This window comes from Bradyrhizobium sp. BLXBL-03, assembly GCF_051853015.1.
Classification (GTDB): domain Bacteria; phylum Pseudomonadota; class Alphaproteobacteria; order Rhizobiales; family Xanthobacteraceae; genus Bradyrhizobium; species Bradyrhizobium manausense.
Genome location: NZ_CP182470.1, coordinates 1,065,211 through 1,517,505, shown reverse-complemented (window position 1 = coordinate 1,517,505; position 452,295 = coordinate 1,065,211). Strand labels below are relative to the sequence as shown.

General features: G+C 64.1%; 418 protein-coding genes, 2 tRNA genes, 1 other RNA gene and 4 pseudogenes (2 of these 425 cut by a window edge). 181 read left to right on the top strand and 244 right to left on the bottom strand.

Annotated elements, in window-relative coordinates:
- The 16 genes from ACNJX9_RS07235 to ACNJX9_RS07160 all read left to right on the top strand — a co-directional run.
- Positions 1 to 928, top strand: the 3' portion of a protein-coding gene (locus ACNJX9_RS07235) for an inositol-3-phosphate synthase (RefSeq protein WP_439408278.1). Its footprint begins 173 nt before the window's first position; only the last 928 of its 1,101 coding nucleotides appear in the window; its start codon lies beyond the left edge, outside the window; it ends in the stop codon at positions 926 to 928.
- Positions 928 to 1,524, top strand: a complete 597-nt coding sequence (locus tag ACNJX9_RS07230) for a histidine phosphatase family protein (protein ID WP_439408277.1) — start codon at positions 928 to 930, stop codon at positions 1,522 to 1,524. Before ACNJX9_RS07235 ends, ACNJX9_RS07230 begins: the two co-directional genes overlap by 1 nt.
- Entirely contained in the window at positions 1,521 to 2,624 is a 1,104-nt protein-coding gene (locus ACNJX9_RS07225) for a CgeB family protein (protein WP_057752742.1), read from the top strand. The genes ACNJX9_RS07230 and ACNJX9_RS07225 overlap by 4 nt, the downstream gene beginning before the upstream one ends.
- Position 2,625: 1 nt before the next feature.
- A complete protein-coding gene (locus tag ACNJX9_RS07220; protein WP_057752744.1) occupies positions 2,626 to 3,429 on the top strand; it encodes a nucleotidyltransferase family protein in 804 nt (267 codons plus the stop codon).
- Entirely contained in the window at positions 3,426 to 4,190 is a 765-nt protein-coding gene (locus ACNJX9_RS07215) for a TIGR04290 family methyltransferase (protein ID WP_057752746.1), read from the top strand. The genes ACNJX9_RS07220 and ACNJX9_RS07215 overlap by 4 nt, the downstream gene beginning before the upstream one ends.
- Positions 4,190 to 5,143 (top strand): beta-xylosidase, encoded by a 954-nt coding sequence (locus ACNJX9_RS07210; RefSeq protein ID WP_439408276.1) that lies wholly within the window; start codon positions 4,190 to 4,192, stop codon positions 5,141 to 5,143. Before ACNJX9_RS07215 ends, ACNJX9_RS07210 begins: the two co-directional genes overlap by 1 nt.
- Positions 5,131 to 6,336 (top strand): phosphopentomutase, encoded by a 1,206-nt coding sequence (locus tag ACNJX9_RS07205; RefSeq protein ID WP_439408275.1) that lies wholly within the window; start codon positions 5,131 to 5,133, stop codon positions 6,334 to 6,336. Before ACNJX9_RS07210 ends, ACNJX9_RS07205 begins: the two co-directional genes overlap by 13 nt.
- A gap of 210 nt (positions 6,337 to 6,546) precedes the next feature.
- Positions 6,547 to 7,659: an NAD-dependent epimerase/dehydratase family protein gene (locus tag ACNJX9_RS07200; protein WP_439408274.1), complete on the top strand. Its 1,113-nt coding sequence runs from the start codon at positions 6,547 to 6,549 to the stop codon at positions 7,657 to 7,659.
- Complete coding sequence (locus ACNJX9_RS07195; protein WP_439408273.1) at positions 7,659 to 8,723, top strand: NAD-dependent epimerase/dehydratase family protein; 1,065 nt, start codon at positions 7,659 to 7,661, stop codon at positions 8,721 to 8,723. Before ACNJX9_RS07200 ends, ACNJX9_RS07195 begins: the two co-directional genes overlap by 1 nt.
- Positions 8,720 to 10,006 carry a TIGR04295 family B12-binding domain-containing radical SAM protein gene (locus ACNJX9_RS07190; protein WP_439408272.1) on the top strand — a complete coding sequence of 429 codons (1,287 nt, stop codon included), beginning with the start codon at positions 8,720 to 8,722 and terminating at the stop codon, positions 10,004 to 10,006. The genes ACNJX9_RS07195 and ACNJX9_RS07190 overlap by 4 nt, the downstream gene beginning before the upstream one ends.
- A complete protein-coding gene (locus tag ACNJX9_RS07185) occupies positions 10,003 to 11,112 on the top strand; it encodes a glycosyltransferase family 4 protein (protein ID WP_439408271.1) in 1,110 nt (369 codons plus the stop codon). The genes ACNJX9_RS07190 and ACNJX9_RS07185 overlap by 4 nt, the downstream gene beginning before the upstream one ends.
- Positions 11,109 to 12,239: a CgeB family protein gene (locus tag ACNJX9_RS07180; protein WP_439408270.1), complete on the top strand. Its 1,131-nt coding sequence runs from the start codon at positions 11,109 to 11,111 to the stop codon at positions 12,237 to 12,239. Before ACNJX9_RS07185 ends, ACNJX9_RS07180 begins: the two co-directional genes overlap by 4 nt.
- Positions 12,236 to 13,324: a CgeB family protein gene (locus ACNJX9_RS07175; protein WP_439408269.1), complete on the top strand. Its 1,089-nt coding sequence runs from the start codon at positions 12,236 to 12,238 to the stop codon at positions 13,322 to 13,324. Before ACNJX9_RS07180 ends, ACNJX9_RS07175 begins: the two co-directional genes overlap by 4 nt.
- Positions 13,321 to 14,445, top strand: coding sequence for a CgeB family protein (locus ACNJX9_RS07170; protein WP_439408268.1), 1,125 nt, complete (start codon positions 13,321 to 13,323; stop codon positions 14,443 to 14,445). The genes ACNJX9_RS07175 and ACNJX9_RS07170 overlap by 4 nt, the downstream gene beginning before the upstream one ends.
- Before the next feature lie 10 nt (positions 14,446 to 14,455).
- Entirely contained in the window at positions 14,456 to 15,514 is a 1,059-nt protein-coding gene (locus ACNJX9_RS07165) for a UDP-glucuronic acid decarboxylase family protein (protein ID WP_439408267.1), read from the top strand.
- A gap of 201 nt (positions 15,515 to 15,715) precedes the next feature.
- A complete protein-coding gene (locus tag ACNJX9_RS07160) occupies positions 15,716 to 16,456 on the top strand; it encodes an outer membrane protein (RefSeq protein WP_439408266.1) in 741 nt (246 codons plus the stop codon).
- A gap of 230 nt (positions 16,457 to 16,686) precedes the next feature.
- Here the strand turns inward: ACNJX9_RS07160 and ACNJX9_RS07155 are convergent, their stop codons facing one another.
- Positions 16,687 to 16,854: a DUF2934 domain-containing protein gene (locus ACNJX9_RS07155; protein ID WP_430648650.1), complete on the bottom strand. Its 168-nt coding sequence runs from the start codon at positions 16,852 to 16,854 to the stop codon at positions 16,687 to 16,689.
- Between the two features lie 321 nt (positions 16,855 to 17,175).
- On the opposite strand from ACNJX9_RS07155, the gene ACNJX9_RS07150 reads away from it, so the two are divergent.
- A complete protein-coding gene (locus ACNJX9_RS07150) occupies positions 17,176 to 17,907 on the top strand; it encodes a DUF3750 domain-containing protein (protein ID WP_439408265.1) in 732 nt (243 codons plus the stop codon).
- 126 nt (positions 17,908 to 18,033) lie between these two features.
- Here the strand turns inward: ACNJX9_RS07150 and ACNJX9_RS07145 are convergent, their stop codons facing one another.
- Complete coding sequence (locus ACNJX9_RS07145) at positions 18,034 to 18,264, bottom strand: hypothetical protein (RefSeq protein WP_439408264.1); 231 nt, start codon at positions 18,262 to 18,264, stop codon at positions 18,034 to 18,036.
- Positions 18,265 to 18,526: 262 nt separating this feature from the next.
- On the opposite strand from ACNJX9_RS07145, the gene ACNJX9_RS07140 reads away from it, so the two are divergent.
- Both ACNJX9_RS07140 and ACNJX9_RS07135 read left to right on the top strand, forming a co-directional pair.
- The gene (locus ACNJX9_RS07140; RefSeq protein ID WP_439408263.1) at positions 18,527 to 19,831 is read left to right on the top strand and encodes an NRAMP family divalent metal transporter; all 1,305 of its coding nucleotides are present in this window, start codon (positions 18,527 to 18,529) and stop codon (positions 19,829 to 19,831) included.
- A gap of 7 nt (positions 19,832 to 19,838) precedes the next feature.
- The gene (locus ACNJX9_RS07135; RefSeq protein WP_439408262.1) at positions 19,839 to 20,723 is read left to right on the top strand and encodes an NAD(P)/FAD-dependent oxidoreductase; all 885 of its coding nucleotides are present in this window, start codon (positions 19,839 to 19,841) and stop codon (positions 20,721 to 20,723) included.
- A gap of 463 nt (positions 20,724 to 21,186) precedes the next feature.
- Here ACNJX9_RS07135 and ACNJX9_RS07130 read toward each other — a convergent pair.
- Together ACNJX9_RS07130 and cpdR are read right to left on the bottom strand one after the other, a co-directional pair.
- Positions 21,187 to 21,261 (bottom strand) — tRNA-Val (locus ACNJX9_RS07130).
- 75 nt (positions 21,262 to 21,336) lie between these two features.
- The gene (gene cpdR, locus ACNJX9_RS07125; RefSeq protein ID WP_007597092.1) at positions 21,337 to 21,696 is read right to left on the bottom strand and encodes a cell cycle two-component system response regulator CpdR; all 360 of its coding nucleotides are present in this window, start codon (positions 21,694 to 21,696) and stop codon (positions 21,337 to 21,339) included.
- A 327-nt stretch (positions 21,697 to 22,023) separates the two neighbouring features.
- Between cpdR and ACNJX9_RS07120 the strand changes: the two genes are divergently transcribed.
- The 3 genes from ACNJX9_RS07120 (at position 22,024) to ACNJX9_RS07110 (ending at position 25,227) form a co-directional block, all read left to right on the top strand.
- Positions 22,024 to 22,914, top strand: a complete 891-nt coding sequence (locus tag ACNJX9_RS07120) for an N-formylglutamate amidohydrolase (protein WP_057752771.1) — start codon at positions 22,024 to 22,026, stop codon at positions 22,912 to 22,914.
- Between the two features lie 547 nt (positions 22,915 to 23,461).
- Positions 23,462 to 24,244, top strand: a complete 783-nt coding sequence (gene hisN / locus ACNJX9_RS07115) for a histidinol-phosphatase (protein ID WP_057752773.1) — start codon at positions 23,462 to 23,464, stop codon at positions 24,242 to 24,244.
- A 17-nt stretch (positions 24,245 to 24,261) separates the two neighbouring features.
- Complete coding sequence (locus tag ACNJX9_RS07110) at positions 24,262 to 25,227, top strand: Bug family tripartite tricarboxylate transporter substrate binding protein (RefSeq protein WP_439408261.1); 966 nt, start codon at positions 24,262 to 24,264, stop codon at positions 25,225 to 25,227.
- Between the two features lie 93 nt (positions 25,228 to 25,320).
- Here ACNJX9_RS07110 and ACNJX9_RS07105 read toward each other — a convergent pair whose 3' ends face one another.
- Positions 25,321 to 26,211, bottom strand: coding sequence for a LysR substrate-binding domain-containing protein (locus ACNJX9_RS07105; RefSeq protein WP_439408260.1), 891 nt, complete (start codon positions 26,209 to 26,211; stop codon positions 25,321 to 25,323).
- 97 nt (positions 26,212 to 26,308) lie between these two features.
- On the opposite strand from ACNJX9_RS07105, the gene ACNJX9_RS07100 reads away from it, so the two are divergent.
- Positions 26,309 to 27,061, top strand: a complete 753-nt coding sequence (locus ACNJX9_RS07100) for a sulfite exporter TauE/SafE family protein (protein ID WP_439408259.1) — start codon at positions 26,309 to 26,311, stop codon at positions 27,059 to 27,061.
- Between the two features lie 163 nt (positions 27,062 to 27,224).
- On the opposite strand, the gene ACNJX9_RS07095 is transcribed toward ACNJX9_RS07100, so the two are convergent.
- Positions 27,225 to 27,857, bottom strand: coding sequence for a LysE family translocator (locus ACNJX9_RS07095; protein WP_057752783.1), 633 nt, complete (start codon positions 27,855 to 27,857; stop codon positions 27,225 to 27,227).
- A 246-nt stretch (positions 27,858 to 28,103) separates the two neighbouring features.
- On the opposite strand from ACNJX9_RS07095, the gene ACNJX9_RS07090 reads away from it, so the two are divergent.
- The gene (locus tag ACNJX9_RS07090) at positions 28,104 to 29,900 is read left to right on the top strand and encodes an adenylate/guanylate cyclase domain-containing protein (RefSeq protein WP_439408258.1); all 1,797 of its coding nucleotides are present in this window, start codon (positions 28,104 to 28,106) and stop codon (positions 29,898 to 29,900) included.
- Positions 29,901 to 30,065: 165 nt separating this feature from the next.
- The gene (locus ACNJX9_RS07085) at positions 30,066 to 32,873 is read left to right on the top strand and encodes a di-heme-cytochrome C peroxidase (RefSeq protein WP_439408257.1); all 2,808 of its coding nucleotides are present in this window, start codon (positions 30,066 to 30,068) and stop codon (positions 32,871 to 32,873) included.
- 175 nt (positions 32,874 to 33,048) lie between these two features.
- Here the strand turns inward: ACNJX9_RS07085 and ACNJX9_RS07080 are convergent, their stop codons facing one another.
- Complete coding sequence (locus ACNJX9_RS07080; protein WP_057752790.1) at positions 33,049 to 33,996, bottom strand: alpha/beta fold hydrolase; 948 nt, start codon at positions 33,994 to 33,996, stop codon at positions 33,049 to 33,051.
- A gap of 231 nt (positions 33,997 to 34,227) precedes the next feature.
- On the opposite strand from ACNJX9_RS07080, the gene ACNJX9_RS07075 reads away from it, so the two are divergent.
- Together ACNJX9_RS07075 and ACNJX9_RS07070 are read left to right on the top strand one after the other, a co-directional pair.
- Complete coding sequence (locus ACNJX9_RS07075) at positions 34,228 to 34,689, top strand: Hsp20 family protein (RefSeq protein ID WP_057752931.1); 462 nt, start codon at positions 34,228 to 34,230, stop codon at positions 34,687 to 34,689.
- A gap of 215 nt (positions 34,690 to 34,904) precedes the next feature.
- Positions 34,905 to 35,675 carry an alpha/beta fold hydrolase gene (locus ACNJX9_RS07070; protein WP_439408256.1) on the top strand — a complete coding sequence of 257 codons (771 nt, stop codon included), beginning with the start codon at positions 34,905 to 34,907 and terminating at the stop codon, positions 35,673 to 35,675.
- 144 nt (positions 35,676 to 35,819) lie between these two features.
- Here the strand turns inward: ACNJX9_RS07070 and ACNJX9_RS07065 are convergent, their stop codons facing one another.
- Positions 35,820 to 36,572, bottom strand: coding sequence for a hypothetical protein (locus ACNJX9_RS07065; protein WP_439408255.1), 753 nt, complete (start codon positions 36,570 to 36,572; stop codon positions 35,820 to 35,822).
- A 489-nt stretch (positions 36,573 to 37,061) separates the two neighbouring features.
- On the opposite strand from ACNJX9_RS07065, the gene gltB reads away from it, so the two are divergent.
- Positions 37,062 to 41,795, top strand: a complete 4,734-nt coding sequence (gltB, locus tag ACNJX9_RS07060; protein ID WP_439408254.1) for a glutamate synthase large subunit — start codon at positions 37,062 to 37,064, stop codon at positions 41,793 to 41,795.
- A gap of 146 nt (positions 41,796 to 41,941) precedes the next feature.
- Positions 41,942 to 43,393, top strand: coding sequence for a glutamate synthase subunit beta (locus ACNJX9_RS07055; protein ID WP_057752796.1), 1,452 nt, complete (start codon positions 41,942 to 41,944; stop codon positions 43,391 to 43,393).
- A 117-nt stretch (positions 43,394 to 43,510) separates the two neighbouring features.
- Here the strand turns inward: ACNJX9_RS07055 and ACNJX9_RS07050 are convergent, their stop codons facing one another.
- Positions 43,511 to 45,256 (bottom strand): outer membrane beta-barrel protein, encoded by a 1,746-nt coding sequence (locus tag ACNJX9_RS07050; RefSeq protein ID WP_439408253.1) that lies wholly within the window; start codon positions 45,254 to 45,256, stop codon positions 43,511 to 43,513.
- Positions 45,257 to 45,450: 194 nt separating this feature from the next.
- Here ACNJX9_RS07050 and ACNJX9_RS07045 point away from each other — a divergent pair, with 194 nt between their 5' ends.
- Positions 45,451 to 46,458, top strand: a complete 1,008-nt coding sequence (locus tag ACNJX9_RS07045; RefSeq protein ID WP_439408252.1) for a KpsF/GutQ family sugar-phosphate isomerase — start codon at positions 45,451 to 45,453, stop codon at positions 46,456 to 46,458.
- A gap of 84 nt (positions 46,459 to 46,542) precedes the next feature.
- Here ACNJX9_RS07045 and ACNJX9_RS07040 read toward each other — a convergent pair whose 3' ends face one another.
- Positions 46,543 to 47,097 (bottom strand): carboxymuconolactone decarboxylase family protein, encoded by a 555-nt coding sequence (locus ACNJX9_RS07040; protein WP_439408251.1) that lies wholly within the window; start codon positions 47,095 to 47,097, stop codon positions 46,543 to 46,545.
- Between the two features lie 70 nt (positions 47,098 to 47,167).
- On the opposite strand from ACNJX9_RS07040, the gene ACNJX9_RS07035 reads away from it, so the two are divergent.
- Positions 47,168 to 47,506 (top strand): winged helix-turn-helix transcriptional regulator, encoded by a 339-nt coding sequence (locus tag ACNJX9_RS07035; protein ID WP_439408250.1) that lies wholly within the window; start codon positions 47,168 to 47,170, stop codon positions 47,504 to 47,506.
- A gap of 109 nt (positions 47,507 to 47,615) precedes the next feature.
- On the opposite strand, the gene ACNJX9_RS07030 is transcribed toward ACNJX9_RS07035, so the two are convergent.
- The 4 genes from ACNJX9_RS07030 to hemH form a co-directional block, all read right to left on the bottom strand.
- Positions 47,616 to 48,059, bottom strand: coding sequence for an NfeD family protein (locus ACNJX9_RS07030; RefSeq protein WP_439408249.1), 444 nt, complete (start codon positions 48,057 to 48,059; stop codon positions 47,616 to 47,618).
- Positions 48,060 to 48,084: 25 nt separating this feature from the next.
- A complete protein-coding gene (locus tag ACNJX9_RS07025) occupies positions 48,085 to 49,086 on the bottom strand; it encodes an SPFH domain-containing protein (protein ID WP_057752809.1) in 1,002 nt (333 codons plus the stop codon).
- A 221-nt stretch (positions 49,087 to 49,307) separates the two neighbouring features.
- Positions 49,308 to 50,276, bottom strand: coding sequence for an ABC transporter substrate-binding protein (locus ACNJX9_RS07020; RefSeq protein ID WP_439408248.1), 969 nt, complete (start codon positions 50,274 to 50,276; stop codon positions 49,308 to 49,310).
- Positions 50,277 to 50,301: 25 nt separating this feature from the next.
- Positions 50,302 to 51,339, bottom strand: coding sequence for a ferrochelatase (hemH, locus tag ACNJX9_RS07015; RefSeq protein WP_439408247.1), 1,038 nt, complete (start codon positions 51,337 to 51,339; stop codon positions 50,302 to 50,304).
- Positions 51,340 to 51,421: 82 nt separating this feature from the next.
- Between hemH and ACNJX9_RS07010 the strand changes: the two genes are divergently transcribed.
- Positions 51,422 to 51,820 carry an MAPEG family protein gene (locus ACNJX9_RS07010; RefSeq protein WP_439408246.1) on the top strand — a complete coding sequence of 133 codons (399 nt, stop codon included), beginning with the start codon at positions 51,422 to 51,424 and terminating at the stop codon, positions 51,818 to 51,820.
- Between the two features lie 107 nt (positions 51,821 to 51,927).
- On the opposite strand, the gene ACNJX9_RS07005 is transcribed toward ACNJX9_RS07010, so the two are convergent.
- Genes ACNJX9_RS07005 through ACNJX9_RS06995 form a run of 3 tightly spaced genes read right to left on the bottom strand, consistent with a single transcriptional unit; the run spans position 51,928 to position 55,756 of the window.
- Positions 51,928 to 53,043, bottom strand: a complete 1,116-nt coding sequence (locus tag ACNJX9_RS07005; RefSeq protein ID WP_205668264.1) for a nickel/cobalt transporter — start codon at positions 53,041 to 53,043, stop codon at positions 51,928 to 51,930.
- A complete protein-coding gene (locus tag ACNJX9_RS07000) occupies positions 53,040 to 53,678 on the bottom strand; it encodes a DUF1007 family protein (protein ID WP_057752933.1) in 639 nt (212 codons plus the stop codon). Before ACNJX9_RS07000 ends, ACNJX9_RS07005 begins: the two co-directional genes overlap by 4 nt.
- The gene (locus ACNJX9_RS06995; RefSeq protein ID WP_057752818.1) at positions 53,678 to 55,756 is read right to left on the bottom strand and encodes a M3 family metallopeptidase; all 2,079 of its coding nucleotides are present in this window, start codon (positions 55,754 to 55,756) and stop codon (positions 53,678 to 53,680) included. The genes ACNJX9_RS07000 and ACNJX9_RS06995 overlap by 1 nt, the downstream gene beginning before the upstream one ends.
- A gap of 136 nt (positions 55,757 to 55,892) precedes the next feature.
- On the opposite strand from ACNJX9_RS06995, the gene ACNJX9_RS06990 reads away from it, so the two are divergent.
- From ACNJX9_RS06990 to ACNJX9_RS06970, 5 genes are all read left to right on the top strand, one after another.
- Positions 55,893 to 56,147 carry a hypothetical protein gene (locus ACNJX9_RS06990; RefSeq protein ID WP_057752820.1) on the top strand — a complete coding sequence of 85 codons (255 nt, stop codon included), beginning with the start codon at positions 55,893 to 55,895 and terminating at the stop codon, positions 56,145 to 56,147.
- A 661-nt stretch (positions 56,148 to 56,808) separates the two neighbouring features.
- Entirely contained in the window at positions 56,809 to 57,951 is a 1,143-nt protein-coding gene (locus ACNJX9_RS06985; protein ID WP_057752824.1) for a type III PLP-dependent enzyme, read from the top strand.
- Between the two features lie 128 nt (positions 57,952 to 58,079).
- Entirely contained in the window at positions 58,080 to 58,667 is a 588-nt protein-coding gene (locus tag ACNJX9_RS06980; protein ID WP_057752826.1) for a GNAT family N-acetyltransferase, read from the top strand.
- Positions 58,668 to 58,812: 145 nt separating this feature from the next.
- Positions 58,813 to 59,202, top strand: a complete 390-nt coding sequence (locus ACNJX9_RS06975; protein WP_439408245.1) for a RidA family protein — start codon at positions 58,813 to 58,815, stop codon at positions 59,200 to 59,202.
- A gap of 57 nt (positions 59,203 to 59,259) precedes the next feature.
- Positions 59,260 to 60,702 (top strand): homospermidine synthase, encoded by a 1,443-nt coding sequence (locus ACNJX9_RS06970; protein WP_439408244.1) that lies wholly within the window; start codon positions 59,260 to 59,262, stop codon positions 60,700 to 60,702.
- A 96-nt stretch (positions 60,703 to 60,798) separates the two neighbouring features.
- Here the strand turns inward: ACNJX9_RS06970 and ACNJX9_RS06965 are convergent, their stop codons facing one another.
- The 9 genes from ACNJX9_RS06965 to ACNJX9_RS06925 form a co-directional block, all read right to left on the bottom strand.
- Positions 60,799 to 61,140: a hypothetical protein gene (locus ACNJX9_RS06965; RefSeq protein ID WP_439410019.1), complete on the bottom strand. Its 342-nt coding sequence runs from the start codon at positions 61,138 to 61,140 to the stop codon at positions 60,799 to 60,801.
- Positions 61,141 to 61,218: 78 nt separating this feature from the next.
- Positions 61,219 to 61,935, bottom strand: coding sequence for an MgtC/SapB family protein (locus tag ACNJX9_RS06960; protein WP_439408243.1), 717 nt, complete (start codon positions 61,933 to 61,935; stop codon positions 61,219 to 61,221).
- A 122-nt stretch (positions 61,936 to 62,057) separates the two neighbouring features.
- The gene (locus ACNJX9_RS06955) at positions 62,058 to 63,077 is read right to left on the bottom strand and encodes a WD40 repeat domain-containing protein (protein ID WP_439408242.1); all 1,020 of its coding nucleotides are present in this window, start codon (positions 63,075 to 63,077) and stop codon (positions 62,058 to 62,060) included.
- Positions 63,077 to 64,126, bottom strand: coding sequence for a CobW family GTP-binding protein (locus ACNJX9_RS06950; RefSeq protein WP_439408241.1), 1,050 nt, complete (start codon positions 64,124 to 64,126; stop codon positions 63,077 to 63,079). Before ACNJX9_RS06950 ends, ACNJX9_RS06955 begins: the two co-directional genes overlap by 1 nt.
- A gap of 67 nt (positions 64,127 to 64,193) precedes the next feature.
- The gene (locus tag ACNJX9_RS06945) at positions 64,194 to 65,057 is read right to left on the bottom strand and encodes a metal ABC transporter solute-binding protein, Zn/Mn family (protein ID WP_439408240.1); all 864 of its coding nucleotides are present in this window, start codon (positions 65,055 to 65,057) and stop codon (positions 64,194 to 64,196) included.
- Between the two features lie 2 nt (positions 65,058 to 65,059).
- Complete coding sequence (locus tag ACNJX9_RS06940) at positions 65,060 to 65,929, bottom strand: metal ABC transporter permease (protein WP_057752842.1); 870 nt, start codon at positions 65,927 to 65,929, stop codon at positions 65,060 to 65,062.
- Between the two features lie 6 nt (positions 65,930 to 65,935).
- Positions 65,936 to 66,691 (bottom strand): metal ABC transporter ATP-binding protein, encoded by a 756-nt coding sequence (locus ACNJX9_RS06935; RefSeq protein ID WP_057752844.1) that lies wholly within the window; start codon positions 66,689 to 66,691, stop codon positions 65,936 to 65,938.
- A 2-nt stretch (positions 66,692 to 66,693) separates the two neighbouring features.
- On the bottom strand, positions 66,694 to 66,939 hold the full coding sequence (locus tag ACNJX9_RS06930) for a hypothetical protein (RefSeq protein WP_439408239.1): 246 nt from the start codon (positions 66,937 to 66,939) through the stop codon (positions 66,694 to 66,696).
- Positions 66,940 to 67,155: 216 nt separating this feature from the next.
- Positions 67,156 to 67,752: a superoxide dismutase gene (locus ACNJX9_RS06925; protein WP_057752848.1), complete on the bottom strand. Its 597-nt coding sequence runs from the start codon at positions 67,750 to 67,752 to the stop codon at positions 67,156 to 67,158.
- A gap of 234 nt (positions 67,753 to 67,986) precedes the next feature.
- Here ACNJX9_RS06925 and ACNJX9_RS06920 point away from each other — a divergent pair, with 234 nt between their 5' ends.
- The gene (locus ACNJX9_RS06920) at positions 67,987 to 68,514 is read left to right on the top strand and encodes a GNAT family N-acetyltransferase (RefSeq protein ID WP_439408238.1); all 528 of its coding nucleotides are present in this window, start codon (positions 67,987 to 67,989) and stop codon (positions 68,512 to 68,514) included.
- Between the two features lie 103 nt (positions 68,515 to 68,617).
- Complete coding sequence (locus ACNJX9_RS06915) at positions 68,618 to 69,058, top strand: DUF2147 domain-containing protein (protein ID WP_057752852.1); 441 nt, start codon at positions 68,618 to 68,620, stop codon at positions 69,056 to 69,058.
- A gap of 97 nt (positions 69,059 to 69,155) precedes the next feature.
- Here the strand turns inward: ACNJX9_RS06915 and ACNJX9_RS06910 are convergent, their stop codons facing one another.
- Complete coding sequence (locus ACNJX9_RS06910) at positions 69,156 to 70,307, bottom strand: DUF3095 domain-containing protein (protein WP_057752854.1); 1,152 nt, start codon at positions 70,305 to 70,307, stop codon at positions 69,156 to 69,158.
- Between the two features lie 226 nt (positions 70,308 to 70,533).
- Between ACNJX9_RS06910 and ACNJX9_RS06905 the strand changes: the two genes are divergently transcribed.
- Complete coding sequence (locus ACNJX9_RS06905; protein ID WP_439408237.1) at positions 70,534 to 70,914, top strand: hypothetical protein; 381 nt, start codon at positions 70,534 to 70,536, stop codon at positions 70,912 to 70,914.
- A gap of 13 nt (positions 70,915 to 70,927) precedes the next feature.
- Here the strand turns inward: ACNJX9_RS06905 and ACNJX9_RS06900 are convergent, their stop codons facing one another.
- From ACNJX9_RS06900 to ACNJX9_RS06880, 5 genes are all read right to left on the bottom strand, one after another.
- Positions 70,928 to 71,143, bottom strand: coding sequence for a hypothetical protein (locus ACNJX9_RS06900; RefSeq protein ID WP_439408236.1), 216 nt, complete (start codon positions 71,141 to 71,143; stop codon positions 70,928 to 70,930).
- 126 nt (positions 71,144 to 71,269) lie between these two features.
- Positions 71,270 to 71,992, bottom strand: a complete 723-nt coding sequence (locus ACNJX9_RS06895; protein WP_057752856.1) for an SDR family NAD(P)-dependent oxidoreductase — start codon at positions 71,990 to 71,992, stop codon at positions 71,270 to 71,272.
- On the bottom strand, positions 71,985 to 73,367 hold the full coding sequence (locus tag ACNJX9_RS06890; protein WP_439408235.1) for a class I adenylate-forming enzyme family protein: 1,383 nt from the start codon (positions 73,365 to 73,367) through the stop codon (positions 71,985 to 71,987). The genes ACNJX9_RS06895 and ACNJX9_RS06890 overlap by 8 nt, the downstream gene beginning before the upstream one ends.
- On the bottom strand, positions 73,354 to 73,599 hold the full coding sequence (locus ACNJX9_RS06885; RefSeq protein ID WP_220002324.1) for an acyl carrier protein: 246 nt from the start codon (positions 73,597 to 73,599) through the stop codon (positions 73,354 to 73,356). The genes ACNJX9_RS06890 and ACNJX9_RS06885 overlap by 14 nt, the downstream gene beginning before the upstream one ends.
- A 149-nt stretch (positions 73,600 to 73,748) precedes the next feature.
- Complete coding sequence (locus tag ACNJX9_RS06880; protein WP_439408234.1) at positions 73,749 to 75,563, bottom strand: long-chain-acyl-CoA synthetase; 1,815 nt, start codon at positions 75,561 to 75,563, stop codon at positions 73,749 to 73,751.
- Positions 75,564 to 75,772: 209 nt separating this feature from the next.
- Here ACNJX9_RS06880 and ACNJX9_RS06875 point away from each other — a divergent pair, with 209 nt between their 5' ends.
- Positions 75,773 to 76,753: a Bug family tripartite tricarboxylate transporter substrate binding protein gene (locus tag ACNJX9_RS06875; RefSeq protein ID WP_439408233.1), complete on the top strand. Its 981-nt coding sequence runs from the start codon at positions 75,773 to 75,775 to the stop codon at positions 76,751 to 76,753.
- A 9-nt stretch (positions 76,754 to 76,762) separates the two neighbouring features.
- On the opposite strand, the gene ACNJX9_RS06870 is transcribed toward ACNJX9_RS06875, so the two are convergent.
- From ACNJX9_RS06870 to ACNJX9_RS06845, 6 genes and pseudogenes are all read right to left on the bottom strand, one after another.
- On the bottom strand, positions 76,763 to 77,047 hold the full coding sequence (locus ACNJX9_RS06870; RefSeq protein WP_057752865.1) for a DUF3551 domain-containing protein: 285 nt from the start codon (positions 77,045 to 77,047) through the stop codon (positions 76,763 to 76,765).
- Positions 77,048 to 77,168: 121 nt separating this feature from the next.
- Positions 77,169 to 79,046: a molecular chaperone HtpG gene (gene htpG, locus ACNJX9_RS06865; RefSeq protein WP_439408232.1), complete on the bottom strand. Its 1,878-nt coding sequence runs from the start codon at positions 79,044 to 79,046 to the stop codon at positions 77,169 to 77,171.
- Positions 79,047 to 79,180: 134 nt separating this feature from the next.
- On the bottom strand, positions 79,181 to 79,612 hold the full coding sequence (locus tag ACNJX9_RS06860) for a hypothetical protein (protein WP_057752869.1): 432 nt from the start codon (positions 79,610 to 79,612) through the stop codon (positions 79,181 to 79,183).
- A 495-nt stretch (positions 79,613 to 80,107) separates the two neighbouring features.
- A complete protein-coding gene (locus tag ACNJX9_RS06855; protein WP_083514494.1) occupies positions 80,108 to 80,383 on the bottom strand; it encodes a helix-turn-helix domain-containing protein in 276 nt (91 codons plus the stop codon).
- A gap of 836 nt (positions 80,384 to 81,219) precedes the next feature.
- Positions 81,220 to 81,793: pseudogene (locus tag ACNJX9_RS06850) on the bottom strand (IS630 family transposase); the annotation flags it as partial.
- 96 nt (positions 81,794 to 81,889) lie between these two features.
- Positions 81,890 to 82,050 (bottom strand): annotated as a pseudogene (locus ACNJX9_RS06845) (IS630 family transposase); the annotation flags it as partial.
- A gap of 983 nt (positions 82,051 to 83,033) precedes the next feature.
- Here ACNJX9_RS06845 and ACNJX9_RS06840 point away from each other — a divergent pair.
- Positions 83,034 to 84,704 (top strand): recombinase family protein, encoded by a 1,671-nt coding sequence (locus ACNJX9_RS06840; RefSeq protein WP_439410018.1) that lies wholly within the window; start codon positions 83,034 to 83,036, stop codon positions 84,702 to 84,704.
- Here ACNJX9_RS06840 and ACNJX9_RS06835 read toward each other — a convergent pair.
- The 4 genes from ACNJX9_RS06835 to mnmA form a co-directional block, all read right to left on the bottom strand.
- Positions 84,661 to 84,737 (bottom strand) — tRNA-Met (locus tag ACNJX9_RS06835). The genes ACNJX9_RS06840 and ACNJX9_RS06835 overlap by 44 nt on opposite strands.
- A 285-nt stretch (positions 84,738 to 85,022) precedes the next feature.
- Complete coding sequence (locus ACNJX9_RS06830) at positions 85,023 to 85,388, bottom strand: hypothetical protein (protein WP_439408231.1); 366 nt, start codon at positions 85,386 to 85,388, stop codon at positions 85,023 to 85,025.
- A gap of 46 nt (positions 85,389 to 85,434) precedes the next feature.
- Positions 85,435 to 86,073, bottom strand: a complete 639-nt coding sequence (locus ACNJX9_RS06825) for a class I SAM-dependent methyltransferase (protein WP_057757476.1) — start codon at positions 86,071 to 86,073, stop codon at positions 85,435 to 85,437.
- A gap of 18 nt (positions 86,074 to 86,091) precedes the next feature.
- Positions 86,092 to 87,273 (bottom strand): tRNA 2-thiouridine(34) synthase MnmA, encoded by a 1,182-nt coding sequence (mnmA, locus tag ACNJX9_RS06820; RefSeq protein WP_057757474.1) that lies wholly within the window; start codon positions 87,271 to 87,273, stop codon positions 86,092 to 86,094.
- Between the two features lie 361 nt (positions 87,274 to 87,634).
- On the opposite strand from mnmA, the gene ACNJX9_RS06815 reads away from it, so the two are divergent.
- The 9 genes from ACNJX9_RS06815 (at position 87,635) to ACNJX9_RS06775 (ending at position 97,350) form a co-directional block, all read left to right on the top strand.
- Positions 87,635 to 89,263 carry a flagellar hook-length control protein FliK gene (locus ACNJX9_RS06815; RefSeq protein WP_439408230.1) on the top strand — a complete coding sequence of 543 codons (1,629 nt, stop codon included), beginning with the start codon at positions 87,635 to 87,637 and terminating at the stop codon, positions 89,261 to 89,263.
- 13 nt (positions 89,264 to 89,276) lie between these two features.
- A complete protein-coding gene (locus tag ACNJX9_RS06810) occupies positions 89,277 to 89,987 on the top strand; it encodes a flagellar hook assembly protein FlgD (protein ID WP_057757472.1) in 711 nt (236 codons plus the stop codon).
- Positions 89,988 to 90,330: 343 nt separating this feature from the next.
- Positions 90,331 to 90,606, top strand: a complete 276-nt coding sequence (gene sciP, locus ACNJX9_RS06805) for a CtrA inhibitor SciP (protein WP_002714638.1) — start codon at positions 90,331 to 90,333, stop codon at positions 90,604 to 90,606.
- A 192-nt stretch (positions 90,607 to 90,798) separates the two neighbouring features.
- Positions 90,799 to 92,412 (top strand): flagellar basal-body MS-ring/collar protein FliF, encoded by a 1,614-nt coding sequence (fliF, locus tag ACNJX9_RS06800; protein WP_439408229.1) that lies wholly within the window; start codon positions 90,799 to 90,801, stop codon positions 92,410 to 92,412.
- A 17-nt stretch (positions 92,413 to 92,429) separates the two neighbouring features.
- The gene (fliG, locus tag ACNJX9_RS06795) at positions 92,430 to 93,527 is read left to right on the top strand and encodes a flagellar motor switch protein FliG (protein WP_057757468.1); all 1,098 of its coding nucleotides are present in this window, start codon (positions 92,430 to 92,432) and stop codon (positions 93,525 to 93,527) included.
- A complete protein-coding gene (locus tag ACNJX9_RS06790; RefSeq protein WP_057757466.1) occupies positions 93,527 to 94,147 on the top strand; it encodes a FliH/SctL family protein in 621 nt (206 codons plus the stop codon). The genes fliG and ACNJX9_RS06790 overlap by 1 nt, the downstream gene beginning before the upstream one ends.
- A gap of 3 nt (positions 94,148 to 94,150) precedes the next feature.
- Entirely contained in the window at positions 94,151 to 94,501 is a 351-nt protein-coding gene (gene fliN / locus ACNJX9_RS06785) for a flagellar motor switch protein FliN (RefSeq protein WP_057757463.1), read from the top strand.
- Between the two features lie 54 nt (positions 94,502 to 94,555).
- A complete protein-coding gene (gene flbD, locus ACNJX9_RS06780; protein WP_439408226.1) occupies positions 94,556 to 95,941 on the top strand; it encodes a sigma-54-dependent transcriptional regulator FlbD in 1,386 nt (461 codons plus the stop codon).
- 260 nt (positions 95,942 to 96,201) lie between these two features.
- Complete coding sequence (locus tag ACNJX9_RS06775; protein ID WP_439408224.1) at positions 96,202 to 97,350, top strand: M20 family metallopeptidase; 1,149 nt, start codon at positions 96,202 to 96,204, stop codon at positions 97,348 to 97,350.
- 116 nt (positions 97,351 to 97,466) lie between these two features.
- Here the strand turns inward: ACNJX9_RS06775 and ACNJX9_RS06770 are convergent, their stop codons facing one another.
- The 11 genes and pseudogenes from ACNJX9_RS06770 to ACNJX9_RS06720 all read right to left on the bottom strand — a co-directional run.
- The gene (locus tag ACNJX9_RS06770) at positions 97,467 to 97,622 is read right to left on the bottom strand and encodes a hypothetical protein (RefSeq protein ID WP_167354015.1); all 156 of its coding nucleotides are present in this window, start codon (positions 97,620 to 97,622) and stop codon (positions 97,467 to 97,469) included.
- 86 nt (positions 97,623 to 97,708) lie between these two features.
- The gene (locus tag ACNJX9_RS06765; protein ID WP_057757457.1) at positions 97,709 to 98,287 is read right to left on the bottom strand and encodes a flavin reductase family protein; all 579 of its coding nucleotides are present in this window, start codon (positions 98,285 to 98,287) and stop codon (positions 97,709 to 97,711) included.
- A 31-nt stretch (positions 98,288 to 98,318) separates the two neighbouring features.
- The gene (locus tag ACNJX9_RS06760; RefSeq protein WP_439408223.1) at positions 98,319 to 99,155 is read right to left on the bottom strand and encodes an ATP-binding cassette domain-containing protein; all 837 of its coding nucleotides are present in this window, start codon (positions 99,153 to 99,155) and stop codon (positions 98,319 to 98,321) included.
- Between the two features lie 20 nt (positions 99,156 to 99,175).
- Positions 99,176 to 99,982 carry an ABC transporter permease subunit gene (locus ACNJX9_RS06755; protein WP_439408221.1) on the bottom strand — a complete coding sequence of 269 codons (807 nt, stop codon included), beginning with the start codon at positions 99,980 to 99,982 and terminating at the stop codon, positions 99,176 to 99,178.
- Positions 99,979 to 101,136: an FMNH2-dependent alkanesulfonate monooxygenase gene (gene ssuD, locus ACNJX9_RS06750; protein ID WP_439408220.1), complete on the bottom strand. Its 1,158-nt coding sequence runs from the start codon at positions 101,134 to 101,136 to the stop codon at positions 99,979 to 99,981. Before ssuD ends, ACNJX9_RS06755 begins: the two co-directional genes overlap by 4 nt.
- Positions 101,137 to 101,611: 475 nt before the next feature.
- Positions 101,612 to 102,781, bottom strand: coding sequence for a cytochrome P450 (locus ACNJX9_RS06745; protein WP_439408219.1), 1,170 nt, complete (start codon positions 102,779 to 102,781; stop codon positions 101,612 to 101,614).
- Between the two features lie 30 nt (positions 102,782 to 102,811).
- The gene (locus ACNJX9_RS06740; RefSeq protein ID WP_439408217.1) at positions 102,812 to 103,891 is read right to left on the bottom strand and encodes a transglycosylase SLT domain-containing protein; all 1,080 of its coding nucleotides are present in this window, start codon (positions 103,889 to 103,891) and stop codon (positions 102,812 to 102,814) included.
- 221 nt (positions 103,892 to 104,112) lie between these two features.
- Positions 104,113 to 105,165, bottom strand: coding sequence for an NAD(P)H-dependent flavin oxidoreductase (locus tag ACNJX9_RS06735; protein WP_439408216.1), 1,053 nt, complete (start codon positions 105,163 to 105,165; stop codon positions 104,113 to 104,115).
- Positions 105,166 to 105,272: 107 nt separating this feature from the next.
- Positions 105,273 to 105,812, bottom strand: a complete 540-nt coding sequence (locus ACNJX9_RS06730) for a GNAT family N-acetyltransferase (RefSeq protein WP_439408215.1) — start codon at positions 105,810 to 105,812, stop codon at positions 105,273 to 105,275.
- Positions 105,813 to 105,814: 2 nt separating this feature from the next.
- A complete protein-coding gene (locus ACNJX9_RS06725; protein WP_439410265.1) occupies positions 105,815 to 107,938 on the bottom strand; it encodes an ATP-binding protein in 2,124 nt (707 codons plus the stop codon).
- A 480-nt stretch (positions 107,939 to 108,418) separates the two neighbouring features.
- A pseudogene (locus ACNJX9_RS06720) lies at positions 108,419 to 108,571 on the bottom strand (winged helix-turn-helix domain-containing protein); the annotation flags it as partial.
- Positions 108,572 to 108,963: 392 nt separating this feature from the next.
- Here ACNJX9_RS06720 and ACNJX9_RS06715 point away from each other — a divergent pair.
- Both ACNJX9_RS06715 and ACNJX9_RS06710 read left to right on the top strand, forming a co-directional pair.
- Positions 108,964 to 109,797 carry a type 1 glutamine amidotransferase domain-containing protein gene (locus ACNJX9_RS06715; protein WP_439408214.1) on the top strand — a complete coding sequence of 278 codons (834 nt, stop codon included), beginning with the start codon at positions 108,964 to 108,966 and terminating at the stop codon, positions 109,795 to 109,797.
- Between the two features lie 41 nt (positions 109,798 to 109,838).
- Entirely contained in the window at positions 109,839 to 110,564 is a 726-nt protein-coding gene (locus ACNJX9_RS06710; RefSeq protein WP_439408213.1) for an alpha/beta hydrolase, read from the top strand.
- 76 nt (positions 110,565 to 110,640) lie between these two features.
- Here the strand turns inward: ACNJX9_RS06710 and ACNJX9_RS06705 are convergent, their stop codons facing one another.
- The 4 genes from ACNJX9_RS06705 to ACNJX9_RS06690 all read right to left on the bottom strand — a co-directional run bounded on the left by ACNJX9_RS06705 (position 110,641) and on the right by ACNJX9_RS06690 (position 115,566).
- A complete protein-coding gene (locus tag ACNJX9_RS06705) occupies positions 110,641 to 111,738 on the bottom strand; it encodes an ABC transporter ATP-binding protein (protein ID WP_439408212.1) in 1,098 nt (365 codons plus the stop codon).
- Positions 111,739 to 111,742: 4 nt separating this feature from the next.
- Positions 111,743 to 112,906: a carbohydrate ABC transporter permease gene (locus ACNJX9_RS06700; RefSeq protein ID WP_439408211.1), complete on the bottom strand. Its 1,164-nt coding sequence runs from the start codon at positions 112,904 to 112,906 to the stop codon at positions 111,743 to 111,745.
- Between the two features lie 17 nt (positions 112,907 to 112,923).
- A complete protein-coding gene (locus ACNJX9_RS06695) occupies positions 112,924 to 113,964 on the bottom strand; it encodes a carbohydrate ABC transporter permease (RefSeq protein WP_439408210.1) in 1,041 nt (346 codons plus the stop codon).
- A 126-nt stretch (positions 113,965 to 114,090) separates the two neighbouring features.
- Complete coding sequence (locus ACNJX9_RS06690; RefSeq protein ID WP_439408209.1) at positions 114,091 to 115,566, bottom strand: ABC transporter substrate-binding protein; 1,476 nt, start codon at positions 115,564 to 115,566, stop codon at positions 114,091 to 114,093.
- Positions 115,567 to 115,974: 408 nt separating this feature from the next.
- Here ACNJX9_RS06690 and ACNJX9_RS06685 point away from each other — a divergent pair, with 408 nt between their 5' ends.
- From ACNJX9_RS06685 to ACNJX9_RS06670, 4 genes are all read left to right on the top strand, one after another.
- The gene (locus ACNJX9_RS06685; RefSeq protein ID WP_439408208.1) at positions 115,975 to 117,456 is read left to right on the top strand and encodes a serine hydrolase; all 1,482 of its coding nucleotides are present in this window, start codon (positions 115,975 to 115,977) and stop codon (positions 117,454 to 117,456) included.
- Between the two features lie 519 nt (positions 117,457 to 117,975).
- Positions 117,976 to 118,266, top strand: coding sequence for a hypothetical protein (locus ACNJX9_RS06680; RefSeq protein ID WP_157083774.1), 291 nt, complete (start codon positions 117,976 to 117,978; stop codon positions 118,264 to 118,266).
- A gap of 119 nt (positions 118,267 to 118,385) precedes the next feature.
- Entirely contained in the window at positions 118,386 to 118,781 is a 396-nt protein-coding gene (locus ACNJX9_RS06675; RefSeq protein ID WP_083514747.1) for a PilZ domain-containing protein, read from the top strand.
- Between the two features lie 302 nt (positions 118,782 to 119,083).
- Positions 119,084 to 119,272: a hypothetical protein gene (locus tag ACNJX9_RS06670; RefSeq protein WP_439408207.1), complete on the top strand. Its 189-nt coding sequence runs from the start codon at positions 119,084 to 119,086 to the stop codon at positions 119,270 to 119,272.
- Between the two features lie 29 nt (positions 119,273 to 119,301).
- Here ACNJX9_RS06670 and ACNJX9_RS06665 read toward each other — a convergent pair whose 3' ends face one another.
- Complete coding sequence (locus ACNJX9_RS06665) at positions 119,302 to 119,463, bottom strand: hypothetical protein (protein WP_083514745.1); 162 nt, start codon at positions 119,461 to 119,463, stop codon at positions 119,302 to 119,304.
- A gap of 865 nt (positions 119,464 to 120,328) precedes the next feature.
- Between ACNJX9_RS06665 and ACNJX9_RS06660 the strand changes: the two genes are divergently transcribed.
- The 3 genes from ACNJX9_RS06660 (at position 120,329) to ACNJX9_RS06650 (ending at position 122,938) form a co-directional block, all read left to right on the top strand.
- On the top strand, positions 120,329 to 120,889 hold the full coding sequence (locus ACNJX9_RS06660; RefSeq protein ID WP_057757430.1) for an NADPH-dependent FMN reductase: 561 nt from the start codon (positions 120,329 to 120,331) through the stop codon (positions 120,887 to 120,889).
- 71 nt (positions 120,890 to 120,960) lie between these two features.
- The gene (locus ACNJX9_RS06655; RefSeq protein WP_439408206.1) at positions 120,961 to 122,211 is read left to right on the top strand and encodes a M20 family metallopeptidase; all 1,251 of its coding nucleotides are present in this window, start codon (positions 120,961 to 120,963) and stop codon (positions 122,209 to 122,211) included.
- A 61-nt stretch (positions 122,212 to 122,272) separates the two neighbouring features.
- Positions 122,273 to 122,938: a trimeric intracellular cation channel family protein gene (locus ACNJX9_RS06650; protein WP_439408205.1), complete on the top strand. Its 666-nt coding sequence runs from the start codon at positions 122,273 to 122,275 to the stop codon at positions 122,936 to 122,938.
- 305 nt (positions 122,939 to 123,243) lie between these two features.
- On the opposite strand, the gene ACNJX9_RS06645 is transcribed toward ACNJX9_RS06650, so the two are convergent.
- From ACNJX9_RS06645 to ACNJX9_RS06610, 8 genes are all read right to left on the bottom strand, one after another.
- Positions 123,244 to 124,419: a Gfo/Idh/MocA family protein gene (locus ACNJX9_RS06645; RefSeq protein WP_439408204.1), complete on the bottom strand. Its 1,176-nt coding sequence runs from the start codon at positions 124,417 to 124,419 to the stop codon at positions 123,244 to 123,246.
- A 14-nt stretch (positions 124,420 to 124,433) separates the two neighbouring features.
- On the bottom strand, positions 124,434 to 125,489 hold the full coding sequence (locus ACNJX9_RS06640; RefSeq protein ID WP_439408203.1) for a sugar phosphate isomerase/epimerase family protein: 1,056 nt from the start codon (positions 125,487 to 125,489) through the stop codon (positions 124,434 to 124,436).
- 75 nt (positions 125,490 to 125,564) lie between these two features.
- The gene (locus ACNJX9_RS06635) at positions 125,565 to 126,734 is read right to left on the bottom strand and encodes a Gfo/Idh/MocA family protein (RefSeq protein WP_439408202.1); all 1,170 of its coding nucleotides are present in this window, start codon (positions 126,732 to 126,734) and stop codon (positions 125,565 to 125,567) included.
- A 4-nt stretch (positions 126,735 to 126,738) separates the two neighbouring features.
- Complete coding sequence (locus tag ACNJX9_RS06630) at positions 126,739 to 127,500, bottom strand: sugar phosphate isomerase/epimerase family protein (protein WP_439408201.1); 762 nt, start codon at positions 127,498 to 127,500, stop codon at positions 126,739 to 126,741.
- Between the two features lie 31 nt (positions 127,501 to 127,531).
- The gene (locus ACNJX9_RS06625) at positions 127,532 to 128,617 is read right to left on the bottom strand and encodes an ABC transporter ATP-binding protein (RefSeq protein WP_439408199.1); all 1,086 of its coding nucleotides are present in this window, start codon (positions 128,615 to 128,617) and stop codon (positions 127,532 to 127,534) included.
- 6 nt (positions 128,618 to 128,623) lie between these two features.
- Positions 128,624 to 129,520, bottom strand: coding sequence for a carbohydrate ABC transporter permease (locus ACNJX9_RS06620; RefSeq protein WP_057757417.1), 897 nt, complete (start codon positions 129,518 to 129,520; stop codon positions 128,624 to 128,626).
- Entirely contained in the window at positions 129,517 to 130,395 is an 879-nt protein-coding gene (locus ACNJX9_RS06615) for a carbohydrate ABC transporter permease (RefSeq protein WP_439408198.1), read from the bottom strand. The genes ACNJX9_RS06620 and ACNJX9_RS06615 overlap by 4 nt, the downstream gene beginning before the upstream one ends.
- A gap of 76 nt (positions 130,396 to 130,471) precedes the next feature.
- Entirely contained in the window at positions 130,472 to 131,713 is a 1,242-nt protein-coding gene (locus ACNJX9_RS06610; RefSeq protein WP_439408197.1) for an ABC transporter substrate-binding protein, read from the bottom strand.
- Between the two features lie 133 nt (positions 131,714 to 131,846).
- Here ACNJX9_RS06610 and ACNJX9_RS06605 point away from each other — a divergent pair, with 133 nt between their 5' ends.
- From ACNJX9_RS06605 to ACNJX9_RS06595, 3 genes are all read left to right on the top strand, one after another.
- A complete protein-coding gene (locus ACNJX9_RS06605; RefSeq protein WP_439408196.1) occupies positions 131,847 to 132,905 on the top strand; it encodes a LacI family DNA-binding transcriptional regulator in 1,059 nt (352 codons plus the stop codon).
- Positions 132,906 to 133,061: 156 nt separating this feature from the next.
- Positions 133,062 to 133,229 carry a hypothetical protein gene (locus tag ACNJX9_RS06600; protein ID WP_439408195.1) on the top strand — a complete coding sequence of 56 codons (168 nt, stop codon included), beginning with the start codon at positions 133,062 to 133,064 and terminating at the stop codon, positions 133,227 to 133,229.
- A gap of 83 nt (positions 133,230 to 133,312) precedes the next feature.
- Entirely contained in the window at positions 133,313 to 133,495 is a 183-nt protein-coding gene (locus tag ACNJX9_RS06595; RefSeq protein WP_057757409.1) for a hypothetical protein, read from the top strand.
- Positions 133,496 to 133,498: 3 nt separating this feature from the next.
- Here the strand turns inward: ACNJX9_RS06595 and ACNJX9_RS06590 are convergent, their stop codons facing one another.
- The 3 genes from ACNJX9_RS06590 to ACNJX9_RS06580 all read right to left on the bottom strand — a co-directional run bounded on the left by ACNJX9_RS06590 (position 133,499) and on the right by ACNJX9_RS06580 (position 134,313).
- Positions 133,499 to 133,723, bottom strand: coding sequence for a hypothetical protein (locus tag ACNJX9_RS06590; protein ID WP_271597507.1), 225 nt, complete (start codon positions 133,721 to 133,723; stop codon positions 133,499 to 133,501).
- 40 nt (positions 133,724 to 133,763) lie between these two features.
- Positions 133,764 to 134,006: a transcriptional regulator gene (locus tag ACNJX9_RS06585; protein ID WP_220003233.1), complete on the bottom strand. Its 243-nt coding sequence runs from the start codon at positions 134,004 to 134,006 to the stop codon at positions 133,764 to 133,766.
- A 97-nt stretch (positions 134,007 to 134,103) separates the two neighbouring features.
- Positions 134,104 to 134,313 carry a cold-shock protein gene (locus ACNJX9_RS06580; RefSeq protein WP_057757404.1) on the bottom strand — a complete coding sequence of 70 codons (210 nt, stop codon included), beginning with the start codon at positions 134,311 to 134,313 and terminating at the stop codon, positions 134,104 to 134,106.
- A 448-nt stretch (positions 134,314 to 134,761) separates the two neighbouring features.
- On the opposite strand from ACNJX9_RS06580, the gene rpsU (ACNJX9_RS06575) reads away from it, so the two are divergent.
- Positions 134,762 to 135,058, top strand: coding sequence for a 30S ribosomal protein S21 (rpsU, locus tag ACNJX9_RS06575; protein WP_057757401.1), 297 nt, complete (start codon positions 134,762 to 134,764; stop codon positions 135,056 to 135,058).
- Positions 135,059 to 135,178: 120 nt separating this feature from the next.
- Positions 135,179 to 135,412: a DUF6894 family protein gene (locus ACNJX9_RS06570; protein WP_439408193.1), complete on the top strand. Its 234-nt coding sequence runs from the start codon at positions 135,179 to 135,181 to the stop codon at positions 135,410 to 135,412.
- Positions 135,413 to 135,521: 109 nt separating this feature from the next.
- On the opposite strand, the gene ACNJX9_RS06565 is transcribed toward ACNJX9_RS06570, so the two are convergent.
- From ACNJX9_RS06565 to ACNJX9_RS06555, 3 genes are all read right to left on the bottom strand, one after another.
- The gene (locus tag ACNJX9_RS06565; RefSeq protein ID WP_057757397.1) at positions 135,522 to 136,727 is read right to left on the bottom strand and encodes an LLM class flavin-dependent oxidoreductase; all 1,206 of its coding nucleotides are present in this window, start codon (positions 136,725 to 136,727) and stop codon (positions 135,522 to 135,524) included.
- Between the two features lie 69 nt (positions 136,728 to 136,796).
- Positions 136,797 to 138,035, bottom strand: a complete 1,239-nt coding sequence (locus tag ACNJX9_RS06560) for an acyltransferase family protein (protein WP_439408192.1) — start codon at positions 138,033 to 138,035, stop codon at positions 136,797 to 136,799.
- 81 nt (positions 138,036 to 138,116) lie between these two features.
- Entirely contained in the window at positions 138,117 to 139,226 is a 1,110-nt protein-coding gene (locus ACNJX9_RS06555) for a helix-turn-helix domain-containing protein (protein ID WP_439408191.1), read from the bottom strand.
- 175 nt (positions 139,227 to 139,401) lie between these two features.
- On the opposite strand from ACNJX9_RS06555, the gene ACNJX9_RS06550 reads away from it, so the two are divergent.
- Positions 139,402 to 140,517, top strand: a complete 1,116-nt coding sequence (locus ACNJX9_RS06550; protein WP_271597495.1) for an ATP-dependent DNA helicase — start codon at positions 139,402 to 139,404, stop codon at positions 140,515 to 140,517.
- 199 nt (positions 140,518 to 140,716) lie between these two features.
- On the opposite strand, the pseudogene ACNJX9_RS06545 reads toward ACNJX9_RS06550, so the two are convergent.
- Positions 140,717 to 142,406 (bottom strand): annotated as a pseudogene (locus ACNJX9_RS06545) (caspase family protein).
- Between the two features lie 243 nt (positions 142,407 to 142,649).
- On the opposite strand from ACNJX9_RS06545, the gene msrA reads away from it, so the two are divergent.
- From msrA to ACNJX9_RS06525, 4 genes are all read left to right on the top strand, one after another.
- Positions 142,650 to 143,351, top strand: a complete 702-nt coding sequence (gene msrA / locus ACNJX9_RS06540) for a peptide-methionine (S)-S-oxide reductase MsrA (protein WP_220003247.1) — start codon at positions 142,650 to 142,652, stop codon at positions 143,349 to 143,351.
- A gap of 31 nt (positions 143,352 to 143,382) precedes the next feature.
- Positions 143,383 to 143,802, top strand: coding sequence for a peptide-methionine (R)-S-oxide reductase MsrB (msrB, locus tag ACNJX9_RS06535; protein ID WP_439408190.1), 420 nt, complete (start codon positions 143,383 to 143,385; stop codon positions 143,800 to 143,802).
- A gap of 102 nt (positions 143,803 to 143,904) precedes the next feature.
- Positions 143,905 to 144,069 (top strand): DUF3309 family protein, encoded by a 165-nt coding sequence (locus tag ACNJX9_RS06530; RefSeq protein WP_035731827.1) that lies wholly within the window; start codon positions 143,905 to 143,907, stop codon positions 144,067 to 144,069.
- A gap of 212 nt (positions 144,070 to 144,281) precedes the next feature.
- The gene (locus tag ACNJX9_RS06525) at positions 144,282 to 144,575 is read left to right on the top strand and encodes a hypothetical protein (RefSeq protein WP_027560969.1); all 294 of its coding nucleotides are present in this window, start codon (positions 144,282 to 144,284) and stop codon (positions 144,573 to 144,575) included.
- A 159-nt stretch (positions 144,576 to 144,734) separates the two neighbouring features.
- On the opposite strand, the gene ACNJX9_RS06520 is transcribed toward ACNJX9_RS06525, so the two are convergent.
- On the bottom strand, positions 144,735 to 145,292 hold the full coding sequence (locus ACNJX9_RS06520; RefSeq protein ID WP_439408189.1) for a DUF4112 domain-containing protein: 558 nt from the start codon (positions 145,290 to 145,292) through the stop codon (positions 144,735 to 144,737).
- Between the two features lie 61 nt (positions 145,293 to 145,353).
- Entirely contained in the window at positions 145,354 to 145,779 is a 426-nt protein-coding gene (locus tag ACNJX9_RS06515; protein WP_439408188.1) for a DUF5413 family protein, read from the bottom strand.
- Positions 145,780 to 145,924: 145 nt separating this feature from the next.
- Between ACNJX9_RS06515 and ACNJX9_RS06510 the strand changes: the two genes are divergently transcribed.
- Positions 145,925 to 146,161: a hypothetical protein gene (locus ACNJX9_RS06510; protein ID WP_057757380.1), complete on the top strand. Its 237-nt coding sequence runs from the start codon at positions 145,925 to 145,927 to the stop codon at positions 146,159 to 146,161.
- A 310-nt stretch (positions 146,162 to 146,471) separates the two neighbouring features.
- Positions 146,472 to 146,747 (top strand): hypothetical protein, encoded by a 276-nt coding sequence (locus ACNJX9_RS06505; RefSeq protein WP_245317336.1) that lies wholly within the window; start codon positions 146,472 to 146,474, stop codon positions 146,745 to 146,747.
- Between the two features lie 76 nt (positions 146,748 to 146,823).
- Here the strand turns inward: ACNJX9_RS06505 and ACNJX9_RS06500 are convergent, their stop codons facing one another.
- The 3 genes from ACNJX9_RS06500 to ACNJX9_RS06490 all read right to left on the bottom strand — a co-directional run bounded on the left by ACNJX9_RS06500 (position 146,824) and on the right by ACNJX9_RS06490 (position 150,785).
- A complete protein-coding gene (locus tag ACNJX9_RS06500; RefSeq protein ID WP_439408187.1) occupies positions 146,824 to 147,771 on the bottom strand; it encodes a hypothetical protein in 948 nt (315 codons plus the stop codon).
- Positions 147,772 to 147,871: 100 nt separating this feature from the next.
- Positions 147,872 to 149,455, bottom strand: a complete 1,584-nt coding sequence (locus ACNJX9_RS06495; protein WP_439408186.1) for a hypothetical protein — start codon at positions 149,453 to 149,455, stop codon at positions 147,872 to 147,874.
- 37 nt (positions 149,456 to 149,492) lie between these two features.
- Positions 149,493 to 150,785, bottom strand: a complete 1,293-nt coding sequence (locus tag ACNJX9_RS06490; RefSeq protein WP_439408185.1) for an adenylosuccinate synthase — start codon at positions 150,783 to 150,785, stop codon at positions 149,493 to 149,495.
- A gap of 320 nt (positions 150,786 to 151,105) precedes the next feature.
- Here ACNJX9_RS06490 and mgtA point away from each other — a divergent pair, with 320 nt between their 5' ends.
- Together mgtA and ACNJX9_RS06480 are read left to right on the top strand one after the other, a co-directional pair.
- Positions 151,106 to 153,604: a magnesium-translocating P-type ATPase gene (mgtA, locus tag ACNJX9_RS06485; RefSeq protein WP_439408184.1), complete on the top strand. Its 2,499-nt coding sequence runs from the start codon at positions 151,106 to 151,108 to the stop codon at positions 153,602 to 153,604.
- A gap of 154 nt (positions 153,605 to 153,758) precedes the next feature.
- Positions 153,759 to 154,691 (top strand): DMT family transporter, encoded by a 933-nt coding sequence (locus tag ACNJX9_RS06480; RefSeq protein WP_057757372.1) that lies wholly within the window; start codon positions 153,759 to 153,761, stop codon positions 154,689 to 154,691.
- On the opposite strand, the gene ACNJX9_RS06475 is transcribed toward ACNJX9_RS06480, so the two are convergent.
- Positions 154,688 to 155,077: a DUF1330 domain-containing protein gene (locus tag ACNJX9_RS06475; RefSeq protein WP_205668296.1), complete on the bottom strand. Its 390-nt coding sequence runs from the start codon at positions 155,075 to 155,077 to the stop codon at positions 154,688 to 154,690. The two genes, ACNJX9_RS06480 and ACNJX9_RS06475, sit on opposite strands and share 4 nt — an antisense overlap.
- Positions 155,078 to 155,182: 105 nt before the next feature.
- Here ACNJX9_RS06475 and ACNJX9_RS06470 point away from each other — a divergent pair, with 105 nt between their 5' ends.
- On the top strand, positions 155,183 to 156,103 hold the full coding sequence (locus ACNJX9_RS06470; RefSeq protein WP_439408183.1) for a DMT family transporter: 921 nt from the start codon (positions 155,183 to 155,185) through the stop codon (positions 156,101 to 156,103).
- Between the two features lie 174 nt (positions 156,104 to 156,277).
- Here ACNJX9_RS06470 and ACNJX9_RS06465 read toward each other — a convergent pair whose 3' ends face one another.
- Positions 156,278 to 157,963 carry a methyl-accepting chemotaxis protein gene (locus tag ACNJX9_RS06465; protein ID WP_439408182.1) on the bottom strand — a complete coding sequence of 562 codons (1,686 nt, stop codon included), beginning with the start codon at positions 157,961 to 157,963 and terminating at the stop codon, positions 156,278 to 156,280.
- 256 nt (positions 157,964 to 158,219) lie between these two features.
- Here ACNJX9_RS06465 and ACNJX9_RS06460 point away from each other — a divergent pair, with 256 nt between their 5' ends.
- The 4 genes from ACNJX9_RS06460 (at position 158,220) to ACNJX9_RS06445 (ending at position 162,660) form a co-directional block, all read left to right on the top strand.
- Positions 158,220 to 159,263, top strand: a complete 1,044-nt coding sequence (locus ACNJX9_RS06460) for a C-terminal binding protein (RefSeq protein ID WP_057757366.1) — start codon at positions 158,220 to 158,222, stop codon at positions 159,261 to 159,263.
- An 89-nt stretch (positions 159,264 to 159,352) separates the two neighbouring features.
- The gene (locus ACNJX9_RS06455) at positions 159,353 to 160,693 is read left to right on the top strand and encodes an ABC transporter substrate-binding protein (RefSeq protein WP_057757364.1); all 1,341 of its coding nucleotides are present in this window, start codon (positions 159,353 to 159,355) and stop codon (positions 160,691 to 160,693) included.
- 124 nt (positions 160,694 to 160,817) lie between these two features.
- Positions 160,818 to 161,774, top strand: a complete 957-nt coding sequence (locus ACNJX9_RS06450; RefSeq protein WP_439408181.1) for a carbohydrate ABC transporter permease — start codon at positions 160,818 to 160,820, stop codon at positions 161,772 to 161,774.
- Complete coding sequence (locus ACNJX9_RS06445; protein ID WP_439408180.1) at positions 161,767 to 162,660, top strand: carbohydrate ABC transporter permease; 894 nt, start codon at positions 161,767 to 161,769, stop codon at positions 162,658 to 162,660. Before ACNJX9_RS06450 ends, ACNJX9_RS06445 begins: the two co-directional genes overlap by 8 nt.
- A 72-nt stretch (positions 162,661 to 162,732) precedes the next feature.
- Here the strand turns inward: ACNJX9_RS06445 and ACNJX9_RS06440 are convergent, their stop codons facing one another.
- Positions 162,733 to 164,415, bottom strand: a complete 1,683-nt coding sequence (locus ACNJX9_RS06440; protein ID WP_439408179.1) for a mucoidy inhibitor MuiA family protein — start codon at positions 164,413 to 164,415, stop codon at positions 162,733 to 162,735.
- A 195-nt stretch (positions 164,416 to 164,610) separates the two neighbouring features.
- A complete protein-coding gene (locus ACNJX9_RS06435; protein ID WP_439408178.1) occupies positions 164,611 to 165,231 on the bottom strand; it encodes a response regulator transcription factor in 621 nt (206 codons plus the stop codon).
- A 202-nt stretch (positions 165,232 to 165,433) separates the two neighbouring features.
- On the opposite strand from ACNJX9_RS06435, the gene ACNJX9_RS06430 reads away from it, so the two are divergent.
- Positions 165,434 to 166,483, top strand: a complete 1,050-nt coding sequence (locus ACNJX9_RS06430) for an AraC family transcriptional regulator (RefSeq protein ID WP_439408177.1) — start codon at positions 165,434 to 165,436, stop codon at positions 166,481 to 166,483.
- Positions 166,484 to 166,677: 194 nt separating this feature from the next.
- Here ACNJX9_RS06430 and hemN read toward each other — a convergent pair whose 3' ends face one another.
- The 3 genes from hemN to ACNJX9_RS06415 all read right to left on the bottom strand — a co-directional run bounded on the left by hemN (position 166,678) and on the right by ACNJX9_RS06415 (position 169,672).
- On the bottom strand, positions 166,678 to 168,030 hold the full coding sequence (gene hemN / locus ACNJX9_RS06425; RefSeq protein WP_439408176.1) for an oxygen-independent coproporphyrinogen III oxidase: 1,353 nt from the start codon (positions 168,028 to 168,030) through the stop codon (positions 166,678 to 166,680).
- Positions 168,031 to 168,289: 259 nt separating this feature from the next.
- A complete protein-coding gene (locus ACNJX9_RS06420) occupies positions 168,290 to 168,940 on the bottom strand; it encodes a 3-oxoacid CoA-transferase subunit B (protein ID WP_057757348.1) in 651 nt (216 codons plus the stop codon).
- A gap of 24 nt (positions 168,941 to 168,964) precedes the next feature.
- Positions 168,965 to 169,672: a CoA transferase subunit A gene (locus ACNJX9_RS06415; RefSeq protein WP_057757346.1), complete on the bottom strand. Its 708-nt coding sequence runs from the start codon at positions 169,670 to 169,672 to the stop codon at positions 168,965 to 168,967.
- Between the two features lie 299 nt (positions 169,673 to 169,971).
- Between ACNJX9_RS06415 and ACNJX9_RS06410 the strand changes: the two genes are divergently transcribed.
- On the top strand, positions 169,972 to 171,861 hold the full coding sequence (locus ACNJX9_RS06410; protein ID WP_439410017.1) for an AsmA family protein: 1,890 nt from the start codon (positions 169,972 to 169,974) through the stop codon (positions 171,859 to 171,861).
- An 89-nt stretch (positions 171,862 to 171,950) separates the two neighbouring features.
- Here ACNJX9_RS06410 and dctA read toward each other — a convergent pair whose 3' ends face one another.
- Both dctA and ACNJX9_RS06400 read right to left on the bottom strand, forming a co-directional pair.
- Positions 171,951 to 173,336, bottom strand: a complete 1,386-nt coding sequence (dctA, locus tag ACNJX9_RS06405) for a C4-dicarboxylate transporter DctA (protein ID WP_439408175.1) — start codon at positions 173,334 to 173,336, stop codon at positions 171,951 to 171,953.
- Between the two features lie 51 nt (positions 173,337 to 173,387).
- Positions 173,388 to 174,461 (bottom strand): 4-oxalomesaconate tautomerase, encoded by a 1,074-nt coding sequence (locus tag ACNJX9_RS06400; protein WP_439408174.1) that lies wholly within the window; start codon positions 174,459 to 174,461, stop codon positions 173,388 to 173,390.
- Between the two features lie 120 nt (positions 174,462 to 174,581).
- On the opposite strand from ACNJX9_RS06400, the gene ACNJX9_RS06395 reads away from it, so the two are divergent.
- From ACNJX9_RS06395 to ACNJX9_RS06380, 4 genes are all read left to right on the top strand, one after another.
- On the top strand, positions 174,582 to 175,556 hold the full coding sequence (locus ACNJX9_RS06395; RefSeq protein WP_057757338.1) for a LysR family transcriptional regulator: 975 nt from the start codon (positions 174,582 to 174,584) through the stop codon (positions 175,554 to 175,556).
- 375 nt (positions 175,557 to 175,931) lie between these two features.
- Complete coding sequence (locus ACNJX9_RS06390) at positions 175,932 to 177,317, top strand: ABC transporter substrate-binding protein (RefSeq protein ID WP_057757336.1); 1,386 nt, start codon at positions 175,932 to 175,934, stop codon at positions 177,315 to 177,317.
- Between the two features lie 97 nt (positions 177,318 to 177,414).
- Positions 177,415 to 178,287, top strand: a complete 873-nt coding sequence (locus tag ACNJX9_RS06385) for a carbohydrate ABC transporter permease (protein ID WP_057757334.1) — start codon at positions 177,415 to 177,417, stop codon at positions 178,285 to 178,287.
- Positions 178,284 to 179,135 (top strand): carbohydrate ABC transporter permease, encoded by an 852-nt coding sequence (locus ACNJX9_RS06380; protein ID WP_057757332.1) that lies wholly within the window; start codon positions 178,284 to 178,286, stop codon positions 179,133 to 179,135. The genes ACNJX9_RS06385 and ACNJX9_RS06380 overlap by 4 nt, the downstream gene beginning before the upstream one ends.
- Here ACNJX9_RS06380 and ACNJX9_RS06375 read toward each other — a convergent pair.
- From ACNJX9_RS06375 to ACNJX9_RS06350, 6 genes are all read right to left on the bottom strand, one after another.
- Positions 179,132 to 179,632 (bottom strand): DUF6622 family protein, encoded by a 501-nt coding sequence (locus tag ACNJX9_RS06375; protein WP_057757330.1) that lies wholly within the window; start codon positions 179,630 to 179,632, stop codon positions 179,132 to 179,134. The two genes, ACNJX9_RS06380 and ACNJX9_RS06375, sit on opposite strands and share 4 nt — an antisense overlap.
- Positions 179,633 to 179,646: 14 nt before the next feature.
- Positions 179,647 to 180,459: an ABC transporter permease gene (locus tag ACNJX9_RS06370; RefSeq protein ID WP_057757328.1), complete on the bottom strand. Its 813-nt coding sequence runs from the start codon at positions 180,457 to 180,459 to the stop codon at positions 179,647 to 179,649.
- On the bottom strand, positions 180,460 to 181,371 hold the full coding sequence (locus ACNJX9_RS06365) for an ABC transporter permease (RefSeq protein WP_439408173.1): 912 nt from the start codon (positions 181,369 to 181,371) through the stop codon (positions 180,460 to 180,462).
- Positions 181,368 to 182,537, bottom strand: a complete 1,170-nt coding sequence (locus ACNJX9_RS06360; protein ID WP_439408172.1) for an ABC transporter ATP-binding protein — start codon at positions 182,535 to 182,537, stop codon at positions 181,368 to 181,370. The genes ACNJX9_RS06365 and ACNJX9_RS06360 overlap by 4 nt, the downstream gene beginning before the upstream one ends.
- Before the next feature lie 176 nt (positions 182,538 to 182,713).
- Positions 182,714 to 184,180: a glycerol-3-phosphate dehydrogenase gene (locus ACNJX9_RS06355; RefSeq protein ID WP_439408171.1), complete on the bottom strand. Its 1,467-nt coding sequence runs from the start codon at positions 184,178 to 184,180 to the stop codon at positions 182,714 to 182,716.
- A 38-nt stretch (positions 184,181 to 184,218) separates the two neighbouring features.
- On the bottom strand, positions 184,219 to 186,897 hold the full coding sequence (locus ACNJX9_RS06350) for a sensor domain-containing protein (protein WP_439408170.1): 2,679 nt from the start codon (positions 186,895 to 186,897) through the stop codon (positions 184,219 to 184,221).
- A 208-nt stretch (positions 186,898 to 187,105) separates the two neighbouring features.
- Here ACNJX9_RS06350 and ACNJX9_RS06345 point away from each other — a divergent pair, with 208 nt between their 5' ends.
- On the top strand, positions 187,106 to 188,209 hold the full coding sequence (locus ACNJX9_RS06345) for an NAD(P)/FAD-dependent oxidoreductase (protein ID WP_439408169.1): 1,104 nt from the start codon (positions 187,106 to 187,108) through the stop codon (positions 188,207 to 188,209).
- Between the two features lie 154 nt (positions 188,210 to 188,363).
- On the opposite strand, the gene ACNJX9_RS06340 is transcribed toward ACNJX9_RS06345, so the two are convergent.
- Positions 188,364 to 188,546, bottom strand: a complete 183-nt coding sequence (locus tag ACNJX9_RS06340) for a YdcH family protein (protein ID WP_057757317.1) — start codon at positions 188,544 to 188,546, stop codon at positions 188,364 to 188,366.
- A gap of 329 nt (positions 188,547 to 188,875) precedes the next feature.
- Here ACNJX9_RS06340 and ACNJX9_RS06335 point away from each other — a divergent pair, with 329 nt between their 5' ends.
- The 3 genes from ACNJX9_RS06335 to ACNJX9_RS06325 all read left to right on the top strand — a co-directional run bounded on the left by ACNJX9_RS06335 (position 188,876) and on the right by ACNJX9_RS06325 (position 189,746).
- Positions 188,876 to 189,082 (top strand): YdcH family protein, encoded by a 207-nt coding sequence (locus tag ACNJX9_RS06335; RefSeq protein WP_018641547.1) that lies wholly within the window; start codon positions 188,876 to 188,878, stop codon positions 189,080 to 189,082.
- Positions 189,083 to 189,264: 182 nt separating this feature from the next.
- Positions 189,265 to 189,471, top strand: a complete 207-nt coding sequence (locus ACNJX9_RS06330; protein WP_057757315.1) for a hypothetical protein — start codon at positions 189,265 to 189,267, stop codon at positions 189,469 to 189,471.
- 23 nt (positions 189,472 to 189,494) lie between these two features.
- Complete coding sequence (locus tag ACNJX9_RS06325; RefSeq protein WP_057757313.1) at positions 189,495 to 189,746, top strand: hypothetical protein; 252 nt, start codon at positions 189,495 to 189,497, stop codon at positions 189,744 to 189,746.
- Positions 189,747 to 189,854: 108 nt separating this feature from the next.
- Here ACNJX9_RS06325 and ACNJX9_RS06320 read toward each other — a convergent pair whose 3' ends face one another.
- The gene (locus ACNJX9_RS06320) at positions 189,855 to 190,577 is read right to left on the bottom strand and encodes a GGDEF domain-containing protein (protein WP_162268448.1); all 723 of its coding nucleotides are present in this window, start codon (positions 190,575 to 190,577) and stop codon (positions 189,855 to 189,857) included.
- 141 nt (positions 190,578 to 190,718) lie between these two features.
- On the opposite strand from ACNJX9_RS06320, the gene purE reads away from it, so the two are divergent.
- Together purE and ACNJX9_RS06310 are read left to right on the top strand one after the other, a co-directional pair.
- Positions 190,719 to 191,207, top strand: a complete 489-nt coding sequence (gene purE / locus ACNJX9_RS06315) for a 5-(carboxyamino)imidazole ribonucleotide mutase (RefSeq protein ID WP_057757311.1) — start codon at positions 190,719 to 190,721, stop codon at positions 191,205 to 191,207.
- The gene (locus ACNJX9_RS06310) at positions 191,204 to 192,310 is read left to right on the top strand and encodes a 5-(carboxyamino)imidazole ribonucleotide synthase (RefSeq protein WP_057757309.1); all 1,107 of its coding nucleotides are present in this window, start codon (positions 191,204 to 191,206) and stop codon (positions 192,308 to 192,310) included. The genes purE and ACNJX9_RS06310 overlap by 4 nt, the downstream gene beginning before the upstream one ends.
- Before the next feature lie 29 nt (positions 192,311 to 192,339).
- Here ACNJX9_RS06310 and aqpZ read toward each other — a convergent pair whose 3' ends face one another.
- Positions 192,340 to 193,062 carry an aquaporin Z gene (aqpZ, locus tag ACNJX9_RS06305; RefSeq protein WP_220003285.1) on the bottom strand — a complete coding sequence of 241 codons (723 nt, stop codon included), beginning with the start codon at positions 193,060 to 193,062 and terminating at the stop codon, positions 192,340 to 192,342.
- Between the two features lie 262 nt (positions 193,063 to 193,324).
- Between aqpZ and rpsU (ACNJX9_RS06300) the strand changes: the two genes are divergently transcribed.
- On the top strand, positions 193,325 to 193,621 hold the full coding sequence (gene rpsU / locus ACNJX9_RS06300) for a 30S ribosomal protein S21 (RefSeq protein WP_027545547.1): 297 nt from the start codon (positions 193,325 to 193,327) through the stop codon (positions 193,619 to 193,621).
- A gap of 225 nt (positions 193,622 to 193,846) precedes the next feature.
- Positions 193,847 to 194,497 (top strand): tetratricopeptide repeat protein, encoded by a 651-nt coding sequence (locus ACNJX9_RS06295; protein WP_057757306.1) that lies wholly within the window; start codon positions 193,847 to 193,849, stop codon positions 194,495 to 194,497.
- Between the two features lie 132 nt (positions 194,498 to 194,629).
- Here ACNJX9_RS06295 and ACNJX9_RS06290 read toward each other — a convergent pair whose 3' ends face one another.
- The 8 genes from ACNJX9_RS06290 to ACNJX9_RS06255 all read right to left on the bottom strand — a co-directional run bounded on the left by ACNJX9_RS06290 (position 194,630) and on the right by ACNJX9_RS06255 (position 202,668).
- Positions 194,630 to 195,568 (bottom strand): hypothetical protein, encoded by a 939-nt coding sequence (locus tag ACNJX9_RS06290; RefSeq protein ID WP_439408166.1) that lies wholly within the window; start codon positions 195,566 to 195,568, stop codon positions 194,630 to 194,632.
- A gap of 93 nt (positions 195,569 to 195,661) precedes the next feature.
- Positions 195,662 to 195,946 (bottom strand): cupin domain-containing protein, encoded by a 285-nt coding sequence (locus ACNJX9_RS06285; RefSeq protein WP_439408165.1) that lies wholly within the window; start codon positions 195,944 to 195,946, stop codon positions 195,662 to 195,664.
- 27 nt (positions 195,947 to 195,973) lie between these two features.
- Positions 195,974 to 197,071 carry a calcium:proton antiporter gene (locus ACNJX9_RS06280; RefSeq protein ID WP_057757577.1) on the bottom strand — a complete coding sequence of 366 codons (1,098 nt, stop codon included), beginning with the start codon at positions 197,069 to 197,071 and terminating at the stop codon, positions 195,974 to 195,976.
- A 335-nt stretch (positions 197,072 to 197,406) separates the two neighbouring features.
- Positions 197,407 to 198,804, bottom strand: a complete 1,398-nt coding sequence (locus ACNJX9_RS06275) for an NAD(P)(+) transhydrogenase (Re/Si-specific) subunit beta (RefSeq protein ID WP_271603901.1) — start codon at positions 198,802 to 198,804, stop codon at positions 197,407 to 197,409.
- 39 nt (positions 198,805 to 198,843) lie between these two features.
- The gene (locus ACNJX9_RS06270; RefSeq protein WP_014492434.1) at positions 198,844 to 199,161 is read right to left on the bottom strand and encodes a proton-translocating transhydrogenase family protein; all 318 of its coding nucleotides are present in this window, start codon (positions 199,159 to 199,161) and stop codon (positions 198,844 to 198,846) included.
- An 11-nt stretch (positions 199,162 to 199,172) separates the two neighbouring features.
- Positions 199,173 to 200,300, bottom strand: a complete 1,128-nt coding sequence (locus ACNJX9_RS06265) for a Re/Si-specific NAD(P)(+) transhydrogenase subunit alpha (protein ID WP_439408164.1) — start codon at positions 200,298 to 200,300, stop codon at positions 199,173 to 199,175.
- A gap of 137 nt (positions 200,301 to 200,437) precedes the next feature.
- Positions 200,438 to 200,590: an aa3-type cytochrome c oxidase subunit IV gene (locus ACNJX9_RS06260; RefSeq protein ID WP_018317799.1), complete on the bottom strand. Its 153-nt coding sequence runs from the start codon at positions 200,588 to 200,590 to the stop codon at positions 200,438 to 200,440.
- Positions 200,591 to 200,727: 137 nt separating this feature from the next.
- On the bottom strand, positions 200,728 to 202,668 hold the full coding sequence (locus ACNJX9_RS06255) for a M3 family oligoendopeptidase (protein WP_439408163.1): 1,941 nt from the start codon (positions 202,666 to 202,668) through the stop codon (positions 200,728 to 200,730).
- A gap of 127 nt (positions 202,669 to 202,795) precedes the next feature.
- On the opposite strand from ACNJX9_RS06255, the gene ACNJX9_RS06250 reads away from it, so the two are divergent.
- The 3 genes from ACNJX9_RS06250 (at position 202,796) to ACNJX9_RS06240 (ending at position 208,738) form a co-directional block, all read left to right on the top strand.
- On the top strand, positions 202,796 to 204,292 hold the full coding sequence (locus ACNJX9_RS06250; protein ID WP_439408162.1) for a sigma-54-dependent transcriptional regulator: 1,497 nt from the start codon (positions 202,796 to 202,798) through the stop codon (positions 204,290 to 204,292).
- 347 nt (positions 204,293 to 204,639) lie between these two features.
- Positions 204,640 to 206,835, top strand: a complete 2,196-nt coding sequence (locus ACNJX9_RS06245; protein WP_439408161.1) for a L,D-transpeptidase family protein — start codon at positions 204,640 to 204,642, stop codon at positions 206,833 to 206,835.
- Between the two features lie 271 nt (positions 206,836 to 207,106).
- Positions 207,107 to 208,738, top strand: coding sequence for a DUF882 domain-containing protein (locus ACNJX9_RS06240; protein ID WP_439408160.1), 1,632 nt, complete (start codon positions 207,107 to 207,109; stop codon positions 208,736 to 208,738).
- 135 nt (positions 208,739 to 208,873) lie between these two features.
- On the opposite strand, the gene ACNJX9_RS06235 is transcribed toward ACNJX9_RS06240, so the two are convergent.
- Both ACNJX9_RS06235 and ACNJX9_RS06230 read right to left on the bottom strand, forming a co-directional pair.
- The gene (locus tag ACNJX9_RS06235; RefSeq protein WP_008546273.1) at positions 208,874 to 209,146 is read right to left on the bottom strand and encodes a DUF2312 domain-containing protein; all 273 of its coding nucleotides are present in this window, start codon (positions 209,144 to 209,146) and stop codon (positions 208,874 to 208,876) included.
- Between the two features lie 230 nt (positions 209,147 to 209,376).
- Positions 209,377 to 209,682 (bottom strand): DUF1244 domain-containing protein, encoded by a 306-nt coding sequence (locus ACNJX9_RS06230; RefSeq protein WP_439408159.1) that lies wholly within the window; start codon positions 209,680 to 209,682, stop codon positions 209,377 to 209,379.
- 169 nt (positions 209,683 to 209,851) lie between these two features.
- On the opposite strand from ACNJX9_RS06230, the gene ACNJX9_RS06225 reads away from it, so the two are divergent.
- Together ACNJX9_RS06225 and pyk are read left to right on the top strand one after the other, a co-directional pair.
- Entirely contained in the window at positions 209,852 to 210,451 is a 600-nt protein-coding gene (locus ACNJX9_RS06225) for a DUF1036 domain-containing protein (RefSeq protein WP_057757287.1), read from the top strand.
- Positions 210,448 to 211,884 (top strand): pyruvate kinase, encoded by a 1,437-nt coding sequence (pyk, locus tag ACNJX9_RS06220; protein WP_057757285.1) that lies wholly within the window; start codon positions 210,448 to 210,450, stop codon positions 211,882 to 211,884. Before ACNJX9_RS06225 ends, pyk begins: the two co-directional genes overlap by 4 nt.
- A 131-nt stretch (positions 211,885 to 212,015) precedes the next feature.
- Here pyk and ACNJX9_RS06215 read toward each other — a convergent pair whose 3' ends face one another.
- Complete coding sequence (locus tag ACNJX9_RS06215; RefSeq protein WP_057757575.1) at positions 212,016 to 212,696, bottom strand: TetR/AcrR family transcriptional regulator; 681 nt, start codon at positions 212,694 to 212,696, stop codon at positions 212,016 to 212,018.
- Positions 212,697 to 212,954: 258 nt separating this feature from the next.
- Between ACNJX9_RS06215 and ACNJX9_RS06210 the strand changes: the two genes are divergently transcribed.
- Together ACNJX9_RS06210 and ACNJX9_RS06205 are read left to right on the top strand one after the other, a co-directional pair.
- The gene (locus ACNJX9_RS06210; protein ID WP_439408158.1) at positions 212,955 to 213,929 is read left to right on the top strand and encodes a phosphatase PAP2 family protein; all 975 of its coding nucleotides are present in this window, start codon (positions 212,955 to 212,957) and stop codon (positions 213,927 to 213,929) included.
- 491 nt (positions 213,930 to 214,420) lie between these two features.
- Positions 214,421 to 215,674, top strand: coding sequence for an IS110 family transposase (locus tag ACNJX9_RS06205; RefSeq protein ID WP_057742012.1), 1,254 nt, complete (start codon positions 214,421 to 214,423; stop codon positions 215,672 to 215,674).
- 272 nt (positions 215,675 to 215,946) lie between these two features.
- Here the strand turns inward: ACNJX9_RS06205 and ACNJX9_RS06200 are convergent, their stop codons facing one another.
- Positions 215,947 to 216,111 carry a Flp family type IVb pilin gene (locus ACNJX9_RS06200; RefSeq protein ID WP_057757281.1) on the bottom strand — a complete coding sequence of 55 codons (165 nt, stop codon included), beginning with the start codon at positions 216,109 to 216,111 and terminating at the stop codon, positions 215,947 to 215,949.
- A 311-nt stretch (positions 216,112 to 216,422) separates the two neighbouring features.
- Between ACNJX9_RS06200 and ACNJX9_RS06195 the strand changes: the two genes are divergently transcribed.
- The 3 genes from ACNJX9_RS06195 (at position 216,423) to ACNJX9_RS06185 (ending at position 220,238) form a co-directional block, all read left to right on the top strand.
- Entirely contained in the window at positions 216,423 to 217,934 is a 1,512-nt protein-coding gene (locus ACNJX9_RS06195; RefSeq protein WP_439408157.1) for a hypothetical protein, read from the top strand.
- A gap of 11 nt (positions 217,935 to 217,945) precedes the next feature.
- Complete coding sequence (locus tag ACNJX9_RS06190; protein WP_439408156.1) at positions 217,946 to 219,733, top strand: hypothetical protein; 1,788 nt, start codon at positions 217,946 to 217,948, stop codon at positions 219,731 to 219,733.
- Positions 219,734 to 219,914: 181 nt separating this feature from the next.
- A complete protein-coding gene (locus ACNJX9_RS06185) occupies positions 219,915 to 220,238 on the top strand; it encodes a hypothetical protein (RefSeq protein WP_439408155.1) in 324 nt (107 codons plus the stop codon).
- 174 nt (positions 220,239 to 220,412) lie between these two features.
- Here ACNJX9_RS06185 and ACNJX9_RS06180 read toward each other — a convergent pair whose 3' ends face one another.
- The 14 genes from ACNJX9_RS06180 to ACNJX9_RS06115 form a co-directional block, all read right to left on the bottom strand.
- Positions 220,413 to 221,618 carry an ABC transporter substrate-binding protein gene (locus ACNJX9_RS06180; protein ID WP_439408154.1) on the bottom strand — a complete coding sequence of 402 codons (1,206 nt, stop codon included), beginning with the start codon at positions 221,616 to 221,618 and terminating at the stop codon, positions 220,413 to 220,415.
- Between the two features lie 1,003 nt (positions 221,619 to 222,621).
- On the bottom strand, positions 222,622 to 223,041 hold the full coding sequence (locus ACNJX9_RS06175; protein WP_439408153.1) for a DUF3052 domain-containing protein: 420 nt from the start codon (positions 223,039 to 223,041) through the stop codon (positions 222,622 to 222,624).
- 10 nt (positions 223,042 to 223,051) lie between these two features.
- Positions 223,052 to 224,974 (bottom strand): ATP-dependent zinc metalloprotease FtsH, encoded by a 1,923-nt coding sequence (ftsH, locus tag ACNJX9_RS06170; RefSeq protein ID WP_057759153.1) that lies wholly within the window; start codon positions 224,972 to 224,974, stop codon positions 223,052 to 223,054.
- Between the two features lie 255 nt (positions 224,975 to 225,229).
- Positions 225,230 to 226,330, bottom strand: a complete 1,101-nt coding sequence (gene tilS / locus ACNJX9_RS06165; RefSeq protein WP_439408152.1) for a tRNA lysidine(34) synthetase TilS — start codon at positions 226,328 to 226,330, stop codon at positions 225,230 to 225,232.
- A 72-nt stretch (positions 226,331 to 226,402) separates the two neighbouring features.
- Entirely contained in the window at positions 226,403 to 227,446 is a 1,044-nt protein-coding gene (gene ybgF / locus ACNJX9_RS06160; RefSeq protein ID WP_439408150.1) for a tol-pal system protein YbgF, read from the bottom strand.
- A gap of 183 nt (positions 227,447 to 227,629) precedes the next feature.
- On the bottom strand, positions 227,630 to 228,118 hold the full coding sequence (gene pal, locus ACNJX9_RS06155; RefSeq protein WP_057759160.1) for a peptidoglycan-associated lipoprotein Pal: 489 nt from the start codon (positions 228,116 to 228,118) through the stop codon (positions 227,630 to 227,632).
- Between the two features lie 264 nt (positions 228,119 to 228,382).
- Entirely contained in the window at positions 228,383 to 229,123 is a 741-nt protein-coding gene (locus tag ACNJX9_RS06150) for an N-acyl amino acid synthase FeeM domain-containing protein (RefSeq protein WP_057759162.1), read from the bottom strand.
- 167 nt (positions 229,124 to 229,290) lie between these two features.
- Positions 229,291 to 231,618: a putative bifunctional diguanylate cyclase/phosphodiesterase gene (locus ACNJX9_RS06145; RefSeq protein ID WP_439408149.1), complete on the bottom strand. Its 2,328-nt coding sequence runs from the start codon at positions 231,616 to 231,618 to the stop codon at positions 229,291 to 229,293.
- A gap of 244 nt (positions 231,619 to 231,862) precedes the next feature.
- A complete protein-coding gene (gene tolB, locus ACNJX9_RS06140; protein ID WP_057759857.1) occupies positions 231,863 to 233,209 on the bottom strand; it encodes a Tol-Pal system beta propeller repeat protein TolB in 1,347 nt (448 codons plus the stop codon).
- 41 nt (positions 233,210 to 233,250) lie between these two features.
- Positions 233,251 to 234,210 carry a protein TolA gene (locus tag ACNJX9_RS06135; protein WP_083514850.1) on the bottom strand — a complete coding sequence of 320 codons (960 nt, stop codon included), beginning with the start codon at positions 234,208 to 234,210 and terminating at the stop codon, positions 233,251 to 233,253.
- 4 nt (positions 234,211 to 234,214) lie between these two features.
- Positions 234,215 to 234,667, bottom strand: coding sequence for a protein TolR (gene tolR, locus ACNJX9_RS06130; protein WP_057759167.1), 453 nt, complete (start codon positions 234,665 to 234,667; stop codon positions 234,215 to 234,217).
- 43 nt (positions 234,668 to 234,710) lie between these two features.
- Positions 234,711 to 235,427, bottom strand: coding sequence for a protein TolQ (tolQ, locus tag ACNJX9_RS06125; RefSeq protein WP_057759169.1), 717 nt, complete (start codon positions 235,425 to 235,427; stop codon positions 234,711 to 234,713).
- 437 nt (positions 235,428 to 235,864) lie between these two features.
- Complete coding sequence (locus ACNJX9_RS06120) at positions 235,865 to 237,589, bottom strand: outer membrane protein (RefSeq protein ID WP_439408148.1); 1,725 nt, start codon at positions 237,587 to 237,589, stop codon at positions 235,865 to 235,867.
- A 158-nt stretch (positions 237,590 to 237,747) separates the two neighbouring features.
- Entirely contained in the window at positions 237,748 to 238,716 is a 969-nt protein-coding gene (locus tag ACNJX9_RS06115) for an AraC family transcriptional regulator (protein ID WP_057759174.1), read from the bottom strand.
- Positions 238,717 to 238,968: 252 nt separating this feature from the next.
- Here ACNJX9_RS06115 and ggt point away from each other — a divergent pair, with 252 nt between their 5' ends.
- Positions 238,969 to 240,696 carry a gamma-glutamyltransferase gene (gene ggt, locus ACNJX9_RS06110; protein WP_439408147.1) on the top strand — a complete coding sequence of 576 codons (1,728 nt, stop codon included), beginning with the start codon at positions 238,969 to 238,971 and terminating at the stop codon, positions 240,694 to 240,696.
- Here the strand turns inward: ggt and ACNJX9_RS06105 are convergent.
- The 7 genes from ACNJX9_RS06105 to ACNJX9_RS06075 all read right to left on the bottom strand — a co-directional run bounded on the left by ACNJX9_RS06105 (position 240,645) and on the right by ACNJX9_RS06075 (position 244,347).
- Entirely contained in the window at positions 240,645 to 241,421 is a 777-nt protein-coding gene (locus ACNJX9_RS06105; protein ID WP_439408146.1) for a serine O-acetyltransferase, read from the bottom strand. The genes ggt and ACNJX9_RS06105 overlap by 52 nt on opposite strands.
- Before the next feature lie 9 nt (positions 241,422 to 241,430).
- On the bottom strand, positions 241,431 to 241,688 hold the full coding sequence (locus ACNJX9_RS06100; protein WP_057759178.1) for a hypothetical protein: 258 nt from the start codon (positions 241,686 to 241,688) through the stop codon (positions 241,431 to 241,433).
- Positions 241,689 to 241,753: 65 nt separating this feature from the next.
- Positions 241,754 to 241,924 (bottom strand): hypothetical protein, encoded by a 171-nt coding sequence (locus ACNJX9_RS06095; RefSeq protein WP_167354023.1) that lies wholly within the window; start codon positions 241,922 to 241,924, stop codon positions 241,754 to 241,756.
- Positions 241,925 to 242,071: 147 nt separating this feature from the next.
- Positions 242,072 to 242,563, bottom strand: a complete 492-nt coding sequence (locus tag ACNJX9_RS06090) for a DUF2852 domain-containing protein (RefSeq protein WP_057759180.1) — start codon at positions 242,561 to 242,563, stop codon at positions 242,072 to 242,074.
- 121 nt (positions 242,564 to 242,684) lie between these two features.
- Positions 242,685 to 243,425 carry a TetR/AcrR family transcriptional regulator gene (locus ACNJX9_RS06085; RefSeq protein WP_057759182.1) on the bottom strand — a complete coding sequence of 247 codons (741 nt, stop codon included), beginning with the start codon at positions 243,423 to 243,425 and terminating at the stop codon, positions 242,685 to 242,687.
- Positions 243,426 to 243,525: 100 nt separating this feature from the next.
- Entirely contained in the window at positions 243,526 to 243,888 is a 363-nt protein-coding gene (locus tag ACNJX9_RS06080; protein WP_057759184.1) for a YciI family protein, read from the bottom strand.
- A gap of 21 nt (positions 243,889 to 243,909) precedes the next feature.
- The gene (locus ACNJX9_RS06075; protein ID WP_271603969.1) at positions 243,910 to 244,347 is read right to left on the bottom strand and encodes a YciI family protein; all 438 of its coding nucleotides are present in this window, start codon (positions 244,345 to 244,347) and stop codon (positions 243,910 to 243,912) included.
- Between the two features lie 210 nt (positions 244,348 to 244,557).
- On the opposite strand from ACNJX9_RS06075, the gene ACNJX9_RS06070 reads away from it, so the two are divergent.
- From ACNJX9_RS06070 to ACNJX9_RS06060, 3 genes are all read left to right on the top strand, one after another.
- Complete coding sequence (locus tag ACNJX9_RS06070) at positions 244,558 to 245,346, top strand: SDR family NAD(P)-dependent oxidoreductase (protein ID WP_439408144.1); 789 nt, start codon at positions 244,558 to 244,560, stop codon at positions 245,344 to 245,346.
- 125 nt (positions 245,347 to 245,471) lie between these two features.
- On the top strand, positions 245,472 to 245,909 hold the full coding sequence (locus ACNJX9_RS06065; RefSeq protein WP_057759190.1) for a hypothetical protein: 438 nt from the start codon (positions 245,472 to 245,474) through the stop codon (positions 245,907 to 245,909).
- Between the two features lie 478 nt (positions 245,910 to 246,387).
- On the top strand, positions 246,388 to 246,735 hold the full coding sequence (locus tag ACNJX9_RS06060; protein ID WP_439408143.1) for a hypothetical protein: 348 nt from the start codon (positions 246,388 to 246,390) through the stop codon (positions 246,733 to 246,735).
- Between the two features lie 70 nt (positions 246,736 to 246,805).
- On the opposite strand, the gene ACNJX9_RS06055 is transcribed toward ACNJX9_RS06060, so the two are convergent.
- From ACNJX9_RS06055 to ACNJX9_RS06040, 4 genes are all read right to left on the bottom strand, one after another.
- Positions 246,806 to 247,219, bottom strand: coding sequence for a VOC family protein (locus ACNJX9_RS06055; protein WP_057759192.1), 414 nt, complete (start codon positions 247,217 to 247,219; stop codon positions 246,806 to 246,808).
- A 57-nt stretch (positions 247,220 to 247,276) separates the two neighbouring features.
- Positions 247,277 to 247,813: an SRPBCC family protein gene (locus tag ACNJX9_RS06050; protein ID WP_439408142.1), complete on the bottom strand. Its 537-nt coding sequence runs from the start codon at positions 247,811 to 247,813 to the stop codon at positions 247,277 to 247,279.
- 200 nt (positions 247,814 to 248,013) lie between these two features.
- Positions 248,014 to 249,309, bottom strand: coding sequence for an RNA polymerase sigma factor (locus ACNJX9_RS06045; RefSeq protein ID WP_439408141.1), 1,296 nt, complete (start codon positions 249,307 to 249,309; stop codon positions 248,014 to 248,016).
- The gene (locus ACNJX9_RS06040; protein WP_057759198.1) at positions 249,306 to 249,674 is read right to left on the bottom strand and encodes a YciI family protein; all 369 of its coding nucleotides are present in this window, start codon (positions 249,672 to 249,674) and stop codon (positions 249,306 to 249,308) included. Before ACNJX9_RS06040 ends, ACNJX9_RS06045 begins: the two co-directional genes overlap by 4 nt.
- Before the next feature lie 144 nt (positions 249,675 to 249,818).
- Between ACNJX9_RS06040 and ACNJX9_RS06035 the strand changes: the two genes are divergently transcribed.
- Positions 249,819 to 250,784, top strand: a complete 966-nt coding sequence (locus ACNJX9_RS06035; RefSeq protein ID WP_439408140.1) for a 2-hydroxyacid dehydrogenase — start codon at positions 249,819 to 249,821, stop codon at positions 250,782 to 250,784.
- 19 nt (positions 250,785 to 250,803) lie between these two features.
- Here the strand turns inward: ACNJX9_RS06035 and ACNJX9_RS06030 are convergent, their stop codons facing one another.
- The 4 genes from ACNJX9_RS06030 to ACNJX9_RS06015 are packed head-to-tail and all read right to left on the bottom strand — an operon-like array spanning position 250,804 to position 254,825.
- Positions 250,804 to 251,217 (bottom strand): Rieske (2Fe-2S) protein, encoded by a 414-nt coding sequence (locus ACNJX9_RS06030; RefSeq protein ID WP_057759203.1) that lies wholly within the window; start codon positions 251,215 to 251,217, stop codon positions 250,804 to 250,806.
- Positions 251,214 to 252,314 (bottom strand): amidohydrolase family protein, encoded by a 1,101-nt coding sequence (locus tag ACNJX9_RS06025; RefSeq protein ID WP_439408139.1) that lies wholly within the window; start codon positions 252,312 to 252,314, stop codon positions 251,214 to 251,216. The genes ACNJX9_RS06030 and ACNJX9_RS06025 overlap by 4 nt, the downstream gene beginning before the upstream one ends.
- Positions 252,311 to 253,417 (bottom strand): amidohydrolase family protein, encoded by a 1,107-nt coding sequence (locus tag ACNJX9_RS06020; RefSeq protein WP_439408138.1) that lies wholly within the window; start codon positions 253,415 to 253,417, stop codon positions 252,311 to 252,313. Before ACNJX9_RS06020 ends, ACNJX9_RS06025 begins: the two co-directional genes overlap by 4 nt.
- 31 nt (positions 253,418 to 253,448) lie before the next feature.
- Entirely contained in the window at positions 253,449 to 254,825 is a 1,377-nt protein-coding gene (locus tag ACNJX9_RS06015; protein WP_439408137.1) for an MFS transporter, read from the bottom strand.
- Positions 254,826 to 254,950: 125 nt separating this feature from the next.
- Here ACNJX9_RS06015 and ACNJX9_RS06010 point away from each other — a divergent pair, with 125 nt between their 5' ends.
- Together ACNJX9_RS06010 and ACNJX9_RS06005 are read left to right on the top strand one after the other, a co-directional pair.
- The gene (locus ACNJX9_RS06010; RefSeq protein WP_057759212.1) at positions 254,951 to 255,868 is read left to right on the top strand and encodes a LysR family transcriptional regulator; all 918 of its coding nucleotides are present in this window, start codon (positions 254,951 to 254,953) and stop codon (positions 255,866 to 255,868) included.
- A 134-nt stretch (positions 255,869 to 256,002) separates the two neighbouring features.
- The gene (locus ACNJX9_RS06005; protein ID WP_439408136.1) at positions 256,003 to 257,970 is read left to right on the top strand and encodes a cache domain-containing protein; all 1,968 of its coding nucleotides are present in this window, start codon (positions 256,003 to 256,005) and stop codon (positions 257,968 to 257,970) included.
- Position 257,971: 1 nt separating this feature from the next.
- On the opposite strand, the gene ACNJX9_RS06000 is transcribed toward ACNJX9_RS06005, so the two are convergent.
- The gene (locus tag ACNJX9_RS06000; RefSeq protein ID WP_439408135.1) at positions 257,972 to 258,637 is read right to left on the bottom strand and encodes a TetR/AcrR family transcriptional regulator; all 666 of its coding nucleotides are present in this window, start codon (positions 258,635 to 258,637) and stop codon (positions 257,972 to 257,974) included.
- Positions 258,638 to 258,743: 106 nt separating this feature from the next.
- Between ACNJX9_RS06000 and ACNJX9_RS05995 the strand changes: the two genes are divergently transcribed.
- Positions 258,744 to 259,388 (top strand): glutathione binding-like protein, encoded by a 645-nt coding sequence (locus tag ACNJX9_RS05995; protein WP_439408134.1) that lies wholly within the window; start codon positions 258,744 to 258,746, stop codon positions 259,386 to 259,388.
- Positions 259,389 to 259,444: 56 nt separating this feature from the next.
- Here ACNJX9_RS05995 and ACNJX9_RS05990 read toward each other — a convergent pair whose 3' ends face one another.
- The 5 genes from ACNJX9_RS05990 to ACNJX9_RS05970 form a co-directional block, all read right to left on the bottom strand.
- A complete protein-coding gene (locus ACNJX9_RS05990; protein WP_439408133.1) occupies positions 259,445 to 261,103 on the bottom strand; it encodes a hydantoinase B/oxoprolinase family protein in 1,659 nt (552 codons plus the stop codon).
- Between the two features lie 2 nt (positions 261,104 to 261,105).
- Positions 261,106 to 263,190 (bottom strand): hydantoinase/oxoprolinase family protein, encoded by a 2,085-nt coding sequence (locus tag ACNJX9_RS05985; protein ID WP_439408131.1) that lies wholly within the window; start codon positions 263,188 to 263,190, stop codon positions 261,106 to 261,108.
- A 142-nt stretch (positions 263,191 to 263,332) separates the two neighbouring features.
- Complete coding sequence (locus ACNJX9_RS05980) at positions 263,333 to 264,154, bottom strand: NAD-dependent protein deacetylase (protein WP_439408130.1); 822 nt, start codon at positions 264,152 to 264,154, stop codon at positions 263,333 to 263,335.
- Between the two features lie 64 nt (positions 264,155 to 264,218).
- Positions 264,219 to 265,055 (bottom strand): SDR family oxidoreductase, encoded by an 837-nt coding sequence (locus ACNJX9_RS05975; protein WP_439408129.1) that lies wholly within the window; start codon positions 265,053 to 265,055, stop codon positions 264,219 to 264,221.
- 74 nt (positions 265,056 to 265,129) lie between these two features.
- Positions 265,130 to 266,464, bottom strand: coding sequence for a solute carrier family 23 protein (locus ACNJX9_RS05970; RefSeq protein WP_439408128.1), 1,335 nt, complete (start codon positions 266,462 to 266,464; stop codon positions 265,130 to 265,132).
- A gap of 128 nt (positions 266,465 to 266,592) precedes the next feature.
- On the opposite strand from ACNJX9_RS05970, the gene ACNJX9_RS05965 reads away from it, so the two are divergent.
- On the top strand, positions 266,593 to 267,921 hold the full coding sequence (locus ACNJX9_RS05965; RefSeq protein WP_057759226.1) for a dicarboxylate/amino acid:cation symporter: 1,329 nt from the start codon (positions 266,593 to 266,595) through the stop codon (positions 267,919 to 267,921).
- Between the two features lie 247 nt (positions 267,922 to 268,168).
- Here ACNJX9_RS05965 and ACNJX9_RS05960 read toward each other — a convergent pair whose 3' ends face one another.
- The 4 genes from ACNJX9_RS05960 to ACNJX9_RS05945 form a co-directional block, all read right to left on the bottom strand.
- Positions 268,169 to 269,761, bottom strand: coding sequence for an ABC-F family ATP-binding cassette domain-containing protein (locus tag ACNJX9_RS05960; RefSeq protein WP_439408127.1), 1,593 nt, complete (start codon positions 269,759 to 269,761; stop codon positions 268,169 to 268,171).
- A 134-nt stretch (positions 269,762 to 269,895) separates the two neighbouring features.
- A complete protein-coding gene (locus ACNJX9_RS05955; RefSeq protein ID WP_439408126.1) occupies positions 269,896 to 271,140 on the bottom strand; it encodes an amidohydrolase family protein in 1,245 nt (414 codons plus the stop codon).
- A gap of 14 nt (positions 271,141 to 271,154) precedes the next feature.
- Positions 271,155 to 271,652: a GAF domain-containing protein gene (locus tag ACNJX9_RS05950; protein ID WP_439408125.1), complete on the bottom strand. Its 498-nt coding sequence runs from the start codon at positions 271,650 to 271,652 to the stop codon at positions 271,155 to 271,157.
- Complete coding sequence (locus ACNJX9_RS05945; RefSeq protein ID WP_057759234.1) at positions 271,649 to 273,007, bottom strand: MFS transporter; 1,359 nt, start codon at positions 273,005 to 273,007, stop codon at positions 271,649 to 271,651. The genes ACNJX9_RS05950 and ACNJX9_RS05945 overlap by 4 nt, the downstream gene beginning before the upstream one ends.
- Before the next feature lie 116 nt (positions 273,008 to 273,123).
- Here ACNJX9_RS05945 and ACNJX9_RS05940 point away from each other — a divergent pair, with 116 nt between their 5' ends.
- On the top strand, positions 273,124 to 274,047 hold the full coding sequence (locus ACNJX9_RS05940) for a LysR family transcriptional regulator (protein ID WP_439410016.1): 924 nt from the start codon (positions 273,124 to 273,126) through the stop codon (positions 274,045 to 274,047).
- Positions 274,048 to 274,060: 13 nt separating this feature from the next.
- Here the strand turns inward: ACNJX9_RS05940 and ACNJX9_RS05935 are convergent, their stop codons facing one another.
- From ACNJX9_RS05935 to ACNJX9_RS05900, 8 genes are read right to left on the bottom strand one after another with little or no spacing between them, the layout of a single operon-like run.
- Positions 274,061 to 275,185 (bottom strand): NAD(P)/FAD-dependent oxidoreductase, encoded by a 1,125-nt coding sequence (locus ACNJX9_RS05935; protein WP_439408124.1) that lies wholly within the window; start codon positions 275,183 to 275,185, stop codon positions 274,061 to 274,063.
- The gene (locus ACNJX9_RS05930) at positions 275,182 to 276,600 is read right to left on the bottom strand and encodes an NAD(P)/FAD-dependent oxidoreductase (RefSeq protein ID WP_057759240.1); all 1,419 of its coding nucleotides are present in this window, start codon (positions 276,598 to 276,600) and stop codon (positions 275,182 to 275,184) included. The genes ACNJX9_RS05935 and ACNJX9_RS05930 overlap by 4 nt, the downstream gene beginning before the upstream one ends.
- Positions 276,597 to 276,893, bottom strand: a complete 297-nt coding sequence (locus tag ACNJX9_RS05925) for a (2Fe-2S)-binding protein (RefSeq protein WP_057759242.1) — start codon at positions 276,891 to 276,893, stop codon at positions 276,597 to 276,599. The genes ACNJX9_RS05930 and ACNJX9_RS05925 overlap by 4 nt, the downstream gene beginning before the upstream one ends.
- Before the next feature lie 27 nt (positions 276,894 to 276,920).
- Positions 276,921 to 278,057: an NAD(P)/FAD-dependent oxidoreductase gene (locus ACNJX9_RS05920; protein ID WP_439408123.1), complete on the bottom strand. Its 1,137-nt coding sequence runs from the start codon at positions 278,055 to 278,057 to the stop codon at positions 276,921 to 276,923.
- An 8-nt stretch (positions 278,058 to 278,065) separates the two neighbouring features.
- Positions 278,066 to 278,872, bottom strand: coding sequence for an ABC transporter permease (locus ACNJX9_RS05915; RefSeq protein ID WP_439408122.1), 807 nt, complete (start codon positions 278,870 to 278,872; stop codon positions 278,066 to 278,068).
- A complete protein-coding gene (locus ACNJX9_RS05910) occupies positions 278,869 to 279,744 on the bottom strand; it encodes an ABC transporter permease (RefSeq protein ID WP_057759249.1) in 876 nt (291 codons plus the stop codon). Before ACNJX9_RS05910 ends, ACNJX9_RS05915 begins: the two co-directional genes overlap by 4 nt.
- The gene (locus ACNJX9_RS05905) at positions 279,741 to 280,781 is read right to left on the bottom strand and encodes an ABC transporter ATP-binding protein (RefSeq protein WP_439408121.1); all 1,041 of its coding nucleotides are present in this window, start codon (positions 280,779 to 280,781) and stop codon (positions 279,741 to 279,743) included. Before ACNJX9_RS05905 ends, ACNJX9_RS05910 begins: the two co-directional genes overlap by 4 nt.
- 27 nt (positions 280,782 to 280,808) lie before the next feature.
- Positions 280,809 to 281,846: an ABC transporter substrate-binding protein gene (locus ACNJX9_RS05900; RefSeq protein WP_439408120.1), complete on the bottom strand. Its 1,038-nt coding sequence runs from the start codon at positions 281,844 to 281,846 to the stop codon at positions 280,809 to 280,811.
- Positions 281,847 to 282,117: 271 nt separating this feature from the next.
- Here ACNJX9_RS05900 and ACNJX9_RS05895 point away from each other — a divergent pair, with 271 nt between their 5' ends.
- On the top strand, positions 282,118 to 283,017 hold the full coding sequence (locus ACNJX9_RS05895) for a LysR substrate-binding domain-containing protein (protein WP_439408119.1): 900 nt from the start codon (positions 282,118 to 282,120) through the stop codon (positions 283,015 to 283,017).
- Here the strand turns inward: ACNJX9_RS05895 and ACNJX9_RS05890 are convergent.
- The 9 genes from ACNJX9_RS05890 to ACNJX9_RS05850 form a co-directional block, all read right to left on the bottom strand.
- Positions 283,014 to 284,387 carry an amidohydrolase family protein gene (locus tag ACNJX9_RS05890; protein WP_439408117.1) on the bottom strand — a complete coding sequence of 458 codons (1,374 nt, stop codon included), beginning with the start codon at positions 284,385 to 284,387 and terminating at the stop codon, positions 283,014 to 283,016. The genes ACNJX9_RS05895 and ACNJX9_RS05890 overlap by 4 nt on opposite strands.
- On the bottom strand, positions 284,384 to 285,967 hold the full coding sequence (locus ACNJX9_RS05885) for an ABC transporter substrate-binding protein (RefSeq protein ID WP_439408116.1): 1,584 nt from the start codon (positions 285,965 to 285,967) through the stop codon (positions 284,384 to 284,386). The genes ACNJX9_RS05890 and ACNJX9_RS05885 overlap by 4 nt, the downstream gene beginning before the upstream one ends.
- A gap of 23 nt (positions 285,968 to 285,990) precedes the next feature.
- Positions 285,991 to 286,647, bottom strand: coding sequence for an aspartate/glutamate racemase family protein (locus ACNJX9_RS05880; protein WP_439408115.1), 657 nt, complete (start codon positions 286,645 to 286,647; stop codon positions 285,991 to 285,993).
- Positions 286,648 to 286,694: 47 nt separating this feature from the next.
- Positions 286,695 to 287,579 (bottom strand): polysaccharide deacetylase family protein, encoded by an 885-nt coding sequence (locus ACNJX9_RS05875; protein ID WP_271617796.1) that lies wholly within the window; start codon positions 287,577 to 287,579, stop codon positions 286,695 to 286,697.
- Positions 287,566 to 288,381 carry an ABC transporter substrate-binding protein gene (locus ACNJX9_RS05870; RefSeq protein WP_439408114.1) on the bottom strand — a complete coding sequence of 272 codons (816 nt, stop codon included), beginning with the start codon at positions 288,379 to 288,381 and terminating at the stop codon, positions 287,566 to 287,568. Before ACNJX9_RS05870 ends, ACNJX9_RS05875 begins: the two co-directional genes overlap by 14 nt.
- Before the next feature lie 16 nt (positions 288,382 to 288,397).
- On the bottom strand, positions 288,398 to 289,162 hold the full coding sequence (locus ACNJX9_RS05865) for an amino acid ABC transporter ATP-binding protein (protein WP_057759262.1): 765 nt from the start codon (positions 289,160 to 289,162) through the stop codon (positions 288,398 to 288,400).
- The gene (locus ACNJX9_RS05860; RefSeq protein ID WP_057759265.1) at positions 289,159 to 290,016 is read right to left on the bottom strand and encodes an amino acid ABC transporter permease; all 858 of its coding nucleotides are present in this window, start codon (positions 290,014 to 290,016) and stop codon (positions 289,159 to 289,161) included. The genes ACNJX9_RS05865 and ACNJX9_RS05860 overlap by 4 nt, the downstream gene beginning before the upstream one ends.
- Positions 290,013 to 290,840, bottom strand: coding sequence for an ABC transporter substrate-binding protein (locus tag ACNJX9_RS05855; protein ID WP_439408112.1), 828 nt, complete (start codon positions 290,838 to 290,840; stop codon positions 290,013 to 290,015). Before ACNJX9_RS05855 ends, ACNJX9_RS05860 begins: the two co-directional genes overlap by 4 nt.
- 72 nt (positions 290,841 to 290,912) lie before the next feature.
- Entirely contained in the window at positions 290,913 to 291,869 is a 957-nt protein-coding gene (locus tag ACNJX9_RS05850) for an N-carbamoyl-D-amino-acid hydrolase (RefSeq protein WP_439408110.1), read from the bottom strand.
- A 150-nt stretch (positions 291,870 to 292,019) separates the two neighbouring features.
- Here ACNJX9_RS05850 and ACNJX9_RS05845 point away from each other — a divergent pair, with 150 nt between their 5' ends.
- Both ACNJX9_RS05845 and ACNJX9_RS05840 read left to right on the top strand, forming a co-directional pair.
- Positions 292,020 to 292,946, top strand: a complete 927-nt coding sequence (locus ACNJX9_RS05845; protein ID WP_057759269.1) for a LysR family transcriptional regulator — start codon at positions 292,020 to 292,022, stop codon at positions 292,944 to 292,946.
- A gap of 24 nt (positions 292,947 to 292,970) precedes the next feature.
- A complete protein-coding gene (locus ACNJX9_RS05840; RefSeq protein WP_439408109.1) occupies positions 292,971 to 293,690 on the top strand; it encodes a type 1 glutamine amidotransferase in 720 nt (239 codons plus the stop codon).
- Between the two features lie 101 nt (positions 293,691 to 293,791).
- On the opposite strand, the gene ACNJX9_RS05835 is transcribed toward ACNJX9_RS05840, so the two are convergent.
- From ACNJX9_RS05835 to ACNJX9_RS05805, 7 genes are all read right to left on the bottom strand, one after another.
- Positions 293,792 to 294,259, bottom strand: coding sequence for a nuclear transport factor 2 family protein (locus ACNJX9_RS05835; RefSeq protein ID WP_220002057.1), 468 nt, complete (start codon positions 294,257 to 294,259; stop codon positions 293,792 to 293,794).
- A 77-nt stretch (positions 294,260 to 294,336) separates the two neighbouring features.
- Positions 294,337 to 294,786, bottom strand: coding sequence for a tol-pal system-associated acyl-CoA thioesterase (gene ybgC, locus ACNJX9_RS05830; protein ID WP_194466161.1), 450 nt, complete (start codon positions 294,784 to 294,786; stop codon positions 294,337 to 294,339).
- Positions 294,787 to 294,855: 69 nt separating this feature from the next.
- Positions 294,856 to 295,779 carry a metallophosphoesterase gene (locus ACNJX9_RS05825; protein WP_439408108.1) on the bottom strand — a complete coding sequence of 308 codons (924 nt, stop codon included), beginning with the start codon at positions 295,777 to 295,779 and terminating at the stop codon, positions 294,856 to 294,858.
- Between the two features lie 127 nt (positions 295,780 to 295,906).
- Positions 295,907 to 296,965, bottom strand: a complete 1,059-nt coding sequence (gene ruvB / locus ACNJX9_RS05820) for a Holliday junction branch migration DNA helicase RuvB (protein WP_057759275.1) — start codon at positions 296,963 to 296,965, stop codon at positions 295,907 to 295,909.
- A 125-nt stretch (positions 296,966 to 297,090) separates the two neighbouring features.
- The gene (gene ruvA, locus ACNJX9_RS05815; protein ID WP_057759278.1) at positions 297,091 to 297,708 is read right to left on the bottom strand and encodes a Holliday junction branch migration protein RuvA; all 618 of its coding nucleotides are present in this window, start codon (positions 297,706 to 297,708) and stop codon (positions 297,091 to 297,093) included.
- Entirely contained in the window at positions 297,705 to 298,232 is a 528-nt protein-coding gene (gene ruvC / locus ACNJX9_RS05810) for a crossover junction endodeoxyribonuclease RuvC (protein WP_220002060.1), read from the bottom strand. Before ruvC ends, ruvA begins: the two co-directional genes overlap by 4 nt.
- A gap of 71 nt (positions 298,233 to 298,303) precedes the next feature.
- A complete protein-coding gene (locus tag ACNJX9_RS05805) occupies positions 298,304 to 299,050 on the bottom strand; it encodes a YebC/PmpR family DNA-binding transcriptional regulator (protein WP_057759280.1) in 747 nt (248 codons plus the stop codon).
- Positions 299,051 to 299,258: 208 nt separating this feature from the next.
- Here ACNJX9_RS05805 and ACNJX9_RS05800 point away from each other — a divergent pair, with 208 nt between their 5' ends.
- From ACNJX9_RS05800 to ACNJX9_RS05785, 4 genes are all read left to right on the top strand, one after another.
- Positions 299,259 to 301,007 carry a methyl-accepting chemotaxis protein gene (locus ACNJX9_RS05800; RefSeq protein ID WP_439408106.1) on the top strand — a complete coding sequence of 583 codons (1,749 nt, stop codon included), beginning with the start codon at positions 299,259 to 299,261 and terminating at the stop codon, positions 301,005 to 301,007.
- Between the two features lie 470 nt (positions 301,008 to 301,477).
- Entirely contained in the window at positions 301,478 to 301,942 is a 465-nt protein-coding gene (locus ACNJX9_RS05795) for a (2Fe-2S)-binding protein (RefSeq protein WP_205668307.1), read from the top strand.
- Between the two features lie 8 nt (positions 301,943 to 301,950).
- Complete coding sequence (locus tag ACNJX9_RS05790) at positions 301,951 to 304,116, top strand: molybdopterin cofactor-binding domain-containing protein (protein ID WP_439408104.1); 2,166 nt, start codon at positions 301,951 to 301,953, stop codon at positions 304,114 to 304,116.
- Positions 304,113 to 305,456, top strand: coding sequence for a c-type cytochrome (locus tag ACNJX9_RS05785; RefSeq protein WP_439408103.1), 1,344 nt, complete (start codon positions 304,113 to 304,115; stop codon positions 305,454 to 305,456). Before ACNJX9_RS05790 ends, ACNJX9_RS05785 begins: the two co-directional genes overlap by 4 nt.
- A gap of 362 nt (positions 305,457 to 305,818) precedes the next feature.
- On the opposite strand, the gene ACNJX9_RS05780 is transcribed toward ACNJX9_RS05785, so the two are convergent.
- From ACNJX9_RS05780 to ACNJX9_RS05760, 5 genes are all read right to left on the bottom strand, one after another.
- A complete protein-coding gene (locus tag ACNJX9_RS05780) occupies positions 305,819 to 306,643 on the bottom strand; it encodes a TIGR00282 family metallophosphoesterase (protein WP_057759294.1) in 825 nt (274 codons plus the stop codon).
- Positions 306,621 to 307,217, bottom strand: coding sequence for a 5-formyltetrahydrofolate cyclo-ligase (locus tag ACNJX9_RS05775; protein ID WP_057759296.1), 597 nt, complete (start codon positions 307,215 to 307,217; stop codon positions 306,621 to 306,623). The genes ACNJX9_RS05780 and ACNJX9_RS05775 overlap by 23 nt, the downstream gene beginning before the upstream one ends.
- A gap of 234 nt (positions 307,218 to 307,451) precedes the next feature.
- A non-coding RNA gene (ssrS, locus tag ACNJX9_RS05770) (6S RNA) lies at positions 307,452 to 307,612 on the bottom strand.
- A gap of 205 nt (positions 307,613 to 307,817) precedes the next feature.
- Positions 307,818 to 308,201: a cell division protein ZapA gene (locus ACNJX9_RS05765; RefSeq protein WP_057759298.1), complete on the bottom strand. Its 384-nt coding sequence runs from the start codon at positions 308,199 to 308,201 to the stop codon at positions 307,818 to 307,820.
- Positions 308,198 to 308,488 carry a DUF4164 domain-containing protein gene (locus ACNJX9_RS05760; RefSeq protein ID WP_409363888.1) on the bottom strand — a complete coding sequence of 97 codons (291 nt, stop codon included), beginning with the start codon at positions 308,486 to 308,488 and terminating at the stop codon, positions 308,198 to 308,200. The genes ACNJX9_RS05765 and ACNJX9_RS05760 overlap by 4 nt, the downstream gene beginning before the upstream one ends.
- Before the next feature lie 384 nt (positions 308,489 to 308,872).
- On the opposite strand from ACNJX9_RS05760, the gene tkt reads away from it, so the two are divergent.
- From tkt to ACNJX9_RS05720, 8 genes are all read left to right on the top strand, one after another.
- A complete protein-coding gene (gene tkt, locus ACNJX9_RS05755) occupies positions 308,873 to 310,858 on the top strand; it encodes a transketolase (RefSeq protein ID WP_057759302.1) in 1,986 nt (661 codons plus the stop codon).
- A gap of 172 nt (positions 310,859 to 311,030) precedes the next feature.
- Entirely contained in the window at positions 311,031 to 312,038 is a 1,008-nt protein-coding gene (gene gap, locus ACNJX9_RS05750) for a type I glyceraldehyde-3-phosphate dehydrogenase (protein WP_439408101.1), read from the top strand.
- 118 nt (positions 312,039 to 312,156) lie between these two features.
- Complete coding sequence (locus tag ACNJX9_RS05745; protein WP_439408100.1) at positions 312,157 to 313,353, top strand: phosphoglycerate kinase; 1,197 nt, start codon at positions 312,157 to 312,159, stop codon at positions 313,351 to 313,353.
- A 66-nt stretch (positions 313,354 to 313,419) separates the two neighbouring features.
- Entirely contained in the window at positions 313,420 to 314,487 is a 1,068-nt protein-coding gene (gene fba, locus ACNJX9_RS05740; RefSeq protein WP_057759308.1) for a class II fructose-bisphosphate aldolase, read from the top strand.
- 184 nt (positions 314,488 to 314,671) lie between these two features.
- Positions 314,672 to 315,724: a class I fructose-bisphosphate aldolase gene (locus tag ACNJX9_RS05735; RefSeq protein WP_439408099.1), complete on the top strand. Its 1,053-nt coding sequence runs from the start codon at positions 314,672 to 314,674 to the stop codon at positions 315,722 to 315,724.
- A gap of 3 nt (positions 315,725 to 315,727) precedes the next feature.
- Positions 315,728 to 316,396: a thiamine phosphate synthase gene (locus tag ACNJX9_RS05730; protein WP_439408098.1), complete on the top strand. Its 669-nt coding sequence runs from the start codon at positions 315,728 to 315,730 to the stop codon at positions 316,394 to 316,396.
- Positions 316,397 to 316,404: 8 nt separating this feature from the next.
- On the top strand, positions 316,405 to 317,493 hold the full coding sequence (locus ACNJX9_RS05725) for a tetratricopeptide repeat protein (protein WP_057759314.1): 1,089 nt from the start codon (positions 316,405 to 316,407) through the stop codon (positions 317,491 to 317,493).
- A gap of 116 nt (positions 317,494 to 317,609) precedes the next feature.
- A complete protein-coding gene (locus tag ACNJX9_RS05720) occupies positions 317,610 to 318,404 on the top strand; it encodes an inositol monophosphatase family protein (RefSeq protein WP_439408096.1) in 795 nt (264 codons plus the stop codon).
- A 41-nt stretch (positions 318,405 to 318,445) separates the two neighbouring features.
- Here ACNJX9_RS05720 and ACNJX9_RS05715 read toward each other — a convergent pair whose 3' ends face one another.
- Positions 318,446 to 319,486 (bottom strand): medium chain dehydrogenase/reductase family protein, encoded by a 1,041-nt coding sequence (locus ACNJX9_RS05715; RefSeq protein WP_439408095.1) that lies wholly within the window; start codon positions 319,484 to 319,486, stop codon positions 318,446 to 318,448.
- Positions 319,487 to 319,555: 69 nt separating this feature from the next.
- On the opposite strand from ACNJX9_RS05715, the gene ACNJX9_RS05710 reads away from it, so the two are divergent.
- Positions 319,556 to 319,957 (top strand): hypothetical protein, encoded by a 402-nt coding sequence (locus tag ACNJX9_RS05710; protein WP_439408094.1) that lies wholly within the window; start codon positions 319,556 to 319,558, stop codon positions 319,955 to 319,957.
- Between the two features lie 93 nt (positions 319,958 to 320,050).
- Here ACNJX9_RS05710 and ACNJX9_RS05705 read toward each other — a convergent pair whose 3' ends face one another.
- From ACNJX9_RS05705 to ACNJX9_RS05685, 5 genes are all read right to left on the bottom strand, one after another.
- A complete protein-coding gene (locus ACNJX9_RS05705; protein ID WP_439408092.1) occupies positions 320,051 to 321,169 on the bottom strand; it encodes an AAA family ATPase in 1,119 nt (372 codons plus the stop codon).
- Between the two features lie 214 nt (positions 321,170 to 321,383).
- Positions 321,384 to 324,539, bottom strand: coding sequence for a multidrug efflux RND transporter permease subunit (locus ACNJX9_RS05700; protein WP_439408091.1), 3,156 nt, complete (start codon positions 324,537 to 324,539; stop codon positions 321,384 to 321,386).
- 5 nt (positions 324,540 to 324,544) lie between these two features.
- The gene (locus ACNJX9_RS05695; RefSeq protein WP_439408090.1) at positions 324,545 to 325,738 is read right to left on the bottom strand and encodes an efflux RND transporter periplasmic adaptor subunit; all 1,194 of its coding nucleotides are present in this window, start codon (positions 325,736 to 325,738) and stop codon (positions 324,545 to 324,547) included.
- Between the two features lie 452 nt (positions 325,739 to 326,190).
- Entirely contained in the window at positions 326,191 to 327,222 is a 1,032-nt protein-coding gene (locus ACNJX9_RS05690; RefSeq protein WP_439408089.1) for an SAM-dependent methyltransferase, read from the bottom strand.
- Positions 327,219 to 328,028 carry a DUF1295 domain-containing protein gene (locus tag ACNJX9_RS05685; protein ID WP_057759327.1) on the bottom strand — a complete coding sequence of 270 codons (810 nt, stop codon included), beginning with the start codon at positions 328,026 to 328,028 and terminating at the stop codon, positions 327,219 to 327,221. The genes ACNJX9_RS05690 and ACNJX9_RS05685 overlap by 4 nt, the downstream gene beginning before the upstream one ends.
- A 182-nt stretch (positions 328,029 to 328,210) precedes the next feature.
- Here ACNJX9_RS05685 and ACNJX9_RS05680 point away from each other — a divergent pair, with 182 nt between their 5' ends.
- The 4 genes from ACNJX9_RS05680 to ACNJX9_RS05665 all read left to right on the top strand — a co-directional run bounded on the left by ACNJX9_RS05680 (position 328,211) and on the right by ACNJX9_RS05665 (position 331,069).
- Positions 328,211 to 329,233, top strand: coding sequence for a hypothetical protein (locus ACNJX9_RS05680; RefSeq protein WP_057759893.1), 1,023 nt, complete (start codon positions 328,211 to 328,213; stop codon positions 329,231 to 329,233).
- Between the two features lie 24 nt (positions 329,234 to 329,257).
- A complete protein-coding gene (locus ACNJX9_RS05675) occupies positions 329,258 to 330,286 on the top strand; it encodes a peptidoglycan -binding protein (RefSeq protein WP_057759328.1) in 1,029 nt (342 codons plus the stop codon).
- Complete coding sequence (locus tag ACNJX9_RS05670) at positions 330,286 to 330,732, top strand: GNAT family N-acetyltransferase (RefSeq protein ID WP_057759330.1); 447 nt, start codon at positions 330,286 to 330,288, stop codon at positions 330,730 to 330,732. Before ACNJX9_RS05675 ends, ACNJX9_RS05670 begins: the two co-directional genes overlap by 1 nt.
- A 67-nt stretch (positions 330,733 to 330,799) precedes the next feature.
- On the top strand, positions 330,800 to 331,069 hold the full coding sequence (locus ACNJX9_RS05665; protein ID WP_439408088.1) for a hypothetical protein: 270 nt from the start codon (positions 330,800 to 330,802) through the stop codon (positions 331,067 to 331,069).
- Between the two features lie 140 nt (positions 331,070 to 331,209).
- On the opposite strand, the gene ACNJX9_RS05660 is transcribed toward ACNJX9_RS05665, so the two are convergent.
- Complete coding sequence (locus ACNJX9_RS05660; protein WP_439408086.1) at positions 331,210 to 333,036, bottom strand: ABC transporter ATP-binding protein/permease; 1,827 nt, start codon at positions 333,034 to 333,036, stop codon at positions 331,210 to 331,212.
- Positions 333,037 to 333,238: 202 nt separating this feature from the next.
- Between ACNJX9_RS05660 and rpmE the strand changes: the two genes are divergently transcribed.
- A complete protein-coding gene (gene rpmE / locus ACNJX9_RS05655) occupies positions 333,239 to 333,466 on the top strand; it encodes a 50S ribosomal protein L31 (RefSeq protein ID WP_028182497.1) in 228 nt (75 codons plus the stop codon).
- A 208-nt stretch (positions 333,467 to 333,674) separates the two neighbouring features.
- On the opposite strand, the gene rcdA is transcribed toward rpmE, so the two are convergent.
- Together rcdA and ACNJX9_RS05645 are read right to left on the bottom strand one after the other, a co-directional pair.
- A complete protein-coding gene (rcdA, locus tag ACNJX9_RS05650) occupies positions 333,675 to 334,184 on the bottom strand; it encodes a protease adaptor protein RcdA (RefSeq protein ID WP_057759334.1) in 510 nt (169 codons plus the stop codon).
- 470 nt (positions 334,185 to 334,654) lie between these two features.
- Positions 334,655 to 334,846 carry a DUF1192 domain-containing protein gene (locus ACNJX9_RS05645; protein WP_057759335.1) on the bottom strand — a complete coding sequence of 64 codons (192 nt, stop codon included), beginning with the start codon at positions 334,844 to 334,846 and terminating at the stop codon, positions 334,655 to 334,657.
- Positions 334,847 to 334,973: 127 nt separating this feature from the next.
- Between ACNJX9_RS05645 and ACNJX9_RS05640 the strand changes: the two genes are divergently transcribed.
- From ACNJX9_RS05640 to ACNJX9_RS05630, 3 genes are all read left to right on the top strand, one after another.
- Positions 334,974 to 335,972, top strand: coding sequence for an NAD(P)H-quinone oxidoreductase (locus ACNJX9_RS05640; protein ID WP_439408085.1), 999 nt, complete (start codon positions 334,974 to 334,976; stop codon positions 335,970 to 335,972).
- Between the two features lie 165 nt (positions 335,973 to 336,137).
- Complete coding sequence (locus tag ACNJX9_RS05635) at positions 336,138 to 339,014, top strand: EAL domain-containing protein (RefSeq protein WP_057759339.1); 2,877 nt, start codon at positions 336,138 to 336,140, stop codon at positions 339,012 to 339,014.
- Between the two features lie 193 nt (positions 339,015 to 339,207).
- A complete protein-coding gene (locus ACNJX9_RS05630; protein ID WP_439408084.1) occupies positions 339,208 to 339,663 on the top strand; it encodes a DUF3551 domain-containing protein in 456 nt (151 codons plus the stop codon).
- A 225-nt stretch (positions 339,664 to 339,888) separates the two neighbouring features.
- Here ACNJX9_RS05630 and ACNJX9_RS05625 read toward each other — a convergent pair whose 3' ends face one another.
- Positions 339,889 to 340,152: a DUF7662 domain-containing protein gene (locus ACNJX9_RS05625; RefSeq protein ID WP_057759341.1), complete on the bottom strand. Its 264-nt coding sequence runs from the start codon at positions 340,150 to 340,152 to the stop codon at positions 339,889 to 339,891.
- A 154-nt stretch (positions 340,153 to 340,306) separates the two neighbouring features.
- Between ACNJX9_RS05625 and ACNJX9_RS05620 the strand changes: the two genes are divergently transcribed.
- Positions 340,307 to 341,803 (top strand): diguanylate cyclase, encoded by a 1,497-nt coding sequence (locus ACNJX9_RS05620; RefSeq protein WP_439408083.1) that lies wholly within the window; start codon positions 340,307 to 340,309, stop codon positions 341,801 to 341,803.
- A gap of 133 nt (positions 341,804 to 341,936) precedes the next feature.
- Here the strand turns inward: ACNJX9_RS05620 and ACNJX9_RS05615 are convergent, their stop codons facing one another.
- Complete coding sequence (locus ACNJX9_RS05615; RefSeq protein WP_057759347.1) at positions 341,937 to 342,812, bottom strand: UTP--glucose-1-phosphate uridylyltransferase; 876 nt, start codon at positions 342,810 to 342,812, stop codon at positions 341,937 to 341,939.
- A 251-nt stretch (positions 342,813 to 343,063) separates the two neighbouring features.
- On the opposite strand from ACNJX9_RS05615, the gene ACNJX9_RS05610 reads away from it, so the two are divergent.
- Entirely contained in the window at positions 343,064 to 344,410 is a 1,347-nt protein-coding gene (locus ACNJX9_RS05610) for a lytic murein transglycosylase (RefSeq protein WP_439408082.1), read from the top strand.
- Positions 344,411 to 344,583: 173 nt separating this feature from the next.
- Complete coding sequence (locus ACNJX9_RS05605) at positions 344,584 to 346,272, top strand: SGNH/GDSL hydrolase family protein (protein WP_439408081.1); 1,689 nt, start codon at positions 344,584 to 344,586, stop codon at positions 346,270 to 346,272.
- 117 nt (positions 346,273 to 346,389) lie between these two features.
- Here the strand turns inward: ACNJX9_RS05605 and ACNJX9_RS05600 are convergent, their stop codons facing one another.
- A complete protein-coding gene (locus tag ACNJX9_RS05600; protein WP_439408080.1) occupies positions 346,390 to 346,764 on the bottom strand; it encodes a CsbD family protein in 375 nt (124 codons plus the stop codon).
- Between the two features lie 179 nt (positions 346,765 to 346,943).
- Complete coding sequence (locus ACNJX9_RS05595; RefSeq protein ID WP_439408079.1) at positions 346,944 to 347,681, bottom strand: SDR family NAD(P)-dependent oxidoreductase; 738 nt, start codon at positions 347,679 to 347,681, stop codon at positions 346,944 to 346,946.
- Positions 347,682 to 347,780: 99 nt separating this feature from the next.
- Here ACNJX9_RS05595 and ACNJX9_RS05590 point away from each other — a divergent pair, with 99 nt between their 5' ends.
- Positions 347,781 to 348,560: an SDR family NAD(P)-dependent oxidoreductase gene (locus ACNJX9_RS05590; protein ID WP_439408078.1), complete on the top strand. Its 780-nt coding sequence runs from the start codon at positions 347,781 to 347,783 to the stop codon at positions 348,558 to 348,560.
- 191 nt (positions 348,561 to 348,751) lie between these two features.
- Complete coding sequence (locus ACNJX9_RS05585; RefSeq protein ID WP_439408077.1) at positions 348,752 to 349,639, top strand: TauD/TfdA dioxygenase family protein; 888 nt, start codon at positions 348,752 to 348,754, stop codon at positions 349,637 to 349,639.
- A 133-nt stretch (positions 349,640 to 349,772) separates the two neighbouring features.
- On the opposite strand, the gene ACNJX9_RS05580 is transcribed toward ACNJX9_RS05585, so the two are convergent.
- Complete coding sequence (locus ACNJX9_RS05580) at positions 349,773 to 350,417, bottom strand: YqgE/AlgH family protein (RefSeq protein WP_057759357.1); 645 nt, start codon at positions 350,415 to 350,417, stop codon at positions 349,773 to 349,775.
- Between the two features lie 142 nt (positions 350,418 to 350,559).
- On the opposite strand from ACNJX9_RS05580, the gene ACNJX9_RS05575 reads away from it, so the two are divergent.
- From ACNJX9_RS05575 to ACNJX9_RS05565, 3 genes are all read left to right on the top strand, one after another.
- Complete coding sequence (locus ACNJX9_RS05575; RefSeq protein ID WP_439408076.1) at positions 350,560 to 351,399, top strand: protein-disulfide reductase DsbD domain-containing protein; 840 nt, start codon at positions 350,560 to 350,562, stop codon at positions 351,397 to 351,399.
- 166 nt (positions 351,400 to 351,565) lie between these two features.
- A complete protein-coding gene (locus ACNJX9_RS05570) occupies positions 351,566 to 352,933 on the top strand; it encodes an oligosaccharide flippase family protein (RefSeq protein ID WP_439410015.1) in 1,368 nt (455 codons plus the stop codon).
- Between the two features lie 301 nt (positions 352,934 to 353,234).
- Complete coding sequence (locus ACNJX9_RS05565) at positions 353,235 to 354,143, top strand: sulfite exporter TauE/SafE family protein (protein ID WP_439408075.1); 909 nt, start codon at positions 353,235 to 353,237, stop codon at positions 354,141 to 354,143.
- A 169-nt stretch (positions 354,144 to 354,312) separates the two neighbouring features.
- Here the strand turns inward: ACNJX9_RS05565 and ACNJX9_RS05560 are convergent, their stop codons facing one another.
- The 12 genes from ACNJX9_RS05560 to cysG form a co-directional block, all read right to left on the bottom strand.
- Positions 354,313 to 355,101 carry a 3-hydroxybutyrate dehydrogenase gene (locus ACNJX9_RS05560; protein WP_057759367.1) on the bottom strand — a complete coding sequence of 263 codons (789 nt, stop codon included), beginning with the start codon at positions 355,099 to 355,101 and terminating at the stop codon, positions 354,313 to 354,315.
- A gap of 1 nt (position 355,102) precedes the next feature.
- On the bottom strand, positions 355,103 to 356,278 hold the full coding sequence (locus ACNJX9_RS05555; protein WP_057759369.1) for a DUF3734 domain-containing protein: 1,176 nt from the start codon (positions 356,276 to 356,278) through the stop codon (positions 355,103 to 355,105).
- 87 nt (positions 356,279 to 356,365) lie between these two features.
- Positions 356,366 to 356,869, bottom strand: coding sequence for a CAP domain-containing protein (locus ACNJX9_RS05550; RefSeq protein ID WP_057759371.1), 504 nt, complete (start codon positions 356,867 to 356,869; stop codon positions 356,366 to 356,368).
- 188 nt (positions 356,870 to 357,057) lie between these two features.
- Positions 357,058 to 358,092 (bottom strand): sulfate/molybdate ABC transporter ATP-binding protein, encoded by a 1,035-nt coding sequence (locus ACNJX9_RS05545; RefSeq protein WP_057759373.1) that lies wholly within the window; start codon positions 358,090 to 358,092, stop codon positions 357,058 to 357,060.
- Complete coding sequence (gene cysW / locus ACNJX9_RS05540) at positions 358,082 to 358,993, bottom strand: sulfate ABC transporter permease subunit CysW (RefSeq protein ID WP_057759375.1); 912 nt, start codon at positions 358,991 to 358,993, stop codon at positions 358,082 to 358,084. Before cysW ends, ACNJX9_RS05545 begins: the two co-directional genes overlap by 11 nt.
- An 11-nt stretch (positions 358,994 to 359,004) precedes the next feature.
- Positions 359,005 to 359,841: a sulfate ABC transporter permease subunit CysT gene (cysT, locus tag ACNJX9_RS05535; protein ID WP_439408074.1), complete on the bottom strand. Its 837-nt coding sequence runs from the start codon at positions 359,839 to 359,841 to the stop codon at positions 359,005 to 359,007.
- A gap of 36 nt (positions 359,842 to 359,877) precedes the next feature.
- Positions 359,878 to 360,879, bottom strand: coding sequence for a sulfate ABC transporter substrate-binding protein (locus tag ACNJX9_RS05530; protein WP_439408073.1), 1,002 nt, complete (start codon positions 360,877 to 360,879; stop codon positions 359,878 to 359,880).
- Between the two features lie 120 nt (positions 360,880 to 360,999).
- A complete protein-coding gene (locus ACNJX9_RS05525; protein WP_439408072.1) occupies positions 361,000 to 361,725 on the bottom strand; it encodes a phosphoadenylyl-sulfate reductase in 726 nt (241 codons plus the stop codon).
- Positions 361,722 to 362,237, bottom strand: coding sequence for a DUF934 domain-containing protein (locus ACNJX9_RS05520; protein WP_057759381.1), 516 nt, complete (start codon positions 362,235 to 362,237; stop codon positions 361,722 to 361,724). The genes ACNJX9_RS05525 and ACNJX9_RS05520 overlap by 4 nt, the downstream gene beginning before the upstream one ends.
- Positions 362,224 to 363,879 carry a nitrite/sulfite reductase gene (locus ACNJX9_RS05515; protein WP_057759383.1) on the bottom strand — a complete coding sequence of 552 codons (1,656 nt, stop codon included), beginning with the start codon at positions 363,877 to 363,879 and terminating at the stop codon, positions 362,224 to 362,226. Before ACNJX9_RS05515 ends, ACNJX9_RS05520 begins: the two co-directional genes overlap by 14 nt.
- Before the next feature lie 11 nt (positions 363,880 to 363,890).
- Positions 363,891 to 364,208, bottom strand: coding sequence for a DUF2849 domain-containing protein (locus tag ACNJX9_RS05510; RefSeq protein WP_057759385.1), 318 nt, complete (start codon positions 364,206 to 364,208; stop codon positions 363,891 to 363,893).
- Positions 364,205 to 365,629 carry a siroheme synthase CysG gene (gene cysG, locus ACNJX9_RS05505; protein WP_439408071.1) on the bottom strand — a complete coding sequence of 475 codons (1,425 nt, stop codon included), beginning with the start codon at positions 365,627 to 365,629 and terminating at the stop codon, positions 364,205 to 364,207. Before cysG ends, ACNJX9_RS05510 begins: the two co-directional genes overlap by 4 nt.
- A 236-nt stretch (positions 365,630 to 365,865) precedes the next feature.
- Between cysG and cysD the strand changes: the two genes are divergently transcribed.
- The 3 genes from cysD to ACNJX9_RS05490 all read left to right on the top strand — a co-directional run bounded on the left by cysD (position 365,866) and on the right by ACNJX9_RS05490 (position 371,098).
- A complete protein-coding gene (cysD, locus tag ACNJX9_RS05500; protein WP_057759901.1) occupies positions 365,866 to 366,660 on the top strand; it encodes a sulfate adenylyltransferase subunit CysD in 795 nt (264 codons plus the stop codon).
- A gap of 20 nt (positions 366,661 to 366,680) precedes the next feature.
- Positions 366,681 to 368,597 (top strand): adenylyl-sulfate kinase, encoded by a 1,917-nt coding sequence (gene cysC / locus ACNJX9_RS05495; protein ID WP_439408070.1) that lies wholly within the window; start codon positions 366,681 to 366,683, stop codon positions 368,595 to 368,597.
- A gap of 335 nt (positions 368,598 to 368,932) precedes the next feature.
- The gene (locus ACNJX9_RS05490) at positions 368,933 to 371,098 is read left to right on the top strand and encodes a malate synthase G (protein ID WP_439408069.1); all 2,166 of its coding nucleotides are present in this window, start codon (positions 368,933 to 368,935) and stop codon (positions 371,096 to 371,098) included.
- Between the two features lie 141 nt (positions 371,099 to 371,239).
- On the opposite strand, the gene ACNJX9_RS05485 is transcribed toward ACNJX9_RS05490, so the two are convergent.
- Positions 371,240 to 371,395: a Thivi_2564 family membrane protein gene (locus ACNJX9_RS05485; RefSeq protein ID WP_008546817.1), complete on the bottom strand. Its 156-nt coding sequence runs from the start codon at positions 371,393 to 371,395 to the stop codon at positions 371,240 to 371,242.
- A gap of 289 nt (positions 371,396 to 371,684) precedes the next feature.
- On the opposite strand from ACNJX9_RS05485, the gene ACNJX9_RS05480 reads away from it, so the two are divergent.
- The gene (locus tag ACNJX9_RS05480; RefSeq protein WP_439408068.1) at positions 371,685 to 373,778 is read left to right on the top strand and encodes a methyl-accepting chemotaxis protein; all 2,094 of its coding nucleotides are present in this window, start codon (positions 371,685 to 371,687) and stop codon (positions 373,776 to 373,778) included.
- 6 nt (positions 373,779 to 373,784) lie between these two features.
- Here ACNJX9_RS05480 and ACNJX9_RS05475 read toward each other — a convergent pair whose 3' ends face one another.
- Positions 373,785 to 374,438, bottom strand: a complete 654-nt coding sequence (locus ACNJX9_RS05475; protein ID WP_439408067.1) for a DUF2865 domain-containing protein — start codon at positions 374,436 to 374,438, stop codon at positions 373,785 to 373,787.
- Positions 374,439 to 374,456: 18 nt separating this feature from the next.
- Positions 374,457 to 375,227, bottom strand: a complete 771-nt coding sequence (locus tag ACNJX9_RS05470; protein WP_439408066.1) for a L,D-transpeptidase — start codon at positions 375,225 to 375,227, stop codon at positions 374,457 to 374,459.
- A gap of 209 nt (positions 375,228 to 375,436) precedes the next feature.
- On the opposite strand from ACNJX9_RS05470, the gene ACNJX9_RS05465 reads away from it, so the two are divergent.
- From ACNJX9_RS05465 to ACNJX9_RS05440, 6 genes are all read left to right on the top strand, one after another.
- Positions 375,437 to 376,549 carry an AI-2E family transporter gene (locus tag ACNJX9_RS05465; RefSeq protein ID WP_057759398.1) on the top strand — a complete coding sequence of 371 codons (1,113 nt, stop codon included), beginning with the start codon at positions 375,437 to 375,439 and terminating at the stop codon, positions 376,547 to 376,549.
- Positions 376,550 to 376,625: 76 nt separating this feature from the next.
- On the top strand, positions 376,626 to 376,997 hold the full coding sequence (locus ACNJX9_RS05460) for a DUF883 family protein (RefSeq protein WP_057759400.1): 372 nt from the start codon (positions 376,626 to 376,628) through the stop codon (positions 376,995 to 376,997).
- Between the two features lie 88 nt (positions 376,998 to 377,085).
- A complete protein-coding gene (locus ACNJX9_RS05455; RefSeq protein WP_439408065.1) occupies positions 377,086 to 377,538 on the top strand; it encodes a hypothetical protein in 453 nt (150 codons plus the stop codon).
- 187 nt (positions 377,539 to 377,725) lie between these two features.
- A complete protein-coding gene (locus ACNJX9_RS05450; protein WP_439408064.1) occupies positions 377,726 to 378,868 on the top strand; it encodes an OpgC domain-containing protein in 1,143 nt (380 codons plus the stop codon).
- Positions 378,869 to 378,971: 103 nt separating this feature from the next.
- Positions 378,972 to 379,580, top strand: a complete 609-nt coding sequence (locus tag ACNJX9_RS05445) for a TetR/AcrR family transcriptional regulator (protein ID WP_220002120.1) — start codon at positions 378,972 to 378,974, stop codon at positions 379,578 to 379,580.
- A gap of 59 nt (positions 379,581 to 379,639) precedes the next feature.
- Entirely contained in the window at positions 379,640 to 379,999 is a 360-nt protein-coding gene (locus tag ACNJX9_RS05440) for a RidA family protein (protein WP_057759407.1), read from the top strand.
- A gap of 27 nt (positions 380,000 to 380,026) precedes the next feature.
- On the opposite strand, the gene ACNJX9_RS05435 is transcribed toward ACNJX9_RS05440, so the two are convergent.
- The 16 genes from ACNJX9_RS05435 to urtA form a co-directional block, all read right to left on the bottom strand.
- Positions 380,027 to 381,685 carry a CHASE domain-containing protein gene (locus tag ACNJX9_RS05435; RefSeq protein WP_057759409.1) on the bottom strand — a complete coding sequence of 553 codons (1,659 nt, stop codon included), beginning with the start codon at positions 381,683 to 381,685 and terminating at the stop codon, positions 380,027 to 380,029.
- Between the two features lie 314 nt (positions 381,686 to 381,999).
- Positions 382,000 to 382,623 (bottom strand): urease accessory protein UreG, encoded by a 624-nt coding sequence (gene ureG / locus ACNJX9_RS05430; protein WP_057759412.1) that lies wholly within the window; start codon positions 382,621 to 382,623, stop codon positions 382,000 to 382,002.
- Positions 382,624 to 382,688: 65 nt separating this feature from the next.
- A complete protein-coding gene (locus tag ACNJX9_RS05425; protein WP_439410014.1) occupies positions 382,689 to 383,417 on the bottom strand; it encodes an urease accessory protein UreF in 729 nt (242 codons plus the stop codon).
- A complete protein-coding gene (locus ACNJX9_RS05420) occupies positions 383,398 to 384,030 on the bottom strand; it encodes an urease accessory protein UreE (protein WP_439408063.1) in 633 nt (210 codons plus the stop codon). The genes ACNJX9_RS05425 and ACNJX9_RS05420 overlap by 20 nt, the downstream gene beginning before the upstream one ends.
- Positions 384,031 to 384,036: 6 nt before the next feature.
- Positions 384,037 to 384,336 carry a putative quinol monooxygenase gene (locus ACNJX9_RS05415; protein WP_057759418.1) on the bottom strand — a complete coding sequence of 100 codons (300 nt, stop codon included), beginning with the start codon at positions 384,334 to 384,336 and terminating at the stop codon, positions 384,037 to 384,039.
- Between the two features lie 126 nt (positions 384,337 to 384,462).
- Positions 384,463 to 386,178, bottom strand: a complete 1,716-nt coding sequence (gene ureC, locus ACNJX9_RS05410) for an urease subunit alpha (protein WP_439408061.1) — start codon at positions 386,176 to 386,178, stop codon at positions 384,463 to 384,465.
- 37 nt (positions 386,179 to 386,215) lie between these two features.
- On the bottom strand, positions 386,216 to 386,755 hold the full coding sequence (locus tag ACNJX9_RS05405) for an HD domain-containing protein (protein WP_439408060.1): 540 nt from the start codon (positions 386,753 to 386,755) through the stop codon (positions 386,216 to 386,218).
- 14 nt (positions 386,756 to 386,769) lie between these two features.
- On the bottom strand, positions 386,770 to 387,882 hold the full coding sequence (locus tag ACNJX9_RS05400; RefSeq protein ID WP_439408059.1) for a patatin-like phospholipase family protein: 1,113 nt from the start codon (positions 387,880 to 387,882) through the stop codon (positions 386,770 to 386,772).
- 41 nt (positions 387,883 to 387,923) lie between these two features.
- Positions 387,924 to 388,229 (bottom strand): urease subunit beta, encoded by a 306-nt coding sequence (locus ACNJX9_RS05395; protein WP_220002126.1) that lies wholly within the window; start codon positions 388,227 to 388,229, stop codon positions 387,924 to 387,926.
- A gap of 9 nt (positions 388,230 to 388,238) precedes the next feature.
- Positions 388,239 to 388,541, bottom strand: coding sequence for an urease subunit gamma (locus ACNJX9_RS05390; RefSeq protein ID WP_007605424.1), 303 nt, complete (start codon positions 388,539 to 388,541; stop codon positions 388,239 to 388,241).
- 40 nt (positions 388,542 to 388,581) lie between these two features.
- Positions 388,582 to 389,424: an urease accessory protein UreD gene (locus tag ACNJX9_RS05385; protein ID WP_439408058.1), complete on the bottom strand. Its 843-nt coding sequence runs from the start codon at positions 389,422 to 389,424 to the stop codon at positions 388,582 to 388,584.
- A 53-nt stretch (positions 389,425 to 389,477) separates the two neighbouring features.
- Complete coding sequence (urtE, locus tag ACNJX9_RS05380; RefSeq protein WP_057759430.1) at positions 389,478 to 390,173, bottom strand: urea ABC transporter ATP-binding subunit UrtE; 696 nt, start codon at positions 390,171 to 390,173, stop codon at positions 389,478 to 389,480.
- 3 nt (positions 390,174 to 390,176) lie between these two features.
- Entirely contained in the window at positions 390,177 to 390,938 is a 762-nt protein-coding gene (gene urtD, locus ACNJX9_RS05375) for an urea ABC transporter ATP-binding protein UrtD (RefSeq protein ID WP_057759432.1), read from the bottom strand.
- A gap of 5 nt (positions 390,939 to 390,943) precedes the next feature.
- Positions 390,944 to 392,113, bottom strand: a complete 1,170-nt coding sequence (gene urtC / locus ACNJX9_RS05370; RefSeq protein ID WP_057759434.1) for an urea ABC transporter permease subunit UrtC — start codon at positions 392,111 to 392,113, stop codon at positions 390,944 to 390,946.
- The gene (gene urtB, locus ACNJX9_RS05365) at positions 392,110 to 393,720 is read right to left on the bottom strand and encodes an urea ABC transporter permease subunit UrtB (protein ID WP_057759436.1); all 1,611 of its coding nucleotides are present in this window, start codon (positions 393,718 to 393,720) and stop codon (positions 392,110 to 392,112) included. The genes urtC and urtB overlap by 4 nt, the downstream gene beginning before the upstream one ends.
- Positions 393,721 to 393,802: 82 nt before the next feature.
- Positions 393,803 to 395,125 (bottom strand): urea ABC transporter substrate-binding protein, encoded by a 1,323-nt coding sequence (gene urtA / locus ACNJX9_RS05360; RefSeq protein ID WP_057759438.1) that lies wholly within the window; start codon positions 395,123 to 395,125, stop codon positions 393,803 to 393,805.
- Positions 395,126 to 395,623: 498 nt separating this feature from the next.
- Here urtA and ACNJX9_RS05355 point away from each other — a divergent pair, with 498 nt between their 5' ends.
- The 3 genes from ACNJX9_RS05355 (at position 395,624) to ACNJX9_RS05345 (ending at position 397,971) form a co-directional block, all read left to right on the top strand.
- The gene (locus ACNJX9_RS05355) at positions 395,624 to 397,174 is read left to right on the top strand and encodes a DEAD/DEAH box helicase (RefSeq protein WP_271603766.1); all 1,551 of its coding nucleotides are present in this window, start codon (positions 395,624 to 395,626) and stop codon (positions 397,172 to 397,174) included.
- A gap of 23 nt (positions 397,175 to 397,197) precedes the next feature.
- A complete protein-coding gene (infA, locus tag ACNJX9_RS05350; protein ID WP_008546913.1) occupies positions 397,198 to 397,488 on the top strand; it encodes a translation initiation factor IF-1 in 291 nt (96 codons plus the stop codon).
- A gap of 270 nt (positions 397,489 to 397,758) precedes the next feature.
- Positions 397,759 to 397,971 (top strand): cold-shock protein, encoded by a 213-nt coding sequence (locus ACNJX9_RS05345; protein ID WP_057759442.1) that lies wholly within the window; start codon positions 397,759 to 397,761, stop codon positions 397,969 to 397,971.
- 116 nt (positions 397,972 to 398,087) lie between these two features.
- Here ACNJX9_RS05345 and ACNJX9_RS05340 read toward each other — a convergent pair whose 3' ends face one another.
- From ACNJX9_RS05340 to ACNJX9_RS05325, 4 genes are all read right to left on the bottom strand, one after another.
- The gene (locus ACNJX9_RS05340; RefSeq protein ID WP_439408057.1) at positions 398,088 to 398,663 is read right to left on the bottom strand and encodes a TadE/TadG family type IV pilus assembly protein; all 576 of its coding nucleotides are present in this window, start codon (positions 398,661 to 398,663) and stop codon (positions 398,088 to 398,090) included.
- Between the two features lie 149 nt (positions 398,664 to 398,812).
- A complete protein-coding gene (locus tag ACNJX9_RS05335; RefSeq protein ID WP_439408055.1) occupies positions 398,813 to 399,391 on the bottom strand; it encodes a TadE/TadG family type IV pilus assembly protein in 579 nt (192 codons plus the stop codon).
- Positions 399,392 to 399,640: 249 nt separating this feature from the next.
- Positions 399,641 to 400,144 carry a pilus assembly protein N-terminal domain-containing protein gene (locus tag ACNJX9_RS05330; protein ID WP_057759446.1) on the bottom strand — a complete coding sequence of 168 codons (504 nt, stop codon included), beginning with the start codon at positions 400,142 to 400,144 and terminating at the stop codon, positions 399,641 to 399,643.
- Positions 400,145 to 400,275: 131 nt separating this feature from the next.
- Positions 400,276 to 401,115 carry a sterol desaturase family protein gene (locus ACNJX9_RS05325; RefSeq protein ID WP_439408054.1) on the bottom strand — a complete coding sequence of 280 codons (840 nt, stop codon included), beginning with the start codon at positions 401,113 to 401,115 and terminating at the stop codon, positions 400,276 to 400,278.
- Positions 401,116 to 401,371: 256 nt separating this feature from the next.
- On the opposite strand from ACNJX9_RS05325, the gene ACNJX9_RS05320 reads away from it, so the two are divergent.
- The 9 genes from ACNJX9_RS05320 (at position 401,372) to ACNJX9_RS05280 (ending at position 410,284) form a co-directional block, all read left to right on the top strand.
- Positions 401,372 to 401,536 (top strand): Flp family type IVb pilin, encoded by a 165-nt coding sequence (locus ACNJX9_RS05320; RefSeq protein ID WP_057759447.1) that lies wholly within the window; start codon positions 401,372 to 401,374, stop codon positions 401,534 to 401,536.
- Between the two features lie 334 nt (positions 401,537 to 401,870).
- The gene (locus ACNJX9_RS05315) at positions 401,871 to 402,395 is read left to right on the top strand and encodes an A24 family peptidase (RefSeq protein WP_057759450.1); all 525 of its coding nucleotides are present in this window, start codon (positions 401,871 to 401,873) and stop codon (positions 402,393 to 402,395) included.
- A gap of 125 nt (positions 402,396 to 402,520) precedes the next feature.
- Complete coding sequence (gene cpaB, locus ACNJX9_RS05310; protein WP_439408053.1) at positions 402,521 to 403,312, top strand: Flp pilus assembly protein CpaB; 792 nt, start codon at positions 402,521 to 402,523, stop codon at positions 403,310 to 403,312.
- Between the two features lie 11 nt (positions 403,313 to 403,323).
- Complete coding sequence (locus ACNJX9_RS05305) at positions 403,324 to 404,799, top strand: type II and III secretion system protein family protein (protein ID WP_057759919.1); 1,476 nt, start codon at positions 403,324 to 403,326, stop codon at positions 404,797 to 404,799.
- Positions 404,800 to 404,820: 21 nt separating this feature from the next.
- On the top strand, positions 404,821 to 405,555 hold the full coding sequence (locus ACNJX9_RS05300; protein WP_439408052.1) for a CpaD family pilus assembly protein: 735 nt from the start codon (positions 404,821 to 404,823) through the stop codon (positions 405,553 to 405,555).
- Positions 405,552 to 406,817 (top strand): AAA family ATPase, encoded by a 1,266-nt coding sequence (locus ACNJX9_RS05295; RefSeq protein WP_057759456.1) that lies wholly within the window; start codon positions 405,552 to 405,554, stop codon positions 406,815 to 406,817. The genes ACNJX9_RS05300 and ACNJX9_RS05295 overlap by 4 nt, the downstream gene beginning before the upstream one ends.
- A gap of 21 nt (positions 406,818 to 406,838) precedes the next feature.
- Positions 406,839 to 408,302, top strand: a complete 1,464-nt coding sequence (locus ACNJX9_RS05290) for a CpaF family protein (protein ID WP_083514873.1) — start codon at positions 406,839 to 406,841, stop codon at positions 408,300 to 408,302.
- 16 nt (positions 408,303 to 408,318) lie between these two features.
- A complete protein-coding gene (locus tag ACNJX9_RS05285) occupies positions 408,319 to 409,296 on the top strand; it encodes a type II secretion system F family protein (protein ID WP_439408051.1) in 978 nt (325 codons plus the stop codon).
- A 13-nt stretch (positions 409,297 to 409,309) separates the two neighbouring features.
- Entirely contained in the window at positions 409,310 to 410,284 is a 975-nt protein-coding gene (locus ACNJX9_RS05280; RefSeq protein WP_057759460.1) for a type II secretion system F family protein, read from the top strand.
- Positions 410,285 to 410,414: 130 nt separating this feature from the next.
- On the opposite strand, the gene ACNJX9_RS05275 is transcribed toward ACNJX9_RS05280, so the two are convergent.
- The gene (locus ACNJX9_RS05275) at positions 410,415 to 411,230 is read right to left on the bottom strand and encodes a tetratricopeptide repeat protein (protein WP_439408049.1); all 816 of its coding nucleotides are present in this window, start codon (positions 411,228 to 411,230) and stop codon (positions 410,415 to 410,417) included.
- 231 nt (positions 411,231 to 411,461) lie between these two features.
- Positions 411,462 to 411,665, bottom strand: a complete 204-nt coding sequence (locus ACNJX9_RS05270; protein ID WP_057759462.1) for a hypothetical protein — start codon at positions 411,663 to 411,665, stop codon at positions 411,462 to 411,464.
- Between the two features lie 203 nt (positions 411,666 to 411,868).
- Here ACNJX9_RS05270 and ACNJX9_RS05265 point away from each other — a divergent pair, with 203 nt between their 5' ends.
- Together ACNJX9_RS05265 and ACNJX9_RS05260 are read left to right on the top strand one after the other, a co-directional pair.
- Entirely contained in the window at positions 411,869 to 413,242 is a 1,374-nt protein-coding gene (locus ACNJX9_RS05265; protein ID WP_439408048.1) for a leucyl aminopeptidase family protein, read from the top strand.
- Entirely contained in the window at positions 413,235 to 414,077 is an 843-nt protein-coding gene (locus ACNJX9_RS05260) for a C40 family peptidase (RefSeq protein WP_439408047.1), read from the top strand. The genes ACNJX9_RS05265 and ACNJX9_RS05260 overlap by 8 nt, the downstream gene beginning before the upstream one ends.
- 137 nt (positions 414,078 to 414,214) lie before the next feature.
- On the opposite strand, the gene ACNJX9_RS05255 is transcribed toward ACNJX9_RS05260, so the two are convergent.
- The 9 genes from ACNJX9_RS05255 to ACNJX9_RS05215 form a co-directional block, all read right to left on the bottom strand.
- The gene (locus tag ACNJX9_RS05255; RefSeq protein WP_057759468.1) at positions 414,215 to 414,664 is read right to left on the bottom strand and encodes a globin family protein; all 450 of its coding nucleotides are present in this window, start codon (positions 414,662 to 414,664) and stop codon (positions 414,215 to 414,217) included.
- A gap of 294 nt (positions 414,665 to 414,958) precedes the next feature.
- Positions 414,959 to 415,708 carry a hypothetical protein gene (locus tag ACNJX9_RS05250; RefSeq protein ID WP_439408046.1) on the bottom strand — a complete coding sequence of 250 codons (750 nt, stop codon included), beginning with the start codon at positions 415,706 to 415,708 and terminating at the stop codon, positions 414,959 to 414,961.
- Positions 415,709 to 416,201: 493 nt separating this feature from the next.
- The gene (locus tag ACNJX9_RS05245) at positions 416,202 to 418,271 is read right to left on the bottom strand and encodes a LuxR C-terminal-related transcriptional regulator (protein ID WP_439408045.1); all 2,070 of its coding nucleotides are present in this window, start codon (positions 418,269 to 418,271) and stop codon (positions 416,202 to 416,204) included.
- 122 nt (positions 418,272 to 418,393) lie between these two features.
- Entirely contained in the window at positions 418,394 to 420,031 is a 1,638-nt protein-coding gene (locus tag ACNJX9_RS05240) for an ABC transporter ATP-binding protein (RefSeq protein ID WP_057759474.1), read from the bottom strand.
- 7 nt (positions 420,032 to 420,038) lie between these two features.
- Positions 420,039 to 421,217: an ABC transporter permease gene (locus tag ACNJX9_RS05235; RefSeq protein WP_057759476.1), complete on the bottom strand. Its 1,179-nt coding sequence runs from the start codon at positions 421,215 to 421,217 to the stop codon at positions 420,039 to 420,041.
- Positions 421,217 to 422,326 (bottom strand): microcin C ABC transporter permease YejB, encoded by a 1,110-nt coding sequence (locus tag ACNJX9_RS05230; protein ID WP_057759478.1) that lies wholly within the window; start codon positions 422,324 to 422,326, stop codon positions 421,217 to 421,219. Before ACNJX9_RS05230 ends, ACNJX9_RS05235 begins: the two co-directional genes overlap by 1 nt.
- Positions 422,327 to 422,328: 2 nt before the next feature.
- Positions 422,329 to 424,215, bottom strand: coding sequence for an extracellular solute-binding protein (locus tag ACNJX9_RS05225; protein ID WP_439410013.1), 1,887 nt, complete (start codon positions 424,213 to 424,215; stop codon positions 422,329 to 422,331).
- Between the two features lie 14 nt (positions 424,216 to 424,229).
- Entirely contained in the window at positions 424,230 to 426,131 is a 1,902-nt protein-coding gene (locus tag ACNJX9_RS05220) for an ABC transporter substrate-binding protein (RefSeq protein WP_439408044.1), read from the bottom strand.
- A 210-nt stretch (positions 426,132 to 426,341) separates the two neighbouring features.
- Positions 426,342 to 426,896 (bottom strand): c-type cytochrome, encoded by a 555-nt coding sequence (locus tag ACNJX9_RS05215; RefSeq protein ID WP_439408043.1) that lies wholly within the window; start codon positions 426,894 to 426,896, stop codon positions 426,342 to 426,344.
- A gap of 230 nt (positions 426,897 to 427,126) precedes the next feature.
- Here ACNJX9_RS05215 and ACNJX9_RS05210 point away from each other — a divergent pair, with 230 nt between their 5' ends.
- Both ACNJX9_RS05210 and ACNJX9_RS05205 read left to right on the top strand, forming a co-directional pair.
- Positions 427,127 to 427,867 (top strand): 3-deoxy-manno-octulosonate cytidylyltransferase, encoded by a 741-nt coding sequence (locus ACNJX9_RS05210; protein ID WP_439408042.1) that lies wholly within the window; start codon positions 427,127 to 427,129, stop codon positions 427,865 to 427,867.
- 20 nt (positions 427,868 to 427,887) lie between these two features.
- Positions 427,888 to 428,745, top strand: a complete 858-nt coding sequence (locus ACNJX9_RS05205) for a prephenate dehydratase (protein ID WP_439408041.1) — start codon at positions 427,888 to 427,890, stop codon at positions 428,743 to 428,745.
- Positions 428,746 to 428,859: 114 nt separating this feature from the next.
- On the opposite strand, the gene ACNJX9_RS05200 is transcribed toward ACNJX9_RS05205, so the two are convergent.
- Positions 428,860 to 429,873 carry an LLM class flavin-dependent oxidoreductase gene (locus tag ACNJX9_RS05200; RefSeq protein WP_439408040.1) on the bottom strand — a complete coding sequence of 338 codons (1,014 nt, stop codon included), beginning with the start codon at positions 429,871 to 429,873 and terminating at the stop codon, positions 428,860 to 428,862.
- 393 nt (positions 429,874 to 430,266) lie between these two features.
- Here ACNJX9_RS05200 and metF point away from each other — a divergent pair, with 393 nt between their 5' ends.
- Positions 430,267 to 431,187, top strand: a complete 921-nt coding sequence (gene metF, locus ACNJX9_RS05195; RefSeq protein ID WP_439408039.1) for a methylenetetrahydrofolate reductase [NAD(P)H] — start codon at positions 430,267 to 430,269, stop codon at positions 431,185 to 431,187.
- Between the two features lie 6 nt (positions 431,188 to 431,193).
- A complete protein-coding gene (gene metH, locus ACNJX9_RS05190; protein WP_439408038.1) occupies positions 431,194 to 435,045 on the top strand; it encodes a methionine synthase in 3,852 nt (1,283 codons plus the stop codon).
- Between the two features lie 253 nt (positions 435,046 to 435,298).
- Here metH and ACNJX9_RS05185 read toward each other — a convergent pair whose 3' ends face one another.
- Entirely contained in the window at positions 435,299 to 435,928 is a 630-nt protein-coding gene (locus tag ACNJX9_RS05185) for a glutathione S-transferase family protein (RefSeq protein WP_439408037.1), read from the bottom strand.
- Between the two features lie 155 nt (positions 435,929 to 436,083).
- Here ACNJX9_RS05185 and ACNJX9_RS05180 point away from each other — a divergent pair, with 155 nt between their 5' ends.
- Positions 436,084 to 436,302, top strand: a complete 219-nt coding sequence (locus tag ACNJX9_RS05180) for a hypothetical protein (protein ID WP_439408036.1) — start codon at positions 436,084 to 436,086, stop codon at positions 436,300 to 436,302.
- 153 nt (positions 436,303 to 436,455) lie between these two features.
- Here ACNJX9_RS05180 and ACNJX9_RS05175 read toward each other — a convergent pair whose 3' ends face one another.
- From ACNJX9_RS05175 to ACNJX9_RS05150, 6 genes are all read right to left on the bottom strand, one after another.
- The gene (locus tag ACNJX9_RS05175) at positions 436,456 to 437,049 is read right to left on the bottom strand and encodes a GNAT family N-acetyltransferase (protein WP_439408035.1); all 594 of its coding nucleotides are present in this window, start codon (positions 437,047 to 437,049) and stop codon (positions 436,456 to 436,458) included.
- Between the two features lie 199 nt (positions 437,050 to 437,248).
- A complete protein-coding gene (gene glpK / locus ACNJX9_RS05170; RefSeq protein WP_271617864.1) occupies positions 437,249 to 438,754 on the bottom strand; it encodes a glycerol kinase GlpK in 1,506 nt (501 codons plus the stop codon).
- Between the two features lie 304 nt (positions 438,755 to 439,058).
- On the bottom strand, positions 439,059 to 440,201 hold the full coding sequence (pimD, locus tag ACNJX9_RS05165) for a pimeloyl-CoA dehydrogenase small subunit (protein ID WP_057759497.1): 1,143 nt from the start codon (positions 440,199 to 440,201) through the stop codon (positions 439,059 to 439,061).
- Positions 440,202 to 440,384: 183 nt separating this feature from the next.
- Entirely contained in the window at positions 440,385 to 441,575 is a 1,191-nt protein-coding gene (pimC, locus tag ACNJX9_RS05160; RefSeq protein ID WP_057759499.1) for a pimeloyl-CoA dehydrogenase large subunit, read from the bottom strand.
- Between the two features lie 39 nt (positions 441,576 to 441,614).
- Entirely contained in the window at positions 441,615 to 443,297 is a 1,683-nt protein-coding gene (pimA, locus tag ACNJX9_RS05155) for a dicarboxylate--CoA ligase PimA (protein ID WP_439408034.1), read from the bottom strand.
- Between the two features lie 109 nt (positions 443,298 to 443,406).
- Positions 443,407 to 445,503 carry a 3-hydroxyacyl-CoA dehydrogenase NAD-binding domain-containing protein gene (locus ACNJX9_RS05150; RefSeq protein WP_439408033.1) on the bottom strand — a complete coding sequence of 699 codons (2,097 nt, stop codon included), beginning with the start codon at positions 445,501 to 445,503 and terminating at the stop codon, positions 443,407 to 443,409.
- A 128-nt stretch (positions 445,504 to 445,631) separates the two neighbouring features.
- On the opposite strand from ACNJX9_RS05150, the gene ACNJX9_RS05145 reads away from it, so the two are divergent.
- The 7 genes from ACNJX9_RS05145 to ACNJX9_RS05115 form a co-directional block, all read left to right on the top strand.
- On the top strand, positions 445,632 to 446,498 hold the full coding sequence (locus ACNJX9_RS05145; protein WP_439408031.1) for an IclR family transcriptional regulator: 867 nt from the start codon (positions 445,632 to 445,634) through the stop codon (positions 446,496 to 446,498).
- Positions 446,499 to 446,564: 66 nt separating this feature from the next.
- The gene (locus ACNJX9_RS05140; protein ID WP_057759507.1) at positions 446,565 to 447,362 is read left to right on the top strand and encodes an ABC transporter ATP-binding protein; all 798 of its coding nucleotides are present in this window, start codon (positions 446,565 to 446,567) and stop codon (positions 447,360 to 447,362) included.
- Positions 447,359 to 448,072: an ABC transporter ATP-binding protein gene (locus ACNJX9_RS05135; protein ID WP_057759509.1), complete on the top strand. Its 714-nt coding sequence runs from the start codon at positions 447,359 to 447,361 to the stop codon at positions 448,070 to 448,072. The genes ACNJX9_RS05140 and ACNJX9_RS05135 overlap by 4 nt, the downstream gene beginning before the upstream one ends.
- Before the next feature lie 12 nt (positions 448,073 to 448,084).
- On the top strand, positions 448,085 to 448,963 hold the full coding sequence (locus ACNJX9_RS05130; protein WP_057759511.1) for a branched-chain amino acid ABC transporter permease: 879 nt from the start codon (positions 448,085 to 448,087) through the stop codon (positions 448,961 to 448,963).
- A 2-nt stretch (positions 448,964 to 448,965) separates the two neighbouring features.
- Positions 448,966 to 449,982 carry a branched-chain amino acid ABC transporter permease gene (locus ACNJX9_RS05125; RefSeq protein ID WP_057759513.1) on the top strand — a complete coding sequence of 339 codons (1,017 nt, stop codon included), beginning with the start codon at positions 448,966 to 448,968 and terminating at the stop codon, positions 449,980 to 449,982.
- Positions 449,983 to 450,022: 40 nt separating this feature from the next.
- Positions 450,023 to 451,249: an ABC transporter substrate-binding protein gene (locus ACNJX9_RS05120; RefSeq protein WP_057759515.1), complete on the top strand. Its 1,227-nt coding sequence runs from the start codon at positions 450,023 to 450,025 to the stop codon at positions 451,247 to 451,249.
- A 119-nt stretch (positions 451,250 to 451,368) separates the two neighbouring features.
- A protein-coding gene (locus ACNJX9_RS05115; RefSeq protein ID WP_439408030.1) for an ABC transporter substrate-binding protein crosses the window boundary here: on the top strand, positions 451,369 to 452,295 show its 5' portion. It continues 300 nt past the right edge of the window; only the first 927 of its 1,227 coding nucleotides appear in the window; the start codon lies at positions 451,369 to 451,371; the stop codon falls past the right edge of the window.

Here is a 452,295-nt window from a genome sequence, read left to right as displayed (position 1 = left end):
GATTGCATCCGCCTTCGATGTCAATGCCAGCAAGGTGGGGCACGACGTCGCCGACGCGATCTTTGCCGCTCCCAACAACACGCATCGATTTGCCGATGTCGACCAGACTGGCGTGGTTGTTCAACGTGGCCCGGTCATGGACGGCATCGGGCATTATCTCAAGGACGATGTCCCGATTGCCGATGTTCCGGAGGCCGATGTCTCAGAAATCCTGGCCAAATCACGCACCGATGTCCTGGTCTCCTATCTCCCTGTCGGCTCGCAGCGAGCCAGCGAATGGTACGCGGCGCGCGCGATCGAAGCGGGATGCGCTTACGTCAATTGCATTCCCGTATTCATCGCCTCGAATCCCGAATGGAGGCGCCGGTTCGAGGATGCCGGCCTTCCGATCGTCGGCGATGATATCAAGAGCCAGGTCGGCGCCACCATCTTGCATCGCTTGCTCGCAAACCTGTTTCGCGACCGCGGCGTGCGGCTCGACCGCACTTATCAGCTCAACGTCGGCGGCAATACTGACTTCAAGAACATGCTCGAGCGCGAGCGGCTGGCCTCGAAAAAGATTTCGAAAACCCAGGCCGTCACCAGTCAGTTTGACGTCCCTATGGATGCCGACAATATTCATGTCGGCCCAAGCGATCACATTCCCTGGCTGACCGACCGCAAGCTCGCATTCATCCGGCTTGAAGGCACGACCTTCGGCGGCGTTCCCCTGAGCGCCGAGGTCAAACTCGAGGTCTGGGACTCACCAAATTCGGCCGGCGTCGTGATCGATGCGGTCCGTTGCGCCAAGCTTGCGATGGATCGCGGCCAGGGCGGCGCCCTCACGGGCCCGTCAAGCTACTTCATGAAATCGCCGCCGCAGCAATTCACGGACGAAGAAGCCGGACGGCGAACACGCGCCTTCATCGACGACAAGGCATGCGTCTAATGGCACGTGTTATTCATCTTCTCCGCCATGGCCACCATGCCCAGCTTGGGCGCACGCTGTGCGGCCGGATGGGCGGCGTTGTGCTCGACGACATCGGTTGCGAAGAAATCGCGCGTTGCGCAGCCACAGTGACACCGCAACCGGCGCTGATCCAGTCGAGCCCCCAACAGCGCTGCATCCAGTCCGCCAGTATCCTGGCGGCGCACTTTGGACTGCCGATCGAGATCGTCCCAGCACTGGACGAACTCGACTATGGCGAATGGACCGGGCGATCGTTCGAAGATCTCCATCGGGACGCTCAGTGGTCGCGCTGGAACAGGTACCGCGGCAGCAGTCGTCCACCGGGGGGCGAGACCATGAGATCGCTACAGAGGCGCGTTGTCGGCCATCTTGAACAACTCCGCCGCGATAGCGTCGCAGACACGGTGATCGCGGTCAGTCATGCCGAACCCATTCGTGCGGCAATTCTGCACTACGCACGCAAGCGCCTGGACGACTTCCTGTCGATCGACATTGAACCATCCAGCATCAGCACGTTGAGCATAGACATCAGCGGGATCACAATCACCGGGATCAACCAGCGGGTGCCGGCGTGAAGATCGTCATTTTCGGCCTGGCCATCTCCTCCTCCTGGGGCAACGGCCACGCGACGCTCTGGCGCGGCCTCTGCAAACATCTGACGCGCCTCGGCCACACCGTCGTCTTCTACGAGCGCGACGTGTCCTACTATGCCGGTGCCCGGGACTTCAATGAGTTGCCCGGTGGTCAGCTGCGGCTTTTTTCGAATTGGGAGGAGACCCGCTCCCTCGCCCGCAATGACATCGCGGATGCCGATGTCGCGATCGTGACGTCCTACTGTCCCGACGCAATTGCGGCCACCGACCTGATCATGTCGGAAGGTCGCGCCATTCCCGTCTTCTATGATCTGGATACACCGATCACGCTGGCGCGGCTGATCGCGGGAGAATCCGTTGCTTATATCGGCACGCGAGGTTTACGCGATTTCGCGCTCGTCCTCAGCTTCACCGGCGGACCACGCGTCGTCCAGGAATTTCGCGACCGGCTCGCCGCCCGCGATATCCGTCCTCTGTACGGCCACGTCGATAGCGATATTCACCGCCCGGTGCCGCCTGAGCCACGCTATTGCACGGATCTGTCTTATCTCGGCACCTATTCCGAAGACCGGCAGCGCGGGCTCCAGGCGCTGTTCGTCGAACCGGCGAGAGCGCGGCAAGACCTGCGTTTCCTGATTGGCGGAGCGCAATATCCTGACGACTTTCCGTGGTCGCCTAACATCTATTTCGTGCGGCATCTGCCGCCATCGGAGCATGCGCCCTTCTTTGCGTCCTCTCGCCTGACCCTCAATGTGACACGCAACGCCATGGCGGAGATGGGCTGGTGCCCCTCCGGCCGTCTGTTCGAGGCGGCGGCCTGCGGCGTTCCGCTCCTGAGCGACGACTGGCCGGGCATCGAGGAGTTCTTCACACCCGGCAGCGAGATCCTGATCGCCCACGATGCGCAGGACACCTTGGGCGCGTTGGCGATGTCGAGCTCCGACCTGCAGTGCATCGCCGGGCGCGCCTATGAGCGGACGATGGAACAGCATACATCCGACAAACGCGCGCGCGAGCTGGTGGCACTGCTCGAGCAGGCGGTATCGAGCGGCGCGTGTCGCCAGCAATCCGAGGAGGCCTGACATGTGGGGCATCGTGCCGGCCGCAGGCCGCGGCAGTCGTATCCAGCCGCTGGCTTTTTCCAAGGAGCTGCTGCCCGTGGGCAGTCGGCGCGACGATGGCACCGAGCGGCCCTGCGCGGTCTCCGAGTATCTGCTGGAGCGCCTGATCCTCGGCGGCGCGGACAAGATCTGCTTCGTGATCTCGCCGGGCAAGTCCGACATTCTCGAATATTTCGGCGATCACTACGGCAGTGCCCAGCTCGCCTATGTCGTCCAGCCGGACGCCTCCGGGCTGTGCGACGCCGTCTTCAAGGCCGGCACCGTCGTTGGCCGTGATGAAGACGTAGTCGTCGGCCTGCCCGACACCGTCTGGTTTCCAAAAGCCGCGTTGCAGGCCTTGCCCGATGCCGACCTCTCATTTCTGCTCTTTCCCGTCGAGCGCCCGGAATTCTTCGACGCCGTCGTGCTCGATGGCGACAATGTGCGGGAGATCCAGGTCAAGCAGCCGAAGCCGACGTCGCGGTGGATCTGGGGTGCGTTCCGAATGTCGGCCACCGGCTTTCGCGAATTGCACGCGCTCTGGAACGAACGAGACCAACGCGACGAGTATTTTGGGACGCTCGTCAACGCCTATCTCCAGGCAGGCGGCCTCGGCATCGGGATCAGGGCTGGCGAATCCTATGTCGATGTCGGGACCGTCGACGGCTATCGCACCGCGATGGCTCTTCTAGCCGAAGGCACCGACAGCCGGTCGCGGTTGCGGGCCGGCGTCTCGTCCGATGGGGCTCGACCGCCCCATGCAATGGACAATGGAGCGACCGCATGACTGGAGCGCTGCTCACGCGTGAGGAAATCCGCAGGCGCGTCGACGCGCTCGGCCCCTGGTTTCACAACCTCGACCTCAACGGCGTGCCGACCGCACCGAGCCACTTTCTCGGCGACTATCCCAATGTGAAATGGCGGCGCTTCTCGGGAATCATTCCGGACCGCCTTGAAGGCAAGACCGTGCTCGATCTCGGCTGCAACGCCGGATTCTATGCCATGGAGATGAAGCGGCGGGGCGCCGAGCGTGTGCTCGGGCTCGACACCGACGACGAATACCTTGCTCAGGCGCGCTTCGCCGCCGAAGTGAACGGTCTCAGGATCGAATTCCGCAAGATGTCGGCCTATGATGTCGGGCAGCTCCATGAAAAGTTCGATCTCGTGATCTTCATGGGCGTGCTGTATCATTTGCGTCATCCGCTGCTGGCGCTGGATCTCATCCACGAGCACGTCGCCAAGGATCTTCTGCTGTTCCAGTCGATGCAGCGCGGCGCCAGTCATGTCGACGCGGTCGAGAAGAACTACGATTTCTGGACCACCGGCCAGTTCGATTCGGCCGGCTATCCCAGGCTGCACTTCATCGAGCACAAATATGCCGACGACCCCACCAATTGGTGGGTGCCGAACCGGGCCTGCGTCGAGGCCATGCTGCGCAGCGCCGGCTTTGCCATCGCCGCGCATCCGGAAGAGGAAGTCTATCTCTGCAAGCGAACGGAACGGCCACAGATCGACGGGCCCGTCTATCCATCCCGGAGCACAAGCTGATGATCGAGGCGGCCAAGATCTGGAACGAACCGAACAACAAGTCGCACTGGGATCTCCTGATCGACCCGGAGTGGGTTATGTTCGCAAACCTTGCCGCCGCAGCGGGAAAGGCGATCCGCAGTACGAGGCCCCTACTTCCCATCGTTCTCGGCGGCATCTCGCCGATCGATCCGTCCTTCATGCGCAACATGCAAAGCCGCGGCGTGCTCGACCATTTTGATGCGGTCGCCGTGCACGGCTTTCCGCTCGACTGGAACCTGTGGCAGATCGGTGAGTGGCCCGCCAAACTCGAGGAGATCAAGGCCGTCAGCAACTTGCCCGTGTGGGTGACGGAGGTCGGCGTCTCCTCGTTCGGCGCCGAAGAGGTGCAAGCCTGGGGCCTGTCGCGCACCGCCGAGCTGCTGATCGGCCGGGCTCCGCGTATCCATTGGTACAGCCTTTTCGACCTTCCTTCTGCCTGGGAGGCGACGACGCGACACAAGGAAGCCGAAGGCTCCTCCTACTACCGGCATTTCCACATGGGCCTGCTGCGCGAGGACGGCACGCCCAAAGCCGCCGCCGATCTGTTCTGCGCCTATGCGCCCGCCATGGGCCTCTGCCAGTGGTTCCATTTCGAGGATCACCGCCTCCACGACGCAGTGCACTGGATGCACCGTCTTGGGGTGACTCACTTGCGGACCGGTCTGTCATGGGCCGACAGCTTCCGCCCCAATGCGCTCGACTGGTTTGACCGCCAGATGGAGGCGTTAGCGGAGTTCCAGGTCACGGTCACGTTCTGCTTCACGCCCGAACATCGGGGCATAGAGCCTCATCACACCAGCCCGCCGCTGGACGTCAATGAATTTGCCGATTTCTGCGCGTCGATGGTCGATCGCTACTGTACCAGAACCGGTGTTGCATCTTCCCCGGCCTCGGCTGATCCTCCCATCGCAGAGCCAACATGCGTGCCCTGATCCTGGTCATGGATTCCGTCGGCATCGGCGGCGCGCCGGATGCGGCCCGCTACGACGACGAAGGCGCCGATACCGTCGGTCACATCGCGGAAGCCTGCACGGCTGGACACGCCGACAGCAACGTGCGCGAGGGGCCGCTCCGGATTCCCAATCTCGTGGCGCTCGGCCTCGGGGAGGCCTGCCGCCTCGCCACGGGGCGCGTACCGCCGGGACTGGAGGCTCAGGTGCAGCACCGACAATTCGGATGCGCCAGCGAGATTTCGAAGGGCAAGGACACGCCCTCAGGACATTGGGAGATCGCCGGTGTACCCGTCCCGTTCGACTGGGGCTATTTCCCGCGCACGAGGCCGTGCTTTCCCGCAGAATTGACGAAAGGCTTGTGCGAGCAAGCCGGATTGCCTGGCATCCTCGGAGATTGCCACGCCTCGGGGACCGAGATCATTGCCGAGTTCGGCGAGCGGCACATGCAGACGGGAATGCCGATCTGCTACACGTCCGCCGACAGCGTGTTCCAGATCGCGGCACATGAGGAGACTTTCGGCCTCGAACGTCTCTACGGCATCTGCGCGATTGCGAGGCGGCTGATCGATCCCCTCAAGATCGGCCGCGTCATTGCGAGGCCATTCGCCGGCACAACCGCGCGCGATTTCAAGCGGACCGCGCACCGTCGCGACTTTTCCGTACCGCCGCCCGGAAGCACAATCCTCGACCTCGCCACAAGCGCCGGTCGCGACATCGTGACGATCGGCAAGATCGACGACATCTTCGCCCATCGCGGGACCGGGCGAAACATGCGGGGCGACGGCAACATGGCGCTGTTCGATGCCACCCTGAAAGGGCTGGCGAGCCTGGCGGACGAAGGACTACTGTTCGCCAACTTCATCGATTTCGACACGCTCCACGGCCATCGCCGCGACGTGACCGGCTATGCCGCGGCACTCGAAGCCTTCGACGAACGCCTCCCGGAGTTATTGTCCTGCCTGCGAAGCGGTGACCTTCTGATCGTCACCGCCGATCACGGTTGCGATCCGACCTGGAGCGGCACCGATCACACCCGCGAACAGGTGCCGATCCTTGCCTGGCCGACGCAATCATCTTCGCCAATCGGCAAGCGTACCGGCTTTGCCGATATCGGCGCGACCGCGGCAAGGCATCTCGGCCTGCCCGCCGCCCTTCGCGGGGCGCACTTCTAGCCACCGGCAGCCCGCCGATTCACCTCGGTTATTGATCCAGGTTAGAGAAATATTCGTTTGTACATTTTCGAGGAACGAACATTCCTTGCATCGCTTCTGACTCCAAACGTGACCGGCGCGCGGGTCGTCCGACCACCCAGCAAGTGCGCTTCACCAGACATCATCGACCGGTCCCGGGTGGGTCGGTCTCGCGGTTGTACGGAGCGGTGAATGACGCGAGTATTGATCACAGGGGGCGCCGGCTTCATCGGCTCTCATGCGGCGGATGTGCTGCTCGCCGCCGGCTACGAGATCCGCCTGCTCGACAACCTCTCGCCCCAAGTCCACGGCGGCAACCGCCAGCGCCCCTCATATCTCGCCGACGATGCCGAACTCATAGTGGGTGACGTCACCGACAGCGTCGCCGTAGAACACGCCCTGCGCGGCGCCGACATGGTCCTGCATCTGGCGTCCGCGGTCGGCGTGGGGCAGAGCATGTACGACATCGAGCCCTATGTACGAACCAATGAGCTCGGTACCGCTGTGCTGCTTCAGGCGCTGTCGAAGCGTCCGGTCGAGCGGCTTGTGGTCGCCTCTTCCATGAGCATCTACGGCGAAGGGCTCTATCGCAGGCCCGATCAAAGCGTCGTCTCCTCCGACGAACGTTCGATCAAGCAGCTCCGCAGCGGTGAGTGGGAGTTGCGCGACAGGGCAGGCGATCCGCTCATCCCGGTGGCGACCCCGGAAAGCAAGTTGCCCTCGCTTAGCTCGGTATATGCCCTGAACAAGTTTGCGCAGGAGCGCATGTGCCTGATCACAGGCAAGGCTTACGGGATCCCGACCGTGGCGCTGCGCTTCTTCAACGTGTTTGGCCCGCGCCAGGCCCTGTCGAATCCATACACAGGCGTGCTCGCGATCTTTGCCGCACGCCTGCTCAACGGACGGCCACCGCTCGTGTTCGAGGACGGCGAACAACGGCGCGACTTCGTCCACGTCCACGACGTCGCGCGTGCCTGTCGCATTGCCCTGGAAGCGGAGCAAACGCAGGATGTCTTCAACATCGGTTCGGGCCAAAGCCGGACCATCCTGTCGGTTGCGGAGGACCTCGCAGAGGTCATGGGCCGCAGCGACATCGCCCCGGAGATCACGCGAAAGTACCGTGCAGGTGACATCCGGCACTGCTTCGCCGATATCGGCAAGTCGCGCGATCTCCTCGGCTTCGAGCCGCACGTCGCCTTCAAAGATGGCCTCAAGGAGCTCGCGGACTATCTCGCCGACCAGATCGCCGACGACCAGGCCGAGCGGGCGACCCAGGAACTGCTGCAACGAGGATTGGTCGCGTGATGAATGAGCGAGACAACAGGCCCGTCCTGATCACCGGTGGCTGCGGCTTCATCGGCTGCAATCTCGCCGACCGGCTGGCCCACCGCGGGGAGCGAGTCCTGGTTCTGGACAACCTGGCCCGTGCCGGCGTGCGCGAGAACGCACAATGGCTGAAGGCCAGATATGGCGATCTCGTCACCATCACGGTCGCCGACATCAGAGAGCCAATTCCCGTGATCGATGCCGTGCGCGAGGCACGCGCCGTGCTGCATCTGGCGGCCCAGGTCGCCGTCACCGACAGCGTCAGCGACCCGGCTGCCGATTTCGAGATCAACGCACACGGTACCCTCAACGTGCTCGAAGCGGTCCGGCTGCACAACAGCACCGCGCCGGTCGTGTTCGCGTCTACCAACAAGGTCTATGGCCGCCTGATCGAGGACGGCGAGATCACGCTCAGCGGCCGCCGCTATACGCCTACCAGCCCTCGGCTGGCGGATGGCATCTCCGAGAACGCACCGCTCGATTTCTACAGTCCGTATGGCTGCTCCAAGGGAACGGCGGACCAGTACGTCCACGACTATGCACGGGTCTACGGCCTTCAGACCGTGGTGATGCGGATGAGCTGCATCTACGGACCGCGCCAGTTCGGCACCGAGGACCAAGGCTGGATCGCGCATTTCCTGCTGAGCGCGATCCGCGGCAAGCCAATCACGATCTATGGCGACGGCCATCAAGTTCGCGACGCCTTGCATGTGTCGGATGCGACGGCTGCGTGGCTTGCGGTGCTTGACCGGATCGCACTCGCGCGGGGACGCGTGTTCAATCTCGGTGGCGGCTCCGCAAATGCGGTCAGCCTTCGCGAGCTCATCGACCACATTGCCGAATTGACCGGCCGCGAGGTCACTTACCGCTTTGCCGATTGGCGTCCGGGCGACCAGCCCTGGTACGTCACCGATACGCATGCGCTGTCGACCGCGCTCGGATGGTCGCCGCAGGTCCCCTTCGCCGAGGGCCTTCGCTCTCTCCACGCCTGGCTGGACACTCGCTTCGGAGCAGCTCACGACAGCCGCGAGGCTCTCGCATGACGCGCGTGGCGCTGATCAATCCGAATTGGGATTTTGGCGGCAGCATCTATTTCGGCTGCCGTTCCCCCCACCTTCCGCTCGAACTCGGGATCTCCGAGCATCACCTGAAGGCGGCAGGGCATCGGACGCTGCTGCTCGATGCACACATGTTCGATCTTTCATTCCAGAACATAGAAGCCGAGCTGAGCGCGTTCGGCCCCGACCTGATCGTCATCAGCACAGCGCCGACCTACCTGTTCTGGCGCTGCGCACCGCCGGAACTGCGCGTGCCGCAGGAGCTTGCATTGGCGGTACGGGATCTTGCGCCGACCCTGGTCGCGGTCGGGCCGCATGGCTCGACGACGCCGCGGGCGGCTCTCAGGAAGCTCGCCGTCGACATCGTCGTGATGGGCGAGTGCGAGGCATCCTTGCTGCGCCTCGCCAATGGCGAAAGCGATTTTCCCGGCCTGTGCTTTGCGGACGGCGCCTCGGTCCGGGTCATTGGCGGCCCGCAGGCGGTCGACTTCAGCGATCAGCCAGCGCTCGACTGGCCGGATGAGATGATCCGGCGTCATCATCACCATCATCACCGTTTCGAGGCCGAGCCGGCAGGCCCCGGCGCAGAGGTCGAGGCGTCGCGGGGATGCCCATACAGCTGCACCTTCTGCGCCAAGGAGAATTTCCGCAATGCCTATCGCAAGCGGCCGCCCGCCATCATTCTCGACGAGATCGATCGCCTGCGCGGACAAGGCGTCCAATATGTCTACTTCATCGACGAGATCTTCCTGCCCAATCCCGAGCTGCTGGACGGGCTGAGCACGCGGGGCCTCAAGTTCGGCGTGCAGACCCGCATCGATCTGTGGAAGCCGGACATGCTCGCTTTGCTCGGCCGCGCCGGTTGCGTCTCGATCGAGGCCGGGGTCGAGAGTCTCACCGTCGAGGGACGCGCCGCGCTCGCCAAGAACTGCAAGATGACCACCGACCAGCTCGCCGATCGTCTGGTCGAAGCTCGTCGTCACGTGCCCTTCGTGCAAGCAAACCTGATCGAGGTGCCCGAAGACGAGGATCCTGTTGTACAGCGCTGGCGCCGCAAGATGCAGGATGCGGGGATCTGGGCGAACGATCCGGTCCCGCTTTATCCGTATCCTGGCTCGCCAGATTATCGAAAGCTCTGGGGGGAAGCTGACGATTTCGCCTGGGAGCGCGCCCACCGCCACTATCTGGCGATGTTCGATCAGTTCAGCGACGTGCAGAACGATCGGCCAGCCCCGCTCGAGGCTCTCGAACTCCAGGTGGCATCATGAGCGCGGCTTCAGCCATCAACATCCTGATGACGGCTGATACGGTCGGCGGCGTGTGGACCTATGCTTCCGCGCTCGCCTCAAGTCTAGCGGCATCCGGCGCCAACGTCACCTTGGTGACAATAGGTCCACCTCCGCGCGCCGATCAGCGCGAGATGTTTTGCGGCTCGCGCGTGCGGTTGATCGAGACAGATCTGGCGCTTGAATGGCAGGATCCGGAAGGTCACGATCTTGCCCACGCAAAGCGTATCCTCGCCGAACTCGAAATCCAATTCAGACCCGATATCGTTCACCTCAACAGCTTTCGGGAGGCGACATTCCGATGGAGCGTGCCGACGGTTGTCGTGGCGCACTCCTGCGTCAATTCGTGGGCGCTGGCCTGCCGGGATACGGCCTGGCTCAACGAGCCCCGATGGAATCGCTATACTGAGGCGGTCGCCTCGGCACTCGACAGCGCCCGGGCCTGGGTTTGCCCGAGCCAGTCTTTCCATGATGACATCGTTAAGATCTATCACCCTTCGTCGCCTGGCGCGGTGATCTGGAACGGTATTGCCCCCGGGGATCTACCCCATCGCAAGCGCGAGTTGATCCTGGCCGCGGGCCGCCTCTGGGATCGCGCCAAGAATATCGAGACGTTGGCGGCCGCGGCTCCTGGTCTCGACTGGCCGGTTCACGTCGCCGGCCCCGGCGGCACAGATTCGCCTGACATCACCTGGCTCGGACAGTTACCGCAGCCTGACTTGCATGAACGGCTCCAGCACGCAGCGATCTTTGCGAGCCCCGCACGCTACGAGCCGTTTGGTCTCTCCGTTCTGGAAGCTGCCGCAGCCGGCTGCGCGCTCGTCCTCTCCGATATACCGACCTTCCGGGAATTATGGAGTGGAGCAGCGCTGTTCTTCGATCCTTCCGACAGCCCAACACTGCACAGACTCTTGGCTGATCTCTGTTCTGATGATCTCGAAAGGGCACAATTGCAGCGCCGCGCGTACGAACATTCCCTGACGTATTCACTGGCACGCACCACGAGTGCCTATCTCAAGCTCTATGAGGAGCTGCTCACCTCAGAGCGTGCGTCAGCACCGCACAGCCGCATCGAGGTGCGCGCATGAAGTGTGTTCTGTTTTATCACGCGTTCACGTCCTGCTGGAACAATGGCAATGCTCACTTCCTGCGGGGTTACGCCCGCGAGCTGGCCGCGCTCGGCCATGAGGTCGTGGTGTTCGAGCCGATCGACGGATGGAGCCGGCTGAATGCGATCCGCGAAATCGGCGGCGAGGCCATACAAGACGTCGGCCGGCTTTTCCCTGGCGTCTCCGTTCGTCGCTACGACGCCGCGCTCGACTTCGACGAAGCGCTTGATGGCGCCGATCTCGTCATTGTGCATGAGTGGAATTCGCCCGATGTGATCGAGCGGGTCGGACGCAGGCGCGTCCACGGTACGCCCTTTACTCTGCTGTTTCACGACACGCACCATCGAGCGGTCACGGCGCCGGATGAACTCGCGCAGTTCGACCTGGATGCGTTTGACGGCGTTCTCGCCTTTGGCGAGGTCCTCCGTCAAATCTACATGAAACTCGGTTGGGGCAACCGCGCCTATACCTGGCACGAGGCGGCGGATGTCGCCTTGTATCGTCCCATTCCCGATGTTGAACGCGCCGAAGATCTGGTCTGGATCGGGAATTGGGGCGATGGAGAACGCAGCGCCGAACTCAACGAATTTCTGGTCGATCCCGTCGCCGAGCTGAGCCTGCAGGCAAGCGTCTATGGCGTGCGCTATTCGGACGACGCCATCTACACGATCCGGACCGCCGGTATCCGGTATGGCGGCTGGCTTCCCGCCCACTGGGCTCCCGTCGCCTTCGCCGGCGCACGCGCCACCATCCACGTGCCGCGCGGCCCGTATGTCCGATTGCTTCCCGGCATCCCAACGATCCGTGTGTTCGAGGCGCTGGCCTGCGGCATCCCTCTGGTTTCGGCACCCTGGTCTGACGCAGAGGAGCTGTTTCCCGACGGCGCATATCTCACGGCGGCGCATGGCGCTGACATGAGCCGCAAGCTTCGTGCCGTCCTCGATGATCGCGAGCTGTCTTCGGCGTTGGTAGCGACAGGCCTCCGCGCCATCCGGGAGCGGCATACTTGCCGGCATCGCGCGCAACAACTCGTCGGGATCGTTGAGGCGATCCGTGCTTCCGATGCCTCGTCACCGCCATTGCGATATATCGGAGCCTCCGCATGAAGATCAGCTTCTTCGGATCAAGCCTTGTCTCCTCGTACTGGAACGGCGCCGCCACCTATTACCGTGGCATGCTGAAGGAGATTGCGGCGCTCGGCCACGAGATCACTTTCTTCGAGCCTGACGCCTTCGAGCGGCAGGCTCATCGCGACATCGACGATCCGCACTGGGCCCAGGTCGTCGTCTATCCGGCGACGACCGACGGCTGGCGCAATTCGCTCGATACGGCCGCCCGATCGGCCGACATGGTGATCAAGGCGAGCGGCGTCGGTGTGTTCGATCAAGAGCTGGAAACCGCGGTTGCCGCCCTGCCCTCCCGGATCGTGCGTGTCTATTGGGATGTCGATGCGCCCGCCACGCTGGAAGCGATCGCAAGCGATCCGCATCATCATCTGCGCCGCGCTATTCCATCCTACGACATCGTCCTGACCTACGGCGGCGGCGATGGTGTCGTGGCTGCCTATCGCGCCATGGGCGCGCAGGACTGCGTGCCAATCTATAACGCGCTTGATCCCCGCACCCATTTTCCGTCGCCAGCGGAGCCGGGCTTCACCTGCGATCTCAGCCTTTTGGCCAATCGCCTGCCCGATCGCGAACAGAGGGTCGAGCATTTCTTTCTCGATGTCGCGCGCGACCTGCCAAGCAAGACGTTCGTGCTTGGCGGCTCCGGCTGGGAGACCAAGAACACGTCCAGCAACCTTCGCAAGGTGGGCCACGTCGGCACCGGTGCGCATAATGCCTTTTTCGGCTCCGCTCTCGCCACCCTGAATGTCAATCGCGACAGCATGGCACGCTTCGGCTTCTCGCCGCCGACGCGGGTGTTCGAGGCGATCGGCGCAGGCGCCTGCCTGATCACCGACTGCTGGAAGGGCATCGATCACTTCCTCGAGCCAGGTTTGGAGGTTCTGGTCGCGGCGAACGGCGGCGAAGTTGCGAGCCACCTCGCGGCGCTCAGCCCGGACCGCGCCCGCGCCATTGCCGATCGCGCCCGCGCCCGGATCCTCAGTCTACACACCTATCGCCATCGCGCGCGCCAGTTCAACGAACTCTTCACAGGAAGCAGCTCGCAAATCGAGGCAGCAGAATGAACCTCAACATCGTCGTCATCGGTCTCTCGGTCACTTCGTCATGGGGCAATGGTCACGCCACGACCTATCGCGCCCTGATCGAGGCCTTGGCGCGACGCGGTCATCACGTCACGTTCCTCGAGCGCGACGCTCCCTGGTATCGCGATCACCGCGATGTGACGAACCCTGCGTCCTGGCGGGTCGAGCTCTATCAATCGCTGAAGGACCTTCCACGGCGCTTTGGCGGCCTGGTCCGGAACGCCGATCTGGTCGTCATTGGCTCCTATGTCCCGGACGGCATTGCCATCAGCGAATGGGTCACGACCCATGCGCGCGGGATCACCGCCTTCTACGACATCGACACTCCGGTCACGCTTGCACGCCTCGAGCACGGCCTGGAATATCTCTCGGCTGCGATGATTCCTCGCTTCGACCTCTATCTTTCCTTCGCTGGCGGACCGGTGCCGCAAACGATCGAGAAACGCTACGGCAGCCCGCTCGCCCGGACTCTCTATTGCAGCGCCGATACCGATATCTACAGGCCGCAAGTCGCCAGGAATCGCTGGACGCTCGGCTATCTCGGCACCTATAGCGACGACCGACAGCCGGTACTCGAGCAACTGCTGATCACCCCGGCTCGCAAGCTTGGCTCGGAACAATTCGTCGTTGCCGGCGCGCAATACCCTGAGGGGACCGTGTGGCCCGGTAATGTCAGCCGCATCGAGCACCTTTCGCCCGATCGGCATCCCGCGTTCTATGCCGAGCAGCGGTTTACCCTGAACGCCACCCGCGCTGATATGAAGGCGCTGGGCTTCTCGCCGAGCGTTCGGTTGTTCGAAGCAGCGGCCTGCGGCACCCCGGTCATTTCGGACCGATGGCCGGGACTCGAGACCGTCTTTGAGCCGTCCCGCGAAATCTTGCTGGCATCAGGCCCGCGCGAGGTCCTCGAAATCCTCCGCGACATGCCCGAGGACCGACGGCGGAGCATCGCGGAGCAGGCGCGCCGTCGCGTGCTTCGCGATCACACGTCCGATCACCGCGCTCGGCAGCTGGAAGGCTATTACGCCGAGGCTTTGGCGCACCGCCGTCGAAAGACCACCCAATTTCCCGCCTCCCGTCCGATGCAGGTTGCAGAGATTTGAAAGGCCCGTCATGACATTCAATGCCATCATTCCCTCCGGCGAGCGCGCGACGACTGTCCTGGTCGCGGGCGGAGCCGGCTTCATCGGATCGCATCTTTGCGATGCTCTCCTGCAACGCGGCAAGACCGTCATCTGCCTCGACAACCTCTTCACTGGCAGCATCGACAACATTCGGCCGTTGCTGAACCACCCGAACTTTCGCTTCATCGAGCATGACGTGCGTGATCCCATCGCGATCGAAGACAGGGTTGACCGGGTTTACAGTCTTGCCTGCCCGGCCTCGCCGCGGCACTATCAGAAGGATCCGATCGGCACGATGAAAACGTGCGTGCTCGGAGCAATCAACCTGCTCGAGCTTGCGCGCCTGAAGGACGCCCGGATTCTCCAGGCTTCGACCAGTGAGGTGTACGGCGACCCGGAAATTCATCCGCAACCCGAATCCTATCTCGGCAACGTCAACCCGATCGGGCCACGCGCCTGTTACGACGAGGGCAAGCGGGCAGCGGAGACGTTGATGTTCGACTACCAGCGCACCCACGGCGTCGAGATCAAGGTCGCGCGAATCTTCAACACCTATGGCCCGCGCATGTTGGAGAACGACGGGCGCGTCGTTTCCAACTTCATCGTGCAGGCGCTTCGTGGCGAGCCGATCACGATTTACGGAAGCGGCAGTCAGACCAGGAGCTTCTGTTTCATCGACGATCTCGTTCGTGGGCTTCAGCTCCTGATGGAGAGCCCGCCGTCCATCACCGGGCCGTGCAATCTGGGCAATCCCCATGAAATCACCATCGAGACCATCGCGCGCGAGGTGCTCGCCTGCACCGCATCCAACTCGCCACTCCGCTTCGAGGCGCTTCCAAAGGACGATCCGAAGCGCCGCAAGCCGGTGATCGATACCGCGACGCGGATCCTGGGATGGCGACCGCGCGTCGCGCTCGAGGACGGCCTCAAGGCAACGATTGCTTATTTCGCACTTCGCATCGCGTCAGACTCGCCCACGCTCGTTCCCGTTATCGCAACGCGCCGGCCAGGACGTGGAGCACGCAATCGCATGACCATCGCCGAGTAGCGGCGAAGGTTCGCCGCCACGCGGGATATTGTGCTGGCGCGCGCAACCACATTGGAACTCGATCGCGATTGTTCCATCGCAACATATGTTAATCCGAAATGCGTTCACATGTGTGGTCGCGCAGCTACAGCCACCGCGCTGATTGCCCGATACGGTCCTCGCAGGGTGGGGATTGCTCAAGACCTGATGGAACAAATGAAAATGAACAAGCTTTTGGCTTCGGCCGCATTCGGCGCTTTGATCATCGGAGCGTCGTCGGCTTCCGCCGCGGACCTCGCTGCGCGACCCTATACCAAGGCGCCACCCGCGGTCGTTGCCGCGGTCTACGACTGGAGTGGTTTCTACATCGGCATCAACGGCGGTTGGGGACAAAGCCATGACCGCCGCGTGTTCGACCCGACGGCAACCCTGGTCGGCAGCTACAATGCGAACGGCGGCACGGTCGGCGGCCAGGTCGGCTATCGCTGGCAATCCGCGGGCTGGGTGTTCGGACTTGAGGCCCAGGGCAATTGGGCCGACATCTCCGGCAGCACCGGCAACCTCGTCGTCCCCGGCGGTACGGTCCGCTCGAAGATGGACGCATTCGGCCTGTTCACCGGCCAGGTCGGTTACGCCTGGAACAACGTCCTGCTCTACGTGAAGGGCGGCGCTTCGATCACCGACCGGAACTATCAGTTCCTTACGGCTGGCGGCGCACTCGCTTCGGAGACCGGCTACGGCACCCGTCTCGGCGGCACGGTCGGCGCCGGCCTCGAGTTCTCATTCGCCCAGAACTGGTCGCTCGGCGTCGAGTACGACCACATCTTCGAGAACCGTCATGGTGCGACGTTCACCATCCCGGGCGGCGGCAGCCTGACCGGCTTCTCGACCGGCGGTGACACCGATCTGATCCTGGGTCGTCTGAACTACCGCTTCGGGGGTCCGGTCGTCGCCAGATACTGAGCGAAGACGTCCCATTCCAATCAACTCAAAGCCCCGCTCACGCGGGGCTTTTTCTGTCAAATGGCCTCTACTTCATGACCTATTTTGACTCCTTGTTTCGAAACGGATCGTCGGCCTCGTCGTAGCCGCGCTCGATCAGGCACTTTCGGCGTTCGCGACAGTTGCAGCTCCAAGATCGGCCGCATGATTGCGCCAATCCAGGCCACTGCGGCAGAAGCGGCACGGCCTGATCATAGCGTATCCGGCGTCCGCAGCGTGTTGGATCGATCCTCGTTGCGCAGCTCTTGCTCGGCCGCGTGCCAGAACTCTTCCTCGCGGCCTTCGGGCTGGCCGGCGCGCTCCCACAATTGGTGGGCGCGCTCTCTGATCTCTTGCTCGCTCGGCTCGGACAATTGCATCTCCTGTCGTGAAGCGCGGCCCCACCCTTTGGGGGCTTGGGGGACTTTGAGGCGGGGCCGCGCAGGCCAGCCATCGGGGGCGACGCTGACCCGCGGATTCAAGCTTCCATCATGAGCAAGAGTTCCTGGGACTGCGATGATGCCAAGCCGATTCCATTCGGCAGTCGCCCGCACAGCGTGTCGCCCAAGGGGCTGTTCTGAAGGCGTGTCAGCTCGCCGGATCAGGTCAATCGAGACCTCGTCAACGGCAGCATCTGTGGCGCCAGCAAAGATCCGGCTTATATGTGGCCAGCTTCTCCGCAGCACCACGTGAAAAAAATCTTGCTTGTCTTTCTCGTACTCATCTTCGCGCCGCTGGCCGCATCGGCTGCGCGGTATCTTTGGCTTGGCGATGGCCGCGGCAACTGGCAAACCGCCGATCGCTCCAGCGCCGGCTTGTTGCCGGCCGCAGCGACCCATCCGGATGCGGTGGTCCGCGTCTTCGCTGCGCGAACCGTTCGCTGGCGCAGCATATTCGCGGTACATACCTGGATCGTGGTGAAGGAAAAGGGCGCCGCAACGTACAGCCGATACGACTACACCGCCTGGGGCGAGCCGATCCGCGCGAACGGTTTCGCCCCCGACGGGCGATGGTTCGGCGCCATGCCCGAGACCATCGTCGCGATCGATGGGGACCGAGCTGCGGCACTCATTCCCAAGATCCGGTACGTGATCGAGAACTACAGGTTTCGAGCCTACGGCGACTACAGCGCGTGGCCCGGCCCCAACTCGAATACCTTCGTGCAGGCCGCGCTCGATGCCGTACCGGAGCTTCGGGCCGTCCTGCCGCCGACTGCTATCGGCAAGGACTTCCCGTATGACGGCCATTGGATCGGCCTGACGCCATCCGGCACCGGCGTCTTCGCTTCGCTTGGCGGATATGCGGGGCTCACGGTCGGATGGGTCGAAGGCCTGGAGATAAACGTCTTCGGCGCCGTTCTCGGATTTGATATCCGGCGTCCCGCGCTCAAGCTGCCGGGCCTCGGACGCCTCGGCGTCCCTGTCGGGCTCTGACCAATCGGCTCCGCTGATGTGCACGACCTCGGCCGCCACGTTATCGATCGGCTAGATCTTCCGGACGAGCAGATTGTCGCGATGCGGCTGTCGCAGGATCAGGAGTGGAGACAGCGGCGCAGATCGTCAATCCTTCTCCACCATCTCGGCCGCCAGTTCAGCCACAGCCCGTCTTGCTGCCTCCGTCATTCCCCCGAGCGTCTGCGTGTGCCGAGCGGCACATTCGACGATCTTTTCTGCGACATATCTGCGCGCTGGATGTCCTTCGAACGTCAACGGCATCAGCCTGCAAGCCCGCTCCAATGCGACATCCATGTTGGAGATGGTTCGCTCACTAAATCTTTCGGAAAGCAACATGACCTGCCCCACGAACAAGCCGGCAATAAAGAATGTCCATGGAAGCAGCCGCCTCGCCCGCGTAGAGCGTCAGCAGCATCCCCCCAAGCAATTCAAGCACCCAAGTCATCGGCTAAGCTAACAGAGCGTTGCTTGATCCACATTCACAAACGTTAAGTGCGGCACAATCCAGTTGCCGCCGGCACCCAGGCTGCAGGAACTATTGCATCGGGACGAGATTGGCTCCGCAGATGTGCAAGAGTCTAGCAGCAGTGGCTTGTTGATGCCCCAAGCAGAGCGCGCCGAGGAGCCATCAGAGCCAACCACGGGTAGTTCAGGTCACCGCCGCTTTGCGCGTGCAGTTGGTCTGGGGGTGGTGACCGGCGCAGCAGATGACGACTGTTCTGCGATCGGGACTTACGCGAGCGCAGGCGCTCAATTCGGCACGGCACTTCTATGGACCGCGCCAGTGACCTTCCCCATGATGTTCGCGGTCGTGTATCTCTCGTCCAAGCTGGGGCAGGTCAGCGGGAAAGGTCTGTTTCATGTCATCCGGGAGATCTATCCGGGCTGGATCCTGTGGCCCACGTTGATCGGAGTCCTGATCGGAAACACCATCGAGGCGGCGGCAGACCTCGGCGGAATGGCAGCGGCCCTCCAGCTGTTCATTCCAGTTGCAACACCCATTATCGTTGTCATCATTGCCGCAATGATCGTGGCGCTCCAGCTATGCGGCTCCTACGAACTCATCCGGAACATCTTCCGATGGCTTGCTCTCGCTCTCTTTGCTTACGTGGCCTCAGCGTTGCTTGCGAGGCCCGATCCCTGGGAAGTCCTGCGTGGAACGCTTGTACCGACGATCCACTTCTCACGTGATTTCCTATCCATTCTCGTCGCGATCATCGGCACGAGCCTCTCGGCTTATCTTTACACCTGGCAGTCCAACGTTGAAGTCGAGGAGAAGATTGCCCAGGGGCGAGTCAAATTGAGGGAGCGCCAAGGCTCCAGCGAGTCCGACTTGCACAAATCCCGGATCGATATCCTGACAGGGATGCTGTTCTCCAACGTCATCATGTACTTCATCATCCTGGCGACCGGAGCCACGTTGTTCAAGGCCGGCCAGACCAACATAGATTCCGCAACGCAAGCCGCCGAGGCCTTGCGTCCACTTGCGGGTGACGCTGCAGGCATCCTGTTTGCCGTCGGCATCATCGCGGTCGGCTTTCTCGCTATTCCGGTCATGACAACGGGCGCGGCCTATGACCTGTGTCAAGTCTTGGGCTGGAAGAGCAGCCTTCATGAGAAGCCCAGCGAAGCGCCGGCATTTTACCTCGTCATCACAGCCTTTACGGCCGCCGCCGCCTGTTTGAACTTCCTGGGCCTCAACCCGATGCGAGCCTTGATCTATTCCGGCATCGTGCAGGGGTTTTCGACGCCGCCACTGCTTCTGTTCATCCTGATGATAACGAACAACCGCCGTATCATGGGCGACAAGGTCAACAGCCTGCCGCTCAATATCCTGTCTTGTGCGACAGTGATTGTGATCTTTGCCGCCAGCATCGGATTGGTCATGACGTGGTTCATATGAGGATGCGATGTCGCTCGATTGCGTGATCGTCGGCGGCGGGCCCGCGGGACTGATGACTGCCATCTACCTGGCCCGCTTCCGCCGCAGCGTTTGCGTGATTGATGCCGGAGCAAGTCGGGCCGCCCTCATCCCCCGCAGCCACAATCTACCGGGTTTTGCCGGCGGATTACCCGGAACGGAGCTTCTGGCGCGCATGACCGCGCAACTGGCGGAGCTAAAGGTGCCGCTGGTCCGTGCCGAGGTCACGTCGCTCGAAAAAGCACAGGATGGATTTCAGGTAACCTGGACCGGTGGAGGCGCCGATGCCGCGACGGTCGTGCTCGCTTGCGGGATCGTCGACATCCATCCGACATGTGAACAATGGCGCCTTGCGGTCGCTGAGGGACTGTTGCGGTATTGCCCCGTATGTGACGCCTATGAAGCGACGGGCCGTCGTGTCGCGGTGGTGGGGCCGCTAGACCAAGCGACGCCCAAGGCACTATTTCTGCGCGGCTTCTCTACGGACGTGACCGTGCTCGCGACCCGCATGAATGGGGACGGTTTCGCATCCGTGCTTGCCGAAACCGATATTTCCCTCATCCATGCGCCAGACGTGAGCTTAAGACGCTCCGGTGACAAGCTAGAGGCCGTGCTTGCCGACACGGCGGTCGAGTTCGATGTCATATACCCGGCCATGGGCGCCGAGGTCCGCTCGCAACTCGCACTATCGCTTGGCGCAGCGCATACCGATGGAGGCTATCTCACGGTCGACGATCACCAACGGACCTCGATCGCCGGTCTCTACGGTGTTGGAGATCTTGTCGTCGATCTGCACCAAATCTCTGTCGCCTTTGGCCACGCCGCAGTAGCGGCCTGCACCATTCACAACAGTCTACCTCGACGACTTGCCTAGCCGGCAAAATCAAGCGCGTCCGAGATCTTGTCTTTAGGAACTGATCTCCCGAGCGGGCATTCATTCTGCGGGTGGACCACGCATCTCCTCATAGCAGGGCAAGCCCGCTTCGCCTCCGTCGCGGGGTTTTCTCCGAGGAACTAGAACATGAGGGATGACCGCACAGGCAACGAGCCGTCGCCCCTCGTGCTGTTCGGCGTGGCACTTATCCCGATATTTGCCGTGCTGGCATGGTTCGCGTTCGGATGAGTCTCGCCAGACGAGTGATTGATCACCGGCCCCACCGCAAAGCGAGGTTATGCTTCGGCATCCTTCTCCAGGGGTCTGGAAACCAAGCGACCGCCTTGGGGCGGCCGGCTTCAGCTGGGCGGGCCGGCCCGCGCGAAAATGGGCCTTCGTGGAAATTTCGTGGAAACCACCCCTTCAGGCCTCGGGCGCCGAACGCCTAAATCATTGAAGAGGATGGTGGGCACGACAGGGATCGAACCTGTGACCCCTACCATGTCAAGGTAGTGCTCTCCCGCTGAGCTACGTGCCCTAATCGTCCGGATAGGTCGGGTGGGGGTCCTATAACGGCTCAGGGGAGCCGGCGCAAGGACGGAACGCGGCCGATTTAGGCCGCCAGCATCTTGTTCACTTCGCTCACCAATTCTCGGAGGTGAACGGGCTTCGACAGCACCTTGGCGTTCTTGGGGGCGTCCGAATCCGAGTTCAGGGCGACTGCGGCAAAGCCGGTGATGAACATGATCTTGATGTCGGGGTCGAGTTCCGAGGCCCGGCGGGCGAGCTCGATGCCGTCCATCTCGGGCATCACGATGTCGGTCAGCAGCATCTCGAACGGCTCTTCCCGCAAGCGCTGATAGGCGGCCATGCCGTTGTCATGGGACGAGACCTGAAAACCGGCGTTTTCCAGCGCCTTGACCAGGAAACGGCGCATGTCGTTGTCGTCTTCGGCGAGCAGGATTTTTGGCATGGGCGGAACGTCGATCCCCAGAGGATATGCAGAGGTTACTAAGCCCGACAGAGGGTAAATTTGGGGTGAAAATCTTAACCCTATGGGCTCGCCACTGCGAGGTGTTGTGAACCGGAACGGGCGGCGAATCAATTCCGGTGCGCCCACGCATCCACGCCTGCCTGCCCACACGGTTAAGACATGTTCCAGCGCGGATCACGCTTTTTCGCTTGGCAGAATGGTTGCGATTCCGGACAATGGCGACACATAAGAGCCGCTCGATCGGCCGAATCACCCGATCTGGACCCATGCTGGATCGTGCGGCGTGAAGGGACGAAGCCTGAGAAGATGACCCGGTTTGACGGCGAGGTGTCGCCAGCCTTCGAGATCGTGGAGCCCGCCGAGTGGCGCGCGCCTGTTATCTTCAACTCGCCCCATTCCGGCTCGACCTACCCGGACGAATTCCTGAACGCATCCCGGATCGACCTGCCGACGCTGCGGCGCTCGGAAGACTCCTTCATGGACGAGCTGATCGGTCATTTGAGCGCACGCGGGTTTCCGACCGTGCGGGTCAACTTTCCCCGCTCCTATGTCGACGTCAACAGAGAGCCCTATGAGCTCGACCCCCGCATGTTCACCGGCCGCCTGCCGAGCTTCGCCAACACCCGCTCGATGCGGGTCGCCGGCGGATTAGGCACGATTCCGCGCGTGGTCGGCGACGGCCAGGAGATCTATCGCGACCGCATCGCGGTCGACGACGCGCTGGCGCGGATCGAGACGCTGTACAAGCCCTACCACCGCGCGCTGCGCCGGCTGATCAACAAGGTGCACCAGATGTTCGGCACCGTGGTGCTGGTCGACTGCCACTCGATGCCCTCGGTCGGCGTCAGCAGGGACGAGCCGCGCCGCCCCGACGTCGTGATCGGCGACCGCTACGGCACGAGCTGCACGCCGCTGCTGCCCGACCGCGTCGAGGAGACCATGACGGGGCTCGGCTATTCGATCGGCCGCAACAAGCCCTATGCCGGCGGGTTCATCACCGAGCACTACGGCAACCCTGCAAGCGGCCTGCATGCCGTGCAGCTCGAGTTCAACCGCGCGATCTACATGGATGAGCGCCGCCGCGAGCGCAGCCCGCGCTTTGCGCAAGTGGCGAGCGATTTCGGCGTTCTCGCCGAGGTGCTGGCGACCACGATCCCGTTCGGCGATCTCGGCCCGTTCCAGGCCGCGGCGGAATAGACGCGCGGGTTCGAACGATCACCTTGCCTGCGATTGACGCGAAGGCGTTTGCGTTTGGCTTGAGATCGCGCGCCAAACTGAAAACAGACAGACAAGAAAAAAGGGCCGCTCGCGAATGACGCAAGCGGCCCAAGTCTAGGGAGGAAACGCCCAAGGAGGGCAGCGGTAACGCGAGAAGCGCTACCGCACCGCAACAATATGCGGCCGCGCCGCACAAAGTGCAAGGGCTTTTGAGCCGTTTCCCATGCAAAAACACATGGCTCAGTTGCTCCCAGAGAAACCCAGATTCAGTTTCTTTGATAAGGAAATTCAATGGGTTGATAGTCGTTTGCATACGAACAAGGCATGTTCGGAACTAAGTTTTCAACTCAATGATCGATATTTGGCCAGCAGATGGCTCGCCAATCGTCTGACTATTTGGCTTGCCGGGCCGACCGGTCGCCGGACCCAAAATACCAGGGTGCAAATCAAGACAGCGCTGCACGCAAGCGGCGAATTGAGCTAGGCAGATGCGAGCTTCAGCCAACTTTCGTTTTGAGGATGCGCCGTGACGGTGATCGATTTCTCAGCCTTCATCGGACGGCTCGCCACTGCCTCCGGCGAGACCATCCTGCCGTTCTTCCGCACCTCGCTGTCGATCGACGACAAGAGCAAGACCAAGGATTTCGATCCGGTGACCGAGGCCGATCGCGCCGCCGAGGCGGTGATGCGACGGCTGATCAAGGCGAGCTTCCCCCAGCACGGCATCGTCGGCGAGGAATTCGGCAATGAGCGCGAGGACGCCGACTATGTCTGGGTGCTCGACCCCATCGACGGCACCAAGTCCTTCATCGGCGGCTTTCCGATCTGGGGCACGCTGATCGCGCTTCTGCACAAGGGCACGCCGGTTTACGGCATGATGCACCAGCCCTTCATCGGCGAGCGCTTTTCCGGCGACAACGGCTCGGCCAATTACAAAGGTCCCACCAGTGAACGCCGGCTGCAGGTCCGCCGCTGCGCCTCGCTGTCGGAGGCGACGACCTACACCACCTCTCCCTTGCTGATGAACGAGCGCGACCGCGCCATTTTCGGCCGCATCGAGCAGGGTGCGCGGCTGTCGCGTTATGGCGGCGATTGCTATTCCTATTGCATGCTGGCCGCCGGCCATGTCGATCTCGTGGTCGAGACCGAGCTGAAGCCTTATGACATCGCAGCGCTGATTCCGATCGTGACCGGCGCCGGCGGCGTCGTCACCACCTGGGAAGGCAAGCCGGCCCAAGGCGGCGGCCGCATCGTCGCGGCAGGCGATGCAAGAGTTCACGAAGAAGCACTGAAGTTGCTCAATGCGTAGGCGAGCGAGGGGCTTGCATGACAAATTGGCGTAAGCTCCTCCTCTCGATCCTGCTTCTGTTTCCGACCCTCGCCTCCGCCCAGAATTTTCCGGCGAAACCGATCAAGCTGATTGTGCCGTTCCCGGCCGGCGGCCCCAACGACATCATCGCCCGCGTGATCGGCCAGCGCATGTCGGAGCTGTCGCGCCAGCCGGTGCTGATCGACAATCGCGGCGGCCAGGGCGGCGTGCTCGGGACCGATGCGGTGGCCAAGGCCGCGCCCGACGGCTACACCATCGCGATCACCAGCGCCGGCGCGCTCGCGATCAGCCCGAGCATGGAGAAGGTCGCCTACGACACGCTCACCGATCTCACGCCGATAACCCTGGTTGCGACCGTGCCGGAAATGCTCGTCGTCGCCAGCAACGTGCCGGCAAAGGACCTCGGCGAATTGATTGCGCTCGCGAAAGCGCAGCCCGGAAAACTCAACTTCGCCTCGACCGGACCCGGCAGCCTGCCACACCTCGCCGGCGAATTGTTCAAGCTGACGGCCAGGATCGACATCGTGCACGTGCCCTATCGCGGCGCCGCGCCGGCGGTGAACGATCTCTTGGGCCAGCAGGTGCAGATGACATTCCTCGATCTCCCGGCGCTGCTGCCGCAGGTCAAGGCCGGAGCGCTGCGGCCGATGGCGGTCGGCTCCGCCGAGCGCACACCCACGGCGCCGGAGGTGCCGACCACGAAGGAAGCCGGCTTTCCCGATCTGCGCATCGAGAACTGGTACGGCATGGTCGCGCCCAAGGGCACGCCGAAAGAGATCGTCGCCGCGCTGCATGACCTCGGGACCAAGGCGATGGCGGATCCCGCAGTGAAGGAGAAGCTCGCCCAGCAGGGCGCAACGCTTGTTGGCGACGAGCCGGAGCATTTTCGCGCCTTCATCGCGGATGAGACCAAGAAGTGGGCGAAGGTCATCAAGGACGCAGGCGTGGAGACGGCGAGGTAGCGAGCGACCCCTCACAACGCGATAGGTGCGTTCCCTCCCCCACAACGGGGGAGGGAGCGCAGCTGCAACGTCGGCATACATCAACATGTCGCCTCACACCGCCTCCGCCCGCAAATGCTCCACCAGCATCTTGGCCGGGCGCGGCAGCGCCTTGAAGCTGCGCGCGCAGATCACGAGCTTGCGGTTGGCGAAGGCGTCGCGCAGGCGGACCATGGCGAGCGGCATCAGCCTGGCACAGCGGCGGGCGGCGGCTTCGGGCACCAGGGCGACGCCGACATCGGCCGAGACCAGCCGGCAGATCGCGTCGAAGTCACGCAGGCGCGCGCGGAAATGCGGGCGCATGCCGAGCCGCGCGGCGTGCTTTGAAATGTGCATCTGAAGCGCGGTGGCGCTGGTAAGGCCGACGAACTCGCAAGAGCCCGCCTCCTGGAAATCGATCTGGCGGCGGCCGGCGAACGGGCCGCGTTTCGACGTCACCAGCGTCAGGCGGTCCTCGCTGAACACGAAGCGCTCGATATGATCGGGCAGCGCGTGCTCCGCGGCAAAGCCGAGATCGGCAGCGCCGGCGGTGATCGCGGCCGCAATGTCGGTGCTCTCGCGCTCCTCGATGTCGATGGCGACGTCACGATGCTCGCGCAGGAAGCCGGCGAGCGCCTTCGGCAGATGCTCCGAGAGACCTGAGGTGTTGGCGAGGAAGTGCACGCTGGCGCGCACGCCGCTGGCAAAGCCGGCGAGATCGCCGCGCATGGCGTCGACCTGGTGGATCACGAGCCTGGCATGATCGAGCAGGCTCTCGCCGGCCGCGGTCAGCTCCACGCCGCGCCGTCCGCGCTTGAGCAGCGCGACGCCGAGCGCGTCCTCGAGCCCTTTTATGCGCGCGCTGGCGGATGCTAGCGCCAGATGCGACCGTTCGGCGCCGCGAGTGATGCTGCGCTGGTCGGCGACCGCGATGAAGAGCTGGAGGTCGACGAGGTCGAAACGCACGGATGATTTTCTCCAAAGTCCAGCCTTCGTTGGCGACGAAGGCTATCTCCGTAACCTCCAGATTGTGCCCACGCGCCGCTTCAGTCAATGTGGCCCGATGATTGACCCACTCCTCATTCTCATCGCCGCCGTCTTCCTGGTTGCCGGATTCGTCAAGGGCGTCGTCGGGCTCGGCCTGCCGACGGTGTCGATGGGCCTGCTTGCGGTGAACATGGCGCCGAGTCGCGCGATCGCAATCGTGATCGTGCCCGCCATCGTCACCAACATCTGGCAGACCTTTGTCGGCCCGCATTTGCGCGACATCCTCAGGCGCCTGTGGCCGCTGATGATCGGCACCGTGATCGGATGCTGGCTCAACGCCGGCGCGCTGACCGGCCCCCATGCGCGCTACGGCACCGTGGTGCTCGGCGTCCTGCTGGTGATCTATGCCCTTATTGGCCTCAGCAAATTCAAGTTCCACATCGCCCCGCGGAACGAGAAATGGGTCGGCGGCGTGGTCGGCGTCGTCACCGGCGTGATCTCGGCCTCGACGGGTGTGCAGGTGATCCCCTCGATGCCGTTCATGCAGGCGATCGGGATGGAGAAGGACGAGCTGGTGCAGGCCCTCGGCGTGTTCTTCACCACCGCGACGCTGGCGCTGGCCTTCAACCTCACCGCGGGCGGATTGCTGACGCCAGCCAATGCCGTGCCGGGCACTGTGGCCATGGCGATGGCCTTTGCCGGCATGTATGTCGGCCAGTCAGTGCGGCAGCGGATGCCGGCGGAGGCATTTCGCCGCTGGTTTTTGGTCGCGATGATCCTGCTCGGCGTTTATCTCGCCGGCAGCGCGCTGCTGAAGGAATTCGCCTGACAGGAGATCTGTAGGGTGGGTTAGCTTCGCAGATAGCGCGAAGCGCAATCTGCGAAGCGTAACCCACCAACTTCGTTCCACATTCGAGGAGCCATGGTGGGTTACGCGTGGCGACTGCGCTTCGCGCAGCCGCCAAGCTAACCCACCCTGCGCAGCCTCAAAGCTACCGCGTCTCCAGCATGGCGACGCGGATGCCGAGATAGATGAAGAGGCCGCCGAGTGCACGATTGACCCAGGCGATCACACCCTCGGACTGCCGCAGCCGGTGAGCGGCCTTCGCCGCGAACGCCGCCAGCACCAGGCACCATAGCGTGCCCGTGAAGATGAAGATCAGGCCGAGCGTCAGGAAAGCGAGCGGCTTGTGCGGCGCGTCGGCTGCGACGAATTGAGGCAGGAAGGCCAGGAAGAACAGCGCGACCTTGGGATTGAGCGCGTTGGTGAAAACGCCCTGGAGGAAGACCCGCCGCAGCGAGCTGCGCTCCGCCTCGTCCTTGACCGCCAAAAGCCGAGGCCGCGACCACAGCATCTGAAGACCAGTCAGAACCAGATAGGCCGCGCCGACCAGCTTCAGCACCCCGAATGCGGTCGATGAGGCCATCAAAAGCGCGGAAAGGCCGATCGCCGCGCCCGCGACATGGAAAAAGCAGCCGCAACTGATGCCGAAGGCGGCGGCCGCGCCGCCGCGCCAGCCCATCTGCATGCTGCGGCCGATCACATAGACCGTATCGGGCCCCGGCGTGATGTTGAGCAGCACGCCGGACAGGACAAAGAGCCAGATTTCGTGAATGCCCAGCATCAAAAGGTCCTCGCCGCCCGGCAGGTCCGTCCCAAGGGACTGGCCTTAGTCCGTCCGCACCCCGCCGTCCACCATCGGAAATGGTCAGGATTTGCATCAATTTGCAATGCGGATCATACTTTCGCTGGGCATCATCTGCTTTATCTGGGCATCATCTGCTCTATAAAGGCCCAGTTCTTGAAATGCGGGATTCGCGGGCTGCCGCCGCGCAAGTGGCTGGGCCCTTTCCCTTGGAGCTCCGAGGATATGGAAAGACGTCTGGCCGCCATCGTCTGCGCCGATGTCGCCGGCTATTCCCGGATGATGGGCAGTGACGAGGCCGGCACCCATGCCGCCTTCAAGGCCCATCGCAACGCGATCCATCCCATCATTCTCAACCACGGCGGCCGTGTCGTGAAAAACACCGGCGACGGCTTTCTGCTGGAATTCCCCTCCATCGTCGGCGCCACCGAGGCTGCGATCGCGATGCAGCTGCTGATGGCGGAGCGCAACCGTCATCTGCCTGCCGACCGCGCCATGCAGTTCCGGCTCGGCATCCACATGGGTGACGTCATCGCCGACGAGGACGAGGTGTTCGGCGACGACGTCAACATCGCCGTCCGCCTCGAATCGGTGGCGAGCCCCGGCGGCTTCGCGATCTCGGCCAAGGCCTACAGCGAGGCCAGCAAGCATCTCACCGTGCCGCTGGTCGATGGCGGCAACCACCGCTTCAAGAACATCAAGGATCCGGTCGGGGTCTGGACCTGGACGCCTGACGGCGCCGCCGCGCTCGCGCCGGAGCTGAAGGAAGGCTCGACGCTGTCGCAAGCCTACCGCACCGCCATCGTCGGCGTGCTGCCGTTTGCCAATCTCAGCGACTCCCAGGACGAATATTTCTCCGACGGCTTGACCGAGGACCTGATCCACGCGCTGTCGCTGCAGTCCTTCTACCGTGTGCTGAGCCGCAACTCGACGTTCGCCTTCAAAGGCAAGAACGCGAGCACCCGCGTGATCGCGCGCGAGATCGATGCCACCTATCTGATCCAGGGCTCGGTGCGGCGCGCCGGCGCCAAGATCCGCGTCACCGCCGAGTTGATCGCGCCGGAGACCGGCGAGCAGCTCTGGACCGGCCGCTACGACCGCGACATCGGCGACCTCTTCGCCATGCAGGACGAGATCACGACCAATCTGTCCGCAGCCATCGCCACCGAGATCGTCCGCGCCGAGGCCTCCGCGCCGGCGCGCCCGACCAACGACGTCACGGCCTGGGACCGCTTCCTGAAAGGGCTGTCGCATTACTACCGGCAGACCAAGGAAGACCTGGCCACCGCAGTCGCGCTATTCAGGGAAGCGATCGCGCTCGATCCCAAGCTGTCGATCGCGCATGCCTATCTCGCCACGATCCAGATCCAGAGCATCCAGTTCGGCTGGGTCAAGGGCACGCGCGAGATGTGGGCCGAGGCGATGAACCTCGCCGAAACCAGCGTGCGGCTCGACCCGCGCTCCTCGTTCGCGTTCTCGATCCTGTCCTGGGCGCATGCGATGGAGGGGCATCACGAGGCAGCGATGGACGCCGCCAAGCGCGCGGTCGCGCTCAACCCCTACGACATGGGAGCGCGCGGCGTGCTCGGCATCTGCCATTTCATGGTCGGCGAGCACCGCCAGGCGATCGAGCTGTTCTCGATGGCCGCCCAGCGCGACAACAGCGACCCGCGCTATCAATGGGCGGCGCTGAACGCGTTCAGCCATTATCTCCTCCGCCAGTATGACGCGACCCTGTCCTGGGCCCGCGAGCAGCTCTACATCAACCCGAACCATATGCAGGCTCTGGCGATCAGCGCCGCGGCGCTGGCGCAGATGGGCCGGACCGCTGATGCGAGCGAGGCGACAGGCGTATTGATGCGCAATTACCCGACGCTGAATGTCGACCGCCATTTGCGGAATTTTCACTGGAAGCGGCCCGAGGACATCGCGCATTACCGCGACGGGCTCTTGAAGGCGGGCGTACCGGCCAGCAAGCTGACGCTGGTCCAGAGCGACGTCAGACGCGCCGCCGAATCCTGAGGCCGAGCCGCGATCGCGCCTCCGGCTTTTTTGACATGACAGTGAATTCGGCCACACTTCCCCACACGTTGAAGTAGTATAGGTTGCTGTAGGTTTGTTAGGACTTTTCCGCGCTGTATCGGCGCGTCCCTATTTCGCGATTCGCTGTTTTCAGGATCTTGGGCCATGAACGACCCCGTCTCGAAGCCCCCCTTCGACCCCTCGATTCAGGTCTCGCCGAACAATCCCTGCCCTTTCCTGCGTGGCCTCGTCGGCGAAGGCTTTGTCGACGGCGGCACCGTGCCGCTGCGGACGCTGTCGCAGACCATCGCAAATGCAAGCGGTGAGACCGGGCTGAAGAAGAGTTCGGCCCGCGTCCAGGTCCGCGGCGTCGCGCTGATCGCCAACGGCGCCTGTCACATTCTGCAAAGCATGTTCTGGGGCGCAGAGCTCAACCGCTTGCGCGGCGGCCCGCTCGACAAGCTTGGCGCCGGCTCGCGCATCCTCGGCGTCGACGGGACGGTCAGCGAGGACCAGATCGCGCGGCTCGCCGGGTTCGGCAGCACCTATGCCGATCCCGCTGGCGGCAGCGAGACCGGCCTCAACGCCTCGCAGATCCAGACCTTCATGAACGATAATCTCAAGCGCGCCGGCAATCAGGCACGCTGGTACTACCCGCTCCTGATGAAGTTCGAATGGCCGATCCTGCTCAGGATCATGGGCAAGGGTCAGGGTGACGACCGCTATCTCAGCGTGGCCGAGGTAAGGACATTGTTCAACGAGCGCAAATTCCCTGAGAGGGTCACCCAGCGGATGGTCAGCCAGCCGGTCCGCCCGCCTTCACTGATCTTACGTGCCGTCGGCGGCCTCGTTGCCGCTCTCCTCGTCTTTGGCATCGTAGCGTTGCGCTTTCCCGATCAATTCCAGCCGATGCTGCCCGGCATCCTCGGCAATCTGGTGGCGCCGCCATTACCCCGGCACGTCGAGCCCCGTGCCGCGTACTGGCTCGAGCAAAACTGGGCGCTGGAGGACCGGCACTGGTTTCATCACGCCAGCCAGGGCACTGCGACCTTCCCGGTGCCCTATAGCTGGTTCATGGCGCTGGAGCAGCCGCGGCTGCATTTCTTCGCAAAGCCCGGCATGCTGCACGACAGCGACCATCTGCAGCGCTTCGGCTTCATCCCGAGCCCGCAGACGATCAACACCGATGAGGCGACGCTGCGCCGCTTCGGCTATGCCAATGTCTATGACAAGACCAGGCCGGTGCCGGGGCGGCTGTGGGATCCGCCGGTCAATTGGGGCAAGCAGGCCGAAAACGTCGACGGCCTGCCCGTCGGCTTTGCGCGCATGACCGGCGTGCCTGATCCTGCGACCGGCAAGATCGGCGAGGACCGGATCGGCCTCACCTGCGCCGCCTGCCACACCGGACAGATCCACTACAAGGGCATCGACATCCGCTTCGACGGCGGCCCGGCGATGACCGACCTCAGGAAGCTCGAGGTCACGACCGGCCTGTCGATCGCCTACACGCTCTACGTGCCGGGCCGCTTCAAGCGCTTTGCCGATCGCGTGCTCGGCCCCTCCGCCAGCGATGCGGACCGCGATGCGCTGAAGCAGAAGCTGAGCGCGATCGGCACCTTCCTGGTCGACTGGGAGAAGACCTACGCCAAAACCATCGAAGGCAAGACGAGGTTCAACGAGAAGACGAGGCGGGACGAGCCGCAGCAGGACACCGAGGAAGGATATGGCCGCCTCGATGCGCTCAATCGCATCGGCAATCAGGTCTTCTCCCAGGACATGACGCTCAGCGGCCTCAGCGGCTTTGAGAAGAATCTGCACGCCAGGGACGCACCGGTGAGCTTCCCGCCGATCTGGACCGTGCCCTGGCTCAAATATGCCCAGTATGACGCCTCCATCGAGCAGCCGCTGATCCGCAACGCCGGCGAAGCACTGGGCGTGACCGCGCTGTTGAATCTCTCCGACGCCACGCCCAAGGACGCGCTGTTCCGCTCGTCGATCGACATCAAGAATCTGAACTGGATCGAGGATCTGCTGAAAGGATCGGCGCCTTATCCGAAGAAGCAGCTCTCCGGACTGACATCGCCGAAATGGCCCTCGGACATCTTCGGCGACGATGCCTGGAAGATCGATGGCGACCGCGTCAAACGCGGCCGCAAGCTCTATGCGGACATCTGCGTCGAATGCCATCTCGGTCCAGTCAACGATCCCGTGTTCGACATCGAATTTCCGCAACAGAGCATCTGGTCCTCGGACCGCTGGCAGAGCATCGGCGACGACAAATTCCTGAACGAGGTGCAGAAGAGCGCCCGGGGCATGGGGACCGATTCCTCTCAGGCCAGTGTGTTGGCAACCCGCACGGTTCAGGTGCCGGGCTTTCTCAAGCTCGATCCCACGCAGAACCTCAATGGCTGGTGGAACTGCAATCTGCCTGATGTCTCCTCGACCGACATGCCGTACGCGCTTGGCCTGATGGTGCTCGTCGACATCGTCAGCCGCAAGGCAATGGACGACGCCAAGATCGACCCGAAGGTCCAGAATATCTGGTGGGGTGCGCGAAAGAATTGCCCCAATCCCGGTCCGCAGCCTGCCGAGAAGAACGAGCCGGGGCCGTGGTATCGCGCCCGACCGCTCAACGGCGTGTGGGCCACCGCGCCTTATCTGCACAACGGATCGGTGCCGTCGCTCTACTGGATGCTGAGCCCCGCAGCCGAACGTCCCAAGTCGTTCTGCATGGGCGGTGGCCGCGACTACGATCCGAAGCAGGTCGGCTTCGCGGTCACCGACGGCGAGAGCTGCAAGACCGGGCAGTCGCGCTTCTCGACGCGAGCTGCCGACGGCACCGACCTGGTCGGCAACAGCAATGCCGGCCACTCGTTCGATGGCACGCCGGGTCCCGGCAAGGACGGCACCATCGGCCGCGTGCTGAGGGAGCAAGAGCGCTACGATCTGATCGAGTATCTGAAGACGCTGTGAGCGTTTCACCTCTCCCAGCTCTTGTCCGCCGCAGCTTCAGCGAAGGCGGCTGCGGGGAGAGGCAAAATGCCTCCGCACCGTCATTGCGAGCGCAGCGAAGCAATCCAGAGTCTCTCCGAGGAGGCAGTCTGGATTGCTTCGTCGCAAGGGCTCCTCGCGATGACGGAGAATGCGGCTACTTGAACAGCGGCGTGCCCGGCACGAAGGCGTCGAACGCGGCCCAGAACTGGGAGCGGTAGCGGTCCTGCTCCTGGAGGATCTCGTGCTTGGAACCCGCGATCACAAGATGCGAGCCGGCGCGCAAATGGTAGGCGAACTCCTCGATCGCGGCGGTCGAGACCACGGCGTCATTGGAGGCCGCCAGCATCAGGATCGGCTGGCGGATCTCGGAGGGGTAGTTGATGCCCTTGAAGGTGTGCATGGCGCGAAAGGCGGTATCGGCCCAGGCGACCGTCGGTGACGCCAGGCCCAGCGTCGGGTCCTCCTCGAGGATCGCGGCATTGCGCGCATAGCGCACGGGATCGCTGGTCAGCGGATTGTTGATGAAAGGCGACAGCCCGGTGAGGTGATCGCTGCCGCCGGGAACGTAGGCGCCGCCCCGTCCCAGCATGCGCATCGTCTTCAACAGCGCCCGCACCGGAAACGAGGTGGCTCGCCCCGGCAGGTCGATCATCGGCGCGGTCAGCACCATACGATCGAACCAGCGCTTGCCCGCATGCGCCAGCCGCAGCAGCACCGCGCCGCCCATGGAATGGGCCAGCGCGAAGAAGGGCGGCGGACAGTCCGGCAGCACCACCTGCTGCACGAAGGCTTCGACGTCGATCTCGTAGTCGGAGAAGTTGCGCACATAGCCCTTGCGCGGATCGCGCAGACGCCGCGCGGAATGCCCCTGCCCGCGCCAGTCGATCATCGCCACCGCAAAGCCGCGGTCGCGCAGATCGCGCACGGTCTCGAAATATTTCTCGATCTGCTCGCTGCGCCCGGTGAAGACGCAGACCGTGCCCTTGCGGTTCGCCGGCGGCGCCCAGCGCGCAAAGCGCAGCTCGACGCCATCCGAGGTCTTGATGGTGCCGCTGACGACGTCTTCGGGAACGGGGTTGGACGGAATCGAAACCAGCGTCATGATCGGGAGTGCGTGGGCGCCAAGTGCTGTCCTCAAGTGCTTGAGATCAAGGGGCGGGAGCGTCGAAAAGGCGCTGATTCCGCCCTCTTGAACGCCGTCTGGACCCACCCATATCATTTCAGTGCAGGCCGCTACCAGTGTTTCGGAACCGGAACATCAGGCTGCACACAGACTAGGCCCGGCCCGATTGGCGGGCGGGTTACCAACAGTCGCTCAATGGAGGACTTGACCATGCGTAGCTACGATCTCACCCCGTTCTATCGTTCCACCGTCGGCTTCGACCGCCTCTTCAACCTGCTCGACCAGGCAGGCACTGACGGCAGCCCCGGTTATCCCCCCTACAACATCGAGCGCACCGGCGAGAACGCCTACCGCATCAGCGTTGCGGTCTCGGGCTTCTCCAAGGATGAGCTCTCCATCGTCGCGAAGGAAAACACGCTGACGATCAAGGGCGAGAAAGTCGCCAACGAGAACTCGAAGTCCGAGGTGCTCTATCGCGGCATCGCCGCCCGCGCCTTCGAGCGCGCCTTCCAGCTTGCCGACTTCGTGCAGGTGAAGGACGCCTCGCTCGAGAACGGCCTGCTTCACGTCGACCTCGTGCGCGAGATCCCCGAAGCCAAGAAGCCGCGCCAGATCGCGATCAACACCGGCGCTGCCAAGGCGCAGGTGATCGAGAGCTCGGTCGCCGCGTAAGGCGCACGTGCGATCTCCAAGTTGCGAAAACGCCCCGGTGCCCCCGGGGCGTTTTTTGCGCTTTACGCACAGCATCTCCTCAACGTCGTCCTGGGCCGCCGTCTCCCATCTAATGACGATATTGCACCGCATCACAGGCAGGTGAGCAGCGTAACACCCCCGCCTCTCGCTCCGTCCTTGGGACATCGCTAACCAAAACAAGACGGAGAATGATCATGACTTTCTGGCGCAGCCTTTTCGTCGCCGCGAGCCTGCTGGCGGCCCCCATCAGCCTTGCCCATGCGCAGACGCCACAGACCGTGAAAGCCAACAACGTCGTGCTGGTGCACGGCGCCTGGGCCGACGGTTCGAGCTGGTCGGAGGTGATCCCGATCCTCCAGGCCGCCGGCCTTCACGTGACGGCCGTGCAGAATCCGCTGTCGTCGCTTGCGGACTCCGTCGAGGCGACCAGGCGTGTGCTGGCCGAGCAGGATGGCCCGACCGTGCTGGTTGCGCATTCCTGGGGCGGCACCGTGATCAGCCAGGTCGGCACCGATCCAAAGGTCACCGGCCTCGTCTACATCGCCGCGCGCGCCCCCGATGCCGCCGAGGACTTTGTCGCGCTGTCGAAGCAGTTTCCGACGGGACCGGCACGCGCCGGCATCGTCGAGCGCGACGGCTTCACGAAACTCTCGGAAGACGCCTTCCTGAATTATTTCGCCAATGGCGTGAAGCCGGAGCAAGCCAAGGAGCTCTACGCCGTGCAATGGCCGACAGCCGCCTCGATCTTCGCCGGCCGCACCACGGAGGCCGCCTGGCACACGAAGCCGAGCTGGTATGCGGTGTCGAAGAACGACGGCACCATCAATCCCGATTTCGAACGCTTCCTCGCCAAGCGCATGAACGCCACCACGATCGAGCTCGACGCCGGCCACCTCTCGCTGGTGTCGCATCCGAAAGAGGTGGCGAATTTGATCCTGGAGGCGGCGGGGTACCCGCGGAGCTGAGCGGCGATGGCGGAAATGCAAAAGGCGCCTGAGTGCTCGGGCGCCTTTCGTTTTGCCAACCTCCCTCCACGATGTCGCCCCGGCCTAGTGCGCAATTGCGCACGGGGGCCGGGACGACACCGATGGTGTGATGCGCAGCCTCGCCTAATCCAATCCTTGCACCGCCGGCATCTCCTGGGTCGGCAGGATCGTCGGAGCCGGCTTGGCCTGGCCCACGATCGGCGCCGCCTGCGCGGGTTTTGCTTGCACGGCCGCGGTCTGCTGTGCGGGTTGGACCTGCGTCGCCTGCTCTGCCGGCTTGCCTGGCGCAACCGGCGTCTCGGCACGCTGCGGAGCCGCCTTCGGCAGCGGCACGGCGCGGCTGGCGACATGCGGGATCGAGGCAGGCGGGCGCGGCGGGCCGCCACGGACCATGGTCGGCGGCGGCAGTGCGCCTTGCGGCCGGTAAGGTGCCACCTGCGGCTCCTCATAGGCTGGCGCCATGCCATAGGCGTCAGCGGCCGGCATGAAGCGGATGATCCGGCCATCGCGGGCGTCGATCACGAGCCGGCCGTCGTCGCCGCGGCGGTCGATCACCGCGATGGTGTAGACCGTGCCGCGCAGGTGGGGGATGCCTGTCGGCGAGAAGCCGTTGTCGCGCAGCACGGCATAGACCTCGGTGGCCGGCAGCAGCGCCGGGCCCTCGCCGCGCTCCTCATAGCCATAGCCATAGCCGTAGCCATAGCCATGGCTGTAACGCGGTGGCGGCGCGGCCACCGGCGGGGCGTAGGGCCCGTCGAAATCCGAGACCGCGATATAGGCCCCGCCCGCGGCTCCATTCACCGAGACTTGGGCCTCCGCGGTATTTGCCACCAGCGCCAGCGCGGCGGCGGCCACACATCCTGTGAAAAACTTCATGGTCGGCACGCTCCTGTCAGGCCCCCGAATGGTCGGCGCTCTTTCGCTTCTTGCGGCGTGGCGCGCCTTTCGAAGGGCTGAGGTGAAGCTTCATTGGGGATTTCGGCGCCGCTTGGGCCGGATCGGGGCGCGTTTGCTTCAAAACCGGGGCTGCGCAACTTTTGGAAAGCGATCGATTGACTTATGAGGAATCGGGACTTCCGCGCGCTTGTGTGATAGACAAAAATTTGGCAAGGTGACGTTTAGGACAGGAAGACTGTCTCAATTTTGCTTGCGGTCCCGGCACAGGGATTGCAACGAAAGTCGGTGCTTCCGAGCACCATAAGGCAACAGGAAAAGCCGTTCTCGGGGACGAAGAACGCCTTGGCCTGAATTTAAGAAAATGCGGCTCGCAGCGGACGAGCGGTGACCCAGGCGGGTGCCGCGGAACGCCGAAGGTGCGCCGAAGATGGCGGTGAGGCAGCTTGCCGCATGGAGAGGATTGGAACAATGAACGGGTCGCAATTCGAGCGCGGAAACATCGTGGCAGAAGAGCTGTCGGCGACGGTCGCCTCGAAAACGACCGATCCGATTCAGGAGCACAATTCACGGCCGGAAGCCGAAGGCCTGTACGATCCGAGCCTGGAGAAGGACTCCTGCGGCGTCGGCTTCATCGCCAACATCAAGGGCAAGAAGTCGCACGAGATCGTCTCGGACGCGCTGAGCATCCTCTGCAACCTCGAGCATCGCGGCGCGGTCGGCGCCGACCCGCGCGCCGGTGACGGCGCCGGCATCCTGGTGCAGATCCCGCATGCCTTCTTCAGCCGCAAGGCCAAGGAGAACAAGTTCGAGCTGCCGGCGCCCGGTGAATACGCCATCGGTGCGCTGTTCATGCCGCGCGACACCGCCTGGCGCAACGTCATCAAGAGCATCATCGCCGACCAGATCAAGGCGGAAGGCCTGACCCTGCTCGGCTGGCGCGACGTGCCGACCGACAATTCCTCGCTCGGCGTCACCGTGAAGCCGACCGAGCCCGCCTGCATGCAGGTGTTCATCGGCCGCAACGGCGTCGCCAAGACCGAAGACGAGTTCGAGCGCCGGCTCTACATCCTGCGCAAGTCGATCTCGCAGGCGATCTACCAGCGCCGCGACCGCGGCCTTGCGGGCTATTATCCCTGCTCGATGTCCTGCCGCACCGTGATCTACAAGGGCATGTTCCTCGCCGACCAGCTCGGCAAGTACTATCCCGATTTGCACGAAAAGGATTTCGAGAGTGCGCTCGCGCTGGTTCACCAGCGCTTCTCGACCAACACCTTCCCGGCGTGGTCGCTGGCGCATCCCTATCGCATGATCGCGCATAACGGCGAGATCAACACGCTGCGCGGCAACACCAACTGGATGGCGGCGCGGCAGGCCTCGGTGAGCTCCGAGCTATACGGCAAGGACATCAACCGGCTCTGGCCGATCTCTTACGAAGGCCAGTCGGACACCGCCTGCTTCGACAACGCGCTCGAATTCCTGGTGCAGGGCGGCTACTCGCTGCCGCATGCCGTCATGATGATGATCCCCGAGGCGTGGGCCGGCAATCCCTTGATGGATGAGAAGCGCCGCGCCTTCTACGAATATCACGCTGCCCTGATGGAGCCGTGGGACGGCCCCGCCGCGATCGCCTTCACCGACGGCCGCCAGATCGGCGCCACGCTCGACCGCAACGGCCTGCGGCCGGCGCGCTATCTCGTCACCAAGGACGACCGCATCGTGATGGCGTCCGAAATGGGCGTGCTGACGATCCCCGAGGACCAGATCATCACCAAGTGGCGCCTGCAGCCGGGCAAGATGCTGCTGGTCGACCTCGAGCAGGGTCGTCTCATTCCTGACGACGAGATCAAGGCCGAGCTCGCCAAGAGCCATCCCTACAAGGAGTGGCTGGAGCGGACCCAGATCGTGCTGGAAGACCTGCCGAAGGTGCCGACCACCGGCGTGCGCTCGAACCTGTCGCTGCTCGATCGCCAGCAGGCGTTCGGCTACAGCCAGGAAGACATTTCCATCCTGATGACGCCGATGGCAGCCACCGGTGAGGAAGCCGCGGGCTCGATGGGCAACGACACGCCGATCTCGGCGCTGTCGGACAAGGCCAAGCCGCTGTTCACCTACTTCAAGCAGAATTTTGCGCAGGTCACCAACCCGCCGATCGACCCGATCCGCGAGGAGCTGGTGATGAGCCTCGTCTCCATCATCGGACCGCGGCCGAACCTGTTCGATCTGCAGGGCCTTGCCACCACCAAGCGCCTGGAAGCGCGCCAGCCGATCCTGACCGACGCGGATCTCGAAAAGATCCGCTCGATCTCCGACGTGGCCGACACGCACTTCAAGTCGCGCACGCTGGATACCACCTTCCATGCCGGTCTCGGCGCGGCCGGGATGGACCAGGTGCTCGACGAGCTCTGCGCGCGCGCGGAAGCCGCCGTGCGCGAGGGCGTCAACATCATCATCCTGTCCGACCGCATGGTCGGCACGGACCGGGTTCCGATCCCGTCGCTGCTGGCCTGCGCCTCCGTGCATCATCATTTGATCCGCACGGGCCTGCGCACCTCGGTCGGTCTGGTCGTCGAATCCGGCGAGCCGCGTGAGGTGCATCACTTCGCGTGCCTTGCCGGCTACGGCGCCGAAGCGATCAATCCTTACCTCGCGTTCGAAACCATCATCGCGATGAAGGACCGCCTGCCCGGCTCGCTCGACGACTACGAGATCGTCAAGCGCTACATCAAGTCGATCGGCAAGGGCCTGCTGAAGGTGATGTCCAAGATGGGCATCTCGACCTACCAGTCCTATTGCGGCGCGCAGATTTTTGACGCGGTCGGCCTCAAGGCCGATTTCGTCGGAAAATTCTTCGCCGGCACGCATACCCGCGTCGAAGGGGTTGGCCTTGCCGAGATTGCCGAGGAAGCCGTGCGCCGTCATGCCGACGCCTTCGGCGAGGCGCTGGTCTACAAGAACGCGCTCGATGTCGGCGGCGAATACGCCTACCGCAGCCGCGGCGAGGACCACGCCTGGACCGCCGAGTCGGTCTCGCTGCTCCAGCACGCCGCGCGCGGCAATTCGCAGGAGCGCTATCGTGCCTTCGCCAAGATCCTGAACGAGCAGTCCGAACGCCTGCTGACGCTGCGCGGCCTGTTCCGGATCAAGAACGCGGAGGAAGAGAAGCGCAAGCCGATCCCGATCGAGCAGGTCGAGCCGGCCAAGGACATCGTCAGGCGCTTCGCCACCGGTGCGATGAGCTTCGGCTCGATCTCGCGCGAGGCGCACACGACGCTCGCGATCGCCATGAACCGGATCGGCGGCAAGTCGAACACCGGTGAAGGCGGCGAGGAAGCCGACCGCTTCAAGCCGATGCCGAACGGCGATTCCATGCGTTCGGCGATCAAGCAGGTCGCCTCGGGCCGCTTCGGCGTCACCACGGAGTATCTCGTCAACTCCGACATGATGCAGATCAAGATGGCGCAGGGTGCCAAGCCCGGCGAAGGCGGCCAGCTGCCCGGCCACAAGGTCGACGCGACCATCGCCAAAGTGCGTCACTCGACCCCGGGCGTCGGCCTGATCTCGCCGCCGCCGCACCACGACATCTATTCGATCGAAGATCTCGCGCAGCTGATCTATGACCTCAAGAACGTCAACCCGACGGGTGACGTTTCGGTCAAGCTGGTCTCCGAGATCGGCGTCGGCACGGTGGCCGCAGGCGTTGCCAAGGCGCGCGCCGACCATGTCACCATCGCGGGCTTCGAGGGCGGCACCGGCGCATCGCCGCTGACCTCGATCAAGCACGCCGGCTCACCCTGGGAGATCGGCCTTGCCGAAACCCACCAGACGCTGGTGCGCGAGCGGCTGCGCAGCCGCATCGTGGTCCAGGTCGATGGCGGCTTCCGCACCGGGCGCGACGTCGTGATCGGCGCGCTGCTCGGCGCCGACGAGTTCGGCTTCGCCACCGCGCCCCTGATCGCGGCCGGCTGCATCATGATGCGCAAGTGCCATCTCAACACCTGCCCGGTCGGCGTCGCGACGCAGGATCCCGTCCTGCGCAAGCGCTTCACCGGCCAGCCCGAGCACGTGATCAACTACTTCTTCTTCGTCGCGGAGGAAGTCCGCGAGATCATGGCCTCGCTCGGCTTCCGCACCTTCAACGAGATGGTCGGCCAGGTTCAGCTGCTCGACCAGACCAGGCTGGTGGCGCACTGGAAGGCCAAGGGCCTCGATTTCTCCAAGCTGTTCGTCAAGCAGAAGGAAGAGAAGGGCCAGAAGATCTATCACTCCGAGCGCCAGAACCATCATCTGGAGGCGGTGCTCGACCGCTCGCTGATCGCGCAGGCGCAGCCTTCGCTCGACCGCGGCGCGCCGGTCAAAATCGAGGCTGCGATCAACAGCACCAATCGCTCCGCGGGCGCGATGCTGTCGGGCGCGGTCGCCAAGATCTATGGCCATGCCGGCCTGCCGCATGATACCATCCATGTCAGCCTCAAGGGCACCGCCGGCCAGGCGTTCGGGGCGTGGCTCGCTCATGGCGTCACCTTCGAGCTCGAAGGCGAAGCCAACGACTATGTCGGCAAAGGCCTGTCGGGCGGCAAGATCATCGTCAAGCCGCCGAAGAACTCCGCCATCGTGCCGGAAGAGAGCATCATCGTCGGCAACACCGTGATGTACGGCGCGATCGAGGGCGAGTGCTACTTCCGCGGCGTCGCCGGCGAACGCTTTGCCGTGCGCAACTCGGGCGCGGTCGCCGTGGTCGAAGGCGCGGGCGATCATTGCTGCGAATACATGACTGGCGGCATCGTGGTCGTGCTCGGCAAGACCGGGCGCAACTTTGCGGCGGGCATGTCCGGCGGCATCGCCTACGTGCTCGACGAGACCGGCGATTTCGACAAGCTGTGCAATCTCAGCATGGTCGAGCTCGAGCCGGTGTTGTCCGAAGAGCTGATCAACGCCGGCACCTATCATCATGCCGGGGACCTCGAAGCCCACGGCCGGGTCGACGTGTTCCAGAACCTGCTCGCCTCCGACGTCGAGAGGCTGCACGTTCTGATCACGCGCCATGCCAAGGCGACCGGCTCCGAGCGCGCGGCCGACATCCTTGCCAATTGGAAGGAATGGCTGCCGAAATTCCGCAAGGTGATGCCGGTCGAGTACCGGCGCGCGCTGCGCGAAATGGCGGCCAACGCGGACGCCGAGCCGAAAATCGCGATCGGGGCGTAAGGCATCACACCCCGTCATTGCGAGTGCAGCGAAGCAATCCAGAAACTCTCCGCGGAAACAGACTGGATTGCTTCGCCGCAAGAGCTCCTCGCAATGACGACGAGCAAGAAACAGAACGAATTTAAGCGGCAGGGACTTCGGGTTTAATGGGCAAGATCACGGGTTTTCTCGAAATCGAACGGCACGATCGCAAGTACACCCCGGTCGCCGAGCGCGTGAAGCATTACAAGGAATTCGTCGTTCCCTTGACCGAGAAGGAAACGCGCGACCAGGCCGCGCGCTGCATGAATTGCGGCATTCCCTATTGCCATGGCACCGGCTCGGTCGCGCCGGGCACGCCCGGCTGCCCGGTCAACAACCAGATCCCTGACTTCAACGACCTTGTCTATCAGGGCAACTGGGAAGAAGCCTCGCGCAACCTGCACTCGACCAACAATTTTCCGGAGTTCACCGGCCGCATTTGTCCTGCGCCATGCGAAGCGTCCTGCACGCTCAACATCGACGACAACCCTGTCACCATCAAGACCATCGAATGCGCGATCGTCGACCGCGCCTGGGACAATGGCTGGCTGAAGCCTGAGATCGCTGCGGTCAAGACCGGCAAGAAGGTCGCGGTGATCGGCTCCGGCCCGGCCGGCATGGCCTGCGCGCAGCAGCTCGCACGCGCCGGCCACGACGTGCATGTCTACGAGAAGTACGCCAAGGCCGGCGGGCTGCTTCGCTATGGCATCCCCGACTTCAAGATGGAGAAGGGCATCATCGACCGTCGCGTCAAGCAGATGGAAGCCGAAGGCGTCACCTTCCACTACAACAGCCATGTCGGCGCGGCCGGCAATGTCGATCCGCGCGAGATGCTCAACGAGTATGACGCGGTGGCGCTGACCGGCGGTGCCGAAGCGCCGCGCGATCTGCCGATTCCCGACCGCGAGCTCGACGGCATCCACTACGCGATGGACTTCCTGCCGCAGCAGAACCGCCGCGTCTCCGAGGAGCCGCTGAACGGCGTCAAGGAGATCTTGGCCGGCGGCAAGCATGTCGTCGTCATCGGCGGCGGCGACACCGGATCCGACTGCATCGGCACCTCGCTGCGCCAGGGCGCGCTGTCGGTGACCCAGCTCGAGATCATGCCCGCCCCGCCCGAGCGCGAGAACAAGGCCCTGACCTGGCCGAACTGGCCGCTGAAGATGCGCACCTCCTCGAGCCAGGCCGAAGGCGCGATCCGCGAATACGCCGTGCTGACGCAGAAGTTTTCCGGCGAGAACGGCAAGGTCAAGAAGCTGCACTGCGTCCGCGTCGACGACAAGTTCAAGCCGATCGAAGGCACCGAGTTCGAGCTCGACGCCGAGCTGGTGCTGCTCGCGATGGGCTTCGTCCATCCCGTGCACGAGGGCCTCTTGAAGCAGCTCGCAGTCGATCTCGACCCGCGCGGCAACGTCAAGGCCAACACGCTCGACTACCAGACCTCGCGCCCGAACGTGTTCTCCGCCGGCGACATGCGGCGTGGGCAATCGCTGGTGGTGTGGGCGATCCGTGAGGGTCGGCTGTGTGCCAGGTCGATCGATACGTTCCTGATGGGGAAGACGGATCTGCCGCGGTAGGTTCCGTCATTCCGGGGCGCGCGAAGCGCGAGCCCGGAATCCATTTATCCGCGAACACTGAGGCCTGATGGATTCCGGGCTCGCGCCAAGTGGCGCGCCCCGGAATGACGAGCGGAGCTAATTCTGCAGCCTCACCCCCAGCATCGCCACCGTCCCCTGCGAACTCGAGCCCGGCTGGTTCGAATCCAGGATGTCGTGGCGCAGCGTCCCCTTGATCCAGATGTTGCGGTTGAGCTTGTAGATCAGATTGCCTTCGAGCGAGTAGGTCTTGTCGTTGCGATTCTGGCCCTGGTAGTCGTAGGTGCCGTAGGTGAACTTGCCGATCGCGGTGAGCCAGCGGCGGAAATCGTGGTCGACTTCGGCGGCATAGGTGTGCACCAGCACGCCGGAGGAGCCGGGGATGGTGGTTTCCGCGATCTGCGTGTCGGTGTTGAACTTCACCGTCGTCAGCCCGCTGGCGTTCCAGATCAGCGAGCCCGAGGTCAGGAAGCCCGAGAGCTGGCTCAGGCGCGGGTCGACATAGTTGCGCGCGGAATAGCCGACCGAGACCTCGCCGGTGAGGATGCGCGAGAATTCGAAGGACGAGCCGATCTTGGCGTAACCGCCGTTTGAATTGCGCAAGTAACCGTTGCGGTCGGCCGCCTGGTCGTGGACGCGGTTGTCGCCCTCGATCTCGACGAACGGTTTTAAGCCCGGCTTGAGCTCGTAGGAGAAGCGGCCGACGCCGCCATACTGGTTGAAGTCGCGGTCGTCATTGCTGAAGGTCGAGCCGTCGGTGAGCTTTGAATCGGTGTAGGCGGTGCGATCGATCGTGGCGCCGGCGGCGACCTGGAAACGATTGAAGGTCTGGTCGAAGCCGAAGGTGCCGCCATAGGTGGCGTAGACAGGATATTTCTGCAGGCCCGCCTGCACGTTCGGGCTGCCGGGATTGTCGGTGGCGAGCCGCAGCCGCAGCTGCGAGGTCAGCTTGAGATCGCGGTCGACGTCGTAGCGGCCGTCGACATGGCCGGTGAAATCGGGGCGGTTGATCTCGACCGGCGAGGGCGAAGGAAGCCCGTCGATCGTCGCCGGCATGTTGTTGGTGTAGCCGGAGAACGAGCCGCGCAAATCGGCGACCAGCGCGTGGCGCTCCCAGTCGGACATGACAAGAAGATCCGGCGCGACGACGTAGACAGGCGAGCCGACCGGCTTGCTGAGACGCGCCGGATTGGTGTCATAGCCGGTGGAGAGCTCGAGCCCGCCCTTGATCAGAAAACTGCCGGCGTAGTCGCCGACCGCGCCGAACGCATCGTCGTCGACCTTGAGGCGGCGGCGCAGCGGCTGGCCGGGCACGACACCGGCCATCGCCGGCGGCAGCGGCGTCTTGTGCGCGGTCTCCGACGGCGGCGGCGCAATGCGCGGCGGTCCCAGCGTGGAGACCGCCGGCGTTGCAGCTGGCACCGGCGAGCCGGGGCCGGCGGGCTTCTTCGGCTTCAGCTGGCCCGGATAGAGTTTTGGCTGCTGGCGCTTGCGATTGAGCGAATCGTAGCCCGAGCTGCTCGCGCCGTTCGCGGCGGGCAGCCCGTAGCTGGGCACCTGACCGACGCGCGTGGTCGCCGGCGCATCGCTTTTCTTGCGCGGATCGCCGTTGGGATCTGGCGGCTGCGGGACCGCGTCCGACGGCGCCTGCAAGACGCCCGCCGTGCGGCGCATCGGCAGCGCGTCAGGCGCCACGAAGCCGCCGCGACTGGGATTGAACAGATCGGGCGTGAGGCTCTGGGCCGCCACTGGTGAGCTTTCCAGCGCTGATAGCAGCAGGCACGGCAAGGCAGCGCGGAAAGCGCACGCGCTGCGGCTCCGGCCCCTGCCTGGAGGCGACCCCACGATAAAATAACTCCAACAAAATCAAATACTTCAACGACGGCTTTCCGCCGGTGCGGGGGAACCATCGTTAATGGAGTTAAAACAATTATGGTTAATGACCCGTTGCGGGCTTTTGCGCGCGCGTCGCCTGATCGGCCGGGGCGTGCTAAGGAGGCGACCACTGGGCCGACGCCCCTCCTCCTTGGACCTTGTCTATGCCGAGTTCGATACCGCTGATGACCTCCTCATCCGGCCCCACCCCTACATCCGTTGAATCCGCGCTCCGCACGCTGGAGACCGAGAGCGGCGGCATCAACGCGCTTGCGGCCGCGCTGCGCGGCCCGCTCGGCGAGCCGTTCGCGAAATCGGTCGACCTGATCCGCAACGCCAAGGGCCGCGTCATCGTCACCGGTCTCGGCAAGTCCGGCCACATGGCCCGCAAGATCGCGGCGACCCTGGCCTCGACAGGCACACCGGCCTTCTTCGTCCACACCGCGGAAGCCGCCCATGGCGACCTCGGCATGATCACCGCCGACGACGTCATCATGGCGCTGTCCTGGTCCGGCGAGCAGCCGGAGATGAAGACGCTGGTGAACTACTCGGCGCGCTTTGCAATCCCGATGATCGCGGTGACGTCGAACGCAGCGTCCTCGCTCGGCCAGGCCGCCGACATCGTCATCGAGCTACCGAAGGCGCGCGAGGCCTGCCCGCACAATCTGGCGCCGACCACCTCGACCATGATGCAGGTCGCGATCGGCGATGCCATTGCGATTGCGCTGCTCGAGGGCCGCGGCTTCACTGCGCTGGAATTCGCGCATTTCCATCCCGGCGGCAAGCTCGGCGCCATGCTGAAATTCGTCCGCGACTACATGCGCACCGGCGCCGAAATCCCGGTCAAGCCGCTCGGCACCAAAATGTCGGACGCGGTGATGGAGATGTCGGCCAAGGGCTTGGGCTGTGTCTGCATCGTCAACGACGCCAACGAGGCGATCGGCATCATTACCGACGGCGATCTGCGCCGCCACATGCGGCCGGACCTTTTGACCGCGTCGGTCGACGAGATCATGACCAGGCAGCCCAAGACCGTGCCGCCCTCGATGCTGGCGACGGAGATGATCGAGGTGCTGAACACGCGCAAGATCACGACGCTTGTGGTGGCCGAGGCGGACAAGGTGGTCGGTATCGTGCATCTGCACGATCTGCTGCGCGCAGGCGTGGCGTAAGGCACCGCTCTATCCTCGTCATTGCGAGCGTAGCGGGACAGTCTGGATTGCTTCGTCGCAAGAGCTCCTCGCAATGACGCGTGGTTAGACCGTTGGAAACCGCGCCGCCTTCTCTTCCAGCGGCAATCGCAGCCCGTTCGCCAGATACGAGACGGTACGATAAAAACCGCACAGCAACATGATCTCCAGGATCTGCGCCTCGTCGTAATGCGCCGACAGTGCTGCGAACTCGGCGTCGGTGAACGTCGCGCATGTGTGCAGCGCATCCACGGCGGCGATCAGGGCCCGCTCGGCAGGTGACCAGCAGGATGAGCTCGCATCGCCCTCGACCGTCGCACGGACCTCATCCTCGGTGAGGTTTGCCGGCGCGGCAAAGACCGCGACATGGACGCCCCATTCATATTCGCATCTGTTCAGCGCGCAGGTGCGGTCAATGACGATCTCGCGCTCTCGCAACGATAACGGGCCGGGATCGAGCAGGCCGCCGGCGCGAAACTTGTCCCAGGCGCGACCATGGCCCGCCATCACCCGAAACAACATCAGCGGCGGCGCGCCGCGCATGATGCGATCGAACTGCGCCTGGGTCTCCGGTGGATAAGGCGGCGTGAGCGGGGCGATACGCGGAGCCGGGGATGACATGGGTGCCCTCTTTGCTACAGATAATGTAGCAATACGCTACATTATCTGTAGCAAGTGGCAAGAGGGGCTGATGGCGAAACAGACGGGCTCGGGGGACCGCCGCGTGCGCGGCTCGCGCACCGGGCGGCCGATCATGGTGCTGCTCGATCTGCTGGGGCGGCGCTGGGCTTTGCGGATCTTGTGGGAGTTGCGCGAAAAACCCCTCACCTCGCGTGCGTTGCGCACGGCCTGTGACGAGGCTTCGCCGACAGTGCTGCAGGCGCGGCTGACGGAACTGCGCGAGGCGGGGTTTGTCGAGCTCGGTGACGGCGGCGGTTATGGATTGACGGCGCTCGGACGCGAGCTGGGCGAGATGCTCATGCCGCTGCACCGGTTTGCGGAGAGGTGGCGAAGCAAGAGCGCTGGCTGAGTCTGGCGCTCCATCCGCAAGCTCGTGATTGCAAGCGCAGCGAAGCAATCCAGAGTCTTTCCGCGGAGACAGTCTGGATTGCTTCGCTTGCGCTCGCAATGACGGCGGCTCACGCCGCCGCCACCGTCAGGTTGGCACCATCCACCTGCACCACCTTCACCCGCGTGCCTGCCGGCGTATCCGGGCCTGCGACGCGCCACACCGTGTCGCCGATGCGCACGGTGCCGTTGCCGTCGATGATCGGCTTCTCCAGCGTGAACTCGCGGCCGAGCAGCGCCTCGGTTCGCCTGTTGAGGAAGGGACTGGCACTGTCATCCGGCTTCGGCCGCGCGAGCCGGCGCCATACCGGCACGGCGGCCGCTGCGAACACCGCGAACATCACCAGCTGGATCTGCCAGGAGATCACTATAACGAACGAGATCAGGCCGACCAAAAGCGCGGCAAGCCCGAGCCAGAACAGGAACACGCCCGGCGCGACCACCTCCAGCGCCATCAGGATGAAGCCGAAGATCAGCCAGTTCCAGCTGCCGAGCGATACGAACATGTTGGTCATGACACGACCTCTCTCAATGCTGCCTTCACGGCACCGCCGGTGGAGTCGGCGGCGTCGGACCTGACGGCGGCACCGAACCGCCGCGACGGGCCGCAGCGACCGCCGACGCAGCACTTTCTCCGAACGTTGCCTTGGCGATCTCGCCGATGCCGGCGAGCGAGCCGAGCATGCTGGTCGCCTCCATCGGCAGCATGATGATCTTCTGGTTCGGCGCCTCCGCGAACTGGCCGAACGCCTTGATGTATTTATCGGCGATAAAGTAGTTCAGCGCCGCGACGTCACCCTTGGCGATGGCCTCACTGACCATCTGCGTCGCCTTGGCCTCGGCCTCGGCGGACCGCTCACGCGCTTCGGCGTCGCGAAACGCCGCTTCCTTGCGGCCTTCGGCCTGGAGAATCTGGCCCTGCTTGGCGCCCTCGGCGCGCAGGATCTCGGACTGGCGCTGGCCTTCGGCGGCTAAGATGTCGGCGCGCTTGACGCGCTCGGCCTTCATCTGCCGGCCCATGGCCTCGACGAGGTCGGCGGGCGGCACGATGTCCTTGATCTCGATGCGGTTGACCTTGACGCCCCAGGGCGAGACCGCGGCGTCGACGACGCGCAGGAGGCGCTCGTTGATCTCGTCGCGATGCGACAGCACCTGGTCGAGATCCATCGAGCCCATCACCGAGCGGATGTTGGTCATGGTGAGCACCGTGATGGCCTGGTTGAGGTTGGCGACCTCGTAGCTGGCCTTCGCCGCGTCGAACACCTGATAGAAGGCGACGCCGTCCACCGTCACGGTGGCGTTGTCCTTGGTGATGACCTCCTGCTCGGGAATGTCGATCACCTGCTCCATCATGTTGATCTTGCGCCCGACACGATCGAAATAGGGCACGATCAGATTGAGCCCGGGGCTCAGCGTCTGCGTGTATTTGCCGAACCGCTCGATGGTCCAGTCATAGCCCTGTGGCACCGTCTTCACGCCGGCAATCAGCGTGATGATGACGAGCAACACCAGAACAATCGCAAAAATATCGAAACCGCTCATATCTCCTCCAAGGTGGGAAAGAAGCCGGGAGACAGGCCTTTCCCGCGCTGTCATTGGTCGGGATCAGCACCCTACCGGTTCAGCGGCCGCCTTTCACGTCGGCATCGGTGCCTTTCCGCACAAGACGCTGGATGCACGAACGGTCACGATTATGTATTTGCGAAGGGCCCTTGAAAGCGCGACGGCCCAGACCTAGCGGCAAAAATTAACAAATAGCGGCGCTACTCGATGACCTCGTTCGCGATTGCGAGCAGGCCGGGGGGAAGCGTGACGCCAATCGCCCTGGCCGTTTTAAGATTGATCGCCAGCTCGAACTTGGTCGGATTCTGGACCGGGAGGTCGGCCGGCAAGGCACCCTTCAGAATGCGATCGATATAGCCCGCCGCGCGTCGGAGCTGCTCGGCACTGTCCGTGCTGTAGGACATCAGCCCGCCCTCATCGACAAAGGCGCGGATGCAAAACACAGCCGGGAGATGCGCCTGCTCAATCGCCGCCAGCAGCGGCGCGCGGTTCGCGATGGCGAAGAAGTCAGGCAGGACGAGGAAACCGCCATCCTTGCGCGCGGCCAGCGTGGCGATCGAAGCGACATCATGCACCGGCGCAGGCTCGATAGTCACATGCAGCGTCCGTGCGGCCTGCTCGAGCGTATGCAGCATCAGCGTCGCGAATGGCGCGGTGGCAGGATTGTAGACGACGAAGGCACGGGAGACCTTTGGCGTGACCTGCGTCAGCATCTCCAGCCATTTGCCGGCGAGCGGACCGTCGTAATCAGTGAATCCGGTGATGTTGCCGCCGGGATGGGCGAGGTTCTGGACAAGGCCCTGGCTGACCGGATCGGTGACCACCGCAAACACGATCGGGATCGTCGTGGTACGCCGGCGCAGCTCCTCCACCGACGGCGTGCCGAGCGCGAGCAGGATATCGGGCTTAAGCGCGATCAGCTCGTCGGCAAGCTGCGCGAGGCGCGTCCGATCGCCGGCGCTGCTGCGCCAGTCGATCCTGAGATTGTCCTCTCCCTTCCAGCCATGAGCGGCCAGCGCCTCGACGAGATTGGCCTGACCGATCACCTCATCGGCTGATGTGACCGAGAGCACCCCGAGCCGGCGTTGCGCGGCCGGCTGCTGGGCCGGCGCGGAGGCCGGCCATGCCGCGATCGTTCCCAGAAGCGCCAGACAGTCGCGGCGGTTCATGAAACGCTCCCTGGAGCCAGGCATGTTAGATCCAGCCCTGCAGCTCGCGCAGCACCAGCGTTCGGATCACGTCCATTCCAGGATCGCTGTCGTTCAGGCAAGGGATCGCGGAAAACTGCTCGCCGCCATTGTGCCTGAAGATCTCGGCATTCTCCTGCGCGATCTCCTCCAGCGTCTCCAGGCAGTCGGCGGAGAAACCCGGCGTCACCACCGCGATACGGCGCACGCCTTCTTTCGCCAGCCGCTCCATCGTCTTGTCGGTGTAGGGCTGCAGCCACTCGTCATTGCCGAAGCGCGACTGGAAGGTCAGCAGCAGTCTTGTCTCATCCATACCGAGCCGGCGACGCAGCGCCTGCGTCGTCGCGATGCAGTGCCTTTGATAGGGATCGCCCTTGTCGACATAGGCCTTCGGCATGCCGTGAAAGGACGCGACGATCAGCTCGGGCCTGAAGGATAGATTCGCCAGATGCGTCTCGATCGAGACGGCGAGCGCCTCGATATAGGCCTCGTCCTCGTAGTAAGGCGGCGTTACCCGCAATGTCGGCTGGTTGCGCAGGCTGGCGAGCACGCGGAACACTTCGTCGCAGACGGTCGCCGAGGTCGAAGCGGAATATTGCGGATAGAGCGGCACGGCGAGAATGCGCTCACATCCCTTTGCGATCAGCGCATCGATCCCCGCCTTGATCGAGGGATTGCCGTAGCGCATCGCCCAATCCACCACGACATGCGCGCGATCCGACAGCGCGGCGGCGAGCTTGTCGGCTTGCGACCGCGTGATCGTCTTCAGCGGCGACTCGTTCTTCTCGACGTTCCATATCTTCTGGTAGTCGAGCGCCTTGGTACGGGGGCGGCTGCGCAGGATGATGCCGTTCAGCACGGCTTTCCAGATCAGGCCCTGGTCCTCGATGACGCGGGCGTCCGACAGGAATTCCTTCAGATACACCCTCACGCCGGCGGCGTCGGCCGTATCGGGCGTGCCGAGATTGATCAGCAGCACACCGACGCGCGGCTGGCTGGGCTGAACGGTCGGCTTCGCTGAAACGAGGGGGGCCAGGGTCGTCATGCCCAGTTGCGTCGCGCGTTGCTCCGAACTTGTCAAGATGAGCCCGGTTTCGCTAGGGTCCGCCACAAGCGGGGGAGGGAAGATGACGCTCGCGGAATGGTGCGTTCTCGGAGCGCTGCTGCTCTATCTCTTAACGATCGTCTCGATCAAATGGATCAGGTTTCGCGGCTTCGACAATTCGCGGCCGCGCGACCCCGCCTTTTACCAAGACGCCATCTCGCAGCGGGCGCTCGGCGCGCACCAGAACGGCATCGAGACCTTCCCGTTCTTCGCCTTCGCCGTCCTGCTCGCAGAATTTCGTGACTCCCCGCAGCGCCTGGTCGACGAGCTCGCAGTGCTGTTCCTGATCGTGCGGGTCGCCTATGTGCTGACCTATCTCGGCAACCGGCCGACCCTCCGCTCCATCCTCTGGGGCGTCGGTTTTGCACTCAATCTGGCGATCTTCCTCATGCCGATGTTGAAGCGGTTTTTGCCGGGGTGAGCTTCGGGAAGCGTAGCCCGGATGGAGCGAAGCGTAATCCGGGGTCTCTCCGCGGTGGCACCGTCCCGGATTGCGCTTCGCTCCATCCGGGCTACGAGACCTTCGCTTCAAAAGCACGTCGTCCGCTCGGCCGCGATGTAGCCGAACAGCAGCCCCGCCCCGAACAGCAGCACCAGAGCCGCGGCGCCGAATTCGATGCCGCGCATGAACAGCGCGCCTCCACCGTCGCGGCCCGCGCTGAGGCGGCCGGCGATGTCCTTGGCCGAGACGGCGACCACGGCGATGGCCGCGACCGTGATCGCGGTGCCCAGCCCCATCAGGAAGGTCGCGGCGATGCCGGCCCAGAACAGACCCTGCGCCAGCGCGAAGACCAGCACCAGGATCGCGCCCGAGCAGGGGCGGATGCCGACGGTCAGGATCGCGGCGAACCCGCGCCGCCAGCCGCCGGGGCCGGCGAGCTCGCTCGGGGTCGGGCCATGGGCATGGCCGCAATGCTCATCATGGACGTGGTTATGCCCGTGATGGTGATGGGGGTGCGTATGATCGTGGTGATGGTGATCATGGTCGTGATGATCATGCCCATCATGATGGTGATGGCCGTGATCATCATGGCCATGGGGCACGCCCGCGATCGCCGGCACCGGCTGCGTCGCCTGGAGCGTGCGGATAAAGGTGCGGCCCTTGGTCCAGGTCAGGCGCAGGCCGAACAGCGCGATCAAGGCGTAGCTTGCAATCTCGATCGCCCCTTCCGCCTTGCACATGGTCCTGGCAGTGGCGTTCAGGATCCAGGCCGAGATGCCGACGATCAGGATCGCCACCAGCGACTGCATCAGCGCCGAGGCGAACGACAGTGCGATGCCGCGCCGCGCGGTCTCGCGGTTGGCGACGAGATAGGAGGCGATCACCGCCTTGCCGTGGCCGGGGCCGGCAGCATGGAAGATGCCGTAGGCAAACGAGATGAAGAGCAGCGTCCACACCGCCGAGCCGTCGGATTTGGCAGCGCGGATGGTCGACGACATCTGGCGATAGAATTCCGACTGTTTTGCCAGCAGCCAGCCGATCAGGCCTCCGGCTTCGGCCTCGGCGGCGGGTGCCTGCTTCGGCGCGCCGAACGGATTTTGCGCCAGGACATGGTGAAGCGCGGCATCCGCCACGCCGACGGCGAGGAGAACGGCGGCGCAAGCGATGAGCCCGCGCGCAACGGACGAAAGTTTCGGCTTCACGGACAATCCACCGTGATCTTGTTGGCGAACATCATGCCGAAATTGGCATTCGGGCCGTCCATGAAAGTCTGCTCGTTGAGCCTCTGCGCGGTCGCGGTGCCGTCGCTCGGACGATCGAGCTTCATCTGGCAGCCTGATGGCGCGCCGACCAGCTTGACCGGATTGTCCTTGGCCATCTGGAAATCGATGAAGAAGGAGCGGTCGAACACTTCCAGCACGAGCTGTTTGGGCTTGAGCGGCGTCTTCAGCGGCAGCGTGAAGTGCAGGGTCAGCACAGTCTCCTTGTAGTCGAGATAATAGTCGACCGGCTCGCCAAAGCGCTCCTTCTTGCCGTCGGCCTTCGCAAAGGTGAAGTAGGCGTATTCCTTCAGCGACTCGACATTGGTCTGCGCCAGCGGCCCCAGCTCCTCGCGCGTATAGGCGCCCTTCTTCTTGCTCTCGAGCCCCTGCACCGCATAGGCAGAGAACATGTCATCAAACGTCCAGGCGTGACGCACGCCGGTGATGCTGCCGTCGTCGGCGTAGAGCAATTCGCTTGAAGCGGTGATCCAGACATGCGGATGCGCGCTCGCCGCGTCCGATGCGAGCATTATTGCGACGGCGAGCAGCCATCCCAGCAGCGCGCGCATGTCGATCAAGCCGCCTTGTCGTCGAGCAGGCCGCGGCGGCGGAGCAGCGCGTCGGGCTCAGGCGGGCGGCCGCGGAACGCCTCATAGGCCGCTTCCGGATCGACCGACCCGCCGCTCGAATAGATGTTGTCGTGGAGGCGCCTGGCCACCGCGGGATCGAAGATGTTGCCGGCCTCCTCGAACGCCCCGAAGGCGTCGGCATCCATGACCTCCGACCACATGTAGCTGTAATAGCCGGCGGCATAGTGGTCGCCCGTGAAGATGTGGCCGAACTGGGTCGGCCGGTGCCGCATCGAGATTTCCTCGGGCATGCCGATCTTCTCCAGCTCGCGTTTCTCGAAGGCGCGGACATCCTGCGCGGCGGCGGCGGGCTGGGAGTGGAACTCGAGATCGACCAGCGCCGAGGAGACGAACTCGACCGTGGCAAAGCCCTGGTTGAATTTTCGCGCGGCGAGGAAGCGCTTGAGCAAATCGTCCGGCAGCGGCTCGCCGGTCTGGTAGTGCCGGGCGAACTGCTGCAGCACCTCGGGCCGCTCCTGCCAATGCTCATAGAGCTGCGACGGCAGCTCGACGAAGTCGGTGAAGACCGACGTGCCCGACAGCGAGGGATAGGTCACGTTGGAGAGCATGCCGTGCAGGCCGTGGCCGAACTCGTGGAACAGGGTGCGGGCATCGTCGGGCGACAGCAGCGAGGGCTCGCCGCCTGTGCCCTTGGCAAAATTGCACACATTGATGACGAGCGGCGCGATCTCGCCGTCGAGCTTCTGCTGGTCGCGCAGCGAAGTCATCCAGGCGCCGGAGCGCTTGGACGGCCGGGCGAAGTAGTCGCCGTAGAACAGCGCCTTGTGCTTGCCGTCGGGACCCCTGACCTCCCAGACCCGGACGTCGGGATGCCAGACCGGCACATCCTTGCGCTCCTCGAAGGTGATGCCGAACAGGCGCGTGGCGCAGTCGAAGGCGGCGGCGATCATGTGGTCGAGCGTCAGATACGGCTTGATCGCGGCGTCGTCGAAATTGGCGCGCTGCAGGCGGAGCTTCTCGGCATAGAAACGCCAGTCCCAGGGCGCGAGCTTGAAATTGCCGCCCTCCTCCGTGATCAGCGCCTGCATCTCGTCGCGGTCGGCGAGTGCCCGGGCCCGGGCCGGCTTCCAGACCCGCTCCAGGAGGCCGCGCACCGCATCCGGGGTCTTGGCCATGGAATCCTCGAGCCGGTAGGCGGCGTAGGTCGGATAGCCCAGGAGCCTGGCGGTCTCCTCGCGCAGCTTCAGGATCTCGCCGATGGTCGCGTTGTTGTCGTTGGAATTGCCGTTGTCGCCGCGCGCGATAAAGGCCTTGTAGACCTTCTCGCGCAGGTCGCGCCGGCTTGAGCTCTTCAGGAACGTCTCGACCGAGGAGCGCGACAGCGTGACGATGGCCTTGCCTGCCATGCCGCGATCTTCCGCCGCCGCCTTGGCGCCGGCGATAAAGCTCTCGGGCAGGCCCTGGCGGTCGGCCTCACCCAGCTCCATGAACCAGTCCTGCTCGTCGCCGAGCAGGTGATGGCTGAAGCCGGTCGCGAGCTGGGCCAGCTTCTCGTTGATCTCGGCCATGCGCGTCTTGGCCTCGTCGGACAGGCCGGCGCCCGACCGGTGGAAGCGGGTATAGGTGCGCTCCAAGAGGCGGAGCTGCTCCGGTGTCAGACCGAGACTGCCGCGGTTCTCGTGCAGCTGGGCGATGCGGCCAAACAGCACGGCGTTCATCATGATCGGATTCCAGTGCCTCGCCATCCGCAAGGAGACCTCCTTGTCGATCTCGAGGATGGCCGGGTTGGAATGCGCCGAGACCAGGTCGTAGAAGACGGAGGCGACCTTGTTGAGCAGCTTGCCGGAGCGTTCCAGCGCCGTAATGGTGTTGGCGAAGTCGGGCGCAGCCGGATCATTGGTGATGGCCGCGATCTCGGCGGAGTGATCGGCGAAGGCCTGCTCGAAGGCCGGGAGGAAGTGCTCCGGCACGATCTCGTTGAAGGGCGGGGTCGCAAACGGCGTCACCCAGGCCTTCAGCAGCGGATTGGTCTCGGCGTCCGTAGTCTGGCGGGGGTCTGACATCGCAAGTCCCGTTTTTTGAGGCAATTTGTTGGGGCCAGCTATAGCACGCGATGGGGCTTTTTTGGGCCATTTGGCCTTGCTCCCGCCCGGCTTTTCGGGGAGATTGCGGCCCTCGAAACCACGGACCTCAACGCCCATGAACGCGCCCTCCTCGTCGTCCCGTCAGATCGTCTGGCCGAGCGTCATCACCGTCATCAGCGCCGCCATCCTGATCGGCGCCGAGGTGTTCGGCGCGGCGTTTGCTGGCGGCTGGGCGCTCGCCATTCTGATCGGGCTCGGTGACCAGGGCGCGCACATCCTTCAGGCCGTGCTGTTCGCACTCGGCGTGCTGGTCATGACCGCCTTCATCCGCGCAGCTCAGCGCGTCGAGCCGTTCTTCAAGCGCCGCTGAGTCGTCTTGCGCGACTGAAGTCACGCGCGCGACACCAAAAACTTAACGCACGTTCATCTTCCGCGTCGCTCGCGCAACACCGCGCAAGCAGATGTTAGGCAATTCTGTTCTCAGCCTAAAAAAATTCTTGCGAAGCCGAGTCAAAACCCTTATGTGCGTTTTTGCCCAATTTCGCACGTGCCTGTGGTCGTGTGTCAGTCGGTAGGTATCCGGACAAGAGGCCGGACAGCCGCCAAGGGGTGAAGAAGCCGAGGGGCTCTTCGGAAGTGCAGAAGCCGGAAGGTTGAAGCAGACTCCGAAGCGCCCAGCATCTCTCTCAAAGAGATGCCTTGTCGAAGGTGACTTCGCTCTTTGCAACCGTGACTGGCAGCCGGAGGCGAACCGGCGCACCCCGCTCTCAACGGGGGACGCGACTTAAAGCAACGACGGATCGGGCTTTTTTGGTCTCTACCGGCATTCCACCGCCGGCGCGGGCTACTGAAAAGGCTTGTCCTTCATTGCCAGGTGAGCGGGCGGGAGACTCTCCCAACCAATCCACGGCAGCACAGTCTGGTTTGAGTCTTTTGGCTTCAGCGCGCCTCCATCGCGCGATGTGGCCGAAGCACTCTTATCCGACGTCACGTTGATGCGGATCCTGTCGCTGGGACCGTTGGAGAGTGCCATGACCGAACGAATCCAGGAATTCCTGCGTAACCGCCGCAAGGAAGGTCTCGACACCGAGCCGTGCCTCGTCGTCGACCTCGAAGTCGTGCGCGACAACTACCAGAGCTTCGCCAAGGCGCTGCCCGACAGCCGCGTGTTCTACGCCGTCAAGGCGAACCCGGCGCCGGAAGTGCTGTCGCTGCTGGCTTCCATGGGCTCCTGCTTCGACACCGCGACCGTCGCCGAGATCGAGATGGCGCTGGCCGCCGGCGCGACGCCCGACCGCATCTCCTTCGGCAACACGATCAAGAAGGAGCGCGACATCGCGCGCGCCTTCGCGCTCGGCATTCGCCTGTTCGCGGTGGACTGCGTTCCCGAGGTCGAGAAGATTGCCCGCGCCGCTCCCGGCGCCAAGGTGTTCTGCCGCATCCTCTATGACTGCGCCGGCGCCGAATGGCCGCTGTCGCGCAAGTTCGGCTGTGACCCGGAGATGGCGGTCGAGGTGCTCGACGCCGCCAAGCGTCTGGGCCTCGAGCCGTGCGGCATCTCGTTCCATGTCGGATCGCAGCAGCGCAAGGTGAAGGCGTGGGACCGTGCGCTGGCAATGGCCTCGCAGGTGTTCCGCGACTGCGCCGAGCGCGGCATCAACCTCTCCATGGTCAACATGGGGGGCGGCTTTCCGACCAAGTACCTGAAGGACGTGCCGCCGGTCGTCACCTACGGCCGCTCGATCTTCCGCGCGCTGCGCAAGCACTTCGGCAACCAGATTCCGGAGACCATCATCGAGCCGGGCCGCGGCATGGTGGGCAATGCCGGCATCATCGAATCCGAGGTCGTGCTCATCTCGAAGAAGAGCGACGAGGACGAGGTGCGCTGGGTGTACCTGGACATCGGCAAGTTCGGCGGTCTCGCCGAGACCATGGACGAGTCGATCCGCTACGCCATCCGCACCCCCCATGACGGCGCGGACATGACCCCGTGCGTGCTCGCCGGCCCCACCTGCGACAGCGCCGACGTGCTGTACGAGAAGACCCCGTATCCGCTTCCCGTCACGCTCGAGATCGGCGACAAGCTGCTGATCGAAGGCACCGGAGCCTATACGTCGACCTACTCGGCGGTGGCGTTCAACGGCATCCCGCCGCTGAAGACGTACCACATCTAAGCGCCTCGCTGCTGCGAGGCACGACGAACCCGGGAGCCGGCTTGCCGGCTCCTTACCCGACATTGCCATTCTGACGACGCTTGAGCCGCGTGCCTTGGTGCGCGGCTTCAAGCGGGGACTGACGCGCCATGACTGCTTTTCGGAAGCCACAAGTCGCCCTCACCTCGAAAGCCGCTCCGTTCGCGATCCGAAGCGAGCGCGCCATCGACGTCGCCGCCCGTGAAGCGCTGCTGGATGCCTGCTTTGGCGAAGATCGCCATGACCGCACCTGCCAGCGCCTGCGCGACGGACGCGCACCTGCCGCCGGCCTCGCGCTGGCCGCCGTGCGTGAGGGAAAGCTCGTGGGAACCGTGCGGTTGTGGCACGTCAGCGCCGCAGGCAGGCCCGCTCTGGTCCTCGGACCGCTGGCGGTGGACCCTGCCTGCCGCGAGCTCGGGATCGGCGCCGCGCTGATGCAACAAGCGCTGGCCGCCGCCCGGGCGCGCGGGCATGACGCCGTGATCCTGCTCGGCGATGCGCCCTACTACGCCCGTTTCGGCTTCTCGGCCGAGAAGACCGGCGCGCTGCTGCTGCCCGGCCCGTTCGAGCGCGACCGTCTGCTGGCGATCGAGTTCACCGACGGTGTGCTCGATGGCGCCGAAGGGATGATCGTCCCGACCGGCGCGGCCCTGCCCAAACGGAGGGTAGTTCGCGCCCTCCAGGCGCGCGCGGCGTAAGGACTTGCCATGATGGCGACGACCGGAGCCGCACTGGGCGGCTTCGCCCGCCTGCGTCTTCCGTTAAGCTCGTCCTTTGGGGTTGCGCGGGCCCGGAAATTGCCCATAAACCCCACGAAATCCGCTTTCAGTCGAGGCCGAATCCATGCCCCGTCGCCTGATTTCCACCGGCTCCCCCCTCGAAAAGAGCGTCGGCTACAGCCGCGCCGTGATCGACGGCGAGTTCGCCTTCGTCGCGGGAACCACCGGCTATGACTACACGACGATGACGATGCCGGCGGATGTCACGAGCCAGTCACGCAACTGCTTCAAGACCATCGAAGCGGCCCTGAAGGAGGGCGGTTTCCAGATGGCCGACATCGTCCGTGCGACCTACTACGTCACCGACGCCAGCTACATCGATGCCCACTTCGCCGTCTGCGGCGAGGTTCTCGGCGACATCAGGCCGGCAGCGACCTTGCTGGTCGTCAGCGCCCTCGCCAAGCCCGAGATGAAGGTCGAGATCGAAGTCACCGCCAAGCGCCGCAGCGTCTGACAAGCGCCGCGCCTGATCCACCCACCAGATGTCCGCCAGCACGTTCCGGAGAAACTTATGAGCCCTCCCTCGCAGATCTACGCGAAGATCACCGGTCCCATCGTCATGGTCGGCTTCGGCTCCATCGGCAAGGGCACCTTGCCGCTGATCGAGCGGCACCTCGATTACGACAAGTCGCGCGTCACCGTGATCGATCCCAAGGATGAGGGCCGCAGGGCGCATTGCGAGAAGCACAATGTGCGCTTCATCCAGAAGGCCGTGACCAAGGACAATTATCGCGAATTGCTGACCCCGCTGCTCACCGAAGGCGGCGGACAGGGCTTTTGCGTCAATCTGTCGGTCGACACCGGCTCGACCGACATCATGGAGCTCTGCAACGAGCTCGGCGCGCTCTATATCGACACCGTCAACGAGCCCTGGCTCGGCTTCTATTTCGACGCATCCAAGGGCCCCGAGGCCCGCTCCAACTACGCGCTGCGCGAGGTGACGCTGGCCGCCAAGCGGGCGCGCCCCGCCGGCTCGACCACCGCGGTGTCCTGCTGCGGCGCCAATCCCGGCATGGTGTCCTTCTTCGTCAAGCAGGCGCTGCTCAACGTCGCCGCCGACCTGAAGCTCAATGCGCCGAAGCCGAAGACCAGGGCCGAATGGGCCGACCTGATGCGGCAGGCCGGCATCAAGGGCATTCACATCGCCGAGCGCGACACCCAGCGCGCCAAGAAGCCGAAAGAGCCTGACGTCTTCGTCAACACCTGGTCGGTGGAAGGTTTCCTGTCGGAGGGCATGCAGCCGTCCGAGCTCGGCTGGGGCACCCATGAGAAGTGGATGCCCGAGAATGCGCATACCCACGAGGCCGGCTGCGGCGCCGCCATCTATCTGATGCAGCCCGGTGCCAACACGCGCGTGCGCACCTGGTGCCCGACCCGCGGTGCGCAATACGGCTTCCTCGTCACCCACAACGAATCGATCTCGATCGCCGATTACTTCACGGTGCGGGATGCCTCGGGCAAGGCGATCTACCGCCCGACCTGCCACTACGCCTATCATCCGGCCGACGACGCCGTGCTGTCGCTGCATGAGCTGTTCGGCCGCGCCGGCAAGATGCAGGAGAAGCACCACATCCTCGAAGAGGATGAAATCGTCGACGGCATCGACGAACTCGGCGTGCTCCTGTTCGGCCACGACAAGAACGCGTACTGGTTCGGCTCGCAGCTCTCGATCGAAGAGACCCGGGAGCTTGCACCCTACCAGAACGCCACCGCGCTGCAGGTGACGTCCGCCGTGCTCGGCGGCATGGTGTGGGCGCTGGAGAATCCGAACGAAGGCATCGTCGAAGCCGACGAGATGGATTTCGATCGCCTCCTGGAGATCCAGCTGCCGTATCTCGGCCCGGTAAAGGGTTTTTACACCGACTGGACGCCGCTGACGGATCGGCCGGGCCTGTTCCCTGAGGACATCGACACCAGCGATCCCTGGCAGTTCAAGAACATTCTGGTGCGGTGAGCGGGCTCGCTGACAAAACAGCGAAAACAACCCCATGCACAGTAGACCGCGCAATGGCAGGCCATTGCGCGCCTGCGGCAAAAACGCGTGCGCTGTCTACTGCTTGTCCTTGATCGGCGGAGCGATCTTCTCGGCCGGGGCCGGCGGCAGCGCGGGCTTGGCCGCTCCCGCCGCGCCCTGCGTCTGCGGCTCGGGCCGCGCCGGCTCGGGCGCCGGCGTGGTCGGCCGGTCGCCGCCGGGTTTTGCCTCTGCGGGCGTCTTGGTCTGGTCGTCGGAAGGCGTGCCCTGAAGCGGCTGGGTGGCCTGCGCCAGCTCCATCCGGCTTTGGGCGCGGATTTGCGCCAGCGACATCACGGACACCAAGACACCCGCTGCGAACAGCGTGCAGGCGATGGTGAGGTCGAGCTTCAGGTTTCGCTTGTTGTTCTGGCCGGTCATGTCGATCACCGCCTTTGTCCACGGGATCAACGAAACCGGAGCCGGCGGGTTCCGCGCTGGGAGAGGCGGGAACCGGGCTCAATCCGTCGTGCTGACTTCCCAGGTGGCGTGACGGACGCCGGGCAGGTGCTGGAGCTCGGTTGCCACCGCGTTGAGCTCGTTCGGATCGACCGCGGTCGCGACCAGCTCCGCGACGATCTCGATGAGATCGTCGCCGGTCTCGACAACCTCGACGTCGGCGACGGGATATTTGGCATCCTCGAGCTTGTCGACGAGCCGGTCGCGCATGTCAGGCAGGGCATCCATCGCAACCGCGAGCTTGAAATAATAGGTCGCCTCGAGCGCCTTCGCGTTCAGCGGAATGCGGTTGATGGCATTGACCAGCGGACGCAGCATCGTGTTGCCGGCGATGACGAAGACGGTGAGCGCCGCGGCCTGTGCGACCATGTCGGCGCCGGCGCAGGAGCCGACAGCGGCCGAGGACCACAGCGTCGCCGCGGTGTTGAGCCCACGCACGTCCATGCCCTGCTTCATGATGACGCCGGCGCCGAGGAAGCCGATGCCGGAGACGACGTAAGAGATGACTCGCACCGCGCCCTCGGCACCGTCCAGATGCATGGCGAGATCAACGAAGGCGGCGGCGCCGACAGCGACCAGCACATTGGTGCGCAGGCCAGCGGTGCGCTGACGATATTGCCGCTCGGCGCCGATCAGCGTGCCGAGCACGAAGGCCGTGAACAGGCTGACCAGCGTGTCCGCGAAGTCGACGAGCTGGAAGGTCGTCAGAAAGCGCATGAATGTGAACTGCCGTAGGGTGGGCAAAGCGAAGCGTGCCCACGGCCTCCCTCAAACCAAAAAAGATCGTGGGCACGGCGCAAGAGCGCCTTTGCCTACCCTACGGCTTGAACGATGACGAATTAAAGCGCCAGCAACCCGCCGTCCCCATTTTCGTCGGCGAAGGCGAGCAGCGTGCCCTTGGCGTTCCAGGCAAGCCCGGCGACTGGCGGCGTGCCGTTGCGGCGGACCAGGATCTCGGCGCCGTCTTCCATCCGCACCATGAGTATGGTGCCGTCGCTGTAGCCGGCCGCCAGGATGTCGTTCCTGGGATGGCAGGCGACGACCACGACGCGCGCCTGCAATGGCGCGAGCATCGCGGGCTCCTTGCCCATCGGGCCGTCCTTGCTGGCGAATGGCCAGATGATGACGGTGTCGGCGCCCGAGGTCGCGAGACCCTTGCCGCCGGCGCTCCAGGACATCGAGCGGACGCGGCCGGGATAGCCGGTCATGCGCATGTGCCTGTTGTCGGCCAGCCGCCAGCCATGCAGCGCCGCCTCATGCATCGAGGTGACCAGGAACTTGTTGTCCGGGCTGAAGGTGACGCCGAGATGCGAGCCGGCCCAGGGCAGGAATTCGGCCGAACCTTCCATGTTCGGGAACCAGAGCGTGGCGCCATTGTAATGCGCGATCGCGAGCCGCAGGCCTTTCGGGGCGAAGGCGAGACCGCCCACGGTCGAGGGCACGTCGAGCGACTTTTCCTCGGCCTTGCCGCTCCTGACGGTCGCCGTCTTGCCGGCCGACCAGGCAAAGGCGCCATCAGGATGCAGCGCCACCGCATCGATCCAGCGCCGCTTCGGATCGGTGGCGAGCAGCGTCACCTCGCCCTTGGCGTCGAGCGCGACGACCTTGCCGTCGTCGCCGCCCATGACGAGGCGCTTGCCGTCGGAGGCGGCCGAGAGAATGCCGCCGCTGTGCACGGCAACCTTGGTGACTTCGCCGTTGTCGTCGACGAACGCAACGTTCTCCTCGCCACCGACGAAGGCGGCGCGGGGACCGAGGAAGTGCACGGAGGTCACGCCCATGCCGAGCGTCACAGGCTTGACGCGGTCGGTGACTGAGACGATCGAGGCGGAATCGGGAGGCGGCGTAAACTCTTTCATCACGAAACGATGCAGCTCTCGAAACCTTCGCGAATGGCCTTCTCCGGCAATTCGCGGCCGATGAAGACGAGGCGGCTTTCGCGCTTCTCGCCGTCCTTCCACTTCCGCTGGTGGTCGCCCTCCAGCATCATGTGGACGCCCTGGAAGACGTAGCGGTCGTCGTCATCGTGGAAGGCGAGGATGCCCTTGGAGCGCAGGATCTTGCCGCCCTCGACCTGAACCAGGTTCTGCAGCCAGGGCATGAACACGTTCGGATCGAGCGGCTTGTCGGACTTGAGCGACAGCGACTGCATGTCCTCGTCGTGATAGTGCTTCAGGCCGTGGCCGTGATCATGGTGGTGATGGTCATGGCCGTGATGATGGTGATGATCATGGTCGTGGTCATGATCATCGGCCTCGAGGAAGTCAGGCTCGATGTCGAGGATGCGGTCGAGGTCGAAGGCGCCGCGATCGAGCACGTCGGCCAGCGCGACCGAGCAGCGCTCGGTACGGTGGAGCTTCGCATAGGGGTTGATGCCGCGGATGCGGGCCTCGACTTCGGCGAGCTCGCCCTTGGTGACGAGATCGGTCTTGTTCAGCACGATGACGTCGGCGAAGGCGATCTGGTTCTTGGCCTCGGGCGCGTCCTTGAGCCGGTCGGACAGCCATTTGGCGTCGGCGACGGTAACCACCGCATCGAGGCGCGCGTTCTTCTGCACGTCCTCGTCGACGAAGAAGGTCTGGGCGACCGGCGCCGGATCGGCAAGGCCGGTGGTCTCGACGATGATGGCGTCGAACTTGCCCTTGCGCTTCATCAAGCCGTCCATGATGCGGACGAGGTCGCCGCGCACGGTGCAGCAGATGCAGCCGTTGTTCATCTCGAACACTTCCTCATCGGCACCGATGATGAGGTCGTTGTCGATGCCGATCTCGCCGAATTCGTTGACGATGACGGCGTATTTCTTGCCGTGGTTCTCCGACAGGATGCGGTTCAAAAGCGTGGTCTTGCCGGCGCCGAGATAACCGGTCAGCACGGTCACGGGAATTTTGGAGGCGGTCGCTTCAGGCATAAGAACTCCGGACGTAGGCTTGTCGCGCGACGCACAGCGAGGTCGCCCCGACGGGGTGGCCCCTGCCCTAATGGTCAAGCGCGCTGGTCAGGGCCTTTATATTGTGCCTGACCATGTCAATGTAAGTGGGTGCAGGGCCCTTTTCGCCGGTCAAACCGTCCGAAACCAGGGTCCCACCGACCTTGGCGCCGGTCTCGGCCGCGATCCGGCGGATCAGGCGGTCATCGCTGATATTTTCCAGGAAAACGGCCGGGATTTTTTGGGCCTTGATCTGCCCGATAATGGTGGCGATGTCCCGTGCGCTGGGCTCGGTTTCGGTGGAGACGCCCAGGGGCGCGATGAACTGGATGCCGTATTCGGCGGCGAAATAGCCGAAGGCATCGTGGGTCGAGATCACCTTGCGCCGTTCCGGCGGGATTTTTGCGACGGCCTCGCGGACCTCGCGGTCGAGCGCTTCGAGCTTTTCCAGGTAGGCTTTTGCCTGGGCACGGAAGACATCCGCATCGTCAGGGTCGGCGGCAGCCAGCGTGCCTGTGATGTTGGCGACGTAAATCCTGGCATTGGGGACGGACTGCCAGGCATGCGGATCGGCCGCCGAGCCGAGCTTCAATGGCGCGATGCCGGCGCTCGCCGTGACGACCTGCGCCTTGGCCCCTGATGACTGCACAAGACGCGGCAGCCACCCCTCCAGCCCAAGGCCATTGACGAAGACGAGCCTGGCCTCCGCGATGCGCTTCGCATCAGCCGGCGCCGGCGTGTAGACATGCACGTCGCTGTCAGGGCCCACCAGCGTCGTCAGGTTGATCTTGTCTCCGCCGATCGTGCGGACGAAATCCGCCAGGATCGAGAAGCTCGCGACGACGTTGAGCCGTTCAGCCGCTTGCAGTGGCGAGGCCATCAGCAGCGATGCCAGAAGCAAAAGGACGCGCATCGTCACGCCTCCAGATGCCGGCCGGGAAACATCTGCCTGACGACGCCGCCGACGCGGCCGAACAGGACCGAGGCGACGTAGATCGCCGTCGCCACCAGGATGATCGCCGGGCCCGAGGGCACGCGGGTCTGGAACGACAGCACGAGGCCGGCATAGCCTGAGACCGCCGCAGCAACCACGGCGATGCAGATCATGACGGTGAGATCGCGCGACCAGAACCGCGCAATGCCGGCCGGCAGGATCATCAAGCCAACGGCGAGAAGCGTGCCGAGCGCCTGAAAGCCGTTGACGAGGTTGACGACGACGAGCGCGAGGAAAGCGAGATGCGCAGGGCCGCCAGCCCGGCTCACGGTGCGCAAAAATAATGGATCGACACTCTCGATCACCAGCGGGCGATAGATCACCGCGAGCACCAGCAGCGTCACAGTGGCGTTGAAGGCGACCACCAGCAGCGTCTGGTCGTCCATCGCCAGGATGTTGCCGAACAAGACATGGAGCAGGTCGATATTGGTGCCCTTGATCGAGACGATGGTGACGCCGAGCGCCAGAGAGGCCAGATAGAAGGTCGCAAGCGATGCATCTTCCTTCAGCCCCGTCGAGCGCGCCACCACGCCGGCGAGGATTGCGACGGCAAAACCCGCGATGAGGCCGCCGGCCGTCATCGCGAACAGATTGAGGCCGGAGAGCAGGAAGCCGATTGCGGCGCCGGGCAGGATTGCATGCGCCATGGCATCGCCGACGAGGCTCATCCGCCGCAGCATCAGGAACACGCCGATCGGCGCGCCCGCCAGCGACAGCGCGATCACGGCGGCGAGCGCGCGCCGCATGAACTCGAATTCGGCGAACGGACCGATCAGCGCGTCATAGATCATCTGGAATCACGCCGCCCGCGAGCTGATATCGTCAGCCGCGCAGGCGGTGGCGCTGTCGTCGAAGGCCTCGCACATCCGCATCGCGACCATCAGGTTCTCCGGCGTCAGCACCTCCGCGGTCGGTCCCCAGGCCACGGGGCCGCGCGCCAGCACCAGGGTCTCGCTGAAATGGGTGCGCACCATCTCCATGTCGTGGAGTGCGGCGATCACGGTGCGGCCTTCGTGATGCCAATGCTTCACCAGCGCGAGCAGGTCGGCAATGGTTTTGCTGTCGATGGCGTTGAAGGGCTCGTCGAGCACGATCAGGCGCGCATCCTGGAGCAGCACGCGCGCGAACAGCACGCGCTGCATCTGCCCGCCCGAGAGCGTGCCGATGGGCCGGTTCTCGAAGCCGTTGAGGCCCACCGACGCGATGGCGCGAAGGATCTTTTCGCGCGCAACCCTGCCGATGCCGCCGAACAGGCCGGCCGCGCGCCACAACCCGGTGCTGACGAAATCGAATACCGAGATCGGGAAGCTGCGGTCGATGTCCGCGCTCTGCGGCAGATAGGCGATGTCGCGGGCGTCCAGCCCACCGAGATGGATGCTGCCGTCGAGCGGCCTCAGGATGCCGACGATGCCGCGCAGCAGCGTCGATTTGCCGGCGCCGTTGGGGCCGATCACGGCCACGAGCGCACCTGATGCGACCTCGCCATTGAGATGGTGCACGGCCGGGTGGCGGTCATAGCCGAGCGTGACGTTGCGGAATGCGAGTTGGGCCATGGTCACCTCATCGCCAGGACAACGATGCCCCAGAGCGCGGCGCAGACGGCCACAGCGGCCGCAAGGCGCCCGGCCATCGTCATGCGCAGGATCGACCAGGGCGCATCCTGGGCCGGATGCGGCGAGGCGGCGTCATGGACATGGGCGTGGGTGTGGTCATGCCCGTGGTCATGGGAATGGCCGTGAGAGTGGCCAGAATGACCATGGGCGTGGCCGTGATGGTGGGAGTGGGACGCGGCGGGAACCATGCAGGGATGTTATATTATAACATTACAAATGTCCACGGCCGGCTTCGGGCTTGCCGATCAACATGGCGAGGCCCATGAGCGGCAACCGCACATCAAAAAGGCGGCCGCGCGAGCGACCGCCTTTTTGGTCATTCCGGGGCGCGCGAAGCGCGAGCCCGGAATCTCGAGATTCCGGGTTCGATGCTTCGCATCGCCCCGGAATGACGAGGTGAGATCTCAGGCCTTCTCGAACAGGGACTCGACGTATTCCCAGTTCACGAGGTTCTCGACGAACGCCTTGAGATAGTCCGGACGGCGGTTGCGATAGTCGATGTAGTAGGAGTGCTCCCAGACGTCGCAGCCCAGGATCGGGGTGGCGCCGTGCACCAGCGGGTTTTCGCCGTTCGGAGTCTTGGAGATCTCGAGCTTGCCGTTCTTGACCTGGAGCCAGCACCAGCCCGAGCCGAACTGGCCGACGCCGGCCGCCTGGAAATCGGTCTTGAACTTCTCGAAGCCGCCGAGATCCTCGTCGATCTTCTTCGCGAGCTTGCCCGGCAGCTTGGTGCCGCCGCCATTGGGCTTCATCCAGCTCCAGAAGTGGATGTGGTTGTAGTGCTGGCCGGCATTGTTGAACACCGCAGGGTTCTTGCCGAATGAGCCCTTGACGATCTCCTCAAGGGACTTGCCTTCCCATTCGGTGCCCTTGAGCGCGTTGTTGCCGTTGGTGACGTAAGCCTGATGATGCTTGTCGTGGTGGAATTCCAGCGTCTCCTTCGACATGAACTGGCCGAGGGCGTCATAGGCGTAAGGGAGTGGGGGCAGCGTGAATGTCATGGGTTCTTGTCCGCAACTGGTGGGAACGTGTTCTAACGGTCACCCCTTATAGAAGGTTCCGCCGCTGTTAAATACCGCCAATTTGCGAAATTGCGTGATGCGACGGCTTGGCCGGATTGCATAAAATCAACGCAAGCGACCGCAGCAACGTGACAAGCCGCAAAATGTCATTGCGTTTGAGACGCTTATGGGAGAACGAACCAACCACGACGCGAAGATGCGAGAGAGAAGGCGATGAGCATCGAGATCGACATCCTGAACGGCGATGCCTCGTGGAAGACCGCCGAGCCGCTGCATCAGGCGGTCTGGGGCCCGCAACAGCTCGCAGACAAGCCTTGGAGGCACGTCAAATGGGCCAATGCCGATTTGCGCGTGCTGATCGAGACGCCCGAGGACGGGCTGGTCTGCCATGTCGGCATCTACTTCCGCACCGTCACCTGGAACGGGCAGAAGGTGCATGTCGGCGGTATCGGCGGCGTCTGCACGCGTGAGGATCGCCGTAACAGGGGTTATGCGACCATGGCGATCGACGCGGCGGTCCATACGATGCGCGCCAATGAGGCCGTGAAGTTCGCGATCCTGTTCTGCGAGCCGCGAAATGCCGCGTTCTACCAGGCCCGCAGCTGGCTGCCCTTCAAGGGCGAGGTCTATTGCGAGCAGCCGGAGGGACGAATTCGCTTCGATGTCATGGCGCCCTATGTCTTCAACGTCGTCCGCGCGCCGACGCTCGGCACCATCGACCTGTGCGGCCTGCCCTGGTGACAGATTCGCCGGGGCAAATGCGCGCGGGAATTTGATTCCATCAGGCGTTGCACGATTCGAATTTGCTGCTATGGAGACGCCTCCATTCCGAGGTCCCTCCCCCATGTCCTGCAGATTTGCTGTTCTCACCGTGCTTCTGGCTGCCCTGTCGGGCGCGACAACCGCAATGGCGCAGAGCGCCGAGGCAAGCGGGACCTGGCTCACCCAGGCGGGCGATGCCCGCGTCAAGATCAGCAAATGCGGCGGCGGCATCTGCGGCCACATCGTCTGGCTGCGCGAGCCCACGGACACCGCGACCGGCCAGCCCGCAACCGACAGCAAGAATCCCAATCCCGCGCTCGCCAAGCGATCGATGATCGGACTGCCGCTGTTCTCCGGCATGCAGCCCGCAGGACCGAACAAATGGTCGGGCCAGATCTACAATGCCGACGACGGCAATACCTATGCCAGCAGCGTCACCGTGACGGGAGCAGAGACCTTGCGGGTCGAAGGCTGCGTCGGCGCGCTCTGCGGCGGCGAGACCTGGAGCCGCCTGTCGCGCTAAAGCGCGATGAGATTGGGTTGAATCGTCATCGCGCTTTAGGTCCTTGTTTGAGCATGATCTTTTCGGAAAACCGCTTCACACTTTTCCGGATCATGCTTTAGCTCGCAGCCGCCGCCATCGCCTTCAGCGCCGTCGCCGCCGAGGCGTAGCCGCCGCGCGCGCCATCGATGAAGTGGACGTGATCGCTGCGCAGCGCCGAGGGCGTGAAGCAGGTCATCATGGCCGCATCCTGCGGATAGAGACCGTAGCGCACGACACCGTCGCGCGCAGCGGTGGCGAGGCGATCGCTCAAGGCGCGCTCGAGCTCCGGTGTGCAGTCGAGGATCATGCGCAGGCCGTCATCATATTTGCGGAAGTCGGAATTCTCGACCACCTGGCGCTTGTAGACCTTTGGCAGGAAGCTGCCGGCCTTGATGTCGAAGCGCATCAGGACATAGGCGAAAAACGTAAAGGCGAGCAGGCTGGCGCGGCGCTTGAACAAGGAGCCGCCACGCATCGCCCGCGCCTCATAGTCCAGCCCCTGCGGCGGCCATTTCAGCGGCGGCCCCTGCGGCGGCACGGGACGGCCCGCGTCCGGACTGCGCTCGACCAGATGGATGATGTCCTCGATCACCTTGCGGAACGCAAGCGGATCGGCCCCAGCAGCCGGCATCACCAGCACCGAGAGGATCAACCCGCGCGAGGCCGGCATCTCCTCGAAGCGGCAGGACAGGCCGGAGAGATCGGGCTGCGTGCCTGACGGCGCCTCGGTCACCGCGAACTCGCCGCGCTTCATCGCCGCATCGGCAAAGGCGAGCCCGCCGCCGGAGAACATCGCATAGGACAAATTGGCCGACGGACCGAAACGCGCAACGCGTACATCAAGGCCCTGGGCTCTTATTGCGCTCACCGGCACCAGCGCGACGCGCATCTTCAGATCCAAGTCTTCCCGCACCCATGTCGCGGTCGCGGCCAGCGCTTCGCGCGCCAGCTCGAGATCATCAGGCGCAACCGCAAAGCTCGCGCCGTCGCCGCCGAACACGAAGGGGAATTCGCGTCCCTCCAGCGCGTTCGTCACCGCCGCGATCACGGCAGCGCCCGCCATATTGACGGCCTTGTAGCGCTGCGCCGCGATCGCCTTGGTGGAATCAACGATGTCGGCGACGCCGATGCTCCAATCCGCCGGCAGCGGCGAATAGAGTTTCGGGTCCATCAGGCTGGTGAAGCCGCGGAAGACAGGGATGCTGCCGTAGAAGGATGCGGCGCTCATTGCAGAAGCCAGTCTGGTTTCAGGTCAGACGAGATACGTGGCAGGATGGACCGGGGTTCACCCCGGGGGTGTCCCATTCGAGGTCTCGATCTTTGGCTGAAATGGCGCCGGACGACAAGGTCGCGCCGTGCCGCAATGCCGCATCTCGTCATTGATCGGCATCAAACAGCCGGCCGGGGATCACGCCTACGGTTGGGTCGTCTATGGATCACATGGGACATCAGGGGTGTCTGACTTCGACAACGAGGATTCCGCCCGTCCGGTACGTCGACGTACCGGCCTGGACATCATCAGCGCCGTCAAGATGCCGGAAGGGCTGACTGCGGCCGTGGACGCCTGGGCCGAGGCGCAGCAATTGTCGCGCGCCGACGCAATCTGCAAACTGGTCGAGCTGGGTCTCAAGATCGCTCCGGCAGCACCGACGTCACCACACATCGCGGTCGGATCCGACGCCGCCAGGATCGAAGAGGTCGCCGTGCACGAGATCGAGGGACTGCTCGATCCCGCTCTGCCCACCGACGAACGCGAACGCCGCATTCGCCGTCTGACAGAGGGGCCGCCGGAATTCTCGCACGCACGGATTGATCTTCCGAAACCCCAGACGTAGGCGCGGGCGCGCGCTAATGCAGTTTTTCGCTCTCGCGCTTGCGCAAGGCGTCGAGGGCAGGATCATGACAGCCGATCAGCCGCACGAATTGCTGCGGATACATTTCGTGGCCGTGGCTGCCGGAATTCTGATGCGACATCGGCGGGCAGCGCACATCGTCCAGTTTCGCAGGCGATGGCTCCGCGGATGCCCGCCCCTTGATCGCAGCCTTGACGCTTGGCGTTGCCATGGACTGCTCCCTTTCCTTTAGGGAAGTTCGATTGACGTAACCCAATCGATGAGGCGGCATCTTACGACCAAATCCGGCTCGTTGTCATCGCGCCGGATCAACATCATTTGTCGGCCGGGTTCCGTCTCAGGCCGTATTCCCGGCGTCGATCGTGAACACGGCGCCTGTCACGTTGCGACCGCCCTCGCCCAGCAAATATTCAACCATACGCGCGACGTCGTCGGTCTCCGGCAGGCGGCGCAGCGCGCTACGGCCGGCGATGCGCTTGCGACCCTCGTCGGAGAGATTGTGCGTGAGCTCGGTATCGATGAAGCCGGGGGCAACCGCGTTGACCGTGATGCCGAGCTTGCCGACCTCTCGCGCCAGCGAGCGGGTGAAGCCGGTCGCCGCCGCCTTGGTCGCACCATAGACCGAAAGGCCGTTATATCCTGTCGTCGCGATGATCGAGGAGATGTTGATGATGCGGCCCGCGCCGTCGGCCATCATCTGCCGCGCGACATATTTGGTGAGGATGATCGGCGACAGCACGTTGAGCTGCACCAGCGCTTCGATCGCCGAATTGTGCATGGTGGCGAGCAGGCCTTCGGTGCCGAGGCCGGCATTGTTGACCAGCCCGTAAATCGGGCCGAATTCGTCGCGCACGAGCTTTGCGAACGCGGGGATCGCATCGATCACCGAGAGATCGCAGGCACGGAAATGCAGACGCCCCTCGGAGGCGGCGATCGCCGAATTGAGTTCGTCGCTCTCGCGCCGCGCAGCCGCGATCACGTTGTAGCCGGCGCCGACGAGGCGCCTGCCGATCGCAAGGCCAATGCCGCGGCTGCCGCCGGTGACAAGAACGTTATGCATCGGTGCGCGCCAGTTTGCCGGCCGGGGTGACGTCGAGCGCCTCGACAAAGCGGATCACTGCCGGCACCTTGTGCGAGGCGAGCTGGGCGCGACACTGATCCAGAATCTGGTCGCGGATCTCCTTCGCGCGTGCCGGATCGGTGCCCTCAGTGAGAATCACGTCGGCGACGACGATGCCGCCGGTAATCGGGCTGCGGCGCGACTTTGCCCGCGACATCCTGACATCGGGATGCCGATTGATCGCCGCCTCGATCTCTTCGGGGTGGACCTTGAGCCCGCCGATATTGATGATGCCGCCGCGGCGGCCGACGAAATAATAGCGGTCGCCGCGCAGCTCGACGATGTCGCCGCTGTCGACGAATCCGTCCGCATCGGTGAGCGCGGCGGCATTGCGACCGATATAGGCGTGCGCGGTGCGCGTCGAGCGAATGCGCAGCGAGCCATCGACGACCTTCATCTCGACGCCGTTGCGATTGCCGAGATAGTCGGCCGGGAAACCTTCGAGCCCGTCATTGACGGCGAAGCCGACGCCGGCCTCGGTCGAGGCATAGGCATGGCCGACGGAAGAGTTCGGGAAAGCTGCCTTCAGACCATCGAGCACGGCCTGGTCGGCGATCTCACCGGAGAGCCGAACGTAGCCGGGTGCAAACTTTGCGGCCGAGCCGCTCATCAGGAGCTTGCGCCAATGCGATGGCGTGCCGGAGATGTGGGAGACCCCGCGCGCGTTCAGCCGGGCAACGTGGTCGGCGAGCGCTTCATGCGGGTCCGACAGCACCATCGAGCCGCCGGAGAGGATGGCGCGGAGGAAGATCTGCAAGCCGCCATAGCGGCGGATGTCATAGAACGTGGCCCAGACCGGCGCGGGTCCCTTGGCAGGGCCTTCGGCAACGATCGCGCCGGTGAGCGCTTCCAGCGTGTGACCGGCGATCTTCGGCACGCCCGATGTGCCCGAGGTCAGCATCAGCCATTCGGTTGCGCGTTCGGTCTTCGCGGGCGTGGTGGCCTGAAGCGGCAATTGTGCGGTCACGACCAGCGACACGCCGGCGTCGGCCCAGCGATCGGGCTCGTCGGTGACGACCGCATCGATCCCGGCATCGGCGATCAATGCGTCAAGATGCGCCGGATTGAGGTCCGGCGGGCACAGCAGCATGCGACGGGCGATGCCGTCGAGCTCGATCATGGCAAGGCCCGAGCGGAGCTGGTCGGACAATTTCAACAGGACGGCGCGGCCGGACAGTTCGCACAAGCGGCCGCCAAGGACCGTCTGCGACAGGATATCTGTCAGCGAAACGCAATGTTGCGCGTCCGACAGCGTGCGCCCGGTCAGCTCCGGACTCAGATAGTCGCGAAGCGCAAAGATCTCACGCGGGGACATTTTCGTAGGCCCGCACGAAATCACCCACGGTGGCGGGGAACGCGGCGTCCTCGGAAATGGTGAAGGGGTCGACGCCGGTCTCGTCCTCGAGACGGGCGACCAGGATCGCGAAGGCGAGCGAATCAAAGCCTGTCTCATGCAGGGACAGATCGTCGGTGAGCGCGGGAAGCGCGACGTTCTGCTCCTTGGCGATCTGCTTGATCGCCTCGATGACCTTGGACCTTACCGACATGGCTGGCTCGCCTCTTCCTGAGTTAATCGATCTTATGTCTTGCGGCGGCTCTTGATGACCGCCTCCCATGCCGGCCTGTTTACCCGACAGAAGTAAATGGGCTCTTGGACAATTCAGATAAAATTGGACCTATCTGCGGATTTTGCCGCCTACAGCCTGATCGTACCGTTCAGGATTTGCGCATATGCGCCTGGATCGAGCGCAACATACGCGCCGGATTTCGGCTCGAGCATGTACAGCGGTTCGGCGATGCCGGCCGGGTCAAACCCCTCGCGGGCGAGATCGCCCTTCTTCTGCTTGAAGGTCTCGGTGGCATCGAGCTCACGCGAGATGCGGATGAAAACCGGACGGGCATAGGCCGGCAGGCGGCGGGCGAGATGAGCCGGCAGCGCTTCGATGTCAAAACCCTCGTTAACCACGATCGCGCTCATGCCGGCACGGCCGTCAGTGCCGGGAATGCTGACGCCATAGGTCGTGGCATCGACCACGCCGGTGAAATCGCGCACGGCGTCATTGACCTCCGAGGTCGCGACGTTCTCGCCCTTCCAGCGGAAGGTGTCGCCAATGCGATCGACGAAATGGAAGAAGCCCTTGTCGTCGAGCCGCATCAGATCGCCGGTGCGGAACCAGGCATCGCCCTTGGTAAAGACGTCGCGCAAGATCTTCTTCTCGGTCTCCTCAGCATCGGTATAGCCCTCGAAGCGGCCGCCACCCTCCTCGGCCTTGCCGATGCGGCCGATCGCCTCGCCGGCGTCGCCGCGGGCGCAGGCGATGCAGAATCCCTCGTTATTGCGCAGTGGCGTGCCGCTGTCGGGGTCGAGCTTGACGAGACTGGCCGGAAAGCGATGCGCCAGCAGCGGCGGGATGCGGCCGATCGCGCCCGGTTGGCCCTCGACATTGAACAGCGAGAAATTGCCTTCGGTCGCCGCATAGAATTCGAGAATGCGGGGAATAGCGAAGCGCGACTGGAAATCCGCCCAGATGTCGCCGCGCAGGCCGTTGCCGCAGACGAGCCGCAATCGGTGACGGTTCTCGTATTCCGACGGCGGCGCCTTGAGCAGATAGCGGCAGAGCTCGCCGATATATTGAAACAGCGTGCAATCGTACCTGACGATGTCGGGCCAGAAATTCGACGCCGAAAACTTCTCCGCGATCACCACCGAGCCTCCGGCGGCCAGCATGCTGCACGGCGCGACGATGCCGCCGACCGAATGGAACAGCGGCAGGCAGTCATACAGCCGGTCCTGCGGCGTCGCGCCGGCAAGGCCAGCAAACCAAAAACCCCAATTGAGGATGCGGCGATGGCTGATGCTGGCAGCCTTCGGCAGGCCCGTCGTGCCCGACGTATAGATCAGCAGCGCGCGGTCATCGATGGTGACCTCGCCATGCTCCTCCGGCAACAGCGCCCCGTCATCGAGCGCGGCCAGCGCAACATCGATCGCGCGTTCCCTGCGGGCATCGCCATGGGTCCAGATCTTCGCCTCGGTCTTCAGATGCGGAATCGCGCTCCCAAGCGTCTCCGTCAAGGTGTGCGCGACGATGAGATGCGAGGGCTTTGCCACATCGATGCAATGCGCGAGCGACCGACCGACAAGTTTGGTGTTCAGCAGCGCCACCACCCCGCCGACCCGGCTGATGCCAAGCCAGGCCGCGACGTAATCGATGCCGTTCGACATGATCAGGCCGATTGTGTCGCCCTTGACGACGCCAACCGAGCGTGCCCAGCGGGCATAGCGATTGATGCGTCTCGATAGGCTGTCATAGTCGAGCGCGGCATCGTCCATCACCAGCGCGACGCGGTCGGGCTGGCGCCGCGCCCAATCCTCGACGACGTCGGCGAACAGGCGGCCGGGCAGCGTCTCGATCCGGGCAGTCAGCTCTATCGCCTTCAGCCAGATCTTTGAGGCCGAAGGCGCTCGTCCGGCCTTGGCTTGCTCGATGACACCAGTGGTCATGCCGTTCATTCTTTCGCGCAGTATCAGCTTGGTCCCGGCAGCTTATCTCGCGCGGCCTGCCCAGGTGTTAAGAGACAAGGTAAAACCCGGTTAGCTCTCGATTAACCGCGATCATCCTTTACCAAGCCGGCGGGATCGGCGTGCGGCCGCGCGCGATTCTTGCGATAGCAAGTCCAGTCATTCGGATGCGCGGCGCGCGCGATGAGCTGGAGGCCACGATGATCACCAGGCGACGTTTCCTTCAGACCGCGACCTACGCTGCGGCTGGGCTCGCAGCGCCGCGCGCCTTTGCGATCGGCAACCCCTCCTATCCCTCGCGCAGCGTGAAATGGGTAGTGCCTTACGCACCGGGCGGGGCCACCGACGTGCTGTCACGACTGATCTGCCAGCGGCTGTCCGACCGGCTCGGCCAGACATTCATCGTCGAGAACAAGCCGGGCGCCGGCAGCAATATCGGCACGCAGGCCGTGATCAGCTCCGCACCGGACGGATACACGCTGCTGCTGACCTCGACCGCGAACGCGATCAACGCCTCGTTCGATCCGGCGCTGCCCTATGACTTCGCCAAGGGCATCGCGCCCGTCGCCGGCGTCGCACGCATTCCGCTGCTGCTGGTCGTCAACAACGATTTGCCGGTGAAAGACGTCGCCGACTTCATCGCCTATGCCAAGGCCAATCCCGGCAAGATGTCGATCGCCTCATCTGGCATCGGCACCTCGCTGCATCTCTCCGGCGAGCTGTTCAAGTCGATGGCCGGCGTGCAGTTCACACATGTGCCGTATCGCGGCTCCGCGCCTGCTCTGACCGACGTGATGAGCGGCCAGATCCAGGGCATGTTCGACAACGTCACGTCGTCCTTCGAGTTGGTGCGCGCCGGCAAGCTGCGCGCGCTCGGCGTCTCCACGCGCGAGCGTTCGGACGTCCTGCCTGACGTGCCGCCGATCGCGGACACGCTGCCCTTCTATGAAACATCCTCGTTTTACGGCGTCGGTGCGCCCTATGACACACCGCGCGAGATCGTCGACCTGCTCAATCGCGAGATCGATACGGCGCTCTCCGATGCCGAGATCAAGGCGCGCATTGCCGAACTCGGCGCGATCCCGCTGCATGGCAATGCCGGCGAGTTCGGCGGCATGCTCGCCGCCGAGACCGAGCGATGGCGCAAGGTGGTCGAGCTATCGGGCATCAGGAAGGAATAGCTCGCCGCTTCAGTACACCTTCTTGTGACGCCTACGTTCCGGCGGCGGCTCATTGAAAGCGAAGTACGGATTGAGGTCGCAGCTGGCCGCGCGGCCCGATGCCGAGGCGCGGCACTGCTCCAGCGACGTGAATGTGCATTCGAACCAGCCGCCGCCACCGCCACCGGCGCCGCCGGTAGCGCCCGAGTAGACGTGCATGCAAACCGGATAGTTCGGATCATACGTCTGGGCGCTGGCATCCGCCGCGACGAACAGCGCGGCGATGGCAGTGAGAGTCAGGAGTGGGAGGCGCATCGGACATTTCCTCAAATCGGTGGCGTCGACGGATCCGACGCCGACGCCCTCCTATGGCACAACACCACGCCAGTGGCGACTGTTCCTGGGGACAATGACGGCAAGGTGAGCGCGGCTCGCACTACCCGCCCAGCCCCTGCAGCACCAGGCGGTTGAGCCTCGCCGCAAACGCGGCCGGATCTTCCGGCAGCTCACCATCCAGGATCTGCGCTTGTTCGAGCAGGAGCAGGCTGAGATCATCGACCGCCGTCGAGCCGGCCTGGGCCCTGGTGATCGCCGTCACTATGGGGTGACGCAAATTGATCTCCAGGATCGGCTTGGTGCGCATGCCGCGGTTCTGCTGCGCCAGGATGCGCTCGAGCTCGCGGCTCGGACCCTGGCTGTCGGCGACGAGGCAGGAGGCGGAGCTGGTGAGGCGGGTCGAGGCCTTGACGTCGCTGACACGCTCGCCGAGCGCCGCCTTGATCACCGCAATGGTGGCGGCCTCGTCCGCGGCAGGCTCGTCCTTCTTCGCCTCGTCCTTGTCGTCGACGCGCGGGATCAGGTCGAGATTGAGATCGCCCTGGCTCAGCGACTTCAGCGGCTTGCCCTCGAACTCCGATGGCATCGAGGTCCAGAACGCATCGACTGGATCGGACAGCAGCAGCACCTCGATGCCGCGTGCGGTCGCAGCTTCCAGCCGCGGGCTGGACTTCAGCCGTTCGATGCTGTCGCCGACGAGATAATAGATCTCGGTCTGGTTCGGCTTGAAATCGGCGACGACGTCCTTGAGCGCGCGCTTCTCGCCTGACGTCGTGGTGAAGCGCGATAGCGCCAGCAGCTTCTCGCGGCGCTCGAAATCCTCGTAGATTCCCTCTTTCAGCACGGCGCCGAAGGCGTCCCAGATCTTTGCGAAATTCTCCGCATCCTTCTCGGCGAGGCTTTCGAGCTCGTTGACGACACGGGTCGCCACGGCTTTGCGGATCTGCACCAGCTGCGGGTTGTTCTGCAGCATCTCGCGCGAGATGTTGAGCGGAAGATCCTCGCTGTCGACAACGCCGCGGATGAAGCGGAGGTAGCCGGGCAACAGATCTGCATCGTCGGTGATGAAGACGCGGCGAACATAGAGCTTGACCCGGCCCTTACGGTTCGGCTCGAACAGGTCGAAGGGCTTGGTCGAGGGCGCAAACAGCAGCACGGCGTAGGAGTAGCGCCCCTCCGCGCGGTAGTGCAGCGTCATCGCGGGATCGTCGAAGGCGGAGGCGATCTGCTGATAGGCCTTCTTGTAGTCTTCCGCCGTCAGCTCGGACTTGGCGCGCTGCCACAGCGCGCTCGCCGAATTGATCTGGCGCGGCTCACCCTCTTCCGGCACCAGCTCGATGGGGAAGAGGATGTTGTCGGAATAGGCACTGACGATGCGCTCGATCTCGTAGGCTTCGAGATATTTCTTGGCGTCGTCCTTCAGGTGCAGGACGATCTCGGTGCCACGTGCAACGCGCGCCGCTTCCTCGTCACTGGCGCGCGCGATCTCGAAGCCGGAGCCGCCCGACGACGTCCAGCTCCACACGTCGCTTTCGCCGGCGCGGCGGCTGATCACGACGATCTTCTCGGCGACCATGAAGGCCGAATAGAAGCCGACGCCGAACTGGCCGATCAGGCCAAGCCCGTCCTTGGCCTCCTTCAGCTTCGACACGAAGGCCTTGGTGCCGGAGCGGGCGATGGTGCCGAGATGGTCGATCAGCTCCTGCCGCTCCATGCCGATGCCGTTATCGGCAATGGTCAGCGTCGCGGCTGCCTTGTTCGGGATGATGCGGATCTTGAGCGCATCGCCCTCGCCCAGCAGGGCCGGATTTGCGATCGCCTCATAGCGCAGCTTGTCGCAGGCATCCGAGGCGTTGGAGACCAGCTCGCGCAGGAAAATGTCGGTCTCCGAATAGACGGAATGCACCATCAGGTGCAGCAGCTCGGAAACCTCGGCCTGGAAGGGCTGCGTATGCGTGGCGGTATCGGACGTCGTCATGCGTTTACCCGGTCAATCCAAAATGGAGAAAGCCGGGATATAACGCGATGGGAGAGCGGATCAAGTGGACGCGCAGAGCCGCCCCCCGGCAGGAGGGCGTTTTTTGCGCGAGGGCCAAGTGTCGATCAGGCCGGTCAGGTCACGCAGCGACCGGGCTGCAGCAGCTTGGCGACTTCGGTCAGGGAGCTGACCATCGGCTCGCAGGCGATCGTCGGCTTGCGGCCCGGCGTCAGAAGCAACGACGCCGGCTTGGCGCTGCCGGTCTCGTTGGTCGCTGGGACCCGCAGCAGCACGGACGTATCGGCCAGGTCGTTCAACCGCATCGAGACCGTGCGCGTCGGAACCGCCGCCGGCTTCAGGTCGGCGAGGCGGTCGGACTTGCTGGTGCGATTGACGTTATGAGTTGCGAGGTTGCGGCCCGACGTCTGGCCCGGCTGGTCAGCGAGCGCTTCCCAGCGGTCGGCCAGATCCTGGCCGGAAGCCAGCTGCACGGCGCCGACCTGGACGGCGCCAAGCGTCGCGACGAGCGCAACGGCACCAAAAAATACCTTTTGAATCTGTGACATGATTATTGGTCCCTCGCCCCATGGCGATCGCGGGAACAACGCGAGGGGAGGACCGGAGTTTCCCAAAAGTTAAGATCACTTAACCGTGTGCCAAATTCACACCAGAGCGCACAAAAAGCCGCAAAAAATTTTGCGCCCGCCTGGAACGACTCTCGTGCCCGGGAGTCGTCTCAACAGCCGGCTATTCCCCCCTGCCCCATAAGCCGGCGACGTAGGGCGCGACTGTGGTGATGCCAGTCGCGCCTTACTTTTTTCTGCGGAAAGTTTGCGACATTTCGCTACCGCCCCACCATCCGCCCCACCACTGATACGGCGCGAACACCCGACTGACCGGAACCGCGGGGGACCACGGTGCCCCCACCGCGCTTGGAATCGGCGCTGGACTGGGAGAGGGGAATGGGTTCGCCGGCCAACGGTGCGGGCCGGACTTGGGCAGCCGGGCTCAACGTCGGGTCAGCCCGTAACCTCGGACGCAGCCCAATCCCAAGACCGCTGCTACGAAATACCTTCGGCTCGGTCCGTCGTTGAACAATTGAGATCGAGCAGGGAGTGGAGCGAGCGAACCAGTACGAGTCGGCGACGTCCAACGGTTCTCGTGTCGAGCTGCCCTGCTCCTATGAGTTCATAGAGTTTGGTCCGGCCCAAGCCGGTCGCCTGACACGCTTCATCAATCGTACAGGTCAAGCGCTGCGCGAAGGGGATTTTTGGGTCTGAGGATAAGCTCCGTCCGATCTGCTCTCCGCCGTTTCTCTGTCCTAGATGCCGACGCATAGCCACCCCTATTGGCTCATCAAAAATATTGGCTCATCAAAAATAGATTCGCCGTGCGTCCCAAAGTCGTCAATGCGAACACCCGCGCGCTGTTGTGTACGTAAGCGCACGTCAGCGGTGACTATAAAGCTCTTGGATATTAGTTTCGGCGCGGGATATTTTGCAGAAACTAACTCTAGTCCATGGCTAAGCCCTGGGGCTCATGTGAAGCCCGGCTCGTTCCAGAAGCCAGTTTCGCTCGGGACGTCGAGAGGGAGCCTCTGGCGGTGTCGCCAGCGTCGGGACTGGGACCGCGATGGGCTTGACCTCAACGTCGTCACGGTAGACATGTCGGGGACTGCTCGGCCGCCTGAAAGGGCCCTCGTCAATTTTACCTGCAGCGCCGCACGGAATTTGCGGGCCAGGAAAGACTTGACCTGACCATCAGTTGCGTCACTCGCTGGTGAGACCCGACTAAGCCGAATACATCCGTATCCAGCGATGGTGCCGGATGAGCTTGGCGATGCCGCTTGTGAACAAGTTTGTTCCACCCGACGCGAGCGTGCTTGATCCGTTCTGCGGTTCGGGGCGGCTCCTTGCCGCGGCGACGGAAGCGTCTTTGCGGGTGGGTACGGTGACTCTCTTCCACCGTGCAGTACGGCGCGGGTTCGTCTCTTTGCCTTTCTATTGATAGCAGCTGTCTAGGCGGGACGACGATCGATCGTGAGCCCTGGTTTAGCTTAAAATCGTATTGGTCCGGGTGGGATCACAGCCCGCATGCTGCGTCGGTTTCCAAATTCTTTGCGACTACGATGCGGTTTGCGACGGCCTGGTTGACCATCTAGAGCATGATGTATTTACACGGAAACATAGCCTGAGTTTTGAAGTAGTTGGTGCACTCCTCCTGGGAGAAGAGATCGAGGAGTTCACCAACCTTCCGCCAGGTTGCCCCTCCACGTCACAAGGTTCTGCGGATCGCATGAGGTGTTTGAGTTTGGCGAAGACCTGCTCGATCGGGTTGAGGTCAGGGCTGTAGGGCGGCAAGAAGATAGGGTAGGCTCCTCTGGCGCGGATAGCTTGGCGAGCCGCTTTGCCCTTGTGGCTGCCATGATTGTCGAGAACGACGATCTCGCCCGGTGCGAGGGTGGGTGCCAACACCTTCTCGACGTACAGCGTGAAGAGTTCACCATTGAGGGGACCATCAATCACCCAAGGCGCACTGATCCGATCATGACGCAGCGCCGCGATGAAGGTCATGGTCTTCCAATGGGCGAAAGGTGCAGATGCTTGGAGGCGCTGCCCACAAGGCCCCCAGCCGCGTAGCGGCGCCATATTGGTCTTGATCCACGTCTCGTCAATGAAAGCCAGCCGCGTGACGTCAATCCTGCCTTGATGCGCTTTCCATCGGGTCCGCATACGGGCGACGTCTGGAATGAGGACTGGCTCGAGGCCCATCCCAACGTGCAATGTATTTCACGCCGACAAGCGCGTCCTGGCTCAATCAGGTCGAGGTATGGTTTTCGATCCTGCGACGTAGAGGCCGACAACATTGCCGGCTTTGGCCGTAAAGTCCGGGTCGTTGCTCTCGCACCAGGACTTACGAGCCGCCAGGTCAATCTTGTGGCCGCGCAGGAACCGCCAGACATATTGGACGTCACATCGCCCAGCGCCTCGGCCAGCAGAGGGCCGTCCAGCACGCGGCTTTCCCCCCCGCCTTCCCTTGGCAGAGGCCTTCTTCAGGACTTCGACTTCACGATAGACGCACAGGATCTCCGCCATCTTCTGTTCGAACTCGGCGTCGCGATTTTCGAGATAATAGCGCACCTTGTGCGACTTGATTTCCTCTTGGCCGAGGATCTTGCACACCGTTCCTTGGACCAAATTGGCAAAACACGCATGCCCTGCCCCCGGCCTGTGCTCGCGTGCATGGCGCGCCAGCAACCGCGTCGTCCACAACTCATGCGGATAGCCGTGCACCTTGGCCTTGTCGCATGCCAACGACACCAGCCAGGCTTTGGCCTCAGCCGTGATCGTTGGCCGTCTACACCACCGCTACTGCCGCAACGGTGCTCTTAGCTACTAACCGGCAACAGCGCCTAATCTAAGCCTGCTCGCGGCAGTTCCGCCGTTCACTGTTGTGGGCGCTCTCGCTTTGCTCATGACCAGTGAGGGCGTTTTATGGGATCTCCAGCAAAGCCGGTGGAACTTGTCACGCTACGCCATTGTGGCTGGATCGATTGACCTTACATGGTGTCGCGCTGCTGGCTCTTTGCGCTGTGATCATGGTACTCTTCGTGCTGCAGCGTCAAAGTCGTGGATCAATTCTGGTGCTGGGAGCGATCCCGGTACTAACCACGCTACTCGTGGAGTACTTGCTATACCGATAGCTGGTCGAAACTTATATCTCGAGTTTCGAAGTGGCCGTCCTTTTTCTACGCCATAACATTCGATTCAACGACCGAGCAAAAAGGCCTGCCTTTTCTCAAGTTATCGTTGCATCCTACTGGGATGAAGCGCGCGAGATTGATGGGAGTAGTCGATCGCGTACCAGGGCGCGCAACCTCAGGCGAATTAGATCCTGCTTTGGTCCGATTTGTTGAAGCACTTGCAATCGCCGATGCTAGGCGCGATCATCTTCTCGATAGCGAGCGCCTCATGAAGAACTATCTTGATGCCGCTGGCGACAAGCCCATCAGGACTGGTATTCGAGATGAAACCCGCGGCGATCTATGCTCGGTTCTCCACCGAGCTTCAAAACGAAAAATCGACTGAAGACCAGATTGCGCTGTGCCGCGCCTATGCGGCTCGTCACCAACTCGATGTCGTTGCTACCTTTGAAGACAAGGCGCGTTCTGGGGCATCGGTATTCGGCCGCGATGGTTTGATGCAGCTTATGGACGCTGCACGTCAGCATCGTTTCACGGTGGTGATCGTAGAGGCATTGGACCGGCTCTCACGTGACATGGAGGATCTGGCCGGCATCCACAAAAGACTGTCTTTCCAGGGGATCGAGATTCAGGCGGTCCATGATGGCACTGCGGACTCAATTTTGATTGGAATCCGCGGCCTCGTCGGACAGATGCAGCGCGAGGACGGGGCGAAGAAAGTCCGCCGCGGTATGGCCGGCGTAGTGCGCGATGGTCGACACGCGGGAGGGCGTGCGTACGGATATCGAGCAATAGCCGGCAAACCCGGTGAGCTCGAAATCGTCGAAGACGAAGCTACGATCGTCCGACGGATTTTTGCATCATACGCAGCCGGACGAGGGCCCCGAGAGATCGCGCAGGATCTCAATCGGGAAAACATCCATCCACCGCGAGGTCGGCGATGGAATGCGTCGACGATCAACGGCAACGCCAAGCGCGGGACGGGGCTCATCTTCAATGAACTCTATGCTGGCCGTATTGTCTGGAACAAGGTCCGGATGGTGAAGGATCCCGATACAGGCAAACGATTGTCTCGCCCCAACCCTCGCGAGGAGTGGCAGAGCATTGATGTGCCTCAACTGCGGATCGTCGAACAGTCGGTTTGGGAGCAGGCGCAGGCCCTGAAGACTGAGAAGGGGCATTTGGCCAGCCACATGAAGCGACGGGCGCCGCATCTCCTATCGGGTCTGCTGCGGTGCGGTTGTTGCGGATCTGGCATGTCAGTTCACGATCGCGACAAGACCGGAAAGACCAGGATTCGCTGCTCGGCTGTGCGCGAGAATGGCAGTTGTTCGAATCGCAGGATCATCTATCTGCGTGACATCGAAAGACTTGTGCTCAGCGGCATGGTCGAGGAGTTGAAGGACCCACGGCTGATCGAGACCTACGTCCGCAACTACAACAGTGAGCGAGAGCGGCTTGCGGGGAACGCTTCCGCGGAGCGCCTTCGGCTAGAGGCTAAACGTGACCGGATCGAAGGCGAGCGTCAGCGCAACATTGATCTCGTGATCAGGTATGTGATTTCTGAGGAGGATGCCAAGCAACGGATTGCGGAGCTGAAGGATGAGCGGTTGCGCGTCGAGGCGGAACTGGCTGCCCTCGAGGAGGCCCCTACCCCCATCTCTCTGCATCCGGCAACGCTGGACCGCTACATCGAGACCGTCAATGCGCTTGCCGACACGATCGCAAGCCACGCAAGCGCGGAGGACGACCGCGGCACGTTGGTCGCTGACTTCAGGTCGCTTGTGCACAGCGTCATTATCCACCCCAAGGGCCCTTGGGAAGGCTTCGAGGTCGAGGTCAAGGGAAAGCTGGCCGCACTGGTCGGCGGAGGGCTCTTTCCGGAGGCCCACCATAATAGTGGGTCATACGTGGTAGCGGGGGAGGGACTCGAACCCCCGACCCCAGGATTATGATTCCCGTGCTCTAACCAGCTGAGCTACCCCGCCACGAGCCGATCGCGGCGGCCGAAACGGCCGATCTCGCGAACGCGCGGCATATAAGGAAGGGGGCGGTGGGAAGTCAATCCGCCTTCGCTAAAAGCTTCGGCGCGACAAGGCCGTTTGGGGCTGATTTCGCACCGGAATCCACGATTTTAGGCGGCGGGCGGGTGATTTCGGACACCAGGCTCGCAGAGAGTCCCCCTCACCCGGAATCCGCGCTTCCCGCGCGGATTCCGGCCTCTCCCCGCAGGCGGGGAGAGGTGAAGTGACGCGGAGCGCGCGGAAATTCTCTTATTTCGGCTTCACATTGGGGTCGCCGCCGGGGCTGCCGGGGGGCGGGATCACGGGCATTTTGCCGTCGGTTGACGGCGCCGGGGCGTGCATTTCGGGGTCGACGCCGGCGGGCGGGCAGAGCACGCCGTCGGATTTGGCCAATTTATCGCCGAGCGGTTCCCTCGATTGACCGGTGGTGGTGCCGTCGGGCGCGGTGGCGCGGTTGGGGCGCTCCTGCGGGGCGCAGTCGGCGGCGGCGTGTTGCGGGGATGGCGGCGCGGTCGCTTGCGGCGGCGTCGCCGGGGCGGGCGGGGCCTGTGCGATCGCCGGCCCAAAGGCTGCGATCACGAGACCCGCAAAGATGATGTTTGATGTCGTGCGCATGGGAAGGAAACGCGCTAGGCGCGCGCGCTGTTCCCACCGCCGGACATTACGATTTGCGGTAGCGGATCAACGAAAAGTGCCCCATCGGCGGCATCGGGCGGCGTTCCGCCAGCGTGACGCCGCCGTGCCTGGCGGCCCAATTGACGAGGCGGGCCCATGGGAATTCCGGGCGCCAGCCGAGGCGGCGCGCGAGCGGCGCGAAGGCGAGCTCGGAGAGCTTGCGCAGACCCTTTTCCGCGCCGATGTGGTTGACCAGGATCAGCTCGCCGCCGGGCCTCAGCACGCGCACGAACTCGTCGAGCGTGCCTTCGGGATCGGGCACCGCGGTGATGACATATTGCGCGACCACCGCGTCGAACGAATTGTCGGGGAAGGCGAGATTCTTCGCGTCCATCACCGAGAGCACTTCGACATTGGAGAGACGCAGGCTCCGCACGCGCTGCTGCGCCTTGCGCAGCATCGGCTCGGAAATGTCGACGCCGCAGATTTTTGTGGTGCGCGAATAATCCGACAGCGAGAGGCCGGTGCCGACGCCGACGTCGAGGATGCGACCGCCGATGCGGTCGGCCTCGGCGATGGTCGACTGCCTGCCGGCATCGAACACCTTGCCGAACACGAGATCATAGACCGGCGCCCAGCGGCCATAGGCCTTCTCGACCCCGGCCCGCGAGATGTCTGCTGCCATGCCCCCTGCCCTGAAGATTTAGCCGCGAACCGCTTCCACCAGCGGCCTCGCCGTGTTGCTCGCGACCTTCGCGGCTGCGCTCTGGATGAAGCCGCCGCCGAGCACGCGCGCCTGCCCTGAGGCTGCGTCGTAGAAGACGCAGGCTTGTCCCGGCGAGACGCCCTCTTCGCCGGCGACGAGCTCGACCTCGTAAGTACCATCAGCTCCGCGCAGCCAGGCCGGCTGCGGGCTGCGGGTCGAGCGCACGCGGACGAACAGCTCGAGCCCGCCCCCGATGGCGCTGTCGATTTCGCCGCCGCCGATCCAGTTGACGTCACGCAAGGTGATGCGGTGCATCTTCAGCGCCTCGCGCGGGCCGACGACGACGCGGCGGTTGGCTGCATCGAGGCGCACCACGTAAAACGGCGCGGCAGCGGCGATGCCGAGGCCGCGGCGCTGGCCGATGGTGAAATTGGCAATGCCGTGATGCTGGCCGAGCACGCGTCCATCGAGATCGACGATGTCGCCGGGGTCCATCGCGTTCGGACGCAGGCGGGTGATGATGTCGGTGTAGCGGCCCGTGGGCACGAAGCAGATGTCCTGGCTGTCGTGCTTGTCGGCAACCGAAAGACCGAAGCGGCGCGCGAGCTCGCGCGTCTCGGGCTTGGTCATGTCGCCGAGCGGAAAGCGCAGGAAGTCGAGCTGCTCTTGCGTGGTCGCAAACAGGAAGTAGCTCTGGTCGCGATCGGCATCTGCCGCGCAAACCAGCGCGCGCGAGCCGTCAACGCGGCGGCGCGAGGCGACGTAATGGCCGGTGGCGAGCGCCTGCGCCCCGAGCTCGCGCGCGGTCTTCAGGAGGTCGCGGAACTTGACTGATCGGTTGCACTCGATGCACGGCACCGGCGTCTCGCCGAGCGCGTAGCTATCGGCAAAGACGTCGATGACGGACTCGCGAAAGCGGTCCTCGTAATCGAGCACGTAATGGGGAATGCCGAGCTTGGCCGCGACGTCGCGGGCGTCGTGGATGTCCTGGCCGGCGCAGCAGGCGCCCTTGCGATGGGTGGCCGCGCCATGGTCGTAGAGCTGCAGCGTGATGCCGACGACGTCATAGCCCTCCGCCTTGAGCAGCGCAGCCGTGGTCGAGGAGTCGACGCCGCCCGACATGGCAACGACGACCCTGGTATCCTCAGGACGGCCTTCGAGATCCAGACTGTTGAGCATGGGCTTAAGCTGACGTGACGGCGGCGTTTCCCGCGATTCCTGTTGTGCTTCCGGGTCACTTGGGCCGGGGCGTCAACGGTCCCCGGGAACCTCTGGTTCCCTCGGGGGCACTGGCTGGCCCGGTCGAAAGCGGCTGAGAGCACCCTTTAATATAGGCGGCATTCGGGTGAAGCAATCATGGCGGCCGCAAGCTTTCAGGCAATTCTTGCCGGGGCGGCAGAAATGACGGGGCGGCGGGCGGGCCCAGAGCGATTGCTCCAACCCGTCAAATAATTGATTTTACTGTATAAAATATCGAAACGTGGGATTGGCCCGCTCCTTGCTAACCTCCTCGTCCGAAGACGTTTTCAAGGGGTCGCCTGTGGTTGGTCACACATCAGACGTAGCGGCGACTGCGCAGGTCTCGAGCGCGCAAGCGAAGCCTGCCCGGCCGCAGACCAAGGACCAGACGCCGAGTTCCTCCTTTGGCGACCTCGTCGACAGCAATACCCAGGCGATCAACAACGCCATCAGCAACAGCGCCCCGTCCTCGAACCAGGACAACGCACCGCGGCGCAGTGACGCCTCATCCAACTCATCGTCGTCCGGGTCGTCGGACCGGAGCAGCAACAGCGCCTCGACAGACCAGTCCTCGCAGAGCAAGGCGAGCGACGACACGAATTCCCAGACAACGACGCCCGCCAGCGACACGCCGGCCGCGCCAGCCAAGGCCGACGGGAAATCCAAGGACAAGGCCGACGCGTCCACCACCAAGGCGGGCGACGCCAAGGACGCCAGCAAGGACGTCAAGACCGACAGCACCGACGGCCTCGCCGCCGCGGTGGATGCCTCCGCCGCGCAGACCGCGACGCCGGCTGCGACGCCCGATCCGACCGCCGTTCCCGTTGCAGCACCCGTGGTGCCGGTCGATCCGAATGCCGCGGCAAACCAGGTCACCAGCGCGGCTTCGTCGCCGTTGACGATTGCAGCGGCCGGCATCGCCGCCAGCGCCTCGATCACGGCGCAGATATCAGGCAGCAAAACCGATGCGGCCGGCAAGGCCGCCAAGACCGGGGATGGCAAGAGCACCGACGCGAAGGCCGCGCTGACCGAGGTGGCTGTCGCAAACTCGGACACCACTGCAACCGATGTCACGGCAAAGGCCGCGCAAGTCACCGCGGTCGACCAGGGCACGCCGAAGTCTTCGTTCAAGGCGGTTGTCACAACGCAAGGCCAGACCGACGTCTCCAATATTGGCCAGGACCCGGCCAAGACCGCGCAGACGGCGACACCAGCCCAAAACTCCGCAACGCCGACGGCCGCCGCCGCGCATCCGCAAGGCCCAAAGCCGCAGACTGACGCGGCCACGACCGATGCGAAGGTCGACGCAGCCAATCGCACCGCAGACGTCACGCCGGCCACGCCCGTCGCACACGCGCATGCCGACACGCCAGCCGTCGCCGCCGCCACCACCGACGTCAGCACCCAGGCCGCAAACGCCGTGCAGGCGCCGCTGACCACGATGACATCGACGGTCACCGCCTCCACCGCGACGCTCACCGCGACCGCAGCCAATCCGAATGCGGTGCCGATCAGCGGCATCCCGGTCGAGATCGCCGCGGCCGCGCGCGCCGGCAAGACCCGCTTCGACATCAGCCTCGATCCGGTCGATCTCGGCCGTATCGATGTCCGCATCAATGTCGACCGCAACGGCCAAGTCACCTCGCATCTCACCGTCGAGAAGCCGGAGACGCTGCAGATGCTGCGGCAGGACGCGCCGCAATTGCAGCGCGCCCTCGACGATGCCGGCCTCAAGACCGGCAGCAACGGCCTCTCCTTCAGCCTGCGCGACCAGAACTCATCGGGCCAGAACGCCGGCCAGAACAACGACAACGGCAACAATTCGCGCCGGCTGATCATCAGCGAGGATGATCAGGCCGCAAGCCTGCCGGTCAGAAGCAGCTATGGCCGCATGCTCGGATCGAGCAGTGGCGTCGATATCAGAGTGTGAGGAGTATCAGGCCATGACCACCACGAATGCCGCCACCGCGCCCTCAGTCGTCTCCGGCACCACCGACGTTCCTAAATCCGCTTCGTCCAGCTCGCTGAGCTCGACCACGGGCTCGACCCTCGCCGGCAATTTCCAGACCTTCCTGACGCTGCTGACCACGCAGCTCAAGAACCAGAACCCGCTCGATCCGCTCGACACCAACCAGTTCACCCAGCAGCTGGTGCAGTTCGCCGGCGTCGAGCAGCAGCTCAAGACCAACGACTCGCTGTCCCAGCTCGTCACCCTGCAGCAGACCACGCAGGCGACGCAGGCGCTGGATTTCGTCGGCAAGACCGCGGTGGTCGACGGCACCACCGCGACCATGAAGAGCTCGTCGGCGACCTGGCACCTCAACGTGCCCACCAGCGCCACGGTCGATATTTCCATCGCCAATTCCAGCGGCCAGACCGTGTTCACCGGCAAATATACCGCCGGCGCCGGCAGCGACATTCCGTTCACCTGGAATGGCCAGGGCAATGACGGCACGCAATGGCCCGACGGCAAGTATACGATCACGGCGACAGGCAAGGACGCCTCGGGCAACAGCGTCGGCGTCGCAGCCCAGGTGCAGGGCACGGTGGATTCCGTCGACCTGACCCAGTCGCCGCCGCTGCTCTCCATCGACGGCAACAGCTACACGCTGAGCCAGGTGAAGAGCGTGGTGGCGAGCAGCAGCGGCAGCTGAAGCATATGGTGTCATCCCGGCGAAAGCCGGGATCCATAACCACAGGGCGAAGTTTGGGGAAGACCGGTAGTTAAAGAATTTGCCTTGGTATTGCGATCTGCGTGTCATCGCTAGATCACGCGGCATGAGTCCCGGCCTCCGCCGGGACGACGGCAAAAGTTAGTAAAGTATTTACGAAGACCCCGCTCGGCCGGCTGAAAGCGTGTTCTCAGCCCGCCGGGACGGTTTCGTTCCAGCCGGATTCAACGAGAATTGTATTGAAGCCTTAGGCTTAGCGGATTTTTAAGCCGACACGCGTAGGGTTACGGCGTGAGTTCAGTGGTTGAGAGTTTGTGAGTACGCCATGACAGAACCCCATCGCCCGAGGGTAAAATACGTCATCGGGCCGGACGGCAGTCCGCTGACGATTGCAGATCTGCCCGCACCCGGCACCAAACGCTGGGTCATCCGACGCAAGGCCGAAGTCGTTGCCGCGGTTCGTGGCGGACTTCTCTCGCTCGAGGAGGCCTGCAGCCGTTATACCCTGACGGTCGACGAATTCCTCTCCTGGCAGTTTTCCATCGACCAGCACGGTCTGGCGGGTCTTCGCACCACCCGCATCCAGCAATATCGCCAGTAAGCGATCCGGAAATCTGCTGCTTTTGACGAAAATCGGCCTCGCTCCGCGAGGCCGATTTTTTTCATGTTTGCTTTTGGGCCGACTTTTGTCCGGGCTGTTAACCGTCGTTAACCATATGGAAACCATCACCTAGGCAATAATTGCCCAGTCGGCCTTTCCAGTGAAAGCGGCCGAATCTGCCGGGGCGGTTGCTTGCAAGGTCTTGCGGACTTCTTAAAGGGTATCGGCGCCGCCCGGTTCGGGGCGATGATCGCGGTCACCGCCGCGCTCATCGGCTTCTTTGCCTTCGTTATCATGCGCGTCACCACGCCGCAGATGACGACGCTGTTCACCGACCTTAGCGTCGAGGATTCCTCCAGCATTATCAAGGATCTGGAACGCCAGGGCATCCAGTTCGAGCTGCGCAATGAGGGCAGCATCATCATGGTGCCCAAGGACAAGGTCACCCGCCTGCGCATGAAGCTCGCCGAGGGCGGCCTGCCCAAGGGCGGCGGCGTCGGCTACGAGGTGTTCGACAAGTCGGATGCGCTCGGCACCACCTCTTTCGTCCAGAACATCAATCATCTGCGCGCGCTGGAGGGCGAGCTTGCCCGCACCATCCGCGCCATCGACCGGATCCAGGCCGCCCGCGTCCATCTGGTGCTGCCCGAGCGCCCGCTGTTCGCGCGCGATGCGCCGGAGCCGTCGGCCTCGATCGTGGTGCGGGTCCGCGGCTCGCTCGAAGCCCAGCAGATCCGCGCCATCCGCCACCTCGTCGCCTCCGCCGTCAACGGCTTGAAGCCGCAGCGGGTCTCGATCGTGGACGAGGCCGGCCAGCTGCTCGCCGACGGTGCCCAGGCCGATCCCGAGCAGGCGCTCGGCGACGAGCGCCGCACCGCCTTCGAGAAGCGGATGCGCAAGCAGGTCGAGGACATCGTCTCCTCCGTGGTCGGGTCGGGGCGCGCCCGCGTCCAGCTCTCCGCCGATTTCGACTTCAACAAGATCACCCAGACCTCGGACAAGTTCGATCCCGAAGGCCGCGTGCTGCGCTCGACCCAGACCCGCGAAGAGCAGAGCATGACCGCCGACAACAACGGCCAGGTCACGGTCAACAACGAGCTCCCCGGCCAGCAGCAGAACAGCGGCCCAGCGGCAAAGGACCAGAGCAAGAAGACCGAAGAGACCAACAATTACGAGATCTCCCGCACCACCAAGACCGAGGTGACCGAGGCCGGCCGGGTCAACCGCATCTCGGTCGCGGTGCTGGTCGACGGCATCTACACCAAGAATGACAAGGGCGAGCTCGCCTATCAGGATCGCACCAAGGAGCAGCTCGACCGCATCGCCACCCTGGTGCGCTCGGCGATCGGCTTCGACCAGAAGCGCGGCGACCAGGTCGAGGTCGTCAATCTGCGCTTTGCCGACGCCCCCTCCACCACCCCGATCGCCGAACCGTCCGGCTTCCTCGGCATGCTGCAGTTCACCAAGGACGACATCATGTATTTCGTCGAGCTCGGCGTGATGATGCTGCTCGGCCTGGTCGTGATGTTCATGGTGATCCGTCCGCTGGTGAAGCGCATCCTCGCCTCCGACGAGGTCGCCGCCGCCATCAGCGGCGTCCTGTCGGGCCCCGCGGCATCCGACGAGGCCGCGCCGGCTGGCGGCCAGACGCTGCTGCCGAACGGTACCGCCAGCGCGATCGACGTCGCCACCGTCCAGGGGCAGGTCCACGCCCAGTCCGTTCACCGCGTCGGCGAGCTTGCCGAACGCAACCCCAACGAAACCGTCGCCATCATCCGTCAATGGCTGGCCGAACCCGCGAAATGATCGAGAAGTGAACTGACATGGCCGCTTCCCTGCAAAACGCCAATTCCAACGACATCACCAGCGTCATCTCGACGCTCGGCCAGCGTGCCGGCGACCGGGCCAGGGACGGCAAGAGCTCGGAGCAATTGACCGGACCGCGGCGCGCCGCAATCCTGATGCTGGCGCTCGGCGAGCAATATGGCGGCAAGATCTGGTCGCTGCTCGACGACGACGAGGTGCGCCAGCTGTCGCTGGAAATGTCGACGCTCGGCACCGTCGAGGTCGGCACGGTCGAGGACATGCTGCTCGAATTCGTCTCGCGCATGTCGGCCTCGGGCGCGCTGATGGGCAATTTCGACGCCACCGAACGGCTGCTGCAGCAATACCTGCCACCGGAGCGCGTCAACGGCATCATGGACGAAATCCGTGGCCCCGCCGGCCGCAACATGTGGGAGAAGCTCTCCAACGTGCAGGAAGAGGTTTTGGCCAATTACCTCAAGAACGAATATCCGCAGACCATTGCGGTGGTGCTGTCGAAGCTAAAGCCGGAGCACGCCGCACGGGTGCTCGGCATCCTGCCCGAGGAGCTCGCGCTCGACGTCGTCAACCGCATGCTGAAGATGGAAGCGGTGCAGAAGGAGGTGATCGAGAGCGTGGAGAAGACGCTGCGTACCGAGTTCATGTCCAATCTGTCGCAGACCCGCCGCCGCGACGCGCACGAGGTGATGGCGGAAATCTTCAACAATTTCGACCGCCAGACCGAAACCCGCTTCATCACCTCGCTGGAAGAGGACAATCGCGAATCCGCCGAGCGCATCAAGGCGCTGATGTTCACCTTCGACGACCTGGTGAAGCTGGATTCCGGTTCGGCCCAGACCCTGATGCGCAACGTCGACAAGGACAAGCTCGGCGTGGCGCTGAAGAGCGCCAACGAGGATGTCCGCAACTTCTTCTTCGGCAACATGTCCTCCCGCGCGGCCAAGATGCTGCAGGACGACATGGCGGCGATGGGGCCGGTTCGCCTGCGCGACGTCGACGAGGCCCAGGCGCTGCTGGTCAATCTCGCCAAGGACCTCGCCGCCAAGGGCGAGATCATGCTGACCAAGAACCGCGCTGACGACGAGCTGGTGTATTGATGGCCGCTCCGGCAAAATTCCTGTTCGATACCGACTTCGCCGCGCCCGATCGGACGCGCGAGAAGGCCGCGACCGCAGCCGAGATCGCGCAGAAGGTCGCGGAAGCCGAAGCACGCGCCTATCAGGACGGTTTTGCGGCGGGCCAGCGCGAGGCCAAGGCGGAGAGCGACCGCCGCGTCGCCCTCGCCATGGAAGAGATCAACATCGCGATCCGCGGCATTGCCGCAGGGATCGGCAATATCGAGAGCAAGATGGAGACCGAGGCGGTCGACGTCGCGGTCGCGGTGGCGCGCAAACTGTGCGCGGACCTGGTCGCCGCCGAGCCGCTCGGCGAGATCATGGCGCTGGTCAAGGACTGCTTCTCGCACCTGGTCGCGACGCCGCATCTGGTCGTCCGCATCAACGACGCGCTCTACGACAGCGCGCGCGAGAAGATGGAGCGGCTGGCCAAGCAGAGCGGCTTCGAAGGCCGGCTGGTGATCCTGGCCGAGCCCGATATTGCCACCGGCGACTGCCGGATCGAGTGGGCCGACGGCGGCGTTGTGCTGGAGCGCAGCGCCATCGCGGCCAAGATCGACGACATGGTTGGACGCTATATCGCGTCCCGCAAGGGGAACTAAGCCATGAGCGACACCGACGGACAGGTCCCGCTGCCCGATCTCAACGGCCCGCTGCCGCCTGCCGGCACCGATGTCGGCTACAGCGAGGATGAATATGCGGCGCGCGTCGCCGCCGACCTCGAAGCCGTCTTCGACGTGCCGGTGCAGGTCTCGGCAGTGCTCGGCCGCTCCAAGATGGATGTCGGCGAGCTCTTGAAGCTTGGACCCGGCACGGTGCTCGAGCTCGACCGCCGGGTCGGCGAGGCCATCGACATCTACGTCAACAACAAGCTGGTCGCCCGCGGCGAAGTCGTCCTCGTCGAGGACAAGCTCGGCGTGACCATGACGGAAATCATCAAGACCGAACGCGCGTAAAGCGAACAAAGGGAATGACGCGCGACCGCGCGACCAGACGGACAGGAGACTGACATGCGGCTTCTCATCGTTGGCACATTGAAGGGCCAGCTCACCACCGCCACCAAGATCGCGATGGACAACGGCGCCACCGTGACCCATGCCGAGGATCACGAGCAGGCGATGCGCGTGCTGCGCGGCGGCAAGGGCGCGGACCTCCTGCTGGTCGACGTTGCCCTAGACATCCGCGACCTCGTGATGCGGCTCGAGACCGAGCACATCCACGCTCCGATCGTCGCCTGCGGCATCACCAACGACGCCCGCGCCGCGGTTGCCGCGATCCACGCCGGCGCCAAGGAATACATCCCGCTGCCGCCGGATCCGGAGCTGATCGCCGCGGTGCTGGCCGCCGTCGCCAACGATTCCCGCGAGCTGGTCTATCGCGACGACGCCATGGCACGGGTCATCAAGCTCGCTCAGCAGATCGCAGGCTCCGATGCATCGGTGATGATCACCGGCGAATCCGGAACGGGCAAGGAAGTGCTGGCCCGTTACGTCCACACCCGCTCGGCCCGCGCCAAGCGTCCGTTCATCTCGATCAACTGCGCCGCGATCCCCGAGCATCTCTTGGAATCCGAACTGTTCGGCCACGAGAAGGGCGCCTTTACCGGCGCGATCGCCCGCCGCATCGGCAAGTTCGAGGAGGCCACCGGCGGCACGCTGCTGCTGGACGAAATTTCGGAGATGGACGTCCGCCTGCAATCGAAGCTGCTCCGCGCCATCCAGGAGCGCGTGATCGATCGCGTCGGCGGCACCAAGCCGGTCCCCGTCGATATCCGCATCATCGCGACCTCGAACCGCAATCTGGCGGATGCCGTGCGCGAAGGCACGTTCCGCGAGGACTTGCTGTTCCGCCTCAACGTCGTGAATCTGAAGATCCCGCCGCTGCGCGAGCGTCCGGCCGACATCATGGAGCTTGCCCAGCATTTCGTGAAGAAATACGCCGAAGCCAACGGCGTGCCGATGCGCCCCATTTCGGCCGAGGCCAGGCGCGTGCTCTCCACCAACCGCTGGCAGGGCAACGTTCGCGAGCTGGAAAACACCATGCACCGCGCGGTGCTGATGGCACTAGGCGACGAGATCGGCCCCGATGCGATCCTCACCCCGGACGGCGACCGCCTCGACCTCGCCAAGACCCCGCCCGCCGTGGTGCATGCCACCATGGCCGCCGAGCAGGTAACGCGCGCGCTGGTGGGCCGCACCGTTGCCGACGTCGAGCGCGATCTGATCCTGGAGACGCTCAAGCACTGCCTCGGCAACCGTACCCATGCCGCCAACATCCTGGGCATCTCGATCCGCACGCTGCGCAACAAGCTGAACGAATATGCCGACGGCGGCATCCCGATCACGCCGGCCGGCACGCCCGGTGAATATCCGCGGATGCCGATGATCGGGGCGTAGGGTTTCGCCCAGATCGAGAGGATGCGAATGCCCGTGCTTAGTCCCGGGCATTTTGTTTTTTGGGGCCACGATGCCAGCCTCGTCATTGCGAGCGCAGCGAAGCCATCCAAAATCCCTCTGCGGTGACAGACTGGATTGCTTCGCGGCGCTCGCAATGACGGTGTTGACAGCATTCCTCGCATAACGGGACCGCGTTACTTGACTAGGCCATCCGCTCGCCAAGCCCTATAACCTCGCCCGAGAACCACGCGAGGAACCACATGTCTGAAGCTCAAATCACCGATTGGCTGGCGTCGCAGCGGCAGGCGATGATCGACCTGTTGCGCGACGTCGTGAACATCGATTCCGGATCCTATGACAAGGAAGGCGTCGATGCGGTCGGTGCGCGGTTCGAGCGGCATTTTGCCGAGCACGGCATTCCGTTCCGGCGCGAGAGCCATGGCACCTTTGGCGATGCCATCCACGCCGAGGTCGCAAAACCCGGCAGCAACGAAAAGCCGGTGCTGTTGATGGGGCATCGCGACACCGTGTTCGGCAGGGGCGAGGCCGGGAAGCGCCCGTTCACGATTCGCGACAACCGCGCCTATGGGCCCGGCGTTGCCGACATGAAGGCCGGCGTCGTCATGAACATCTTCGTCGCCACCGCCTTCCACAAATTCGGCGGCAACCCGCATCCGATCAAGCTGCTGATCACCTCCGACGAGGAGATCGGCTCGCCCTCCTCGCGTCCCGTCATCGAGCGCGAGGGACGCTCTGCGCGCGCCGTGTTCAACTCCGAGCCGGGCCGCCCCACCGGCAACGTCGTCACCAGCCGCAAGGGCGGCATCTTCATGCATATGGCCATATCAGGCAAGGCAGCGCATTCCGGCGCCAATTTCGCTGCCGGCGTCAGCGCGATCGGCGAGCTCGCGCACAAGATCACGCAAATCCACGCGCTGACCGATCTCACCAGGGGCATCACGCTCAATGTCGGTCTCATCTCGGGCGGCCAGTCGGTCAATACGACGGCGCCTTATGCCGAGGGCCAGATCGACATGCGCTATGTCGATCCCGGGGATCGCGCCACCGTCATGGCCCAGATCGAACAGATCATCGCGACGCCTTACGTGCCGGGCACCACCGCGACGCTGACGATCAAGGGGGAGTTCGTGCCTGTCGTGCAGAGCGAAAGCTCGAAGGCGCTGTTCGAAAGCTATCAGGCCGCGGCGAGGCAAGCCGGCCTCACCACATTGCAGGGCGAGTTCTCCGGCGGCTGCGCCGATTCCGGCTTCACCGCCGCAGTGGGGACGCCGACGATTTGCGGCGTCGGACCTGTCGGTGGCCTCGCCCATTCGCCGGAGGAATATCTCGAGCTCGACAGCATCGTGCCGCGCGCGCAGACGCTGGCGCTAGCGATTTTGAGGGGCTGATTCAGGTGCCGTAGGGTGGGCAAAGCGAAGCGTGCCCACGAATTCTTTCCACTCATGGAAAGACGATGGGCACGGCGCAAGGGCGCCTTTGCCCACCCTACGAGATCTCGCGAGCCTTACGAATAACTCGGCGCGTCGGGCTTGCGAAAAATGTGGATGGGATCGCCAGGCACGAACGGCTGGCCGCGAAACATCGCATAGGCATACAGCGCGAGATAGGCGATCGCCAACGCGCCGATGGCGTAGAAGGCCCAGGTCCCGACGCGCTTCATAGCTCCGCTCCGCGGCCATCCCGGATGGGAAGGCTCAGGGCGCTTCTAGAGCGATGAGGCGGAAAAGGCCAGCCCGCGTCCGGCGATCAAACGCGGCGGAGGCGCGCGGGAACGCTGACCTCGGCCAGTCTCGCCGCATCCTCGTCCTGATCCACCGCCACATACTGGCCGTGCCAATAGGCAAGCGCGGCGTTGCGCGCCGAATTCCTGACATCCCTGACCCGGCCGATGACGATGCCGTGCGAATGGCGCTCGATGATGTCCTCGACCTCGCAATCGACTGCCGACAATGCGCCGACCAGCAGCGGCACGCCTGATACGGCCGTGACCCATCGGGCGCCGGTGAAGCGATCGGCCCCCTTCAATCCGCCCTTGCCGGCAAAGCGCTCGGCGATTTCGAGTTGGTCGGCCGCGAGGATGTTCACGCCGAAGGCGCCGTAGCGGCGGATCAGCGGAAAGGACGAGGCATCGCGGTTGATGCTGACCAGCAGCGTCGGCGGGTCGACCGAGAGCGAGGTCACCGAGGTCACTGTCATGCCGGTGATGTCCTTGCCCCGCCCGGCGGTGATGACGCTGACGCCGCCGGTGAGGTGGCGCATGGCGCCGCGGAAATCGGCGGACGAGACGGGAATTTCGGTCATGAGATCGCGGGGCACTACATTCATGGCATGATCCCCGAAGCGGGGTTCCCTCTATTTAGGTACGATCGTCCCCCGACAACAGGTGGTTCAGGATCGAGCCTTCGAGGCCGGCAAGCTCGGCCGAGCCGCGCTGGCGGGGCCGGCCTGCGTTAACCACGACGTCATGGGCGATCCGGCCCTCCTCGATCACCAACACCCGGTCGGCGAGCGCCACCGCCTCGGCGACGTCGTGGGTCACCAGGATTGCAGTAAAGCCCTGGTCGCGCCAGACGCGCTCCAGGAGGCGCTGCATCGAGATGCGGGTCAGCGCATCGAGCGCGCCGAGCGGCTCGTCGAAGGCGAGCACGCGCGGACGGGAGACCAGCGCCCGGGCGAGCGCCACGCGCTGCTTCTGGCCGCCCGACAGCACCGACGGCCACTGGTCGCGCTTGTCGGCGAGGCCGACCTCGGCAAGCGCCTTCTCCGCGCGCACATGCGCATCGGTCGACGAACGATCGCGGCCGAGGCCAACCTCGACATTGGACAGCACGCGCGCCCAGGGCAACAGCCGCGGCTCCTGGAACATCACGCGGATGTCTTCGGCCTGAATCTCGCCGCCAAAGCTGACGCTGCCGGCATCGCTCTTTTCCAAGCCCGCGATGAGGCGCAGCAGCGTGCTCTTGCCGCAGCCGCTCTTACCCACGATCGCCACGAACTGTCCGGACGGGATGTGCAGATCGATCCCGCGCAGCACCTCGTTGTCGCCGTAGGATTTGCGCAAGCCGCGGATGCTGAGCGGCAGGCCGCTGATCTGTGTCGGCCGTTCCTCGCGCGCGACGCGGGCGTGAGGCGCGGAATTGGCGCGGCTGCCGAACTCGGTTTCGGGAAGGATCGTACGAAGCGCTGTCTGCATGTGATTCCCGGTATTTCTGCTCAATTTTTCTGGAAGGCGGGGTGCCAGGAGAGCGTCGCCCGCTCCAGCACGCGGGAGGCGCTGTCGGCGAGCTTGCCGAGCAGGGCATAGATCAGGATCGAGAGCACGACGACGTCGATCAGCATGAACTCGCGCGCCTGCATCGCCATGTAGCCTAGCCCTGAGGACGCTGCGATGGTTTCGGCGACGATCAGGGTCAGCCACATGATGCCGAGCGCGAAGCGGATGCCGACGAAGATCGAAGGCAGCGCGCCCGGGAAGATCACGCGGCGGAACAACTCGCTATCGGTCATGCCATAGATGCGGCCCATCTCGATCAGCTGCGGATCGACGGTGCGGATGCCGTGCAGCGTGTTGAGATAGATCGGGAAGAACACGCCGAGCGCGACCAGGAACAGCTTGGCGCTCTCGTCGATGCCGAACCACAGGATGACCAGCGGGATCAGCGCCAGATGCGGCACGTTTCGCACCATCTGCAGCGTGGTGTCGGTGAGCTTTGCCGAGAGCTGCGACAGCCCGTTGCCGAGCCCGAAGGCGAAGCCGATGCTGCCGCCGATCAGAAAGCCGATCGAGGCGCGCCAGAACGACACCCAGATGTTGCGGATGAGCTCGCCGGACAGCAGCAGCTTCCAGCCGGCCAGCGCGACATCGCTGGGCGCCGGCAGCACGCGGGTCGGCACCAAACCGGTGACACAAGCAATCTGCCAAAGCGCGACGATGGCGAGCGGCACGATCCATTGGACCAGGCCATCGACCCGCGGCAGGCGGAAATTGCACGGAAGTGAAACGCTGTCGATCACGCTCATGATTGCGACACCCGGTGCTGCGGACGGTAATCGCTGCCGACGGTCTCGCCGAACGGACCGCCGTTGAAGTGAAGCTTCGTGACGTTGCCCGGCTGCTCCAGCGAGAGCAGCGGGAATACCAGCTCGGCAAAGCGATAGGCTTCCTCCAGATGCGGATAGCCCGACATGATGAAGGTATCGATGCCGATGTCCTGATACTCCTTGATGCGCGCGGCGACCGTCTCGGCATCGCCGACCAGCGCCGTGCCGGCGCCGCCGCGCACCAGGCCGACACCGGCCCAGAGATTCGGCGCGATCTCGAGCTTGTCGCGCTTGCCGCCATGCAGCTGCGCCATGCGCTGCTGGCCGACCGAATCCATCCGGGCAAAGTTCTTCTGCGCGGTCGCGATGGTCTCGTCGCTGACATGCTTGATCAGCTGGTTGGCCGCACGCCAGGCTTCTTCGTTGGTCTCGCGCACGATCACATGAAGGCGGATGCCGAAGGACAGCTTGCGGCCGCGCGCGCCGGCGACATCCCTCACCTTCGCGATCTTCTCGGCAACCTGGGCCGGCGGCTCGCCCCAGGTGAGATATTTGTCGACCGTGTCGACGGCGACATCGATGCCGGCATCCGACGAGCCGCCGAAATAGAGCTGAGGCCGCGGCGACTGCACCGGATGGAACAGCAGCTTGCCGTCCTCGATGCGGATATGCTTGCCCTCGACATTGACGGTCTTGCCGGCAAGCAGGTCGCTATAGACGTTGAGGAACTCGCGGGTGACCTCGTAGCGCTCGTCATGGCCGAGGAAGATGCCGTCGCCCTTGTTCTCGACCGGATCGCCGCCGGTGACGACGTTGATCAGCAAACGGCCGCCCGTGACACGGTCGAGCGTCGCGGTCATGCGCGCGGCGACCGTCGGCGATTGCAGGCCCGGACGGACGGCGACGAGATAGCGCAGCCGCTCGGTGAAGGGGGCAACGCTGGATGCGACGATCCAGGAATCCTCGCAGGACCGGCCGGTCGGCAGCAGCACGCCGTAATAGCCGAGCTGGTCGGCGGCCTGCGCGACCTGGCGCAGATAGTTGAAATTGACCTCGCGGCCGCCGATGCCGGTGCCGAGATAGCGGCCGTCGCCGTGGGTCGGCAGGAACCAGAGGATGTTGCTCTTGCTCATGGAGGGCTCCTAACCGTAGGTCGTGCCGACCGCAGCGGCGACAAGGCCGACCGACAGGGCGATGGCGGCGATCACGCGCTGGACGATGCGTCTCATGTTGGGACCTCTTGAAAGGGGAAGACCGGTCGGCGCGAAGCTGCCGTTTCAAGAATGATGGTGCGGAGCGGGAAGAGTGTCGAGACATCGGGAAAAATAGCGATGCGAGCACTGCGCGCGAGGCGAAGCGCGTGATTAATCTTTCGAACGGCGGAGCGAATGAAGATGGAAATTTTCTGCACGCGGATGTGATGGCGGCGCGCGTTCGGCCTCGAACCTCGCGAGCCGGAACAGAGAACGCGAAAACAACCCCATGCACAGTAGGCGGAGCGCGTGAAAAACGATCAACTACGAATTATCCGAAAAACTCTTTGACCCGTCGGGCAAAACAGGAGTAGGATGGCATCGTGGAGAGGTTCGGCTGGATGGCCCTGCCCGACTAGTGCAGCCACCGCACCGGCAAATTCTGCAAGCCCCGAAACGCCCAGCCGCCGATCCGCACCGGCTCGTCATCGACGAGCTCGAGTCCCCTGGCGCGCGCGAACACCGTCGGCAGCGCGACGTCGGCGATCATGGCGCGCGAGGCGAAGGCGCCGGCGCAGAAATGCGGACCGGCGCCGAAGGCAACGCTCTTCGAGGTGTCGCGCCGCACGTCGAACGCGTCGGCGCGCTCAAAATGCTTCTCGTCGCGATTGGCGGAGCCGAACATCAGGAACACGCGTTCATCCGTCTCGAACGACACGTCGCGGATGCTCCACGGCTTTGCGATGCGCCGCGGCGACATGCCGATCGGCGAGATCCAGCGGGCATATTCCTCGAATGCCTGCAGCCATGACACTTCGCCTTTGCGCACGAGGTCGAGCTGATCGGGATGCGTCAGCAGCGCCCACACCGTGCCTGATATCGCCTTGCGCGGCTCGTTCTGGCCGCCCGATATCGCGAGTTTTACATTCGCGCGCACGCTCTCCATGTTCATGCCGGACGCAAGGAGCACGCCCAGAATGCTCGGGTCGGGGTTCTTGCGCATCACCGGCAGGATGTCGTCGATCGCCGCATCGATGCTGGACGTCGCAGCGTGGCAGCGCGCCTCGACGGCGGGATCGCCGCTGTAATTGGCGATGCCCTCGATCATGCCCTGCGACCAGGCATCCATGTCGGCGAAGCCGATATTGGTGAGGCCGGTGATCGACTTCAGGCACTCGCCGGAGAACGGCAGTGCGAAGTCGGCCATGAAATCGATCCGGCTGCCGGGTTCGAGGGAATCGAGAATGCGATCGGCATGGGCCTGGAACAGCGCCGTCCAGTGCGCCTTCACCGTCTTCGGTGACACCGTCGGAAACATCGCGCGCCGCTCGATTTGGTGCGCTTCGCCATCCTTGCGCATCATGTTGTGTCCCATCAGCCGGTTCATCAGGCCGGCGGGCTGGTGCGAAGAGAACACGTCGATCTGCTTCTCCGAGATCGAGATGTCGTCGCGGCTGGTCAGCAATGTCGAGCCGAGCTGCGGCACGAAGGCGATCGGCGCCTCTTTCCGCATTCTTGCCAACATCGGATAGGGATCGTCCCAGAACGAGGTGGGGTCGATATCGACGCGCGGCGCGGTGCTCAAGGCGGGCTCCCTGGATTTTCGCCGGCCAGACTAGCGAACTCCGCTGCCCACGTCTGTCCCTGGCGACAGGGATGGGTTCGCCGCCGCTGCGGCGGTCGCCACATATTTGGTGTAGAATTCGGCGACCCGGCCGCGCCACATACCGACGAACGCTTCCGACGTCACGTTGTCCACCGATTTCCAGCTGCGCTTGAACGCCGGAAGGGCATTGCCCCAGATCGCGCGCTTGCACCACCTCTCGCCCTTCTCCTTGCCTTCGCTGGTGGCGCACATGGATTTCCAGGCAGTGCGAGCGGGCCGGCTGATGTGCTCGGCGGCGCCTTCCCAGCCCTGCTGATGGATCAGGTAGAGATCGCTCATGTCCGGCTTGCGGTGCGTGATCCACTCGAACTGGACGCCTTCGGTAATGATCTTGTAGGCGGCCGCAACGGCATTGTCCCGGGGACTGCGAATATTCCCGAAGCCGAACTTGCCGAACTCATATTGGCTCAGCTGAAACAGGCCGATATACGACCCGGTGCGTTGATTGGGGTTGAAACCGGATTCGATCTTGGCAACCGCCATCATGAAATTGAAATCGAGACCAAAGGCATCGGCAGCGCGCTTGATCTCTTCGGCCGGCGTTCCAACCGGGATGTCCTTGAACGCACGCAAGACGGTCTCCGCCGGCTTCTCTGCGGGCGGCACCTCGGACCAGATGTAGTAGATCAGATAACGGAAATCCGGCGTCGTCGCCGCTTTCGGAGCATCCTCGGAGGCACCGCGTGCTGCCGGCAGCGGCTGGACGATATCCTGTTCCAACGACGCCAGTTTCGGCCCGACGGGTTCGTCGGCGATTTCGGCTCCGGTGCTCAACGACCCGGGGGCTGCCGACGTCACCGAGGACGTCACCGAGCCAAGCTCTTCTTTTTCTGCCCGAAGCGCTGCTGCAAGTCTGGCGGATGCTTCTGCGTAGAGCGCCGGCGTCACCATGTCCGCTGGGGCCGGCACGTTCGCTGCCGCTTGCGGGATGACATCAGGCATCGTCGCGGCCGGTCTGTTTGCGCCGGCCAGATAGAACCCCACGGCTGCGATCACAGCCACGATGCAGCTGGTCTGCCAAACCTTCATTGCCCGAAGTCTACGAATGGCTTCTGTCCGAAGGTTGTTTGCATGTTCCTGCGGCCGGTGGGTTTAAGCCTCTTTCGTAGAATCTTAAGGTTTAAATGTGGTGAACGGAGCTACTTTCGGCCCCGTCAGTCCCCGAGATGTCCCGTTTTGGGTCAAAAGCGGGGCAGCCCCCGGGGCCCATCTGTTGCCTCCTAGAAGCGGAGCTGTCCGATTGCTGGGGCTCAGCGACCGCTTGTTTTGGCAGCGTGCAGCTCAATGGGACGGCGCAGAAATTCCTCTGCCTCCTCGGCCAGTTCGCGAACGATTTCTCTCGCCGGCATAATACGCGTCACTGCGCTGACCGATTGGCCGGCATAGAGGGCCATCGCATCGACGTGCCCTGTTGCGGTTCTGTCCGCTACGGTTGCCGCAAAGCGTGGAACGGTACGGTGCGATCCGCCGATGTCAACCACGCTCCCAATGCTGTCTTCCTGTAGCGCCTCAGCTGCTTCAATGGCGGAGCGCAAGACGCGATGCTGGGCTTCGGGCCATCCAACATGGAACGTGCAAGTATAGATACTATCCTCGGCTCTCGCGGCGATAAGCGCATCGACGTAGATGGGATGGACATCCGCCTCGGCGGCAGCAACAAAGCGCGTCCCCACGCGCACGCCGGCTGCGCCAGCGGCCAGCGCAGCGGCCATTGCGCGGCCGGTGCCAATGCCGCCGGCAGCGAGAACAGGAATCTCGGGCACGGCGTCGAGCACCTCGCAAAGGAGATGCATGAGCCCCACTGTGCCGCGAACATGACCACCCGCCTCGATCCCCTGCGCGACAATCATATCGCATCCGACAGCTGCCGCCTTCCGGGCCTCGTCGGCCGACCCGACTTGCCACGATGCCAGCGCACCTTGCTCATGGACAATCCGGACGAACTCCGCACTCGGATCGCTGTAGAAGAACTCGACAACCCGGCCGACCTTGGCAGCTTGCTCAACACACCGGTGCGCGCGGGATTGCGAAGGGGCGCCGCCCGGTCGGATAATGAAGTTTACTCCGAATGGGCCACGGGTCAGTTCCCGCGTACGATGGAGAAGGGGGGCGAGAGTCGTTGGATTGAGGCCGGCGCGCGCGGTCCCGAGCATGCCTAAACCGCCGGCTTCGGAAACGGCGGCAGCTAGTTCCGGCGAGCCTACCGCTCCCATGCCAGCGAGCTGAATCGGGATCGTGCACCCTACCAGTTTCGTGAAACGTGTACTGAGCATCGCGCGCTCCAAGCGCTTGGTATGCCGCATCCGCGCCTCCGAGCTTACCACGATGCGGTTCGCCTGTGGTGACAAGCTGGCCAATCGACGGACAGCACGACGGGTCGGCTACGGGCCCAACACGCAAGTCTTGCCGATCACAACTCTCTGACCAGTTTGGGAAGCATTCTGCCTGGTATCGAGCCGGATGGGGCGAAGCCGCAGTCCTTGGCGCCCATGCGTCGATAGAATGGTGCGGCGTCCGGGTCGGCTTCGATCAACATGCGCGAGGCACCCATTCGAGCTGCTTCGCCGATAGCCCAGTGGAATAGCTTTGTTCCCACACCGCCGCGAAGCATGGTCGGTTCTACGAACAGCTTCAAAAGGTCTGCTTCGTCGCCGGTCACCTTTATCTGGGCTATGCCGACAATCCTGCCGTTCTCTTCCGCCACGGCAATCGTACTCGACTGCGTTTCACCGGGTGCAATGGTGAGTTCGCTGCGGCAGGCTTCGATGAAGTCCTGGTCGTAGCCCCAAACAGCTTTGGACCGGAGGCACAAGGCAGAGAGTGCCGGCAGCTCTTCAACCTGGGGCGGTCTGAGAACACACGACACGAGGCTCGCTCCGATCGATTGGCCTCTGATACCACATCCCACCAGCGAGCCGACGGCATCTTCGCTCACGAGCGTGGCGTTCAACCCTACGCGCAAGCTCGCGCACCCTGCAGCAGGTGCGACGCGGCAACGAGATCCTGGGTTTGGAAGCCCTCGGTGAACTCTTCGTAAAGCGGCCGAAGCAACCGGATGGCCTTCGGCCTGCGGCCGGTCGCGATCCAGCGCGCGGCAAGATCGGTGGCGATGCGCAGCTCGAATGTCTTGGCTCCTATCGCACGGGCTTCAGTGAGCGCCTGAAGCAACAGGCTTTCGGCAAGCTGCGGTTCACCTTCATGAAAGAGGACGGACGCCTCGACCCGCCAAAGCTCCGAGCGGCACCAGCGCTCTCCCTGATCTTCCTGATGGCGGATAGCTCTTGCGATCGCCTTGCGGGCCTCCACAATCCGCCCTTGTCGCAGATAGGCGCGGGCGAGAGTGGCGAGATAGCTGCCGATCCGCATCAGAAAACGACAGTCGATCAGTTCCTCGATCGCGGCACGGATGTCCTCCACCGCCTCGCGATCCCCGCGCAGATCGCGCAGGCAGGCCGAGAAATAGCGTTCGACCGCAATCCAGCGCGAGATGCGCTCCCGCTCCAGATTGCGACGAAGCCGCTCGGTGTAATGCGCGAGCGCCGCCAAATTGCCTGACTCGAGCGAGACCGGAAGCGCGGCGAGGCCAAGCGCATTCGACTGCGACACCCAATGACCGCCGCGATCGGCGGCCTCGACGGCATCGTCAGCCAGCTTCGCCGCATACTCGGCTTGCCCCTGCATCCACGCCACGAAAGGCAGATTGAAGCGAACCGTGATGAACCGATAGACCTCGTTCGCATCTTTCCGCGAACGGCCCTCGGCCAGCGAATAGGTGGCCGCGAGACGATCCAGAACCAGGCGGCTTTTGCTCAATTCGCCGGCGAAGGCGTGGGCCCAGGCCCACGCCCGATCGGCTTCGGATGTCGCCGTCAGGTCGCGGTCCCGATCGGCCAGCGCCGTGGCTTCGTCAAGGTAGGTCAGCGCACGCGGGATCTGGCCGATCTGCAGCAGGTAAAAGGCAAACCCAACCAATGCACGTTGCTGGTACTCGACGTTTCCGGCGCTTCTTGAGAAGGCAATGGCATCGAGCCATGCAAGCTGGTTTTCGTTCGAGAGCTTGCGCGCGTAGAACAGGCTCCATCCCAGCGCGCAAGCGAGCTTTGCCCGCAGCAGATCGTCACAGGCAATGGACTTGGCCAGGCCAAGCGCGAACTCCAACCGCGACTGCGCCTCGGAGAGGATCGAGGTCTCCGACCACAAGGTGATGCCGGCAACCGTCAGCCTGATCCCGAGAACGGCATCGCCCTCCTTCCCAAACGCCCATGACAAGGCGGCCCTCAAATCGGCGATGCGGCCAAGATAGCGCTGCGTCCAATCGGCCGGTTCGCGCCAGTTCCACTCCTCCTCGGACTGTTCGAACACCGCAAGAGCGCGCTGTGCATGACGGTGCAGAGCCTGCCGGCAAGCCGGATCAGCCAAAAGGCGCTCCGCTGCGTAACGTCTTGTGCTGTCGAGCAGCCGATAGCGGAGGCTGGCTCCCTGCGCCTGTGCGTTCAGCAGCGATTTGGCCACCAGGCTGCCGAGGCCAGTGACGACGTCGACCGGCGTGAGCCCCGCCGCCTCGGCGACGAAAACCGCATCCTCGGCCTCGAACGCGTCACTGAACACCGACAGCAGGCCGAACAACCTGGCTTCCCTCGGCGACAGCAGCTTGAAGCTCCAGTCGATCGTCGCCATCAGCGTCTCATGTCGCGGAGTCGCGCCGTCGGTGACGGGGGCGCGGAAGCCAAGGGTCTGATCGAGCTGCGCCACCAGTTGGCGAGGCGTGAACCTGCCGATCTGGGCTGCCGCCAATGCGATGGCCAGAGGAAGGCCGTCGAGGGCGTGGCAGATCCGGGCGATCGCTTCGCAGTCATCATCGACGAACTGGTAGTCCGACCATTCTGCGGCGCGGCGGACAAACAGCTGCACACCGGGGAATTTGATGGCCTGATCAGTCGCCAGGGCACAACCAGGCCCCGGCAAGCCAAGCGGACCCAGCCGCACCAGATGCTCGGTGGGAGTGCCGAGCGGCTCCCGGCTGGTGGCCAGCAGCCTGGACGACGATGTGTCCGTCATGAACCGGCCGGCGAACATGGTGGCGGCAGGTAACACATGTTCGCAATTGTCCAGAACGACCAGCATCTGCCGCGACCTCAAATAATCCATGACGGCAGTCGTGGCGTTGTCCGAATTGCCCCTGATGCCGAGCGCCGTGACCAGCGCGGTGCCAAACAGCATCGGATCGGAAATCGTCGCGAGGTCGACGAAGCACACGCCGTCGCGGCAGCTCGATGCGAAGACCCGTGCCGCTGCGGTGGCGACAGTTGTCTTGCCGACCCCGCCTGGCCCGGCCAGGGTGACATGCCTGGTTTCGATCAAGGTCCGGGCAAGATCGGCGATTTCGGCCTCGCGGCCGACGATGTCGCGCAACAAAGGCGGCCTGGACACATAGGCCGGCTCCGTGCTGACAGGATCACCCTCGATCTCGCCGATGCTGGCTTGCACCTCCGCGATAAATTTGTAACCGCGCCGCGCCACCGTCGCGATGTAGGCGGGCTCGACCTGCGTGTCGCCGAGCGAGCGCCTCAGGCTCCACATATTGACCTTGAGATTGCTGTCGTGGAGGAAGGTGCCGGGCCAGGCGGCCTCCATCAGCTCATCCTTGCTGACGAGCTCGCCGGAGCGCTGCACCAGCGCCTGGAGCAACTCGAAGGCGCGGCCGCCCATTTTGACCGGCTGGCCATCGAGAAGAAGAAGTTGGCGGCGCGGCACCAACCGGAATGGCCCGAAGGAAAACGTCAGTTCCTCCCGACGTCGGCCGCTTTGCAATGTCTCAGTGGTGGTCCGCATTCTCACTGCCAACCGATGGCACAGTTCCCTAGGCTATCATGCGTCACAACCCCGCTGAACAGAGCGATTTTGAAAAAGCACGATTGCAGCGAGCAAGATGTCGCGGAGTCCAAAGCGCTGCTTTTGCTCCGGCGCTGCCGTGAACGGCGGATTTACCTGATTTAACCGGCTCGCTCCGCCCACGGGCCTATAGTCGTCGGGTCGGAGAAACGACGCGAGGCCAATCGGCTCGGCGAGGAGTCTCCACACTCGAGTCAGGAATCAGCACAATGTCCAAAGGAAAAGTCCTTGTGGCCGGGTCCAATGCCAACAGGATCGAGATCAGAGGCGGCGGCACCGGCCCGACCGGCCAGTATCTCAACGAACTCGTCGTGCCGGTGATGGCGCTGGTCGACGCCGGGTACGACATCGCCTTCGCGACGCCTGATGGCAGCAAGCCGCACATCGATCCCGCTTCCGATAAGGTGGTGCATTTCGACGATGAAAAGGCGTATCGCCGGGCGCGGGAGTTCTACGACACCAGCCCGGTCCTGAACAAGGTCTCGACCCTGCGCGCCCTGATCGACGGCGGGCTCGACCAATATGACGGGTTCTTCGCGCCGGGCGGACAGGCGCCGGTGGTCGATCTCATGCAAGACGGCGATCTCGGCGAGATCCTGCGCTTCTTTCATGCGCATTCGCGGCCAACGGCATTCCTTTGCCACGGTCCGATCGCATCCATGGCCGCCCTGCCGCGCCCGAAAGAGTTTCGTGCCGCACTGATCGCCGCCGATACCGCGCGAGCGGCCGAGCTCGGCAAAGGCTGGCCATATGCCGGCTACAGGATGACGGTCTATTCACACAGCGAGGAGAAGCCGATCGAGGAGCAGATCCTGCATGGCCAGCTCTATTTCGACATGCCCTCCGCGCTGACGATCGCGGGCGCAGAGGTCAACACCGGGCCGGACTTCGCGCCCCACGTCGTCGAAGATCGCGAGATGATCACCGGCCAGAATCCGCGCTCCGACCATCCTCTGGCGAGTGCGCTGATTGCTGCGCTGGACCGCCGCCGCGTCAACACGAAAGCTTCGAACGTTTCGTCAGCCGAAAAGGTATCGCCATGAAACACCTGATAAAACACCTGATCCTTGGAGCCCTCCTCGCCATGTCCGTCAGCCTTCCCTCCTCCGCCCAGACGCGCGCCGGCAAGCCCGTCTCGATCGTGCTGGTGCACGGGGCCTTCGTCGATGCCTCCGGCTGGAAGCCAGTCTATGACAAGCTGACCGGCGACGGCTACGAAGTGCTTCTCGTGCAAAATCCCACCATCACGCTCGATGGCGATGTGTTCGCGACCAAGCAGGTGATCGCCAGAGCCACCAAGCCGGTGCTGCTGGTCGGACACTCCTATGGCGGCGCTGTTATCACCGAGGCCGGGGTCGATCCAAAGGTCGCGGCCCTGGTTTACCTCGCGGCATACGCTCCTGACGCAGGCGAGTCCGCGTTCGATGTGGCCTCGAAACCTCACGCCGGCGAGCCAAGCGCGCCGCTGCTGCCACCACAAGACGGCTTCCTGCTCGTCGACCAAGCTAAGTTTCCGACCGCCTTTGCGGCGGATGTCGATCCTTCGCTGACGACCTTCATGGCTGCGGCGCAGGCGCCCTGGGGGCTTGCCGCGGTGCAGACCAAGATCACCAATCCGGCCTGGAAGCAGAAGCCGACTTATTTCATGCTGACGACGCAGGATCACATGATCCCGCCGAGCCTGCAGCGCGCAGGGGCCAAGAGGGCGGGCGCTCAGCTTCGCGAAATCCAGAGCAGTCACGCGGTGATGTTGTCGCATCCGGACGATGTGGTCGGCTTTATCGAGCAGGCCGCCGAGGCGATCAAATAGCGGGGTGTCGCGTGGCGATGCGGCGCCGGGCGGTCGGCGCCGCATCGGCATGTCGCGGACCTGCGCAGCTGTCCGCTTACCGCACGCGCGCGCCGCTTTCGGCATCGAAAACGAACGTGCGTGACGGCGTCAGCGAGACACCGATGCGCTCGCCTTGCCTGCCGGCAAACTGCTTGGGAGCCTTCACGGCAATGAAGTCGCCTTCGACCTTGACCGTCACCAGGGTATGGTCGCCGATCAGCTCGTTGGCGTAGATCTCGCCCTTCAGATCGCCCTTGTCGGGCTCGACGATGGTGCAGTCCTCAGGGCGCACCCCGAGGACGGCCCTGGCGATCCTGCCTGACACCGGTGATGTCAGCCGGGCGCCGTGGCCCATGAAGGCTGTGCCGTCCAGAGCCCCATGGATGATATTCATCGGCGGCGAACCGATGAATTGGGCGACGAACAGATTGGCGGGATCGTTGTAGGTGTTCGCCGGCGTGTCGAGCTGCTGCAAGACGCCCTTTTCCAGGATCGCGACCCGGTGGGCCAGGGTCATGGCTTCGATCTGGTCGTGCGTCACATAGATGGTCGTGATGCCGAGCGACTGCTGCATGTGCTTCAGCTCGGCGCGCATGTGACCGCGAAGCTTGGCATCGAGATTTGACAGCGGCTCATCCATCAGAAACACCGAGGGGCGGCGGATGATGGCGCGGGCAAGCGCGACCCGCTGACGCTGACCTCCGGACAGCTCACGGGGATAGCGATCGAGCAGGCTCTGAAGTTGAACCTGGGCGGCAGCCTCCTTGATCGCGGCGGCACGCTCGGCTTCGGGAACGCGGCGAACCTTGAGCGGAAAGCCGATATTCTCGGCCACGGTCTTGTGCGGGTAAAGCGCGTAGGATTGAAACACCATGGAGATGTCGCGGTATTTCGGCAAAATGTCGGTGACATCGCGGTCGCCGATCAAGACGCGACCGGCGCTGGCGGTCTCGAGCCCGGAGAGAATGCGCAGCGCAGTGGTCTTTCCCGAGCCGGACGCGCCGAGCAGCACCAGGAATTCGCCCGGCGCGACCTCCAGATCGAATTCCTCGAGCACCTTCACGCTCCCGAAAGATTTCCGCACCTTGTCGAAACGGACCGGGACCTGGCGGACCGGGAATTGGCGAGCGGCGGCCGACATCGCTTTGTTCATCCGCTCATCCCTTGACCGCGCCAAGCAGGACGCCCTTGGCGATATAGCGTTGCAGCACGATGGCCATGATGATTACCGGAAGGATCATGATCATGATGATGGCGCACATCTCCCACCAGAGAATGCCCCGCTCGCCCGTGTTCTTGGCGGCAACCATGATCGGCATGGTCAGGGCCCGCGCGGTGGTGAGGAAGATCGCAAAGAGATACTCGTTCCAATTGAGGATCAGCGTCAGCAGGGTGGTTGCAGCGAGCCCCGGACGGGTCAATGGCAACACGATGTCCCAAAAGATCTCGAAGCGTGACGAGCCGTCGAGCTGTGCCGATTCCTCCAGCTCAACGGGAAGATTGGCGAAAAAGTCGTGCATGAGCCAGACCACGATCGGCAGATTGGCGACCGCATAGACGATGATCAGCGCGAAGTGCGTGTCGATCATGCGGACCGACTGAAACATCATGTAGACGGGAATGATGACGACGATCGGCGGCAGGATGCGCTGGGATACGATCCAGAACAGGATGTCGTTGTTTCCGAGCGTGGTCTTGAAACGACGCCCCAGGCTGCGGGCCAGAAGGAAGAACAGAGCGAGGCCGGTGGCGCCTGAAATCGCCCAGTGAACGTCGAAATAATTGGACGCGACGATGGCCGACAGGGCCAGCAGCACGAACATCACGATATTCCCGAACTTCGGCTTGTAGCTGATGCGCGCCAGCGCGTATGCGGCCATGGATCCGACCGCAATGCAAAGCGCGGTGGCGCCGAAACTGATCACAAAGGAATTGGTGTAGGCGAGGTAAACCTTGCAAATCTGCGGCTCCATCCTTTCGATCTTGATGACGGGCGAAACAATGAAGGCGACGAGATTGTTGAGCAGCAGGACAAGCTGGCGGCCGATCGAATAGGCATCGCAATAGGGGTCCGTTGCGAATTGCGCCGTCCAACCCTTCAGCGTCGGCTGGAAATCGACAAAGGGGATGAAGAACGGCCCGTTATTGACGGTCCAGGCATCCTTGAAGGCGGTAATGACCACCCAATAGATCGGAAACAGCACGAACAGCGACCAGAACAACAGGATGGCCCAGGCCACAAGGTTGGCCACAGGGGACATCTTGCCCACCGCAGGCGGCTCGAACAGCCGTTGCCTGAGGGACCGCTGCGGCTTGGACATCCTGTCAGTCGCCCCGCTCATGCCCGCGCCCTGCGCAACCGTTTGACGACCACATAGTTGAAGAACGAGGAGCAGACGACCACGGTCAATATCAGGAGAAGATATGCCACGGCGGCAGAATCACCCATGTTGTTGGACCGCCAGAGAAACAGCGAATGCAATGTCATCGACTCGGTCGCGATCCCGGGCCCTCCCGCCGTCATGATGTTCGGCAGATCCACGATCTTGAACGCCTCGATCATGCGGATGAGCATGACGGTTGCCGCGACCGGAAGGATCTGCGGCCAGGTGATTTCGCGGAAGATCTGGAAGCTGGAGGCACCATCGACCTGAGCGGCCTCGACATGATCCTTGGGCACGTTCTCCAGTGCGGCCAGCAAGACGATGAAGATGAAGGGGATCCACTGCCAGGAGTCGCCCAGGATGACAAACCAGCGCGCGGCCCAGGCGTCGGTCGACCAGGCCCAATTCCCAAGACCGACCAATTGCCAGAACGGCTGGAACGGACCTTTGGTCACATCGAGAATCATTTTGAAGGCATAGCCGACCCCGAGGGGGGTGATCATGAGCGGGATGAAGAACAGCACCCTGAAGAAATTCTTGCCGCTCACGGGCTGCGAACACAGGAAGGCCAGCATCAGGCCGATGACGAACTGGATGGAGCAGCCGACGACGACATAGAACAGGGTATTGAGCAGCGTGCCCCATTGATTGCCTGACAGCAGCGTGGCGGCGAAGAGAAGCGCGATGAACATCGCCATGGCGGCGCTGATCAACCGCCCGGCGAGGCCGACCCAGCCGACGCTGCTGACGACAGCGCGATAGAGCCACCACAACAGAGCGCCGGCAATCAGGAGGCTGAAGACCCAGCCGGCGACGCTCATGGTCGTGAAGCGGCCGAGGAAGTGAACCTGCTGGTTGCCGGCAAACTGGGCCGCGAAGTTCTCGAACCAGACCGTCCGGAATTTAAGACCGGTGGCGGAGAACCTGACATGACTGATCGCGAAGACGATCGTGTAGAAGGTCGGGAAAATCGCAAAGAGCAGGACGAGTGTCACGGCTGGCGCGATGAAAAACGTTCTCGAATGGCGGTCAAACCATTCGCCCCAGCTTTCACCCCGAGAGAGTCCAGCCGGGGAAATCCCCGGCTGGCTCGTAACTGTAACCTCAGACATCAGACTCGCTCACTTCGCAGGACCGACAGCGAGCGCCATCTGCTTGACCTGCTCGTCGCGGCCGAAGTCCTTGGTGATTTTCTCCCAGCCGGCCTCGATGTTCTTCAAGGCCTCGTCCACCGTGATCTCGCCGGCCATATAGCGCGCCAGCTCCGTGTCGAGCACAACGCCGGTGTACTGCTGCGCACCGGGAATCTTGAGGTCCGACGCCATGTTGGGGTTGTTGAGGGCATCGTTGATGGCGCCCATGTAGTTCTTGGCGAGGCCCTCATCCATGCCCGATTTCACCCAAAGGTCCGTGCTCTTGAGCTGGCTGAGGCGGTAAGGGTTGAAGCCTGTCCAGCCCATGGTCACGTCGACGTTGGATTGCTCTTTCTGGCTGATATACGACAAGAAGTCGTAGGCCGCCTGCTTGACCTTGGGATCGGACTTGGCGTTGACGGCGCCTCCCCAGCCGCCAAAGGCCGAGAACGGAGCATAGTTGACGCCGTCGATCGCATAGGGTGCGGACTCCTTGCTGACCGGAACAAGCTTGCCGGTCTTGCGGTCAAGAACTTCCTTCGAACCGACATTGGTGGCGTAGAGCTTGTTCTTGATCCCCTTTGCGTCGTCTTCGAGCTGGAGCGGACCCGGATCGCCCCATTCGATCAGAAGGCCGCAGCGGCCCGACTTGAACAGGGCACGGGTGTCGCCGATGTCCATGTTCAGTTCTTCCGGCGGTCCGTATTTGCTTGTCTCCTTGTAGAGCTCGAACGCCTTCTTCCAGCCGTCATTGTTGATCAGGGGCTTCATCGTGGCGTTGTCGAACTGAAAGCCCTGGGCCGTGCCCTGGGTCTGAACGATCGTCGAAGCGATCGTCTGCACGGCGAAATAGCTCTGCGCGTTCCGTTTCTTGAAGATGCAGGAGCCGTAGCCGGGCTTGCCGTCACCGCTCATGTCCTGGCCGTTGATCGCCTTGGCAATGGCAAGATAGTCGTCCCAGGTCTTGGGCGGCTGCAGATTGTTCTTTTCCAGGATGTCCTTGCGATAATAGACCATCTGGAAGTCGCCATCGACCTGGATCACCATCGTATGCCCGCCGATCTTCTGGGCAAATTCGCGGAAATAGGGCGCGATGTCCGGGAGATCGATCTTGCTGTCCTTCGCGATGTAGGGATCGAGGTTTTCGAGCAGCCCAGCCGCCGCGAGCTCGACGCCCCAGCCGGCGGCGAAGACCGCAACATCAATGGAATTGGTTCCCGAGGACCAGTCTTGCTGAACCTTCGGGAAGATCTCGGCATAGGGCACTTCATTGACGATGATCTTGGCGCCCGTCAGCTTCTCGAACTCCTTGCCGCGCTGGGACACTGCGCCGGCGATGACAGGCCCCGGACGCGTCAGGATGTTGATCGTAACGCCGTCATACGGGCCGGCGCTGGCGATGCCCGACCAGGCGCACAAGGCGACGGCCGACGCAGCAGCTGTCGCAAGCTTCCGAATCTCCATAGGTCCCTCCCGTGTACATTTTTATTGAAGTGGCGGGCCTGAGCCCGCACAACTCGCAGCCTACAGCATTTCGCCGCCCGGAAAAGCCGGAGCGTTGCTAATTTGCTTGATGGCGCGCCGTCCTTCCGGCCTGGACCCGGTGTGCAAGCGCAGCAAGACCGCGTGCAGGCATGGCCCATCAGCACCGCGCCGGCCGAGAAATGGCCTTCCACGGCGCCATCCACCTCGGCCTACCGAGGTCGGCGATGGGTCAAAAACGCGAAGACTTCAATCCGAGTTAGTCCGCCTTGCCACATGAAGCGAAGCTTGCCGAAGCGCTCCACGACCTCGCTGATCGGCCAACTGCAGAATCTTCTCGTTTACGTGGTCGGGCTAAGCTAAGGTCGATTGCTATAATGGAAGCAACCGATGATTGTGTCGCGATTACGCCTGTTGACCGCATTGCTATGCGTCGCCGGACTGTGCTTTCAACCAGAAGAGATCGTGGCTCAGACGATGCCCTCGCCAGAAATCCAACGTCGTATCAATGATGTCGCCGCGTGCCTCAAGACGAAGGTCGTGGAGAAGGACGATCCTCATGCGTGTCAAGCGCTCCACGACCGCATGGCCGCTTATCGAGTGCCGGGCGTCAGCATTGCCGTGATCCATAATGGCGCCATCGAATGGGCGCAGGGATTTGGCGTCGCACAAGTCGGAGGCGGCCCCGTAACGGCCGATACCCTGTTCCAGGCCGGCAGCATCAGCAAGCCGGTCGCGGCGATGGCTGCGCTTCGTCTCGTCGAGCAAGGCAAGCTGGCGCTCGACTCGGACGTCAATCAGGCACTGACCTCGTGGAGGATTCCCGCAAGCGCTGCCGCGCCAGGAGCCGTGGTTACGCTACGTGAGTTGCTCAGTCACACCGCCGGGCTCAGTGTGCACGGGTTTCCCGGCTACGCGGCAGGTGCTCCGATTCCCACGCTCGTCCAAGTCCTGGAAGGAGAGAAGCCAGCCAACACCGCCCCCGTTCGCCTGGAGGCTGCTCCGGGAAGCCGTTGGAAATACTCCGGCGGCGGCTACACGGTGATGCAGCAATTGCTGCTCGACGTCTCGCATCAACCGTTCCCCAAGCTCATGCACGACACTGTGCTGGCGCCGATCGGCATGGTCCGCAGCACCTACGAACAACCGCTGCCGATGGAGCTGCGCTCCGGCGCGGCAACGCCCTATAAAGCTAACGGCACCCCCGTAGAGGGCGGCTTCCACATCTATCCGGAAATGGCGGCTGCCGGACTTTGGACGACGCCGACCGACCTTGCGCGATACGCAATCGAGATCCAGCGTTCGCTGCGCGGGGACTCGAATCGCGTGCTTTCGGCTGAGATGACCAAGCAGATGCTCGTCCCCGGTCTAGGCAACCATGGTCTGGGTTTACCGATCGGCGGCTCGCCGGAGAATCCCTTCTTCTCGCACGGTGGCATCGACGAGGGTTTTGAAGCAGTGCTCGCCGCCTATGAGCAGAGTGGCGATGGAGCGGTCATCATGACCAACGCGCAAGGCGGTCAGCTATTGGCCAGCGAGATCCTGCGCAGCATCGCCTCGGTCTATGGCTGGCCGGATTTTCATCCGATCGTCCGGACGAGCGTCAAGGTCGATCCAGCCATCCTCTCGACCTACACCGGCATCTACGAGCTCACGCCCACATTCTCGCTCACCATCACCCTGGAGGATGGACAACTGATGTCGCAGGCGCCCCATCAGCGAAAAATCCCGCTCTTTCCTGAGTCTCAGAGCAGGTTCTTCACGAAGGTCGTGGACGCCCAGTTGGAGTTCTTCGCAACTGATGCCGCGCAAATCTCTCACCTTGTTCTTCACCAGAACGGCCAGGACATGCGGGGCGAGAAAAAGCAATAGCGGAGGTTTCAGCTTAGACTCGGTGGGCAGGCACCACGGATCGCGTCCGCTCTGAGCCATTCGCGTCGATTGGCCATGACCGCGACCACATCCGGCCTACCCCGAAGAGCCGACGCCAGGCCGAGGGTTAAGGTTCGACGCTAAGGGCCAAAAGGCGACGCGCCGGTCTGGAGCGCTATCCGTTTTGAATCAGGCGGCTTGAGCCCGCACTGACCGTCTGTGCGTCAGCAGCAAGCTGTAAAGTCCGAAGCAGCGGTAAATTTGATGGCACGGCGCCGCTTGCCGGTGACTGTCCCGCTAAGCCTTGAAAAATTTCATGAATAGTTCGCGGGTTTGCAGGAGCCGTCCGCCACCGAGTTGAACCACCCCTTGTTCGGAAACTGAAGGATCGCCACCGAATCCAGTTTCAAGGATCTACCGTATCTCGCCGAAAACCGATAGCGTTCCGACGAAAACTTAGGGTTGCGTTAAATTACCACCGTAATACTACATGCATATTTTGATTCTTGGAGGACAACGGTGTCCAAACTAGTCGATTTCCCGCGCGTTCGAGGGTTTTCTGCATTTCATCCCGCTGTTCGTCGGCTTCATGGACTCACAAACGTATTGTCTGATCTGCATGAAGTAGATCTTCAGAGCCAAAGAGACATGCGTCGCGCTCTATGGATCCTCGATCTTACCAACAGGTGCGTTCAGATCATTCTGTCTGACTTCAAGGATGATCCGTGTATCCTTGCATTCACTCAGCAAGCGGAACACCTGATCGATGACATCGCCCGTGCCCGTCAGATGGTTGATCAACTGAGCTGAGCTTTCGCGTGAAGCTACTCCAAGTAGGTTTCAGCCATGAAGCTTATTGCAACGCACGTATATCCGTATCTTGACGTTCAATCTTTAGATGAGCGTCAAGCGCGCGACACGTTATTTCGATGCGGCGAAAACTGCTTCCTGTTGCACATGACTCCGGGCGAAGGAGAGGAAGACCAATATTGTGGCTGGATAGCCGGGCGGCACTGCTCTGGATCAATCAGACGGTTGACGAATACGGATCAATTTGGGGGACTGCTGTAGCGGTTAGACCGATGGTTGAGACACGTAATGCACCGCGTGTTCGCACGGCTATGCCGGCGCACATCGAGAGAGCTGGAAAGAAGATCACCTGCATGATCCGTGATATCTCGACTTCGGGTGCGGCGCTGCAATTCTTTGACGGGACCGACCGAATACCCGCCAGCTTCGATTTGATCATCCCAGAGCACGGTCTGAAGTTGTCCTGTCGGGTGGCCTGGCGCGCACCCTTCCGGATGGGTGTAATGTTTCTCTGAAGGTGATGCCAACCTCCACGTTTTGTAAGTCAGTATTGACAGAATTAGTACACGGCGTCGGTCACCGTTCGCGTAGAAACAACCTCTGCCAGCACAGATTTGAGAACGGCCAACAAGTCCGCTTCGGGGCAATCGCGAAAGGTTTAGCCCAGTTAAGTTAGGCCCGATCTGACCCTGATAGCCGACATATCCTCAGCCGTGGGATGCGGCAGCGAAGGGCCACAAGTGGGCGTCAGGTTGGGCGCGCGTCTGTCAAAACGTGTTTGGCACTACCGTCTGATCCGTCGTACGGTGTACTATCGTTGGACGATATGCAGGGCGAGATTATTGCGCGGCTCGCCAACGCGCTAGATGCTGAACTCATTGCAGCCGAGGCGCTGCGAGCCGAGCACTCTGTAAACCCCGACGTGATGGACCTTTATTTTCAAGGCAAACGCATGGACGGGGAGGTCGCAAGCACGAGGGGGCGGCCCGGCGCACGTTCACGCTAAAGAAGCCAGATGAGGGTGATGTGACGCACCTAATTGATCTGGTCCAATGGAAGCCGTAATGCGGCCGCGCGCTCCTCGCGATCCTTCTTGCGAAATTCGCTCTCTTGCCGCTCAAACCGCGCCATCTCGCGGCTCGCGGCTTCCAATAAACGGCTGCGTCGATCTTCCTGCAATTGCGTGTTTTCCGTCATGTCGCACTCCCATACTGGCGACGATGCCACAACAGACAAGGCCGTCACCCACGAGAAGCTCTGTGCCCTAACATTACGGATTTATGACGGCTGCACTGAAGAATACTTTTCCTGCCGCATGTGTGCCGCTTCACATCTTTTACGTAAAACGACGCTAGCCTCCAACTGAACGTGCTTTTACGGACGTCAGTATTTTTCAGCAGTTGCAGCTCTTGGGGCTTATAATGAGTCGTCGTGGGCGGATTTGCGACCGTATGGTCATCTTGAAACAACGGGTCTGGCTTCTCAACTCTCAACTTGCAGAACTTCGGAATCTCCGCGCCCGGGTATTGGAGACTGTCGAGAGAAGCAGCCGCAAACGATCGAAAGTCCGAGGTGTTTGGGCCAAGCGGCGCAGGCGAACGCTCTAATAAAGTTCTCGTAGCTGTATGGCCGGTTAGGGTCATTCGTGTCGATTTGGCCGCGCTTTTGGGATGACCGGTCTAATCCCGGCTGCCGACGTACGGGACAGCGGAGCCGACCTTCGCCTTCGGGCCAATTCCGGACTCGTGAAGCGATAGGATTTATCAATGACCCCGTGGGCGGCGAGCACGGTGTTGTGTTGGAACAGCGCGAACCTCTGCAGGTTCGGGATGCAAGATGGGCTCACCAGCAAAGAAGTCGCTCAAAAAGGTCACAAGGGCTGGCATGTTCGGCCGGGCTTATTCGGAAGCACCAGAACGGTTCTGCCCGTTGAGGGGGTGACTTGCACGCCCACCGGACCAGCGCAGATGACGATTTTCTGCTGAAGAATTAGGATGCGGCGCCGCTTGCGATTTGGTGAATTTGGCGCGTCCGCGATCAACGATGCCGAAGGAGGCATACCATGACCGAAACACGCGACGTCGCGGTGCTCGTTGGCAGTCTCCGGAAGCAGTCTATTAATCGCAAACTGGCGAATGCGCTAGGCCAGCTCGCCCCCGCGTCATTGAAGCTCAGTGACATCGAAATAGGCCAGCTCCCGATCTACAACCAAGATAGTGACGAGGCGCCGCCTGCTGTATGGACTTCTTTTCGTGAGCGCATCAGGGCTGCAGATGCCGTTCTCTTCGTCACGCCCGAGCACAACCGGTCAGTGCCGGCCGCACTGAAGAACGCGCTCGATATCGGATCGCGTCCGTACGGCAGGAGTGCTTGGAACGGCAAGCCTGGAGCAGTCGTCAGCGCTTCGCCGGGAGCCATCGGCGGATTCGGTGCTAACCACCATTTGAGGCAGTCTCTGGTGTTTCTTAACGTGCCAGCGATGCCGCAGCCGGAAGCCTATCTCGGCGGAGCCGACAAGCTCTTCGACGCTGATGGCAAGCTCGTCAACGAGGGGACGCGCAAGTTCCTGCAGCAGTTCATGGATGCATTTGAATCGTGGATCGTAGCCAACAGCAAGCGGTAACGGAAAAGCGACCATGGGCTATCCCAGACCGCCGCAAGTTAGCTCGGCGAAATCTCACAAGGATCGGAACCATGAGCGAGACCAAGGCTCTGCAAACCCTCGACGGAATGCTTCCCGATCTGGAAGCTGTCTACAAGGATGTACACTCGCATCCGGAGCTCTCCATGCAGGAAACTCGCACGGCGGGATTGGCGGCGGACCGGCTTCGCGCCGCCGGCTACGAAGTGACGACCGGTATAGGTAAGACCGGGGTCGTTGGACTTCTTCGAAACGGCCAGGGACCCACGGTCATGCTGCGCGCCGACATGGACGCGCTGCCGATTCAGGAAGCGACCGGCCTTGCGTATGCGAGCAAGGTGACGGCGACGGACAAGGACGGCAATACGGTGCCAGTGTCGCACATGTGCGGCCACGACATGCATGTCACATGGCTTGCGGGCGCCACTAAGCTTATGGCGGAAGCCAAGACCTCTTGGCGGGGCACGCTCATGGCGGTCTTCCAACCCGCGGAGGAAACGGGTGAAGGCGCGCAGGCCATGATTGACGACGGTCTGTTCAAGCGCTTTTCGAAACCTGACGTGATCCTGGGCCAGCATGTCATGGTTGGCCCTTCCGGCACGGTCGCCGGCCGCGCCGGCGCGATCACGTCAGCGGCGGACAGCTTGCAGATACGCCTGTTCGGACGAGGCGCGCACGGCTCGATGCCGCAAGCCAGCATTGATCCCGTCGTGATGGCCGCTTCGACCGTGCTACGGCTGCAGACCATCGTCTCGCGCGAACTGGCTGCCGCTGACGCCGCGGTGCTGACAGTGGGGGTCCTGCAGGCAGGCACCAAGGAAAACGTCATCCCGGACGAAGCCATCATCAAGCTGAACGTGCGGACCTTCGATGCCGGCGTGCGCTCACGGGTACTGGCTGCGATTGAGCGAATCGCCAATGCCGAGGCAGCAGCTTCTGGTGCGCCGCGGCCGCCGGAGATCACGACCATCGATCGCTACCCTCTGAACGTGAACAACCAGGAAGCCACCAGCCGGGTGGTGGACGCATTCCGGAGTCACTTTGGCGCCGACCGTGTCCGGGCGACAGGACCAGCCCCTGCCAGCGAGGACTTCGGTTCGTTCGGTTCAGAATGGCATGTGCCCTCGGTCTTCTGGTTCGTCGGCGGCACCGATCCGGAAATTTACGCGAAGGCCAAGCATGCGAATAGAATCAACGAACTTCCGGTGAACCATAGTCCCAAATTCGCCCCCGTTCTTCACCCGACGCTGCGGACCGGCGTCGAAGCGCTGGTCGTTGCCGCCCGCGCCTGGCTTACGGCATAGTGAACGCTAAGCGCCGGACCGCCCTCACTCGCTCGAGGGTTAAGGCAAGGAAAGCCGAGTGATGGACAAGCTGCCTGTCGTACTCGACCTGACCGGGACTTTCGTCTTCGCACTCAGCGGGGCATTGGCGGGGACCAAGCGCGGTCTAGACCTCTTCGGCGTCATGGTCTTGTCTTTCGCAGCAGGAAACTCGGGGGGTATCACCCGCGACCTCCTGATAGGCGCGGTGCCTCCGGGAGCCGTCGGCGACTGGCGTTATCTGGGCGTCTCGCTCGTCGCAGGGCTCGTCACCTTCTACTTCTCGCCCGTCATCGTCCGGATGTCGAACGCGGTACTTTATCTCGACGCAGCGGGACTTGCCCTTTTTGCCGTCACAGGCTCGTCAAAGGCGCTATCGTTCGGGCTCAATCCTGTGATGGCTACCGTCCTTGGAATGGTTACCGGGATCGGCGGCGGCATGGTGCGCGACGTGCTGCTCGCCGAGATACCGACCGTCCTGCGCGCCGACCTCTACGCGGTCGCTGCGCTGGCGGCAGCTGCCGTCGTGGTGATCGGCCACGTGCTGCAGCTACCGGTGGCTGCGGTGACGACAGTCGCGCTGATTTCATGCTTCCTGCTTCGGGTCATGGCGATCAGACGTGGTTGGCGGCTTCCGGTGGCGAAAGGGGCCAAACGACAAGACCTCGGGATCCAGAAGGAAGACTCGAAAGCTGCCGGGCGTCGCTAGGCGGCTGAAGTCGCCGAGCGAGGCCCACGGCACGCTCCGCAGCCAAGCGAACGTATGCTGATGGTTGATCGGCCTTTGTCATTTCCGATCAATCCGAACGCCGCGCAACCCGCCGCAGAGCTGTGCCTTGGACGTTAGGATGTGTCATCGACTATTGGCCCCTTCGGGCCAAAATGCGAAGAACTCAACGGGCACAAATCCGGTCCGCCTTGCCGTACCGAGCGGATCTCGACGAAGCGCTCGGCAACGTCGCTGACGGCCAGCAGCAGGCTCAAATTGTCTGCAAACCTTGCGGGCGGAGCTTATCAACCGACGCGGACCCAGGCGCCATTGGCCGCGGATGATTTCACCGCGGCGTCGATGAACTTCATGCCGGCAAGCCCGTCATGCACCGTCGGATAGATCACCGCCGGATCGGGTTCGACGCCGGCCGCGGCGGCGCGAATGGCGCGCGCGGCTTCGGCATAGATGGTCCCAAATCCCTCGAGGTAGCCTTCGGGGTGACCTGACGGGATGCGGCTGACGCGGCCCGCCTCCGGCAGCGCGCCAGCGCCTGCGCGGGTCAGCAGCTGCTTCGGCTGGCCGTAGGGCGTGAACCAGAGATAGTTCGGATCGGACTGCGCCCATTCGAGACCGCCCTTGGTGCCGTGGACGCGCAGCTTCAAGCCGTTCTCATTGCCGACCGCGACCTGGCTCGCCCAGAGCATGCCCTTGGCACCTCCCTTCCACCTCAGAAGGATCTGGACGTCGTCGTCGAGCAGCCGCCCCGGCACGAAGGTCGAGAGCTGGGCAAGCAGTTCGTCGAGCTGGAGCCCGCTGACGAAGCACGCGAGATGATAGGCATGAGTCCCGATGTCGCCGATGCAGCCGCCGGCGCCGGAGCGGGCCGGATCGGTGCGCCATGCCGCCTGCTTCTGGCCCGTGGCCTCAAGCCGCTCCGTCAACCAGTCCTGGAGATATTCGGCCTGGACCAGCCTGATCTCGCCGAGATCACCTGATGCCACCATGGCGCGGGCCTGGCGGATCATGGGATAGCCGGCATAATTATGCGTGACGACGAAGACCTTGCCGGTCTTTTGCACCAGCGCCGCCAGCTCCTCGGCTTCCGTGACGGTCGTGGTCAGCGGCTTGTCGCAGATCACGTGGATGCCGGCTGCGAGGAAGGCCTTTGCCACCGGGCCATGCATGTGATTGGGGGTGACGATCGAGACCGCCTCGATGCCATCAGGCCGGGCGGCTTCCGCTCGGGCCATCTCCTCAAAGCTGCCATAGGCGCGATCCGCGGCGATCCCGAGCTCCTTTGCCGAAGCTTTGGCGCGACCAGGCTCGGATGAAAGTGCACCGGCCACGAGCTCGAACTGGTCATCGATCCTGAAAGCAATGCGATGCACCGAACCGATGAAAGCCCCCTGCCCGCCGCCGACCATGCCGAGCCGGATACGGCGGTGACCCCCGGTCTCGTTGCCTGCCTCGATTGCCATCTGTTGCCTCGCTTTCAGGAGATGCCGAGCACCTTGCGGACCATCGCGACGTCGGTGCCGGCGCCGGCGAAATCGTCGAAGGCCGTTTCGGTGACGCGGATGATATGGTTTTTGATAAACTCGGCGCCCTCGCGCGCACCGTCCTCGGGATGCTTCAACGCGCATTCCCATTCGAGCACGGCCCAACTGCCGTAATCATACTGCGTCAGCTTCGAGAACACCGCACCGAAATCGATCTGCCCGTCACCCGGCGAACGGAAGCGGCCGGCCCGGTTCACCCAGCTCTGGAAGCCGCCATAGACGCCCTGCCTGCCGGTCGGGTTGAACTCGGCGTCCTTGACGTGAAAGGCCTTGATGCGGTCGTGGTAGATATCGATGTAGTCGAGATAGTCGAGCTGCTGCAACACGAAGTGCGAGGGGTCGTAGAGCAGGTTGGCGCGGCGATGGTTGTTCACCCTTTCGAGGAACATCTCATAGGAGACGCCGTCGTGCAGATCTTCGCCGGGGTGTATCTCGTAGGCGATATCGACGCCATGCGCGTCGGCATGGTCGAGGATCGGCCGCCATCGCCTGGCGAGCTCGTCGAAGGCCTCCTCGACGAGGCCGGGCGGACGTTGCGGCCACGGATAAATATAGGGCCAGGCGAGTGCGCCTGAGAAAGTCGCGTGCGCGCTGAGCCCGAGGCGCTTCGAGGCGCGGATCGCCGACTTGACCTGGTCGACGGCCCATTCGGTGCGCGCTTTCGGATTGCCGCGCACTTCAGGCACGGCGAAGCCGTCGAACACGGCGTCGTAGGCCGGATGAACGGCGACAAGCTGGCCCTGGAGATGGGTCGAAAGCTCCGTGATCGCGAGACCGTGACGGGCAGCGATACCCTTCACCTCGTCGGCGTAGCCTTGCGAGTCCGCCGCCTTCTTCAGGTCGAACAGCCGCCCATCCCAGCTCGGAATCTGGACGCCGATATAGCCGAGCGAGGCGGCCCATTTGCAGATTGAATCGAAGGAATTGAACGGCGCCGTGTCGGATGCGAACTGGGCGAGGAAAATTGCCGGTCCCTTGATCATCTTCATCGCATGATTCCTTCTTGCTTGTTTCGCGTGGCGGCCTGAGCAACGATACGGCGAGGCCGCCACCCCTGTCGGGCCTCAGAACGTCTCCGCCGCCCACAGCGCCAGGGCGTCGGTCTCGGACATGGCGGCGGGCCGATCGACGCGCGATTGCACGGCGATCTCGCCGCCCTCGACACCCGCCTTCAGGGTGGCGTGCATCACCTCGAGCGCATGGCTTGCCAGCGCGCCGGAGGCGCGATGCGGCGTGCCATGCAACACCGCGCTGGCGAGGTCAGCGACACCGAGGCAGCGGTAATTGGCCTGGCTCGGCATGTGATCGGGCCAGTTCGGCGAGCGCCAATTCGGCTTGCCGAACGCGCGGTCATCGGCTGCGAGCGAAATCCAGTCGCTGCTTTTCTCGGTATATTGCACCACGCCTCCGAAGAAGTTCGGATCCGGCACGCGCAGCGATCCCTCGGTGCCGTACAGCTCGATCGGTGCATGTCCGTGCTTCCACACGTCCCAGCTCATGGTGAAGACGATGTCGGCGCCTGTCTCGAAGTGAAGAAGCGCCATCACCGTCGTCGGAGTCTCCACCGGAATCGACTTGCCGTTCATCGGCCCTTTCGAGGAGACGAGCCGCGTGGCGAAGCCGGAACTCGCGCGTCCCTGCACATGCGTCACCGATCCCAACAGATTGATCAGGGCCGCCAGGTAATAAGGCCCCATGTCGAGGATGGGTCCGCCGCCAGGCTTGAAAAAGAAGGTGGGATCCGGGTGCCAGTGCTCCATCCCGTGCGACATCAGAAAGCAGGTGCCGTAGAGCACCTTGCCGATCCTGCCGGCATCGACGAGCTCGCGCGCGGTCCGGCCGCCGCCACCGAGGAACGTGTCGGGCGCGCAGCCGAGCTTGAGGCCGCGCTGCGCAGCTTCGGCGACCAGCGCGGCTGCATCGGCGGCCTCGACCGTGATCGGCTTCTCGCCGAACACATGCTTGCCGGCGGTCAGCGCGGCGTGGCTGACCGCGAAATGCGCGTTGGGGGTGGTGAGATTGACGACGATCTGGATGTCGGGACGCGCCAGCAGCGCCTCGATCGTCAAGGCCTCGATGCCGAACGGCCCGGCCTGGTCGCGCGCGACCTCGGGGCGCAGATCGGCGCAGGCGACCAGCCTGAGATCGCGGAAGTTCGGCATGTTCCGCAGGTAGATCGTCGAGATGTTGCCGCATCCGATGACGCCGACGCCGAGCTTGCTCATGTCACTCATTCCGTCAGTTCCAAGCGGCCACGGTCTCGCGCGCCCGGCGCGCGAAGCGGGCGACGTCGTTCGGCTTGTCATGTTCGGCGACGAACAGCGACACGTTCGCTTCCTTCATCGCGGCCAGCAACGCCGCCCAGTCCATGGTGCCGTGGCCGGGATCGGCCCAGCCGTCCTCGTCCAGGCATTGCCCTGAAGGTGCGAGGTCCTTGATGTGGCAGGCGACCAGGCGCCGCGCGTGCTTCTTGATTTCGGCGACCGGATCGCCGTTGCCGCGCACGATCCAGGCGAGATCCGCCTCCCAGACCAGCTCGGGTGCTTCCTCGAACAGGCATTCGAGATAGCTCAGCCCGCTCGCGGCGCGGCCATATTCCCAATGGTGGTTGTGCCAGCCGAAGCGCAGCCCCTCGCCTGTTACCGCCTTGCCGATCGCGGCCAGCTCGCGCCCGATGCCGCGCCACTCCGTCTCGCCACCCTCGCGTTCGCCGGGTGGCGGCGCCGGGGCAAAGACCGTATCGATCCCCAATCCCTTGCAGAGCTTCGCGGTGCCGGCGGCGTCGGCGCGCAGCCGGTCGAGCCCGACATGCGCGCTCGGCGCGGTCATGCCATACTGCTGGAGCAGCCGCTTCAACGTATTGGGGTCGTTGACCAGCGCCCCCCAGGGCTCGACCATCCTGTAGCCGAGGCCGGCAAGCAGTTTGAACTGCGCCTCGAGCGGTTCGATCGAACGGGCGGAATAGAGCTGGAAGGACAGGAGGTCTATCGGCGTGGTCATGCTGGGGTCTCTTGCGAGGTGGGTTGCGGAGTTAAAGACGCTGTCCGCTCTGGTCGTCGAACAGGGAGAAGGCTTCGGCTGGAAACCGCAAGGCAAGGCTATCGCCCGCACCCGCCTTTGCATCGGCATCGGCGCGGAAGGAGAACGCGGTCCCGTCGGCAAGGCGGCACCAGATCAGCGCGTCGGCGCCCATCGGTTCCACCATCTCGACACGTGCCGTCACGGCGGATGGATGCTCGGAGCCGACGATCTCGATGTGCTCGGGGCGGATACCGAGGATAGCCGGCGCATCTGATGGCGGGATGCGGAACGCGTAGCCGTTCAGGTCGAACCTGACGTCACCGGCGATGAACACCGGGGCGCCATCGCGGAGGATCCGGCCGCGCAGGAAATTCATCGCGGGCGAGCCGACGAAGGAGGCCACGAAGCGGTTGGCCGGCTCGCGATAGATCTTCTTCGGCGTATCGAGCTGCTGGATGACGCCGCCCTGCATGACGGCGATACGGTCGGCAAGGGTGAGCGCCTCGATCTGGTCGTGCGTTACGTAGATCATGGTGGCGCCGAGGCGCGCGTGCAGGCGCTTGATCTCGACCCTGAGCTCGGCACGCAATTGGGCGTCGAGATTAGAGAGCGGCTCGTCGAACAAATAGACGCCGGCATGACGCACCAGCGCGCGGCCGATCGCGACGCGCTGGCGCTGCCCGCCGGAGAGTTCGGACGGACGGCGGTCGAGCAGCTCGGTCAGCCGCAGCATCTTTGCGGCCTCGCCGACACGGCTGTCGATCTCGTCCTGCGGCGTGCGCGCGACTTTCAGCCCGAAGGACAGGTTCTTGCGCACGCTCATGCGCGGATAGAGCGCGTAGCTCTGGAACACCATGGCGATGCCGCGATCCTTCGGCTCGGCCCAGGTCACGTCGCGATCGCCGATCCGGATCTGGCCGCCCTTGACCTCGATCAGTCCGGCGATGGCGTTCAGCAGGGTCGACTTGCCGCAGCCGGAGGGGCCGAGCAGCACGAGGAATTCGGAGGCGTCGACATGAAGGTCGAGGTTTTCCAGAACCTTCAAGCCGCCAAAGCCGATCTGCAGCTTCGTGATATCGACGTTGCAGCGTTCCATGTTGCCTCAGCCCTTCACAGCGCCCGCGGCGATGCCGCGAACGAACCAGCGGCCGGAGCCGAAATAGATCACGAGCGGCAGCAGTGCGGTCAGAAGCGTGGCCGCCATGTCGACATTGTAGGCGCGCTCGCCCTGCGTCGAGTTGACGATGTTGTTGAGCTGCACGGTCATCGGCAGATTGTCGCGGCCAGCGAACACCAGGCCGAGGATGAAATCGTTCCAGATGCCGGTGGTCTGCAGGATCACCGCGACGACGATCATCGGCGTCGCCATCGGCATCATGATGCGGGCATAGATCTGGTAGAAGCCGGCGCCGTCGATGCGCGCGGCCTTGAACAATTCGACCGGCAGCGAGGCGAAGTAGTTGCGGAACAGCAGCGTCATGGTCGGAAGCCCGAAGATCGTGTGAATGGTCACGATGGTGGCAAGCGACTGGCCGAGCCCGGTGAAGGAGAACACCCGCACCAGCGGATAGATGAACACCTGGTACGGGATGAAGGCGACGATCATCATCGCGCCGAACAGGATGTTTGCGCCGCGCACGCGCCACAGCGACAGCGCGTAGCCGGTCAACGATCCCACCACGATCGAGATCACCACCGACGGCAGCAATATGCGCAGCGAATTGAAAAAACCGGTCCTGATGCCCTCGCAGGTGAGGCCGGTGCAGGCCGACGTCCAGGCCTTGACCCATGCCGCGAGGCTCGGCGAGGCCGGGAGCGCGAGCAGATGGCCCTGCCGGATCTCCGCCATCGGCTTCAGCGACGTGACGATCATGACATAAAGCGGCAGCAGGAAATACAGTGCCGTGATCAGGATGAAGGCATAGAGGCCCCAGCGCGCCGGGCTGATGCGCCTTGGCCTGAATCTTGGCCTGACCGCGCCAAGAGTGATCGCGCTCATCGCACCTCTCCCTTGCGCGCGCGCCAATAGAGATAGGGCGCGACGACTGCGATCACGGTCACCAGCATGGTGGTGGCGGCCGCGGTCGCAAGGCCGATATTGGCCCGCTCGAACAGATGGTCCATGACGAACTTGGCGGGCACTTCGGACGCGATGCCGGGGCCGCCATTGGTCATCGACACCGACAGGTCGTAGAGACGCACGACGGCGGTCGAGAGCAGCACGGCCGCCGTCGCGAAGCTGGCGCCCATCATCGGGATGATGATGGAGACGTAGACCCGCCATTTCGGCAGGCCGTCAACCCGCGCCGCCTTCCAGATTTCATCGTCGATGCCGCGAAGACCCGCCAGCATGATCGCCATCACCAGGCCCGAGGCCTGCCAGACGCCGGCGATCACCAGGCAGTAGATCGCGGTCTCCGGCCGCACGATCCAGTCGAAACTTGCACCCGCGAAGCCCCAGCTGCGCAGCACATACTGGACGCCGAGCGTCGGGTTCAGCAGCCACTGCCACACCAGCCCCGTGACCACGAAGGACATCGAATAGGGATAGAGGTAGATCGAGCGGATGGTGTCCTCGGCTCGCACCCGTTGGTCGATCGCGACCGCCAGCAGGAACCCGATCAGCAGCGCCAGCGAGACGAACAGCACGCCGTAGATGACGATGTTGTGGACCGAGGTGAGCCAGCGATCGTTGCTGAACAGCAGTTGATATTGCCGGAAGCCGATGAAGTTGTTGTTCGGCAACATCCGCGAATTGGTCAGCGACATCCACGCCGTCCAGCTCGTGGCACCGATATAGACGACGAGCATCACCATCAGCGCCGGCAGGAGCGCCGAGATCACGGACAATCGGGAGGTCAGCGAAAGACGCATCGTGTCGCCGGGTTGGAGAGGGATCGACGGATCAGGAGAGGCGGCCGACCATTCGCCGGCCGCCCCTTGCGATGCTTCACTCTGCGGATTTCAGCACCGCAGCAACCTTGGCGGAGAACTCGTCGGCGCTCATATTGGTGTTCCAATATTGCGAGATGGCATCCTGCAGCGCGCCGGTCAGAGCGGGCGGCGCCAGCATGTCGCCGGACGGCATTTGCTGGGCCTTGTCGGCGACATAGCGCATGCCCTTCTGGGCGCACGCGTCCAGGGCTGACGCATCGACATCGCTCCGCACCGGGATCGAGCCCTTCTTCAGCGCGAACTGAATCTGCGTCTCCGGTGTCAGCATCAATTTCGCCAAGGTCAGCTGCGCCTTGGTGGTGGCGGGGTCCTTGGCTTTCGGGAAGACGAACACGTCGCCGCCCATCACATAGCCGCCGCTGCCATTGGACAGCACGGTGCAGCCATAGTCCTTGTCGGGGACCTTGCCGGCGGCGACGAACTCGCCCTTGGCCCAGTCGCCCATGATCTGCATCGCGGCCTTGCCCTGGATGACCATGTTGGTCGCGTCATTCCAGTTGCGGCCGGGCGCGCCGGGATCGACATAGTCCTTCAGCTTCTTGTAGGTGACGGCGACCGTCTTGAACTCGGGGCTCTGCGCCAGCGCCGCGTCGCGCTTGCCGAGGATGCCGGTCCACATCTGCGCGCCGCCGACGCCGATCATGACCGCGTTGAACAGATTCTGCTCCCAGTTCTTCTGGCCCGAGAAGGCCAGCGGGATCACCTTGCCGTCGGCCTTGAGCTTGTCGAGAATGACGAGCGCGTCATTCCAGCTCTTCGGCTCGTCGGCGCCGACGGAGGCGAGCACGGCCTTGTTGTACCAGAGCCAGTTCTGACCGTGGATGTTGATCGGCACTGCATACATCTTGCCGTTGCGGGTCGCCGCGGCAATGATCGCGGCGGGCATCACGCCTTTCCAATTGCCTTCGGCTGCGACCGCATCGACATCGGCGAGCAAATCGCCTTCCACCAATTCGTCGAACTGCTTGCCGGTGTTGAGTTGCATGGCGGTCGGCGGATTGCCGGAAACGGTGCGGGTGATCGCTGCGTTTCGTGCGTTCGCCGCGCCGGCGACGGCGCTATCGATCCAGGTGCCGCCTGCCTTGGTGAACTGGTCGGCAAACACCTTCACGGCGGCGGCCTCACCGCCGGAGGTCCACCAGTGGATCACCTCCGCCTTCATCTCCTGGGCGTTGGCCGGCAACGAGACAAGCGCCGTCGTGGCAACGGCCACCGCGGCTAGCAGCGTTCGCTTCATGACTTCCCTCCCGTGTAAGCCCGTTTGCGGGCAGATGACCCTTTACAGGTTCATGTAATCGATTACATAAGATCGTATCACAACCGTAGGAATTTGCAAGCGCGGCGAGGGCCGCCCGGATCTGGATCAGCAGATGAGCAAGCGCACCAAGGAGAGCCGTCGGCCGCCCGCGAAGATCGCCGACGTTGCGCGGCTTGCCGGCGTGTCGGTCGCGACCGTGAGCCGGACGCTGGCGCGGCCCGAAGTGGTGAGCGAGGAAACGCGCAACCGCGTGCTCGCCGCGGTCCGCGACACCTCCTATACGCCGAACATCTCGGCAAGGAATCTGCGCGTCCGCAAGACCATGGTGGTGCTTGTGGCAGTGCCCAACATCGCCAACCCGTTCTTCGCAGAGATCCTGCAGGGCATCGACGATACGCTGTCAGCCGCCGGTTACGGTCTCGTCATTGCCAATCTGGCCGGTCCGCCGGAGAAGGAGGCGCGCTATGTCGACCTGGTCTGTGCCGGCCAGGCCGACGGCGTGCTGCTGCTGTGCGGTCACGTGATCCGCAGTCGCGACCGCGACTTGCGCGACGCGCACGTGCCGCTGGTGGGGGCCTGCGAATATATTCCCGGCGCGAGCTTCCCGCAGGTTTGCATCGACAATGTCGGCGCCGCACGCGAGGCGGTGCGGCATCTGATCAAGCTCGGGCATACCAGCATCGCCTATCTGTCGGGACCGCAATCGACCATCCTGGAACGACAGCGTCTCGAAGGTTACAAGCAGGCCCTGAAAGAGGCCGGCATTGCTGCAGCGGGCGGCTTGATCATATCAGGCGATTTCACCTTTCGAACCGGTGTCGAGGCCGGCCGGGCGCTGCTTGCGCTCAGCCCGGAGGTCCGTCCGACCGCCTTGTTTGCCGCCAATGACGAGATGGCGATCGGCCTGATCAAGACCGTGCAGTCGGGGGGACTGCGGATCCCGCACGATCTCTCCGTCGTCGGCTTTGACGGCATTCCCTATGCGGATTATTGCGAGCCGACCTTGACCACCATTGTGCAGCCGCGTCGGGAACTCGGCGCCAGCGCGGCCGCCGAGCTGATTGCACTGATGACGACGGAGAAGTCCGCGGTGCGCAAGGATATCGAGCTTCCCGCCACGTTGATATTGCGCGACAGCACGTGTCCACCATCGGCCCGCAACAGAAAATGACGGCGCATCCCTGTTCCTGCCGGGAACTCGAACAAAGCGCTCGCTATCCCGCGGACAACAGCGCACAGTCTCACTGCCATCGAGCGGCTCTTGGCATCTATCGGTGATGTGAACGCATGTCGCGCTCCCGCTCAACCCCCACAGCGGAGCATGAGCATGTCAACTCAACGATCCCCGGAGCAATCGAACACATTCGAATATCGCCTGGCGCAAGAGGCGATCAGTTTACGCCAGCAGGCCAAGGAAATGCCCCTTGGTGTCCGCCGCACCGAGCTCTTGCAAAAAGCGCGGCAGCTTGACGTCGCCGGCGAAGTCAACAAGTAGCTGACGTCGCCTGGACTGCAGGCACCGTCCTGACGGGCGGTCGCAAGATGCCGGCGGAGGATCGTCGGGCTCATGGAGGGACTATGATCAGAAAAGACGCGAAGGCCCGCCATCTGCGGGACGCCAACAATGCTTTCAAGCCGACCGCCAAAGCCAAGCCAATGACCGACTACGCAAAAGCGGAGCGAACCTTTCAAGAAAATCGCGAACGCCTGAAGGCGGAGCGTCTGGCACGGGAAGACCGCGCAAAAGAGTCTTCCAAATAGCTTCTAGAGCATCGAGAGAACGACGACCCCGTCTTCGAGCTCCCCGGAAGCAAGGCGCGCCCGCGCGATCCGCTCGAACTCGGTGCGATATTTGTGAAGATAGCTGAAGGCCTGCTTCTCGGTCTGGAACGTCGTCGTAAGTCTGCATATCTGCCGCGCCGCCCCGTGCGCGAGCGTGAAGGTGATGGTTCCACCGCCGTCCGACTTCACTCTGGGCACGATCAGCACTCCGGCTTGGGACGATCCTTGAGACGATCACTGACCTGGGTTATCGCGGCGACTTCCTTGCACGCTTCTTCAGCGCCGGTGCTGGCAAAGTTGCTGCAATAACGGCGTCAGCGGCTTCCTTGGCTTCGCGCAACTCGCGCAGTCGCGCCATGTTCTTGCGAACCTCGACACCCTGCCGTTCGACATCCGCGATCGCCCGTGCGCCCTCTTCGGCCGCCAGACGCTGGCGATGAGAGCGCGCAATTGCTTCAGGCGACGGTACAGCCGATTTCCTGGCGTTCATCCTTCACCCTGTCGTGCAATCGGCAAAACCCGCTCAATCCGGGGATCGAGCGGGCATCACAGCCGTTTCAGTACATCCGTGAAACGGCGCAGCGAGATCAGGCCAGCGAGAGATTCTCTGCGCTGACTTTGCCCCGCATCTTGTCGGTCTTGGCCTCGAAATTGACCTTCTGGCCCTCACCGAGGCCCGCAAGGCCGGCGCGTTCGACCGCACTGATGTGAACGAACACATCATTGCTGCCATCGTCCGGCTGAATGAATCCGAAGCCCTTTTGGCCGTTAAACCACTTCACTGTACCTGTCGTCATGCTCTTCTCCAAAGCGCGCAAGCGCATGCCGCGCGACAATCACGCGGTCGTTTCAACTTCGTCGATGTCTTTGGAAAAGGAGCCCGCAGGCGCGATCAACAAGGCACAGCGGCTAATCGAATGACGTGAATATACACGACATCTGCGCTTTTGCAAGGAATACGGCCAATTTGTTTTCAAAGCGGCGGTTTTGACACTGTTCTGGCGCCCTTCCAGACGGAACGCCGGCACGCGCAAAGGCCTTTATCGATTGACTTGGTCGTTGACTTGGCCGCGCGGGGGTGGTCACGTCGTCGCCACTGAACCGCATCGCCGTAACACGCAAACTGCGCGCTCGAGGCCGGCGAAGACATCAGCGGTCGCCCTCATTCTCCCATTCGTCACCGGTCTCCTGCGCAATCGGCTGCGTGCAGGATCATTCCATCTTGCAGCCCAGCGAGGAGTTTCCATGCAGGTTCTTGTCCGCGACAACAATGTCGACCAGGCGCTTCGTGTCCTGAAGAAGAAGATGCAACGGGAAGGCGTCTTCCGCGAAATGAAACAGCGGCGCGCTTACGAGAAGCCTTCGGAGAGAAAGACGCGCGAGAAATCCGAAGCCATCAGGCGGGCTCGCAAGCTCGCCCGCAAGCAGGCCATCAGGGAAGGCTTGTTGCCGGCGCCTCCGAAGAAGAAGCTCCCCGAACGCAAGCTGCCCCTTCCACAGATTTCGGCGTCCGCGAGCCAGGCTCCGATCTCCCCAAGGTGAGAAGCGACAGCTGCACTGTCCCTATCAGATTCGCATTGAACCTGGTGGCGCCCTCGGTGATCAGGAACCGCCTGCGAACGCTGGTGTTGAAGCAGGGCCACATCAGAGGGTGATGCGGTGATGCGCTATTATTTCGACATCAGGGACAGCACCGGGCTCTATCCGGACGAGGAAGGGCTGGAGTTTCCAACTCAGCGCGAAGCTGAAGTAGAAGCAGCCGAGACGCTGGCAGGCCTGGCGCGCGATCTCGCAAGCCTGGATGAACGGGAAGACGTTGCGGTCGAGGTGCGCACCGACAGCGGGAGCTTGTTTCAGGCGGCGTTCATCTTCAGCAGCAACAGAACGACGCAATAGAGCTGGCGGAACTTCGATCGCAATTCAGGTGACCAGGCCCAGCGAGCAAGCGCAGCACTTCGCAGACGTTCTGGCGAAAGCCAGGACGACGATGTGGAGGTGGGCAGCCCTACCCAGCTGCGGCCTTCACTGGGGCGACAGTGATCGCGAGCTTGCCGTAGCGATCCGTGAAGGCTTCAGTATCGATCTCTTCGAGCTGGATCTCGCCGCTCATCACGCTGCTCTTCCAGGCGGCCTGGGCCGGATCGTTTTGAAACTCCGGCATCACTTCGCGGCCGAACAGCTCGAGCGATTCACAGATGTGCTCGTGGCTGTTCTTGCCGGCCTGATTGAGCAGGATGACCTGGTCGATATGCGAGGACTGGAAGCGCTTCAGCTTTCGCCTGATGGTCTCGGGTGAGCCGATCAGGCCGCCGCGCAGCGCGGCCTCCTGCGCCTCCGGATTGTCGCGCTTCCACTTGTTATATTCGTCCCACATGTTCACCGTGTACGGCGCCGGACGTTGGCGGTTCTGCGCGGCACCGTAGAAACGCAGCGCGAACTGGAAGAAGGTGGCGCCGTCGGCGCGGGCACGCGCCTCCTCATCGGTCCTGGCGCACATGAAGAACGACACCAACGCCATGTTCGGGTTGATCTCGTAGTCGGCAAGCTTGTGCAGCCGTTTCGTCATGGCGTTGTAGTAAGCGTGCACCCAGGCATGCGCAGCATCGGCACTGACGAACTGGAAGCCGAGCGCACCAAAGCCGTGGCGGCCGGCGCGCTCGATGGTCGGCAGCTGCGAGCAGGCCATCCACAGCGGCGGGTGCGGCTTCTGCACCGGCTTCGGCACGACGTTGCGCAAGGGGATGTCGAAATATTTGCCGTGATGCTCCGAGCCTGCGTCCTTGAACATCGGGAAGATCGCGGCGACGGCCTCCTCGAACACCTCCTTCTTGGTCTCCATGTCGCGGCCGAACGGCGTCAGCTCGGTGATCGAGGCGCTCTCGCCCATGCCAAACTCGCAGCGGCCGTTGGAGAGCAGGTCGAGCACCGCGACACGCTCGGCGACGCGTGCCGGATGGTTGGTGGTGAGCTGGAGAATACCGTGGCCGAGGCGGATGTTTTTGGTGCGCTGGCTCGCGGCGGCAAGAAACGATTCCGGTGAAGGCGAGTGCGAATATTCCTCGAGGAAGTGATGCTCGACCACCCAGGCATGGTCGTAGCCGAGACGGTCAGCGAGTTCCATCTGCGAGAGCGCGTTCTGGTAAAGGGCGAGCTCGTCGCCGGCCACCCAGGGCCGCGGCAGTTGCAGCTCATAGAAGATGCCGAACTTCATGACGCGTCTCCCAGTTTTCTTGCCCGCTTGTTCTTGTTGCGGGCATCTTAATGTGTGAGGCGGCGCTGTCTACGCAGTCGCAATTCCGCCTTGCGGGAGAACGCGCCTCATTGCGCGGCGGCCATTCAGCACCGCGCCGACGAAGGTGAAGCGCACCATCAGATGATAGCTCGCAAGCATCAGCGGAATCGCAACGACGAGAATGATTGCGAATTTGACCAAAGCGGGCCAGTCGCGCTGCGACAGCGCGACCTGCAACGCCATCACGATCGGCAGGTGGATCAGATAGAGCCAGTAGGAGGCATCGGCGAGATAGCGCCATGTCGGACTGAAGCCGGACATGAACCGGAGCGCAAGCCCGAGCGCCGCGAAGGTCGTTATCCAGATCGCGGGCGCATAGAGGATGGCGGAGGCAAGCCGGAGCGTGGCGAAGCTGTATGGCAGTTTCGGCGCACCCGGGGCAGACAGCATCACGCCGGACAAGACGAAGCCGATCATGATCAGACAGAGCGCAGCCAAGAGATGCGCAAGCCAGCGCCGCTCGAGGATGCGCAGCAGATCAATCCGCCGATGCAGCAGCCAGCCGACGCCAAAGGCGGTGCCGAAGCCGATCCAGGCCTGCGCATTGGTGATGAGCGATTGATCCGGCGTCCTCACCCCCATCACATTGACCCATCTTGGGTCGAGGCAGAAGGCGATGCCGATCGGGATCGCCAGCACCAGCGGCGCCAGCGGATGGCGGATGATCCGCGCAAAGAGGCGGTCGATGACGGTTCGCAGCGAGCCCGACGCGTCGAGCCAGACGATCGCGCCCCGCAGCAGCAGCGTGGCGGCATAGAGCTGCAGCAACACATAGAGAAACCAGAGATGGGTCAGGCGGAAATTCGGCAAGGGCGGCAGCCAGCTGGACGCCCATTGGATCGAACCGCCATTCGGGAAATGGGACGCCCAGATCGCGATGAAGTACATGGGCGTGAAGATGATCGGCCAGCCGATCACGAGCGGCAGCCCGATCCGCTGCAGCCTGTCCCGGACGAAGCTTTGGGCGCCGCGGCGATGCAAGCCCATGCGGGCGAAGAAGCCGGCCATCAGGAAGAACGTCGTCATCCGGAAGACATGGATGGCGAAAGACAGCAGGCTCAGGATCAGGCTTGGATGCGTGTCCTGGATGACCCAGAACCGGGGCGAGGACGGCACGAACGACAATGTCGCGTGCAGGACGATGCCAAGCAGCAGCGCGATGCCCCTTAGGGCATCGAGGGCGTGAAGACGTTCGGATGCGGGAGTGACTGCGCTCGAATGGGACATGGACGGGCTCTCGGTGGCTGGCTTTCTGCCGCACAATCTGTCCTGGCAGGGCGTGCTCCTCTCGCCCGATCCAAAAATCGGCTAGCCGATTTCTCGTTGCGGCTCGCCGATGCAGGCCAAAACCGGCCGGCTCAGCGCCTCGCGCCGGAATTCGGTCGGCGTGAGCCCGGTCTCCGCCTTGAAGGCGCGGTTGAAAGGTCCGATCGACTGGAAGCCCGCATCCATGGCGATGGTCAGCACCGGGACCTCCCGTTGCGTCACATCGGAGAGCGCCAGTTTGGCGTCCTCGATACGATAATGGTTGAGGTACGCATTGAAGTTCCGATAGCCGAGGCCCTCGTTGATGGCCTGGCGCAACCGATGCTCGGGAACCTGGAGCCGCGCCGCCAGCGCCCCGATCGCAAGACCTTCCTGCCGGTAGGTGCGCTCCACGCTCATGAGCTGGTCGAGGCGCCGCAGCAGGATCGGGTCAACCACAACCCGAGCCGTCGCAGCACGATCGGCCCCGCGCACGTCGCCGGATGCGATGGCCGCCGAGGCGTCATTGGCGGGCACGGCCGGCGGCGTGGCGAGAGAGGTCACTGCCGCCATCATCGCCACCACACACAGGACGAGCGCGACCGGAAGGCTGCCGGGCGCGCCGGGAACAGCGACGGGAATTGCGGCGAAGCCGGCGCCGACGAAGACAGTGATGAGCCCGACATTGATCGCCAATATCGCCAGCCGCAGCCGGCGGCGCCGCGCCACCAGATCGGCACGCCAGGTCTTGACCGTCTGAACCGCGGCCGCGAGCGCCAGCGCCAGATTGAGCAGCGCCAGGCCTTGGCCGCCGACCCTGGCCAAAGCGGGCGTGTAGGCCCAGCCCAGTGTGAGCGCGAAGCCGAAGGCCACGATGCCCAGCAACACGGCGCGGTGCCATCGCCTCAGCACGAAATCGTCGTCGAACGCTGCACGTGCCCACAGCCAGAACAGGGCCGGTTGCCCTGACAGGATCGGCAACACCCACCACCATGACGATTTGGGAAAGTAAGGCGCGGTCGCGATGGCGTAGAACGCGCCTCCGGCAGACATGGCCATGCCCAGCAAGGCCTGCTGGCTGGTGGCACGACGCTGCAGCGCCACCAAGATGATCAACAGGAAGACGCCGCTGGCCGCGCCGCGAAGCCCGAGATCGATGGCCGTGAGCCCCATTATTGCGCTTCCCCTTTGACATCCAATTCTCGCATCGGCTCCATGCCGGCACAATCCAAACTTGTGCCGGCGATCAGGGGCAACAGCTCGGCCTCCCCGCGCTTGAACCCTTGGGGGGAATGGTTAGTTTTGAGATCAGGCGAATCGCATCGTTTCGCCCCTCCTCAAGACAGATATGGCCACTTTCACTCCGCATCAGGATGCCGCGCTCAAGGCCGTTGGCGACTGGCTCAAGGCAAAACCCGGGCGCAACGGCACGCCGCCGGTGTTTCGGCTGTTCGGCTTTGCCGGCACCGGCAAGACCACGCTGGCGCGGCATATCGCCGAGGGCGTCGACGGCGAGGTGAAGTTTGCCGCCTTCACCGGCAAGGCGGCCCTCGTCATGCGCAACAAGGGGTGCGATGACGCCTCCACCATCCACTCGCTGATCTACCGCGCCCGCGAATCCGGCGAGGAGCAGCCGAGCTTCGAATTGTGGGACGATGCGCCGGCCTCAAAAGCCAAGCTGATCGTGATCGACGAATGCTCGATGGTGGATGCCGAACTCGGCCGCGACCTGATGTCGTTCGATTGTCCGCTCCTGGTGCTGGGCGATCCGGCGCAGCTGCCGCCGATCCAGGGCGGCGGCTTCTTCACCAATTCCGAGCCGGACGCGATGCTGACCGAGGTGCATCGCCAGGCCCAGGACGATCCGATCGTGCGGATGTCGATGGACGTGCGCGAGGGCCGCGAGCTCGACATCGGCCGTTACGGCGAGAGCGAGGTGGTCTCGCGCAAGGAGCTCGACCCCGATCGCGTGATGGGCGCCGACCAGGTGCTGGTCGGCCGCAACAACACAAGACGCGCCTACAATATGCGGGTGCGGCAGCGGCAGAATATCGAGGACGTCTTTCCGGTCGCCGGCGACAAGCTGGTGTGCCTGCGCAACAACCGCAAGAAGGGCCTGTTCAACGGCGGCCTGTGGCGCGTCAAGTCCCGCAACACCTCGCGCTCGAAATCGCGCATCCTCTCGATGCGGCTGTCGCCGGATGAAGAGCTCGGCCACAAGGTGACGAAAGTCTCGGTGCGCGCCGATTGCTTCGAGGGCGGCATCGAGCAGATCGCCTGGGAGCAGCGCAAGCCCTATGACGAGTTCGACTATGGCTACGTGCTGACCGTGCACAAGTCGCAGGGCTCGCAATGGGACGACGTCGTGCTGTTCGACGAGAGCTTTGCGTTTCAGGAGTCGAGGGCGAGGTGGCTCTATACGGGGATCACACGCGCGGCGAAACGGTTGAGTATTGTGGTCTAAAACTCCGCTGCTGTAGGGTGGGCAAAGGCGCAACGCGCCGTGGCCACGATCTCTCTCCTTAAGCAATCAGCGCGTGGGACGCTTCGCTTTGCCCACCCTACGGCGCTGCCGTAGCCCGCATGGAGCGCAGCGTAATGCGGGGGTGGCTCCGCGCTCGCGATTCCCGGATTTCGCTGCGCTCCATCCGGGCTACAAAATCTCACTTCTCCGCGACGAAATAGAAATCCTCGCGCCCCGGCGGCGAGCCGTAAGTGAACGGCTGTTGCACGTGCCTGGTGGCGGACCAGACGTCGTCGCGGACGATGTCGAACAGCTTCCGGATCTCGACCCTCGGCTCCTTGATCTCGCGGGCGAGTGCGGTGGAGAACGGGCTGTCGGCGCCGTTGTCGCCGTCGATCGCGGTCTCGCCGTGCTTGGCGGCGTAGACCACCATGAAGCCGGCGCCGGGCTCGATGTTGGAAAAGCCCTTGTCGACCAGCTTCAGCGACAGCGTGTGTTGCATGATCGGCGCAAACGGATTGTCGCGGCAGGCATCCAGGATCACCAGGCGCACTTTTCGCGCAGCGCCCACCGCCGCGATCACCTGCTCCAGCGCGACCGCTTGCGTCTCGGCGTCGCGGTCGACGGCGAGCTTGGCATCAACGGGAACGAGGTAGTTCACCCCGCCGATCTCGAAGCCATGGCCGGCATAATAGACCACCGCCCAGTCGGCCTTCTCCGCTTCGTCGGCAAAGGTCTTCAGCGCGTCGAAGAACTTGTCGCGGGTCAGGTCGCTGACGGAGATCACGGTCTGGAAGCCGACATCGTGCAGCACGCCCGCGATCAGTTTCGCATCGCGCGGCGGATTGGGCAGCGCGTGGACATTCTTGTAGGCGCCGTTACCGACGACCAGCGCGACGCGCCGGCCGCTCGGCCCGCCTGCAGATGTTTGCGGTGTCAGCGCCGCGAGCCGCGCCTGAGCGGTGGCGCGGGCGCGGGCGACGTCGTACTCGTCGAATTTCGTTAGCGAATAGGCCGCCGCGCGGTAGTCTGCGCGGGCCTGGGCGAGGTCGTTCTTGCGCTCGTAGAGCTGGCCGCGGCCGGAATGCGCGCGGACATTGTTCGGGCTGATCTGGATCACATTGGTGTAGTCCTTCAGCGCAGCGTCGAGATCGCCCTTCAACATGCTGACATCGGCACGATTGTTGATCGCGTAGACGTTCCTCGGCTGCTTCTCGATCAGACCGTTGCAGTCGGCGAAGGCCAGATCGTATTTGCCCATCAGGCCGTAGGTGGTGCAGCGATTGGCCGCGATCTGCTGCGCGGTCGGATCGATCTTCTCGGCCTCGGCGAAATCGGCGATCGCGCCGTCATAGTCCTTCATCAGCGTGCGCACACGGGCCCGATTGGTCCACCCGAGCAGGAATTTCGGCGTGTATTTGATCGACAGGTTGAAATTCGTCGAGCGCGCTCTGCAACGCGCCGCGGCGCAGCTGAATGGTCCCGCGATTGTTGTAGGCGAAACCGAAATTCGGCCGCTGCTGGATGGCGAGATTGTAATCGGCCATCGCGAGATCGTCTTCACCCTTGTGCTCATGGGCGACGCCGCGCACGTTGATCGCGCCGATATTGTCCGGATCGAACTCGATGGCTGACGTCAGCGCCTCGATCGCCGGGTCATAATCGCGCTTGCCGATCAGCGCCTGGGCGTGAATGACGAGCGCGAGCGCTTTGTCCTTGCCGGTGACGCGGTTGGCGTTGAGCAGGTTCTCGCAGGCCGTCGTGCGCGCCTGGGTCTCGGCCTGGCGATCCCTGCAGGTGGCGAGGTCGTCGCCGGCTTGCGGGTCCGCCGCGGCGGTTACGATGCCCGCGAGCAACATGATAAATGTCAGCGAGACGACGCGCAGCATGTTGTCAGGTCTGTTCCAGCCACATTTTTAGTCGATCAGCGATCGTGCCGGTTCATCTAGCCCGGAGTTCCTGACCCCGCCAAGCCGGGCCGCCCGTCGCGGCTTCTTTTCACGGACTCGTGTCACTCCGGCTGTAACAACCGCCCGGCCCGCCCGTATCTGAGGTGTCTGAAAACGCCGGGCGGGCTGTTCGCCAGCCCTCAACCGCCCTAAACTGTCAGGCCTTCCGAAAGAGGATCCGCCATGCGCCGCTCCGTCCTGTCCCTGCTCGCCGCCACCGCCGCCTTGTCGCTCGGCTTTGCCGCACCAACCCGGGCCGCTGAAGACGCCGTCGTGATCCCCGCCCCCGCCATGGACGCGAGCCCCGCGAGCGGAATCCAGACCGCGGTGGTCGCCGGCGGTTGCTTCTGGGGCGTCCAGGGCGTGTTCCAGCACACCGCCGGCGTCGTCAACGCCGTCTCCGGCTATGCCGGCGGCACCAAGGCGACCGCCGACTACCAGACCGTCTCGACCGGCCGCACTGGCCACGCCGAGTCGGTCGAGATCAAGTTCGACCCCAAGAAGATTTCCTACGGCAAGATCCTGCAGATCTACTTCTCGGTCGCGCACGACCCGACCCAGCTCAACCGCCAGGGGCCCGACACCGGCACGCAATATCGCTCGGCGATCTTCACCACCTCCGACGAACAGAAGAAGGTCGCGGAGGCCTATATCGCCCAGCTCAACTCCGCCAAGGTGTTCAGCAAGCCGATCGTGACCAAGGTCGGCGCGCTGGAAGCGTTCTACCCGGCGGAGGCCTACCACCAGGATTATCTGACGCTGCACCCGAACCAGCCCTACATCGCCTTCAACGACATCCCGAAGGTCGAGAACCTGAAAAAGCTGTTCGCGGATAACTACATTGAGAAGCCGACGCTGGTCAGCGCCAGCAAGGCCACCAACTGATCTCGATATCATCAGAAAAAACGGGAGACCCATGCCCGATACCAGGACGAAAACCACCGACGACAAGGTCATCAAGAGCGAAGAGCAGTGGCGGCGCGAATTGACGCCGATGCAGTATGCGGTGCTGCGCGAGAAGGCGACCGAGCGGCCCTTCTCCGGCGAATATGAGCACGACCATCGCGCCGGCACCTATGTCTGCGCCGGCTGCGGCAACGTGCTGTTCGAGTCCGACGCCAAGTTCGATTCCGGCTGCGGTTGGCCGAGCTTCACCGCGCCAGCGGTCGAGAACCATATCGACGAGGAGCGGGACTTAAGCCACGGCATGATCCGCACCGAGGTGCTCTGCTCCAAATGCAGCGGCCATCTCGGCCACGTCTTCCCCGATGGACCGGGGCCGACCGGCCTGCGCTACTGCATCAATTCGGCGGCGCTGAAGCTCGAGCCGAAATAAGATTGCGCGCCGCCGGGTTCCCCGATGGAACCCGGCGGCGCGATGTGCTTTTCCAGCGGTGCAGCCGATGCGTGCATTCCGGCGGCCGCCAGGGAGGATGCCATGACACTTGGGACCATCCTGATCATCCTGGTGATCATTTATCTGCTGGGCGGCTGGTCCGGCCGGATCGGAGGCTATGGCTACGGCATGGGCCATTCCGGTATGGGGATCGGCGGCGTCGTTCTGGTGGTGTTGCTCGTCCTGCTGCTTCTTGGCAAATTGTAAACCATATAAACCACTGAATTACCTTGGCTTTTTGCGGCTGCGGGGCTGCCATGCGTGGATTCATCATCTCCCATCGCAGGGGTCGCAATTTTGTCAAATCGGCTTATATTAGGGGGCGAAAATGACATGCGGCGGGCCCGCTCGATTGCGGCCCCTGCCCTCCCAAACCCCACGCGCTTAAAGCCCCAGAGAAGATCACGAGGTCTTTGACCATGCGTCCACTGCGTCCGTTCAACTTCAACACTTCCGCCGAGCTCTTCCCCGCCGCCATCCGCAAGAAGAAGCGCGCGGGCTTCACCTACCGTCGGTTCGGCACCGCCGCCGAAGCCGTGCAGTTCGCGATGGAGCAGTTGCCGACGGATTCGCTGAACGGCGCATATCTGCAGGTCGAGGAAGCCCGTTTCGACCAGAACGGCATCCGCTCGCTCTACGAGAGCGAAGCCTTCCCGCTGCCGCGCCGCCCCAAGCCGGCCCCGGCCGCCGAGACCGACGCCGACGCGGCGTAAGTTTTCGCAAAACTCCGATGTGCGTGGAGAGCGCGATGGCCGAAAGGCTGTCGCGCTTTTTACGTTTGGGGGCTTTCTCTTTCCCCGTCATTGCGACGTTGAGAAATCCTGCGCAATGTCGACCAGATGGATTCGCGGCGCGAGCCCTAAGTCTCGCCGCTACACCCGCGGCTGCTTGTCGAGCCAGCGGCGCAGGAGGCGGACGTTGCGCATGTTGGCGCGGAACATGACGTCGAAGGCATCGCCTGCGAACGGCACCATGCCGACCACGCCGTCGACCGCGACATTGCCGAGCATGCGCGCGGTGATGTGCCAGGGCGCGCCCAAGGCACGCGCCTCGCGCACCAGCCACAGCGAGATCGCGGTGGTGATGATGTCGCCGATGACAGGGATCAGCCCGATCAGCCCGTCGATGCCGTAGCGGATATTGGTGCCCGGCAGGACGAAGGCGACGTCGAGCAGCTTTGCGATCGCCTCGAGCCTGAGGATCCGTTGTTCCCGCGTCAGATTGCCGAACGGATTGCCAGAGAACTGACCATCTTTTCCGAACTCGAAGCGGAACTCGCGAAAGCCCTGCTCCACCGTTTCAGGCCGGATCTCGTTGCCTTCCTGGTCGATGATCGGACCGCGCGCCTTGCGGCCGGAAAAATCGCCGCGCGCTTGCGCCCCGGAACGGGACCCGCGTGGCGCGAGGATGTCGTCGTCTTGCATGGTCATGGCCAATGTGAAACTCACGAACGCAGCAGAGGTTGCTGCATCGCGTCCGATGGTCGCGCGCTCAGCTCACCGCGGTCGCCGGCTGCGGCTCATCGACATAATGATGCACGAGCCAGGATGACAGCGCCGAGGGCACGAAGCCGACCAATCCGTACAGGATGAACTGCACCGCGCCCGAATCCGATCCGCGCGAGCCGTAGGTGATCGCGGCCAGGATAAAGGCGAACACGCCGATCAGCAGCATCCGCAGCACCGGCCCGACCCGCCTGACATGGAGCAGGATGTCGTCGATCGCGCCGATCATCAGCGACGGCAGCAAGCCGAACAGATAGCTGTATTGAAGGGTCTTGAAGAACACTGCGAACAGCTTGCCGACCTCGCCGAGATGCGCCTCGGCCCAGTAGCCGGACTGGTAGGTGGTCGTCAGCAGCAGCAGGAATCCACCGACGAACGGACCAACGAGCGCAAACACCAGGTAGCGTTTCATCAAGGGCTCCTCATACGCGAGGGCATTTATTACAGCGAGCCGGGAACCTTGGATAGCGGGGTTGCGGGCTGCCAGAGGGGAACAAGTGGCAAGGCGGCGGGTTCAGACTGGAGTTGAACTTGACCCATCAGATTTGGAGCCGCCGATGTCTCGTAACCTGTTGTTGCTGGCGACGATCACCCTCTCCGCCCTGTCGAGCGCCCCCGCCTTCGCACAAGGCCATATGGGCACGCCGCAGGAGCAGAAGGCTTGTTCGCGCGACGCCTCGCGGCTGTGCCGCAAGGATCTCGGCAATGACGGCGCGGTGCAAGGCTGCCTGCAAGCCAACCGGGCCAAGCTGTCGAGATCGTGCAGCAAGGTGTTCGAGAGCCATGGAATGTAACGGTCGGAATGTGAAGGTCGGAACGTGAAGATCGGAACGTAAGATCGGCATGTGAGCCCGCGCCCCATTTTGCGTGACGGAGGCGCAACAGCTGCAAATTCCTTCGCGTCTCCCATTGAAGCTTCACGGCAATCGCGCATACTCAGCTCGGGCGGCGCAGCACTTTTCGATTCGAATATCAGGAAATCGAGCGACCACATCCGGGAATGAACGCCCGGCATGAAGGCTGTGACATGCGGCAGATCAAGCAGCGTGCGGCGTCCCAACAATCAAACGGCTCAAATCCGCGCAACTCGGGGACGCATTTTTCATGACACGCTTTCGGACTATCGCCACGCTGTTCACCTTCGCCGCCACCGCCATCACCCTCCAGACATCGCCCGGCCTCGCCTTCTCGCCCGAAGCGCAGCAGATGTGCTCGGACGATGCGATGCGGCTGTGCTCCCGTGAAATCCCGGATATCCCGCGGATCACCGCCTGCATGGTGCGGCACAAGTCGCAGGTCAGCCCCGGCTGCCGCGCCGTGATGGACCGCGAAGCCGCCGCCGCAGCAGCAGCCCGCAAGCGGGAAGCCGCCGCGCAGTAGCGGTAATTTGGCCCATCACGCCACAGCCTCGACGATTGGCGAGCGCCCAGCGCGTCGCGTCGTCAGCATCGAGCACTCATTCTGGAAATCCCGTTCCAACGGGATTTCCACGGCTGTTCAAATCTTTCGCAGGCCGAGAAAGAGTAAGTAACGATCGCGAGGGCAGCTGCTCGCGTTCGACGTTACCATTGGCACCACCAGCAAACACCACCATCTGCCCAAAAATTCCTATTGGCTCCGCACCAGACGAGCTGAGTTCCAAATACCTGCACCTGAAGCCGTCCGCCATTCGCTCAGCTTCCAAGGGGTCCACTTTTTCGGCCAGATCCTTCCGAACTTGGTCGGCACCAAGTTGGCCAACGCCCAGGAAATGGAGCACCAAGGCCGGTAAGATATTGTACTCGACCTTCTTTTCAACGGCAGTCGGAAGCGCGATCTGTACGAGCGGATCGGTAGCCAGTTCGCCACGGATATAGGCCAACGCCCGACCGATATTTTCGTACGTCGTACTACGAACGACCTCACCCCGCGCTGGCGCCCGGCCAAAGAGAGCAGCACGATCATCCAGAGACAAGGTCTTTGCCATGCCTATGATATCGTCGCGCGTTAAAATTTCCGCAGGAATAGAGTGTTCTTTTGACTTCTCCTGGACGCGACGAACCAGTTCGCTGGGCACTCGGCCTTGGTATAGACCCACTACGAAGGTCCACTTCCTTAGGAGCTCCTTCCAGTGATCGACTGCACCGTCAAAATCCGTGTCGATTTTCTCTAGGGCATCGTCTACGCTTGCTTGCCCGTACCGCGGGCCGTAGCACTGGAATACTTCTCCATTATCCGCGTTGAATCCGTCGCACTTGAGATCACCACGGCTACCCATTGGGATCGTCGGAGTGAAGGAAGCCTTCCAAAGCCGCTTGGCTATTTCCCGAAACAGCGCCTCAAAGGCGTTACCATCCACGGAATCCAGCATCGTGCGGAGCCGTAACTCCTGCCATTGCCAGTCGTAGTCGTCGTCCTCCGCCACCGCAGCTCCCGCACATCTGGACGCTTAGGAGTTCCATCTTGATGTCTAAGCTAGCCGGGCGCAACCTCTGATAGGCCCCCAGCCGGTGCCTATCCCCTGGCTAGTCGCCCCACTGCGCGAAGGCGTCGTTGAAGGCGCGCTCGCCGGGGGCGCCCTTCTCGATGGCGATGATGGCGCGGCGCTGGTTGGCGTAGACCAGCGGCACGTCGAACCAGGAGCGCTCCTTCAGGAGCTGGACGTTGCGGGCGCGATCGGCATCGACATTGGAGAGGCCGACCAGGAAGAAGCCGTCGGTGACCTTGACCGCGAGGCCTGCGAGCGGCGTGCCGCGCGCCTGCTCGTTCGACTTCATCAGGATGCCCGGCACGTTGGAGACGCTGCCGCTCGGAAAGTCCGGCGGCAGGATGAAGGTCAGCTCGGCGGTGTGGCTCGCCGGCAGCGAAGAGTCGGTATTGCGGCGGAACGACATCGTCATCTTGAACTTGCGGTCGGGGATCTCGATCTCGGCTTTCACCGCAACGTCCGCCTTCTGGTTGCCCGACGCCTTGATCGGCTCGAGCCGCCACACCACCGAGCCGACATATTGCTTGCCCTTCGGATCGGACGGATCCTCGTCATAGAGCACGACCTTCTGCGCCACCGGCGCGGCCGGCTGGTCGCTCGCCGAGGGCTGGCCGACGCGATCCGGAATCTTGGGCTTGCTCTGCGGCTGCGAAGCATCCTTCGGCGCCTCCACCACCTGGGTGGGCGACGGCTTGAGCAGATTGGTCGCGATCTGGACCAGCTGTTTGCCCCAGAGGATGCCCGCACCGACCAGGATCAGCACGATGCCGATGGCGATCGCGCTCTTGAACGGAAAGACCGAGCCCCTGCCGGCGCGCTTCTTGACGTTGCGGTCGGCCGCGATGCGTGCACGCGGCGACGGCGGCTGCGGCGTGTAGCGCTCGGCCTCCTCGATCGACTCGTCGTAGGAATAAGGCGCATCGCCTTCGCCCGCGCGGTTCTCCAGGCTCGGCTCGAGCCGGTCGAATTCCGGCGAGGGCGAGGGCACGTTGGCGTAGGTGCGGCGCGCGGCCCGGTTGGCCTGCGCGGCGGCGCCGCCGAGATCGTTGACGTCCGCCGTGATGTCGCGGAAGCCGCGCACGCCGGGGGCCGGCGGCAGCGGCGGCGGCGGCGCGCCCTCCGGCGGGCGCCGCGGGGCGGAGCGTCCGGCCGGCGGCTCCGGCGGAGCCGGCTGGCGCGGTGCATCGAAACGCGGGGCGCGCGGCGGACGCGGGGTCTCGCCCTGGTCGTCGCCGCCGATCGACGGCCGCGGCGACGGCGCGGCCGGACGCGCGCGCGGCGGTGCGGCCGGCTGAGCGGATGGCGGCTGGTTGGTTTCGGTCGCACGGGCGCTGGCCCGGCGGAACGCATCGCCGCTGCCACCGCCAGCGCGGGCACCACCGCCGGGGCGCGAGGCCTCGCGGGCGCGCTGCGCGGCCTCGGATTCGACCTTGCGGACGGCCTCTTCCAGCGACAGGCGTTCGCGGGTGATCTCGGATTCGGACAGCGGCGGCTGCACGCTGCGCAGCTGCGCGATCAGCGCCGTGCGCGCCCGTTCATAGAGCGCGCGCCGGCTTTCGCCGGGAGCGTTGGGGTCCAGGGCGGCAATAGCGCGGGCGATCAGCGGATAGTAATCAGCCATTTCAACTCAACTATACCCGCGTCCTGGTAAGAGATCGTTAAGCCTCAAACGGGTTTTGCACGAGGATAGTATCCTCGCGTTCGGGGCTGGTGGAAAGCAGTGCGACCGGGCACCCCACCAATTCCTCGATCCGGCGGACATATTTGATGGCCTGGGCCGGCAGATCGGCCCAGGACCGCGCATTGGCGGTCGGCTCCTTCCAGCCCTCGATGGTCTCATAGATCGGCTCGACCCGGGCCTGCGCGCCTTCACCCGCGGGGAAATAGTCGATCTCCTTGCCGTCGAGCTTGTAGCCGACGCAGACATCGATCGTGTCGAAGCCGTCGAGAATGTCGAGTTTTGTCAGTGCCAGCCCGTTGATGCCGCAGGTGCGGACGGCTTGACGGACGAGGACCGCGTCGAACCAGCCGCAGCGGCGCGGACGGCCGGTGTTGGTGCCGAACTCGCGGCCGCGCTCGCCGATCTTGCGGCCGATCGCGTTGTCCTGCTCGGTCGGGAACGGGCCCTGACCGACGCGGGTCGTGTAGGCCTTGCAGAGGCCCAGCACGTAGCCGACCGCGCCCGGTCCAAGGCCAGCGCCGGTCGCGGCCTGCGCTGCGACCGTGTTGGACGAGGTGACATAAGGATACGTGCCGTGGTCGACGTCGAGCAACGCGCCTTGCGCGCCCTCGAACAGCATGCGCTTGCCGGCGCGCCGCTCGATATCGAGCAGGCGCCACACCGTCTCTGCATAGGGCAGCAGTTGCGGCGCCAGCGCGCTCAGCTCTTTCAGGATCTCCTTGCCGTCGAACTCAGGCAGGTTGAGCCCTCGGCGCAAGGCATTGTGGTGCGCCAGCAGCCGGTCGATCTTGTGCGGCAGGGTGTTGAGGTCGGCAAGATCCATCAGGCGGATGGCGCGGCGGCCGACCTTGTCCTCGTAGGCCGGGCCGATGCCACGGCGCGTGGTGCCGATCGCGGTCGCCGCGTTGGAGGATTCGCGCAGCGCATCGAGCTCGCGATGCAGCGGCAGGATCAGGGTGACGTTCTCGGCGACGCGCAGATTGTCCGGGCTGACAGCCACGCCCTGCGCTTTGAGCTTGGTGATCTCGTCGAGGAAGGCGGCGGGATCGAACACCACGCCGTTGCCGATGACCGACAGCTTGCCCTCTCGCAGCACGCCGGAGGGCAGCAGCGCGAGCTTGTAGGTCGCGCCGTTGATGACCAGCGTATGCCCGGCGTTATGGCCGCCCTGGAAGCGGACGACGATATCCGCCTGCTCCGACAACCAGTCGACGATCTTGCCCTTTCCTTCGTCGCCCCACTGGGCGCCGACGACGACAACATTGGCCATTCGCGGGTAATCCTTCGAGAATTTTAGATGCGCCCAGCCCAATTCCCGGCCGAAGGCCGTTCGCACGCGAGGCAGCTCCACCGGATAAAGGAAGCGGCCCCTCTAAGCAAGCAAGAACGGGGCTTTTTTCGGGCCCAGGGCGTGTCCCAAGCCTTTGATATCCCCTTAAAATCCAGCAACCTTCACGGCCGTATCGGGCGGGCGCGCGGGCGACGGATTGACCCGTATCAATCATGCCGGCGCCTGGTCGTGCCAAGGGACTGATGTCACCTCCGCAGCTTACCTTCCTGAGGTCAGCAGGCCCCTTTTTCAGACACGCCGTGACCCAGCCATCAAACAACCAGGCCAGCCATTTCTGGCGTCTTTCGGCCGAGGCGCTCAGCGCGCAGCTCGGCTGCTCCTTGCACGGTCTGTCAGCGGCGGCGGCCGACGAACGCCTCGACCGTTTCGGACCGAACACCGACGCACCGCCGCGGATCGAGGGCGCGGCGCGCGCGATCCTGCGCCGGTTGCTCGAACCGTTGTCGCTGATCCTTCTGGTGGCCGGCATCATCTCGATGCTGACCGGCGACGAGATCGGCGGGCTCATCATCGTCCTGATCCTCGCGCTCTCGATCGGCCTCGATACCATCCAGGAGGGACACGCGGTCCGCGCCGCCGAGATTCTCCGCCGCTCGGTGGCCCTGAAGGCCGAGGTCAGCCGCGACGGCGCATTTGTCGATATCGATGTCGAGCGCGTCGTGCCCGGCGATCTGCTGCGCGTCCGCGCCGGCGACATCATCCCGGCTGACGCGCTGATCCTGGAGAGCACCGCCTTCACCGCGGGTGAAGCCGCGCTCACCGGCGAGCCCTATCCGGTGCAGAAACGCGCCGGGCCATGCGCCGGCCCCGACGACACCTCGAACGCGCTGTTCCGCGGTGCCGTCGCGCAAACCGGCGAGGCGATCGCGCTCGTGGTCAGGACCGGCCGCGACACCGTGTTCGGCGCGGCGGCCTCCGCGCTCGCCGAGGCGCAGGCGCCCTCTCCCTTCGAACGGGACTTGCGCGAATTCGGCCTCGTGATCGCGCGCGCCACGCTGGCGCTGGTGCTGGTCGTGCTCACCATCCGCGTCGTGTTCGGCCGTCCCGTGCTCGATTCGCTGCTGTTCGCCGTCGCGCTTGCGGTCGGGCTGACGCCGGAACTGCTGCCGATGATCACGACGGTGACGCTGTCGCGCGGTGCGCTGCGCATGGCCGGCCGCAAGGTGATCGTGAAGCGGCTCGCCGCCATTCACGACCTCGGCGCCATGACCGTGCTGTGCACGGACAAGACCGGCACGCTGACATCGGCCGAGATCACGCTCGCCAGAAGCCTCGATGCCGCCGGCAAGGACGATGCGCGCGCCGCGCGGCTCGGGGCCATTGCGGCCTCGCTCGGCGGCGACCGTGGCGCGCTCGATGCCGCCCTCGTCGCCGGCCGACCGGAGGCTTGCCAAGGCTGGACACTCGCCGGACGGCAGGCTTTCGATTTCTCGCGCCGGCTGGGATCGGTGCTCGCCACCGGCCCCGAAGGCGCGCGACTGATCGTCAAAGGCGCGCCGGAGGCCGTGCTGGAATTGTGCGCGATGGACCAACATGCGCGCGAGGCGGCAATGGCCCGCGTCCACGCGCTCGCCACCGAGGGCCTGCGCACCGTGGCCATCGCGTCGCGGGCGTGGAGCGGCGCGCTGCGTGAGGTCGAGACCGACGACGAGACCGACCTCGTCTTCGAAGGTCTCTGCGCCTTCGCCGATCCGCCGAAGCCGACGGCCGCGGCCGCGATCGCCCGGCTCGCAGCGGGCGGCGTGAGGCTGAAGATCCTGTCGGGGGACGATCCCGTTGTGGTGAAGCGGCTCGCCGCCCTGGTGGGGCTCAATGCCGAGCGCGTGCTGTCGGGAGCCGACATCGCCGAGCTCAGCGACGAGGCGCTTGCCGTGCAGGTGCGCTCGGCCGATGCGTTCGGCCGGCTCGCACCGGACCAGAAATCGCGCATCGTGAAGGCGCTTCAGGCCCGCGGCGAGGTGGTCGGCTTCCTTGGCGACGGCATCAACGACGCACCGGCCCTGAAGGCTGCCGATGTCGGCCTGTCGGTCGACGGCGCCACCGGTGTGGCGCAGGCCGCTGCCGACATGATCCTGCTGGCGTCGGATCTCGAAGTCGTCGCCGACGGCGTCGAGGAAGGCCGGCGCACCTTCGCCAACATCCTCAAATATGTCCGCATGGGCGCGAGCTCGAACTTCGGCAACATGCTGTCGATGGCGGCGGCCTCGATCGCACTGCCGTTCCTGCCGATGCTGCCGACGCAGATCCTGCTCAACAACCTGCTCTACGATCTCTCCGAGCTGGGCATCCCTTTCGACCGCGTCTCGGCGCAGGCAACCGTGAAGCCGCAGGTGTGGAGCATGTCGCGGCTGGTGCGTTTTGCCGCGATCATGGGGCCGCTGTCGTCGGTGTTCGACTTTCTCACCTTTGGCGCGCTGCTTTATTTGTTCAAGGCCTCGCCGGACGAGTTCCGCACCGCCTGGTTCGTCGAATCCATGGCGACGCAGATCCTGGTGATCTTCGTTATCCGCACCTATGGACGGCCCTGGCACAACTGGCCCGATCCCGTGCTTGCGGCCTCCTCACTGATCGCCCTGTTCGCCGCGATCGCCCTGCCGTTCACGCCGCTCGGGACCTGGTTCGGCTTCGTCGCGCCGCCGCCGATCATGATGGCCGGCATCGCGCTTCTCGTCGTCGTCTATCTCGCCTGCGCCGAACTTTTGAAGCCGTTCGCGATCCGCACGGGACCGACCGGCTGAGGTTCCTGTTGCACCGCCCTGCGCATGATGGCGATGCACCGCGCGGCATTGATATCGGGCGCATTTCCGTGTCTTTGAGAGGTGCCGGGCGATCAGCCGGCCCGAACGCCGGGCCGGGAGCCTCGGTGCATGACGCGGGGCCATAACAATTACAATGACCGCCACCGGCCAGACCACCAGCGCCGAATCATCGGGCCATAGCTGGATCGCCAACCAGCCTTATCTCCTGCTCAGCATCACCGCGATGTGCTGGGCGGGCAATGCGGTGGTGGGGCGGCTCGCCGCCGGCCACATCCCGCCGGTGACGCTGTCCTTCCTGCGCTGGAGCTTCGCCTTCCTGCTGGTGCTGCCGTTCGCCTGGAAGCACCTCGCCCGGGATTGGCCGGCCATCCGCAACAAGCTCGGCCTGATGATCGTGCTGTCGATCACCGGCATCGGCGCCTTCAATACCCTGCAATATTGGGCGCTGGAGCATACCCAGGCGCTCAATACACTTCTGCTGCAGTCGGCCGCGCCCCTGATCGTGGCGCTGTGGTCGCTGGTCATCCTCGGAATCAGGCTCACGGGCGCGCAGGCCTTCGGCGTGCTGCTCTCGATGTGCGGCGTGCTGATCATCCTGCTGCACGGCGATCTCACCACGCTGTCGAACATCGCCTTCAACAAGGGCGACCTGATCTTCATCGTCGCGCTGATCATCTTCGCGCTCTATTCGGTGCTGACGTTGAAGCGGCCGCCGATCCACGGCCTGTCGTTCCTCGCCTTCACCTTCGGGGCCGGTGCCGCGTGTCTCATTCCGCTGGAGATCTGGGAAATATCGGCACGCCCGGTCATGAAGCTCGACGGGCCGAACCTGCTCACCCTGTTCTACGTCTCGGTGTTTCCCTCGACACTCGCCTATCTCTGCTTCAACCGCGGCGTCCGCCTGATCGGCGCCAATCGCGCCGCGCCGTTCTTCCATGTCGTGCCGGTGTTCGGCTCGATCATGGCCATGGTCTTCCTCGGCGAACTGCCGCAGGCCTTTCACTTCATCGGCTTCGCGCTGGTGCTGTCGGGCGTTTTCGTGGCATCGCGGAAGCAAGCGAGCTAGCTTGCCCTGAACTTGCTGTAGGCCTCGCTGGTCGCGATGATGACGTGCTCGGCGCAGCCGTTGAGGCGATGCGGGTCGGCATCGCGCTCGTAAGCCTCCGACGTCATCATGTCGAGGAAGGCTGCGACCGACGGATAGAACACCAGCGCGACGAAATCCCACGCATTGCCCTGGTGCGGGCCGAGCGCGATCGCCCTGGCCTCGCCGGTCCACAGCAGCGTGCCGCCGCGCGCCTTGATCATGGGCACGGTGATCGCGCTGTAGCGCAAATACGCATCCCAGCCGGATCCGTCACCGTCGCGCGAACGGGCGTGGAAACGCATCAGGTTCAGCATCACCACCGGCGCATGCCGGTCGAGCCGTTCCAGGCCCTCGATGTTCAACATATTAACCGCCAATGGCACCTCCGTAGGGTTTGCCTGCATTGTAGCATTGCGGCGACGGGACTTGTGTCATGACGACCATCCGGCGCAAGGTCGTACGCAACGCCAATGACGATTGCATCGCCCGCGCCAGCGGCCTCGAATCCGGCCAGCTGGCTCAACAACCAGCCTTATCTGCTGCTCAGCCTGAGCTCGCTGTTCTGGGCCGGCAACATCGTGATCGCACGCCATGTCGGCGCGCATGTGCCGCCACTGACGGTGACGACGATCCGCTGGTTCGGCGTGTTCCTGATCCTGCTGCCGTTCTCCTGGCCGCATCTGAAGCGCGACTGGCCGGCGTTGCGCAAAAGCCTGCCGCTGATGCTGTTCCTGTCACTGGTGGGCTTTGCCTTCAACAACGCGATCTCGTACTGGGCGCTGCAATATACCGAGGCGCTGAACGCGCTGCTGATCCAGTCGGCGGGTCCCCTGTTCGTGGCGCTGTGGTCGCTGGTGTTGTTTGGCGTGCGGCTGACCGCCGGGCAGTTCGCCGGCATCGCGATCTCGCTGGTCGGCGTCCTCATCATCATCCTGCGTGGCGACCTGGCGGCGCTGGCGAGCATCTCGTTCAACCGGGGCGACATCATGTTCGCCTCCTCGCTGGTGGCGTTCGGACTCTACTCCGCCTTCATCCCGCGACGGCCGAAGGTTCATCAGCTCTCCTTCCTGTCCTTCACCACCTGCTGCGGCGCCTTCATGCTGCTGCCGACGGCGATCTGGGAGGGATGGAGCGGCAGGGTGCTGCAGTTCGACACCGTGACGCTGCTGACGCTCGGCTGGATCCTGATCTTCCCCTCGACGCTCGCCTATCTCTTCTTCAACCGCGGCGTTGCATTGATCGGACCGAATCGCGCCGCGCCGTTCTTCCATCTGGTGCCGGTATTCGGCTCGGCGATGGCGATCCTGCTGCTCGGCGAAAGGCTCCAGCCATTTCACCTGATCGGCTACGCACTGGTGCTCGCCGGCGTCGTCATCGCCTCTCGGCGGTGAAGTAATTCTGCGCCAAGGGAAGGCTCTCGCAGGGTGGGCAAAGCGACTTGTCCACCCTAGCTCGCAGAGCGAAGGCGGAAGCGTGCCCACCTGAACATCATCGTGAGCTCAAAAGAAAGAGTGGGCACGATGCTTTCGCGTCTTTGCCCACCCTACGAGACTAGTGCCAGAGACCTACGCCGCGCGGACCTTGGCGAGGAATCCGTCCACCGCGCTGCGCAGCGCGCCGGACTGGTGATCCAGCTCGCGGGCGTTGGTCAGCACGTCGCCGGCGGCGGTACCGGTCGCTTCCGCGGCGGACGTGACGCTGCCGATATGGGCGTTGATCTCGGCCGAGCCGGCCGCGACCGACTGGATGTTGCGGGCGATCTCGCGGGTCGCCTCGCCCTGCTGCTCGATCGAGGCCGAGATGCCGGCGGTGATCTCGCTCATCTCGGCAATCGTCTGCGTGATGCCGCCGATGGCCGCGACCGCATCGCTGGTCGAGGTCTGCATCGCCGCGACCTGGGCGGAGATTTCCTCGGTCGCCTTGGCGGTCTGGTTGGCCAGGGCCTTGACCTCGGAGGCGACGACGGCGAAGCCGCGACCGGACTCGCCGGCACGCGCCGCCTCGATGGTGGCGTTGAGCGCGAGCAGATTGGTCTGCGCCGCGATCGAATGGATGAGCTTGACCACCTCGCCGATCTTCTCGGCGCCGGTGGAGAGCTCCTGCACCGTCGCGTTGGTGCGCTCGGCATCGCTGACGGCGCGGCTCGCAACTTCGGTCGAGCGCGTCACCTGGCGGGAGATTTCCGTGACCGAGCTCGACAGCTCCTCGGCAGCCGCGGCGACCGTGCCGACATTGCCGGAGGCTTTTTGCGAGGCGGCGCCGACGGTCGCTGCGCGCGAAGAGGCGTCGCTGGCGGTCGCAGTCATCGACTGCGCCGTCGACTGCATGCCGGCCGCAGCCGAGGAGACCGAGCGGACGATGCCGTTGACGCTGCGCTCGAAGTCGCTGGCGATATCTTCCATCGCGCGGCGACGATCCGACGCGGCGCGCTCCTTGGCGTCCGCTTCGCTCTTCTCGATCTCGCGGATGCGGACCGCGTTGTCCTTGAAGATCTGGACGGTCGAAGCCATCGCGCCGACCTCGTCGCCGCGGCCAACGCCCGGGATGTCGCCGTCCAGCTTGCCGTCGGCGAGGTCCTTCATGCGGGCGCCGAGCAGCGCCAGCGGGCGGCTGATGCTGCGGCCGAGCAGCCAGGCGACGCTGCCGGCGACGATGAGGATGCCAAGCATGGCAAGGCCGAGCATCCAGTAGACCGGGCCCATCTTGGCGTCGATGTCGTCGAGGTAGGCGCCGGTGCCGAGATACATGTCGAAGCCGGGAATGGCGACCGCATAACCGATCTTGCGGATCGGCGTTTCCTGACCGGGCTTCACATATTCATAGTAGAGCAGGATCGAGCCGTTGGCCTTGACGCCATCCATCAACTCCTGCGACAGCCTGCGGCCGTTGGTCACGACGTCCATGCGGTTCAGCCCGATCTGCTTCGGATCGGGCGCGAGCTGGGTGATGCCGTCATAGGTCGTGCCGAACAGATAGCCCGCACCGTTGTCGTAGGTCATCGCGTTGCCGTAGCGGCGAAGCTCGGCCATGGCTGCATCCTTCGTCAGCTCGCCGGCATCGACGCGCTTCTTCAGCGCGGCTGCATAGTTGCGCCCCAAATCGACGATCGCCTTGGCCTGGTCGATGCGCGCATTCACCATCTCGTACTTCATCAGATAGCCGGCGAGGAACCCGGCGACGCAGAGGCCGAACAAGGTGACGCCGACAAGGATGCCAAGCTTGGGGGCGATCTTCAGATTGCTTAACTTCACGGGATAGGCTCCGGAAAAAAAAGGGATGCACGCGAGTCGATCGTTCGAAATTGAATTAACTGTTAGTGGGGGACCCCTTAGCAAGTTCCTTACAGGTCTCCGTAGAAGCCCGGACGCTGCCGCGGAAAACGGCAAATAATCGCTGCAGCGACAACCGGGAATTGTACGCACTCACGTCGATTTCGCGTAAAAGACGTGGAGGCCCGTCCGAAGGCGGGTCGCAACAAGAACCGACAAACAAAATCGGGAGCTGGAAATGCCGAAATACAGGGTGGTGACGCCGAAGGGCGCGAGCTTCACGGTCGCCGGCAGCGACTATTCGTACGAGCGCGAGGCGCTCGATCCGATCGATGCCGAGATCGTCGAGGCGCCGGCCAATGAGGCCGAGTTCATCGCCGCCGCGAAGAATGCCGACGCGATCTACGCCAAGGGCATCCCGATCACCAAAAACATCATCGACAGCTTGCAGAACTGCAAGGTCATCACGCTCGGCTCGGTCGGCGTCGACAGCGTCGATGTGAAGGCGGCAACTGCACGCGGCATTCCCGTCACCAACATTCCCGACACCTTCATCGAGGAAGTCGCCGACCACGCCATGATGCTGTTGCTGGCAGGCTTCCGCCGCCTGGTCGAGCAGGACAAGATGGTGCGCTCAGGGCGATGGGCCGAGGGGCGGCCGGCGCTGCTGAAGATTCCGCGGCTGATGGGCCAGACGCTCGGCTTCATCTCGTTCGGACGCGTCGCGCGTGCGGTCGCCAAGCGCGCAGCTCCATTCGGCCTGCGCATGATGGCCTACGATCCCTTCATCCAGGAAACCCTGATGTGGGAGCACGGCGTCATCCCGGCGACGCTGAACGAGGTGCTGTCGCAATCCGACTTCGTCTCGATGCACGCCCCCGCCCGGCCCGAAGTGCATCACATGCTGACCGAGAAGCATTTTCGGCAGATGAAGAAGGGCGCGATCTTCATCAACACCGGGCGCGGTGCCACGGTCGACGAGGAAAGCCTGATCAAGGCGCTGCAGGAGGGCTGGATCGCCCATGCCGCACTCGACGTGCTGGAGAAGGAACCGCCCTCGCACAACAACCCCATCCTGGGCATGGAGAACGTGACGCTGACCGCCCATGTCGCTTCGGCCTCGGCACGGTTCGACGAGGCGCGCAAGCGCCGCGTAGGCTACGAATTGTCACTGGTGCTGCAGGGCATGTGGCCGGTAAGCTGCGTCAATCCGTCGGTGCTGCAAGACACCGCGCTCCGCCGCTGGCAGCCCGTCAGCATGGACCGCGGCCCGAACAGCTAAGGCGGTCCCTCGCGGCAAACGCGCAGGGAACCGAACGGCCCTTCACCGGCGATCAACGCCGGGAAGGGAGACATCATAGGGAGGAACTGATGAGGAACGACATCACACGTCGTGATGCCTTGGCGCTGGGCCTGTCCGCTGCGACGTTCGCCGCCACCGGTGTTGCGGCGCAAACGTCAAATATCAAGGCCGCCGACGTTCCGGCGCCCAAGCGCGAGATCGAGAAGGGCGCAAGCTTGCGCATGCTGCGGCCGGTGCGCTTCGTGCAGGCCGACGAGGACGTGTTCCGCGCCAATGCGGCCAAGTTCACCAAGGAGACCGGGGTCGAGGTCAAGGTCGATTTCGTCGGCTGGGAGGACATCAACCAGCAGACCGCGGTCACGGCCAATTCCGGCGCGGGCCCCGACATTATCATCGGCTTCTCCGATGCACCGCACATCTATATCGACAAGCTGATCGAGCTCACCGACGTCGCCGATTATCTCGGCAAGAAGTACGGCGGCTGGCAGAACCTGGCGAAGATCTACGGCAAGAAGGCCAAGAGCGATTCCTGGATTGGACTCCCCTTTGGAGCCTCCGGCGGGCCGCTGATCTATCGCAAATCGATCCTGCAATCGGTCGGCTTCGACAAGGTGCCGGAAGATCACGCCGGCATTCTCGATCTGTGCCAGAAGCTGCAAAAGGCGGGCAAGCCGGCGGGCTTTGCGCTCGGCAACGCCGTCGGCGACGGCAACGGCTTTGCCAGCTGGGCGCTTTGGTCGCACAATGCGGCACTGCTCGATGAAGAGGGCAACGTGACCATCAACAGCAAGGAGACGATTGCCGCGCTGAACTGGGTCAAGCAACTCTACCCAACCTTCATCGCCGGCACGACGTCGTGGAACGACGTGTCGAACAATCGCGCCTATTCCGCCCAGGAGATCGCGCTGACCGCCAACGGCGTCTCGCTGTACTTCTCGCTCAAGAACGATCCGGCAACCAAGGCGATCGCCGACGACAGCGAACATCAGCCGCTGCCGAAGGGCGTGGCCAAGATCTCGCCAATGTCGGGGCTGACGCTGAATGCCATGGTGTTCAAGCACAGCCAGTATCCCAACGCGGCAAAGGCCTTCCTGCAATTCATGCTGGAGAAAGACCAGTACGAGCCTTGGTTGAACGCCAACTCCGGCTATTGGGCGCAGCCGCTCGCGGCCTATGCGGACGCCGCCGTGTGGTCGGGCGACCCTAAGGTCGCCATCTTCAAGGATACGATGAAGAGCACCTACTACAACGGCTACAACGGCCCGATTTCGACTGCGACGGGCGCTGTCAACGCCGACTATGTGCTTGTCCAAATGTTCGCCTCGGTCGCAACCGGCGCTGCGACGCCTGAAGCCGCGGCTGCGGAGGCGGAGCAGCGTTGCAAGCGATATTTCAGGCGGCAGAAGTAGCGATCGTCATTGCGAGCGAAGCGAAGCAATCCAGAATCTCTCCGCGGGTGCAGTCTGGATTGCTTCGTCGCTTCGCTCCTCGCAATGACGATGTGGTAACGTTCAAAGACAGGACAACATACTGATGTCCGTGACCACCCTCTCCTCTCCCGCGCTGGTGCACCGGCAGCCGAACCGGCTCGTCCGCCTGTTCGACTACAAGCCGTTCCTGATCGTGATGTGCCTCGCGCCCGCGATCGGGCTGCTTGCGGTGTTCCTGACCTATCCGCTTGGGCTCGGCATCTGGCTCGCCTTTACCGACACCACGATCGGCCGCAAGGGCGAGTTCATCGGCCTGGAGAACTTCCAGTATCTGTTCACCGATCCCCTGTGGTGGAACGCGGTGTTCTACAGCGTGCTCTATACGGGGATGGCGACATTCGGGAAGTTCGCGCTCGGCTTCTGGCTCGCGCTGCTGCTCAACAATCATTTTCCGTTCAAGAGCCTGTTGCGCGCCATCGTGCTGCTGCCCTGGATCGTGCCGACAGTGCTCTCGGCGCTGGCGTTCTGGTGGATCTACGATCCGCAATTCTCGATCATCTCCTATCTGCTGGTCGACGTGCTGCACTGGCGGACGAGCAATGTCGACTTCCTCGGCTCGCCCTGGCCGGCGCGGTTCTCGCTGATCGCCGCCAATATCTGGCGCGGCATTCCCTTTGTCGCGATCTCGCTGCTGGCGGGGTTGCAGACCATCTCACCTTCGCTCTATGAGGCCGCGATGCTCGACGGCGCCAGTTCATGGCAGCGCTTCCGCTACATTACCTTCCCGATGATGATGCCGATTCTCGCCATCGTCATGACCTTCTCGATCATCTTCACCTTTACGGATTTCCAGCTGGTCTACGCCATCACCCGGGGCGGCCCGGTCAACTCGACCCACCTGCTGGCGACGCTGGCGTTCCAGCGCGGCATCGCCGGCGGCGAACTCGGCGAAGGAGCGGCGATCGCGGTGTCGATGATCCCGTTCCTGGTGTTCGCGACGCTGTTTTCCTATTTCGGCCTGGCGCGGCGCAAATGGCAGCAGGGAGAGGCCAATGACTGACGCTGTCGCACAAGCCTCCGTCGCCCAAACAGCGCCCGACACCATGACCTGGGATTCCGGGCTGCGGCGGCTGATGATGATCTATCTGCCGCTCGGCTGCTTCGTGCTGATCCTGCTGTTTCCGTTCTACTGGATGGCGATCACCTCGTTCAAGCCGAACGCGGAGCTGATGAACTACCGGGAGCACAACCCGTTCTGGATCTCCTCGCCGACATTGGCGCATATCAAGCATCTTTTGTTCGACACCGCCTATCCGCGCTGGCTGTGGACGACGATGATGGTCGCGATCGGCTCGACCACGCTGTCGCTGATCGCCAGTACTCTCGCCGCCTATGCGATCGAGCGCCTGCGCTTCCGCGGCAGCCCCTATGTCGGCCTTGGCATTTACCTCGCCTATCTCGTGCCGCCGTCGATCCTGTTCATCCCGCTCGCAACCGTGGTGGTGCAATTCGGCCTGTTCGATTCCCCGCTGGCGCTGATCCTGGTCTATCCGACCTTCCTGGTGCCGTTCTGCACCTGGCTTTTGATCGGCTATTTCAAGTCGATCCCGTACGAGCTCGAGGAATGCGCGCTGGTCGACGGTGCGACGCGGCTGCAGATCCTGCGCCGGATCACGCTGCCGCTCGCGGTGCCCGGCCTGATCTCGGCCGGCATCTTCTCCTTCACGCTGTCCTGGAACGAGTTCATCTACGCGCTTGCCTTCATCCAGAGCGGAGCCAACAAGACCGTGCCGGTCGCGATCCTGACCGAACTCGTCACCGGCGACGTCTATCAATGGGGCGCGCTGATGGCGGGCTCGCTGCTCGGCTCGCTGCCGGTTGCGATCTTCTACTCGCTATTCGTGGATTATTACGTCTCGTCGCTGACCGGCGCGGTGAAGGAATAGTTTTTCCTCTCCTCGGTCCTCTCCCTCCCCCGCTTGCGGGGGAGGAAGCACATCTCCTTCGTGGCGCGACTGCTAGCCCGACGGCACGATCACCATGGTCTTGTCCTTCGGCCAGCGGACGCGCCAGGCGAAGTTGATGTCCCTGATCTCACCGGGCTTGGCGTCGAACGACCATTCCAGCACGCCGCGCTTGTCACGGATGTCTTTTGCGGTGGGCGGCGTGGTCGTGGGCAGCATCTCGACCACGATCTCGTCGACCTCGCTGACCGGCAGCTGATCCTCGATCGCAACATGGATCGGGAAGTCGTGGCCGTTGCGAATGGTGGTCTTGAAGGCGCGCTCGTCAGTCTTCGAGGTCGTCACGATCAAGCCGGCCGAGCCTTCGTTGCGCTTGAGCACGGCGCGCTCGATCTTGACCTTGTCGTCGGCGCCGAAACCGAGGCGCACGATGTCGTCCTTGGCTGTTGCTGCGAGCTTGCCGCGGCCAACGAAGATTCCGTCACGGTAGATCGCAACCTTGCCAGGCAGCAGCGTCGTATCGTCGGTCTGCTTGAAACTGGCTTCGAGGAAGGCGGTGGGGTCCTGCACCGGCGCGGCGCGTACCGCAAGGTCGGCCGGCACGCTCATCGAGGCGATGCGCAGGCTTTTGGCACCCTCGGCAGCACCGAGGCTGACGCGGCCGGGGATCTTGAAGGTGGCCTGGAAGTCGCCGATCTCGGCGACTGCCTGCTGCTCGTCGGCCCGCTCGCGCGGTTCGGCCGCCTCTGCAACCTTGCTCGCGAAGGAAGGAGACTGCATCTGACGCGCCATTGGGGCCGGCCGCGCCAGATCGGAGACCGAACCCGCCGCCAGCGGCTTCGGCACCTGCGGATATTGCGCCACCAGCGAACCCAGTTCCGGCGCGCTGCCGCCGCGGGCGATACGGACCGTGGAAACGCCGAGCGCGACATTCGACCAGTCTTCACCGGTCGACTGCGTGACCTCGGCGCGGCGGACCAGCTCGAGTTGCGGCTTGCGATCCTTGGCGCCGGTGTCGAGCCGGGCGTCATAGAGCGGGAGCCAGCGCGCATTGCGCACAGTGTAGGTCACGCGCAGCGTCGCCTTCGTCGCGGCGGCCGAGGCGACGTCGATGCGCACCTCGAGCTTGCTCGGCGGCTTGGCGGACCGGTCGGCCTCGAGCTGCGCGATCTGGCGATCGATCTCGCGCTGTTTTCGCGTGGCATCGCGGATCGCCGTTTCGGCGGCCGCGACTTCCTCGGCGACCGCAGTGAAGGCCGCGCGCCATTCAGTGATCGGGCGCGCCTCGCCTTTCTCGCCAAGGCCGGCGGGAGAGGCTTCGGCAAAGCGCTGCGCGAATTTGCGCCGGGCGGCCGCCGCATCGATTGTGCCTTGCAGATCGGCGCGCTCGTCCTTGAGCGCCTCGATGCGCTTGTCGAGCTCGGGCAGATTCACCGGTGGTGCCGCCCGCGGCGGCCGCGCATCGATCGTGCCGATCGTGAGCTTGGCACCCGCCTCGCCCTCGACGCGGAGCGAGGACGGATCGAGCGCGAGCGGGAAGTCCTTGGCGACCAGCGTCGAATCCCCTGAGGCGAGGTCGAGCGCGATCACGCGCGTGACGGTGGCGCCATCAGGATAGACGGTGACGGTGTCGATGGCCGATGTGGCGTCCACATCGGCGGCCCATGAGGGCGAGGCGAGCGCTGTGGTCACCAGGACCAGGCTCGTCGTCGCCAAACATCTTGCGGTGATGCGCATCACAATTCTCCCTGCCGATATCGCCGCGTCGCCAGCCGGACGCGCGATCAAATGCCACGCCAACATGGTTGGACGCGGCATGGAAGGAACCGGTTCGATTGGGGTTTCCGTGGGGCGCCGTCGCGGCGGCACCATGGCCGCGGAACGCGTCACCACGCAGCGGCACAAATTCGTCCGAAAGGCGAACCTCGCCCGTCAGACCTGACTGGGCGAACCCTGGCCGAAAATGCGGCGAAGCAGGTCCGTCACGTTGCGGGCGGCCGCCTTCTTCAAAATGTTGGCCCGATAGCCCTCGACCGTACGCGCGCTCAGATGCATGCGGCGGGCGATCTCCTTGTTGGTGAGGCCGGCGGCAAGATGCGTGAGCACGTCGTTCTCACGCGCGGTCAGAGCGTCGCAACCCGGCAACCAGCGATGTCTGGTCGATTCCGGCTGGGTAAACTCGTCGATCGCGGCGTCGATCCGGCCGACGATATCGTGGGTGCGGAACGGCTTTTCGATGAAATCGGCCGCGCCGCTCTTGATGGCATCGACCGCCATGGCGATGCTGCCGTTCGCCGCGGTCACCAGCACCGGCGCCATGCAGTTTTCCTCGCGCAGACGCTTGAGCACGTCGAGGGCGGAGCGATCGGCCGGCATCTCCAGCAGCACGCAGGCCGGCATCCGCGCCTTAGCCTCCGACAGCAGCGATGCGCCATCGGCGAAGCAGATCACGTCATAGGCGCTCTGCTGAAGCGCGTCGGACAATTGTTCGCGAGAGGCAGCGTCGGTTTCAATGACGAATACTTCACCCTTGGAAAACATGTTCCCCGGCATAATCCCGATCCAGCAATGTCTTGGTCAAATGGCCATCGACGGCCAAGGGGCTTCTCGCGCCCCGCCGTCATCAGCACGGCATTCGCGCCGGTGCTTGGCTTTTCCCTTATGTAGGGTGCACTCGGTTCCCGGATTTGACGGATCGGGACAGAAACTTTACATTTCGGGACATCCACGGGAATGGCTGACAGGACATGGTCGCATGACCGACTTCATTCGCAGCGCAGGTTTGAGCTGTTACTCGGAGGTGGCCCGGTCGGTCGGGCTCGACTCCAGGCAGATGATGCAGAAGGTCAGGTTGCCGCTCGCCATCCTGGACGAGCCCGATACGCCCATTGCGGTCCCGGCCCTGCGTCGTCTGCTCGAGATATCGGCAGCGGAATCCGGTGCTGAGGATTTCGGCTTACGGCTGGCCGAGCGCGGCGGCCTGACCAATTTCGGCGCGGTCGGCCTGATCGTGCGCGAACAGGCGACGGTCGGCGAGGCGATCGAGGCTCTCTCTCGCTTCATCCCTATCCATCACGACGGCATGAAGCTCGAAATCGTCAGGGACAAGCAGACCGTGACGATCATCCTGCATCTGCGCGGGCGGCAGCCGACCGCGCCGCGCCAATCGATCGACATGGCGCTCGGCAGCGTCCACCGCATCATCCAATCGCTGTTCGGCAGCGATTGGGGGCCGCAGGAAGTGCATCTGCACTACCCCCCGCCGCGTGACCGCAAGCGCTACCGCGGCTTCTTCGGCTGCCGCGTTCTCTTCAACGCGGACGAGGACGCGATCGTGATGTCGGCGCACGACATGGAGCGCCGGATCCCGAGCGCGCATCCCCTCATCGCCAGCTACTTGCGCAAGCGAATCGAGGCGATGGAAAGCCGGCCCGCAGGCTGGGAGGAGAAAGTCGATGAGGTCGTACGCGGCCTGCTCGCGAGCGGCGACTGCACGGTCGAACGCGTCGCCGAGCATCTGGCCTGCACCCGCCGCACCATCCACCGCCACCTCGCCGCATCAGGCACCAGCTTCTCGGCGATCCTCGATGCGCAACGCGCCGACCTCGTGATCAAGCTGATCGAGGACTCCGGCCGGCCGCTGGCGGATATCGCCGCGCAACTGGGCTTCTCCGCGCAGAGCGCCATGGCACGCTGGTTTCGCGGCCGCTTCGGCTGCACCATCACCGACTGGCGCAAGGGCGTGCGGCCGCCAATGAAGCCAACCGATGGACATCAGCCGGATCGTCAGATCGGAAGGGCATGACAGTCTCCGTTCCGACCGAACGATAGCGGGACGGGGCCGAGTTTCCTTTTGGAAGCGCAAGCTGTCGCGAGTTCTTTCGCTGTCATTCCGGGCGCGCGAAGCGCGAGCCCGGAATCCATCGGGCGGCAAGTGATGCGGTGAAATGGATTCCGGGCTCGCGCCAAGAGGCGCGCCCCGGAATGACAAAAGGAATCTCACACCGCCCGGCTGTGCAGCTGCTTGCCCGGATCCAGGTAGGCATCGAATGCGGCGGCGACGCTGCGGACCAGAAAGCGCGAATCGTTCGCGACCGCAAGACGGTCGCCATCCATTCTCACCACGCCGTCCGAGATCAGCGACTTCAACCGCGACGCCGATCGCAGCATCGCCTTTGGCTCAGCGCCATGGCGCGCGCAGATCTCGCCGAGATCGGCGCCGAACTCGCACATGATGCGCTCGATGATGTCAGCACGCAGCCGGTCGTCGTCGTTGAGTCCATAGCCCTTCGCGGTGGCGAGCCTACCGCTGGCGATGCTCTGCTGATAGGCGCCGATCTGCACCTCGTTCTGGACGTAACCCTGTGGCAGATGTCCGATGGCGCTGGCGCCGAAGCCGAGCAGCACCTCGCCCTGGTCGGTGGTATAGCCTTGGAAATTGCGCCGCAGCGTCCCCTGCTCGTAGGCTACGGCCATGGCATCGCCAGGTTTCGCGAAATGGTCGAGGCCGATCTGCACATAGCCGGCCTCGTTCAGCGCGTTGGCGATGGCGCAGGCCTGGTCGTGGCGTGCGAGGCCATCAGGCAAATGGGTCTCGTCGATCATGCGCTGGTGCCTCTTGAAGCCCGGCACATGTGCATAGCCGAACACCGAAAAGCGGTCGGGGGCGAGCGCGAGCGCGCGACGCACCGTATCCAGGCAGGATGCGATGGTCTGGTGCGGCAGGCCGTAGATCAGATCGAAATTGATTCCCCCGATACCGGCCTGCCGGAGCATGTTGACGACGGCGGCGGTCTGCTCATAACTCTGCACACGGTTGATCGCGCGCTGCACGACGGGATCGAAACTCTGCACGCCGAGGCTGACGCGGTTGACGCCGGAGAGCCGCATGGCCTCGACCATCTCTGACGTCAGCGTCCGCGGGTCGATCTCGACCGCGATCTCGGCCGAGGGCAGCACGAAGAAGGCGTGGCGCATCGCCGCCATCAATTCCGCGAGGGCCTCCGGTGCCATGATCGTCGGCGTACCACCGCCGAAATGAATGTGCTCGACCTTGATGCGGCGGCCGATGCTATCTGCGACCAGGGCGATCTCGCCGAGGAGTGTCCGTTGATAGGCCGCGACGAACTCGTCGCGGCGGACGATCTGGGTATGGCAACCGCAATACCAGCACATCTCGCGGCAGAACGGCACGTGCAGATACAGCGATGCACTGGCGCCCGAGGGGAGCTCGGACAGCCATCGCGCGTAGGTGTCGGCACCGATCTCCGCCGAGAAGTGCGGCGCGGTCGGGTAGCTCGTGTAGCGCGGCAATCGCTCTTCGCCATAGCTCGCCGCGAGGTCGGTCCTCATGTCTTACCCATCGGGAAATTGATGCTGCATACAGTCGCAGCACCTCCGGATGGCAAAGGATGACCCATTTTCCAGCAGGCGACCTTGCGCTTGCTCAAATGTGGGCCCTGCGATCTTGACCGATGGTGCTGAGAGCGCAGTCATGCCGCACGCCGCCACCGGCAATAGAGAAGCGGCCTGCTACCTCGACCTCCTGGTCGCCGAACGAAAATGGCCGGGACGAAGCCCGGCCATCCCAATCGTTCGTGATCGCGCGACCTTACGTGTTCGTCAGCGCGACGCGGAATTCGGCTTCGGTCTTGGCCTTGACCTCGTCGAGCGTGACGCCGTCGGCGAGCTCGATCAGGGCCATGCCGCCGTCACCGTGCTTGTCGATTGTGAAGACGGCCAAGTCAGTCACCACCATGTCGACGACGCGCTCGCCGGTCAGCGGCAGATTGCATTTCTTCAAGAGCTTCGGGCCATCCTTGGCGGAATGCTCCATCACCACGACGACGCGCTTGACGCCGGCGACGAGGTCCATCGCGCCGCCCATGCCCTTGACCATCTTGCCGGGGATCATCCAGTTGGCGAGATCGCCGTTCTGGGCCACCTGCATGGCGCCGAGGATCGACAGATCCATGTGGCCACCGCGGATCATGCCGAAGGAGTCGGCCGACGAGAAATAGCTCGTCGACGGCAGCTCGCTCACAGTCTGCTTGCCGGCATTGATCAGGTCGGCATCCACCTCGTCCTCATAGGGGAACGGGCCCATGCCGAGCATGCCGTTCTCACTCTGCAGGCTGACGTCGACGCCATCAGGGATGTAGTTCGAGACCAGCGTCGGGATACCGATGCCGAGATTGACGTAGTAGCCGTCGCGCAACTCCTTGGCGGCACGAGCGGCCATCTGTTCACGGGTCCAGGCCATATGACTCTCCTAAGGGGTTGCGAGTTAAGCCGCGGGCCGCGGACGGGTGTTGCGGAATTCGATGCGCTTCTTGGCCGTGCCGACCTCGACGATGCGCTTCACGAAAATGCCGGGGGTGTGGATGTGATCGGGGTTGAGTTCACCGGCGGGAACCAGGTGCTCGACCTCGGCCACGGTGATCTTCGCGGCGGTCGCCATCATCGGGTTAAAATTGCGCGCGGTCTTGCGATAGATCAGGTTGCCGGCGGTGTCGCCCTTCCAGGCGTGCACGATGGCGAGGTCGGCGAACAGGCCGCGCTCCATCAGATACTTCTCGCCGTCGAACTCCTTTACTTCCTTGCCTTCGGCGATCAGCGTGCCGACGCCGGTCTTGGTGTAGAACGCGGGGATGCCGGCGCCGCCGGCGCGGATGCGCTCGGCCAGTGTGCCCTGCGGGTTGAATTCGAGTTCCAGCTCGCCGGCGAGGAATTGCTGGGCGAACAGCTTGTTCTCGCCGACATAGGACGAGATCATCTTCTTGATCTGGCGGGTCTCCAGCAGGCGGGAGAGTCCGATGCCGTCGACGCCGGCATTGTTCGAGACGACCGTCAGACCCTTCACGCCGGAGTCGCGGATCGCATCCGACAGCGATTCGGCGATGCCGCAGAGGCCGAAGCCGCCGGACATGATCATCATGTTGTCCTTGAGAACGCCCTCAAGCGCCGACTTGGCGTCGGGATAGACCTTGTTCATGCAAAACCCTCGACTTAAACCTGAGAGGCGTCGCGCCCGCCCTTGTTGGTGGCGATTATTAGGCGAAATCGTCCGAAGCCGTCAATGATACGGGGTTCTCCGTTCCGAGAGACGGTGCTAGAAGCTGCCCACGCCGTGGGCAGAACCGTCCGCGGCCTTGAAAGCGACAAGAAAACCCATCAAGTTGCGGCACTTAACATAACAGGACTTGGACAGGATCTTGAGCGCGGGGCGCGCAGGTTTCCCGGCCCGCCTTAGCTAGCTCAAACGACCAACCCGATCAGGACATGCCATTGACCATGGCCCAAGGAATGAAGCGCCTCGGGACGCCGATTGCGGCGCTGCTCGGCGTCGTGCTGGTCGCCCTGATCGCGACCTCCTGGCTCATCAACCGCGACGCGCTGCGCAAGGCGGTCGAAGCGCAAATCCGCGACGTCACCGGGCTCGAGCTCAGCGTGGCCGGCAACATCGACATTTCCGTGCTGCCGGCGAGCTACATCTCCTTCCATGACGTCGGCCTCAAGGGCGGCGGCACCGCCGATCCCGCGCTCCATGTCGACGTGCTCACCGCCAACCTTCGGCTGCTGCCGCTGCTGCTGCAACGGTTCGAGATCGCCGACTTGACGCTGCTGCGGCCGCATATCCATGTCAGCCTGAAGCCGGACGGCGAGAGCAACTGGACACCGTTCATCCAGACCATTGCGCGGACGATGAAGCCCGGCGCCGACAACCGGGTCTCATTTTCCGAGATCAGGATCCAGGACGGCCTGCTCGACTATCTGGACGTCGCCACCAATGCCACCGAGAAGTTTGAGGACATCGACCTGTCGCTGGCCTGGCCCTCGATCTCGCGCTCCTTCGCCGCAACCGGGCAGTTCGACTGGCGCGGCGAACGCGTCGACGGCTCGATCAGCTTTGCCGATTTCGTCGCGGCGCTCTCGGGCGAGCGCTCCGGCCTGAGGGCGCGGATCGCAAGTAGCCCGCTCAAGCTCGCCTTTGACGGCAGTGTCGCCAATCGCACCAGCCCGATGATGGAGGGCACGCTCACCATCGACAGTCCGTCCTTGCGCAACGCGCTGCGCTGGACCGGCCAGCCGCAGCCCGGCAGCGGGGGCTTCGGCCGCTTCGCGCTGAAGGCCCGCGCCAATGTCGTTGGCGCCTCAATCGCGCTGACCAACGTCAATGTCGAGCTCGACGGCAACGCCGCCGAAGGCGTCATGACCTATGTCAATAACGGCCGGCAGACTCTGCAGGCGACGCTCGCTGCCGACGCGCTCGACTTCACGCCTTATATCTCCACCTTCCGCCTGCTCGCGAGCGGCGCGCGCGATTGGAACAGGCAGCTGTTCGATCTCAACGGATTGTCGAGCACCGACCTCGACATGCGCCTCTCGGCGGCGAAGCTGACGGTCGGCCCGACCAAGCTCGGCCGCACCGCGATCGGCGCCAATTTGCGCAACGGCACGCTGGCGCTCTCGGTCGGCGAGGCCCAGGTCTATGGCGGCATCGCCAAGGGCTCGTTCGGCGTCTCGCGCGCTGACGCGGTTGCCGACATCAAGGCGCAATTCCAGTTCACCGACGTCGACCTTCAGGCCTGCGCTACCGAACTGTTCGGCCTCAACAAGCTGTCCGGCCGCGGCAACATCAACGTGTCTCTCGTCGCCTCCGGCTCGAGCCCGTTTGGCCTCGTGCAGTCGCTCGACGGCACCGCCAGCGTGACCGGGCACGACGGCGCCATCTCCGGCTTCAATGCCGAGCAGCTCCTGAAGCGGCTCGAGCGCCGGCCGCTGTCCGGCGGCGGCAATTTCCGCAACGGCTCGACGCCTTACGACAACCTCACCATTGCCGTGAAATTCGCCGACGGGATCGCCACGGCCGAGGACATCCGCATCGAGGGACCTGCGGCGAAGATCACGCTGACCGGCACCGCGTCGGTGCCGACGCGCGAATACGATATGAAGGGTGTGGCGAGCCTCAACACCACATCAGGCTTTCAACTGCCCTTCATGGTGCAGGGTCCGTGGGACGATCCGCTGATCTTCCCCGACCCCGAAGCCCTGATCCGGCAGTCGCCGGCGGCATCTCCGTTCCTCGATCTCTTGAAGCAACGCATCACCGGCGGCAAGCGGCAGGCGCCGGAGGGATCGCCGACGGCGGAGAACGCGAAGGAAAACGCGAAGTCCAACTAAAGCGCGATGCGATCAGGACGAATCGTCATCGCGCTTTACGCCGCCGGGCTGTCTTGAGCAGGATGACGACCGGTTCATCCGAGGCGGCATCAAGCGGCGGATTTCGCCGTCGAAATCCAACCCGCGTTCTCCTGTATCGCTTTTGCTCCCCCCATCGCGGAGCCGACCTCGAGGTCGAGAGTGCCGCGCTGCCCGAGTTCACGGGCCAACACCTCACGATCACAGGCGTTTTCCCACAGCGAAACGGTGATGGCCGCGACGCAGTTGCTGATCATGCTTGTCAGTGCCCGCGCCTCCGACATGAAGCGGTCGATGCCGACGAGCAGCGCTACGCCGGTCACGGGCAAATCCGGCATGACGGTGAGAGTTGCGACAAGCGCGACGAAGCCGCTGCCGGTGACGCCGGCCGCCCCTTTGGACGTCAGCAGCATCAGTCCGAGCATCGCCGCAATCTGTCCCCAGGACAGATGGATGTCGCAGGCCTGCGCGATGAAGATCGACGCCAGGGTGAGATAAATGGCGCTGCCGTCCAGATTGAAGGAGTAGCCCATCGGCAGCACAAGCCCCGACACCCCTTTCCGGCACCCGAGCTGCTCCAGCTTGCGCAACGCGCCAGGCAGCGCTGGCTCCGACGATGACGTGCCGAGCACGATCAGCAGTTCTTCCTTGAAGTAGCGGATGGTCTTCCACAGGCTGAAGCCGTTGAGCCGCGCCAGCGTCCCGAGCACGATGACCACGAAGACGGAGCAGGCGACATAGAATGTCAGGATCAGCAGCCCAAGTGAGCCGATCGAGCGGATGCCATAGCGCCCGACCGTGAACGCCATGGCGCCAAAAGCGCCGAGCGGAGCGAGCTTCATGATGAAGCCGAACGAGACAAACAGAACCTGTGAGAACGATTCAATCGCCTTCGTCACGACGGCACCGCCGTCGCCGGCACGGCTCAGGCCAAAGGCGATCAGGATGGAGACCAGCAGGACCGGCAGCACTTCGCCGTCGGCGAAGGCGCCGAAGAACGAATGCGGAATGATGTGCAGCATGAAATCGGCGAACCCGGTCGCGGTTGCCTGCTTGGTGAATTTCGCAGCCACCGACGGATCCAGCGTATTGACGGACACATGCATGCCCGTGCCAGGCTGGATCAGCAACACCGCGATCAGCCCTGCGAGCAAGGCGAGCACGGTCAGCAGGTAGAACAGCGCCATGGATTTCACCAGGGTGCGGCCGACCTCGCGGGAATCGCTGATGCTGTTGATGCCGCTCACGATGGTGCAGAATACGATGGGCGCGATCATCATCTTGACGAGCTTGACGAAGCCGTCTCCGAGGGGCTTCAGCGCGGCACCAAATTCAGGCCAGAGATGGCCCGTGAGCACACCCAGCGTCAGGCCGATCAGCACCTGGACATAGAGAATCCGGTAGAATGGCTTTCGCGGCTCGGCGTTCGCGGGCTCAGCCAGCGCTTGCATCTGCATTCTCGTTTCTCCCTTGGTGTGATTCTTGAAGTTTCTAAGAGCAGTCCGGCGTCAGGCCGCCAGCACCGACTGGGGCAGGTGCGCTCGGCGGGCGAAGACGCGCCCTTCGAAAATTCGCCGGGCCGTCCGCTGCACCCGCGCCACCGGTCCGGGCTCCAGCCGAACCACGAGTTGGCCGGAAGGATGGGCCAGCGTGATCGGCACCGGCGGCGCGAGCGATCCCACCATGTCTGCGGCGAGCGTTCCGGGCGTGACACAGGCCGTCGCGATCGCGACGGCGCCGGTCACCGCCAGCGCGCTGTGGCAGTCGTGCGGCATGAAGTACCTGACGTTCAACGTCGCCCCGCTTGCGGGCGCGATCAGCACAGGTTTCGGAATCACCATTGCCGCCGGATTTGGAAAACCCATCAGGCGCCCGGCCTCGATGCGCAAGTTCTCGAGACGTGCGCGGAAGCGGCTGTCGGTGAAATCCGAGGGCGCCTCCCGGCCGCTGCAGCCCAGATCCGCCGCGCGGACCAGCATGACCGGCATGGCCGCATCGATGCAGGTCACGTCGATGCCGTCGATGCGATCGACCGTTCGTCCCGTCGGGAGGAGGCGACCGGTGCGTGCGCCGGCCGCGTTGGGGAAGGACAATTCGATGGGCGCAGCCGTTCCCGGTACACCGTCGATCCGCGCCTCGCCCTCGTAGGTCACCTGTCCTCGGGGCGTGGCAACCGTCGCATCGATCAACTTGCCGGTGTTGACATTGTGGATACGCACGTGGGTGCGCTCTGCGGCGGCGGTCACCAGGCCCGCTTCAATCGCGAACGGTCCCACCGCAGCCAGCATGTTTCCGCAATTGGGTGAGGTATCGACGATCCCCTCGCGAACCCGCACCTGGGCGAACAAATAATCGACGTCGGCGCCGGGCACCGACCCCGGCCCGATGATCGCGACCTTGTTGATGACGGCATTGCCGCCGCCGATCCCATCGATTCCAAGATCGTGCCCGCCCCCCATGACCGACAACAGGACCGCATCCCGCGCCCTCGGATCGGTGGGGAGATCCCTCGCCAGAAAGAACGGCCCGCGCGAGGTGCCGCCGCGCATGACCACGCAGGGGATGGCAATCTGATCATTCATGAAAGCTGTTCCGTTCGACGACGTCTTTGCCGCGAACCGACCATCCTCCTTTGCAACTCTTCTGTAAAATGCAAATATACGAACAATTAATGCGTTAATCGGTATAATAGGAGACCAGCCATGAATGCGGAGCTGCTCGACCTCAAGGCGTTCATCACCGTCGCCGAGACGGGAAGCTTCGTGCGGACTGCCAAGGCGCTGAACCTGTCTCAGCCGGCGCTCAGCCGACGCATTCAGAAGCTGGAAGAAAGCCTCGGTGCGCCCTTGCTCGAACGCTCGACACGTCATGTCAATCTCACCATGACCGGCCGCGACCTCCTTCCGAAGGTTCGCCGCCTCATCGACGAGTTCGAGACCTCCGTGCTCGCCATCCATGATATCGGCGCACGCAGTTCGGGCCTGGTCTCGGTCGCCGCGGTGCCGACGGCGGTGTTCTACTTCCTGCCACGTGCGATCGGCCGGTTTGCCGAAGCGTATCCACGCATTCGCATCCGGATTCTGGACATCGGTGCCAATGAGGGATTGGAGGCGGTCGCGCGCGGGGAAGTCGACTTCGGCATCAATTTCATCGGTGCTTCGCATGCCGAAATCGAATTTGAGAAACTCGTCGAGGATCCTTTCGTCCTGGCCTGCCGTCATGACCATCCGCTGGCATCACGCAAACAGGTAAGCTGGTCGGAGATTGTTTCGCACCGGGTCATCACCGTCGGTCGCAACAGCGGCAATCGCGCATTGATCGACAATGCGCTGGCGCGACAGGGTCTGCAGCTGAATTGGTCCTACGAGGTCGCTCACCTCTCCGGTTCGCTCGGCCTCGTCGAAGAGGGACTGGGTATCGCCGTGTTGCCGAGGCTCGCGACACCCGCCGCCGGTCATCCGATCATTCGCACCATCAGGCTGATCGAGCCGGAGGTGTCGCGGACGATCGGTATCGTGCGCAGGCGCGGCGCGACGCTGTCACCTCATGCCAGCCAATTTCTCAAGATGCTCCTCGAGGCGTGGCGCTCACCGTCCCGGACGAGTGGACACGACAAGCCCCGCTCCACCGATGCAAGCTCGAATGCCGCTTCGATCGGCCCGAAAGGAAAGCGCTGAGAACTCCACGCGCAGCGACGCATGATCGGCCCCTCGGACCAGGTTCCGCGATCCATTCCCTGTTCTTGACCTCCCTCGGCGTGGTGCGCCGGCCGACCGTCGCGTTGCGCCGAGTGCTGACAGCGAATACAAGCCGTCAGGTCTTTCCTGGCAGCTTCTGTGTCGCGCGCGGATGGTCAGTCGAGGCCGGAACGCATCAGGCGAATTGATCGGGGCAAATTGATGCAGCGATTGGATCGATGCGCGCGTTAAGCATCTCCGAGCGCCCGGCACCCCTCGACCTAGGTCTGACAACATGCCGCTAGATCGGATAGCGGCCATGGGCTAGTGTTTTATCCGACCGGTTAAAACACCGGCCGTTTGAGGGAGAAAAACGTGAGATCCAAGGTTATTGGCGCAGTGTCACTAGCGGTCGCTGCAGTTGGGCTGTTTGCAGCCGCCGCACCCGCCTTTGCACAGCAAAAGGCGATTACGGTTTGGTGGGTCAAGGGCTTTTACAAGTCCGAGGACGAAGCGCTCGCCGAGACGATCAAGAAATTCGAAGCAAAGACCGGCATCAAGGTCGAATTGTCGCAGTACGCGATCCAGGACATGATTCCGAAGACCGTCGCGGCGCTCGATGCCGGCACCGTGCCCGACGTCGCCTATTCCGACAGCTACGACGTGCAGGTACAGGGCAAGTGGGCCTATGAGGGCAAGCTCGAGGACCTCACCGACGTCATGGAGCCGATCAAGGATCGGTTCGTGCAGAATACGCTGGATGCGTCGATCCTCTACAACGACGTCGCCAAGAAGAAGGCCTATTACGGCTTCCCGCTGAAGCAGCAGAGCATGCACGTCCAGATCTGGAACGACATGCTGGAGAAGGCCGGCTTCAAGCAGAGCGACATTCCGAATGACTGGGAAGGCTATTGGAGCTTCTGGTGCGACAAGGTGCAGCCGGCGATCCGCAAGGCTACCGGCCAGCGCATCTATGCCGTCGGCCAGCCGATGGGCGTTGAATCCACCGACGCTTTCCAGTCGTTCTACACCTTCATGGACGCCTATCACGTCAAGCTGGTCGACGATGACGGCAAGCTCACCGTCGATGATCCCAAGGTTCGCGAGAACCTGATCAAGGCGATGAAGGACTACACCGACACCTACATCAAGGGCTGCACGCCGCCGTCCTCGACGACCTGGAAGGATCCGGACAACAACGTCGCCTTCCACAACAAGACCATCGTGATGACCCATAACTTCACGATCTCGATCGCGGCGAAATGGTACGAGGATTCGCAGAATCAGGCTCTTACTCAGGAGCAGCGCGACGCCGGCAAGAAGGCCTATGAGCAGGACATCATCACGGCGTCCTTCCCGAAGGCGCCTGACGGTTCGACCATCCGCTACCGCTCCGACGTCAAGACCGGGCTGGTCTTCACCGCGGCCAAGAACAAGGCCGAGGCCAAGCAGTTCATCAGCTTCCTGCTCGAGGAGGACAATGTCCGTCCGTATATCGAGGGTGCGCTTGGCCGCTGGTTCCCGGTCACCAAGGCGAGCCAGGAAAGCCCGTTCTGGCAGGCCGATAAGCACCGCAAGGCCGTGTACGCGCAGTTCAAGGGCGGCACCGCGCCGTTCGATTTCACCAAGAACTGGAAGTTCACGATCCTCAACAACGAAAACGTCTGGGCCAAGGCGATGAACCGGGTGGTCAGCGAGAAGGTCCCGGTCGACAAGGCGGTCGACGAGCTGATCGCCCGCATCAAGCAGGTCGCGGGCTAAAGCCTTGCACTTCCCTCTCCCCGCTTTGCGGGGAGAGGTGTAAGAACAACACCGGTCGCGTTTCGCGGCCGGCTTCTCTTTGAAGAGTCCGAAAAGAATGGCGATCACGCTCTCTGGCGATCAGGCGATCCCCGCCCCACCCCTGGCGTCGCGGCTGACCACGGCGCAGGTTTGGGGCATCGTGCTGCTCGCGCCCTATCTGCTCGTCTTCCTCGCCTTCGTCGTCTATCCCGTCTGCTACGGGCTGTGGCTGGCGCGGGCGCCGTCGAATTATGTCGCGCTCTACAACGATCCGATCTTCGCGCGCGCCGCGGTCAACACGCTGATCTTCCTGGTCATCGGCATCAACATCAAGATGCTGATCGCGCTGTTCCTGTCCGGCTTCTTCGCGCAGCAGCGCACCTGGATCAAATGGCTCTCGGTGATCTTCATCCTGCCCTGGGCGGTGCCGTCGATCCCGACCATCCTGTCGGTCCGCTTCATGCTCAACCCCGAATGGGGTATCATCAATCACTACATCTTCGCCTTCACCGGCGATGACGGCCCGAACTGGCTGAACGACCCGACTGTGGCGCTGACCATGGCGATCGGCGTGCACATCTGGAAGTCGCTGCCGTTCTGGACGCTGATCCTCATCACCGGGCGCCTTGCGATCGCGCAGGACCTGTTCGAGGCCGCCGAAGTCGACGGCGCGAACTGGTGGCAGAAATTCCGCTTCATCACCTGGCCGTCGATGCAGACGCTCTACGTCACCTGCACGCTGCTCTCGATGATCTGGACGCTGGGCGATTTCAACAGCGTCTATCTGCTCACCGGCGGTGGTCCGGCCGACCTCACTCACGTGCTGTCGACGCTCGGTATCCGCTATCTCCGGCTCGACCAGCTCTCGCTCGCGATGGCCTCCATCGTCTGCGCGATGCCGTTCGTCCTGCCGCTCGTCTACTTCATGATGAAACGGTTGTCGCGATGAAGCTTCCCTCCCTCCGTGACGTCGCGACGGAAGCGCGGCTGCTGCTGATCGGCATTCCCGTCTTCCTCTGGACGATGATTCCGATCTATCACATGTTCCTGTTCGCGATCTCGCCGAAGGAAGACGCGTTCTCGGGCAAGCTGTGGCCGGATCATCCGACGCTGCACAATTTCGAAATCGTGTTCAGGCAGCAGCACTATTTCCTGCGCGACTTCTACGTCCAGTTCTGGAATTCGACTCTGATCGCGGCCGCCGTCGGTGTGCTGACGCTGTTCATCGCCACGGCTGCGGCGTTCTCGATCTCGCGGCTGAAAGTGCCTGGCGGGCGCATAGTGCTGAACCTTGCGCTGTTCACCTACTTCATTCCCGCGGCGTTCCTCGCCGTGCCGATGTATCGCACCATGGGCAATTACGGCCTGCTCAACAATCACTGGGCGCTGATCCTGGCGATGGTGACGATCGCCTCGCCTTACGCGATCTGGGTGCTGAAACAGGCTTCCGACAAGCTCCCGGTCGAGCTGGACGAAGCCGCGGTGATGGACGGCGCGACAACGCTGCAGATCTTCCGCCTGGTTTATCTGCCGCTGATGATGCCCTCGCTGGTCGCGATCGGCACCTATGCGGTGCTGCTGGCCTGGAACGAATATCTCTACGCGTTCCTGCTGCTCTCGAACGACCGCGAGATCACGCTCCCCGTCGCGCTCGGCAACTTCCTCGCCGCAGACGATTCGCCCTGGGAGCTGCTGATGACCACCGGCTTCATCTACGCGCTGCCGCCGGCCGCGGTCTATTACGCCTTCCGCCGCTACATGGTGGGCGGGCTGACGGCGGGTGCGGTGAAGTCCTAGACATCCTGGGCGCGCTTCCTGCGATAGGCGAGCAGCAGCGCGATCATCGAGCCGAAGAAATAGCCGGCGGTCGCGCCCGAGATGGCGCGGCCGACGACGATTGCGAGCGCTCGGTCGCCTGCGTCGATGGCGGAGATCACGCTCACCGTGTATTGCAGGGTGAACACGACGAGGTTGCGAATCAGCGCGAACGCGCTGCCTGGACGGATGATCTCTCCCGTCTTGTGATCGACATCGAACGGACGCGGTGTCAGCACGCCGAGCGGCAGCAGCATGATCGCTGCGACGACCCAGGCGACCAGCGGCCATTGGCTGTCCTGGTGTCCGAAACCGATCCTCGAAATGCCCCAGGCGATGAAGACGACGGGAACGATCAATGCACGCCAGATCGGCGCCTTGCGCGGCTGCATCGACTTGATGCCCTGCCAGACCAGATAGGCCAGCAGGATCCACACCCAAAGCGGAGTATGGATCAGGATTTGATAGACGAACATCATGACCCATTCCCCATCTAGAGAGGCGCAGCGCTCTCGCCCTGCGCGCTCGACAGTTTTGAAGCGAGCGAGGCGAGGACGATGACGAGCGCGATCAGGGCGATCACCAGCGTGCAGATCGCATTGATCTCCGGTTTCACACCGAGTCGCACCTCGGAATAGATCCGGATCGGCAGCGTCGCCGAGCCGGGGCCGGTGGTGAAGCTCGCGATCACGAGATCGTCGAGCGAGAGCGTGAAAGCGAGCATCCATCCGGCCACGATCGCAGGCGCGATCAGCGGCAGCGTCACCGACAGGAAGGCGCGCGCAGGCGCGCAACCGAGATCCATCGCCGCTTCCTCCAGCGAGCGGTCGAGCGAGCCGAGGCGCGACTGCACGACGACGGCGACGAAGCACATCGTCAGCGTGGTGTGCGCGATCGTCACGGTCCAGAAGCCGCGCTCGGCGTCCAGCGCCACGAACAGCAGCAGCAGCGACAATCCCGTAATCACCTCCGGCATCACCAGCGGCGCATAGAGCATCCCGGAGAACAGCGTGCGGCCGCGAAAGCGCTCGCCGCGCGACAGCGCCACCGCGGCCAGCGTGCCGAGCAGCGTGGCGATCGTCGCCGAGGCGACCGCGACGCGCAGGCTCATCCAGGACGCCTCGATCATGGCACGGTCGGCGAAGAACTCGCGATACCAGCGCAGCGACCAGCCGCCCCACACCGTCACCAGCCGCGAGGCGTTGAAAGAATAGATGACGAGGATGAGGATCGGCAGATAAAGGAAGGCGAACCCCAGCGCGAGCGAGGCGATATTGAAGCGGGACAGGCGGGAGAATTTGCGCATCTACCGCTCCTCAAGCTGCCGACGCTGCAGCCGCTCATAGAGCAGAAGCGGCAGCAGCAGCACGACGAGCAGCACGATCGCCGCGGCTGAGGCCACCGGCCAATCCTTGTTGGTGAAGAATTCGAGCCACAGCGTCTGGCCGATCATCAGCGAGCTGGAGCCGGCGAGAAGATCCGGGATCACGAACTCGCCGACAACAGGGATGAAGCAGAGCAGCACGCCGGCGCCGACGCCCGGCAGCGACAGCGGGAAGGTCACGAGCCAGAACACCTGCCAGGGCGACGCACCGAGATCCCCCGCAGCTTCCTCCAGCGCCGGCTCCATCTTGGCGAGCGTGGCATAGAGCGGCAGGATCATGAACGGCAGGTAGGAATAGACGATGCCGATATACATCGCGGTGTCGGTGGAGAGCCACACCACCGGCCGACTGACCAGGTGCAGCGCACGCAGGATCTGATTGAGCAGGCCGTCGTGCTGAAGGATGTTGATCCAGGCATAGATGCGGATCAGGAACGAAGTCCAGAACGGCACGATCACCAGCACCATCGCCACCGGCTGCCAGCGTTTTGGCAGTCGCGCCATGCCATAGCCGATGGGATAGCCGATCAGCAGCAGCAATGCGGTCGCCGCCGCGGCAACGGTCAGGCTGCGCAAATAGGCGAACACATAGATGTCGTCGGAGGCGAGCAGCTTGAAATTGTCGATCGAGAGCGCAGCAAAGGCTGCATGAATGGCGGTCCACCCCGCCGTCAGGTCGAACACCGGCTCATAAGGCGGCTGCGCGATCGCGGTCTGCGACAGGCTGATCTTCAGCACGAAGCCGAACGGCACCAGGAAGAACAGCACCATCCAGACATAGGGCGCGATCGCGGCGAGGCGCGCCGGCCGCGCGAAAATCCGGCGCGCGCTCATGACGGCAGCACCACGCAGTCGTCGGGCGTGAACCAGGCGACGATTTGCTGGTTCAGGCTATAGGCATCGACATCGAGGCGCGCACTGTTGGCGACCGAGGCCTGCAGCATTCCACCGGTATCAAGCTTCACCTTGTAGGTGGTGGTGCCGCCGAGATAGCAGATGTCGGCGATCACGCCGTCGAGCCGGTTGATCGCCGTTGCGTGGCCGGTCTCGCTCACCGGGCCGCGGCGCGACAGCTTGACCTTCTCGGGACGGATCGCGACCGAGAACTTTCCTTCGCCGGCCGGTTCACGCGGCTCGGCCACAACCAGCGCACCGGCATCGCGCGTGCCGACCACGAGGCGATGACCGTCGCGCAATTTGGATTCGGCGTCGAACAGATTGATGTCGCCGACGAACTCCGCGATCCAGCGCGAACGCGGCGCCTCGTAGAGATCGCGCGGCGCGCCGACCTGCGCAAGCTTGCCTGACTTCATCACGCCGATCCGGCTGGCCATCGTCATCGCCTCTTCCTGATCGTGGGTGACAATGATGAAGGTCATGCCGAGCCGACGCTGCAGCTCCATCAGCTCGCCTTGCGTGTTTTCGCGCAGCTTCCTGTCGAGGGCCGCGAGCGGCTCGTCGAGTAGCAGAAGCTGCGGCCGGCGCGCCAGCGCCCGGGCCAGCGCGACGCGCTGGCGCTGGCCGCCGGAGAGCTGGTCCGGCTTGCGCTTCTCCAGCCCCTCGAGCTTGACCAGCGCGACCATCTCCGCGACGCGCGTTGCGATGTCGGACCGCGCCATATTGGCGCGCTTGAGGCCGAAGGCGATGTTGTCGCGCACCGACAGATGCGGAAACAGCGCGTAGTTCTGGAACATCATGTTGATCGGACGCTCATGCGGCAGCGCCTGCGCGATGTCCTTGCCGCCGAGCAGGATGCGCCCTTCGTCCGGGGCCTCGAAGCCCGCGAGCATGCGCAGCAGCGTGGTCTTGCCGCAGCCGCTGGGGCCGAGCAGCGCAAAGAACTCGCCGGCCTTGATCTCGAGCGACACGCCGTCGACCGCACGGAATGTCCCGAACGTCTTGACGACGCCCTCGACGCGCAGCAGCGGCTCGCCCGCGGCCGGATACGCATCTCCTGCCGTTTTCGCCCCGGCATCCCTTCTCGGCAATTCGTCAGTCATAGGCCCTGCCAACCCCAATGCCGCCGCACGCTAGCGGCGGATCGGCCTTTGCTCAACCGGTTCGAGGACAACTTGCACTCGCCCCGTAGCCCGGATGGAGCGCAAGCGAAATCCGGGGCGGTCCATCGGCGGAGACACTTTCCCGGATTGCGCTTCGCTCCATCCGGGCTACGCCGCTACCGCTGACTAGCACCCGCCATGAACGCAGCCAGCGCGTCGCGGTCCGCGGCAGGCATGGTCAGGCCGAGCTTGGAGCGGCGCCACAGGATGTCCTCGGGAAAGCGCGCCCATTCCTTGCTCATGAGATAGCGCACCTCGGCGCCGGTCAGGTCGGGGCCGAAGCTTGGGCCGAGCTCTTCGCGTGTCTTCGCCTCGCCCAGCACATCAGGCAATCGCGAGCCGTAGGCGGCAACCATGCGCCGGGCTTGCGGCTCCTTCAGAAGGCGCCAGCGGTGGCACGCGAGATCGACCTCGGTCTCGAAACGATCCCAGGCGAAATCGCCGCCCGGCAAGGCCGCGCCGGAAGTCCAGGGCCGCGACATCGGATAGAACGGCGTCATCAGCGTCACCGCCCGTTCGGCGCGGAAGCGCGAGGTCGTGACCGCGCCGCCGAACATCGTGAGCAGCGGTGCCTTGCGCCGGCGCGCGTGGAACAACGTCGTGCCGTCGCGTCGCCGCGCCGACGCAGGCACCAAATTGACGCCGGTGACCGTGCGCACCACGTCGGTCGGCGCGACGCGCTCGCGGAAATAGCGGTTCACGGCCTCGCAGAGATAGCTGACATCGGCGCCCGGCATCGCGACGATGGCGGGATCGCCGGTGAAATCATGGGTGACGGTGCCGACCAGCGTGAAGTCGCGCTCGAACGGGCTGGCAAAGATCAGCCGGCCATCGTTGTTCTGGAACACATAGACATTGTCGGACTCGAACAGCCTGGGCACGATGATCTGGCTCATCTGCACGGCCGCCATGGCCGGCTGCGGCAGCCGCAGCACGGTCTCCGCGACCATGGACGTCCAGGCGCCGCTGGTATTGGCCAGCGCGCGGGCCGTGATCGTGCGGCGATGACCGCGATCGACGACAGCGAGCCGCCAGGTATCGGTCCTGTCGGCCCGCACACAACGCGCCCCGGTCCGGATCGCGGCGCCACGTTCGGCGGCATCCAGTGCCGTGAGCACCACCAGGCGCGAATCGTCGACGACGCAATCGGCATATGCGAAGGCAATGCCGAACGGCCGCTTCAGCGCGTTACCGACCGGATGATGCGTGATGTCGAGCGTCGTCGATGCCGGAAGGCCGTCGCGGTTCGCCAGGGCGTCGTAGACATACAGGCCCGCCCGCAACAGCCAGGGCGGACGCTCGTCGGAATGGGCCGGGATCACAAAACTCATCGGCCGCACCAGATGCGGCGCGATCCGCAGCCAGATCCGGCGCTCGGCCAGTGCCCGGCGGACGCGCCACAAGCCGCGCCGCTCCAGCACCGACAGATCGCCATGGATCAACCGAGGGGTCGCCGACGAGGCCGCACCGCCGAGATCACCCTGCTCGATCAGGATCACCCGCAGCCCGCGGCCGGCGGCATCACGGGCAAGGCTGACACCGTTCAGGCCACCACCGATGATCGCGAGGTCGTAATCCGCCATGAAACCGTTGAAGGGAGCGAGCCAAGTACCCGCCACCACTAGCCGGTCTTGAGCGCAAGCTCCATGGCCTCGCCGCGGCCGACGAGGTCGGCATATTTTCCGATGGGCAGCGGCTTGCCGAGCAGATAACCCTGCACACCGTCGCAGCCCTCCTTGGCAAGGAAAGCGAGCTGATCGAGCGTCTCGACGCCCTCGGCGATGATTGACATTTCGAGGCCGTGACCGAGATCGATCACGGCGCGAACGATCGCCGCCGATTGCGGGTTGCGGCCCAGATTCATGATGAAGGCGCGATCGATCTTGATCTTGTCGAACGGGAAGGCCTGGAGATAGCTCAGCGAGGAATAACCGCTGCCGAAATCGTCCATCGAGATGCGAACGCCCAGCGCCTTCAGGCGGCGCAGCAGCGCCAGGCCGCGATCAAAGTCCTCGATCAGCACGCCTTCGGTGATTTCCAGCTCGAGCCGGCCGGGCGCAAGCCCGGTCTCGATCAGGATCGAATGGACGAGACCGACCACGCCACCGTGCATGAACTGCGCCGGCGACAGATTGACCGCGACCTGCATTGGCTTCGGCCACGACGCCGCCTCGCGGCAGACCTCGCGCAGGATCCATTCGCCCATTTCGACGATCAGGCCGCTTTCTTCCGCGATCGGGATGAATTCGGCCGGCGAGACCTGGCCGCGCACCGGGTGCTGCCAGCGCGCCAAGGCCTCGAAGCCGATGATCTCGCTCTCGGCAACGCTGTTGCGCGCGACGCCCTGCGGCTGGAACGCCAGCGAAAGCTCGCCATTCTTGATCGCCTTCGACAGGTCCTGGTGCAGCACGCGGCGGTCGCGGATCTGCTGGTCCATCTCGGGCTGGTAGAGGCTGATCGTGCCGCGCGATTTCTGCTTGGCGCGGAACAGGGCCGCGCCGGCATTGGCGAGCAGCGAGGCACCATCGGGACCATTGTGCGGAAAGACCGACATGCCGGTGGTGATACCGGCGCGGACCGCGCGGCCGTCGATGTGGAATTCCGGCGCGAGCGCCTCGTCAAGCTGCTGCGCCAGCGCGAGGCCCGCGTCGGGCTGCTTGCCGTCGATGATCAGGCCGAACTCGTCGCCGGACAGGCGCGCCACCAGGCCGCCGCGTGCTGTGTCCTGCAGCCGCTGCGCCACCTCGATCAACAGCTTGTCGCCAAGCGCATGGCCGAACACGTCGTTGACCTCCTTGAGGCCGTCGAGATCGACGCACAGGACTGCGAACTCCTCGTCGGTGCCTTCGCAGGCTTCGATCATCTGGGTCAGCGCCTGAAGGAAGGCAGCGCGGTTCGGCAAATCGGTGAGGCCGTCGTGGTAGGCCATGTGCGCCATCCGCGACTCGGTCTGCCGGCGGTTGGTGACATCCTCGTGGGTCTTGATCAGATATTGCGGCTCACCGGAATCGTTGAGCACGGTGGCACGCCGGGTCAGGAACAGGCGCAAGCCGTCCTTGGTGGAGATCGGATGCTCCTCGGTGATCATCCCGCGTTTTTTGATGGCGGCCTCGTCGCGCGCGATGATCAGCTTGGCTTCCTTGGCATTGAAGATATCCGAGGCGGTCAGGCCGGTGGCTTCCTCGCGCCGGCGGTTCAGAATCGTCTCGGCGCTGCGGTTGGCGAGCAGGTAGCGGCCGTCCTTGACCTGTTCCACGATCAACGCCACCGGAATGTTGTCGACCACAAGCTCGAGGAACTTCTTGGTGCTTTCCAGCTCCATCGACAGCGATTGCCGATCGGTGATGTCCTCGAACACGATCAGCAGGAACTGCGGCTTGTTGCTCTCGTTGCGGACCACGATCCGGATCGATGCCACCTTGCGGCGGGCCGCGTCGACCTCGACCTCGAATTCGTTGCGATATTGTCCTCCGGGCGCCATCAACGCGGCCCGATCGGTCGCCTCGATGCTGTCAGCCGATTTCGGGCCGAACAGCTCGCGCGCATTCTTGCCGACGACCTGACCCCGCGAAAAGCCCCAGAAGTGCTCATAGGCCCGGTTGGCGAAGATATAGCGACCGTCCTCGATGTTCTTCGCGGCGACGCAAGCCGGAACGTTGTCCAGCACCGTTTCCAGGAACTGCTTGGTCGAGGCGAGCTGCCGCGAGAGTGCGCGCTGCTCGCTGACGTCGAGATGGGTCGCCACCGAGCCGCCACTGGGCAGCACGAAGTACTTAACCAGAATGGCGCGGCCATCGGACAGTTCCGTGACCAGGCCGTTAGGACTCGCCGCCTTCTCGTAGAACTCATCGTCAGAAACGCCAAGAACGCCGCGCTTGCGGCGCAACCCGAGGATGTCGCAGCCGGTCATGCCGGTCCACAGGTCCGAGCGCGCAAGGCCGTAGATCTCGAGATAGCGGTCGTTGCAGAAGATGACGCGCTGCTGCGCATCCGTCATCACCACGCCCTGGTTGAGATTGTTCATGGCCGAGGAGATGAAGGCGTTGCGCCGCAACTGCGAACGGTTGCTCCGGCGCTGGGCGGAGTGGATCCACAGCGCGATAGCAACCAGGAACGCGCAGACGACAACTCCGCCGATCAGGGCTTCCCAGACCAGAATGGGGTCGACATCGGCAAGCTGGTTGGGCGAAACGAAGCCGTTGGCATAGGCACGCGAAGGCGCGACCGCGCTGGTCAGGCACACGAGGGCCTGTACAGCAATCGGAAGCATGCTGCCTTCCTGCCAGTTCTTCTCAGCCATCAGCCACCCGCAATTTCAACTGCGGATTGTCTGGCTTCACGGGTTGGGATCGGGTAAACGCCTGTAGGCCCGATAGAAAAATGTGACGTGAAATACGGCAATTGCCCTGACATGATAAATGCTTTCTTAACGGATAACGCCCGCGCAGCGCGTTTCCCAGGCAAACCGGAACCATCGGCACCACCTTCAGCGGGACTTCCGCATCGCCATGGATAGGGTGGATTGCGTTGTCGTCGGAGCCGGCGTGATCGGGCTCGCGGTGGCAAGGAGGCTCGCACAGGCCGGGCGCGAGGTGATCGTGCTCGAGGAAGCCGAGGCCATCGGCACCGTCACCTCCTCACGCAACAGCGAAGTGATCCATGCCGGGATCTACTACCGTGCCGGAAGCTGGATGGCGCGCATGTGCGTCAGCGGCAAGCATGCGCTGTATCGCTATTGCGGCGAGCGCGGCATTCCGCACAAGGACTGCGGCAAGCTGATCGTCGCGACCAATGCGAAGGAAACCGAGAAGCTGCAATCGATCAAGGCGCATGCCGAGGCCAATGGCGTGCTCGACATGCAGTTGCTGTCCGGCGAGGCCGCGCGCGCGCTGGAGCCGGCGCTGGCCTGCGACGCCGCCCTGCTGTCGCCGTCGACAGGCATCATCGACAGCCATGCCTATATGCTCTCGCTGCGGGGTGAGGCCGAGGAGGCGGGCGCGGCCTTTGCGTTTCACACGCCGCTGATCCGCGCCAAGGCGGAGGCGGGCGTGATCGAGCTCGAAGCCGGCGGCGAAGCGCCGATGACGTTGCAATGCGACCTGCTCGTCAATGCCGCGGGATTGTCGGCAACATCAGTGGCGCGCCACATCGACGGCATGCCGCTCGACCGGATTCCGCCGGCCTATCTCGCCAAGGGCAATTATTTCAGCTGCAATGCGCGCGCGCCGTTCTCGCGCCTGATCTATCCGGTGCCCGAACCCGGCGGGCTTGGGGTGCATCTGACGCTGGACATGGCAGGACAAGCGCGATTCGGCCCCGATGTCGAATGGATCGAGACGATCGACTATGAGGTCAATCCGTCGCGCGCCGAGCGGTTCTATCCTGCAATCCGCAAATACTGGCCGACGCTGCCCGATGGCGCGTTGATGCCGAGTTATTCGGGCATCCGCCCCAAGATCGTACCGCCGGCGGTGGCAACGCAGGATTTTCTCATGCAGGGTCCGCGCGACCATGGTGTCGCAGGACTGATCAATCTGTTCGGAATCGAATCGCCGGGACTGACGTCCTCGCTCGCGATCGCGGACCACGTCGCAGAGCTCGCGGAAATCTAGAGAGCGTTGCAGCCGGAGTGAGAACCGGCTCGCGTCACAAAGCCTGCTGTGCACGATGATCGCGCGGGTGCGCACCTTGCAGCAGGGACGAGCGCAAAGGCTTTCGTCCCTGCCTGAAAGGATACGATCAAACTTGACGCTGTTACGGGGGTTACTAGTGAAGCGTGTCGCCGGTCTGCTTCAGTCGTTCAATCTGGTCCTTGACCATCAATTTGCGGCGCTTCAACTCAACAATTTGCAGGTCGTCTGTTGAAAGGTGCACGAGCGCTTCGTGCAATTCGTTTTCGAGAGTTTTGTGCTTCCGTTCCAATTCAACCAGATGTGCCTGAATTGTCATTCGAAACCTCCTCGGTAGGGGTGAACCTTGGATTCGATCCGGACGCGCAAGTGTACATCAGCGATTCGTTCTGTCGATATGTATCCGTCGTCGCACGGTCATTTTTGAAAATTCATATGTAACGAAGCGTGAGTAAGGAACCGTGCGTCGAAAAATCCATGATATCAATGTGCTTGCGCCGCGCGCTTCCCGAATCGTCGAAATATCTTGCGGGAGAGGGGTGCAGGAAGGCCGCAGATCGCTTGCGATCAAGCCGCGCAAGGACGATAATTTCCACAGGGCATCCACAGCCTTGATCTCAAGCCTATCGGTTTTCGGCCACCGCAGACATGACCCATGAAGACGAGCGTGAGCTCGAAGCCGAGCTCACCCGGTTGCAGCAGGAACACCGAGATCTCGACGCGGCGATCGATGCACTGCATCAATCGCCTGCCCCCGACCTGTTGCGGTTACAGCGGTTGAAGAAACGCAAGCTGTTGTTGCGGGACCGTATCGCGTTCATCGAAGACCAGATTACCCCTGATATCATTGCGTGATCCGTGAGCGGTCGCGGAATGCCGCCACGTGAATCCGCTTGACTCAAAAAGAACAAAAGAAGAACATGAGTCCCGCCGCCCCAAGAACACCCAAGGCTAACACCCAAGGCTAACACCCAAAGCTAACACCCAAGGCTAACGCCCACAGCTAATGCCCAAGGACACCCGCAAGGACACCGCCGATGTCAGTCCCAGCCCTTCTCGACCACAGCCACTATGAACAGGCCTGCGATCAGGCGATCGCGATGTGCGACGGCAACCTGCGCAGCACCATCAAAGCGCTGATCATGGCCAACGAATATCTGGAAGCCGAGCTGGAAGAATTGCAGGCGGCGATTTCCGCCGGTTGCATTCCGGAGGCTTCGCGCAGCAGGAGCAGCGCCGCTTAAGAACTCACTATTGGAGCAACGCCATGTCAGATGTGACCTACTACGTTGCAATGCCCTTCCTGATCGATGCCGACGGATCGCCTGTCGCCGGCGCCGCAGAAGAATGCCAGAGCCCTACGGCCGCGCTGCGGCGCGCCGAAGTCTTGGCGCGCGGCACCGGCCATATCGGCGCAGTCGCGTTCAGCCGCAGCGGCGATCCCATGACCGGTGAATTCGGCGATGCCACGCTGCTGCGCAAATTCGGCAACGTGCCGGAAGATCTCGCAACGCTGTAGAGTCTTGTTGTTCGAGCATGATCTCCGCGCAAACGCGTTGCGCTGATGTCGCGAGGGAAAACCGCTGCACACTTTGCGCTAACGCGGCCCTTCGAGTCCGGATCATGCCTAGCTGCTCACAAGCCTGATCCGCGGCTCGTGGCGCCGGTGCGCCTTGCGCACATACATGGCGGCATCGGCCTCCTCCAGCGCACGAGCAGCATCTGAGTGCGCACCGAGCAGCGCGACACCGGCGGAGGCGCCCGCGGTCACGTGCTGCCCGCGAAAGGTGAACGACAAATCGTCGATCGCCTGTTCCAGGATGGCAGCCTTCGCCTTGGCGTCGGTCTCGCTGAGATTCCACAACAGCAGAGCAAACTCATCGCCACCGCGACGGCCGACCACGTCGGACGCGCGGATCTGTCGCGTCAGCGTGTTGGCAATCGCCTTGAGCACCTCGTCGCCGGCAGCATGGCCGAAGGAATCATTGATCGGCTTCAGCCGGTCGACGTCGAGCACGATCAGCGCACCGCTGGCACGGTAGCGCTTCATGTAAGCGATGGCGCGCTGGAGCTCGCGCTCGAAGCCGCGCCGGTTGGGAATGTCGAGCAGGAAATCGGTGTCCGCTGCAGCCTCGAGCTCGGCGATGCGTCGGAGCGCCTGCGTGAGCTTGGTCCGCAGGTCGCGGATGGTCGCCTTGCTGCCGTCCTTGCCGGCCTCCTTGGCGCCAACGGCGGTCACGCGACGCGGCGCGGCAGCCGCAGCCCGCTTGGCTGCAGCTTTCGTTCGGCGCCCGCTGGTTTTCCGGCCCTTTTTGGCCTTCGCAGCGGTCGCCCTTTTCGGTTTCTTCATGGGCATCCTGCTCAATGAAGGCTTGCGGGGATTCACCAAGACAGGATAGTGCATTCCCTTCTCCTTGCCACCGCCTTGCGAGCCGCCGGCCGGAACCATTAATCTGGCCTATCTTTCTGTTTTCCGAGCACAATTGACGTCATGACCGCGCCGATCGCCATCATCATGGGAAGCCAGTCGGACTGGGAGACGATGCGGCATGCCGCCGACACGCTCGCAGCGCTCGGTGTCGCCTCTGACACCCGCATCGTTTCGGCTCACCGCACCCCCGACCGGCTGTTTACCTTCGCCAAGGGCGCCAAGGCTGAAGGCTTCAAGGTCATCATCGCCGGCGCCGGCGGGGCCGCGCATCTGCCCGGCATGGCCGCGGCCCTGACGGAACTGCCTGTGTTCGGCGTCCCCGTCGAGTCCAGGACGCTGAAGGGCATCGATTCGCTCTATTCGATCGTTCAGATGCCTGCCGGCATTCCGGTCGGTACGCTCGCGATCGGCAAGGCCGGCGCGATCAACGCGGCGCTGCTGGCGGCGTCCGTGCTGGCGCTGTCAGATCCCGCGCTGTCCGATCGCCTCGCGGCCTGGCGCAAGGCGCAGACCGAGGCGGTTGCCGAGCGCCCGGAGGGCAAGGCGTGACCGACGCAAAGCAGGTGAAGCTGAAGCCCGGCGACACCATCGGAATCCTCGGCGGCGGACAACTTGGTCGAATGCTGGCCATGGCCGCGGCGCGGCTCGGCCTGCGCTGCCAGGTGTTCTCGCCCGATCCGGACTCGCCGGCTTTCGACGTGGTGCTGAACGCGACCTGCGCCGAATATGCCGACGTCGAGGCGCTCGAGCTGTTCGCCCACGACGTCGACGTCATCACCTATGAATTCGAGAATGTTCCATCCGCGGCGGCCCTGGTGCTGGATTCGCGCCGTCCGGTGCTGCCCAACCGCAAGATCCTCGAGACCACCCAGGACCGGCTCGCAGAGAAGGATTTTGTCACGCGGCTCGGCATCGGCACCGCCGCCTATGCCGACGTCACCTCGGTCGCATCGTTGCGCGAGGCGATCGTCAGAATCGGCCTTCCCGCGGTGCTGAAGACCCGCCGCTTCGGCTATGACGGCAAGGGCCAAGCCATCATCCGCGAGGGCGACGACATTGCGAAAGTGTGGACCAGCCTCGCCACCAAATCGGCGATCCTGGAAGCCTTCATCCCGTACGAGCGCGAGATCTCCGTCATCGCCGCGCGCGCTGCATCGGGCGAGGTCGAATGCTTCGACGTCACCGAAAACGAGCATCGCGACCACATTCTGAAGATCTCCCGCGCACCAGCACCGATCCCGGATGCGCTCGCCGAGGAGGCGCGCAGCATTGCCGGCAAGATCGCGACCGCTCTCGACTATGTCGGTGTGCTCGCGGTGGAGATGTTCGTGCTCGCCAATGGCGGCGGATCGAAGGTGCTGGTCAACGAGATTGCCCCGCGCGTGCATAATTCCGGACATTGGACGCTCGACGGCGCCTCCGTCTCACAGTTCGAGCAGCACATCCGCGCCATCGCCGGCTGGCCGCTCGGCAAGCCCGTGCGCCACGGTGAGGTCGTCACCATGACCAACCTGATCGGCGACGAGATCAATGATTACGAGAAGTGGCTGAGCGTGCCCGGCGCGACTGTCCACATCTACGGCAAGGGCGCCCCGCGCCCCGGCCGCAAGATGGGCCACGTCACCGAGGTCAGGCCCTCGAAGAGCAAGTGAGGCGACCGTAGCCCGTTCCCGCTTTTGGATCACGCCGTCTTCACGCCTGCGACGACACCCGAGGGCTCCTCGCTGAGCCAGCGATAGATCACGCCTCCCAGCGCGCCACCGATCAGCGGTGCGATCCAGAACAGCCAGAGCTGCGCCAGCGCCCAGCCGCCGACGAACAGTGCCGGGCCCGTGCTGCGCGCCGGATTCACCGACGTGTTGGTGACGGGGATGCTGACGAGATGGATCATCACCAGCGCCAGCCCGATCGCGAGCGGCGCGAAACCTGCCGGCGCGCGGCCATGGGTCGCGCCCATGATGACGAACAGGAACATCAGGGTCATCACCACCTCGGTGATGAAGCACGCGACCATGCTGTACTGGCCGGGCGAATGCGCGTCGTAACCGTTGGAGGCAAAGCCCTTGGTGACGTCGAAGCCCGGCGCACCGCTGGCGATCACGTAGAGCAGCTCGGCGGCGACGATGGCGCCGCAGACCTGCGCGATCACGTAAGGCAGGATCTGGCCTGCGGGAAAGCGCCCGCCGGCGGCAAGGCCGACCGTGACGGCCGGGTTGAGATGGCAGCCCGAGATGTGACCGATCGCATAGGCCATGGTGACGACGCTGAGGCCAAAGGCCAGGGACACGCCGACGAGGCCAATGCCGACCTGCGGAAAGCCGGCGGCGATCACGGCGCTGCCGCAGCCTGCGAATGTGAGCCAGAACGTGCCGATGGCCTCGGCAGCGTATTTCTTCATATCCATGTGGCGTCTCCCCTGATTTCTGATGTCCGGCGCAACCCAGCCGGGAACAGCCCGTCCTTGGCGCCAAAACCACCCAAATCGGGGCCGCACGGGAGCATTTTCGCCGTATTTAATGGCTGAACTTGGTCCGAAAACCTGCTTGGCCGGTGGACATCTCAGGTTTTGTCTGATACATCCGCGCCCTCAAGGTTAAGGGCTTGCGCTTTTTGCCATCCCTTCGTCTTACCAGAATTCAAATCCGATCCACTGAAGAGGATGCCGCGTGCAGGTTCTCGTTCGCGATAACAATGTCGACCAAGCCCTCAAGGCGCTGAAGAAGAAGATGCAGCGCGAGGGCATTTTCCGCGAGATGAAGCTCCGCGGTCACTACGAGAAGCCCTCTGAGAAGAAGGCTCGTGAAAAGGCTGAAGCCGTGCGCCGCGCGCGCAAGCTGGCCCGCAAGAAGCTGCAGCGCGAAGGCCTGCTGCCGATGAAGCCGAAGCCGGTGTTCGGCGCTGGCCCCGGTGGCGAGCGTGGTGGCCGTGGCGGCCCCGGTGCAGGTCCGCGCGGACCGCGCTGATCTTGCCGATCATGCAGGACTGAGTTTTCGATGACGCGGGCTCCGAGCCCGCGTTATTGTTTTTTGAGCGGTGCCCTTCTGGGACGGGGCACTACAGATGCGGCGCCAAGCGCGATGAGATCGGGATTGTTTGTCATCGCGCTTTAGGTTGTTGTTTGGGCATAATCTTTTCGGAAAACCGCTGCACGCTTTTCCGAATCATGCTCTAGCGCGAGCGAACCGTAGATGGCCTTCCCTTTCCCAGAGCCCAGCTTGGCGCGGCGACGCCAGATCTGGCGCAAGCCGCTTGTGCTGACCTTGATCGGGATCGCCCTGTGCGGCTGCTCCTTCGATCTGGGCTCGCTGGGGCCGGAGAAGGACAAGCCGCAGGAAGCGCCGAAGGCGGCCGCCGCGCCTGAAAGCGCCGTCAGCGCCGCCAATGTCGCCGAGGCCCAGACCCATACGGCAAAAGCGCAAGCCTTCGCCAAGTCGGGCGAGACGCAGGCCGCGCTGGACGAGTTCAATCGCGCCGTCGCCCTCGATCCCTATAATGCGCAGGCGCTCTACGGCCGCGCCCTGCTCTATCAGGGCAATAACGAGCACGACTTCGCGATCGCCGATTTCGGCGCCGCCAGCGGGCTCAATCCGCAGAAGGCCGAGCCGCTGCTCGGCCGCGCCGTCAGCTATCTTGCCATCGGCAAGGTCAAGGAGGCGGCGGCCGATCTCGACGAGGCCTCCGAAGCCGATCCGCACAATGCTCAGGTCTGGACGACCCGGGGACAGGCCTATGAGCGGCTGGGCGAAAAGGCCAAGGCGGCGGCTTCCTACAACAAGGCCGTCGCGCTGCGCCCACGCGATGACGCCGCCCGGAGCGGCTTGGCCCGCGTCGGCGGCTGACAGTCACGGGACGGCGTAGAGCATGATCCGGAAAAGTGTGCAGCGGTTTTCCGAAAAGATCATGCCCAAACAAAGAGCTAAAGCGCGATGACGATTCAACCCAATCTCATCGCGCTTTAGACGCCGTCCTGGTTAGTCGGGAGTGGCGCCCTTTGGCAGCACCGCGTGGAACATCGACTTCATGCCCGACAGCATGTCGTCGGCGACGTTGGTCTTGGGGCGCGGCATTGGCGCGCCGGCGTCGGCGCGCAGATCGAGCGGCGGGGCGATCACCGGGACCGGGATATCGGCCGGCGGCGTCAGCCGATTCGGATTGTCGTTGCTGACCGAGGCCGTGTAGGGCGGATTCGCCTGCGACGCGGCGCCACTGCCATAGGCCTCGGGCGACGGCGTCGACACATTGATCGGCGGTGGCAAGGGGCGCACCGTCGTCGGCACTGTCGTCACGACACGGGGAGCCTCTGGGGTGCGGGATGCTTCCTGCACGGCAGGCTCCGGCGTCCTCTCGGCCGCCTTGGCTTCGACAGGCTTGGCTTCGGCAGGCTTGGTTTCGGTCGATTTGGCCTCGGCAGCCTTGCCCTCAGGCGACTTGCGCAGGCGTTCGATGGCGGCCCGGGCGAGATCGTTGGCGTCGGGGGTCGCGGCCGGAGCGGCCGGCGACGAACTGGCCTCAACCACCGGCGCAGCGGCGGACGCCGCCGGCGTGGACGTGACGGGGGAGGACTTGGCAACCGCCTTCTCATGCGCCGGGGTGCGGCCGCGCGAGGCAGCCTCGTCCGCAGCCTTGGTGTCGGCAGGCTTGGCGTCGGCAGGCTTGTCGGCCGCTGGCTTGTCCGATCCGCTCTTGTCGGAAATGCTCTTCTCGGAAACGCCCTTGGCTTTCACGCCGGGGCCCGGGAGGTTGGCCACGTCAGCGGGCTTCTTGCCGGCGTCGGCGGGTGCCACGACTGCGGCTGGCGTATCCGCCGCCGGCCTCGCATTGATGTAGTGGTTAACGATGTAGGCCCCGATGATCGTCGCGAGCACCGAGGGGAAAATATCCATCGAGATTTTAGCGAGGTATTTCAGCATTTCTCGGCCACTCCCCGCGCGATCTGATGCGGGAACTTTGGGGCATTGTAAGGGATCAACTGCGACGGATCGATGGCAAAGGTTACGAGCGCCTTACGCCTTCAGCTCAATCTCAAGGAACACGATGTCGGTTGAGGTTTCGTTAAGTACGTCATGTTGGACGCCGGCTTTGCGGAAGTAGGATTTTCCCGCCGCAAGCTGCGCCTTGGAACGCTCCCCACCCGGCGCCACGATGGTCATTTCTCCGCCGACGACGGGAACAATCACATAGTCCATTCCGTGGGTGTGATGCCCGGTGGCGCTGCCCGGGGCAAGCCGCCATTCGGTCACCCGGACCTCGTCATTGTCGATCTGAACCTCGGAGTTGGCGGCAAGCATCTAGAACCTCGCTTAAGGCGAATCGGCTCAGGGCACGAAGACCATGAACGCGTAGACGGCAAATACCACCATATGGACCAGTCCGAACAGGACATTGGTCCTGCCGGTGCCGAAGGTCAGCATGCTCAGCAAGAATGTCAGGAACAGCAGCACCGAGCTCTGGGCATTGAGCCCCAGCACCAGCGGCTGCTCGATCACATAGGTGGCGAGCCCGACCGCCGGGATGGTCAGGCCGATGGTCGCCAGCGAGGATCCCAGCGCCAAGTTGATGCTTTTCTGAAGGTCGTTCTTGCGGGCCGCGGTGATCGCGGAAACGCCTTCCGGCATCAGGATCAGCAGCGCGACCAGGAGGCCCGCAAAGGCTGGCGGAGCGCCGATCCTGTCGGCGACGGCATCCACCACCAGCGAGAATTTCTTGGCCAGCAGCACGACGGCCAGGAGCGAGATCAGGAGCAGCACGATGCTCAGCGCCAGCAGCTTGCCCGGCAGATGGGCCTCGCCGCCCTCGCCCTCGGTCCGCTCATGGACGAAATAGTCCTTGTGCAGGACGGTCTGGGTGTAGAGGAACACGCCATAGAGCACGATGGTCACGAGGTCAACGAAGCCGAGCTGAAGCGTCGAATAGACCGGCCCCGGCGTCGTCAGCGTGTAGTTCGGCATGATCAGCGTCAGGGTCGCGAGCGCAATCAGCACGCTGAGATAGACGTTGGCGCCGGAGACCTGAAATCCCTGCTCGCGGTAGCGCAGCCCGCCGATGAACACGCAGAGGCCGACGAGGCCATTGCAGACGATCATCACCACCGCGAACACGGTGTCGCGCGCAAGCTCCGGCGCAGGCTTGTCGCCGAGCATGATGGTGGTGATCAGCGCGACCTCGATGATGGTCACCGCAAGCGTGAGCAGCAGCGTGCCGAACGGCTCGCCGATCCGCTCCGCGATCACCTCGGAATGATGCACGGCCGCGAACACGGTACCGAACAGGATCACCAGCAGGACGATCGCAAACACGCCGCCGCCGGTCGATAGCGTAAAGCTGTAGCCGGTCACGGTGACGACCAGGAACAGCAGTACCGCCAGCGCGGGAAAGACCCAGGACGACCGTGGCATCGGTCCGTGTGCGCTCATGCAGGCCATTCCTTGGTTGAACGCACCGATTATGCGCGAGAAGATCGCGCCCGTCAGCCCTCAAGAGCCGTTGATGAAACGCAATAGCCGGCCGCGAGGATGATGGCGATCTATTTCAGAATGTGATCGCAGCCCCGTCATTGCTGAGTTCAGGGCTTGCGACGGCTCCTGAGCAACTTGAGGACGTCGGCCCGGATGCCCAGGGGGATCTCGCGACAACCGCACGCCGCAGCATGAGCAGCGTGCCAGGCGATGCGCTGCTCGCGCGTCGCCTTCGACGGCATGCGATGGGACCGGTGCCACTCCTTGTTCAGGGCCACGGTCCCCCTCGCTGATTACATCGCCTTGACGATGTTCTCGGTGACCTTCTTGGCGTCACCGAGCAGCATCATGGTGTTGTCGCGATAGAACAGCGGATTGTCGATGCCGGCATAGCCCGACGCCAGCGAGCGCTTGATGAACATCACCGTGCCGGCTTTCCAGACCTGCAGCACCGGCATGCCGTAGATCGGCGAGGTCTTGTCCTCTTCCGCCGCCGGGTTGGTTACGTCGTTGGCGCCGATCACGAAGGCGATGTCGGCCTGCGCGAATTCGGAGTTGATGTCCTCGAGCTCGAACACCTCGTCGTAGGGCACGTTGGCCTCGGCCAGCAGCACGTTCATGTGGCCGGGCATGCGGCCCGCGACCGGGTGAATGGCGTATTTCACCTCGACGCCTTCCTTCTTCAGCATGTCGGCCATCTCGCGCAGCGCATGCTGGGCCTGTGCCACCGCCATGCCATAGCCGGGCACGATGATGACCTTGGAGGCGTTCTTCATGATGAAGGCGGCATCGTCCGCCGAGCCGAGCTTTGCCGGCTTCTGCTCGCCGGTAGCCCCACCGGCCGCAGCGGTCTCACCGCCGAAGCCGCCGAGGATGACCGAGATGAAGGACCGGTTCATCGCGTGGCACATGATGTAGGACAGGATCGCGCCCGACGAGCCGACCAGCGCGCCGGTGATGATCAGCGCCGAATTGCCGAGCGTGAAGCCGATGCCGGCCGCGGCCCAGCCGGAGTAGGAGTTCAGCATCGAAATCACGACCGGCATGTCGGCGCCGCCGATCGGGATGATCATGAGCACGCCGAGCGCCAGCGCGAGAATGACGTTGAGCCAGAAGAACACCGGGCTGCCGGTGACGACGAGCCCGACAATGCAGGCGACCAGCGCGACCGCGAGCGCGACGTTGATCACGTGCCGCGCCGGCAGGATGATCGGCGCACCGCTCATGCGGGCCGACAGCTTCAGGAACGCGATCACCGAGCCGGTGAAGGTCAAGGCGCCGATGGCGACGCCGAGCGACATTTCGACCAGGCTCTGGGTGTGGATGTTGCCGGGGGTGCCGATGTCGAAGGCCTCCGGCGCATAGAATGCACCCGCCGCGACCAACACCGCGGCCATGCCGACCAGCGAGTGGAAGGCGGCGACCAGTTCCGGCATCGAGGTCATCGGCACGCGGCGGGCGATGACGGCGCCGATCGTCCCGCCGATGGCGATGCCGACAATCACCAGCACCCAGGCGAGGCCGTCGGCCGGCGGATGGTTGGCAAGCGTCGTCGCAACCGCGATCGCCATGCCAATCATGCCGAGCAGATTGCCCTGGCGCGAAGAGGCCGGGCTCGACAGCCCGCGCAGCGACAGGATGAACAGCACCCCCGCCACGAGATACAAGAATGCAGAGAGATTGGCGCTCATCTCAGGTCCCCATTGATCCCATCAGCCCGAGGTGGCCGCTTACTTCGACTTCTTCTTGTACATCGCCAGCATGCGCTGGGTGACAAGGAAGCCGCCGAAGATGTTGATGCAGGCAAAGATCAGCGCGACGAAGCCGAAGGCGCGCGCCCAGCCCGAACCGCTCGAGACATTGGCGACCCCGCCGGCAAGCAGCGCGCCGACCACGATCACCGAGGAGATCGCATTGGTGACGCTCATCAGCGGCGTATGCAGCGCCGGCGTCACCGACCACACCACGAAATAGCCGACGAAGACGGCGAGGACGAAGATCGACAGCCGGAAGATGAAGGGGTCGACGACCTGTGCAGCATGCTCCATGACGGATCTCCTTACACCTTCGGCTGGAAGTTCGGGTGGATGACGGCGCCATCTTTGGTCAGCGCAGTGGCCTTGACCAGCTCGTCGTCCCAATTGACGGCGAGCTTCTTCTCTTTCTTGTCGACCATGGTCTCGATGAAGGAGAACAGATTGCGGGCATAGAGGCTGGAGGCCGAGGCCGCGACGCGGCCCGCGACATTGGTGTAGCCGACGATCTTAATGCCATCGATGTCGACGACCTCACCCGCCTTGGCACCCTCGACATTGCCGCCGCGCTCGACGGCGAGATCGACCAGCACCGAGCCCGGCTTCATCGACTTGACCATCTCGCCCGAGACGAGTTTCGGCGCCGGACGGCCCGGGATCAGCGCGGTGGTGATGACGATGTCCTGCTTCTTGATGTGCTCGGCGGTCAGCGCGGCCTGCTTGGTCTGGTACTCTTTCGACATCTCCTTGGCATAACCGCCGGCGGTCTGCGCGTTCTTGAACTCCTCGTCCTCGACGGCGAGGAATTTTGCGCCGAGCGATTCCACCTGCTCTTTCGTCGCAGGTCGCACGTCGGTCGCGGTGACGACGGCGCCAAGACGGCGCGCGGTTGCGATCGCCTGGAGGCCGGCCACGCCAACGCCCATCACGAACACTTTCGCGGCAGGCACGGTGCCGGCCGCGGTCATCATCATCGGGAAGGCGCGGCCGAAGGCCTCGGCGCCCTCGATCACGGCCCGATAGCCGGCAAGGTTCGCCTGCGAGGACAGCACGTCCATGACCTGTGCACGGGTGATGCGCGGCATCAGTTCCATCGCGAAAGCGCAGACGCCGGCTTCGGCCATCGCCTTCAGCGCAGCTTCATTGCCGTAGGGATCCATGATGGCGATGACCAGCGCGCCGCGCTTGTATTGCGACAGCTCGGAAGCCTCGGGACGCTTCACTTTGATGATGATGTCAGCATCTTTCAGCGCATCGGCGCTGACGGTGGCGCCGACCGCGGTGAATTCGGAATCAGGCAGGCCCGATTTGACGCCGGCGCCCGGCTCGACGGCGATCTCGGCGCCCAGCGCCTTGAACTTCTTCACCGTATCAGGCGAAGCGGCAACGCGCGGCTCCGACGGATCGATTTCCTTGGCAACGGCGATCTTCATAGGCCCTCCGGCGACGCGGGACAAAGCGCGCACGCGAACTTAGCGTCACTCCCGCAACGTTGGATACCGGTTTTGGCACCGGCTTGAATGCAAATTTTATGAGCACCGACGACGATGTCGGTGCAACAGGCGATGGATCAGGTCAGGAAGATCGCCATCAGGATGACGATGAGCGCGACCGAGGCGGTGCCGTACTTCACCAGCTTGATGAAGCCCTCATAGGTCTGCTCGTGGGCGACGTAGTCGTTGCCGTCGGCGGTGCTGTACGCCACTTCGCTATGGTCAGCCATGGAATGTCCCCAGTCGAAAGCCGAATTCTTCGGCTGGGATACCTTAAACCTTCGGGCAGGGCAACGGCACCGAGGCGCGGTTTTCCCGCAAATCGGTTCATTTGGATTCCCAATCGGTTAGGAAGCCCGCTTCGCCCTCAGCCCATCGCCTCCAGTTCGTCGATCATGCCGGCGATGACCGAGAGGCCTCCCTCCCAGAACTTGGGGTCCTTGGCATCGAGCCCGAACGGCCGCAGCAGCTCGGAATAGTGCTTGGTGCCGCCGGCGGCGAGCATGTCGAGATAGCGCTCGGCGAAGCCTTCCGCCGCATGCTCGTAAACCGCATAGAGCGAGTTCACGAGGCAATCGCCAAAGGCATAGGCGTAGACGTAGAACGGCGAATGGATGAAGTGCGGGATGTACATCCAGTAGTTCTCGTAACCCGCCTTGATCTCGATCGCGGGCCCCAGACTCTCGCCCTGCACCGACAGCCAGAGTTCGCCGAGCCGTGTCGCGGTGAGCTCGCCGTTCTTGCGCTCGGTATGAACGGCGCGCTCGAAGGAATAGAACGCAATTTGCCGCACCACGGTATTGATCATGTCCTCGACCTTGCGGGCGAGCAGCGCCTGGCGCTGTTTTGTATTTTTGGTCTGGGCAAGCAGCCGCTTGAACGTGAGCATCTCGCCGAACACACTCGCGGTCTCCGCCAGCGTCAGCGGCGTCGGTGCCATCAGCGCGCCGTTCTTGGCCGCCAGCACCTGGTGCACGCCATGGCCGAGCTCATGGGCGAGCGTCATGACGTCGCGAGGCTTGCCCTGGTAGTTCATCAGCACATAAGGGTGTGCCGACGGCGTGGTCGGATGCGAGAATGCGCCGGGCGCCTTGCCCTGCCGCACTGGCGCGTCGATCCAGCGATCGGTGAAGAAGCGCTCGGCAATGTCGGCCATTTTAGGCGAGAAGCCGCGATAGGCCGTCAGCACCATGTTGCGCGCATCGGGCCAGCCGATCACATCGGTCGCGGCGAAGGGCAGCGGCGCGTTGCGGTCCCAATAGGCCAGCTTCTTCTTGCCGAACCACTTTGCCTTCAGCGCGTAATAGCGATGCGAGAGCTTTGGATAGGCCGCGCGGACCGAGGCGACCAGCGCATCCACCACCTCGCGCTCGACGCGGTTGTTCAGATGGCGGGAATCCGCAACATCCTTGAAACCGCGCCAGCGGTCGGAGATATCCTTGTCCTTGGCGAGCGTGTTGGTGATCAGCGCAAAGGTGCGCTCATTGGCCTTGAAGGTTTTCGCCAGCGCTTCCGCCGCGGCCTTGCGCTTGGCGCCGTCGCGGTCCTGCAGGAAATTCAGCGTCGGCTCGATCGCCAGTTCCTTGGCGCCGACCTTGAAGCGGAGACTCGAGATGGTCTGGTCGAACAAACGGTTGAAGGCCGAATAGCCGGTCTGCGCCTTCTCCAGGAACAGCTGCTCGAGCTTGTCGTCGAGCTGATACGGCTTCTCCTTGCGCAGATCCTCGATCCACGGACGATAGTGCGCGAGCTCAGGGGCTTGCAGCGCGCGGGTCAAAATATCGTCATCGATACGGTTGAGCTCGAGCGCGAAGAACAAGAGATGCGTCGAGGCCGCTGTCAGCCGCTCGGAGACATCGCCGTAAAACTTTGAAATCGCAGGGTCCACGCTGTCGCCGGCGTGAACGAGACCGGCATAGGAGCCGAGACGGCCGGCGAGATCGTCGATCGCCTCATAGCGCCGCACGGCTTCCGCGAGCCATTTTCCGCCATCTTCGTTTGCTGTGCCTGTTGCGAGCTTGCCCTTGTAGTCGGTCTCGAACGCGACGCAATCGGCATCCATCTTTTCGAGATCGCGCGCCACTTCCGGCGCGTCGATCCCGGAATAGAGATCGGCGAGGTTCCACTCCGGAAGCTTGCCCGTCTTGCTCACAGGCTTTGCGGAGGGTTTTGCCTTGGCAGCGGATTTCCTGGCAGCGGATGTCTTGGCGATGGATGTCTTGGCGATGGATGTCTTGGCGATGGATGTCTTGGCGGCGGATGTCTTGGTGGCTGGTTTGCGGACAGCAGTCTTGGAGCGCGACTTCATTGTGTGGGAAACCTGTGTTCAACGATCGCTGCGGCGGGCGGGGGCATCAACGTTTAAGAGTGCGTTAATCGGCTTCGGCCAGAGTGACCCGATTCGAGACAGATAGTAGTAGCGTGCGGGGAGCACCATGGCTGCCAGTATTTTGATCGCCGACGACGACGCCGTAGCTCGCCGCCTGGTCGAGAACATGGTGCAGAAATGCGGCTATGAAACGGTCGTCGTCGAATCCGGCGACGCCGCGATCGCGACCCTCACCGGTCCCGACGCCCCCGCGATCGACGCGGTGATCCTCGATCTCGTGATGCCCGGCCTCGACGGCATGGGTGTGCTGGCAAAAATCCGCGAGGCGGGCCTCAGCGTGCCCGTCATCGTACAGACCGCCCATGGCGGCATCGACAACGTCATCTCGGCAATGCGCGCCGGTGCGGCCGACTTCGTGGTCAAGCCGGTCGGAATGGAGCGGCTTCAGGTCTCGCTTCGCAACGCGCTGAATGCCTCCGCGCTCAAGGGCGAATTGCAACGCATCCGTCACAGCCGCGAGGGCCGGCTGACCTTCTCCGACATCATCACGCGCGCCGAAGCGATGGCGCCGGTGATGCGCGCGGCCCAGAAGGCAGCAAATTCATCGATCCCCGTGCTGATCGAAGGCGAGTCCGGCGTCGGCAAGGAGATGTTCGCGCGCGCCATCCATGGCAGCGGCGAGCGCAAGGCCAAGCCCTTCGTCGCGGTCAATTGTGGCGCGATTCCCGACAATCTCGTCGAGTCGATCTTGTTCGGCCATGAGAAGGGCGCCTTCACCGGCGCAACCGAACGGCACACCGGCAAATTCCTCGAAGCCCATGGCGGCACGCTGTTTCTGGATGAGGTCAGCGAGCTGCCGCTGACTGCACAAGTCAAGCTCCTGCGCGCACTGCAGGAGGGCGCGGTCGAGGCCGTCGGCGGCCGCAAACCCGTCAAGGTCGACGTCCGCATCATCTCCGCGACCAATCGCAAGCTTCTGGACCGGGTCAAGCAAGGGCACTTCCGCGAAGACCTGTTCTATCGCCTGCACGTGCTGCCGCTGACGATCCCCTCGCTCAAGGCCCGCCGCGAGGACATCCCGCATCTGCTCAGGCATTTCCTGGCGCGCTTTGCCGCCGAGGAGAACCGCGCGATCTCCGGCGTCAGCGGCGAGGCCGTGGCGCATCTCACCCAGCTCGACTGGCCCGGCAACATCCGCCAGCTCGAGAATGCCGTCTACCGCGCGGTGGTGATGAGCGAGGGCGACCAGCTCGGTCTCGACGATTTCCCGCTGCCGGGCTTGCATCCGCATTCGGCCACGGAGATCCCGACCGCGCCGCTGATGATCGAGCCGATCGCAGCGCCCACCGTGGTGTCGGGTAGCGAAATACCCATCGCGCCGCTGCCTCAGACAGGGTCGCTCTCGATGCTCACCCCGACCGGCGATGTTCGCCCGCTGGAGGAGATGGAGAGCGAGATCATCCGCTTTGCGATCTCGCACTACCGCGGACAGATGTCGGAGGTGGCGCGCCGACTCAAGATCGGCAGGTCCACGCTGTACCGCAAGCTCGACGAAGCCGGGGTTCCCGGACATGGCGGGAAAAGCGGCGAGGAGACGCACTGAACCTCATGCGAACAGGGGTTCGCGCGCCTCAGCGATGCGCCTGCAACCCGTTGAATTACGGCAAAATTCGGCTTCGGCTGAAACCGTGACTTGGAAGTGACAGACGGCCGGAAAAGCGTGCGGTGAAACCGCACAATCCGTTGCAAACGGTCTGTCTTGAAGTCAGTTTGTGGTCAGTTTCCCGGGGTAGTGCTAGCTGCAAGAACGGGGCCTGTATATCGTCTGCGTAGGAATCGTTGCGTGCAGGCGTGCAAGTTTCGAGAGGCCGGCGCGATTTAGCCGAAGCTCAATTAGGCGAAAACGAAAGCTGTTCCACGAGGGACAGTTCACCCGAGGGGTGCGATACAATGCGTGACTGTTTGAACCACCGTGCAGGATTTGACCGCGTTCTGGCGGCGGTTGCAGCGACCTTCCTCACGGTGTCGGCCGGCTCGGCGCTGGCACAGGATCAGGCGCGCAGCAGCGCTGCCGAACTTGCGATCGAAGCCGCGATCCCGCGCCCCGAGCCCGCAAACGTTCCGCCCCCGACCGCATCCGACATCAAGCTGGACACCACCGCCACCGTTCAGGACGGCCCGAAGGACGTGGTGAAGGAGCCTGTGAAGGCCGAAGCCGCTCCGGCCGCGGAGAAGGTGGAGACCAAACCTGCCGACATCGCCACGACGCCCGCCGCCGACACACCGAAGAGCGAGACGGCCACCACCGAACCCGCCAAATCTGAACCGGCAAAGGCTGACACGGCCGCCGCGCCGACTGCCGCTCCCGCTGCACCTGCGGCGGCAGCCGCAACCCCGGCCGCCGAGCCGGTCAAGGCCGCGAGCAACGTTCCTGCCGCCGACCAGCCGGTCGCCGACAAGATCAAGGACATCCTCGGTTCAAAGACCTCGCGCCATTTCGACCGCAAGAACGAACGTGCCGCTGCCGAGAAGTTTTATGGCGCCCGCGACTTTGCGCCGGTCTGGACGCAAGCCGGCAGCCTGACCGCCGCGGCCAAGGGTGTGATCGCGCGGCTGAAGGACGCGGCTTCCGACGGCCTCAATCCAGCCGACTATCCGGTGCCTGACTTCGGCGCCGCCACGACGCCTGATGCGCTCGCCGATGCCGAGCTGAAGCTCACCGCCAGCATGTTCGACTATGCGCGCCAGGCGCAGAGCGGCCGCATGCACTGGTCGCAGGTCAGCGCAGATATCCTCTATCCCGAGCATCCGATCGATCCGAGCGAGGTGATCACCAAGGTCACGACGGCGGCTGACGCGTCCGTCGCGCTCGACAGCTACAATCCGCCGCAGAAGCTCTACAAGGAGCTGAAGGCGCAGCTCGCCAAGCTGCGCGGCCAGGGCGACGGTCCGGTAATCGAGATCACCGACGGCCCCGCGCTGAAATACACCCCCGCCAAGGGTAAGAAGCAGGCTGAAATCGTCGTGCAGGATCCGCGCGTGCCACAGCTTCGTGCCAAGCTCGGCATCACCGAGAACGCCAGCGATGACCACTATGACGCAACGGTTGCCGAAGCCGTACGCAAATTCCAGGACGGTGCCGAGCTGAAGGCGACCGGCGTGCTCGACGCGCCGACCGTCAAGGCCCTGAACAGCCCGAAGCGCGACAAGCAGATCGACACTGTGGTGGTGAACATGGAGCGCTGGCGCTGGCTGCCGCGCGACCTCGGCGTGCCCTCGCTGGGCGATGCCTATGTCATCCTCAACATTCCCGACTACACGCTGAAGGTGATGCAGCACGGCCAGCAGGTCTGGACCACCCGCGTCGTCACCGGCAAGCCGGGCCAGCACGCTACGCCCCTGCTGACCGAGACGATGAAGTACATTACGGTCAACCCGACCTGGAACGTGCCGCCGTCGATCGTCTACGGCGAATATTTGCCGGCGCTGCAGCAGGACCCGACCGTGCTTCAGCGCATGGGCCTGAGGCTCGAGCAGAACCGCGACGGCTCGGTGCACATTTCGCAGCCGCCCGGTGAAGCCAACGCGCTCGGCCGCATCCGCTTCAACTTCCCGAACAAGTTCCTGGTCTATCAGCACGACACGCCGGACAAGCACCTGTTCGCCAAGGAAGATCGCGCCTTCAGCCATGGCTGCATGCGCGTGCAAAATCCGGATCAGTATGCTTCGGTGCTGCTCAACATCACCATGCCGAACGAGCACTACACCCCGGAGCGCGTGCGCAGCATGTATGGCTCCGGTGAGATCGACCTGAAATTCCCGACGCCGATCCCGGTCAACATCACCTACCAAACCGCGTTCGTGGACGATGGCGGCAAGCTGCAATTCCGCAAGGACGTCTATGGCCGCGATGCGACCATGATCAGCATCCTGAAGAACGGCCGCGGCAAGGACCTCGAGAACGTCGTCGCCCATTCGCAGCCGAGCTATTCGCGCCCGGCAACGACGCTGCCGTCAGGCGTGACGTTCGCCAATAATGGCGGCTCGTCGGGGCTGAACTTCTTCGAGCGGCTGTTCGGTGGAGGGGCTCCGACCCCACCACCGGCTCCGGTCGGCCGTCGGCCGCAGCGGGTGTTTACCCGCTGAGATCAGGTCCCGCGCCTCAACTCCCTAATTTCTTCAATAAAATCAGCGACCCTTTCCTCTGGATAGGGTTGCTTAACGTTAACCATTGTCCGCCCGAGTTCCGGTTGCTGGCGTTTTTTTGCCACACTCAACCGCTTAGGATTGTCGTCTGACTTGGTTTGGGGGCGGGAAGGTCAACCTCGAATTAACCTTCTCGTTTTAAGAAAGCGTTCACCCTCTTTCGCGCGCTAACGGGGTTGGCGGGAGAGTCCATTGAACGCTCGTCGACTGGGTGGGCTCATACGTGCTGACTGGTTTCGCACGCAAATTCGCTGCGTTGTCATTGTCCCATGCGGGAGTGAAGGTCGGATCTCGGATCGGCCTCGCCTCGCTGGTGCTGCTTGCGGCTGCCGGCTCGGTTCATAACGCCGCCGCGCTGAACGAAACCAAGACCCTCTCCTTCCACCACACCCATTCCGGCGAAGACCTCACCGTCACCTTCAAGCGCGACGGCCGCTACGACGAAGCCGCGCTGAAGACGCTGAACCATTTCCTGCGCGACTGGCGCACCCAGGACGAGACGGTGATGGATCGTCACCTGTTCGACATCCTCTGGGAAGTGTATCGCGACGTCGACGGCAAGCAGCCGATCCAGATCATCTCCTCCTATCGCTCCCCCGCCACCAACGCCATGCTCCGCCGCCGCTCCTCGGGCGTGGCGCGGTTCAGCCAGCACATGCTGGGCCACGCGATGGACTTCTACATTCCGGGCGTGCCGCTGGAGCAGATCCGCTTCGCCGGCCTGCGCCTGCAGCGGGGCGGCGTCGGCTTCTACCCGACATCAGGCTCGCCCTTCGTGCATCTTGACACCGGCAGCATTCGGCACTGGCCGCGCATGACGCATGACCAGCTCGCCCGCGTCTTCCCGGACGGAAAGACGGTGCATCTGCCGACCGACGGGGTGCCGCTGAAGGGCTATGAGCTGGCCAAGGCCGAGATCGAGCGGCGCGGCGATGGCGACGACGGCGCCAGCAAGCCGGGCTTCTTCGCCTCCCTGTTCAGCAGGGGCAAGCAGGCTCCGGCAGCCAGTGCCGATGAGGATGACGAGGGCGCTCCCGCCCCGACCGCCAAGCCCGCCACGCCGACCGTGGTCGCCGCCGCAAGCAAGCCCGCCGATCCGGTACCGACGCCGCGCGCCAAGCCGTCCGCCGTCTCCGCCATCCAGCTCGCCTCGGCCGATGCCCAGCTCGTTGCGCCGCCCAAACCGAAAGCCGAGCCGAAGCCCGAGCCCGTGGCTGACAAGCCGGCAGCCGGCAAGCTCGAATCCCCGGCCGACATCATCAATGCCCGCGGCTTCTGGGATGCTCCGGCCACACCGCAGCAGGCGACGCCGGCGCAGATCGCCGCGTTGAAGGCGCGCCAGGCGCTTGCCGCCGCGACAGATCCGCAACCGACCGCGAGCGTCTCCAGTGCCGCCTATCAGGCGCTGGCCTTTGCGCCCGCTTCTGCTTCGCCCGTCGACCGGGCCCGCGTCGTCGCCGCCTCGGCGCCGATCCCGCGCGGCGCGCGTCCGGCGTCCACGGCCCGCAACGGTGCGCCGGCCACCGAGATCAATAGCGTCGTCGGCAAGAGCACCGACGGCATGATCGCAACCGCAACCCGCCTCTCCGCCGCCAAGGGCGAGAGCATCTGGCTCAAGATCGTGATGCTGTCGCCGAGCGCCAGCCGCGCGATGTCGGTGACGCTGATGGGCGAGCTCGATATGGCGGCGATGCGCGCCTATTTCGTCAAGCCGCAGGCCGTGGTCGCAATGGGCTTCACCGACGATCCGATGCAGGGCCTGTCCTGCGACAGTTTCTCGGGCAGCGCGACCACCAAGATCGAGACGACGTCGTTCGTCATGCGCACGGCCGCGCTGCGCTGAGACGCATCGCCTTCACCCTCTCGCAGCCCGGATGAAGCGCAGCGCAATCCGGGATTCGTGCCGCGAACAACGACGGCCCCGGATTTCGCTGCGCTCCATCCGGGCTACGGCAATGGTGCCTGAAGCGCGAACGCCTCAGATCATTCCCAGCGCCTGCATGTAGGTCTCGAGAATCGTCTCGGCCTCGGCGCGCTCGTTGGGGTCCTGCTTGCGCAGGCGCACGATGGTGCGCAGCGCCTTGACGTCGTAGCCGTTGCCCTTGCTCTCGGCATAGACGTCGCGGATGTCGTCGGAGATCGCCTTCTTCTCTTCCTCCAGCCGCTCGATACGCTCGATGATGGATTTGAGCTGGTCCTTGGCAAATTTCGTCGCGGGCTCGTCGTCGCGGACGGCGGCGGAGGTGGCCATCTTGGTACTCCCAATGGAACTGGCAAAACGGGGTGACGCCGGCATCCACCGCGCGTGCTGGATAGACCCTTAGGGATGGCGCCTGCCGCGTTCAAGCAAGCATCGCGCTCGTCCACAGCGCGCCCACAGGAGATGATGTTGTCATTCCGGGACGCCCCCAGGGCGAACCCGGAATCTCGAGATTCCGGGTTCGATGCTTTGCATCGCCCCGGAATGACGGAACGAAACGCTCAGTGATTGTGGGGATGGACCTTCTTCATCGCCTCGAGCTGCCCGGGGCTCGCCGTACCCTGGTACTTCGCCTTCCAGGTCTCGTAGGGCATGCCGTAGACGGCTTCCCGGCTCTCATCCTTGCTCAAGCTCACGCCCTGGGCATCCGCGGCGTCCTTGAGCCAGTTCGACAGGCAGTTGCGGCAGAATCCGGCCAGATTCATCAGGTCGACGTTCTGGACGTCGGTTCGCATCCTCAGGTGATCGACCAGCCGCCGGAACGCGGCCGCCTCGAGTTCCGTTCTGGTTTTGTCGTCGATGGCCATGGCAGGAATCCTCGGCTGTGCCCCTTGATGGTGGTCACCCTTACGGGATCAGGTGGGGTGCTGTCACAGATTTTGCCATATCGCGGCGCAAACGGCGGCTGGGCCAGCAAATGGGCAGTTCCCCGGGCCTACGCCAAATCGTCAATCATCTGGTATACGTTCCGCGACAATGATCGCCGAATCTCCCCGCTCCCCCCTTCGCCTGCTCACCCTGATAGTCCCGGTGCTGGCCGTTGCGCTGCTATGCCTCTGGACCAGCCCGGCCTCGGCCGACTTCCGCCTCTGCAACAACACCTCAAGCCGGGTCGGTATCGCGCTCGGCTACAAGGACGCCGACGGCTGGACCACCGAGGGCTGGTGGAACATCTCGTCCCGCTCCTGCGAGACCCTGCTGCGGGGTACGCTGGTCGCCCGCTACTATTACATCTACGCCATCGACTATGACCGCGGCGGCGAATGGTCGGGGCAGGCCTTCATGTGCTCGCGCGACAAGGAATTCACCATCCGCGGCACCGAGGACTGCCTGGCGCGCGGCTATGACCGGACCGGCTATTTCGAGGTCGACACCGGCGAGCAGCGAGCCTGGACGGTGCAGCTCACCGACGCCAACGAGCAGCCTTCGACGCAGCAGCGTGTCCCCGGCATGCCCGGCCCTGTCGGCCCTGGTGGCGGCGTCCCGGGTTTGCCCAATAGTCCGCCCGGTGGTACGCCCCCCGCCGCACCTGGCCTTCCGCCAGCCCCCTCGCCACCGTCTGGGAATAAGCCATGAGGCGTCTTCGCCGTATCAAGATTCTCGCGACTCTCGGACCTGCCTCGTCGGACCTCGCGATGATCCGCCGCCTGTTCGAGGCCGGCGCCGACGTGTTCCGCATCAACATGAGCCACACACCGCATGACAAGATGCGGGAGCTGGTGGCGACGATCCGCAATGTCGAGAGCAGCTACGGCCGCCCGATCGGCATCCTGGTCGATCTCCAGGGCCCGAAGCTCCGCCTCGGCGCCTTCGCTGAAGGCGCGGTGCAGCTTCAGAACGGGCAGACCTTCACGCTGGATTCCGACAAGGCGCCGGGCGATGCCACCCGCGTCAACCTTCCCCATCCGGAGATCCTGGCCGCGCTGCGGCCTGGCCATGCGCTGCTGCTCGACGACGGCAAGGTGCGGCTGATCGCCGAGGAGACCACCAAGGAACACGCGGTCACGCGCGTCGTGGTCGGCGGCAAGATGTCTGACCGCAAGGGCGTCAGCCTGCCCGACACCGACCTGCCGGTCTCGGCGATGACGCCGAAGGACCGCGCCGACCTCGAGGCGGCCCTCGTCACCGGCGTCGACTGGATCGCGCTGTCCTTCGTGCAGCGCGCGGACGACGTGATCGAAGCCAAGAAGATGATCCGCGGCCGCGCCGCCGTGATGGCCAAGATCGAGAAGCCGCAGGCGATCGACCGCCTCGCCGACATCATCGAGGCCTCCGACGCGCTGATGGTGGCGCGCGGCGACCTCGGCGTCGAATTGCCGCTCGAGCGCGTGCCGAGCCTGCAGAAGCAGATGACGCGCATGGCGCGCCGCGCCGGCAAACCGGTGGTGATCGCGACGCAGATGCTGGAATCGATGATCCAGTCGCCGGTGCCGACCCGCGCCGAGGTCTCCGACGTCGCCACCGCCGTCTATGAGGGCGCCGACGCCATCATGCTGTCGGCGGAATCGGCGGCCGGCAAATTCCCGGTCGAGGCGGTCTCGACCATGAACCGCATCGGCGAAGAGGTCGAGCGCGACCCGACCTACCGGTCCGTGATCACCGCCCAGCGGCCCGCGCCGGAATCCACCGCAGGCGATGCCATCGCGGACGCCGCGCGGCAGATCGCCGAGACGCTCGACCTGCCCGCCTTGATCTGCTGGACCTCATCCGGCTCGACCGCGGTGCGCGTGGCGCGCGAGCGGCCGAAGCCGCCGATCGTGGCGATCACGCCCAACATCACCGCCGGCCGCCGGCTTGCCGCCGTATGGGGCGTGCATTGCGTGGTGGCCGAAGATGCGCGCGACCAGGACGACATGGTGAGCCGCGCCGGCCAGATCGCCTTCCGCGACGGTTTCGTCCGCGCCGGCCAGCGCGTGATCATCGTCGCCGGCGTGCCGCTCGGCATTCCCGGCACCACCAACATGGTGCGCATCGCCTCCGTCGGCCCCGAGGGCGACGCCAATATGTGAGGCGGCCGCCGGCCGGCAACGCACACTTCCGAAAACAACCCCATGCACAGTAGCCGGCTGAATCCGGCTGCCTTGCGCGGGCTTTGGGAAAAGGCCAGCTCAGGCAAATGCCTGGGCGGGGCCGGGTCTTCTCAGGCCCCGACCAGCGCCTTGGTCGTCGGCAGCAAGGTCTGCTGCACCACCAGCCCCCTGGCGCGGGCGTCCATGACGCCGACGGCGCGCAGCGCCAGCAGCGTCACGGTCTGGACGGCGTCGCGCATCTTGACGGGATCTTCGAGATTGTCGGGCGCGAGCGGACCGACCAGGGCCTCATGCAGCGCACCCAGCAGCGCAGTTGCGGCCAGCGCCGTGTCCTGCGCCGGCAGATGGCCGGCGCGCACCGCCGCGTCGATCCGCCCGGCGATCTCGCCCGCGATCTCCCGGCGGCTGGCCAGCCTGGAGGCGCTGACATCGACATCGACAGGCTCAGCCAAAATGCCCCAGGCGAGGCGGCGCTGCGACAGCGTATGGACCGCAACGGTGGTCACGGCCGCCGCCAGCGCCGAGGACGGCCCCGGCGCGGCATCAGCCGCCCGGCGGATGGCCGCGAGCTCGTCGCGGGAGACTTCGGAAATCAGTTCGGAGATCAGCTCGGCCTTGGAGGGGAAGTAGCGGTAGACGGTGCCGGCCGCCACATTGGCCCTGACGGCGACCGGCGCGATCTGCACCGCCGCCATGCCGCCTTCGGCTGCGGCTTCCCTTGCCGCCGCCAGGATGGCGCTGCGCCGAGCCGCAAGGCGCTTAACCACTTGATGCGTCCGCCGATAAACCATGGCGCGCTTCCTGTCCCACCACGCCTGCCGCACGCCCCGCGGCCGAACGCTTCGTCACTGAATTCGCTGCAAATCGCCCCGCAAGGACTGAACAACTATTCAGGGTGGATGACAAGCAGCAAAAGCGCTCACACGCGAAACGCTGCATTGCAAACCGCTCAAAGTGCGGGGAATCCATTGGTGAACGGCTAACCACACTTTTTACCGCGGTCTTAAAGGCGGTCAGTGACTGTCGCTGCGATCCAACCCGGTGCAGCCATGCTCGACACGGACGCCAAGACCGCCTGGCAGCTCTTCCATTTGAACTGGCTTCCCATCGCGATCATGGGCGGCCTGCTGGTGCTCGGCCTATCCGTCACCGGCCTCAGGCTCGAGCCCGTCGCCTATGGCGTTACGCTGGCAATCGCCGCACTCTTGGTCGGCATCGCCTATCGCCACCGCATCGCCAAAGGCGATCTTGCCGATCCGAAGCTGATCTTCTCGCTTGGTACGATCGGCCAGGTGATCATCACCTGCGCGATCGTCGGACCGCTCAGCTACGTCGCCGGCATCCTGGGCTTTCCGCTGCAGGACCAGGCGCTGCTCGCGATCGATCGCGCACTCGGCCTCGATCCCGAGCCGATCGCGCGCTTCGTCAACGATCACCCCTGGCTCGCCGACATCCTGTCGCGCAGCTACGGCCTGATCAAATGGCCCCTGCTGTTCGTGCCCGTCGTGCTGACGCTGACGGCGCGTTATGTACGCCTGCAATTGTTCATGCTGGCCATGAGTCTTGGGCTTGCCGTCACCATCGCGGTCTCGGCACTCTTGCCGGCGATCGGCACCTATTACGGATTGCAATTGCCCGCGGCCCAAATCCCCGACATCAACACCGCGATCTACGCCGGACAGTTGCGCGATATCCTGGGCTTACGCGACGGCAGCCTGCACGAGCTGCGACTGTTCTTCCTGTCCGGCATCGTCTCGTTCCCGAGCTTCCATGCCGCATCCGCCGTGTTCTACATGTGGGCGCTGTGGCCGGTGCGGCGCATCGGCGGTGTTGCGGCCGCCCTCAACCTCATGATGATCGCGGCAACGCCTGTCATCGGCGCGCATTACATCGTCGACGTCGCTGGTGGTGTTGCGCTCGCGGCAGCTTCGATCTGGGCGGCGAAGGCCTATCTGGCATGGATGAACCGCACCGCGCGGGTCCCGGCAGCGCCGGCGGTGTGGCAGCCCAGTCTCGCGGAATAAAAGCGCGGGCGGCTTGCGTCACGCCGCTATCAATCACAACAGCAGCTCTCGTAGGGTGGGCAAAGGCGCGCAGCGCCGTGCCCACCATCTCTCCGTAGTTGCGCCAAGTGGCTGCCGCGTCCTCGTCATTGCGAGCGCAGCGAAGCAATCCAGCAAGCCCTCCGCGGAGATAGTCTGGATTGCTTCGCTGCGCTCGCAATGACGCGGGGATACACGTGCGGACAATCTACGTGACGTGGGCACGCTGTCGCCTTGCCCACCCTGTACCTCTTCTGACGTTCATGGCCGGCCTAGAGGTGTAGACTGGCCATTCGGGCCGATCCGTCGGGAGCAGCCTTGTCCACCCGTGCCCTTGAGCACCCACGTAGGAACCGCGCCCCAGCGGAACGTCCGCGATCGAGATCCAGTAGGAGGTCATTGCGCCGAGAGCGCCAGTACAGGGATCGATCAGGATCGCGGTTGGCCCGCTTTGAGAGCGAGGAGATCCAACGATGGTCAAGGACGTGCAATGGTTCGTCGGGATCGATTGGGCAACGCGGAGTCATTGCGTTTGCCTGCTGGATGCGGAAGGACGGCCGGCCGGCCAGCGCGACTTTGCGCATGGCGGAGCCGGACTGACGGAGCTGTGTGATTGGCTGGTCGAAAAGACCAAGGCCGCACCGGGACAGATCGCGGTGGCAATCGAGACGCCGCATGGCCCAGTGGTGGAGATGCTGCTCGAGCATGGTTTTATGGTCTTTGCCATCAATCCCAAGCAACTCGACCGCTTCCGGGATCGCTTCACGGTGGCCGGTGCCAAGGATGATCGCCGCGACGCTCATGTGCTCGGAAGCTCATTGCGTACGGACTGTGCGGCCTTCCGCCAGCTTGCGGCCGACAATCCGGTGGTGATCGAGCTGCGCGAGTGGTCGCGCATGGCGGAGGAGCTGCAGCAGGAGCGCACGCGGCTTGCCAATCGCCTGCGTCAGCAGTTGTGGCGGTACTATCCCCAAGCGGCCAAGCTGACCGACGATGTCGCCGACGACTGGTTCCTGGCACTTTGGCAAAAGGTGCCGACGCCGGACAGCGCGGCCAAGGCCAGCGACAAGGCGATCGCGCGCATCCTCAGCGCCTATCGTATCCGCCGCCTCGATGCGGCGACGGTGCTCAAGACTTTGCGCGAGACACCCCTGCTCGTGGCACCGGGCACGACGGAGGCTGCGTGCGTGCATATCCGCAGCCTCGCGGCCCGTCTGCGCCTGGTCAATCAGCAAATCAAGGAAGCGCAGCACAGCCTGGACCGCCTGTGCGCCAAGCTCGAAGAACAGGAGAGCCCCGCGGGGCAGAATCCCGAGCAGTGTGACGTGGCGATCCTTCGCTCCTGGCCGGGAATCGGCAGGATCGTTCTCGCCACACTGCTCGTCGAGGCCACCGAGCCTCTGCGCAGACGAGACTACCACGCCTTGCGCGCCTTGGCAGGGGTCGCACCGGTGACGCGGCAAAGCGGCAAGCAACGCTTCGTGATCCGCCGCCTGGCCTGCAACAGGCGGCTGCAAAGCGCCGTTCATCACTGGTCGCGCGGCGCGCTTCAATACGACGCCGCAGCCCGGCGACGCTATGATGCTTTGCGGCAGCGCGGACACGGCCATGCGCGTGCGCTGCGTGGTGTGGGAGATCGCCTGCTCTTTGCCTTGTGCGCGACGCTCAAGCACCAGACGCCCTACGACGCAGACCACAACAGCGCGAAGATCTCGGCAGCAGGCTGAGCCGTTCCTTTGTTCGGCCGCATGCGACCGTTCCTTCGTCCCGACCTGCCGAACGCAAGAGCGCCGCGCGCAGACGCTGTCCAGGATGCCATAGGCACCGGCAAAGCCGGCGCGAAGCGTCCTGGATAGCGTCGAGCACGGTGCTATGGTTATCTGTCAGGGACTCCCACCCTTGACGAAGGGTAGGAGGTCCTACGAGACCTTCAATGCCAACCCAAACGAAAAGAGCCCCGTCCGAGGACGGGGCTCTGAGCTCTGAATTCGTCTCTGGCTTACTTGAGGCTGGTCGAGATCGAGCCGAACTTGGTGTTCAGGGTCGAGCCGAGGTTGTTGACGACGGTGATGATCGCCAGCGCGATGCCGGCGGCGATCAGGCCGTATTCGATGGCGGTGGCGCCGGATTCGTCCTTCACGAAACGCGAAACGAGGTTCTTCATAGACTGCTCCAAAAAGTACACGAGGCTTCAACTGGTCTGGTCTGGTTTCTTCGGCTTCCCAGCGCCGCCCGACCATGGAACTGAACGTAAAGGCAAAGACTTGCGTCGCAGTTAATTCGACTGCGTAAACCGGGAACAAATGGCATGTATTGGCCGATGGTAAACCGAAATTGAAAACAACCGGTTAAATTGCGCGGACGCAAAAATAGTGATCGAGACGATTTACTCGAAAGTTATGACCGCCATGGTCCAATGCCGCCCGCTCGGCCAAGACACCCAAGAAAACACACCCAAGAACAAGACGAGGCGGCATGTCGCTTTCCTTCACCAACAGCATCGCCGTGCAGAGCCGCGCGCGAGCGCTGGTGCCGCTGTGTGCCGGCGCGGGCGCCTATCTCTTCTTCCTTTATGTCGGCGACACGCTGCTTCAGGACTCCGACTCCTTCTGGCAGATCAAGATCGGACAGTGGATCCTCGACCACCACGCCCTGCCCTATACCGACTTCTATTCCTTCACGCGGCCAGGCGAGCCCTGGATCTCGACGTCCTGGCTGTCTCAAATTCTGTACGCCATCACTTTCGCGCAATGGGACTGGGCCGGGCCTGTCATCCTCACCGCGCTTGCGATTGCGGCGTCAGTTGCGATCTTTGTCCATCTGCTCGACGCCCATCTCGAAATTCCGCGCTCGGTGCTGTTCGCGATGCTGGCGGTGCTGCTGTCGCTGCATCACATCCTGACGCGGCCCCATATGCTGGCGCTGCCGGTGATGATCGCCTGGGTCGGCATTCTCATGAATGCCGCCGACCGCAAGGTCACGCCGTCCTGGGCGTGGCTGCCGCTGATGTCGCTGTGGGCGAACCTGCATGGCGGCTTCGTGCTGGGCCTCGTGCTGATCGGCCCGATGGCGTTAGAGGCGATCTGGACGCTGGATTCGGCCAAGCAGATCCGCCTGCTCGCGCGCTGGTTCCTGTTCGGCGTCGCTGCGATGATCGCTGCCTGCGTCACGCCCTATGGCTGGCGCACGCTGCTGGGCGCGACCAACATCCTCAATCTCGGCGAATTGCTGTCGGTCATCTCGGAATGGATGCCGGCGAATTTCGCTTCGTTCTCCGCATTCGAAGGCGCGATCCTTGGCCTGATCGCGATCGGCCTGTTTCGCGGCCTGACGCTGTCGCCGCCGCGCATTCTCCTGGTCCTGCTGTTCACCTGGATGGGGCTGACCCATGTCAGGAGCATCGAGGCCTTTGCCTTCCTGGTGCCGCTGGCGCTGGCAAAGCCGCTCGGCGAAAAGTCGCCGCTGCCGCAAGCTCCGCAAGATACTGAGCAAGGCAACGAGAGCCCGCCGGCGCGCTATGTCACTGTCATGGGCGCGCTGATGATCGCGGCCGCGGCCTGGACCTCGACCTCGATCTACATGTCGCATCACCGCTTCACCTTCACGATGGACCAGACGCCGGTCGCCGCCGTCGATCTGCTGCAGCAGCGCAAGGCACAGCGCATCTTCAATGCCTACCAGTTCGGCGGCTATTTGATCTCGCGCGACATCCCTGTCTTCGTCGACGGCCGCGCCGAGCTCTATGGCGAGAAGTTCGTGATGGACTTCTTCAGGGCGATCGAGGTCAAGAAGCTCGATAATCTGACGCGGCTGCTCGAAGAGTACAAGATCGACGCCACGCTGCTGGTCGCCGACAGCCCCGCCGCCCAGGTGCTCGATCATATCAAGGGCTGGAAACGGCTCTATGCCGACAACATCGCCGTGATCCATGTGCGGGATGACGAGGCGAGCGCGGGCAACGCGCCCATGTCCACGCACTCAAATTGAGACGCCGGACAATGTCGCCGCCACGATCGACCACAGAGCCGAAGCCAGCGATCGTGCTTGCGATCGTCTGGGCAATGATCGTGGTCGCGCTCGGACTTCCCGCGATCAAGGCCGGTGTGTTCGACACGCTGTCGACCGACGACGCCCTGCGTCTGGTCGAGGTGCGTGATCTTCTGGCCGGCCAGGGCTGGTTCGACCTGACCCAATACCGGCTCGACCCGCCCGGAATTGCCATGCACTGGTCCCGCATCGTCGATGCGCCCCTGGCCGTGCTGATCCTCGTGTTGCGCCCGCTGCTCGGCCAGCATCTTGCCGAAGTGCTGACGCTGGTGCTGTGGCCGTCGCTGCTGATGGGCGCGGCGCTGTGGCTCGCAGCGACGATCGCAAGCCAGGCCTGCGCCCCTGAAGACAGGGAGCGGGCACAGCTTGCGGCGATTGTGGTCACGGCGCTGTCGATCCCCGCCCTGATCCACTTCCGGGCCGGCGCGATCGACCATCACAACCTGCAGATCGTGCTGCTGCTCGGCTTCGTGCTCTGCATCTGTGCTCTGGAACACCGTGCGGACAGGGCAGCTTTGGCCGGGTTGTGCGGCGCGCTTTCGCTGGCGGTCGGATTGGAAATGCTGCCTGCCATCGCCATGGCGAGCGCGGTCGTTGTGGGGCTCTTGGTGTGGAAAGGCACTGACGTCCTGCGCCCCGCCTGCGCCTTTGGTGCGGGCCTTGCCGGCTCCTCGCTGCTGCTGGCGCTGCTGCTGCTGCCGATCAACAGTCTCACCAGGCCGGTCTGCGATGCCTTCGGCGGGCCTGTCCTGCTGCTGTGTGCGGGCGGCGGCGTCGCCCTGCTCGCGGTTGCCGGTGTTGCCCGCATGCGCGACGGCGTGTGGACGCGATTCGCGGCGAGCGGGATTGCAGGTGCGCTCCTGCTCGGCGCATTCGACAGATCGTATCCGAGCTGCGTTGCCTCGCCCTATGCGCAGGTCGACCCCCTGCTTGTCAGCTTCTGGCTTGGCCGCGTCGTCGAGACCATGTCGGTGAGCGAACTGGCACAGATGCAGCCGCAAAAGCTGCTCGGCTATTACGCGTTTCCATTGCTGACGCTCGGCCTGTGCACGGCCGCCGTGATCGGCTGCACGCCGCAAACACGCTTTCGCTGGATCGTCTCGACCATCACGCTCGCGGCGCTGTGCGGCGAGAGCCTGTGGGAATTGCGCGGCGCCGCTGCCGCCAACATCGTTGCCGCCCCGCTATGCGTCGCCGGAATTGTCCGGCTTCGCACTGAAATCGTGGCCGGTTGGCGGCTGGTCCGCGTCGCGCTGCTGCTGTCGCCCGCCACACTTGGAGGCATCGGCCTTGCGGTCTGGCCGGCGTTCGCTGCCGGCACAGGCGGACCCAAGATCGCGATGCCCGATCCCGCGGCGTCCTGCCAGACCATCTCCAGCGCCGCAGCGCTCGCCGACCTGCCGCCCGGACGGATGATGGCGCCGATCGATTCCGGTCCTGCGATCCTGGCGGCGACGGAACACGCCGTCTTCGCTGGTCCCTATCACCGCAACAATGACGGCAACCTCGCCATGGTGCACGCGATGACAGCAGCACCTGAGGCCGCCCACGACATGCTGCGCGCGCGGCAAGTCGACTATATCCTGACCTGCAACGGCTCCTTCGATCAGGAGGATCTCGTCCGCATCGCGCCGGAGGGTCTTGCCGCACATCTCGGCCGCGGTGAAGCTCCGGACTATCTGGAGCCCGTGCAGGCCGTATCGAAACCCGGCTGGACGGTCTGGCGCCTGCGCAAGTAAGGGAGCGCGAAGCGGAGATTGCGATGGTGCAGGCGCGGGATGTTACGGGAGGCGCAGCAACAGAGCGGCCGTAGCCCGGATGGAGCGGTAGCGCAATCCGGGGCCTTCTTTAAGCTACCAATCCCGGATTACGCTACCGCTCCATCCGGGCTACGTTAGCTGGCCTGGAACCAACAGTGTCATGAAAAATCCCGACGCCATCGCCGTCATCGTCTCGGCGCTCCGCCACGTCCATGGTGACGACGTCGCGCGCCTGATGCTGGTCGAAGGCATGAGCCTCTCCAATCTGATCGATGCGATGTTTTCGGCGCCCCTGACGCACCGGGAGGCGGTGCGGGCGATCACCGACGGGCTCGATGATTTCCTCATCACGCCGGACCTGGGGCTGATCTGGCACCTGAAATATGTCTACGGGGACCACTCCCTGCACGTGGTGGACCTGGAGATTGCAACGCCTGACGGGACGCTGGCGAGCCGGGACGTCTGGCTTCGGCTGGCGTCGTGAATGCGGAGCCGGTGCTGTGCGGAGACGTGGCCCCGGCTGACTGGGCCCCGGCTCTGCGGAGCGGCACTTCGCGCCGCACCGCGTCCGGTCCGGGGCACGAGAGCTTGCGACCAATTGCCTTCGGGCGTGTCGACCACCCTATGATAGCGGAGTTGTTTCGCGAGCTTCGCCCCCTCAATTCCCCGTCTGCAACTCGCCAAAGCGCTCCCAGGTCTTGCCGTTGAAGCGCATGAACTGCATCTGGTCGACCGGGACGTGGTCGGTCGCGCTGGTGTTGATCTTGATGCCGGGGAGCAGCATCGGCAGTTCGAGGTCGTGAATCGAAAATGCCTGCTTCAGGATGTTCTCGGTCGACAGATCGTCGCCGCAGGCTTTCAGCACGGCTTCCAGCGCCATCGCGCTGTTATAGGCATTGACGTAGTTGGTATCGTGCTGGTCGGCTTCAGGCACATACTTCGTCATGAAGTCGCGCCAGGCCTTGACGCCGGGATCGTCCTTCCAGGCGGGATCATCGGGGTCCTTCACATAGGCCGTGGAGAGAATGCCGGTGCCGGCTTCGACGCCGGCAGGCTCCATCACCGTCGAGATCCAGACCGCGACGTTGGACAGGAAGGTCATGGGACGCCAGCCGATCTCGAAGGACTTGCGGATCGCTTGTGCCGCGAATTTCGGCGTCGCCGCGATCACGAACACGTCGGCGCCTGAGGCTTTCAGCTTGACGATCTGGGAATCGATGGTCGGGTCCTGGATCTCGTAGGTCGCGACGGTGACGACGGCATCGTATTTCTCGCCAAGCACGTCCTTGAGGCCGGCGAGATAGTCGCGGCCATAATCGTCGTTCTGCGAGATCACCGCGAACTTCGCGTTGGGGTTTTTCGCCAATGCATAGCGCGCATAGAGCCGGGCCTCGTAGCGGAACGGACCCTGCACGCCCATGGTCGCCTGCGGATATTGTGTGATGTCGGCGAATTTGGAGGCGCCGGAGCCGATGAAGAGCTGCGGCACGTTCTTAGACTGGAGGTACTTTGCGATCGCGGTGTTATGCGCCGTGCCGATCGAGGAGAAGATCAGCGCGACCTCGTCGCTCTCCACCAGCCTTCGGGTCTGCTCGACCGATTTCGGCGGTGCGTAGCTGTCGTCGAGCGAGATCAGATTGACCTTGCGGCCGTTGATGCCGCCCTTGTCGTTCAGCATCTTGAAATAGCCGACCTCGCCCTTGCCGAGCGCGCCAAAGGCGGAGACCGGCCCGCTATAGGGCATGGTCTGGCCGATCCTGATCTCGGTTGCGGTGACGCCGCGCATCTCGGCGGCGAGCGACAAGGTTGGCGATAGCAGGATTGAAACGGCGCCAAGCGCGCCCAACGCGGCCACGAAGCGCATCGGTCTACCCTCCCCTTTGTCGGCGCGATCACTCCGCGCCTTTGTTTGAGGCCGAGCATGTCACGACGGTCGCATCGCTGCCAAGACCCATTCGCGGCCGGGGGTCTCGTGTCCCGGACGCGCCGCAACGCGAGAGCGCTGCCCCGGCTCTGCGGCGTACCACGAGCGCAGATATCGTAGGGTGGGCAAAGCGCAAGCGTGCCCACCACCTGTCGCGATTGGCGAGAGGTGATGGGCACCGCGCAAGGCGCTTTTGCCCACCCTCCGGGACTGCCTTTGTTGCTGGCGCACTGCATCGACACCGTCATTGCGCGCGCAGATATTGTAGGGGGCAAAGCGCAAGCGTGCCCACCACCTGTCGCGATTGGCGAGAGGTGATGGGCACCGCGCAAGGGCGCCTTTGCCCAGCCTACGAGACTGCCTTTGTTGCTGGCGCACTGCATCGACACCGTCATTGCGAGCGCAGATATTGTAGGGGGCAAGCGCAAGCGTGCCCACCACCTGTCGCGATTGGCAAGAGGTGGTGGGCACGGCGCAAGGGCGCCTTTGCCCACCCTACGAGACTGCCTTTGTTGCTGGCGCACTGCATCGACACCGTCATTGCGCGCGCAGATATCGTAGGGTGGGCAAAGCGCAAGCGTGCCCACCACCTGTCGCGATTGGCGAGAGGTGATGGACACCGCGCAAGGCGCTTTTGCCCACCCTACGAGACTGCCTTTGTTGCTGGCGCACTGCATCGACACCGTCATTGCGCGCGCAGATATCGTAGGGTGGGCAAAGCGCAAGCGTGCCCACCACCTGTCGCGATTGGCAAGAGGTGGTGGGCACGGCGCAAGGGCGCCTTTGCCCGCCCTACGAGACTGCCTTTGTTGCTGGCGCAAGGTCGTTGCGAGCGCAGCGAAGCAATCCAGAGTCTTTCCACGGATGCATTCCTGGATTGCTTCGCTGCGCTCGCAATGACGGAGCGTGTGGCTGGAGGGTCCATTCGCCACCGGCGCTGATGCTACTTCGCCTTTTTCGCGCGATCCTTCACGGGGATCACGAGCTTGAGGCCGGACCAGACATCGTCGACCGCGCAGATCTTGATATCGACGAGGCCGTTCGCGAGCGCGGTCTCGCGCACCAGGGCTTCGGTGACGTCGGTCGCAACGCCCGACGCTTTCTTCGGCCAGGACGCCCAGATCATGCCGTCGGGCGCGATCGCCTTGCGGTAGTTGCGCAGCTTGGCGGCGAGGCCTTTGGCCTCGGCCGCGAAGAGATGCACCATGTCGAGCGGTGGCTTGGCCGTGTTGGCGATGCTCACGCCATCAGGGAGATCGCCGACGACGTTGCGATAGGGGGCGCCAAGGCCGTCCACAAAAATGCAAAAGCCCGGCTTGATGCCGAGCTTTTGCACTAACGGTTTGCCGGAATATGCGGCCATGGCCGAAGCGTTACGCCTGCGGCTGCGGCTCCAGGCCGGGATCCGGATCGGGACGCGGGCGCGACTTGCCGGCCGGGGGCACGGCGGAGGCGCGCGGCGTGGCCGGCTCCAGCACGGACTCGCGGTTCGGCTTCTTGCCCTTGAGCAGGTCGACGATCTCGTCGCCAGAGAGCGTTTCGAACTCGAGCAGGCCCTTGGCCAGCGCTTCGAGGTCGGCGCGCTTCTCGGTGAGAATGCGGGTTGCTTCCTTGTAGCCTTCCTCGACCAGGCGGCGGATCTCGGAGTCGATCTTCTGCACGGTCGCTTCGGACGCATTCTGCGTGCGCGAGACCGACATGCCCAGGAACACCTCGTCCTGGTTCTCGCCATAGGAGACGGTGCCGAGCTCTTCCGACAGGCCCCAGCGCGTCACCATCATCCGGGCAAGGCGCGTGGCCTGCTCGATGTCGGAGGCCGCGCCCGAGGTCACCTTGTCGCGGCCGAAGATCAGCTCTTCGGCGACACGGCCACCCATCATGATGGCGAGGCGCGAGGTCATCTGCTCCAGTGACATCGACAGCTTGTCGCGCTCGGGCAGTTGCATGACCATGCCGAGCGCACGGCCGCGCGGGATGATGGTCGCCTTGTGGATCGGATCGGTGGCGGGCACGTTGAGGCCGACGATGGCGTGGCCGCCCTCGTGATAGGCCGTCAAGAGCTTCTCTTCCTCGGTCATGACGAGCGACTTGCGCTCGGCGCCCATCATCACCTTGTCCTTGGCTTCCTCGAACTCGGCCTGGGTCACCATGCGCTTGTTGCGGCGCGCAGCGGTGAGTGCGGCTTCGTTCACAAGATTCATCAGGTCGGCGCCGGAGAAACCGGGCGTGCCGCGCGCGATGGTCTTGAGGTTGATATCGGGCGCCAGCGGGACTTTACGAACATGGACTTTGAGGATCTGCTCGCGGCCAACGACGTCGGGATTGGGCACCACGACCTGGCGGTCGAAGCGGCCCGGACGCAGCAGCGCGGGATCGAGCACATCAGGGCGGTTGGTGGCCGCGATCAGGATCACGCCCTCGTTCGCCTCGAAGCCGTCCATCTCGACCAGCAGCTGGTTCAGCGTCTGCTCGCGCTCGTCATTGCCGCCGCCGAGACCGGCGCCGCGGTGACGACCGACCGCATCGATTTCGTCGATGAAGATGATGCAGGGCGCGTTCTTCTTGGCCTGCTCGAACATGTCGCGGACACGCGAGGCGCCGACGCCGACGAACATCTCGACGAAGTCCGAACCCGAAATGGTGAAGAACGGCACGTTGGCTTCGCCCGCGACCGCGCGCGCGATCAGCGTCTTGCCGGTGCCGGGAGGGCCGACCAGCAGCACGCCGCGCGGAATGCGGCCGCCGAGGCGCTGGAATTTGCCGGGGTCGCGCAAGAACTCCACGATCTCCTGCAGGTCCTGCTTGGCTTCGTCGACGCCGGCCACGTCCTCGAAGGTGACGCGGCCATGCGCTTCGGTCAGCATCTTCGCACGCGACTTGCCGAAGCCCATCGCCTTGCCGGCACCGCCCTGCATCTGCCGCGACAGGAAGATCCAGACGCCGATCAGCGCGATGAAGGGCAGCCAGGAGACCAGCAGCGAGACGAACCACGGCACGTTGTCGCCCGGCGGCTTCGCGGTGATCTGCACCTTGCTGTCATAGAGGCGCTTCACCAACGTCGGATCGTTCGGCGCATAGGTCTGGAAGCTCGAGCCGTTGGTGAAGGTGCCGTGGATGTCCGGCCCCTGGATCACGACGTCGCGGACATGGCCCTGGTCGACGTCGCTCAACAGCTGCGAGAAGGCGATGTCCTGCGAGGACGTGCGCTGACCCGGATTCTGGAAGAGCGTGAACAACGCCAACAGCAGCAAAACAATGATGACCCAGAGGGCGAAATTGCGCAGATTGGCGTTCATCGATCTTCCTTCGTGGTCGCGCGGATCGCGGCCTGATCCTTGGGGCAATCAGAGGAAATCCCCAAGGAATCCTCATCGTTAGACGTATACAATTTAGGTGCCGCCCCGGTCGCTGCCAAGGGAACGAGATGGGACTATTTATCCCATCTTAGGGCGATTCCCGCTGAAATAATGGCATCAAGGCCGGGGTTTTTCCTGCCTGGTTAAGGTGTCCTGACGGCAGACCAGGCAAATGACCGGTGTCATGATCCGCCCTCATCTGCCCGCAGGCCCACTCTTGGACCCACTCTTGGACCCATTCCTGGACCGCCGGGCCGGCGCAGGCGCGATGTGGATACGCCCCCCGGCAAGGCTGATCAAGGCTCCCGCAAGGGTCTGCTTGAGAGGGACCTGCTTGGGAAGCGCAGGGCGCGAGGCCGAGGTCTGATTCATAGCTTGATCCAGCGCTGCCAGCAGTGTCTCGACCTTGCCAAGTTCCGCCGGCCCTTCGTGGCCGAGCGCGTCGATGGCCCGCAGCAACAGCCGCAGCCTGACTTCCTCGGGAAGGCCGGCAAAGGCCGAAGCCTCAAAACTGCGAACGCCCGCCTGCGGCCGATGGCCGCGATCCCGTAAGGCGAGGAAGCGCTCGGCTCCATCGGTCAGCACCTCGACCGCCGCATTGGCGCGGGCGAGCCGCGCCGACAGCCGCACCAGCGTGCGGACGTCACCGCCCTCGGCGGCAAGCTGCGGCAGCAGCGCGCGCAGCCGGGGACGCGTGAAGGCCATGTCGGCGTTGGTGGGATCTTCAGCGAAGCCGATCCCGGCCCGCTTCAGGGTTGCGATCAGTTGCGACTTGGGAACATCGAGCAGCGGGCGCGCCAGCACGAGGCCGTCGCGCGCGGTGAACCGCGCCATCGCCGACAATCCGGCGATGCCGCTGCCGCGGAAGAGCCGCATCAGCAGCGTCTCGGCCTGGTCGTCGCGGGTGTGCGCGGTCAGCACATGGCTGGCACCGGCAGCGCGGGCGGCCTGCGCCAGCAGGCGATAGCGGGCTTCGCGCGCGGCGGCGGGCAATCCTGCCTTCGGCTTGGCGCCGCGCCAGCGCAGGGTGCGGTGTGCAAGGCCAAGTTCCGTGGCGAGCCGCTTGACCTCGCGCGCTTCGCGCGCCGCCTCCTTGCGCAGGCCATGATCGACGGTGACGACGGTAAGCTCGGGGCCGCGGGCGAGGCTGCGCCGCCAGCGCGCCGCCAGCCACATCAGCGCGACCGAATCGGGTCCGCCCGAGACCGCGAGCACCAGCGCCGGCGCGGCTCTCAACCCGGCGAAGAGCTGCCTCGCCGCGCGCGCGGAGATCGGAGAATTGTCGTGGTCTGACATGACGCGGCCCGGCAATCGCCAGACCGGTTTAGCGCAATCGCGGCCGCGTTGTCAGCGCGCAAACGACGCGCGTCAGCACTTCACCCGCTTCTGCTCGCGGTCGACGGCGGCCTTCACGCCGGCGGAGGCACGCGGATATTTGCGGCCGACCTCGCCGAAGGCGGCGCAGGCGGCTTCCTTCTCCTTCAGCGCGGCGAGCGACTGGCCGAGCCGCAACAGCGCATCCGGCGCCTTGGCCGACTTGTCGTATTTGGTGGTGACGGCGAGGAAGGCCTCGGCGGAATCGCGATATTGCTGGCGCTGGAAATAGCTTTCGCCGAGCCAGTATTGCGCGTCCCCGAGCAGCGGGTCTGAAGGATATTTCGCGGCAAAATTCTTCATGGTCTGCTCGGCGAGCGCGTAATCCTTGCGCTGCATGTAGCCGATGCCGAGGTCGAACTCGTCGCGGGGCGTCGCCGAAGGCGGCAGGGTCGCGAGCGCCGGACCACCGGTCTGCGCCGGATAGCCCTGCCGGGCCGGCGGATAGGCGGGCTGCGCGGGAGCTGCTGCTTGCGGGTATTGCCCGCCATTGTTGGAGAGATCGAGCGGCGCACCTGATGGCATCGGCTGCTGGCCGCCGCCGAGCGCACGCGGCGCACCGGGCGCATTCGGGCTCTGGCTCGGGTCGAATGCATCGCCGCGGCGGCGCGTGCCGGGAGCACTTGAGCCAGCACCTGGGCCCGGCTGCTCCTGAACGATCGGCGCAGGTGCCGCAATCTGGGGCTGCTGGTAATTCGGTTGCTGGTAGTTCGGCTGCTGCACCGCCTGTTGCTGCGGCGGCTGACGATAGGCAGGGGTGACCTGCGCGGGCGGAACGCCCGCGACATTGGGCTGCGCCGGTGCCTGCCCGGGCGCAGCACCTTGCGCGCCGCCCTCGAGCTGCCGGATGCGATCCTCGAGCTGGCGGTTGCGATATTGCAGCTCTTCGTTCTGGCCGGTGAGCTGGCGCAGCTGGTTCTCCAGCCGCTCGATCCGCATCTCCGGATCATCGTCGGTCTGCGCGAATACGGGCGCGGACAAAGAGAGCAGCGCGGTCAATGCCGCGATGCCGGTAATTCCCTTGGATCTGGATGACATCTTGCCCTGACGACGAAAACAGAATCTGCGACGGAACGCGCGAGGCGCGACACATTCAAACGCACTACGCCAAAAATGTGACTTGCACCACGCCGTTTCGGTCACAGTTGGCTGAAACGAAACCGGCGCCCGTGAGGGCGCCGGCATATTCGGTTTGCACAGATGAACCGCGGCTGACCGGCGTCAGGAGCTCGCGTTCAGCACGGTCACAGCACGGCGGTTCTGCGACCAGCAGGAGATGTCGTTACACACGGCCACGGGGCGCTCCTTGCCGTAGGAGATCGTGCGCATGCGATTCGGATCGATGCCGCGCGAGGCGAGGAAGGAGCGCACCGACTGGGCACGGCGGGCGCCGAGCGCGATGTTGTATTCGCGGGTGCCGCGCTCGTCGGCGTGACCTTCGATGGTGAAGGAGTAGCGCGGATAGGTCTGCAGCCACTGCGCCTGCTTTTCCAGGGTCACGATCGCCTGCGGGGTCAGATCGGTCTGGTCGCTCTCGAAGAACACGCGGTCGCCCACGTTCACCACGAAATCCTGCTGGCTGCCTGGGGTCGCCGCGCTCGCATTGGCGTCCAGACCTGCGTTGGTTTTGGCGCACGCACCCATCGACAGCGCGATGGCAACCACCGCGGCCAGCTTCAATCCCTGGAGGATACGCATAGGATATTTCATTCCGGAGCCTCCACGCTCACGTTCGTCCACTGCTGTCCGGTCTACAGGGGGTTGGTTAAGCGAACGTTCCGTCAACCTTATCGGAACCTTGCCTCAGCCGGTCAAATGCCCCCAACCAGCGAAAAGCACCCATTGTGGTTAATGGGTTGTAAATGTGGCGCGAGGGTGAAAGCAAGCCGCGTTGACAGACAAATCGCCGAATTCCGGGCCTTTACGGGCTCCGGCGGGCTGCGCGAGGCGTCATAGGGTCGGAACCAGCGCCGGTCAGACCAGGCCAGCGGGACTGAGCGGCGCTTGAACGAGCACCGGCCGGGCCACGGCCTGGGGCTGGCTCTTACGCTCGAACAGCATGCGCCGCTCGAACGCGCTCGAGCGCATGATGGGAAAGCGCGTCAGGATCTTTTCCCGGACCTTGGGGTAGTCCGATGCCATCAGCACCGCCTTCTTGGTCGGCCAGCCCGGAAACGCGCGCGGCTCGGTCAAAGTCTCGGACAGGAACACGCTCCGATAGAACGCCTGATGATCGACGCGCACCATCGAAAGCCCCACATCGGCATTGAAATGCTCGCAAGCGATGAACGGCAGGCGGACCGTGAGATAAGGCAGCTCCGGGAAACGTTGCTGCATTCCGGAATCAGCAACAAATCGACACGGATCGATAAAAACCTCGCCGCGATCGAGGCGGGGATGCAGCACGTCGCCGAACACCTCGGTCGTGTAGGACATCCGCCACTCGGAGGTCAGAACGTGGATGCGGACGGAGCTGCACAGTTCGTCGTCGACATAGACGCCGAAATTCCAGACATTCGGCGCGTCGTCGAAACGGTCGGTCACGCGCTGTGATTCCGACGGCGGGATCAGTCCGGCCTGCAGATAGGCGCGATAACGCATCTGGTGCAGGCGATCGCGATCCTCGGGTGTCTCGATGAGGCGGTAGTCGGTGCGCTCGAAGAGCGCCGCTCCGCGCGGGCGAAGCGGCTTCTGCGGTTCGGCCGCGGACTTCATTGATAACCTCTACGCTGCAAGCAACTTCTGCGAGTTATCAAAGATTAAAGGTTCATTAACACAATTGCAAAGGGTTAGAGCCGTTAGGGTTAAGGGTTGCAGCCCGCAACCCCCTCGGGAAATACTTGGAAATATCGGGGAAATAGCGGCCGCTGGGACGCTTGAGCTTACGCGAGCGATCGTGAGGAGACGACGATCAGCTGCTCCTGCACGCGCTTGCCATGCGACGCATTGAGCAATTGCCTGATACGGACGGCTGGAACGGGACGGCTGAACAGGTAGCCCTGCCCTTCGGACACGGTGCCGTCGGCGCTGATCAGCGCAAGCTGCTCGTTGGTCTCGATGCCCTCGACAACCACGGCCATGCCGAGGTCGGCGGACAGCCGTGCCACGCCGCGGAGCAGCGTCAGCGGGCGGTGGGCGTCGATCCCTTCCAGGAAGGAACGGTCGATCTTGACCTTCTGCATCGGGAAGTTGTGCAGATAGCTGAGGCTCGAATAGCCGGTGCCGAAATCGTCCAGCGAGATGCGCACGCCGAGCGCATGCAGCTGCGAGAGGATGTCGTGCGTGAGCTGCGTGTTGCGCAGCAGCGACGATTCGGTGATCTCGATCTCGAGCCGGTGCGCCGGCAGGCCCGACACTTCGAGCGCGTAGCGAATCTCGCTCAAGACGTCGCGCTGGTGGAATTGCTGCGGCGAGAAGTTGACGGCGACGCTGACGCCCTCCGGCCACTTGATGCATTCCATGCAGGCCCGGCGCAGGATCCAGCGACCGAGATCGACGATCAGGCCCATGTCCTCGGCAACCGGGATGATGTCGACCGGCGAAACCGTGCCGCGCACCGGATGATTCCAGCGCAGCAGCGCCTCGCAAGTGGAGATCTTGCCGGACTTCAGATTCACCAGCGGCTGGTAGAACAGCTCGAATTCCTCGTTGGCGAGCGCCTTGCGCAGGTCGAGCTCGAGAATGCGTCGCGCCTCGGCGGTTGCCGCCATCTCGTCGCGGAAGAAGCAGAAGGTGCCGCGACCGTCGGCCTTGGCGCGGTAGAGCGCCATGTCCGCGTTCTTGAGCAGGGTATCGGCGCTGGCGCCCTCAGCCGAGGTCAGCGCGATGCCGATGCTGGCGCCGATCTCGACCAGATGATTGTCGATGCGGTAGCGCTCGCTCAGGCGCTCGACGATACGGCGGGCAAGGCTCGCGGCATCCTCCGGGACGCTGATATTCTGCTGGAACACGACAAACTCGTCGCCGCCGAAGCGGGCGACGAAATCCTCCGGCCGCAGCATCTCGCGCAGGCGGTTGGCAACCGCACAGAGCAGCTGGTCGCCACAGGGATGGCCGAGCGTGTCGTTGACCTGCTTGAACTGGTCGAGGTCGATGAACAGCAGCGCCGAGAGACGTTCGGAATGACGCGCGGCGGCGAGCAGCCGCTCGATCTCGTCGCGGAAACTGACGCGGTTGGGCAACGCGGTGAGTTCGTCATAGCGCGCCAGATGGCTGATCCTGGCCTCGGCATTGCGCCGTTCGGTGATATCCTCGAGCAGCACCACCGCTCCGCCGTCGGCCATCGGCTGGACCGTCCACGACAGCGAACGATTCCGCTCCGCATCGGGGTCGGTGGTCACGGTTTCCCTGGCCTGCAAGGTCTCGATATCGGCAAGGATCAAATCACCGCTCGCCGCGTAGATCGATCCCGCCTGGACGCACGCGGCGACGACATCACGGGCGCTGGTGCCGCTTTGCGGCAGATTGTCGGGCAGGTTCATCATCGCGCCGAAGCGATGATTCATCACGGCGAGCTGGCCGTCGCTGCGGAACATGCAGAGCCCGTGCGGCATGTTGTTGAGGGCGGTGTCGAACTGGCCGGCCAGCGCGGCCTCGCGCTCGCGCGCCACGACCGCGCGCAGGAAGATCCGATGGAGATTGGCCGAAAGCTGCAAGACCGCGAAAAGGAAAGCCGCCGAAACGACCGACATCGCCACATAGTAAGGCGTGCCGCGCAGAGCCAGGGCGGCAACCGGCGGCACGAAGATGAAGCTGGCCTGGAGACGGAAGATCGACTGCCGTCCATAGGCCCTGCCCGCTCCGCCTGCCACGATACCGGTGGTGACGGAGAGCGCGATCATATGGGCAATAGCGTCGTCATTGCTCAACAGGGTCGTGAAGCACCACAGTCCAATGACGATGGCCTGAATCAGGGCTCCGATCTGATAACGCTTCTGCCAGCGTGCCGCCTGCTCGGCGGTCATGGTCAACTTGGTGGCGTGATAGCGGTGCAGATCGTAAGCGCGAATGGCGCCCGCCAGGATGAGAAGCGGGACAAATGCCCAGATCAGGACCATGCCGGTCTTGAGCGCGGTCAAGGATGCCGAGAACGCCGAGAAGACAATGCCGGTCAGCACCGTGCCGGGAGCCTCGAACAACGAATCGATCAGCGCCGCCGAACGCTTCGTCGGTTTCTGATCAATCCCGCCGCTCTGGTCTGCGAATTGCATTTTGGTTTGTACGCGCGTCCTGTCTGGCGCGTAGTTTTACTCACAGCAGATGAAGTCTTTCTGAGGGAACATCGTTAAAGTCGGGTTGTTTTTCGGCAATAGCGAAACTGTTTCTGTTGAGAAATCAAGCAACTAGGCAAGCCTTGCCGGGCCCAAGGTGAAGGAAAGCTTGCCGCGCACGCAAAAAGCCGAAGCGTTCGCGCTTTTTTTGAAGATATCGCGCGTTGCGAAACGCGCGATCGAGCTATTGGCCCGCGGTCGCGGACAGCAGCGGCGACCATGCCGGATCGGAGGCGAAGCCCGGCGTCGGCACCTTTTGTTCAAAGCGACCGGAGATGTCGACGGAGAACAGCGACGGTCCGGCATTGCCGCCGGGATCGCGGAAGAACATCACCACGCGTCCGTTCGGCGAGAAGGTCGGGCCTTCGTTGTGGAAGCCTGATGTCAGCAGCCGCTCGCCACTGCCATCAGGCTTCATGACGCCGATCGAGAACTGCCCGCCGCCCTGCCGGGTGAAGGCGATGTAGTCGCCGCGCGGCGACCACACCGGGGTCGAATAGGTGGCGTTGTTGTCATCCTTCGAGAAGGAGATGCGCTGCGCCTGACCGCCGCCCGCGGCCATCACATAGATCTGCGACCTGCCGCCGCGATCGGACTCGAAGCAGATGCGGGTGCCATCAGGCGAGTAGGACGGAGACGTGTCGATCGCCGGCGTGTCGGTGAGGCGCGTGGTCGAGCGCGAACGCAGATCCATCACGAACAGGTTGGAATTGCCGCCCTGCTGCAGGCTCATGATGACGCGCTGGCCGTCCGGCGAGAAGCGCGGCGCAAAGGTCATGCCGGGGAAGTTGCCGACGATCTCGCGCTGGCCGGTCTCGATGTTAAACAGATAGACCTTCGGATCCCCCTGCCCGAACTCCATGTATGTGATCTCTTGCGAGTTCGGCGAGAAGCGCGGCGTCAGCACGAGGTCGGCGCCACGGGTGAGGTAGCGCACATTGGCGCCGTCCTGGTCCATCATGGCGAGCCGCTTGACGCGGCGCTCCTTCGGCCCGGTCTCGTCGACGAACACCACGCGGCTGTCGAAATAGCCCTTCTCGCCGGTCATCTGCTCGTAGATCTGATCGGAGATGATGTGGGCGATGCGGCGCCAATATTCCGGCGAGGTGAAATATTGCTGGCCGGCGAGCTGCTGGCCGGTCACCACATCCCACAGGCGAAATTCGGCCTTGAGGCGGCCGTCCTGCTGCCGCGTCATGCGGCCGGTAACGAGGGCCTGCGCGTTGAGCGTCTTCCAGTTCTGGAATTGCGGGGCGACGTCGATGTTGCTGATGCGCTCGATGAAGGCGGCCTGGTCGATCGGGGCAAACAAGCCCGAGCGCTTCAGATTGTTGGTGATGACCTGGGTGACGCCATTGCTGACCTCGCCGTCGGCGGGTGAGCCCGGCACGAAATTGGTGATCGCGATCGGGATCGGACGAAACTCGGTGGGATCGATGCGGAGACGGCCTTGCTGCTGGGCGAAGGCCTGACCACCCCCGAGCAGCGCGAGCGTCGACCCGGTCAGAGTCATGAAGCGGCGGCGGTTCATCGATCGAACGTCAATCATCGCAAAATTCTTTTGTTCGGATGTCACAACATGTCTTTCAGGCCGAAAGTCATCGGAATGAGCTTCCAGCTGTCGTATTGCTGCTTTGGCAGGAACGAATAGACCTGACACTGCACGATGGCGCGCTTGGCGCTCTCTGCCACGGCCTGCGCGATCGATCGCGACGGCCCGCGCACCGCGACGATCACGGGCTCGGACGCCAGCGATCCGTCGACCTTCATGGGAATGTCGATGTCGGCTTCGTACAGGTTGGCGTCCTGCCCGTTATAGGTGGGCGTGAAGCAGCGCTTGACCGCGCCCTGGAATGCGCCTTGCCAGGTCGCGACGTTGTTTGCGGCTGTTCCTGATGTCGAGCCCAGTGACGCCGACGCATTCAGTGCCGAGCCGGCCAGCTCATGCCGGGTCGCGGCACGCTTGTCTAGGTCGCGGGCAATCTGCGCGGGATCGAAGGTGCGCTCCTTGGGCTTCGGCTGCTGCTGCGGCTGCACCGCGGCGACCTTCTGCTCCACCGGCTTCGGCGGCGGCTTCTTGGTGTCCAGCTTCTTCTGCAGCTCCGCGATCGGATCTTCCTTGGCCGGATCAGGCTTCTTTTCCTGCGGCTTCGGCTCTTCCTTCGGTTTCGTCTCTGCGACCGGCTTCGGCGGATCGGGCTTCTTCTCGACCGGCTTTTCGACGGGCTTCGGCGGCGGCTCCGGCTGTGAGTTGGTCTTGATCAGCTCTTTCTTCTCGGTGACCTTGCCGACGGAATCTTCCTCGGGCTTGGCCTCGGCGATCTTCTCGACCTTGGGTTTCGGCTCTTTCTTGTCGCCGGTTTTCTGCCCCGACATCATCTGCGCGAGCTGGTCGCTGGAGATGATGTCGACCGGCAGCGACTCCTCGGGCGCGATGTAGGCTTTGCTGCTAAAGGTGAGCAGGCCCCATCCCAGCACGAGGACGTGGAGGACAATCGACGCAACGAGTGTCTTGTCGACCTTCACCTTCACTGCTTCAGGACCCCTGATCCGCTTCGGTGACGAGCGCCAACTTCTTGAAGCCCGCGCCCGACAGCAGGCCCATCACCTTGGCGACCGTGCCGTAATCCGCCTTCTTGTCGGCACGCAGATAGATGCGTTCCTCGAGGCCGCCGCGCGCATCCGTGATCGCCTTCAGCTTCGGCACCAGCTCGTTGATCGCGATCTCCTGGTCGTTGATGAACACCTTGCCCTTGATGTCGACCGACATCTGGATCGGCTTCTGGTCGCTCTGGTCCAGGCTCTTGGCCTGGGTCTGGGGCAGGTCGAGCGGCACGCCGACCGTGAGCAGCGGCGCCGACACCATGAAGATGATGAGCAGCACCAGCATCACGTCGACCATCGGCGTGACGTTGATCTCGGCCATGACCGGCTTGCGCCGGCTGCGGCGCCCGCCGCCTCCGGACGAACTGGCAACGTTCATGCCCATGGCTTGGTGCCCAATCTCGCCTTCACACTATACATGCCGTCCGTCAGCCCCGCTCGTCGATCTGGCGGGACAGGATGGCTGAAAATTCATCAGCGAAGCCCTCGAGCCGCTGGGCCTGCCGGTTCACCTCGGAAGTGAACTTATTGTAGAAAATAGTGGCAGGAATTGCGGCAATCAGGCCGACTGCGGTCGCAAACAGCGCCTCCGCGATACCGGGCGCCACCACCGCCAGAGAGGTATTTTTCGACGCCGCGATCGACTGGAAGCTCGACATGATGCCCCAGACCGTGCCGAACAGGCCGACGAAGGGGCCGGCGGAGCCCACGGTCGCAAGCACCAGCAGGCGGCGTTCCAGCCGCTCGACCTCACGGGCGATCGAGACGTTCATGACCTTGTCGATGCGCATCTGGAGCCCTGCGACCGAGCGGGCATGGCTCTCGAACGAGCGCTTCCATTCGCGCATCGCGGCAACGAAACACGCCGCCATCGAATGGGTCGGCTTGGCCGAGAGCGTCCGATAGAGCTCCTCGATCGACTCGCCGGACCAGAAGGCCTGCTCAAACCGGTCCATCGAGCGGCGGGTGCGGGCGTAGAGGAAGATCTTGTCGATCGCGATGGCCCAAACCCAGACCGAGCAGGACAACAGGCCGAGCATGACGCATTTCACGATCCAGTGAGCCTGCCAGAACAGCGCAATCAGCGACACGTCGGCGGAGGCGGCAACCGGAAGGGCGGACTGAGCCATTTCGGCCGGATTCATCAGAAATATCCTCTCAAGGTGACCGTTTTGGCGATCGTTACCTGTGTCCCCGCCTATGGCGGCGGATTCCCAACAGCCGCGCTAGACACCGGCGCGGCCGGCAAGCCCGCTCAAAGCCTTGTCTTTCTGGGATGCAGGGCTCGTCCAAAGCCGCCGCCTGCATTCCCTGTCAAGATGTCAAAACTATGGGCCTCGACGACAGCTCCGGGCGCGATTGTCCGTCGTTACCAGAGCGCGGCGATGGTTAATGCGGGGTTACCGGGGGCGATTTTGGCCGCGGAAAAGGGTGGCAGCACAGGGGGATGAAGCGACCGCAGGGCTCTGTCGCCAGTCACGCGACGCTGCTGCACTGAATTCGGGGGCCGGATAGTTCCATGGTGCCGGCCGCGCTGGTCGCGAGCGCAGACCCGACAGGGACGTCAATTTGCGGGACGCGGTCAGTTGAACCTGTAGGCGATACCGAAGGTCGCCATGTGACTCTGCAGACGCACGGAGTTGGTGGTGGACGAGGTTCCGGAGCAAAAGACCGTCGCCGTTCCGAACGCGGGGTCACTGATGGTTGCGCTGCCGTTACAAGTGCGGCTCTGCGCGAAGCGAGCCGTCCCGAAATCCGCATAGCGGTACTCGCCGCGCAGGATCCAGTTCTCGGTCAGCTTCATCTCGCCACCGCCGCCAACCGTGAAGCCGGTGCGAACCGCGGATCGCTTGATCACGGCGGGTGAAAAAAGTCCCGCGGTGCAGCCGCCGAACTCCGCAGAAACGAAGCCTGGCGCCGTGAACAGTGGCTTCAGGGCCGTATCGCAGTTCGACGTCTGCTCCATGCTCATCCAGGCCGGGCCGCCGGTGAGATAAGCCAGGAAAGCGGGGTTGACGATGTAGCCGGCTCGCGCGCGAATGCTCGCATCCCATTTGGTGCGGATGCTGAAGCTGTCATTCATTCCGCCGCTTCCGCCGAAGAAACCGCCGATGCCGCCGGGAAGATTCCGGCCAAACACCGAAGCCTGGCGATCGGCCCAGCCAAAATCACCCTCGACGCCGAGCAGCCATTTCGGATTGACCTGCCAATTGTAGCCGAGATAGGGGCTGATGCGGGCCGAACTCGTATCAAAACGATCGCCCATGAAGCAATCGCCGCAACCGGCCAGCAGGTTGAACCCCGAAAAAGTGGACGTATCGGTGCTCGAGCTGACCTTGTTGGCGCGAATGCCCGCGCCGACACCAAGATAGGCCCCATTCCACGATGTGGCCTGAGGCGCCGCCGCATAGGCCGCGAGCGCCTTCACGCCCGGCGCATTGGCGTCGCCAAATTTGTAGGCCAGGCCGAACGTTGCGGTGTGGGTTTTGATCGCCGTGTCGTAATTGACCGTCTGTATGCCCGTGGCGGCAGTCCGGACGTCCGTGGTGGAGAAATGACCGTAATCGGCGAAGCGATACTCGGCCCGGGCGATCCAGTTCGGCCATAGCATCGCTTCGATGCCGCCACCGACCGTGTAGCCGAGCTGGGTCTTGCTATTCGTGAGGCTGGCGGGAGCAAGCGAGAAGGCAAAGCCCGGCGCGCAGCGGCCGTCGGCGCTCAGCAGCGTGCTGCAATTCGACGTGGTCTCGACATGGATCCAGGAGGGGCCCGCCGTTCCGTACAGCAGCACGGCGGGATCGACGAGATAGCCAGCGCGGCCACGGATGCTTGCATCCCATGTCGTCTTGAGCGCAAACGAATTGGAGGTCGACGCGCCGCCGTTGAACGGCGTTGCCGGATAGGCGGCGCCGAAGATCGTCGTGGTTTGATCGGCATAGGCCGCATCGGCTTCGAGACCGAAAACCGTTTTGCCGATCTGCCAGTTGTAACCGAGATATGGACTGATGCGGAACGCGGTGCCGTTGAAAGAACGCCCGGTCACGCAAGGCAGGCCGGCGAAACAATCAGCTGCGACGAACATGTTCCGGAGCACCGCGGGTGCGGTCGTGTCGGTCGCCGAATTGACGTTGACGCTGGACTCGCTGGCACGGAATCCTACTCCGGCACCGACGTAGAAGCCGCCCCAGGCTTCGATTGCGGCTGGCGCGTTGAACGCGGGTGCCTTGAGCGGCAAATCCGCGGCAGTGGCCGCAGAAGCCACCAGCACCCCGGCGGCTACAGACAAAAGGCACTTAAGTGTTGTCATCGCATTCCATTCCGGCGCGTCTCAATGAGGCGAATGCCGCATTGAAGCTGTACATGAAGGCGACCGGCACGACTTGGAGCAGACGGGACTGCCTCGTGGGACTTGACGCGACTCCCGCTGCTATTTCCCGGTGTGTTGCGCACGCGACACAGCCCGGTCTACTCGCCCGACAACCGCGCCTTGCGAAGTTCAGAGGGGGTCAGGCCGTAGCGCCGCCGGAAACAGCGATTGAAGTAGGAGATGTCCGCAAAGCCAGAGGCCAGTGCGACACGGGCGATGCTCTCATGTGATCTGAGCGGATCGGCGAGGCCTGCATGCGCCTGTGCAAGCCGCAATTCGAGCACGTAGTCATGGAAGGAGGTGCCGGCTTCGCGAAACAGTTTCCGGATATAGTCCGCCGAGACTTGCTGGAGCGCTCCGACGCTTTCGGCCGACAGATCGCCATCCCCCAGGCGCGCTTTGATGGCCTGCCTGGCAGCCTCCAGGCGCGCCACCCGCGGGCCGTCGCCCTGTGCGGCGACCTCATCTTCCGGGACCCCACAGATCAAGGCGACGAGGTCGCGCAGATGCTGTGCGGCCATCAGCTGCATCTCCGCACCGGCTGGTTCGCCCATGGCCATCGCGCCGAGCACATAGCCGCGCAGCAGCTTGAGCGCGGACGAGCGCGGATGGATCGGCCGCATCAATCGGTCTTCGATATCGGGCAGGAAGGGCGCAAGCGCCTGCCGCGGAAGTTGAACAGTGAGATGGCGGCCGCGATCGAGCAGCGTGTGGCGGCCGACGTCGCAGGTCGTCATCAGCACTGCGCCGCCTTGCGACACCTCCAGGTCCCGTCCGAGCTGGGAGGCTTCGGCGCGACCTCGCGTGACCACAGCGAGGACGATGTTATCGGACGCGGTCGCAAGCAAGGGCCGCGTGATGCGAAAATGCGCGGGCGTGCGCCAGCCAGACGATAATCCTACCGCCCGCAGACGTCGCAACTCCGTTCTGGCCTCGAAGGGCGCGCCCTCGATCGGATTTATGTCGACATTGAACAGCAGACGACCATAGACCTCGCGCCAGATCGCCAGGCGGTCGCGCTCGGGCAGCAGGGCCGTAGAGAGGGATAGATAGTCCGACTGAGACATTCAGGAGGGCGTTCACGAAAGTCAAAGCTCTTCGTCGCCCCTCGGCTACTGGCGGTTCAGCCCGTCAAGGTTGTGAGCCAATTTGTCGCACTTCGCTCTCGTCGTTGTCGAAGCGGCAAGCGGGGAGCATTGGGACTCGTGGCTGATACCCCGGAGCTGAATGCGCGATTTGCCCGACCGAATCCGCCTGATAGGCTCCGCTCGCATCAACCAACAAGGGCCGGAGCAGCCGGCCTCGCCAGGGAGCAAGCCGTGCAACATGCGGGAACAAGCCTGCGGTGGATCACCGCCGCCATCCTATCGGTCAGCCTCGTCACATTCATCCCCGCGCGCGCGGCATCGGTGGCGCCGGTGGCCGCGGAGAACGGCATGGTCGTCTCCGCGCAACATCTGGCGACGGAGGTGGGCGTCGAGGTGCTGAAGCGCGGCGGCAATGCCGTCGATGCCGCCGTGGCGGTCGGCTATGCACTGGCCGTTGTCTATCCGGCAGCCGGCAATCTCGGCGGCGGCGGCTTCATGACGATCCAGCTCGCCGACGGCCGCAAGATCTTCCTCGATTTCCGCGAGACCGCGCCCAAGGGTGCGACGGCCAACATGTATCTCGACAAGGATGGCAACGTCATCAAGGGCATCTCGACCAAGGGGCACCTCGCCGTTGGCGTCCCCGGATCCGTCTCGGGCATGGAATATGCGCGCGAAAAATACGGCACCATGAAGCGTGCCGAATTGCTGGCTCCCGCGATCCAGCTCGCCGAACAGGGTTTCGCGCTGGAGCAGGGCGACATCGACCTGCTGCTCACCGCCACCAAGGACTTCCAGGACGATCCCGCCTCCGCCGCGATTTTCCTCAACAACGGTCAGCCGTTCCGGGTCGGCGAGAAGCTGGTGCAATCAGAGCTCGCCAAGACCCTGCGCGAGATCAGCAGCAAGGGCACTGACGGCTTCTACAAGGGCTGGGTCGGCAGCGCCATCGTGGCCTCGAGCCAGGCCGGCAAAGGCCTCATCACGCAGGATGACCTCGACGGCTACAAGACCCGCGAGCTCGCTCCCGTCGAATGCGACTATCGCGGCTATCACGTCGTGTCCGCGCCGCCGCCGAGCTCGGGCGGCGTCATCATCTGCGAGATCCTGAATATCCTGGAAGGCTATCCGCTGAAGGAGCTGGGCTATCACTCCGCAGCCGCCGTGCACGTGCAGATCGAAGCGATGCGGCACGCTTACGTCGACCGCAACAGCTATCTCGGCGATCCTGACTTCGTGAAGAATCCGCTCGACCGCCTGCTGGACAAGAAATACGCCGCCGATATCCGCGCCGTGATCGATCCGAACAAGGCAGGAATCTCCAAGGACATCAAGCCGGGCGTGGCGCCGCATGAGGGCAGCAACACCACGCATTACTCCATCGCCGACAAGGACGGCAACGCTGTATCCGTGACCTACACACTGAACGACTGGTTCGGCGCCAAGGTGACAGCAGCCAAGACCGGCGTTCTGCTCAATGATGAAATGGACGACTTCACCGCCAAGGTCGGGGTGCCGAACCTTTATGGCCTGGTGCAGGGCGAGGCCAATTCCATTGCTCCCGGCAAGCGGCCGCTGTCCTCGATGAGCCCGACCATCGTCACCAAGGACGGCAAGACCGTCATGGTGGTGGGCACGCCCGGCGGCAGCCGTATCATCACCGCTGTCCTGCAGACCATGATCAACGCGATCGACTACGGCATGAACGCGCAAGAGGCCGTCGACATGCCGCGCATCCACCAGCAATGGCTGCCTGATCTGACCAATGTCGAGACCTACGCCCTGTCTCCGGACACGCGCAAGATTCTGGGCCACAAGTTCGGGCCGCCGCAACCGGCCAACCATCTCGCGGTCATCATCGTCGGCGCGCCGTCGCTGGACGGCAAGCAGGTCGGCAACAACCGCTACTACGGCGCCAACGATCCGCGCCGCAATTCGGGGCTGGCGGCGGGGTATTGAGGGAAAGCCGCCGGGAGAGTCTCGGGGCAGTTGGTCAGTCGCGCCGGATTGCCGACCGCGGTGCAGCCGCCTGGCACATCCGATGTCACGACTGCGCCGGCGCCGATCTTGGCGAAATCGCCGATGCTGATGTCGCCGAGGATGCTCGCGCCGGCGCCGATATAGACAGCGCTGCCGATCCGCGGCGAGCGCGCCGGCAGCTCGCTGTCGCGGCCGATGCTGACGTTCTGGAGAATGGTGACCTCGTTGCCGATCACGACATTGGCGCCGACGACAATGCCGGTGGCATGGTCGAGGTACACCCCCGATCCGAATGTCGCGGACGGGTGGATGCTGACCTGCAGGACGTTCGAGGCCTCATTCTGGAACAGCAGCGCTGCATCGCGATGGTCGTGACGCCAGAGCCAGTTCGAGACGCGCCAGGCCTGCAATGCGACGTCGCCCTTGTAATGCAGCAGCGGCGGCAACAACGAGGTGATGGCTGGATCGCGCAGCGCGATACAGCGCAAGTCGAAAACGGCCGCTGCGATCAGGTCCGGCTCGTCGCGAAAGGCATTGCGCGAAAGGGCGGTGAAGCGCGCGCGCTCGGCGTTGCTGCCAGGGACGCCGGAGGAATGGCGCCCCGCTCGGGCGCGCAGCCCGGATTCGTCGTTTGCGCAGGTCGATCGCGTAGAGCCAGCCGCTCGCAGCGTTGGCGACAGGAAGGATGAAGAGCAAGAAACCACGCAGCAGGATCATGGGTCGAGGCCCGCTTTCGCAAACATGATGGCGCGGTCGAGCGCGAGCCATGCGAACCAATAGAGATAGAGGCTCAGGAAGAACTTCCAGGACTCGCCGACCTGCCAGTGCGGATAGAGCTCGACCTGCGTCGGCCATTTATTGAGAAGCGCGACCGCCATGGGAACCAAGCTGCCGAATCGCCCGAACAGCGCCGTGGCGCGCTCGAGCAGCGCGATGCGCCGGTCGATCTGCTTGCGCTCTGCGTTGGTCATGGTCGGACCCGTCGGCGCGCGGAATGCGCTGTCAGGCCTTAGTCGTACCTCGCGGCAAGCGGGTTCTATGGCGCCTGATGGTCTTGCGGATGGTCATAGACGACGCCGCAAAACCGGTAGCCGCAGGTGCGGAAATGGCAATCGGGATCGCCTGCGCAGCTGCCATAGACGAAGGTGACATAGCCCGGCACCGCCAGCGCGGTCGCGCCAAGCAGCAGGCGAGGGGCGAGGTCCATGGGCTTTGGTGTCGACGACCCGGGCGCCGGTTCGCTCCCCAGGGAAGAGGTGAAAACCAAACCGCCCGCCTGCGCGGTTGCGCAAGCGGGCGGCTCGGGGCCATCAGGACTTTGGGGGCATGCGCCTGAAGGCTTTGAGAGGTTTGATCAACCCTGCGGCTGGTCGGTTGGCGGCGGGGTCGGGCGCGTCTTGTGCTGGGCCATGAACTGGTCGAATTCTTCCTTGTCCTTGGCGTGGCGCAGACGGTCGAGGAAGTTCTTGAACTCGACCTGCTCTTCCTCGAGACGGCGCAGCGTTTCGGAGCGGTACTCGTCGAAGGCGCGGTTGCCGGAGGACGGCGGGCCGAAGCCGAAGCCGAAACCACGGCGCTCCATGCGGTCGCGCATGCGGTCCATCTTGTACTGCATCCGCTCCATCTTGTTCTGCCAGCGATCCTGATTGCTCCAGCACGACATTCTTCTGCTCCCGAGTGTGAAAAAGAGAAGGGCAAGTCCGATCGGCCACCAGATGATGAAGCCGAGAATGGTCACGGCAATCCAACCAGGATGCCAGGGCGTATCGAGCATGTGGGGCCGCTCATACGATCGGTATTGGTCCGAGGGGCCGCGCCAGCGATTGACATCAGCGGTGTAGGCCATTTCCCTTCTCCATCACGGCATCAGCGCCGTTGTGAATGTAAATAACATTTACATAGCTAGACCATCCCGCGATTTTGTCAAGCTGACCGCCTGACACGCCCGCGTGATTATTGCCGCAACTTTATTTCGGCTTGCCCCAGGGACCGCCAGGCGGAACGCCCGAACCGGAGGAAGCCTCCGGCGGCACCGGCGGCGGCTCGGCGCTCTTCGCCTGCGGCCGGCGGTCGGTCGGGAAACCGAGGCCACGCAAGTAAATCAGCACCTCGGCCTCGAGCAGCTCGTCCGGCGACATCGGCAGTTTTCGGCGCGCGGCGTCACCCCGGGAAAACAGCGAGGCGACGCCATGCGCCATCGACCAGATGTGCAGCGCCATCATCATCGCCGGCGGGCGCGGCGTGCCTGGCGGGGCCAGTGCGGCGAGACGCTCCGCGGCGGCGCGAATGACGTTAAAAGCACGCTCGCTTGCGGCCTGCAGCGCCGGATTGGCATCGACAGGAAGGCCGGATTCGAACATCGCATTGTAGAAGGCCGGCTCCTCGCGGGCGAAGGCGAGATAGGCCCGGCCGACGCGCTCGAACGCGGTGACGGTGTCGGGGCGCCCGTCGTCCCAGGCCTCGGTCAGCCGCTGCTCGAACTGCTCGAAACCGCGCTGGGCAATCGAGGACAGCAGCTCATCGCGGTCGCGAAAATGCCGGTACGGCGCCGCCGCGCTGACGCCGGCCATGCGCGCGGCATCGGCAAAGGTGAAGCCGGCCGCCCCCTTTTCCGCGATCAGCCCGAGGGCGGCCTGCAGAAGTGCTTCCTTCAGATTGCCGTGGTGATAGCCGCGCTCGGCGCGGCGCTGCTCCTTGCGCCAGCTCATGTGAACGATCTTTACATGAGCTGCGCATGAAGGTCACTAGGCGCTCCCCATCATTCCGGGGCGGCTCGAAGAGCCGAACCCGGAATGACCGTACTCTCGCCTAGCCGCCGGGAATCGGCAGCACCGGCATGATCTCGACGCGCTCGCCGGGGAAGATCGCGAAATGCGGGTGGTTCTCGAACATTTTTGCGGCGGCCTCGTGCGAGGCGGCGCGGACGACCGTGAAGGCGCCCATCTCGTTGGCGATGTCGGCAATGCCGCTGCCGTCGACCTTCTTGGTCCTGCCAAGCGGGCCGCCCATCGCCTGGATCGCGCTTTGGTGCTTCTCGACCCAGCCCTTCCAGGCCGCCATGCCCTCCTTCTCCTTTGCCTTGCGCTCGGCGTCGGACATTGCATTCCACGCAGCCATTTTCGGACTGCTCTTGCTGCCGAGGAAGACGGCGAGATAGGTGTCGTTGCTCATTTGCTGTTTCTCCCTTCAACGTTAATGATGCGCCTGGCCGCGTTGTGCGGCCGTAACGTGTGGCAAGTCTTCGAATCCAGAGACCGCGTCTCGCACCTCGTCAGAGAAATCCGACAACTCCTGCACCTGCCGGATCTCGATGATCTCGTTGCCGGAGGCCGGACATTTTTTGGCCCATGCGATCGCCTCGTCGCGCGAGGCCACATCGATCATCCAGTAACCGCCCAGGACTTCCTTGGCTTCGGCAAACGGCCCATCGGTCACGATTGGTTCACCGGAGCCGAAGGACACCCGCGCGCCGGCAGACGGTGGATGCAGGCCGTCGAGCGTGATCAGCACGCCAGCGTTCTTCAGCTCCTCATTGTAGCGCATCATCGCCGCGACGCGCTCGGGATCAGGCTGGGCACCCGGCTCCGCAGTGCAGTAGCCAATCGGAATCATCAACATCATGAAACGCATGGAAGGTCCTTGGCTTGCTGTGGCCTCCCGGCATGCGCCGCAAGGCCGGCTGGAGACATTCACTCGATGCGAGCCGATTTGCCCGCACTCCCCTGTAAGACGAACGAGCCTTGCCGGAACCGACACCGGGACGCGAATTATTTGAAGCGCCGGACGAAAGCACAGTAAGAAGACCCACGCGCCCATGTTCGAGACAGGACAGATCAGCCCATGCCGTCAGCCTCGCAAAACGTCGCCCTCGTCACCGGAGCCGCGCGCGGCATTGGGCTCGCGACCGCGAAAAAATTCCTGGCCGAAGGATGGCGGGTGGCGCTGCTTGATATCGAGGGCGAATTGCTCGCCAAGGCCGTCGCCGAGATCGGCAGAAGCGGCGATACGCTGGCACTCACCTGCGATGTCTCGGACCCGACCGCGGTCGGCGCGGCAATGACGGTGCTCGAGCGGCGCTTCGGCCGGCTCGATGCCCTGGTCAACAATGCCGGCATTGCGGTGTTCGCGCCGCTGATGGAGACGTCGGAGGCCGACTGGCGCCGCGTGCTCGAGGTCAATCTCACCGGACCGTTTCTCTGCACCAGGGCGGCGGTGCCGTTGATGCGCGAGGCCGGCGGCGGCGCCATCGTCAATATCACCTCGATTTCGGCCGTGCGTGCCTCGACCTTGCGCTCGGCCTACGGCACCAGCAAGGCGGCGCTCGCGCACCTGACAAAACAGCTCGCGGTCGAGCTCGCCTCGCTCAACATCCGCGTCAACGCGGTCGCGCCCGGGCCGGTCGACACGGCAATGGCAAAGCAGGTGCACACCAAGGAGATCCGCGCCGACTATCACGACGCCATCCCGCTCAACCGCTATGGGCTCGAGGAGGAGCTGGCGGAGGCGATCTACTTTCTGTGCTCGGAGCGCGCGAGCTACATCACCGGCCAAATTTTGGCCGTCGATGGCGGCTTTGATGCCGCGGGTATCGGCCTGCCGACGTTGCGGGGACAACGACGGAACGGATAGGCACGGATTGTAGGATGGGCAAAGGCGCTCTTGCGCCGTGCCCACCATCTCTTTCGGATTTGCTGTGGCAATGGTGGGCACGCTACGCTTTGCCCACCCTACAAAATCGGGTTGGTGGAGAGCTCATGCGACGCGTCACCTTCTACAGTGCCCTGCTGCTCGCATCAGCACTGTTCGCATCCGCACCCGCCAAGGCGGAGATCCGTATCATCCAGAGCCCCGGCGGGCAGGTCGGGCCGTTCCTCGATCTGTTCGAGAAGGTGCGCGCGAGCGGCGAACGTGTCGTGATCGACGGTCCGTGCCTGTCCGCCTGCACGCTGGTGCTCAGCATCGTACCGGGCGAGCGCATTTGCGTGACCAGGCGCGCCGTGCTCGGTTTCCACGCTGCGCGTTCGGTCGACCGACACGGACGCTTCTATGCCGAACCGGAAGCATCCGAAGCCGTGCTCGAAGCCTATCCCGGCCCGGTGCGTGACTGGATCGCCCGCCGCGGCGGCCTCACCTCTCGTTTGCTCTTGCTGAGGGGACGCGACCTCGCCGCCATCTATCCTCGCTGCCGGTGAAGATCAGCGACGATACGGCGCGGGTCGTCGCTGCCGCGAGATCGTCGTCGCACCGATCATTGTCGTTCGCAACACCGCGCGAACCAAGTGATGTGTTGCCTAGAAGAATCTCTCGATCGTCTGCGCCAGCTCCAGGCTCGCGCAAATGAGCATTCCCCACAGTGCAAAGTTGATTTGTAGCGCCGCCGCCATCGGTCGCACCCCTTCCAAGTGACGTCCACCCCAGATTTTAAATTTTATGAAGGAATTATTAGCGGATTCTCGTGGGACGTGCACAGCCTAATATTGCGCCAGTTGTTGTGCATTGCGATCCGCTTCAGTTCACGAAGCGGCCTCACTGCTCTCGCAATGTTGTGCGAATCAAGACTTCAGATTCAGCCTCGCCGGCGGTGTGATTTTTTTGGGTTCCATTTTATTGGCGCGAAGCAGAACGTCCTGCGCAGCTTTTGCCTGTGGCGTGGAGCACCGAAAGTCAGGCGTGATGCGACACATCCTGGTCTTGCTTAGTTTTTGCGCAGTGCTCGCGGGATGCGCGGTCGCGCCGGCGGCGGAGCGGCGATCAATCGCATGGGACGGACTCGGTCGCGATCCAAATCACCCTGATGTCACGAAGCGTCGCGTTGCCGGTCGCACAGCACCAGAGACCGATCCTAATCTTGAGCGGCAAAGGGTGCTGGCGACGTTGCGTCCCTATTTCGACGCATGGTGGGCTGTTCGTGACGAGATCTTAGCCGAGAACGACAGGCAGCTCGGCTCGAAGCTCGTGATCTGCCGCAGCTGCGTGGCACAGCCGCCAAGCGAAGAGACGACCGGATCAATCCGCTGAGGTGCGCCCTCCTCGCTCGCGGCAGAGCAGGGAGGAAGGCGCAGCGCGGCGCATCAGCGGAACGACACGCTCACATTCCCTCGGCGGGGCAATTCACCATCCAGGGGATGCCGAACTTGTCGACGCACATGCCGAAGCCCTTGGCCCAGAAGGTCTTGCTGAAGGGCATCGTGACGGTGCCGCCGTCGGCGAGCGCGTTGAACTTGCGCTCGGCGTCCGCAACGTCCGTGATCGTCAGCGAGATCGAAAAGCCCTGGGGTTTTTGAACATGCTCCGGCGGTGCGTCGGAGGCCATCAGCACGCTGCCGCCGGGCAGCGACATCCGTGCATGCATGATCGTCTTCTCGCGGCCGGGCGCGGCGGGCATGTCCGGCGGCGCCTCGGAGGAACGCATCATCATCTCGATCTTGCCGCCGAGAACCTTGGCGTAGAAATTGAACGCCGCTTCGCAGGTGTCCTGATAGAACAGATAGGGATTGAGCATCGTTCTCTCCTATTTCCTTGTTCTTTCCTCGTTGTTTCCTTGGGCCAGTGAGACTTATTACTTCTCGGTGAGCTTCTTCAGGCTGGCGAGGCCGACTTCAAAGTCCTTGCCGATCATCGTGTCCATGTTGATGAAGATCTGCATCAGCTTGGACATGAAGGGCGCCGGGCCGTACATCGCCCATGTAACCAGCGTAGCATCGCCTTGCGGCACAAAAGTGAATTCGGCGGTATTGTGCCCCTCGAAGGGACGCTCGAAGTCGAGCTTGATGCGGAGCTTCGACGGCGTGCTTGCCTCAAGAATTTCCATATGGCCGGCGCCGACATTGTTGTTGCCGTCCCAGGCATAGGTTGCGCCCCTCCCTGACGCGGTTCCACCGTAGATGCGCTTCATCGCGGGGTCCCGGTTTTCATAAGGTGACCAGCTGGTCCAGAAGCGGAAATCGGCGACCAGCGGATAGATCGCATCGGCCGGCGCCTTCAGCGCCAGCGAACGCTCGACACGAAACGTGTCGGGCTTGGTGAGGGCGAAGACGAGCACGCCCGCGATCCCGATCGCGAGGACAACAGCGATAATGGCAACAGCTTTCAGCATGATTGGCTCCCTTGATACGGGATTAAGACGAAGGGAAGCCGCGCTGGCCGACAATTTGGGAAGAGATTTTCTTGGCCGTCATTCCGGGGCACCCGAAGGGTGAACCCGGAATCTCGAGATTCCGGGTTCGATGCTTCGCATCGCCCGGAATGACGAAGTGATTGGAAGCCTGGCACGGCAGCAGAGAAAGGGCCGCGCCGTCAGTTCGCCTTCGCACCCTGCCTGGCACCGCCGCCCTTCGGCTGGCTATCCCGGATCAGGCGATCGATGTGCATGCGGATGTGGGCAGCTTCAGCGGAGGTGTTGGCGAGGGCGATCGCGCGGTCGAAGGCGATTCGCGCTTCGTCGTTGCGGCCGAGCTGCATCAGGAAGGCACCGCGCACGCCGTAGAAATGGAAGTAGTTGGCAAGCTTCGGCGCCAGCGGCTCGATCAGGTCGAGCGCGGCCTGGGGCCCGCGCACCTTGGCGACGGCAACCGCGCGATTGAGCGTCACCACCGGCGAAGGCTGCACCACTTCGAGCGCACCGTAGAGCAGGTCGATCTGGGGCCAGTCGGTCTCATCGGGCGTCGCCGCGCGCGCGTGCAGCGCGGCGATCGCAGCCTGGATCTGGTAGGGCCCGCTGCGGCGGTGGCGCATGGCCTTGTCGATCAAAGCGAGGCCCTCCGCGATCATGGTGCCGTTCCACAAGGCGCGGTTCTGGTCCTCCAGCAGGATCAGCGATCCATCTTCGGCAAAGCGCGCGGCGCTGCGGGCGTGCTGCAACAGGATCAGCGCCGTCAGCCCCATGATCTCCGGCTCGCTCGGGAACAGGCGCAACAACAGTCGCGCCAGACGGATCGCCTCCTCGCACAGCGGCTTGCGGATCTCCGCGCTATCGCCGCTCGCCGAATAGCCCTCATTGAAGATCAGATAGATCATCGCCGCGACGCCGGCGAGCCGCTCCGAGCGTTCCACCGCGCCGGGCGTCTCGAACGGCGTCCCGGCTTCCGCCACCCTGGCCTTGGCGCGGGTGATGCGCTGCTCCATCGCGGCTTCCGAAACCAGGAAGGCGCGCGCGATCTGCTTCACGGTAAGACCGGAGACGATACGCAGCGCCAGTGCGATCTGCTGCGTCGCCGGCAGTTGCGGATGGCAGCAGATGAACATCAGCCGCAAGATGTCGTCGCGATAGTGCGAGCCGTCGAGACGCTCGGCAATCGCGCCTTCGGCGTCGTCGAGATCGGAGATCGCCTGGTCGTCCTCCGGCAGCGGCTGCTGCTTGCGGGTGCGGCGAACCTCGTCGATGGCGACGTTGCGGCCGACCATGATCAGCCAGGCCGCCGGATCCCGCGGCGGCCCGTTCTCCCGCCAGTTCTTGAGCGCGCGCAAGCAGGCGTTCTGAAAGGCTTCTTCAGCCGTATCGAGATCGCGGAAATAGCGCAGCAGCGCGCCGACCGCCTGAGGTCGCGCCGAGGTCAGCGCCGTCTCGATCCAGCCAGTGTCGGCCTCGCTCACGCCGAAATTCCTCCCGGCCTGAACACGCCGACGGGGCGCACCTCATAGGCGCCGCCGGGATTGGCAGCGCCCAGGTCGCGCGCGACGTCGAGCGCATCGTCGAGGTTCTTGCAATCGACGATGTAGAAGCCCAGCAGCTGCTCCTTGGTCTCGGCATAGGGGCCGTCGAGCACCAGCGGTGGATCTTCCTTGCGCAAGGTCGCCGCCGCGGTGGTCGGCAGCAACCGCGCCACCGGGCCGAGCCGGCCTTGGCTGGTAAGCTTGTCCTGCACCACGGCGAGCTTTTTCATCACAGCCTCGTCCTGGTCCTTGCTCCAGGAGCCGACGAAGTCTTCGTCATGATAGCAAAGGATCGCATAAAGCATGGGCAGTACCTTACCTGAACGCTTGTTTTGAAGACGATCCAATATGCCTCGCCCCGACAGGGCTGCGGAAAAAATTTGCGAGAAAAATCCGCTGGATCGTGCCAAGGAGAGCCACCAAAAGCGGAACCTTATGAGGCACTTCGAATGACCATGGGCACACTGGCCGTCCTGATCAACAGCACGCAGCAGAATTGGCTGCCGGAGCGATGGAAGGCCCGGTTCGATGCGGTCTGCGACGGCCGCCGCGTGGTGCTGCTACCGGATGCCTCCCTCGATCCCGCCGAGGTGCACTATGCCGCTGTCTGGAAACCCGTGCCGGGCGAGCTCGGCTCCTTCCCCAATCTGCGGGCGATCTTCAATCTCGGCGCCGGCGTCGATGCGCTGATGGCCGACAAGAGCCTGCCCGACGTGCCGCTGGTGCGCGTCGCGGTCCCCGATCTCACCAATCGCATGACCGAGTATGTCGTGCTGCACGTTCTGATGCACCACCGCCAGGAGCTCTATTTGCGCGACTCGCAGCGCGCCAGGCGCTGGGAGCCGAAATATCAGTGGCCGGCGAGCGCGATCACCGTCGGTGTGATGGGGCTTGGCACGCTCGGCGCTGATGCGGCCGACGTGCTGCGCCGGCTCGGCTTCCGCGTCGCCGGTTGGAGCCGCAGCCCGCGCACCATCGCGGGCGTCGAGTGCTTCCACGGCACCGCCGGAATGGATGCGTTCCTGCGCAAGACCGACATTTTGGTGTCGCTGCTGCCGCTGACGCCTGACACAAACGGCATTCTCAACCGCGAGGTCTTCACCAAGCTCAACCGCACGAGCCCGCTCGGCGCGCCGGTGCTGATCAATGCCGGCCGCGGCGGCCTGCAGAACGAAGCGGACATTCTCGCCTGTCTCGATGACGGCACGCTGGGCGCCGCCTCGCTCGACGTTTTCGTGCAGGAACCGCAGCCCGCGGACAGCCGGTTCTGGACCCACCCCAAGGTGGTGCTGACCCCGCACAACGCCGCCGACACCGATGCGGACGCGATCTCGGCCTATGTCGCCGAGCAGATCGCGAGGTTCGAGGCGGGCGGCGCGCTGGAGAACGTGGTGGATCGGGTGCGTGGATATTGATGCCGCGCGCCTCACATTCTCAGAGGTCGACCACGATATAGGCGTCCTCGACCGTGACCTGATATCGCTCCGCCACATAGGGTCCCATCACAAGATCGGAGCCGGCTTCAAGCTTGACCTCGAAGCTCCGCACCCTGGTGCGGCGCGGATCGCACCAGGATTGTCCGGTCGCCATGTCGAATTCCCAGCCATGCCAGGGGCAGCGCAAGAATTCACCGCGCCGTTCCAGGCGGTAGTCGCCGGGGCCCGATGACTGGCTGAGCCCGGTGACGACGCCAGAGCAGATCGCAGCTCCGCCGTGCGGACAGCGATTGAGCAGCGCATGAAGGCGCCCCTCGACATTGAACACGCCGATCTCGCGCCCGTCGACCACGACGACCTTGCGTGCGCCGGGCGGCAGCTCGGCTGCCGGGCAGACCACATGGCGGCTCATGCAAGGCGATACAATGCCATTGCATTGTCCCTGAAGATCATGCGGCGCTGCGCCTCGGTCATCGGAAATTTGAAGGCAAAGGACGGATTGTCATAGTCCCAATGCGGATAGTCGGATGAATAGAGCAGCCGGTCCCAACCGATCCAATCGATGATGTCGACGATGTGGCGCGCCTGCGCCGGCTCCTCGATCGGCTGCGTCGTCCACCAGATGTGCTCGCGCAGATATTCGGAAGGACGCCGCCTGAGATGTGCGACCTCCTTGCGGAATTTCTCGAAATGCTTGTCCATGCGCCAGGCCAGCGCAGGGGCCCAGCCGAAGCCGCCCTCGACCAGCACGACCTTCAGCTTCGGAAAACGCTCGAATACGCCCTCGATGATCAGGCTCGAGGCAAGCGCTTCCATGCACGCGACAAAGACATAGTGCTCCTGCAAATAGAAGGTCGGCCAGCCGGAGCCCGTGCAGGGATGGCCGCCATTGTAGCCGACCGGATGCAGACCGATCGGCAGGCCGGCGCGCTCCGCCGCCTCATAGATCGGCCAATAGCGCCGGTGGCCCAGCGGGTCCGAGGGCCTCGATGACAGCATGATTTGCACATAGCGGCGATCGCCGGCGCAACGTTCGATCTCGGCCACGGCCGCCTCGGGAAACTCCTGCGGCACGACGATGCCGGCGCGAAGGCGCGGCTCCTCGCGCACCCAGCGATCGATCTGCCAGTCGTTGGTGGCGCGCGACAACGCTGCCGCAAGACCGGGATTGCGCTCCTCCATGCCGCCCTTGCTGAGCGCCATCAGCAGGCCGAACTCGACATTGACGGGATCAAGATGCTGCCTGCGCAGGAGATCGAGATCCGATCCCGCAGGACCGCCCTTCTCGGGAAGCGAATCGGCGCGCATGCCGGCGGCCATCATGCGCGGATACATCAGCGCGCTTGGCAGCGCCTGTCGCACATGGACGCCATGGGTCTCGTAGTGCTCGCGCCAGCGCGGCTCGAGGTAGGGCAAGAGCTCGCCGGGCGTGCGGTGCGCCGGATGGATGTCGCAATCGACGACCGCCAGCGTCTGCCGGGCCTTCTGCTCGATAAAGGGTGCGTTCATCTCACGTCCTCCCTCGCAAGCTCGACGGCGCCGGCGGCCGCGCCCTGTGCCAGGCGGGGATAGGTTGCGAGCGCATTGTCGATCAGGATTTTCCGCAACGAGTCCGGCGGCAGCCCATCCGGCAGCACGTCGTCGCCGTCGAACTGCCAGTGCGGATAGTCGGTGGAGAACAGCAACATCTCATCCGACCCGATTCGATCGAGCGTCTGCGCGACCGCCGTCGCATCGGCCGCATCGAACGGCTGGACCGATAGGCGCAGATGCTCGCGAATGATCTCTGACGGCCAGCGGTCCACCCAAGGCACCTCCGGCCGCGCGCCACGCCAGGTCTTGTCGGTGCGCCACACGGTCATCGGCAGCCAGCTTACGCCGGACTCCAGCATCACCACCTTGAGGCGCGGGAAGCGGCGGAATACGCCCTCGGCAACGAGGCTGATGGTCTGGTTGGCGAAAGCCTGCGCCTGCGCGACATAGTCCTCGAACTGATAGGACGGCCAGCCCACGATCGTCGGCGCGTACCGATAGGTGCTGCCCGCGTGAACGGCAATGACGAGGCCGTGCCGTTCCGCCGCCTCATAGAGTGGAAAGAACTCGCGCCGGCCGAGCAGCTTTTCGCCCATCACAGGCAGCAGCACCTGCACGAAACGCGGGTCCGAGGCGAGACGCTCGATCTCGGCGACGGCCTGCGCCGGATCCTGCGGCGACACCAGGATCGAGCCGCACAGCCGCGGTTCGCGGTCCAGCCACTCCGCCCGCAGCCAGTCGTTCACTGCGCGGCAGATCGCCGCCGCCATGTCGTCGTTGTGGAGCGCGATCGCACCATGCATCACGTTGGCGATGCCGAACCGGAGGTCGAAGGCATCGAGGACATGGGCGCGCAGCGTATCGAGATCGCTCCGGGCGGTGTTCGGCGCCCGCCAGTCCGCGCGCGCGCTGATTGGCGCATTCGGCGGATAGCTCATCATGGCGAACGACATGCGGTCGATCGCGCGGTTCGTGATCTGGTCGCGCCAGTAGTCGTCGAGATATGGCAGGAGCTGCGCCATGCTCGGCATCGGCGGGTGCAGGTCGCAATCGATTGCGCCTGCGAGAGGCATTTTCATCTTTCGCACTCCATTGCTTCGCTCGACGCGGCTAGGCCGCGGCGGTCTGATCGATCTTCCGCGCCGCCAGGTGCTTGCGCTGCGAGATTCCCAGCACCAGGACGCAGGCCGCCACCACCAGCGGCGGCAGAGCGGCCAGCAGGAACAGGTTCGAGAACGGCAGATGCTGTGCGATCAGGATGCCGGCAACCAGCGGTCCGCTGATCGAGCCGATCTTGGCGACCGACAGCGCCCAGCCCACGGCCGTCGTGCGGTTGGCGCTGGAATAGAACTGACCGACCGAGCTGTTCAGGCCCTGATGGCCGCCCACGACGAAGAATCCGACACACGCCATCGTCCCAAGGTAGGTGCTGTCACCAAGACCGGCCCAGCCAAGCGAAGCAACCAGCGGGCAGGCAATCAGCGGCACGATCGCAATGGCCATGACGCCGAAACGATCGAGCACCCGGCCGATGGTGAGGCCGCCGAAGGCGCCTCCCAGGCTGAACACGGTCAGGCCCATGGCAGCCTGCGCGGGCGTGTGCCCGGATGCCTCGGCCAGGATCGGCGTCCAGCTGTTGAGGAAGAACATCGTGATCGAGCTTGCGATATAGGCCACCCACAGGAACGGCGTGATGATCGCCAGCCGCCCGTCGAACAGCGAGGCGAGTTGCGACAGCGGTCCCATGCCGGCGCTGCCGGCGGACGCTTCGTCGCGCAGCACGAAGCGCGTCGTCGCCTGCGCCTGAAGGCCGGGCTCGATCCGGTTGAGGATACGCGCGATCTCCGCGGGCTCGCGATTGCGCACCACGAGGAACTTGATCGATTCCGGAAGCGCAAAATAGCACAGCGCGGCCCCCAGCAGCGGCAGCACGCCGCCGATCCAGAACACGATAGTCCAGCCGAACTGCGGCACGAGACCGGCAGCGATGAAGCCGCCGACGCTGCTGCCCGCGACATAACCGACCATGATGATCGCGACCGCCGTGCCGCGATATCGGCTGGGCGCATATTCGAGGTTGAGCGCGTAGCATAGCGGCGACAATCCGCCGATGCCGATGCCGGCGAGGAAGCGAAGCACGATCAGGCTCGTGATGTCGCTCGCCCACACCGTCGCCAGCGTGAAGCCGCCGAACACCAGCATCGAGGCCACGATCGACAGGCGACGGCCGATGCGGTCGCCGAGCGATCCGAATACGAGGCCGCCGACCAGGATGCCGAAAATGCCGGCGCTGAAGACTATTCCGAGCGCAGCCCGCTCGACGCCCCAGGCGCGGATGATCGATGGTGCGGCGAAGGCCATGGCCTGGAGGTCGTAGCCGTCCAGGAACATCATCGTCGTCGACAGGATCAGGACTGTCAGGACCAGGCCATTGCGGCGCTGGCGCTCGATGACATCGGTGACATCGATGACGTCAGATGCGCTCATGCTCATTCCTCCCAGTTGCCGTTCGTTTTGGTGTGACGGCTTGTGGTAGCGGAGGAAGCCTATTTCCTTCGGGAATGGGGGAGAATAAGCTATTTCGCGCGATCATCTTTTCCGGATTGGATTAAATGGCCGATAGCCTTTTGAATATGAAGGCGTTTTTGGCAACGGCCCGAACCGGCAGTTTCTCCGAAGCCGGCCGGCAGCTGGGGGTGGCGCCCTCCGTCATCACCAAGCGGGTCGGACAATTGGAGTGGTCGCTGAAGACCACGCTGCTGCGGCGGAGCACGCGGCGCCTCGCGCTCACCGAGATCGGCGAGCGCTATCTCGACGTCATCAGGCAGATCGTGCGCGATTACGACGAGATGGCGAAAGGCATCATGCGATCGCCAAACGAGCTCGAGGGCCAGTTGCGCATCAAGGCGCCGGCCTCGCCGATGGTGATCAACCTCGCGCAATTGCTGTCGTCGTTTCAGATCAGATATCCGCGCGTGACGCTCGACGCGGTGCTGGTGGACCGCACGGTGAACCCGGTCGAGGAAGGCTTCGACATCGTTCTCACCATGATGCCGTCATCCTTCGACGGGGTGCTCGAGGAGCCCTTGCATGTGTTCGAACGCGTACTGTGCGCCGCGCCCTCTTATCTGGCACGGCGCGGCCAGCCCCGACACGCGCGCGACCTCGTCAATCACGATTGCATCGTGTTTTCGCCGATCGGGCCCTCCTGGACTTTCGAGGGGCGCAACGGCGTGACGACGGTGACAGTCCGGCCGCATCTCGTCACCAATAACGGCGCGCTCGTCATCGACAGCCTGTGCGCGGGCAGCGGCATCGCGATCGCCTCGCGCACCGCTGTGGCGGATCGGCTCAAGTCCGGCGCGCTGGTCGAGCTGCTCCCGGAGCTGCAGGTCCCCGATCTCTGGGTCAAGGCGCTCGTCCCGGCGACGCGCTCCAACCTCGCCCGCGTACAGACGCTGCTGGGCTCCCTGCGCGACGCCTTCCGGGACGCCGCGGCAGCGGCGCCGGCGCTCGCGCGCGAGACGTAGCGCGGAGGGACGACGCCGTTATGTTGGCCGATTAGCCTTGGCCTCCCCGACCGGCATCGCCGGTATCCCGTTCACCCTCTTTTAGCGAGAGATTGATACGCGTTGTTAGTCAATGCGCAGCGAGCGAGTCGGACATGCGAGCGAACCTCGGCCTCAGGATGCGGATCACGGTTGCGCTGGCGGTGACGGCGGCGGCGACGGCGCTGATTGCCGTGCTCGGCGCCATGTGGATCATCGCGGGGATCATCGACCGCGCCGACCAGCGCGAATTGCGCAGCCATTATGATGCGCTGCTGTCGCGGATCTCCGAAGAGTCCCGCCGCGCCGCCGCCATGAGCACGGTGGTGGCCGCGATGCCGGCGACGCAGGAGGCGATGGCCAAGCAGGATCGCGACGCCCTGATGCGCCTGTTCGGGCCGGTGTTCGCAGCGACCAAGTCCGAATACGGCGTCGAGCAGTTCCAGTTCCATACGCCGCCCGCGACCTCCTTCCTGCGCGTGCACCAGCCGGCGAAGTTCGGCGACGACCTCTCGAGCTTCCGCAAGACCGTCGTCGACGCCAATCAGGAGCGCAAGGTCATCGTCGGACTCGAAGGCGGGGTCGCCGGGCTTGGCATCCGCGGTGTGGTGCCGATCGCGCAAGCGGGCAAGCATCTCGGCTCGGTGGAATTCGGCCTGAGCTTCGGCCAGTCCTTTCTCGACGATTTCAAGGCCAACCGCCATGTCGACATCGCTTTCCACCTTGCCGATGGCGCGGGCTTCAAGCTGTTCGGCGGAACGCTGAAGGGCCAGAGCTTCTTCGATGCCGCAGATTACCGCCGCACCACCGGGGGCGATTTTGCGGTACGGCAGTCGAAGCTCGACACCAGGCCGGTCGCGGCGCTGCTCGGGCCGATCAAGGACTTCTCGGGAAAACCGCTCGGCGCCGTCGAGCTGGTGATGGACAACGCCGATTACGTGGCTTCCGCCGACCGCGCCTGGATGCTTGCGATCGGCATCGCCGTGCTCGGACTCGTGCTCGCCGCCATCGTCGGCTACCTCATCGCCCGCGGGATCTCGCGCCCGATCCTGTCGATCACATCAGTGATGCGCGCGCTCGCCGACGGCCATCTCGACGTCGCCATCCCCGAAAGCAAGGCCAATGATGAGGTCGGCGCGATGGTGAAGGCGGTGGCGGTGTTCCGCGACAACGCCATCAACTTCAGCAGGCTCCAGGCCGGCCAGCTCGAGGCCAAAGCACAATCCGAGGCGGAGAAACGGCGCGCCTTCGCCGCGCTCGCCGACAATTTCGAGGCCAGCATCCGCGACGTCGTCACCACAGTCTCCTCGGCCGCCGTCGAGATGGAACACACCGCGCGCTCGATGTCCGCCATCGTCGAGCAGTCGCGCAATCAGACCCGCGCGGTGTCGTCGGCTTCGGCGCTCGCCTCCGAGAACGTGCAGACGGTTGCGGCTGCCGCGGAAGAATTGTCCTCGTCGATGACCGAGATCAGCCGGCGGCTCGCGCATGCGACCGAGGTGGTGGGCAGGGCTGCGAGCGACGGCCAAGCGTCGAATGCGCGCGTCCAGAGCCTCGCCGATGCCGCGCAGAAAATCGGCGACGTCGTTTCTTTCATCAACGGCATCGCCGGGCAGACCAATCTCTTGGCCTTGAATGCGACGATCGAGGCGGCGCGCGCGGGCGAAGCCGGCCGCGGCTTTGCCGTGGTCGCCTCCGAGGTCAAGGCGCTGGCGACCCAGACCGCAAAGGCAACGGAAGAGATCGGCGCACAGGTGACAGCCGTCCAGGGCGAGACGTCAGGTGCGGTCGAAGGCATCCGGTCGATCTGCGCCACGATTCAGCAAGTCGATGAAATCTCCGCGGCAATTGCGGCCGCCGTCGGCCAGCAGGGCACGGCGACGCAGGAGATCGCCCAGAACGTTCAGCAGGCCGCCGCCCGCACCGGCGAGGTCTCGCAGAACATCGCCGGGGTCACCGACGGCATCGCAGCAACCGGCACAGCCGCGGAAGAGGTGCTCGCCTCTGCCGTCGAGCTGTCGAAACAGTCGCAGCGGCTGCGCGATGAGGTGGATCGCTTCCTCGCCCAGATTCGCGCGGCGTAAGTTAGCCAGACTTAGCCCCCACCATCACGTCAATCGCGCCTTTGACGATTTCCTCCAGCTCCTTGCGCGGCACGCGCGCGCGGGAGCGGATGGCGATGGTGTGGATGGTGGCGGAGGCGAGTTGTGCCAGCACGGCCGGATCGGCACTGTCCGGCAGCTCGCCCTTTTCCTTGGCGCGGCGGAAGCAGCTTGCAAAAGCCTTGTCGAGATCAGTGAGCCCCTCCAGCACCATGGCGCGTATCTCGGGATCGCCGACGGCTTCGGACGCCGCCGTCACCACGGTGAAGCAGCCGCGCGGCCCGGTCTCGCCGGAAAGATAGATGTTCAACGCGGCGGCATAGATGCGTTCCAGCCGCTGACGCACCGGCATCTCCTGGCGAAAGATCTCGACCATCGAGGCGCGGGCGTCCTCGCGGTAGCGCTGGTAGCTCTTGATGTAGAGCTCGCGCTTGTCGCCGAAGGCGCCGTAAAGGCTCGGCCGGTTCATGCCGGTGGCTGCGCTGAGGTCGTCGAGCGAGGTCGCGGCAAAGCCTTGCTTGCGAAACAGATCCAGCGCCTTGCCGAGGGCGATTTCGGGTTCATAGGCGCGCGGCCGGCCGCGGCGCTTGGGTTCGCCGCGGCGCTGGGGTTCTTTGGCAGCAGCTGGCGGCTTCGATTTTTGTACCATTTCGCAATTAATCCTTGACCCGCCCCATATTATGCAAGATGGTACAAAAATCAATCTGGCCAGGTTGAGCGACACCCACACGAGGACCTGCCCAAGGAGGCCCATCATGGATCTTTATTTCTCGCCGCTCGCCTGCTCCATGGCGACGCGCGTCGCGCTCTATGAAGCCGGCGCTGATGCGAATTATCTCGAAGTCGATCCCCCGACCAAGAAAGTGCTGAACGACGGCTCTGATTTCCGAGCGGTCAATCCGATCGGTCTGGTGCCGACGCTGCGTACCGACGAGGGCGTGGTGCTGACCGAGAATGCGGCGATCCTGCAATATGTCGCCGACCGCTTTCCGCGATCCGGTCTTGGCGCCACGGCAGGTATCGAGCGCACCCGGCTGCATCAATGGCTCTGCTTCATCGGCACCGAGCTGCACAAGGGTCTGTTCATCCCCGTGCTCGACCGCAAGGCGCCGCAGGAGGCCAAGGCCTATGTGCTGGAGAAGAACCTGTCGCGGCTCGACTATCTCGACAACTACCTGAAAGGCCGCGACTACCTGCTCGACCATTTCAGCGTGGCCGATGCCTACCTGGTCACGGTCATCAACTGGACCATGGCGACGCCGCCGATCGAGCTCGCGAAATGGCCGAACGTGAAGGCGTATTTCGAGCGCCTGCGTCAGCGGCCGTCAATTGCCAAGGCGATCGCGGAGGAGTTCGAGCTATACAAGGCCGAGCTGGCCCGGAAGAAGGCGGCTGCGTAGGTCAGGCCAAAGGCATCGTCCCGGCCGGCGAGGCCGGGACCAACTCTTTCAGCGGTTCACCCCGCGTAGCCATACACTGCGGCCGCATTATCTGACGACACGAGACCGCTCTCGACGTCATCTTTCACCGCCGCGCGATCGCGCATCGTGGGCGCGCCGATGCCGGCGCCGCCGGGCGTGTGCACCACCAGGCGGTCGTCCGGCGGCACCTGCTGAAAGCCTTTTCCGCGCAGCTTCTTGCCGGACTTGAGGCCGACATAGCCGGTCTCGCCGTTCTTGCCGCCATCGCGGCCGCGCGGCGGATGATCGATGCGGTCGAACGCCGCCAGGATATCGAACGGCGCATCGACGCCGCTGCCGACCTCGATGATCTGGCCGAGACCGCCGCGGGTGCGCCCGGCCCCGCCGGAGTCAGGACGCAGCTCCTTGCGCCAGAAGATCAGCGGCGTCTGCGTCTCCGCGATCTCGACCGGCGTGCCGCGCACGCCGCTGGGATAGGCGGTCGCCGACAGCCCATCCTTCGCAAAGCGCGCACCGGTGCCGCCGTTTGATGTGACCGCCATCGAGAATCCGTAATTGCCGCCGACGCCGGAACGTGTCTGGCCGCGTACATTGAGATTCCACAGGCAGGAGGTGCCTTCGGCGGGCACGCGTTCGGGAATGATCTGGCGCAGGCAGCCGAACACGACGTCGGGCAGCATCTGCCCGATGATGTGGCGCGATGCGACCGGCGCCGGCTTGGGCGCATTGAGGATCGCCCCCGCGGGCGCCGACACCGTCAGCGGCGAGAGCGAGCCGGCATTGTTCGGGATCTGCGCGGCGACGACGCAGCCGAGGCCGAACACGGTGTAGGCCGTGGTGTAGGACAGTGGCACGTTGATGCCGAATTTCGACGCGGCCGAGGTGCCGTCAAAATCGACGTGGATACCTTGATCGGAGATCGTCAGCGTCGCCGCCAGCGTCACGGGCGCATCATAGCCGTCGACCACCATGCTGTTGCGCCAGCTTCCCTTGGGCAGTTTGGCGATCTCGGCGAGCACGGCCTCGCGCGAGCGTTCGCAGATATAGTCGCCGAGCGCGTCGAGCGTATCGATGCCGAATTCGGTCATCATCTCGACCAGGCGTTCGCAGCCGACATCGTTGCAGCCGGCGAGCGAATAGGTGTCGCCTTCGGTATCGATGGGCAGGCGCGTGTTGGTGCGGATCATCGCCATCAGCGTCTCGTTGACGACGCCCTGGTCGATAAGCTTCAGCATGGGGATGTAGAGCCCCTCCATGAACACGTCGGTGGCATCAGGGCCGAAGCCGATGCCGCCGATGTCCATGAGATGGCTGGTGCAGGAGAACAGCGCGACGATCTTGCCGCCCTTGAAGCAGGGCGTGGTGACGACGAAATCGTTGAGGTGGCCGGTGCCCATCCAGGGGTCGTTGGTGATGTAGGCGTCGCCCTGCTTCATCGTCTCGAGCGGGAAATGCGCGATGAAGTGCTTGACCGATTCCGCCATCGAGTTGACGTGGCCCGGCGTGCCGGTCACCGCCTGCGCCAGCATCCGCCCCTTGAGGTCGAACACGCCGGCGGAGAGATCGCCGCATTCGCGCACGATCGGGCTGAACGCGGTGCGCAGCAGCACCTGCGCCTGCTCCTCGACCACGGCGATCAGCCGGTGCCACATGATCTGAAGGTCGATCAGGCTCGCGCCGTTTGCCTTGCTCATGATCAGGCCGCCTTCCGTTCCATGACGATGCTGCCGGCACCGTCGATATGGGCATCAAAACTGGTCGACACAAAAGTAGAGGTCTCGTCCTCCGCAATCACGGCGGGACCCGCAATGGTCGCGCCGGGCGCCATGTCCTCGCGGCGATAGAGCGGGATCTCGACCACCTCGCCCGCCCTTCCGTCAAAGAATTTTCGGCTGCCGGAGGCTTGGCCCGCCGGCTTGCGCGTCACGGCCGCGACGGTGGGCGGATTGCGCGCCTCCGTCGTGGCGAGCACCGACCAGCTCAGCACCTCGATCGCCGCGCCCGGGATCGGGCGCTCGAACATCGCGGAATAGTCCGCCTCGAATTTCTGGCGCAGGCCTGCAAGATCGGCCGACGTCAACGGCCGGTTCGGCAGCTCGACGGTGATCTCGTGGCCCTGGCCGACATAACGCATGAAGGCGGCGCGGCGCTCGCGCACCGGCGCACCGGCCGCACCGGGCTCGACCAGCGCGCGCGCTTCGGTCACCATCTCCTGCAAGAGATCGGAGACGGCCTTGGTGTCGAAATCATCGAGGCGGACGTGACGGCTGCGCACCAGCTCATAGGCGATGGGTGCGGCGAGGAAGCCAACGGCAGAACCGACGCCGGCATTCGACGGCACGATCACGCGGGAGACACCGATCTTCTCGGCAACGCGCGCCGCATGCAAGGGCGCTGCACCGCCGAAGGCGATCAGCGTGTGCTGGCCGACGATCTCGCCGCGCTCGACGGCATGCACGCGCGCCGCGCTGGCCATGTTCTCGCAGACCACCTCGTGCACCGCATAGGCTGCGGTCTCCGCCGACAGGCCCAGCGCTTCGCCGACGCTGCTCAGCAGGGCCTTCTTTGAAAGCTCCGGGTCAAGCTTGATCGTGCCGCCGGCAAACGCATCAGGATCGATCATGCCGAGCGCAACGTCCGCATCGGTCACGGCCGGCCGCTGACCGCCACGGCCGTAGCAGGCGGGGCCCGGTTCGGAAGACGCACTCTCCGGGCCGACAGTGACGCGCTTCATCGCGTCGACATGCGCGATCGAGCCGCCACCGGCGCCGATCTCGACCATCTCGATCACGGGAATGCGCACCGGCAGGCCCGAGCCTTTCAGGAAGCGCGCAGCGCGGTCGACCTCGAACACGCGCGAGGTCTCGGGCTGGTACTTTTCGATCAGACAGATCTTTGCCGTGGTGCCACCCATGTCGAAGGACAGCACCTTGCTTTCGCCAAGACGCGCAGCAATCTGCGCCGCGAAGATCGCGCCGCCGGCAGGACCGGATTCGACGAGCCGCACCGGAAAGCGTCGCGCCGTCTCGATCGAGGTAACGCCGCCACCTGAGGTGACGAGATAGATGGCGCCGCGGAATTGCTCGACCTGCAACGCGTCGGCCATGCGGGCGAGATAGCCGTCGATCAGCGGCTGCACATAGGCATTCGCAACAGCGGTTGAGGTTCGCTCATACTCGCGGATCTCCGGGCACACGGCCGAGGACACCGTCACCGAAATGCCCGGCATCTCCTCACCGATGATCGCGGCTGCGCGGCGCTCATGGTCGGGATTGGCATAGGAGTGCAGGAAAGCGATGGCGACACTCTCGACGCCTCGCTCGCGCAATTTCGGCGCCAGTGCGCGGACCGCCGCTTCGTCCAGTGCGAGACGAACGGCACCGTGCGCGTCGATGCGCTCGGGCACGGTGAAGCGAAGGCTGCGCGGCGTCAGCGGCTTCGGCTTGTCGATACTGAGATCGTACTGATCGTAACGGCTCTCGGTGCCGATATCCAGCACGTCGCGAAAACCTTCGGTGGCGATCAGGGCGGTTTTGGCACCACGCCGCTCGATGATGGCGTTGGTCGCCAGCGTCGTGCCGTGGATGAAGACGTCGATGTCGCTGATATGCGCACGCGCGTCGGCGAGAATGAGGCGCATGCCGTCCAGCACCGCCTGCTCTGGACGCTGCGGCGTGGTCAGCACCTTGCGGGTCTTGCGCACCTCGCCCACATCAAGCACGATGTCGGTGAACGTGCCGCCAATATCCACGGCAAGCCGCACCTCGGCTCCTTCAAGCATTCCAAAATTCTCCGGCTGATCGTCAAGAACTGAGGGCGAAAACGCAGCAATTTCCGTGCCATCGAGCACAACGAAAACGCTGTACCTGGCTATTCTGCTTGGCACCTATGCAATAGGCAAGACGTGTTCACCCGGCATCACATCAGAGCAGGAATGCAAGGGCCGCTTCGCAACGCTCCTCGACCTTGAGCGTCAGGAGATCATCGGCACGGGTGCGCCCGAGATTGACCGCAGCGATCGGGATCTGACGCTCTGCGGCAGCCTTCACAAAGCGAAAGCCGGAATAGACCATCAGCGACGAGCCGACGACCAGCATGGCATCCGCCTGCGCCAGATGATCCTGCGCGGTGGCGACAACGTCGCGGGGGACGTTCTCGCCGAAGAACACCACGTCGGGCTTGAGGATGCCACCGCAGGCCTCGCAAGCCGGCACCTTGAATGATGAGAAATCCGCGTGCTCCAGATCGGCGTCGCCGTCGGGCGCGTCCGCGGCATCGAACGTCAGCCATTCGGCATTGGCGCGGCCAAGCGCCTCCTGGAATTCGTTGCGCGGCGTCTTGGCCCCGCAGCCCATGCAGCGGACCAGATCGAGCCGTCCGTGCAAATCGATCACCTGCCGGTGGCCCGCGGATTGATGCAGCCTGTCGACATTCTGCGTCAGCAGCATCTCGCAGCGCCCGCTCGCCTCGAGCCGGGCCAGCGCATGATGCGCATCGTTCGGCCTCGCTTGTCCGAATCGCCGCCAGCCGATCAGGCTGCGCGCCCAGTAACGCTGGCGCGTGTGCCCTTCCGACATGAAGGCCTGGAAATTGACCGGCTGGGTCCGCTTCCAGCTGCCATTTCTGTCGCGGTAATCAGGGATGCCCGAATTGGTGCTGCAGCCGGCGCCGGTCAGCACGAACAGTTTTTCGTGCCGGCCGACGAAATCCTGGAGCCGAGAGTCTGCCAGCGGAGTGTTTGTCATGGCGCAGATGTAGTCTGCGCCGCGACATTTTGCCAGATCACGCTTTGGCCGGCGGCCGCTCATCTCAGCTCGACCAGTTGTCCCTGAATTCGGGAAACAGCGTCAGGCCGCCGCACGCATAGATGGTCTGCCCGGTGATGTAGCTGGCGTCATCCGAGGCCAGGAAGGCGAATACCGCAGCCATCTCTTCCGGCGTGCCGACGCGGCCGAGCGGAATGTGGCTGACGACCGCGCCGCGCTTTTCGGCGTCGCCGGTCCAGGCGGCGTTGATCGGCGTGTCGATTGCGCCGGGGCCCACCGCATTGACGCGAACGCCGCGGCCGGCAAACTCCAGCGCCAGCGTGCGGGTCAGATTGGCCATGCCGCCTTTGCTGATCGAATAAGCGAGATAGCCAGGTTTTGGGATGATCTGGTGGACGCTCGAGCAATTGATGATGCAGCCGCCTCCGCCGCGGGCAACGAAATGCGCCAGCGCCTTTTGCGCGCAGAGCACGGCGCCGTTGAGATTGACGTCGATGATGCGGCGATAGGCTTCGATGTCGAGCGCCTCGCTCGGCGATTCCTGCTGAAAGCCGGCATTGTTGACGAGACAGTCGAGGCGCTTCCAGCGCGCCAGGATGGTTTCGAACATTGCGGCGATGTCTTTTTCGACCCCGATATCGGCGTGAATGATGAAATGATCGAGCCTGCCGTGGCCACGGTCGCTCGAAGCCGTGCGCGCGAGCGCAAGCGTCTCCTCAGCCTTCTCGGGGGGACCGATATAGTTGATGGCGACCGTCGCGCCTTCCTGGGCGAGGCGAATGGCGACGGCACGCCCGATGCCCTGCGGAGCGCCCGTCACCAGCGCGTATTGGCCGACGAGGCGTGAGGGGAACTGGGTCGAGCGATCGGTTTGCGGCATGATGTCTCTCCGGAATGCTCCATCATCTACGGAAGACGTGATTTGTTCCATCCCCCGCGGCGCATCGCTGGGATTCATTCCGCGCGGCGCGCGATCGGCGAGGTCAGGATCTGATACAGGATAATCGCACCAAAGGTCGCGGTGCCGATTCCGCCGATCGTGAACGCACCGAATTTGAGCGTGAGATCGCCGGCTCCCGCGGTCAGCGCCACCGCGACGGTGATCAAATTCGCCGGATTGGCAAAGTCGACCTTGTTCTCGACCCAGATCCGGCCCGCCATCGCCGCGATCAATCCGAACAGCACGATCGAAAGGCCGCCGATGACGGGCCCGGGGATCGACAGGATCAGCGCGCCGAATTTCGGCGAGAAGCCGAGCAGGATCGATACGATGGCGGCGAAAGCAAACAGCAGGGTCGAATAGACCTTCGTCGCCGCCATCACGCCGATATTCTCGGCATAGGTGGTGACGCCGGTGCCGCCGCCGCAGGCCGCCACGATCGTCGCGAGGCTGTCGGCAAGCAAGGCGCGGCCGAGATACGCATCGAGGCTGCGGCCCGTCATGGCTCCGACGGCCTTGATGTGCCCGAGATTTTCGGCGACGAGGATGACCGCAACCGGCGCGATCAGGAAGATGGCGTCGGCCTGAAAGGTCGGCGCGGTGAAATTCGGCAGGCCGAACCACGGCGCGGCCGAGAGCTGCGTGAAGTCGATCGGCTTGCCGAAGCCAAGACCGTTCGCAAACAGCAGGTACAAGAGATATCCGCCGATCGCGCCCAGGATGATCGGCAGGCGGCGCCACAGGCCGGGCGCGGCCACCGCAACCACGCCGATCATCAGAACGGTCGCAAGCCCGATCCAGGTCTCGAACGCGTTCGCGCTTACCGCCTTCACCGCCACGGGCGCGAGATTGAGGCCGATCGCGGCGACCACGGCGCCGGTGACCGCCGGCGGCATCAGACGCTCGACCCAGCCGATGCCCGACCACATCACGATCAGTGCGATCACGCCGTAGAGCACGCCGGCGCCGACGATGCCGCCGAGCGCAATTGAGATGTTCGGATTCGGTCCGTGCCCGACGTAGCCGGTGGCGGCGAGGACGACGGCGATGAACGCGAAGCTCGAGCCGAGATAGCTCGGCACGCGCCCCGCCACGATGACGAAGAAGATCAGCGTGCCGATGCCGGAGAACAACACAGCAACATTGGGATCGAACCCCATCAGCAACGGCGCGATGATCGTCGCGCCCGACATGGCGACGCAATGCTGGAGACCGGAGACGATGGTTTGCCCCCACGACAGCCGCTCCTCCGGCATGATCACGCCCGAGGTCTTCAGCTTCCAACGCGGAAAATAGCCTTGTGAAAGACGGTCTTGCGATCGCTCGTCCGCGCCCAATGCGTTCGACATGTTCCCCCCAAAGGTGCGGTGCAGCGATTGATCTTCGTGCTAACAGACAAAAATGTGATTGTTGCTCGAGCGGCGATCATCACATGATGTAAGTCATGCACGATCAATGTGTTCCGGGATTGAACTTTATGACACAGATCGCGATCCAGCCAGCCGTCCACCGCCGGCACCAGCCCTGGTACAGGATCCTCTATGTCCAGGTGCTGATCGCGATCGTGCTCGGAGTCCTGATCGGCTATTTCTATCCGGACCTTGGCAAAGCCCTCAAGCCGCTCGGCGACGCCTTCATCGCGCTGATCAAGATGATGATCGCGCCCGTCATCTTCTGCACCGTGGTGCATGGCATCTCCTCGATGGGCGACCTCAAGCGTGTCGGCCGGGTCGGACTGAAATCGCTGATCTATTTCGAGACTGTCTCGACCGTTGCGCTCGCCATCGGTCTTTTGGTGGGCGAGATTCTCCAGCCCGGACACGGCTTCAACATCGATCCCGCCACCATCGATCCGAAATCGGTCGCGACCTATGTGTCCAAGGCGCATGAAGACGGCATCGTCGCCCATCTGATGGCGATCATTCCCGACAGCTATGTGGGCGCGATCGCGCGCGGCGACCTCTTGCAGGTGCTGCTGGTCTCGATCCTCTCCGGGTTCGCCATCGCCTTCCTCGGCAAATCAGGCGAGCCGATCGCGGAGGCAATCGACAAAGCCGCAAAGATGTTCTTCGGCATCATCCGCATCATCGTGCGCGTGGCGCCGATCGGTGCATTCGGCGCGATGGCGTTCACCGTCGGCGCCTACGGCCTTGGCTCGCTGCTCAACCTCGCCGCCCTGATCGGCACGTTCTATCTCACCAGCATCCTGTTCGTGCTGATCGTGCTGGGTGCGATCGCACGGCTCGCCGGCTTCTCCATCATTCGCTTCATCGCCTATATCAAGGACGAGCTCCTGATCGTGCTCGGCACCTCGTCGTCGGAGACGGTGCTGCCGCAGATGATCCAGAAGATGGAGCATCTCGGCGCCTCGCGCTCGGTGGTCGGCCTCGTGATCCCGACCGGCTACAGCTTCAACCTCGACGGCACCAACATCTATATGACGCTGGCGACGCTGTTCCTGGCGCAGGCGACCAACACGCATCTGACGATCTGGCAGGAACTCGGCATCCTCGGCATCGCGATGATCACCTCGAAGGGCGCCTCCGGGGTAACAGGCGCGGGCTTCATCACGCTCGCCGCGACGCTGTCGATCGTGCCTGATATCCCGATCCAGTCGATCGCGATCCTGGTCGGCATCGACAAGTTCATGAGCGAATGCCGCGCGCTGACCAATCTGATCGGCAACGGCGTCGCCTGCGTCGTCATCAGCATCTCGGAAGGAGAGCTCGATCGCCAGGCGCTGCACGAGACCATGGCGCATCCACTGGAGCTCGGCGAAGCGCTGGAGCCCGGCGGCGGCGCGTAGAGCCGCAAAGCGAGATCGAAGGCAGACGCCGCCCGGTTCCGTTGCGGTAGTTTCCCGGAGTAGAAAATTCCTAGGACCGCAGTCACAACACAGGTGTTGGGATCACGGATCGATACTCATCCATTCCACCCGACGCGCTGGGGGCAGAGCGTCGGGTTTTTGTAAATTTTCACGCGATCTAGCTGTCAAAGCTTGCATCGGCCGCATCTGTCAGCACCGCCGGCCGCGGGCAGGTATCAATGTTCCGTCAGTCGGGACCACCGGTCAGATCGCGCCGGCGTGTGATCCCGATCGCTCCGAGGAACGCCTCATCGTGACTGACCACGAGCAGCGCGCCGTCATAGGCACGGAGGCCCGCCTCGACGGCTTCGATCGATTCAAGGTCGAGGTGATTGGTCGGCTCGTCCAGGATCAGCAGCGACGGCGGCGTCGCCCCGCCGAGCACGCAGGCAAGGCCGGCGCGAAACAGCTGGCCGCCGCTCAGACTGCCGACGCCTTGCAAGGCCGCATCTGCGCGAAACATGAAACGCGCCAGCGCGGCGTGGCATTCATTCGCACCGGCCCTCGGATTGAGACGCCCAAAATTGTCGAGAATCGAGATCGCGGGATCGAGCAGGCTGACCTTCTGGTCGAACAGCGCGAAGTCCGGCCTCACGCGCACGGTGCCCGCGACAGGGCGTAGCTCACCGGCGATGAGCTTCAACAGCGTCGTCTTGCCGGAGCCGTTGGGCCCGACAATCGCGACGCGCTCCGGCCCGACGATGGCAAGCGATAGATCGCGCAGGATCGGCCGTTCCGGCTGATAGCCTGCGCGAACACGATCAAGCCAAACCACCTCCCGCCCCGCCGGGAGCCGGGTCGACGGTAGCTTTACAGTCAGCGGCTGAAGGATCTCGATGCGCCGGCGGGCGGTGTCGAGCGCATCCAGAGCCTCCGCGCGCCGCCGCTCGGCGATCTCTGCGGCCCTGCCGCCGCTGTCCTCGCTGCGATCCTTGCGCGCGCCTGCAAGGATTCGTGGCATGTCGCCCTTGGCGCGCTTCCTCTTGCCACCGCTGTCCTTACGCGCCTTGCGTTCGGCCGCCTCCTGCGCCTTGCCGTCGATCTCGGACAAATGCTTCTCGGCATGCGCGAGGTCGTGCGTGACGGCCGCAAGCTCGACGGCCTTTTGCGCGCGATAGCTACTCCAATTGCCGCCATAGCGCGTCGCGCCGAGCGAGGTCAGCTCGACGATGGCGTCCATGGTCTCGAGCAGTGCCCGGTCATGGCTGACGACGATCGCGCCGCCGCGCCAGGCGGCAAGCAGATCGATCACGGCACGGCGCCCGTCCCGATCGAGATTGTTGGTGGGTTCGTCCAGCAGGATGAAATCCGGCGCGGTGAACAGCAGCGCGGCGAGACGAACGCGCGTGATCTGCCCGCCGGACAAACGGTCCAGCTCCGTATCGGGCGCGATATCGAAGCCGACGCGCGCCAGGGCGGATGCGAGCCGCGTCTCGAGCGCCCAGTCGACCTCGGCGACATCCTCGGCGGAGGCCTCGCCACGCTCCGCCCGGCGAAGCAAGTCGAGAGACTCTCGCGCGCCAAAGAGGTCGACGACCCGCATGCCGCCGCGCAGCTGGGCGTCCTGCCGCAAGAGGCCAACGGTGCCGTTGACGACCATGCGTCCCGCCTGCGGGACGTGCTCGCCCGTGACTGCGGCGAGCAGCGTTGTCTTGCCGACGCCGTTGCGGCCGACAAGGCCGGCGCGTTCCGCGCCGAAGATCAGATCGATGTTGGAGAGCAGCGAGCGGCCGTCAGGCGTGGACAGCGACAGGTTCGACAGGATGATGGAAGCAGGCATGGAATTCCCCGTGAGCAATGCGGATCGGCGTTGCGGTCGGGGTGAAATCCATGGCTGCTGACATCCTTGATGAGAGCCTCGCTCATAATTCGGCCGGGTGGCAAGATCAAGGCATGCCGTCGCGAAGCCAGCGGCTACGCCAGCCTGTCGAACTGAACCTTGCCCGCTTTCATCACCAGCGGGATGTGCTCGCCCTGACCGAGCAAGCAGCCGACATCACGCAACGGATTGCCGTCGACCACGAGCAGATCCGCAAGCGCGCCGGGCACGATGCGGCCGAGCTTGCCCTCCATGCCGAGCACCTCGGCCCCGATCACGGTCGCGCTGGCGATGACCTCGCGCGCCCCCTGGATTTCGGCGCGAATGCGGAACTCTTCGCTCTGGAGGCGTTGCGACGGGCCGAGCAGGTCGCTGCCGTATCCCATCTTCACCCCGGCCTTGCGATAGATCTCGAGCGAGCGCAGGCCGGCATCGCGGACGTCGGCGATCTTGGCGACGCTCTCCGGCGGCAGGCCGAACTGCGCGCCCTCATTGGCGAGCGCTTCATAGGTGATCAGCGTCGGCACCACATAAGCGCCCTTCTCGGCCATCAGGCGAGCGGTCTGATCGTCGACCAGATTGCCGTGCTCGATGGTGCGGACGCCGCAGCGGACTGCGCGCGCAATCGCCGGAGCCGTATAGGCATGGGCGAGCACATAGGTCTGCCGGCCCTGCGCTTCGTCGACGATGGCGCGGATCTCGTCCTCGGAGTAGCCGAAGGCGCCGACCGGATCGGTCGGAGAGGCCACGCCGCCGGACGCCATGATCTTGATCTGGTCGGCGCCCATCTGTAGTTCCTCGCGCACCGCCTTGCGCACGCCGTCGACACCGTCGGCAACCCGCGCCAGCGCGCCGACCCGCACGCAGCAGGGACAGACGGAATCGCTGGCCAGATAGTCCGAGCGGGCCCGACCGTCGCCATGGCCGCCGGTCTGACTCAGCGCACGGCCCGAGACGAACAGGCGGGGGCCATCGGTCAGGCCGGTCTCGATGGCCTGCTTCATCGCGTGGCCGGCGCCGCCGGCATCGCGGACGGTCGTGAAACCTCGCCGCAGCATGCCCTTGAGAATCAGCGTCGAACGCAGCGTCACCAGGACATTCGGCATTTTCGCCTGTGCCGCCAGGTTGAGCTCGATCGCGATGGTATGGACGTGCAGGTCGATCAGGCCGGGCATCAACGTTCTGCCCTTGAGATCGATCGTTCGATCTGCGGTGGCCTGGATCGGCCGGTCCGAGACCTCCTTGATCATGGCATCCTCGACCAGAACGTCATGGCCGGTCAGCAACTCAGGTCGGAGCGGATCAAGCAGCGCGGCGTTCTTGAAGAGAGTGCTGGGCATGGAGGTTTCCTCTATCAGGCCATCAAAAGCAGCGCCGGCAGCGCGAGCTGGGCGAACGGAAGACACGCGGCGACGTCGTCCTCGTCATACCAGCCGGCTTCGTGAAGCAGGTTGAGCGATCCGAGCGTGCGGCCGCGCCAGCGCACCGGCATGTTGAGCACGCTGGCGCAGCCAAGCGAGGCGATCAGCTCGTGGTCGGAGAACACGGTGCGCAGATCGTCCTGCGTCCGGCCGATATAGGCCTCGCCGGAATCGAGCACGGCCTCGGTCCACGGCCCCGGCGCGAGGCGCTTGCGACCGCCGGTGGGGTACGGACCCGGCAGATTGGAATAGACCCGCGCGGCTTCGAAGGTGGCGCCGTCATAGGTCAGGATCGTGAACAGCTTGTGCCCGATCGCCGACTTCAGGGCTTCGTCCAGCGCCGCAAAGAGCGCGCCCGGTTGATCCGCCCTGTCCTGCGCCGCCGCAACGGCGCAGAGCAGCGGATCGGCCGGGCGCCTGGTCGGCCTCATGCTGTTTCACCTGCGGCGATCTCTTCGAGCGAGCGGCCGCGCGTCGGCACGCCCATCAAGACGACGGTGACCGCCCCTAACAGCAGCACCGTGGTGGTGACGCCGAACACGCCGGCGAAGCCGAAATTGGGATAGAGGTAGCCGACCAGGATCGGCGAGACGATCGCGCCGATGCGCCCGATGGCGGAAGCAAGCCCGGCGCCGGTGGTCCTGATCGGGGTCGGGAACACTTCGGCGGTGTAGGCATAGACACCGGCATAGGTGCCGTTCATGAACAGCGACAGCAGAATTCCCGCCAGTATGATGTGCTGATCCGTCTGCGCGAAGGCAAGGCCGAGCGCGCTGACGCCGCCGAGGACCATATAGGTCGCAATGGTCGCCTGCCGGCCGATCCGCTCGTTGAAATACGCGGCGCTGAAATAGCCGGGAATCTGCGCGCAATAGATCGCGATCGAATAGCCAAAGCTCTTGGTGATGCTCATGCCGTTCTGGACAAGGAGGCCGGGGATCCAGACGAAGAAGGAATAATAGCTGAAGGTGATCGCAAGCCACATGATCCAGGTCATGATGGTGATACGCGCCTGGCGCGCCGCCAGAAGCGCTGCGAAATTGGCAAGCAGTGTTCCACCGGTGCCGGCGGGAGGGACGACTTCGACCACCGGCGGCGGCAACAGACGGCCCTCACGCGCAAAGACAGCCTCGATGCGGTCAAGCACGGCCTCGGCTTCCTTCTCCCGCCCGCGGCTCTCCAGCCAGCGCGGCGATTCCGGCAGAGCGCGCCGCCACCACAGCAGCATGACGACAGGCACCGCCGTGATCACAAGCACGATACGCCAGCCATTGTCGTAGGAGGGAACGATGAAGTAGCCGAGCAAGGCCGCGGCCACGAAGCCGAAGGAGAAGAAGCCTGCGAGCGCCCCGGTGAAGGCGCCGCGGTAACGTCGCGCCACGAACTCCGCAAGATAGGGCGCGATGATCGCGCTCTCCGCGCCCGTGCCCATGCCGGCGACGATGCGGGCTGCGAAGAAGGCCGGCCAGGTATCGACCATCGCGCTGACGATCGATGCTGCGCAATACAGCGCCAGTGCCGACATCATCACGGCGCGGCGCCCGATGAGATCACCGAGCGTGCCGGCGAACAGGGCGCCGAACAGGAAGCCGATATAGGTGCTGCTGCCGAGCACGCCGATCTGGACGCTCGACAGATTCCACGCCGTGCGCAGCACCGGCAGGATGAAGGCCAGCACCGCCGCGTCCATCGCGTCGAACATGTAGCCGAGCCCACCCATCAGCAACAGATGCGTGTGGAAGCGTGCAAACGGAAGGCGCTCGATGCGCGCCGATATCATCGACATGAATATCCCCCTCGATCCCGCGGGCCGGCACCCGCTTGTCGTTCGGGACGAAATCATAGACAGAATGACGTTATCGTAATAATTTATAATGATGATCTAGTACATCACTGTGGTGAATATCGGTGTCCTTCCGCGCGCTCGACCTCAACCTGCTGAAAGTCTTCGAGGCATTGATGACCGAGGGCAGCGTCACGCGCGCGGCGAGCGCGTTGACGATGACCCAGCCCGCCGTCAGCAACGCGCTCGCACGCCTGCGCGATGCGCTCGGCGATCCGCTGTTCGTACGGTCCGGCACCGGGATCCGTCCGACCCAGCGCGCCGTCGTTCTCTGGGAGCCGATCGGCGAGGCCCTGGAAAGCGTCCGCAGCGCGCTCGACGAGCAGGCGTTCGATCCGGCTCGCGCCCAGACCGAGTTCACCCTGTCGATGTCGGACTACGTCGCCTCGCTGGTGATGCCGAATTTGTTGAACCATCTCGGCGAGATCGCGCCCAAGACGCGGGTCCACACCGTGCCCAACACCATCCTGGAAATCGCCGATCAGCTCGAGGGCAACCGGGTCGATTGCGTGCTGAGCGTTTATGTCAACGAGGCGCAGCAGCCGACGGCGATTCGCTCACGCTCGCTCTGGACCGTCGATTATGCCTGCTTCATGCGGCGCGGCCACCCGCTCGCGGCCCAGAAGCGGCTGAGCACGCGCGCCTTCCTGAACGCCGGGCATGTCGACGTGACCCTGGCCGGCAAGCGAGCGCCGACCTACGATCTCTTCCTGGCCTCGCGCGGGCTGTCGCGCAATTTGGTCGCGACCGTCAATCATTACAGCGCCGCCTATGAAATCGTGCGCCAGACCGATCTGATCGCCGTGCTGCCGAGCGATCTGCGTTCGCAGTCGCGTCATGCGTCGTTCCTGCATGCGATGCCGCTGCCGCTCAAGGCGCCGGCGCGGATCGTCAGCCTGTTCTGGCACCAGCGCAACGACACCGTGCCTGCGCAGCGCTGGCTGCGCGAGACCCTGGTCGGAATGTTCGCCAAGTCGGAATGAGCGAAGCAGCCCCTCAACGCACGGCGGAAGCATGGAAACGCTCGATGCCGAGATCGCTGATGCGAGTCTGGGTGCCGCCGCCCACGATCAGCTCCGCCATCACGGCGCCGGCGCCGGGCCCGAGCTGGAAGCCGTGCAGCGAGAAGCCGAACTGGTGATAGAGTCCCTTGTGCCGGCTGCTCGGCCCAAACACGGGGATATCGTCCTTCATCTTCGCCTCGATGCCGGCCCAGGCGCGCACGATGGTGGCGCTGCGCATCACCGGGAACAGCTCGAACACGGTCTGCGCGCTGGTTGCAAGGCTCTTCCAGTCCAGCACCGTCTCGTTGCGATCCTGGTAGGCCGTCGCCAGATGACCGCCGCCGATCAACACGGTGCCGTTCTTGAATTGCTTGAAGGAGAGTTTTCGTCCACGCAGGATCACGACGGGATCGATGAAGTGCGGCACGCGCGAGGTGATCATCAGCATCGGCGCCACGGTCTCGACCGGCACCGGCTCGCCGAGATCGGCGGCGATCTTGCCGGCCCAGGCGCCGGCGGCATTGACGAGCACTGGCGCGGCGTAGCCATCTGAGCCAACGTCGACATGCCAGAGGCCGTCACGGTGCCGGATATTGCTGGCGGCGACGCCCTCGCGCACGGTCGCGCCGAGCTGCTCGGCCTTGCGCCGGAACGCCGTCGTCGTCTGCGCCGGGTTGGCGGCACCGTCGCGGCGCGACACCACGCCGCCGGGACAGGTCTCGGCGACCGCGGGCACAAGGCGCCGGAGCTCCGCCGCGTCGATCAGCTCTTCATGAGTGAAGCCCAGCGCGTTGAGTTCAGCCACGCGTGTACGGCAAACGGCGAGCTCCTCCTCGTTCTCCGCGACCAGCACCTGGCCGTAGCTTTCGAAGCTGCAATCATCGTCGAGGAGATCGGTGATCTTCTCCCAGATGCCCATCGAGCGGATCGAGAGCGGAATCTCGGGGATATGCCGCGCGAGCTGGCGGACGCCACCGGCGTTGACGCCTGAAGCGTGGCGGCCGGCATAGTCCTTCTCGATCAGCACCGGCTTCAGGCCGGCGAGACACAGATGCAGCGTCGTCGAGCATCCGTGGATGCCGCCGCCGATGACGATCGCATCCACTGATGTGGTCATCCGCGCACCACGGCCCTGACGTCCTCTTCCGTTTTCGGGACGGCGGCGAGCTCGGCAAGGGTGATCGGTTTCACCGGTGCGCGCAGGCGGTAATAGCCGATCTCCTGCGGGGTCTTAGCCCGAGCCTGCGCCATCAGCTCCGTCACCGTGAGGCCGCAGAGCCGGCCCTGGCACGGCCCCATGCCGGTGCGGCGGTAGGCCTTGAGCTGGTTCGGCCCGGTCGCGCCGATCGCCACGGAATCCAGAACATCCTTGGCCGTCACTTCCTCACAACGGCAGACGATGGTGTCACCTGAGGGGATGCGGAACTGCGGCGCGGGACGGAACAGCGTGTCGAGGAACACGCGGCCGCGCTCGGCCCTGGCGAGATCGGCGCGGAGCGTCGCCACCGGCGCAAGTTTGGCGGCAGCCGCAGGCGCCAGCGCTTCGATCGCGGCGCGCGCGGCAATACGACCACGGACCACGGCCGCATTGGCACCGCCGATACCCGCACCGTCGCCGGCGATCGCGATGCCGGCCACCGAAGAATTGCCGTTCGCATCCAGCACCGGCGACCAGCACAATTGCAGATCATCCCAGCGATGCTCGATACCGGCCGCCATCGCCAGATTGACGTTGGGCACCACGCCCTGATGCAGCAGCAGCAGATCGGCAGGGATGGTCTCGCGCTTGCCGCCGGCAACGTAGCTGACGCTCGCGAGTTGCCCGTCACCAGCCGCAGCCAGCTCGGTGACGCCGGAGACGACCTGCACCTTCGCCTTCACCTCGCGCATCATCGACAGGCCCTTGGCAAAATAGGGCGAGGTGAGGAATGCGAAGGCGTGCGGGAGCGCCGCGAAATAATTGCCGCGCTCAGTGGTGTCGAGAATGCGATCGATACGGCCGCCGAGGCGCAGGATCTGGGCGGCCAGCAGCCAGAGCAGCGGCCCCTGCCCTGCGATCACGGTGCGACCATCGGGCACCAGGGCCGACGATTTCAGCATCGTCTGTGCCGCGCCGGCCGTCATCACGCCCGGCAGGGTCCAGCCAGGAATTGGGAACGGCCGCTCCAGCGCGCCGGTTGCCAGAATCACGCGCTTGGCCCTGACGAACGCAGAGGCGCCGCCAACCGAGACGGCGATGTCGAGATTGCGGTCGAGGCTCCAGACGGTGGCGCGATGGATGACTTCGGCCTTGCTCGCGCGGAGTGACTGCACGAGATCGGCACCGACCCAATAATCCGCGCCGAGCTGACCACGGTCCGTCACCGGCGTCGACGAAATGGCGCGGAACACCTGGCCGCCGGGACCGATATTCTCGTCGAGCAGCAGCGTCGTGAGACCTGCCTCTGCGGCCGTGGCAGCGGCGGCAAGACCCGCAGGGCCGGCGCCGACCACCACGACATCGTAGTCTTCGCGCTTGGGAGCAACGCTCATCTTCCGATCTCCCGCTTGCCCTTCTGGATCTCGATCTGCATGCCCTCGGCCACTGGCACGAGGCAGCCCTGGCGATTGCCGACGCCGTCGATGGTGACGAGGCAGTCGAAGCACACGCCCATCATGCAGTAAGGCAGACGCGGCGCGCCGCTGACTGCCGTGGAGCGCCGTGCGTCCCGGCCGGAGGCCAGCAGTGCTGCTGAAACAGTGTCGCCCTCGCGCGCCGCGACGGCAACGCCGTCGACGAAGATCTGCACTGGAGGACGTTTGTCCTGTTCGGATCGTCTAAACATGGGATGCCTCGTGGCTCCTTAATATCTCTAATAGCCGCTGTTGTTCGCAGCGCCGGCGCCGCCAAAACGGCTGGCCGAGAACGCGCCGACCAACTCGGGCTCGAGCGCGCCCTGCGCGACCATGCGGGCGATCTCGAAAGCGTGGTTGGAGGCCAGCGTCACACCGGAATGGCAGCAGGCGACGAAGGCGCCGGGATGCGTCTCCGACTGGTCGTAGATCGGAAAGCCGTCCTGCGGCATGACGCGGATGCCGGACCAGCTCCTGATAACGTTGAGCCGCGACAGATGCGGAAACATGCGCTGCGCGCGATCGGCCATCACGCCGCTGATCGACGGCTTCAGCGTACGATCATCCAGCTCGTCCTCCTTGCTGTCGCCGATCATCACCGTGCCCTCGTCGGTCTGGCGGATCGTCGTCAGCGGATGCGGCAGGAACGGCATGGTGCGCTCGGTCACCACGACCTGGCCACGGGTCGGACCCATCGGTGCGTGGAGACCGACCATCGGCGCCAGCGCCTGGTTGGCATTCCCGGCGGCAAGCACGATTTTGGCGGCGCGCAGCTCGCCCTGCGGCGTGGCCAGGCGGAATTCGCCGCCACTCTTGCTGATCGCCGAGACCGGACGCTCGGGAAAATAGGCGATGCCGAAGGCCTTGAAGCCGGTATGGAACGCGCGGAACGTCCGCAGCGAATTGACGTGGCCGTCGAGCGGACAATAGCTGCCGCCGGAGACCTCTGGCCCGATCAGCGGCAGCCACTTCTTCACCTCGGATGCGGACAGCATCTCCATCTTGTAGTCGGCCGCGCCGGTCTGGTTGTGCATGCGCTTGACGAGCTCGGTGCGCTGACCGAACTCGTCATCGCCGAGCGTAAGGTGAAAGCCGCCGGTCTGCTGAAGCGCGACATCGAGGCCGGTCTGCTGCTTCAGCTCGGACGCGAGCCGCCCCCAGGCCTGCGAGGCCTGCACCGTCCAGACCGTATAGGCGGGCATGCCGAGGCCCTTGCTCTGGACCCAGACCAGCGCAAAGTTTGCACGCGAGGCGCGCTTGGTGATATCGCCTTCGTCGAGCACGGCCACGCGTCTGCCGAGCCGTCCGAGGCCCCAGGCAATGGCGGAGCCGAGCAATCCGCCGCCGACCACGGCGACGTCGTATTCAGTTCGCATAGGTTCTCCTATCGTCCCGCATCGCCCTTGCCAGCTAGCACGCGGTCGAGCCCGTAGAAGCGGTCGAGCAGAATGAGGGCGGTCATGGTGACAGCGATCACGCAGGCCGAGACCGACGTCACCAGCGGATCGATGTTGTCCTGGATATAAAGGAACATGCGCACCGGCAACGTCTCGGTGCCGGGCGCGGCGAGGAAGACGGTCATGGTGAGATCGTCAAAGGACTGGATGAAGGCGAGCGCCCAGCCGCTGATGACGCCGGGCAGGATCAACGGCAGGGTCACCCGGCGAAACAGCGTCCAGCCGCCGGCACCGAGCGAGACCGCGGCCATCTCGACGGTGAGGTCCATGCCTGATGCCGCCGCCAGCGTCAGCCGCAGCGCGAATGGAAACACGATGACGACATGCGCGACGATCAGCGCCGCAAAACTGCCGCCGAAGCCAACCGATGTGAAGAAACGCAGGAAGGCGATGCCGAGCACGACATGCGGGATCATCAGCGGCGAGAGGAACAGCGCCGCGAGCGCATCGCGGCCGCGGAAGCGATAGCGCGCGATCGCGAGCGCCGCCGGCACGGCAAACAGCAACGCCACGAAGGACGACAGCGCGCCAAGACCGAGACTGACCCAGAACGCATGGATGAATTCGGGATATTGCGCGATCGCCCTGAACCAGCGCAGCGAAAAGCCGTTGGTCGGCAACGACAGAAAACCCTCGGGCGTGAAGGCGACGAGGCAGACCACCAGGATCGGCGCCACCATCACGATGACGAAGACGGCGTGGAAGATCAGTGCGAGCGGTCCGTTCCGGCTCATCGGAACACCTCCGCATAACGGCGTTCGATCAGTGCGTTGCTGCCGACCACGATCAGCACCAGCGCCACCAGCAGCAACGTGGCGACGGCCGCCCCCAGGGGCCAGTTCAGCGTGTTGAGGAATTCGTCATAGGCGAGCGTCGCCGCGACCTTGAGCCTGCGGCCGCCGATGATCGCGGGCGTCGCAAAGGCGCTGGCCGAGAGCGAGAACACGATGATCGCGCCCGACAGCACGCCCGGCATGATCTGCGGCATGATGATGCGGCGGATGATGGTGACGGGTCCGGCGCCGAGCGACATCGCGGCATTCTCGATCTGCGGATCGAGCCGTTGCAACGCCGCCCAGACCGACAGCACCATGAACGGCATCATCACATGCGCGAGCGCGACGACCATTCCTGTTTCGGTGAACATGAAGGGAATGGGCGAACGGATCACGCCAAGCGTCATCAGAAGCTTGTTGACGAGGCCGTTGTTGCCGCCGAACAGCAGCGCCCAGCCGAGCGTGCGCGCCACCACCGAGATCAGCAACGGGCCGAGAATGACCAGCAGGAAAAAGCTCTTCCAGCGGCCGCTCATGCGGTTGAGGATGTAGGCTTCGGGCGCGCCCAACAGCGCGGTGAGCAGCGTGGTCAGGATCGCGATGCGAAAGGTTCGCCAGAACATCTCGGCGTAATAGGGATCGGTCGCGATCTCACGCCAGTTCTTGAGAATGAAGACCGGCTCGATGCCTTTGTACTGGCCCCAATCGTGGAAAGACAGCATCACGGTCATGGCGAGGGGGATCACCAGCACGCCGACGAACAGCATCAAGGCGGGGGCCGTCAACGCCCATGGCGCACGCGCGCTGCGCTCCTCGGCGGCCATGCTCATGCGCCAGCCCTCGGGCGCACGCTCATGTCTTGGGGACGCCAGGTGAGGCGAACCGCCTCGCCTTCGGCCGGCTGCGGCTTGCCGTCGTTCTGACGGATCACGATCGCAAGGCCGCATTCGCTCTCGCACTGGAACAGCCAGTGATTGCCCTGGAAGATGCGGGTGACGATCTTTGCGTTAAGGCCGGCATTGCCGAAGCCGATACGTTCGGGGCGAATACTGACGGTGACGGGGCCGCTGAGACCGGCAGGCGCCGGCGCACTCCAGGAGCCGGCCACGAGTTGCGCCGGCGTGGCGGTCCGATCAATCGTGCCGGCAAAGTCGTTGGTCTTGCCCAAAAACTGCGAGACGAAGGCCGATGCCGGCTTTTCGTAGGTCTCCTGCGGCGTGCCGATCTGCTCGATCTTGCCCTGGCTCATTACCACGATGCGGTCGGACAGCGACATCGCCTCGTTCTGGTCGTGGGTGACCAGGATCGTGGTGGTGCCGATGGTACGCTGGATCTGGCGCAGCTCGATCTGCATCTCCTCGCGCAGTTTTGCGTCGAGGTTGGACAGCGGCTCGTCGAGCAGCAGCACGCTCGGCTTGATCACCAGCGCGCGTGCCAGCGCCACGCGCTGCTGCTGGCCGCCGGACATGCGGCGGGGATGGCGGTCCTCGTAACCGGCGAGGCCCACCATCGCGAGCGCGGCACGGACGCGCTCGGCCCGCTCATTGCGCGGCACATTGCGCATCTCGAGGCCGAAGGCGACGTTCTCCGCCGCGGTCATGTGCGGAAACAGCGCATAACTCTGGAACACGATGCCGAGGCCACGCCTGGCCGGGTGGATCGCGGTGAGGTCGTTGTCCTCCAGGCGGATCGCGCCGCGCGTGGGATCGAGGAAGCCCGCGATCATCTGCAAGGTCGTGGTCTTGCCGCAACCGGAGGGACCAAGGAAGGAGATGAATTCCCCCTTGCCGACCGCGAGGCTGAAGTCATCGACCACTGTCTGCGCGCCGAATTGCTTGGCGACCCGATCGAGCTCGAGATAGGCCATACGCTGTCTCCGCCCCGGACGATCAGATCAGCGCTCGACCTCGCGATTCCAGCGCTTGGTCCACTCCTCGCGCTTGTCGTTGATGGCGGTCCAATCCGGATTATAGAGCTTGGCTGCACGCTCGCCGATCGGCGCCATCTTGCCGAGTTCCGGCGGCACCTTCAGCGATTTCAGCACCGGGCCGTAGCCGTAATCCTTCAGCATCACGAGCTGGATCTTTGGATCGAGCAGCATTTTCACGAAGCTGGATGCGAGCGGCGAGGCGTTGGGCTTGTTGATCGGACACGCTGTGGTCAGTAGCGTTGCCGCGCCTTCCTTCGGATAGACGAAGTCGACGGGGAAGCCGGTATTGGCAAAGCTCTGCACGCGGCCGGTGCCCCACACCGCGATCACGGCCTGGCCGGACTGGAACAGCTCGGTCATCTTGCCCGGCGACGGCTCATAGGCGAGCACGTTCGGATTGATCTCGTCCTTGAAGATCTTGAAGCCGGAATCGACGTTGGACTCGCCGCCGCCGTTCATCTTTGACAGCATCACCAGCGCTTCGAGACCATAGGTGTTGTTGATCGGCGGGATCACGAGCTGCTTGGCGTATTTCGTGTCCTTCAGATCGTTCCACGAGGTCGGCGGCGCCCAGCCTTTCTCCGCGAATACTTTGGTGTTGTACATCAGACCAGTCGCGACGATGCCGATTGCGACCGCGCGGTCATCCTTGAAGCGTGCGGTGTCGTAGAGATCGGCGGTCGGCAGGCCGTCGAGCTTGCCGCAGAAGCCGAGCTGGATCGCCTGATACATCGGGCCGTCGTCAACGATGGCGACGTCGATCTGCTGGTTGCTCTTCTGCGCCTGGAGCTTCGCCAGCGTGTCGGTCGAGTTGCCGGCGACGTACTCGACCTTGACGTTGTTCTCCTTCTCGAAGGTCGGGATCACCTCGTCGCGGATGGTCTTCTCGAACGAGCCGCCATAGCCGGCGACATAGAGCGTTTTCTGCTGGGCCCGGACCGCCGTTGGGATGGCAATGAGCGCTGCGATGCTGACCGCGGTCAGAAGGCTAGAAGTCTTCATGTGGACCGATCTCCAATACCGGAATGAGGTGACGTGCCGACAAACGCTGCGAGAAGCGACCTGCCGCATTTCCTTCCGCGCCGATCCCCTTAAGCAGGGCTCCGGCCCCTGCTCGACGGGTTCTGGCGCGATCTGGGACGTTTTGAGCCCCAATCTGCCGAAAAAGCGGTCTGCCTCTAGCTCTGATGAAAAAGATCGCAAACCCCAGCTTCCATCGTCCAATGAATAATGGCACCATCTACATGCCTAAATGTTATGAATTGGATTTGCGATGGCGCGGATCAACTCGCGGCAGGTGGAGGCCTTCCGGGCGATGATGCTGACCGGCAGCGTCACCGAAGCTGCGGCGCTGATGACAGTTACGCAGCCGGCGGTCAGCCGGTTGCTGCGCGACCTCCAGGCGCTGTTGAAGATGGAGCTGTTCGAGCGGCGCGGTACGGGCCTGGTGCCGACCGCCGCTGCGATGGCGCTCTACACCGAAGTGGAGCGCTCCTTCGTCGGCCTCGAGCGTATCGCCGCCGCAGCGGAGGAAATCCGGGGACGCCGCACCGGCTCGCTGCGGATCGCGGCACTGCCGGCGCTGTCAAACGGATACTTGCCGCGGCTCACGGGTCACTTTCTGAAAGAGCGGCCGAACCTCAACCTCGCCTTCTTCGGCGTGATCTCGCCGATCGTGGTCGACTGGGTGCTGAACAATCAGTGCGACGTCGGTTTTGCCGAGGTGCCGATCGCACATTCCGGCCTGCCAAGCCAGAAGCTGCCGGCGCCTGCGCGCGTTGCGGTACTGCCGACCGGTCATCGCCTCGCGGAAAAGCAACTGCTGGAGCCGCAGGACTTCGAGGGCGAGACCTTCATCTCGCTCTCGGCGGGATCGTCGAGCCGGCACCTCATCGACCAGATCTTCCATCGCCACGATGTCCGCCGCGTGCTGCGGGTGGAGACCGCGCTGTCCGAGATCATGTGCGGCTTGGTGTCATCAGGGCTTGGGGTTGCGATCTGCGATCCCTTCACCGCACAGGAATTCTCCACCCGCGGCATCGTCGTGCGCCGCTTCCTGCCGCGCATCGACTTCGAGTTCTCCGCGGTGTTTCCGGCGCAGCGCAGCCCCTCGCCGGTCGCGCTCGATCTGGTCGAGACCATGCGGAAGTCGCTGGCGGAGTTTGAGAGCTAGCCGTTGAACGCAGCCTGCGCCTCCGGCAGGTCCCAGATCTTGCCGATCGCAGCAGTACCTGCCGCAACCATCGCAGCCTCATCCGCGCCGAGATAGCGGCCCTCATCGATCAGCACACGGCCGTCGACCATGACCTGATCGATATTGGCGCGGTTGGCGAGCGCGATCAGCGCGCGGCGCGGGTCGAACAACGGCTGAAGATGTGGATGGGTAAGATCGACCACGGTGAGATCGGCGGTCGCGCCCGGCTCGATGCGGCCGAGATCCGGCCGCTTGATGACGTCGGCGGCCACCGCCGTGTTCGCTTCGATCAGCTCGGGCGAGTTCGCAACATCGGGACGCGCCGAGGTGATCTTGGAGATCAGCGAGGCCGCATTGAGCTCGCCGAGCAGGTCCATGTTGTAGCCGTCGGTGCCGACCACGGTGCGGACGCCGTGCTCGACGAAGCGGCTGAACGCCGCGGTGACGCCGGCGCGCGCGAACACGCGCGGGCAGTTCAGCACGGTCATGCCGCGCGCGGCCATCAACTTGAGATCTTCGTCGCTGCTGAACATGCAATGCGCCGCCATCAGATCGGGCGCAAGCAGGCCGAGCCAGTCGAGATATTCCGCCGGCGTGCGGCCGCCGTAACGCTTGCCGATGGTCTCGACCTCGGCGCGGCTCTGCGCCATGTGCATCGTGATGGGCACGCCGAGCTCGCGTGCCCGGGTGGCGCATGCCTTGAGCAAATCGGGGCCGCAGGTGTCGGTGGCGTGCGGGCTCATCGCGAGGTTGATGCGACCGTCGCCCCGATTGTTCCAGCGCTGATAGAGCGCGTCCCACGTTGCCATGTCGGCGGCGCCGTCGTCGCCGGAATAGCGCACCACGCCGTCCGGGCCGGCTTTGGCATCGGAGGTCGAGAACAGATAGGGCGCGCCGTAGAAGCGGATGCCCATCTCCTCCGCTGCGTCGAACATCTCGGGGATCGAGTTGCGGAACGGCTCCATCACGGTGGTGGCGCCGCCCTTGAGCAGCTGAAGGATGCCGAGCCGCGCCACCGCAAGGCGCTCTTCCGCCGACAGGATCTCCGCGCCGCGCTTGGTCAGCGGCAGCAGCACCGTATAGACGATGCTCTGGTTGTTTTTGCGGCCATTGCCATCCTCGCTGTGGCTGCGCGCCACGGCCTCGCTGAAGCAGTGATTGTGCAGATTCAACAGGCCCGGCAGTACGAAGCGGCCGGGACGGTCGTAGACGGCGTCGGCGCCCGGCCTGTCGCGCGTGACCGCGGCGATCCTCTTGCCTTCGACCAGAACCCAATGGTCGCGCAAGACATCCTGCACGCCATCCTTGCGTGACAGCACATAGCTGCCGAAAATTGCTGTGGTGCTCATGCGGGGCGTACGTTCCAGAACACGGCGGTGCCGTCGAGAATGCCGGTGATATCCTTGCGATAGGCAGTCGGCTGCTTGTACAGGCCGATCGGAATATAGGGGATTTCCTCGAACGCGACGGCCTGGATCTCGCGGCAGATGCGCTGCTGTTCGGCAAGCTCGGAGGCCGCCAGCCACCGGCTGCGCAATGGCCCCATCTTCTCGCTCGCATACCAGCCGGCCACCTTGCCTTCGCCGCGAATGTTGGTATTGCCGGCCGGATTGAGCCAATCGATGCCCTGCCAGTTGCCGACCGCGGCGCTCCAGCCGCCCTGCCCAATCGGATCCTTCTTGAGCTGGCGCTGCAGCACCACGGCGAAATCGAGCCCGGCATATTCGACATTCATGCCGACCTTGCGCAAGCTATCCACCGCGATCTCGCCGAGCGGCTTCTGCGCCAGCGAATTGGTGGGGACGAGCAGCACGATCCTCTCGCCATTGTAGCCGGCGGCCTTCAAGTCGGCCTTGACCTTGTCGTAGTTGCGCGGACCGCGGAACACGTCGAGGCCGACTTCGTTCGCCATGGGCGTGCCCGGCGCAAAGAAGCCGATCGGCGACACCTGGAAGGCGGGGTCGGTGCCGGCCACCGCGGCCATGAACGCTGATTGATCGATTGCCCCCAGCAGCGCGCGGCGGATGGCGGGATTGTCGAACGGCGGCTGAAGATGATTGAGCCGCAGCATGCAGGCGTAACCTCTGGGGTCGAGGATGCGCGTCTCGATATCGCCGGCGGCCTTGATGATCGGCAGCAGATCGTGCGGCGTGGTCTCCTGCCAGTCCTGCTCGCCGGTCTGAAGCGCGGCAACACCGGTGCCGGCATCGGGCGTGGTGGTCCAGACCACACGGTCATAATGCACGATCTTCGGGCCCGCGGTCCAGTCCGGCTTGCCGTCGGTGCGCGGCTGATAGCGCTCAAACTTTGCGTAGGCGTTGCGCGCGCCCTGCACGCGCTCGTCAGCGAGATAGCGGAACGGGCCGCTGCCGATCACCTCGGTCAGCGGCTTGAACGGATCCTGGCTTGCCAGCCGCTCCGGCATCATGAAGCAGGCGTTGATCGCGGCCTTGCCGAGCGCTTGCGGCAGCAGCGGAAACGGACGCTTGAGACGGAAGCGGATGGTGCGGTCGTCGGCGGCTGACAATTCGTTGGTCGCCTCCATCAGCTCGCCGCCAAAACCGTCGCGCGCCGCCCAGCGGCGGATGCTGGCGACGCAATCGCGTGCGAGCACGCGCTCACCATCGTGCCAGAACAGGCCGTCGCGAAGCGTCAGGTCCCACTGCAGCTGGTCGCCCGAGATGACGTGGCCCGACAGCATCTGCGGCGAGACCTGGAGCGAGGCGCTCATGCCATAGAGCGTGTCGTAGACCATGAAGCCATGGTTTCGCGACACCTGCGCGGTCGAATAGATCGGATCGACGAAGGCGAGATCGATGACGGGGATGAAGCGCAGCGTCGACTGCGATTCAGCGCGGACGATGCCCGGCAATGAGAGCGCCGGCATCGCTGCGGCGGCCTTGAGGAGCGAGCGACGGGAGATCGGCATTCCTAGAGGCTCCTAAACGTACCTTACGTATTCAACAAGACCGCGCCGATCGCGACGGCCACCGCCTGTTGCGCCGGCTCAACCACGGGGACGCCGATCGCCTCCGCAATCGCCCCTCGGTGCGAGGCCATCCCCGCACAGCCCATCACCACGACATCGGCGCGATATTGCGTGACCAGCGCGCGGCCGGCGTCGATCAAGCGTCCGCGGATGTCCGCGCCTGCCGTCTCGGCCGCGCTGGCGCCGACCGACCAGCTTCCGGCAAAACGGCCGTCGACGCCCATCACCCGCGCCATGCGCTGCTGACGGCGGATGCTCGACGGCGACAGCGCGATGATGCCAAAGCGTTCGCCGAGCATCAGCGCGCGGAAGATGCCGCATTCGGCGATGCCCATGACGGGGCGCCCGCCAGCGGCCTCGCGTACCGCATGCAGGCCGGGATCGCTGAAGCAGGCGAGCACGAAGGCATCCGCGTTGTCGCGCGATACACGGTTCACCAGCGGCATCACCACGCTGTCGGCATCGCGCTGCGAGCTGATGCTTGGCGGCCCCTCGGCAAGACCGACCACCTCGATCTCGGGCCCGCCCGCGAAGCGCAGCGGCGCCACCGCGTCGTCGATCGCCGCCGTCACCGACGCCGAGGAGTTGGGGTTGATGACGAGGATGCGGCGACGGGTCATGGCGAGGCTCATTGGCAAGGCTCACTGGCAAGGCTCACTGGCACTTCTCAACGCTTGGCGGCCTCGTGGCGCAGGAAGTTTTCGGCGATCTTCTCACCGGTGGTGATCCAGACGTCAGGGCATGATTTTGCGTAGGTGAGGAACTCGCGCAGCAGCCGCAGCCGCATCGGACGACCGCTGCATTGCGGATGCAGCACGGTCGTCACCATCGCGCCCCAGTCGCGCACTTCATCCAGTTCGTCCTTCCAGATCGAGAGCACATGCTCCTTGGGAAAGATCGAGCGCGGGCTGAAGCGGGCGGAGAGACCATGCATCCAGTCGTCATAGCTCGCCGTCACCGGCAGCTCGATCGTGCCGGGCTTGCCGTCGGCGAGGCGATGCCGATAGGGCCTGACGTCGTCGCGGAACGAGGAAGTGTAGACGATGCCATGGCGGACCAGCGCCACGCGCAGCTCCTCGGTGAACTCGCCATAGGGCGCGCGGTATCCGGTCGGCTTGACGCCGAGCCGGCGCTTCAACGCCTCGAAACCGCGCTCCAGCTCCTCCTCGATCCAGGGATCGCCGGGATCGGGCAAGAGATGGTGATAGCCGTGATGGCCGATCTCGTGGCCGGCCTTGAGGATCGATTCCGCCATGGCTGGATGCGCATCGACCGACCAGCCCGTGACGAAGAAGGTCGCCTTGAGATCGAGCTGATCGAGCAGTTCCAGAAGCTTGGGCGTGCCGACGCGCGCCTCATAGCCGCCGTAGCTCATGGTGATGAGCCGCTGCGCGTGCAGCGCGTCCTTGCTGGTCCACGCGGTCTCGGCATCGACGTCGAACGACAGGAACATCGCCGATGTGTACGGCTTCGGCCACGGATAGTCCGGCGCGGGATCCGCGGTGTTGGCTGGGGTGAGCGGAATGCTCTGGAGTGCCTTACTGTCCAGCATTGATGGTCGCCTTCTCTATTCCGTTGTCGTTCAGTTTCCATTTCGCCAGCAGCGTACGATAGGTGCCGTCGGCGATCAGCGCATCGACGGCCTCGACGATCGCTTGCTGCAACGCCTTTTCCTTGACCGGCAGCGCGATGCCCGTGAACTGCGTCGCGAAGGGATCGCCGACCGGCGCATAGGTGCCCGGCTCGAGCTCCATCACATAAGGCAGAGTCTCGTTGCCCTGCACGGCGGCGTCGATACGGCCCTGTTTGAGCTGCGTGCGCGCATCTGCCGAGCCGTCGGTGCCGACGAACTGGATCGGATTGCCCGCGCAGTTCTGCTGGCTCCATTTGTCGATCTCGGCCGGAAACATGGTGCGGCGGCTGGCGCCGACCTTCTTGCCGCACAGGGCGGCCATATCCTTGAACTCCGCCGCACGGGACCGCTGCACGAAGAACTTTGGACCGCTGCGCAGATAATCGACGAAGGAGGCAATCTCGTGCCGGCTCGCATAATCGGTGAAGCCGGACAGGATGGCATCGACCCGCCCCGTCGCAATCGACGGCATGAACTCGGCAAAGCTGGTCTCGGTCCATTCGATCTTGACCCCGAGCTTGCGGCCGATCGCCTCGCCGAGATCGACGTCGAATCCGGACAGAGCATTGGTGGCGGGATCGCGGAACTCCATCGGCGGATAGTTCGGCACCAGCGCGACCTTTAGGCTGCCGCGTTTGGCGATATCAGGTGGCAGCTCGATCGCCACCACCGATGCGCTCATGGCGCCCAGGAAAGCCGCCGTAAGCAAAAGTCTTTTCATCATCACGTCCCCAACTTCAGATTACAGCCGAAAGAAATGCCCTGGTACGCTCTTCGCGCGGCGTCCCCAAGACGTCCGAGGCGCGGCCCTGCTCGACGATCGCGCCCTGGTCCATATAGACGACGCGGTCGGCGACCTCGCGCGCAAAGCCGAGCTCGTGCGTCACCACCATCATGGTCATGCCGCTCTTGGCCAGCTCTTTCATCACGGCAAGCACCTCGCCGACAAGCTCCGGATCGAGCGCGCTGGTCGGCTCGTCGAACAGCATCAGCATCGGTTTCATCGCAAGCGCCCGCGCGATCGCAACGCGCTGCTGCTGACCACCGGAGAGCTGCGCCGGATAGGAGTCCGCCTTGGCCACCAGGCCGACACGACGGAGTAGCTCGAGCGCTTCAGTGCGCACTTCGTCAGCCTTGCGGCCCTGCACCTGGAGCGGGCCTTCGGTGATGTTTTCCAGCGCGGTCTTGTGCGGGAACAGGTTGAAGCGCTGGAACACCATACCGGTCTTCAGCCGCTGCCGTCCGATCTCGCGCTCGCTGAGGCGGTAGAGCCGCCCACCCTGCTCGCGCACACCGAGGAGCTCCCCATCGAGCCAGATGCCGCCGGCGTCGATCGCGGTGAGTTGGTTGATGCAACGAAGCAGTGTAGTCTTGCCTGAGCCCGAGGCACCGATCAGGCACATCACCTCGCCGGGCCAGACGTCGAGCGAGACGCTTTTGAGAGCCTGGAACTCTCCAAAACTCTTAGCTACGGAGCGGATCGCGACGAGGGGCTTTGTCATCGCGCGAGCCGCATTGTGCCGCGTGCAAAACGGCGTTCGAGCAGCATCTGGAGCGGGGTGAGGATCGAGACGACGAGCAGATACCAGAGGCCCGCGACGATCAGGAGCTCGATCACGCGGGAATTGGCGTAATAGATGTTCTCGGCGTTGTGCAGCACCTCGGGATATTGGATGACGCTCGCGAGCGAGGTCGCCTTGACCATGCCGATGAACTCGTTGCCGAGCGGCGGGATCACCACGCGCATCGCCTGCGGCAGGATGATCCGGCGCAGCGCGCGCAGCCGCCCCATGCCGATCGCCTGCGCCGCCTCATATTGCCCGATGTCGACCGACAGCATGCCGGCGCGCATCACTTCGGACGTATAGGCGCCCTGGTTGATGCCGAGCCCGAGCAGCGCCGCGAGGAATGGCGTCATGACGTCGACGGCGCGCGCGCTCCACAGGCCGGGAATGCCGATGGTCGGAAACACCAGCGCCAGGTTGAACCACAGCAGCAATTGCAGGATCAGCGGCGTGCCGCGAAATAACCAGGTGTAGCCGGCCGCGACCGTCTTCAGCACCGGATTGGGCGACAGCCGCATGATCGCCACGATGATGCCGAGGACAATGCCGAGCGCCATCGCCAGCACCGCCATCACCATGGTGTTGACGATGCCTTCGAGGATCACTTTTGCGGTAATGAAACGGCTGACATAGGACCATTCGATCTGGCCATTGGCGAAAGCACGCGCAATTGCCGCCAGCACCAGGACGATCAGGGCCGCGCTGAACCAGCGAAACCAGTGCGGCTCGCGCGCGATCCGCATTCCCGACAGGTCGGGGAAGCCTTCCGCGAGTGCCGGCGCCGGCTTCATTGCGGCGCCGCGTTCAGCATGGGCTGGGCGACCGCATTGGCGCCCAGGCCCCATTTGTCGAGCACCGCCTTGTAGGAGCCATCAGCGATCATCGCCGCGAGCTTCTCCGTCACGATCTCGCGGAGCGCCGCATCGTCCTTGCGGAACATGATGCCTTGATAGCCTCTGGCAAAGGCCTCACCGACGATGCGGTATTTGCCGGGCTCCTGCGCCTGCGCATAAGGCAGCGTCTCGCTGCCCTGCACGGCGGCATCGATGCGGCCCTGCCTGAGCTGGTTGCGCACGTCGATCGAGTTCTCGCCAGGCACGTACTGAATCGCCGGCTTGCCGGCGGCTTCGCAATTCTGCTTGCTCCATTTCTCGATCTCGACCGGGAAGCTGGTGCTGCGGGTGGTGCCGACCTTCTTGCCGCAGAGATCAGCCGCAGCCTTCGCATCACTGTCGGCCATCACGAAGAACTGCGGTCCTGTGGTCAGATAGTCGACGAAATCGGCGGTCTCGCGCCGCGAGGCGCGGTCGGAGATGCCGGAGATGATGAAATCGGCCCGCTTGGTCTGGAGCGAGGGGATCAGCTCGGCGAACGGCGTCTCGCTCCAGACAATCTTGAGGCCGCCGAGCCGCTTGGCAAGCTCGTTCGCAAGGTCAATGTCGAGCCCAACCAGCTCGTTACTGGCAGGGTCGCGATATTCCATCGGCGCATAGGTCGAGTTGACCGTGAGCTTGAGCGCGCCCGCCTGCTTGATCTCAGCCGGAAGCTCGGCGGCCTGTACTGAGGTCACCGCAGCCAGCGCTGTGAAGCCGAGGAAATGCGAGAGGCGTGTCATATCAGCTCCTTCAACCTTTTCCTTTGCCCCGCTTTTTCGTTGCTGATCCAAGCCAGCGCTGTGCCATTTTGCTCAGTCCGCGTCGAGCACGGCCGGCTCGATGACGCCGGCGCGCTCGGTGATCACCCTGTACTGCTCAGGCCGCCTGTGGGCGGCGAAATTGAACATCTTGTCCTTGCCCTGGCGGCAGAGGTCGAGATCGATGTCGGCGACGATCACCTCGTCGGTCAACGTCGCCGCCTGTGCGACGATGCGGCCGTTGGGATCGACGATGCAGGAGCCGCCGATCAGGCCGGAGCCGTCCTCCTCGCCCGCCTTGGCCACCGAGATCGCCCAGGTCGCGTTCATATAGGCGTTTGCTTGCGTCACCAGCGTCGAATGGAACGTGCGCAAGGAGGCATCTTCGGTGCTGCCGCCATTGGGATCATAGGCCGCCGAATTGTAGCCGATACAGACCAGCTCGACGCCCTGCAGGCCAAGCACGCGCCAGGATTCCGGCCAGCGGCGGTCGTTGCAGATCATCATGCCCATGATCGCGTGCGCCCAGGCAGATCCCGCGCGGAATGCCGGAAAGCCGAGATCGCCATATTCGAAATAGCGCTTCTCGAGCTGCTGGTAGCGCGCACCCTCGCGAGGCTCGACCGACCCCGGCAGATGCACCTTGCGGTAACGGCCGAGGATCTCGCCGTCGCGATCGACCAAGATGGCGCAATTGTAACGGCGGCCTTCGGGCGTCAACTCGGCATAGCCGACATAGAAGCCGACGCGCAGCCCACGCGCGCGCTCGAACAGTTTTGCCACGGCCGGGTTCGGCATGCCGCGCTCGAAATATTGGTCAAGCGCGTCGCCTTCCAAAAACCAGCGCGGAAAGAAGGTGGTGAAGGCGAGTTCGGGAAACACCACGAGGCTGGCGCCGCGGCCCGCCGCTTCCTCCAGCATGGCCAGCATCCGCGACAGCGTCTGCTCACGCGCATCGGCTTTCTGCGTCGGCCCCATCTGGGCGGCGGCGGCGCGAAGGACACGAACCAAGTTTGCCTCCAATCTGTGCGCAATGCTGCCTCAATGGGCTAGTGAACCCTTTGATCCAGCGTGCAAATCCGAGGTATTAGGCGCAAGCCAGGCTGCAAAAGCAATTCATCGTGCTATGATCTTTTGGCCCAGAGTATAACAGCCAGTGATATGAACCTGCGCCAGCTCGAGATCCTGCATGCCGTTATCCGCCATCGCACCACGGTGGCGGCGGCCGACGAGCTGGCGCTGTCGCAGCCGGCGGTCAGCAACGCGCTGAAGACGATGGAGGCCCAGGCGGGCTTTGCGCTGTTCGAGCGCATCAACAACCGGCTGTTTCCAACGGCGGAGGCGATGGCGCTCTACAAGGAGAGCGAGGCGATCTTCGCGCTTCACGCCAAGCTCGAGAATCGCGTGCGCGATCTGCGCGAGAACCGCGCCGGGCATCTCGCCATCGTGGCAACGCCGCCGCTCGCCTACAGCATCATTCCCACAGCGCTGTCCGTCTTCCTGCGCCGCCGCCCGGAGACGCGGGTATTCTTCGACGTCCGGCGTTATGAGGGCATCATCGAAGGCGTGCTCAGCCATGTCGCCGAGCTCGGCTTCGCGCTCGGGCTGACGCATCACCCGGGTATCGCGCATGAGGTGGTGCACACCGGCGAAATGGTTTGCGTGGTGCCCCCGCAGCATCCGCTCGCAAGCAAGGCCGTGATTTCGGCGTGTGACTTGTCCGGCCTGCCCTTCATCGGGCTCGAGCGCGGCACGCGACTCGGCGAAGCCGTGCGCGACAGTTTTGCTCGCGCCGGCGCGCCGTTCCAGCCGACGGTCGAGGTGCGCTATTGCAACACCGCCTGCGTGCTCGCAGCCGCCGGCGTCGGTGCCGCCGTGGTCGACCCCTTCTCACCGCGCCAGAATGGCGGGCACGGCCTCGTCGTACGGCCGTTCACACCGACAACCCGCGCGGTCGCTTACATGCTCTGGTCGGAAGCCGAACCGCTGTCGCGACTGGCAAAGGCCTTTCTCGGCGAAATCCGCAAGGAGAGCGCGCTGCTGGCGCGCACAGCGCCACACCAGCAAGATGGGGCAGGAAGCGACTGAGCTTACCTTTGACCTGAGGGGCATATGGCACGCATCACCATCATCGAGACCGGGCAGGTCCCGCCGAAATATCGCGAGCAGCATGGCTCCTTTCCGGACATGTTCGAGCGCATGGTCCGCGCCGAGGATCCGACCGCCGAAGTCGACGTCGTCAGCATTCCGAATGGCGATGCGCTGCCCGATCCGAGCAAGCTCGAGGCCGTGCTGATCACGGGGGCAGCCGCCGGTGTCTATGACGGGCTCGACTGGATCGCGCCGCTGGAAGATTTCGTCCGCAGTGCCTACGCCAACAAGACGCCGATGGTCGGCGTCTGCTTCGGCCATCAGCTGATCGCGCAGGCGCTCGGCGGCACCGTGCGCAAGTCCGAAAAGGGCTGGGGCATCGGCCGGCACGTCTATCAGGTGCTGCCGGAGAACGGCGTCATTGGCGGCGAAGCGGTCGCGATCGCCTGCTCGCATCAGGACCAGGTGATCGAAGCGCCCGACGATGCGCTGACCATCCTTTCGTCGGAATTCACCCCGCATGCCGGCTTGCTTTACGCCAACGGCGCGACGCTGACGGTGCAGCCCCATCCTGAGTTCGACGTCGACTTCGCGCAAGTCTGCTGCGACCTGCGCGACGGCAAGGCGCCGGATGAGGTCGTGGCGACCGCGAGGCAGTCACTGGCGGAGCCGTTGGACAACGCGAAGCTCGGTGGAGCGATTACGCGCTTTTTGGCGCGCAAATCCATCTCCTCACCCTGAGGGCCTGCCAAAGGCGGGCGTCTCGAAGGGTCGAGGCCCCCGCTGTACCGGCCGGGCCTGCATGGTTCGAGACGGCGCTTCGCATGAGAATTGAGAGTTACTCAGAACGGATCCGTCCCCAGTCCCGGCACATCCGCCGGACGCGGTCCCGGCGCGGGCCAGTGAAACCGCCGATCCTTCTCCGCAATCATGATGTCGTTGATCGAGGCCTCGCGCCGCCGCATCAGACCGTGCTCGTCGAACTCCCACTGCTCGTTGCCGTAGGAGCGATACCACTGTCCACCGGCGTCGTGCCATTCATACTGGAAGCGCACCGCGATGCGGTTGCCATCGAAGGCCCAGAGATCCTTGATCAGGCGGTAGTCCTGTTCCTTCTCCCATTTACGGGTGAGGAAGGCGACGATGGCTTCTCGACCTTGAAATACTTCGGAGCGATTGCGCCAGCGGCTGTCCTCGGTATAAGCGAGCGAGACGCGCACCGGATCGCGTGAATTCCAGGCGTCCTCGGCCATGCGGGCCTTTTGCGCAGCGGTCTCACGGGTGAAGGGCGGAAGCGGCGGGCGCGACATGAGGGCCTCATCAGTTTGCAAGGCCGCAATCTATCGCCACACGCGGCGGAGTCGAGAGGTGATCCCCTATCGACCGATCACGAAATCAGATCGGCCTTCATCAGCGTACGGATCGATTTCGGGATCGGCTGGGCGCGGCCGCCGCTGATGAAGGCGACGCGCACCTCGGCCTTGACCAGCACGTCCTCACCACGCCGCACCTCCTGCGCCAGCATGATGGACGCCCCCTTCACCGCGACCGGCCAGGTCACAACGTCAAGCACGTCGTCCATCCGCGCCGGCTTGAGGAAGTCCAGATGCATCGAGCGCACCACGAAGGCGAAGCCCGCACCTTCCGTCTCAGGCTGATCGAACAGCGCCTGCTGCTCGGCGCCCATCAACCGCAGGTGATTGGTGCGCCCGCGCTCCATGTAACGCAGATAGTTGGCGTGGTAGACGATGCCGGAGAAATCCGTGTCCTCGTAATAGACGCGGACCTGCATGTGGTGGCGGCCGTCGCGGATCTCGCCGTCGAGATGAGCTGTCACGTCGCGAGCCTCTTCGCTTGTCGCTGCAGGTCCGTTTTTGCGCAAAAACGGCCGGCAGCGCAAGCACTGCTAAGACACCATTGCCACCGGCGGCCGCCCCAGCGTCACCTCGACAATCTCCGGCGGCACCCCGACGCGGACCGGGATGATGCTGCAACCGAGGCCGCCGGAGATGACGACGTCGCATTTCAGCCGGAGATGGCCATAGACGAGCGGAACGCCATGCTGCCGCGGAAGCGCCGGCGACCAACCGAGCAAGCGAACTTGCCCGCCATGGGTGTGACCGGACAGTTGCAGCGCAACGCGCGCCGGTACGCGCGTCGCGATATAGGGCTCATGCGCGAGAAGAATGATCGGCGCGTCGTCGGTGGTCTTCGCGAGCGTCGCATCGAGATCGTCGGCCCCGAAACTCCTCGCGTGACCATAGCGCCGCCCAGCAACATAAGCGAGCTGATCACCGAGGCCCGCGAGCCAGAATGAGCGGCCATCCTTGCTCAGACGCACAACGTCGTTCTCGTAGACGGGAATGCCAGCCGTCTCCAGCGCACGATGGGCGACCGTCGGCCCGTGCCCGGCCAGCTGCACGACCTTGTCGTCCCAATAGTCGTGATTGCCCATGACGGCATGAACACCGAGCGGCGCCTTCAGGCCAGCCAGCACCCTCGCCCACTCTGCGGCCGGGATAACGCGGGTGACGTGGTGATGGCCGGCGACATAGTCGCCGAGCAGGGCGATCAGATCGGGCTTGAGCGCGTTGGTCTGGTCGACAATGGCCTCGATCCGCTCCAGCGACATCCAGGGATCGCAGGCATGGATGTCGGCGATTACGGCGATCTTCAGCGGCAAGTCCGCAGGCCATTGTCGCGGCATCGGATGATAGCGCGTGATGCGCGGCCGCAGCTCCGGCTCGACGCCGACGCCATAGGCGGCCGTCGAGATGCCAAGCGCCGAAAGGCCGCCGACAGAACGGATGAGATGACGCCGAGAGATCATGGAAGCCTGCTTGTGATGCGCTTCCGTAATGCAGCCCGATTGGAGCGGAATTGGGGTGCGCTTGTGCAGATCATCTGCACAGATGATTACCGGAAGTTCATGCCGGAGCAATGCGCGTTACCGCAGATCACTCGTCGCTGTCATCGGTGCCGAACAGGCCGAACTGCGCGGTCGCATCGCGCGAAGGCTCGGCGATCCCGAGATGGCGGAAGGCGTGCGAGGTGAGCAGGCGGCCGCGCGGGGTGCGCTGCAGATAGCCGCACTGGATCAGATACGGCTCGATGATGTCTTCGATCGCATCGCGTGGCTCGGACAGCGCCGCGGCCATCGTCTCCACGCCGACCGGGCCGCCACCGTAGTTCGTCGCGATGGTCGTGAGGTAGCGGCGGTCCATGGCATCGAGGCCGGCGGCATCGACCTCGAGCGCGCTCAATGCATGGTCGGCGATCTTGCGGTCGATCTTGTCGGCATCGGCGGCTGAGGCAAAATCACGCACGCGACGCAACAGGCGGCCTGCGATACGCGGCGTGCCGCGGGCGCGGCGCGCAATCTCGTTGGCGCCGTCAGCGCTCATGCCGACATTGAGCACGCGCGCACCGCGGGTGACGATGCTCTCCAGCTCCTCGATCGTATAAAAGTTGAGCCTGACCGGAATACCGAAGCGGTCACGCAAAGGATTCGTGAGCAGGCCCGCGCGCGTGGTGGCGCCGACGAGAGTGAACTTCGATAGCTCGATCTTCACCGAGCGCGCCGCCGGCCCCTCGCCGATGATGAGGTCGAGCTGAAAATCCTCCATCGCGGGATAGAGCACCTCCTCCACCGCCGGATTGAGACGATGAATCTCGTCGATGAACAGCACGTCGCGCTCTTCGAGATTGGTCAGCAGCGCGGCGAGATCGCCGGCCTTGGCAATCACGGGGCCCGACGTCGCACGAAAGCCGACGCCGAGTTCCTTCGCCACGATCTGCGCCAGCGTGGTCTTGCCGAGGCCGGGCGGGCCGACGAACAGCACGTGATCCAGCGCCTCGCCGCGCTTGCGCGCCGCCTCGATGAAGATCGAGAGATTCTTGCGCGCCTGCTGCTGGCCGACGAAGTCGGACAGCGATTGCGGACGCAGCGCGGTGTCGCCGACATCGTCGCTGCGGCGCTCTGGCGAGACCATGCGGTTGGCTTTGGGATCGCTCACTCAGCGAACTCCTCGTAGGGTGGGCAAAGGCGCCCTTCGCGCCGTGCCCACCATGTCTCCGATCAATCCGAAGCTGGTGGGCACGCTCCGCTTTGCCCACCCTACGAGATTGAGCCTTGCAGCCCTCACTTCGAGAGCTCCTTCAGTCCGAGGCGAATGAGCTGTGCCGTTTCGGCGTTCTCACCTGCGCTGCGCGAGGCCGAGGCGATCGCCGCAGCCGCCTGCGGCTGGCCATAACCGAGATTGACCAACGCGGAGATCGCATCGGCAACGGGGCGCGGTGCACGCTGGTCGTCCATGGCCCCGGCAAGATGCACGACGGCGGGATCGACACTGGCGAAAGCCGGCGCCTTGTCCCTCAGCTCGGTGACGATGCGCTCGGCGACCTTCGGCCCGACGCCCGGCGTACGCGCCACCGCGGCCTTGTCGCGCAGAGCAATTGCGTTGGCGAGATCGGCCGGCACCAGCGTGCCGAGCACCGCGAGCGCGACCTTGGCGCCGACGCCCTGCACGGTCTGCAGCAGCCGAAACCATTCGCGCTCCTGGTCGGTGCGGAAGCCGAACAGTTTGATCTGGTCCTCGCGAACGTAGGTCTCGATCGACAAGACGGCCGCTTCGCCTGGCGATGGCAGGTGTTGCAAGGTGCGAGACGAGCAATGCACCTGATAACCGACGCCGCCGACGTCGAGGATCACAAAATCCTCGCCATAGGAATCGATCAGGCCCTTGAGCTTACCGATCATAATCCCGCCACCTTCAGCCGGAGCGCCGTGCTCTGGCGGTGATGGGCGTGGGTGATGGCGATGGCGAGCGCATCGGCGGCATCCGCTGACGGCGGCTCGGCCTTGGGGAGCAGGATTTTCAGCATCATCGCGATTTGCTGCTTGTCGGCGTGGCCGGCACCAACCACGGTCTTCTTGACCTGGTTCGGCGCGTATTCGGCGACGGAGATGCCGAACATTGCGGGCGCCAGCATGGCGACGCCCCGGGCCTGGCCGAGTTTCAGCGTCGCGACGCCGTCCTTGTTCACAAAGGTCTGCTCGACGGCTGCTTCCATCGGCTGATGGCTGGAGAGAATGGCCGCGAGCCCCTCGTGGATCGCCAGTAGCCGGTTCGACAGCGGCAGATCGTCGGGCGGTTCCACCGAACCGCAGGCGACATAGATCAGTCGGTTGCCCTCAGCCTCGATCACGCCCCAGCCGGTGCGGCGCAGGCCGGGGTCGATGCCGATGATGCGAACGGGTTGGCGAATCGGGAGCGCGGTCATGGGCCAGTGATAGCGGTTGGCCCATGATAGCGAAACAGAAACAGAACAGAAGTCCCCGGAGAAAGGGACCCTCAGCCGCCCATCTTCGCCATCAGGGCGTCCGATACCTCGAAATTGGCGTAGACGTTCTGGACGTCGTCATGCTCGTTGAGCAGGTCCATCAGCTTGAGCAGCTTCTCGCCGGTCTCGTCGTCGACCGCGACCGTGTTCTGCGGCTTCCAGATCAGCGCGGCCTTGCGCGGCTCGCCGAACCTGGCTTCCAGTGCCTTGGCGACGTCGCGATAGCTTTCCGTTGAAGCGTAGATTTCGTGGCCGCCCTCGCCCGAGACCACGTCGTCGGCGCCGGCCTCGATCGCGGCATCCAGCACTGCGTCGTCATCGGCAACGCTGCGGTCATATTCGATGATGCCGGTGCGGTCGAACATGAAGGAGACCGAACCGGTTTCGCCGAGATTGCCGCCGGATTTGGTGAAGAAGGAGCGGATGTCGGAGGCGGCGCGGTTGCGGTTGTCGGTCAGGGCCTCGACGATGACGGCGACGCCGCCCGGGCCGTAGCCCTCGTAGCGGATCTCGTCATAATTCTCGCCATCGCTGCCGAGCGCCTTCTTGATGGCGCGCTCGATATTGTCCTTCGGCATGTTCTCCTGCCGCGCGGCAATCACGGCGGCGCGCAGGCGGGGGTTCATGGCGGGGTCGGGCGTGCCGAGCTTGGCTGCGACGGTGATTTCCCGCGCCAGCTTGCCGAACAGCTTCGACTTCTGGGCATCCTGCCGCCCCTTGCGGTGCATGATGTTCTTGAATTGGGAATGTCCGGCCATGCGTGATCTTCTCTAGGGAATCGTGCGTCAAAGGTGAGCCTGGGGATGCGCGGCCTTATAGGCCGCCAACCCCCCGGAATGAAAGAGCCTCTCATACTTTAAGGTAAGATCGTAGAGGCCAGTGCCCAAAACTCAGGCACCGTTAACCCTGATTTCATCCCGGCCTGCAAAAATAGCGTTCGGCCATCTTCCGACAAGAGTAGTCCCAATGGCGTTCGCATTTTTCCGGAAGCGCCTGCCCGACATGGTGGCGCCAGCGGCAAGCCCGCAGACCGCGGTGCCGGCCGCCCAGACCGCGCCGGCTCCGGCCACGGAAGCCGATTCGGCCCGCGAGATCCTGGAACTGCTGGAACTCGAGCTCGGCGCCATGATCCGGCAGCTCGAGCGCGCCGCCAATTCGGTGGCAGGCGGCGCCGATGCGACCGCGGCGACGCTCGCCGATATCCGTAGGCGTACCGACGCGCTGACCGGGCGGACCAATGCCGCGCAGTCCAACGCCGCGAGCTTTGCAGATGCCGCCGACAAGTTCACCCAATCCGCACGAGGCATCGGCACGCAGGTCCGCGAGGCCGGCAAGCTCGCCGATCAGGCCAGCGCCGCGGCGCAGGAAGCGCGCGAAAATGTCGACCGCCTGCGCGAATCCTCTGCGGCGATCGGCAACGTCGTCAACCTGATCGCCCAGATCGCGCGGCAGACCACACTGCTCGCGCTCAACTCCACCATCGAAGCCGCGCGCGCCGGCGCTGCCGGCAAGGGCTTTGCCGTCGTCGCGACCGAGGTGAAGGCGCTCGCGGTGCAGACCCAGAGCGCGACGGAGGAGATCTCCAAGAAGATCGACGCGCTGCAGCGCGACGCCGCCGGCTCCGTCGACGCGGTGCACCGGATCTCGCAGGCGATCGAGGCGATCCGCCCGGTGTTCGACACCGTCAACGGCGCGGTGGCCGAGCAGAATGCCACCACCAGCGAGGTGTCAGGCAACGCCAGCAGCGCCTCGCAATTCATCATCGCCGTCGGCGAGAGCGCGGCCGAGATCGACGCCGCGACCAAGGCGGCCGAGACTCACGGCAAGAACGTCGCCAGCGCCGGCAAGGCCGTGACGACCTTCGCGCAGAAGCTGAAATCGCGCTGCGCGGTGCTGCTCAAGCAGAGCGAGCACGACGACCGCCGCAAGACCGAGCGCCTGCCCTGCCATCTCAAATTCGACAGCGCGCGCGGCGCGCTGCCGGTCTATGAGATCGCGATGGACGGCGTCTTGATCGGCGGCACGGAAGCATCCAGGCTCGCAGCCCAGGCGATCATCGACGGCAGCCTCGAAGATATCGGCGCCTGCCGCCTGCGGGTGATCGAGCAATCCAAGGCCGGCGCGCGCACGCAATTCGTCAGCCCCAATGCCGAGCTGCGCGAAAAGATCGAAGACAAGCTCTGGTCGATCCACGAGGAAAACACCGAGTTCGTCACCCGCGCGATGGAGGCCGGCAACGCGCTGACAAAAATCTTCGAGCAGGCCGTCGCGCGCGGCGAGGTCAAGATGGACGACCTCTTCGACACCGACTACGCGGAGATCGCGGGCACCAATCCGCAGCAATACCGCACGAAATATCTCGACTGGGCCGACCGCGCGCTGCCGCCGTTCCAGGAGGCCTTTCTCGCCAGGGAGCCGCGCATGGCGTTCTGCGCCATGGTCGACCGCAACGGCTTCCTGCCTGTTCACAACAAGATCTATTCACATCCGCAGCGGCCGGGCGATGTCGCCTGGAACACGGCCAATTGCCGCAACCGGCGCATCTTCAACGATGCAGCGGGGCTGGCGGCCGCGCACAACCAGCGCTCCTATCTGATCCAGAGCTATGCGCGCGACATGGGCAACGGCAACACGGTGATGATGCGCGAGATCGACGTCCCGATCCGCGTGCAGGGCCGGCACTGGGGTGGCTTTCGCACGGCTTACAAGCTGTAGCGAGCAAAATATCGAAAACAACCCCATGCACAGTAGCCGGGGCGTGAGGAATCAATGGCTTGGCGCCACATCACGCGCCAGGCGTCTAAGGGCTGTTGACTCGTCGGGCAAAACACCTGGGGTGTGGGCACAGCAACAGACCGTGCGCCTCTCGCAGCCTCCCAACTTTCCCAATCGCACGAATTTCGTCATCGCATGATTTTGCGTGTTCGCACGATTGTCTTGCTCCGATCGGCGGCGTCATGACGAAAATGCGTCAAAACATGACGATTATCATATCAATTAGCCCAAAAGCTTTGCAGCAATCGCCGCACAAATTCGTGAACGTCATGGCGTGACGCTTCGCCGGCGCAGATATGCATTGCTGCGAATTTGAAAGCTTCATCGTTGCGCATCGGTATGATTATCGTCGCGCGAAATTTCGCCGAGCAGGTCGCCGCAAGCGATCCGGTGCGAGCAAGGGGATGCATATGGCAACAGTTCTCACCATCAACGGCGAAACGAAATCGTTCGATGCACCACCTGACATGCCGCTGCTGTGGGTGCTGCGCGACATCCTGGGGATGACCGGCACCAAGTTCGGCTGCGGCATCGCGCAATGCGGCGCCTGCACGGTGCATGTCGATGGCAAGGCGGTGCGCTCCTGCGTGCTCCCGGTCAGCGCGGTCGGAAGCCGCGCCATCACCACCATCGAGCATGTCGGCACGACGCCCGCGGGCGCGAAGGTGCAGAAGGCCTGGCTGGAGGCCGAAGTGATCCAGTGCGGCTACTGCCAGTCCGGCCAGATCATGTCGGCCGCGGCGCTGCTGGCGACAACGCCCAATCCTGACGATGCCGACATCGATGCAGCGATGGCCGGCAACATCTGCCGCTGCGGCACCTATGTGCGCATCCGCGAGGCCATCAAGCTCGCCGCCACCGGCAAACAGGCGTGAGGTCCGCCATGAATGCACCCGACAATCTCTCCCGCCGCGCGCTGCTGACCGGCGGCCTCGCCGGCGGTTTCCTGCTCGCCTTCCATCTACCGCTGCGCGCCGCCCCGAACGAGCCGGTGCAGAAGGACGCGACCGACGGCAAGTTCGCGCCGAACGCCTTCATCCGCATCGACGAGACCGGCCGCACCGTGCTGATGATGCCCCAGGTCGAGATGGGTCAGGGCACGTATACCTCGATCTCGGCAGTGATCGCCGAAGAGCTCGACGCCGACTGGAGCAAGGTCGAGGTGCAGCACGCCCCGCCCGACGACAAGCTTTACGGCAACCCGACCTTCGGCTTGCAGGTCACCGGCAATTCCAATTCGATCCGCGCCTGGTGGCTGCCGCTGCGCAAGGCCGGCGCGACCGCGCGCGCGATGCTGGTCCAGGCGGCCGCCAGCCAGTGGGGCGTCGAGCCGGCAAGCTGCACGGCTTCGAAGGGCGAGGTGACCCATGCGGAAAGCGGCCGCAAGCTGGGCTATGGCGTGCTGGCGCTTGCCGCGCAGAGCCAGACGCCGCCCAAGGACGTCGCAGTCAAGGACCCCAAGGATTTCGTTCTGATCGGCCAGCCGCTGAAGCGGCTCGACACGCCGGACAAGGTCAACGGCAAGGCGCTCTACGGCATTGACGCGATCCTGCCCGACATGAAGATCGCCGCGATCGCCAATTGCCCTGTGTTCGGCGGCAAGGTCGCCAAGGTCGACGACAGCGCGGCGATGAAAGTCGCCGGCGTGCGCAAGGTCGTCGTGCTCGACGACGCCGTTGCCGTGATCGGCGATCACATGTGGGCGGCGAAGAAAGGTCTCGAGGCGCTCAAGATCGAATGGAACGAGGGGCCGAACGCAAAAATCTCCACCAAGGACATCTGGGACGATTTGCGCAAGGCCAGCGAGAAGGACGGCGCGGTCGCCAAGTCGACCGGTGATATCGCCAACGCGCTCGCCGCTGGCGACAGGTTCGAGGCGGCGTACGAACTGCCGTTCCTGGCGCACGCCTCGATGGAGCCGATCAACGCCACCGTCCATGTCAGGCCAGATGCCTGTGAGATCTGGACCGGCACGCAGATCATGACGCGGGTGCAGTCGGAGGCGGCGAAGGCCGCCGGTCTTCCCGTCGACAAGGTGATCGTCAATCAGCACCTGCTCGGCGGCGGCTTCGGCCGCAAGCTCGAGCCCGACATGGTGGTTGCGGCGGTGAAAATCGCAAAGCAGGTCGACTATCCCGTCAAGGTGATCTGGACGCGCGAGGAAGACATCCAGCACGATGTCTACCGTCCGGTTTATCGCGACCAGATCACGGCCTCGCTGGTCGACGGCAAGGTCGCAGGCTGGAAGTACAAGGTCGCGGGATCCGCGATCCTGGCGCGGTGGCTGCCGCCGGCGTTCCAGCAGGGCATCGACATCGACGCCATCGATGCCGCGGTCGATGCGCCCTACGATTTCGCCAATTTCCACGTCGAATATGTCCGGGCCGAACCGCTGTCGATACCCACAGGCTTCTGGCGCGGCGTCGGCCCGAACAACAACGTGTTCGCGGTCGAATGCGCCATGGACGAGCTGGCGCGCAAGGCCGGCAAGGACCCGATCGAATTCCGGAAATCCATGCTGACCAAGAACCCGCGCATGCTCGCGGTGCTCAATCAGGTCGCGGAGAAATCAGGCTGGGGCCAGCCCTTGCCGGCCCGCGTCGGCCGCGGCGTCTGCGTGCAGCCATCCTTCGCCAGCTTCATCGCGACCGTGGTGGAAGCGGAGATCGACGACATCGGCGAGATCGTGCTCCGCCGCGTCACCTCGGTCGTGGACACCGGCATTGCGGTCAACCCTGACACGGTGAAGGCGCAGATCGAGGGCGGCCTGATCTTCGGCCTCACCGCCGCGCTCTATGGCGAGATCACCATCGACAAGGGCCGTGTGCAGCAGTCGAACTTCCACGACTACCGCATGATGCGCATCAACGAGACGCCGAAGGTTGAGGTGACCGTCGTCAAGAGCGGCGAAGCACCCGGCGGCATCGGCGAGGCCGGCGTCAACGCCGGACCGCCGGCGCTGCGCAACGCGATTCTTGCCGCAACCGGCGTGGCGCTGCGGCGCTTACCCGTTGACCGGAAACTGCTGGCTGCGGGGAGGAAGGCATGAACAGGACAATGCGTATCCTCGCTGGCATCGTCGTGATCGCCATCGCTGCGGTGGTAGCAGGCGTCTTCATCATCCGAGGACCGGGGCCGCTCGATTTTGCCGGCGGCACCAAGGTGGCGCTGGCGGATGACCGCGCCGGCAAGCCGACCGGTGCGCCCGCCAAGTTGGAGAAAGCGAGCCTGGTCGAGCGCGGCGAATATCTGGCGAAGGCAGCCGACTGCATGGTCTGCCACACCAAGCCCGGCGAGAAGGACTATGCCGGCGGGCTGGCGTTCAAGCTGCCCTTCGGCACGCTCTATTCCACCAACATCACGCCGGACAAGGACACCGGCATCGGCAATTACAGCGACCAGGATTTTCTCAACGCGGTCCAGCGCGGCAAGCGCCATGACGGTGCACGGCTTTATCCGGCAATGCCCTACACGTCCTACACCTACATGAGCGACGAGGACGTGCTGGCGGTGAAGGCCTATCTGTTCAGCCTGCCGGCGGTGCACGCCAGGGCGCCCGACAACACGCTGTCGTTCCCGTTCAACCAGCGCTGGGCGATGATCTTCTGGTCGGCCGTGTTCAATCCCGACACGCGCTTTGCGCCTGATACCTCGAAGAGCCCGGAGTGGAACAGAGGCGCGTATCTGGCCGAAGCGCTGGCGCATTGCGGCGAGTGCCACACCCCGCGCAATCTCGGCTTCGCACTCGACAACCGCAAGAAGTTTGCAGGCGCGATCACCGCCGGCTGGCACGCCTTCAATATCTCCTCGGACAAGGCGACGGGTCTCGGCAACTGGAGCGATCAGGATCTGATCTCGTATCTGTCGCTCGGCCACGCGCCGGGCCACGGCTCGGCCTCGGGTCCGATGGGCGAAGCCGTCGACCACAGTTTTAGCCAGTTCGCGCCGGAGGACATCCGCGCCATCGTTGCGTATTTGCGCAGCGTGCCGCCGGTCTCCTCCCCTGATCTGCCGGCCACGACGGCTCCGGTCGCTCCCGCCTCTCCCAAAGAAGGCGCGAGCGCCGACGCGCGCGGCAAAAAAGTGTTCGCCAGCGCCTGCGCCAGCTGTCACGGCTGGAGCGGCGAGAGCCCGGTATCGCCGATGGCAACGCTGACCGGCACCTGGGCCGTCAACGATCCCGCCGCCACCAACGTCGCGCAGATCGTGATCTCCGGCACCATCAGGCACACGCCTGAAGGCGCGCTGTCGATGCCGGCGTTCGGCAAGGCGTATAGCGACGACGAGATCGCGGCGGTGGCGAATTACGTCACGGCGCGGTTCGGGGCGAAGGGCTCGAATCTGACGGCGAAGGACGTGGCGGAGTTGAGGGGGCAAACGGCGGAGTAGGTGTCGCACGTTGCCTACGGCAAGGGATTGACGCATGATCGCGCATCAATCCCCGCTGTCGTCCCGGACAAGCGCAGCGCAGATCCGGGACCCATACGCCGCAGCAAGAGTCTTGCGAAGACGAGCAATGGCAATCTCGCGCGACAACTGCTGCTGCGGCGTATGGGTCCCGGCCTTCGCCGGGACGACACTGAGTATGACGCGCTGCTAGCTCAAGGTGGGCAAAGCGACTTGTCCGCCGTAGCTCGAAGAGCGAAGGCGGAAGCGTGCCCACGCGCTTTGCGAACATGGAGAGAGATCGTGGGCACGGCGCAAGTGCGCCTTTGCCCACCCTACGATTTCGGAGAGTGTAGCTTCGTTCTTCAGCTCAACCAGAATTTCGGTGTTGCCGGCTCCAGCCTTCCACCGACGCGCACCGGTGCGATGCGTAGCGCGAGCCCTGTCGCGTCATCCGTCTCCACGGCCACACCGCTGAGCGTCGCCACGCCCGCGGCCGGCTCGAACCGGCCCGACGGAATCCCCGACGTGAACCGGCGCAGCGGCTCTTCCTTCTGCATGCCGATGATGGAATCGTAGTCGCCGGTCATGCCGGCGTCGGTCATGTAGGCGGTGCCGCCCGAGAGGATCTGGTGGTCGGCAGTCGGCACATGCGTGTGGGTGCCGACGACGAGGCTGGCGCGGCCGTCGCAGAAGAAGCCGATGCCCTGCTTCTCGCTGGAGGCCTCGCAATGGAAGTCGACGACGATGGCATCCGCGGCGACGCCGAGCGGACAGGCGCCCAGCTCGCGCTCGAGCGCGGCAAAGGGATCGTCGAACGGGGTCATGAAGACGCGGCCCAAAGCGTTGACGACGAGGGCATGCTTGCCGTTCTTGGTCTCGACCAAAGCGGCGCCGCGGCCGGGCGTGCCGCGCGGATAGTTCGCGGGCCGCACCAGACGCTCGGCGCGCTCGATGAAGACAAGCGCTTCGCGCTGGTCCCAGGAGTGATTGCCCAGGGTCACCGCGTCGGCACCGGCGTCTAGAAACTCCTGATAGATCGCTTCCGTGATGCCGAAGCCGCCGGCCGAATTCTCGCCGTTGACCACGACGAAATCGAGCGACCAGTCCTTGACCATGCCGGGCAGATATTCGGCGACGGCGCTACGCCCGCTGCGGCCGACGACATCACCCACGAAGAGAATGCGCAACTTCAGAACTCCGGAAATCGAACACGTCGCTTTCCGTTAGCACATAATCCAGCGCCACGTCGTGGGATAGTGCCGGAACCGCCTTGATCTCCTGCGCAGCGAAAGCGAGCCCGATGCCGACGATGTGCTTCGCTTTGCGCAAATGCGCGAAGGTGAAATCGTAATGCCCCGCGCCATAGCCGATGCGATGGCCGAGGCGGTCGAACGCCGCGAGCGGCGTCAGCATGATATCGGGAATGACCTCGGCGGCCGCGGGCGACGGCTCGGGAATGCCGAGCGGGCCGAGCATCAGGCGGTCGCTCGGATGGAAGATGCGGAAGATCAGCGACTGGCCGCGCGCGGTGACGCAAGGCAGCGCCAGCCTGGCGCCGTCCTCGGCGAGCTTCTTCATCAGCGGCAGCGGATCGATCTCGCTGCGGATCGGCGAATAGCCGGAGACGATGCTGCCCGGCAGCAGCTTGAACGGCAGCCCGCGCCTGGCGAGCTTTGCGGCGGCGGTGATGCGCTTCTTCTCGCTGAGCGCATCGCGCGCCGCGAGGGCCTTGGCGCGGAGTTCGGATTTTGTGTTCGTCATGTGTGCTTGCTCGCGGTCATCACCCGCGAATGCGGGTGATCCAGTATTCCAGAGGCGGTCGTGATTCACACAAAGGCCGCGGCGTACTGGATTCCCCGCTTGCCGCCTACGCTAAAGCTTCGGCGCGCCTGGACTGAACCTCGGCGAAGCCTTGGCGTAGCCGGGTCGCGGGGAATGACACCGGTTGAACTGGCCGCAGTCGATTCAACAGGTACAAACCAAGCAGATATCAAGTGCGAAGCCGCGGACGCCGTTGAAGCACTCGATCCCGGAGTTCCCTACGAAAGTAGGTGGGCACCATATGTCCGGGCCCACGGGCCCGGCCAGGGACAGTTCCCTAAAGGATCGATAAGGCCCCGGGGATATATGGCTCCTGACGCACGTCGCAGCCTCGCTGGAGCAATGTAACAACGATACTGACGAATCGCCAGCCCGGCGGGAGCGCCGGGCTGTGTGCCAAGCCGAAAAGTGCGCTCTCCACTGTCATTCCGGGGCGCGCGCAGCGCGAGCCCGGAAGCTATCGGGCCGCAGGCGCTGTGGATGAATGGATTCCGGGCTCGCGCCAAGGGGCGCGCCCCGGAATGACGGGGAGGGAGAAGATCACCCAATCGCAATCCCGTTGCCGACGGTGCGGTTCAGCACCTGGGTCGACTTTTCGATGCGCTCGGCGGCGGCGTTCAGGGCGTTGACCACGGCGGTCTGGGTCATGCGGGCGCGCTCGACGGCGGCGTTGCGGAAATCCCGGAGCTCGACCAGCTCCTGCTCCATGGTGCGGATGCGGTTGCCGGCGTCGATCAGCTCGTCGCAGACGGTCAGGGCTGCCATCACGGTGAGGCGCGCATCGCCGATCTCGCCGAACTTTCCGCGCAACGACTGGATCCGCGTCTCCAGGCTCTCGGCGAGCTTGAGCAGCCGCACCTCCTGGCCCTCCTCGCAGGCCATGCGGTATTGCCTTGCGTTGATGGTGACGTTGATGTGGCTCATCCGTCCTCTCCGGTATCGAGCACCGAGCGTATCGTGACGATCGCGGAATCCAGCCGGTCGGAGATCTCGCGATTGACGCGTTCAAGCTTGCGCGCCTTCACCAGCGCGCCGTCGAGCTCGTCGGCAAGGCGTGAGCGGTCGGCGCCCAGCGCCTGGATCCGCGTCGCAAGCTCGTTCTCGTCGCGATCGGCATCACGCCTTCGCTCGACCGCGCTTTCGAGCGCGTCGAGCGCCGCCGTGAGTCTGCGGGTCGCGATCTCGATCTCGACGGCGGACGATTCCGTCATGGCAGAGCTTTTGGATACGCGATCGTTCATGCAGTCAGCGGCGGAACCCTGTGGGCTTTGCCCGTGGCCTTCATCTTACGGGCTTGCCGCCCGGCAAAAGACTCGGTTCGGCAAGCGGTTAGAAGCAGAAATTTACGTGGCAAGCTAGCCAAGCGCAACGCCGCCGCGAAACTATGCACCGTTCTTGCGGGCATGATCTGGCCGGAAAACCGGCCTCCACTTTTCCGGATCATGCCGTAAGCAGCTTTTCGCGCCGTGGCGCGTTTGATTGCCTTGGACTCCCGGAACCGAGGTGCTATCCCAGCCCGACCTTCAGTGGCCGAAAGGCTCCTTTCCGCGCGGGCGAATCGCCGCCAAGCGCTTCATTTCAGACGGATTTCAGACATGACGCAGGTCGACCACAACCGCATGGCCAACGCGATCCGCGGCCTCTCGATGGACGCTGTCGAGAAAGCGAAATCGGGCCATCCCGGCCTGCCGATGGGCGCTGCCGACATCGCCACGGTGCTGTTCACGCAATTCCTGAAATTCGATGCCGCGGCGCCGGCCTGGCCGGATCGCGACCGCTTCGTGCTCTCGGCCGGCCACGGCTCGATGCTGCTCTACTCGCTGCTGTACTTGACCGGCAATTCCGAAATGACGCTGGACCAGATCAAGCAGTTTCGCCAGGTCGATTCGCTGACGCCGGGGCACCCGGAGAACTTCCGCACCAAGGGCATCGAGACCACCACCGGCCCGCTCGGCCAGGGCATCTCGACCGCGGTCGGCATGGCGCTGGCCGAGAAGATGCTCGCCGCCGAGTTCGGCAAGAAGATCGTCGACCACCATACCTATGTGCTCGCCTCCGACGGCGACCTGATGGAGGGCGTGTCGCAGGAAGCAATCGCGATGGCCGGCCACTGGAAGCTCGGCAAGCTGATCGTGCTCTACGACGACAACGGCATCTCGATCGACGGCCCTACCTCGATCTCCGATTCGGTCGACCAGGTGAAGCGCTTCAAGTCGGCGGGCTGGGCCGCCGAGAAGATCGACGGCCACGACCAGGCTGCGATCGCGGCTGCGATCACCCGCGCACAAAAATCCAACAAGCCGACGCTGATCGCCTGCCGCACCACCATCGGCTTCGGCGCACCGCACAAGGCCGGCACCGCCAAGGCGCATGGCGAAGCACTCGGCGCCGACGAGCTGAAGGCCGCCAAGGAAAATCTCGGCATCTCGCTCGAACCGTTCTCGGTGCCCGATGACGTGCTGAAAGCCTGGCGCGCAGCCGGCAGCCGCGGCGCCGCGGCGCGTCAGGAATGGGAGGCTCGGCTCGGTGAGCTCGGCAGCCGCAAGCGCGCCGAGTTCGAACGCCGCCTGCGCCATGAGCGCCCGGCTTCGCTCGCCAAAGCCATGCGCGCCTACAAGAAGGAACTGCTGGAAAAGCCGCTTGTCGCGGCCACCCGCAAATCGTCCGAAGCGGTCATCGAAGTGATCGCCGGCGCGATGCCGATGGAATTCCTCGCAGGCTCCGCCGACCTCACCGGCTCCAACAACAACAAGGCGAAGTCGGCGACCGCGTTCTCGGCCAAGACGCCGAAGGGCCGCTTCATCCATTACGGCATCCGCGAGCACGGCATGGCGGCTGCGATGAACGGCATCTTCCTGCATGGCGGCTTCGCGCCGAACGGTGCAACCTTCCTGGTGTTCACCGACTATGCGCGGCCTGCCATGCGTCTCGCCGCATTGATGGGCGCCGGCGTCGTCTACGTGATGACGCACGATTCCATCGGCCTCGGCGAGGACGGCCCGACCCATCAGCCGGTCGAGCATCTCTCAGCGCTCAGAGCCATTCCCAACATGCGCGTGTTCCGTCCCTGCGATGCCATGGAAGTCGCCGAGTGCTGGGAGCTTGCGCTGAACCGCGTGGACGGCCCGACCGTGCTGGCGTTGACCCGCCAGAACCTGCCGCAGCTCCGCACCACCGCGCCGAACGACAACCCTTGCGCGGCGGGCGCCTACGAACTGGTTCCGGCACAGGGCGAAGCCAAGGTGTCTCTGTTCGCGTCCGGCTCCGAGGTCGAGATCGCGGTGGCCGCCCAGAAGCAGCTCGCCGAGCGCGGCATCGCGTCACGGGTGGTTTCGGTGCCCTCGCTCGAGCTGTTGTTAGCGCAACCAGAAGCCAAGCGCGCGGCGATCATCGGCAACGCGCCGGTGAAGGTCGCGATCGAGGCTGCGGTGCGCTGGGGCTGGGATGCCGTGATCGGCCAGGATGGCGAATTCGTGGGCATGCATTCCTTCGGCGAAAGCGGTCCGGCGAAGGAGCTTTTCAAGCATTTCGGCATTACCGCCGAGGCCACGGTTAACGCTGTGCTGAAGCGCGTTTCCTGAGAGTTGAGCTTGCCAAAAAAAAGGACTACGTAAGGTCCCATATGATCAAGCACCGCCCGGCCGAACCGGGCGTCCGCCTCTAAAAAACCCTCGCAGGCGCGCAAAGCGCGCGCTGTGCGGGATGATGGGGTCATTGAACAGCCGTCACTGAACGGTCATAAGGAGACGAAACATGGCAGTCCGCGTTGGAATTAACGGTTTTGGTCGCATCGGCCGCAACGTCCTGCGGGCCATCGCCGAGTCCGGCCGCAAGGACATCGAGGTCGTCGGCATCAACGATCTCGGCCCGGTCGAGACCAATGCCCATCTCCTCCGCTATGACAGCGTCCATGGCCGCTTCCCCGGCACCGTGACCGTCGAGGGTGACTCGATCAGCCTTGGTAACGGCAAGATCAAGGTCACTGCCGAACGCGATCCCTCAAAACTGCCCTGGAAGGATCTCGGCGTCGACATTGCGCTGGAATGCACCGGCATCTTCACCTCGAAGGACAAGGCCTCCGCGCATCTGACCGCCGGCGCCAAGCGCGTGCTGGTCTCCGCGCCCGCCGACGGCGCCGACGCCACCATCGTCTTCGGCGTCAACCACGAGACGCTGACGAGGGATCACCTGGTCGTCTCCAACGGTTCCTGCACCACCAACTGCCTCGCGCCGATCGCCAAGGTGCTGAACGACCTCGTCGGCATCGAGACCGGCTTCATGACCACGATCCACGCCTATACCGGCGACCAGCCGACGCTGGACACGCTGCACAAGGATCTCTATCGCGGCCGCGCGGCGGCGATGTCGATGATCCCGACCTCGACCGGCGCCGCCAAGGCCATCGGCCTGGTGCTGCCCGAGTTGAAGGGCAAGCTCGACGGCGTCGCGATCCGCGTGCCGACCCCGAACGTCTCGGTCGTCGACCTCAAGATCGTCGCCAAGCGCTCAACCGACGCCAAGGAAATCAACGCGGCGATGAAGCGCGCCAGCGAGCAGCAGCTCAAGGGCGTGCTCGGCTACACCAATGCGCCGAACGTCTCGATCGACTTCAACCACGACCCGCACTCCTCGACCTTCCATGAGGACCAGACCAAGGTGCAGAACGGCACGCTGGTGCGCGTGATGAGCTGGTACGACAACGAGTGGGGCTTCTCGAACCGCATGGCGGATACCGCCGTTGCGATGAGCAAGGTGATCTGACCTCGCAGATTTCGTCATTCCGGGATGGTCCGAACGACCAGACCCGGAATCTCGAGTTTCCGGCTTCGGTGCTGGCGCACCGCCCCGGAATGACAGCCCAAGTGGTTGAGGCCATCCAATGACCAACAAATTCCGCACCCTCGACGACGTCGACGTGAAGGGCAAGCGCGTGCTGCTGCGCGTCGATCTCAACGTGCCCATGGACAATGGCCGCGTCACCGACGCGACCCGGCTCGAGCGCGTCGCGCCGACCATCAATGAAATCGCGGACAAGGGCGGCAAGGTGATCCTGCTCGCGCATTTCGGCCGGCCGAAGGGACGCGACCCCAAGGAGTCGCTGAGGCCCGTCGCGGAAGCGCTGGCGAACGTCCTGAAGAGGCCCGTCGCCTTCGCTGACGACTGCATCGGCGAGCCTGCGGCCAAGGCCGTTGCGGCGTTGAAGGATGGCGACATCCTGTGTCTGGAAAACACCCGCTTCCACAAAGAGGAAGAAAAGAACGATCCGGCCTTCGTCGCGGAGCTGGCAAAGCTCGGCGACATCTGGGTCAACGACGCGTTCTCGGCGGCGCACCGCGCTCATGCCTCGACCGAAGGTCTCGGCCACAAGCTGCCGGCCTATGCCGGCCGCACCATGCAGGCCGAGCTCGACGCGCTGGAGAAGGCGCTGGGCTCGCCGACCAAGCCGGTCATCGCCATCATCGGCGGCGCCAAGGTCTCGACCAAGATCGACCTCCTGGAAAACCTCGTGACCAAGGTCGATGCGCTGGTGATCGGCGGCGGCATGGCCAACACCTTCCTGCATGCCCAGGGCGTCGCGATCGGCAAGTCTCTGGCCGAGAAGGAGCTTGCGCCCACGGCGCTGCGGATCATGGAGAAGGCGGAAGCCGCCAATTGCGCCATCATCCTGCCGGTCGACGCCACCGTCGCCTACCATTTCGCGGCGAATGCGCCCTCGCATGCCTATGGGCTCGATGCGATTCCGGCCGACGGCATGATCCTCGACGTCGGCCCGCAATCGATCGTGCGCGTCCAGGCCGCGATCGACGATGCCGCCACGCTGGTGTGGAACGGGCCGCTCGGGGCGTTCGAGATGCAGCCGTTCGACCGCGGCACGGTCGCGGCCGCCAAGCACGCGGCCGAGCGCACCAAGGCCAAGAAGCTGATCTCGATCGCCGGCGGCGGCGACACCGTCGCGGCCCTCAACCAGGCCCATGTGGCAGGTCAATTCACCTATGTCTCGGCCGCCGGCGGCGCATTTCTTGAATGGATGGAAGGCAAGCCGCTGCCCGGCGTCGAAGTGCTTCGCACCAAGTAACTTGGCAGCAAGTAATCAATAGGCCTTTCAAGTCAGCTTGCAGGCCCAAACGGGAGAAATAGACAGATGGCTCGGATCACGTTGCGTCAATTGCTCGACCATGCGGCTGAGAACGATTACGGCGTACCGGCCTTCAACATCAACAATATGGAGCAGGCGCTGGCGATCATGGACGCGGCCAACCAGGTCGACGCGCCCGTCATCATCCAGGCCTCGCGCGGCGCGCGCTCCTACGCCAACGACGTCATGCTCAAGCACATGATGGACGCGGTGACCGAGATCTATCCGCACATTCCGGTGTGCGTGCATCTCGACCACGGCAACGAGCCCGCGACCTGCATGACCGCGATCCAGGCCGGCTTCACCTCCGTCATGATGGACGGCTCGCTCAAGGCCGACGGCAAGACCCCCGGCGACTGGGCCTACAATGTCGGCGTCACCAAGACCGTGACCGACATGGCCCATCTCGGCGGCATCTCGGTCGAGGGCGAACTCGGCGTGCTCGGCTCGCTCGAAACCGGCATGGGCGACAAGGAGGACGGCCACGGCGCCGAGGGCAAGCTGTCGCATGATCAGCTGCTGACCAATCCGGACGAGGCCGTGAAATTCGTGCAGGAGACCAAGGTCGACGCGCTCGCGATCGCGATGGGGACTTCGCACGGCGCCTACAAATTCACCCGCAAGCCTGACGGCGACATCCTCGCCATGAACGTGATCGAGGAGATCCACCGCAAGCTGCCGAACACGCATCTGGTCATGCACGGCTCCTCCTCGGTGCCGCAGGACCTGCAGGACATCATCAACGCCTATGGCGGCAAGATGAAGCCGACCTGGGGCGTGCCGGTTGCCGAGATCCAGCGCGGCATCAAGAACGGCGTGCGCAAGATCAACATCGACACCGACAACCGCATGGCCATGACCGGCCAGATCCGGAAGGTGCTGAAGGACAATCCGGAAGAGTTCGATCCGCGCAAATATTTGAAGCCGGCGATGGAAGCCATGACCAAGCTGTGCAAGCAGCGGCTGCAGGAGTTCAACACCGCAGGCCAGGCCGCGAAGATCAAGAAGGTGCTGACCACCGCCGAGATGGCCAGGCGCTACGCCAAGGGCGAGCTGGATCCCAAGGTCGCGTAAGCGATCGCGCGGGTGGCGTAAGACCCCTCCGCAGGCACCTTCTCCCGTCATTCCGGGGCGCCGCAAAGCGGCGAACCCGGAATGACCGATGTCCCCTCCCCTGCGACCAACGTTGTCTCGGCAATTGCCCGAGAACGGTCTATTTTCACGGGCAAGGGCAGAATCGTTTTGGGAGGACCTCTCGATGAATCTGACTGAGCTCAACAGGATCGCGACCGCCATGGTCGCACCGGGCAAGGGCATCCTTGCCGCCGACGAATCCTCCGGCACCATCAAGAAGCGGTTCGACGCGATCGGCGTGGAATCGACCGAAACGAACCGCCGCGACTATCGCGAAATGCTGTTCCGCGCCAAGGAGGCCATGAGCCAGTACATCTCCGGCGTGATCCTCTATGACGAGACGATCTGGCAGGATGCTGCGGACGGCACGCCGCTGATCAAGCTGATCGAACAAAGCGGCGCCATTCCCGGCATCAAGGTCGACGAGGGCACGCAAGCCTTACCGATGTGCCCGGGCGAGCTTGTCACCGTCGGGCTCGACAAGCTCGCCGAGCGGCTGAAGAGATATTACGAGCGCGGGGCGCGCTTCGCCAAATGGCGCGCGGTGATCGATATCGGCAGCGGCACTGACGGCCGGGGCATTCCCTCGATGACCGCGATCAGCGTCAATGCGCATGCACTGGCGCGCTACGCCGCGCTGTGCCAGGCCGCGCAGATCGTGCCGATCGTCGAGCCGGAGGTGCTGATGGACGGCGATCACGACATCGACCGCTGCTATGAGGTCACGAGCCGCGTGCTCAACAAGACGTTCCAGGAATTGCGGGTGCAGCGCGTCGCGCTCGAAGGCATGGTGCTGAAGCCCAATATGGTGGTGCCCGGAAAGAAGTGCCCGAAGCAGGCTTCCGTCGAGGAGGTCGCGGAGAAGACGATCCGGCTGCTCAAGGCCTGCGTGCCCGCGGCGGTGCCCGGCATCGCCTTCCTCTCCGGCGGCCAGTCCGACGAGGAGGCGACCGCGCATCTCAACGCCATGCACAAGCTCTGCCCGCTGCCGTGTCCGTTGCCCTGGGGCCTGACCTTCTCCTACGGCCGCGCGCTGCAGGCCGCGCCGCAGAAGGCCTGGTCGGGAAGGCCCGAGAATGTTACGGCCGGACAGAACGCATTCAGTCATCGTGCCCGCATGAACGGCCTCGCCTCCAAGGGCGAATGGCAAAGCAGCCTGGAAAAGAAGGCAGCCTAGACCTTGTCGAACAAATCGCCTCCGCCGCGCCCGGCGCCGCGTCTCTATCTCGCGACGCCCGTGGTCGATGATCCCGCTGCGCTCCTTGCCGAGTTGCCTGATCTGCTCGCAGCCGTCGATGTCGCAGCCGTGCTGGTGCGGCTGAAGGAGACCGACCAGCGCACCATGATCTCGCGGATCAAGGCGCTGGCGCCGGTCGTGCAGAACGCCGGCGCGGCCCTGCTCATCGACGGCCACCCCGAGATCGTCGCGCGCGGCGGCGCCGATGGCGCGCATCTTTCGGATGTCGCCGCGCTGGAAGAGGCGACGCCATCGCTCAAGCCCGATCGCATCGCCGGCGTCGGCGGGCTCGAGACGCGCCACGAATCCATGAATGCGGGCGAGATGGGCGCCGATTACGTGCTGTTCGGCGAGCCCGACAAGAAGGGCCAGCGGCCCTCGGCCCAGGCGATCGCCGAGCGGCTGGACTGGTGGGCGGAGCTGTTCGAGCCCCCCTGCGTCGGCTTCGCCGCCTCGATCGAAGAGGCTTACGACTTCGCCGCCAGCGGCGCCGATTTCGTGCTGGTCGGCGATTTCATCTGGGCCGATCCACGTGGGCCCAAGGCCGCGCTGATCGAGGCCGACGCCGCAATCAAGCAGGCCTTCGCGGCGGCTGCCATGGGCCAGGGCTAGCAGGCGACATGACGCTCCCGCGCATCACCCTTGTGGCCACGCTGCTGCTGGCAACGCCCGCGCTCGCGCAGCTTCAGATCACGCCGCCGGCGACAATCCCGAGCCCCGCGCCCGACAAGCAAAAGGCCAAAGAGCCTGCGAAGGAAAAGCCAAAGGCCACCCCGCACACGATCACCAGGAAGAAGGAGCCGGCGCCGAAGCCGTCGGCCTCGCCGAGCCCCACGCTGCCGGCGACCGTGATCCCTGCGCCGCCAACCGACAATTCCAACGTCGACCTGGTGTTCGGCGCCTATCAGCGCGGCCAGTACAAGACCGCCTTCGACCTCGCCAGCGCGCGCGCCCAGACCGGCGATGCCAAGGCCATGACCATGCTGGGCGAGCTCTATTCCAACGCCATGGGCATCCGGCGCGACTACGCCAAGGCGGTCGAATGGTACAAGCGCGCCGCCGATGCCGGCGATCGCGAGGCGATGTTCGCGCTGGCGATGCTGCGGATGGCCGGCCGCGGCGGCCCGGTCGACAAGGGCGAGGCGGTCAAGCTGATGGCCTCCGCCGCCAAGCTCGGCGAGCCCAAGGCGGCCTATAATCTCGCGCTGCTTTATCTCGACGGCCAAACCCTGCCGCAGGACGTCAAGCGCTCCGCCGAACTGCTGCGCCAGGCGGCCGATGCCGGCCTGCCCGAGGCGCAATACGCGCTCGCGACCTTCTACAAGGAAGGCACGGGGGTGCCGAAGGACCCCGAGCGCGCGGTGCGGCTGCTCCAGGCGGCCTCGCTCGCCGACAACGTCGACGCCGAGGTCGAATACGCCATCGCCATGTTCAACGGCACCGGCACGCCGAAGAACCAGCCCGCGGCCGTGGCGCTGCTGCGCAAGGCCGCCCGCCAGGGCAGCGCGATCGCGCAGAACCGCCTGGCCTGGGTTCTGATCAACGGCATGGGCGCACCCGTCGACAAGGTCGAGGGCTTCAAGTGGCACCTGGTGGCCAAAACATCAGGCAAGGGCGATCCGGAGCTGGACAAGCAGCTGGCGGACCTGCCGGCCGACGACCGCACCAAGGCAGAGGCCGCCGCCAAGAAATGGCTCGGGAACAAATGACCCGACACAAGTGACCTGCAAAGGACCCGAATGACTTGACCTTTGCCCCCTCGCGGGGCACCCAATCCCCCTCAAATGGCGCCTTCCGCGCCCCTCCCCCGTCAAAGACTGATCTCATGCTGTATTCCGCCACTATCAACGTCATGGTCAAAGCCGCGCGCCGCGCCGGCCGCAGCCTCAAGCGCGATCTCGGCGAGATCGAGCATCTGCAGGTCTCGTTGAAGGGGCCGGCCAATTTCGTCTCGCTCGCCGACAAGCGCGCCGAGGAGATCCTCTACCAGGACCTCGCCAAGGCCCGCCCCGGCTACGGCTTCATCGGCGAAGAGGGTGGCACGCGCGAGGGCACCGACAAGAGCCACACCTGGGTCGTCGATCCCTTGGACGGCACCACCAACTTCCTGCATGGCATCCCGCAATTCGCGATCTCGATCGGCCTCGTGCGCGAGGGCACGATCATCGCCGGCGTGATCTACAACCCCGCCAATGACGAGCTCTATATCGCCGAGCGTGGCAAGGGCGCCTTCCTCAACGACCAGCGCCTGCGCGTCGCCGGCCGCCGCCAGCTCAGCGAATGCGTGGTGGCCTGCGGCCTGCCCCATATCGGCCGCGGCGATCACGAGGAATTCCGCCGCGAGATGACCGCGATCCAGGACCGCGTCGCGGGCCTGCGCCGCTTCGGCGCCGCCTCCCTCGACCTCGCCTTCGTCGCGGCCGGCCGCCTCGACGGCTATTGGGAGCGCAATCTGCAATCCTGGGACATCGCCGCCGGTATGCTGATGGTGCGCGAAGCGGGCGGCACGGTGAGCGACATCAACACCCCGGGCGATGCGCTGGTCACGGGCGATGTCGTGTGCGGGAACGAGTACGTGCACGGGGAGCTGGTGAAGATTTTGAAGCGGCTCGGGCAGTAGGCACGTCGAGGCGATCCGCCGTGACCGCCCAGCGCGCCGCGTCAGGCGGCGCGCTGGCTGGGACGCGACAGATCCGGGCAAAGCACGAGCTTGCCCTCAAGACCACCAGCCTCGAGGCGACGGTGAGCATCGACGACCTCCTCAAAAGAGATTCGCGCGGCGACGCGCGGCCGGATGGCGCCCGTTGCCAGAAGCCCGAACAGTTGCTCCAGGTCATCCTTGAACCAGTTGGGATGTCGCGCCCGCATGGCATTGACCGAGTAAAAGCGCGCTCGCTTGCCGCCGGGCAACAATCTCCACAGATAAAGGCGCGCGATCTCCAACAAGATAGGAATCATTCGACGCTGTGCCTGCACGCTCGCCGAGAAACCGATGGCACAGAGCAGGCCACCTGGCTTCAGCGCCGCGTATGAGCGGCGATAGCCGTCCTCGCCAACGCCGTCGATGATGACATCGAACCCGCCCGGCACGATCCGCGTGAAGTCCTGATGCTGGTAGTCGATCGGCGTCGCCCCCAGCTCTCGGACGAGCGCCATGTGCTCGCCGCGCACAGTGCCCCACAGCTCGAGGCCGGCCAATCTTCCGAGCACGAGCAGCGCCTGGCCGACTGCGCCGGCGGCCCCGTGCACGAGCACACGTTGACCTCGCTGGACCCTGGCCGCGCGGTGCAGAAGCTGATGCGCAGTCGTCCAGCTTAAGATCAGCGCGGCCGCTTCAGCCGCGTCCACGCCCGCCGGCACGCGGGCCACGTCCCTCGCCCGAAGCGTGCGATACCCGGCGTTTGACCCGACCACTGTCATGTCGGCCACGCGGTCGCCGATCTGAAAGTCATGCACGCCTTCGCCGAGTTGATCGATTGCCCCCACCACGTCGTAGCCCATCACGAAGGGCGGCCGAAGGCGCATCGTTTGCGGATAGAGGTGACGCCTGATCAACACCTCGGTGTAGTTGAGGCTCGAGGCGAGTACGCGAACACGCACCTCGCCCGGGCCGGCGATCGGCAGGTGAGCGTCGACGACCTCCAGTCTCTCGGGATCACCGAAGCGGCTGACCTGAACAACGCGATTGCGCTGCTCCATCATGGGCGATCTCCATGCAATGCCGTCATTCAGCGAGGGCGGGCAGACTGCCGCCAAGCTGGAGAAATAGAATTGATCCAGATCAATCTTGAGGCTGCACTCTTTGGAATTCTCCTCCAGCCAAAAACCGTTTGGCGGCACCTTTTTTCATTGGAGGAGAAAATGCCTGCAGTTGCTATGCAGTTCGTTTCGCATCCAAGACCCGGTAGTGATCTTGCGACCATCTTACAGCTGGCAAAAGACGGCGCGGCACTTTGGAGGAAACACGGAGCCGATGTCAGCTATTGGTCAGTGATCGGCGGCGAGGTCGGGAACTACGCCTTCGTCGCTCGTTTCGACAGTGTCGAATCCTATGGCCGCGCCCTGGCCTCACTAGGTGCCGATCCAGCGTTCGCAGAATTTCAAGCCAAGCGGCTGAAGGCTGGACAGTCGGATTGGGTACGTTCGAACATTTCCATCCAGGTCGATCTTTGACGGAACGCCTACCGTGCCGAATGCGAGACCGCCTTCGGGCGGTCTCTTGCTGCGCGATCAAAGCGGATATCGTGAACGATGGTGAGTGCGTACCTAATCGTCGTCTTCATCGTCCCGATACTCACCGCCGAGGGTCAGGCCCTCGATCATCGTGGCGCCTTTCGACTTGATCACGCGGCGAAGCGGGACTGAGCTCTCGCTTCGCAAGGCGTCCATCAACTGCTCCGAATGGGTGACGATCCAGATGTCGGCACGGCCAGAGGCCTTGACGATCAGACGGGCCAATGGCGCCAGCAGCGACGGATGCAGGCTGGCCTCGGGTTCGTTCAGCGCGATGAACGGTGGAAGCCGATAGCCCATGAACACCGCGAGCAGGCAGATGTATTTCAGCGTCCCGTCGGATAGTTCATGCGCCCTGAAAGGCCGCGGCATATCCTCCAATTGCAGATCGAATTCACACAGGCCGCCTTCTTCCCATGCGCGGAGCTCGGCGCCCGGGAAGGCATCCTGGATCGCCGCCTGCAGGTCGGCGGCATCTCCCCTGATGGTATAGAGCGTCGCCAGGGCCGCAGCCAGATCGCTGCCATCGGCACTGAGCGAGGGCGTCGTGATCGCGAGGCACGGCTTTCGGATCGGTGACGCCGGATCGGTGCGAAAGTCGTGATAGAAGCGCCAGCCCAGCATTGCATTCCTGATCAGATCGATTTCAGGGCATTCCTTGCCGTCGAAAAAGCCCGCAAGCGCGGGCTCGGACGGCAGCACCGCATCCTTGTGGCTGGTCCATGCGCCGCTGCCGCCGCGGATGCTGACGAGCGAATTCTTCCGCTCCATCAGTCGAACCGTTCGCTTGTCCTGCGTCGCCTCGATGCTCTCTTCCTTGATCATTGGCTCGCCGGCAAACGCCGCCGCGACCGGGCTGGGGAATCCGATTTCGATGGAATATTTCAGGCGATCGAATCTGGCCGACAACCGCAATCGCCCATCTTCGCCGCGTTTGCGGATGCCTGACCAGCAGACCGAATTCAGTCCGCCCTCCTCGGCGATCGTGCGCGTGATCCGCCCGGTCGCCGCGTCGCGCAACAGCGACAGGGACTTGTAGAGATTGGATTTGCCGACGCCGTTCTCGCCCACGAACACGGACAGGGGGTGGATTGGGAGGGAGAGCCGCCTGATGGAGCGATAGTTCGAAATCGCAATGTCGGTCGGACGCATCAGGTGCTCTCAATCGGCAGGCTGCATTCGCGACGCGAATTGCACGTGTTTTCAATCCAGGGATGCAGTCTGGACCGACGATCGCGCGAAGGCAAGCTCCGCCGTCATTCCGGGTTGCGCCCCTTGGCGCGAGCCCGGAATCCTTGATCCGCATGAATGGTGGCAGGATGGATTCCGGGCTCGTGCTGCGCACGCCCCGGAATGACGGTGTGCCCTATGGCTTCACCGGAGCAGGCGGCCCGTAAGCGTCACCTTCCCTCGCCGCCACCTTCTCCCTGTCCCCCGCCAGCACGCGCTGCACGGAGACGAAGAACACAGGCACCATCAGCAGCGCCAGGATCACGACTGCGATCATGCCGCCCATCACGACGCTGCCGAGCGCCTGCTGGCTGGCGCCGCCGGCGCCGTGGGCGATGGCCATCGGCAGCACGCCGCAGATGAAGGCAAGGCCCGTCATCAGGATCGGACGGAAGCGCAGGCGGCAGGCCTCGATCGTCGCTTCGACCAGTGGCTTGCCTTCTTTGCGCAGATCCTTGGCGAACTCGATGATCAGGATCGCGTCCTTGGCGGCAAGGCCAATGATGGTGATCAGGCCGACGGTGAAATAGACGTCGTTCGGCAGTCCGCGCAGCACCGCCGCGGCCACGGCGCCGACGATGCCGAGCGGCACGGTGAGCAGCACCGCGAGCGGGATGGTCCAGCTTTCATAGAGCGCGGCCAGACACAGGAACACCACGAAGACCGACAGCGCCAGCAGGAACGGCGCCTGCGAGCCCGACAGTTTTTCCTGCAGCGACTGGCCGGTCCATTCATAGCCGAAGCCACGCGGCAGCCTGCCGGCAAGCCGCTCCATCTCGGCGATGGCATCGCCCGAGGTGAAGCCGGGTTTGGCTTCGCCCGAGATGCGCACCGCGGGATAGTAGTTGAAGCCGGCGATCTGGGTCGGTCCGCGCGACCATTCGACTGTCGCGAAGGAGGAGAACGGCACCAGCTGTCCGCCGCTGTTCTTGACGTTGTAATTGAGGATGTCCTCGGTCTTCATGCGGTCGCGGGCGTCGGCCTGCACCACGACGCGCTGCATGCGGCCCCGATTCGGGAAGTCGTTGATGTAGTTCGAGCCGAGATTGGTCGAGATGGTGTTGTTGATGTCCTCGAAAGTGACGCCGAAGGCGCCGGCCTTCTCGCGGTCGATCACGAGATTGACCACGCCCGCTTCTGGCAGGCCCTCGAGATAGACCTTCTGCAGCACCGGGCTGGCATTGGCCTCCGCGATCAGCTGGTCGGCGGCGCGCATCAGCGCCGGATAGCCCTTCTGGCCGCGGTCCTGCAGGCGGAACGAGAAGCCGGAGGAGTTGCCGAGATTGTCGATCGGCGGTGGCTGCAGCGCCGAGATCTTTGCGTCGCGGATCGACGCTCCGAGATCGCGGTTGACGTCGTTGACGACAGCCGCCGCGGAATCCTTCGGCCCGCGCTCCGACCAATCCTTCAAGGTGATGAAGGCCTGCGCGGTGTTCATGCCCTGGCCGGAGAAGCTGAAACCGGTGAGGAAGGTGACGTTGTCGACACCCGGCCGCTGCGCCAGATATTTCTCGACCTTCTCGATCACGGCCTCGGTGCGGCCATAGGACGAATCCGACGGCGTCTGCACGTCGGTGGTGACAAAGCCCTGGTCGTCGACGGGCAGGAAGCCGCCGGGCAGGCTGACGAAGGCCCAGGACAGGCCGACCAGCAGCGCGGCATAGACCAGCATCAGGCGGCCGGTGCGCTTGAGCGAGAAGCCGACGGTGCGGGAATAGCTCTCCTTGCCGCCTTCGAGCATGCGATTGAACCAGCCGAACACGCCCTTTCTCGCGTGGCCGTGGCCGGCCGCGACGGGCTTGAGCAAGGTCGCGCACAGCGCTGGCGTCAGCGACAGCGCGAGGAAGGCGGAGAAGCCGATGGCTGCGACCATCGTCACCGAGAATTGCCGATAGATGATGCCGACCGAGCCGGGGAAGAACGCCATCGGCACGAACACCGCCATCAGCACCAGGGTGATGCCGATGATGGCGCCCGTGATCTGGGACATCGCCTTGCGCGTGGCCTCCTTCGGCGACAGGCCCTCCTCGGCCATGATGCGCTCGACGTTCTCGACCACGACGATGGCGTCGTCGACGAGGATGCCGACCGCGAGCACCATGCCGAACATGCTGAGCATGTTGATGGAATAGCCGGCGAGCAGCAGCGTGGCGCAGGCCCCTAACAGCGCCACCGGCACCACGATGGTGGGGATGATGGTATAGCGGATGTTCTGCAGAAACAGGAACATCACCACGAAGACCAGCACCACGGCCTCGAGCAGCGTCGTCAGCACCTTCTTGATCGAGGCCTCGACCACGGGCGTGATGTTGTAGGGGATTTCATAGGAGATGTTCGCCGGGAAGAAACGCGACAGCTCCTTCATCTTGGCTTCGACCGCGCTCGCGGTCGCCAGCGCATTGCCGGTCGGCGACATCAACACGGAGAGACCGGCGGTCGGCTTGCCGTTGAGGCGGGTGTTGAACTGGTAGCTGAGGCCGCCGACCTCGATGCGCGCGACGTCGCGCAGGCGCACGGTCGAGCCGTCGGCATTGGCGCGCAGGATGATGGCTCCGAACTCGTCCGGCGAGGACAGCTGGCCCTTGACCAGCACCAACGCGGAGGTGCGCTGGGTCGCGGTCGAGGGCTCGGCGCCGATGCTGCCAGAGGCGACCTGCGCGTTCTGCGCCGATATGGCCTTGTTGACGTCGTCGGCGGTCAGGCCATAGCCGACGAGCTTGGCGGGATCGACCCAGACGCGAAGGCTGCGTTCGGTCGAATAGAGCGTGGCGCGGCCGACGCCGGGGATACGCCTGACTTCACCGAGCACGTTGCGGATCATGAAGTCGCCGAGGCCGACTTCATCCAGGCTGCCGTCGGTCGAGTTCAGCGTGATGATCTGCAGCACCGCGCTGGAGGCTTCCTCGATCAGGATACCCTGCTGGATCACTGCGCGCGGCAGGCGCGCCTCGACCCGCTTGATGCGGTTCTGCACCTCGACCGAGGCCGCGCTGGTGTCGGTGCCCGGCTGGAAATTGGCCGTTATCTCGACCTGGCCGAGCGAGTCGCTGGTCGATTCGAAATTGAGAATGCCGGAGGCGCCGTTGAGCTCCTCCTCGATCAGGCGCGTGACGCTGTTGTAGAGGTTTTCCGGCGACGCGCCCGGGTAGCTGGTCGAGATCGAGATCGAGGGCGGCGCGATGATGGGATATTGCGCGATCGGCAATAGCGGGATCGAGATCGCGCCGATCAGGCAGATGAACAGCGCGACCACCCAGGCGAAGATCGGCCTGTCGATGAAGAAGCTCGGCATGGCGGTTACCGGGCGAGCTTTTGCGCGTGCCTGACGTCGGCAGTCGCATCCGCCTCCGACCAGGATTGCGGCTTGACCTTGTCGCCGGCCGCGAATTTCTGGAAGCCTTCGACCACGACCTTGTCGCCGGCCTTCAGGCCGTCGGTGACGAACCAGACGCCGTCCTGCACCGAGCCGGTGCGGATCGGCTGGACCGCGATGCGGTTGTCGTCCTTGACGACGAACACCTCGCTGCCGCCGCCGCCATTGCGCTGGACCGCCTGCTGCGGCACCGCGATCGCATCGGAGTCCAGGCCCTGGTCGATGCGAACGCGCACATACATGCCCGGCAGCAGCTCGCGCCTGGGATTGGGGAATTCGCCGCGCAAGGTCACCTGCCCGGTATGGGCGTCGACCTTGGCCTCGGAGAACAGCAGCTTGCCGTCGAGCCCATAGACGGAGATGTCGTCGAGCACGAGGCGCACCTTGACGGCATCGGATTCGATGCGATCGAGGTCGCCGTTCTCGAAGGCACGACGCAGCTGATTGAGCTCGGTCACCGACTGGGTGAAGTCGGCATAGACAGGATCGAGCTGCTGCACGGTGGCAAGATTGGTCTCGTTCTGCACGACGAGCGCCCCTTCGCTGACGAGGGCGGCACCGACGACGCCATCAATCGGTGCGCGCACGGTCGCATAATCGAGATTGAGTTTTGCCCGCGCGAGATCGGCCTTGCGGCCCTCGACTTCGGCCTGGGCCTGGCGCTCGGCGGCGATGGTCTTTTCGTTCTCGGCCTCGGGCGCGGCGCGCTGGCTGGTCAGCGTCGCGATGCGGCGTGCCTGCTGCTGCGCCTGCATCAGCGCGGCTTCGGCCTTGGCAAGCGCGGCCTCATTGGCCATGACCTCGACCTCGAACGGACGCGGATCGATGCGATAGAGCGGATCGCCCGCCTTCACCTCGCTGCCCTGGCGGAACAGCCGCTCGACCACGATGCCCGACACGCGAGGACGCACCTCCGCGACGCGCGTCGGCGAGATCCGCCCCGGCAGCTCGCGCACCACGGCGCGCGGTTGTGGTTTGACCATGACGACGCTGACGTCGGGTTCGGTGGCTTGCGCAGCGGAGACGGCGGAGGAGGATTCATCGCAAGCAGCAAGCAGCGGCGCAAGGGCCGCGAGCATGATTGCAACGCATGCCGATCGCGCTCGAAGTCCAGACATGAAATGGGGTGCCCCAAGATTGTTGAAACTACGCCCCGCGCAACGCCCGTTCTTGGCAATCCTGCGCGGCTGCTGCGGTCAAAATAGAATGCGCGTGTTGCGACGCAACGCATGGCGCGGGCGGCTCAATGTCACATCAGCTATCGCGCTGAGATCAGGTTGTTTTCTGGGACTCACCGGATTGTGAGTCTGGTTCCACCGCTTGCGCGCTGCGACAGAACATCGCAATTGATCGGCGATCCCTAGAATTTTTGAACCGTCATCCTGAGGTGTGAGCCATGCGATGCAAAGCGTTGCATGGGGAGCCTCGAAGGATGAACGGCCGAGATGCAGCCGGGCCGTCGCCCTTCGAGGGCCGCTGAAGGAGCGGCCGCCTCCAGCGACAATGGCTTCGCTATTGCGCGGGGGTGACGGTTTGGTTGAGCGTGCCCGCGGCGTGAAGCTGCTTGGGTTTAGCTGTCCGCCGCCTTCATCCGGTAGTGGCTGATGCCCCATTCCGTGCCGTCGGCATAGCCGAACAGGCCTGCGGTGGCGAGGAAGAACCAGCGCCAGCGGCGCATCCACAAGCTCGTCTCGTCGCCGTAGACGTTGCGCAAGACGGCTTCGATCGTGTCGCGATGCGCGTCGAAATTGGCGAGCCAGTCCATCGCCGTGCGCTGATAATGGGTGCCGCTCCAGCGCCATTCCTTCTCGACCTGGAAGATGTCGGCATATTGCCTGACGAGCTGATGGCTCGGCATCACGCCGCCGGTGAAGAAATGCTGCGCGATCCAGTCCTCGCGATTGGCGCGGTCGAATACATAGGAGCCGGCGCGATGGGTGAAAATGTGCATGAAGAAGCGCCCGTCGGGGGCGAGCCATGAGCGCACGCGCGTCATCAGCTTGCGCCAGTTCATCATGTGCTCGAACATCTCGACCGAGACGATGCGGTCGAACTGGCCCTCCGGCGCGAACACGTTCATGTCTGCCGTGACCACGCGCAGGTTCAAGACGCCGCGGCTCTGCGCGACGTCCTCGATATAGGCGCGCTGGCCTTGCGAGTTCGACACCGCGGTCACCTTGGCATGCGGAAACTGCCGCGCCATCCACAGCGACAGCGCGCCCCAGCCGCAGCCGAGCTCGAGGATGGTCTGGCCGTCGGCGAGGCCGGCATGCGCGACGGTCTGGCGTAGCGCCTCTTCCTCCGCCTCCTGGAGCGTGGTCGCATCCGTCTTGTAGAAGCAGGAGGAGTATTTGCGGTTCGGGCCCAGCACCTGCGCGAAGAAGCTTTGCGGCACTTCGTAATGCTGGGTGTTGGCGGCATCCGTATGCTCGGCGATCGGCCGCAGCATCATCTTTCCGGCGAAGGCGGCATCGTCGGCGGCCGTGTGCGCGGCGAGGCGCGTTGCGGTGCGCGAGCACAGGCGCTGGATGGCGGCGCGGACCACGAGATCCGGCAGCGGCACGCGTTCGGCAGTCCCGATGATCGTGGACATGACGCTCATGCGGCCATTCCCTCTCGTGGTGGCAACGGAAAGAACATGCTGGTTTGGGATTGATAGGCGCGGTAGTGCTCGCCGCGCGATCGCAGCATCTGCGCTTCCAGAGGCGGGATGCCGGTGACGTGGACCAGGATCCAGTACATGAAGACAGGCGCGAGCAGGCTGGCCCAGCCCCAGGGGTAGCCGGCCGCGAGGCCGATCACGGGATAGGCGAGCCAGCCGAACCATTCGAAGAAATAGTTGGGGTGACGCGACCAGCGCCACAGCCCCGTCGCGCAGACCTTGCCCTTGTTGGCAGGGTCGTGCCGGAAGCGGCGCAGCTGCGCATCCGCCAGCGCCTCACCGGCGATGGCGATCAGCAGGATCGCAGCTCCCAGGACGTCCTGACCGCGCAGGGCTGGCGCGGGGACATGCGCGGCAACGAAAATCGAAAACACCAGGGGCACCGAGCCCAGCGCCTGGTTTTGCAGGAAGATGAACATCCGCCGGGGGGCGTTGAGGCCCCACTCCGCGGCAAAGGCGGCGTAGCGGGGATCGTCGGTGATCCCTAAGGTGCGGATCGCGATATGGGTGCCGAGCCGGAGCGACCAGATTGCGACGAGGCCGGCGACCAGCCATTGCCTGATATTGGACCCGTCGCCCGCGAGCGGCCACAGCGCGCTGACGGCGCCGACCAGCCCGACCGCAAAGGTCCAGATCGTGTCGACCCAACCGGAATTGCCGCTGCGCTGCTGCACAACCCAGGCGAATGCCATCAGGACCGCGAGCGAGAGCGCGATGGAAGCGAATCCCCCAAGAAAAATCGCCATGCAAAAAATCCGACCTAAGCCTGTGGAATGCCGAAGTTTTGCAAAATACGTGGATAACAAAGCCCGGTTTCAGCGTTGGGTTCCGCGCGCCTTCCCGAAATCCGCACATCCGGCGCTTTTTTTGCACCCGGCCTGTGCCATAGTGCGGAGGCAAGCAAGCTTCGTAATGGATGATCCCGGCCATGCCGTCAGGCGCCTCGCCCCGCTCCACCATCGACATCGAATACACAAAACTGTCCTCGCCCAGCGTCTTCCTGGTGCGGATGCTGGTCTTCCTGGTGCTGTGTACGCTGGTGGGCGTGGTGCTCTACAAGCAGATCATCCTGGCCTTCTTCGCCAATCCCGGACTGAACGCGCTGATCGGGGCCGTGCTGTTCATCGGCATCGTGCTGGCCTTCCGCCAGGTGATCCGGCTCTATCCTGAGGTGTCCTGGGTCAATAATTTCCGCATCGCCGACCCGGGCCTGGCGCCGGCCAGGCACCCGAAACTGCTGGCGCCGATGGCGGCGATCCTCGGCGGAGAGCGCTCCGGGCGGATGAGCATCACGCAGACGACGATGCGGCACCTGCTCGATTCCATCGCAACGCGCCTGGACGAGGCCCGGGACATCTCCCGCTACATGACGGGCCTCTTGGTCTTCCTCGGCCTGCTCGGCACCTTCTGGGGCCTGATCGAAACGGTCGGCTCGGTCGGCAAGGTCATCGACGGGCTCAAGGTCGGCGGCGATGCCGGCGCGCTGTTCGACACGCTGAAGGAGGGCCTCGCCGCCCCGCTCGGCGGCATGGGCATCTCCTTTTCCTCATCGCTGTTCGGCCTCGCCGGCTCGCTGATCCTCGGCTTCCTCGATCTGCAATCGAGCCAGGCGCAGAACCGCTTCTACACCGACCTCGAAGACTGGCTCGCCACCACCGTGCGGGAATACGGCAACGGAGAGGTCGCCGCCGTCGCGAGCACCGGCGGCGGGGTGGCGAGCGGCGAGCTCCAGGCCGCCGTCGAACGCTTACGCTCCGTGCTCGAGGAAGGCAGCGCCAGCCGCGGCACCACCGCGGCGATGGCGAGCCTTGCCGAAGCGATCCAGGCGCTGGTCTCGCATATGCGGACCGAGCAGCAGATGATCCGCGAATGGGCCGACGGCCAGGGCGAGCAGAACCGCGAGATCCGCCGCCTGCTGGAGCGCATCGCGCGCCAGCCCGAGAAGAGTTAAGCAATCAGGATTTGAGAGGCGAGCATGGCTCTAGCCCGCGGCCGCCGCAGCGAAGGCGCCTTCAACTACTGGCCCGGATTCGTCGACGCGCTGTCGACGCTGGTGCTGTCGATCGTGTTCCTGCTGTCGGTGTTCCTGGTCGTGCAGTTCTTCCTGTCGCAGGAGGTCACCGGCAAGGACAAGGCGCTGGAGCAGCTCAACGCCAGGATCGCCCAGCTCACCGAGCTGTTGTCACTGGAGAAGCTCGGCAAGCTCTCGCTCGATGATCAGGTCTCGCAGCTCAGGGCCGGCCTCGCCTCGGCCGAGAGCGAGCGCGACCGCATGAAGGGCCTCTATGAAGGCCTTGCCAATGCCGGCAACGATGCTCAAGGCAAGACCACCGAGCTCGGCAAGGCGCTCGAGTCGGAAAAGGCGGTCTCGGCGCGGGCGCTGGCGCAGATCGAGGTGCTGAACCAGCAGATCAGCGCGCTGCGCCGGCAATTGGCCGCCCTCGAAGAGGCGCTCGATGCATCCGAGAAGCGCGACAAGGAATCGCAGAACCGCATCGCCGATCTCGGCTCACGCCTCAACGTCGCGCTGGCGCAGCGCGTGCAGGAATTGTCGCGCTACCGCTCCGAGTTCTTCGGGCGCCTGCGCGCCATTCTCGGCAACCGTCCCGACATCCGCGTGGTCGGCGACCGTTTCGTGTTCCAGTCCGAAGTGTTCTTCGACACCGGACAGGCGACGCTGCTGCCCGAGGGCAAGGCCGAGCTCGACACCGTGGCGAACGCGCTGATCGAGCTCGACAAGAAGATCCCGGCCGAGATCGCCTGGGTGCTGCGGGTCGACGGCCACACCGACGTGCGGCCGGTCAACGGTCCGAACTTCAAGTCGAACTGGGATCTGTCCGCGGCGCGCGCGATCTCGGTGGTGCAATATCTGATCTCGCTCGGCGTGCCGGCCCAGCGCCTGGTCGCCGCCGGCTTCGGCGAGTTCCAGCCCCTCGACACCGCCAACACCGAAGAGGCCTACAAGCGCAACCGCCGCATCGAGCTGAAGCTGACGGAGCGGTAGTGAGCGCGCTCCACCTTCGCCCCTACGCGGACGCCGACGAAGCGGCGGCGATCGACCTCTGGCATCGCAGCTGGCAGCAGGCCTATCCGCAGATCGACTTCGCCGCACGGCTGGCCTGGTGGCGCGAACGCTGGCGCAAGGATCTGGTGCCGAAGGCCCAGATCATCGTCTCGGAACAAGATGGCACGCTGAGCGGTTTCGTCACCATCGACGGCGATGGTTATCTCGACCAGCTCGTGGTCGACCCCGATCATTGGGGCTCGGACGCGGCGAGGCTGCTGGTGGACGAAGCAAAACGCCTGTCACCGTCAGGCGTCACGCTGCTGGTGAACAAGGACAATGCCCGCGCCATCCGCTTCTACGAGCGCAACGGCTTCGCCCATGCCGGCGAGGACGTGAACCCGACATCGGGACGGCCGGTGCTGAAGATGGCGTGGCGGCCGTGACTGATGTCACGCAAAGGCGCAGCGTGGCTTGCTAGTGTCGCAATCAGCAAACTGATGGAGAGGATCAATGCGGCTGAGCGATCTGGCCAAAGGGTCTTCGGTCTTTCTCGGCGTCATGGTCGCGGGCTATGTGTCGACTGTGTATGTCGACCAGCGCCTGGCTTCGCCGCCCAAGGCAGCAACCGAGACGACAGGTTCGCCAGCGCTAACGAACAACGCTGCTCCGACCGACAACCCGACGCCGGCCAACGGCGGATCGGCCTGTATCGGCGAGGGCGGCAGCTGGAAGAACTGGCCGTGGCCGAACGTGCCGATGGGCTCGCCGAAGTGCGAGTGAGAATCGGTGCTTAGGCGCCAAGCTCTCTCCGCCCGCCATTGCGAGGAGCCCTTGCGACGAAGCAATCCAGAATTCTTCCGCAGAGACGGTCTGGATTGCTTCGCTACGCTCGCAATGACGGGCGGAGAGAGACTGGCGTCTCACGCGCCCTCGAACTGCAACCTCGCCAGCCGCGCATAGAGCCCGTTCGCGGCGACGAGCTCGGCATGGGTGCCCTGCTCGACGATCTTGCCCTGGTCCATCACCAGGATGCGGTCGCAGGAGAGCACCGTGGCGAGGCGGTGCGCGATGACGAGCGTGGTGCGATGGGCCATCAGCTCTTCGAGTGCGGTCTGCACCAGCGTCTCGCTTTCGGCGTCGAGCGCGGAGGTGGCTTCATCGAGCAGCAGCAGCGGCGCGTCGCGCAGGATGGCGCGGGCGATGGCGATGCGCTGGCGCTGGCCGCCGGACAGCGTCACGCCGCGTTCGCCGAGCGGGGTATCAAAACCTTCAGGCAGGCGGCGGATGAACTCAGAGGCATGCGCGAGATCGGCTGCACGCTCGACCTCGGCGTCATCAGCATCGGGCCGGCCGAAGCGGATGTTCTCGCGGGCGCTGGCGGCAAACACATTGGACTCCTGCGGCACCAAAGCGATGCGGGAGCGGAAGTCGCGCGGATCGGCGGATTTCACCGGCACGCCATCGAGCGAGATCGAACCGCCCTTGGGATCGTAGAAGCGCAGCAGCAGATGGAAGATCGTGCTCTTGCCGGCACCGGACGGGCCGACGATCGCAACCTTCTCGCCGGGCCGCACGGTAAATGAAACAGCATCGAGCACGTTGACGTCGGGCCGCGCCGGATAGGCGAAGCTGACACGATCGAAGCCGACCTCGCCGCGCCCCGGCACGGGCAGTGCGCGCGGCGATGCGGGCGCGGCGATCTCGGGCTTCACGTGCAGGATCTCGAACAGACGTTCGGCCGCGCCTGATGCCGCCGATACCTCGCCCCAGACCTCGCTGAGCTGGCCGAGCCCCGCGGCCGCGAAGGCCGCATAGAGCACGAACTGGCCGAGCCGGCCCGGGGTGATCGCGCCCGTCAGCACGTCATGCGAGCCGATCCAGAGGATGCCGACCACGCTTGCGAACACGATGAAGATGACGATGGCGGTGAGAACCGCGCGGGCTTGCGTGGAGGTGCGCGCTGCCTCATAGGCCTGCTCCACCTCGCCGCCAAAGCGTTTCGCGGCGAGCCCCTCGCTGGTATAGGCCTGCACGGTGCGGATCGCGCCGACCAGCTCGCCGGCATAGGCGGAGGCTTCGGCCAGCGTATCCTGCGCGTTGCGCGACAGCCGCCGCACCCAGCGCCCGAACGCGACCAGCGGCAGCACGATCAGGGGGATCGCCAGCAGCACGAAGCCCGAGAGCCGCGGGCTGGTGATCACCATCATCGCGGCAGCGCCGAGGAACATCATGAGATTGCGCAGCGCGATCGACACGGAGGCGCCAACCGCGGATTTGATCTGCGTGGTGTCGGCGGTGAGCCGCGACACCAATTCGCCGCTGCGCGCGGAATCGAAGAAAGAGGGCGACAGCGAGAGCAGATGCGCAAACACGTCGCGCCGGAGATCGGCGACGATGCGCTCGCCGATCGTCATCACGAGGTAATAGCGCGATGCACTCGCCAGCGCGAGCACGGCGACGACGGCGATCATCACCGAGAAGTAGCTGTTGATCATCGCGATGCCTTCGGGCGTCAGCCCGAAATCGATCATCCGGCGCACCGCGACCGGCACCAGCAGCGTGGTCAGCGCCGCAATCGTCAACGCAACGAAGGCCAGCGCCGCCCGGCCGCGATAGCGGGCGACGTAGGGCGCAAGCGCCAGCAGCGGCCGCAGCTTGGCCCGGCCCCTGGCCGGCTGTTCGATCAGCTCGGCCTCGATCGACGGGGCCTCGGTATGCCCGGTTTCAAGCCGTTCAACTGCGCTCATTGGAATCCGACCAAAAGAGAGACGTAGGCTCCACATAGGCCCCGGCACGGGGCGAGGCAAATCCGGGATGTACCGTAAGGGACGGCCCGGTTCTCAAGTCCCCACAATGGCTTGTTTTAGGGGACCCCGTGGGGTATAGACCCCGCCAAATCCGTCATTCGATAGTCACTCAAGCCGGGCGCCGGGCGCCCTAGGAATTGCCATGAAAGCCGAAATTCATCCGGATTATCATACGATTAAGGTCGTCATGACCGACGGAACCGAGTACCTGACCCGCTCCACCTGGGGCAAGGAAGGCGACACGCTGAACCTCGACATCGACCCGAAGTCGCATCCGGCCTGGACCGGTGGCTCTACCCAGATCATGGACCGCGGCGGCCGCGTCTCGCGCTTCCAGAAGAAGTTTTCGGGCTTCCTCAAAAAGGATTGATCCCGGCCAGCGAAGGCTGGAGACGAAAAACGCCCCCGGCAGACCGCGGGCGTTTTTGTTTTTGGAGGCCGTCGTCGATCAAGACCGAGATTTCGTAGGGTGGGCAAAGCGAAGCGTGCCCACCACCCGCGCATGATCGAGAAAGAGCGTGGGCACGGCGCTTTGCGCCTTTGCCCACCCTACAAGAGTGGGGCTTGCCTCGGAGAGCTTACCGCTCGAACGCGGCCTTCAAGGCGTTGAGATGCGGCACCAGCGGGTTGCCGATCGCGACGTGGTCGGCCGGCGGGGTGTGGATCGAGCTGTCGAGCCGGCGCACGCGGGCCTGCAGGCTCATCGAGCGATGGATCAGATCCTGCAGCGAGCTCGGCAGTTTCTCGATGGTGTCGGCGGGGCCGGGATCGGCGGCGGTGAGCTTGACCTTGGTCTTCTCGCGGTTGGCCTGGACCAGCGTCATCTCGCCTTCCTTCACGGCGCGATGCAGCAGCAGCCATGAGGCGAGCTGCATCAGGCGCGTGGTGAGGCGCATGCTCTCGGTCGCGTAAGTGAGGCTGACGGCCCGATCGAGCGCCTTGGCCTCGGCGCGGCCGGCTCCGTCGAGATAGGCGGCAGTCTCTTCGACGAGATCCATGCCCTCGCGGAACAGGGCGCCGAACGCCGCAGAATTGGTGAACCGCTCGCTGAGTTGAACGAGAGCGCCATCGGCCTGCAAACGTTCCATGGTTAACGCCCCTTACGCAACTGTTTACCTGTCCGGCTTTTGCGCCGGCTTATGATGAACAAATCATTGCGCGGGGGGATCGCGGAGTCCAGCGGCAAGCGCGGATATGGTTTCCGCGCGTCATTCCGAGGAATTCAACCGGGAATGGAGGAAAAAAAGAGCCGCCGGAGACCGGCGGCTTTGAAAGTTGATAACAGGGAGGCGTCAAACAGAGTGGACAGGAGCCACTCGGTGTCCAAACGAGGACAGTTCCAGTCATAAACTCGAAAGCTTAATTGGGAGTAAACGAACGAATTTTTTGAGGGTTCGTTAGCCATGTCGGCCAGTGGCCGAGTGGGATGTAGTCGCGCTCTCTCCGCCGTCGTGCCCGGGCTTGTCCCGGCCATCCACGTTCTTCGTCGCTGTTGGAAAGAAAGACGTGGATGGCCGGGACAAGCCCGGCCATGACGCGTCGAAGCAGGCGCTCCCGACTACGTCTTGAAAAAACTGTTCGCCGCATCGCGCGAGGCGCGCTTCCTGGTGGCGGCTTCCTCCAGCCTTGCGATCTCGGTCTTGAGCAGGGCGACGCGCTCGGTCAGTTCCTCCACTGACAAGAGTGAGAGATCCTGTCCGATCTCGTGGGTGACCTTCTTGCGCGGGCGGTCGTCGTCTTCCATCGGCATCGTCGTTCCTCCTCTCGTCCGCGGACCGGACCACACCGCTTGAAACCGGCTTGGGCGGTTGCCAGCCAGGACCGCGCTGGCTAATCAAAGGCCTCGTTTCCCTCGCACCTTTGCTCAAGGACACATCATGGACAAGCTGCCAGCGCAAATGACCGTGGTCGCCATCTCCAAGCCTGGTGGACCGGAGGTCCTGGTGCCGGAACAACGTCCCGTTCCGCAGCCCGGTCCTGACGAGATCCTGGTCAAGGTTAAGGCTGCGGGCGTCAACCGGCCCGATGTGGCGCAACGCTCCGGCGCCTATCCCCCGCCGCCCGGCGCCAGCGACCTGCCCGGCCTCGAAATCGCAGGTGAAGTGGTCGCGGTTGGCAGCAACGCCAGGCGGCACAAGATCGGCGACATCGTGATGTCGCTCGTCGCCGGCGGCGGCTATGCGCAGTACTGCATCGCACAGGACGCCCAGGCCATGAGCGTGCCGCCGGCGCTCTCGATCCAGGAAGCCGGCGCGCTGCCGGAAACCCTGATGACGGTCTGGCACAACGTGTTCGAGCGCGGCGGCTTGAAGTCCGGCGAGACGCTGCTGATCCATGGCGGCTCCTCCGGCATCGGCACCATGGCGATCCAGCTCGCGAAGGCGTTCGGTGCAAAGGTGTTCGTCACCGTCGGCTCGCAGGACAAGATCGACGCCTGCCTCAAGCTCGGGGCGGATCGTGCGATCAATTACAAGACCGAAGATTTCGTCGCTGTCGTCAAGGAAGAGACCGACAAGGTCGGCGTCAACCTGATCCTCGACATGGTCGCCGGCGACTATGTCGACCGCAACTACGACGCCGCTGCCGTCGACGGCCGCATCGTCCAGATCGCGACCCTCAACGGTCCCAAGGTCAGCGTCAACATCGCCAAGGTGATGGTGAAGCGGCTGACCCATACCGGCTCGACCTTGCGTCCCCGTAGTAATGCGGACAAGGCGGCGATGGTGGCTGCCATTGAGGCGAAAGTGATGCCGCTGCTGCGCGAAGGACGGATCAAACCACTGATGGACAGCGCTTTCCCGCTTGAAAAGGCCGCCGACGCCCATCGGCGCATGGAGACCTCAGCACATATTGGCAAAATTGTGTTGGAGGTCTAGGCCGCAGGGCCAGCAAACCGGGCGGAAACCCTTTGATTTTCCTCGCTTTCGTGGCATCTATCGCGAATGCCGAACCACTTCCGTCCGGCCTGAAATCGTCCTTACGTACCAGCCTTGCGTGCCGTTCTTGCACTCAGAGTTTGCGTCCAACGCGGAGAACTGACCTTGCGTCTGATCAGGTGCCTCGCGCCCATCGCGCTGGGCCTCATGATTCTTGTCGCCGCGTATCCCGCGCGCGCGCTTGACGCCGTCAGCGTCCGCAGCGACGCGCCCGCGATCGATCTCACCGGCGTGCTCGAGCATCAGCGCAGCGACGCCGATCGCATCCAGGTCTCCACTGCGCCCGGCACCGACGGCATCGTCCGCCGCATCGAGGTGCGCGCGCGCGAGGGCGGCCAGAACTGGGTGGTGTTCGCGCTCGCCAACAACACCGACGACCAGCTCGACCGCCTGATCGTCGCCCCGCATTACCGCATCGTCTCATCGGGATTGCTCTGGCCAGACCTCGGCCTGTCGCGCATCGCAACCATCACGCCGTCGATCGGCGACCGGCCGGAACGGCAGGAAAGTGCGACGGCCGACGTATTCCGCATCACGCTCGATCCCGGCGCCGTCGTCACCTTCGTCGCGGAACTACGCACCGACAAGCTGCCGCAGCTCTATCTTTGGGAGCCGGAAGCCTACAAGGACAAGGTCAACTCCTTCACGCTGTACCAGGGCATCGTGATCGGCATCTCCGGCCTGCTGGCGCTGGTGCTGACCATCCTCTTCGTGGTGAAGGGCAGCATCATGTTCCCGGCCGCGGCGGCGCTGGCCTGGGCGGTGCTGGTCTATATCGGCGTCGATTTCGGCTTCTGGGGCAAGGTGCTCGACATGTCGAACAACGCCGAGCGCATCTGGCGCGCGGCGGGTGAAGCGATCCTGGCGGCGACGCTACTGGTGTTCCTGTTCGCCTACCTCAATCTCAGTCGATGGCATGTGCGCTACTCGCACATCACGGTGGGCTGGCTCGCCTTCCTCGGCTCGCTGGTCGCGCTGGCACTGTTCGATCCGGCCGTCGCCTCCGGCATCGCGCGCATCTCCCTGGTGCTGATCGCCTTCGCCGGCTTCGCTCTGATCGTCTATCTCTCCACCCACGGCTTCGATCGCGCGGTGCTGCTGATCCCGACCTGGTTCCTGCTGGTGGTCTGGGTGGTCGCAGCCGGCATGACGGTCGCAGGCTCCGTCACCAATGACATCGTCGGCCCTGCCCTGCTCGGCGGCCTCGTGCTGATCGTGATGCTGATCGGCTTCACCGTCATGCAGCACGCCTTCGCCGGTGGCGGCGCCAGCACCGGCGTCGTCTCCGACATCGAACGGCGAGCGCTGGCGCTGGCCGGCTCCGGCGACCTGATCTGGGACTGGGACGTTTCCGCCGACAAGGTTTTTACCAGTCCCGAGACGGAAGCCCTGCTCGGACTGAAGCGCGGCACGCTGGAAGGCCCGGCGGCCTCCTGGCTCGAGGTGCTGCACCCGCTCGACCAGGACCGTTTCCGCGCCGCGCTCGACAGCGTGCTCGACCAGCGCCGCGGCCGCCTGGTGCAGGATTTCCGCCTGCGTACCCCCGACGGTCACTTCATGTGGTTCGCGCTGAAGGCGCGGCCGGTGGTGGGCTCCGACGGTGAGGTCTCGCGCGTGGTCGGCACGCTCACCGACGTCACCGAGCTGCGCAACGCCGAGGAACGCATGCTGCACGATTCCGTGCATGACAACCTCACCGGCCTGCCGAACCGCAAGCTGTTCATGGACCGCCTGGGTGCCGTCGCGCATTTCGCCAAGTCGATGCCGACGCTGCGCCCGACGCTGATGGTGATCGACCTCGACCGCTTCAAGCAGGTCAACGATTCCGTCGGCATCGCGGTCGGCGATTCCATCCTGCTGACGCTGGCCCGCCGCCTCACCCGCATCCTGAAGCCGCAGGACACGCTGGCGCGGCTCGCCGGTGACCAGTTCGGCCTGATCCTTTTGTCGGAGCAGGACCCGGCCCGGATCACCAATTTCGCCGAGACCATCCGCAAGACCATCCGCGCGCCGATCGCCTTCAACGACCGCGAGATCTTCCTGACCGCCTCGATCGGCATGGCGCTGTCCGATCCGCAGACGCAGCTGACGGACGAGATCATCAAGGACGCCGAGCTTGCGATGTATCATTCCAAGCGCATCGGCGGCGACCGTATCGACGTCTACAAGCCCGCGATGCGCGCACGGAAGACGGACCGCCTGACGCTGGAGAGCGAGCTGCGCCGCGCCATCGAGCGGCAGGAGCTCACGATCCTGTATCAGCCGATCGTGCGGCTGGAGGACCGTTCGGTCGCGGGTTTCGAGGCCTTGGCGCGCTGGGATCATCCCAAGCTCGGCCGCATGGCGCCGTCGGAATTCATCACCATCGCGGAAGAGACCGGCTTGATCGTCGATCTCGGCATGTTCGTGCTCGACCAGACCGCCAAGCAGCTCTCGGTCTGGCAGCGCGCGATGCGGTCGCGCGAGCCGATCTTCGCATCCGTCAACGTCTCCTCGCGGCAGCTGCTGCGCCACGATCTGATCCACGATATCCGCACCGTGCTGTCGCGCTCGTCGGTCGCCCGCGGCACGCTGAAGCTGGAACTGACGGAATCGCTGGTGATGGAGAATCCGGAGCACGCCGCGCAAATGCTCACGCGCATCCGCGAGCTCGGCACCGGCCTGTCGCTCGACGATTTCGGCACCGGCCATTCCTCGCTGGCCTATCTGCAGCGTTTCCCGTTCGACACCATCAAGATCGACCAGTCCTTCGTCCGCACCACCAATCGCGGCACGCGGCCGGTGATCCTGAAGTCGATCATCGCGCTCGCGCATGATCTCGGCATGGACGTGGTGGCGGAAGGCGCCGAGACCGATTCCGACGCGGTCGAGCTGTACCAATTGGGCTGCGAATACGCGCAGGGCTTTGCCTTCGGCGAGCCGATGGACGCGGATGCCGCGATGCGCCTGCTGACGGAAGTGCGGCTGGAAGCGGCGAGCTGATCTTTTCGCGCGAGGTACCGTAGGGTGGGCAAAGGCGCACTTGCGCCGTGCCCACCATTCAGAAGACGTGGGCATGCTTCCGCCTTCGCTCTTCGAGCGGCGGACAAGTCGCTTTGCCGTCTACGATACTTAAGACCAGCGCTGCCTCTCGTTTCCGCGCATGAACCCATTCCGAGAACATTGACCTGGATCAATGCAGCCTACGGTCCGGGTGCACCGAATGCTGCGCCACTTGGAGGAAGATCCAATGCGCGCATTGGCTTTGACGATTTTGACCACAGGCATGGTCTTAACATCAGGGCATTCCCGGGCTCAGACATATGATCCGGCTTTTCCCGTTTGTCTGTACGTCGTCGCCTACGGCGCTACTCCCTACTATCGATGCAGCTACCATACGATGGACGAATGCAGGGCATCGGCCAACGGTCAGATGTGCGTCCTCAACCCGTATTACGCTGGTGCGACGGCGACGATGAAGGGAAGATCGGCCGCACACGCCAAGACCAGATCGTATGTGCCACCCAAGTCACCGATCCGCGCCCGGTCCGCACCATACAATCAATCCAATGAACCGTATTACGGAGCTTCCCAGGGTTACGCGCCTGGCGAAAAGCAACAATTTCTCGAAAGCGTGAGACGAAGCCTCTAGAGCAGAGGTGCGCGGCGCCGCAGGGTGGGCAAAGGCGCACTTCCGCCGTGCCCGCCATCCAGAGGACGTGGGCACGCTTGCGCTTTGCCCACCCTACAAGACCTGATTGCCGGCCGTCATTCCGGGGCGCCTCGAAGAGGCGAACCCGGAATCTCGAGATTCTCTGGTGCGCAAGTGCGCACCATAGTTCGATGCTTCGCATCGCCCCGGAATGACGGCTTGGCTCTACCTCCGCCCGTCCTTCTTCCGCTTCGTGAACCGCACGCTGGCGCCATCCGGCATCCGTGTCGCGACAAATCCCGCGGCGAGGCAGGCTTCGCGTTGCGGCATCTTGATATCGGGGCTGCGCAGGCTGTCCCACCATGACGCACGGTTGGCCGCGCGCGGCAGGGCTGCGCCGATGATCTCCTCGATCTGCTCAAAGCTCAGCACGAATTCCGTCTGCTTCTGCCGCAGCAGATAGTCACGTAGCGCGTCGTAGTCGTTCACATCAGTCCTCTCGTCCGAAGCCGGGATCCAGCCGATCAGGCCTGCCGAAAATCGTCAGCCGGATAAACCAATCCTTAACTCATCGCGGCAGTGCCGTCGCGGCTTAAACACTACGCAAGATTTCAGGCGCATCCACTAGGATCGGGAGCAAAGGATGCTGTCTGGATGGCGCGAAGCCACGGCCCGCCGGCCCTGGCGTATGTCGGCAAAGCTGTTGATCATCACGTCGGTCGTGACGGTGATCGGCTTTTCCGCCATTTGCGTCAACGTCATGCTGGACATGCGTCGCGGCGAAGAGGCGCTGGCCCGCCAGACGCTGGAAAACCTGGCCACCTCGATCGACGCCGACATCAGCCGCAACATCGATATCTACGACCTGTCCCTGAAGGCGGTCGTCAACAACATGCTGCTGCCGGAAATAGCCACGGTCTCGAAGCCGATCCGGCAGCTCATCCTGTTCGATCATGCGACCACGGCACGGCATTTCGGTGCCATCCAGGTGTTCGATGCCGACGGCAGACTGAGCATCGATGCCTCGACGCTGGATCCGCAACCGGAGAACCGCGCCGACGAAGAGTATTTCAGGGTTCATCGCGACAACCCGGACGTCGGACTGTTCATCAGCCGCCCGATGCTGTTCCGCAGCGCCTTTTCGATCGTGCTGAGCCGGCGCATCAGCGATAGCGACGGCGGCTTCATGGGGGTCGTCGCCGGCTCGATCCGCTACACCTATTTCCACGAACTGTTCGAGCGGCTGAGCCTCGCCACCGAAGACACCATCACGGTGCTCAAGCGCGACCGCACCATCATGATGCGGCGGCCGTTCGATCTCGACATCGTCGGCAAGAATCTGGGAACGCAGCAGGACTGGAAACCCGAAAATCTCAAGGCCGGCGGATCCTACGCCGGAAAAGGGCCGGTGGATGTGACGCCGCGCCTCTACGTGCGCAGCAGCGGCGCCGGTCCGTTGTTTGTCGTGGCAGGCAAGCCGCTGAGCGCGGTGTTCGCACTGTGGCAGAGGGAAGCGCTGCGCATCGGCGCCGTGGTGCTGGTGCTCTCCCTGTTCGTGCTGGGCTCGGCCATCGTGCTCGCCCGCGAGATCGGCCGGCGCGCGGATGCCGAAAGCAAGCTCGAGGAGATGGCGACGACCGACGCGCTCACGGGCCTGCGCAACCGCCGCAAGTTCGACCAGGTCATCGACATGGAATGGCGGCGCGCCATGCGCCAGAAGACGCAAGTAGCGCTGCTGATGATCGATGCCGACCATTTCAAGGCCTACAACGACACGTTCGGCCACCAGGCCGGCGACCAGGTGCTGGTCGGCATCGCCATCTGCATTTCGGACTCGGTGCGTCGCGCCAGCGACTGCGCCGCGCGCTATGGCGGCGAGGAGTTCGCCGTGCTGCTGCCGAACACGTCGGCCGCCGACGCGTTCAAGATCGCCGAGACCATTCGCGCCAAGGTGCTGGGCTGGTCCGATGGCGGCGCGGGATCGACCGTCTCCTGCGGCGTCGCCAGCCTTGCGCCCACGGCCGGCATGGACTGGGCCGTGCTGGTTGCGGCAGCCGACAAGGCGCTCTATGCCGCGAAGGCCGGCGGGCGGAATCAGTCGGTGGTGGCGAGCTTGCCGCACTTGTCGCTGGTGGCGTGAAGACCGCTGTCATTCCGCGGCGATGCGAAGCATCGAACTCTGGTGCGCACTTGCGCACCAGAGAATCTCGAGATCCCGGGTCTGGTCCTTCGGACCATCCCGGGATGACATCGAAGGCATTTCGCCTTCGATGTCACTGCCCGAGATACTTCTTCATGTCCGCGATCAGCCCCTCGCGCAGCTCGGGGCGCTTGAGCGCATAGGCGATGTTGGCGCGGAGGAAGCCGGGCTTGGAGCCGCAATCATGGCGCTCGCCCTCGAACTCCACGCCGTAGAACTTCTGCGATTTGGAAAGGCCGATCATCGCATCGGTGAGCTGGATCTCGCCGCCGGCGCCGCGCTCCTGGGTCTCCAGAATCTTGAAGATCTCGGGCTGGAGAATGTAGCGGCCGGTGATGGAAAGGTTTGAGGGCGCGGTGCCCTTGGCCGGCTTCTCCACCATGCCGTCGACCTCGAACATCTTGCCGCTGCGTTTTCCGACGCCGCAGATGCCGTATTGATGGGTGAGATGGTCGGGCACCGCCTCGACCGCGATCAGGTTGGACTTCTCGCCGAGCGTTGCAGCCGTCTCGATCATCTGCTTCAGGCAACCCGGCGTGTTGAGCACGAGCTCGTCGGGTAGCACCACCGCGAACGGCTCGTCGCCGACGATGTCGCGCGCGCACCAGACCGCGTGGCCGAGACCGAGCGGCGCCTGCTGGCGGGTGAAGCTGACGGCGCCGGCTTCCGGCTGGTTCTGCGCCAGGATTTCCTGCTCGGTCTTCTTGCCGCGTGCGGCAAGCGTCGAGTCGAGCTCGAACATCCTGTCGAAATGATCCTCGATGACGTTCTTGTTGCGGCCGGTGACGAAGACGAAGTGCTCGATGCCGGCTTCCCGCGCCTCGTCATAGACATACTGGATCAGGGGCTTGTCGACGATGGTGAGCATTTCTTTCGGCATCGCCTTGGTGGCGGGCAGGACGCGGGTGCCGAGGCCGGCGACGGGAAATACGGCTTTGCGGATTTTCATGTGATCGATCGAATACCTTGGAGCGCGCGTGAAAGAAGCAATGGCATCTTGCTAGCCGTTTTGCAGCCGGTAACAAAGGCGGATGTTGGGCTCCGTCTCCGAGAATTTGCGAAAAAGGTGACCAGCAAAAATTCACCTTTGTTAAGATATTGGCAACCGTAACGAGGCCTCCTGATGGCGAATTTTCGGCCGACGAGTGGGATATGAGACGATTAGTGACAGCGGTAGCATCAACATTGGCCGGCGCAACAATGCTTGCGGCCGGCTTGCTGTTCCCCGCGCAGGCCCAAGCGCAACAGGGGCAAGCACAACAGGGGCAAAACGGCCTGTCCAACCTGTTCGGCGGTATTTTCTCCGGCTCGAACCCGCAGCCGTCGCAAGCCCCGCCCGGCCCTGGCGGTGCCCAACCGTGGTCTGGCGAGGACGGCGCCTCCGGCCATCCGCTGATGACGGCGGCTGCGATCCGCGAGGCGGCCGGCAATTTCGACAATTGCGTTGCGGGGATGTGGCCGGATGCCGCACGGCGCGGCATCACGCAGGAGAATTTTCAGCGCTTCACCGCCGGGCTTACGCCCGACCTGCGCATCATGGACCTGATGGATTCGCAGCCGGAATTCTCGAAGTCGATCTGGGACTATCTCGACATCCTCGTGAATGACAACCGCCTCGCCAAAGGCAGGGAGATCCTCGTCCAATACAAGGCGCAGTTCGACGCGACCGAAAAGGCCTATGGCGTCGATCGCTATATCATCGCCGCGATCTGGGGCATCGAGTCCAACTATTCGACGCAGATGGGCGACCGCAGCGTGCTGCAATCGACCGCGACGCTCGCCTGCATCGGCCGCCGCCAAGCCTATTTCAAGGACGAGTTCCTCTCGGCACTGGAAATCCTCAACCGCGGCGATCTCAGGCCGGAGCAGATGCGCGGCTCCTGGGCCGGCGCGTTCGGCCCGACCCAGTTCATGCCGACCGCGTTCAAGCGCTTTGCCGTGGACGGCGACGGCGACGGACGGCGCGACGTCGTCGACAACCCGACCGACCTGATCGCCTCGACCGCCAACAATCTGAAGAAGGACGGCTGGCAGAGCGGCCAGAGCTGGGGCTTTGAGGTCGTGGTGCCCCAAGGCTTCAACTACATGCTGGCCGACCGCGCCAAGATGATGACGCTGGCGCAATGGGAGAAGCTCGGGCTGAAACGGGCGACGGGCCAGCCCTTCCCGCATCCGGCGGAGAAAGCCTATCTGCTCGCGCCCGCAGGCGCGCAAGGGCCGGGCTTCCTGATGCTGCAGAACTTCCGGGTCATCATGAAATACAATCCCGCCGAGGCCTATGCGCTGGCGATCGGCCATTTCGCCGACCGCCTGCGCGGCGGGCAGCCGTTCGTGCAGCCCTGGCCACGACAGGAACGGGAGCTCTCGCGGACCGAGCGGCTGGAACTGCAGCAGTTGCTGGCCCAGCGCGGCTTCTACAAGGGCACCCCGGATGGTCAGTTCGGCGGCCAGACCCGGGATGCGCTGCGCAATTTCCAGGTCTCGATCGGGCTCCCTGCCGACGGATTTGCCACCTCCGACGTGCTGGACCGGCTGCGCGGGAGGTAGAAACGGCCCGAAAGTAACCCTGAGCGGCGATTTCGTCGATCGGCGGTGCATTGCCCCAAGAAATTGCCCAAGAAATTGCCCCAAGAATCTGCAAGAGAATTTGCCCGTTTGGCGCCCGATTCCGTTATTATAACGACCTGTTTCCAGACCCCGTTGCGCGCGCCCGAGATCGCATGTCGAAGCCAAAATCCTTTTTCAAGGCGCTGACCGAGACCGGCCCGCTGATCGCGCTGGGGACGGCGCTTGCGATCCTGGTCTCGGTCGCGGGACCGGCCTCGGCGCAGTTCTTCAGCTTCCCCGGCTTCGGCGGCCCGCCGCAGCGCCAGGCGCCGCCGCCGCAGCGTGGCGGCGGCTGGTTCGGCGGCGATTTCTTCGCGCCGTTCCAGCAACAGCAGCCGCAGGCTCCGCGCCAGGATTTTTCGCGCGCGCCGGCGCCCGCCAAGCGCGACACCGTTGCCGACAAGAACGTGCTGGTGATCGGCGATGCCATGGCCGACTGGCTCGCCTACGGCCTGGAAGACGCCTATACCGAGCAGCCCGACATGGGCGTGATCCGCAAGCACAAGACCACGTCCGGGCTGATCAAGTATCAGCCGAAGGGCGAGCCCTCGGACTGGGCCGCTGCCGCAAAGGGCATTCTGGAGACCGAGAAGCCTGACGTCATCGTCGTCATGCTCGGCCTCAACGACCGCATTTCGATCCGCGAGCCCGTCACCGACAAGCCGGCGGACAAGGACAAAGACAAGAAGAACGACAAGGGCGCGCGCGCCAAGCCCCAAGGCAAGCAGGGGGATGCGAAGCCCGGCGATGCCAAGCCCGACTCTGCTGCGAAACCGGACGACAAACCTGTCGATACCGACCTGCCGCAGGACGACGCCGATAACGCTGATGCGCCGGCGAGCGCGCCGGAGAAGACCGCACGCAATCCAAATGGCGTCTACGAATTCCGTGACGACCATTGGGTCGAGCTCTACAGCAAGAAGATCGAGGAGCTCGCGAACGTCCTGAAGGCCAAGGGCGTGCCGGTGCTCTGGGTCGGCTTGCCTGCGATCCGCGGCCCCAAGGGCACCGCGGACATGCTGTTCCTGGATTCGCTCTATCGCGAAGGCGCGGCCAAGGCCGGCATCACCTATGTCGACGTCTGGGACGGCTTCGTCGACGAGGCCGGCCGCTTCCTGCAGAAGGGCCCTGACTTCGAAGGTCAGATCCGTCAGCTGCGCAGCGGCGACGGCGTCTATTTCACCAAGCCCGGCGCGCGCAAGCTCGCGCACTATGTCGAGCGCGAGATCACGCGTCTCCTGGCGGGCCGCTCCGGTCCCATCGCCCTGCCGAGCGAACCGGCGACGCCCGATACCAATGCCGAGCCCGGCAAGCCGCCGCCGCGACCGCTCGCCGGCCCGATCGTGCCGCTGGTTGCGGCCTCGATCGCGACCGATCAATTGCTGGGTGGACCAGGCACGCGTCCAGCCGCTGTCGATGCGCTCGCCGCCAAAACGCTGGTGAAGGGCGAGCCGCTGGCCGCGCCCGCGGGCCGCGCGGATGATTATTCCTGGCCGCGCCGCGAGGTCGGCCGCGAGCAGGCCAAGGGCGATACGCCGGTTGCGGCGACCACGCCCGACGGAGGTGCTGGGGCCCCCGGCACGCCTGGTGCAGCTTCTGCGGTCGCGCCTCCCAAGCCGCCCGCACCGAAGAAGCCGCCACAGCAACCGGCACAGGCTACCCCGTCACTGCGTGATTTCTTCGGCTTCGGCTCGCCGCAGCCCGCGCCGCGCCAGCTGGCGCCGCCGCCGCGCAACCCGAATCCGAATCCTGCGATCCCGCGTCCGCCCGGCAATGTCGGGCGTGCGGCGGAAGTTCGGTAGGCCAAGTCATTCCGGGGCGCGCCTCTTGGCGCGAACCCGGAATCGATTCAACAGCATTGATGGTGGCACGATGGATTCCGGGTTCGCCCTACACGCGCCCCGGAATGACGGACGGGCTCAGCCGTAATAGCGCCAGCGCGGCGGCGAGCGACGTGCCGGGCGCGACATCAGAAGCGCGAGCGCAAAGCCGATGCCGCCGGCAACCAGCAGCGCGCCGAGCGGATTGTCCTGCACCTTTTGCGCAATCGCCTTGGAGCCATCGCGGAAGGTGTCGCCGCTGTTCTCATAGGCGTCCTTGGCATAGCTCGTGGCGGTGTCCGCAGCGTCGCGCACGGCGTCCTTGGCCTGGCCGTAGAGATTCTGCACGGTGCCGGCGGCTTCGCGCGCCTTGCCCGACGCCTGTGTCTGCGCATCGCCTGCGAGATCGCCGACGGCGCCTTCCGCGCGTCCAGCGAATTCCTTGGCCGATCCGACGATCCTGTCCTTGTCCATGATGCTCCTCCTCGGGGGTCTGCCCAAGTAACCGATCAGGAGCAGCGCAGTTCCACGGCGCGACGAAAGTGTGTAGCCCGGATGGAGCGGAGCGAAATCCGGGAATTTCACCTTGCGGATAGTAACCGCATTGAAGAAACCCCGGATTGCGCTCCGCTCCATCCGGGCTACAGGATGCGCTACAAGATCAGCCCGCCATCGACCACGAGCGTCTGTCCAATGATGTACGACGACAGCGGCGAGGCCAGGAACAGCGCGGCACCCGCCATGTCGGCCGGCGTGCCCAATCGCCGCAGCGGAATCCGTGCCAATGCGCCTTCGAGCCGCTTCGGATTGTCCGTCGTCACCTTCGTCATTTTGGTGTCGACGAGGCCGGGCGCGATGCCGTTGACGCGGATGCCGTCCTCGGCCCACGCCTCGCCCAAGGTCCGCGTCAAGCCGACCGCGCCGGTCTTCGAGGCGTTGTAGGCAGGATTGCCCATGGTGGAATGATAGGCCGCGGTCGAGGACACCATGATCAGCGCGCCCCTGGAATCCCGCAACATGGAATGAAATCGCATCGCGCACGCCATCAGGCTCATGAGATTGACCTCGACAACCTTGCGGAAGCCCGCCATCTCGAACTCGCCACGGCGATAGATCACCGCGCCCTGCGCGAGCACGAGAATGTCGAGCCTATCGAACGATGGCTTGAACGCTTCGATGGCGCCGGCATTGCTGACGTCGAGCTGCGCGTAGGCAAGACCGGTGAGATCGGAGCCCTCCTCCGCCTGATATTCCGTTGCACGCGCGCGTGTGCCGCATACCGCTACGCCAGCACCCCTCGCGCGAAAGGCCTGTGCAATGCCATTGCCGATGCCGCTGGAACCACCGACCACCAGCACCTGCCTGCCTGAGAAATCGAGTTCGTTCGCCATCGCGGCCTCCCCTCTTGTCTTGCTTGTTTGACCTGTCTGCGGATCGATGCCAGCCTTGTCCATCTCATAACAAGAAACAAGAGACCGCGAGGAAACAGCATGTCCGAGTTCAAAGAGCTCAGCCGCTCCGTGAAGGGTCTGACCGTTCTCGTCACCGGCGCGGCTAGCGGCATGGGCCGCGCCACTTCGCGCGTGTTCGCCGGCGAGGGCGCCAACGTCGCGGTCACCGATTATGACGAGCAAGGCGCCCATGCCGTCGCGAAAGATATTACGGCGAGCGGCGGAACGGCGAAGGCGTGGAGGCTCGACGTCGCCGACGGCGGCGAGATCAAGCGCGTGGTTGGCGATGTCGCCGCGCATTTCGGCGGGCTCGACATCGTCATCAACAATGCCGGCATCTCTGTGCGCGTCGCGATCGACGACGAGGCTTACGACGACGCCTGGGCCAAGGGCATCGCGGTGATGTTGACGGCCCATCCGCGCATCATCCGCGCCGCGCTGCCTCACTTGCGCAAATCGAAGTCGGCGCGCATCGTCAATATTGCTTCGACCGAAGCGCTGGGCGCCACAGCATTGCACAGCCCCTATTCGGCGGCGAAGGGCGGCGTCGCGAGCCTGACGCGATCGCTCGCAGTCGAGCTCGGCCGCGAGGGCATCACCGTCAATTGCATCTGCCCGGGCCCGATCCGCACCGCCATCACCGATCGCATCTCCGAGGAGCACAAGTCCATCTACGCCAAGCGCCGCACCGCACTCGGCCGCTACGGCGACCCTGAAGAGGTCGCGCATATGACGCTGAGCCTGTGCCTGCCGGCGGCATCGTTCCTGACCGGTGCCGTGATCCCCGTCGACGGCGGCCTGATGGCGCGGAACGCGTGACGGTATGGCGTAGCCCGGATGAAGCGAAGCGTAATCCGGGGTTCTCATCTGGCGGAAAGCCCCCGGATTGCGCTCCGCTCCATCCGGGCTACAAGGGAGCCATGCGTGCCGCGCGTTGACAACTGCGAGTGCCAGAGTAGCTTTTCACCGACAGAGCGGGACCAACCGCTCGCAGCCGCGGGAGAAACACCATGACGATCGCCATCCGGCAGCTTCAGAAGCATTTTGTCGGCGAGGTTTCGGGCCTCGACCTGCGAAAAGCTCTCACACCGGATGAGGCCCGCGAGATCGAGTCTGCCATGGACAAGTACGCGGTGCTCGTGTTCCACGACCAGGACATCAATGACGAGCAGCAGATGGCCTTCGCGCTGAATTTCGGCCCGCGCGAGGACGCCCGCGGCGGTACGGTGACCAAGGAGAAGGACTATCGGCTGCAGTCCGGCCTCAACGACGTCTCCAATCTCGGCAAGGACGGCAAGCCGCTGGCCAAGGACAGCCGCACGCATCTGTTCAATCTCGGCAATTGCCTGTGGCACTCCGACAGCTCGTTCCGCCCGATCCCGGCAAAGTTCTCGCTGCTGTCGGCCCGCGTGGTGAACCCGAAGGGCGGCAACACCGAATTCGCCGACATGCGCGCGGCCTATGATGCGTTGGATGACGAGACCAAGGCGGAGATCGAGGACCTCGTCTGCGAGCACTCGTTGATGTATTCGCGCGGATCGCTCGGCTTCACCGAGTATACCGACGAGGAAAAGGAAATGTTCAAGCCGGTGCTGCAGCGGCTGGTGCGGACCCATCCCGTGCATCGCCGCAAATCGCTGTATCTCTCATCGCATGCCGGCAAGGTCGTCGGCATGAGTGTGCCGGAAGGACGGCTGTTGCTGCGCGACCTGAATGAGCACGCCACGCAGGCAGAGTTCGTCTACGTCCACAAATGGAAGCTGCATGACCTCGTGATGTGGGACAACCGCCAGACCATGCACCGCGTCCGCCGCTACGACCAGTCGCAGCCCCGCGACATGCGCCGCGCAACGGTGGCGGGGACCGAGCCGACGGTGCAGCAGCAGGCGGCGGAGTAGGGCAGCACAGCGCCAGCAAATTCCGTCATTGCGAGCGAAGCGAAGCAATCCAGAATTGCTCAGCGGAGACAGTCTGGATTGCTTCGTCGCAAGGGCTCCTCGCAATGACGGCGGTATATTACGCCATCAGCAGCTACGCGTGCCCGGCCTCGTTCGACAGCATGCCGGGATCGATGCCGATCTTGCGCAGGGCGCGGCCGTATTTTTCGTCGACGTCGTCGCCGAAGATCAGGTCCGCATCCGCATCGCAGTGCAGCCAGCCGTTGCTCTGGATCTCGGTCTCGAGCTGGCCCGGCCCCCAGCCGGCATAGCCGAGCGCGAGGATGGCGTGCTTGGGGCCGGAACCATTGGCGATCGCGCGCAGGATGTCGACCGTCGCGGTGAGGCAGACGCCGTCGTCGATCCGCAGCGTCGCGTTCTCGATATAGAAATCGCTGGAATGCAGCACGAAGCCGCGGCCGGTGTCGACCGGGCCGCCACGCAGCACCTTCATGCTTTCGGCATTTTCGGGCAGCTTGATGTGCTCGCCCTTCTTGACGATGCCGAGTTGCTCGAGCAGCTCGGGAAAGTCGATGCTGCCAGCGGGATGATTGACGATGATGCCCATCGCGCCCTCGGCGGAATGGGCGCAGAGATAGATCACCGAGCGCTCGAAGCGGGAGTCGCCCATCACTGGCATCGCGATCAGGAGCCGGCCGTCGAGGTAAACGGCGGAATTGGGGAGCCCGGAGCCTGTGCTGCGGGTGCTTTCGCCCGTCCTCTTGCCTGTGGGAGCCATCAGTGAAGCACTCCGGTTTGAATTCCTATCCTGATGTCGGGCCGGCCTGCTGTCAAATCAAGGCTTGCAGAGATATGATTCGGGTGCATCCATCACAAGCAATTCAATGGTTTGACCAGGGGCGACCCTGTAAAGACGTGCCATGCTGACCAGAGTTCCCCTGCAGGCGGCGATTGGCGTCGCAGCAACCTTGCTTGCGTCGTCACTGGCGATGGCTGGCCATACCGACGATGCGTCGCCGTGGCAGCGAGACGGACATTCCGCGGTGCGCCTGCTCGCGGGATCGCGCAGCGGCACGGTGTTGCTCGGCGGTATCGCCATCCAGCTCGAGCCCGGCTGGAAGACCTACTGGCGCATGCCGGGCGATTCCGGCGTTCCTCCGCGGTTCGACTTCTCCAAGTCGGACAATGTCGAAGCCGTGACCGTGATGTGGCCGGCGCCGCAAAAGTTTGACGACGGCGCGGGCGGGCATTCGATCGGCTATCACGATCAGATCGTGCTGCCCTTGCGCATCGTCGCCAAGGCGGCCGACAAGCCGGTGACGCTGCGCGCCGAGATCAACTACGCGGTCTGCGAAAAGCTCTGCATTCCCGTCGAAGCCAATGTCGAGCTCGGCTTCAACAACGTCGCATCGACTGAAGACGGCAATTTGCGCGCAGCGCTCGACGCCGTGCCGAAGCCCGCCAATATCGGCGACCCCAATCCGCTGACCATCCGCGACGTCAGGCGCGACGGGCCCAAGAACGTGGTGGTCGATGTCGTCGCCCCCGAGGGCAGCAAGGTCAATCTGTTCGTGGAAGGGCCGACGCCGGAGTGGTCGCTGCCGATTCCCGATGTGGTCGAGCCCGGCCCGCCTGGCGTGAAGCGATTTTCCTTCGAGCTCGACGGATTGCCGCCGGGCGTCAAGCCTGACGGCGCGGCACTGAAATTCACGCTGGTGGGGCCGGACAAATCCTACGAGTTCAATACGAACTTGCAGTGAAGCGAAGCTGCCGCTCCGCTCTCAGCTATCGTCTCGGATCTGCGCTGACACTTGTCCGGGACGACACTGTTGGCTGTTGCGACACCGCTCCCACCCAACCGAATCTTAACGAATGGTTGCTAAGTCCGGACCCTGCCGCAGCATGCGGACGTCTGGGGATCTCGACTTGGCCGTGATGGATGCAGAACCCGCAACGACCAGACCGGCCGGCCTGATCACACGGCTGCGCGGAAAACTGACGGGCGGCTCGAGCGAAGCATCGTTGACGCGGCGGCTGGCCGGCACCATCTTCATCATCCGCTTCATCAGCGCGGGCCTCGCCTATCTTTCCCAGGTGCTGCTGGCGCGCTGGATGGGAACATCCGACTACGGCATCTATGTCTATGTCTGGACCTGGGTGCTGCTGCTCGGCAGCATGATGGATTTCGGCATCTCCGCTTCGGCGCAAAAGATCATTCCGGAATATCGGGCCAGCGGCAATCATGCACTGCTGCGCGGTTTTCTGTCCGGCAGCCGCTGGCTGGTCTTCGCTGTCTCGACACTGGTGTCGCTCGCGCTTGCCGGCATCGTCAGGCTTCTCTCGCCCTGGATCGATCCGACCGAGGAGCTGCCGCTCTATATCGGCTGCATGACGTTGCCCGCCTTCGTCGTCGCCAACACCCAGGACGGCATCGCGCGCTCGCATGACTGGATGCAACTCGGCCTGATGCCGCAATTCATCATCCGCCAGGCGCTGATCATCGGCATCACCGCCGGCGCCTTCCTGCTCGGCTATCATCTCGGTGCGGTCGCGGCGATGGTGGCGAGCCTGGGTGCCGTGTGGATCGCGATGGCCGGACAGATGGTGGTGCTGAACCGCAGGCTCGCCGATCACATCGTGCCGGGCGCCAAGGCCTACGACATCAGCGGCTGGCTCGCGATCTCGCTGCCGATCCTTTTGGTCGAAGGTTTTTATTTGCTGCTCTCCTACACCGACGTGCTGGTGCTGCAGCAGTTCCGTCCCTCCGACGAGGTCGGCGTCTACTTTGCTGTGGTGAAGACGCTGGCACTGGTGTCGTTCATTCACTACGCGATGTCGGCAACGACGGCGCATCGCTTCGCCGAATACAACGCCAGCGGCGACAGAGCGCGCCTGTCAGCCTATGTCGCGCACGCCATCGTCTGGACATTCTGGCCGTCGCTGGCGGCAACCATCGCGCTACTCGCACTCGGCAAGCCGCTGCTCTGGCTGTTCGGACCGCAATTCGTTGTCGGCTACGACATCATGTTCGTCGCCGCTGTTGGCCTCGTGGTGCGCGCCGCGATCGGCCCCGTGGAGCGGCTGCTCAACATGCTGGGCCAGCAGAAGATCTGCGCGCTGGCCTATGCGCTGGCGTTCGTCATGAACCTCGTGCTCTGCATCGCGCTGGTGCCGCGCTTCGGCGGCCATGGCGCCGCCGCCGCGACCTCGATCTCGCTCACCTTCGAGACCGTGCTGCTGTTCTGGATCGTGCGGCAGCGGCTGAGGCTGCACGTGCTGGCATTTGGTAAATAGGTCCGACGGAACCCGCCCCGGCGCACTCGCGGGGAACGACGGCCTCGCAAAACGTCCGGGAACAGAGAGAAACTTCTGCCTATCCGCAACACGGAGTACAATTTTTCTTATTCGTCTGAGATAGTTGCGTCTCTGGGAAAATTTATTCTACGTCATATTGCCCGACTGACGAGATAGACCTAGACTCCGCCAGCCATGATTGACCCGCCCTACCTCGCCCCGGGATTTAGTCCTCGGTATGAGCTGCGTCGGCAGCGGCTCGCTGAGGACGACACGCGGCCCGCTGGGATGAAAGCCAAAGATGCCTCCGATTGACACCGCTTTGATCGTTCTTGCAGGGATCGCCCTGTTTGCGGCCTTCGTGAACGGTGCGCTTGGCTATGGATTTTCGTCCCTAACCGTGCCGGTCGCGCTCGTTTTCTATGCCAACCGCGTGCTCAATCCGGCTTTGGTCCTGATCGAAGTCTTCGTGAACGTGTACGTTCTCTTTATCAATCGAGCCGGCGTTCCAGCTGTCTGGAAGCGCGTGTTTCCCATCCTCATCGGCATGCTGCCTGGCATCGCGGTCGGAGCCTATGCGCTTTCCCTGGTTCAGCCCGTCTGGATCAAACTCGCCACCTACTCGCTTATCCTGCCTCTTATTCTATTGCAGGCAGCCGGCTGGCGGAGGCCCATTCAACTACGCTGGCTGGTTGGCCTGCCCTTTGGAGCGACCCTGGGAATCCTGTATTCGTTAACGACCATTTCAGGCCCCCCTTTGGCGATGTTGTTCAACAACCAGGGTCTGGTCAAAGACGAGTTTCGAGCCGGCCTGGCGCTGGTTCGGGTAACCGAGTCCTGCCTGACAGCGCTCGCTTACTACTATCTCGGCCTCTTCATCGCAGAAAGCACCGCCATTTTGCCGGTGCTAGCTGTCTGTGCCACCGTTGGTATTCCGCTTGGCGCCTTTTTCATCCACCGGATGGATCCCGAGACATTTCGCCGGATATGCATGAGCTTTGATGCCTGGGTCGTGGGATTCGGTCTCTCGCGCGTGTTGATGGAGCTCAACCTGGCGGCAAGCCCATGGGCATACAGCGTGATGGCGGGTACGATCCTGATAGACGTCTATTTGTTGTACGTCTTTTTCAGCTCCCCCAAAGCGGCCTCGCGCGGCTCAAGAATTCCTGCGGGTTTGGCAGCCCGTTCTTCATCCGCGCTGAGGCACTGAAGCCCTGTCGCTGGATACGACTGGCCCGCGCGGACCAGTTTGCATCGATGTCCAATTTCAGTCGTAGGGTGGGCAAAGCGAAAGCGTGCCCACCACCTTTTTCAATCGGAGACAGATGGTGGGCACGGCGCAAGGGGCGCCTCTGCCCACCCCAGGGGCATCCCGGCCGTTATTCCGCCGTCCAGCCGCCGTCGATCGACAGATTCGTGCCGGTAATCTGCGCGGCATCGTCGCTGCACAGGAACAGCGCGAGCGCTGCGACCTGCTCCGACGTCACGAACTCCTTGGTCGGCTGCGCGTCGAGCAGCACGTCGTTGATGACCTGCTCGCGCGTGAGGTTGCGCGCCTTCATCGTATCCGGGATCTGCTTTTCCACCAGCGGCGTCCAGACATAGCCGGGGCTGATGCAGTTGCAGGTGATCTTGTGGGTTGCGACCTCCAGCGCCACGGTCTTGGTCAGGCCGGCGATGCCATGCTTGGCCGAGACGTAAGCCGACTTGAAGGGCGAGGCGACCAGCGAGTGCGCCGAGGCGGTATTGATGATGCGGCCCCAGCCCTTCTTCTTCATGCCGGGAACGGCGGCGCGGATGGCATGGAAGGCCGAGGACAGGTTGATCGCGATGATCTGGTCCCATTTCTCCGGCGGGAATTCCTCGATCGGCGAGACGAACTGGATGCCGGCATTGTTGACGAGAATGTCGACCGAGCCGAACGACTTTTCGCCGAGCGCGATCATCCCGGCGATCTCGGCCGGCTTGCTCATGTCGGCCGGCGAATAGACCGCCTTCACGCCGAAATCGGATTCGATCTTGGCGCGCTCCTTCTCGATGTCCTCGGGCGAGCCGAAACCGTTGATGACGACATTGGCGCCGGCAGCCGCGAACGCGCGCGCATAAGCAAGGCCAATGCCGCTGGTCGAACCTGTTACGACGGCGTTCTTGCCTGAGAGAGTACCCATATTATTCACTCCTTTTTGCCGGGGGCGCGGTGACGTCCCCCGTGAGATCGTAAGTCACCATGGTCTCGCCGGACTGCGGCTTCTCCAGCCAGTCCTTGTGGCGCATCGACAGATGCACGTCGCGCACGCCGCTTTCCCAGTGCTCGACCATGGCGACATGCGAGAAGTCGTAGTCCTTGGACGAGGATTCGTAGTTCTTGCTGCGATAGATCAGGTGCACCACCGTGACAGTGCTCTCACGAGAGACCTTCGCGAGGAACTCGACGGACGGGTCGTTCTTGAGATAATCGGGCAATTTGGCAATCAGCTCGCGCGCCGCCCTGCGGGCGTTGTGCAACTGCTTGTTCTTGTCGGTGTTCATTCGCGTGCGGCTGGAGAAGCGGATGTCCTTCTCGCGCTCGGTCGCCTCGAGCAGCGAATTCGGCAGATCGCCGCGGGCGCTGAACAGATCGACCTGGAAGATCAGCATGTCGCGATCAACCTCGGCATCGAGCACGAAGTCGAGCGGCGTGTTGGAGGCGATGCCGCCGTCCCAATAATGCTCGCCGTCGATCACGACCGACGGAAATCCCGGCGGCAGCGCGCCCGAGGCCATGATGTGCTCGGGGCCGATGAGCTTGCCGAGCTTCTTGAACTCGTAATTGTCGAAATATTTGAAGTTGCCGGAGGTGACGCCGACGGCGCCGACCGACAGCCGCGTCTTCAGATCGTTGATGCGATCGAAGTCGACGAGACGCTCCAGCGTCTTCCTCAGCGGCGCGGTGTCGTAATAGCTCTCGGCCTGGGGACTGCCCGGCGGCCAGAGCGGCGCGGGCGGCACGCGCGGCGTGAAGAAGCCGGGCACGCCGAAGGTCGCGATCAGCGCGGCACTGGTGGAATTAAACAGCTCGCGGCTGTGGTCGCTCTTGCCGATCGGCTTCCACGGCACCGGCGCGGAGACCATCTCCCAGAATTCCTTGAGCCGCTTGACGCGGGTGTGGCCCTCGTTGCCGGCGATGATGGCGGCATTGACCGCGCCAATCGAGATGCCGGCGACCCATTCGGGCTCGAAGTCGAAATGGCACAGTGCCTGATAGGCGCCGGCTTGATAGGAGCCGAGCGCGCCGCCGCCCTGGAGGACCAGGACGCGCTGCGCCTTCGCGGGGACTGTTGCGACTTCCGGGCTATGATCGGTCATAGGGGGATATTAGCAAATAATCGCAAAACGCGAGCCACCGTGGCGACAGTCTAGCGCGACGTCAATGCACCCGGGATCAAGTCTGGCTTATCGGGGATCGGTCGACGCCAGGATCATGGTCCAGAACACCTTGTACTTGGTGCCCGGAGCATAGCTCGCCGCGATGCCTAATTTTGTGACACCGCTCTTGAGCATGTTGGCGCGATGCGGAGGCGAGTCGCGCCAGCCGGAAAACGCTTCCGCCAACGTATGATAGCCGGCCGAGATGTTCTCGACCGCAACGGTGGCCGGATAGCCCCCGGCGTTGAGCCGCTTACCCAGGGGCGCGCGGACGTCATGGTCCATCTTGTTGGCCGCAGCCATGGCGGCCGACTGGGATTCGGCGAGCCGCATCAGTTCGGGGTCGATCTCGACGCTGCCGAGGCCGTTGTTCTGGCGATATTGCGAGATCATGATCGCCGCGGCCGGCGCGTCGAGCTTGGCGCCCGGGACCGACATGTCGGTATACATCGACGGCTGCTGGATCGGCGCTTCATTGCCGGCGCAGCCGGCGAGAAGCAAAATGAGAAGGATCGCGGCCGCAGCGCGCATGTTCAGGGGCTCCCAAATGAGGGGGCGTTGTTGCATACCAACAATGGCTGAAAGGTGAATTTTGAGGAAAATCGCAGTCGTCATTCCGGGGCGATGCGAAGCATCGAACTATGGTGCGCAAATTGCGCACCTGAGAATCTCGAGATTCCGGGTTCAGTGCTGCGCACTGCCCCGGAATGACGGGCGCCTCAACCCGCAAAGATGCGGTAGCGGCGGGGCTCGAGGCCAACGGTGTCGCCGGCGCGCAGTCCCCGGTCGCGGGGGGCGTCGATCTCGATGGTCTCACCGCCTGAGAGCGTGACCTCGGCCCGCTGCACCGGGCCGAAATTGCGGACGTGCTGGACCGCGCCTTCGAAGGCGCCCGAGCCGGCCGGGCCGACCACCATGTCATGTCGCCGCACGAACAGCCTTGACGCGCCAGGCGCCAGCCCCTCCGCGGCGAGCTGCAGCGGGCTGTCGCCCAGCCTGACCACGCCCCCGTCGACTTGAACCGGCAACTCGATGGACTCGCCGATGAAGCTGTGCACGAAGGCGGTCGCCGGCGTCTCGTAGACATCGTCGGGCGAGCCGACCTGCTCGATCCTGCCCTTGTCCATGACGACGACACGGTTGGCGACTTCGAGCGCCTCCTCCTGGTCGTGGGTGACGAAGATCGAGGTCACATGGATCTCATTGTGGAGCGAGCGCAGCCATTTGCGCAGCTCTTTGCGCACCTTCGCATCGAGCGCACCAAAGGGCTCGTCGAGCAAGAGAATGCGCGGCTCGATCGCGAGCGCGCGGGCGAGCGCGATGCGCTGGCGCTGGCCGCCGGAGAGCTGGCTCGGATAGCGGTCGGCGAGCCAGTCGAGCTGCACGAGATCGAGCAACTCTTTCACGCGCCTGCGGATGGTCGCCTCGTCCTTCCGGACCGCCCGCGGCTGGACGCGCAGGCCAAAGGCGACGTTCTCGAACACGCTCATGTGGCGGAACAGCGCGTAGTGCTGGAACACGAAGCCGACATGGCGCTCGCGCGCGCCCTGTGCCAGCGCGTCCTCGCCGTTGAAGGAGACCTCGCCGGCATCAGGCCAGTCCAGGCCGGCGATGATCCGCAGCAATGTGGTCTTGCCGGAGCCGGATGGGCCGAGCAGTGCGAGCAGCTCGCCGTCATTGACCTTGAGGTCGACGCCGTCAAGCGCAGCAAAGCTGCCGAACTTCTTGACGAGATTTTTGACTTCAATGGTCATGGACGTCGCGTCCTTCGTCGAGGTGACGTTCGAGGATGATCTTTGCGACCAGCGTGACCAGCGCCAGCATCGCCAGCAGCGAGGCGATCGCAAACGCAGCGACGAACTGGTACTCGTTGTAGAGGATCTCGACCAGCAGCGGCATGGTGTTGGTCTCGCCGCGAATATGGCCGGAGACGACCGAGACGGCGCCGAACTCGCCCATCGCGCGGGCATTGCAGAGCAGAACGCCGTAGAGCACGCCCCATTTGATGTTGGGCAGCGTGACGCGGAAGAAGGTCTGCAGGCCCGAGGCACCCAGCGAGATCGCGGCTTCCTCTTCCTGCGTGCCCTGCTCCTGCATCAAGGGGATCAGCGCGCGCGCCACGAAGGGAAAGGTCACGAAGGTGGTGGCGAGCGCGATGCCGGGCACCGCGAACAGGATCTGGATGTCGTGATCCCTGAGCCAGCCGCCGAAATAGCCCTGCGCGCCGAACAGCAGCACGAAGACGAGGCCGGAAATGACGGGGCTCACCGAGAACGGCAGGTCGATCAACGTGATCAGGACCGTCTTGCCGGGAAATTCGAACTTTGCCACCGCCCAGGCGGCGACCAGGCCGAAGACGAGATTGAGACTGACCGAGATTGCGGCGACCGCCAGCGTCAGCTTGATCGCCGCCAGCGCCTCCGGCTCGGCAAGCGCCGCGAGATAGGCGAGAATTCCTTTCGCGAAGGCCTGCGCGAACACCACGACCAGCGGCAGCACGACGAAGACGGACAGGAACGCGATCGCCAGCGTAATGATGACGAGGCGCACCGCCTTGGGCTCGGTGCGGAGATCGTTGCGCGCGGCGGCCGCATGGGCGCGCGACTTCGCGTCGGGCGAGGACAGCGAAACATTATCGGCGATCTGCATCGTCATCGCATTTCGCCCTAGTGCACCGGAATCCGGTCCTGCGCCCAGCGCTGCAACCGGTTCACCGCGAAGATGATGACGAAGGAGACGACGAGCATGACCACCGCGATGGCGGTCGCATCGGCGTAGCGGAATTCGGAGAGACGGATCACGATCAAGAGCGGCGCGATCTCGGAGACATTGGGCAGATTGCCGGCGATGAAGATCACCGAGCCGTATTCGCCGACCGCGCGCGCAAAGGCGAGCGCGAGGCCTGTGAGCAGCGCCGGCGCGAGCGAGGGCAGGATCACGCGGATGATGGTCTGCCAGCGGCTGGCTCCCAGGCTGCCCGCGGCTTCCTCGATCTCGGGATCGAGATCCTGCAGCACCGGCTGGACCGTGCGCACCACGAAGGGAATGCCGATGAAGATCATGGCGACGAAGATGCCGAGCGGCGTGAACGCCACCTTGATGCCGAGCGCGGCAAGCGGGGCACCCAGCCAGCCCTTCTCGGCAAACAGCGAGGTCAGCGCAACGCCGGCAACGGCCGTCGGCAGTGCAAACGGCACGTCAACGATGGCATCGAAGAGTCGCCGGCCGGGGAAACGGTAACGCACCAGCGCCCAGACGATGACGCTGCCCATGACGAGATTGACGCAGGCCGCAGCAAACGCAAGCCCGAAGGAGACGCGCAGTGCGTTCAACGTGCGGCGGCTGGAGAGGATGGCCCAGAACTGATCGAAACTGAGCTCGGTGGACCTCAGAAACAGCCCGGCGAGCGGAATCAGGATGATGACGGACAGCCAGGAAAGCGTCAGTCCCATCGTGAGACCGAAACCCGGCAAAGTCCGGCGTCGTAAAGCGATTGCGCTCACAAGGCCCCCTGTCAAACCCCCTCCGACGGCGCCCGATCAGTTCTTGTAGATCTGATCGAAGACGCCGCCATCGGCAAAATGGTCTTTCTGCGCCTTGGTCCAACCACCAAAAACGTCGTCGATGGTGAATAGTTCGACCTTGGCGAAGGAATTTTCGTATTTCTTGGCAATTTCGGCGTCGCGCGGCCGGTAGAAGTTGCGCGCGGCGATCTCCTGACCTTCCTTTGTATACCAGAACTGGAGGTAGGCCTCGGCAGCGCTGCGGGTGCCCTTCTTGTCGACGACCTTGTCGACCACCGCGACCGGCGGCTCCGCCAGGATGGATTGGCGCGGCGCGACGATCTCGAACTTCTCCGGGCCAAATTCCTTCAAGGCGAGGTAGGCTTCGTTCTCCCATGCGAGCAGCACGTCGCCGACACCACGCTCGACGAAAGTCACGGTCGAACCACGTGCGCCGGTGTCGAGCACCGGCACCTGCTGGTAGAGCTTGGCGATGAAATCCTTGGCCTTGTCGGCCGAGCCGAACTTCTTCTCGGCATAGCCCCACGCCGCGAGATAATTCCATCGCGCCCCGCCCGACGTCTTCGGGTTCGGCGTGATCACGGCGACGCCCGGCTTGATCAGGTCGTCCCAGTCCTTGATGGCTTTCGGATTGCCCTTGCGCACCAGGAACACGATCGTCGAGGTGTAGGGTGATGAATTCTGCGGCAGGCGCTTCTGCCAGTCTGCGGCGGTCAATCCCTTGGCCGCAATCGCGTCGATGTCGTAGGCGAGCGCGAGCGTCACCACGTCTGCCGGCAGGCCATCGATGACGCTCCGCGAGGACGCGCCCGAGCCATTATGCGACTGCTTGATCTCGACGCTCTTGCCGGTCTCCTTCTGATAGGCCGTCGCGAACGCCTTGTTGAAGTCGACATAAAGCTCGCGCGTCGGATCGTACGACACGTTCAGCAGATTGATGTCGGCGGCGTGAGCCGAGCTTGCCAAGAATCCCGTAACGAGCAGTCCTGCTGCGAGCGGAACGATACGGCGCATCATGTCCATCTCCATTCACATCGACGACAGCGGCGGCGTCGATGGCAGGCATAACTCGGGGCGAAACGCGCTTAAGTCAACGGAACCGGATTTTCTTGTTTGTAGAAAGGCAGCGTGCCTGTGCTACGAAGTCTTCATCGTATGGATGCCGCATTCTGTCTTGGCGCGGCCACGCCAGCGACCGGCGCGCTCGTCCTCGCCTTCGGCCGTTCTGCTCGTGCAAGGCATACACCCAACCGAGCGAAAACCCGACGCCGCAAGCGGGTGACGCGGCAATTTGGCGCGGACGAAGATCGCTTCCAGTTCCTCGCGCGAGACATTGGCGAACGGGTTGAACTTCAACCGCGCACCATCGTCCTCGACGACAGGAATATCGGCGCGCGCATTGCCCTGAAATCGCTTGCGGCCATTGAGCCAGGCCGAGAACGGCTTGAGCGCACGCGCGAGCGGCTCGACTTTGCGGATACGACAGCAGGCATCGGGATCGGAGAACCAGAGATCGCGGTCCGGATCTTCGCGCGTCAGCGTCTCCTCGGCAGGCCTGATCGAGCGGACGTCTTTCAGGCCAAGCGTTTCGATCAGCGTGTCGCGATAGGCCAGCGTCTCCTCGAACAGCCAGCCGGTGTCGAGAAAGATCACGGGGATCGCCGGATCGACGCCCGCCATCACCTTCAGCAGCGTCGCCGATTCCGTGCCGAAGGACGACACCAGTGCGAGCTTGTCGCGCCCGACCGCCTTCAGCGCAGCCGCGATGACCTCCGCGGGCGAGGCATCGCGCAACGCACGATCGAGCTCCTCCGCCGAAGGCAGCGTGGACACGGACGAGACCTGAGGCGCGATGCCGTTCACGTGCCGACGCCCTCGGAGTGACGCAGCTGCATGCGCCGGTGCAAGGCCGTGATACGGCCATCGCCGGTCGGCTGGTAGAACACCGAGTAGCGCTTTGCGGTCTGCATGAAGGCTTCGGCGTCGGCCTGCTTCTTGACCTCGAAGGAATCGAAGCCGGCGCGCAGCATGAACACGAACTGGTCGCGCAGGATCTGGCCGGTCGCGCGCAGCTCGCCGCGATAATTGTAGCGCTCGCGCAGCAGCCGGGCCTGGCTGTAGGCGCGGCCGTCACGGAAGGTCGGGAACACCAGCGCAACGGCGGCGACCTTGCCGAGATACGGCACGAGTTCGTCAATATCGCGGTTGTTCGGCCAGATCACACCGACCTTGCCGGTGCGCTTGAGCAATGCGTCCGCCTCGGCAATGAAGCGCTCGGCCGGCACCAGGATGTCGCCGCCCTCGGGCAGCGGCGTGTCGACGGCCAGCTTGACGAAGCTGTCGTCGACGATTTTTCCGCCATTAACGAGTGGCATAGACGCGCTCCTTGAAGGGTTCGACGCCGAGGCGCTTCACGGTGTCCATGAACAGCTCTTCGGGCCGCTCGCGCAGCGCGAGATAGGCCTCCACGACGTCCTCGATGACATCGGCGACTTCGTCGAACTTGACGCCCGGGCCGATCAAGGTGCCGAGCGCAGCGTTCTCGTCGGCGCGGCCTCCGATGGTGATCTGGTAGACCTCCTCGCCGTTCTTCTCGACGCCGAGAATGCCGATATGGCCGACATGATGGTGGCCGCAGGCATTGATGCAGCCGGAGATGTTGATGTGCAGACGGCCGATCAGGTTGGCGAGCTCGTGGTTGGCGAACCGCCGCGTCAGCTCCTGCGCGATCGGGATCGAGCGCGCATTGGCCAGCGAGCAATAGTCCAGGCCCGGACAGGCGATGATGTCGGTGATCAGATTGACGTTGGGCGTGGCGAGGCCAAGCTTGTCGAGTGCCTTCCACAGTGCCGGCAGATCGCGCTTGGCGACGTGCGGCAGCGCCAAATTCTGTTCGTGGCCGACGCGGATCTCGCCGAACGAATATTTGTCGGCGAGATCGGCCAGCGCCTCCATCTGCTCCGCGGTCGCATCGCCCGGGGGCTTGCCGATCGGCTTCAGCGAGATGGTCACGATGGAATAGCCCTGCACCTTGTGCGGGGCCACCGAATTCTTGCGCCATGCCTCGAAATCGGCGTCCGCCGCGGCCTGACGCAGTTCGTCCGGCATGTGCGGCAGCTTCTCGTAATTCGGGTAGGAAAAGCGGGAGCGGATGTCCTCGATCACCTCGTCGTCGATCTGGAGCGAGGAATTGCGGATGTGCTGCCATTCCTCCTCGACCTCGCGCGAGAATTTCTCGATGCCGAGCTCGTGCACCAGGATCTTGATGCGCGCCTTGTAGATGTTGTCGCGGCGGCCGTACTGGTTGTAGACGCGCAGGATAGCCTCGATATAGCTGAGGATATCGCGGCCATGCACGAAATGCTTGATGGTCTTTCCGATGAACGGCGTGCGGCCGAGACCGCCGCCGACCAGAACCTCGAAGCCGGTCTCGCCCTTCTCGTTCTTGATCAGCTTCAGACCGATGTCGTGGATCTTGATCGCGGCGCGGTCATGATCCGACGCGGTGATCGCGATCTTGAACTTGCGCGGCAGGAACGAGAATTCCGGATGCAGCGTGGTGTGCTGGCGGATCAGCTCCGACCAGATGCGGGGATCCTCGATCTCGCCGGGTGCGACACCGGCCCACTGGTCCGAGGTGACGTTGCGCATGTTGTTGCCGGAGGTCTGCATCGCATGGATGCCGACCTTGGCGAGATCTTCCAGCGCGTCCGGCAGCTCGGCGAGCTTGATCCAGTTGAACTGGATGTTCTGCCGGGTGGTGAAATGGCCGTAGCCGCGGTCATATTTGCGCGCAACATGGGCGAGCGCGCGCAGCTGGTTCGTCGCCAGCGTCCCGTAGGGAATCGCCACGCGGAACATGTAGGCGTGCAGTTGCAGATAGACGCCGTTCTGGAGGCGCAGGATCTTGAACTCGTCCTCGGTGAGCTCGCCCGAGAGGCGGCGCTTCACCTGGTCGCGGAACTCCGAGACGCGCTCGTTGACGAGCGTGCGGTCGATTTCGTCGTAAGCGTACATCAGCGAATGCCTTAAGCCTGGGCCGACTGACCGATGGTCACGCCGGTGCGGCGGATCTGTTCGCGCAGATTGCCGGGTTCGATCTTGCCGTCTGCGCCGACCTGCACCGGGGCGATATAGGCTCCCACGGCCCCGACGTCATCAGCCACGGATTCAGCAAGCAACGTTTTCGCCTCGTCGGAGTTGCGCACGATCGCGGCTTCCGAGAGGTCTGCGGACCAGCTCTTGGCGGCGGTGCGGTAGACCACGATGCCGTCCCAGGTCCGGTTGGCGGTCACAACCGAGGGGCCGGCGATTTTGATCTTCTTCTGTTCAAGCGGGGAGGTCATTCGGCTGCATCCAATAGGTCAGAGATGATTTGCTTCGGGGTTTGACGACGAAGCGACCCGGCATGCCGGACCACGTCGCCGATGATGAGGATGGCGGGACCGCCATGGGTCTGCCGCACCAGCTCAGGCAGGTCGCGCAGCATGCCGATCGCGCCTTGCGCGTCCGGCCGCGTGACACGGGCGAACACGCCGACCGGCGTCTCCGGCGAGCGGCCGGCGGCGAACAGGCCGGCGCGCACGGCAGGTGCCGCGGTCATGCCCATGTAAACAACGACGGTCATTTTGGCGTCGGTCAGCGTCGACCAGTCGACGGTCTCTGCATCGCGCGCCTTGTGCGCCGTGAGGAAGGTGATGCGGGTGGCTTCATGACGGTAAGTGAGCGGCACCTCGAAATCGGCAGCGCCGCCGAGGCCGGCGGTAATGCCGGGGATGATCGAATAGGCAACGCCCGCCGCGAGCAGCGCCTCCACCTCTTCGCCGCCGCGGCCGAATACGAAGGGATCACCGCCCTTCAGTCGCACCACGCGCTGGCCGGCTTGCGCGGCCTCGATCATGCGCTTGTTGATGGCGTCCTGGCCGATGCCGGGCTTGCCGACGCGACGGCCGACCGCAACGCGCGTGGTATCACGACGAATGCGATCGAGAATCTCCCCCGAGACCAGCTCGTCGTGGAAGACGATGTCGGCATCCTGCAATGCGCGCAGCGCCTTGATGGTGAGAAGGTCAGGATCGCCAGGGCCGGCGCCGACCAGCGCAACCGAGCCTTCCGGCTTGTCGTCACGCGCAAAATCGGACGGATCGGAAATAGCCTTCAGCGCCGCGCCGGCCTCGCTCTTGCGGCCTGCCAGCACGGCTGCGCCGATCGGACCATCGATCACGCGCTCCCAGAAGCGGCGGCGCAGCGGAAACTCGGCGATGCGCTCGTTGATGGATTTGCGGAAGTCGCCGATGAACTCGGCGAGCTCGCCGATCCGCGCCGGCAGCAGCGCCTCGATCTTCTCGCGCACGCGCCGCGCCACTACCGGCGAGGTGCCGCCGGTGCCGATTGCGACCACGACATCGCCGCGATCGACGATGGCCGGGAAGATGAAGCTGGAATGTTCGAGGTCGTCCATGACGTTGACGGGCAGGCCGAGCGATTTTGCCCGCGCCGACATCGCCACGCCAATATCGCCTGCGCCGGCGCAGACGATCGCAATGACACCGGCAAGATCAGATGCGAGCGGATCGCCGGAGGCGATCTCGATAGGCGCGGTGTCGTCGGAGTGCAGACCCAGATCGTGATTGCCGTCGATCGCGTACACACGGATGCGCGCGCCGGCAGCGGCGAGCACGCGCAGTTTTGCGCGCAAAAGCTCACCCGCGCCGATGAGGACCACCGGGCCGGCCTTGAGATCGAGGAACACCGGCAAGAACCGCATGCGATACTCGCTTCCCCCACATCCGGGGTTGACTGGAATTATTTTCTATATATGTGTCATTTCGAGCGTGCAAAGAGAAAATTTTTTCTTCTCTTCCGCACCGCAACTATAGAAAATTCGCCTCCAAACGCAAAGTGGCAGAGATGCATCTTCTCAAGACCGATTCCGGCACAGATGGGCTGAGCCTCGCAGCTTCCGTTTCCGAGCAAGTTCCGGTCGAGCAGACCGCCCCGGGCATGGACCATCTCGACCAGCTCGAAGCCCAGAGCATCTACATTTTCCGCGAGGCGTTTGCGCGTCTGAAAAAGATCGCCCTGCTGTGGTCGCTCGGCAAGGATTCAAACGTGATGATCTGGCTGGCGCGGAAGGCGTTCTTCGGCCGCGTGCCGTTCCCGGCGCTCCACGTCGACACCGGCAAGAAGTTTCCGGAGATGTATCGCTTCCGCGATCACTACGGAAAGGAATGGGAACTCGATCTGCGCGTCGAGCCTTGCCCGCCCATCGATGCCGTCGACCCAACGCTGCCGCCCGCCGCCCGTTCCGCCGCGCGCAAGACCGAAGGTCTCAAGATGGCGCTGGCCAAATACGGCTTTGACGGCCTGATCGCCGGCATTCGCCGCGACGAGGAAGCCACCCGCGCCAAGGAGCGCGTGTTCTCGCCGCGCGGCCTCGAAGGCAATTGGGACGTCCGCGACCAGCCGCCGGAGTTCTGGGACCATTTCAACGCCTCGCCGCCGCAGGGCGCGCATTTGCGCATCCATCCGATCCTGCATTGGACCGAGGCCGACATCTGGGCCTACACCAAGCGCGAGAACATCCCGATCATCCCGCTCTATCTGGCCAAGGACGGCAAGCGCTATCGCTCGCTGGGCGATCAGGACATCACCAATCCGGTCGCATCGTCAGCGTCGAACATCGACGAGATCCTGGCCGAGCTCGAACAGACCAAGGTGCCGGAGCGTGCCGGCCGCGCGCTCGACCACGAGACCGAGGACGCTTTCGAGCGCCTGCGCGTCGCCGGCTATCTCTGATTCAAGGACGCATCGCGGTCATGAACATGCTCGTCACCCCCACCTCGCCCGCCACGCCAAACGGGACCACGCGTCCGCAAGTGCGCATCGTCATCGTCGGCCATGTCGACCATGGCAAGTCGACGCTGGTCGGCCGCCTCCTGCATGAGACGGGCAGCCTGCCCGACGGCAAGCTCGAAATGCTCAAAGCCGTCAGCGCGCGGCGCGGCATGCCGTTCGAATGGTCGTTCCTGCTCGACGCGCTCCAGACCGAGCGCGACCAGGGCATCACCATCGACACCACGCAGATCCGCTTCCGCACCAATTCGCGCGACATCGTGCTGATCGACGCGCCCGGCCATGCCGAATTTCTGCGCAACATGATCACCGGCGCCTCGCAGGCCGACGGCGCGGTGCTGATCATCGATGCGCTCGAAGGCGTGCGCGACCAGACCCGCCGTCACGGCTATCTCCTGCACCTGCTCGGCGTGAAGCAGGTCGCAGTAGTGGTCAACAAGATGGACCGCGTCGACTTCTCCGCTGATCGCTTCAAGGAGATCAGCGACGAGATTTCCGCGCATCTCAACGGCCTCGGCGTGACGCCGACGGCGGTGATCCCGATCTCCGCGCGCGACGGCGACGGCGTTGCGGAGCGCACCGGCCGCATCGGCTGGTACAAGGGTCCGACCGTGGTCGAGGCGCTGGATCGGCTGGAGCCGGCGCGGCCGCTGGAAGCGTTGGCGCTGCGGTTGCCGGTGCAGGCGATCTACAAGTTCGATGATCGCCGCATCGTGGCAGGCCGCATCGAATCCGGCAGCCTCGTCGCAGGCGACGAAATCGTGATCATGCCGGCCGGCAAGATCGCCAGGATCAAGTCGGTCGAGAGCTGGCCCGTGACGCCGGTCGGCAGCCGCCAGGGGGCGGGCCGCTCGGTCGGCATCACGCTCGACCGCGAATTGTTCGTCGAGCGCGGCGATATCATCGCGCATGCGAGCACAGCCCCGCGCGAGACGCGGCGGCTTCGCGCGCGCATCTTCTGGCTGCACGACAAACCGCTCGCCAAGGGCGATCAGCTCTTGGTGCGCTGCGGGCCGAAGGAAAGCCGCGCCACGGTCGTCGCCATCGAGAAGGCGGTCGATCCGGGCGAGCTCTCGAGCAGCGAGAACAAGGCGATCGGCCGCAACCATGTCGGCGAGATCGACATTTCTCTGTCCAATCCGATCGCAACCGATCCCTACACCGAGAATCCGCGCACCGGCCGTCTCGTGATCGAAGTCGCGGGGCGCATCGCCGGCGGTGGCCTGGTGCTGTCGGTCGATGCCGGCCAGCGCGCCGTGCCCGTCGATATCGTGCCGGTGGAATCGGCGCTCCGTCCCGACGAGCGCTCAGCGCGCTATCGCCACAACGGCGCCGTGGTCTGGCTTACGGGTCTGCCGGCCTCCGGCAAGTCGACGCTGGCAAAAGCACTGGAGCGGCGTTTGTTCACCAATGGCGGCTCGCCCATCCTGCTCGACGGCGACACGCTGCGCGCCGGGCTCAACGGCGATCTCGGCTTCTCCGCCGCTGATCGCAGTGAGAACATCCGCCGGCTTGCCGAGGTCGCGACGCATCTGGCGCGCAATGGCCATATCGCGATCGTCGCCGCCGTCTCCCCGTCGCGCGAGGACCGTGCCACCGCCCGCCGCATCGCCGACATCGCGTTCCGCGAAATCCACGTCGCGACACCGGCGCAAGTGTGCGAAGAGCGTGACCCCAAGGGCCATTACAAGAAGGCCCGCGCAGGTGCGCTGGCCTCCTTTACAGGCATCGGCAACGACTACGAGGCGCCGCAAGCCGCTGAACTCGCGATCGACACGTCGAAGCGGACAGTTGCGGATGCCACGGATGAGATCGAGCAGATGCTGAAGTCGTCAGGCGTGCTGTTCGACGAAGTCGTGGACCTCGCTGCGAATATCTGAGCGGCCGATTGTCGCGCCACATCATCGGTGTCGTCCCGGCGAAGGCCGGGACCCATACCGCGTGATGTTCCGGTGTTTCTCCCTGTGGTTATGGGTCCCCGCATCGCCGGGACGACACCGGGGAGAGATCGCGCCCATTACTTTGGCATTTGCCCCCTAGGTGCCGCCCTCACGGGCCCACACTCCGTCTTGACATTTTGACAGACGCTCAGGGGTCTTCTCACCGCCCCGATTTTGAGGCTAATAGGTCTCGAAAGCTGCCCCCTGTGGGCGCATTTTGCTGCTGCCGGGTCAAAAGCAGCCAAAAACAGCCATTTCCAACAAGAAAGCCCATCATGAAACGCGTCGACGCCCACGGATTGAAGATCGCCCCCGTCCTTTTCGATTTCATCGCCAAGGAAGCCGCACCGAAAACGGGGATCGCGCCGGATGCGTTCTGGGCCGGGGTGGCCGCGCTCATCAAGGAATTGGGGCCGAAGAACCGCTCGCTGCTGGCCTTTCGTGATCAGCTCCAGGCCAAGATCGACGAATGGCACCGCGCCCACAAAGGCAAGGCGTTCGATCTCGATGCCTACACCGCTTTCCTCAAGGAGATCGGCTATCTCATCCCCGAGCCGGCGACGCAGAAGGTCGAGACCGCCAATGTCGACGAGGAGATCGGCAAGATCTGCGGCCCGCAGCTGGTGGTGCCGCTCACCAATGCGCGCTACGCGCTGAACGCGGCGAATGCGCGCTGGGGCTCGCTCTATGACGCCTTCTACGGCACCGACGCGATCCCGCACGATCCGTCCGAAACCGGCAAGGGTTACAACAAGGCGCGCGGCGACAAGGTGATCGCCAAAGCCAAGGCGTTCCTCGATACCGCCGTACCGCTCGCAACCGGCAGCCACACCGATGTCACCGCCTATAGCGTCGTCGCCGGCCAGCTCGCGGTGAAGCTCAAGAGCGGCAACGCCACCGCGTTGAAGAACGCCGCGCAATTCGCCGGCTTCCAGGGCGATGCAGCGGCGCCTTCCGCCGTCCTGCTCGTCAACAACGGCCTGCATGTCGAGGTGACGATCAACCGTGGCAGCGCGATCGGCAAGGACGATCCGGCCGGTGTTGCCGACATGATCATGGAGGCCGCAGTCTCCACCATTCTCGACATGGAAGACTCGGTCGCCGCGGTCGACGCCGAAGACAAGGTGCTGGTCTACCGCAACACGCTCGGCCTGATGAATGGCACACTGTCCGCCGATTTCGAGAAGGGCGGCAAGACGCTGACGCGTTCGCTCAACGCCGATCGCAGCTACAAGACACCTGATGGCAAGGGCGAGGTGAAGCTGCATGGCCGCAGCCTGCTCCTGATGCGCAATTGCGGTCACCACATGTTCACCGACGCGGTGCTGGACGAGAACGGCGAAGAAGTGCCGGAAGGCCTGCTCGATGCCGCCGTCTCCGGGCTTCTTGCCATTCATGACTTGAAAGGCAACTCCAGGGTCAAGAACAGCCGCACGGGCTCGGCCTATATCGTCAAGCCGAAGATGCACGGCCCGGACGAGGTTTCGTTCACTTGCGAGATATTCGACCGCGTCGAGAAGATGTTGTCGCTGCCCGAGAACACGCTCAAGGTCGGCATCATGGACGAGGAGCGGCGCACCACCGTCAACCTCAAGGCCTGCATCCAGCGCGCCTCCAAGCGTATCATGTTCATCAACACCGGCTTCCTCGACCGCACCGGCGACGAGATTCACACCTCGATGGAAGCGGGTCCGATGATCCGCAAGAACGAGATGAAGGCGCAGGCCTGGATCAAGGCCTATGAGGATTGGAACGTCGACATGGGCCTGACCTGTGGCCTGCCCGGGCATGCCCAGATCGGCAAGGGCATGTGGGCCGCGCCCGACAAGATGGCAGACATGCTGGCGCAGAAGCTTGGTCATCCGCAGGCCGGCGCCACCACGGCGTGGGTGCCCTCGCCGACCGCCGCGACCCTGCACGCGCTGCACTACCACCAGGTCAATGTCATCGCGCGCCAGCAGGAGCTGACCAAGGGCGGCCCGCGCGCAAAGCTCTCGGACATTCTCACCATTCCGGTGTCGAAGTCGAACTGGGCGCCCGATGACGTCAAGCAGGAGATCGACAACAACTGCCAGGGCATTCTGGGCTACGTCGTACGCTGGATCGACCAGGGCGTCGGCTGCTCCAAGGTGCCCGACATTCACGATGTCGGCCTGATGGAAGACCGCGCCACCTTGCGCATCTCCAGCCAGCATCTCGCCAACTGGTTGCACCAGGGCGTCATCACCGAGGCGCAGGTGATGGAATCGCTGAAGCGCATGGCCGTCGTCGTCGACAAGCAGAACGCGGGCGATCCGATCTACAAGCCGATGGCGCCCGCCTTCGACGGCGTCGCCTTCAAGGCCGCCTGCGACCTCATCTTCAAGGGGCGCGAGCAGCCGAACGGCTACACCGAATACATCCTCACCGCGCGCCGCCGCGAGGCCAAGGCGCTTGGCTAAGAAGGCGCTTGGCTGAGAAGGCGCTGGGCTGAGGCCGTTTGTTCGAACGTTGAAAGCCCCGACGTGAGCCGGGGCTTTTTTGTTGCGCACCCGTAGCCCGGATGGAGCGAAGCGCAATCCGGGCTACAAACTGAGACCGCGCTAGAACACCGCGAGATATTTCAGCAGCGACACGATGCCGATGATGATGACGATGACACGCGCGATCTGTTTGGCGCGCCCGTCCATCGGCAGCATGTTGATGAGATAAAGCACGAGGATGACGACGAGGAATGTAACGAGGACGCCGACCAGCATTGCAAGCCCCCTTCAGGCCAGTTGTTAACGAGATCTAACGTCGAGGCTTCGCATCGGGTTCCATGCCGGAAACCCATGCATTCGACAGTGCTTTTCGGCTGAAAGGGGCGCGCCATACAGCAAAAGTGACCTGCCAGCGGCCGTAATCCTGCGGTCGCGACCAAGTCTTTACGCTTTTATGGCCAAATGCCCGGAGACTGCCGCCGAGCGACGCGCAAATGCCCGCTCTGCGCCCCCGATTGAAGCCAGGGGCGCGGTGGAGTTCTTCACTGCCGGGGGGACGGGCGCCATGCTGAACCGCTTGACGGTATCTGCACTGCTGAGAAGTGTGATCCTGACCACGTCATGTTGCGTGGTCGTCGGGGCCTCGCTGATCGCCTGGGATTCCTGGCAGCGCCTCCAGATTGCCAACCGCATCGCCGTCATCGCTGACGCATCCGCCGACATGTTCAAGGCGATGGACCGGATGCGGGCCGATCGCTCCACGTCGAACCGGGTGCTCCACAACGATCAATCGCTGGATCCGGCGATCGAAAAATATCTGCGTGACCTGCACGACGTGGAGATGCCGGCAATGGCCCGTGCACGCGGTCTGCTCGGCAGCATCGACTTTACCGAGAAGCCGGCGCTGCTCTCCGAGTTCGACCGGCTGTTCGGCGCGCTCGGAGCTATGCAAAAGGAATTTTGGCAGGAGATCGCGAAGCCCAAGGCGTCGCGCCGCGTCGCTCTCGGCAAGGAATACATGGATACGGAAACCGCACTGGTCGTATTGCTCGACAAGGTATCCGGAATTCTCGCCGCCTCCATCAACCACCAGGACGCGGCCGTCGATCAGTTTCTGATCATCAAGCAGGCGGCCTGGCTGCTGCGAAACACGGCGGGCGACGCTTCGATTCTCGTTTCCAACGGTCTCGGCGCCGGAAAGGTCACTCCGGAGGCACGACTGTCCTACGTCAAGCTGGTCGGGGGTGTCGAGGCCGCCTGGAAGGGACTCGAGGTCTCAATCGGCGGCATGCAATTGCCGCCGGCGCTCTCGGACGCGATCGCCAAGAACAAGAGTGCTTATTTCGATCCGCAATATGTGGAGCTGCGCGATCGCCTGATGAATGCGCTGGCAGCGGGCGAAAAGCCCGAGATGGTGGCCAATGAATGGAGCCCGCTCAGCGTCGCTCGGCTGGGCGCCGCAGTCGGCGTGGCCGAGGCCGCGCTGGACGGGGCCAGCGAGCACATTTCCGCTCAGCGCGCTTCCGCGCTGCAGGCACTGACCCTGCAGCTGGTGCTGGTGCTCCTTGCGATCTGCCTCGCCGTCGGTCCGATGCTGGCTGTGAGCCGCCGTGTCATCAAGCCGCTGCACGACATGCGCGACGCCATGTTGAAGGTCGCGGGCGGCGATCTTTCGGTCGAGACGGGATACGAAGACAGGATGGATGAGATCGGCGCACTGGCCGGTGCACTGGAGACATTCAAGCAGCAGGCCACCGACAAGCTGGAGATCGAAGCCAAGGAACGCGAGCGCAACGCTGCGGCAGCGACCCGTCAGCGTGCCATGGAGAGCCACATCGGCGAATTCGAAGGGCTCGTGCGCAAGGCACTCGATGAGCTCAGTGAAGCCTCCGGCCAGATGCGAAAAACCTCATCCGATCTCTCCGCAGTGTCGCGGCAGACCAATGATCGCGTTCGTTTCGCCGAGAAGGCTTCTGGAGATGCCTCGCTGAGCGTCGACAGTGTCGCTGCCGCGTCGGAGGAGCTGAGCTGCTCCATCAACGACATCAGCCAACAGGCAGCGCATGCCGCAGGCATCGCCAGCCGGGCCGTGTCTCAGGCGCAGCAGACCGACGGCACGGTGCAGGGACTTGCCCGATCAGCGAGCCGCATCGGCGAGGTCGTCGGCCTGATCAACACCATCGCGGCGCAGACCAACCTGCTGGCGCTCAACGCCACCATCGAGGCCGCGCGCGCCGGCGAAGCCGGCCGCGGCTTTGCGGTCGTCGCCTCCGAGGTGAAATCGCTGGCGAGCCAGACCGCGAAGGCGACGGACGAGATCTCCGAGCAGATCGCAGACATCCAGAAGGTTGCGGGGGATGCCGTCAACGCGATCCAGGCGATCGGCGGCATCATCGGCGAGGTCAACGAGGTCGCCACCGCGATTGCGGCCGCCGTGCAGGAGCAGGGCGCGGCGACGCAGGAGATCACGCGCAGCACCCAATATGCCGCGCAGGGCACCAAGAACGTCTCCGACAACATCTCCGGCGTGAAGGCCGACGCCGACACCGCGGCCGGTGCGGCTGACAACGTCAGGCAGGCCTCCGAATTGCTGGAGACCCAGAGCCGCCAGCTCGGCGATCAGGTCAGCGATTTCCTGGGCAAGATCCGGGCGGCGTAGGCTGTTCTACTCCTTCGCCACCACGGGCAGCTGGCGGAATTTCGCGCGCACGGACTCCGGGAGCGGCGAGAAATTCATCGCGACGCCGCGGCGGTCGTCGGCGTTGCGGTTGGCGATGACGAGGCCGTCGTTGCCCGCGACGATGTCGCCCTTGCGCAGGGTTGGGTCGTCCTCGATCTTGACCTGGGCAAGCCCGACAGGGTCCTTACCGTTGCAGGTACAGCCCGCGACAATCTCGTTGCGATAACGGAACGCGTTGGGCAGATCGGAATAGGATTTGCCTCTCTCCGTGGTGGCCTCGTCGATGCTGCTACCATAGACCAAGGACGTCTCTGAAGCCGGGCAAAAGCTCTTGCAGGATTGCGTCTTGCTCTCCGCATCATTGCCTTGCGCCGGGAAATAGCGGCCATCGCAGCCACGCACGCAATAGGCCGTGCCGCCGCCATAGGACGCGCGCTGGCGCGGCGCGTCATAGCGCGGCATGTCGGCATTCGGGAACGGCACGCGAATCTCCGGCGGCGGCCGCATGCGGAAGCCCCCGAACAGCGCCGAGAAGAAGTCCTCCGCATGCGCCGCGGGCGCGAGCGCAAGGCCAAGCGAAGCGACCGTGACGAACGCGGCGGCGCCCCCAGCGAGCTTGCTGATCGAACTTCTCATCATGTAACCTCACTCGACTCGTCAATCCACCGACGGCGCCGAGACGTTCAACGCCTGGCGCCCGGAGGGTAGTGTCGTCACCGCCGGCCGCTTGCGGACGGGATCACCCCCGCGCGCCATCAACGGCGCATTCTTCGGCAGCACAACGACCTTGGTGCCGACGTTGACGCGGTTGAACAGGTCGGTGACATCCGCGTTGGTGAGGCGGATGCAGCCGGACGAGACGAACTTGCCGATCGTGGTTGGATCGTTGGTGCCGTGGATGCGATATTCGCTGGAGCCGAGATACATCGCGCGCGCACCGAGCGGATTGCCCGGACCGCCGGCAACGAAGCGCGGCAGATAGGGCTGGCGCGCGATCATCTCCGCCGGCGGATGCCAATCCGGCCATTCGGCCTTCCGGCTGATGCTCTGCACGCCCGACCAGGTGAATCCCTCGCGGCCGACGCCGACGCCGTAGCGGATCGCGCGCCCGTTGCCGAGCACGTAATAGAGATAAGTGTCGGCGGTATCGATGACGATGGTGCCGGCGGGCTCATTGCGGTCGAAGCTCACGATTTGCCGGCGCAGCCGGTCGGGCAGCACTGCATCTTCGTCGGTGGCCTCGGGCGCCTCGCTGGCATAGTCCTGCGAATGCGTCTGGCCCAGGGGATAGGCCTGCGGCTGCATTGGCGCATAGCCTGACGTCTGCGCCTGAGCCGCGAACGGTACGGTCAGCAAGGCTGTCGCGAAGGCACAAGCGGTAACGACGCGCGGCGCGAAGCTGCGGCGGACGACGGAGAACTTTGTCATGTGCTGCCCCGTTGGATGTGTGCATCTGGGTGATGCTGCTGGCCGATAAACGCGGGAGCGCCGGCTCAAGTTCCGCCGCCTTTTGCGGCAGATGCGTCACAGTCAAGCGAGCTCAACTTCACGAAGCCGCGACGGAACCTCGGCACATGGCGCGCGTTCTCCTGTGAGCAATGGGCGCGCGGAGGCTTCCGTGCGGGGAGAGATATATTGTGCGCGTCCTTCCCAGTGAACGTCTGATCTCCGGCAACGACGAGGGTTCTCCGCTTCCTGACAGCCATCTCGAGCTGCCGCCGGTGATCCGCCGTACCGAGTTCGTCGCCTTTGCGCTCGCCGGCTTGCTTTTGATCGCCGTCGTCGCCGTGCTCTATGTCGCCAAGGCGTTCTTCCTGCCTGTCGTGATGGCCATGGTCGCCGGCACCATGCTGTCGCCGGCCGCCACCTTCCTGGAAAGGCGGCGCGTGCCGCGCGCCATCGGCGCCGTCCTCATCGTCATTGCGGTCACCGCGATGGTCGCGTTCGTGGTCGCACTGATCGCCGCACCCGCCATGGAATGGAGCTCGCGCTTGCCGGAGCTGGGAGCGCAGCTGAAGGACAAGCTGCATGTCTTCGACCGGCCGCTGGCGCTCTGGAGTGAGCTGCAAGCCATGGTCGGCGGCTCGGAGGGACTGCCAAGCTTCCAGATTCCCAAATTCGAATGGGTGCAGCCGACGCTGGAATTCCTGTCGCCGACTTTCGCCGAATTCCTGCTGTTCTTCGCCACCCTGATCCTGTTCATCGCGAGCTGGGGAGATTTGCGGCGCGCCTTGATCATGACATTCGGTGAGCGCGACGCGCGGCTGCGCACCTTGCGAATCCTCAACGAGATCGAGGTCCATCTCGGCAACTACCTGCTGACCGTGACCGTCATCAATATCGGCGTCGGGATCGCCACAGGCATCGTGTGCGCGGTCACCAGAATGCCAAATCCGGCCGGGCTTGGTGCGCTTGCGGCTGCGCTCAACTTCATTCCCATCATTGGTCCGGTTGCAATGTTCGCCATATTGGCCATCGTCGGTGTCCTGGCGTTCCCGACCATCGGCGGCGGCCTGGCTGCGGCGATCGCCTTCGGCGGTATCACCTTCCTGGAAGGGCACTTCGTCACGCCGACCATCATCGGCCGCAGGCTGGCACTGAATGCGCTGGCGGTCTTCGTCGCCCTCGCCTTCTGGACCTGGCTGTGGGGACCGATGGGCGCCTTCCTGTCATCTCCGCTGCTGATCGTCGGGTTGATCCTGAAGGAGCATCTGTTGCCGGAGGACGCACCCCAGCTCCCGCCGGAGTGACGGCCGCCGCAAACGGAACTTCCCCGAAGACGACGCGTTTTCCGGCTATCTCCGCCGACAGCTTTGGAGCCCTTTGATGTCAATGACCAATGGCGAAGCCGGGACGAGAGACTGGATCGACAAAGCCACCGCAGAACGCCTCGAGAAGGATGTAGCAGCCGTGAAAAGCGATATCGCCGCCCTCACCGATCAGATCACCGACGCCCTCAACACCTTCGCCAACGCCACGGGCAAGCAGGCCCGGCGCGGCTACAAGCAGGCGCGCGACAACATGGATTCGACGCTCGACGATGTCTCGGAGCGCGGCAGCGCGATGATGGACGCGGCGCAGGATGCCTATGGCTCGATCGAGGAGACGCTGGAAGAGGCGATTACGCAGCGGCCGCTCGCGACCGTCGGTGTCGCGCTCGGCATCGGCTTCCTGATCGGCTTTGCCTGGCGCCGCTGAGGCGCGATGAACAACGAGGTCACGACGGCCGTCGCTGCCGTGACCGGCAGGTCGTGAATTGGCTGGTGAGGATCCGAGGAGCAAGGCTGTGTTTCAGCGTATCATCGACGGCATCAGCGCATCGACGGGCACGACCGTACGATTGACCTCGCTGGCGGCAGGTGCGGCGCTCGCGCTGTTCATCACCACATGCTTCCTCTGCGCCGCGGCCTTCATCTCGGTCCTCGACAAATACGGCCCGGTTCGGGCCTGCCTTGCCGGCGCCGGCATCTTCTTCCTGCTGACGCTCGCTGCCGCCGGAAGCTATTGGGGCTACAAACGGGAAATCCAGACACGCGCCCGTATCGCGGCCGAGCGCGCCGCGAAGGCCGCCCCGAGCATGCTCGCCGATCCCATGCTGATCGCCACAGGCCTGCAGATCGTCCGCGCCATCGGGGTCAAGCGGCTGCTACCGATCCTGGCGATCGGGGGCGTTGCGCTTGGCATCATGGCAAGCCGCATTGGCGTCCCCGACGAGGCACCGGCCGAGCCCGCCGAATAAGACCGAGTCACGCTAAGAAAGTTGCGCCACCAACCGAGCAGGAAGGGTCGCGGCGACTCGACGCGCCGCCTCTGCGCAATATTTCGCCAGTCGCGGAAAATCCTTGTGGCCTCACGTAATCGCTACTCGGATAGGCAGACGGTTGCCGTTAAAAGCATCGCCCTGATTCCAATTGAAATAATTAGCAATGAAGCCGTCCGTCAAGGCGAACCTCGCCGCATTCCAACACGACGCCAGGCTCTATTTGACGCTCGGCATTGCCAACTGGTCGGTGTTTGTCGACCACATTCCGAACAATGTCGTCAATCTGCTGACGCTGCGCAACTTCGGCTTCAGCGGCGCCGCCGACCTGTTCGTGTTCGTGGTCGGCTATGGCGTTGCCATCATCCACGGCAGGATGGCGCTGGAGCGCGGCTATGTCGTCGCCGCAACACGCATCTTTCGTCGCGTCTGGCGGCTCTATGCCGCCTATGTGGTGCTGTTCGTGATCTACATCGACGCCATCGCTTACGTCGCCTCGCAATCGATGGCGCCGGAGATCATCAGCGAGTACAACATCTCGGGGATTCTCGAGCACCCGTTGCGCATCCTGGTCCAGGGATTGGTGCTCCAGGAGGAGCCGCTCAATCTCGACCTTCTGCAGCTGATGATTCCGCTGATGGCATTCTTTCCGCTTGCCTTGTGGGGCCTGCTGCGGCGTCCGAACGTGACGCTGGCGGCTTCTGTCGCGCTCTATCTGGCTGCACGCCGGTTTGGCTGGGCGTTTCACGCCTATCCTGACCTGGAATGGACATTCAACCCGCTGTGCTGGCAGATGCTGATGGTGCTGGGCGGCTGGTTCGCCGTCACCGGCGCGTCAGGACACAAGCTTCACGGGCTCTCGTGGCTTCGCGTGCTCGCCGGCGCCTATCTCGTGCTCGCGATGGCCATCACCTTGATGCGCCATTCGCCGACGCTCTCGACTTATTTGCCTGACATCGTGCTCAACACCATCTCGCCGACCGACAAGGAAAATCTGGCGCCCTATCGCGTGCTCCATTTCCTCGCGCTCGCCTTCCTTGCGACCTATCTCATCCCGTCTGACCATCCGGGGCTGCAATGGAAGTCGCTCCAGATGGTAATCAAATGCGGCGAGGAATGGCTTGCCATATTCTGCATCGGTGTCTTCCTGTCTTTCGCCGGCCATCTCATCCTGATCACCGGCGCCAATCTGGTCGTGATGCAGATCGGGGTGAGCCTGGCCGGTTTCGCCGTGATGACGGTGGTGGCCTATTATATTTCCTGGTCGAAGCGCCAGGACGAGCCGGCGGCCTTGCGGCAACGGGCCTGATTATCGTGCGATTTTGCTAGGCCAGGAACCTCCGCTGCGCTATGCGGAATGAGGTGGCCCTGTGGCAATGGCGGCCTCTGCGCAAGGAGAGACCGGCTTGGTCATGGCGAAACACACGAGCGATGCGGCCGAGGGTGCACCCCGGCGCGGCCGGCCGCGATCCATCGAGACCACCAACGCCATCCTCGAAAGCGCCTATGCGCTGATGGCTGCGACCGGCCTTGCCGCGACCACGATCGACGCAGTGGCACGCCACTCCAACGTCTCCAAGATGACCATCTACAAATGGTGGCCGTCGCGGGAGGCGCTGCTGATCGACGCCTTTCTCCATCACGCCGCCCAAATGCTGCCGCTGCCGCCGGCGAGCGCGGGCACGCCCGCCGTGCGCGCCCGCCGTCATGCCGTGGCCTATGCCGAAGCCCTGCAGGGCGAATTCGGCAAGGTGCAGCTTGCCGTGATCTCCGAATGCATCTCCAAGACCGGCTCGGCCGAGCTTTTTTATGCCCGCTATCTGCAATTCCGCCGCGACGCGCTGGTTGAGATGATCGCGGCCGGCCAGCGCGACGGCAGCATCCTGGCGCAAGCGCCGGCCGAAGATCTCTACGACGCCATCTATGGCAGCCTGTTCTACCGCTACGTCTTCGGCATCGCGCCGATCACGCCGGCCTATGCGCGGTCCCTGGTCGACCTGGTCTTGCGGCCGAAGGGCTAAAGCCGGCGCACAAGATACGGTCCAATCTCACAACTTCCCGGAGGAGCATCGTTCCCATCATGGTCAAGCGCATCCTGCCCTACGAAGGACTGCTCCACGAAGTGGTCGAGCATGCAGGCGTTCTCTACATCGGCGGAATCGTCCCCGAGGACACGAGCCAGGACATGTCGGGTCAGGCCAATGATGTGCTCGGCCAGTTGTCGCGTCTGCTCGACACTCTCGGATCCGACATGGCCAACGTCCTGCAGGTGACCATCTTCATGACTGATCTCAGCGAGAAGGCTGCATTCAACGCGGCCTGGAAAGCGCATTTTGCGGGAGCTCATTTGCCGGCGCGTGCCGCCGTCGGCGTGGCCGATCTCGGCCCTGACGTCAAGCTCGAGATGACCGCCATCGCGGCTCGCGTGGGCGCGGCCTGAAGCGCGGGCGACAAGCCTGCCTCGCGCCTACTTCGCCGGGCGCACCGGCGCGGAAATCTTGTCCGTGCGGTCGCGCTCGGTCATGTCGACGACCGTCTCCATCGGAGCCGTCAGCTCGTAGACATAAGAGACGTCGGTGAAGTAGCGCTTGGCGTTGCCGCCGAGCGCTTCGGGGGCGACGCGGTCAAGCAGGATCAGGCCGAAATCCGAATCCGGGCGACGCGTCGCCTCGCTGGTGTTGAACTCCTCCCAGCGGAAATGAAACACAGTCTCGGGCTCCTCACCCGTCACCGTCCAGTTCGCGGTGATGTGTGGATGCTTGCCGACCAGCGACAGGCCTTCATCCGAATGCGAGGCGAGCTCGAAGAACAGCAGCGACAGGCTTTGCGCGGCGCGCGCGCTGACGGCGATATCAGGGCCGCTGACGGCGATGCGGTCAGCGTGCGGAATCGCGCGCGCCTCGAACAGGCCCTTCAGCTTGACGCCCTGCCATTGGCTCTCGCTGAGCAGCGAGACCACGTTGGACATGGCGTGGATGCGGCCGATCAGGAGCTCGCGCGCAACGTCGATGTCGGAGCCATGGCGCAGCGTGCGCGTCACTATCGACTGGATCACCGCGAGGATGTTCTTCACGCGATGATTCAGCTCGTCGATGACGGCCGTCAGCCGCCGCTCGAAGCCGATCCGCACCTGGATCTCGCGGCTAAGCCTTAAGTTGTTATAGGCGACATAACCGAACAGGCCGCACACCATCGCGGTGATGGCAAAGCCGATCGCCGCCACGATGATCGCGGTCTGCTCGGCGCGCCGCGCCGAATTGGTCTTGGCGTAATAGCCGAGCTGCCAGTCGCGACCGCCGAAGCTGATGGTGCGTGTCGCCGACGGTGCCGGCCCGTCCGGTGAGGTCATGCGGGTCGAGACGACGCCCTGGTCGCTGGCAACGAGCTCGCTGCCCTCCTTGCGCGGATCCTTCAGCGCGACCGAGAACAACGACAGGTCGTCATTGGTCAGCATCAGCGAGGCCAGCTCGTAGGAAAACGTGATGAAGCCGGCCGGCTCGGTCGCGCCTTCGGGAATGACGGGGGCCGCGACGATGACGCCGATCGGTCCGTTCTCACGCAACAACGGTATCGGATCGGAGGCAACCGACCGTTTCTCGACCCTGGCCCGGGTCAGCATCGCACTGCGAACCGGATCGTCATCATAGCTGCGGCCTGGCAGCCTCATGGTCTCGTCGCTGCGTGGCTCGAGGTCCATCAGCACATCTATCGGCTGCGTTACGCTTGCCGGATCGATTGGCTTGTCGTTGAAATCACGGATCTGCGGCTTCGGGAAGCCGGCGGCGGCAAGGGCGGCCTGCGCCGCGGCGAGCTCGCTCGGGCGAAGCCGGGCAACCCAGCCGGCCACCACGAAGTCGGTCTTGAAGGCGTAGATCGCCGAGCGCAGCGGCTCCAGCATATTGGGCTTCAGCACCGATGGCGCCCGGAACAGGCCTGAGGCGACACGCGCCAGCAGCTCACGCTCGGTTGAGCGGTCCTGGACCAGGCTCGCATGAACGTCGATCGCGCGCGCCAGCGCGATCCGGTCCAGCGCCAGCTCCTGATCGTGGACACGATAGGCCGCAAGCCCCGAGAGCAAGGCTCCGAGCAGAGCGATGAAGCCGATGATGAAACCCAGCCGGACCACGCGACTACTCAGGCGAAGGAAGAAGGTCGGCAACAAACACGGAGCATATGAACGCCGCTCGAACGGCCCTGTGCCGAAACAGGGTGGACCCCAGTGGCAAGGATAATGACGGAGGAGGCATCTGTACGCAACTTGGGTCGCCCAAAAAGCTTAATCCGCCCGGCCGATCGTCCGACCATCTGCGGCTTTGCCCCGGGCACCGGAGGTAGATAATCGCCGTGTCCGAAATTTGTTCCGTTGGCTGCGTTTTGCCTTAGGCGTTAACGGCGGGAAAGGCCTGCGCCGCGTCGCCGCGGCCCGTTAGCCCGTCCGCTTCAATCCGCTCGTTTCAGACCACCTTTGGTCTCGATGAAGCTGACGATGCGATCGAGCCCGTCGCTCCTTTTGAGATTGGTCATGACAAAGGGGCGCTCGCCGCGCATGCGTTTGGCATCCGTGTTCATCTTCTCCAGGGACGCACCGACATGAGGCGCGAGGTCGATCTTGTTGATGACCAGGAGGTCGGAACGGGTGATGCCCGGGCCACCCTTGGAGGGGATCTTGTCGCCGGCTGCAACGTCGATCACGTAGATGGTGAGGTCGGCAAGCTCCGGGGAAAAGGTGGCAGCGAGATTGTCGCCGCCGGATTCGATCAGCACGAGATCGAGCCCGGGAAATTTCGCGCGCATGTCGGCGACCGCCGCAAGGTTCATCGAGGCGTCCTCACGGATCGCAGTGTGCGGACAGCCGCCGGTCTCGACGCCGGCGATGCGATCCGGCGTCAGCGAACCCGAGCGCACAAGGAATTCCGCATCCCATTTGGTGTAGATGTCATTTGTGATCGCTGCGATGTCGTAACGCTCGCGCATGGTCTTGCAGAGCAGGTCCATCAGCGCGGTCTTGCCCGATCCGACCGGGCCGCCGACGCCGACGCGCAAAGGACCGTGAGAAGTTGCCATTTAATTGCTCTCTCTTAAATGCCGTCCCGGCGGAGGCCGGGACGACGCTGTGGCAAGATCGTGCCTCATGACCGAAACAGCCGCGTATATTGCGTCTCGTGGCGCAGGCTGGCGAGATCGGCGCGAAAGGTTGCACTGCCGAGATCGTCCAGTGTCGCGCTCAGCGCCCGGCTCGCGGTCGCAGCGACGGCAGTTTCCAGCCTCACCAGCACGCGCTGGCTGTCGGTCTGGCCGAGCGGAATCAGCCGGCTCGCCGCGGAAATCCAGTTCGAGACCAGCGCATGCAGGAAGGCGTGCAGCGTCGCTGCCAGGGGCACGCCGTGCAGCGCGGCGACAACGCCGACCGCAACGGGATAGACCAGTGGCGTGCGGCATGCCGCGACCATGGCATCCAGGCCGTCCGCATCCCACGCCGTGCGCGAGATGTCGATGAAGGCGCGGCCTTGCGAGGTGGTTTCGAGCTGCCGCTCGCGCGACGGCACGAAGGCGGCGGCGAGCTCGGCGACGTCGCTCAGAGCAGCATCTTCGCCCGCCTCGGCGGCACGGTAAGCGTGAACGAGAAACGTCGCGTCACAAGCGCCGGAGCCGTCACTAAGCATGGCATCGAGCCAAGTGGCGAGCGACGAGACGTCTGTGATATCGCCGGCCTCAACTGCCCATTCGATGCCGCTGGAATAGGAGAAGCCGCCGACGGGAAACGCCGGCGACAGCCACGTCATCAGCCGGTACAGCGCCGCCGCCTCGCGTTCGGCGAGGTCGCCGGCACCGTCAGGCTCATTTGCGGTCATGAGCATGCTTGTGGCCGTGATGATGGTCGGGGTGGTCGCAATGTTCGTCATGGTGACGGTCGTGATCATGCCCATGGTCATGCGCGGCATGACCATGATGATCATGGCCGTGATCATGATCATGGTGACCGTGATCATGATGTGCATGATCGTGATGGCCGTGATCATCGTGGCCATGCGCATGGCCGGCATCGGCGTAGGCCCCACCCTCAGGATCGAACGGCGCCTCGATCTCGACCACCCTCGCGCCAAGCCCCTTCACCATGGCTTCGATGACGTGATCGCGGCGAATGCGCAAGGCTTTGGTCATGAGCTGCGTCGGCAGATGGCGGTTGCCGAGATGCCAGGCCACGCGGATGAGGTGGTGCGGATCGCGGCCGCGGATCTCGAGCAGCGGCTCGGGCGCTGCCACCACTTCGACGAGCCTTCCGTCCTCCAGCACCAGCGCATCCCCGCCGCGCAGCGCAACGGCGTTCTCCAGGTCGAGCAGGAATTCGAGGCCCCGGGTCCCCGTCATCGCCATGCGGCGGCGGTGCCGATCGTCGAAATCGAGCACGACCGTATCCGCCGGCGTTTCCGCGAAGCGGTGCTGTCCCTTAACCTGCGTCGCCCGGATCATTCGCTGTTACCTTGTCTCGACCTTCTCGGGCGTGATATATTCGATCTTCGGCGGCGCCGTGAAGCACTTTACAGCGACCCGGCCGAACGTCTTCATGTGCTCGGCGGCACGATGTGGCCCCAGCGCCTCCATGTTCTCCCACTGCTCGACGAACACCATCTTGGTGGGATCGGTCACGCTCTCGTGCAGATCGTAGGCGATATTGCCGGGCTCCTTCCGCGTCTCCTTGATGCAGGCGGTGGCGGCTGCGATGAACTCGGCGCGGGTTTCGGGCTTGATGGTCAAGGTGGCGACGACGTAGATCACGAGCAATCCTCCCGGCTTTTCTTCTCTGGTTAGATACCGGGCGAGACATTAGACCAGCCGGGATCGAACGCAAAACCGCAAAAAGCCGTCCCCGGAGGTGCCGGGGACATGCGTTGAGGCGCTATTTCAGTACATGAAATATCGTTGTGCCATCGGCAGCACCTCGGCGGGCGGACAGGTCAGCAACTCGCCGTCGGCGCGCACCTCGTAGGTCTCCGGATCGACCTCGATAGCGGGCGTGGCGTCGTTGTGGATCATGCTCTTCTTGGAGATCTTGCTGCGGGTGTTCTGGACCGCATAGAGCTTCTTCTCGATGCCGAGCTTGCGGGCGAGCCCGCCGGTGACGGCGGCTTTCGAAGTGAAGACCACCGAGGACGCGGTACGGGCCTTGCCGAACGCGCCGAACATCGGCTGATAGTGCACAGGCTGCGGCGTCGGGATCGAGGCGTTGGGATCACCCATCGGAGCTGCAACGATGGTGCCGCCCTTGACGATGCAATCAGGCTTGACGCCGAAGAAGGCCGGCGACCACAGCACGAGATCGGCGAGCTTGCCCTTCTCCACCGAGCCGATCAGCTTCGACACGCCATGCGCGATCGCGGGGTTGATGGTGTATTTGGCGATGTAGCGCTTGACCCGGAAATTGTCGTTGTCCTTGCCCTTGTCCTGCGGCAGCGATCCGCGCTGCTTCTTCATCTTGTCGGCGGTCTGCCAGGTGCGGATGATGACCTCACCGAGACGACCCATCGCCTGGGAGTCCGAGGACATCATGGAGAGCGCGCCCAGGTCGTGCAGAATGTCTTCGGCCGCGATGGTCTCCTTGCGGATGCGGCTTTCGGCGAACGCGAGATCCTCCGCAATCGAGGGATCGAGGTGGTGACACACCATCAGCATATCCAGATGCTCGTCGATGGTGTTGCGGGTGAAGGGCCGCGTCGGGTTGGTCGAGGACGGCAGCACGTTCTTGAGCCCTGCGACCTTGATGATGTCAGGCGCGTGGCCGCCGCCGGCACCTTCGGTGTGGAAGGCGTGAATGGTGCGGCCCTTGAAGGCCTTGATGGTGTCCTCGACGAAGCCTGACTCGTTCAGCGTGTCGGAATGCAGCATGACCTGGACGTCGTAATCGTCGGCGACGGACAAGCAGTTGTCGATCGCGGCCGGCGTCGTGCCCCAATCCTCGTGCAGTTTTAGTGCGCAGGCGCCGGCCTTGACCATCTCGACCAGAGCAGCGGGCCGCGAGGCGTTGCCCTTGCCTGATATGCCGAGATTGACCGGAAAGGCGTCGAACGACTGGATCATCCGCGCGATGTGCCAGGGGCCGGGTGTGCAGGTCGTGGCGAAGGTGCCGTGCGACGGACCGGTACCACCGCCGAGCATCGAGGTGACGCCACTCATCAGCGCGTGCTCGATCTGCTGCGGGCAGATGAAATGGATGTGGCTGTCGAAGCCGCCTGCGGTGAGGATCTTTCCTTCGCCCGCGATCACGTCCGTGCCCGGGCCGATGATGATGGTGACGCCCGGCTGGATGTCGGGATTGCCGGCCTTGCCGATCGCCGAGATCATCCCGTCCTTGATGGCGACGTCGGCTTTCACGATGCCCCAGTGATCGACGATCAGCGCATTGGTGATGACAGTATCGGCCGCGCCCTGCTTGTTCGTCACCTGCGATTGGCCCATGCCGTCACGGATCACCTTGCCGCCGCCGAACTTCACCTCCTCGCCATAGGTCGTGAAATCCTTCTCGACCTCGATGATGAGATCGGTGTCGGCCAGCCGCACCTTGTCGCCGGTGGTCGGGCCGAACATGTCGGCGTAGACGGAACGCTTCATCTTGACGGACATCACAAGCCCCGTTTGCGTTTGAATTCTTGGTCAGTGCTCACAGCGAAGCCCTCGCCTTTCGCACCATGTCGTCGAATGTCGTGTCGAGCCAGACGCTACCGCAACGGCAACCGGCGACGACCTGCTCGGCCCAGCCGGTGTAATCGGCGAGGTCATCGCGTTCGTCGGAGCTGGGATCGGAATGAATACGCGCCCCGATATTGCTGATCTTGTCGGCGATCTTGATCAGCTTTGCGCCGGGAGATTTGTGCGGAGCGTCCTCGATCTGCTTCCGCCGCCGCTCCGGCTTCGGCAGGCTCATGTCGTCAGTGCATTCGACGACCAGCGAAGCGACACGCTCGGAGAATTTTTGCGCCAGCTCCTCGCGCGTGGTGTGGGTGTCCTCGATCGTATCGTGCAGCCAACCGGCCGCAACCAGTTCAGCATCGGCGCCATCGGTCGCCGTTGCCAGCAGGTTGGCGACCTCCGCGAGATGATTGATGTAGGGCTCGTTCCCCCGCCCCTTGCGCGACATGCCGTTGTGCCGGCGCGCGGCCAGTTCAGCAGCTTCGGAGACGAGGCGGACCGGGGGAATCACGACAACACTCCTGGTCAGTGCAGCGCCGGCAGCAAGCCGCGGGTCTTGAAAACCTCGTCGAGCTTCACCCGTGCGAGCCGATAGCCGGCCTTGCGGCGTCGCTCGATACCGCCTGTGGAAAAATCGCGAAAGGCGCCGGAGTCCTCGACCTCCTCCGACAGGCCGGCCGCCTTGACCAGATCGGAATCGGCGAGATCGATGTTGGTGATCGCACCCAGCGTCTTGAAGCGCTGCGCCTGCGTTACCCGCCTGTCGAGGTCCGGCGTTCGCGCCGCTTCAGGAACGGCTGCGGAAAGGGCCTCGATGGTCTGAAGGAGCTCGTTGATGACAGCGGCATTGGCGCCGTCCTGGCGAAGCCGATTGCCATAGCGCAGCTCGCTCAGACGGTCGTTCACCTCGATCATGTTCTTCGGCGCAGCCCGCCTGCCTCGGAAGAGGTTCATCACCACGAGAATGCGATCGACATCTGTCGACCCCGAAAACGCCTCGATCGCGTCGCCGAGCGGCGTATTGTCGACGATACCGCCATCCCAGAACGTCTTGCCGTCGATCGGGGTCGCCGGAAATCCAGGTGGAAGGCTGCCACTGGCCAGGATGTGTCGCGGGCCGATCTGCTTCTGTGGATCATTGCGGAAGCGCATCAGCTCGCCGGAGACCATATCGACCGCGGTCACGACGAAGGCGGTCGGGCTGGAATTCAGCGCCGCAAAATCCACGTGCTCCTTCAGCGTCTCGAGCATGGGCGAGGTATCGTAGAAATTCGTCCAGCTGAGGACATCCCAGTAATCGTAGCGCGTCTTGTAGAAGCCGTGCACGCCGAACAGGGCGAAATCGTGCTCCGCGATGCCCCACCAATAGTTGCGCGGCTCCAGTGCAAGCCCGGACCAAAGGTCCTGCAAACGCCGCCTGGCGTCGGCCCGGTCGGCGGCGCCTACGACACAGGCGGCGTTGATCGCGCCGATGGACACACCGGTGACGGCTGCCAGCGTGATCGTCCGGCCCGTACGATCGATGTCGTCCATCAATTCCAGCAGCGCCTCGATCGCACCGAACTCATAGGCGCCGAGCGCGCCGCCGCCCTGGAGCACGAGTCCGATCTCGACCTTGTCCTTGGCGAGCGCATCCATGGCGGACCTTCCTGTAGTTTCCCTGCCTGTAGTTTCCCCGGCTATAGTTTTCCCATCACGTCGCCGCGAAAACCGTAGATCGTCTTCTTGCCCGCCAGCGCCACGAGCTGGACCTCGCGGGTCTGGCCGGGCTCGAAGCGGACGGCGGTGCCGGCGGCGATGTCGAGGCGCATGCCGCGGGACTTCTTGCGGTCGAATTTCAGCGCCGGGTTGGTCTCGAAGAAATGATAGTGCGAGCCGACCTGGATCGGGCGGTCGCCGGTATTGGCGACCGTCAGTGTCACGGTCTTGCGGCCGGCATTGAGCTCAATCTCGCCGTCCTGGATGAAGAGTTCGCCGGGGATCATGTCGCTCTCCTATCGGATCGGTTCGTGCACGGTGACGAGCTTGGTGCCGTCGGGGAACGTCGCCTCGACCTGAATGTCGTGGATCATCTCGGGGATACCAGGCATCACCTGGTCTCGGGTGAGCACCTGCGCGCCCGACTGCATCAGCTCGGCGACGGTGCGGCCGTCGCGCGCGCCCTCGAGGATGAAATCGGAGATGATCGCGATCGCCTCGGGATGGTTGAGCTTGACGCCGCGATCCAGCCTGCGGCGCGCCACGATGGCGGCCATCGAGATCAGAAGCTTGTCCTTTTCGCGGGGAGACAGGTTCATGCGAAATCTCTTCGGTTCAACACTTCAATTCAGCCGGCCGTCAATTCAGCCAGAGTCGCGGCAGGGCCGCACCGGTGCGCGCCAGCACGGCCATCATGTCGGCACGCAAACGCGCCGCATCTTGGGCACAGAACCGCGCCATTGCAAAGCCATTCCAGGCTGAAATCCCGACCTCGCCGGCGAAAGAGTCCGACACTTCGCGGAGGCGCTCGACCAATGCCTCGTCGCCCGGCACGATCAGCGCCGTGCCGATCGCGGCAGCGCCCTTCGCGACCGCCGGTCGCGCGAGCTTCGCACCGATATCACCGTCGAGCCTGACGGTCTCGGCGAAGACCAGCCTGGCGCCACGGGAGAGCCGCCAGCGGTCGACAAATTCGCCCTGCTCCATGCGCTCGCCCATGGCGGTGCGGCCGAATACGACAATTTCACAAAGCAGCAGCGAGGCGGCCTCGTCGAGCGCGATGTCGAAGCGGCGGTGGACCCGCGCGCGGTCGAACAGGATCGTCTCCTGCGGCAGCCAGCCGAGATGCGCACCGGCGCCAACCTTCAGGGAAATGTTGAGCTGCGCTGCCGCCCCCGGCGCGCGGTAGACCTTTTCCGCGGCCGCCGTCGTCAGCGTCAAACGCGAGCTATCTGCGGCCGAGATCTCGATGTCGAACTGGTCACCGCCGGCGACGCCGCCGGCCGTATTGACGAACACGCCGGACAGGCCATCATCCTCCGGCGAGGGAAAGCGCACCCGGAGCGAGCCGGATTCATGCAAGGCGCCCCGCCGCGTCACGCCGTCACGGGCGTGCACGTCGAAGCGCACGGCACCGCGGGCGCGATTGGCTTCGAACACCGAAGATGTCGCCAAAGATGTGACCAAGGCGTCGCTGCGCATCCGTCTCCCCCAGCCGGCCGCGGCAGGATTTCTCTAGCCTACAATGCCCCGGCCTACAGCGCCATCTGACGGCTGATCTCGCTTGGGTCGAGATTGGAGCGGTCGCAGGTGAACTTCACCGCACCACGATCCATCACCGCAAAGCTGTCGCCGAGTTCGCAGGCAAAGTCGAGATATTGTTCGACCAGCACGATGGCGATGTTGCCGAGGTTGCGCAAGTAAGAGATCGCCCTGCCGATGTCCTTGATGATCGAGGGCTGGATGCCCTCGGTCGGCTCGTCGAGCAGCAGCAATTTTGGCCGCATCACCAGCGCGCGGCCGATCGCGAGCTGCTGCTGCTGGCCGCCGGAGAGGTCGCCGCCGCGCCGGCCGAGCATGGATTGCAGCACCGGAAACAGCGAGAACACATCGTCGGGAATGTTCTTGTCCTGGCGCTTGAGCGGGCCAAAGCCGGTCTTGAGGTTCTCCTCGACCGTCAGCAGCGGAAAGATCTCGCGGCCCTGGGGCACGAAGCCGATGCCCTTGCGCGCCCGCTCATAGGGCTTGAGGCCGCTAATGTCGCCGCCGTCGAACAGGATCGAGCCCGAGGAGATCGGATATTGCCCGACCATGGCGCGCAGCAGCGAGGTCTTGCCGACGCCGTTGCGTCCGAGCACGCAGGTCACCTTGCCAGGCTCGGCGGCGATCGAGACGCCGCGCAGCGCTTGCGCCGCGCCGTAGAACAGGTTGATGTCCTTGACCTCAAGCATCGCTCAGCGTCCCAGGTAGACTTCGATGACCCGGTCGTTGGACGAGACCTGGTCGATGGTTCCTTCGGCGAGCACGGTGCCTTCGTGCAGACAGGTGACCTTGACCCCGAGCTCGCGCACGAATGTCATGTCGTGCTCGACCACCATGACGGTGTGGGTCTTGTTGATCTCCTTCAGCAGCTCGGCAGTGAGGTGGGTCTCGACGTCGGTCATGCCGGCGACGGGCTCGTCGACGAGGAGCAGTTTCGGATCCTGCGCGAGCAGCATGCCGATCTCGAGCCACTGCTTCTGTCCGTGGCTGAGGCTGCCGGCGAGGCGGTTGCGGGCGTCGGTGAGGCGGATCGTCTCCAGCACCTTGTCGATGCGCTCCGACTCGGCCCTGCTGCCGCGCCAGAACAGCGTGCCCTTGACGCTGTGATCGACGTTGAGCGCCAGCAGCAGATTGTCCTGCACGGTCTGGCTCTCGAACACCGTCGGCTTCTGGAATTTGCGGCCGATGCCGAGCTCGGCGATGCGCGTCTCGTCGAGCCGCGTCAAATCGGTGACGCCGTCGAACAGCACGGTGCCCTCGTCCGGCTTGGTCTTGCCGGTGATGATGTCCATCATGGTGGTCTTGCCGGCGCCGTTCGGGCCGATGATGGCGCGCATCTCGCCGGGCGCAAGCGTCAGCGACAGATTGTTGATGGCGTGGAAACCATCGAACGAGACGTGCACGCCGTCGAGATAGAGCATCGCGGAGGTCGCGCGGGTATCCATGACGTTCATGACCGCTACTCCGCCATGTTCGGTTCGGTGATGCCGTCTTCGGCCGCCGCGCTCGCACTCGTCGCAGCCGGACGCCTCTCTCTCGTCGACTCGCGCCAGGCGCTGAAGGTGCCGACGATGCCCTTGGGCAGCAGCAACGTCACCAGGATGAACAGCGCACCCAGCATGAACAGCCAGTACGGGGCCAGCACACCCGAGGTGAAGAAGGTCTTGGCGTAGTTGACGACGATGGCACCGAGCGCGGCGCCGACCAGCGTGCCGCGGCCACCGACCGCGACCCAGATCACCGCCTCGATCGAATTGCCCGGCGCGAATTCGGATGGGTTGATGATGCCGACCTGCGGCACATAGAGCGCGCCGGCAACGCCGGCCATGCAGGCCGACAGCGTGAACACGAACAGCTTGTAGGATTCGACGCGGTAGCCGAGGAAGCGGCTGCGCGATTCGGCGTCGCGGATCGCGATCAGCACCTTGCCGAGCTTGGAGGACACGACCGAGCGGCAGATCAGGAAGCTGAAGATCAGCGCCAGACAGCTCAGCGCGAACAGCGCGGCACGGGTGCCCTCGGCCTGGACGTTGAAGCCCAGGATGTCCTTGAAGTCGGTCAGGCCGTTATTGCCGCCGAAGCCGAAATCATTGCGGAAGAAGGCGAGCAGCAGCGCATAGGTCATCGCCTGCGTGATGATCGACAGATAGACGCCGGTGACGCGGGAGCGGAAGGCGAGCCAGCCGAAGCAAAAGGCGAGCAGGCCCGGCACGACCAGCACCATCAACGCCGCGAACCAGAACATGTCGAAGCCGTACCAGTACCAGGGCAGCTTCTGCCAGTTCAGGAACACCATGAAGTCGGGCAGGATGGGATTGCCGTAGACGCCGCGGGTGCCGATCTGCCGCATCAGGTACATGCCCATCGCGTAGCCGCCGAGCGCGAAGAAGGCGCCGTGGCCGAGCGAGAGGATGCCGCAATAGCCCCAGATCAGGTCGATGGAGAGCGCCAGGATGGCGTAGCAGACATATTTGCCCCAGAGCGCGACCAGATAGGTCGGCACCTGCAGGAACGAGCCCGTCGGCAGCAGCAGGTTGGAGAGCGGGATGAGGATGCCGCAGGCGGCGACGACCATCAGGAAGATCGCCGCGCCGCGGTCCAGCGATCGCGTCAGCATGTGAGGGGTCATGCTTCCACCGCACGGCCCTTGAGCGCGAACAGGCCGCGCGGCCGCTTTTGAATGAACAGGATGATCAGGACCAGGATCGCGATCTTGCCGAGCACGGCGCCGGCGACCGGCTCCAGGAACTTGTTGGCGATGCCGAGCGTGAAGGCGCCGACCAGCGTGCCCCAGAGATTGCCGACGCCGCCGAACACCACGACCATGAAACTGTCGATGATGTAGCTCTGGCCGAGATTGGGGCTGACATTGTCGATCTGCGACAGCGCCACGCCGGCGATGCCGGCAATGCCTGACCCCAGCCCGAAGGTCAGCGCGTCGACGCGCGAGGTGGCAATGCCCATCGAGGCCGCCATGCGCCGGTTTTGCGTCACGGCGCGCATCTCGAGGCCCAGCGCCGTGTAGCGCAGCATGGCGAGCAGGATCACGAACACCGCCAGCGTGAAGCAGAGGATCCAGAGCCGGTTATAGGTGATGGTGATCTGGCCGAGCTCGAACGCACCGCTCATCCAGGAGGGGTTGCCGACCTCGCGGTTGGTCGGGCCGAACATGGTGCGCACCGCCTGCTGCAGCACCAGCGACAGGCCCCAGGTCGCGAGCAGCGTCTCCAGCGGCCGACCATACAGAAAGCGGATGATGCTGCGCTCGATCAGCACGCCGATGGCGCCGGCAACAAGGAAGGCGAGCGGCACCGCGATCAGCAGCGAATAGTCGAACAGAGTGGGATAACGGGTGCGGATCACCTCCTGCACCACGAAGGTGGTGTAGGCCCCTAACATCACCATCTCGCCATGGGCCATGTTGATGACGCCCATCACGCCGAAGGTGATGGCAAGCCCGATCGCGGCGAGCAGCAACACCGAGCCGAGCGAAAGGCCGTACCAGGCATTCTGCACCGTGGACCAGACCGCAAGCGTATTCTGGATCGAGCCGATCGCGCTCGTCGCGGCCTTCGCGACGGAGGCCGGCTGGTCGGTGCCGATGTCGGAGAGCAGCGCCAGCGCGTCCTGATCGCCGCGCGCCTTGATGGTGGCGACGGCCTCGAGCTTCTGGACTTCGGTGGCGTCGGACTTGAACAGCAGGATCGCCGCACGTGCCTCGCCGAGCGCGGTCTTGGCCGATTTATTGCTCTCCTTCGCGAGCGCGCTTTCGACCGCCTCGAGCGCGGTCTCTTCGTGCGACTTGAAGACGGATTGAGCGGCCTGGAGCCGCGCGCCGAGATCGGGCGACTGCAGCGTCAGGCTGCCGAGCGCAGCATCGACGCTGCGGCGCAGGCGGTTGTTGAGACGGACGGCGTTGGCGCTGTCAGGCACGCTGGCGACGGGCTCACCGGTCGCGGCGTCGATCGACTTGCCGTCGGTGCCGGTGACGTAAACTTTCTTGGTGTCAGGATCGGCCATGAGGCGGCCGTCCTGCAGTGCGCTGATGATCGGAAAGGCGAGCTTGTTGCCGCTGCTTGCGACCGCGCCGATTGCTTCGTCCGTATCCGAATAATCGTCGTTGGCGAATTTGGCGACCGCATCCTCGAACGGACCGGCAAAGGCCGGCAGTGCGAACGCGATCAGGAACAGCGACAGGACAAAGCTGCAAAAACGAGCGGACAATTTGGTTGGCACTGTGGATCACCCCGGCAGAAGTGGGGAGAAGACGGCGGAATAGCCGTCTTCTCCCGTCGTGCAGTCGAACGTCAGGCCCGGATCAGGAGCCGGAGCCGAGGCACTTGTTGGTCTTGGTGTTGAAGTTGCCGCACTTCTTGCCGACCCAGTCGCCGATCAGGTCCTTGGAGCCCTCGAGCTCCTTCGACCAGGCGTCACCGGCCACCAGACCCGGGGTCTTCCAGACCACGTCGAACTGGCCGTTGCCCTTGATCTCGCCGATGAACACCGGCTTGGTGATGTGGTGGTTCGGCAGCATCTTCGAGGTGCCACCGGTCAGGTTCGGCGCCTCGATGCCGGGAAGCGCATCGATCACCTTGTCCGGATCGGTCGACTTCACCTTCTCGACGGCCTTGATCCACATGTTGAAGCCGATCACGTGGGCTTCCATCGGATCGTTGGTCGTGCGCTTCGGGTTCTTGGTGTAGGCCTGCCAGTCCTTGATGAACTTCTCGTTCGCCGGGGTCTTGATCGACTGGAAGTAGTTCCAGGCGGCGAGATGGCCGACCAGCGGCTTGGTGTCGATGCCGGCGAGCTCTTCCTCACCCACCGAGAACGCGACCACCGGAATGTCCTTCGCCTTGATGCCCTGGTTGCCGAGCTCCTTGTAGAAGGGGACGTTGGCGTCGCCGTTGATGGTGGAGACCACCGCCGTCTTCTTGCCGGCCGAGCCGAACTTCTTGATGTCGGCCACGATCGTCTGCCAGTCGGAGTGACCGAACGGCGTGTAGTTGATCATGATGTCTTCCTGGGCGACACCCTTCGACTTCAGATAGGCTTCCAGGATCTTGTTGGTGGTGCGCGGATAGACGTAGTCGGTGCCCGCGAGCACCCAGCGCTTCACCTTCTCGTCCTTCATCAGGTAGTCGACGGCAGGGATCGCCTGCTGGTTCGGCGCAGCACCGGTGTAGAACACGTTGCGCTCGGACTCCTCACCCTCGTACTGCACGGGGTAGAACAGGATGTTGTTGAGCTCCTTGAACACCGGCAGCACCGACTTGCGCGACACCGAGGTCCAGCAGCCGAATACGACCGAGACCTTGTCCTTGGTGATCAGCTCGCGCGCCTTTTCGGCGAACAGCGGCCAGTTCGAGGCGGGGTCGACGACGACGGCCTCGAGCTTCTTGCCGAGCACGCCGCCCTTCTTGTTCTGCTCGTCGATCAGGAAGAGAATGGTGTCCTTCAGCGTGGTTTCGCTGATGGCCATGGTGCCGGAGAGGGAGTGCAGGACGCCGACCTTGATGGTGTCGTCCGCGGCCTTCGCGCCGGAAATGGACGCCAAACCGAGCAACAGTCCGGTGGTCGCGGCGAGCACGCCGCGGCGGCTAAATGACGCCGCTATATCGTGAATGGATTTGGTAGGCATGGATGTATCATCTCCCTGACGCAGACGTGAAAACGCTGCGAAACGGCCCCACGGCCGCCTGCGATTAACGGAATCGCAAGAACCATGCCATGGGCTGGGCACCTGCCAAGTGATTGGTTAATCTAGACAATTCTGCTGCCATCAAACTTCAGCCGCAGTCTGGCGGCTCAAAATTTAGGCAGTTAAATTGTATGCGCATGCGGCAGCCAGGTCATTTTTTGAGCAAAATAGGCACATTGGCTAAAAATCCGGCATAACTATTTTTGCACTGCCATCGCTACCGGTCGACGGCCCGCCTTGAAAGCGCCCCGTCAATGTTCCATATGAGGATGGAGATCGCGAATCGAGCGATCGTTGCGAGCCGCGTGTTCTTAAGCCCCCACGGGCCTCTGGCTTGCCCCATATCTCCCAAGCCATCCGACACCCCAAACACGCAGGTGTCTTCTCGACACCCTTATGCACGCGCCCCGCTGATTGCGTCGGGCGCCGGCATTTGACATGGAAAGAACCCATCTTTTGACTTCGTTTCAGGACTTCGGCCTCGCCGAACCCATCGCACGTGCTCTCGCCGAAGAGAATTACGTCACCCCGACCCCCATCCAGGCCCAAACCATTCCACTGGCGCTGACCGGCCGCGACGTCGTCGGGATCGCCCAAACCGGCACCGGCAAGACCGCGTCCTTCGCGCTGCCGATCCTGCATCGCCTGCTCGAGAACCGGATCAAGCCACAGCCCAAGACGGCCCGCGTGCTGGTGCTCTCGCCGACCCGCGAACTGTCCGGGCAGATCCTCGACAGCTTTAACGCTTATGGCCGGCACATTCGCCTGTCCTCGACGCTCGCCATCGGCGGCGTGCCGATGGGTCGCCAGGTCCGCGCCCTGATGCAGGGCGTCGACGTGCTGGTTGCCACCCCCGGCCGCCTGCTCGACCTCGTGCAGAGCAACGGGCTGAAGCTTGGCAGCGTCGAGTTCCTCGTGCTCGACGAGGCTGATCGCATGCTCGACATGGGCTTCATCAACGACATCCGCAAAATCGTCGCGAAACTCCCGATCAAGCGACAGACGCTGTTCTTCTCCGCCACCATGCCGAAGGACATTGCCGAGCTCGCCGATTCCATGCTGCGTGATCCGGCGCGCGTCGCGGTGACCCCGGTCTCCTCGACCGCCGAGCGCATCAACCAGCGCATCATCCAGGTGGATTTCTCGGCCAAGGCCACCTTCCTGACCAAGCTGCTGAAGGACGAGCCGATTAACCGAGCGCTGGTTTTCACCCGCACCAAGCACGGCGCCGACAAGGTCGTGAAGACGCTGGAGCGGGCCGGCATCCCCGCCAGCGCGATCCACGGTAACAAATCGCAGAACCATCGCGAGCGCACGCTCGCGCAGTTCCGCTCCGGCGAAATCCGCACCCTGGTCGCCACCGATATCGCCGCCCGTGGCATCGACGTCGACGGCATCAGCCACGTCATCAACTACGACCTGCCGAACGTGCCGGAGACTTATGTGCACCGGATCGGCCGGACCGCGCGCGCCGGCGCCGACGGCACCGCGATCTCGCTGGTCGCCGGCGGCGAGGAACTCAGCTATCTCCGCGACATCGAGCGGCTGATCAAGGTGGCGCTGCCGCGCGAGGACCTCCGCACGGATGCCGGCCGCCGCGATGCCGGCGCTCCCCCGCCCCAGCAACAACGGCAGGGCCGGCCGGGCGGCCGCCCGGGCCAGCGCCCGCAAAGCGCACGGCATGGCGACGGACGGCGTAGCGACGACAGGCATGCCGACGGACGCCATCACAGCTCCGGCAAGCCGAGCGACGGGCGGCCCGGTGAGGGCCGTCATGGCGAGGCGCGGCATGTGGACGGAAGGTCCGGAAACGGCTCGAAGGGCTCTCGCCGCCGCCGCTCCGGTGGTAAGATGCATTCGCCAAACGAACGCCCGGAACAGCGTTCCGCGCATAGCGCAGGAGCGCCTGATGGGATACAAGGCGTGGCCTTTTTGCGCCGTGAGAGTCGGCCGAACGGCCACCCGAACCGCAAACCCCATTCGCACTAGCCGTCCACGACCTGGAGAAATTCATGGCTAAGGAAGAGCTGATCCAGTTCGAAGGACTGGTCACCGAAATCCTCCCCGACGCGCGGTACCGCGTCCAGCTCGACGCCGGGCACGAGATCGTCGCCTACACCGCCGGCAAGATGAAGAAGAACCGCATCAAGACGCTGGCGGGAGACCGCGTGACGGTGGAAATGTCGCCCTACGACCTCGAAAAGGGCCGGCTGATTTTCCGTCACAAGGACGAACGGCCCGCGACCGCCGGTGGACCGCCGCGCGGTGGCCCCCAGCGCGGCGGCCAGTTCCGCCGCCGCTGATCGGCCCTCGCCCCGCCTGGGCGCGGAATTAAAATGCTGACCTGTATGCTGATCCGCCGCGGGCATCACGGCGGATCAAAAAATCGTGCGCGCCAGGATTGTTTTGAGGCCTTAATTCCAATAAAATGAATTAATCGATTTTCGGCCGGACGACATTAGCATCCACCGGTACAGCCGGTTCAGACACGCTGACGACCCTTCCAAAAATTCGATCTAACCTGCCTGCGCGAGCGGGCTCTACCATTGTGTATCTGAGAAGGGACTACCCCCGTGAGCATGGGAACCGTGAAGTGGTTTAACGCGACCAAGGGCTATGGCTTCATCCAGCCCGACGACGGCGGCAAGGACGTGTTCGTTCACATCAGCGCCGTCGAGCGCGCCGGCCTCGGCTCGCTGCGCGAAGGCCAGAAGGTCTCCTACGAGATCGTCGCCGATCGCCGGTCCGGCAAGTCGGCTGCCGACAATCTCCGCGACGCAGGCTGAGATCGAAAGCGCGCGCCTTTGCGGGGCGCGCACCTGGATCGGCCTGAACGCACCCAACGACGGAAAAGGCCGTGCGGAATGCACGGCCTTTTTTCATGTCCGAAGAGCAGATGGGCTCAATATGTCGTGCAGCTGGTGGCCGGGCTGTAATAGACGCAGCTCGACAGGCGCGGGCGGGTGTAGGCCACGTCGCTCAGCGTGATCAAATTCTTGAGCACGTAGCCGACCGAAGGCGTGTAGATGTAGCTGACCTCGCTGAAGATCAGATAGGTGTTGGCGACAGCGAGCGTCGTGGGAATCGAGACAGTGGATCTCTGCGCCCGCGGGGCCGTCCCCTTGCTCCACTGCACATGCGCCGTCTGCGTCGAATCCACGTAAAGTTCGGTGATCGTCGCCGACACGGGCGTCGCGTCATAAGGCGTCATGATTGCGGTCGAGGCCGCGAAGAAATTGGTCATGTCGGTATCGGCGACAGTGGTCGACTGCGAAGTGAGGTCCGCCAGTGTCCGCGCCATCAGCGTCACTTTGCGATCGATCGCAATGGCTGACGAGAATTCGACGGTGCCGAACATCATCACCAGCATCAGCGGAACGATCACCGCGAATTCGGTCGCGGCAAGACCTCTGCCGTCGGCAAGGAATTCGCACGCCGAAAAACCGGCCGCCCGCCATAATCTTGCAATCGCCTGCATCGCCGTGCCCGATCCGTTGTCCTAAAGCGCGATGAGATTGGGTTGAATCGTCATCGCGCTTCAGCTCTTTGTTTGAGCATGATCTCCGCGCAAACGCGTTCCGCTGATGTCGCGAGGGAAAACCGCTTCACACTTTTCCGGATCATGCTTTAGTAGGGCTCGTTCTTGAACGCGGCAGTTGCCACCAGCAGCCGCTTGTTCGTGCTGCCGCAGCCGATGTTGTAGCCGAGCCCGGTCACGAACAGCGGCCACTGATAGAACAGCCGGACCACCACGATGTCGCCGGCATTGCCGGCGTTGTAGTTCATGTTGGTGTCGAAATTGCACGCCCCATCGAGATGCGTCGGCAGCGTTATCGCCGAGAAGGACGAGTAGCTCGTGACGTCGACATACAGGCTGTTGCAGTTGAACAGCGCCGGAATCTGGCTACAGACGTAAGTCTTGAAAGTCGCCTGCGTGCAAGGCGAAGCGACGCCGTTCACCGCGCAGGCCGCCACCGACCCCGACTGCGCCTGACCGGTCAGCACCACGCGGGCGGAATTCTGCGTGATGGTCTCGAGCACCTGGCCTGAGAAGAACACCAGCGCCGTCTCGACGATGGCAAACAGCAGCGCGAAGAAGATCGGCGCAACCAGCGCGAACTCGACCGCCGCCGATCCACCGCGATGACCGCGAAACCGTCGCAGCGCAGACCGGAACCTCAATCTCGAAGCTACAGGCGATGGCATCGCGTTGAATTCCCCGGCGGCAGCGATCATGTGCCTCGATCAATATCGGAAACTGATTGTCCAAATGTTTCCGACACTCGATTCGGGCCGGGCGGGGTTGTTAGCAATGGGTTAACCACGCCGGCAGTACGAACGCCGGAGAACAGAAACTACGTCGCGCGCGACCGCGTGCGGGACCGGATGGTCCCGCCCTGGCCTGCCGGCCGACCGTGCCGGTTCGTCTTGTCGGTCTTTGTCAGTTCGTCTTTATCAGTTGGTCTTGGCAGCCGCGGCCGCAGAGGCGTTGCCGCTGGCATTGCTGCTCAGCGAGCCGGCCTGGCTCATCGTGGTGTTGAAGTATTGGTCGCTGTCGCCGAGCGTGACGCGGCGCTGGCAGAGCGGCATGCAGCTGTAGGATTCCCGCTCGATCCCGCGATAGACGGTGACGAGCCGGTCGCTTGGGCCTTCGACCTGGATCTGCCGATCGACCAGGATCTCACCGCCGCGATCGAGCGCGATGAAGTTGGTGGCGCCGTAACCCTTGCCGGTCACGACGATCATGCCGCCGGGCTGGAGCGTCACGTCGGCGATCAGGGGGTTGCCGACCACGATGGTGGCGACCTTGCCGGGCAAGCGCACCAGCTTGGCCTGGTCGACATTGACCGCAATGGTATCAACGGTAGGCTCGGCAAGGCCGATCGCCGGCGATGCCAGCATCGCAGCCGCAGCCAGGAGACAGACGCGCGCATGGCGGCGCAGAAACTCTTTACGCATACTCTTACCCCGGGACGTCACAGACCGGCAGAATCGATCGGAAGCGGAGCCGGCGCCCGACCCGGTTAACCTGCCTGTAATTCGTGAACGTTCCGCAAATTCGCCGACTATTGTTCTAACGGACTTGCGTTTTATCGCCCGGCCTGGTGGCGGAACGGATAGGCGAGCTGGCCGGCAATCTCCTTCGGCATGGTCGCTTCGTCCTTGCCATAGTCCTGCGGCAGCTCGCCCTTCGGCATGCGGAAGGTGCCGAACAGCACATCCCAGATCGGGAAAGTGCCGGCAAAATTGGTGTCACCGCCCTCTTCGAGCGCCGTGTGGTGCCAGCGGTGGAACACCGGCGTCGCCAGCACATACCGGAACGGCCCGAAGGTCCAGTTCAGATTGGCGTGCACGAACGCCGAATGGAAGGTCGTGAACGGGCCAACCCAGATCATCACGTTCGGCGATATGCCGGCCATCAGCAGCACGACGTCGACGCCGATCGTTCCGAGCATCAGATTCACCGGATGAAAGCGCGCCGCTGAAATCCAGCTGATCTCCTCTGAGGAGTGATGGATCGCATGGTATTTCCAGAACCCGCCGCCGTGAAACAGCCGGTGCAGCCAGTACAGCATGAAGTCGGACGCTACCAGGAACAGCACGCCCTGCAGCCAGAGCGGCAATTGCGACAGCGGGCCGTGGCCATTGTCGTAGAAGGCGATCAGTTCGTCCGCGTCGTGGATGTTGAAGACGATGCCGGCGGTGACGATCAGCAGTCCGATCCGCATGGTGCGGGCAAACACCGGAACGAAGAACCAGTAGCAGATGTCGGTCACGATCTCGCGCTTGCGCCACCACGCCGGACCTGGATTGCAAGCCCAGAAATGCTCGAGCACCGTGAAGACCACCGCGAGCATGAAGGTAACGGGGATCACCTTCGCGATGGTCTCGCCGAGCATCAGGGCGACTTGCATGGGCAGGCTCGACATCATCGCGTCTCTTCCAGGCTGCTGATCCACTCACGCCTACGCCGCGAAATTTAAGGTTGGGTGAAGTTGACGCAGAGTTCAGAACCGGAACGAATCACGACGGGCGCCTTAAGGCGAAATTCACTCTGGCCAAAAGCACCGCGCACGCGGCGGGTTTGAGCGATCGAATTAACCCCGCCGAAAGAGCTCGGCTCACATGGTCGGCGCGTCAAGACAGCGCCGAACGAGGCGACCTCACCCAGACGGAGTTTAGTTCATGAAGAACCTGATTGCGCGTTTCGTGAAGGATGAATCCGGCGCCACCGCCATCGAATACGGTCTGATCGCCGCCGGCATTGCGCTGGCCATCATCACTGTCGTTAACAACCTCGGCAGCACGCTGAACACCAAGTTCGGCTCGATCAGCACCTCGCTGAAGTAAGCCGAGCGACGAAAACGGCAAAAGCCCCGGACCTCCGGGGCCTTTGTTTTCATGACACGGCGAGTTCCAGTGGCGTTGCGTAAGCACAGAACCGATGCCGCAATGGCGGCGACCGAGGCGGACGCGGCGCGCGGCGACGCGTCGGCCTATTGGGTTTGCCTTGCCCTGCTGCTCGCAATGATCACGCTGGCGATGCGCATCGCCAGCATGTGGTGAGACCGCCGGCGACGTCGTTCCGAAGCTGCGGCGGCCGTTGTCGGTTTGTTTAACACTGCCTTCTAGCATGCGCCGGCGCCCCGTTTCCGCGACAGACCCAGGCCTCCAGACGCAGCCCATGACACTCGACCTCGCGCGCCTTCTGCTGTTCCCGGCCCTGATGGCGTTCGCGGCCGCCAGCGATCTTTTCACGATGACGATCTCCAACCGCGTGTCGCTGACGCTGGTCGCGGGTTTCTTCGTGCTCGCCTTGGCCGGTGGTATGGCACCTTACGAGATGCTGAGCCATGTCGGTGCCGGCGCGCTACTGCTCGTCGTGGCCTTCACCTGCTTTGCGATGGGCTGGATGGGCGGGGGCGATGCCAAGGTTGCCGCGTCCGTGGCGCTCTGGTTCGGCTTCGCCCAATTGATGGACTTCCTGCTCTACGCCTCGCTGTTCGGCGGAGCGCTGACGCTGCTGCTGCTGCAGTTCCGACAATGGCCGCTCCCTTACGGACTTGCCGGCCAGGCCTGGCTCGCACGGCTTCACGACAAGCAGACCGGCATTCCCTACGGCATCGCACTCGCGCTGGGCGCGCTGTTGGTCTATCCCGAAACCGAATGGGTGAAGGCGATCGACCTCGCTCACCTCGCACTGCGCTGAACGCCGCGATAACCCGGCGTTAAGGCGATTTAGATACGCCTCATTAACCATGCTTTGACGAATAGCTGGTCAACTGCCGATTACGGCGGCGGCAGCGTCGCGGCGTTTTGTGGAAAGTGAAGCGTATGAATAGGGCACGCATAGTCGTCCTGACGGTCGCCATCTGCGCCGGCGGCATCGCTGCGTACCTGGCGAGCGGCTCGGACTCTGCGCCGCCTCCAGCGGCTCCGGTCGCGCAGCTTCCCACCACCGACGTCCTGGTCGCCAAGAACGACATCGGCCTCGGACAGACCCTGAAGCCGGACGACGTGCAGTGGCAGACCTGGCCGACGGCGACCGCCAGCGCCGCTTTCATTCGCCGCAACGAGCGCCCGGACGGCGCGACCCAGGTTACGGGCTCGATCGCCCGTGCCCCTTTCATCCAGGGTGAACCGATCCGCGACCAGAAGCTGGTCAAGGCCGATGGTTCCGGCTTCATGGCCGCGATCCTGCCGAGCGGCAAGCGGGCCATCTCGACCGAAATAACGCCGGAGACGGGTGCCGGCGGCTTTATCCTGCCCAACGATCGCGTTGACGTTCTGCTCACGCGCCGCCTCAAGAATCCGGACCCGAGCGGACAGGATATCGTCACATCCGAGATCCTCCTGACCAATGTTCGCGTGCTGGCCATCGACCAGGCGCCGAAGGAGAAAGAGGGCCAGAACGCAGTGGTCGGCAAGACCGTGACCCTGGAGCTCGATTCCGCGCAGACCAAAGTGCTGTCTTCAGCCCGCCAGGCCGGAACACTGTCGTTGGCGCTGCGCAGCATCGCCGACGTCAAGACGACCGAGATCACGCTCGATGAATCCGCGCCGCAGCGCGACGGCGTTTCGATCATTCGCTACGGCATTCAAAGTCAGGGTGCGAGAGCACGATGAGGACAGTCGATATGAGATGCAGGGCAGATCTGGCGACGATGCGGACCTCCGTGGTCCGCGCCCTGTCGTTCTCGGCCGCTCTCGCGCTGACGCTTAACCCCGCGCTGACGCCGGTGATTGCCGCCGACTATCGTCCGGCGGCGCCGGTCGCGGCCGATGGTCAGATGAACGCGCGCTTCCTTTCGCTCGGCGTCGGCAAGTCGATCGTGATCGACCTGCCACGCGACATCAAGGACGTGCTCGTCGCCGATCCCAAGATCGCCAATGCGGTGGTCCGCTCGTCCCAGCGCGCCTACATCATCGGAGCCTCGGTCGGCCAGACCAACATCGTGTTCTTCGATTCCGCCGGCCAGCAGATCGCCGCCTACGACATCGCAGTCAAGCGCGACCTCAATGGCGTGCGCGCGGCGCTGAAGCAGATCTTGCCCAATTCCGACATCCAGATCGACGGCCTCGGGGAGGGCGTCGTCCTGAGCGGCACCGCGGCCAACCCGGTCGAAGCGCAGCAGGCCAACGATCTCGCCGCACGCCTCGCTGGCGGCACCGACAAGGTGCTGAACTCGATCGTGGTCCGCGGCCGCGACCAGGTCATGCTGAAGGTGACCGTTGCGGAAGTCGCGCGAAACATCGTCAAGCAGCTCGGCATCGATCTCACCGCGAACCTCAACTACGGCACCTCGGTGGTGAGCTTCACCAACTCGAACCCGTTCACCGCGCTTGGCCACAATCTCGTGGACGGCAACAGCCTGAGCGCGAAGTTCGGCGGAGGCCCCTCTGTGCAGGCCACCCTGCGCGCCATGGAAACCGCAGGCGTGATCCGCACGCTGGCCGAGCCGAATCTGACCGCTATCTCCGGTGAATCGGCGACGTTTATCGCCGGCGGCGAATTCCCGGTGCCGGCGGGCTATGCTTGCGATCCTACCACGCATGTCTGCACCACCCAGATCAGCTTCAAGAAGTTCGGCATCTCGCTCAATTTCACCCCCGTGGTGCTGACCGAGGGCAAGATCAGCCTGCGGGTGATGACCGAGGTGTCTGAACTCTCCAACGACAACGCGATCACGTTGTCGCAGGCCGTCACCACGAGCTCGGTGAACTCGGTGACCGTCCCCTCGATCAGGACCCGCCGCGCCGAGACCTCGCTCGAGATTCCCTCCGGCGGCGCAATGGCAATGGCCGGTCTGATTCAGCAGCAGACCAAGCAGGCGGTCAGCGGATTGCCGGGCCTGATGCAGCTGCCTATTCTCGGCACGCTGTTCCGCAGCCGCGACTTCGTCAACAGCGCGACCGAACTGGTCGTGATCGTGACGCCCTACATCGTGCGCGCAACGTCGCCAAAGGACCTCTCGCGTCCGGACGACGGCTTCTCGGCGCCGGCCGATCCGCAGGCCGAACTGATCGGCAACATCAACCGCCTTTACGGCGTTCCGGGGCGGACCGAACCGGCCAAGAACTACCGCGGCACTTACGGCTTCATCACCGACTGAGGCGGAACGGGGACTCAAGTCATGATTACAGCACGACCCCAGATCCGCCACCGCGCCGCCGGCCTCGGCGGCGTGCTCGTGGGTATCGCGCTCGCACTCGGCGGCTGCCAGCACGACGAGGTGGCGACGGCTTCCATTCCCGACGACTACAAGCAACGTCACCCGATCGCGATCGAGGAGCAGAACCGCTCGATCGTGGTGTTCGTCGGTCACGCCCGCGGCGGCTTGACCGCAGCCCAGCGCGCCGACGTGATGGGACTGGCGTCGACCTGGACGCATGAGGGTACCGGCGCGATTCACATCGACGTGCCCACGGGAACGCCCAATGCACGTCCGGTTGCGGAATCCATGCGAGAGATTCACGCGATGCTGGCGGCCGGGGGCGTCCCCCCGCGCGGCATCATCGCCCGCCCATACCGGCCGGAAGACAAGCGTTTCCTGCCGCCGATCCGACTGACCTATTCGAAGATCGCGGCGGTCGCGGGTCCATGCGGCCTGTGGCCGGAGGACATCGGCCCCTCGATGAAGAACAAGGGCTGGTTCGAGAACAAGGACTATTACAATTTCGGCTGCGCCTATCAGCGCAACATGGCGGCGATGGTCGACAATCCGTCGGACCTCGAGCAGCCGCGGCCTGAAACTCCTGTTTACACCATACGACGCACCGCCGCCTTCGAGAAATACCGCAAGGGGTTGCCGACAGCGACCACCTATCCCGAGGCCGAAAAGGCCAAACTCAGCGACACCGGCAAATGATCAACTACGCGCGCCAGACTCAGGAAGAGCAGCCGGAGATCCCGCCGCCGGTCGAAGAGCATATTGCGCCCGCGCCGCGCGTCTCCGTCCAGGCCTTCTGCGACACCGTGGAGACCGCTGCAGCCGTGCAATCGGCCGGCGAGGATCGCCGCCTCGGCAAGGCCCATCTGAAGATCCAGATGGGCGGCATGATGGCTGCAATCGAAGCTTACCGCTCGGCGCCCACGCCGAACGTGATCGTGCTCGAGAGCGACGCCCGCAACGATCTGTTGGCCGGGCTGGACCAGCTCGCCACCGTCTGCGACGCGGGTACCCGCGTCGTCGTGATCGGCCGCATCAACGACGTCATGCTCTATCGCGAGCTGGTCCGCCGCGGCGTCAGTGACTACGTGCTCGCGCCGGTCGGTGCGATCGACGTCGTGCGCTCGATCTGCAATCTGTTCTCGGCACCGGAAGCCAAGGCGGTCGGCCGCATCATCGCCGTGGTCGGCGCCAAAGGCGGCGTCGGTGCCTCCACCATTTCCCACAACGTCGCCTGGGCCATCGCACGGGACCTTGCGATGGACGCCGTGGTCGCCGATCTCGACCTCGCTTTCGGCACGGCCGGGCTCGACTATAACCAGGATCCGCCCCAGGGCATCGCGGACGCCGTGTTCTCGCCCGATCGCGTCGATACCGCCTTCATCGATCGCCTGCTGTCGAAATGCACGGACCATCTCAGCCTGCTGGCGGCGCCGGCGACGCTCGATCGGGTCTATGATTTCGGCACCGACGCTTTCGACGCCGTATTCGACACGCTGCGCTCGACCATGCCCTGCATCGTGCTGGACATCCCGCATCAATGGTCGGGCTGGACCAAGCGCGCCCTCATCGGCGCCGATGACATCCTGATCGTGGCGGCGCCGGATCTCGCCAATCTGCGCAATACCAAGAACCTGTTCGATCTCCTGAAGGCCGCCCGTCCCAACGACCGCCCGCCGCTGTACTGCCTCAACCAGGTCGGCGTTCCCAAGCGGCCGGAGATCGCCGCGACCGAATTCGCCAAGGCGATCGAGAGCCAGCCGGTGGTCTCGATTCCGTTCGAGCCGCAGATCTTCGGCGCGGCGGCCAACAACGGCCAGATGATCGCGGAGATCTCCGCGAACCACAAGTCTATCGAGATGTTCCTCCAGATCGCCCAGCGCCTCACCGGCCGGAGCGAGACGAAGAAACAAAAGTCGTCCTTGCTTTCACCGCTGATTGAGAAGTTGCGGGGAAAATAAGCCGCCGCATGGAGTTGTTAAGTGTTCGGTAAGCGTAGCGGAACAGACACCGACTTTCGGGCTCCCAAGCCCGGCGCCGTGTCGCCAGAGCCTGCCTCGGCTCCGGCGCCGACGGTGTCGCGCGCGCCGCCCCCGCCGGTGGTCGCGTCCCCGCCGCTCGCGCCGTCCCGGCCCCCGCCGGTCATGGAAACCCGCCGCTCGGACAATTATTACGAGGTCAAGGCGACCATCTTCGGCGCGCTGATCGAGGCCATCGACCTCGCCCAGCTTGCCAAGCTCGATTCCGAATCGGCGCGCGAGGAAATCCGCGACATCGTCAACGAGATCATCGCGATCAAGAACATCGTGATGTCGATCGCCGAGCAGGAAGAGCTGCTCGACGACATCTGCAACGACGTGCTCGGCTACGGCCCGCTCGAGCCGCTGCTCGCCCGCGACGACATCGCCGACATCATGGTGAACGGCGCCGGCACGGTCTTCATCGAAGTCAGCGGCAAGATCCAGCGGACCGGTATCCGCTTCCGCGACAACCAGCAGCTCCTCAACATCTGCCAGCGCATCGTCAGCCAGGTCGGCCGGCGCGTCGACGAATCCTCGCCGATCTGCGACGCGCGTCTCGCCGACGGCTCGCGCGTCAACGCCATCGTCCCGCCGCTCGCGATCGACGGCCCCGCGCTCACCATTCGTAAGTTCAAGAAGGACAAGCTGACGCTCGATCAGCTGGTCAGATTCGGCGCGATCTCGCCTGAGGGCGCCGAGATTCTCCAGATCATCGGGCGCGTCCGCTGCAACGTGCTGATCTCGGGCGGTACCGGCTCGGGCAAGACCACCCTGCTTAACTGTCTCACCAACTACATCGAGCACGACGAGCGCGTCATCACCTGCGAGGACGCCGCCGAGCTTCAGCTCCAGCAGCCCCACGTGGTGCGGCTCGAAACCCGGCCGCCCAACATCGAGGGCGAAGGCCAGGTCACCATGCGCGAGCTGGTGCGAAACTGTCTGCGTATGCGCCCCGAACGCATCATCGTCGGCGAAGTCCGCGGCCCGGAGGCCTTCGACCTCCTCCAGGCCATGAACACCGGCCACGACGGCTCGATGGGGACGCTGCACGCCAACAATCCCCGTGAAGCGCTGTCACGCTGCGAATCCATGATCACGATGGGCGGCTTTTCGCTGCCCTCGCGAACGATCCGCGAGATGATCTGCGCCTCGATCGACGTCATCGTCCAGGCCGCGCGTCTGCGCGACGGCTCGCGCCGCATCACCCACATCACCGAGGTGATGGGCATGGAAGGCGACACCATCATCACCCAGGACATCTTTCTCTACGACCTGATCGGCGAGGACGCCAACGGCAAGATCATCGGCCAGCATCGCTCGACCGGCATTGGCCGTCCGAAATTCTGGGAACGCGCCCGCTATTACGGCGAAGAGAAACGCCTTGCCGCCGCGCTCGACGCCGCGGAAAAGAAACCGAACACGTGAGCAGGCCGGCGCAGCCATGAACACTCAGGTCCTCGCCCTCGCCTTCCTCGCCACCGCCGCTGTCGGCGGCATCGCCTGGGTCTTCGTCTATCCGATGCTGTCGGGCGAGCGGAAGGCCGAGAGCCGCCGTGCCTCGATCGCACGCGCCGAGGCGCCGACGGCCCGCCAGGCCGAGAAGACCCAGCGCTCGCGCCGCGAGCAGGTCGAGAACTCGCTCAAGGATCTCGAGGCCAGGCGCACGCAGGAGAAGAGCGTCCCGCTCAACATCCGCCTGTCGCAGGCGGGGCTCGACTGGACCACGCAGAAATTCTGGATCGTGTCCGCGGTCGTGGCGGGCGTGTTTTTCGTCGGCACATGGTTTGGTGGCGGCGGCCTGCTCGGCGCGGCAGGTCTTGCCTTTGCCGGCGGCTTCGGCCTGCCGCGCTGGGCCCTGGGCTTCCTGAAGAAGCGTCGCGAGAACAAGTTCCTTGCAGCGCTGCCCGACGCCGTCGACGTCATCGTCCGCGGCATCAAGGCCGGCCTGCCGCTGTTCGAATCGATCAAGGTCGTCGCGGCCGACGCGCCGGAGCCGCTGCGCAGCGAGTTCCTGGCCATCATCGAGACGCAGGCGATCGGCATGCCGCTCGGCGAGGCCTGCTCGCGCCTCTATGAGCGCATGCCGCTGCCCGAGGCCAACTTCTTCGGCATCGTGGTGTCGATCCAGCAGAAATCGGGCGGCAACCTCTCCGAGGCGCTGGGCAACCTCTCCAAGGTGCTGCGCGACCGCAAGAAGATGAAGGAGAAGATCCAGGCGATGTCGATGGAAGCCAAGGCCTCGGCCGGCATCATCGGCTCGCTGCCGCCGATCGTGATGTTCCTCGTCTATCTCACGACCCCCGGCTACATCTCCCTGCTGTGGACCCATCCCACCGGCCAGCTGATGCTGGTCGGCTGCGTCGTCTGGATGTCGATCGGCATCATGGTGATGAAGAAGATGATCAACTTCGATTTCTGATTGATGGTGCCGCATGGTCGAGTTCCTCGTTACGAAACTGCATGACGCCCACTTCATGACCATGCTGCTGGCAGCCATCGCTGCCAGCGCCACCGTGTACACGCTGGTGATGCCGATGTTCGCCGGCGAGGGCCTCTCCAAGCGCATGAAGGCGGTGGCGAGCGAACGCGAGCGCATCCGGCAGCGCGAGCGCGAGCGCCTCAACAAGACCGAAAAGGTCTCGCTCCGCCAGACCCCCAAGCAGCTCGTCTCGAAGGTGGTCGAGGACTTCAATCTCACCAAATGGCTGGCGCAGGAGGCTGCGCGGGACAAGCTGATCATGGCCGGCTATCGCGGCCATGCGCCTTACATCACGTTCCTGTTCGCCCGCCTGGTCGCCCCGATCGTGCTGTTCATCGGCTCGGTCGTCTACGTCTTCCTGATCGCCCATATGGACCGTCCGATGCCGATCAAGATCGGCATCTGCGTCGGCGCGGCCTATCTCGGTCTGCAGGCGCCGATGCTGTTCCTGAAGAACGCGATCTCCAAGCGCCAGCTCTCGATCAAGCGCGCCTTTCCCGATGCCCTCGATCTGCTGCTGATCTGCATCGAATCCGGCATGTCGGTGGAAATGGCGTTCCGCAAGGTCGCAACGGAGATCGTCGGCCAGTCGATCGCGCTGTCGGAGGAATTCACCCTGACCACCGCCGAGCTGTCCTATTTGCAGGACCGTAAGGTCGCTTACGAAAACCTGGCGAAGCGCACCGGGCTCGAAGGCGTCAAGTCGGTCTGTCTGGCGCTTCAGCAGGCGGAACGCTACGGCACCCCGCTCGGGCAATCCTTGCGCGTCATGGCGCAGGAAAACCGCGACATGCGCATGAACGAGGCCGAGAAGAAGGCCGCCGCGCTGCCGCCGAAGCTGACGGTGCCGATGATCCTGTTCTTCCTGCCGGTGCTGTTCGTCGTCATTCTCGGACCGACCGGCATCAAGATCTCCGAGCTGCACTGACGCGCGATCCAAAGCCGCGAAAACAACCCCATGCACAGTAGCCGGCCGGCGCCGGCTCGGCGTCATGTGGATCGCGGCAAACGTCCGAATGATCGGATGAAATTCACGCCATCGCGCCAAAGGTGGCGGATCAGTCGGGCTGGCTGAGGGAAGCGACCGGGGTGCGCTTCGGCGCGCCGCGCGGACCGTCGTTGCGGCTCAGCATCTCCTTCAGATAGGCGACATTGGCCGCCGCCTGGTCGGGCGGCAGGTCCGCCTTCACGAGGGTCTCGGCTTCCGCGAAACGGCCCTGGAGGCCGACCACCAGGCCGAGATTCTGCCGCACCCGCGGGCCCGCGCGCGGCGACGCATAGGCCTGCCGCAGCGCCTCTTCCGCCTTGGGCAGGTCCCTCGTCAGCATGTAGGACAGGCCGAGATTGGAGAGCACGCCGGGGTCATCAGGCGCGATCTTCAGCGCGCTGGCATAATAGCCGCGCGCCTCGTTGTGGCGGCCCATCTGGTCGAGGCAGGTACCCTGCACCGACAGCAGGCGCCAGTCCGGATTGTCGGGCGAATGCGCCTTCGACAGCACGTCGAAGGCCTGCTGGAAATTGCCGGTGTCGGAGAGCGCGCGACCGTATTGGGCCAGCAGCGCCTTGTTGCCGGGATTGGCGATGGTCGCCTGTTCGAGCACGGCCGCGGCCTGGGCGCGCTGGCCGTTGGCGCGCAGGGCCTGGCCATAGGCCAGCGCCGTATCGGCATCCTTGGGATTGGCCCGATAGCGCTCGCCATAGACCTCGACGGCGCGCGCCGGATCGGCCGGCGCAGCCGCCTCCGCCTTCGGCCCGATCGAGCCGGTGACGTCGGAGAGCTTGGACATTGCCGTGCAGCCGCCGAGGCTCGCGGCCACCAGCGCGATCAGCGAGGCGGACGCAAGAAGCCGGCCAGGACGGAACCGTTGACTCATGACGCTTTGACTCTCGAGCGGATTGATCGAGCCGAACGCGTCAGCAATAGGCTGTTAACCCTAATGGCCGGTTAACGCGGGCCCATGCTGCCCTGCAGCGGCGCAGATCTGTCGAGCTTGCGAACGAACTCGGCGTGGGACGTCGCGAGGTGCCCTGCGGCAGCGCACGCATCAACGACAGTTCTCGACGAAGACACGCGCGCCGCGCGCGGATCGTTTCGAGAGGCCCGATCAATATTCGATGGCGAGACGCTTGCGGATTTCATCGATGCGTCTGTCGAGCGCGTCGAACCGCGCGTGGATCGAACGATCATGGAGATAGAAGACGTAACCGCCGGCGAGGAATGCGAAGACCCAATGGTGATGCTCGACATAGCCAAAGATGGCCTCGATGGCCTGGCCAATGAATGTGATCCCGCTCCACACGAATTCCATCGCAATTCCTCCCGGCACGCATTGTGGTCGGTCATGGGCGTTCTCTGCACCGCTGATGACCTGTTTGGCGACCACTGCCGGAACCTAGCATGGGTCTTGATCTGCGAGTAGCGGCTCGCCGAACGGGGAGCGCAATGCCGATTGCGGCCACGGCAAAACTCTGCGAAATCTGCTTCCTACCCGAACGACCTCCGAGCCCGCCAATGCCTTCCATCTTCGCGACGTCCTCGACTGCCATCCCGATCATTTTCGTCACCAAGTCGAGCTGGGATGCCGTGCGTGAGACGCTGCCGCCGGCGCAGCGGCAATTCGCCGTGGCGAGCGCCTTCGCTGCCAAGCCGGGCAGCTATCTCGCGCTGCCCGCGCCTGACGGCGCGATCGCGCAGGTGCTGTTCGGCCTCGAGGACGACGGCGCCAAGTCGCGCGATCTGTTCCGGCCCGGCGCTCTGCCCGGCCTGCTGCCGGCCGGCACCTATCGCTTTGCCAATGCACCGCACGATGCACGATTGGCGGCACTCGCCTTCGCGCTGGGGTGTTATCGCTTCGCCCGCTACCGCAAGGCCGAGACACCTGATGTCCGCCTGGTGCCGCCCGATGGCGTCGACGCCGCCGAGATCGATCGTATGGCTGAAGCCGCAATGCTGGCGCGCGACCTCATCAACACGCCGTCCAACGACATGGGGCCGGAGCAACTGGCCGCCGCCGCACAAGCGCTGGCGACCGAATACGGCGCCAGCTACGCCTGCACCATCGGCGAGGAGCTGGAAAAGAACTTCCCGCTGATCCATGCGGTCGGCATGGCCTCCAGCCGCGCGCCGCGGCTGATCGATATCGGCTGGGGCGCCCCTGATCATCCCAAGGTGACGCTGGTCGGCAAGGGCGTCTGCTTCGACACCGGCGGGCTCGATTTGAAGCCGTCGAGCGGAATGCTGATCATGAAGAAGGATATGGGCGGCGCCGCCAATGTGCTGGCGCTGGCGCGCATGGTGATGGATGCCAAGCTGAAGGTGCGCCTGCGCGTGCTGATCCCGGCCGTCGAGAATGCGGTTTCCGGCAATGCCTTCCGCCCGCTCGACATCTTCACCTCGCGCAAGGGCATCACGGTCGAGATCGGCAACACCGACGCGGAAGGACGGCTGGTGCTGGCCGACGCGCTGGCGCTGGCCGACGAGGAGAAGCCCGAGCTGCTGATTGATCTGGGCACGCTGACCGGCGCTGCGCGCGTTGCGCTGGGGCCGGATCTTCCGCCCTTTTACACCAATGATGAGACCCTGGCCGCCGACGTCGCGCGCTGCGCGGCGCAGGAGAACGATCCCTTGTGGCGCATGCCGCTGTGGCCGCCTTACGATGCCTGGCTGGACTCCAAGACCGCCACCATCACCAACGCGCCGTCAGGCGGCTTTGCCGGCTCGATCACCTGCGCGCTGTTTTTGCAGCGCTTCGTCGAGCATGCCGGGAGCTGGCTGCATGTAGATATTTTCGGCTGGACGCCGTCGGCCAAGCCGGCGCGGCCCGAGGGCGGCGAATGCCAGGCCGCCCGCGCCATCTACAAGATGCTGAGCGAGCGCTATGCATGATCTCAGGCTGACACCGGCGCGGAGCGACCTCGCCGCGAAATATCTCGAAGGCAAGGTGAAGGCCGATCGCTTCGTCACGGGCGAGGAGTTCGAGGTCGTCGCGCCGATCGCGCCGGTGCGCGAGCAACCGTCCTCGAACGCGATGCTGATGACGGAAGCGCTGCGCGGCGAGCGCGTCACGGTGTACGATCGCAACGGCGAGGGCTGGGCCTGGGGCCAGCTCGGCAGCGATGGCTATGTCGGCTGGCTGCCGGATGCGGCACTGGCGAAGCCGGCGGCGGCGCCGACGCACAAGGTGACCGCGCTGCGCACGCTCGCCTTCCCCGGCCCCTCGATCAAATTGCCGCCGGCAGATTCGCTGGTGCAGGGGTCGCAGCTCACGATCACGCGCGAGGACGGCCCTTTCGCCGTTACACGCGAGGGCACGTTCGTGCCGAAGACCCATCTTTCGCCGCTCGACCATCGCGAGGGCGATTTCGTCGCGGTCGCCGAACGCTTCGTCGGCACGCCTTATCTCTGGGGCGGCAAAAGCAGTTTTGGTATCGATTGCTCGGGGCTGGTGCAGGTGTCACTGACGGCCGCAGGTATTGGCTGCCCCCGCGACAGCGACATGCAACAGACGGGCCTCGGCCGTGCGCTGGAGCCGCATGAGCAGAGCAAGTTGCAACGCGGCGACCTGATCTTCTGGAAGGGCCACGTCGCCATCGTCCGCGACGGCAGCACCATGGTTCACGCCAATGCGTATCACATGGCGACGGTGATCGAGCCGATCGCACCGGCGATTGCGCGGATCAAGGCGGCCGGCAGCGAGGTTGTTGCGATCAAGCGGCTGTAACGTCACCTCGTAGGGTGGGTTAGCCTTGCAGATGCGCGGAAGCGCATCTGGAAGGCGTAACCCACCTCTTCAGCTTCAGCAGATAAAGGAGTGGTGGGTTACGGCTTCGCCTGACCCACCCTACGCACTCGCGCAACTCACATGCGCCGCGACGCGTCAGGGATCGACGATTGCGGCGGGCTCGCGCCGGCCCCCATCATGCGTTGAGCAATGATGGCGTAAACCTTGCGCCAGGCTTGTTCCAGCTCGTCGGTCCAATGTGGCCCAAGACCACGCGCAAGGCTCCAAAGCAGTGCTTCGCCGACGACCGGATAGTGCTCAGGTTTGACGCCATAGCGCAGATGATTGCGGCCGAGCAAGTCGGCGCCTGACAGCAGCCCGGTCGCCTGATCGAGACTGCCCACCAGCACCGACAGCTTCGAGATGAAATCCTGCTTCAGGATGCTCATGTCGCCCGGAAACATGGGCCTGAATTCCGGCGCAAGCTCAAATATGCGATCGTAGAACGCGGTCGTCATGTCGGTGGCGTTCGCGAATACCATGTCGAACGAGGACTTGACGCCGACGATCTCCTCTGCAGTCAACATCGTGTTTCCAACTATAACCAATCTACGGACTGCGCATATGCCGAACGCGACGGAGCGCGGACTCATAAATCCCTGGACTCGGAATCCTAGGACTCGGGTCGCCCGACACCGGCCAGTATACTTGCAACCATTAGTGTCGGCAAACACTAGCAGATCGCATTCAGCACCGTCTTGATTTCGGCACCGAACAACTTCATTTCGGGATAAGAACTGCAACGAATGTGCCAGACCGGAAAATACCCCAACGAAGCCGCCAGCTCCCGGGCCACCATCGAGGCTCATGCGATGGCTCGTTCACTGCGGTAGAAACGCTGCGATTGATCCGGTCGGCTCGGCACCGGCTGCCGGCCGAGAGGATCGAGCGAAAATGAAACGAGAGGTCACGGATATGTCTGCTTCGGCCCGACCATCCTGGCCGATGAGTATCAATCCGGCGCCGCCATTTGCCACATTCAGAACAATCGGCTCGCCGCTCCATGTCTTGATCGGCTCCATTCCGATGATGAGAAATTCGCCGATAGGCTGATCGAAATATTGGAGACGAAGTTGCGGGCCGACTTCGGCCGCAGCAAGTTCAAGACCGAGTTGCTGGGCGCGTGCGTAGACGCTGGCCAAGGTCACGGTGTCGGACGTAAACCCAAGCTGCGCGGGCGACAGATCGACAAGCTCTACATGCGTCTTCCGGGAGCTAACGATGAACGTCGGCCGGGCAAGGATTTCAGCGGCCTGACCACCGACATGGCAGCCGTTGCCATCGAGCGCGTTGCGCAACGCAAGAGAGTCAGCGAAGGTACCTATTGTGATCGTCTTCCATGTCGCAACGTCGCGCCCGGCCTTGATAGGCTGTTGGGAGGCTGGGGCCGAGCGCGTCTTGAGCTTCAGCTGATTCTGCAATACATCGCGGGCCGCGCATTGAGCGGACGCGGCGCTCGCAAAGGCAATGACGCAGACCGCCGCAAATATGGAAGCCAAAACGTAGGGACAAACTCCCCTTGAATGGTCAATACGTGCCGCGCGCCGGGCTCGGCTTCCGAACGTGAACATGGCAGATGGCTTTTCTAAAACGTTGGACAGAAAAAGCCCGCCTCCGAGTCAATGGGAAGAACGGAGGGAAATGACGTCCAATGAACATTTCCGCAGCCGACTTTGAAATAAGTCCGGAGGCGGGGCCTGTGGCCAAAGTATTCCAATTTGCAAATGGCGGGCGGCAGTCCGTAAGCCTGATAACCCGCCCGCCCCATCAGTCCTGACGGGAATGATGTCGCCGAAAGATAGCACCCGGAACCAATCGGCTCAACGCCAAATTCGGCTGTGAGCCATAAGCTGACGAAATCGGCGCACCGACGACTGCCTGGCTCCGGGCGCCAGGCGATAAGTTTCGCAACAGCTCAACCCATCCCACCTGCCAACTGCTGCATGATCCGGAAAAGTGCGAAGCGGTTTTCCCTCGCGACATCAGCGGAACGGGTTGGCGCGGAGATCATGTTCAAACAATAACCTAAAGCGCGATAACGATTCATCCCAATCTCATCGCGCTCTAGACAACCAAATCATGCGTGAAATGGTGCTCAATGCCTCTTGCGTGATCCAGGGCGCCTGGCTCGGCGTGTGAAGCGCCAATCGGGTCTGCATGATGCATCTGCGCCAGAGCGTCAATTTCCACATCGTGCGGAGCATATCCAATCGTATCGGGTCCGTGGCCCGACTTAAAATGATCGGACGGTTTGGCCTCTGCCATATCGTTCTTGAAGTGAAAGGAATCCCCTCGCTGGGGCGCGGCTGTCGTTTGCGCCGGACCGGAGGCATAGGTCGCATGGCCGTTGCTGCCGGCGTCCTGGCCCGGCGCCGCGTGCGGATTTTTGCAAGCATTCGCGTGCGTCTCGTGGACGTCGTGCTGCGACTGGGCGGACTTGAGATGACTTCCGGGTCCATCGTCCGCGACGTGATTCCCGGCAGCTGCCGAACCATGCTCCGAAGCGTGCAAATCGCGATGCGATGGCCCGGGACTGGATGTGTGCCCGGCCTGGTCGTGTTTGCCATGCTGCTTTTCGGCTGCGGCGCCATCCTCCGACGCCTGCACATCGGCTTGCGATTTTCCATGATTTACATTGTGCCCCCGCGACTCCTGCTCGGCATGCGGCTTGCCGGCTGCGGCGCCTTGTTCCGAAACATGCAAATCGCGCTGCGCCGGTTCACGATCGGGCCCCTCTGCTGCGGTCGCCCGCATGATGTCGTGTTCGGCACGCATCGATGGGTTCGCGGCAGCCGCCTGCGCGAGGCCGCTCTGTTCGATCAGAGCATCGACGGCACCGGCTCCGATGTGAGGGGTCGCGTTGCCGTCAGCGCCATCCTCGCGCCAAGTTGCGTCGACGGTCTGAATTTCGTCATGTCTGCCGCTGCCATCGCTTTGGGCAGCAGCGAAGAGGAATGAGTCCTGATGTGTTTCAGGAGCGAGCCAGGCCAGGTTGTCGAAGCCGCTGAGCGCCGGATCGACGGTCCCGGGACTATTGAGGGCGGCCATTTCGCTGCTGCCGCTTGCGGCAGCCGACGCAAGGAGATCGTTCGGGCCATCGCCAACCTTGAACGCCTGCGCGGGACTATGAAGGAACTCGTAAATCAAGACTCCGACCGCCGTCATCAAGAATGCGCCAGCGCTGCTCAAGCCCGGCCTTGAAGATGTGAGTGTCGGCAACGCGATCGCGCCGGCGACACTATCGGCACGGGATTCGATCGGCCTCCCGGCCGTCGTCGGCGTGCCAGCTACGGAATGATCAATGCGGCCGACCTTGCCCAAGGCTTTGACCGCTTTGCCCGGCGCAGGAGCCGTTTTTTGCGTGGCGATTTTAATGGTCACGACGGCGCTTGTGCCGTCTGCGGCCGTGACCGTGACGCTGTCGGTATCCGTATGATCAATTGCGGCCGCGCTCGCGTCCCTGGCATCGTCGAGCGCTGCCCAGATCAGGGCGGCGAGCGCGCCGATTCCGCCGAAAAGGCGCGACAGGGCGAAGCTCGCAAGTTCGGTCCGGCTTTTGATGTCGAGCTGGGCCGATATGCGATCGAGGCGCGCCTTGATGGCGCCTGGGGCGACCTTGAGGCGGCGCGCAATGTCCTTGTTCGGCATGCCGGAGGCGACCAGGCGCATGATCTTGCGATCCTGGTCCGTCAGCGCGGCCAGCCCATTCTCACCCAACGCGCCATTGCGTGGCTTGCTGGCAGCCGCCCGCCCCAGGGTCGGCGCCACCAGCCTCAGGGATTGAATCAAGGTTTCGGGCTCCTCGCGCATCGGAATCGCACTGCAGGCCCCCGCTTCGATTGCCGCAGCGAGATCGCCGCGCGCAACGGATGCGGTGTAGAAGACCAGGCGCGTGGCAAGGTTTTCGGCATTGGCGACGGCGAGCATTTCAGCAGCCGTCACGTCAGAAAATCCGTCCTCGACAAGCACGACATCCGGCGTCAGCCTCCGAAGTGCGTCCAGGCAATCGGCTCCATTGATGCATGAGGCGACGATTTCGAAGTCACGCTCCGCCGCGAATAGCGAGCCAAACCCCTGCAGAACGATCGGACGGCGATCAGCTATGACGAGTCGGATAGGGAGCATCTGCGGCATCTCGCCCGGCGTTCCCGCCTAACTCGCCCGGCAACGCGACCTAGGTGCAACGACGGCACTTCAAAGAGCAGCGCGGCAACGCACGACATTCCCGTTGGTTCCGACAGCGAGAGGTGAGGAGACTAGGTCGCGACCGAGCCGTTCCCCGCCGTCTCCAGCCGGAATGCCGCCGCGAACAGGGCGCGCGTGTAGTCCGTCTTCGGGTTCTTGAACAGCTCGGCGGCCTGGCCTTCCTCGACCACCTTGCCGCCGCGCATCACGATGAGGTGGCTGGCGAGCGAGGCGACGACGCGTAAGTCGTGCGAGATGAACATGTAGGTGAGATCGCGCTTGCGCTGAAGCTCACGCAAGAGATCGACCATCTGGGCCTGGAACAACATGTCGAGCGCGCTGGTCGGCTCGTCCAGCACGACGAAGTCAGGCTCCAGCACCACCGCGCGCGCGATCGAGATGCGCTGGCGCTGGCCGCCGGAGAATTCATGCGGGTAGCGATAGCGGGTATCGGGCTTCAGCCCGACATCCTCGAGCGCCTTGACGACGCGCGCCTCGCGCTCCTCACGCGACAGTTTTGGCTGATGCACCGAGAGGCCTTCGGCGATGATGTCGGCGACCGACATGCGCGGTGAGAGCGAGCCGAACGGATCCTGGAACACGATCTGCATGTCGCGCCTGAAGGGACGCATCTCCTTGAAGCGCAGGCCCTGGATGTCTTTGCCCAGGAAGACGATGCGCCCGTTCGAGGAGATCAGCCGCAGCAGCGCCAAGCCCAGCGTGGTCTTGCCCGAACCGGACTCGCCGACGACGCCGAGCGTCTCGCCCTTGCGCACGGCGACGCTGACGCCGTCCACCGCCTTGATGTGCCCCACGGTCTGGCGCATCAGGCCGCGCTTGATCGGAAACCACACCTTGAGATCGTCGGTCGACATCACCACCGGCGCGTTCGGCTGCGGCGGCGCCGGATCCGGCTTCGGCTCGGCCGCGAGCAGATCGCGCGTATAGGGATGCTTCGGGGCCTTGAAGACCTGCTCGACCGGCCCCTGCTCCACGATCACGCCGCCCTTCATGACGCAGACAGTGTCGGCGATGCGACGGACGATGCCGAGGTCGTGGGTGATGAAGAGCAGGCTCATGCCGAGCCGCGCGCGAATTTCGGCGAGCAGCGCCAGGATCTGCGCCTGCACGGTGACGTCAAGCGCCGTGGTCGGCTCGTCCGCGATCAAGAGGTCCGGCTCGTTGGCGAGTGCCATCGCGATCATCACGCGCTGGCGCTGGCCACCGGAGAGCTGGTGCGGATAGCTCTTCAGCCGCGTCTCCGGATCGGGAATGCCGACCTGCGTCAGCAATTCCAGCGTCCGCCTGCGCGCCTGCGCATTGCTGGTCGGATTGTGCAGCTGGATGATCTCGCCGATCTGCGCCTCGATCGTGTGCAGCGGGTTGAGCGAGGTCATCGGCTCCTGGAAGATGATGGAGATGTCGCTGCCGCGAATCTGGCGCATCTGCTGCTCGCTCCTGTCGATCAGCTCCTGGCCCTTGAAACGGATGCTGCCCGAGGGATGCGAGGCACTGGGATAGGGCAGCAGCTTCAGGATCGACAGCGCGCTGACCGACTTGCCGGAGCCGGACTCGCCGACCAGCGCGACGCATTCGCCGCGCTTGATCTGGAACGAGACCTTGTCGACAGCAAGCGTCGTGTTGCCGCCCTGGTGGAAAGCCACCGAGAGGTCGCGGACGGCAAGCAGGGGCTGGTTGATCGCGTCCATCACGCCCTCACTTGAACGTCTTGCGCGGATCGAAGGCGTCGCGCACGGCTTCGCCGATGAAGATCAGGAGCGACAGCATGATCGCGACCGAGAAGAAGCCGGTAAAACCGAGCCACGGCGCCTGCACGTTGGATTTGCCTTGCGACAGCAGTTCGCCGAGCGAGGGCGAGCCGGGCGGCAGGCCGAAGCCGAGGAAGTCCAGCGCCGTCAACGTCATCACCGAAGAGGAAACGATGAAGGGCAGGAAGGTCATGGTCGCGACCATCGCGTTCGGCAAGAGATGCCGGAACATGATCACGGCGTTCGACACGCCGAGCGCACGCGCCGCCTGGATGTACTCGAAATTGCGTCCGCGCAGGAACTCGGCGCGCACGAGGCCGACCAGCGACACCCATGAGAACAGCAGGAGAATGCCGAGCAGCACGAAGAAGCCGGGCACCAGCACCGACGACAGGATCAGGAGCAGATAGAGCGAGGGAATCGCGGTCCAGATCTCGATGAAACGCTGGAAGGTCAGGTCGATCCAGCCGCCGAAATAGCCCTGGATGCCGCCGGCGGCGACGCCGACGATCGAGGAGACGATGGTGAGGCAGAGGCCGAACAGCACCGAGATGCGGAAGCCATAGATCAGCCGCGCCACCACGTCGCGGCCCTGATCGTCGGTGCCGAGCCAGTTGTATTCGAGATCACGGCAGCTCTTCAGGCCCTTCTTCTCGACCACCGGCTTGCATTGGGCTTCCGTCAGCATCCAGGTCGGCGGCGACGGCGCCGGGGTCGGCAGATCGAGATTGTGGGTGTCGTAGGAATAGCGGATCAAGGGCCAGACGATGCTGCCGCCCTTGTCCTTGATCAGCTTCTGCAAGTACGGATCGCGATAATCCGCCGCGGTCTCGAAGTCGCCGCCGAACGTCGTCTCCGAATAGGTGACGAAAGCCGGCCAGTAGAGGTGGCCGTCATATTTGATCAGGAACGGCCGGTCGTTGGCGATCAGCTCGGCGAACAGCGACACCACGAACAGGACCATGAAGATCCAGAACGACCAATAGCCGCGCCGGTTCGCCTTGAAGTTCTCCCAGCGCCGCCTGTTGAGCGGCGACGGCGCGAACGGCTTGCGCGTGATCGGCACGGCTGCGCCGAGCGGCGTCTTGGCCGACGTCTCGACCGGGGTCGGGGCGGTCAGGGCCATCAGACCTCCCTCGCCTCAAAGTCGATGCGCGGATCGATCCACATATAGGTCAGATCGGAGATCAGATTGACCACGAGGCCGACCAGCGAAAAGATGTAGAGGGTGCCGAACACGACGGGATAGTCGCGATTGAGCACGCTCTCGAAACTGAGCAGTCCGAGCCCGTCCAGCGAGAAGATCGTCTCGATCAGCAGCGAGCCGGAGAAGAAGGCGTGGATGAAGGCGCCCGGGAAGCCCGCGATCACGATCAGCATCGCGTTGCGGAAAATGTGGCCATAGAGCACCTGGTTCTCGCTGCAGCCCTTGGCCCGCGCGGTCATGACATATTGCTTGCGGATCTCGTCCAGGAACGAATTCTTGGTGAGCAGCGTCATGGTCGCGAATGCGCTGAGCCCCATCGAGATCAGCGGCAAGGTGAGGTGCCAGAAATAGTCGATGATCTTCCAGTACCAGGGAAATTGCGACCAGCCATCCGAGGTGAGCCCCCGCAGCGGGAACAGGTTGAAGAAGGAGCCGCCGGCGAACAGGATGATCAGGAGGATCGCGAACAGGAAGCCCGGGATCGCGAAGCCGATGATGATCACCGCGGACGTCCAGGTGTCGAAGCGGGAGCCGTCCTTGACCGCCTTGCGGATGCCGAGCGGGATCGAGATCAGATAGGTGATCAGCGTCAGCCAGATGCCGAGCGAGATCGAGACCGGCAGCTTCTCCTTGATCAGCTGGATCACGCTGACATCGCGGAAATAGCTCTTGCCGAAATCGAAGCGGGCGAAGTTCCAGACCATCAGCGCGAAACGCTCCGGCGCCGGCTTGTCGAAGCCGAACTGCACTTCGAGCTTCTTGATGAAGTCAGGATCGAGCCCCTGCGCGCCGCGATATTTGGAGTTGATGGCGTCGGCACCGGCACCGAGCTGCCCCGGCGCGCGCTGGGCAAAATCGCCGCCGCCCGAGATACGCGAGGTGCCGCCGGTGTCGGCGCCCGACAGCTGCGCGATCACGCGCTCGACCGGCCCGCCCGGCGCGAACTGCACGACGACAAAGGACACGAAGAGGATTCCGAGCAAGGTCGGAATCATCAGGAGAACGCGGCGGGCGATATAGGCGCTCATGATTATTTCGCCTGCTCGAGCTTGGCGGCCTTGGCGGGGTCGTACCACCACAGGGTCCGCTCCCCTACGCCACTCGTATAGTCGTTGAGCGCGTAACGCGGCAGGTTCGCGGGATGGCTGAACTCGTCCCAATACGCCAGCCGGTGGCTGGTATTGTACCATTGCGGCACCCAGTAGCGGCCAGCACGGAAGACACGATCGATCGCGCGGCAGGCAACCGTCAGATCTTGGCGCGTCTCGGCGGCCATCGCCTTCTCGACCAGCGCGTCGAGCGCGGGGCTGGATGCGCCGGCCAGATTGTAGGACCCCTTCGTCGCTGCTGCTTGCGAGGTGAAGTAGGTGCGCAGGCTGTCGCCGGGCGTAGCCGACATGGTGATGCGGTTGATGGCCACGTCGAAATCGAAGGATTCGACGCGGGCGCGATACTGGACGGCATCGATGAGACGCAAATTCGCATCGATGCCAAGCATGTTCAGATTCTTCAGGAACGAGGCGTGATGCGGCTGGAACGAGGCCTCGTCGGTCAGGAACTCGATGCTGAAGACCTCGCCGCTCGGCAACAGCCGCCTGCCGTCCTTGACCGGAAGCTGCGCCTCCTGGAGCAATTGCTGCGCCTTGCGCAGCAGCGCGCGATCCTGGCCCGAACCGTCAGACACCGGCGGCACGAACGGCTCGCCGAACACTTCATCGGGCACCTGGCCGCGGAAGGGCTCGAGCAGCTTCAGCTCCTCCGGCGACGGCATCCCTTCGGCGACGAGATCGGAATTCTGGAACGGCGAGCGGGCGCGCGCATAGGCGCCGTACATGATGGTCTTGTTGGTCCACTCGAAATCGAACGCATAGTTCAGCGCTTCGCGCACTTTGGGATTCTTGAACTTGTCCCGCCGCGTGTTGAGGAACCAGCCCTGACCGCCCGAAGGTGTCTGATCGGGCACCTCCTCGCGCTTGACGCGGCCGTCCTTGATCGCCGGGAAGTCGTAGCGCGTCGCCCAGATGCGCGAGGTGAACTCCTCGCGGTAGAGATAGTTCTTGCCGGTGAAGCCCTCGAAGGCGACGTCGCGGTCGCGGTAGAACTCGTAGCGGATCACATCGAAATTGTTGCTGCCGCGGCAGACCGGCAACTCGGCGGCCCACCAATCCCTCACGCGCTCGAATTCGATGAAGCGATTGATCTCGAACTTGCCGACCTTGTAAGGGCCCGAGCCAAGCGGCGTGTCGGTCGTGGTCTCGTCGAACGTCCGGCTCGCGTAATAGGCCTTGGAGAAGATCGGAAGGCTCGCCACGTAAAGCGGCACGTCGCGCGCGCGCTTCTCGGCGAAGGTCACGATGACGGTGGCATCGTCGATGGCCTCGGCGCCCTTGACGTCGCGCATCTGGATCTGGATCAGCGGATGACCCTTGTCCTTCAGGACATCGATCGAGAAGGCAACGTCGTGTGCGGTCAGCATCGTACCGTCGTGAAACTTCGCCCCAGGCCGCATCGTGTAGCGATAGGCGAGCTTGTCGGGAGAGATCTGCACCGACTTCGCGGCATAGCCGTACATGGCATCGGGCTCGTCACCGGCATGCGCCATCAGCGTGGCGAAGGTCAGATCCATGCCTTGTGCGCCCTCGCCCTTCAGCACAAAGGCGTTGAGCGAGTTGAAGGTGAAGAAGGACTGGTTGTAGCCCTTTGTCGACGGAATCAGCGAGAACACGCCGCCCTTCGGTGCGTCGACATTGACGTAATCGAAATGGTGGAAATCGGCGGGATATTTGAGATCGCCGAAGGCCGAGATGCCGTGGGCCTCGGTGGGCCCCTCGGACGCCGCTGCGTTACGGAGTGCGGCGGCGCTGAGCGCGCCGCCGACACCGAGGACCAGCACATGCCGGCGTGAAAGCTGCACCATGCGGGACATGTCCTTCACGACTTCTTTGCGATCCGTGCCGCCTTGTCTGCGTCGTACCACCAGATGAACGGGAAGCCGGACTGCCCATATTTCGGCAATTCCGCCGGCCGACCGAAGCGATCCCAGCGCGCAGTGCGCACCTTCGGATAATTCCATTGCGGCACGACGTAGTGATTCCACAGCAGCACACGGTCGAGCGCCTTGGTCGCCGCAACGAGATCATCGCGATCGGTCGCGTAGATCAAGCGCTCGATCAACTTGTCGACGGCCGGATTCTTGATGCCGGCAAGATTGCGCGAACCGGCGATATCGGCGGTCTTGGACGACCAGAACTCGCGCTGCTCGTTGCCCGGCGATTGCGACTCGCCCCAGGAGTTGGTGACGACGTCGAAATCCCACTCGCGCGTCCTGTTCTCGTATTGGGTCGGATCGACCGTCCGCACGCTGACGGCGATGCCGAGCCGTTCCAGCGACGGCTTGTAGAACAGCGTGACTCGCTCGAAGCTCGGATCCGAGTTCAGCAGCTCGAGGGAAAACTGGGTGCCGGTCTTGACGTCGATCAGCTTGCGGTCGCGCACCTCGTAGCCGGCCTCCTTGAACAAGCGTAGCGCCTCGCGCAGATTGTCGCGGACGGCTTCCGGGCTGCCGCCGACCGGATTGGTGTAGGGAGTCGTGAAAACCTCGGGCGGGACTTGGGCGCGCACCGTCTCGAGGATTTCGAGCTCTTTTCCCTGCGGCAATCCGGTCGCCATCAACTCGTCGATGCCGTCGAAATAGCTGCTGATGCGCTTGTACTGACCGTAGAAGATCTGCTTGTTCATCTCCTCGAAGTCGAACGCATAGTTGAGCGCACGGCGCACGCGCGGATCGCTGAACTTGGAGCGGCGCAGGTTCGGCACGAAGGCCTGCATCACGCCCGAGCTGCGATTGGGAAATTCCTCGAGGATCACCCGTTTTTCGGTCACAGCCGGGAAATCGTAGGCGGTCGCCCAGTTCTTGGCGCTGTTCTCGGTGCGCCAATCGACCTGATCGGCCTTGAAGGCCTCGATCGCGACGGTGGCGTCGCGGAAATATTCGTAGCGTAGCTCGTCGAAATTGTTGCGCCCCACATTGGCGGCGAAATCGCCTCCCCAATAGTCCTTGACGCGTTCCAGCGCGATCGACCGTCCTGCAACGAACTCCTTGACCTTGTAGGGGCCGGAGCCCAGCGGCACTTCGAGCGTGGTCGCCGAGACATCGCGCTTCTTGCCCTGCGCGTCCGTTCCTTCCCACCAATGCTTCGGCAGGACCGTGAGCTGCCCGACGATCTGCGGCAACTCGCGGTTGCCTGGTGCGTCGAACACGAATTTCACCTCGCGCTCGCCGACCTTCTCGGCCCGGACCACATGGCTGTAATAGGCCGAGTACATTGGGTGGTGCTTCTTGAAGGCATCGAGCGAGAAGATCACGTCCTCGACAGTAACAGGCTTGCCATCATGCCATTTGGCCTCGGGCCGGAGACGATAGGTGACAAAGGAGAAATCGTCTGGGTGGCTGGCGGCTTCGGCCAGCGCGCCGTATTCGGTCGAGACCTCGTCGAGAGCGGGCGTCATGAGGGATTCGTAGATGAATGCGACGGCACCGGAGACCTGCCCCTTCACGCCGGCCACGACGATATTGAAATTATCGAAGGTGCCGATGGCGATCTGGCGGGCGACGCCGCCCTTGGGTGCGTCCGGATTGACGTAGTCGAAGCGCTTGAAGTCGGCCGGATACTTGACCTTGCCAAACAGCGAGAGCGCATGGCGCCAGGGAAGCTCGCTCGCGGATTGTGCCTCTGCCGTGCCGACGACGGGAACACCCGCTGCAGAGCCGAGGGCGGGAAGCGCAGCGACGGCCGCGCCGGTGAGCAAGAGATCGCGTCGGGTAATGGCCAAATCAACATCCCTGTCTTGAAGGAGGCTACTCCTTTAAGTTCCCAATATAGGCGAGGTTTCGACGGAATATGTTGCTTTTTCCTCATCTTGGAAGGCCAGGTGGCGCATCAGATGCGGCCAAACGCCCCGATAACAACGCCGCGAGGCCCGAAAATGGAAACGGCCAGGCTTTGGGGCCTGGCCGCATATCCAAGAGCGATACCAACGACCTTATTTCGCCGCGGTCGGCAGCGGCTGCGGGCTGTCGGAGAGGCTGTTGAGGTAGGCGATGACGTCGGCGCGCTCGGAGTCCTTCGGGATACCGGCAAAACCCATCGCGGTGCCGGGGATGTCGGCCTTCGGGTTGGCGATGAACTTGTTGAGCTCGTCGATGGTCCAGGTGCCGCCCTTGGCCTTCATGGCGGCCGAGAAGTTGAAGCCGTTGCGGCCTTCGCCGCGATGGTCGCCGACGATGCCATACAGGTTCGGACCCACCCGGTTCGGGCCGCCTTTCTCGAAGGTGTGGCAGGCGGCACACTTCTTGGCGGCAGCAGCGCCCTTCTCGACGGACGCGGTCTGAAGCAGCTTTTCGATCGGCTCGGACGAGGCTGCAGCCGCGGGGGCACCGCCCTTGTCACCGGCCTCTTCCTTCACGGCGATCTCGAAGCCCGGCTTTTCCGGCATCTTCGGCGAGAACAGCGCCTGGGCGGTGAAGCTCGTCACCAGCAGAATGAGACAGGTGCCGAGCACCGCACCGAGAATCTTGTTGAGTTCGAAAGAGTCCATTTCCGGCCAGGCCCCACACCGCAAGAAGGAATTAGCGGCCGGGCGGCCGCCAGGACGAGCCTCGGGAGAATCAGACGTTCCTTATTGTTTCCCCGAGTTTTGCCACTCAGATATCGGTTTGCCCGGGGTCTGGCAACCCGTATAAGCGAGCCGGCTCATCGCCCATCCCCATCCGATTGTTTGAGGCGGAAAACGCCTCGTTTCCAGGCCCTTGAACCCAAGCCTTTGACATGATCGATCCTCGCATCCTGGTGCTGATCCCGGCCCGCATGGCCGCCACCCGCCTGCCCGGCAAGCCGCTCGCCGATATCGCGGGCCTGCCGATGATCGTGCATGTGATGCGGCGCGCCGAAGCCGCCGGTATCGGCCGGGTGGCGGTGGCAACCGACACGGACGAGATCGCGTCCGTCGTGAGAGCCCATGGCGGCGAGGCCGTGATGACCAGCCCCGCGCACCCCTCCGGCTCCGACCGCATCCATGAGGCCATGCAGAAGCTCGACCCGGACGCGAAGGCCGAGATCGTGATCAATCTCCAGGGCGATTTCCCGACCATCACGCCGCAGACCATCCGCGAGGTGCTGCCGCCCTTCGACGATCCTGCGGTCGACATCGTGACGCTGGCCTCACAGATCCACACCGAGGAGGAGGACCGAGCCCCGAGCGTCGTGAAGGCGATCGGCTCGCCGATCGGGCCGCGGCGGATGCGGGCGCTCTATTTTACCCGCGCGACCGCTCCCTACGGCGATGGACCGCGTTACCACCATATCGGTCTCTATGCGTACCGCCGCGCGGCGCTGGAGCGTTACGTCACGCTGCCGCGCTCACCCCTGGAGGTTCAGGAAAACCTGGAGCAACTCCGGGCGGTGGAAGCCGGCATGCGCATCGACATCATCATCGTCGACAGCGTGCCGCGCGGCGTCGACACGCCGCCGGATCTCGAAACCGCCCGCGGCATCCTTTCCAAATCCTGAGCCGCTGCTACAAGGCCGTCATGAGCAAGATGAAGATCGCTTTCCAGGGCGAACCTGGCGCCAATTCCCATATCGCCATCGTCGAGGCCTATCCCGACGCGGAACCGATGCCCTGCGCCACCTTCGAGGACGCGCTGTCGGCGATCTCCTCGGGCGAGGCCGACCTCGGCATGATCCCGATCGAGAATTCGGTGGCGGGGCGCGTCGCCGACATCCATCATCTGCTGCCGGCTTCCGGCCTCTTCATCATCGGCGAATGGTTCCTGCCGGTCCGCCATCAGCTGATGGCGATCAAGGGCACCAGGCTCGAGGACATCAAGAGCGTCGAGAGCCATGTGCACGCGCTCGGCCAGTGCCGCCGCATCATCCGCAAGCTCGGGATCAAGCCGATCGTGCACGCCGATACCGCCGGCAGCGCCCGCGACATCTCCGAGCGCAAGGACAAGACCGTCGCCGCGATCGCCTCGCGCCTCGCGGCAAAAATCTACGGCCTCGACATCCTCGCCGAGGACATCGAGGACGAGGCCCACAATACCACGCGCTTCGTGGTGCTGGCGCGGGAGCCGAAATGGGCTGCGCCAGGGTCGGGTCCGCTGGTCACCACATTTGTTTTTCGGGTGCGCAACTTGCCCGCCGCGCTGTACAAAGCGCTCGGCGGCTTTGCCACCAACGGCGTCAACATGACCAAGCTCGAGAGCTACATGGTCGACGGCAATTTCTTCGCCACGCAGTTCTACGCTGACGTCGACGGCCACCCCGAAGACAAGGGCCTGGCGTTTGCAATCGAGGAGCTGAAATTCTTCTCGCGCGAATTCCGCATCGTCGGCGTGTATCCGGGCCACCCCTTCCGCGCGACCTTCAGCGAGAAGCAGGACTGATTGCCGTGTCGTTCCGGGGCACGCGCAGCGTGAACTATGGTGCGCACTTGCGCACCTGAGAACCTCGAGATTCCGGGTTCGATGCTTCGCATCGCCCCGGAATGACAGCAGTGGTTATGCCGCCCGCTTCGGCCCCAACGCCTCCGCCAGCAGCGAATATGACTTCTTGCGCGCTTCGTGATCGTACACGGCGGTGATCACCATCAGTTCGTCGGGTTTGCTCGCATCCAGCAGCGGCTGCAGCTTCCTCTGCACGGTCGCCGGATTGCCAACGAACAGGCGCGAGCGGTTTCGCGCGATCGAGATGCGCTCGGAATCCGTATAGGGATAGGCCAGCGCCTCCTCGACACTCGGCAGCGGCAGATATTGACCGCGATCGCGGCGCAGGCGATTGAGATCGAAGGATGTGGCGAGATTTTCGGCCTCCTCATCCGTGTCCGCCGTGATGACGGCAACTGCGAGGATCGCATGCGGGGTCGCGCGCCAGGCCGAGGGCTGGAAGCGATTGCGATAATGCACCATCGCATCGATCGCATCATGGGACGCAAAGTGATGCGCAAAAGCGAAGCCCATGCCGACTTGTGCTGCCAGCTCCGAGGAATAATCGCTGGAGCCGAGCAGCCAGATCGGCGGCAGCTTGGTGTCGTCGGGCATCGCGACGACGTTGTGATAGGGATGGCCTGCCGGAAATTCGCGGGTCTCCCACAGGATCAATTCGTGCAGCCGCTCCAGGAAATCGTCGCCCTCACGGCGGTCGAGCCGGCTGCGCAGCGCATAGGCCGTGGCGCCATCGGTGCCGGGGGCGCGGCCGAGGCCGAGGTCGATGCGGCCGGGAAACAGCGCCTCCAGCATCTTGAAGCGCTCGGCTACGACCAGCGGGGCGTGGTTGGGCAGCATCACGCCGCCAGAGCCGACACGGATGTGCTTGGTCACCGCCGCGATCTGCCCGATCATCACGTCGGGCGCCGGGCTCGCGACCGAAGCGAGGTTGTGATGCTCGGCGAGCCAGTAGCGGACATAGCCAAGCCGATCGACATGGCGCGCCAGGTCGATGCTGTTGCGCAGCGCCGCGGCCGGCTTTGTGCCCGTGGTGACGACGGAGAGGTCGAGGACTGAAAGCGGGATCATGGCGCGGTAACGTAATAGAGGACCGCGCGGCGACAATGGGCAGCGGGCGCAGATCTGGCGTGTGTCGTCCGCGAGCCCGGGCGTATGACGAAGCCAGGAGTTGGGACAACTCAACCGCCCGCAACATAGAATTCACTCTGCCCACCCTCAAAACGAGAGGTCCGTCAGGCCTAGAGAATGGATTATCTAATTGTTATGTTTGTAAAATATTCTATTTTAGCACGCTTCCCACTCGAAGCCTACAAACTGCAATATTGATAGCAATACTGCACGAAGTGGGCGACTTCCCATAACCGATGGGCTGTCGAGTAATCCGCCTTTGTCCTATCTTAGACCTTCCCAAGATAGACCCCGGCCGCCTGTCCTTGGCGAGCCCCTGGAGTGAGTGGTGCCATGACCGAGACGACGACGCCTGCCCATACCGAAGGGCAAGACGGGCACCTGAAGCGGCCGGCGATCTCGTTCGAGTTCTTTCCGCCCAAGACGGAAGATATGGAGCGGAATCTCTGGGAGACCATCAACCGGCTGGCGCCGCTGGACCCGAAATTCGTGTCGGTGACCTATGGCGCCGGCGGCTCGACCCGCGAGCGCACCCATTCGACCATTTCCCGCATCCTCAAGGAGACCCCGCTGCTGCCGGCCGCGCATCTGACCTGCGTCGGGGCCTCGCGCGGCGAGATCGACGAGATCGTCGACCGCTACCATGAGGTCGGCGTCCGCCACATCGTAGCCTTGCGCGGCGATCCCGCCGGCGGCATCGGCACGCCCTATGCGAGCCATCCCGACGGCTATCAGAGCTCGGCCGACCTCGTTGCGGGCATCAAGAAGCGGCACGCCGATATCGAGGTGTCGGTCTCGGCCTATCCCGAGAAGCATCCTGAGTCGCGCGATTTCGACGCGGACATCGATACGCTGAAGGCAAAAGTCGACGCCGGTGCGACGCGGGCGATCACGCAAGTCTTCTTCGATAACGACTTTTACTTCCGCTACCTCGATCGCGTCCGCGCGCGCGGGATCAACATTCCGGTCGTGCCGGGCATCATGCCCATGCACAATTTCAAGCAGGCGCGCAATTTCGTCACTCGGAACGGCACCACCGTTCCCGAGTGGCTTGCCGCGAAGTTCGAGGGGCTCGACAACGATGCCGAGACCCGCAAGCTGGTGGCCGCAACCGTCGCCGCCGGCCAGGTGCAGAAACTGGCAAAACACGGCGTCGACACCTTCCATTTCTACACCATGAACCGCGCCGATCTCGTGTTCGCGATCAGCCATTTGCTCGGCATTCGCGCCAAGAGCGCGCAGAAGGCGGCTTGAGACGCCATGACCGTATCCCCCTCGCCCAAGCGAACCGCCCTGATCAACGCCGCGCGCGAGCGCATCCTCGTGCTCGACGGCGCCATGGGCACGATGATCCAGAACCTGCAGTTCGACGAGGCCGCCTTCCGCGGCGAGCGCTTCAAGAACTTCCATCGCGACTTGCGCGGCAACAACGACCTGCTGATCCTGACCCAGCCGCAGGCGATCGAGGACATCCACGCGGCCTATTTGCGCGCCGGTGCCGACATCGTCGCGACCAACACGTTCTCGACCACCTCGATCGCGCAGGCCGACTACGATCTCACCGACATCGTCTACGAGATGGCGCGCGAAGGTGCCCGCCTCGCCGGCAATGCCGCCCGCCGCGTTGCCGCCGAGGACGGCAAGCCGCGCTTCGTCGCCGGTGCCATCGGCCCGACCAACCGCACCGCCTCGATCTCGCCTGACGTGGCCAATCCAGGCTATCGCGCCGTCACCTTCGATGACTTGCGCAAATCCTATGGCGAGCAGATCCGCGGCCTGATCGACGGCGGGGTCGATCTGCTGCTGGTCGAGACCATCTTCGATACGCTGAACGCCAAGGCGGCGCTCTATGCCATCGCCGAGATCACCGAGGAACTCGGCATCGACATGCCGGTGATGGTGTCGGGCACCATCACCGACAAATCCGGCCGTCTGCTCTCCGGCCAGATGCCGGAAGCGTTCTGGAATTCGGTGCGGCACGCCAAGCCCGTCACCATCGGCTTCAACTGCGCACTCGGCGCCGAAGATCTGCGCGCGCATATCGCCGATATCGGCCGGGTCGCTGACACGCTCGTTTGCGCCTATCCGAATGCCGGCCTGCCCAACGAATTCGGCCAGTATGACGAGACGCCGGAATACATGGCGCGCCTGGTCGGCGAATTCGCGCGCGATGGTCTCGTCAACATCGTCGGCGGATGCTGCGGCACCACGCCGGAGCATATCGCGGCGATTGCTGCCGCCGTCGCCCCGCACAAGCCGCGCATCGTGCCGGAGATCGCGCCACGCTTACGCCTCTCCGGCCTCGAGCCGTTCGTGCTGACCGATGCGATTCCGTTCGTGAACGTCGGCGAGCGCACCAACGTCACCGGCTCCGCCCGCTTCCGCAAGCTCATCACATCAGGCGACTACACCGCGGCGCTGCAGGTCGCGCGCGACCAGGTCGAAAACGGTGCGCAGATCATCGACGTCAACATGGACGAAGGGCTTCTGGATTCGGAAGCCGCGATGGTCACCTTCCTCAACCTCGTCGCCGCCGAGCCCGACATCGCCCGCGTGCCTGTCATGGTCGACTCGTCGAAAATCTCGGTGATCGAGGCCGGCCTGAAATGCGTGCAGGGCAAGCCGGTCGTGAATTCGATCTCGATGAAGGAAGGCGAGGAGAAATTCATTCACGAGGCCAAGATCGCGCGGCGCCATGGCGCGGCCGTCGTGGTGATGGCATTCGACGAGGTCGGTCAGGCCGACACGTTCGCGCGCAAGACCGAGATCTGCAAGCGCGCCTACGATATCCTCGTCAATCGCGTCGGCTTCCCGCCCGAGGACATCATCTTCGATCCGAATATCTTTGCGATCGCGACCGGGATCGAGGAGCACAACAATTACGGCGTCGACTTCATCGAGGCGACGCGATGGATCCGGCGGAACCTGCCGGGCGCGCATATCTCGGGCGGCGTGTCGAACCTGTCGTTCTCGTTCCGCGGCAACGAGCCGGTGCGCGAGGCCATGCATTCGGTGTTCCTGTATCACGCCATCAAGGCCGGCATGGACATGGGCATCGTCAATGCCGGACAGATGATCGTCTATGACGATATCGATCCCGAGCTGCGTCAAACCTGCGAGGACGTCGTCCTCAACCGCGACCCCGGCGCCTCCGAGCGTCTGCTGGCGCTCGCGGAAAAGTTCCGCGGCAAGAAGACGGAAGCCAAGGAAGCTGATCTCGCCTGGCGCGAATGGCCGGTGGAGAAGCGGCTGTCGCATTCGCTGGTGCATGGCATCACCGAGTTCATCGAGCAGGACACCGAGGAAGCCCGCAAGAATTCCTCGCGACCGCTCGACGTGATCGAGGGACCGTTGATGGCCGGCATGAACGTGGTCGGCGACCTCTTCGGCGACGGCAAGATGTTCCTGCCGCAGGTGGTGAAGTCCGCGCGCGTCATGAAGCAGGCCGTTGCCTATCTCATGCCGTTCATGGAGGAAGAGAAGGCGCGCAACCTCGCCAGCGGCATCGGTGGCGCGGCGAGTTCGTCGGCCGGCAAGATCGTGCTGGCGACGGTGAAGGGCGACGTCCACGACATCGGCAAGAACATCGTCGGCATCGTGCTCCAGTGCAACAACTATGAAGTCATCGACCTCGGCGTGATGGTGCCGGCGGCGAAGATCGTCGAGACCGTGAAGGCCGAGAAGGCCGACATCGTCGGTCTCTCCGGCCTGATCACGCCCTCGCTCGACGAGATGGCGTTCTTCGCCGGCGAACTGCAGCGCGAAGGCCTCAAGCTGCCGCTGCTGATCGGCGGCGCCACGACGAGCCGCGTGCATACGGCTGTGAAGATCGACCCGAGCTATCGCGCCGGCCCCGTGGTGCATGTCAATGACGCCAGCCGCGCCGTCGGCGTCGCCTCCTCGCTGCTCTCGCCGGAGAAGCGCGAGGCTTATGCGGCCGAAGTGCGCGCCGAATATGCCAAGATCTCCGAGGCGCATCTGCGGGCGCAGGCCGACAAGAAGCGGCTGAAGCTCACTGATGCGCGCGCCAACCGCGTGCCGGTCGATTTTGCCAAGAGCAAGCCGGTGAAGCCGACCTTCCTCGGCACCAAGAGCTTCGACGACTACGACCTCGCCGAGCTCGTCCCCTTTATCGACTGGACGCCGTTCTTCCAGACCTGGGAGCTCGCAGGCCGCTTCCCCGCCATCCTCAAGGACGACAAGGTCGGCGAGGTCGCGCGCTCGCTCTATGACGATGCGCGCAAGATGCTCGACACCATCGTCAAGGAAAAATGGTTCCGCGCGCGCGCCACCATCGGCTTCTGGCCGGCAAATGCGCAAGGCGACGACATCGTGCTCTATGCCGATGATAACAGGACCAAGAGCATCGCGACGCTGCACACGCTGCGCCAGCAGCTCGAGAAGCGCGAGGGCCGGTTCAACGCGGCGCTGTCCGACTTCGTCGCGCCCACGGGCGTGCCCGACTATGTCGGCGGCTTCGTCGTCACCGCCGGGATCGGCGAGGACGCGGTCGCCGACCGCTTCAAAATGGCCAATGACGACTACTCCTCGATCCTGTGCAAGGCGCTGGCCGACCGGCTCGCCGAAGCGTTCGCCGAACGCATGCATGCCCGGGTGCGCCGCGAGTTCTGGGCCTATGCGCCCGACGAGGCGCTCTCCAACGAGGATCTGATCCTGGAAAAATATCAGGGCATCCGCCCCGCGCCCGGCTATCCCGCCCAGCCCGATCACACCGAGAAGGCGACGCTGTTCGAGCTGCTCGATGCCGAAGCCACCGCCGGGGTGAAGCTGACCGAGAGCTTTGCGATGTGGCCGGGCTCAAGCGTATCGGGGCTCTATTTCGCCAGCCCCGAGAGCTATTATTTCGGCGTCGGCAAGATCGAGCGCGACCAGGTCGAGGACTACGCCGCGCGCAAGGGCATGAGCGTCGCGGAGGCCGAGCGCTGGCTGGCGCCGGTGCTGAACTACATCCCGTCGCAGCCGGCGAGCGATAAGGCCTTTGCCGCAACGCCGGCCAACGACGAGATGTCGAAGGATCTCGCCTCGCATCCGCCCGGCTGCACCTGCGCGGTGCATCTGGTCTGGCAGAGGAAGCGCGCGGGGGCGGGATAGGCGCCAGGATTGCAAAACGCGAAACAACCCCATGCACAGTAGGGATGGGGTTGATCGGGTTATACGATTTCGTTTTTACGGAAAATCGCTTGCTCCGTCGGGCAAAACAGCTGTATGAGAGCAGGATCGGGCATGGCGCGTGATGCCCACCGCCGTCATTCCGGGGCGCGACCCCCTTGGCGCGAGCCCGGAATCCATTTGTCCTCATCACCCGCCGCAGAATGGATTGCGGGTTGGAATGACAGCGTGACCCTTATCCCTTCGGCGGCGCCAGCGGCTGCACGATCTCCTTGAACGGCGCCAGCGCTTCGCAGCGATCGGCATGGGCTGCGAGGGCCGGATAGCGCGCTGCGTCGAACAGGTCGGGGTGCGCCTCGCGGGTGAACCTGATAACGCAGGCCACCGCAATGTCGGCATGACCGATGCGGGTCCCCAGCCAATAAGGCGTCGTCACCTTGGCGCGCTCGGCTTCCAACACCCCAAGCACGTCGCCGATCTGCGCCCGGCAGCGCTCGACCCATAGCGCCAGCTGCTCCTTCCGCAGCACGCGCTCATAGAGCAGGCTGACCGCCTTGTCGCCGAGGCCGGTCGCCAGCGCGCAGATGCGCAAATGCTTGCGCCGCTCGACGCCGCTCCGCGGCAGCATCGCCTTGTCAGGCCCGACGAGCTCGTCGAGATAATCCAGGATGATCGTGCTCTCGATCAGCGCCTCGCCATCGTCGAGCACCAGCGTCGGCACCCGGCGCAAGGGATTGTACGGCGCGATTTTGTCGGCATCGCCGAAGGTCGACCACGGCTGGTGCTCGAAGCTGAGCCCGTAAAGCCGCAGCGCAATCGCGACACGACGGACGAAGGGGGAATCATATTGGCCGATCAGGAACATGGTTCTCGCTCTTCTCTGGCGTTGGACAAGGCAGGGCCGATCAGTCTCCACGACAAGATCGCGGCAGCGCAAGAAAAATCCTCGACATGCAGCATTGCATCTGACGCAACGGCGCCGGGACAATCTCTCCCGAATGCGCTATCAAGGACGGCATCATGACAGCACCATCCAACATCAATCGCGAGCGGATCGCGGCGACCGAGGCCGTCATCCGTCCGCGCATCAGGCGCACGCCGCTGGTCGGGGCCGATCTCGCCGAATTCGGCCTTCCGGCGGCGCCCGTCACCTTCAAGCTCGAAATGCTGCAGCATTCCGGATCGTTCAAGGCGCGATTGCTTCGCTGCGCTCGCAATGACGGTGGAGGCAGCGCGTAGCCCGGATGCAACGAAGTGCAATCCGGGATCTCACAACCCGATCGAGAGTCCCGGATTTCGCTTCGCTCCATCCGGGCTACGAAGCTGGTGGAGTTTTTGAAGACGATGTGAGTGAGGCCGCGCTCGCAATGACGGTGTGGATACAGTCGCGATCTATTCGATAACAGGCACGTGCTTCGCCGCATCGCGCGGCACCGTGCCATCGAGCCGCGGATCATCGGCGATCTCGATCTGGCGGCGGAACGGGATGAAGCCGGAACGCTGATAGAACGCGACGGCCGAGGGATGATCGAAGGTGCAGGTGTGCACCCAGACGCGCTGCACGCCGCCGGACCAGGCGCGCTCCAGCGCGCGGTTCATCAGGAAGCGGGCGGCGCCGGTGCCGATCAGCCCAGCGGTGACGCCGAAATAGACCAGCTCGCACTGACGGGGTTCACGGAAGTCCAGCTCCAGCAGGCCCTCGTCGCGACCGTCGACGACGAGGGCGTAGACCTCGATGCCTGCGGCATGGATGATCGCGGCAAGCTCGGGGTCGTTCATCTGCGTTCGCGAGGACCATAGCCAGTCCTCGCCGACGCGGCGGTAGAGATCGCGGTACCAGGCAAGCGCCGGCGCATCGACCTTGCGCAGAGTCCACGCGCCGGGCGGATCATCACGGCGGGGGGCCGGCGTGGTCATCTGGAGATGGGTCACGACCGCGGCGATCTTGCCGGCGGGGATGTCGGAATAGCCGTCGGGGAGGATCATAGGGGATTCCTGTAGGCCGAGCGCTAGCCAAGCATTCTATGTCGTCCCGGCGAAGGCCGGGACCCATACGCCGCAGCAGATGTTGTAAGCGCAACTCGTCGTTCCAACCGCGCAAAACAATCTGTATTCGTGGTTATGTGTCCTGGCTTTCTCCAGGACGACGGCGGAGTTTGTGGATGCGCGCCCACCAAGAATCCGCCTACCCCTCCCCCTCGTCGCTTGCCAGTACGCCCTTCACTGCGCGCGCCCAGCCGGCGAGCTTTCGCTCGCGGGTGGCATCGCTCATGTTCGGCTTGAAGCGGTGCTCGAGACGCCAATTGTCGGCGAACTTGGTCGGCTCGGGATAGACGCCGGCATTGAGACCGGCGAGATAGGCGGCGCCCAGCGCGGTGGTCTCCTGGATCACAGGGCGATCGACCGGCGCGTCGAGCAGATCGGCAAGGCGCTGCATGGTCCAGTCGGACGCGGTCATGCCGCCATCGACGCGGAGCACGACGCTGGCCACCTCCGAACTCGGCCAGTCCGCGCGCATCGCGGCCCAGAGATCGAAGGTCTGGTAGCAGACGCTCTCCAGCGCGGCATGCGCCAGCTCTGCAGGGCCGGTGTTGCGGGTGAGGCCGAACAGCGCGCCGCGCACGCGCGGATTCCAGTAAGGCGCGCCCATGCCGACGAAGGCCGGCACCAGATAGACGCTCTGCATGGAGTCGGACTGATCGGCGAGAGGTCCGGTCTCGGCCGCGTGCTTGATGATGCCGAGGCCGTCGCGCAGCCATTGCACTGCGCTGCCGGCGACGAAGATCGAGCCTTCCAGCGCGTAGGTGCGTTTTCCCTCGAGCTGATAGGCGATGGTGGTGAGCAGCTTGTTCTTGGAGGCGACGGGCGTCGCGCCGGTGTTGAGCAGCGCAAAGCAGCCGGTGCCGTAGGTCGACTTCATCATGCCCGGACGGAAGCAGGCCTGGCCGATGGTGGCGGCCTGCTGGTCGCCGGCGATGCCCGAGATCGCAATCGCGCCGCCGAACAGGTCCGGCGTGCTCTCGCCGAAGCGGGCGGAGGAATCCTTCACCTCCGGCAGCATCGAGCGCGGCACGCCGATGATCTCCAACAGCTCGTCGTCCCACTGGCCGGTGTGGATGTTGAACAGCAGCGTGCGCGAGGCGTTGGTGGCGTCGGTGGCGTGCACCTTGCCGCCGGTGAGGCGCCAGAGCAAATAGCAATCGACGGTGCCGAACATCAGCTCGCCGCGCGCGGCACGCGCGCGGGCGCCGGGGACGTGGTCGAGGATCCAGGCGACCTTGGTGCCGGAGAAATAGGGGTCGATGATCAGGCCTGTTTTCTGCGAGATCAGCGGCTCGCGGCCTTCGTGCTTGAGCCTGGCGCAGATATCGGCGGTGCGGCGGTCCTGCCAGACGATGGCGCGGTGCACGGCCTGGCCCGTGGCACGGTCCCACACCACGGTGGTCTCGCGCTGGTTGGTGATGCCGATCGCGGCGATGTCCTTTGCGGTGATGCCGGCCTGCTCGATCGCCTCGCGGCAGACCATCACGGTCGAGGTCCAGATGTCCTCGGGCTCGTGCTCGACCCAGCCGGAGGCCGGAAAATGCTGCGGAAACTCGGCTTGCGCCTTCGCCGCAATGGAAATATCGCCGCGAAACACGATCGCGCGCGAGGAGGTGGTGCCCTGGTCGATGGCGAGGACGAAAGACATGGAAGCTTACCTTGGCGTTTTCTTTGGCGTTTTCCCCGAGGGGATATTGTGTCGCGCCAAAAGGAGCGGATTAGGACGGCAAGGTCAATATCCCTCCGTCGTCCCGGCCCCCCGCGCGCAATTGCGCGCTAGGCCGGGACGACGCGGAAAGAGATTCTGCGAGGCTTACACCGCCTCTCCAGTGCGTCATTCCGGGGCGCGCGTAGCGCGAGCCCGGAATCCATTTCACCGCGCGTGACGCCGCCCGATGGATCCCGGGCGCATCGCTGCGCGATGCCCCGGGATGACAGTCGTTGTGTGTCGACTAGATCAACCCGCCCGCATCCGCGACGCGGCGCTGGTGGTAGTCGGTGTCGCCGAACGTGTTCTCGATCATGGTGAGGCGCTTGAAGTAGTGGCCGATTCTAGCCTCCATGGTCATGCCGATGCCGCCGTGGAGCTGGATCGACTGCTGGCCGACGAATTTCAGCGACTTGCCGATCTGCGCCTTGGCGGCGGCAATGGCATTGCTGCGCTCCCTGGCGTTCTCGAAATCGTTCGCCATGGTCGCGAACATCGACATCGAGCGCGCCTGTTCAGTGGCGACGAACATGTCGGAGGCGCGGTGCTGCAGCGACTGGAACGAGCCGATCGCGACGCCGAACTGCTTGCGCGTCTTGATGTACTCGACGGTGGTCTTGAGCGACTCATCCATCAGCCCGACCGCCTCGGCGCAGAGCGCGACGCGGGCTTCGTCCACCACGCGCTCGATCAGGGCCAGCGAGTCGTCGGGGTTGCCGATCGCCGCATCCGCGCCGACCTCGACACCGGTGAAGGTGATGTCGGCGGCGTGCAGGCCATCCTGGGTCGGGTAGGACTTCTTGGTGATGCCCCTGGCGCTGGCAGGCACCAGGAACACGCCAATGCCGGTCGTATCACGACGATCGCCCCTGGTGCGCGCGGTGACGACAAGCGTATCGGCGTTCTCGCCGTTGAGCACGACGAACTTCTCGCCGTCGATCACCCAGCCGTCGCCCTTCTTCTTCGCTGACGTGGCGACGTCGAACAGATCGTAGCGCGAATTCTTCTCGAGCTGGGCAAAGGCCAGCGTCTTGCTGCCGTCGACGATCCCGGGCACATGCGCCGCCTTCTGCGCCTCGGTGCCGGCATGACGCAGGAAGCCGCCGCCGATCACGACAGTCGCCAGATACGGCTCCAGCACAAGCGCCTTGCCGAGCGCTTCCATCACGATCATGGTCTCGACGCCGCCACCGCCAAAGCCGCCATCGGCTTCGCTGAAAGGCAGGCCCAGCAGGCCCTGCTCGGCGAGCTTGAGCCAGACGGCCTTGCTCCAGCCACCCTTCTCCTTCATGTACTTCTTGCGGCTCTCGAAATCGTAGGAATCGGTCAGCAGGCCGTCGATGCTGTCCTTCAGGAGCCGCTGCTCCTCGGTCAGGTCAAAATCCATTTCTTTGGTTCCTCGTACCCGGATCATCAGACTTCGTCATTCCGGGATGGCCCGAAGGGCCAGGCCCGGAATCCATTTCGCCTCAGCGTATGCGGCCCGATGGATTCCGGGTTCGCGACTTCGTCGCGCCCCGGAATGACGGTGGAAACAATGTCCTCCCCGCCGCGGCGGAGAGGAAGCAGATCAGAGCCCCAGCACCGCCTTGGCGATGATGTTGCGCTGGATCTCGTTGGAGCCGCCGTAGATCGAGACCTTGCGGTTGTTGAAGTAGCTCGGCGCGATCTGGGCGGTCCAGTCCATGGCCTCGTTGGAGCCGTCATCGCCGTGCACGTCGTAAGGAGCCGCGAAGGGGCCGATGACTTCCATCAAGAGCTCGGTGGTGGTCTGCTGGATCTCGGAGCCCTTGATCTTCAGCACCGAGGACGCCGGATTGGGCTTGCCCTTGCCGTGCTTGCCTTCGTCGGCGACGACGCGCAGCTGCGTCAGCTCGAGCGCTTTCAGCTCGATCTCGCAGGCGGCGAGCTTCTCGCGGAAAGCCGAATCCTGGATGATCGGCTTGCCGCCGGATTCGACCTTGCCGGCGAGATCGCGGATGCGGCGCAGCCGCTCCTTGGAAACGCCGACGCGCGCGATGCCGGTGCGCTCATTGCCGAGCAGGAATTTTGCGTAATCCCAGCCCTTGTTCTCCTCGCCGATCAGGTTCTCGTAGGGCACCTCGACGTCGTCGAAGAACACCTCGTTGACCTCATGGCCGCCATCGATGGTCTGGATCGGGCGCACGGTGACGCCCTTCGACTTCATCGAGAACACGATGAAGGAGATGCCCATCTGCTTCTTGGCGGACGCATCCGTGCGGCAGAGGCAGAAGATCATGTCGGCATGCTGGGCCAGCGTGGTCCAGGTCTTCTGGCCGTTGATGATCCACTTGTCGCCACGGCGCTCGGCTTTTGTCTTGAGCGAAGCGAGATCGGAGCCGGAGCCGGGCTCCGAGAAGCCCTGGCACCACCAATCGTCGACATTGGCGATGCGCGGCAGGTACTTCTTCTTCTGCTCTTCATTGCCGAAGGTGTAGATGACGGGGCCGACCATGCTGACGCCGAAGGCGAGCGGCTGCGGCGCCGGATAGGACTGCAGCTCCTCATTGAAGATGTAATGCTGCACGGAGGTCCAGCCGGTGCCACCATATTGCTTCGGCCAGTGGCTGACGCCCCAGCCCTTCTTGTTGAGGATGCGCCACCACGTCACCATCTCGTCCTTGGTGAGATGGCGGCCTTCCACCAGCTTGCGCCGCGTATCCGGCGGCACGTTGTCGCGGAAGAATGCCCGCACTTCCTCGCGAAATGCCTGCTCTTCCTTCGTGAATGCGAGATCCATCGGATCCTCCTGTGAGCGAAACCAAGCTTTTATTCTTCGTCATCCCTGGCGAGAGCCAGGTGTTGGGGCGGATTGTGCGGATTTCTGCTGCTGGCGCAATTCGTGGCGCGACAGTTTTCCGACCGGCGTGCGCGGCAGATCGTCGACAAACTCGACCGCAGCAGGCATCTCGTGCTTGCCGACCTTGCCGGCGAGCTGCGCGCGCAGCTCGTCGAGCGAGAACGGCTTTGCGTCCGGCCTGAGCTTGATGAAGGCTTTGGCGGCTTCGCCCCTGTATTCATCGGGAATGCCGAGCACGATCACCTCGTGCACGCCCGGGACGGTGTAGATCGCCTGCTCGATCATCTGCGGATAGACGTTGAAGCCGCCCGAGATGATCATGTCCTTCTTGCGGTCGACCAGGAAGAAATAGCCGTCGGTGTCGACATAACCGATGTCGCCGGTGAGGAAGCGGCCGTCGATGAAGGCCTCCGCGGACCCCGCCGGCTTGTTCCAATAGCCCTTGGTGACGTTCGGGCCCTTGATGCGGATCTCGCCGACTTCGCCCGGCGGCAGCACTTTTGTCGGATCGTCCAGCGAGACCACGTCGAGCTCGATGCCGGGGAGCATGAGGCCGATCGAGCCGGGCTTGTCGGGACCTGCAGGCGGATGGCCGGTGCCGGGCGAGCAGGTCTCGGTCATGCCCCAGCCGCTCCTCAGCTTCTTGCCGACCTTGCGCTCGAAGAAGCTTGCGACCTCGACCGGCAGCGGCGCGCCGCCGGAGCCGATGGCGGCGAGCGACGAAAAGTCGCGCTTGTCGAGATCCGGCAGCGCGGCGATCGCGATCCACATGGTCGGCACACCCGGGAAATAGGTGGCGCGCTTGACCTCGATGTCGCGCATCACGGCTTCGACGTCGAAGCGCTGGTGCAGCGAGATCAGATTGCCGCGCCTGATCGAGGACAGCAGCACGACGGTCAGCGCAAAGATGTGGAACAGCGGCAGCACGCAGATCACGCGCTCGACGACGTCGCCGCGGGCGGCACGGGCCGGCCTGCCCCAGACGTCGTAGATCGACACCGCCGAGGTGAGATTGCCATGCGTCAGCATGGCGCCTTTCGGCAGGCCGGTGGTACCGCCGGTATATTGCAACAGCGCGACGTCATCGGCCGCAACCGCCGGCCACTCTGCCGGCGCGGTGGCGCCTTCGACGAAGGCCTTGAAGGTGACGATGCGGGGATCATCGGGAATCACCGCCTGCGGCGTGCCGATCTTGCCCCAATGATCGTCCTCGCAGACGACGAGGCGGTCGATCAGCCCCTTCTGCAGAAATTTCAGTGCCGTCGGCAGCAGGGCCTGGAGGTTCGAGGTGACGAGCAGGCGCGAGCCGGAATCGGAAATCTTGTGCGTGAGCGCGATCTCGCCGTCCAGCGGCGACAGATGCGCAACGCGGGCGCCTGCCTTCAGCGCGCCGAAGAAATTGACCGGATGATCCGGCGTGTTGCCGAGGAACAGCGCGACGGACGTGCCCTTGCCGCAACCGGCGCGGAGAAACGCAGCCGCGGCGCGATCGGCTTGAGCTGCGAGCTCGGTATAGGTGATCGGACGGTCGCGGAATTCCAGCGCGGTGCGCGGGCCGTAATTCGCAGCGGCCGTCGCGAGCAGGTCAGGCAGCGTGCCCTGGACGATGGTGTCGTCCCAATGCACGCCCTTGGGGTAAAACTGTTCGCCGGGATGGGTCATGGATACCTTAAACCACACAAACCGTCATTCCGGGGCGCCCGAAGGGCGAACCCGGAATCTCGAGATTCCGGGTTCGATGCTGCGCATCGCCCCGGAATGACGCCAATCATCAAGCCGCCTTCGACTCGGCGGCCAGCGAGGCGAAGGTCTTGCCCTCCGCAGCGAGCTTCTTCAGCAGCGGGGCGGGTTCGAGGCTCGGGTCGTTGGTCTCCTTGGCGTAGTAGGAGAGACGATCGGCGATGTGCTTGAGGCCGACGCTGTCGGCCCAGTACATCGGGCCGCCGCGGTAGATCGGCCAGCCATAGCCGTAGAGCCAGACCACGTCGATGTCGGAGGGACGCGCCGCGATGCCCTCTTCGAGGATCTTCGCGCCCTCGTTGATCATCGGGTACATCATGCGCTCGAGGATCTCGTCGTCGCTGACCACGCGCTTCTTGCGGCCGAGACGCAGCAGCGTCTCGTCGATCAGCTTCTCGACCTCAGGATCGGGCAGCGGCGCGCGCGAGCCGGCTTCATATTTATAGTAGCCCTTGCCGGTCTTCTGGCCGAAGCGGCCGGCCTCGCAGAGCGCGTCCGCGATCTCCGACTTGATGCCGCGATCTTTCCGCGAGCGCCAGCCGATGTCGAGGCCGGCGAGATCACCCATCGCGAACGGGCCCATCGGCATGCCGAACTTGGTCACGACGGCGTCGACCTGCTGCGGCAAGGCGCCTTCGAACAACAGCTTCTCGGACTGCTTGCCGCGCTGGGCCAGCATGCGGTTGCCGACGAAGCCGTCGCAGACGCCGACCACGACCGGCACTTTCGCGATCTTGCGCGCGATCGAGACGGCCGTCACCAGCGCATCCGGCGCGGTCTTGTCGGCACGCACGATCTCGCACAGCTTCATGACGTTCGCGGGCGAGAAGAAGTGCATGCCGAGCACGTCCTGCGGACGCTTGGTCGCCTTCGCGATCTCGTCGATGTTCAGGTACGAGGTGTTGGAGGCGAGCACGGCGCCGGGCTTGGCGTACTGGTCGAGCTTGCCGAATACCTCCTTCTTCACCGCCATGGTCTCGAACACGGCTTCGATGACGAGGTCGGCATCGCCGACATTCTCGATCCCGACAACGCCGTTGATCAGCGCCATGCGCTTGGCCGGTGCATCCGCCGGAATGCCGCCGCGCGCGGCGGTCGCTTCCCAGTTCTTCTGCATGATGCCCATGCCGCGCTTGAGCTGCTCCTCGCCGGTCTCGATCAGAGTGACGGGAACGCCGGCATTGGCAAAGGACATCGCGATGCCGCCGCCCATGGTGCCGGCGCCCAAAATCGCAACACGGTTAACGGGACGCGACTTGGTGCCTTCGGGAACGCCTGCAATCTTGTTGGCCTCGCGCTCGGCGAAGAAGGCGTAACGCTGCGCCTTGGACTGGTCGCTGGCGACGAGCTTGAGGAAGCCCTCGCGCTCCTTCTTCAGGCCTTCGTCGAACGGCAGGTCGATGGCATAGCCGACGGCGTCGGCTGCCGCGAACGGCGCTTCCAGGCCACGCGACTTCTTGGTCATCGCGGCGACGGCATTGGTGAAGATCGAGCGGTCGGCCTTCGCGGCCGCGATCTTGGAATCGTCGTCACGCAGGCGGCGCAGCGGGCGCTTCTCGGCCAGCAGTTTGCGCACGAAGGCTTCGCCGCCGGAGGCCGGGCCCTCGATGATCTCCTCGATCAGGCCGGCCTTGAGCGCTTCGGCCGCACCAATGGGGTCGCCGCCGACGATCATCTTGACCGCGAGCTCGGGACCGACGGCGCGCGGCAGCCGCTGGGTGCCGCCGGCGCCCGGCAGCAGGCCGAGCTTGACCTCGGGCAGGCCGAGCTTGGCTTCCTTGACCGCGACGCGGAAATGACAGGCGAGCGCGACTTCGAGGCCGCCGCCGAGCGCGGTGCCGTGGATCGCGGCAACGACGGGCTTCGGCGAATTCTCGATCTCGGACAGCACGTCGTTGAGGGCCGGCGGCTTCGGCGGCTTGCCGAATTCGGTGATGTCGGCACCCGCGATGAAGGTGCGCCCGGCGCAGGTCAGCACGATGCCCTTGATGGCGGGATCGGCGACCGCGGCCTTGACGCACTCCAGGATACCGCCACGGACTGCGGCACTCAGCGCATTGACCGGAGGGCTGTTGACCGTGACGATCCCGACTTCGTCATGACGCTCAAGCTTGACCACTTCGCTCACGGTTTCCCTCCTTGGTGGGATTTACTTTTGTTCGATTTCGCGGTGCGGAATTTAATTCCGCATCTTGACGGCAGGGTTATTTTGAAGCACGGACGTTGTCAACGACTCCGCGCAAGAGCAGATCAGGGATGAAGCGTACAGGAAAGAAGACCGCGAACGATCGGAATTTCGTCGTCGCGCTTTCCCGCGGGCTTGATGTCTTGCGCGCATTCCAACCCAGCGACGGACTTCTCGGCAATCAGGAGATTGCCGCCCGCACCAATCTGCCGAAGCCGACCGTTTCGCGGCTGACCTACACGTTGACGAAGCTCGGCTATCTGACGCCGGTTCCCCGCTTCGAGAAATATCAGCTCGCGCCCGCCGCAATGGCGCTGGGCTACGCGGCGCTCGCCAATCTCGGTGTTCGGCATTTGTCCGAGCCGTTCCGCGAGGAAGTGATGCGCGCGACGGGTGGCGCGGTCGCGATCGGCGGCCGCGACCGTCACAGCATGATCTATTTCGGACAGAGCCGCGGCAGCGAGACCGTCGGCGTTCAACTTGACGTCGGCTCGCGCGTCCCGATTGCAACCACTGCGATGGGCCGCGCCTATTTCTGGGCGCTGGGCGAGGACGACCGCGCCGAGCTGTCGCGCGTGCTGCGCGAACATTACGGCAGCCGCTGGCCGAAGATGCGCGACGGGCTGGAGCGTTCCGGCGAAATGGTCGGCAAGCATGGCTTCGCGATCTCGGTCGGCGACTGGCACGACGACATCGGCGCCGCCGGTGTTGCGCTCAAGCTCAACGACGGAACCGGGCCCTACGCATTCAATTGCGGCGCACCGGCATTCCGCTTCACGGAAGAACGATTGATCAACGACATTGGACCGCGTCTGCTTGCGATGGTAAGGAACATCGAAGCGGCACTTGGCGGTCTGATGTCGCTATCCAAAAAAGACGACAGCAAAAAGCTGAAATCAGGAGGAAAAGTTGCGCGTGTGGCCGAGGGGATCAGATAGCCTTTGTCATGTCAGGGAGCGGTTCGCATCGCCCCTTCGCCCACTGCACAGTGTGGGCGAGACGAGATGACGCAGGTACAGCTCGCGCAGGGGACATCGCCTCTGCTCGCCGTTCGCGACGTCAGCGTCGTGTTCGGCGGCATCGTCGCGCTCAACGGTGTGTCCTTTGACATGCACAAGGGCCAGATCCTCGGACTGATCGGCCCCAACGGCGCCGGCAAGACCACGCTGTTCAACTGCCTGTCCCGCCTCTACCAGCCGTCGTCAGGCGACATCCTGATGGAAGGCGCGAGCATTTTGAAACGCCCGCCGCACCGGATCGCCGAGATCGGCATCGGCCGCACTTTCCAGAACGTGGCGCTGTTTCCGAACCTGTCGGTGATGGACAATGTCCGCGTCGGCACCCATGCCCGCACCTCCTCCGACATCATCAGCGACTCGCTGCGCCTCGCCTGGATCCGCCGCGGCGAGAGCAGCGTGAACAAGAAGGTGCACGAGATCCTCAGCTATCTCGACCTCGAGGAGGTCGCTCACACCACCGTCTCCGGCCTGCCCTTCGGCACGCAGAAGCGCGTCGAACTGGCGCGGGCGCTGGCGGCAGACCCGAAGATCCTGCTGCTCGACGAGCCCGCCGGCGGCCTCAACCACGAAGAGGTCTACATCCTCGGCGACCTCATCCGCAAAATCCGCGACGAGCGCCACATGACGGTGCTGCTTGTCGAGCACCACATGGGCCTCGTGATGTCGATCGCCGACCACGTCGTCGCGCTGAATTTCGGCAAGAAGCTCGCGGAAGGCACGCCTGCGCAGGTGCAGGCGGACCCCGACGTCATCAAGGCCTATCTCGGGAGCAAGGACCAATGACTGTTCTGCTCAACGTCAAGGACCTGCGCGCCTATTACGGCCAGGTCCAGGCGCTCCATGGCCTCACCTTTTCGCTCAACGAGGGCTCGCTGACGACGCTGCTCGGGGCCAACGGCGCCGGCAAGACCACGACGCTGCGCGCGATCTGCAACATGGTGCGCTCCACCGGCGGCATCGAGTTCGACGGCAAGCCGCTGAACAACCGCTCGACCGAAAGCATCGTGCGCTACGGCATCGCACACGTGCCGCAGGGCCGCGGCACCTTCACCACCATGACGGTGGAGGAGAATCTCCAGTTAGGGGCCATCACCCGCAAGGACAATGCCGGCATCGTCTCCGACATCGAGCGCATGTACGCGCATTTCCCGGTCTTGAAGCAGCGCCATACCCAGCAGGCCGGCACGCTCTCCGGCGGCGAGCAGCAGATGCTCGCGGTCGCACGCGCGCTGATGCTGCGGCCGCGGCTGATGCTGCTGGACGAGCCGTCCTTCGGCCTTGCGCCACTCGTCGTACGCGACCTTTTCGGCATCCTCGGCAAGATCAACCGCGAGGACAAGGTGTCGATCCTGGTGGTCGAGCAGAACGCCCAGCTCGCGCTCGAGCTGGCCGACCAGGCCTACGTGATCGAGACCGGCCGCATCGTGATGTCCGGCAATGCCAAGGACATCGCCAACAACGAAGAAATCCGCAAATCCTATCTGGGCTACTGAGGAGCCGGCACCATGGAACTGTTTACCAACCAGGTCCTGGCCGGGATTGCCACGGGCGCGATCTACGCCTGCATGGCGCTCGCGGTGGTCATGATCTACCAGGCGATCGACCATCTCAACTTCGCGCAGGGCGAGATGGCGATGTTCTCGACCTTCATCTCCTGGCAGCTGATGCAGTGGGGATTGTCGTACTGGGTCGCCTTCCTGATCACGCTGGTGCTCTCCTTCGTCGCCGGCATCGCGATCGAGCGCATCCTGTTCAAACCGCTGGCGAAGGCGCCTGTTCTGACCAACGTCGCCGGCTTCATCGCGCTGTTCGCGATCATCAACTCCTCCGCCGGCCTGATCTGGGACTTCACCATCAAGCAATATCCGACCCCGTTCGGCTCCGCGCCGTTCCTCGGCAGCCAGCTGATCTCGACCCACCAGGCCGGCATGATCGGCGTCACCGTGCTGCTGCTGCTCGGCCTGTATTTCTTCTTCCAGTACACCCGGATCGGCCTTGCCATGCGCGCGGCCGCCTCGGTGCCTGAATCGGCGCGCCTCGTCGGCATCAACACCAGCTGGATGATCGCGCTCGGCTGGGGCATGGCGACCGCGATCGGCTCGATCGCCGGCATGCTGATCGCGCCGGTCGTGTTCCTCGAGCCCAACATGATGGGCGGCGTGCTCATCTACGGCTTCGCCGCGGCCGTGCTCGGCGGCCTGACCTCACCGTTCGGCGCCGTGGTCGGCGGCTTCCTGGTCGGCATCTTCGAGAACCTCGCCGGCACCTACATCCCCGGCGTCGGCAACGAGCTGAAACTCCCGATCGCGCTCGCGCTGATCATCTCCGTCCTGGTCGTCAAACCCGCTGGTCTGTTCGGCCGGCACATCGTCAAGCGAGTTTGATCATGAGCGCTGTCGAAGACGTCGTCACGGAAGCCCCTGCCGTCGAGGCCGTGCCGAAGCGGGCCATGACGCTGGGCACCGGTACCTCGGTGGTGGTGCTGCTGCTGCTCCTCGTCGTGCCGGTGTTCGCGAAGAATTTCGTGATCTTCCAGCTGACCCAGCTGCTCTATCTGGGCCTCGCCGTGCTGGCGCTCAACATCCTGACCGGCGGCAGCGGCCAGTTCTCGCTCGGCCAGAGCGCGTTCTACGGCATCGGCGCCTACATCACCGCCGTGATGATGGAGCAGTTCAACATCCCCTACTTCCTCTGTCTGCCGGTCGCGGGCGTGCTTTGCTTCGGCGTGGGCTTCCTGTTCGGCCAGCCGGCGCTGCGGCTTTCCGGCGTCTATCTTGCGCTCGCGACCTTCGCGCTGGCCACCGCGATGCCGCAGCTGCTCAAGCTGAACTTCCTCGAGAAGTGGACCGGCGGCGTGCAGGGCCTCGTCGTCACCAAGCCGGATGCGCCGTTCGGGCTGAAGATGTCGCAGGACATGTGGCTGTATTACTTCACGCTGGTCGTCGTGCTCGCGATCTACATCTTCTCGGTCAACCTGCTCCGCTCGCGCTCGGGCCGCGCCTTCATGGCGATCCGCGACAACGAGATCGCAGCCTCCGCCATGGGCGTCAATGTCGCGCTCTACAAGACGCTCGCCTTCGGCGTCTCGGCCGGCATCACCGGCGTTGCCGGCGGCCTCAGCGCCATCGCGGTGCAGTTCGTCGCGCCCGACAGCTTCACCATCACGCTCGCGATCCAGCTGTTCCTCGGCATGGTGGTCGGCGGCGTCGGCTGGCTGCCGGGCTCGATCATCGGTGCCGCCTTCATCATCTTCGTGCCGAACATCGCGGAAGGCATCTCCAAGGGCCTCTCCGGCGCCGTGTTCGGCGTGCTGCTGTTCCTCGTCATCTATCTCGTGCCGCATGGCGCAAGGCAGGTCGCGATCCTGGGTCAGCAATTCGCAAGCAGGCTCAGAAAGAACTAACCCCGCAATCAAGACCGTCGTTTCAACCAAGGAGACCGAATTGCCTTTCGCAAGAACACTTCGAACCGCCGCGCTCGTAACGGCGGTCGCCACGCTCGCCTCCACGGCCGCCCTCGCGCAGAAGAAATATGACACCGGCGCGACCGATACCGAGATCAAGATCGGCAACATCATGCCGTATAGCGGTCCGGCCTCGGCCTACGGCATCATCGGCAAGACCGAAGAAGCCTATTTCAAGATGATCAACGACAAGGGCGGCATCAACGGCCGCAAGATCAACTTCGTCACCTATGACGACGGCTATTCGCCGCCGAAGGCCGTGGAGCAGGTCCGCAAGCTGGTCGAGAGCGACGAGGTGCTCGCCGTGTTCAACCCGCTCGGCACGCCCTCGAACAGCGCGATCCAGAAATATCTCAACGCCAAGAAGATCCCGCAGCTGTTCGTCGCCACCGGCGCCACCAAGTGGAACGACCCGAAGAACTTCCCCTGGACCATGGGCTGGCAGCCCTCCTACCAGAGCGAAGCCCATATTTATGCCCAATGGCTGCTGAAGGAGAAGCCCGACGCCAAGGTCGCGATCCTCTATCAGAACGACGATTTCGGCAAAGACTACCTCAAGGGCACCAAGGACGGTTTCGGCGCCAAGGCTTCGAACATCATCCTGGAAGAGAGCTATGAGGTCTCCGAGCCGTCGATCGACGGCCACATCGTCAAGATCAAGGCCGCCAATCCCGACGTCCTCATGATCTACACGACGCCGAAATTCGGCGCGCAGACCATCAAGAAGACCGCCGAGCTCGGCTGGAAGCCGCTGCAGATCATCACCAACGTGTCGGCCTCGGTCGGCAGCGTGATGAAGCCGGCCGGCTTCGAGGCCTCCCAGGGCGTGCTGTCGGCGGCCTATGCCAAGGACGGCGCCGATCCGCGCTGGAACGACGATCCCGGCATGAAGAAGTGGGCCGAATTCCTCGACAAGTACATGCCCGGCGCCGACAAGACCGACGCCAGCATCGTCTACGGCTACGGCGCCGCTCAGACGCTGGCCAAGGCGCTGGAACAGTGCGGTGACGATCTCACCCGGGCCAATTTGATGAAGCAGGCGGCCAGCCTCAAGGACTTTGCGCCTGATACGCTGCTGCCCGGCGTCAAGATCAACACCGGACCGAACGACTTCGCACCGATCAGCCAGCTGCAGATGCAGCGGTTCAAGGGCGAGAAATGGGAACAGTTCGGCGAGATCCTGAACGGCGACGTCGCTCCGGAGTGACGCGCTGACGCTTTAGGCCAAGGCTGAAAAGCCCCCGCGAACGATCGCGGGGGCTTTTTGTTGACGTCAGATATCAATCTTGTTCAATGCGGCGCCGATCCAGGTGAGGCAGGAGTGCGATGATCGTCGTTCGATTTCAGGTTGCGGTGCTTTTCGCCGCATTCGCGTTGTGCACTGCGGCGAGCAATCCCGTGCAGGCGCAGAAATCCTATGACAGCGGCGCCTCCGATACCGAGATCAAGATCGGCAACATCATGCCCTATAGCGGCCCGGCCTCGGCCTATGCCGTGATCGGCAAGACCGAAGAGGCCTATTTCAGCAAGGTCAATGCCGAGGGCGGCATCAACGGCCGCAAGATCAAATTCATCTCGTACGACGACGCCTATTCGCCGCCGAAGACGGTGGAGCAGGCGCGCAAGCTGGTCGAAAGCGACAACGTGCTGCTGATTTTCGGTTCGCTCGGCACCTCCACCAACAGCGCCATCCGCAAATACATGAACGAGAAGAAGGTGCCGCAATTGTTCGTGGCGAGCGGCGCGTCCAAGTGGAACGACCCGAAGCAATATCCCTGGACCATGGGCTGGCAGCCGAGCTACGCGGGCGAGGCGAAGATCTACGCCAAATACATCATGAAGGAAAAACCGGACGCCAGGATCGGCGTGCTCTATCAGAACGACGATTTCGGCAAGGATTATCTGAACGGACTGAAGGAAGGGCTCGGCGCCAAAGGCTCGATGATCGTGCTGGAGGAGCCCTACGACACCTCCGAGCCCGCGGTCGACGAGCACGTCGTGAGGCTGAAGGCCGCAGGCGCCGACACCCTCGTCAGCATCACCACGCCGAAATTCGCAGCGCAGGCGATCAAGAAAGCGGCAGAGATCAACTGGCACCCGATCCACATCATCTCCAACGTCTCGGCCTCCGTCGGCGGCGTGATCGAGCCCGCGGGCTTCGAGATCTCGCAAGGCATCCTGTCGGCGACCTACATCAAGGACGGCTCCGACCCGCAATGGAACGCCGATGACGGCATGAAGAAGTTCTACAAC

Excerpts from the sequence above, each read along its gene's own strand:
- ACNJX9_RS07230 (WP_439408277.1), top strand. The coding sequence starts at position 928 with ATGGCACGTGTTATTCATCTTCTCCGCCATGGCCACCATGCCCAGCTT.
- ACNJX9_RS07220 (WP_057752744.1), top strand. The coding sequence starts at position 2,626 with ATGTGGGGCATCGTGCCGGCCGCAGGCCGCGGCAGTCGTATCCAGCCG.
- ACNJX9_RS07215 (WP_057752746.1), top strand. The coding sequence starts at position 3,426 with ATGACTGGAGCGCTGCTCACGCGTGAGGAAATCCGCAGGCGCGTCGAC.
- ACNJX9_RS07210 (WP_439408276.1), top strand. The coding sequence starts at position 4,190 with ATGATCGAGGCGGCCAAGATCTGGAACGAACCGAACAACAAGTCGCAC.
- ACNJX9_RS07205 (WP_439408275.1), top strand. The coding sequence starts at position 5,131 with ATGCGTGCCCTGATCCTGGTCATGGATTCCGTCGGCATCGGCGGCGCG.
- ACNJX9_RS07200 (WP_439408274.1), top strand. The coding sequence starts at position 6,547 with ATGACGCGAGTATTGATCACAGGGGGCGCCGGCTTCATCGGCTCTCAT.
- ACNJX9_RS07195 (WP_439408273.1), top strand. The coding sequence starts at position 7,659 with ATGAATGAGCGAGACAACAGGCCCGTCCTGATCACCGGTGGCTGCGGC.
- ACNJX9_RS07190 (WP_439408272.1), top strand. The coding sequence starts at position 8,720 with ATGACGCGCGTGGCGCTGATCAATCCGAATTGGGATTTTGGCGGCAGC.
- ACNJX9_RS07185 (WP_439408271.1), top strand. The coding sequence starts at position 10,003 with ATGAGCGCGGCTTCAGCCATCAACATCCTGATGACGGCTGATACGGTC.
- ACNJX9_RS07180 (WP_439408270.1), top strand. The coding sequence starts at position 11,109 with ATGAAGTGTGTTCTGTTTTATCACGCGTTCACGTCCTGCTGGAACAAT.
- ACNJX9_RS07175 (WP_439408269.1), top strand. The coding sequence starts at position 12,236 with ATGAAGATCAGCTTCTTCGGATCAAGCCTTGTCTCCTCGTACTGGAAC.
- ACNJX9_RS07170 (WP_439408268.1), top strand. The coding sequence starts at position 13,321 with ATGAACCTCAACATCGTCGTCATCGGTCTCTCGGTCACTTCGTCATGG.
- ACNJX9_RS07165 (WP_439408267.1), top strand. The coding sequence starts at position 14,456 with ATGACATTCAATGCCATCATTCCCTCCGGCGAGCGCGCGACGACTGTC.
- ACNJX9_RS07160 (WP_439408266.1), top strand. The coding sequence starts at position 15,716 with ATGAACAAGCTTTTGGCTTCGGCCGCATTCGGCGCTTTGATCATCGGA.
- ACNJX9_RS07155 (WP_430648650.1), bottom strand. The coding sequence starts at position 16,854 with ATGCAATTGTCCGAGCCGAGCGAGCAAGAGATCAGAGAGCGCGCCCAC.
- ACNJX9_RS07145 (WP_439408264.1), bottom strand. The coding sequence starts at position 18,264 with ATGTTGCTTTCCGAAAGATTTAGTGAGCGAACCATCTCCAACATGGAT.
- ACNJX9_RS07140 (WP_439408263.1), top strand. The coding sequence starts at position 18,527 with ATGCCCCAAGCAGAGCGCGCCGAGGAGCCATCAGAGCCAACCACGGGT.
- ACNJX9_RS07135 (WP_439408262.1), top strand. The coding sequence starts at position 19,839 with ATGTCGCTCGATTGCGTGATCGTCGGCGGCGGGCCCGCGGGACTGATG.
- cpdR (WP_007597092.1), bottom strand. The coding sequence starts at position 21,696 with ATGCCAAAAATCCTGCTCGCCGAAGACGACAACGACATGCGCCGTTTC.
- ACNJX9_RS07120 (WP_057752771.1), top strand. The coding sequence starts at position 22,024 with ATGACCCGGTTTGACGGCGAGGTGTCGCCAGCCTTCGAGATCGTGGAG.
- ACNJX9_RS07110 (WP_439408261.1), top strand. The coding sequence starts at position 24,262 with ATGACAAATTGGCGTAAGCTCCTCCTCTCGATCCTGCTTCTGTTTCCG.
- ACNJX9_RS07100 (WP_439408259.1), top strand. The coding sequence starts at position 26,309 with ATGATTGACCCACTCCTCATTCTCATCGCCGCCGTCTTCCTGGTTGCC.
- ACNJX9_RS07095 (WP_057752783.1), bottom strand. The coding sequence starts at position 27,857 with ATGCTGGGCATTCACGAAATCTGGCTCTTTGTCCTGTCCGGCGTGCTG.
- ACNJX9_RS07090 (WP_439408258.1), top strand. The coding sequence starts at position 28,104 with ATGGAAAGACGTCTGGCCGCCATCGTCTGCGCCGATGTCGCCGGCTAT.
- ACNJX9_RS07085 (WP_439408257.1), top strand. The coding sequence starts at position 30,066 with ATGAACGACCCCGTCTCGAAGCCCCCCTTCGACCCCTCGATTCAGGTC.
- ACNJX9_RS07080 (WP_057752790.1), bottom strand. The coding sequence starts at position 33,996 with ATGACGCTGGTTTCGATTCCGTCCAACCCCGTTCCCGAAGACGTCGTC.
- ACNJX9_RS07075 (WP_057752931.1), top strand. The coding sequence starts at position 34,228 with ATGCGTAGCTACGATCTCACCCCGTTCTATCGTTCCACCGTCGGCTTC.
- ACNJX9_RS07070 (WP_439408256.1), top strand. The coding sequence starts at position 34,905 with ATGACTTTCTGGCGCAGCCTTTTCGTCGCCGCGAGCCTGCTGGCGGCC.
- ACNJX9_RS07065 (WP_439408255.1), bottom strand. The coding sequence starts at position 36,572 with ATGAAGTTTTTCACAGGATGTGTGGCCGCCGCCGCGCTGGCGCTGGTG.
- gltB (WP_439408254.1), top strand. The coding sequence starts at position 37,062 with ATGAACGGGTCGCAATTCGAGCGCGGAAACATCGTGGCAGAAGAGCTG.
- ACNJX9_RS07055 (WP_057752796.1), top strand. The coding sequence starts at position 41,942 with ATGGGCAAGATCACGGGTTTTCTCGAAATCGAACGGCACGATCGCAAG.
- ACNJX9_RS07045 (WP_439408252.1), top strand. The coding sequence starts at position 45,451 with ATGCCGAGTTCGATACCGCTGATGACCTCCTCATCCGGCCCCACCCCT.
- ACNJX9_RS07040 (WP_439408251.1), bottom strand. The coding sequence starts at position 47,097 with ATGTCATCCCCGGCTCCGCGTATCGCCCCGCTCACGCCGCCTTATCCA.
- ACNJX9_RS07035 (WP_439408250.1), top strand. The coding sequence starts at position 47,168 with ATGGCGAAACAGACGGGCTCGGGGGACCGCCGCGTGCGCGGCTCGCGC.
- ACNJX9_RS07030 (WP_439408249.1), bottom strand. The coding sequence starts at position 48,059 with ATGACCAACATGTTCGTATCGCTCGGCAGCTGGAACTGGCTGATCTTC.
- ACNJX9_RS07025 (WP_057752809.1), bottom strand. The coding sequence starts at position 49,086 with ATGAGCGGTTTCGATATTTTTGCGATTGTTCTGGTGTTGCTCGTCATC.
- ACNJX9_RS07020 (WP_439408248.1), bottom strand. The coding sequence starts at position 50,276 with ATGAACCGCCGCGACTGTCTGGCGCTTCTGGGAACGATCGCGGCATGG.
- hemH (WP_439408247.1), bottom strand. The coding sequence starts at position 51,339 with ATGACGACCCTGGCCCCCCTCGTTTCAGCGAAGCCGACCGTTCAGCCC.
- ACNJX9_RS07010 (WP_439408246.1), top strand. The coding sequence starts at position 51,422 with ATGACGCTCGCGGAATGGTGCGTTCTCGGAGCGCTGCTGCTCTATCTC.
- ACNJX9_RS06995 (WP_057752818.1), bottom strand. The coding sequence starts at position 55,756 with ATGTCAGACCCCCGCCAGACTACGGACGCCGAGACCAATCCGCTGCTG.
- ACNJX9_RS06990 (WP_057752820.1), top strand. The coding sequence starts at position 55,893 with ATGAACGCGCCCTCCTCGTCGTCCCGTCAGATCGTCTGGCCGAGCGTC.
- ACNJX9_RS06985 (WP_057752824.1), top strand. The coding sequence starts at position 56,809 with ATGACCGAACGAATCCAGGAATTCCTGCGTAACCGCCGCAAGGAAGGT.
- ACNJX9_RS06980 (WP_057752826.1), top strand. The coding sequence starts at position 58,080 with ATGACTGCTTTTCGGAAGCCACAAGTCGCCCTCACCTCGAAAGCCGCT.
- ACNJX9_RS06975 (WP_439408245.1), top strand. The coding sequence starts at position 58,813 with ATGCCCCGTCGCCTGATTTCCACCGGCTCCCCCCTCGAAAAGAGCGTC.
- ACNJX9_RS06970 (WP_439408244.1), top strand. The coding sequence starts at position 59,260 with ATGAGCCCTCCCTCGCAGATCTACGCGAAGATCACCGGTCCCATCGTC.
- ACNJX9_RS06965 (WP_439410019.1), bottom strand. The coding sequence starts at position 61,140 with ATGACCGGCCAGAACAACAAGCGAAACCTGAAGCTCGACCTCACCATC.
- ACNJX9_RS06960 (WP_439408243.1), bottom strand. The coding sequence starts at position 61,935 with ATGCGCTTTCTGACGACCTTCCAGCTCGTCGACTTCGCGGACACGCTG.
- ACNJX9_RS06955 (WP_439408242.1), bottom strand. The coding sequence starts at position 63,077 with ATGAAAGAGTTTACGCCGCCTCCCGATTCCGCCTCGATCGTCTCAGTC.
- ACNJX9_RS06950 (WP_439408241.1), bottom strand. The coding sequence starts at position 64,126 with ATGCCTGAAGCGACCGCCTCCAAAATTCCCGTGACCGTGCTGACCGGT.
- ACNJX9_RS06945 (WP_439408240.1), bottom strand. The coding sequence starts at position 65,057 with ATGCGCGTCCTTTTGCTTCTGGCATCGCTGCTGATGGCCTCGCCACTG.
- ACNJX9_RS06940 (WP_057752842.1), bottom strand. The coding sequence starts at position 65,929 with ATGATCTATGACGCGCTGATCGGTCCGTTCGCCGAATTCGAGTTCATG.
- ACNJX9_RS06935 (WP_057752844.1), bottom strand. The coding sequence starts at position 66,691 with ATGGCCCAACTCGCATTCCGCAACGTCACGCTCGGCTATGACCGCCAC.
- ACNJX9_RS06930 (WP_439408239.1), bottom strand. The coding sequence starts at position 66,939 with ATGGTTCCCGCCGCGTCCCACTCCCACCATCACGGCCACGCCCATGGT.
- ACNJX9_RS06925 (WP_057752848.1), bottom strand. The coding sequence starts at position 67,752 with ATGACATTCACGCTGCCCCCACTCCCTTACGCCTATGACGCCCTCGGC.
- ACNJX9_RS06920 (WP_439408238.1), top strand. The coding sequence starts at position 67,987 with ATGAGCATCGAGATCGACATCCTGAACGGCGATGCCTCGTGGAAGACC.
- ACNJX9_RS06915 (WP_057752852.1), top strand. The coding sequence starts at position 68,618 with ATGTCCTGCAGATTTGCTGTTCTCACCGTGCTTCTGGCTGCCCTGTCG.
- ACNJX9_RS06910 (WP_057752854.1), bottom strand. The coding sequence starts at position 70,307 with ATGAGCGCCGCATCCTTCTACGGCAGCATCCCTGTCTTCCGCGGCTTC.
- ACNJX9_RS06900 (WP_439408236.1), bottom strand. The coding sequence starts at position 71,143 with ATGGCAACGCCAAGCGTCAAGGCTGCGATCAAGGGGCGGGCATCCGCG.
- ACNJX9_RS06895 (WP_057752856.1), bottom strand. The coding sequence starts at position 71,992 with ATGCATAACGTTCTTGTCACCGGCGGCAGCCGCGGCATTGGCCTTGCG.
- ACNJX9_RS06890 (WP_439408235.1), bottom strand. The coding sequence starts at position 73,367 with ATGTCCCCGCGTGAGATCTTTGCGCTTCGCGACTATCTGAGTCCGGAG.
- ACNJX9_RS06885 (WP_220002324.1), bottom strand. The coding sequence starts at position 73,599 with ATGTCGGTAAGGTCCAAGGTCATCGAGGCGATCAAGCAGATCGCCAAG.
- ACNJX9_RS06880 (WP_439408234.1), bottom strand. The coding sequence starts at position 75,563 with ATGAACGGCATGACCACTGGTGTCATCGAGCAAGCCAAGGCCGGACGA.
- ACNJX9_RS06875 (WP_439408233.1), top strand. The coding sequence starts at position 75,773 with ATGATCACCAGGCGACGTTTCCTTCAGACCGCGACCTACGCTGCGGCT.
- ACNJX9_RS06870 (WP_057752865.1), bottom strand. The coding sequence starts at position 77,047 with ATGCGCCTCCCACTCCTGACTCTCACTGCCATCGCCGCGCTGTTCGTC.
- htpG (WP_439408232.1), bottom strand. The coding sequence starts at position 79,046 with ATGACGACGTCCGATACCGCCACGCATACGCAGCCCTTCCAGGCCGAG.
- ACNJX9_RS06860 (WP_057752869.1), bottom strand. The coding sequence starts at position 79,612 with ATGTCACAGATTCAAAAGGTATTTTTTGGTGCCGTTGCGCTCGTCGCG.
- ACNJX9_RS06855 (WP_083514494.1), bottom strand. The coding sequence starts at position 80,383 with ATGCGTCGGCATCTAGGACAGAGAAACGGCGGAGAGCAGATCGGACGG.
- ACNJX9_RS06840 (WP_439410018.1), top strand. The coding sequence starts at position 83,034 with ATGCCGCTGGCGACAAGCCCATCAGGACTGGTATTCGAGATGAAACCC.
- ACNJX9_RS06830 (WP_439408231.1), bottom strand. The coding sequence starts at position 85,388 with ATGCGCACGACATCAAACATCATCTTTGCGGGTCTCGTGATCGCAGCC.
- ACNJX9_RS06825 (WP_057757476.1), bottom strand. The coding sequence starts at position 86,073 with ATGGCAGCAGACATCTCGCGGGCCGGGGTCGAGAAGGCCTATGGCCGC.
- mnmA (WP_057757474.1), bottom strand. The coding sequence starts at position 87,273 with ATGCTCAACAGTCTGGATCTCGAAGGCCGTCCTGAGGATACCAGGGTC.
- ACNJX9_RS06810 (WP_057757472.1), top strand. The coding sequence starts at position 89,277 with ATGACCACCACGAATGCCGCCACCGCGCCCTCAGTCGTCTCCGGCACC.
- sciP (WP_002714638.1), top strand. The coding sequence starts at position 90,331 with ATGACAGAACCCCATCGCCCGAGGGTAAAATACGTCATCGGGCCGGAC.
- fliG (WP_057757468.1), top strand. The coding sequence starts at position 92,430 with ATGGCCGCTTCCCTGCAAAACGCCAATTCCAACGACATCACCAGCGTC.
- ACNJX9_RS06790 (WP_057757466.1), top strand. The coding sequence starts at position 93,527 with ATGGCCGCTCCGGCAAAATTCCTGTTCGATACCGACTTCGCCGCGCCC.
- fliN (WP_057757463.1), top strand. The coding sequence starts at position 94,151 with ATGAGCGACACCGACGGACAGGTCCCGCTGCCCGATCTCAACGGCCCG.
- flbD (WP_439408226.1), top strand. The coding sequence starts at position 94,556 with ATGCGGCTTCTCATCGTTGGCACATTGAAGGGCCAGCTCACCACCGCC.
- ACNJX9_RS06775 (WP_439408224.1), top strand. The coding sequence starts at position 96,202 with ATGTCTGAAGCTCAAATCACCGATTGGCTGGCGTCGCAGCGGCAGGCG.
- ACNJX9_RS06770 (WP_167354015.1), bottom strand. The coding sequence starts at position 97,622 with ATGAAGCGCGTCGGGACCTGGGCCTTCTACGCCATCGGCGCGTTGGCG.
- ACNJX9_RS06765 (WP_057757457.1), bottom strand. The coding sequence starts at position 98,287 with ATGAATGTAGTGCCCCGCGATCTCATGACCGAAATTCCCGTCTCGTCC.
- ACNJX9_RS06760 (WP_439408223.1), bottom strand. The coding sequence starts at position 99,155 with ATGCAGACAGCGCTTCGTACGATCCTTCCCGAAACCGAGTTCGGCAGC.
- ACNJX9_RS06755 (WP_439408221.1), bottom strand. The coding sequence starts at position 99,982 with ATGAGCGTGATCGACAGCGTTTCACTTCCGTGCAATTTCCGCCTGCCG.
- ssuD (WP_439408220.1), bottom strand. The coding sequence starts at position 101,136 with ATGAGCAAGAGCAACATCCTCTGGTTCCTGCCGACCCACGGCGACGGC.
- ACNJX9_RS06740 (WP_439408217.1), bottom strand. The coding sequence starts at position 103,891 with ATGAAGGTTTGGCAGACCAGCTGCATCGTGGCTGTGATCGCAGCCGTG.
- ACNJX9_RS06735 (WP_439408216.1), bottom strand. The coding sequence starts at position 105,165 with ATGCGGCATACCAAGCGCTTGGAGCGCGCGATGCTCAGTACACGTTTC.
- ACNJX9_RS06725 (WP_439410265.1), bottom strand. The coding sequence starts at position 107,938 with ATGTTCGCCGGCCGGTTCATGACGGACACATCGTCGTCCAGGCTGCTG.
- ACNJX9_RS06715 (WP_439408214.1), top strand. The coding sequence starts at position 108,964 with ATGTCCAAAGGAAAAGTCCTTGTGGCCGGGTCCAATGCCAACAGGATC.
- ACNJX9_RS06710 (WP_439408213.1), top strand. The coding sequence starts at position 109,839 with ATGTCCGTCAGCCTTCCCTCCTCCGCCCAGACGCGCGCCGGCAAGCCC.
- ACNJX9_RS06705 (WP_439408212.1), bottom strand. The coding sequence starts at position 111,738 with ATGAACAAAGCGATGTCGGCCGCCGCTCGCCAATTCCCGGTCCGCCAG.
- ACNJX9_RS06700 (WP_439408211.1), bottom strand. The coding sequence starts at position 112,906 with ATGTCCAAGCCGCAGCGGTCCCTCAGGCAACGGCTGTTCGAGCCGCCT.
- ACNJX9_RS06690 (WP_439408209.1), bottom strand. The coding sequence starts at position 115,566 with ATGGAGATTCGGAAGCTTGCGACAGCTGCTGCGTCGGCCGTCGCCTTG.
- ACNJX9_RS06685 (WP_439408208.1), top strand. The coding sequence starts at position 115,975 with ATGATTGTGTCGCGATTACGCCTGTTGACCGCATTGCTATGCGTCGCC.
- ACNJX9_RS06675 (WP_083514747.1), top strand. The coding sequence starts at position 118,386 with ATGCGGCGAAAACTGCTTCCTGTTGCACATGACTCCGGGCGAAGGAGA.
- ACNJX9_RS06665 (WP_083514745.1), bottom strand. The coding sequence starts at position 119,463 with ATGACGGAAAACACGCAATTGCAGGAAGATCGACGCAGCCGTTTATTG.
- ACNJX9_RS06660 (WP_057757430.1), top strand. The coding sequence starts at position 120,329 with ATGACCGAAACACGCGACGTCGCGGTGCTCGTTGGCAGTCTCCGGAAG.
- ACNJX9_RS06655 (WP_439408206.1), top strand. The coding sequence starts at position 120,961 with ATGAGCGAGACCAAGGCTCTGCAAACCCTCGACGGAATGCTTCCCGAT.
- ACNJX9_RS06650 (WP_439408205.1), top strand. The coding sequence starts at position 122,273 with ATGGACAAGCTGCCTGTCGTACTCGACCTGACCGGGACTTTCGTCTTC.
- ACNJX9_RS06645 (WP_439408204.1), bottom strand. The coding sequence starts at position 124,419 with ATGGCAATCGAGGCAGGCAACGAGACCGGGGGTCACCGCCGTATCCGG.
- ACNJX9_RS06640 (WP_439408203.1), bottom strand. The coding sequence starts at position 125,489 with ATGAAGATGATCAAGGGACCGGCAATTTTCCTCGCCCAGTTCGCATCC.
- ACNJX9_RS06635 (WP_439408202.1), bottom strand. The coding sequence starts at position 126,734 with ATGAGTGACATGAGCAAGCTCGGCGTCGGCGTCATCGGATGCGGCAAC.
- ACNJX9_RS06630 (WP_439408201.1), bottom strand. The coding sequence starts at position 127,500 with ATGACCACGCCGATAGACCTCCTGTCCTTCCAGCTCTATTCCGCCCGT.
- ACNJX9_RS06625 (WP_439408199.1), bottom strand. The coding sequence starts at position 128,617 with ATGGAACGCTGCAACGTCGATATCACGAAGCTGCAGATCGGCTTTGGC.
- ACNJX9_RS06620 (WP_057757417.1), bottom strand. The coding sequence starts at position 129,520 with ATGAGCGCGATCACTCTTGGCGCGGTCAGGCCAAGATTCAGGCCAAGG.
- ACNJX9_RS06615 (WP_439408198.1), bottom strand. The coding sequence starts at position 130,395 with ATGCGTCTTTCGCTGACCTCCCGATTGTCCGTGATCTCGGCGCTCCTG.
- ACNJX9_RS06610 (WP_439408197.1), bottom strand. The coding sequence starts at position 131,713 with ATGAAGCGAACGCTGCTAGCCGCGGTGGCCGTTGCCACGACGGCGCTT.
- ACNJX9_RS06605 (WP_439408196.1), top strand. The coding sequence starts at position 131,847 with ATGAGCAAGCGCACCAAGGAGAGCCGTCGGCCGCCCGCGAAGATCGCC.
- ACNJX9_RS06600 (WP_439408195.1), top strand. The coding sequence starts at position 133,062 with ATGTCAACTCAACGATCCCCGGAGCAATCGAACACATTCGAATATCGC.
- ACNJX9_RS06595 (WP_057757409.1), top strand. The coding sequence starts at position 133,313 with ATGATCAGAAAAGACGCGAAGGCCCGCCATCTGCGGGACGCCAACAAT.
- ACNJX9_RS06585 (WP_220003233.1), bottom strand. The coding sequence starts at position 134,006 with ATGAACGCCAGGAAATCGGCTGTACCGTCGCCTGAAGCAATTGCGCGC.
- ACNJX9_RS06580 (WP_057757404.1), bottom strand. The coding sequence starts at position 134,313 with ATGACGACAGGTACAGTGAAGTGGTTTAACGGCCAAAAGGGCTTCGGA.
- rpsU (WP_057757401.1), top strand. The coding sequence starts at position 134,762 with ATGCAGGTTCTTGTCCGCGACAACAATGTCGACCAGGCGCTTCGTGTC.
- ACNJX9_RS06570 (WP_439408193.1), top strand. The coding sequence starts at position 135,179 with ATGCGCTATTATTTCGACATCAGGGACAGCACCGGGCTCTATCCGGAC.
- ACNJX9_RS06565 (WP_057757397.1), bottom strand. The coding sequence starts at position 136,727 with ATGAAGTTCGGCATCTTCTATGAGCTGCAACTGCCGCGGCCCTGGGTG.
- ACNJX9_RS06560 (WP_439408192.1), bottom strand. The coding sequence starts at position 138,035 with ATGTCCCATTCGAGCGCAGTCACTCCCGCATCCGAACGTCTTCACGCC.
- ACNJX9_RS06555 (WP_439408191.1), bottom strand. The coding sequence starts at position 139,226 with ATGGGGCTCACGGCCATCGATCTCGGGCTTCGCGGCGCGGCCAGCGGC.
- ACNJX9_RS06550 (WP_271597495.1), top strand. The coding sequence starts at position 139,402 with ATGGCCACTTTCACTCCGCATCAGGATGCCGCGCTCAAGGCCGTTGGC.
- msrA (WP_220003247.1), top strand. The coding sequence starts at position 142,650 with ATGCGCCGCTCCGTCCTGTCCCTGCTCGCCGCCACCGCCGCCTTGTCG.
- msrB (WP_439408190.1), top strand. The coding sequence starts at position 143,383 with ATGCCCGATACCAGGACGAAAACCACCGACGACAAGGTCATCAAGAGC.
- ACNJX9_RS06530 (WP_035731827.1), top strand. The coding sequence starts at position 143,905 with ATGACACTTGGGACCATCCTGATCATCCTGGTGATCATTTATCTGCTG.
- ACNJX9_RS06525 (WP_027560969.1), top strand. The coding sequence starts at position 144,282 with ATGCGTCCACTGCGTCCGTTCAACTTCAACACTTCCGCCGAGCTCTTC.
- ACNJX9_RS06520 (WP_439408189.1), bottom strand. The coding sequence starts at position 145,292 with ATGACCATGCAAGACGACGACATCCTCGCGCCACGCGGGTCCCGTTCC.
- ACNJX9_RS06515 (WP_439408188.1), bottom strand. The coding sequence starts at position 145,779 with ATGAAACGCTACCTGGTGTTTGCGCTCGTTGGTCCGTTCGTCGGTGGA.
- ACNJX9_RS06510 (WP_057757380.1), top strand. The coding sequence starts at position 145,925 with ATGTCTCGTAACCTGTTGTTGCTGGCGACGATCACCCTCTCCGCCCTG.
- ACNJX9_RS06505 (WP_245317336.1), top strand. The coding sequence starts at position 146,472 with ATGACACGCTTTCGGACTATCGCCACGCTGTTCACCTTCGCCGCCACC.
- ACNJX9_RS06495 (WP_439408186.1), bottom strand. The coding sequence starts at position 149,455 with ATGGCTGATTACTATCCGCTGATCGCCCGCGCTATTGCCGCCCTGGAC.
- ACNJX9_RS06490 (WP_439408185.1), bottom strand. The coding sequence starts at position 150,785 with ATGGCCAATGTTGTCGTCGTCGGCGCCCAGTGGGGCGACGAAGGAAAG.
- ACNJX9_RS06480 (WP_057757372.1), top strand. The coding sequence starts at position 153,759 with ATGACCGCCACCGGCCAGACCACCAGCGCCGAATCATCGGGCCATAGC.
- ACNJX9_RS06475 (WP_205668296.1), bottom strand. The coding sequence starts at position 155,077 with ATGTTGAACATCGAGGGCCTGGAACGGCTCGACCGGCATGCGCCGGTG.
- ACNJX9_RS06470 (WP_439408183.1), top strand. The coding sequence starts at position 155,183 with ATGACGATTGCATCGCCCGCGCCAGCGGCCTCGAATCCGGCCAGCTGG.
- ACNJX9_RS06460 (WP_057757366.1), top strand. The coding sequence starts at position 158,220 with ATGCCGAAATACAGGGTGGTGACGCCGAAGGGCGCGAGCTTCACGGTC.
- ACNJX9_RS06455 (WP_057757364.1), top strand. The coding sequence starts at position 159,353 with ATGAGGAACGACATCACACGTCGTGATGCCTTGGCGCTGGGCCTGTCC.
- ACNJX9_RS06450 (WP_439408181.1), top strand. The coding sequence starts at position 160,818 with ATGTCCGTGACCACCCTCTCCTCTCCCGCGCTGGTGCACCGGCAGCCG.
- ACNJX9_RS06445 (WP_439408180.1), top strand. The coding sequence starts at position 161,767 with ATGACTGACGCTGTCGCACAAGCCTCCGTCGCCCAAACAGCGCCCGAC.
- ACNJX9_RS06440 (WP_439408179.1), bottom strand. The coding sequence starts at position 164,415 with ATGCGCATCACCGCAAGATGTTTGGCGACGACGAGCCTGGTCCTGGTG.
- ACNJX9_RS06435 (WP_439408178.1), bottom strand. The coding sequence starts at position 165,231 with ATGCCGGGGAACATGTTTTCCAAGGGTGAAGTATTCGTCATTGAAACC.
- ACNJX9_RS06430 (WP_439408177.1), top strand. The coding sequence starts at position 165,434 with ATGACCGACTTCATTCGCAGCGCAGGTTTGAGCTGTTACTCGGAGGTG.
- hemN (WP_439408176.1), bottom strand. The coding sequence starts at position 168,030 with ATGAGGACCGACCTCGCGGCGAGCTATGGCGAAGAGCGATTGCCGCGC.
- ACNJX9_RS06420 (WP_057757348.1), bottom strand. The coding sequence starts at position 168,940 with ATGGCCTGGACCCGTGAACAGATGGCCGCTCGTGCCGCCAAGGAGTTG.
- ACNJX9_RS06415 (WP_057757346.1), bottom strand. The coding sequence starts at position 169,672 with ATGAACAAGGTCTATCCCGACGCCAAGTCGGCGCTTGAGGGCGTTCTC.
- ACNJX9_RS06410 (WP_439410017.1), top strand. The coding sequence starts at position 169,972 with ATGGCCCAAGGAATGAAGCGCCTCGGGACGCCGATTGCGGCGCTGCTC.
- dctA (WP_439408175.1), bottom strand. The coding sequence starts at position 173,336 with ATGCAGATGCAAGCGCTGGCTGAGCCCGCGAACGCCGAGCCGCGAAAG.
- ACNJX9_RS06400 (WP_439408174.1), bottom strand. The coding sequence starts at position 174,461 with ATGAATGATCAGATTGCCATCCCCTGCGTGGTCATGCGCGGCGGCACC.
- ACNJX9_RS06395 (WP_057757338.1), top strand. The coding sequence starts at position 174,582 with ATGAATGCGGAGCTGCTCGACCTCAAGGCGTTCATCACCGTCGCCGAG.
- ACNJX9_RS06385 (WP_057757334.1), top strand. The coding sequence starts at position 177,415 with ATGGCGATCACGCTCTCTGGCGATCAGGCGATCCCCGCCCCACCCCTG.
- ACNJX9_RS06380 (WP_057757332.1), top strand. The coding sequence starts at position 178,284 with ATGAAGCTTCCCTCCCTCCGTGACGTCGCGACGGAAGCGCGGCTGCTG.
- ACNJX9_RS06375 (WP_057757330.1), bottom strand. The coding sequence starts at position 179,632 with ATGATGTTCGTCTATCAAATCCTGATCCATACTCCGCTTTGGGTGTGG.
- ACNJX9_RS06370 (WP_057757328.1), bottom strand. The coding sequence starts at position 180,459 with ATGCGCAAATTCTCCCGCCTGTCCCGCTTCAATATCGCCTCGCTCGCG.
- ACNJX9_RS06365 (WP_439408173.1), bottom strand. The coding sequence starts at position 181,371 with ATGAGCGCGCGCCGGATTTTCGCGCGGCCGGCGCGCCTCGCCGCGATC.
- ACNJX9_RS06360 (WP_439408172.1), bottom strand. The coding sequence starts at position 182,537 with ATGACTGACGAATTGCCGAGAAGGGATGCCGGGGCGAAAACGGCAGGA.
- ACNJX9_RS06355 (WP_439408171.1), bottom strand. The coding sequence starts at position 184,180 with ATGGCGGATTACGACCTCGCGATCATCGGTGGTGGCCTGAACGGTGTC.
- ACNJX9_RS06350 (WP_439408170.1), bottom strand. The coding sequence starts at position 186,897 with ATGGCTGAGAAGAACTGGCAGGAAGGCAGCATGCTTCCGATTGCTGTA.
- ACNJX9_RS06345 (WP_439408169.1), top strand. The coding sequence starts at position 187,106 with ATGGATAGGGTGGATTGCGTTGTCGTCGGAGCCGGCGTGATCGGGCTC.
- ACNJX9_RS06340 (WP_057757317.1), bottom strand. The coding sequence starts at position 188,546 with ATGACAATTCAGGCACATCTGGTTGAATTGGAACGGAAGCACAAAACT.
- ACNJX9_RS06335 (WP_018641547.1), top strand. The coding sequence starts at position 188,876 with ATGACCCATGAAGACGAGCGTGAGCTCGAAGCCGAGCTCACCCGGTTG.
- ACNJX9_RS06330 (WP_057757315.1), top strand. The coding sequence starts at position 189,265 with ATGTCAGTCCCAGCCCTTCTCGACCACAGCCACTATGAACAGGCCTGC.
- ACNJX9_RS06325 (WP_057757313.1), top strand. The coding sequence starts at position 189,495 with ATGTCAGATGTGACCTACTACGTTGCAATGCCCTTCCTGATCGATGCC.
- ACNJX9_RS06320 (WP_162268448.1), bottom strand. The coding sequence starts at position 190,577 with ATGAAGAAACCGAAAAGGGCGACCGCTGCGAAGGCCAAAAAGGGCCGG.
- purE (WP_057757311.1), top strand. The coding sequence starts at position 190,719 with ATGACCGCGCCGATCGCCATCATCATGGGAAGCCAGTCGGACTGGGAG.
- aqpZ (WP_220003285.1), bottom strand. The coding sequence starts at position 193,062 with ATGGATATGAAGAAATACGCTGCCGAGGCCATCGGCACGTTCTGGCTC.
- ACNJX9_RS06295 (WP_057757306.1), top strand. The coding sequence starts at position 193,847 with ATGGCCTTCCCTTTCCCAGAGCCCAGCTTGGCGCGGCGACGCCAGATC.
- ACNJX9_RS06290 (WP_439408166.1), bottom strand. The coding sequence starts at position 195,568 with ATGCTGAAATACCTCGCTAAAATCTCGATGGATATTTTCCCCTCGGTG.
- ACNJX9_RS06285 (WP_439408165.1), bottom strand. The coding sequence starts at position 195,946 with ATGCTTGCCGCCAACTCCGAGGTTCAGATCGACAATGACGAGGTCCGG.
- ACNJX9_RS06280 (WP_057757577.1), bottom strand. The coding sequence starts at position 197,071 with ATGAGCGCACACGGACCGATGCCACGGTCGTCCTGGGTCTTTCCCGCG.
- ACNJX9_RS06275 (WP_271603901.1), bottom strand. The coding sequence starts at position 198,804 with ATGAGCGCCAATCTCTCTGCATTCTTGTATCTCGTGGCGGGGGTGCTG.
- ACNJX9_RS06270 (WP_014492434.1), bottom strand. The coding sequence starts at position 199,161 with ATGGAGCATGCTGCACAGGTCGTCGACCCCTTCATCTTCCGGCTGTCG.
- ACNJX9_RS06265 (WP_439408164.1), bottom strand. The coding sequence starts at position 200,300 with ATGAAGATCGCCGTTGCCAAGGAAATCGATCCGTCGGAGCCGCGCGTT.
- ACNJX9_RS06260 (WP_018317799.1), bottom strand. The coding sequence starts at position 200,590 with ATGGCTGACCATAGCGAAGTGGCGTACAGCACCGCCGACGGCAACGAC.
- ACNJX9_RS06255 (WP_439408163.1), bottom strand. The coding sequence starts at position 202,668 with ATGAAGTCGCGCTCCAAGACTGCTGTCCGCAAACCAGCCACCAAGACA.
- ACNJX9_RS06250 (WP_439408162.1), top strand. The coding sequence starts at position 202,796 with ATGGCTGCCAGTATTTTGATCGCCGACGACGACGCCGTAGCTCGCCGC.
- ACNJX9_RS06245 (WP_439408161.1), top strand. The coding sequence starts at position 204,640 with ATGCGTGACTGTTTGAACCACCGTGCAGGATTTGACCGCGTTCTGGCG.
- ACNJX9_RS06235 (WP_008546273.1), bottom strand. The coding sequence starts at position 209,146 with ATGGCCACCTCCGCCGCCGTCCGCGACGACGAGCCCGCGACGAAATTT.
- ACNJX9_RS06230 (WP_439408159.1), bottom strand. The coding sequence starts at position 209,682 with ATGGCCATCGACGACAAAACCAGAACGGAACTCGAGGCGGCCGCGTTC.
- ACNJX9_RS06225 (WP_057757287.1), top strand. The coding sequence starts at position 209,852 with ATGATCGCCGAATCTCCCCGCTCCCCCCTTCGCCTGCTCACCCTGATA.
- pyk (WP_057757285.1), top strand. The coding sequence starts at position 210,448 with ATGAGGCGTCTTCGCCGTATCAAGATTCTCGCGACTCTCGGACCTGCC.
- ACNJX9_RS06215 (WP_057757575.1), bottom strand. The coding sequence starts at position 212,696 with ATGGTTTATCGGCGGACGCATCAAGTGGTTAAGCGCCTTGCGGCTCGG.
- ACNJX9_RS06210 (WP_439408158.1), top strand. The coding sequence starts at position 212,955 with ATGCTCGACACGGACGCCAAGACCGCCTGGCAGCTCTTCCATTTGAAC.
- ACNJX9_RS06205 (WP_057742012.1), top strand. The coding sequence starts at position 214,421 with ATGGTCAAGGACGTGCAATGGTTCGTCGGGATCGATTGGGCAACGCGG.
- ACNJX9_RS06200 (WP_057757281.1), bottom strand. The coding sequence starts at position 216,111 with ATGAAGAACCTCGTTTCGCGTTTCGTGAAGGACGAATCCGGCGCCACC.
- ACNJX9_RS06195 (WP_439408157.1), top strand. The coding sequence starts at position 216,423 with ATGTCGCTTTCCTTCACCAACAGCATCGCCGTGCAGAGCCGCGCGCGA.
- ACNJX9_RS06190 (WP_439408156.1), top strand. The coding sequence starts at position 217,946 with ATGTCGCCGCCACGATCGACCACAGAGCCGAAGCCAGCGATCGTGCTT.
- ACNJX9_RS06185 (WP_439408155.1), top strand. The coding sequence starts at position 219,915 with ATGAAAAATCCCGACGCCATCGCCGTCATCGTCTCGGCGCTCCGCCAC.
- ACNJX9_RS06180 (WP_439408154.1), bottom strand. The coding sequence starts at position 221,618 with ATGCGCTTCGTGGCCGCGTTGGGCGCGCTTGGCGCCGTTTCAATCCTG.
- ACNJX9_RS06175 (WP_439408153.1), bottom strand. The coding sequence starts at position 223,041 with ATGGCCGCATATTCCGGCAAACCGTTAGTGCAAAAGCTCGGCATCAAG.
- ftsH (WP_057759153.1), bottom strand. The coding sequence starts at position 224,974 with ATGAACGCCAATCTGCGCAATTTCGCCCTCTGGGTCATCATTGTTTTG.
- tilS (WP_439408152.1), bottom strand. The coding sequence starts at position 226,330 with ATGTCAGACCACGACAATTCTCCGATCTCCGCGCGCGCGGCGAGGCAG.
- ybgF (WP_439408150.1), bottom strand. The coding sequence starts at position 227,446 with ATGTCATCCAGATCCAAGGGAATTACCGGCATCGCGGCATTGACCGCG.
- pal (WP_057759160.1), bottom strand. The coding sequence starts at position 228,118 with ATGAAATATCCTATGCGTATCCTCCAGGGATTGAAGCTGGCCGCGGTG.
- ACNJX9_RS06150 (WP_057759162.1), bottom strand. The coding sequence starts at position 229,123 with ATGAAGTCCGCGGCCGAACCGCAGAAGCCGCTTCGCCCGCGCGGAGCG.
- ACNJX9_RS06145 (WP_439408149.1), bottom strand. The coding sequence starts at position 231,618 with ATGCAATTCGCAGACCAGAGCGGCGGGATTGATCAGAAACCGACGAAG.
- tolB (WP_057759857.1), bottom strand. The coding sequence starts at position 233,209 with ATGAACCGCCGCCGCTTCATGACTCTGACCGGGTCGACGCTCGCGCTG.
- tolR (WP_057759167.1), bottom strand. The coding sequence starts at position 234,667 with ATGGGCATGAACGTTGCCAGTTCGTCCGGAGGCGGCGGGCGCCGCAGC.
- tolQ (WP_057759169.1), bottom strand. The coding sequence starts at position 235,427 with ATGAATCCGGCCGAAATGGCTCAGTCCGCCCTTCCGGTTGCCGCCTCC.
- ACNJX9_RS06120 (WP_439408148.1), bottom strand. The coding sequence starts at position 237,589 with ATGACAACACTTAAGTGCCTTTTGTCTGTAGCCGCCGGGGTGCTGGTG.
- ACNJX9_RS06115 (WP_057759174.1), bottom strand. The coding sequence starts at position 238,716 with ATGTCTCAGTCGGACTATCTATCCCTCTCTACGGCCCTGCTGCCCGAG.
- ACNJX9_RS06100 (WP_057759178.1), bottom strand. The coding sequence starts at position 241,688 with ATGACCAACGCAGAGCGCAAGCAGATCGACCGGCGCATCGCGCTGCTC.
- ACNJX9_RS06095 (WP_167354023.1), bottom strand. The coding sequence starts at position 241,924 with ATGGACCTCGCCCCTCGCCTGCTGCTTGGCGCGACCGCGCTGGCGGTG.
- ACNJX9_RS06090 (WP_057759180.1), bottom strand. The coding sequence starts at position 242,563 with ATGGCCTACACCGCTGATGTCAATCGCTGGCGCGGCCCCTCGGACCAA.
- ACNJX9_RS06085 (WP_057759182.1), bottom strand. The coding sequence starts at position 243,425 with ATGAGCTGGCGCAAGGAGCAGCGCCGCGCCGAGCGCGGCTATCACCAC.
- ACNJX9_RS06080 (WP_057759184.1), bottom strand. The coding sequence starts at position 243,888 with ATGAGCAACGACACCTATCTCGCCGTCTTCCTCGGCAGCAAGAGCAGT.
- ACNJX9_RS06075 (WP_271603969.1), bottom strand. The coding sequence starts at position 244,347 with ATGCGTTTCATGATGTTGATGATTCCGATTGGCTACTGCACTGCGGAG.
- ACNJX9_RS06070 (WP_439408144.1), top strand. The coding sequence starts at position 244,558 with ATGCCGTCAGCCTCGCAAAACGTCGCCCTCGTCACCGGAGCCGCGCGC.
- ACNJX9_RS06065 (WP_057759190.1), top strand. The coding sequence starts at position 245,472 with ATGCGACGCGTCACCTTCTACAGTGCCCTGCTGCTCGCATCAGCACTG.
- ACNJX9_RS06055 (WP_057759192.1), bottom strand. The coding sequence starts at position 247,219 with ATGCTCAATCCCTATCTGTTCTATCAGGACACCTGCGAAGCGGCGTTC.
- ACNJX9_RS06050 (WP_439408142.1), bottom strand. The coding sequence starts at position 247,813 with ATGCTGAAAGCTGTTGCCATTATCGCTGTTGTCCTCGCGATCGGGATC.
- ACNJX9_RS06040 (WP_057759198.1), bottom strand. The coding sequence starts at position 249,674 with ATGCTTTATGCGATCCTTTGCTATCATGACGAAGACTTCGTCGGCTCC.
- ACNJX9_RS06035 (WP_439408140.1), top strand. The coding sequence starts at position 249,819 with ATGACCATGGGCACACTGGCCGTCCTGATCAACAGCACGCAGCAGAAT.
- ACNJX9_RS06030 (WP_057759203.1), bottom strand. The coding sequence starts at position 251,217 with ATGAGCCGCCATGTGGTCTGCCCGGCAGCCGAGCTGCCGCCCGGCGCA.
- ACNJX9_RS06025 (WP_439408139.1), bottom strand. The coding sequence starts at position 252,314 with ATGAACGCACCCTTTATCGAGCAGAAGGCCCGGCAGACGCTGGCGGTC.
- ACNJX9_RS06020 (WP_439408138.1), bottom strand. The coding sequence starts at position 253,417 with ATGAAAATGCCTCTCGCAGGCGCAATCGATTGCGACCTGCACCCGCCG.
- ACNJX9_RS06015 (WP_439408137.1), bottom strand. The coding sequence starts at position 254,825 with ATGAGCGCATCTGACGTCATCGATGTCACCGATGTCATCGAGCGCCAG.
- ACNJX9_RS06010 (WP_057759212.1), top strand. The coding sequence starts at position 254,951 with ATGGCCGATAGCCTTTTGAATATGAAGGCGTTTTTGGCAACGGCCCGA.
- ACNJX9_RS06005 (WP_439408136.1), top strand. The coding sequence starts at position 256,003 with ATGCGAGCGAACCTCGGCCTCAGGATGCGGATCACGGTTGCGCTGGCG.
- ACNJX9_RS06000 (WP_439408135.1), bottom strand. The coding sequence starts at position 258,637 with ATGGTACAAAAATCGAAGCCGCCAGCTGCTGCCAAAGAACCCCAGCGC.
- ACNJX9_RS05995 (WP_439408134.1), top strand. The coding sequence starts at position 258,744 with ATGGATCTTTATTTCTCGCCGCTCGCCTGCTCCATGGCGACGCGCGTC.
- ACNJX9_RS05990 (WP_439408133.1), bottom strand. The coding sequence starts at position 261,103 with ATGAGCAAGGCAAACGGCGCGAGCCTGATCGACCTTCAGATCATGTGG.
- ACNJX9_RS05985 (WP_439408131.1), bottom strand. The coding sequence starts at position 263,190 with ATGCTTGAAGGAGCCGAGGTGCGGCTTGCCGTGGATATTGGCGGCACG.
- ACNJX9_RS05980 (WP_439408130.1), bottom strand. The coding sequence starts at position 264,154 with ATGACAAACACTCCGCTGGCAGACTCTCGGCTCCAGGATTTCGTCGGC.
- ACNJX9_RS05975 (WP_439408129.1), bottom strand. The coding sequence starts at position 265,055 with ATGCCGCAAACCGATCGCTCGACCCAGTTCCCCTCACGCCTCGTCGGC.
- ACNJX9_RS05970 (WP_439408128.1), bottom strand. The coding sequence starts at position 266,464 with ATGTCGAACGCATTGGGCGCGGACGAGCGATCGCAAGACCGTCTTTCA.
- ACNJX9_RS05965 (WP_057759226.1), top strand. The coding sequence starts at position 266,593 with ATGACACAGATCGCGATCCAGCCAGCCGTCCACCGCCGGCACCAGCCC.
- ACNJX9_RS05960 (WP_439408127.1), bottom strand. The coding sequence starts at position 269,761 with ATGCCTGCTTCCATCATCCTGTCGAACCTGTCGCTGTCCACGCCTGAC.
- ACNJX9_RS05955 (WP_439408126.1), bottom strand. The coding sequence starts at position 271,140 with ATGCCCAGCACTCTCTTCAAGAACGCCGCGCTGCTTGATCCGCTCCGA.
- ACNJX9_RS05950 (WP_439408125.1), bottom strand. The coding sequence starts at position 271,652 with ATGAGGCCGACCAGGCGCCCGGCCGATCCGCTGCTCTGCGCCGTTGCG.
- ACNJX9_RS05945 (WP_057759234.1), bottom strand. The coding sequence starts at position 273,007 with ATGTCGATGATATCGGCGCGCATCGAGCGCCTTCCGTTTGCACGCTTC.
- ACNJX9_RS05935 (WP_439408124.1), bottom strand. The coding sequence starts at position 275,185 with ATGACCACATCAGTGGATGCGATCGTCATCGGCGGCGGCATCCACGGA.
- ACNJX9_RS05930 (WP_057759240.1), bottom strand. The coding sequence starts at position 276,600 with ATGAGCGTTGCTCCCAAGCGCGAAGACTACGATGTCGTGGTGGTCGGC.
- ACNJX9_RS05925 (WP_057759242.1), bottom strand. The coding sequence starts at position 276,893 with ATGTTTAGACGATCCGAACAGGACAAACGTCCTCCAGTGCAGATCTTC.
- ACNJX9_RS05920 (WP_439408123.1), bottom strand. The coding sequence starts at position 278,057 with ATGCGAACTGAATACGACGTCGCCGTGGTCGGCGGCGGATTGCTCGGC.
- ACNJX9_RS05915 (WP_439408122.1), bottom strand. The coding sequence starts at position 278,872 with ATGAGCCGGAACGGACCGCTCGCACTGATCTTCCACGCCGTCTTCGTC.
- ACNJX9_RS05910 (WP_057759249.1), bottom strand. The coding sequence starts at position 279,744 with ATGAGCATGGCCGCCGAGGAGCGCAGCGCGCGTGCGCCATGGGCGTTG.
- ACNJX9_RS05905 (WP_439408121.1), bottom strand. The coding sequence starts at position 280,781 with ATGGCCTATCTCGAGCTCGATCGGGTCGCCAAGCAATTCGGCGCGCAG.
- ACNJX9_RS05900 (WP_439408120.1), bottom strand. The coding sequence starts at position 281,846 with ATGAAGACTTCTAGCCTTCTGACCGCGGTCAGCATCGCAGCGCTCATT.
- ACNJX9_RS05895 (WP_439408119.1), top strand. The coding sequence starts at position 282,118 with ATGGCGCGGATCAACTCGCGGCAGGTGGAGGCCTTCCGGGCGATGATG.
- ACNJX9_RS05890 (WP_439408117.1), bottom strand. The coding sequence starts at position 284,387 with ATGAGCACCACAGCAATTTTCGGCAGCTATGTGCTGTCACGCAAGGAT.
- ACNJX9_RS05885 (WP_439408116.1), bottom strand. The coding sequence starts at position 285,967 with ATGCCGATCTCCCGTCGCTCGCTCCTCAAGGCCGCCGCAGCGATGCCG.
- ACNJX9_RS05880 (WP_439408115.1), bottom strand. The coding sequence starts at position 286,647 with ATGACCCGTCGCCGCATCCTCGTCATCAACCCCAACTCCTCGGCGTCG.
- ACNJX9_RS05875 (WP_271617796.1), bottom strand. The coding sequence starts at position 287,579 with ATGCTGGACAGTAAGGCACTCCAGAGCATTCCGCTCACCCCAGCCAAC.
- ACNJX9_RS05870 (WP_439408114.1), bottom strand. The coding sequence starts at position 288,381 with ATGAAAAGACTTTTGCTTACGGCGGCTTTCCTGGGCGCCATGAGCGCA.
- ACNJX9_RS05865 (WP_057759262.1), bottom strand. The coding sequence starts at position 289,162 with ATGACAAAGCCCCTCGTCGCGATCCGCTCCGTAGCTAAGAGTTTTGGA.
- ACNJX9_RS05860 (WP_057759265.1), bottom strand. The coding sequence starts at position 290,016 with ATGAAGCCGGCGCCGGCACTCGCGGAAGGCTTCCCCGACCTGTCGGGA.
- ACNJX9_RS05855 (WP_439408112.1), bottom strand. The coding sequence starts at position 290,840 with ATGACACGCCTCTCGCATTTCCTCGGCTTCACAGCGCTGGCTGCGGTG.
- ACNJX9_RS05845 (WP_057759269.1), top strand. The coding sequence starts at position 292,020 with ATGAACCTGCGCCAGCTCGAGATCCTGCATGCCGTTATCCGCCATCGC.
- ACNJX9_RS05840 (WP_439408109.1), top strand. The coding sequence starts at position 292,971 with ATGGCACGCATCACCATCATCGAGACCGGGCAGGTCCCGCCGAAATAT.
- ACNJX9_RS05835 (WP_220002057.1), bottom strand. The coding sequence starts at position 294,259 with ATGTCGCGCCCGCCGCTTCCGCCCTTCACCCGTGAGACCGCTGCGCAA.
- ACNJX9_RS05825 (WP_439408108.1), bottom strand. The coding sequence starts at position 295,779 with ATGATCTCTCGGCGTCATCTCATCCGTTCTGTCGGCGGCCTTTCGGCG.
- ruvA (WP_057759278.1), bottom strand. The coding sequence starts at position 297,708 with ATGATCGGTAAGCTCAAGGGCCTGATCGATTCCTATGGCGAGGATTTT.
- ruvC (WP_220002060.1), bottom strand. The coding sequence starts at position 298,232 with ATGACCGCGCTCCCGATTCGCCAACCCGTTCGCATCATCGGCATCGAC.
- ACNJX9_RS05805 (WP_057759280.1), bottom strand. The coding sequence starts at position 299,050 with ATGGCCGGACATTCCCAATTCAAGAACATCATGCACCGCAAGGGGCGG.
- ACNJX9_RS05800 (WP_439408106.1), top strand. The coding sequence starts at position 299,259 with ATGGCGTTCGCATTTTTCCGGAAGCGCCTGCCCGACATGGTGGCGCCA.
- ACNJX9_RS05795 (WP_205668307.1), top strand. The coding sequence starts at position 301,478 with ATGGCAACAGTTCTCACCATCAACGGCGAAACGAAATCGTTCGATGCA.
- ACNJX9_RS05790 (WP_439408104.1), top strand. The coding sequence starts at position 301,951 with ATGAATGCACCCGACAATCTCTCCCGCCGCGCGCTGCTGACCGGCGGC.
- ACNJX9_RS05785 (WP_439408103.1), top strand. The coding sequence starts at position 304,113 with ATGAACAGGACAATGCGTATCCTCGCTGGCATCGTCGTGATCGCCATC.
- ACNJX9_RS05775 (WP_057759296.1), bottom strand. The coding sequence starts at position 307,217 with ATGACGAACACAAAATCCGAACTCCGCGCCAAGGCCCTCGCGGCGCGC.
- ACNJX9_RS05765 (WP_057759298.1), bottom strand. The coding sequence starts at position 308,201 with ATGAGCCACATCAACGTCACCATCAACGCAAGGCAATACCGCATGGCC.
- ACNJX9_RS05760 (WP_409363888.1), bottom strand. The coding sequence starts at position 308,488 with ATGACGGAATCGTCCGCCGTCGAGATCGAGATCGCGACCCGCAGACTC.
- tkt (WP_057759302.1), top strand. The coding sequence starts at position 308,873 with ATGACGCAGGTCGACCACAACCGCATGGCCAACGCGATCCGCGGCCTC.
- gap (WP_439408101.1), top strand. The coding sequence starts at position 311,031 with ATGGCAGTCCGCGTTGGAATTAACGGTTTTGGTCGCATCGGCCGCAAC.
- ACNJX9_RS05745 (WP_439408100.1), top strand. The coding sequence starts at position 312,157 with ATGACCAACAAATTCCGCACCCTCGACGACGTCGACGTGAAGGGCAAG.
- fba (WP_057759308.1), top strand. The coding sequence starts at position 313,420 with ATGGCTCGGATCACGTTGCGTCAATTGCTCGACCATGCGGCTGAGAAC.
- ACNJX9_RS05735 (WP_439408099.1), top strand. The coding sequence starts at position 314,672 with ATGAATCTGACTGAGCTCAACAGGATCGCGACCGCCATGGTCGCACCG.
- ACNJX9_RS05725 (WP_057759314.1), top strand. The coding sequence starts at position 316,405 with ATGACGCTCCCGCGCATCACCCTTGTGGCCACGCTGCTGCTGGCAACG.
- ACNJX9_RS05720 (WP_439408096.1), top strand. The coding sequence starts at position 317,610 with ATGCTGTATTCCGCCACTATCAACGTCATGGTCAAAGCCGCGCGCCGC.
- ACNJX9_RS05715 (WP_439408095.1), bottom strand. The coding sequence starts at position 319,486 with ATGATGGAGCAGCGCAATCGCGTTGTTCAGGTCAGCCGCTTCGGTGAT.
- ACNJX9_RS05705 (WP_439408092.1), bottom strand. The coding sequence starts at position 321,169 with ATGCGTCCGACCGACATTGCGATTTCGAACTATCGCTCCATCAGGCGG.
- ACNJX9_RS05700 (WP_439408091.1), bottom strand. The coding sequence starts at position 324,539 with ATGCCGAGCTTCTTCATCGACAGGCCGATCTTCGCCTGGGTGGTCGCG.
- ACNJX9_RS05695 (WP_439408090.1), bottom strand. The coding sequence starts at position 325,738 with ATGTCTGGACTTCGAGCGCGATCGGCATGCGTTGCAATCATGCTCGCG.
- ACNJX9_RS05690 (WP_439408089.1), bottom strand. The coding sequence starts at position 327,222 with ATGAGCGTCATGTCCACGATCATCGGGACTGCCGAACGCGTGCCGCTG.
- ACNJX9_RS05685 (WP_057759327.1), bottom strand. The coding sequence starts at position 328,028 with ATGGCGATTTTTCTTGGGGGATTCGCTTCCATCGCGCTCTCGCTCGCG.
- ACNJX9_RS05680 (WP_057759893.1), top strand. The coding sequence starts at position 328,211 with ATGCCGTCAGGCGCCTCGCCCCGCTCCACCATCGACATCGAATACACA.
- ACNJX9_RS05675 (WP_057759328.1), top strand. The coding sequence starts at position 329,258 with ATGGCTCTAGCCCGCGGCCGCCGCAGCGAAGGCGCCTTCAACTACTGG.
- ACNJX9_RS05665 (WP_439408088.1), top strand. The coding sequence starts at position 330,800 with ATGCGGCTGAGCGATCTGGCCAAAGGGTCTTCGGTCTTTCTCGGCGTC.
- ACNJX9_RS05660 (WP_439408086.1), bottom strand. The coding sequence starts at position 333,036 with ATGAGCGCAGTTGAACGGCTTGAAACCGGGCATACCGAGGCCCCGTCG.
- rpmE (WP_028182497.1), top strand. The coding sequence starts at position 333,239 with ATGAAAGCCGAAATTCATCCGGATTATCATACGATTAAGGTCGTCATG.
- rcdA (WP_057759334.1), bottom strand. The coding sequence starts at position 334,184 with ATGGAACGTTTGCAGGCCGATGGCGCTCTCGTTCAACTCAGCGAGCGG.
- ACNJX9_RS05645 (WP_057759335.1), bottom strand. The coding sequence starts at position 334,846 with ATGCCGATGGAAGACGACGACCGCCCGCGCAAGAAGGTCACCCACGAG.
- ACNJX9_RS05640 (WP_439408085.1), top strand. The coding sequence starts at position 334,974 with ATGGACAAGCTGCCAGCGCAAATGACCGTGGTCGCCATCTCCAAGCCT.
- ACNJX9_RS05630 (WP_439408084.1), top strand. The coding sequence starts at position 339,208 with ATGCAGCCTACGGTCCGGGTGCACCGAATGCTGCGCCACTTGGAGGAA.
- ACNJX9_RS05620 (WP_439408083.1), top strand. The coding sequence starts at position 340,307 with ATGCTGTCTGGATGGCGCGAAGCCACGGCCCGCCGGCCCTGGCGTATG.
- ACNJX9_RS05615 (WP_057759347.1), bottom strand. The coding sequence starts at position 342,812 with ATGAAAATCCGCAAAGCCGTATTTCCCGTCGCCGGCCTCGGCACCCGC.
- ACNJX9_RS05610 (WP_439408082.1), top strand. The coding sequence starts at position 343,064 with ATGCTTGCGGCCGGCTTGCTGTTCCCCGCGCAGGCCCAAGCGCAACAG.
- ACNJX9_RS05605 (WP_439408081.1), top strand. The coding sequence starts at position 344,584 with ATGTCGAAGCCAAAATCCTTTTTCAAGGCGCTGACCGAGACCGGCCCG.
- ACNJX9_RS05600 (WP_439408080.1), bottom strand. The coding sequence starts at position 346,764 with ATGGACAAGGACAGGATCGTCGGATCGGCCAAGGAATTCGCTGGACGC.
- ACNJX9_RS05595 (WP_439408079.1), bottom strand. The coding sequence starts at position 347,681 with ATGGCGAACGAACTCGATTTCTCAGGCAGGCAGGTGCTGGTGGTCGGT.
- ACNJX9_RS05590 (WP_439408078.1), top strand. The coding sequence starts at position 347,781 with ATGTCCGAGTTCAAAGAGCTCAGCCGCTCCGTGAAGGGTCTGACCGTT.
- ACNJX9_RS05585 (WP_439408077.1), top strand. The coding sequence starts at position 348,752 with ATGACGATCGCCATCCGGCAGCTTCAGAAGCATTTTGTCGGCGAGGTT.
- ACNJX9_RS05580 (WP_057759357.1), bottom strand. The coding sequence starts at position 350,417 with ATGGCTCCCACAGGCAAGAGGACGGGCGAAAGCACCCGCAGCACAGGC.
- ACNJX9_RS05575 (WP_439408076.1), top strand. The coding sequence starts at position 350,560 with ATGCTGACCAGAGTTCCCCTGCAGGCGGCGATTGGCGTCGCAGCAACC.
- ACNJX9_RS05565 (WP_439408075.1), top strand. The coding sequence starts at position 353,235 with ATGCCTCCGATTGACACCGCTTTGATCGTTCTTGCAGGGATCGCCCTG.
- ACNJX9_RS05560 (WP_057759367.1), bottom strand. The coding sequence starts at position 355,101 with ATGGGTACTCTCTCAGGCAAGAACGCCGTCGTAACAGGTTCGACCAGC.
- ACNJX9_RS05555 (WP_057759369.1), bottom strand. The coding sequence starts at position 356,278 with ATGACCGATCATAGCCCGGAAGTCGCAACAGTCCCCGCGAAGGCGCAG.
- ACNJX9_RS05550 (WP_057759371.1), bottom strand. The coding sequence starts at position 356,869 with ATGCGCGCTGCGGCCGCGATCCTTCTCATTTTGCTTCTCGCCGGCTGC.
- ACNJX9_RS05545 (WP_057759373.1), bottom strand. The coding sequence starts at position 358,092 with ATGACCATTGAAGTCAAAAATCTCGTCAAGAAGTTCGGCAGCTTTGCT.
- cysW (WP_057759375.1), bottom strand. The coding sequence starts at position 358,993 with ATGACGATGCAGATCGCCGATAATGTTTCGCTGTCCTCGCCCGACGCG.
- ACNJX9_RS05530 (WP_439408073.1), bottom strand. The coding sequence starts at position 360,879 with ATGATGCGCCGTATCGTTCCGCTCGCAGCAGGACTGCTCGTTACGGGA.
- ACNJX9_RS05520 (WP_057759381.1), bottom strand. The coding sequence starts at position 362,237 with ATGCCACTCGTTAATGGCGGAAAAATCGTCGACGACAGCTTCGTCAAG.
- ACNJX9_RS05515 (WP_057759383.1), bottom strand. The coding sequence starts at position 363,879 with ATGTACGCTTACGACGAAATCGACCGCACGCTCGTCAACGAGCGCGTC.
- ACNJX9_RS05510 (WP_057759385.1), bottom strand. The coding sequence starts at position 364,208 with ATGACCTCCCCGCTTGAACAGAAGAAGATCAAAATCGCCGGCCCCTCG.
- cysG (WP_439408071.1), bottom strand. The coding sequence starts at position 365,629 with ATGCGGTTCTTGCCGGTGTTCCTCGATCTCAAGGCCGGCCCGGTGGTC.
- cysD (WP_057759901.1), top strand. The coding sequence starts at position 365,866 with ATGGACCATCTCGACCAGCTCGAAGCCCAGAGCATCTACATTTTCCGC.
- cysC (WP_439408070.1), top strand. The coding sequence starts at position 366,681 with ATGAACATGCTCGTCACCCCCACCTCGCCCGCCACGCCAAACGGGACC.
- ACNJX9_RS05490 (WP_439408069.1), top strand. The coding sequence starts at position 368,933 with ATGAAACGCGTCGACGCCCACGGATTGAAGATCGCCCCCGTCCTTTTC.
- ACNJX9_RS05485 (WP_008546817.1), bottom strand. The coding sequence starts at position 371,395 with ATGCTGGTCGGCGTCCTCGTTACATTCCTCGTCGTCATCCTCGTGCTT.
- ACNJX9_RS05480 (WP_439408068.1), top strand. The coding sequence starts at position 371,685 with ATGCTGAACCGCTTGACGGTATCTGCACTGCTGAGAAGTGTGATCCTG.
- ACNJX9_RS05475 (WP_439408067.1), bottom strand. The coding sequence starts at position 374,438 with ATGATGAGAAGTTCGATCAGCAAGCTCGCTGGGGGCGCCGCCGCGTTC.
- ACNJX9_RS05470 (WP_439408066.1), bottom strand. The coding sequence starts at position 375,227 with ATGACAAAGTTCTCCGTCGTCCGCCGCAGCTTCGCGCCGCGCGTCGTT.
- ACNJX9_RS05460 (WP_057759400.1), top strand. The coding sequence starts at position 376,626 with ATGTCAATGACCAATGGCGAAGCCGGGACGAGAGACTGGATCGACAAA.
- ACNJX9_RS05450 (WP_439408064.1), top strand. The coding sequence starts at position 377,726 with ATGAAGCCGTCCGTCAAGGCGAACCTCGCCGCATTCCAACACGACGCC.
- ACNJX9_RS05445 (WP_220002120.1), top strand. The coding sequence starts at position 378,972 with ATGGCGAAACACACGAGCGATGCGGCCGAGGGTGCACCCCGGCGCGGC.
- ACNJX9_RS05440 (WP_057759407.1), top strand. The coding sequence starts at position 379,640 with ATGGTCAAGCGCATCCTGCCCTACGAAGGACTGCTCCACGAAGTGGTC.
- ureG (WP_057759412.1), bottom strand. The coding sequence starts at position 382,623 with ATGGCAACTTCTCACGGTCCTTTGCGCGTCGGCGTCGGCGGCCCGGTC.
- ACNJX9_RS05425 (WP_439410014.1), bottom strand. The coding sequence starts at position 383,417 with ATGCTCATGACCGCAAATGAGCCTGACGGTGCCGGCGACCTCGCCGAA.
- ACNJX9_RS05420 (WP_439408063.1), bottom strand. The coding sequence starts at position 384,030 with ATGATCCGGGCGACGCAGGTTAAGGGACAGCACCGCTTCGCGGAAACG.
- ureC (WP_439408061.1), bottom strand. The coding sequence starts at position 386,178 with ATGTCCGTCAAGATGAAGCGTTCCGTCTACGCCGACATGTTCGGCCCG.
- ACNJX9_RS05400 (WP_439408059.1), bottom strand. The coding sequence starts at position 387,882 with ATGGATGCGCTCGCCAAGGACAAGGTCGAGATCGGACTCGTGCTCCAG.
- ACNJX9_RS05395 (WP_220002126.1), bottom strand. The coding sequence starts at position 388,229 with ATGATCCCCGGCGAACTCTTCATCCAGGACGGCGAGATTGAGCTCAAT.
- ACNJX9_RS05390 (WP_007605424.1), bottom strand. The coding sequence starts at position 388,541 with ATGAACCTGTCTCCCCGCGAAAAGGACAAGCTTCTGATCTCGATGGCC.
- ACNJX9_RS05385 (WP_439408058.1), bottom strand. The coding sequence starts at position 389,424 with ATGCGCAGCGACGCCTTGGTCACATCTTTGGCGACATCTTCGGTGTTC.
- urtE (WP_057759430.1), bottom strand. The coding sequence starts at position 390,173 with ATGCTTGAGGTCAAGGACATCAACCTGTTCTACGGCGCGGCGCAAGCG.
- urtD (WP_057759432.1), bottom strand. The coding sequence starts at position 390,938 with ATGAACGTCATGGATACCCGCGCGACCTCCGCGATGCTCTATCTCGAC.
- urtC (WP_057759434.1), bottom strand. The coding sequence starts at position 392,113 with ATGACCCCTCACATGCTGACGCGATCGCTGGACCGCGGCGCGGCGATC.
- urtA (WP_057759438.1), bottom strand. The coding sequence starts at position 395,125 with ATGCCTACCAAATCCATTCACGATATAGCGGCGTCATTTAGCCGCCGC.
- ACNJX9_RS05355 (WP_271603766.1), top strand. The coding sequence starts at position 395,624 with ATGGAAAGAACCCATCTTTTGACTTCGTTTCAGGACTTCGGCCTCGCC.
- infA (WP_008546913.1), top strand. The coding sequence starts at position 397,198 with ATGGCTAAGGAAGAGCTGATCCAGTTCGAAGGACTGGTCACCGAAATC.
- ACNJX9_RS05340 (WP_439408057.1), bottom strand. The coding sequence starts at position 398,663 with ATGCAGGCGATTGCAAGATTATGGCGGGCGGCCGGTTTTTCGGCGTGC.
- ACNJX9_RS05335 (WP_439408055.1), bottom strand. The coding sequence starts at position 399,391 with ATGCCATCGCCTGTAGCTTCGAGATTGAGGTTCCGGTCTGCGCTGCGA.
- ACNJX9_RS05330 (WP_057759446.1), bottom strand. The coding sequence starts at position 400,144 with ATGCGTAAAGAGTTTCTGCGCCGCCATGCGCGCGTCTGTCTCCTGGCT.
- ACNJX9_RS05325 (WP_439408054.1), bottom strand. The coding sequence starts at position 401,115 with ATGTCGAGCCTGCCCATGCAAGTCGCCCTGATGCTCGGCGAGACCATC.
- ACNJX9_RS05320 (WP_057759447.1), top strand. The coding sequence starts at position 401,372 with ATGAAGAACCTGATTGCGCGTTTCGTGAAGGATGAATCCGGCGCCACC.
- ACNJX9_RS05315 (WP_057759450.1), top strand. The coding sequence starts at position 401,871 with ATGACACTCGACCTCGCGCGCCTTCTGCTGTTCCCGGCCCTGATGGCG.
- cpaB (WP_439408053.1), top strand. The coding sequence starts at position 402,521 with ATGAATAGGGCACGCATAGTCGTCCTGACGGTCGCCATCTGCGCCGGC.
- ACNJX9_RS05305 (WP_057759919.1), top strand. The coding sequence starts at position 403,324 with ATGAGATGCAGGGCAGATCTGGCGACGATGCGGACCTCCGTGGTCCGC.
- ACNJX9_RS05300 (WP_439408052.1), top strand. The coding sequence starts at position 404,821 with ATGATTACAGCACGACCCCAGATCCGCCACCGCGCCGCCGGCCTCGGC.
- ACNJX9_RS05295 (WP_057759456.1), top strand. The coding sequence starts at position 405,552 with ATGATCAACTACGCGCGCCAGACTCAGGAAGAGCAGCCGGAGATCCCG.
- ACNJX9_RS05285 (WP_439408051.1), top strand. The coding sequence starts at position 408,319 with ATGAACACTCAGGTCCTCGCCCTCGCCTTCCTCGCCACCGCCGCTGTC.
- ACNJX9_RS05280 (WP_057759460.1), top strand. The coding sequence starts at position 409,310 with ATGGTCGAGTTCCTCGTTACGAAACTGCATGACGCCCACTTCATGACC.
- ACNJX9_RS05275 (WP_439408049.1), bottom strand. The coding sequence starts at position 411,230 with ATGAGTCAACGGTTCCGTCCTGGCCGGCTTCTTGCGTCCGCCTCGCTG.
- ACNJX9_RS05270 (WP_057759462.1), bottom strand. The coding sequence starts at position 411,665 with ATGGAATTCGTGTGGAGCGGGATCACATTCATTGGCCAGGCCATCGAG.
- ACNJX9_RS05265 (WP_439408048.1), top strand. The coding sequence starts at position 411,869 with ATGCCTTCCATCTTCGCGACGTCCTCGACTGCCATCCCGATCATTTTC.
- ACNJX9_RS05260 (WP_439408047.1), top strand. The coding sequence starts at position 413,235 with ATGCATGATCTCAGGCTGACACCGGCGCGGAGCGACCTCGCCGCGAAA.
- ACNJX9_RS05255 (WP_057759468.1), bottom strand. The coding sequence starts at position 414,664 with ATGTTGACTGCAGAGGAGATCGTCGGCGTCAAGTCCTCGTTCGACATG.
- ACNJX9_RS05250 (WP_439408046.1), bottom strand. The coding sequence starts at position 415,708 with ATGTTCACGTTCGGAAGCCGAGCCCGGCGCGCGGCACGTATTGACCAT.
- ACNJX9_RS05245 (WP_439408045.1), bottom strand. The coding sequence starts at position 418,271 with ATGCCGCAGATGCTCCCTATCCGACTCGTCATAGCTGATCGCCGTCCG.
- ACNJX9_RS05240 (WP_057759474.1), bottom strand. The coding sequence starts at position 420,031 with ATGGACGCGATCAACCAGCCCCTGCTTGCCGTCCGCGACCTCTCGGTG.
- ACNJX9_RS05235 (WP_057759476.1), bottom strand. The coding sequence starts at position 421,217 with ATGGCCCTGACCGCCCCGACCCCGGTCGAGACGTCGGCCAAGACGCCG.
- ACNJX9_RS05230 (WP_057759478.1), bottom strand. The coding sequence starts at position 422,326 with ATGAGCGCCTATATCGCCCGCCGCGTTCTCCTGATGATTCCGACCTTG.
- ACNJX9_RS05225 (WP_439410013.1), bottom strand. The coding sequence starts at position 424,215 with ATGGTGCAGCTTTCACGCCGGCATGTGCTGGTCCTCGGTGTCGGCGGC.
- ACNJX9_RS05215 (WP_439408043.1), bottom strand. The coding sequence starts at position 426,896 with ATGGACTCTTTCGAACTCAACAAGATTCTCGGTGCGGTGCTCGGCACC.
- ACNJX9_RS05210 (WP_439408042.1), top strand. The coding sequence starts at position 427,127 with ATGATCGATCCTCGCATCCTGGTGCTGATCCCGGCCCGCATGGCCGCC.
- ACNJX9_RS05205 (WP_439408041.1), top strand. The coding sequence starts at position 427,888 with ATGAGCAAGATGAAGATCGCTTTCCAGGGCGAACCTGGCGCCAATTCC.
- ACNJX9_RS05200 (WP_439408040.1), bottom strand. The coding sequence starts at position 429,873 with ATGATCCCGCTTTCAGTCCTCGACCTCTCCGTCGTCACCACGGGCACA.
- metF (WP_439408039.1), top strand. The coding sequence starts at position 430,267 with ATGACCGAGACGACGACGCCTGCCCATACCGAAGGGCAAGACGGGCAC.
- metH (WP_439408038.1), top strand. The coding sequence starts at position 431,194 with ATGACCGTATCCCCCTCGCCCAAGCGAACCGCCCTGATCAACGCCGCG.
- ACNJX9_RS05185 (WP_439408037.1), bottom strand. The coding sequence starts at position 435,928 with ATGTTCCTGATCGGCCAATATGATTCCCCCTTCGTCCGTCGTGTCGCG.
- ACNJX9_RS05180 (WP_439408036.1), top strand. The coding sequence starts at position 436,084 with ATGACAGCACCATCCAACATCAATCGCGAGCGGATCGCGGCGACCGAG.
- ACNJX9_RS05175 (WP_439408035.1), bottom strand. The coding sequence starts at position 437,049 with ATGATCCTCCCCGACGGCTATTCCGACATCCCCGCCGGCAAGATCGCC.
- glpK (WP_271617864.1), bottom strand. The coding sequence starts at position 438,754 with ATGTCTTTCGTCCTCGCCATCGACCAGGGCACCACCTCCTCGCGCGCG.
- pimD (WP_057759497.1), bottom strand. The coding sequence starts at position 440,201 with ATGGATTTTGACCTGACCGAGGAGCAGCGGCTCCTGAAGGACAGCATC.
- pimC (WP_057759499.1), bottom strand. The coding sequence starts at position 441,575 with ATGGATCTCGCATTCACGAAGGAAGAGCAGGCATTTCGCGAGGAAGTG.
- pimA (WP_439408034.1), bottom strand. The coding sequence starts at position 443,297 with ATGACCCATCCCGGCGAACAGTTTTACCCCAAGGGCGTGCATTGGGAC.
- ACNJX9_RS05145 (WP_439408031.1), top strand. The coding sequence starts at position 445,632 with ATGAAGCGTACAGGAAAGAAGACCGCGAACGATCGGAATTTCGTCGTC.
- ACNJX9_RS05140 (WP_057759507.1), top strand. The coding sequence starts at position 446,565 with ATGACGCAGGTACAGCTCGCGCAGGGGACATCGCCTCTGCTCGCCGTT.
- ACNJX9_RS05135 (WP_057759509.1), top strand. The coding sequence starts at position 447,359 with ATGACTGTTCTGCTCAACGTCAAGGACCTGCGCGCCTATTACGGCCAG.
- ACNJX9_RS05130 (WP_057759511.1), top strand. The coding sequence starts at position 448,085 with ATGGAACTGTTTACCAACCAGGTCCTGGCCGGGATTGCCACGGGCGCG.
- ACNJX9_RS05125 (WP_057759513.1), top strand. The coding sequence starts at position 448,966 with ATGAGCGCTGTCGAAGACGTCGTCACGGAAGCCCCTGCCGTCGAGGCC.